450 protein-coding genes, 5 tRNA genes and 7 pseudogenes are annotated in these 449,448 nt (G+C 62.7%); 247 read left to right on the top strand and 215 right to left on the bottom strand.

All coding sequences use genetic code 11. The features are described from left to right. Positions 1-92: 92 nt before the first annotated feature. Positions 93-269 (bottom strand): DUF2934 domain-containing protein, encoded by a 177-nt coding sequence (locus tag V1277_RS34150; protein WP_334420113.1) that lies wholly within the window; start codon positions 267-269, stop codon positions 93-95. Positions 270-441: 172 nt separating this feature from the next. Here V1277_RS34150 and V1277_RS34145 point away from each other — a divergent pair, with 172 nt between their 5' ends. Next, positions 442-1,116: a hypothetical protein gene (locus tag V1277_RS34145; RefSeq protein ID WP_334420112.1), complete on the top strand. Its 675-nt coding sequence runs from the start codon at positions 442-444 to the stop codon at positions 1,114-1,116. 70 nt (positions 1,117-1,186) lie between these two features. Here the strand turns inward: V1277_RS34145 and V1277_RS34140 are convergent. Continuing rightward, positions 1,187-1,529 (bottom strand): annotated as a pseudogene (locus V1277_RS34140) (transposase); the annotation flags it as partial. 58 nt (positions 1,530-1,587) lie between these two features. Then, entirely contained in the window at positions 1,588-1,950 is a 363-nt protein-coding gene (locus V1277_RS34135; protein ID WP_334420111.1) for a hypothetical protein, read from the bottom strand. A 321-nt stretch (positions 1,951-2,271) separates the two neighbouring features. Between V1277_RS34135 and V1277_RS34130 the strand changes: the two genes are divergently transcribed. Further along, the gene (locus tag V1277_RS34130) at positions 2,272-2,487 is read left to right on the top strand and encodes a hypothetical protein (protein ID WP_334375787.1); all 216 of its coding nucleotides are present in this window, start codon (positions 2,272-2,274) and stop codon (positions 2,485-2,487) included. A 21-nt stretch (positions 2,488-2,508) separates the two neighbouring features. On the opposite strand, the gene V1277_RS34125 is transcribed toward V1277_RS34130, so the two are convergent. Genes V1277_RS34125 through V1277_RS34105 form a run of 5 tightly spaced genes read right to left on the bottom strand, consistent with a single transcriptional unit; the run spans position 2,509 to position 4,488 of the window. Continuing rightward, on the bottom strand, positions 2,509-2,970 hold the full coding sequence (locus V1277_RS34125; protein WP_334420110.1) for a DUF1801 domain-containing protein: 462 nt from the start codon (positions 2,968-2,970) through the stop codon (positions 2,509-2,511). A 16-nt stretch (positions 2,971-2,986) separates the two neighbouring features. Continuing rightward, on the bottom strand, positions 2,987-3,460 hold the full coding sequence (locus V1277_RS34120) for a DUF1801 domain-containing protein (protein ID WP_334420108.1): 474 nt from the start codon (positions 3,458-3,460) through the stop codon (positions 2,987-2,989). Between the two features lie 25 nt (positions 3,461-3,485). Beyond that, positions 3,486-3,692 (bottom strand): hypothetical protein, encoded by a 207-nt coding sequence (locus V1277_RS34115; protein ID WP_334420106.1) that lies wholly within the window; start codon positions 3,690-3,692, stop codon positions 3,486-3,488. A gap of 44 nt (positions 3,693-3,736) precedes the next feature. After that, entirely contained in the window at positions 3,737-4,168 is a 432-nt protein-coding gene (locus V1277_RS34110) for an SRPBCC family protein (RefSeq protein WP_334420105.1), read from the bottom strand. Continuing rightward, the gene (locus V1277_RS34105) at positions 4,165-4,488 is read right to left on the bottom strand and encodes an ArsR/SmtB family transcription factor (RefSeq protein WP_028346443.1); all 324 of its coding nucleotides are present in this window, start codon (positions 4,486-4,488) and stop codon (positions 4,165-4,167) included. The genes V1277_RS34110 and V1277_RS34105 overlap by 4 nt, the downstream gene beginning before the upstream one ends. Positions 4,489-4,772: 284 nt before the next feature. Here V1277_RS34105 and V1277_RS34100 point away from each other — a divergent pair, with 284 nt between their 5' ends. Then, the gene (locus V1277_RS34100) at positions 4,773-5,420 is read left to right on the top strand and encodes a class I SAM-dependent methyltransferase (protein WP_334420104.1); all 648 of its coding nucleotides are present in this window, start codon (positions 4,773-4,775) and stop codon (positions 5,418-5,420) included. 8 nt (positions 5,421-5,428) lie between these two features. On the opposite strand, the gene V1277_RS34095 is transcribed toward V1277_RS34100, so the two are convergent. Then, complete coding sequence (locus V1277_RS34095) at positions 5,429-5,833, bottom strand: four-helix bundle copper-binding protein (RefSeq protein WP_334420103.1); 405 nt, start codon at positions 5,831-5,833, stop codon at positions 5,429-5,431. Positions 5,834-6,101: 268 nt separating this feature from the next. Here V1277_RS34095 and V1277_RS34090 point away from each other — a divergent pair, with 268 nt between their 5' ends. The 5 genes from V1277_RS34090 to V1277_RS34070 all read left to right on the top strand — a co-directional run bounded on the left by V1277_RS34090 (position 6,102) and on the right by V1277_RS34070 (position 12,255). Continuing rightward, positions 6,102-6,431: a hypothetical protein gene (locus V1277_RS34090; RefSeq protein WP_334420102.1), complete on the top strand. Its 330-nt coding sequence runs from the start codon at positions 6,102-6,104 to the stop codon at positions 6,429-6,431. A gap of 79 nt (positions 6,432-6,510) precedes the next feature. After that, entirely contained in the window at positions 6,511-6,918 is a 408-nt protein-coding gene (locus V1277_RS34085; protein ID WP_334420537.1) for a FixH family protein, read from the top strand. After that, positions 6,915-8,318: an efflux RND transporter periplasmic adaptor subunit gene (locus tag V1277_RS34080; RefSeq protein WP_334420100.1), complete on the top strand. Its 1,404-nt coding sequence runs from the start codon at positions 6,915-6,917 to the stop codon at positions 8,316-8,318. Before V1277_RS34085 ends, V1277_RS34080 begins: the two co-directional genes overlap by 4 nt. Further along, positions 8,315-11,509: an efflux RND transporter permease subunit gene (locus V1277_RS34075; protein WP_334420098.1), complete on the top strand. Its 3,195-nt coding sequence runs from the start codon at positions 8,315-8,317 to the stop codon at positions 11,507-11,509. Before V1277_RS34080 ends, V1277_RS34075 begins: the two co-directional genes overlap by 4 nt. Positions 11,510-11,517: 8 nt before the next feature. Next, the gene (locus tag V1277_RS34070; RefSeq protein WP_334420096.1) at positions 11,518-12,255 is read left to right on the top strand and encodes a c-type cytochrome; all 738 of its coding nucleotides are present in this window, start codon (positions 11,518-11,520) and stop codon (positions 12,253-12,255) included. A 140-nt stretch (positions 12,256-12,395) separates the two neighbouring features. Here the strand turns inward: V1277_RS34070 and V1277_RS34065 are convergent, their stop codons facing one another. After that, entirely contained in the window at positions 12,396-13,025 is a 630-nt protein-coding gene (locus V1277_RS34065; RefSeq protein ID WP_334420094.1) for a cation transporter, read from the bottom strand. Positions 13,026-13,228: 203 nt separating this feature from the next. Between V1277_RS34065 and V1277_RS34060 the strand changes: the two genes are divergently transcribed. Further along, positions 13,229-13,840: a class I SAM-dependent methyltransferase gene (locus tag V1277_RS34060; protein WP_334420093.1), complete on the top strand. Its 612-nt coding sequence runs from the start codon at positions 13,229-13,231 to the stop codon at positions 13,838-13,840. A gap of 5 nt (positions 13,841-13,845) precedes the next feature. Here V1277_RS34060 and V1277_RS34055 read toward each other — a convergent pair whose 3' ends face one another. Together V1277_RS34055 and V1277_RS34050 are read right to left on the bottom strand one after the other, a co-directional pair. Further along, a complete protein-coding gene (locus V1277_RS34055) occupies positions 13,846-15,954 on the bottom strand; it encodes a methyl-accepting chemotaxis protein (RefSeq protein WP_334420092.1) in 2,109 nt (702 codons plus the stop codon). Between the two features lie 329 nt (positions 15,955-16,283). After that, positions 16,284-17,279 carry a patatin-like phospholipase family protein gene (locus tag V1277_RS34050; RefSeq protein WP_334420091.1) on the bottom strand — a complete coding sequence of 332 codons (996 nt, stop codon included), beginning with the start codon at positions 17,277-17,279 and terminating at the stop codon, positions 16,284-16,286. 346 nt (positions 17,280-17,625) lie between these two features. Here V1277_RS34050 and V1277_RS34045 point away from each other — a divergent pair, with 346 nt between their 5' ends. From V1277_RS34045 to V1277_RS34025, 5 genes are all read left to right on the top strand, one after another. After that, positions 17,626-18,948 (top strand): FAD-dependent oxidoreductase, encoded by a 1,323-nt coding sequence (locus tag V1277_RS34045; protein ID WP_334420535.1) that lies wholly within the window; start codon positions 17,626-17,628, stop codon positions 18,946-18,948. A 21-nt stretch (positions 18,949-18,969) separates the two neighbouring features. Beyond that, positions 18,970-19,923, top strand: a complete 954-nt coding sequence (locus tag V1277_RS34040; protein WP_334420090.1) for an alpha/beta fold hydrolase — start codon at positions 18,970-18,972, stop codon at positions 19,921-19,923. Positions 19,924-20,152: 229 nt separating this feature from the next. After that, positions 20,153-21,259 carry a TRAP transporter substrate-binding protein gene (locus V1277_RS34035; protein WP_334420089.1) on the top strand — a complete coding sequence of 369 codons (1,107 nt, stop codon included), beginning with the start codon at positions 20,153-20,155 and terminating at the stop codon, positions 21,257-21,259. Between the two features lie 105 nt (positions 21,260-21,364). Then, on the top strand, positions 21,365-21,928 hold the full coding sequence (locus V1277_RS34030) for a TRAP transporter small permease subunit (RefSeq protein WP_334420087.1): 564 nt from the start codon (positions 21,365-21,367) through the stop codon (positions 21,926-21,928). Then, complete coding sequence (locus V1277_RS34025; protein WP_334420086.1) at positions 21,925-23,349, top strand: TRAP transporter large permease; 1,425 nt, start codon at positions 21,925-21,927, stop codon at positions 23,347-23,349. Before V1277_RS34030 ends, V1277_RS34025 begins: the two co-directional genes overlap by 4 nt. Before the next feature lie 89 nt (positions 23,350-23,438). On the opposite strand, the gene ppx is transcribed toward V1277_RS34025, so the two are convergent. The 4 genes from ppx to V1277_RS34005 all read right to left on the bottom strand — a co-directional run bounded on the left by ppx (position 23,439) and on the right by V1277_RS34005 (position 28,633). Further along, positions 23,439-24,941: an exopolyphosphatase gene (gene ppx, locus V1277_RS34020; protein WP_334420085.1), complete on the bottom strand. Its 1,503-nt coding sequence runs from the start codon at positions 24,939-24,941 to the stop codon at positions 23,439-23,441. Positions 24,942-24,953: 12 nt separating this feature from the next. Continuing rightward, a complete protein-coding gene (locus tag V1277_RS34015) occupies positions 24,954-27,152 on the bottom strand; it encodes an RNA degradosome polyphosphate kinase (protein WP_334420084.1) in 2,199 nt (732 codons plus the stop codon). 163 nt (positions 27,153-27,315) lie between these two features. Then, positions 27,316-27,993 carry a chromosomal replication initiator DnaA gene (locus V1277_RS34010; protein WP_334420083.1) on the bottom strand — a complete coding sequence of 226 codons (678 nt, stop codon included), beginning with the start codon at positions 27,991-27,993 and terminating at the stop codon, positions 27,316-27,318. A 97-nt stretch (positions 27,994-28,090) separates the two neighbouring features. Further along, positions 28,091-28,633, bottom strand: coding sequence for a CDP-alcohol phosphatidyltransferase family protein (locus V1277_RS34005; RefSeq protein WP_028346428.1), 543 nt, complete (start codon positions 28,631-28,633; stop codon positions 28,091-28,093). A gap of 149 nt (positions 28,634-28,782) precedes the next feature. On the opposite strand from V1277_RS34005, the gene purM reads away from it, so the two are divergent. The 3 genes from purM to V1277_RS33990 all read left to right on the top strand — a co-directional run bounded on the left by purM (position 28,783) and on the right by V1277_RS33990 (position 31,305). Continuing rightward, positions 28,783-29,856, top strand: coding sequence for a phosphoribosylformylglycinamidine cyclo-ligase (gene purM / locus V1277_RS34000; protein ID WP_334420082.1), 1,074 nt, complete (start codon positions 28,783-28,785; stop codon positions 29,854-29,856). Continuing rightward, complete coding sequence (gene purN / locus V1277_RS33995; protein WP_334420081.1) at positions 29,853-30,506, top strand: phosphoribosylglycinamide formyltransferase; 654 nt, start codon at positions 29,853-29,855, stop codon at positions 30,504-30,506. The genes purM and purN overlap by 4 nt, the downstream gene beginning before the upstream one ends. 67 nt (positions 30,507-30,573) lie before the next feature. Further along, on the top strand, positions 30,574-31,305 hold the full coding sequence (locus tag V1277_RS33990; RefSeq protein WP_334375765.1) for a glutathione S-transferase family protein: 732 nt from the start codon (positions 30,574-30,576) through the stop codon (positions 31,303-31,305). A 64-nt stretch (positions 31,306-31,369) separates the two neighbouring features. Here the strand turns inward: V1277_RS33990 and V1277_RS33985 are convergent, their stop codons facing one another. Beyond that, complete coding sequence (locus V1277_RS33985; RefSeq protein ID WP_334377185.1) at positions 31,370-31,573, bottom strand: cold-shock protein; 204 nt, start codon at positions 31,571-31,573, stop codon at positions 31,370-31,372. A 552-nt stretch (positions 31,574-32,125) separates the two neighbouring features. Between V1277_RS33985 and V1277_RS33980 the strand changes: the two genes are divergently transcribed. Continuing rightward, on the top strand, positions 32,126-33,085 hold the full coding sequence (locus V1277_RS33980; protein WP_442894552.1) for an autotransporter outer membrane beta-barrel domain-containing protein: 960 nt from the start codon (positions 32,126-32,128) through the stop codon (positions 33,083-33,085). A gap of 104 nt (positions 33,086-33,189) precedes the next feature. On the opposite strand, the gene V1277_RS33975 is transcribed toward V1277_RS33980, so the two are convergent. Both V1277_RS33975 and V1277_RS33970 read right to left on the bottom strand, forming a co-directional pair. Further along, positions 33,190-33,585, bottom strand: a complete 396-nt coding sequence (locus V1277_RS33975) for a rhodanese-like domain-containing protein (protein WP_334420080.1) — start codon at positions 33,583-33,585, stop codon at positions 33,190-33,192. Positions 33,586-33,635: 50 nt separating this feature from the next. Continuing rightward, positions 33,636-34,220 carry a carboxymuconolactone decarboxylase family protein gene (locus V1277_RS33970; RefSeq protein ID WP_334420079.1) on the bottom strand — a complete coding sequence of 195 codons (585 nt, stop codon included), beginning with the start codon at positions 34,218-34,220 and terminating at the stop codon, positions 33,636-33,638. Positions 34,221-34,456: 236 nt separating this feature from the next. On the opposite strand from V1277_RS33970, the gene V1277_RS33965 reads away from it, so the two are divergent. Further along, positions 34,457-35,488, top strand: coding sequence for an AraC family transcriptional regulator (locus tag V1277_RS33965; RefSeq protein ID WP_334420078.1), 1,032 nt, complete (start codon positions 34,457-34,459; stop codon positions 35,486-35,488). Positions 35,489-35,657: 169 nt separating this feature from the next. Here the strand turns inward: V1277_RS33965 and rnd are convergent, their stop codons facing one another. After that, on the bottom strand, positions 35,658-36,806 hold the full coding sequence (gene rnd, locus V1277_RS33960; RefSeq protein WP_334420076.1) for a ribonuclease D: 1,149 nt from the start codon (positions 36,804-36,806) through the stop codon (positions 35,658-35,660). Between the two features lie 551 nt (positions 36,807-37,357). Next, positions 37,358-38,833 carry a protein adenylyltransferase SelO gene (locus V1277_RS33955; RefSeq protein ID WP_334420075.1) on the bottom strand — a complete coding sequence of 492 codons (1,476 nt, stop codon included), beginning with the start codon at positions 38,831-38,833 and terminating at the stop codon, positions 37,358-37,360. A 194-nt stretch (positions 38,834-39,027) separates the two neighbouring features. On the opposite strand from V1277_RS33955, the gene aspS reads away from it, so the two are divergent. Then, positions 39,028-40,803, top strand: a complete 1,776-nt coding sequence (gene aspS, locus V1277_RS33950; protein WP_334420073.1) for an aspartate--tRNA ligase — start codon at positions 39,028-39,030, stop codon at positions 40,801-40,803. 7 nt (positions 40,804-40,810) lie between these two features. Here aspS and V1277_RS33945 read toward each other — a convergent pair whose 3' ends face one another. Continuing rightward, positions 40,811-42,790 carry a hypothetical protein gene (locus V1277_RS33945; RefSeq protein WP_334420072.1) on the bottom strand — a complete coding sequence of 660 codons (1,980 nt, stop codon included), beginning with the start codon at positions 42,788-42,790 and terminating at the stop codon, positions 40,811-40,813. Positions 42,791-43,045: 255 nt separating this feature from the next. Between V1277_RS33945 and V1277_RS33940 the strand changes: the two genes are divergently transcribed. The 3 genes from V1277_RS33940 (at position 43,046) to V1277_RS33930 (ending at position 46,095) form a co-directional block, all read left to right on the top strand. Further along, on the top strand, positions 43,046-45,355 hold the full coding sequence (locus tag V1277_RS33940) for an NADP-dependent malic enzyme (RefSeq protein ID WP_334420071.1): 2,310 nt from the start codon (positions 43,046-43,048) through the stop codon (positions 45,353-45,355). A 106-nt stretch (positions 45,356-45,461) separates the two neighbouring features. Continuing rightward, a complete protein-coding gene (locus V1277_RS33935) occupies positions 45,462-45,632 on the top strand; it encodes a hypothetical protein (RefSeq protein ID WP_334420069.1) in 171 nt (56 codons plus the stop codon). A gap of 10 nt (positions 45,633-45,642) precedes the next feature. Next, positions 45,643-46,095: a DoxX family protein gene (locus V1277_RS33930; RefSeq protein ID WP_334420068.1), complete on the top strand. Its 453-nt coding sequence runs from the start codon at positions 45,643-45,645 to the stop codon at positions 46,093-46,095. A 7-nt stretch (positions 46,096-46,102) separates the two neighbouring features. Here the strand turns inward: V1277_RS33930 and V1277_RS33925 are convergent, their stop codons facing one another. The 7 genes from V1277_RS33925 to V1277_RS33895 all read right to left on the bottom strand — a co-directional run bounded on the left by V1277_RS33925 (position 46,103) and on the right by V1277_RS33895 (position 53,243). Further along, complete coding sequence (locus tag V1277_RS33925; protein WP_334420067.1) at positions 46,103-47,521, bottom strand: TRAP transporter large permease; 1,419 nt, start codon at positions 47,519-47,521, stop codon at positions 46,103-46,105. Continuing rightward, positions 47,518-48,111, bottom strand: a complete 594-nt coding sequence (locus V1277_RS33920) for a TRAP transporter small permease subunit (protein WP_275184625.1) — start codon at positions 48,109-48,111, stop codon at positions 47,518-47,520. The genes V1277_RS33925 and V1277_RS33920 overlap by 4 nt, the downstream gene beginning before the upstream one ends. A 75-nt stretch (positions 48,112-48,186) precedes the next feature. Further along, positions 48,187-49,209 carry a TRAP transporter substrate-binding protein gene (locus tag V1277_RS33915; RefSeq protein ID WP_334375751.1) on the bottom strand — a complete coding sequence of 341 codons (1,023 nt, stop codon included), beginning with the start codon at positions 49,207-49,209 and terminating at the stop codon, positions 48,187-48,189. 230 nt (positions 49,210-49,439) lie between these two features. After that, positions 49,440-49,949, bottom strand: a complete 510-nt coding sequence (locus tag V1277_RS33910) for a dihydrofolate reductase (protein ID WP_334420533.1) — start codon at positions 49,947-49,949, stop codon at positions 49,440-49,442. Between the two features lie 68 nt (positions 49,950-50,017). Further along, positions 50,018-50,965 (bottom strand): polysaccharide deacetylase family protein, encoded by a 948-nt coding sequence (locus tag V1277_RS33905; RefSeq protein ID WP_334375750.1) that lies wholly within the window; start codon positions 50,963-50,965, stop codon positions 50,018-50,020. A 157-nt stretch (positions 50,966-51,122) separates the two neighbouring features. After that, entirely contained in the window at positions 51,123-51,695 is a 573-nt protein-coding gene (locus V1277_RS33900; protein WP_334420066.1) for a glutathione peroxidase, read from the bottom strand. A gap of 72 nt (positions 51,696-51,767) precedes the next feature. Further along, complete coding sequence (locus V1277_RS33895; RefSeq protein ID WP_334420065.1) at positions 51,768-53,243, bottom strand: L,D-transpeptidase; 1,476 nt, start codon at positions 53,241-53,243, stop codon at positions 51,768-51,770. A gap of 378 nt (positions 53,244-53,621) precedes the next feature. On the opposite strand from V1277_RS33895, the gene V1277_RS33890 reads away from it, so the two are divergent. Beyond that, positions 53,622-54,113, top strand: a complete 492-nt coding sequence (locus V1277_RS33890; RefSeq protein WP_334420532.1) for a CreA family protein — start codon at positions 53,622-53,624, stop codon at positions 54,111-54,113. 51 nt (positions 54,114-54,164) lie between these two features. Here V1277_RS33890 and V1277_RS33885 read toward each other — a convergent pair whose 3' ends face one another. Continuing rightward, entirely contained in the window at positions 54,165-54,458 is a 294-nt protein-coding gene (locus V1277_RS33885) for a hypothetical protein (protein ID WP_334420064.1), read from the bottom strand. 383 nt (positions 54,459-54,841) lie between these two features. On the opposite strand from V1277_RS33885, the gene V1277_RS33880 reads away from it, so the two are divergent. The 3 genes from V1277_RS33880 to V1277_RS33870 all read left to right on the top strand — a co-directional run bounded on the left by V1277_RS33880 (position 54,842) and on the right by V1277_RS33870 (position 56,039). Next, positions 54,842-55,003, top strand: a complete 162-nt coding sequence (locus V1277_RS33880; RefSeq protein ID WP_334375745.1) for a hypothetical protein — start codon at positions 54,842-54,844, stop codon at positions 55,001-55,003. A gap of 44 nt (positions 55,004-55,047) precedes the next feature. After that, the gene (locus V1277_RS33875; protein WP_334420063.1) at positions 55,048-55,446 is read left to right on the top strand and encodes a hypothetical protein; all 399 of its coding nucleotides are present in this window, start codon (positions 55,048-55,050) and stop codon (positions 55,444-55,446) included. A 143-nt stretch (positions 55,447-55,589) separates the two neighbouring features. Beyond that, positions 55,590-56,039 (top strand): nuclear transport factor 2 family protein, encoded by a 450-nt coding sequence (locus V1277_RS33870; protein ID WP_082637720.1) that lies wholly within the window; start codon positions 55,590-55,592, stop codon positions 56,037-56,039. Between the two features lie 16 nt (positions 56,040-56,055). Here the strand turns inward: V1277_RS33870 and V1277_RS33865 are convergent, their stop codons facing one another. Continuing rightward, positions 56,056-56,316, bottom strand: coding sequence for a DUF6719 family protein (locus V1277_RS33865; RefSeq protein WP_334420062.1), 261 nt, complete (start codon positions 56,314-56,316; stop codon positions 56,056-56,058). An 86-nt stretch (positions 56,317-56,402) separates the two neighbouring features. Further along, the gene (pdxR, locus tag V1277_RS33860) at positions 56,403-57,908 is read right to left on the bottom strand and encodes a MocR-like pyridoxine biosynthesis transcription factor PdxR (protein ID WP_334420061.1); all 1,506 of its coding nucleotides are present in this window, start codon (positions 57,906-57,908) and stop codon (positions 56,403-56,405) included. Between the two features lie 75 nt (positions 57,909-57,983). On the opposite strand from pdxR, the gene V1277_RS33855 reads away from it, so the two are divergent. Both V1277_RS33855 and V1277_RS33850 read left to right on the top strand, forming a co-directional pair. Then, entirely contained in the window at positions 57,984-58,709 is a 726-nt protein-coding gene (locus V1277_RS33855; RefSeq protein WP_334420060.1) for a pyridoxamine 5'-phosphate oxidase family protein, read from the top strand. Between the two features lie 57 nt (positions 58,710-58,766). Further along, positions 58,767-60,044: an ArgE/DapE family deacylase gene (locus V1277_RS33850; protein ID WP_334420059.1), complete on the top strand. Its 1,278-nt coding sequence runs from the start codon at positions 58,767-58,769 to the stop codon at positions 60,042-60,044. 217 nt (positions 60,045-60,261) lie between these two features. Here V1277_RS33850 and V1277_RS33845 read toward each other — a convergent pair whose 3' ends face one another. Continuing rightward, positions 60,262-61,053, bottom strand: coding sequence for a cobalamin-binding protein (locus V1277_RS33845; protein ID WP_334420531.1), 792 nt, complete (start codon positions 61,051-61,053; stop codon positions 60,262-60,264). 124 nt (positions 61,054-61,177) lie between these two features. Here V1277_RS33845 and V1277_RS33840 point away from each other — a divergent pair, with 124 nt between their 5' ends. After that, a complete protein-coding gene (locus V1277_RS33840) occupies positions 61,178-61,576 on the top strand; it encodes a PaaI family thioesterase (RefSeq protein WP_334420058.1) in 399 nt (132 codons plus the stop codon). 2 nt (positions 61,577-61,578) lie between these two features. Here the strand turns inward: V1277_RS33840 and V1277_RS33835 are convergent, their stop codons facing one another. The 3 genes from V1277_RS33835 to V1277_RS33825 all read right to left on the bottom strand — a co-directional run bounded on the left by V1277_RS33835 (position 61,579) and on the right by V1277_RS33825 (position 64,798). Next, a complete protein-coding gene (locus V1277_RS33835) occupies positions 61,579-62,628 on the bottom strand; it encodes a phenylacetaldoxime dehydratase family protein (protein WP_334420057.1) in 1,050 nt (349 codons plus the stop codon). Between the two features lie 31 nt (positions 62,629-62,659). Next, on the bottom strand, positions 62,660-63,673 hold the full coding sequence (locus V1277_RS33830; RefSeq protein ID WP_334420056.1) for a carbon-nitrogen hydrolase family protein: 1,014 nt from the start codon (positions 63,671-63,673) through the stop codon (positions 62,660-62,662). Positions 63,674-63,844: 171 nt separating this feature from the next. Then, positions 63,845-64,798 carry a helix-turn-helix domain-containing protein gene (locus tag V1277_RS33825; RefSeq protein WP_334420055.1) on the bottom strand — a complete coding sequence of 318 codons (954 nt, stop codon included), beginning with the start codon at positions 64,796-64,798 and terminating at the stop codon, positions 63,845-63,847. A gap of 260 nt (positions 64,799-65,058) precedes the next feature. On the opposite strand from V1277_RS33825, the gene V1277_RS33820 reads away from it, so the two are divergent. Beyond that, on the top strand, positions 65,059-65,691 hold the full coding sequence (locus tag V1277_RS33820) for a GNAT family N-acetyltransferase (protein WP_334420054.1): 633 nt from the start codon (positions 65,059-65,061) through the stop codon (positions 65,689-65,691). Between the two features lie 191 nt (positions 65,692-65,882). Here the strand turns inward: V1277_RS33820 and V1277_RS33815 are convergent, their stop codons facing one another. Then, positions 65,883-66,185, bottom strand: coding sequence for a hypothetical protein (locus tag V1277_RS33815; RefSeq protein WP_334420053.1), 303 nt, complete (start codon positions 66,183-66,185; stop codon positions 65,883-65,885). A 143-nt stretch (positions 66,186-66,328) separates the two neighbouring features. Continuing rightward, complete coding sequence (locus tag V1277_RS33810) at positions 66,329-67,015, bottom strand: DUF2161 domain-containing phosphodiesterase (protein WP_334420051.1); 687 nt, start codon at positions 67,013-67,015, stop codon at positions 66,329-66,331. 195 nt (positions 67,016-67,210) lie between these two features. Between V1277_RS33810 and V1277_RS33805 the strand changes: the two genes are divergently transcribed. Next, the gene (locus tag V1277_RS33805) at positions 67,211-67,921 is read left to right on the top strand and encodes a GrlR family regulatory protein (RefSeq protein WP_334420050.1); all 711 of its coding nucleotides are present in this window, start codon (positions 67,211-67,213) and stop codon (positions 67,919-67,921) included. Here the strand turns inward: V1277_RS33805 and fabG are convergent. Then, complete coding sequence (fabG, locus tag V1277_RS33800; RefSeq protein ID WP_334420049.1) at positions 67,918-68,598, bottom strand: 3-oxoacyl-ACP reductase FabG; 681 nt, start codon at positions 68,596-68,598, stop codon at positions 67,918-67,920. The two genes, V1277_RS33805 and fabG, sit on opposite strands and share 4 nt — an antisense overlap. Positions 68,599-68,857: 259 nt before the next feature. On the opposite strand from fabG, the gene V1277_RS33795 reads away from it, so the two are divergent. Next, on the top strand, positions 68,858-69,058 hold the full coding sequence (locus V1277_RS33795; protein WP_028346392.1) for a hypothetical protein: 201 nt from the start codon (positions 68,858-68,860) through the stop codon (positions 69,056-69,058). Positions 69,059-69,128: 70 nt separating this feature from the next. Then, a complete protein-coding gene (locus tag V1277_RS33790) occupies positions 69,129-69,809 on the top strand; it encodes a hypothetical protein (RefSeq protein ID WP_334420048.1) in 681 nt (226 codons plus the stop codon). A 111-nt stretch (positions 69,810-69,920) separates the two neighbouring features. Here V1277_RS33790 and V1277_RS33785 read toward each other — a convergent pair whose 3' ends face one another. Next, the gene (locus V1277_RS33785) at positions 69,921-70,667 is read right to left on the bottom strand and encodes a tyrosine-protein phosphatase (RefSeq protein WP_334420530.1); all 747 of its coding nucleotides are present in this window, start codon (positions 70,665-70,667) and stop codon (positions 69,921-69,923) included. Positions 70,668-70,753: 86 nt separating this feature from the next. On the opposite strand from V1277_RS33785, the gene V1277_RS33780 reads away from it, so the two are divergent. Further along, positions 70,754-71,071: an MliC family protein gene (locus tag V1277_RS33780; RefSeq protein WP_334420047.1), complete on the top strand. Its 318-nt coding sequence runs from the start codon at positions 70,754-70,756 to the stop codon at positions 71,069-71,071. 93 nt (positions 71,072-71,164) lie between these two features. On the opposite strand, the gene V1277_RS33775 is transcribed toward V1277_RS33780, so the two are convergent. After that, positions 71,165-71,368: a DUF2735 domain-containing protein gene (locus V1277_RS33775; protein WP_334375730.1), complete on the bottom strand. Its 204-nt coding sequence runs from the start codon at positions 71,366-71,368 to the stop codon at positions 71,165-71,167. 565 nt (positions 71,369-71,933) lie between these two features. Between V1277_RS33775 and V1277_RS33770 the strand changes: the two genes are divergently transcribed. The 3 genes from V1277_RS33770 to V1277_RS33760 all read left to right on the top strand — a co-directional run bounded on the left by V1277_RS33770 (position 71,934) and on the right by V1277_RS33760 (position 74,550). Then, positions 71,934-72,971 (top strand): glutamine synthetase beta-grasp domain-containing protein, encoded by a 1,038-nt coding sequence (locus V1277_RS33770; protein ID WP_247511477.1) that lies wholly within the window; start codon positions 71,934-71,936, stop codon positions 72,969-72,971. A gap of 187 nt (positions 72,972-73,158) precedes the next feature. After that, entirely contained in the window at positions 73,159-73,863 is a 705-nt protein-coding gene (locus tag V1277_RS33765) for a GrlR family regulatory protein (RefSeq protein ID WP_334420529.1), read from the top strand. Positions 73,864-73,875: 12 nt separating this feature from the next. After that, positions 73,876-74,550, top strand: coding sequence for a substrate-binding domain-containing protein (locus V1277_RS33760; protein WP_334420045.1), 675 nt, complete (start codon positions 73,876-73,878; stop codon positions 74,548-74,550). A 3-nt stretch (positions 74,551-74,553) separates the two neighbouring features. Here V1277_RS33760 and V1277_RS33755 read toward each other — a convergent pair whose 3' ends face one another. Further along, positions 74,554-74,997, bottom strand: a complete 444-nt coding sequence (locus V1277_RS33755; RefSeq protein ID WP_334420043.1) for a DMT family transporter — start codon at positions 74,995-74,997, stop codon at positions 74,554-74,556. A gap of 135 nt (positions 74,998-75,132) precedes the next feature. Here V1277_RS33755 and V1277_RS33750 point away from each other — a divergent pair, with 135 nt between their 5' ends. Then, entirely contained in the window at positions 75,133-75,282 is a 150-nt protein-coding gene (locus V1277_RS33750; RefSeq protein ID WP_141686549.1) for a hypothetical protein, read from the top strand. A gap of 82 nt (positions 75,283-75,364) precedes the next feature. Further along, a complete protein-coding gene (locus tag V1277_RS33745; protein WP_334375727.1) occupies positions 75,365-76,069 on the top strand; it encodes a GrlR family regulatory protein in 705 nt (234 codons plus the stop codon). Here the strand turns inward: V1277_RS33745 and V1277_RS33740 are convergent. Genes V1277_RS33740 through V1277_RS33730 form a run of 3 tightly spaced genes read right to left on the bottom strand, consistent with a single transcriptional unit; the run spans position 76,066 to position 79,681 of the window. After that, positions 76,066-76,266 carry a hypothetical protein gene (locus V1277_RS33740; RefSeq protein ID WP_334420042.1) on the bottom strand — a complete coding sequence of 67 codons (201 nt, stop codon included), beginning with the start codon at positions 76,264-76,266 and terminating at the stop codon, positions 76,066-76,068. The genes V1277_RS33745 and V1277_RS33740 overlap by 4 nt on opposite strands. Then, positions 76,263-77,366, bottom strand: a complete 1,104-nt coding sequence (locus V1277_RS33735) for a PepSY-associated TM helix domain-containing protein (protein ID WP_334420041.1) — start codon at positions 77,364-77,366, stop codon at positions 76,263-76,265. The genes V1277_RS33740 and V1277_RS33735 overlap by 4 nt, the downstream gene beginning before the upstream one ends. Before the next feature lie 53 nt (positions 77,367-77,419). Then, the gene (locus tag V1277_RS33730; RefSeq protein WP_334420528.1) at positions 77,420-79,681 is read right to left on the bottom strand and encodes a TonB-dependent siderophore receptor; all 2,262 of its coding nucleotides are present in this window, start codon (positions 79,679-79,681) and stop codon (positions 77,420-77,422) included. A 315-nt stretch (positions 79,682-79,996) separates the two neighbouring features. Here V1277_RS33730 and V1277_RS33725 point away from each other — a divergent pair, with 315 nt between their 5' ends. The 3 genes from V1277_RS33725 (at position 79,997) to V1277_RS33715 (ending at position 81,558) form a co-directional block, all read left to right on the top strand. Next, positions 79,997-80,167, top strand: a complete 171-nt coding sequence (locus V1277_RS33725) for a hypothetical protein (protein ID WP_197427489.1) — start codon at positions 79,997-79,999, stop codon at positions 80,165-80,167. A 117-nt stretch (positions 80,168-80,284) separates the two neighbouring features. Continuing rightward, entirely contained in the window at positions 80,285-81,184 is a 900-nt protein-coding gene (locus tag V1277_RS33720) for a S1C family serine protease (RefSeq protein ID WP_334420040.1), read from the top strand. After that, the gene (locus tag V1277_RS33715; protein WP_334420039.1) at positions 81,181-81,558 is read left to right on the top strand and encodes a response regulator transcription factor; all 378 of its coding nucleotides are present in this window, start codon (positions 81,181-81,183) and stop codon (positions 81,556-81,558) included. The genes V1277_RS33720 and V1277_RS33715 overlap by 4 nt, the downstream gene beginning before the upstream one ends. Positions 81,559-81,585: 27 nt before the next feature. On the opposite strand, the gene V1277_RS33710 is transcribed toward V1277_RS33715, so the two are convergent. The 5 genes from V1277_RS33710 to V1277_RS33690 form a co-directional block, all read right to left on the bottom strand. Further along, complete coding sequence (locus V1277_RS33710) at positions 81,586-81,810, bottom strand: hypothetical protein (RefSeq protein WP_334368619.1); 225 nt, start codon at positions 81,808-81,810, stop codon at positions 81,586-81,588. 11 nt (positions 81,811-81,821) lie between these two features. Further along, entirely contained in the window at positions 81,822-82,319 is a 498-nt protein-coding gene (locus tag V1277_RS33705) for a hypothetical protein (protein WP_334420038.1), read from the bottom strand. After that, on the bottom strand, positions 82,316-82,540 hold the full coding sequence (locus tag V1277_RS33700; protein WP_334368622.1) for a hypothetical protein: 225 nt from the start codon (positions 82,538-82,540) through the stop codon (positions 82,316-82,318). Before V1277_RS33700 ends, V1277_RS33705 begins: the two co-directional genes overlap by 4 nt. 15 nt (positions 82,541-82,555) lie before the next feature. After that, positions 82,556-82,738: a hypothetical protein gene (locus V1277_RS33695; RefSeq protein WP_334420037.1), complete on the bottom strand. Its 183-nt coding sequence runs from the start codon at positions 82,736-82,738 to the stop codon at positions 82,556-82,558. A gap of 97 nt (positions 82,739-82,835) precedes the next feature. Next, positions 82,836-83,285 (bottom strand): DUF2267 domain-containing protein, encoded by a 450-nt coding sequence (locus tag V1277_RS33690; RefSeq protein ID WP_028346376.1) that lies wholly within the window; start codon positions 83,283-83,285, stop codon positions 82,836-82,838. A 260-nt stretch (positions 83,286-83,545) separates the two neighbouring features. On the opposite strand from V1277_RS33690, the gene V1277_RS33685 reads away from it, so the two are divergent. Next, positions 83,546-85,168, top strand: a complete 1,623-nt coding sequence (locus tag V1277_RS33685) for an ABC-F family ATP-binding cassette domain-containing protein (RefSeq protein ID WP_334420036.1) — start codon at positions 83,546-83,548, stop codon at positions 85,166-85,168. 3 nt (positions 85,169-85,171) lie between these two features. Here the strand turns inward: V1277_RS33685 and V1277_RS33680 are convergent, their stop codons facing one another. Then, positions 85,172-86,152, bottom strand: a complete 981-nt coding sequence (locus V1277_RS33680; RefSeq protein WP_334420035.1) for a glycerophosphodiester phosphodiesterase family protein — start codon at positions 86,150-86,152, stop codon at positions 85,172-85,174. Positions 86,153-86,314: 162 nt separating this feature from the next. Between V1277_RS33680 and V1277_RS33675 the strand changes: the two genes are divergently transcribed. Together V1277_RS33675 and V1277_RS33670 are read left to right on the top strand one after the other, a co-directional pair. Beyond that, positions 86,315-87,190, top strand: a complete 876-nt coding sequence (locus tag V1277_RS33675; RefSeq protein ID WP_334420034.1) for an MBL fold metallo-hydrolase — start codon at positions 86,315-86,317, stop codon at positions 87,188-87,190. A 21-nt stretch (positions 87,191-87,211) separates the two neighbouring features. Then, positions 87,212-87,889 (top strand): nitroreductase, encoded by a 678-nt coding sequence (locus V1277_RS33670; protein ID WP_334420033.1) that lies wholly within the window; start codon positions 87,212-87,214, stop codon positions 87,887-87,889. 9 nt (positions 87,890-87,898) lie between these two features. On the opposite strand, the gene V1277_RS33665 is transcribed toward V1277_RS33670, so the two are convergent. Further along, positions 87,899-89,980, bottom strand: a complete 2,082-nt coding sequence (locus V1277_RS33665) for a methyl-accepting chemotaxis protein (RefSeq protein WP_334420031.1) — start codon at positions 89,978-89,980, stop codon at positions 87,899-87,901. 161 nt (positions 89,981-90,141) lie between these two features. Between V1277_RS33665 and V1277_RS33660 the strand changes: the two genes are divergently transcribed. Next, the gene (locus V1277_RS33660) at positions 90,142-90,897 is read left to right on the top strand and encodes an SDR family oxidoreductase (protein ID WP_334420030.1); all 756 of its coding nucleotides are present in this window, start codon (positions 90,142-90,144) and stop codon (positions 90,895-90,897) included. Positions 90,898-91,789: 892 nt separating this feature from the next. Continuing rightward, positions 91,790-92,227, top strand: coding sequence for a VOC family protein (locus V1277_RS33655; protein ID WP_334420029.1), 438 nt, complete (start codon positions 91,790-91,792; stop codon positions 92,225-92,227). A 224-nt stretch (positions 92,228-92,451) separates the two neighbouring features. On the opposite strand, the gene V1277_RS33650 is transcribed toward V1277_RS33655, so the two are convergent. Further along, positions 92,452-92,703 carry a hypothetical protein gene (locus V1277_RS33650; RefSeq protein WP_334420028.1) on the bottom strand — a complete coding sequence of 84 codons (252 nt, stop codon included), beginning with the start codon at positions 92,701-92,703 and terminating at the stop codon, positions 92,452-92,454. A 217-nt stretch (positions 92,704-92,920) separates the two neighbouring features. On the opposite strand from V1277_RS33650, the gene V1277_RS33645 reads away from it, so the two are divergent. Next, entirely contained in the window at positions 92,921-93,160 is a 240-nt protein-coding gene (locus V1277_RS33645; protein ID WP_334375714.1) for a hypothetical protein, read from the top strand. Positions 93,161-93,177: 17 nt separating this feature from the next. Here the strand turns inward: V1277_RS33645 and V1277_RS33640 are convergent, their stop codons facing one another. Continuing rightward, positions 93,178-93,609 (bottom strand): hypothetical protein, encoded by a 432-nt coding sequence (locus tag V1277_RS33640; protein WP_334377179.1) that lies wholly within the window; start codon positions 93,607-93,609, stop codon positions 93,178-93,180. A gap of 154 nt (positions 93,610-93,763) precedes the next feature. Between V1277_RS33640 and V1277_RS33635 the strand changes: the two genes are divergently transcribed. Together V1277_RS33635 and V1277_RS33630 are read left to right on the top strand one after the other, a co-directional pair. Further along, complete coding sequence (locus V1277_RS33635; RefSeq protein WP_334420027.1) at positions 93,764-94,552, top strand: SDR family NAD(P)-dependent oxidoreductase; 789 nt, start codon at positions 93,764-93,766, stop codon at positions 94,550-94,552. 101 nt (positions 94,553-94,653) lie between these two features. Then, positions 94,654-95,925 carry an IS701 family transposase gene (locus tag V1277_RS33630; protein WP_334415441.1) on the top strand — a complete coding sequence of 424 codons (1,272 nt, stop codon included), beginning with the start codon at positions 94,654-94,656 and terminating at the stop codon, positions 95,923-95,925. 230 nt (positions 95,926-96,155) lie between these two features. On the opposite strand, the gene V1277_RS33625 is transcribed toward V1277_RS33630, so the two are convergent. Further along, the gene (locus tag V1277_RS33625) at positions 96,156-96,314 is read right to left on the bottom strand and encodes a hypothetical protein (RefSeq protein WP_334375712.1); all 159 of its coding nucleotides are present in this window, start codon (positions 96,312-96,314) and stop codon (positions 96,156-96,158) included. A 9-nt stretch (positions 96,315-96,323) separates the two neighbouring features. After that, positions 96,324-96,557: a DUF6894 family protein gene (locus V1277_RS33620; RefSeq protein WP_334420026.1), complete on the bottom strand. Its 234-nt coding sequence runs from the start codon at positions 96,555-96,557 to the stop codon at positions 96,324-96,326. 261 nt (positions 96,558-96,818) lie between these two features. Between V1277_RS33620 and V1277_RS33615 the strand changes: the two genes are divergently transcribed. Further along, positions 96,819-97,004, top strand: coding sequence for a hypothetical protein (locus V1277_RS33615; protein ID WP_028346367.1), 186 nt, complete (start codon positions 96,819-96,821; stop codon positions 97,002-97,004). A 57-nt stretch (positions 97,005-97,061) separates the two neighbouring features. On the opposite strand, the gene V1277_RS33610 is transcribed toward V1277_RS33615, so the two are convergent. Beyond that, positions 97,062-98,195: a hypothetical protein gene (locus tag V1277_RS33610; protein ID WP_334420025.1), complete on the bottom strand. Its 1,134-nt coding sequence runs from the start codon at positions 98,193-98,195 to the stop codon at positions 97,062-97,064. 212 nt (positions 98,196-98,407) lie between these two features. Here V1277_RS33610 and V1277_RS33605 point away from each other — a divergent pair, with 212 nt between their 5' ends. Next, entirely contained in the window at positions 98,408-99,169 is a 762-nt protein-coding gene (locus V1277_RS33605; RefSeq protein ID WP_334375709.1) for an alpha/beta fold hydrolase, read from the top strand. On the opposite strand, the gene V1277_RS33600 is transcribed toward V1277_RS33605, so the two are convergent. Both V1277_RS33600 and V1277_RS33595 read right to left on the bottom strand, forming a co-directional pair. Further along, on the bottom strand, positions 99,166-99,321 hold the full coding sequence (locus tag V1277_RS33600; protein ID WP_334420024.1) for a hypothetical protein: 156 nt from the start codon (positions 99,319-99,321) through the stop codon (positions 99,166-99,168). The genes V1277_RS33605 and V1277_RS33600 overlap by 4 nt on opposite strands. Positions 99,322-99,330: 9 nt before the next feature. Then, complete coding sequence (locus V1277_RS33595) at positions 99,331-99,564, bottom strand: DUF6894 family protein (RefSeq protein WP_334375707.1); 234 nt, start codon at positions 99,562-99,564, stop codon at positions 99,331-99,333. A gap of 323 nt (positions 99,565-99,887) precedes the next feature. Between V1277_RS33595 and V1277_RS33590 the strand changes: the two genes are divergently transcribed. The 5 genes from V1277_RS33590 (at position 99,888) to V1277_RS33570 (ending at position 103,095) form a co-directional block, all read left to right on the top strand. Further along, positions 99,888-100,235, top strand: a complete 348-nt coding sequence (locus tag V1277_RS33590) for a hypothetical protein (protein WP_334420023.1) — start codon at positions 99,888-99,890, stop codon at positions 100,233-100,235. A 242-nt stretch (positions 100,236-100,477) separates the two neighbouring features. After that, a complete protein-coding gene (locus V1277_RS33585; RefSeq protein ID WP_334420022.1) occupies positions 100,478-101,068 on the top strand; it encodes an NADPH-dependent FMN reductase in 591 nt (196 codons plus the stop codon). A gap of 160 nt (positions 101,069-101,228) precedes the next feature. Next, positions 101,229-101,579, top strand: a complete 351-nt coding sequence (locus V1277_RS33580) for a hypothetical protein (protein ID WP_334420021.1) — start codon at positions 101,229-101,231, stop codon at positions 101,577-101,579. A gap of 120 nt (positions 101,580-101,699) precedes the next feature. Further along, positions 101,700-101,879, top strand: coding sequence for a hypothetical protein (locus V1277_RS33575; RefSeq protein WP_028346363.1), 180 nt, complete (start codon positions 101,700-101,702; stop codon positions 101,877-101,879). Between the two features lie 187 nt (positions 101,880-102,066). Next, positions 102,067-103,095 carry an IS110 family transposase gene (locus V1277_RS33570; RefSeq protein ID WP_334418049.1) on the top strand — a complete coding sequence of 343 codons (1,029 nt, stop codon included), beginning with the start codon at positions 102,067-102,069 and terminating at the stop codon, positions 103,093-103,095. A 354-nt stretch (positions 103,096-103,449) separates the two neighbouring features. Here the strand turns inward: V1277_RS33570 and V1277_RS33565 are convergent, their stop codons facing one another. After that, positions 103,450-103,674, bottom strand: coding sequence for a hypothetical protein (locus tag V1277_RS33565; RefSeq protein WP_334377243.1), 225 nt, complete (start codon positions 103,672-103,674; stop codon positions 103,450-103,452). Between the two features lie 114 nt (positions 103,675-103,788). Between V1277_RS33565 and V1277_RS33560 the strand changes: the two genes are divergently transcribed. Then, positions 103,789-103,977 (top strand): hypothetical protein, encoded by a 189-nt coding sequence (locus V1277_RS33560; RefSeq protein WP_334420019.1) that lies wholly within the window; start codon positions 103,789-103,791, stop codon positions 103,975-103,977. Between the two features lie 18 nt (positions 103,978-103,995). Here V1277_RS33560 and V1277_RS33555 read toward each other — a convergent pair whose 3' ends face one another. After that, complete coding sequence (locus tag V1277_RS33555; RefSeq protein WP_334420018.1) at positions 103,996-104,904, bottom strand: ketopantoate reductase family protein; 909 nt, start codon at positions 104,902-104,904, stop codon at positions 103,996-103,998. Positions 104,905-105,129: 225 nt separating this feature from the next. Here V1277_RS33555 and V1277_RS35165 point away from each other — a divergent pair, with 225 nt between their 5' ends. After that, the gene (locus V1277_RS35165; RefSeq protein WP_442894551.1) at positions 105,130-105,708 is read left to right on the top strand and encodes a septal ring lytic transglycosylase RlpA family protein; all 579 of its coding nucleotides are present in this window, start codon (positions 105,130-105,132) and stop codon (positions 105,706-105,708) included. A gap of 36 nt (positions 105,709-105,744) precedes the next feature. On the opposite strand, the gene pdxY is transcribed toward V1277_RS35165, so the two are convergent. Further along, positions 105,745-106,596, bottom strand: coding sequence for a pyridoxal kinase PdxY (pdxY, locus tag V1277_RS33545; RefSeq protein ID WP_334420015.1), 852 nt, complete (start codon positions 106,594-106,596; stop codon positions 105,745-105,747). A gap of 110 nt (positions 106,597-106,706) precedes the next feature. On the opposite strand from pdxY, the gene V1277_RS33540 reads away from it, so the two are divergent. The 7 genes from V1277_RS33540 (at position 106,707) to V1277_RS33510 (ending at position 112,955) form a co-directional block, all read left to right on the top strand. Further along, complete coding sequence (locus tag V1277_RS33540) at positions 106,707-106,976, top strand: DUF2312 domain-containing protein (protein ID WP_065744950.1); 270 nt, start codon at positions 106,707-106,709, stop codon at positions 106,974-106,976. A 573-nt stretch (positions 106,977-107,549) separates the two neighbouring features. Continuing rightward, positions 107,550-107,819 (top strand): hypothetical protein, encoded by a 270-nt coding sequence (locus V1277_RS33535; RefSeq protein WP_334420013.1) that lies wholly within the window; start codon positions 107,550-107,552, stop codon positions 107,817-107,819. Between the two features lie 306 nt (positions 107,820-108,125). Then, on the top strand, positions 108,126-108,770 hold the full coding sequence (locus V1277_RS33530) for an FMN-binding negative transcriptional regulator (protein ID WP_334420010.1): 645 nt from the start codon (positions 108,126-108,128) through the stop codon (positions 108,768-108,770). Between the two features lie 220 nt (positions 108,771-108,990). Beyond that, complete coding sequence (locus V1277_RS33525) at positions 108,991-109,704, top strand: ROK family protein (protein WP_334420007.1); 714 nt, start codon at positions 108,991-108,993, stop codon at positions 109,702-109,704. A gap of 526 nt (positions 109,705-110,230) precedes the next feature. Beyond that, the gene (locus tag V1277_RS33520) at positions 110,231-111,229 is read left to right on the top strand and encodes a Bug family tripartite tricarboxylate transporter substrate binding protein (protein ID WP_334420006.1); all 999 of its coding nucleotides are present in this window, start codon (positions 110,231-110,233) and stop codon (positions 111,227-111,229) included. Positions 111,230-111,426: 197 nt separating this feature from the next. After that, on the top strand, positions 111,427-112,455 hold the full coding sequence (locus V1277_RS33515; RefSeq protein ID WP_334420004.1) for an SH3 domain-containing protein: 1,029 nt from the start codon (positions 111,427-111,429) through the stop codon (positions 112,453-112,455). A gap of 239 nt (positions 112,456-112,694) precedes the next feature. Beyond that, the gene (locus V1277_RS33510) at positions 112,695-112,955 is read left to right on the top strand and encodes a PepSY domain-containing protein (protein WP_028346352.1); all 261 of its coding nucleotides are present in this window, start codon (positions 112,695-112,697) and stop codon (positions 112,953-112,955) included. 94 nt (positions 112,956-113,049) lie between these two features. On the opposite strand, the gene V1277_RS33505 is transcribed toward V1277_RS33510, so the two are convergent. Beyond that, positions 113,050-115,119: an ATP-dependent helicase gene (locus V1277_RS33505; protein WP_334420003.1), complete on the bottom strand. Its 2,070-nt coding sequence runs from the start codon at positions 115,117-115,119 to the stop codon at positions 113,050-113,052. Positions 115,120-115,323: 204 nt separating this feature from the next. On the opposite strand from V1277_RS33505, the gene V1277_RS33500 reads away from it, so the two are divergent. From V1277_RS33500 to V1277_RS33485, 4 genes are all read left to right on the top strand, one after another. Continuing rightward, entirely contained in the window at positions 115,324-116,310 is a 987-nt protein-coding gene (locus tag V1277_RS33500; protein WP_334420002.1) for a tripartite tricarboxylate transporter substrate binding protein, read from the top strand. A gap of 429 nt (positions 116,311-116,739) precedes the next feature. Continuing rightward, complete coding sequence (locus tag V1277_RS33495; protein ID WP_334418049.1) at positions 116,740-117,768, top strand: IS110 family transposase; 1,029 nt, start codon at positions 116,740-116,742, stop codon at positions 117,766-117,768. An 881-nt stretch (positions 117,769-118,649) separates the two neighbouring features. Then, positions 118,650-119,570, top strand: coding sequence for a DMT family transporter (locus V1277_RS33490; protein ID WP_334420001.1), 921 nt, complete (start codon positions 118,650-118,652; stop codon positions 119,568-119,570). Between the two features lies 1 nt (position 119,571). Beyond that, complete coding sequence (locus tag V1277_RS33485; protein ID WP_334420000.1) at positions 119,572-119,991, top strand: tripartite tricarboxylate transporter substrate-binding protein; 420 nt, start codon at positions 119,572-119,574, stop codon at positions 119,989-119,991. Positions 119,992-120,202: 211 nt separating this feature from the next. On the opposite strand, the gene V1277_RS33480 is transcribed toward V1277_RS33485, so the two are convergent. The 5 genes from V1277_RS33480 to V1277_RS33460 form a co-directional block, all read right to left on the bottom strand. Next, the gene (locus tag V1277_RS33480; protein ID WP_334419999.1) at positions 120,203-121,258 is read right to left on the bottom strand and encodes a PIN domain-containing protein; all 1,056 of its coding nucleotides are present in this window, start codon (positions 121,256-121,258) and stop codon (positions 120,203-120,205) included. Positions 121,259-121,285: 27 nt separating this feature from the next. Next, a complete protein-coding gene (locus V1277_RS33475; protein WP_334419998.1) occupies positions 121,286-121,648 on the bottom strand; it encodes a hypothetical protein in 363 nt (120 codons plus the stop codon). 4 nt (positions 121,649-121,652) lie between these two features. Then, positions 121,653-122,036: a hypothetical protein gene (locus tag V1277_RS33470; RefSeq protein ID WP_334419996.1), complete on the bottom strand. Its 384-nt coding sequence runs from the start codon at positions 122,034-122,036 to the stop codon at positions 121,653-121,655. 10 nt (positions 122,037-122,046) lie between these two features. After that, on the bottom strand, positions 122,047-123,423 hold the full coding sequence (locus V1277_RS33465) for a hypothetical protein (RefSeq protein ID WP_334419995.1): 1,377 nt from the start codon (positions 123,421-123,423) through the stop codon (positions 122,047-122,049). Between the two features lie 62 nt (positions 123,424-123,485). After that, positions 123,486-127,232: a vitamin B12-dependent ribonucleotide reductase gene (locus V1277_RS33460; protein ID WP_334419993.1), complete on the bottom strand. Its 3,747-nt coding sequence runs from the start codon at positions 127,230-127,232 to the stop codon at positions 123,486-123,488. A 733-nt stretch (positions 127,233-127,965) separates the two neighbouring features. Between V1277_RS33460 and V1277_RS33455 the strand changes: the two genes are divergently transcribed. After that, positions 127,966-128,865, top strand: a complete 900-nt coding sequence (locus V1277_RS33455; protein ID WP_334419992.1) for a DMT family transporter — start codon at positions 127,966-127,968, stop codon at positions 128,863-128,865. A 119-nt stretch (positions 128,866-128,984) separates the two neighbouring features. Further along, a complete protein-coding gene (locus V1277_RS33450) occupies positions 128,985-130,049 on the top strand; it encodes a ketopantoate reductase family protein (RefSeq protein ID WP_334419991.1) in 1,065 nt (354 codons plus the stop codon). Between the two features lie 70 nt (positions 130,050-130,119). Here V1277_RS33450 and V1277_RS33445 read toward each other — a convergent pair whose 3' ends face one another. The 3 genes from V1277_RS33445 to V1277_RS33435 form a co-directional block, all read right to left on the bottom strand. Further along, positions 130,120-130,458: an HNH endonuclease gene (locus tag V1277_RS33445; protein WP_334419990.1), complete on the bottom strand. Its 339-nt coding sequence runs from the start codon at positions 130,456-130,458 to the stop codon at positions 130,120-130,122. Positions 130,459-130,561: 103 nt separating this feature from the next. Continuing rightward, positions 130,562-132,796: a CHASE3 domain-containing protein gene (locus tag V1277_RS33440; protein ID WP_334419989.1), complete on the bottom strand. Its 2,235-nt coding sequence runs from the start codon at positions 132,794-132,796 to the stop codon at positions 130,562-130,564. A 15-nt stretch (positions 132,797-132,811) separates the two neighbouring features. After that, the gene (locus V1277_RS33435; RefSeq protein ID WP_334420527.1) at positions 132,812-133,219 is read right to left on the bottom strand and encodes a response regulator; all 408 of its coding nucleotides are present in this window, start codon (positions 133,217-133,219) and stop codon (positions 132,812-132,814) included. A gap of 180 nt (positions 133,220-133,399) precedes the next feature. On the opposite strand from V1277_RS33435, the gene V1277_RS33430 reads away from it, so the two are divergent. Then, entirely contained in the window at positions 133,400-134,305 is a 906-nt protein-coding gene (locus V1277_RS33430) for a DMT family transporter (protein WP_334419988.1), read from the top strand. An 87-nt stretch (positions 134,306-134,392) separates the two neighbouring features. On the opposite strand, the gene V1277_RS33425 is transcribed toward V1277_RS33430, so the two are convergent. After that, positions 134,393-135,076 (bottom strand): BA14K family protein, encoded by a 684-nt coding sequence (locus tag V1277_RS33425; protein WP_334419987.1) that lies wholly within the window; start codon positions 135,074-135,076, stop codon positions 134,393-134,395. Between the two features lie 256 nt (positions 135,077-135,332). Here V1277_RS33425 and V1277_RS33420 point away from each other — a divergent pair, with 256 nt between their 5' ends. The 3 genes from V1277_RS33420 to V1277_RS33410 all read left to right on the top strand — a co-directional run bounded on the left by V1277_RS33420 (position 135,333) and on the right by V1277_RS33410 (position 137,033). Continuing rightward, entirely contained in the window at positions 135,333-135,743 is a 411-nt protein-coding gene (locus V1277_RS33420; RefSeq protein ID WP_028346327.1) for an NADH:ubiquinone oxidoreductase subunit NDUFA12, read from the top strand. Between the two features lie 73 nt (positions 135,744-135,816). Then, positions 135,817-136,260, top strand: a complete 444-nt coding sequence (locus tag V1277_RS33415) for a MarR family winged helix-turn-helix transcriptional regulator (RefSeq protein ID WP_334419986.1) — start codon at positions 135,817-135,819, stop codon at positions 136,258-136,260. Between the two features lie 68 nt (positions 136,261-136,328). Beyond that, on the top strand, positions 136,329-137,033 hold the full coding sequence (locus tag V1277_RS33410) for a hypothetical protein (protein ID WP_334419985.1): 705 nt from the start codon (positions 136,329-136,331) through the stop codon (positions 137,031-137,033). A gap of 493 nt (positions 137,034-137,526) precedes the next feature. Here the strand turns inward: V1277_RS33410 and V1277_RS33405 are convergent, their stop codons facing one another. Further along, positions 137,527-138,231 carry a DJ-1/PfpI family protein gene (locus V1277_RS33405; protein WP_334419984.1) on the bottom strand — a complete coding sequence of 235 codons (705 nt, stop codon included), beginning with the start codon at positions 138,229-138,231 and terminating at the stop codon, positions 137,527-137,529. A gap of 142 nt (positions 138,232-138,373) precedes the next feature. Between V1277_RS33405 and V1277_RS33400 the strand changes: the two genes are divergently transcribed. Continuing rightward, positions 138,374-139,312, top strand: a complete 939-nt coding sequence (locus V1277_RS33400) for a GlxA family transcriptional regulator (RefSeq protein WP_334420526.1) — start codon at positions 138,374-138,376, stop codon at positions 139,310-139,312. A gap of 14 nt (positions 139,313-139,326) precedes the next feature. On the opposite strand, the gene V1277_RS33395 is transcribed toward V1277_RS33400, so the two are convergent. The 6 genes from V1277_RS33395 to V1277_RS33370 form a co-directional block, all read right to left on the bottom strand. Continuing rightward, complete coding sequence (locus V1277_RS33395) at positions 139,327-139,812, bottom strand: hypothetical protein (protein ID WP_334419983.1); 486 nt, start codon at positions 139,810-139,812, stop codon at positions 139,327-139,329. Between the two features lie 179 nt (positions 139,813-139,991). Next, the gene (locus tag V1277_RS33390; protein ID WP_334419982.1) at positions 139,992-140,834 is read right to left on the bottom strand and encodes an endonuclease/exonuclease/phosphatase family protein; all 843 of its coding nucleotides are present in this window, start codon (positions 140,832-140,834) and stop codon (positions 139,992-139,994) included. An 85-nt stretch (positions 140,835-140,919) separates the two neighbouring features. Beyond that, positions 140,920-141,807 (bottom strand): hypothetical protein, encoded by an 888-nt coding sequence (locus V1277_RS33385; RefSeq protein WP_334419980.1) that lies wholly within the window; start codon positions 141,805-141,807, stop codon positions 140,920-140,922. A gap of 161 nt (positions 141,808-141,968) precedes the next feature. Beyond that, on the bottom strand, positions 141,969-143,189 hold the full coding sequence (locus V1277_RS33380; RefSeq protein ID WP_334419978.1) for a citrate transporter: 1,221 nt from the start codon (positions 143,187-143,189) through the stop codon (positions 141,969-141,971). A gap of 61 nt (positions 143,190-143,250) precedes the next feature. Continuing rightward, positions 143,251-144,198 (bottom strand): alpha/beta hydrolase, encoded by a 948-nt coding sequence (locus tag V1277_RS33375; RefSeq protein ID WP_334420525.1) that lies wholly within the window; start codon positions 144,196-144,198, stop codon positions 143,251-143,253. Between the two features lie 124 nt (positions 144,199-144,322). Beyond that, positions 144,323-145,102, bottom strand: coding sequence for an SDR family NAD(P)-dependent oxidoreductase (locus V1277_RS33370; RefSeq protein WP_334419977.1), 780 nt, complete (start codon positions 145,100-145,102; stop codon positions 144,323-144,325). A 389-nt stretch (positions 145,103-145,491) separates the two neighbouring features. On the opposite strand from V1277_RS33370, the gene V1277_RS33365 reads away from it, so the two are divergent. Further along, complete coding sequence (locus V1277_RS33365; RefSeq protein WP_334419976.1) at positions 145,492-146,481, top strand: DUF2155 domain-containing protein; 990 nt, start codon at positions 145,492-145,494, stop codon at positions 146,479-146,481. Between the two features lie 207 nt (positions 146,482-146,688). Here the strand turns inward: V1277_RS33365 and aat are convergent, their stop codons facing one another. Then, positions 146,689-147,363: a leucyl/phenylalanyl-tRNA--protein transferase gene (gene aat, locus V1277_RS33360; RefSeq protein ID WP_334419974.1), complete on the bottom strand. Its 675-nt coding sequence runs from the start codon at positions 147,361-147,363 to the stop codon at positions 146,689-146,691. Between the two features lie 132 nt (positions 147,364-147,495). Between aat and V1277_RS33355 the strand changes: the two genes are divergently transcribed. Further along, positions 147,496-148,437, top strand: a complete 942-nt coding sequence (locus tag V1277_RS33355) for an AEC family transporter (protein ID WP_334419973.1) — start codon at positions 147,496-147,498, stop codon at positions 148,435-148,437. Between the two features lie 6 nt (positions 148,438-148,443). On the opposite strand, the gene V1277_RS33350 is transcribed toward V1277_RS33355, so the two are convergent. Genes V1277_RS33350 through V1277_RS33325 form a run of 6 tightly spaced genes read right to left on the bottom strand, consistent with a single transcriptional unit; the run spans position 148,444 to position 153,071 of the window. After that, positions 148,444-149,319 carry an amidohydrolase family protein gene (locus V1277_RS33350; protein WP_334419972.1) on the bottom strand — a complete coding sequence of 292 codons (876 nt, stop codon included), beginning with the start codon at positions 149,317-149,319 and terminating at the stop codon, positions 148,444-148,446. Between the two features lie 24 nt (positions 149,320-149,343). Continuing rightward, positions 149,344-149,727 (bottom strand): RidA family protein, encoded by a 384-nt coding sequence (locus V1277_RS33345; protein WP_334419971.1) that lies wholly within the window; start codon positions 149,725-149,727, stop codon positions 149,344-149,346. Positions 149,728-149,756: 29 nt separating this feature from the next. Next, positions 149,757-150,560 (bottom strand): 2-oxo-hept-4-ene-1,7-dioate hydratase, encoded by an 804-nt coding sequence (hpaH, locus tag V1277_RS33340; RefSeq protein WP_334375661.1) that lies wholly within the window; start codon positions 150,558-150,560, stop codon positions 149,757-149,759. Between the two features lie 3 nt (positions 150,561-150,563). Then, the gene (locus V1277_RS33335; protein WP_334419970.1) at positions 150,564-151,418 is read right to left on the bottom strand and encodes a fumarylacetoacetate hydrolase family protein; all 855 of its coding nucleotides are present in this window, start codon (positions 151,416-151,418) and stop codon (positions 150,564-150,566) included. A gap of 46 nt (positions 151,419-151,464) precedes the next feature. Further along, a complete protein-coding gene (locus V1277_RS33330; RefSeq protein ID WP_334419969.1) occupies positions 151,465-152,082 on the bottom strand; it encodes a flavin reductase family protein in 618 nt (205 codons plus the stop codon). Positions 152,083-152,093: 11 nt separating this feature from the next. Continuing rightward, entirely contained in the window at positions 152,094-153,071 is a 978-nt protein-coding gene (locus V1277_RS33325) for a Bug family tripartite tricarboxylate transporter substrate binding protein (protein WP_334419968.1), read from the bottom strand. A 168-nt stretch (positions 153,072-153,239) separates the two neighbouring features. Here V1277_RS33325 and V1277_RS33320 point away from each other — a divergent pair, with 168 nt between their 5' ends. After that, positions 153,240-154,028 carry an IclR family transcriptional regulator gene (locus V1277_RS33320; protein WP_334419967.1) on the top strand — a complete coding sequence of 263 codons (789 nt, stop codon included), beginning with the start codon at positions 153,240-153,242 and terminating at the stop codon, positions 154,026-154,028. 1 nt (position 154,029) lies between these two features. Here V1277_RS33320 and V1277_RS33315 read toward each other — a convergent pair whose 3' ends face one another. The 9 genes from V1277_RS33315 to V1277_RS33275 all read right to left on the bottom strand — a co-directional run bounded on the left by V1277_RS33315 (position 154,030) and on the right by V1277_RS33275 (position 163,295). After that, positions 154,030-155,124 (bottom strand): sensor histidine kinase, encoded by a 1,095-nt coding sequence (locus tag V1277_RS33315; protein ID WP_334419966.1) that lies wholly within the window; start codon positions 155,122-155,124, stop codon positions 154,030-154,032. Further along, positions 155,121-155,561 (bottom strand): response regulator, encoded by a 441-nt coding sequence (locus V1277_RS33310; RefSeq protein WP_334375655.1) that lies wholly within the window; start codon positions 155,559-155,561, stop codon positions 155,121-155,123. Before V1277_RS33310 ends, V1277_RS33315 begins: the two co-directional genes overlap by 4 nt. Beyond that, positions 155,558-157,090 (bottom strand): sensor histidine kinase, encoded by a 1,533-nt coding sequence (locus V1277_RS33305; RefSeq protein WP_334419965.1) that lies wholly within the window; start codon positions 157,088-157,090, stop codon positions 155,558-155,560. The genes V1277_RS33310 and V1277_RS33305 overlap by 4 nt, the downstream gene beginning before the upstream one ends. A gap of 125 nt (positions 157,091-157,215) precedes the next feature. Next, on the bottom strand, positions 157,216-158,568 hold the full coding sequence (accC, locus tag V1277_RS33300) for an acetyl-CoA carboxylase biotin carboxylase subunit (protein ID WP_057845234.1): 1,353 nt from the start codon (positions 158,566-158,568) through the stop codon (positions 157,216-157,218). An 87-nt stretch (positions 158,569-158,655) separates the two neighbouring features. Beyond that, the gene (gene accB / locus V1277_RS33295) at positions 158,656-159,153 is read right to left on the bottom strand and encodes an acetyl-CoA carboxylase biotin carboxyl carrier protein (RefSeq protein WP_334375653.1); all 498 of its coding nucleotides are present in this window, start codon (positions 159,151-159,153) and stop codon (positions 158,656-158,658) included. 85 nt (positions 159,154-159,238) lie between these two features. Then, on the bottom strand, positions 159,239-159,718 hold the full coding sequence (gene aroQ / locus V1277_RS33290; protein ID WP_334419963.1) for a type II 3-dehydroquinate dehydratase: 480 nt from the start codon (positions 159,716-159,718) through the stop codon (positions 159,239-159,241). Positions 159,719-159,973: 255 nt separating this feature from the next. Then, the gene (locus V1277_RS33285) at positions 159,974-160,762 is read right to left on the bottom strand and encodes a DUF1236 domain-containing protein (RefSeq protein ID WP_334419962.1); all 789 of its coding nucleotides are present in this window, start codon (positions 160,760-160,762) and stop codon (positions 159,974-159,976) included. A 193-nt stretch (positions 160,763-160,955) separates the two neighbouring features. After that, positions 160,956-161,723 carry a DsbA family protein gene (locus V1277_RS33280; protein WP_334419960.1) on the bottom strand — a complete coding sequence of 256 codons (768 nt, stop codon included), beginning with the start codon at positions 161,721-161,723 and terminating at the stop codon, positions 160,956-160,958. A 168-nt stretch (positions 161,724-161,891) separates the two neighbouring features. Beyond that, entirely contained in the window at positions 161,892-163,295 is a 1,404-nt protein-coding gene (locus tag V1277_RS33275; RefSeq protein ID WP_334375649.1) for a M48 family metalloprotease, read from the bottom strand. Between the two features lie 245 nt (positions 163,296-163,540). Between V1277_RS33275 and V1277_RS33270 the strand changes: the two genes are divergently transcribed. Both V1277_RS33270 and V1277_RS33265 read left to right on the top strand, forming a co-directional pair. Further along, positions 163,541-164,728 (top strand): pyridoxal phosphate-dependent aminotransferase, encoded by a 1,188-nt coding sequence (locus V1277_RS33270; protein ID WP_334419959.1) that lies wholly within the window; start codon positions 163,541-163,543, stop codon positions 164,726-164,728. Between the two features lie 70 nt (positions 164,729-164,798). Next, on the top strand, positions 164,799-165,401 hold the full coding sequence (locus V1277_RS33265; protein ID WP_442894612.1) for a biotin transporter BioY: 603 nt from the start codon (positions 164,799-164,801) through the stop codon (positions 165,399-165,401). A 67-nt stretch (positions 165,402-165,468) separates the two neighbouring features. Here the strand turns inward: V1277_RS33265 and V1277_RS33260 are convergent, their stop codons facing one another. Continuing rightward, positions 165,469-168,576: an Rne/Rng family ribonuclease gene (locus V1277_RS33260; protein WP_334419958.1), complete on the bottom strand. Its 3,108-nt coding sequence runs from the start codon at positions 168,574-168,576 to the stop codon at positions 165,469-165,471. Between the two features lie 724 nt (positions 168,577-169,300). Between V1277_RS33260 and V1277_RS33255 the strand changes: the two genes are divergently transcribed. The 7 genes and pseudogenes from V1277_RS33255 to V1277_RS33225 all read left to right on the top strand — a co-directional run bounded on the left by V1277_RS33255 (position 169,301) and on the right by V1277_RS33225 (position 179,691). Beyond that, the gene (locus tag V1277_RS33255) at positions 169,301-170,629 is read left to right on the top strand and encodes an N-acetylmuramoyl-L-alanine amidase (protein WP_334419956.1); all 1,329 of its coding nucleotides are present in this window, start codon (positions 169,301-169,303) and stop codon (positions 170,627-170,629) included. Positions 170,630-170,869: 240 nt separating this feature from the next. After that, complete coding sequence (locus V1277_RS33250; RefSeq protein WP_334419954.1) at positions 170,870-173,374, top strand: penicillin-binding protein 1A; 2,505 nt, start codon at positions 170,870-170,872, stop codon at positions 173,372-173,374. Positions 173,375-173,565: 191 nt separating this feature from the next. Beyond that, a pseudogene (locus V1277_RS33245) lies at positions 173,566-176,053 on the top strand (penicillin-binding protein 1A). Between the two features lie 126 nt (positions 176,054-176,179). After that, positions 176,180-177,311 (top strand): peptide chain release factor 2 gene (gene prfB / locus V1277_RS33240; RefSeq protein ID WP_334375643.1). Its coding sequence is split into 2 segments (ribosomal slippage): positions 176,180-176,248 and positions 176,250-177,311, totalling 1,131 coding nucleotides; the frame shifts between segments, so codons are not numbered across the junction. 209 nt (positions 177,312-177,520) lie between these two features. Next, positions 177,521-178,426, top strand: coding sequence for a DMT family transporter (locus tag V1277_RS33235; RefSeq protein ID WP_334419953.1), 906 nt, complete (start codon positions 177,521-177,523; stop codon positions 178,424-178,426). A gap of 87 nt (positions 178,427-178,513) precedes the next feature. Beyond that, positions 178,514-179,197, top strand: coding sequence for a helix-turn-helix domain-containing protein (locus V1277_RS33230; RefSeq protein WP_334419952.1), 684 nt, complete (start codon positions 178,514-178,516; stop codon positions 179,195-179,197). Then, on the top strand, positions 179,194-179,691 hold the full coding sequence (locus tag V1277_RS33225; RefSeq protein ID WP_334419951.1) for a cupin domain-containing protein: 498 nt from the start codon (positions 179,194-179,196) through the stop codon (positions 179,689-179,691). Before V1277_RS33230 ends, V1277_RS33225 begins: the two co-directional genes overlap by 4 nt. 36 nt (positions 179,692-179,727) lie before the next feature. Here the strand turns inward: V1277_RS33225 and V1277_RS33220 are convergent, their stop codons facing one another. The 4 genes from V1277_RS33220 to V1277_RS33205 form a co-directional block, all read right to left on the bottom strand. After that, positions 179,728-181,893, bottom strand: coding sequence for a carbamoyltransferase C-terminal domain-containing protein (locus V1277_RS33220; protein WP_334419949.1), 2,166 nt, complete (start codon positions 181,891-181,893; stop codon positions 179,728-179,730). Positions 181,894-182,133: 240 nt separating this feature from the next. Beyond that, positions 182,134-182,583, bottom strand: a complete 450-nt coding sequence (locus V1277_RS33215) for an SRPBCC family protein (RefSeq protein ID WP_334419947.1) — start codon at positions 182,581-182,583, stop codon at positions 182,134-182,136. 213 nt (positions 182,584-182,796) lie between these two features. After that, the gene (locus tag V1277_RS33210; protein ID WP_334419946.1) at positions 182,797-184,152 is read right to left on the bottom strand and encodes a M23 family metallopeptidase; all 1,356 of its coding nucleotides are present in this window, start codon (positions 184,150-184,152) and stop codon (positions 182,797-182,799) included. A 99-nt stretch (positions 184,153-184,251) separates the two neighbouring features. After that, a complete protein-coding gene (locus V1277_RS33205) occupies positions 184,252-185,001 on the bottom strand; it encodes a redoxin domain-containing protein (protein WP_334419945.1) in 750 nt (249 codons plus the stop codon). A 216-nt stretch (positions 185,002-185,217) separates the two neighbouring features. Here V1277_RS33205 and V1277_RS33200 point away from each other — a divergent pair, with 216 nt between their 5' ends. Beyond that, a complete protein-coding gene (locus V1277_RS33200) occupies positions 185,218-188,886 on the top strand; it encodes a YhdP family protein (protein ID WP_334419944.1) in 3,669 nt (1,222 codons plus the stop codon). A 114-nt stretch (positions 188,887-189,000) separates the two neighbouring features. On the opposite strand, the gene bla is transcribed toward V1277_RS33200, so the two are convergent. Further along, complete coding sequence (gene bla / locus V1277_RS33195) at positions 189,001-189,894, bottom strand: class A beta-lactamase (RefSeq protein ID WP_334419943.1); 894 nt, start codon at positions 189,892-189,894, stop codon at positions 189,001-189,003. 112 nt (positions 189,895-190,006) lie between these two features. On the opposite strand from bla, the gene V1277_RS33190 reads away from it, so the two are divergent. After that, positions 190,007-190,909 carry a LysR family transcriptional regulator gene (locus V1277_RS33190; protein ID WP_334419942.1) on the top strand — a complete coding sequence of 301 codons (903 nt, stop codon included), beginning with the start codon at positions 190,007-190,009 and terminating at the stop codon, positions 190,907-190,909. Here the strand turns inward: V1277_RS33190 and V1277_RS33185 are convergent, their stop codons facing one another. Beyond that, a complete protein-coding gene (locus V1277_RS33185; protein WP_334419941.1) occupies positions 190,910-192,157 on the bottom strand; it encodes an MFS transporter in 1,248 nt (415 codons plus the stop codon). It abuts the gene before it with no gap. Positions 192,158-192,418: 261 nt separating this feature from the next. Beyond that, positions 192,419-193,429 carry an AraC family transcriptional regulator gene (locus tag V1277_RS33180; RefSeq protein WP_334419940.1) on the bottom strand — a complete coding sequence of 337 codons (1,011 nt, stop codon included), beginning with the start codon at positions 193,427-193,429 and terminating at the stop codon, positions 192,419-192,421. 529 nt (positions 193,430-193,958) lie between these two features. Here V1277_RS33180 and V1277_RS33175 point away from each other — a divergent pair. Together V1277_RS33175 and V1277_RS33170 are read left to right on the top strand one after the other, a co-directional pair. Beyond that, a complete protein-coding gene (locus V1277_RS33175) occupies positions 193,959-194,645 on the top strand; it encodes an MBL fold metallo-hydrolase (RefSeq protein WP_334419939.1) in 687 nt (228 codons plus the stop codon). A gap of 51 nt (positions 194,646-194,696) precedes the next feature. Then, positions 194,697-195,380: a DUF1326 domain-containing protein gene (locus tag V1277_RS33170; RefSeq protein ID WP_334419938.1), complete on the top strand. Its 684-nt coding sequence runs from the start codon at positions 194,697-194,699 to the stop codon at positions 195,378-195,380. A 56-nt stretch (positions 195,381-195,436) separates the two neighbouring features. Here V1277_RS33170 and tyrS read toward each other — a convergent pair whose 3' ends face one another. Then, positions 195,437-196,690, bottom strand: a complete 1,254-nt coding sequence (gene tyrS, locus V1277_RS33165; protein ID WP_334419937.1) for a tyrosine--tRNA ligase — start codon at positions 196,688-196,690, stop codon at positions 195,437-195,439. Positions 196,691-196,866: 176 nt separating this feature from the next. On the opposite strand from tyrS, the gene V1277_RS33160 reads away from it, so the two are divergent. Then, on the top strand, positions 196,867-197,967 hold the full coding sequence (locus V1277_RS33160) for an anhydro-N-acetylmuramic acid kinase (protein ID WP_334420523.1): 1,101 nt from the start codon (positions 196,867-196,869) through the stop codon (positions 197,965-197,967). A 118-nt stretch (positions 197,968-198,085) separates the two neighbouring features. Further along, positions 198,086-198,766 (top strand): glutathione S-transferase family protein, encoded by a 681-nt coding sequence (locus V1277_RS33155; RefSeq protein WP_334419936.1) that lies wholly within the window; start codon positions 198,086-198,088, stop codon positions 198,764-198,766. A gap of 122 nt (positions 198,767-198,888) precedes the next feature. On the opposite strand, the gene V1277_RS33150 is transcribed toward V1277_RS33155, so the two are convergent. After that, positions 198,889-199,536, bottom strand: coding sequence for an alpha/beta hydrolase (locus V1277_RS33150; RefSeq protein WP_025589847.1), 648 nt, complete (start codon positions 199,534-199,536; stop codon positions 198,889-198,891). Between the two features lie 279 nt (positions 199,537-199,815). On the opposite strand from V1277_RS33150, the gene V1277_RS33145 reads away from it, so the two are divergent. From V1277_RS33145 to V1277_RS33105, 9 genes are all read left to right on the top strand, one after another. Next, positions 199,816-200,970 carry a cysteine desulfurase family protein gene (locus tag V1277_RS33145; protein ID WP_334419935.1) on the top strand — a complete coding sequence of 385 codons (1,155 nt, stop codon included), beginning with the start codon at positions 199,816-199,818 and terminating at the stop codon, positions 200,968-200,970. A gap of 88 nt (positions 200,971-201,058) precedes the next feature. Beyond that, the gene (gene sufB, locus V1277_RS33140; protein WP_334375624.1) at positions 201,059-202,555 is read left to right on the top strand and encodes a Fe-S cluster assembly protein SufB; all 1,497 of its coding nucleotides are present in this window, start codon (positions 201,059-201,061) and stop codon (positions 202,553-202,555) included. Between the two features lie 125 nt (positions 202,556-202,680). Continuing rightward, positions 202,681-203,433: a Fe-S cluster assembly ATPase SufC gene (gene sufC, locus V1277_RS33135; protein WP_334419934.1), complete on the top strand. Its 753-nt coding sequence runs from the start codon at positions 202,681-202,683 to the stop codon at positions 203,431-203,433. Positions 203,434-203,450: 17 nt separating this feature from the next. Beyond that, positions 203,451-204,776, top strand: a complete 1,326-nt coding sequence (gene sufD, locus V1277_RS33130) for a Fe-S cluster assembly protein SufD (protein WP_334419933.1) — start codon at positions 203,451-203,453, stop codon at positions 204,774-204,776. Next, positions 204,773-206,020 (top strand): cysteine desulfurase, encoded by a 1,248-nt coding sequence (locus tag V1277_RS33125; protein ID WP_334419932.1) that lies wholly within the window; start codon positions 204,773-204,775, stop codon positions 206,018-206,020. Before sufD ends, V1277_RS33125 begins: the two co-directional genes overlap by 4 nt. Continuing rightward, on the top strand, positions 206,017-206,388 hold the full coding sequence (locus tag V1277_RS33120; RefSeq protein WP_028346267.1) for an SUF system Fe-S cluster assembly protein: 372 nt from the start codon (positions 206,017-206,019) through the stop codon (positions 206,386-206,388). Before V1277_RS33125 ends, V1277_RS33120 begins: the two co-directional genes overlap by 4 nt. A 9-nt stretch (positions 206,389-206,397) precedes the next feature. Beyond that, positions 206,398-206,811, top strand: a complete 414-nt coding sequence (locus tag V1277_RS33115; RefSeq protein WP_334419931.1) for a VOC family protein — start codon at positions 206,398-206,400, stop codon at positions 206,809-206,811. 130 nt (positions 206,812-206,941) lie between these two features. Then, entirely contained in the window at positions 206,942-207,328 is a 387-nt protein-coding gene (locus V1277_RS33110) for a HesB/IscA family protein (RefSeq protein ID WP_334419930.1), read from the top strand. Between the two features lie 168 nt (positions 207,329-207,496). Then, on the top strand, positions 207,497-207,928 hold the full coding sequence (locus V1277_RS33105; RefSeq protein WP_334419929.1) for a TfoX/Sxy family protein: 432 nt from the start codon (positions 207,497-207,499) through the stop codon (positions 207,926-207,928). A gap of 7 nt (positions 207,929-207,935) precedes the next feature. Here the strand turns inward: V1277_RS33105 and V1277_RS33100 are convergent, their stop codons facing one another. Both V1277_RS33100 and V1277_RS33095 read right to left on the bottom strand, forming a co-directional pair. Continuing rightward, positions 207,936-209,003 (bottom strand): GGDEF domain-containing protein, encoded by a 1,068-nt coding sequence (locus V1277_RS33100; protein WP_334419928.1) that lies wholly within the window; start codon positions 209,001-209,003, stop codon positions 207,936-207,938. A gap of 125 nt (positions 209,004-209,128) precedes the next feature. Further along, entirely contained in the window at positions 209,129-210,613 is a 1,485-nt protein-coding gene (locus V1277_RS33095) for a DEAD/DEAH box helicase (protein WP_334419927.1), read from the bottom strand. A 439-nt stretch (positions 210,614-211,052) separates the two neighbouring features. Here V1277_RS33095 and V1277_RS33090 point away from each other — a divergent pair, with 439 nt between their 5' ends. Continuing rightward, entirely contained in the window at positions 211,053-212,495 is a 1,443-nt protein-coding gene (locus V1277_RS33090; RefSeq protein ID WP_334420522.1) for a caspase family protein, read from the top strand. Between the two features lie 242 nt (positions 212,496-212,737). Then, positions 212,738-213,949 carry an FAD-dependent oxidoreductase gene (locus V1277_RS33085; protein WP_334419926.1) on the top strand — a complete coding sequence of 404 codons (1,212 nt, stop codon included), beginning with the start codon at positions 212,738-212,740 and terminating at the stop codon, positions 213,947-213,949. Positions 213,950-214,055: 106 nt separating this feature from the next. Here V1277_RS33085 and V1277_RS33080 read toward each other — a convergent pair whose 3' ends face one another. From V1277_RS33080 to V1277_RS33070, 3 genes are all read right to left on the bottom strand, one after another. Next, the gene (locus tag V1277_RS33080; RefSeq protein ID WP_334419925.1) at positions 214,056-214,784 is read right to left on the bottom strand and encodes an outer membrane protein; all 729 of its coding nucleotides are present in this window, start codon (positions 214,782-214,784) and stop codon (positions 214,056-214,058) included. Between the two features lie 271 nt (positions 214,785-215,055). Continuing rightward, positions 215,056-215,826: an SDR family NAD(P)-dependent oxidoreductase gene (locus V1277_RS33075; RefSeq protein ID WP_334419923.1), complete on the bottom strand. Its 771-nt coding sequence runs from the start codon at positions 215,824-215,826 to the stop codon at positions 215,056-215,058. A gap of 122 nt (positions 215,827-215,948) precedes the next feature. After that, positions 215,949-216,134, bottom strand: coding sequence for a hypothetical protein (locus V1277_RS33070; RefSeq protein ID WP_334419922.1), 186 nt, complete (start codon positions 216,132-216,134; stop codon positions 215,949-215,951). Positions 216,135-216,349: 215 nt separating this feature from the next. On the opposite strand from V1277_RS33070, the gene V1277_RS33065 reads away from it, so the two are divergent. Further along, on the top strand, positions 216,350-217,057 hold the full coding sequence (locus V1277_RS33065) for a hypothetical protein (protein ID WP_334419920.1): 708 nt from the start codon (positions 216,350-216,352) through the stop codon (positions 217,055-217,057). 32 nt (positions 217,058-217,089) lie between these two features. On the opposite strand, the gene V1277_RS33060 is transcribed toward V1277_RS33065, so the two are convergent. From V1277_RS33060 to V1277_RS33050, 3 genes are all read right to left on the bottom strand, one after another. Continuing rightward, a complete protein-coding gene (locus V1277_RS33060; protein WP_334419919.1) occupies positions 217,090-217,890 on the bottom strand; it encodes an outer membrane protein in 801 nt (266 codons plus the stop codon). Positions 217,891-218,112: 222 nt separating this feature from the next. Continuing rightward, a complete protein-coding gene (gene parE, locus V1277_RS33055; RefSeq protein WP_334419918.1) occupies positions 218,113-220,167 on the bottom strand; it encodes a DNA topoisomerase IV subunit B in 2,055 nt (684 codons plus the stop codon). Positions 220,168-220,308: 141 nt separating this feature from the next. Further along, the gene (locus V1277_RS33050; protein ID WP_334420555.1) at positions 220,309-220,572 is read right to left on the bottom strand and encodes a hypothetical protein; all 264 of its coding nucleotides are present in this window, start codon (positions 220,570-220,572) and stop codon (positions 220,309-220,311) included. Between V1277_RS33050 and V1277_RS33045 the strand changes: the two genes are divergently transcribed. The 5 genes from V1277_RS33045 (at position 220,454) to argC (ending at position 224,759) form a co-directional block, all read left to right on the top strand. Next, positions 220,454-220,846 carry a PEGA domain-containing protein gene (locus tag V1277_RS33045; RefSeq protein WP_334420521.1) on the top strand — a complete coding sequence of 131 codons (393 nt, stop codon included), beginning with the start codon at positions 220,454-220,456 and terminating at the stop codon, positions 220,844-220,846. The genes V1277_RS33050 and V1277_RS33045 overlap by 119 nt on opposite strands. A 189-nt stretch (positions 220,847-221,035) precedes the next feature. Further along, positions 221,036-221,566, top strand: coding sequence for a DedA family protein (locus V1277_RS33040; RefSeq protein ID WP_334375607.1), 531 nt, complete (start codon positions 221,036-221,038; stop codon positions 221,564-221,566). Between the two features lie 193 nt (positions 221,567-221,759). Next, positions 221,760-222,749, top strand: coding sequence for an MBL fold metallo-hydrolase (locus tag V1277_RS33035; protein ID WP_334419917.1), 990 nt, complete (start codon positions 221,760-221,762; stop codon positions 222,747-222,749). 271 nt (positions 222,750-223,020) lie between these two features. Beyond that, positions 223,021-223,707, top strand: a complete 687-nt coding sequence (locus V1277_RS33030) for an FMN-binding negative transcriptional regulator (protein ID WP_334419916.1) — start codon at positions 223,021-223,023, stop codon at positions 223,705-223,707. Beyond that, positions 223,707-224,759 carry an N-acetyl-gamma-glutamyl-phosphate reductase gene (gene argC / locus V1277_RS33025; protein ID WP_334419915.1) on the top strand — a complete coding sequence of 351 codons (1,053 nt, stop codon included), beginning with the start codon at positions 223,707-223,709 and terminating at the stop codon, positions 224,757-224,759. The genes V1277_RS33030 and argC overlap by 1 nt, the downstream gene beginning before the upstream one ends. Positions 224,760-224,938: 179 nt before the next feature. Here argC and V1277_RS33020 read toward each other — a convergent pair whose 3' ends face one another. Both V1277_RS33020 and V1277_RS33015 read right to left on the bottom strand, forming a co-directional pair. Continuing rightward, complete coding sequence (locus V1277_RS33020; protein ID WP_334369280.1) at positions 224,939-225,337, bottom strand: MAPEG family protein; 399 nt, start codon at positions 225,335-225,337, stop codon at positions 224,939-224,941. A gap of 74 nt (positions 225,338-225,411) precedes the next feature. Further along, on the bottom strand, positions 225,412-227,217 hold the full coding sequence (locus V1277_RS33015; protein WP_334419913.1) for a PHA/PHB synthase family protein: 1,806 nt from the start codon (positions 227,215-227,217) through the stop codon (positions 225,412-225,414). Positions 227,218-227,510: 293 nt separating this feature from the next. On the opposite strand from V1277_RS33015, the gene V1277_RS33010 reads away from it, so the two are divergent. From V1277_RS33010 to V1277_RS32990, 5 genes are all read left to right on the top strand, one after another. Continuing rightward, positions 227,511-227,804 (top strand): hypothetical protein, encoded by a 294-nt coding sequence (locus V1277_RS33010; RefSeq protein ID WP_334419910.1) that lies wholly within the window; start codon positions 227,511-227,513, stop codon positions 227,802-227,804. A gap of 201 nt (positions 227,805-228,005) precedes the next feature. Further along, the gene (locus V1277_RS33005) at positions 228,006-229,226 is read left to right on the top strand and encodes an LL-diaminopimelate aminotransferase (protein ID WP_334419909.1); all 1,221 of its coding nucleotides are present in this window, start codon (positions 228,006-228,008) and stop codon (positions 229,224-229,226) included. A gap of 27 nt (positions 229,227-229,253) precedes the next feature. Next, complete coding sequence (locus V1277_RS33000; protein ID WP_334419908.1) at positions 229,254-230,573, top strand: homoserine dehydrogenase; 1,320 nt, start codon at positions 229,254-229,256, stop codon at positions 230,571-230,573. 78 nt (positions 230,574-230,651) lie between these two features. Beyond that, entirely contained in the window at positions 230,652-231,653 is a 1,002-nt protein-coding gene (glpX, locus tag V1277_RS32995; RefSeq protein ID WP_334419906.1) for a class II fructose-bisphosphatase, read from the top strand. 129 nt (positions 231,654-231,782) lie between these two features. Next, positions 231,783-232,523, top strand: a complete 741-nt coding sequence (locus V1277_RS32990) for a haloacid dehalogenase type II (protein WP_334419905.1) — start codon at positions 231,783-231,785, stop codon at positions 232,521-232,523. Positions 232,524-232,660: 137 nt separating this feature from the next. Here V1277_RS32990 and V1277_RS32985 read toward each other — a convergent pair whose 3' ends face one another. Beyond that, positions 232,661-233,755, bottom strand: coding sequence for a methyl-accepting chemotaxis protein (locus V1277_RS32985; RefSeq protein ID WP_334419903.1), 1,095 nt, complete (start codon positions 233,753-233,755; stop codon positions 232,661-232,663). Positions 233,756-233,979: 224 nt separating this feature from the next. Between V1277_RS32985 and recJ the strand changes: the two genes are divergently transcribed. After that, positions 233,980-235,821 (top strand): single-stranded-DNA-specific exonuclease RecJ, encoded by a 1,842-nt coding sequence (gene recJ, locus V1277_RS32980; protein ID WP_334419902.1) that lies wholly within the window; start codon positions 233,980-233,982, stop codon positions 235,819-235,821. Between the two features lie 33 nt (positions 235,822-235,854). Continuing rightward, positions 235,855-236,664 carry a glucose 1-dehydrogenase gene (locus V1277_RS32975; RefSeq protein WP_334419901.1) on the top strand — a complete coding sequence of 270 codons (810 nt, stop codon included), beginning with the start codon at positions 235,855-235,857 and terminating at the stop codon, positions 236,662-236,664. Between the two features lie 46 nt (positions 236,665-236,710). Here the strand turns inward: V1277_RS32975 and V1277_RS32970 are convergent, their stop codons facing one another. Further along, positions 236,711-237,607: a LysR substrate-binding domain-containing protein gene (locus V1277_RS32970; protein WP_334419900.1), complete on the bottom strand. Its 897-nt coding sequence runs from the start codon at positions 237,605-237,607 to the stop codon at positions 236,711-236,713. 109 nt (positions 237,608-237,716) lie between these two features. On the opposite strand from V1277_RS32970, the gene V1277_RS32965 reads away from it, so the two are divergent. Beyond that, on the top strand, positions 237,717-238,406 hold the full coding sequence (locus V1277_RS32965; protein ID WP_334419898.1) for an FMN-dependent NADH-azoreductase: 690 nt from the start codon (positions 237,717-237,719) through the stop codon (positions 238,404-238,406). 56 nt (positions 238,407-238,462) lie between these two features. Here the strand turns inward: V1277_RS32965 and V1277_RS32960 are convergent, their stop codons facing one another. Both V1277_RS32960 and V1277_RS32955 read right to left on the bottom strand, forming a co-directional pair. Further along, on the bottom strand, positions 238,463-239,689 hold the full coding sequence (locus V1277_RS32960) for a lytic murein transglycosylase (protein ID WP_334419897.1): 1,227 nt from the start codon (positions 239,687-239,689) through the stop codon (positions 238,463-238,465). Positions 239,690-239,756: 67 nt separating this feature from the next. Continuing rightward, positions 239,757-240,206 carry a MarR family winged helix-turn-helix transcriptional regulator gene (locus V1277_RS32955; protein ID WP_334419896.1) on the bottom strand — a complete coding sequence of 150 codons (450 nt, stop codon included), beginning with the start codon at positions 240,204-240,206 and terminating at the stop codon, positions 239,757-239,759. A gap of 191 nt (positions 240,207-240,397) precedes the next feature. On the opposite strand from V1277_RS32955, the gene V1277_RS32950 reads away from it, so the two are divergent. From V1277_RS32950 to V1277_RS32935, 4 genes and pseudogenes are all read left to right on the top strand, one after another. Continuing rightward, positions 240,398-240,877: a carboxymuconolactone decarboxylase family protein gene (locus V1277_RS32950; protein ID WP_334419895.1), complete on the top strand. Its 480-nt coding sequence runs from the start codon at positions 240,398-240,400 to the stop codon at positions 240,875-240,877. A gap of 134 nt (positions 240,878-241,011) precedes the next feature. After that, positions 241,012-241,548, top strand: coding sequence for a 2'-5' RNA ligase family protein (locus V1277_RS32945; protein ID WP_334419893.1), 537 nt, complete (start codon positions 241,012-241,014; stop codon positions 241,546-241,548). 68 nt (positions 241,549-241,616) lie between these two features. Continuing rightward, complete coding sequence (locus V1277_RS32940) at positions 241,617-242,420, top strand: class I SAM-dependent methyltransferase (RefSeq protein ID WP_334419891.1); 804 nt, start codon at positions 241,617-241,619, stop codon at positions 242,418-242,420. Positions 242,421-242,487: 67 nt separating this feature from the next. After that, positions 242,488-242,705 (top strand): annotated as a pseudogene (locus V1277_RS32935) (carboxymuconolactone decarboxylase family protein); the annotation flags it as partial. 11 nt (positions 242,706-242,716) lie between these two features. Here the strand turns inward: V1277_RS32935 and V1277_RS35160 are convergent. The 4 genes from V1277_RS35160 to efp all read right to left on the bottom strand — a co-directional run bounded on the left by V1277_RS35160 (position 242,717) and on the right by efp (position 245,475). After that, positions 242,717-242,911, bottom strand: coding sequence for a DUF805 domain-containing protein (locus tag V1277_RS35160; RefSeq protein WP_442894611.1), 195 nt, complete (start codon positions 242,909-242,911; stop codon positions 242,717-242,719). Next, a complete protein-coding gene (locus V1277_RS32930; protein ID WP_334419890.1) occupies positions 242,908-243,138 on the bottom strand; it encodes a hypothetical protein in 231 nt (76 codons plus the stop codon). Before V1277_RS32930 ends, V1277_RS35160 begins: the two co-directional genes overlap by 4 nt. 123 nt (positions 243,139-243,261) lie before the next feature. Further along, the gene (locus V1277_RS32925) at positions 243,262-244,761 is read right to left on the bottom strand and encodes a M23 family metallopeptidase (protein ID WP_334419889.1); all 1,500 of its coding nucleotides are present in this window, start codon (positions 244,759-244,761) and stop codon (positions 243,262-243,264) included. Positions 244,762-244,908: 147 nt separating this feature from the next. After that, a complete protein-coding gene (gene efp / locus V1277_RS32920) occupies positions 244,909-245,475 on the bottom strand; it encodes an elongation factor P (protein WP_057863529.1) in 567 nt (188 codons plus the stop codon). Between the two features lie 462 nt (positions 245,476-245,937). Here efp and epmA point away from each other — a divergent pair, with 462 nt between their 5' ends. From epmA to V1277_RS32900, 4 genes are read left to right on the top strand one after another with little or no spacing between them, the layout of a single operon-like run. Then, positions 245,938-246,990, top strand: coding sequence for an EF-P lysine aminoacylase EpmA (gene epmA, locus V1277_RS32915; protein ID WP_334419888.1), 1,053 nt, complete (start codon positions 245,938-245,940; stop codon positions 246,988-246,990). Then, entirely contained in the window at positions 246,987-248,078 is a 1,092-nt protein-coding gene (locus V1277_RS32910) for a lysine-2,3-aminomutase-like protein (protein ID WP_334419887.1), read from the top strand. The genes epmA and V1277_RS32910 overlap by 4 nt, the downstream gene beginning before the upstream one ends. A gap of 7 nt (positions 248,079-248,085) precedes the next feature. Then, complete coding sequence (locus V1277_RS32905; RefSeq protein ID WP_334375583.1) at positions 248,086-248,298, top strand: hypothetical protein; 213 nt, start codon at positions 248,086-248,088, stop codon at positions 248,296-248,298. Positions 248,299-248,324: 26 nt separating this feature from the next. Continuing rightward, a complete protein-coding gene (locus tag V1277_RS32900; RefSeq protein WP_334368798.1) occupies positions 248,325-248,579 on the top strand; it encodes a hypothetical protein in 255 nt (84 codons plus the stop codon). 313 nt (positions 248,580-248,892) lie between these two features. Here the strand turns inward: V1277_RS32900 and V1277_RS32895 are convergent, their stop codons facing one another. The 5 genes from V1277_RS32895 to V1277_RS32875 form a co-directional block, all read right to left on the bottom strand. Then, entirely contained in the window at positions 248,893-249,981 is a 1,089-nt protein-coding gene (locus V1277_RS32895; protein WP_334419884.1) for a 3-deoxy-7-phosphoheptulonate synthase, read from the bottom strand. Between the two features lie 222 nt (positions 249,982-250,203). Further along, positions 250,204-250,782: an HdeD family acid-resistance protein gene (locus tag V1277_RS32890; RefSeq protein WP_334419883.1), complete on the bottom strand. Its 579-nt coding sequence runs from the start codon at positions 250,780-250,782 to the stop codon at positions 250,204-250,206. 111 nt (positions 250,783-250,893) lie between these two features. Further along, a complete protein-coding gene (locus V1277_RS32885; RefSeq protein WP_334375580.1) occupies positions 250,894-251,937 on the bottom strand; it encodes a PrsW family glutamic-type intramembrane protease in 1,044 nt (347 codons plus the stop codon). Between the two features lie 109 nt (positions 251,938-252,046). Continuing rightward, the gene (locus V1277_RS32880; protein ID WP_334419881.1) at positions 252,047-253,261 is read right to left on the bottom strand and encodes an MFS transporter; all 1,215 of its coding nucleotides are present in this window, start codon (positions 253,259-253,261) and stop codon (positions 252,047-252,049) included. 18 nt (positions 253,262-253,279) lie between these two features. Next, a complete protein-coding gene (locus V1277_RS32875; protein WP_334419880.1) occupies positions 253,280-254,512 on the bottom strand; it encodes a Zn-dependent hydrolase in 1,233 nt (410 codons plus the stop codon). Positions 254,513-254,578: 66 nt separating this feature from the next. Between V1277_RS32875 and V1277_RS32870 the strand changes: the two genes are divergently transcribed. Beyond that, a complete protein-coding gene (locus V1277_RS32870; protein ID WP_334419878.1) occupies positions 254,579-254,707 on the top strand; it encodes a hypothetical protein in 129 nt (42 codons plus the stop codon). A 293-nt stretch (positions 254,708-255,000) separates the two neighbouring features. On the opposite strand, the gene V1277_RS32865 is transcribed toward V1277_RS32870, so the two are convergent. The 4 genes from V1277_RS32865 to V1277_RS32850 all read right to left on the bottom strand — a co-directional run bounded on the left by V1277_RS32865 (position 255,001) and on the right by V1277_RS32850 (position 258,755). Continuing rightward, positions 255,001-255,669: a PEPxxWA-CTERM sorting domain-containing protein gene (locus tag V1277_RS32865; RefSeq protein ID WP_334419877.1), complete on the bottom strand. Its 669-nt coding sequence runs from the start codon at positions 255,667-255,669 to the stop codon at positions 255,001-255,003. 1,107 nt (positions 255,670-256,776) lie between these two features. After that, positions 256,777-257,988 carry an OmpA family protein gene (locus tag V1277_RS32860; RefSeq protein ID WP_334419876.1) on the bottom strand — a complete coding sequence of 404 codons (1,212 nt, stop codon included), beginning with the start codon at positions 257,986-257,988 and terminating at the stop codon, positions 256,777-256,779. A gap of 94 nt (positions 257,989-258,082) precedes the next feature. After that, positions 258,083-258,286, bottom strand: a complete 204-nt coding sequence (locus V1277_RS32855) for a hypothetical protein (RefSeq protein WP_334419874.1) — start codon at positions 258,284-258,286, stop codon at positions 258,083-258,085. A gap of 394 nt (positions 258,287-258,680) precedes the next feature. Further along, positions 258,681-258,755 (bottom strand) — tRNA-Glu (locus V1277_RS32850). 252 nt (positions 258,756-259,007) lie between these two features. On the opposite strand from V1277_RS32850, the gene V1277_RS32845 reads away from it, so the two are divergent. Both V1277_RS32845 and V1277_RS32840 read left to right on the top strand, forming a co-directional pair. After that, on the top strand, positions 259,008-259,268 hold the full coding sequence (locus V1277_RS32845) for a PilZ domain-containing protein (RefSeq protein ID WP_442894550.1): 261 nt from the start codon (positions 259,008-259,010) through the stop codon (positions 259,266-259,268). Positions 259,269-259,304: 36 nt separating this feature from the next. After that, positions 259,305-259,556, top strand: coding sequence for a porin (locus V1277_RS32840; RefSeq protein WP_334375575.1), 252 nt, complete (start codon positions 259,305-259,307; stop codon positions 259,554-259,556). Between the two features lie 12 nt (positions 259,557-259,568). Here V1277_RS32840 and V1277_RS32835 read toward each other — a convergent pair whose 3' ends face one another. Both V1277_RS32835 and V1277_RS32830 read right to left on the bottom strand, forming a co-directional pair. Then, positions 259,569-260,228 (bottom strand): glutathione S-transferase family protein, encoded by a 660-nt coding sequence (locus V1277_RS32835; RefSeq protein ID WP_334419873.1) that lies wholly within the window; start codon positions 260,226-260,228, stop codon positions 259,569-259,571. A gap of 402 nt (positions 260,229-260,630) precedes the next feature. Beyond that, positions 260,631-261,083: a VOC family protein gene (locus V1277_RS32830; RefSeq protein ID WP_028346213.1), complete on the bottom strand. Its 453-nt coding sequence runs from the start codon at positions 261,081-261,083 to the stop codon at positions 260,631-260,633. 691 nt (positions 261,084-261,774) lie between these two features. Between V1277_RS32830 and V1277_RS32825 the strand changes: the two genes are divergently transcribed. Both V1277_RS32825 and V1277_RS32820 read left to right on the top strand, forming a co-directional pair. Further along, entirely contained in the window at positions 261,775-262,251 is a 477-nt protein-coding gene (locus V1277_RS32825) for a hypothetical protein (protein ID WP_334375572.1), read from the top strand. Between the two features lie 441 nt (positions 262,252-262,692). Continuing rightward, positions 262,693-262,830, top strand: coding sequence for a hypothetical protein (locus V1277_RS32820; protein ID WP_334368843.1), 138 nt, complete (start codon positions 262,693-262,695; stop codon positions 262,828-262,830). A 71-nt stretch (positions 262,831-262,901) separates the two neighbouring features. Here the strand turns inward: V1277_RS32820 and V1277_RS32815 are convergent, their stop codons facing one another. Further along, positions 262,902-263,060: a Flp family type IVb pilin gene (locus tag V1277_RS32815; protein WP_334419872.1), complete on the bottom strand. Its 159-nt coding sequence runs from the start codon at positions 263,058-263,060 to the stop codon at positions 262,902-262,904. 249 nt (positions 263,061-263,309) lie between these two features. On the opposite strand from V1277_RS32815, the gene V1277_RS32810 reads away from it, so the two are divergent. Continuing rightward, on the top strand, positions 263,310-263,465 hold the full coding sequence (locus V1277_RS32810) for a hypothetical protein (RefSeq protein WP_156433807.1): 156 nt from the start codon (positions 263,310-263,312) through the stop codon (positions 263,463-263,465). Positions 263,466-263,602: 137 nt separating this feature from the next. Continuing rightward, on the top strand, positions 263,603-263,788 hold the full coding sequence (locus V1277_RS32805) for a hypothetical protein (protein ID WP_334419870.1): 186 nt from the start codon (positions 263,603-263,605) through the stop codon (positions 263,786-263,788). Between the two features lie 55 nt (positions 263,789-263,843). On the opposite strand, the gene V1277_RS32800 is transcribed toward V1277_RS32805, so the two are convergent. The 3 genes from V1277_RS32800 to V1277_RS32790 form a co-directional block, all read right to left on the bottom strand. Beyond that, the gene (locus V1277_RS32800) at positions 263,844-264,038 is read right to left on the bottom strand and encodes a hypothetical protein (RefSeq protein ID WP_028346212.1); all 195 of its coding nucleotides are present in this window, start codon (positions 264,036-264,038) and stop codon (positions 263,844-263,846) included. A gap of 141 nt (positions 264,039-264,179) precedes the next feature. Continuing rightward, a complete protein-coding gene (locus V1277_RS32795; RefSeq protein ID WP_198027963.1) occupies positions 264,180-264,326 on the bottom strand; it encodes a hypothetical protein in 147 nt (48 codons plus the stop codon). Positions 264,327-264,976: 650 nt separating this feature from the next. Beyond that, entirely contained in the window at positions 264,977-265,144 is a 168-nt protein-coding gene (locus V1277_RS32790) for a hypothetical protein (protein WP_334375568.1), read from the bottom strand. A gap of 171 nt (positions 265,145-265,315) precedes the next feature. Between V1277_RS32790 and V1277_RS32785 the strand changes: the two genes are divergently transcribed. The 7 genes from V1277_RS32785 (at position 265,316) to V1277_RS32755 (ending at position 269,181) form a co-directional block, all read left to right on the top strand. Then, a complete protein-coding gene (locus V1277_RS32785; protein ID WP_334419869.1) occupies positions 265,316-265,579 on the top strand; it encodes a hypothetical protein in 264 nt (87 codons plus the stop codon). Positions 265,580-265,685: 106 nt separating this feature from the next. Then, positions 265,686-266,447, top strand: coding sequence for an SIR2 family NAD-dependent protein deacylase (locus V1277_RS32780; RefSeq protein WP_334420519.1), 762 nt, complete (start codon positions 265,686-265,688; stop codon positions 266,445-266,447). Positions 266,448-266,645: 198 nt separating this feature from the next. Continuing rightward, positions 266,646-267,311 carry a cold-shock protein gene (locus tag V1277_RS32775; RefSeq protein ID WP_057845021.1) on the top strand — a complete coding sequence of 222 codons (666 nt, stop codon included), beginning with the start codon at positions 266,646-266,648 and terminating at the stop codon, positions 267,309-267,311. 130 nt (positions 267,312-267,441) lie between these two features. Then, a complete protein-coding gene (locus V1277_RS32770; RefSeq protein ID WP_334375565.1) occupies positions 267,442-267,939 on the top strand; it encodes a DUF192 domain-containing protein in 498 nt (165 codons plus the stop codon). A 62-nt stretch (positions 267,940-268,001) separates the two neighbouring features. Then, a tRNA-Pro gene (locus V1277_RS32765) sits at positions 268,002-268,078 on the top strand. 103 nt (positions 268,079-268,181) lie between these two features. Next, on the top strand, positions 268,182-268,739 hold the full coding sequence (locus V1277_RS32760) for a CAP domain-containing protein (protein ID WP_334419868.1): 558 nt from the start codon (positions 268,182-268,184) through the stop codon (positions 268,737-268,739). A 217-nt stretch (positions 268,740-268,956) separates the two neighbouring features. Next, positions 268,957-269,181, top strand: coding sequence for a hypothetical protein (locus V1277_RS32755; protein WP_334368857.1), 225 nt, complete (start codon positions 268,957-268,959; stop codon positions 269,179-269,181). A gap of 508 nt (positions 269,182-269,689) precedes the next feature. Here the strand turns inward: V1277_RS32755 and V1277_RS32750 are convergent. Next, positions 269,690-270,265, bottom strand: coding sequence for a UbiX family flavin prenyltransferase (locus tag V1277_RS32750; protein ID WP_334419867.1), 576 nt, complete (start codon positions 270,263-270,265; stop codon positions 269,690-269,692). Beyond that, positions 270,262-271,281 (bottom strand): annotated as a pseudogene (locus V1277_RS32745) (UbiD family decarboxylase); the annotation flags it as partial. The pseudogene V1277_RS32745 and the gene V1277_RS32750, both read right to left, overlap by 4 nt. Before the next feature lie 6 nt (positions 271,282-271,287). On the opposite strand from V1277_RS32745, the gene ubiT reads away from it, so the two are divergent. The 4 genes and pseudogenes from ubiT (at position 271,288) to V1277_RS32725 (ending at position 273,910) form a co-directional block, all read left to right on the top strand. Continuing rightward, entirely contained in the window at positions 271,288-271,728 is a 441-nt protein-coding gene (gene ubiT, locus V1277_RS32740) for a ubiquinone anaerobic biosynthesis accessory factor UbiT (RefSeq protein ID WP_334419866.1), read from the top strand. Continuing rightward, positions 271,719-272,696 carry a ubiquinone anaerobic biosynthesis protein UbiU gene (gene ubiU, locus V1277_RS32735; protein ID WP_334419864.1) on the top strand — a complete coding sequence of 326 codons (978 nt, stop codon included), beginning with the start codon at positions 271,719-271,721 and terminating at the stop codon, positions 272,694-272,696. Before ubiT ends, ubiU begins: the two co-directional genes overlap by 10 nt. A 31-nt stretch (positions 272,697-272,727) precedes the next feature. Then, positions 272,728-273,647, top strand: a pseudogene (gene ubiV / locus V1277_RS32730) (ubiquinone anaerobic biosynthesis protein UbiV). After that, on the top strand, positions 273,647-273,910 hold the full coding sequence (locus V1277_RS32725) for a DUF2249 domain-containing protein (RefSeq protein WP_334419862.1): 264 nt from the start codon (positions 273,647-273,649) through the stop codon (positions 273,908-273,910). Before ubiV ends, V1277_RS32725 begins: the two are co-directional and overlap by 1 nt. 1 nt (position 273,911) lies before the next feature. On the opposite strand, the gene V1277_RS32720 is transcribed toward V1277_RS32725, so the two are convergent. The 5 genes from V1277_RS32720 to V1277_RS32700 are packed head-to-tail and all read right to left on the bottom strand — an operon-like array spanning position 273,912 to position 277,871. Beyond that, positions 273,912-274,679, bottom strand: coding sequence for an ABC transporter permease (locus V1277_RS32720; protein WP_334419860.1), 768 nt, complete (start codon positions 274,677-274,679; stop codon positions 273,912-273,914). Next, the gene (locus V1277_RS32715) at positions 274,676-275,440 is read right to left on the bottom strand and encodes an ABC transporter permease (protein ID WP_334419859.1); all 765 of its coding nucleotides are present in this window, start codon (positions 275,438-275,440) and stop codon (positions 274,676-274,678) included. The genes V1277_RS32720 and V1277_RS32715 overlap by 4 nt, the downstream gene beginning before the upstream one ends. Continuing rightward, positions 275,437-276,234: an ABC transporter ATP-binding protein gene (locus V1277_RS32710; RefSeq protein WP_334419858.1), complete on the bottom strand. Its 798-nt coding sequence runs from the start codon at positions 276,232-276,234 to the stop codon at positions 275,437-275,439. The genes V1277_RS32715 and V1277_RS32710 overlap by 4 nt, the downstream gene beginning before the upstream one ends. A gap of 3 nt (positions 276,235-276,237) precedes the next feature. Then, positions 276,238-276,936, bottom strand: coding sequence for a GntR family transcriptional regulator (locus V1277_RS32705; RefSeq protein WP_334419857.1), 699 nt, complete (start codon positions 276,934-276,936; stop codon positions 276,238-276,240). Positions 276,937-276,947: 11 nt separating this feature from the next. Beyond that, positions 276,948-277,871, bottom strand: a complete 924-nt coding sequence (locus V1277_RS32700; RefSeq protein ID WP_334419856.1) for an ABC transporter substrate-binding protein — start codon at positions 277,869-277,871, stop codon at positions 276,948-276,950. An 87-nt stretch (positions 277,872-277,958) separates the two neighbouring features. Between V1277_RS32700 and V1277_RS32695 the strand changes: the two genes are divergently transcribed. From V1277_RS32695 to V1277_RS32685, 3 genes are all read left to right on the top strand, one after another. Further along, the gene (locus V1277_RS32695) at positions 277,959-278,942 is read left to right on the top strand and encodes a fumarylacetoacetate hydrolase family protein (RefSeq protein ID WP_334419855.1); all 984 of its coding nucleotides are present in this window, start codon (positions 277,959-277,961) and stop codon (positions 278,940-278,942) included. Positions 278,943-278,990: 48 nt separating this feature from the next. After that, positions 278,991-279,767, top strand: coding sequence for a cyclase family protein (locus V1277_RS32690; protein WP_334419853.1), 777 nt, complete (start codon positions 278,991-278,993; stop codon positions 279,765-279,767). 129 nt (positions 279,768-279,896) lie between these two features. Beyond that, positions 279,897-280,904, top strand: coding sequence for an amidohydrolase family protein (locus V1277_RS32685; protein WP_334419852.1), 1,008 nt, complete (start codon positions 279,897-279,899; stop codon positions 280,902-280,904). A 119-nt stretch (positions 280,905-281,023) separates the two neighbouring features. On the opposite strand, the gene V1277_RS32680 is transcribed toward V1277_RS32685, so the two are convergent. Then, a complete protein-coding gene (locus V1277_RS32680; protein WP_334419850.1) occupies positions 281,024-281,299 on the bottom strand; it encodes a hypothetical protein in 276 nt (91 codons plus the stop codon). A gap of 336 nt (positions 281,300-281,635) precedes the next feature. Here V1277_RS32680 and V1277_RS32675 point away from each other — a divergent pair, with 336 nt between their 5' ends. Continuing rightward, a complete protein-coding gene (locus tag V1277_RS32675) occupies positions 281,636-283,447 on the top strand; it encodes a carbamoyltransferase family protein (protein ID WP_334419849.1) in 1,812 nt (603 codons plus the stop codon). A 30-nt stretch (positions 283,448-283,477) separates the two neighbouring features. Here V1277_RS32675 and V1277_RS32670 read toward each other — a convergent pair whose 3' ends face one another. Further along, complete coding sequence (locus V1277_RS32670) at positions 283,478-284,623, bottom strand: OpgC domain-containing protein (RefSeq protein WP_334419848.1); 1,146 nt, start codon at positions 284,621-284,623, stop codon at positions 283,478-283,480. Positions 284,624-284,852: 229 nt separating this feature from the next. Between V1277_RS32670 and V1277_RS32665 the strand changes: the two genes are divergently transcribed. Next, the gene (locus tag V1277_RS32665; protein WP_334419847.1) at positions 284,853-285,158 is read left to right on the top strand and encodes an ETC complex I subunit; all 306 of its coding nucleotides are present in this window, start codon (positions 284,853-284,855) and stop codon (positions 285,156-285,158) included. A gap of 47 nt (positions 285,159-285,205) precedes the next feature. On the opposite strand, the gene V1277_RS32660 is transcribed toward V1277_RS32665, so the two are convergent. Then, positions 285,206-285,703: an Lrp/AsnC family transcriptional regulator gene (locus V1277_RS32660; protein ID WP_334420518.1), complete on the bottom strand. Its 498-nt coding sequence runs from the start codon at positions 285,701-285,703 to the stop codon at positions 285,206-285,208. 7 nt (positions 285,704-285,710) lie between these two features. Further along, a complete protein-coding gene (locus V1277_RS32655) occupies positions 285,711-286,379 on the bottom strand; it encodes a TetR/AcrR family transcriptional regulator (protein WP_334419846.1) in 669 nt (222 codons plus the stop codon). Positions 286,380-286,564: 185 nt separating this feature from the next. Between V1277_RS32655 and V1277_RS32650 the strand changes: the two genes are divergently transcribed. From V1277_RS32650 to V1277_RS32630, 5 genes are all read left to right on the top strand, one after another. Beyond that, positions 286,565-287,737, top strand: a complete 1,173-nt coding sequence (locus V1277_RS32650) for an isovaleryl-CoA dehydrogenase (protein ID WP_334419845.1) — start codon at positions 286,565-286,567, stop codon at positions 287,735-287,737. A 112-nt stretch (positions 287,738-287,849) separates the two neighbouring features. Then, positions 287,850-289,454, top strand: coding sequence for a carboxyl transferase domain-containing protein (locus V1277_RS32645; protein WP_334419844.1), 1,605 nt, complete (start codon positions 287,850-287,852; stop codon positions 289,452-289,454). Between the two features lie 2 nt (positions 289,455-289,456). After that, positions 289,457-291,466: an acetyl/propionyl/methylcrotonyl-CoA carboxylase subunit alpha gene (locus V1277_RS32640; RefSeq protein WP_334419843.1), complete on the top strand. Its 2,010-nt coding sequence runs from the start codon at positions 289,457-289,459 to the stop codon at positions 291,464-291,466. Then, positions 291,463-292,374, top strand: coding sequence for a hydroxymethylglutaryl-CoA lyase (locus V1277_RS32635; RefSeq protein ID WP_334419842.1), 912 nt, complete (start codon positions 291,463-291,465; stop codon positions 292,372-292,374). The genes V1277_RS32640 and V1277_RS32635 overlap by 4 nt, the downstream gene beginning before the upstream one ends. A gap of 38 nt (positions 292,375-292,412) precedes the next feature. After that, on the top strand, positions 292,413-292,790 hold the full coding sequence (locus V1277_RS32630) for a hypothetical protein (RefSeq protein ID WP_334419839.1): 378 nt from the start codon (positions 292,413-292,415) through the stop codon (positions 292,788-292,790). A gap of 65 nt (positions 292,791-292,855) precedes the next feature. Here V1277_RS32630 and V1277_RS32625 read toward each other — a convergent pair whose 3' ends face one another. From V1277_RS32625 to V1277_RS32610, 4 genes are all read right to left on the bottom strand, one after another. Next, the gene (locus V1277_RS32625; protein WP_334419837.1) at positions 292,856-293,782 is read right to left on the bottom strand and encodes a dihydrodipicolinate synthase family protein; all 927 of its coding nucleotides are present in this window, start codon (positions 293,780-293,782) and stop codon (positions 292,856-292,858) included. Between the two features lie 75 nt (positions 293,783-293,857). Then, positions 293,858-294,841 carry a TRAP transporter substrate-binding protein gene (locus V1277_RS32620; RefSeq protein WP_334419836.1) on the bottom strand — a complete coding sequence of 328 codons (984 nt, stop codon included), beginning with the start codon at positions 294,839-294,841 and terminating at the stop codon, positions 293,858-293,860. A gap of 25 nt (positions 294,842-294,866) precedes the next feature. Continuing rightward, positions 294,867-296,132, bottom strand: coding sequence for a TRAP transporter large permease (locus tag V1277_RS32615; RefSeq protein ID WP_334419834.1), 1,266 nt, complete (start codon positions 296,130-296,132; stop codon positions 294,867-294,869). Beyond that, complete coding sequence (locus tag V1277_RS32610; protein ID WP_442894549.1) at positions 296,132-296,755, bottom strand: TRAP transporter small permease; 624 nt, start codon at positions 296,753-296,755, stop codon at positions 296,132-296,134. Before V1277_RS32610 ends, V1277_RS32615 begins: the two co-directional genes overlap by 1 nt. A gap of 171 nt (positions 296,756-296,926) precedes the next feature. Here V1277_RS32610 and V1277_RS32605 point away from each other — a divergent pair, with 171 nt between their 5' ends. Next, complete coding sequence (locus tag V1277_RS32605) at positions 296,927-297,607, top strand: GntR family transcriptional regulator (protein ID WP_334419832.1); 681 nt, start codon at positions 296,927-296,929, stop codon at positions 297,605-297,607. Between the two features lie 19 nt (positions 297,608-297,626). Here V1277_RS32605 and dctP read toward each other — a convergent pair whose 3' ends face one another. Then, positions 297,627-298,649: a TRAP transporter substrate-binding protein DctP gene (gene dctP, locus V1277_RS32600; protein WP_334419831.1), complete on the bottom strand. Its 1,023-nt coding sequence runs from the start codon at positions 298,647-298,649 to the stop codon at positions 297,627-297,629. Positions 298,650-298,851: 202 nt separating this feature from the next. Between dctP and V1277_RS32595 the strand changes: the two genes are divergently transcribed. Then, complete coding sequence (locus V1277_RS32595; protein WP_334377170.1) at positions 298,852-299,091, top strand: pentapeptide MXKDX repeat protein; 240 nt, start codon at positions 298,852-298,854, stop codon at positions 299,089-299,091. A gap of 126 nt (positions 299,092-299,217) precedes the next feature. Here the strand turns inward: V1277_RS32595 and V1277_RS32590 are convergent, their stop codons facing one another. Beyond that, complete coding sequence (locus tag V1277_RS32590; protein WP_334419829.1) at positions 299,218-299,571, bottom strand: DUF6481 family protein; 354 nt, start codon at positions 299,569-299,571, stop codon at positions 299,218-299,220. A 138-nt stretch (positions 299,572-299,709) separates the two neighbouring features. On the opposite strand from V1277_RS32590, the gene V1277_RS32585 reads away from it, so the two are divergent. Continuing rightward, positions 299,710-299,880 (top strand): hypothetical protein, encoded by a 171-nt coding sequence (locus V1277_RS32585; RefSeq protein WP_334419828.1) that lies wholly within the window; start codon positions 299,710-299,712, stop codon positions 299,878-299,880. An 8-nt stretch (positions 299,881-299,888) separates the two neighbouring features. Here V1277_RS32585 and V1277_RS32580 read toward each other — a convergent pair whose 3' ends face one another. Next, entirely contained in the window at positions 299,889-300,134 is a 246-nt protein-coding gene (locus V1277_RS32580) for a hypothetical protein (protein ID WP_334419827.1), read from the bottom strand. A 197-nt stretch (positions 300,135-300,331) separates the two neighbouring features. Here V1277_RS32580 and V1277_RS32575 point away from each other — a divergent pair, with 197 nt between their 5' ends. The 3 genes from V1277_RS32575 (at position 300,332) to V1277_RS32565 (ending at position 302,468) form a co-directional block, all read left to right on the top strand. Then, entirely contained in the window at positions 300,332-300,580 is a 249-nt protein-coding gene (locus V1277_RS32575) for a hypothetical protein (protein WP_334375531.1), read from the top strand. 44 nt (positions 300,581-300,624) lie between these two features. Next, a complete protein-coding gene (locus tag V1277_RS32570; protein WP_334375530.1) occupies positions 300,625-300,927 on the top strand; it encodes a hypothetical protein in 303 nt (100 codons plus the stop codon). Between the two features lie 1,217 nt (positions 300,928-302,144). Next, complete coding sequence (locus V1277_RS32565) at positions 302,145-302,468, top strand: H-NS histone family protein (protein ID WP_334375529.1); 324 nt, start codon at positions 302,145-302,147, stop codon at positions 302,466-302,468. A 176-nt stretch (positions 302,469-302,644) separates the two neighbouring features. Here the strand turns inward: V1277_RS32565 and V1277_RS32560 are convergent, their stop codons facing one another. Both V1277_RS32560 and V1277_RS35155 read right to left on the bottom strand, forming a co-directional pair. Beyond that, entirely contained in the window at positions 302,645-302,914 is a 270-nt protein-coding gene (locus V1277_RS32560) for a hypothetical protein (protein ID WP_334419826.1), read from the bottom strand. 191 nt (positions 302,915-303,105) lie between these two features. Further along, positions 303,106-303,357, bottom strand: coding sequence for a PilZ domain-containing protein (locus V1277_RS35155; RefSeq protein ID WP_442894548.1), 252 nt, complete (start codon positions 303,355-303,357; stop codon positions 303,106-303,108). A 260-nt stretch (positions 303,358-303,617) separates the two neighbouring features. Between V1277_RS35155 and V1277_RS32550 the strand changes: the two genes are divergently transcribed. Next, positions 303,618-303,893 carry a hypothetical protein gene (locus V1277_RS32550; protein ID WP_057844215.1) on the top strand — a complete coding sequence of 92 codons (276 nt, stop codon included), beginning with the start codon at positions 303,618-303,620 and terminating at the stop codon, positions 303,891-303,893. Between the two features lie 47 nt (positions 303,894-303,940). Here V1277_RS32550 and V1277_RS32545 read toward each other — a convergent pair whose 3' ends face one another. From V1277_RS32545 to V1277_RS32535, 3 genes are all read right to left on the bottom strand, one after another. Next, on the bottom strand, positions 303,941-304,222 hold the full coding sequence (locus V1277_RS32545; RefSeq protein ID WP_334419823.1) for a DUF3551 domain-containing protein: 282 nt from the start codon (positions 304,220-304,222) through the stop codon (positions 303,941-303,943). 103 nt (positions 304,223-304,325) lie between these two features. Then, a complete protein-coding gene (locus V1277_RS32540; protein WP_334419822.1) occupies positions 304,326-304,583 on the bottom strand; it encodes a hypothetical protein in 258 nt (85 codons plus the stop codon). A 115-nt stretch (positions 304,584-304,698) separates the two neighbouring features. Further along, positions 304,699-304,775: transfer RNA gene (locus V1277_RS32535), tRNA-Arg, on the bottom strand. Positions 304,776-305,084: 309 nt separating this feature from the next. On the opposite strand from V1277_RS32535, the gene V1277_RS32530 reads away from it, so the two are divergent. From V1277_RS32530 to V1277_RS32505, 6 genes are all read left to right on the top strand, one after another. Next, positions 305,085-310,298: an alpha-2-macroglobulin family protein gene (locus V1277_RS32530; protein WP_334419820.1), complete on the top strand. Its 5,214-nt coding sequence runs from the start codon at positions 305,085-305,087 to the stop codon at positions 310,296-310,298. Between the two features lie 11 nt (positions 310,299-310,309). Next, positions 310,310-312,454 carry a penicillin-binding protein 1C gene (pbpC, locus tag V1277_RS32525; protein WP_334419819.1) on the top strand — a complete coding sequence of 715 codons (2,145 nt, stop codon included), beginning with the start codon at positions 310,310-310,312 and terminating at the stop codon, positions 312,452-312,454. Between the two features lie 78 nt (positions 312,455-312,532). After that, complete coding sequence (locus V1277_RS32520) at positions 312,533-314,275, top strand: ArnT family glycosyltransferase (RefSeq protein WP_334419818.1); 1,743 nt, start codon at positions 312,533-312,535, stop codon at positions 314,273-314,275. 1 nt (position 314,276) lies between these two features. Then, positions 314,277-315,122 (top strand): phosphatase PAP2 family protein, encoded by an 846-nt coding sequence (locus V1277_RS32515; protein ID WP_334419816.1) that lies wholly within the window; start codon positions 314,277-314,279, stop codon positions 315,120-315,122. Between the two features lie 74 nt (positions 315,123-315,196). Next, positions 315,197-315,937, top strand: coding sequence for a glycosyltransferase family 2 protein (locus V1277_RS32510; RefSeq protein ID WP_334420515.1), 741 nt, complete (start codon positions 315,197-315,199; stop codon positions 315,935-315,937). After that, positions 315,937-316,275 carry a lipid-A-disaccharide synthase N-terminal domain-containing protein gene (locus tag V1277_RS32505; RefSeq protein WP_334375519.1) on the top strand — a complete coding sequence of 113 codons (339 nt, stop codon included), beginning with the start codon at positions 315,937-315,939 and terminating at the stop codon, positions 316,273-316,275. Before V1277_RS32510 ends, V1277_RS32505 begins: the two co-directional genes overlap by 1 nt. 3 nt (positions 316,276-316,278) lie before the next feature. Here the strand turns inward: V1277_RS32505 and V1277_RS32500 are convergent. Further along, positions 316,279-317,965, bottom strand: a pseudogene (locus V1277_RS32500) (Na/Pi cotransporter family protein). A gap of 269 nt (positions 317,966-318,234) precedes the next feature. On the opposite strand from V1277_RS32500, the gene V1277_RS32495 reads away from it, so the two are divergent. Both V1277_RS32495 and V1277_RS32490 read left to right on the top strand, forming a co-directional pair. Continuing rightward, positions 318,235-318,480: a PilZ domain-containing protein gene (locus V1277_RS32495; RefSeq protein ID WP_028346170.1), complete on the top strand. Its 246-nt coding sequence runs from the start codon at positions 318,235-318,237 to the stop codon at positions 318,478-318,480. Positions 318,481-318,628: 148 nt separating this feature from the next. Then, entirely contained in the window at positions 318,629-319,456 is an 828-nt protein-coding gene (locus V1277_RS32490; RefSeq protein WP_334419815.1) for a tetratricopeptide repeat protein, read from the top strand. Between the two features lie 132 nt (positions 319,457-319,588). On the opposite strand, the gene V1277_RS32485 is transcribed toward V1277_RS32490, so the two are convergent. The 5 genes from V1277_RS32485 to V1277_RS32465 form a co-directional block, all read right to left on the bottom strand. Continuing rightward, the gene (locus tag V1277_RS32485; RefSeq protein WP_334419814.1) at positions 319,589-320,872 is read right to left on the bottom strand and encodes an AAA family ATPase; all 1,284 of its coding nucleotides are present in this window, start codon (positions 320,870-320,872) and stop codon (positions 319,589-319,591) included. Then, positions 320,869-321,609, bottom strand: coding sequence for a CpaD family pilus assembly protein (locus V1277_RS32480; RefSeq protein WP_334419813.1), 741 nt, complete (start codon positions 321,607-321,609; stop codon positions 320,869-320,871). Before V1277_RS32480 ends, V1277_RS32485 begins: the two co-directional genes overlap by 4 nt. Positions 321,610-321,650: 41 nt before the next feature. After that, the gene (locus V1277_RS32475) at positions 321,651-323,084 is read right to left on the bottom strand and encodes a type II and III secretion system protein family protein (RefSeq protein WP_334419811.1); all 1,434 of its coding nucleotides are present in this window, start codon (positions 323,082-323,084) and stop codon (positions 321,651-321,653) included. Positions 323,085-323,128: 44 nt separating this feature from the next. Next, positions 323,129-323,926 carry a Flp pilus assembly protein CpaB gene (cpaB, locus tag V1277_RS32470; protein ID WP_334419810.1) on the bottom strand — a complete coding sequence of 266 codons (798 nt, stop codon included), beginning with the start codon at positions 323,924-323,926 and terminating at the stop codon, positions 323,129-323,131. A gap of 278 nt (positions 323,927-324,204) precedes the next feature. Then, a complete protein-coding gene (locus tag V1277_RS32465; protein ID WP_334419809.1) occupies positions 324,205-324,867 on the bottom strand; it encodes a GntR family transcriptional regulator in 663 nt (220 codons plus the stop codon). Between the two features lie 123 nt (positions 324,868-324,990). On the opposite strand from V1277_RS32465, the gene V1277_RS32460 reads away from it, so the two are divergent. The 7 genes from V1277_RS32460 to thrS all read left to right on the top strand — a co-directional run bounded on the left by V1277_RS32460 (position 324,991) and on the right by thrS (position 332,650). Then, a complete protein-coding gene (locus V1277_RS32460) occupies positions 324,991-325,791 on the top strand; it encodes an enoyl-CoA hydratase/isomerase family protein (RefSeq protein WP_334419807.1) in 801 nt (266 codons plus the stop codon). 8 nt (positions 325,792-325,799) lie between these two features. After that, the gene (locus V1277_RS32455) at positions 325,800-327,053 is read left to right on the top strand and encodes a CaiB/BaiF CoA transferase family protein (RefSeq protein WP_334419805.1); all 1,254 of its coding nucleotides are present in this window, start codon (positions 325,800-325,802) and stop codon (positions 327,051-327,053) included. Positions 327,054-327,105: 52 nt separating this feature from the next. Beyond that, positions 327,106-328,098 carry a Bug family tripartite tricarboxylate transporter substrate binding protein gene (locus V1277_RS32450; RefSeq protein WP_334419804.1) on the top strand — a complete coding sequence of 331 codons (993 nt, stop codon included), beginning with the start codon at positions 327,106-327,108 and terminating at the stop codon, positions 328,096-328,098. A gap of 10 nt (positions 328,099-328,108) precedes the next feature. Further along, a complete protein-coding gene (locus V1277_RS32445) occupies positions 328,109-328,591 on the top strand; it encodes a tripartite tricarboxylate transporter TctB family protein (RefSeq protein ID WP_334419803.1) in 483 nt (160 codons plus the stop codon). 11 nt (positions 328,592-328,602) lie between these two features. Beyond that, a complete protein-coding gene (locus V1277_RS32440) occupies positions 328,603-330,129 on the top strand; it encodes a tripartite tricarboxylate transporter permease (protein ID WP_334419802.1) in 1,527 nt (508 codons plus the stop codon). Continuing rightward, complete coding sequence (locus tag V1277_RS32435) at positions 330,126-331,157, top strand: 4-hydroxythreonine-4-phosphate dehydrogenase PdxA (RefSeq protein WP_334419801.1); 1,032 nt, start codon at positions 330,126-330,128, stop codon at positions 331,155-331,157. The genes V1277_RS32440 and V1277_RS32435 overlap by 4 nt, the downstream gene beginning before the upstream one ends. A gap of 296 nt (positions 331,158-331,453) precedes the next feature. Beyond that, entirely contained in the window at positions 331,454-332,650 is a 1,197-nt protein-coding gene (gene thrS / locus V1277_RS32430) for a threonine--tRNA ligase (RefSeq protein ID WP_334419800.1), read from the top strand. A gap of 33 nt (positions 332,651-332,683) precedes the next feature. Here the strand turns inward: thrS and metC are convergent, their stop codons facing one another. Then, positions 332,684-333,877: a cystathionine beta-lyase gene (metC, locus tag V1277_RS32425; RefSeq protein ID WP_334419798.1), complete on the bottom strand. Its 1,194-nt coding sequence runs from the start codon at positions 333,875-333,877 to the stop codon at positions 332,684-332,686. Positions 333,878-334,214: 337 nt separating this feature from the next. On the opposite strand from metC, the gene V1277_RS32420 reads away from it, so the two are divergent. The 4 genes from V1277_RS32420 to V1277_RS32405 are packed head-to-tail and all read left to right on the top strand — an operon-like array spanning position 334,215 to position 338,735. After that, positions 334,215-335,231 (top strand): amino acid ABC transporter substrate-binding protein, encoded by a 1,017-nt coding sequence (locus tag V1277_RS32420; RefSeq protein ID WP_334362475.1) that lies wholly within the window; start codon positions 334,215-334,217, stop codon positions 335,229-335,231. Positions 335,232-335,255: 24 nt separating this feature from the next. Next, positions 335,256-336,461, top strand: coding sequence for an amino acid ABC transporter permease (locus tag V1277_RS32415; protein WP_334419795.1), 1,206 nt, complete (start codon positions 335,256-335,258; stop codon positions 336,459-336,461). Then, positions 336,458-337,981 (top strand): amino acid ABC transporter permease, encoded by a 1,524-nt coding sequence (locus V1277_RS32410; RefSeq protein ID WP_334419793.1) that lies wholly within the window; start codon positions 336,458-336,460, stop codon positions 337,979-337,981. The genes V1277_RS32415 and V1277_RS32410 overlap by 4 nt, the downstream gene beginning before the upstream one ends. Before the next feature lie 10 nt (positions 337,982-337,991). Further along, complete coding sequence (locus V1277_RS32405; RefSeq protein WP_334375502.1) at positions 337,992-338,735, top strand: amino acid ABC transporter ATP-binding protein; 744 nt, start codon at positions 337,992-337,994, stop codon at positions 338,733-338,735. 92 nt (positions 338,736-338,827) lie between these two features. Here the strand turns inward: V1277_RS32405 and V1277_RS32400 are convergent, their stop codons facing one another. Both V1277_RS32400 and V1277_RS32395 read right to left on the bottom strand, forming a co-directional pair. Then, entirely contained in the window at positions 338,828-339,868 is a 1,041-nt protein-coding gene (locus V1277_RS32400; protein ID WP_334419792.1) for a cysteine synthase A, read from the bottom strand. Positions 339,869-339,957: 89 nt separating this feature from the next. After that, the gene (locus tag V1277_RS32395; protein ID WP_334419790.1) at positions 339,958-341,187 is read right to left on the bottom strand and encodes a cyclopropane-fatty-acyl-phospholipid synthase family protein; all 1,230 of its coding nucleotides are present in this window, start codon (positions 341,185-341,187) and stop codon (positions 339,958-339,960) included. Positions 341,188-341,913: 726 nt separating this feature from the next. Between V1277_RS32395 and V1277_RS32390 the strand changes: the two genes are divergently transcribed. The 6 genes from V1277_RS32390 (at position 341,914) to V1277_RS32365 (ending at position 352,488) form a co-directional block, all read left to right on the top strand. After that, positions 341,914-343,353, top strand: coding sequence for an efflux transporter outer membrane subunit (locus V1277_RS32390; RefSeq protein WP_442894610.1), 1,440 nt, complete (start codon positions 341,914-341,916; stop codon positions 343,351-343,353). Continuing rightward, positions 343,343-344,734, top strand: a complete 1,392-nt coding sequence (locus V1277_RS32385; RefSeq protein ID WP_334419789.1) for an efflux RND transporter periplasmic adaptor subunit — start codon at positions 343,343-343,345, stop codon at positions 344,732-344,734. The genes V1277_RS32390 and V1277_RS32385 overlap by 11 nt, the downstream gene beginning before the upstream one ends. 48 nt (positions 344,735-344,782) lie before the next feature. Beyond that, the gene (locus tag V1277_RS32380; RefSeq protein WP_334419788.1) at positions 344,783-347,932 is read left to right on the top strand and encodes an efflux RND transporter permease subunit; all 3,150 of its coding nucleotides are present in this window, start codon (positions 344,783-344,785) and stop codon (positions 347,930-347,932) included. Then, the gene (locus V1277_RS32375) at positions 347,933-351,037 is read left to right on the top strand and encodes an efflux RND transporter permease subunit (protein WP_334419787.1); all 3,105 of its coding nucleotides are present in this window, start codon (positions 347,933-347,935) and stop codon (positions 351,035-351,037) included. A 36-nt stretch (positions 351,038-351,073) separates the two neighbouring features. Next, positions 351,074-351,805, top strand: a complete 732-nt coding sequence (locus tag V1277_RS32370) for a tRNA-uridine aminocarboxypropyltransferase (protein ID WP_334419786.1) — start codon at positions 351,074-351,076, stop codon at positions 351,803-351,805. A gap of 206 nt (positions 351,806-352,011) precedes the next feature. After that, positions 352,012-352,488 carry a hypothetical protein gene (locus V1277_RS32365; protein ID WP_334375495.1) on the top strand — a complete coding sequence of 159 codons (477 nt, stop codon included), beginning with the start codon at positions 352,012-352,014 and terminating at the stop codon, positions 352,486-352,488. A 210-nt stretch (positions 352,489-352,698) separates the two neighbouring features. Here V1277_RS32365 and V1277_RS32360 read toward each other — a convergent pair whose 3' ends face one another. Beyond that, positions 352,699-353,697 carry an SGNH/GDSL hydrolase family protein gene (locus tag V1277_RS32360; RefSeq protein WP_334419785.1) on the bottom strand — a complete coding sequence of 333 codons (999 nt, stop codon included), beginning with the start codon at positions 353,695-353,697 and terminating at the stop codon, positions 352,699-352,701. A 70-nt stretch (positions 353,698-353,767) separates the two neighbouring features. Continuing rightward, on the bottom strand, positions 353,768-354,079 hold the full coding sequence (locus V1277_RS32355) for a hypothetical protein (RefSeq protein ID WP_334419784.1): 312 nt from the start codon (positions 354,077-354,079) through the stop codon (positions 353,768-353,770). Between the two features lie 242 nt (positions 354,080-354,321). On the opposite strand from V1277_RS32355, the gene V1277_RS32350 reads away from it, so the two are divergent. From V1277_RS32350 to V1277_RS32340, 3 genes are all read left to right on the top strand, one after another. Continuing rightward, the gene (locus V1277_RS32350) at positions 354,322-355,185 is read left to right on the top strand and encodes a hypothetical protein (protein WP_334419783.1); all 864 of its coding nucleotides are present in this window, start codon (positions 354,322-354,324) and stop codon (positions 355,183-355,185) included. A gap of 176 nt (positions 355,186-355,361) precedes the next feature. Next, the gene (locus V1277_RS32345; protein WP_334419782.1) at positions 355,362-356,042 is read left to right on the top strand and encodes a hypothetical protein; all 681 of its coding nucleotides are present in this window, start codon (positions 355,362-355,364) and stop codon (positions 356,040-356,042) included. A 156-nt stretch (positions 356,043-356,198) separates the two neighbouring features. After that, positions 356,199-356,272 (top strand) — tRNA-Cys (locus tag V1277_RS32340). A 58-nt stretch (positions 356,273-356,330) separates the two neighbouring features. On the opposite strand, the gene V1277_RS32335 is transcribed toward V1277_RS32340, so the two are convergent. Further along, positions 356,331-356,510 (bottom strand): hypothetical protein, encoded by a 180-nt coding sequence (locus V1277_RS32335; RefSeq protein WP_057844184.1) that lies wholly within the window; start codon positions 356,508-356,510, stop codon positions 356,331-356,333. Between the two features lie 250 nt (positions 356,511-356,760). Between V1277_RS32335 and V1277_RS32330 the strand changes: the two genes are divergently transcribed. Further along, positions 356,761-357,018 carry a hypothetical protein gene (locus V1277_RS32330; protein WP_334375490.1) on the top strand — a complete coding sequence of 86 codons (258 nt, stop codon included), beginning with the start codon at positions 356,761-356,763 and terminating at the stop codon, positions 357,016-357,018. 31 nt (positions 357,019-357,049) lie between these two features. On the opposite strand, the gene V1277_RS32325 is transcribed toward V1277_RS32330, so the two are convergent. Next, entirely contained in the window at positions 357,050-357,703 is a 654-nt protein-coding gene (locus V1277_RS32325; protein WP_334419780.1) for a TetR/AcrR family transcriptional regulator, read from the bottom strand. Positions 357,704-357,804: 101 nt separating this feature from the next. On the opposite strand from V1277_RS32325, the gene V1277_RS32320 reads away from it, so the two are divergent. Continuing rightward, positions 357,805-358,626, top strand: coding sequence for an NmrA family NAD(P)-binding protein (locus V1277_RS32320; RefSeq protein ID WP_334419779.1), 822 nt, complete (start codon positions 357,805-357,807; stop codon positions 358,624-358,626). Between the two features lie 2 nt (positions 358,627-358,628). Further along, entirely contained in the window at positions 358,629-359,114 is a 486-nt protein-coding gene (locus tag V1277_RS32315) for an anthrone oxygenase family protein (protein WP_334419777.1), read from the top strand. Between the two features lie 74 nt (positions 359,115-359,188). Here V1277_RS32315 and V1277_RS32310 read toward each other — a convergent pair whose 3' ends face one another. From V1277_RS32310 to V1277_RS32300, 3 genes are all read right to left on the bottom strand, one after another. Then, a complete protein-coding gene (locus tag V1277_RS32310) occupies positions 359,189-359,914 on the bottom strand; it encodes a choice-of-anchor K domain-containing protein (RefSeq protein ID WP_334419776.1) in 726 nt (241 codons plus the stop codon). A gap of 630 nt (positions 359,915-360,544) precedes the next feature. Continuing rightward, on the bottom strand, positions 360,545-361,525 hold the full coding sequence (locus V1277_RS32305; protein WP_334419775.1) for an NADP-dependent oxidoreductase: 981 nt from the start codon (positions 361,523-361,525) through the stop codon (positions 360,545-360,547). Between the two features lie 112 nt (positions 361,526-361,637). After that, the gene (locus V1277_RS32300) at positions 361,638-362,726 is read right to left on the bottom strand and encodes an alkene reductase (protein WP_334419774.1); all 1,089 of its coding nucleotides are present in this window, start codon (positions 362,724-362,726) and stop codon (positions 361,638-361,640) included. An 83-nt stretch (positions 362,727-362,809) separates the two neighbouring features. Here V1277_RS32300 and V1277_RS32295 point away from each other — a divergent pair, with 83 nt between their 5' ends. Next, a complete protein-coding gene (locus V1277_RS32295) occupies positions 362,810-363,679 on the top strand; it encodes a LysR family transcriptional regulator (protein WP_334419773.1) in 870 nt (289 codons plus the stop codon). Between the two features lie 69 nt (positions 363,680-363,748). Here the strand turns inward: V1277_RS32295 and V1277_RS32290 are convergent. Beyond that, positions 363,749-363,823, bottom strand: a tRNA-Asn gene (locus tag V1277_RS32290). A gap of 272 nt (positions 363,824-364,095) precedes the next feature. Here V1277_RS32290 and V1277_RS32285 point away from each other — a divergent pair. The 5 genes from V1277_RS32285 to V1277_RS32265 all read left to right on the top strand — a co-directional run bounded on the left by V1277_RS32285 (position 364,096) and on the right by V1277_RS32265 (position 370,979). Next, positions 364,096-364,275 carry a hypothetical protein gene (locus V1277_RS32285; protein WP_334419772.1) on the top strand — a complete coding sequence of 60 codons (180 nt, stop codon included), beginning with the start codon at positions 364,096-364,098 and terminating at the stop codon, positions 364,273-364,275. Positions 364,276-364,417: 142 nt separating this feature from the next. Further along, positions 364,418-365,083, top strand: a complete 666-nt coding sequence (locus V1277_RS32280) for a protein-L-isoaspartate O-methyltransferase family protein (protein WP_334419771.1) — start codon at positions 364,418-364,420, stop codon at positions 365,081-365,083. A 249-nt stretch (positions 365,084-365,332) separates the two neighbouring features. Then, positions 365,333-366,739, top strand: a complete 1,407-nt coding sequence (locus V1277_RS32275) for a TolC family outer membrane protein (RefSeq protein WP_334419770.1) — start codon at positions 365,333-365,335, stop codon at positions 366,737-366,739. 318 nt (positions 366,740-367,057) lie between these two features. Continuing rightward, a complete protein-coding gene (locus V1277_RS32270) occupies positions 367,058-367,756 on the top strand; it encodes a PopZ family protein (RefSeq protein ID WP_334419769.1) in 699 nt (232 codons plus the stop codon). Between the two features lie 355 nt (positions 367,757-368,111). Beyond that, complete coding sequence (locus V1277_RS32265) at positions 368,112-370,979, top strand: valine--tRNA ligase (protein ID WP_334419767.1); 2,868 nt, start codon at positions 368,112-368,114, stop codon at positions 370,977-370,979. A gap of 168 nt (positions 370,980-371,147) precedes the next feature. On the opposite strand, the gene V1277_RS32260 is transcribed toward V1277_RS32265, so the two are convergent. Then, the gene (locus tag V1277_RS32260; protein WP_334419765.1) at positions 371,148-373,454 is read right to left on the bottom strand and encodes a glycoside hydrolase family 113; all 2,307 of its coding nucleotides are present in this window, start codon (positions 373,452-373,454) and stop codon (positions 371,148-371,150) included. A 511-nt stretch (positions 373,455-373,965) separates the two neighbouring features. Between V1277_RS32260 and V1277_RS32255 the strand changes: the two genes are divergently transcribed. From V1277_RS32255 to V1277_RS32230, 6 genes are all read left to right on the top strand, one after another. Continuing rightward, positions 373,966-374,808, top strand: coding sequence for an AraC family transcriptional regulator (locus tag V1277_RS32255; protein WP_334419764.1), 843 nt, complete (start codon positions 373,966-373,968; stop codon positions 374,806-374,808). Between the two features lie 236 nt (positions 374,809-375,044). Continuing rightward, positions 375,045-375,671, top strand: a complete 627-nt coding sequence (locus tag V1277_RS32250) for a (2Fe-2S)-binding protein (protein WP_334419763.1) — start codon at positions 375,045-375,047, stop codon at positions 375,669-375,671. Between the two features lie 2 nt (positions 375,672-375,673). Continuing rightward, entirely contained in the window at positions 375,674-376,651 is a 978-nt protein-coding gene (locus tag V1277_RS32245; protein ID WP_334419761.1) for an FAD binding domain-containing protein, read from the top strand. Then, complete coding sequence (locus V1277_RS32240) at positions 376,648-378,762, top strand: xanthine dehydrogenase family protein molybdopterin-binding subunit (protein ID WP_334419760.1); 2,115 nt, start codon at positions 376,648-376,650, stop codon at positions 378,760-378,762. The genes V1277_RS32245 and V1277_RS32240 overlap by 4 nt, the downstream gene beginning before the upstream one ends. Positions 378,763-378,961: 199 nt before the next feature. After that, a complete protein-coding gene (locus V1277_RS32235; RefSeq protein WP_334419759.1) occupies positions 378,962-379,279 on the top strand; it encodes an ArsR/SmtB family transcription factor in 318 nt (105 codons plus the stop codon). Then, positions 379,276-379,761, top strand: a complete 486-nt coding sequence (locus tag V1277_RS32230) for an SRPBCC family protein (RefSeq protein WP_334419758.1) — start codon at positions 379,276-379,278, stop codon at positions 379,759-379,761. Before V1277_RS32235 ends, V1277_RS32230 begins: the two co-directional genes overlap by 4 nt. Before the next feature lie 1,113 nt (positions 379,762-380,874). Here V1277_RS32230 and V1277_RS32225 read toward each other — a convergent pair. Next, on the bottom strand, positions 380,875-381,480 hold the full coding sequence (locus V1277_RS32225) for a DNA-3-methyladenine glycosylase (protein ID WP_334419757.1): 606 nt from the start codon (positions 381,478-381,480) through the stop codon (positions 380,875-380,877). Positions 381,481-381,655: 175 nt separating this feature from the next. Between V1277_RS32225 and lipA the strand changes: the two genes are divergently transcribed. The 4 genes from lipA to V1277_RS32205 all read left to right on the top strand — a co-directional run bounded on the left by lipA (position 381,656) and on the right by V1277_RS32205 (position 385,859). After that, positions 381,656-382,615 (top strand): lipoyl synthase, encoded by a 960-nt coding sequence (gene lipA / locus V1277_RS32220; protein ID WP_334375469.1) that lies wholly within the window; start codon positions 381,656-381,658, stop codon positions 382,613-382,615. 8 nt (positions 382,616-382,623) lie between these two features. Next, positions 382,624-383,097 carry a type II toxin-antitoxin system RatA family toxin gene (locus V1277_RS32215; protein WP_334419756.1) on the top strand — a complete coding sequence of 158 codons (474 nt, stop codon included), beginning with the start codon at positions 382,624-382,626 and terminating at the stop codon, positions 383,095-383,097. 64 nt (positions 383,098-383,161) lie between these two features. Further along, complete coding sequence (locus V1277_RS32210; protein ID WP_334419754.1) at positions 383,162-384,076, top strand: NAD(P)-dependent oxidoreductase; 915 nt, start codon at positions 383,162-383,164, stop codon at positions 384,074-384,076. A gap of 109 nt (positions 384,077-384,185) precedes the next feature. After that, entirely contained in the window at positions 384,186-385,859 is a 1,674-nt protein-coding gene (locus V1277_RS32205) for a thiamine pyrophosphate-binding protein (protein WP_334419753.1), read from the top strand. Between the two features lie 7 nt (positions 385,860-385,866). Here the strand turns inward: V1277_RS32205 and V1277_RS32200 are convergent, their stop codons facing one another. Next, entirely contained in the window at positions 385,867-386,469 is a 603-nt protein-coding gene (locus tag V1277_RS32200; RefSeq protein ID WP_334419752.1) for a CinA family protein, read from the bottom strand. Between the two features lies 1 nt (position 386,470). Then, positions 386,471-387,667: a bifunctional 2-C-methyl-D-erythritol 4-phosphate cytidylyltransferase/2-C-methyl-D-erythritol 2,4-cyclodiphosphate synthase gene (locus V1277_RS32195; protein WP_334419751.1), complete on the bottom strand. Its 1,197-nt coding sequence runs from the start codon at positions 387,665-387,667 to the stop codon at positions 386,471-386,473. 286 nt (positions 387,668-387,953) lie between these two features. On the opposite strand from V1277_RS32195, the gene dusB reads away from it, so the two are divergent. The 3 genes from dusB to ntrC are packed head-to-tail and all read left to right on the top strand — an operon-like array spanning position 387,954 to position 391,582. Then, positions 387,954-388,955 (top strand): tRNA dihydrouridine synthase DusB, encoded by a 1,002-nt coding sequence (gene dusB, locus V1277_RS32190; RefSeq protein WP_334420513.1) that lies wholly within the window; start codon positions 387,954-387,956, stop codon positions 388,953-388,955. Further along, positions 388,952-390,127 carry a two-component system sensor histidine kinase NtrB gene (locus V1277_RS32185; protein WP_334375463.1) on the top strand — a complete coding sequence of 392 codons (1,176 nt, stop codon included), beginning with the start codon at positions 388,952-388,954 and terminating at the stop codon, positions 390,125-390,127. The genes dusB and V1277_RS32185 overlap by 4 nt, the downstream gene beginning before the upstream one ends. Positions 390,128-390,136: 9 nt before the next feature. Further along, entirely contained in the window at positions 390,137-391,582 is a 1,446-nt protein-coding gene (gene ntrC / locus V1277_RS32180; RefSeq protein ID WP_334419750.1) for a nitrogen regulation protein NR(I), read from the top strand. A 251-nt stretch (positions 391,583-391,833) separates the two neighbouring features. On the opposite strand, the gene V1277_RS32175 is transcribed toward ntrC, so the two are convergent. From V1277_RS32175 to V1277_RS32150, 6 genes are all read right to left on the bottom strand, one after another. Continuing rightward, a complete protein-coding gene (locus tag V1277_RS32175) occupies positions 391,834-392,787 on the bottom strand; it encodes an MBL fold metallo-hydrolase (protein WP_334419749.1) in 954 nt (317 codons plus the stop codon). 81 nt (positions 392,788-392,868) lie between these two features. After that, entirely contained in the window at positions 392,869-394,074 is a 1,206-nt protein-coding gene (locus tag V1277_RS32170; protein WP_334419748.1) for an NAD(P)/FAD-dependent oxidoreductase, read from the bottom strand. A 120-nt stretch (positions 394,075-394,194) separates the two neighbouring features. Further along, complete coding sequence (locus V1277_RS32165) at positions 394,195-394,482, bottom strand: hypothetical protein (protein WP_334419747.1); 288 nt, start codon at positions 394,480-394,482, stop codon at positions 394,195-394,197. 138 nt (positions 394,483-394,620) lie between these two features. After that, entirely contained in the window at positions 394,621-395,283 is a 663-nt protein-coding gene (locus tag V1277_RS32160) for an SDR family NAD(P)-dependent oxidoreductase (RefSeq protein ID WP_334419746.1), read from the bottom strand. Positions 395,284-395,318: 35 nt separating this feature from the next. Then, positions 395,319-395,477 carry a hypothetical protein gene (locus V1277_RS32155; RefSeq protein WP_334419744.1) on the bottom strand — a complete coding sequence of 53 codons (159 nt, stop codon included), beginning with the start codon at positions 395,475-395,477 and terminating at the stop codon, positions 395,319-395,321. Then, the gene (locus V1277_RS32150) at positions 395,474-396,430 is read right to left on the bottom strand and encodes a helix-turn-helix transcriptional regulator (protein ID WP_334419743.1); all 957 of its coding nucleotides are present in this window, start codon (positions 396,428-396,430) and stop codon (positions 395,474-395,476) included. The genes V1277_RS32155 and V1277_RS32150 overlap by 4 nt, the downstream gene beginning before the upstream one ends. A gap of 403 nt (positions 396,431-396,833) precedes the next feature. On the opposite strand from V1277_RS32150, the gene V1277_RS32145 reads away from it, so the two are divergent. Continuing rightward, the gene (locus tag V1277_RS32145; RefSeq protein WP_334420512.1) at positions 396,834-397,766 is read left to right on the top strand and encodes a helix-turn-helix domain-containing protein; all 933 of its coding nucleotides are present in this window, start codon (positions 396,834-396,836) and stop codon (positions 397,764-397,766) included. Between the two features lie 19 nt (positions 397,767-397,785). Here V1277_RS32145 and V1277_RS32140 read toward each other — a convergent pair whose 3' ends face one another. Then, positions 397,786-398,643: a catalase gene (locus V1277_RS32140; protein WP_334419742.1), complete on the bottom strand. Its 858-nt coding sequence runs from the start codon at positions 398,641-398,643 to the stop codon at positions 397,786-397,788. Between the two features lie 375 nt (positions 398,644-399,018). On the opposite strand from V1277_RS32140, the gene V1277_RS32135 reads away from it, so the two are divergent. The 4 genes from V1277_RS32135 to hflX all read left to right on the top strand — a co-directional run bounded on the left by V1277_RS32135 (position 399,019) and on the right by hflX (position 404,659). Further along, complete coding sequence (locus V1277_RS32135) at positions 399,019-401,337, top strand: sensor histidine kinase NtrY-like (RefSeq protein WP_334419740.1); 2,319 nt, start codon at positions 399,019-399,021, stop codon at positions 401,335-401,337. 17 nt (positions 401,338-401,354) lie between these two features. Next, positions 401,355-402,725: a nitrogen assimilation response regulator NtrX gene (ntrX, locus tag V1277_RS32130; protein WP_028346102.1), complete on the top strand. Its 1,371-nt coding sequence runs from the start codon at positions 401,355-401,357 to the stop codon at positions 402,723-402,725. 297 nt (positions 402,726-403,022) lie between these two features. Then, positions 403,023-403,271 (top strand): RNA chaperone Hfq, encoded by a 249-nt coding sequence (gene hfq, locus V1277_RS32125; RefSeq protein WP_006020546.1) that lies wholly within the window; start codon positions 403,023-403,025, stop codon positions 403,269-403,271. A gap of 11 nt (positions 403,272-403,282) precedes the next feature. Further along, the gene (hflX, locus tag V1277_RS32120; RefSeq protein WP_334419739.1) at positions 403,283-404,659 is read left to right on the top strand and encodes a GTPase HflX; all 1,377 of its coding nucleotides are present in this window, start codon (positions 403,283-403,285) and stop codon (positions 404,657-404,659) included. Positions 404,660-404,680: 21 nt separating this feature from the next. Here hflX and mazG read toward each other — a convergent pair whose 3' ends face one another. Further along, positions 404,681-405,529 carry a nucleoside triphosphate pyrophosphohydrolase gene (gene mazG, locus V1277_RS32115; protein ID WP_334419738.1) on the bottom strand — a complete coding sequence of 283 codons (849 nt, stop codon included), beginning with the start codon at positions 405,527-405,529 and terminating at the stop codon, positions 404,681-404,683. 130 nt (positions 405,530-405,659) lie between these two features. On the opposite strand from mazG, the gene queC reads away from it, so the two are divergent. Continuing rightward, a complete protein-coding gene (queC, locus tag V1277_RS32110; RefSeq protein WP_334419737.1) occupies positions 405,660-406,370 on the top strand; it encodes a 7-cyano-7-deazaguanine synthase QueC in 711 nt (236 codons plus the stop codon). 178 nt (positions 406,371-406,548) lie between these two features. Here queC and V1277_RS32105 read toward each other — a convergent pair whose 3' ends face one another. The 4 genes from V1277_RS32105 to V1277_RS32090 are packed head-to-tail and all read right to left on the bottom strand — an operon-like array spanning position 406,549 to position 409,503. Next, positions 406,549-406,932, bottom strand: a complete 384-nt coding sequence (locus V1277_RS32105) for a nitrile hydratase accessory protein (protein ID WP_334420511.1) — start codon at positions 406,930-406,932, stop codon at positions 406,549-406,551. Further along, entirely contained in the window at positions 406,932-407,591 is a 660-nt protein-coding gene (gene nthB / locus V1277_RS32100; protein ID WP_334419736.1) for a nitrile hydratase subunit beta, read from the bottom strand. The genes V1277_RS32105 and nthB overlap by 1 nt, the downstream gene beginning before the upstream one ends. Continuing rightward, on the bottom strand, positions 407,591-408,232 hold the full coding sequence (gene nthA / locus V1277_RS32095; protein ID WP_334419735.1) for a nitrile hydratase subunit alpha: 642 nt from the start codon (positions 408,230-408,232) through the stop codon (positions 407,591-407,593). Before nthA ends, nthB begins: the two co-directional genes overlap by 1 nt. A gap of 53 nt (positions 408,233-408,285) precedes the next feature. Further along, entirely contained in the window at positions 408,286-409,503 is a 1,218-nt protein-coding gene (locus V1277_RS32090) for an MFS transporter (RefSeq protein ID WP_334419733.1), read from the bottom strand. A gap of 149 nt (positions 409,504-409,652) precedes the next feature. Here V1277_RS32090 and V1277_RS32085 point away from each other — a divergent pair, with 149 nt between their 5' ends. Together V1277_RS32085 and V1277_RS32080 are read left to right on the top strand one after the other, a co-directional pair. Continuing rightward, positions 409,653-410,459: an enoyl-CoA hydratase/isomerase family protein gene (locus V1277_RS32085; RefSeq protein ID WP_334419732.1), complete on the top strand. Its 807-nt coding sequence runs from the start codon at positions 409,653-409,655 to the stop codon at positions 410,457-410,459. A gap of 233 nt (positions 410,460-410,692) precedes the next feature. Beyond that, positions 410,693-411,071, top strand: a pseudogene (locus V1277_RS32080) (rhodanese-like domain-containing protein). Positions 411,072-411,223: 152 nt separating this feature from the next. Here V1277_RS32080 and V1277_RS32075 read toward each other — a convergent pair. Continuing rightward, positions 411,224-412,426, bottom strand: a complete 1,203-nt coding sequence (locus tag V1277_RS32075) for a Xaa-Pro peptidase family protein (RefSeq protein WP_334419731.1) — start codon at positions 412,424-412,426, stop codon at positions 411,224-411,226. Between the two features lie 578 nt (positions 412,427-413,004). Here V1277_RS32075 and V1277_RS32070 point away from each other — a divergent pair. The 8 genes from V1277_RS32070 (at position 413,005) to V1277_RS32035 (ending at position 417,164) form a co-directional block, all read left to right on the top strand. After that, positions 413,005-413,517 (top strand): DUF1269 domain-containing protein, encoded by a 513-nt coding sequence (locus V1277_RS32070; protein WP_334375443.1) that lies wholly within the window; start codon positions 413,005-413,007, stop codon positions 413,515-413,517. A 749-nt stretch (positions 413,518-414,266) separates the two neighbouring features. Continuing rightward, positions 414,267-414,563 (top strand): gas vesicle protein GvpJ, encoded by a 297-nt coding sequence (gene gvpJ, locus V1277_RS35150; protein ID WP_442894547.1) that lies wholly within the window; start codon positions 414,267-414,269, stop codon positions 414,561-414,563. 20 nt (positions 414,564-414,583) lie between these two features. Further along, positions 414,584-415,318 carry a GvpL/GvpF family gas vesicle protein gene (locus V1277_RS32060; protein ID WP_334419730.1) on the top strand — a complete coding sequence of 245 codons (735 nt, stop codon included), beginning with the start codon at positions 414,584-414,586 and terminating at the stop codon, positions 415,316-415,318. 32 nt (positions 415,319-415,350) lie between these two features. Further along, positions 415,351-415,575: a gas vesicle protein GvpG gene (locus tag V1277_RS32055; RefSeq protein WP_334375441.1), complete on the top strand. Its 225-nt coding sequence runs from the start codon at positions 415,351-415,353 to the stop codon at positions 415,573-415,575. Continuing rightward, positions 415,572-415,886: a gas vesicle protein gene (locus V1277_RS32050; RefSeq protein WP_334375440.1), complete on the top strand. Its 315-nt coding sequence runs from the start codon at positions 415,572-415,574 to the stop codon at positions 415,884-415,886. The genes V1277_RS32055 and V1277_RS32050 overlap by 4 nt, the downstream gene beginning before the upstream one ends. Then, positions 415,883-416,668, top strand: a complete 786-nt coding sequence (locus tag V1277_RS32045) for a GvpL/GvpF family gas vesicle protein (RefSeq protein ID WP_334419728.1) — start codon at positions 415,883-415,885, stop codon at positions 416,666-416,668. The genes V1277_RS32050 and V1277_RS32045 overlap by 4 nt, the downstream gene beginning before the upstream one ends. After that, positions 416,665-416,862: a gas vesicle protein gene (locus V1277_RS32040; RefSeq protein WP_334375438.1), complete on the top strand. Its 198-nt coding sequence runs from the start codon at positions 416,665-416,667 to the stop codon at positions 416,860-416,862. Before V1277_RS32045 ends, V1277_RS32040 begins: the two co-directional genes overlap by 4 nt. Further along, a complete protein-coding gene (locus tag V1277_RS32035) occupies positions 416,859-417,164 on the top strand; it encodes a gas vesicle protein K (RefSeq protein WP_334419727.1) in 306 nt (101 codons plus the stop codon). The genes V1277_RS32040 and V1277_RS32035 overlap by 4 nt, the downstream gene beginning before the upstream one ends. A 1,558-nt stretch (positions 417,165-418,722) precedes the next feature. Here the strand turns inward: V1277_RS32035 and V1277_RS32030 are convergent. The 14 genes from V1277_RS32030 to V1277_RS31965 all read right to left on the bottom strand — a co-directional run bounded on the left by V1277_RS32030 (position 418,723) and on the right by V1277_RS31965 (position 429,361). Further along, positions 418,723-419,238 (bottom strand): hypothetical protein, encoded by a 516-nt coding sequence (locus V1277_RS32030; protein WP_334419726.1) that lies wholly within the window; start codon positions 419,236-419,238, stop codon positions 418,723-418,725. 106 nt (positions 419,239-419,344) lie between these two features. Continuing rightward, complete coding sequence (locus tag V1277_RS32025; protein ID WP_334419725.1) at positions 419,345-420,214, bottom strand: sulfurtransferase; 870 nt, start codon at positions 420,212-420,214, stop codon at positions 419,345-419,347. Between the two features lie 138 nt (positions 420,215-420,352). Next, positions 420,353-421,090: a cytochrome c biogenesis CcdA family protein gene (locus V1277_RS32020; RefSeq protein ID WP_334420510.1), complete on the bottom strand. Its 738-nt coding sequence runs from the start codon at positions 421,088-421,090 to the stop codon at positions 420,353-420,355. A 33-nt stretch (positions 421,091-421,123) separates the two neighbouring features. Next, entirely contained in the window at positions 421,124-421,906 is a 783-nt protein-coding gene (locus tag V1277_RS32015; protein ID WP_334419724.1) for a DsbA family protein, read from the bottom strand. 3 nt (positions 421,907-421,909) lie between these two features. Beyond that, the gene (locus V1277_RS32010) at positions 421,910-422,419 is read right to left on the bottom strand and encodes a copper chaperone PCu(A)C (RefSeq protein WP_334419723.1); all 510 of its coding nucleotides are present in this window, start codon (positions 422,417-422,419) and stop codon (positions 421,910-421,912) included. After that, positions 422,416-423,072 carry an SCO family protein gene (locus V1277_RS32005; RefSeq protein WP_334419722.1) on the bottom strand — a complete coding sequence of 219 codons (657 nt, stop codon included), beginning with the start codon at positions 423,070-423,072 and terminating at the stop codon, positions 422,416-422,418. Before V1277_RS32005 ends, V1277_RS32010 begins: the two co-directional genes overlap by 4 nt. Positions 423,073-423,104: 32 nt before the next feature. Next, on the bottom strand, positions 423,105-423,560 hold the full coding sequence (locus V1277_RS32000; protein WP_334419721.1) for a c-type cytochrome: 456 nt from the start codon (positions 423,558-423,560) through the stop codon (positions 423,105-423,107). Next, positions 423,553-424,485: a WD40/YVTN/BNR-like repeat-containing protein gene (locus tag V1277_RS31995; RefSeq protein ID WP_334419720.1), complete on the bottom strand. Its 933-nt coding sequence runs from the start codon at positions 424,483-424,485 to the stop codon at positions 423,553-423,555. Before V1277_RS31995 ends, V1277_RS32000 begins: the two co-directional genes overlap by 8 nt. Next, entirely contained in the window at positions 424,482-424,763 is a 282-nt protein-coding gene (locus tag V1277_RS31990; RefSeq protein ID WP_334419719.1) for a hypothetical protein, read from the bottom strand. The genes V1277_RS31995 and V1277_RS31990 overlap by 4 nt, the downstream gene beginning before the upstream one ends. A gap of 471 nt (positions 424,764-425,234) precedes the next feature. Then, the gene (locus V1277_RS31985) at positions 425,235-425,846 is read right to left on the bottom strand and encodes a TlpA family protein disulfide reductase (RefSeq protein WP_334419718.1); all 612 of its coding nucleotides are present in this window, start codon (positions 425,844-425,846) and stop codon (positions 425,235-425,237) included. Then, a complete protein-coding gene (locus tag V1277_RS31980) occupies positions 425,843-426,436 on the bottom strand; it encodes a DsbE family thiol:disulfide interchange protein (protein WP_334419716.1) in 594 nt (197 codons plus the stop codon). Before V1277_RS31980 ends, V1277_RS31985 begins: the two co-directional genes overlap by 4 nt. 173 nt (positions 426,437-426,609) lie before the next feature. Beyond that, positions 426,610-427,122 (bottom strand): DUF411 domain-containing protein, encoded by a 513-nt coding sequence (locus V1277_RS31975; RefSeq protein ID WP_334419714.1) that lies wholly within the window; start codon positions 427,120-427,122, stop codon positions 426,610-426,612. A 38-nt stretch (positions 427,123-427,160) separates the two neighbouring features. Next, positions 427,161-428,582: a multicopper oxidase family protein gene (locus V1277_RS31970; protein WP_334419712.1), complete on the bottom strand. Its 1,422-nt coding sequence runs from the start codon at positions 428,580-428,582 to the stop codon at positions 427,161-427,163. A 530-nt stretch (positions 428,583-429,112) separates the two neighbouring features. Further along, on the bottom strand, positions 429,113-429,361 hold the full coding sequence (locus V1277_RS31965) for a hypothetical protein (protein ID WP_334419709.1): 249 nt from the start codon (positions 429,359-429,361) through the stop codon (positions 429,113-429,115). Between the two features lie 796 nt (positions 429,362-430,157). Here V1277_RS31965 and V1277_RS31960 point away from each other — a divergent pair. Both V1277_RS31960 and V1277_RS31955 read left to right on the top strand, forming a co-directional pair. Next, the gene (locus V1277_RS31960) at positions 430,158-431,006 is read left to right on the top strand and encodes a trypsin-like serine peptidase (RefSeq protein WP_334419707.1); all 849 of its coding nucleotides are present in this window, start codon (positions 430,158-430,160) and stop codon (positions 431,004-431,006) included. Positions 431,007-431,046: 40 nt separating this feature from the next. Next, positions 431,047-431,688, top strand: a complete 642-nt coding sequence (locus V1277_RS31955) for a DUF1109 domain-containing protein (RefSeq protein WP_334419705.1) — start codon at positions 431,047-431,049, stop codon at positions 431,686-431,688. 15 nt (positions 431,689-431,703) lie between these two features. Here the strand turns inward: V1277_RS31955 and V1277_RS31950 are convergent, their stop codons facing one another. Continuing rightward, positions 431,704-432,255: a hypothetical protein gene (locus V1277_RS31950; protein ID WP_334419703.1), complete on the bottom strand. Its 552-nt coding sequence runs from the start codon at positions 432,253-432,255 to the stop codon at positions 431,704-431,706. A gap of 60 nt (positions 432,256-432,315) precedes the next feature. Then, positions 432,316-432,438, bottom strand: a complete 123-nt coding sequence (locus tag V1277_RS31945; protein WP_334419702.1) for a hypothetical protein — start codon at positions 432,436-432,438, stop codon at positions 432,316-432,318. A 167-nt stretch (positions 432,439-432,605) separates the two neighbouring features. On the opposite strand from V1277_RS31945, the gene V1277_RS31940 reads away from it, so the two are divergent. The 10 genes from V1277_RS31940 (at position 432,606) to V1277_RS31895 (ending at position 442,391) form a co-directional block, all read left to right on the top strand. Next, entirely contained in the window at positions 432,606-433,739 is a 1,134-nt protein-coding gene (locus tag V1277_RS31940; protein WP_334419701.1) for an alpha/beta fold hydrolase, read from the top strand. 209 nt (positions 433,740-433,948) lie between these two features. Continuing rightward, complete coding sequence (locus V1277_RS31935) at positions 433,949-434,335, top strand: copper-binding protein (protein WP_334419700.1); 387 nt, start codon at positions 433,949-433,951, stop codon at positions 434,333-434,335. Between the two features lie 74 nt (positions 434,336-434,409). Next, positions 434,410-434,889, top strand: a complete 480-nt coding sequence (locus V1277_RS31930; protein ID WP_442894546.1) for a DUF411 domain-containing protein — start codon at positions 434,410-434,412, stop codon at positions 434,887-434,889. A 252-nt stretch (positions 434,890-435,141) separates the two neighbouring features. Continuing rightward, positions 435,142-435,501, top strand: coding sequence for a hypothetical protein (locus tag V1277_RS31925; RefSeq protein ID WP_334419698.1), 360 nt, complete (start codon positions 435,142-435,144; stop codon positions 435,499-435,501). A 97-nt stretch (positions 435,502-435,598) separates the two neighbouring features. After that, positions 435,599-436,012 carry a FixH family protein gene (locus tag V1277_RS31920; RefSeq protein WP_334419696.1) on the top strand — a complete coding sequence of 138 codons (414 nt, stop codon included), beginning with the start codon at positions 435,599-435,601 and terminating at the stop codon, positions 436,010-436,012. Beyond that, complete coding sequence (locus V1277_RS31915; RefSeq protein WP_334419695.1) at positions 436,009-437,466, top strand: efflux RND transporter periplasmic adaptor subunit; 1,458 nt, start codon at positions 436,009-436,011, stop codon at positions 437,464-437,466. The genes V1277_RS31920 and V1277_RS31915 overlap by 4 nt, the downstream gene beginning before the upstream one ends. Further along, on the top strand, positions 437,463-440,651 hold the full coding sequence (locus V1277_RS31910) for an efflux RND transporter permease subunit (protein WP_334419694.1): 3,189 nt from the start codon (positions 437,463-437,465) through the stop codon (positions 440,649-440,651). Before V1277_RS31915 ends, V1277_RS31910 begins: the two co-directional genes overlap by 4 nt. A gap of 173 nt (positions 440,652-440,824) precedes the next feature. Beyond that, on the top strand, positions 440,825-441,382 hold the full coding sequence (locus tag V1277_RS31905; RefSeq protein ID WP_334419693.1) for a sigma-70 family RNA polymerase sigma factor: 558 nt from the start codon (positions 440,825-440,827) through the stop codon (positions 441,380-441,382). Beyond that, a complete protein-coding gene (locus V1277_RS31900) occupies positions 441,379-442,020 on the top strand; it encodes a DUF1109 domain-containing protein (RefSeq protein WP_334419692.1) in 642 nt (213 codons plus the stop codon). The genes V1277_RS31905 and V1277_RS31900 overlap by 4 nt, the downstream gene beginning before the upstream one ends. A 116-nt stretch (positions 442,021-442,136) precedes the next feature. Next, positions 442,137-442,391 carry a hypothetical protein gene (locus V1277_RS31895; RefSeq protein WP_334419691.1) on the top strand — a complete coding sequence of 85 codons (255 nt, stop codon included), beginning with the start codon at positions 442,137-442,139 and terminating at the stop codon, positions 442,389-442,391. 215 nt (positions 442,392-442,606) lie between these two features. Here the strand turns inward: V1277_RS31895 and V1277_RS31890 are convergent, their stop codons facing one another. Further along, entirely contained in the window at positions 442,607-443,236 is a 630-nt protein-coding gene (locus V1277_RS31890; RefSeq protein WP_334419690.1) for a cation transporter, read from the bottom strand. Positions 443,237-443,345: 109 nt separating this feature from the next. Between V1277_RS31890 and V1277_RS35145 the strand changes: the two genes are divergently transcribed. The 4 genes from V1277_RS35145 (at position 443,346) to V1277_RS31875 (ending at position 445,864) form a co-directional block, all read left to right on the top strand. Continuing rightward, positions 443,346-443,582, top strand: a complete 237-nt coding sequence (locus tag V1277_RS35145) for a copper-binding protein (protein ID WP_442894545.1) — start codon at positions 443,346-443,348, stop codon at positions 443,580-443,582. An 82-nt stretch (positions 443,583-443,664) separates the two neighbouring features. Continuing rightward, positions 443,665-444,681 (top strand): adenylate/guanylate cyclase domain-containing protein, encoded by a 1,017-nt coding sequence (locus V1277_RS31885; protein ID WP_334419689.1) that lies wholly within the window; start codon positions 443,665-443,667, stop codon positions 444,679-444,681. Between the two features lie 45 nt (positions 444,682-444,726). Next, positions 444,727-444,888, top strand: a complete 162-nt coding sequence (locus V1277_RS31880) for a hypothetical protein (RefSeq protein ID WP_334419688.1) — start codon at positions 444,727-444,729, stop codon at positions 444,886-444,888. Positions 444,889-445,171: 283 nt separating this feature from the next. Continuing rightward, entirely contained in the window at positions 445,172-445,864 is a 693-nt protein-coding gene (locus V1277_RS31875; protein ID WP_334420508.1) for an ATP dependent DNA ligase, read from the top strand. Between the two features lie 216 nt (positions 445,865-446,080). Here V1277_RS31875 and V1277_RS31870 read toward each other — a convergent pair whose 3' ends face one another. Beyond that, positions 446,081-446,470 (bottom strand): Crp/Fnr family transcriptional regulator, encoded by a 390-nt coding sequence (locus V1277_RS31870; protein ID WP_442894544.1) that lies wholly within the window; start codon positions 446,468-446,470, stop codon positions 446,081-446,083. A gap of 122 nt (positions 446,471-446,592) precedes the next feature. Here V1277_RS31870 and V1277_RS31865 point away from each other — a divergent pair, with 122 nt between their 5' ends. After that, positions 446,593-447,150: an MT-A70 family methyltransferase gene (locus V1277_RS31865; protein ID WP_334420507.1), complete on the top strand. Its 558-nt coding sequence runs from the start codon at positions 446,593-446,595 to the stop codon at positions 447,148-447,150. 236 nt (positions 447,151-447,386) lie between these two features. Here V1277_RS31865 and V1277_RS31860 read toward each other — a convergent pair whose 3' ends face one another. Both V1277_RS31860 and V1277_RS31855 read right to left on the bottom strand, forming a co-directional pair. Beyond that, positions 447,387-448,262, bottom strand: coding sequence for an aldo/keto reductase (locus V1277_RS31860; protein ID WP_334419687.1), 876 nt, complete (start codon positions 448,260-448,262; stop codon positions 447,387-447,389). Positions 448,263-448,651: 389 nt separating this feature from the next. Further along, entirely contained in the window at positions 448,652-449,410 is a 759-nt protein-coding gene (locus V1277_RS31855) for a haloacid dehalogenase type II (protein WP_334419685.1), read from the bottom strand. Between the last annotated feature and the right edge of the window lie 38 nt (positions 449,411-449,448).

The raw sequence follows: 449,448 nt of genomic DNA, 5'->3' as shown, positions 1-449,448 counted from the left end.
TGCCGATTTGCTCCTTCAACCGTTCGGTTCAGGAGCACTCATATTGCGGCCGGATCAATGCAGTTTTGTAGCAGATCCAGTCGAAGGTAAAGTCATAGCCGCCCTTTACAATCCGAAGCTGGATTGTTGCCTTCATTGGATTTGGCACCTTCCTTGAGTTCTCGCGCGGCCTGACGATAAAACTCTTCGTCTCTACCTTTCGGCTCGCCTGCTTGCTGCCACAGCTCGTAAGCTCGCCGTGTAATCCCCATTTGTTGGCCATTATCCATGATATCTCTCCTTCCGAAGCGCTCGCGGAGAAACGGAATATGGATACCTCTCTTAGGCGCTCTGCCATGGAGCTTGTCGCTCAGGCGTTGACGCGTCCGTACGCGAGAATATGTTGATCTCGCAAAAGGATCATCAATAAATCGCGAGCCCGCGTCAGGAAAAACCTGTCAAATGCGCCATCTGCAAATACATCAGTTGTGCTTGTTCAGGCGCTCTTACCGAGTCGCTAGTTGGCATTCGCGCATAAGCCGACGGTTCTTATGGGCCATTTTGTTTATTTTGGTGTTCCCCGCCTACCGCCTAGCCGGGGAAGGGAAACCCATCAGCATCACCGTGGCGGCCGACCACACGAAGGCCAACGGAGAACCCTGGGACGGCATTTCAGGCCTTGGCGGGGGGCGCGGTCCGGCGGCCATTCCCATCCCCCACAAAAATGCGCCGGATCTGGCGGTCTGCGTCGTTCGTTTGGAAACGCCTCCGGAATGCAGCATGCGGTATGTGAACTTGAAGCAATATTCGCTTTGCCAGAACAGCTATGATTGCATTTTCAAGCGGGTGAGCATCCCTGATGGTCCTTTCGGGCTCATCATTCTGGATTTGGACTTGCGGCGGCATGACCTAGTTGGTTTCCTTTTAATGACGGCTGGGAAGGCTCTTACTCCTGACCAGCGAGCCGCTTTGGAAAGTGAGATTCGGAGAAGAGCCGACCAGTTAGCGCCCGCTTTTTCCCAAGGAGAGAAGCAACGCAGGTTGAGGGAGATGCTCGTTGTTCCGATGGACCGCTGCGCCGAAGCTAAGGGTTGCAGGCTCGTCCAATCCGAAATCCGCGTGAACTCGGCCGAGTGATCCTTGCCGGGGCAGTTCCGTCCCGTCGCGACGTCAAAGGTGATACGAGCGTCAAGCCGCCCCTGACGCGCCGCCGCTCCACCTTCGCCCGTGTGAAGTTCCTGTCCCGGTTGTTCACGGCTTTGAACCTGCTGTCATCGATGGCCACGCGCGCCGTCGCAAAAAGACTCGTCTCGCGGCAGAGTTCGAACGCGCGCGCATGCCTTGCGTAGCGCCAGGCCATTGTCTTCGCGGAAGTCGGCAATCGTCTTGTGATCGGGAGCGAGCCGACCCAGCAGCCACATCATCTCGACATTGCGCCCGGCCTCTCGCTCCAGCCGCCGGCTGGACTGAACCCGGTTCAGATAGCCGTAAATGTAAAGCTTAAGCAGAACCGAGGGATGGTACGAGGGCCGACCAGTTGCCGCCGGCAAGCCGATGCTACCGAACAGGCCGCGCGGCGTGCCGCGGGTGAATGATCGTCGTGTCCTCCTAGTACAGCCGCATCGGCAGCGGCAACTGGACGTCCCGATAGCGGCCCTCGTAGCGATCGACAAAATCCTGCAGGAAAAACGGAATGTCGCGTAGCTGGAGGTCGCAATGTCGCCGCAGCTCGTGCGCGACATCTGCCGAGGCGTCACGACACCACCCCTCGGCGGGATTGAAAGCAACCACCCGGATCGGATTGGTGTACTGGCCGGTAAGCAGGTCCATCACAACCGGCTCAAATCCCGGGCTCTCGGAACTGACTTCTGCCCAGACCCGGCCGTGTTCCAGGGAATCATGCTCGACGATATAGACGTCGTGCTCGTCACCATGTGGCACGATCGATGGACCCGAGCCGGCGTTACGCATCAACAACTCCCGGACTGCAGAACGGAGAATCAAGCTGGCTTTTTTCGATTCGTTCCATATCGGGCAGAGAGGCGGACGGCCGCACAGCGCGCCGCTGTTCTTGCTCAATAGCAAGCATGCGCCGCGCACCGGCGACTGCGTTCCGGCGCAGGAACATTTAGCAGGGCCCTACTTCACCGATTTTGTTCGCGTCATTGGAACGATTCAAGTTCGGGAAAATTATGCAATCTGTGTCAGGGATAGACACATGAACTCGAGCGGCTGCCGATGCAGTCCCGTTTACATGGCGCATCGGCGACCGCTTTCTTTTAGCCGCCGGCCATGAAGGATTTTGCAAACGCGTCGTTCCCGCCCGAAGTCATCTCGGTGATGGAGCAGGCGCTTGACGCCGCCGTCGCGACGCTCCCGGAGCCCGTCCATTCCCACTACGTTCAAGTGATCGCGGAAGCGATCCTGCGCGCCGCTCACAGCGGAGAGCGGGACCCGGTTGTCCTGCAACGGCTCGCATTGCTGGAACTGCAGCTTCATCGCCGGTGAGAGCTAGCCGCCTCCGTTTGCTCAAGCGCTCTTTGATTTCTTCCGAGCGCTGGCGGGTCGTGCGGCCGCTCGCTTCGACGTATTCAGTGCCACGGCCTCGCGAATGAGCGCCTTCAATGCCTTTTCGTCGATCTTGTCGCCTTCATGGAAATCGATGGCGCGCCGGGTGTTGCCCTCCAGGCTGGAGTTGAAGAGGCCTGACGGGTCCTCCAGCGAGGCGCCCTTGGCGAAGGTCATCTTCACGACCGCCTTGTACGTCTCGCCGGTGCAGATGATGCCGTCGTGCTCCCACACCGGAACGCCGCGCCACTTCCACTCCTCGACCACTTCGGGATCGGCCTGCTTGATGATGCTTCTGATACGCGCGAGCATCTCGCCCCGCCAATCGCCCAGCTCCTTGATTCGCCCATCGATGTACTGAGAGGGAGAGCTTCCGCCTTTTGCTTCGCTCGCGCCGCTCTTCTTCATTGTTGCTTTCTTCATGGCTGTTGCCATTCGCTCACAATCGTTCGCCGGGCAATTGGCTCGCTTGCTTCACCCAGGCAACAAGCTGCGCTTCGTCAAGTCCGTCCTCATAGATGTCGAGATAACGCACTTCATTGTGCTTGGACTCGCCGGGCGGGACAGGGCGCAGCGACGTGCCGCGGAAGAAGGTCACTTTGACGTATTTGGTGAAGCAGTGGTAGGCGAGGAACCAGCCGCCCCGATCCTCGACGCCATAAAAGGGCGTGTTCCATTTGACCGCCTTGTGCACGCCAGGGACGGTGCGCACGATCAGCGCATCGAGCTGGCGCCCAAGGTCGCGTTTCCAGCCCGGCATGGCCGCGATGTAGGCCTGCACGGGGGCATCGCCGTATCCCTTTGCGATCTGAGGATTGCCGCCTGAGAGGAGGGTAGGCTTTGTTGCTGCGAGCCGCTTGGCAGCGGCCTTCTTTGCGGCCTTCGCCGGCCTTCTCGATGTCGTTTGCGCCATCGCGTTCATTCCTGTCGCCGCTGCGTCAGCCGCTGCGCCATTTGGCGGCATAGGGTAGCACGAACATGTACAGACCCGTGAACAGGAGCAAAAACAGCGGGAGTAGCGGCGAGTAGACAACCAAGGTCGGAGGTTCCCCCAATCCCATGGCGACGAAGTTGGCGATGACGGTCGCCGTGAAGGCGATCGACAGCCAGCGGTGGATTTGCCGAACCCAGTTATTCCAATTCAATGCGACCTCCTTTGAAGGCGAGTGGAAGCGTAACGCGGCGGATTTCAGTCCGTCCGCGCCACAAGCTCTTCCAGCTTCGCGAAGAATTGCTGCCATCCGGCGTGGGCGCCGCCATAGGCCTGCTTCTGATCGGGTCGGAAGCCCGTCTGCTCCATGCGCAGGTGGGTCCCGGTGCCCGTTGGGGTGAGCGTAAAGGTCACCACGCTCTGCAGATCGTAGGCCGCATCGTCGTGCTTGAAATTCCAGGTGTAGGACAGCGTCTTGTTCGGCTCGATGGCGAGGACCTCGCAGTCCAGCACGCCGCCCCATTCGCCGCGAAGATTGAAGCGATGGCCCACGGCCGGCTTGAAGTCGTTCTTCATGAGCCACTCCTCGATCAGGTGCGGTTGCGTCAGCGCGCGCCAGAGCTTTTCCGGCGGATGAGCTATCTCGCGTTCGACGACGACGGAACGCGTTTCGGTCGCACGATTGGTCATTGGTCCATCCGTTTGAGCAGGTCTTCGAGATCGTCGAACCGCCTCTGCCAGAAACCGGCCATCTCGCTTGTCCAGTCGATCAGCGGGGCGAGGGCGCCGAGCTGCGCGCTATAATGCGTCTGGCGGCCTTCGTGGCGGTCGCGCACCAGCCCCGCCTGTTTCAGAACGCCAAGATGCTTCGAGACGGCCGGCTGCGAGATCCCGGCCCGAGCCGTCAGCGCCCCGACCGTCTGCTCTCCTTCGCGGCACAGCCGCTCGAAGATCGCCCGACGGCTCGGGTCGGCGAGTGTCCTGAACAGCACATCATGAGCGTTGGGCATTCGAAATCTATAACTCGCTGGTTATAGATAGGTACATAACCGTCGGGATATGTGTCAGTCAAGTGGGGGAATGCGGAACAAGTGGTGGCGTCGTCTGGCGCGCCTCAAGCGCTGCAATTTGACGTCAGTAAGCTACCGCTGGATGAATGCCGTGCAGGTTATGCATTATCTTGATCTTGCGAAGTCGAGCTGCGGGTGCGAGCGCCGACGGCATGGTCCCCCCTCGTTGTCGAGGACGATAGGGATGACCAGATATTCAACGTCATATACAGCGAGGGGGTCCTATGGGAGATGCCGGCCGCCAGGCCCATTGGGAGAACGTCTACACGACAAAGGGCGAGAACGAGGTTAGCTGGTTTCAGCAAAGGCCGGCTCCTTCGCTCGACCTGATCGTGCAGGCGGGGGTGACGCCCAAGTCGGCCATCATCGACATCGGCGGCGGCGCCTCGCGGCTGGTCGACAGTCTCGTCGAGCAGGGATTTGAGGATGTCACCGTGCTCGATCTTTCCGCCGCGGCGTTGGCCGCTGCCAAGCGCCGCCTGGAGAGCCGCCTTGTGAGCCACCTTGGCGCCAGTGCCGGGCGGGTTAGCTGGATCGTCGCGGATGCGACGACCTGGGAGCCGGTCAAGCCCTACGACATCTGGCACGATCGGGCGGCGTTCCACTTTCTCACCGACCCAGGCGATCGCGCCGCCTACATCGACCGCCTTAAGCGGGGCCTGAAAATCGGGGGGCACGCCATCATCGCCACCTTTGCGCCCGACGGCCCTGAAAAGTGCAGCGGCCTGCCGGTTGCGCGCTACGACAGCGAGAGTCTCGGACGGACGCTCGGCGCCGCGTTCAAGCTGGTCCATACGCAGCGGCACGATCACGCTACGCCGTGGGGGTCCCGGCAGGCTTTTCAGTTCAGCGTGTTCCGGCACGAGGGCTGATCGCCGCGCTAATGCGCCATGCCGCGTGAGACCTCCTGGCAAGCTTCCATGCAGCGGCGGCAGCTTTCCGCGCAGATCCGGCAATGTTCGTGCATGGCTGCGTGCCGCTGGCATTCCTCCGCGCAAAGCCGGCAGGCGGCGGCGCAGACGCTGAGCATGCGGCGCATCACTTCGTCGTCGAAACCCGTTCGGCGGGTCATAATGCGGCCGGTGATATTGCAGATGTCGGCGCAATCCTGGTCCAGGCGGATGCACTGGGTCAGCTCCTGTACCATGCGCTCCGACAGGCAGGCGTCGGCGCAGGAGGTGCAGGTCTGGGCGCAGGAGTAGCATTCCTCGATGCAACGGATCAGGGCGTCGCTGATCTGGCCTTGGACGGCCGGGTGGGTGCCAATCATTTCGCGGGCGTGCATGGCTGGGCTCCTTGCTGAGGACAGACCACCGCCGGGGGGGGCGGTCGCTAGCTCAAGTCGCGGCCTTGAAAAATGTTCTGGGCAGCCGGCCATATGAATTGGGTCGCGGCGGGGTTTGATTCATCGCAATGCGATCGTCATCCGCTGGGCATAGGTTAACGAAGCCCGCGGTTTCGTGATGGAACTCCGCTTCCCATCAGGGGCCGGGATGTGCGAAACTGGACCCGTGAAATACTCAATTCACCTTTGCCGGCTGCTGGCGATTTTTGTGATCGTCGGCCTCGTTGTCGCCCCGCTCACGGCGCGGGCGAATACGGGCGCCATGGCACCAATGGCCATGAAGGCGATGTCCGACGACGCGGCCATGTCCGACGACATGCCGTGCTGCCCGGAGAAATCGGTGCCGATCGATTGCGATCAGTGCCCGCTAATGGCGCTTTGCATGTCGACGACGTTGCAGGCGCCGCTGCCGGCCGGCATTGCCGAAATCCAGCCCGTGACGCTTCGGATGCTGCTGCCCGGCAGCGATCCGGAAGTGGAAAGCCTCGGGTATTCACCTCCGCCAAAACCTCCCCGGTCCCTGGTCCTTTCGGCGTAACGCCGGAATCTCGCGGCGCTTCGTGGCGTCCGCGCCCATGCCGCCAATGGCGGCTGACCAGTAGATCGAGGATACCATGATGAAGGCAATCCAGTTTTCGCGCGGCCTGCGGGTCGCGCTGAGCGCCGCTGTCCTGACATGCGCCGCAACCGTCGCACTCGCCGATATCAGGAATTACGAGTTCAAGCTCGTCGAACCGGCCGTGAAGACCGGTCGCGACAAGATCATTGCCGTCAAGCTCATCGATAACACGACGGGCAAGGCCGTTCCGGACGCGGTGATCTTTGCGACGCGTCTCGATATGGCACCGGATGCGATGCAAGAGATGGTGACCGAGCTTACGCCCCTGCCGGGATCGGAGCCGGGTACCTACCGCTTCAAGGCCGATTTCAGCATGGCCGGCCGCTGGCAATTGTCGCTCGGCGCGAAAGTGCAGGGCGAAACCGGCACGGTCGACAACAAGCTCGTTATTCAGGCCGACAAATGAACCGGTCCGTTCAGGTTGCGATCGCTGCCGCCGCTACGGCTGCCGTGATCGCCGGCGTCCTCGCGCGTCCCTATCTCTGGCCGAGCGGAGAGGCCAAGCATGCCCACGTCATGGCCCAGGCGAGCGAACCGGCGGGTGCCGCGATCTACTATCAGGATCCGGACGGCAAGCCGTTCTACTCGTTGACGCCGAAGAAGACGCCCGATGGCCGCGATTACCGCGCCGTTCCCCGGGGCGCCGACATCAGTTTTGACGATCCGCCGCAGGAAAGCGCGGCGGCTCCGCCCACCGACCGCAAGGTCAAGTATTACCGCAACCCGATGGGCCTGCCGGACGTTTCGCCGACGCCCAAGAAGGATTCGATGGGGATGGATTACATCCCCGTCTATGAGGGCGAGGACAGCGACGACGGATCGGTCAAGGTCTCGCCGGGAAAGATCCAGCGCACCGGCGTCAAATCGGAGCCGGCGGCCGCCCGCCCGATCCGGACGGTCGTGCGGGCGCCAGGCACGATCCAACTCGACGAGCGTCGAGTCTCAGTCATCGCGATGCGCGCGGAAACCTACTTGCAATCGGTCGCCGACGTTACGACTGGCACCTTTGTCAAGAAGGGGCAGCCTCTGATGCAGGTCTACAGTCCGGCAGTTTCCAGTGCGGCCGCCGAGTATGTGACGACATTGACGTCCAAGACTACGGCGGGCGAACCGTCCTACGGACGCGGTTCACGGCAGCGGTTGATGAACCTTGACGTGCCCGAAGCGGTAATCAGCGAGGTCGAGAGAACGCGGGTCGTCCCGGTGACTGTCGCTTGGTCGGCCCCACGGGACGGCATCGTGCTGGAGCGCAACGCCGTCCAGGGTATGCGAGCTCAACCGGGCGACGTGCTCTTCCGCGTCGCGGATACCTCGGTGGTCTGGGCGATAATTGACATAGCCGAGCGCGATCTCGGCTCGCTTGCGGTCGGACAAGGCGTAACCGTGCGCGCGCGCAGCTTCCCGGGGCGGGACTTCTCCGGAAAGATCTCGGTCATTTATCCCCAGGTTAACCGCGAGACACGGACAGCCCGTGTTCGGATCGAACTCGCAAATCCCGATCTCGCATTGCTGCCGGACATGTATGTGGACGCGGACGTCGAGATTGGCGGCGCGGAGCCTGTTTTGGCCGTTCCCGACAGCTCGGTGCTCGATACAGGAGCGCGCCAGGTCGTTCTGGTCGACAAAGGCGAGGGCCGATTCGAGCCTCGTGACGTTAAGATCGGCCGTCGGGGAGACGGGCTGGTCGAAATCCGCAGCGGGCTGAAGGACGGCGAGCCCGTCGTCATCTCGGCCAATTTCCTGATCGATGCCGAAAGTAATCTGAAGGCGGCGCTGAAGGGCTTTGCCGAAGGAGCTCAGCCATGATCGCCCGCTTGATATCTTGGTCGGCTCGTAACCTCCTGCTGGTGCTATTCGGAAGCGGCTTCGCCGCTGCGGCCGGCATCTACGCGCTCGTCCATCTGCCGTTGGATGCCATTCCCGACCTCTCCGACACCCAGGTGATCGTCTACACGGAGTACCCGGGCCAGGCGCCGCAGGTGATCGAGGACCAGGTCACCTATCCGCTCACCACCGCGATGCTGACGGTGCCGAAATCGAAGGTGGTGCGCGGCTTTTCCTTCTTCGGCGTCTCCTTCGTCTACGTCATCTTCGAGGACGGCACCGACATCTACTGGGCGCGTTCGCGGGTGCTGGAGTTTCTCAATGGCGCCGCTTCGCGATTGCCGTCCGGCGTTACGCCGACCATCGGTCCCGACGCGACCGGGGTGGGGTGGGTGTACCAATATGCGGTGATGTCCAAGGAACTGAATCTCGCGGACACCCGCGCGATCCAGGACTGGAACCTGAAATTCGCGCTAGCCAAGGCCGAGGGCGTGGCCGAGGTCGCGAGCGTCGGCGGCTTCGTCAAGCAGTATAACGTGATACTCGACCCGCAGCGGATGCGCGATCGCAGCATCACCATGCAGAAGATGCGCGAGGCGATCCGCGCCTCCAATGCCGATGTGGGCGGCCGCACCGTCGAGCTTTCGGAATTCGAATACGTGATCCGCGGGAAGGGGTACCTGAAGAGCATCAATGATCTCGGCAACATCGTGCTGAAGACCGACAACGGAACGCCGGTGCTGTTGCGCGACGTTGCGCGCGTCGAGCTCGGCCCCGACGAGAGGCGCGGCATCGCCGAGCTCAACGGCGAGGGCGAGGTGGCGAGCGGCATTGTGCTGCAGCGCTTCGGCGTGAATGCGCTCGATGTCATCGAGAACGTCAAGAAGCGCTTTGCGGAGATCGCGTCCAGCCTGCCGAAATCGGTCGAGATCGTGCCGGTCTACGATCGCTCCAACCTGATCTATGCCGCGATCGATACGTTGAAGCATACGCTGGTCGAGGAAAGCATCGTCGTCGCGCTGGTGTGCATCGTCTTCCTGCTGCATGTCCGTAGCGCGCTGGTCGCGATCCTGATGCTGCCGGTCGGCGTGCTGATGGCGTTCGGCGCGATGAAGCTTCTGGGCTTAGGCTCCAACATCATGAGTCTCGGCGGCATCGCGATCGCCATCGGCGCCATGATCGATGCAGCGATCGTCATGATCGAGAATGCGCACAAGCATCTCGAGCGCGCCGAGCCGGGCAAATCGCGCGTCGCGATCCTGATCGAGGCGGCCACTGAGGTCGGCCCTGCGTTGTTCTTCAGCCTCTTGATCATCACCGTGTCCTTCATGCCGATCTTCACGCTGGAATCGCAGGAGGGCCGGCTGTTCAGTCCGCTCGCCTTCACCAAGACCTTTGCGATGGCGGCAGCAGCATTGCTATCGATCACGCTGGTGCCGGCACTGATGGTGATCTTCGTTCGCGGCAAGATCGTCCCTGAGCACAAGAACCCGATCAACCGCTTCCTGATCTGGGTTTATAGACCCGTGATCAAGACCGTGCTGCGTGCCAAGACGCTGGTAGTCCTGCTTGCGCTTGGCGTGCTCGCTGCCTCTATCTGGCCGGCGCGCCAGCTCGGCACCGAGTTCATGCCAAACCTCAACGAGGGCACGCTGCTCTACATGCCGACGACCCTGCCGGGGATCTCGGTGACGAAGGCGTCCGAATTGATGCAGACGCAAGACCGGATTATCCGATCGTTTCCCGAGGTCACCTCGGTCTACGGCAAGGCTGGACGGGCGGCGACCGCGACCGATCCGGCGCCGTCCGAAATGTTCGAGACGGTGGTCAATCTCAAGCCGAAGGAGCAGTGGCGCAAGGGCATGACGATTGACGGCCTGATCGCCGAGATGGACAAGGCGCTGCAATTTCCGGGCGTTTCCAACGCCTGGACCATGCCAATCAAGGCGCGCATCGACATGCTCTCGACGGGCATCCGCACGCCGATTGGTGTGAAGGTCATGGGCACCGATCTCGCCGGGATCGAAACGGTCGCTAAACAGATCGAACAGGTGCTCAAAGCCGTCCCGGGCACGTCCTCAGCCTATGCCGAGCGCGGTCTCGGAGGCTACTATCTCGAGATCACGCCGAACCGCGAAGCGCTGGCGCGCTACGGCATCATGGTGCAGGACGTGCAGGACACCATCGCGACCGCGCTCGGCGGCCAGACCGTGACAACGACCGTGGAGGGCCGCCAGCGCTTCTCCGTAAACATGCGCTACCCACGCGATCTCCGCGACAATCCGAAGGCGATCGCAAGCGACATCCTGGTGCCGATGCCGGCCGGCGGGGCGGTCCCGCTCGGCGAGGTCGCCAGCGTTACGCCGGCGCGCGGGCCAAGCTCGATCCGGACCGAGAACGGACAACTGGCGACCTACATCTATGTCGACATCCGCGACCGCGACCTTGGCGGCTACGTCGCCGAGGCGCAACGCGCGGTGCAGGCGAGCATTCAGTTTCCGCCCGGCTATTACGTAGTCTGGAGCGGCCAATATGAATATCTGGAGCGGGCGATCGCGCGGCTCAAGATCGTCGTACCGGTGACGCTGCTCATCATTTTCCTCCTGCTCTATCTCAATTTCCGCTCGGTAACCGAGACCATGATCGTCATGCTGTCGCTGCCGTTCGCGCTGGTCGGCGGGCTGTGGCTGATGTGGTGGCTCGGCTTCAACCTCTCGGTCGCGGTCGCGGTCGGTTTCATCGCACTCGCCGGGGTCGCCGCCGAGACCGGCGTCGTCATGCTGATCTATCTCAATCAGGCGCTGGCCGAGATCACGAAGCTACGTCAGGCTCAGGGCCAGGCGCTGACGCGCAACGATCTCTATGCCGCCATCATGGAGGGCGCGGTCGAACGCGTGCGGCCAAAGATGATGACGGTGGTGGCCATCATGGCAGGCCTGCTCCCGATCATGTGGAGCACCGGCACCGGCTCGGAGATCATGCAGCGCATTGCGGTGCCGATGATCGGCGGCATGATCTCGTCCACGCTGCTGACGCTGATCGTGATCCCGGCGGTATTCGGCATCCTCAAAGGCTTTGGGCTGCCCGGCGATCCCGAAAGCGGCAAGTCAGTTGCGGAGATTGCTAATAAGCCATCGAAAAAAGTCCCACGCGTTGTGGAGCCAGCCGAATGAGGTGAAGCATGATTTACGCAGCGATCACGTCGCCGAGCTTCAGGTTGGTGGCTGCTTCGGTCCTTATGGCTGTTCTCGGCTTCTCTTCTCTCCATGCGCAACAAGGCAATGCAGCCCGCGGCGAACGTAATTTCAGGGCCTGCGCAGCATGCCATTCGCTGGAGCGCGATCGCAACATGACGGGACCGAGCCTTGCTGAACTATGGGGACGCAAGGCCGGTACGCTGCCAAGCTTCGAGCGCTTTTCCGATGCGTTGAAATCGTCCGGACTGACGTGGGATGACCGAACGCTCGATCAATGGCTGACCGATCCGCAGCATCTCGTTCCTGGCAACGAGATGACATTTGCAGGAATCAAGGAAGCTCCGGCCCGGGCAGATCTCCTGGCGTTTCTGAAAGAAGCCACCAAACCCGGCGCGGCGCGGAGCCAAACCGCGCAACAAGGCCAGAGCGGCGGCATGGGAGGCATGATGGGCGGCGGCGTCGATCCAAATCTCAAGAAGCTTGAGCCGGACATTCAGGTCAAAACCATCGGTTATTGCCGCGACACCTATCGTGTCACCACAGCCGACGGCAAGACACGCGCCTTCTGGGAGCGCAACCTCCGCTTCAGGACGGATACCAGTAAGGATGGGCCCGAGAAGGATGCGCCGGCTCTCTTGGGCGCAGGAATGATGGGTGATCGGGCAGCCGTGATCTTTTCGGCGCCGGAAGAAATCATGAACTTCGTCGAGCGCCGCTGCTAGACTGTAACCGACCGGGTGGACGATTGCGTTGTGCACGTTGGCGGGGCGCGGTGTTTGGGCCGACTGTTGCGCTGGTAACTCGCAGCATTTTCCGAGGTCGCCGCCGTCTGAGCGAAGGACAGACACTGCACTGCCGCTTTCTACGCTGGTTGAGCCTTCAATTCACCAGCGGATTGGCGGACCACCACGAATGCGCCTTGAAGCGCAAGTCCGGCCATGCACGAAGCAACAATCACATCCGGCCAACCGGTACCAGTGCCAAACACGCCGAGCGCGGCCAGCAGCACGGCGAGATTGCCTAGAACATCGTTACGGGTGCAGATCCAGGCCGAGCGCATGTTGGCGTCGCCGTTGCGATAGGCCCATAAGAGTCCGAATGACGCAACATTGGCTGCAAGGGCCATGACTCCGACCGCACCCATGGTGAATGCACTCGGCAGCGTCCCGTGTGCGGCGTGCCAGATGGCCATGGCAATTACCCAAAGGCCGAAGGCTCCCATGGTGGCACCCTTGGCAAGCGCCGCTGATGCGCGATAGCGCAGTGCCATCCCAACCACAAAGAGGCTGATCGCATAGTTTCCCGCGTCGCCGAGAAAATCGAGCGCGTCGGCCTGGAGCGAAGCCGAACCCGCCGCCAAGCCTGCGCCGATCTCGGTGAGGAACATGGCGGCATTGATGCCAAGGACCACCCAAAGAACCCGGCGATAAGCCGGATTGCCGCGGTTCCGGTCCAAGTTCAGGGGCGGAGGTGTGCAACAAGCATCGGCCATCCACGGAAAGTAGGACGCAAGTTCGTGTTACACAATTGCGTCACCAGGAAAGCGACAGTCGACCCTGGAGCAGCGCGAGCGTTGCGTTGCATATTCATTGGTCAATCGCGATCCTGACAAGCTCCGTGAAATCCATCATCGGGGTTCCGAGCTATGCGCGCCGGCCTGATGGGACTCGCGAGCAGAACCGATGGAGACGAGGCATGGGCTTCTACAACGACATTATCCTGCCGCGGGTTTGCGATCTCGCGATGCGCAACAAGCAGCTTCGGCCATATCGGGAGCGGGTGATCGGCGCGGCCGAGGGTCGTGTGCTTGAGATTGGGATGGGCTCGGGCCGCAATTTGCCCCTCTATCGGCCGCCGGTGAGGGAGCTTTTGGCGCTGGAGCCGGCCCCGAAGCTCATCGCAATGGCCCGCGATGCTCTGCATCCGGGTACGCCGGTCAACTTCATCGAGGCTTCGGCGGAGGCCATTCCACTGGATGACCGGAGCGTCGATACCGTTGTGACCACCTGGACCTTGTGCAGCATTCCGGATGCCGCCATGGCGCTCACCGAAATGCGGCGCGTGCTTCGCCCTGGCGGCAAGCTGTTGTTCGTGGAACACGGCATGGCGCCGGACAAGAATGTGAGACGATGGCAGGACTGGCTGACGCCGGCCTGGAAATGCATCAGCGGCGGCTGTCATCTCAATCGACCGATCAGCACGATGATCGAAGCGGCAGGATTCAGGATTGATCGGGTGGAGACCGGCTATATGCCAGGACCGAAGGCGATGACCTTCATGTATGAAGGCAGCGCCCGGCCGAACTAGCCAGGCTATGCCGCGCGCACCTGACCAAGAAAAGCGTCGACCTGCTCGCGCAATTGCTGCGACTGCCGCGACAGATTGCCGGCGGCGGTCTCGACCTGGCTTGCCGCTGCGCCAGTGGCTGCCGCGCCCTCGGTGACGCCGCCGACATTGGCGGACACTTCCTGGGTGCCGGCCGCAGCCTGTTGCACATTGCGCGCGATCTCCTGGGTCGCCGCGCCCTGTTGCTCGATGGCAGAGGCGATGGTTGTTGCGATCTCGCTGATTTCGCCGATGGTCTTGCCGATGGCCTCGATCGAGACGACGGATTTCTGCGTGGCTCCCTGGATTGCGGATATCTGGGAGGCGATCTCCTCGGTGGCTTTTGACGTCTGCTCGGCCAGGCTCTTCACCTCGGCCGCGACGACGGCAAAGCCCCTGCCGCTGTCGCCGGCACGCGCCGCTTCGATGGTGGCATTGAGTGCCAGCAGATTGGTCTGCGAGGCGATGTTGTTGATCAGCTTGACGATGTCGCCGATCCGCTGCGCCATCGCCGCAAGGCCCTGAATTTCAGCGTTGGTTCCCTGTGCTTCCTCCACGGCCTTTGCCGCGATCGCCGCCGACTGGCTGACCTGCCGGCTGATTTCGGTGACGGAGGCGGACAGTTCCTCCGTGGCGGTGGCCACCGTCTGCACGTTGCTCGACGTTTCCCGCGCGCCCGACGCCACGGCCGAGGCCTTGTTGGTATTCTCGGTTGCGACCGCTGCCATCCTTTCGGCGGTGGCGCGCATTTCGACGATCGATGTCGCGACGGCATCGAGCACGCGGCTGGCGCTCTGGTCGAAGCCTGAAGTCAGCGTCTCCATCACCTGTTGACGTTGCTCTTTCTTCTGTTGTTCCGCTCGCTGTTCGGTAGCCAGTGCGTTCGCCCTGACGGCATTGTCGCGGAAGACCGCGACCGATCGCGCCATCTCGCCAACTTCATCAGCCCGCGCCAGCGCAGGAATGTCGATCGACAGATCGCCGCCGGCAAGGCGCTGCATGGCGGCCGTCATGGCGGTCAAGGGGCAGATCACGCGCCGGGACAGCACCCAGATCGACCCCATGCCGACAACGATACCGAGCAGCGTGACGAGGGCGACGATAATGAGTTGGGTTCTTGCCGCCGCAGCCTTGGCCGCCGCGTGGACATTGGTGACTTCGACCGCGGCATCCTTGATCCGGACGATGGATTCCAGTGCAGGGTTCGACGCGTCGTACCATTGCTGGACCGTCATCGAATAGCCGGCGCCCGCGATGCCTGCCTTGTAGATTGTATCGGTTTGAACCTTGAAATTGCCGAGGAAGTTTTGCTCGGCGGCGGCAACGGCAGAGACAAGCGGCGACGCCGCACCGGCGGTTAGATCGCGTATCGTCTGCCAGTTCGACTGCACCTGCCCGCGCCAATTGGCGATGTCACGCTGCTGCTCGGTCGATAGCGCGCGGCCGGCCGAGATATTGCCGGCGTGAACGGCGCGTTCGCGGCCGGCATATTCGCGCATCAGGAAAGCGCTCTGCTTGACCATCGTCAGCTCGCCGACAATGGCATCTTCCCTGCTGATTTCGCGCGAGGCAATGGTCCAGAGTGATTGAATCCGGGTCAGGAGGTCCGAGACGGCTGGGTACCAGGATTTGAGCAGTTCGGCATCGCGCTGCTCTTTCGGGATTTGAAGGGCGGAATCTGCGCTGCGGCGGAGCTGCCTGACGCGTTCATAGGCCTGCTCGACGTCGGCAATCAGCTTCTTGCCTTCCGGCGTCGCGGTGGCGGCAATCTGCCGGAGCGCCGGGGCCAGCACGGCATCGCCCTGCGAACGGCGCTTCTGGATCACTTCGCCAGTCTGAGCATTTGCCGGGGCAGGCGCCTGCAGCGCCGTATTGGTCTGACCGCGTTCAAGCTGAATGTTCTCCAGTCCCTTGAGCAGGTGATCGGCGTTTGCATTCACCTCGGCAACGCGGACGGCGGCCGTGTAGCTGCGCCAGGCATCTGCGCCGGTAATGGCGCAGGAGATCAGAACCAGCACCGCGAGCACCCCGACGATCACGGCGAGGGTGGTCTTGACGGTGAACGTGCCCGAAAGGGCCTCGCGCTTCGAATGCATGGGGATACCTTCCGGCTGGCGGCGGCCCCTTGATGACGGCCTCTTTCGTTACTACCAGCCGGCCGTTACCAAGCCGCTAATTGGAGCTCTGGGTTGCAGCGGCAAGGCGCTGTTGTGGAAGCCTTTTCGGCATTTTGTAATAATCGCGCGGACGCGCCGCATCCTTCAAGTTGCAGGCGCTGGCGCGATAGGAACGCGTGGCGTAACCGAAATTCTCAGCTCCGCACGATCGAGTGGGTGGGCCCGACGAGCGACCTCAATCTGCAGAACAACCAAGCTCCGGCGCCTCGGCAACGAGCCGCATTTCAGGAACTTACCCCTCCTCAACGTCAGGCCATATCGGCGATTGTCTCTAACGCTTCCTCTGTTGCAGGGGCACGCATGATGCTTTCTGCAAATATTTCAAGCTCCCTAATATTCTGATCTGAAGCGTCATCCAGATCGTCACTGCCCATGTTTCTGAGAAGGGGGCCATCGACGCGCAAGTATCGATCCTCCAGCAGCATGAGCATCAACTCATCGCAAACTACCGTCTGGCTCTGGAGCAGCATTGAAATGATAGGAACGCCCCGATTAGCTAGTATCCAGCTAATGTTACCCCACTTCTTTACCTCGTTATAGAGATAAGGTCTGGATTCTCGGCCAGTACCGAGAGAGAGAATGGTAATATCCTCCATGTTCCACCCCAATCGCCTGGCGTGCATCAAAGTAACCAAGCTCGGGTTTGCAGCGAACAAGCCTCCATCCACTAAGCTTTCGAAATTTTTTGTCTGGTGAAGTTTTTCTACGCGCGCGGGTTCAAAGAAAGTTGGAGCCGCTGATGTTGCTCGAGCGAGATCTCGAACGAAGTATCTGCGATTCTTTCCGTCGGCTGACAAACTGGAAAATACTTTAGGTCTGCGCTCCTCTATCTCGTAAGCGGTGATTAAGAAATCGCATAGGATGTCATCGGAGACGGCATCACCTAGCAGTTCCTGAAGAATTCCCTCCAACGGGGCAGCGCTATACTTGTCGTCGAACATTATGCCGAATAGCTGCATGCTCTGAGGAGAGCCAAAGATCTCTTTTGATCGAGTCCTATACAAATTGACCAAATCATCAGTTGTGCATGCAGGCCTTGTTGGGTCTTTGACGTTTGGAGCGCAGAGACCCAGCGCGATAATGCCGCCAGTTGAGGTGCCCGCAATAAGATCAAAATACGAGCCAATCGGCGCATTCTTTTTTCTCTTCTTCAATTTCTCTTCCAGCTTGCGCAATACGAGAGCCGGAACGATCCCTCGAACTCCACCGCCGTCAATCGTCAATATCAGTTTCTTCCTCGCCATGTTTGAGCCTTTGCTTCAAGAGAACAACCATTGATTTCACCTTAAAATTGCGTTTTGGTTTAGTTATAACAAGGCGACGATCGTCCTCAACACTTTTTGTGTCCACCATGCGGTGCTCAAACACCAGCATGAATTTGGCGGCCGCGGGTGCGGAAATGCGTGGCGGGCAAGCGAAATGATGCGATGACCTGATAGGGGACTCCCACCGCGAACGTGTGACGCCTTTCACTGTCGCCCCAACAAAGATCAGATAAGCTTGGCGCCTCGAGGGCAACTGCCTCGGGCGCAGGCGTTCGCTGATCTGTTTCCGATCACATCTGACATACGGCCTTGCAGGAGGGAACACGTGTCAGATTTTAAAAGAAATCATGCCGTGGTTATTGGCGCCGGCATGGCCGGCCTTACGGCCGCTCAGGCGATCTCCAGGCATTTCAGGAAAGTCACGGTCATCGAGCGGGACGTGCTTCCCGCCGAGCCCGCGCCCCGTGGCGGCACGCCACAGGCCCAGCATGCCCACATGCTGCTCGCGGGCGGGCTGAGAGCCCTGCAGACTCTGTTTCCGGGCTTTGAGAAGGATCTGGCGGAAGCCGGCGCTGTGAAGATCCGCGCCGGGAAGGACCTCCGGTTCGAGCGCCCCGGATTCGATCCATTCCCCGTTCGCGATCTCGGTTTCGATATTTTCAGCATGTCGCGCCCATTGCTCGAAGCCGTTACTCGACGACGCATTCAGAAAGCCCCGAACATAGGCATTTGCGTACGTTCCCGCGTAACCAGGCTTATCGCATCGCTTGATGCAACGCGGATCGAGGCGGTTTGTTACGACAGTGAAGATGGTCGCGCTGTGACGCTGGACGCTGACTTGGTAGTTGAAGCTTCCGGCCGCGGCGGCCTGACGCTGCAACTGCTCGAAGAGCTTTCTTTGCAGAAGCCCGAAGAGACCGAGATCGGCATTGATCAGGCCTATGCAAGCACCATTGTCGAGCGGCTCGATCACAATGCCGACTGGCTGGGCAATATCATTCTGCCGTCTGCACCCGCCAGTAGCCGCGGCGCGTTCCTGTTTCCGATCGAAAAGCAGCGATGGCTGCTTTCCATCGGAGGCAATCATGGCGATAGGCCTCCGGGCGACCGCGCGGGATTTATGGATTTCGTCAGGAGCCTGCGTACCCCGACGATCTATGACGCGGTCAGGGACGCGCGCCCGCTGACTGATATCGTCCGCTACCAGTTGCCTTGCAGCACGCGTCGACATTTCGAGCGCCTTGAGTCTTTTCCGGCGGGGCTGCTTGCGACAGGCGATGCCCTCTGCCGCTTCAATCCAGTGTTCGGCCAGGGTATGAGCGTGGCAGCGCAGGAAGCCGTGATCCTGGACCGGTTGTTGGCGGAAGATGCCCCCATGGAGCGCCTGGCACGTGACTTCTTCGCTGCCATCCAGGACACCATCGCGACGCCATGGGGCGTTGCTGTCAACGATTTTGTCTATCCCGCCACGCGCGGCGTGCGGCCCGCCGATCTCGCGCAGCGCCTGCAATATGGTATGGCTTTGACCAAGCTCGCCGCGCAGGATCCCGAGGTGCACCGGCTGACCGTAGAAGTCTCGCAGCTCCTCAAGCCGCAGGCTGCGCTGCGTGAGCCAGCGCTCGCAGCGCGCGTGATGTCGCTAATATGACGAGCAAGGTGGGTGACCGTGATGGACTTTGTCACCGTGACGAACGGAGCGATCAAGCTCAACGTGGCCATCAGCGGCTCGGGCCCGCTGATTGTCTGCGTACATGGATTCCCGGAGCTCGGGTACTCCTGGCGGCACCAGATCGCGCACTTTGCGGCAGGGGGTTTTCGGGTAGCCGCGCTTAACGTGCGCGGCTACGGACGGAGCTCGAAGCCGAGAGAGATTGCGGAATACACGCTACGTCATCTCGCCTCGGACGTCGTTGCTGTGATCGAGCATATGGGAGATGGCCCGGCCGTTCTGTTCGGCCACGACTGGGGCGCGCCCATCGTGTGGCACACGGCACTGCTTCACCCCGACAAAATCAGGGCGGTGGCTGGCCTGAGCGTGCCGTTCCGTCCGCGCGGACCCGTGCCTTTCATCGAACTTGCGCGATCCATCTACAAGGGACGCTTCTTCTACCAGATTTATTTCCAGCAAGAGGGCGTGGCGGAGGCCGAACTGGAGACGGACATCGCCGGTGCCCTGCGCAAGGTGTATTTTGCACTGTCCGGGGCCGCGCCTCACAACAAGTGGCTCGAGCCGAAGCCGGCGGAGGCACGGCTGCTGGATGGGCTCGTCGATCCGCAGCCCTTTCCAGGCTGGATGAGTGAGACCGATCTGGCGGTCTATGTCGATGCGTTTCGGGCCGGCGGCTTTCGCGGTCCACTCAACCGATACCGCGCACAGATACTCGACTTTGCCGAGCTGGCCGAATTGAGTGGACGCAGTATTGCGCAGCCATCGGCCTTCATCGCCGGCGAGCGTGACCCCGTGCGCGCCTTCGTCCCGGGCGTGGATCTTTACGCCGACCCCGGAGTTGCTTGCTCCGATTTCCGCGGCTCCACCATCATCCCCGGTATCGGACATTGGGTGCAGCAGGAGGCGCCAGAGGCGACTAACGCGGCGCTCGAGGCGTTCGTGCGCGGGCTGTAGCGCGGTCGTGCGGTGCAACAAGCACCGGTAAATCCATCGGCACGATTCCGCGCAGAAGCACAGCCATGCTGCAGCAGTCTGCCGGCCGTTGCTGCAGCCAGAAAGCAAGATGACAACTTGCCGCGATGGTGGCAGGATGGTGGCAGACGTGGTTTCAAGGCAAGGCGACTTAGAAGAAACGAAGAAAAGCGATCGCCAAGGTCACGTCGTCCAAGGGAGGAGATTGCTCATGAAACGCTTGTTTCTGGGATTAGTCGCCGTTGCCCTGATCGCATCGGCGTTCGTCGGATCCACCACTACAGTCATGGCGCAGACGAAGGTGCTGAAGATGCAGGCCACATGGCCGGCGTCGCTTACGCTCTATGACAACTTCACCTACTTCGCCGACCGGGTGAACAAACTATCGGCCGGCGCGCTGAAGATCGAGGCGATGCCCGCCGGCCAGGTCGTGCCGGCGTTCGAGGTACTGGATGCGACCCACAAGAAGGTGCTCGACGGAGCGCATGCGTGGGCCGGCTACTGGACCGGCAAGAACAAGACCGCAATCCTTTTCACCGGCGGTCCCGGCGGCACGTTCGGCATGGACTTCATGGACGTGATGGGTTGGCTCTATCACGGCGGCGGCCTCGATCTGTACAACGAGTTCTATCAGAAGGAGCTCAAGCTCAATCTGGTCGTGTTCCCCATCCTGCCCGCAGGGCCGCAGGCGTTCGGATGGTTCAAGAAGCCGATCCAGACGGTCGAGGATATGAAGGGCATGAAATGCCGCCAGACCGGCATGGCCGGCGAAGTGTGGCAGGCGCTCGGCTTCACGGTGGTCAACATGCCGGGCGGCGAGATCATTCCCTCCGCGCAGCGCGGCGTGATCGATTGCGCGGAATGGGTCGGCGGCATCGAGGACATGCAGCTCGGCTTCCACAACGTCTGGAAGTACCACTATTCGCCCGGCCTGCATGAGAACGTGACTGTCGGCGAAATCGTGATCAACGGCGATGTGTGGAAGGAGCTCAGCGCGCAGCATCAGGAGATCATCAAGTCGGCGGCCAACGAGACATTCCTCGTCTGGTGGACCAAGTGGCAGCGCCAGAACGCCGATGCGCTCATTGAGATGCAGCAGAAGCACGGCGTACAGATCCTGCGCACGCCGACCGAGATCCTGCTGGCCTTCATCAAGAAGTGGGACGAGATCGCGGCGGCCGAGAGCGCCAAGAACCCGTTCTTCAAGAAGGTGCACGACTCGCAGAAGGCCTATGCCAGCGCCGTGGTGCCGTACAAGCGGTCCTATTTCCCGCCATATTCCTTCATGGCGAACTACTACTTCCCCGTCGAGAAATAGGGCTTCGTCCGGGGGCGGCCGGTTTCGGCCGCCCCCAATTCACGCGCAGCCGGCCTGCGTCGCGCCGCAAGGCGCGCCGCACCGACGTCGGCGGTAGGGGGAGGGATGGCTGAGACAACTGACAGACAGTCGCCGGCGCTGCTGGCAGCAATCCGGGTCATCGACGGCTTCACCGACCGGACCGGCACGATCATCTCGTGGCTGTCGGTGCCACTTGTTCTGGCCGTCGCCTACGAGGTTACAGCGCGCTATTTGTTCAACGCGCCGACGATATGGGCCTACGACGCAACCTACATGCTCTACGGCTCGCTGTTCATGCTGGGCGCGGCTTACGCGCTGCACAAGGGCGCTCATATCCGCACCGACTTCTTCTGGGAGAAGTTCTCCGTCCGCAGGAAGGGCTGGATCGATACGATCTCCTATATCGTCTTCTTCTTCCCGAGCCTGATCATGCTGTTGCTGATTAGCTGGAACGAATTTCACTACGCCTTTCAGATCAACGAGACTTCGGACCAGACACCATGGCGACCCGTGCTGTGGCCGTTCAAGTTTGTCGTGCCGCTCGCCTGCTTCCTGCTGCTCATCCAGGGCGTGTCCGAGTTGATCAAGAGCATCTACATGATGCGCACCGGTGTCGAACTTGAGCACAAGGAGAAGGTCGAGATATGACCGCAGACGCGCTCGTCGGCCTCATCATGCTTCTGGTCTTGCTTGGAGCGATCTTCATCGGCGTGCCGATCTCGTTCACATTGCTGTTTCTCGCCTTTTCGTTCGGCTACTGGGGCATGGGCGCGACGGTCTTCGAACTAGGCTACTTCCAGACCATCGGCATGATGAAGGAAGAACTGCTGGCCGCCGTGCCGCTGTTCATCTTCATGGGCTTCATCACCGAGCAGGCGGGCCTCATGGAGCGCCTTTTTACGGCGTTCCGCATGCTGCTTGCGCCGGTGCGCGGCGCGCTCTTCCTCGTGGTCATCCTGACCTCGACGGTGTTCGCGATGGCGACGGGCATCGTCGGCGCAGCCGTCACCGTTCTTGGCATCATGGCCTCGCCGATCATGAACAAGGCGGGCTATGACCCCAAGCTTTCGGCGGGCACCATCACCGCGGGCGGCACGCTCGGCATTCTCATTCCCCCGTCGGTGATGCTGATCGTGATGGGGCCGGTGCTCGGGGTCTCGGTCGCCGATCTCTACGCCGCAGCCTTCGGGCCGGGCTTCCTGCTGGCCAGCACCTACATCGCCTATCTGATGGTCCGCGCCTTCATCAATCCCAAACTCGGGCCGCCGGTGCCAATGGACGAGCGGATCTATTCTGCGTGGTACATTGCGCGCGAGGTGATCATCGGCACGCTGCCCCTGCTCGGGCTCATCACGGCGACGCTCGGCTCGATCATCGGGGGGCTTGCGACACCGACGGAGGCTGCCGGGATCGGCAGCGTCGGCGCCCTGATCCTGTCCATCGCCTATGGCAGGTTCTCGCTCGGCGGACTGCAGCGCGCGCTGATCTCGACGATGGCGACGTCGAGCATGGTGCTGCTGCTCGCGGTCACGTCGAATATTTTCGGTGCGGTGTTCGCTCGCCTCGGCTCGGCGAACTGGATCACCGAGACGATGCTCGGCCTCCAGTTGCCGCCAAGCCTCATGCTGATCGTCGTGCTCGTGCTCATTTTCCTGCTCGGTTGGCCGTTCGAATGGCCAGCCATCATCCTGGTGTTCCTGCCGATCTTCTATCCCGTCGTGAAGGGCATGGGCATCGATCTCATATGGTTCGGAGCGCTGGTTGCGGTCGTGCTGCAGACCGCCTTTCTGTCGCCGCCGGTCGCCATGTCAGCGTACTATCTCAAGCAGGTGGTCAAGGGCTGGAGCCTCGCGACGATTTACGCCGGCATGTTCCAGTTCATGATCCTGCAGGTGATCTGCGTTGGGCTGATGATTGCCTTCCCCGGCATTGCGACCTGGTTCCCGCACACGCTGCACGAGGCGTCGCGCAGTCAGGTGATCCCCGAGGAGTACAAGAAAATCCTGGAGCAGCAGAGGCGGGCCCCGTCCCTGGAAGACGAAGACTGGTCGACACCAAAAAAGAAGTAGCCGGGTGTTGTGCGTGCCGGCTCCAAGAAGCAGGCTGTGGCGGAAAGGGCGACAAACGGAAGGCGCGTTGTGAACACTGCCTTTCCGTCTTACTTCCGCACGATCGAGCCGGCGCGCCCGACGAGCCGCGCCAGTTGCTTGAAGCGGCTGCCGACGCGATCGGCGACGAGATCGACCATGCGATGCTCGAACACCAGCATCAGCTTGCGGCCGCTGGTGCGGAAATGCGTTGCGGGTAACACGCCGGTGCGCGCCGCCGTTATCAGGTGCGCGACGCGGAACGCCGCGCCGAGAAGGCGCGCACGCTCATCCATCGCCGGCGGCACCAGTCCGCGGACGCGCTCCGGCGGCTCGTTCTCTTCGCTTAAGCCCGCATAGCGGTAGAACACCGACAGCGCGACAAAGGCGCGGCCTTGATGGCTGATCGAACCGAAATTGCCGTTGGTGATCAGGCTCAGCGTTTCCTCGCCGCGGTGGTCGGGGTGCACGCGCCATCCGATATCGGAAAGCAGGCAGGCGGCGTGGCGCAGTCGGCGGTCCTCCTCGGTCTCGCGCAGCTTCACGACCCGCACCAGCCGATCGGTCCATGCGACCAGTTCCTCCGCGTGGCGTGCGGAGCGCGACAACAGCCCGTTCAGGGTTTGGGATGCGCAGATGAATCCGTCCTTGGCGCGCTCCTGCGGCGGCAGCATCTCGTAGAGCAGGCCTTCGCGGACGCCAAAGGTGGAAAACACGATCGTCTTCGGCCGGCCGACGCGGATGATGTATTCGAGCACCAGCGCCGCATAAGTCAGGAGCGGACGCCGGGCGTCCGCAACCACTTCGATGTCCGCGAGCATGTTGGCGGCCGCCAGCCGACGCAGGCGGCGGGCGAAATCGAGCGCGTCGGCGGCAGGTAATGAATAGCCATGCATCACGCGTAGCGGATAGCCGCTCTGGACGATGTGAATACGTGCGAGCGCGCGCCAGGTGCCGCCGACCGCATAGAAGGTGCGGCCATGGCCGGCCTTGAGCTGGGCGACGCCGGACAGATCGTCGCGAACGATGCGCTCGGCGCGCTTCAAGGATTTCTCCGAGAGATCCTGTAGCGCCAGGCTTCCTAGCGGCAGCGTGACGCCGCTGTGGACCCGGTTTTTCTCCACATCGATCAGTTCGAGCGAACCGCCGCCGAGATCGCCGACGATGCCATCGGGATTGTGGATGCCCGAGATGACGCCGAGCGCGGACAGTTTTGCCTCGCGCGGACCGGACAGGATCTGAATCGGCGCGCCGCAGATGCGCTCCGCTTTGGCGATGAAGTCGGGACCGTTCTTGGCGTCGCGGCAGGCGGCGGTGGCGATGGCGAAGACGCGCTCCACCTGCTGGATACGACACAGCGCGCGAAATCGCCGTAGCGCCGTCAGCGCCTTGGTAACCGCATCCTCGGCCAACAGGCCGGTGCTCTGCACCTCGCGGCCGAGCCCGCACAGCGCCTTCTCGTTGAAGATGGTGACGAGGCTGCGCGCCATCGTCTCATAGACGACGAGACGAACCGAGTTCGAACCAATGTCGATGACGGCGACGCTGGAAGCGCGCTTGCGCGGCCGCTTCACAGCGGCGCTCCCTTATGACGATTGCTGACGCTCGGTACGACGCGTGAGGCGGCGCGGCGAAGATTCCTTGAGAGACTTTCCACGTCCAGACAGGCTCGGATTCGTCATGAAATAGTTATGCAGGTTGAACGGCTCTTCGCCTTTCGCGGCCTTCATACGCGTTGAAGACCCATCCGGCAACAATTGCCAGCTCTGCTCAGTATCCTTCAGATTCGCGACCATGATCTGTTCGAGAACCTGCTGATGTACCGTGGGATTTTGCAATGGACAGAGGACTTCGACGCGGCGGTCGAGGTTTCGCGGCATCATGTCGGCGGACGAGATATACACAGCCGCCTTCGGGCCGGGCAGCCCTTGCCCCATACCAAAGCAGTAGATTCGGCCGTGCTCCAGGAAGCGGCCGATCACCGATTTGACGCGGATATTGTCCGATAGCCCGGGTACGCCAGGCCGCAGGCAGCAGATGCCGCGCACCACCAGTTCGATCGACACGCCGGCCTGTGAGGCCTCGTAGAGCGCGTCGATGATGTCGGGGTCGACCAGCGAATTCATCTTCATCCAGATCGCGCCCGGCTTGCCGTGCCTTACGTGATTGGTCTCGCCCTTGATGTGTTCGATGATGCGCTTGCGTAGCGTCAACGGCGACACCGCCATCCGCTCGATGTCGCTCGGCTCCGCATAGCCGGTGATGTAGTTGAATACCCGCGCCGCGTCGCGGCCGATGATCGGGTCCGACGTGAAATAGGAAAGGTCGGTATAGATGCGCGCGGTGACCGGATGATAATTGCCGGTGCCGGTATGCACATAGGTCGTCAGGCTGCCGCCCTCGCGCCGCACCACCATCGACAGCTTGGCGTGCGTCTTCAGTTCGAGAAAGCCGTACACGACCTGCACGCCGGCGCGTTCGAGGTCGCGCGCCCAGCGGATGTTGGCTTCCTCGTCGAACCGCGCTTTCAGCTCGATCAGCGCGGTCACCGACTTGCCGGCTTCCGCGGCCTCGGCGAGCGCCCGCACAATCGGCGAATTGCTCGAGGTGCGGTAGAGCGTCTGCTTGATGGCGACGACGTCGGGGTCGCGGAGGGCTTGCTGCAGGAATTGCACGACGACGTCGAAGGATTCGTAGGGGTGATGGACGACCAGGTCCTTTTGCCGGATCGCGGCGAAGATGTCGCCGCCATGGTCGCGCACCCGCTCGGGATGGCGCGGTACATAGGGCATGAATTCGAGGTCGGGCCGGTCGAGCCGCGTGAGCTGCGAGAGCTCGTTCATCGCCAGCACGCCATCGACCAGAAACACCTCGTCGTCGGCGGCGGAAAGCGCCTGCTGCACGAAGGTGCGCAGCGCTTCCGGCATTTTGTCTTCCATCTCGAGGCGGATCACCGAACCGCGCCGCCGCCGCTTCAGCGCGGTCTCGAACAGGCGGACCAGATCTTCGGCCTCTTCTTCGATTTCGAGTTCGGAGTCGCGGATGATGCGGAAAGCGCCCTGGCCCTTGACGGTGTAGCCGGGGAACAGCCGGCCGATGAACATGCCCGTGGCTTGCTCCAGCGGGATCAGGTGCACCGCGCCGTCCTTGGTCGCCGGCATCCGGATGAAGCGGTCGATCTTGCCGGGCATGCGGATCAGCGCGTTCATCGCCTTGCCGTCGGACGTTCGCAACAATTGCAGCGCGATGGTGAAGCCGAGGCTCGGGATGAACGGGAACGGGTGCGCGGGATCGATCGCCAGCGGCGTCAGCAGCGGGAAAATGTTGCGGAGGAAGTGATCCTCGAGCCAGCCGCGCTCCGCCTTGGTGAAGTCGTGACCATCGACGAGCTTGATGCCGGCATCCGACAGGGCGGTGCGCAGATCGCGCCAGATCGCCTGCTGGTCGGAAGCGAGTTCCGAAACCGTCCTGTTGATGAGAGTGAGCTGCTCGGACGGCGTCAGGCCATCGGGGCTGCGTTCAGCGATGCCTTCGCGGACCTGCGCCTTGATGCCGGCGACGCGAACCATGAAGAATTCATCAAGGTTATTGGCTGAAATCGACAGGAATCGTACCCGTTCCAGCAATGGATGGCCCGGATTGACCGATTCCTCGAGCACCCGGCGGTTGAAATGCAGCCAGGATAGTTCCCGATTGATGAATCGCTCCGGGCTCGTGACGATCGTGGGCGGAGCCTCGGCAATCTGCTCTTTTTCTTTTATTTCAACGGCTTGTACCAATTCCATAAGGCTTTGATCCATCGCGAGCGAGGCAGGGCCGACTTCGAGGTAGGGCCGAGTTTAAGGGAATGCGGCCCACAGCATGTGATACGCCAATGACGTTTCAATGACATTGATGTTCCGGGCAGAGCCGGCGTCAAGGCGGCAGGACGCAGCAGGAGCTGCCCGGTCAGGCGTTGCGCAAGAGTTCCGCGGCCAGCGCCCGGGTGACCGGCCGGCCGAGCCGCAGCGCCTCGGTATCCAGGAGCTCAACCGCCTGGCGGGCAGCGGCATAGGAGCGCTCGATTCGGGTGGCGAGGTAGCTCACCACCGTCTCGTCGATGCTCAATTGGCGGTCCGCGCAGAATTTGACGATCAGGCCACGAAACAGCAGGTCATCCGGCGGCAATAGCGACACGAGGGGGGCGGCGCGCAGCCGCGACCGAAGATCGCGCAATTCGATCTCGAACGCCGCCGGTGGAACGCGTCCCGTGATCAAGACGAAGGCCCCGTCCTCGCGCGCCAGGTTCAGGAGGTGAAACAAGGCGCGTTCGTCGAAGTCGGCCGGCCTCAGATCCTCGACCACCAGTGCCCCGGTGGCGAGTGCGCCGGGGACGGCAGCAGCGTCAAGCGCGTGCGCCGAGATCGAGCGCGCGCCCGCCTGTTCGGCCCAGATCGCGGCGAGATGGCTCTTGCCGGAGCCCTCCGGCCCCGCCAGCAGCATGATGCGGTTCGGCCAGTCCGGCCAGCTTTCGATCAGCGCGAGCGCGGCTTCATTGGCCGGACCCTCGAGGAAATTGTCGCGCGTCAGGCTCTCCGCATGCGGCAGCGCAAAGGCAAGCTGACGAGGTTGAACGCGAACTACCACGCAAATCTCCAGGCCGGAATCTCGCGGCTTTCATAGCGCTTTCAAGCTAAATCGCCACCGGTTCGTGTGAAGAAAATGCGTCGAAGCAACGAACAAGCTAGCGCGCTTCGATCGTGCTCATGTGCCGCACCCACTCGACGAGATAGAGCGAGACGGAAACCAAAGTAAAGACCGTAACAAAACCCATCAGGATCACGTCATACGGCGCCGGCTTGAAGTTGAAACCGAGCGACGCCAGCACCAGCGCCGCGAACGCCACCTGCGCCACCGTGTTGAGCTTCGACACCATCAGGGGCTTCATCGGGATCGGCTTGTCGAACAGCCATGACACGATCACGGCCGTGACAATCATGATGTCGCGCGACACCACGAGGATGACGAGCCAGCGCGGCACCGCACCCCAGATGCCGAGCGCCACGAAGATGGAAACCAGAAGTGCCTTGTCGGCAAGCGGGTCGAGCAGGGCGCCCAGTTCACTCGACATGTTGAAGCGCTTGGCGAGAAAGCCATCGACGGCGTCGCTGACCCCGGCAATGACGAAAATCGCAAACGCGATTTCCATCTGGCTGGAAACGATCGCCCAGACGATGACCGGCACAAGAATGATGCGCCCCAGCGTAATGATATTTGGAATGCTCAACTCGGTCGCTTCCCGGCTCCCGGCCTAAATCCGGCCCCTGGCGGGTACAGCCGGCTCTTATCTACATAGTATATCGGCCAAGCGCTTGCGAGCCATTGCAGGATCGCGGAATTCCTCGTAACCAGCCGTCATCATACTGGAATTTGGGCATGAACGACCGCAAAAACGGGCTGACTTACGCGGATTCGGGCGTCGATATCGATGCGGGCAACCGCCTGGTCGATCTCATCAAGCCGATGGTGCGCGCCACCGCCCGGGCCGGCGCCGATGCCGAAATCGGCGGTTTTGGCGGCCTGTTCGACCTCAAGGCGGCGGGTTTCAAGGACCCGGTGCTAGTGGCGGCGACTGACGGCGTGGGCACCAAGGTCAAGATCGCGATCGAGACCGGCCTGCATGGCGGTATCGGCATCGACCTGGTGGCGATGTCGGTCAATGACCTCGTCGTGCAGGGCGCGGAACCGTTGTTCTTCCTCGACTATTTCGCCTGCGGCAAATTGGATCCCGACGCCGCGGCGGCCATCGTGGCCGGCGTCGCCGAGGGCTGCCGGGAGTCCGGCTGCGCCCTGATCGGCGGCGAGACCGCAGAGATGCCGGGCCTCTACAAGGACGGCGATTATGACCTCGCAGGCTTTGCGGTCGGGGCTGCCGAGCGCGGCACGCTGTTGCCGACCGCGGACATTGCCGTGGGCGACGCCGTGATCGGATTGGCCTCATCCGGCGTGCACTCCAACGGTTTTTCGCTGGTCCGCAAGATCGTCGCGCAATCGAGGGTCTCCTTCGATGCCCCGGCGCCGTTCTCGCCGGTCATGACGCTGGGCGGCGCGCTGCTGACGCCGACGCGGCTCTATGTGAAATCCTGCCTGCGCGCGATCCGCGAAACCGGCGCGATCAAGGGGCTTGCCCATATCACCGGCGGCGGGTTCACCGACAACATCCCACGCGTGCTGCCAAAGCACCTCGGCATCGGCATCGATCTGGCGCGGCTGCCGGTGCTGCCGGTGTTCAAATGGCTGGCGGAGCAGGGCGGCATCGCCGAACTCGAAATGCTGCGCACCTTCAACTGCGGCATCGGCATGGTCGCCATCGTCAAGCCGGATGCGGCCGAGAAGGTGACGGAGATCCTGACTGAAAGCGGCGAGACCGTCGCCGTGCTCGGTGAAGTGATCCCGGCTGCGACCGAACATCGCGTGGCCTACAACGGCCATCTCGATCTCGCGCAATGAAGCGCCGGGTCGCCATCCTGATCTCGGGGCGCGGGTCGAACATGGCTGCGCTGATCGATGCAGCGAAGGCTGCGGATTTTCCGGCCGAAATCGTCGCCGTCATTTCCAACCGGGCCGATGCGCCTGGGCTGGAGAAGGCAGCCGCGAGCGGCATCCCGACACTGGTCGTCGAGAGCAAGCCGTTCGGCAAGGACCGCGCGGGCTTTGAGGCCGTCCTGCAGCGGGCGCTGGATGAAAAGCAGGTCGAACTGATCTGCCTGGGCGGATTCATGCGGCTGTTCACCGCCGAATTCGTGCAGCGCTGGTACGGAAAAATGCTCAACATCCATCCCGCGCTGCTGCCATCCTTTCCGGGTCTCGATCCGCACAGGCAGGCGCTTGCGGCCGGGGTCAAGATCTCCGGCGCGACCGTGCATTTCGTGATTCCCGAAACCGACGCCGGCCCGATCGTGATGCAGGGCGCGGTGACGGTGGCCGACGACGATACGGCAGAGACGCTGTCGCAGCGTATTCTCGGCATCGAGCATCGCATCTACCCCGAGGCGCTGCGCTTGCTTGCGAGCGGAAAGCTCCGCCTCGAAGGCGACATCTGCAAGGTCGCCGACGGGGCCGACCGCGATGGCACCCTGATTTCGCCGCGGACGATCTGATATTATCCGGAAGGTGTGCGCGAACGAGCGCGGCGACCGCGCTCCGCTAAAATCTATCGAGGTTTCCATGATCACGCTCTATGGCTCCGGGCCCAATTTCGGCCTTCCCGACGCAAGCCCGTTCGTGACCAAGGCCGAGACCTTGCTACGGATGTCGAAACTGCCGTTCAGAAAAGCGCCGATGAGCTTTTCGAAGGCGCCCAAGGGCAAGATTCCCTACATCGAGGACGACGGCCAGTTGCTCGGCGATTCCACGCTGATCCGCTGGCACCTAGAGAAGAAATACGGCATCGATTTCGACCAGGGACTCAGCGCCGAGCAGCTCGCCATCGCCTGGGCCTTCGAGAAGATGGCGGAGGACAATCTCTACTGGGCCAGCGTCTACTTCCGTTGGATGATCGATGATAATTTCCGCAAAGGTCCCATCAATTTCTTCAAGGGCGTGCCGGCGCCGGTCCGGCCGGTCGTCGCTGCGATGATCCGCCGCCGCCTGCGAAAGACGTTGCACGGCCAGGGAATCGGCCGTCATTCCAAAGACGAGATCACCGCGATCGGGATCCGCTCGATCGACGCGATGGCGGCCTATCTCGGCGACAAGCCGTTTTTCATGGGCAGGGAGCCCGCCGGCATCGACGCCACGATATTCGCCTTCGCGGTCAGTGCGATTTGTCCGCTGTTCGAGTCGGATTTGCAGCGGGCGGCCGCAAGCCATGCCAACCTGCGGCGCTATGTCGGCCGGATGACCGCGCGATTCTATCCGGAACTCAGCGAGATCGCCGGCTGCGAGGCGGCGGCCTGAATTCCGGGGCAGGGTGCAAACAAAATCCCCCGGCGAGGCCGGGGGCAATTTGCGTGGACGAAGTCTACGTGACCTTGAGGTTTTCCGCGGACGTCTTGCCGCGGTTTTCGACAAGGTCGTACTCGACGTGCTGGTTCTCGTTGAGAGTGGTGAGCCCCGCACGCTCGACGGCCGAGATATGGACGAACACGTCCTTCTCGCCGACCGCCGGCTTGATGAACCCATACCCCTTGGTGGGGTTGAACCACTTGACGTTGCCCTTGTGCATCGCCATCGCCTGTCTCCAAGTTTGGTCTAGATATAAAAAAGACGCGGCCACGTTTTCCACGTGCCACGCCACAAACGGGCTTCCCGGTAGCTGCTAGATTTCCTGCTCGCGAAACGCACAGTCGAACGGCCTGAATCCGATTGCGCTTGGGATTGCAACACGAAATTTGGGCGTTCGCAAGGTTCTGGCGCGCTCCCCGCAAACCGTCCTGGTGTCGCCGGCTGTGGCAGCCGAACCACATTAGCGCGTATTCGGCAGCGCGCCGATTGACCGTTTGCGCGAACTAGGGGCAAATCGTTACGGTTTATCGGCATTTGCGCATTTTTCGGGCTGGCGCTTTCGCCCTCTGGAATGGACTGCATGCGCGGCTCACGGCGGCCTTCGCGAGCATGGAAAACCGGAACCGGGCACGCGCTTGCATGTCTGGCCGCGATTGCGTTCGCGCTCATCACCGCCATGTCCGCCGCCCACGCGCAATCGCCGACGCCCACGCCCACTCCGACGCCAACCCCGACACCCACGCCTTCGCCGACGCCCAGCCCGACGCCGACCTTGATCAATTCGACGGTCTCATCAAGCGCGACACTGACCAATCTCGGCAGCAATTTCCTGGAACGGCTGGGCAATCAGTCGAGCAATGGTTTCAACCGCCTGCAGCGGACCAATCCGGGCGGGGGCGGCGCCTCCGAGAACATAGAAGCGCCGCGCTACCGGACCTGGTTCGAAGGCTACGGGAACTGGACCAAGAACGGCGCGGTCGGCGATTTCGTCGGCGACAGCAGAAAGACCTGGGGCGGCGTGGCCGGCATTGGCGCGCGGGTGATGCCGGGCGTCAATATCGGCTTCTCGGTCGACCAGAGCCGCTCCGCGATCGATATTCCGCTGGCGCTGCAATCGGCCACCATCGACCTGACTCAGCTCGGTTTCACGGCCTCCGTCGACAGCGGGCCGTGGACCTGGGCCAGCGCGGTCGTGCACGGCTTTGGCAACATCAATTCGCGCCGAGACACGGGGCTCGGGATTGCGACTGCCGGATACAATGCGCGGCTCGACGGCGTGTTGAGCGAGATCAGCTATTACTGGTCCAAGGACCAGGGCCGCGTCGTGCCCAAGGCCGCGTTCGAATATGTCCGCGCCCGGACCGGATCGCTGCAGGAGATCGGCGGCCTCGATCCCGTGGCGGCAACGGGCGCCACCGTGGAGCGCGCGCGGCTGCTGATCGGCGCGGAGATCGGCCATTACTGGATCTTCGACGGCAAGATTTTCGACCTGTCGGGCTACGGCAAGTTCGTCGACAATCTCGTGCAGAATTTCTCCGATATCACCGTCACCCTTGGCGCCCAAAGCCTCACGCTGCAGGGCATCGGCGAGAGCCGGTATGGCGCCGACGCCGGCGCCTCGGCCTCGCTGAGCCTGACCAATACCGCACGGCTCTATGTCAACTACGACACCAAGCTCCGCGCCGCGATGCAGTCGCATCAGGGCACGGTGGGGCTTGAGTTGAAGTGGTAGCGAACTGTACGAGTTCGGCCCACCGCGCCATGCACGGCCGGGCCCGCCACTCTGGCGGCGGCCCGGATATTTCGTGCTCGTTCAAGTGATGACGATTACGATTGTCACATGTCAGGCTCTATCGGCTTATCGATCGCCCCGCCGCTCTCGGCCCAGTCCTTGAAGGCGCCGAGATTGTAGACATTGGGGTACCCCATATCCTTGAGCACCTTGCCACCAAGCGCGGATCGTGCGCCGGACGCGCAATAGAGGATGACCGTCTTGTCCTTGGCAAAATTTTTGTCGTGGTAGGGCGTCTCGGGATCGGCGCGGAACTCCAGCATGCCGCGGGAGACATGGATGGCTCCCGGGACCTTGCCGCTCTTCTCCACTTCCGGCGCGTCACGCACGTCGACGACGAGGGTGTTTCCTTCCGCAATCATTTCCTTGGCCTGCGCGGGCGTGATGCGCGGCACCGCTGCGTTGGCGGCTTCCATCAACTGTTTGACGCTGGTGGTCATAATCGACTCCTCTTCTCGGTTGAAAGTCCTGGGTTGAAAAAATCTCTTCATCAGATCGCTCGGCCGACCGTCATCGCCTTGCGAAAATCGGCGTCTGCGTCGATGAAGGCCGGCTCCGGGCCGGCGCCGACCGCATCGAAGAACCGCGCGACGAAACAGCGGAACGCGGCGCAGAGCGCGATGTCGCAGATCTGGACGTCGGTGAAGCCCACCGCCCGCAGCCGCTCGATGTCTTTCGCCGTCACGCGGGACGCGTCGCTTGCGACCGTCTCGGCATAGCGCAGCATTTCGACGTCCCGTTCGCTTAGTCGTGCCGAGGCGAAGTTGCGTCGCACGGCCATAACCGCTTCCTTCGAGCCGAGGTCAGCGAGAAGCTGCTTGCCGTAGACGTGCGAGCAGTAGGTGGACGGCACCTGCTTTGCTGCGACGAATGTGATCAGCCGCCAGTCGCGCGGACTTAGCGAGAAGCCGGTGCGGATCTTGTCGGCGAACTCCTGGTAGATCGGCAGAAGATCCGGCCGCGCGGACCAGCAGCGCGTCGCGGACATTACGAAGCCGCTCTGGGCTTTCTGCGCTGCGTAGAGCTCGGCGATGCGGCCCGTCGCCTCAGTTTCGTCAATCGTCTTGAGAAACATCCAAAATCTCCGTTCGTGAAACAATTTCCGCGGCCAGTGCCGCATAAAATTCGGCCGGTTCTGCCGCGACGGACCGGCTGTGGCCCGATCGACCGCATCGGGCGGGCCGGGAAAGCTCGCTTCAACCGAACCGGACGGTGAACTAAGGCCGGGCCGGAGTTGACACAATGATTGGGGCGCTCAGTTTCTTTGCCAAGACGCTACGCACCGTTTAGTGATCCAGCCCTGGAGGCCAAATGGACGTTTTGTCCGAGGTTCTGCGCGTCATCCGTGTGTCGGGCGCCATTCATTTCAATGCCGAGTTTACGCGGCCATGGTCGGTCGTGACCTCCCCACCGGACTTGCTGGCTTCGCGGTTGATGCCGGGCGCGGAAGCGATCACGCTGTTTCATCTGGCAATGAACGCCGGCTGCTGGATCACATGCGGCAAGCTCGAACCGATCAGGATTGAGGCCGGCGACGTTCTGGTGTTTCCGCGCGGCGATCAGCACGTCATGACCAGCGACCCGGGGCTTTCTCCCGTCTCGATCGCCAGCATCTTCCCCAAAGCGTCGGCCGAGCAGATCACCTGGGTGAAGCATGGCGGGGGCGGGGAGGAGACGCGCTTTGTGTGCGGCTACCTGCATTCCGACCAACGGTTCGGGCCGCTGCTCGATGCGATGCCGGCATTCATTTGCGTCCGCCTGCGCTACGGCAAGGTCATCCTCGATGCATTTTCCGATACCGCGCGCTATGCGGAGCCGGTCACGCTCGATCAGGAGGCCGGCTGGTGGCAGGCTGCGACCGGTCAGCTCATCGCCGAAGCGATGCGGCCAGGTCCGGGAAACCGCGCCATGCTCGCGCGCTTGTCCGAGCTGCTCTTCATGGAGGTCGTGCGCTGGCAGCTGATCCATGTCGCCGAGGGGCGTCGCGGCTGGCTGGCGGGCCTCAACGATCCCCATGTCGGCCGGGCGCTGACGCTGCTTCACGCCGAGCCGGCGCGGCCCTGGACCGTCGAGGAACTGGCAGACTGCGCGGCGATCTCGCGCGCTGCGCTGGGCAAGCGCTTCGTCGAGCTGGTCGGCGAGGCACCGATGACCTATCTGGCCGGATGGCGGATGCACCTCGCCAGGCGACTGCTTCGTGATAGCAGCCTCAGCCTTGCCGAGATCGCTTCCCGTGTCGGCTATGAATCCGAAGCCGCCTTTAACCGCGCCTTCAGCCGCCTCGTCGGCGCGCCTCCCGGCACATGGCGGCAGAGCAAGGGGCTGTCGCAGGCCAGTGCATGAGGCAGGCGTGCCACGACTCGATCGAAGGATGGCGCGGTGCACAGCCGCAGAAGTGCGGTCTCGGAATCTCGATGCCGATCGTGCCGCCGGTTGACGCTTCGGATCGGGAAGCGCCCACCTGGCGGCTTACTTGAGCGGCATCCGGGGAACGGTTCTCGGAAGTTGTTACTTACGTCCGATCGACCCGGACGACCCTGCCTTTTTCGATCGCGAGCGCCAACCTGCCGTGCTTCAGCGCCAGCGCCGCTTCGCCGAACAATTCGCGGCGCCAGCCGTGCAGGGCAGCGACGTCGGCGTGATCGTCGGCGGCGATCTGATCGAGATCGTCGACGGTCGCGATCACCTTGCTGGCGACGGCGTGGCGCTCCGACGTCATCCGCAGCAGCACCTTCAGGAGCTCGACGGTCGCGGCGCCATTCGAACCGCCGCGCGGTTTTTCGATCTTCGGCAAGGTGGCGTGATCGCGGGCGAGGCCGCGCTGCACGGCGGCGATGATATCGCTGCCCCATTTGGAGCGGTCAAAGCCTTTCGGCAACGAGCGCAGGCCGGCAAGGCGCTCGAGCGAGGTCGGGGCGTGGGTGGCGATGTCGCCGACTGCATCGTCCTTCAGCACCCGTGAGCGCGGCACGTCGCGGCTTTGCGCTTCCTGCTCGCGCCAGGCCGCGACTTCCATCAGCACGGCAAGCTCCTTCGGCTTGCGCACCCGCGTCTTCAGCCGCTCCCAGGCGCGCTCCGGGTGGAAATCGTAGGTCCTTGGCGAGGTCAGGACTTCCATCTCCTCGCTGACCCAGTCGCTGCGGCCGCGCTTCTTCAAATCGGCGTCGAGGGCGGCAAAGACGTCGCGCAAATGGGTGACATCGGAGATCGCGTAATGCATTTGCTCCGGCGTCAGCGGCCGGCGCGACCAGTCGGTGAAACGGTGGGTCTTGTCCGGCCGGTGGCCGGTGACGCGCTCGACGAGCTGGTCATAGGCGATGCTGTCGCCATAGCCCAGCACCATCGCCGCGACCTGCGTGTCGAAGATCGGGTGCGGAATGGTGCCGGACTGGTGCCAGACGATCTCGATGTCCTGGCGGGCGGCGTGAAATACCTTCAGCACCGCCTCGTTACCCATCAGGTCGAAGAACGGCTTGAGGTCGATGCCTGGCGCCAGCGTGTCGATCACGACGGCTTCGTCCGGGCTCGCCATCTGCACGACGCAGAGCAAGGGGTAGTACGTCGTCTCCCGCAGGAACTCGGTGTCGACCGTGATGACCTTGTGTTGGGCGAGCCGGGAGCAGGCGGCGGCGAGGTCGGAAGTGGTGGTAATCAGATCCATGAACAATCCATGACGCGTCGGACAGGCGTTCTGCCGAAAACGCTGATATGTCAAGGGTGTCGCGGAGGATTTGAGCCCTGCATTTGAGCCTGAGCACGGCTTTTTTGCGTCCCAACGGAGGCCGGCCGCCGTCCTGTAGCCATTCCAGTCATCAGGCGCCGAGCGGACCGGAAAACCGCTCACTCGTAGCGGATGTGCCGCGACCGGCGCCGTCCCGACGGAATCGCGAGCACGGCGAGACAGAGGGCAATCATCACCATTCCCATGAATGCGAAAGCAAAGGCGTCCACGGCAATTCTCCCCAAGATGTCGTTAGATTTGTGGGGAGGGCGTTGACCGTTTCTTAATTTTTGGAGCCGGGCGCGGAGTGCGTCGCCGAATGGTGGACGGGCTCTTAAGGATTGCGGTTAACGGGCACGCGAGTGACTGTCCTTCCGGGATGCGCCGACAGGCGCAGGCCCGGAATCCATTTCTCCAAATGCTCTGCGGCCTGATGGATTCCGGGCTCGATGCTTCGCATCGCCCCGGAATGACGTGGTGGGGCCAGCGCGTTACGTCCCGCAGAACGTCCGCAGCACGCGTTGGTCCGGCAGCGGCGGCTCGGCATAGGCCGCATAGGCCGGCTGATCCTCATACGGCTTTGACAGGACCGTCAGCAATTCCTCGAACGGCGCGTAGTCGTTGTTGACGGCCGCTGCGATCACAGCTTCGACGCGGTGGTTGCGCGGGATGAACGCCGGATTGACCGCGCGCATCGCGGCCTGCCGCTCGGCGGCGGCGGATTGTGGCTCGTCGGCGAGGCGCTGACGCCAGCGTGCGGCCCACTCGTCGTAAGCGGCGGGATCGGTGAACTGATCGCGCGCCTTGTTCTCGGCGGGATCGCTGGCGGCATCGGTGAGGCGGCGGAAGGTGAGGGTGAAGTCGGCGGTGTTCTTCGCCATGGTGTCAAGCAGATCCTGGATCAAGGCTTCGTCGCCGTCGCGTTCGGTGAACAGGCCGATCTTCTTGCGCAATCCGGCTTGATAGGCGGCCGTGAATTTCTCGGCGAACTCGCCCAAGATCATTTGCGCCTGTTCGATCGCCTTGTCCTGGTCGTCGGAAAACAACCGCAGCAGGCATTCGGCGAGCCGCGTCAGATTCCACAGCGCGATGCGCGGCTGGTTGGCATAGGCGTAGCGACCCATCTCGTCGATCGACGAGAACACCTGCGCGGGGTTGTATTCGTCCATGAAGGCGCAGGGGCCGTAGTCGATGGTCTCACCCGAGATCGAGGTGTTGTCGGTGTTCATGACGCCGTGGATGAAGCCGACCAGAAGCCAGCGCGCGACGAGATCGGCCTGGCGGGCGACGACGCTTTCGAGCAACGCGTGATAGGGACGCTCGGCCTTCGCGACATCGGGATAGTGTCGCGCGATGACGTGGTCGGCGAGCGCCCGCACGGCGTCGGTATCGCCGCGCGCGGCGAAGAACTGGAAGGTGCCGACGCGAACATGGCTTGCGGCCACGCGCGTGAGCACCGCGCCCGGCAGCATGGTCTCGCGCATCACGCCCTCGCCGGTGACGACGGCGGCGAGCGAACGGGTGGTGGGGATGCCGAGGGCATACATCGCCTCGCTGACGATGTATTCGCGCAAGACCGGCCCGAGCGCGGCGCGGCCGTCGCCCCGGCGCGAGAATGGCGTAGGTCCGCTGCCCTTGAGCTGGATGTCGCGGCGGACGCCGTCCTTGTCGATGACCTCGCCGAGCAGGATGGCGCGGCCGTCGCCGAGCTGGGGCACGAACTGGCCGAACTGGTGGCCGGCATAGGCCATGGCGATCGGATCGGCGCCCTCAGGCACGCGCTTTCCGGCGAGGATTTCCGCGCCTTCCGGGCTCTCCAGAACATCGGGATCGAGGCCGAGCTGGACGGCCAAGGCCCGGTTCAGCTTGACCAGCCGGGGGGCGGCCACGGGCGTCGGCGCCACGCGCGCGAAAAAGTTCGCCGGCAGGGCCGAATAGGTGTTCTGGAACGGGAAATGGATGGTCATGGCCTAAAGATAGGCGCGGGAAGGGAATAGGCAAAGGGCGGGCGCTTTCTGAACCCGGAATCTGCCGTTTCGGGCCTAAAACAGGGGCTGCCTTGGTTGCCGCCCCACGCCTCCTCAGGTAAACCGGCGCACTTCGATGGGCCATTTTGGCCTGGTTCGATTCTGACCTCCGACATCTGTTTTTTGGGACCTCCATGCATCGCTACCGGTCACATACATGCGGCGCGCTCCGCGAGGGCGACATCGGGCAGATCGCCCGTCTTTCCGGCTGGTGCCATCGCATCCGCGACCATGGCGGCGTGCTGTTCATCGATTTGCGCGACCATTACGGCATCACGCAATGCGTGGCCGACCCCGATTCGCCCGCGTTCAAGGAAGTCGAAAAGTTCCGCTCGGAATGGGTGGTGCGGATCGACGGCAAGGTGCGCCGCCGTCCCGAGGGGACCGACAACCCGGAACTGTCGACCGGCAAGGTCGAAGTTTACGTCAGCGAGATCGAGGTGCTCGGCCCCGCCGGCGAGCTGCCGCTGCCGGTGTTCGGCGAGCAGGAATATCCTGAGGACATCAGGCTCAAGTACCGCTTCCTCGATCTCCGTCGCGAGAAGCTGCACCAGAACATCATGACCCGCGGCGCGATCGTTGATTCGATGCGCCGGCGCATGAAGGAGCAGGGGTTCTTCGAGTTCCAGACCCCGATCCTGACCGCGTCCTCCCCGGAAGGCGCGCGCGACTTCCTGGTGCCGTCGCGCATCCATCCCGGCAAGTTCTATGCGCTGCCGCAGGCGCCGCAGCAGTACAAGCAGCTCCTGATGATGTCGGGCTTCGACCGCTACTTCCAGATCGCGCCGTGCTTCCGCGACGAGGACCCGCGCGCCGACCGCCTGCCGGGCGAGTTCTATCAGCTCGACGTCGAGATGAGCTTCGTCACGCAGGAAGACGTGTTTGCGGCGATGGAGCCGGTTGTCACCGGTGTGTTTGAGGAGTTCGCCAAGGGCAAGCCGGTGACCAAGGGGTGGCCGCGGATTCCGTTTGCGGAAGCCCTACGCAAATACGGCACCGACAAGCCGGACCTGCGCAACCCGATCGTGATGCAGGACGTCTCCGAACACTTCCGCGGCTCCGGCTTCAAGGTGTTCGCGCGGATGCTGGAAGACCCGAAAAACCAGGTCTGGGCGATCCCGGGCACGGGCGGCGGTTCACGCGCGTTCTGCGACCGCATGAACTCCTGGGCGCAAGGCGAAGGCCAGCCCGGCCTCGGCTACATCATGTGGCGCGAGGGCGGCGAGGGTGCGGGCCCGCTTGCCAACAACATCGGCGCGGAGCGGACGGCGGCAATCCGCGCGCAACTCGGCATGAAGGAGGGCGACGCCGCCTTCTTCGTCGCGGGCGATCCGGAAAAATTCTGGAAGTTCTCAGGCCTCGCCCGCACCAAGGTGGCCGAGGAATTGAACCTGATCGACAAGGACCGGTTCGAACTCGCCTGGATCGTCGACTTCCCGATGTACGAGTACAACGAGGAAGACAAGAAGGTCGACTTCTCGCACAACCCGTTCTCGATGCCGCAAGGTGGACTGGACGCGCTCAACGGGCAGGACCCGCTGACCATCAAGGCGTTCCAGTACGACATCACCTGCAACGGCTACGAGATTGCCTCCGGCGGCATCCGCAACCACAAGCCGGAAGCGATGGTGAAGGCGTTCGAGATCGCGGGCTATGGCGAAAAGGACGTCGTGGAGCGTTTCGGCGGCATGTATCGCGCATTCCAGTACGGCGCCCCGCCGCATGGCGGCATGGCGGCCGGCGTCGACCGTATCGTGATGCTGCTGTGCGGCACCACGAACCTGCGCGAAATCTCGCTGTTCCCGATGAACCAGCAGGCCGTGGACCTCCTGATGGGTGCGCCATCGGAGGTCACGACCAAGCAGCTCCGCGAGCTCCACATCCGGCTTAACCTGCCGGACAAGACGTAAGACTCGCTCACAGTCCCGTCGAAGCCTCGATCCGAAATTGCGCCAGCGCGATCAGCGGATCGGTCTTCAACATCTGGAACAGCTGCATCGCCGGCACCTTGCCGGTCGGCGTGAGCTTGATGATCAGCGTTTGCCCCGGGCTCTCGATAAAGCGGGCCAGCGCCTCCGCTGCGGCTACAGCGTCGGGATTTGCCGCCGCAGTTTCTTTGCCGGCGGCCCTGATTTCGTCGGCGAAGCTGCGGCGAGCGGTCTCGCGATTGACATTCAGGGCGCGGGCATATTGGGCCATCCCGCGATCGACGCTGCCGAGGTCATGCAGCGTGAACTCGATCGCGCCGGCCTCGATCTGCGCCGCCGCGCCCATGGCCTGAGCCGGGTTGACCGAAAATACCTCCCGCGGCACGTTGGCGAGCGTAATCCGCGCGGATGCTTTCATCATTCCGCCGATTTCCAATTTCGGGGCGTCCACGACGAAGCTGCGGGATGCCCCGGTCCATTCCGCGCCGATATCGCCATCGGCCGAAAGCGCATCCAGACCAGTCGCCACAAGCTGCCGCATGGACGGATCGCTCGCGTCGATGGGCGTCGTCATCTTCGCGGTCACGCGCACCTTGCTCGGAATCGGGCCGACAAATTGGCCCCAGTTCACATCGAAACTGTCGAGGTTGACGAACCTGCCGGTGTTCTTGAACGGTGCTGTGACGCTCTTGACCTCAACGCCCTGGATGAGGGGAAACAGCCCCGCGATCAATTCGGGTGAAGGTGCCTGCGCTGGATTTGCAAACTGCGCCGAGACCCGCATGAAGTTCGCGACATCGAGCGACTTGAGCGCGAAGCGTCCTAGCTTGAAGGGGCCTTTCGGCGTGTTCATATCAAGCCCTTCGACCGCAAATTCGCCGACCTTGCCGTCTTCCAGATTGAACCTGATCGCCGAGAGCTTGAACGGGCCTTGCGGTGTTTCGGCCGAAAGGCCGCGCATCTCGGCCGTTCCAATACGCATGCCCTCGTAGATCGCGGCCGCTCGCTCGATCAGTTCGCGCGCTTGCGTGGGCGAAGGTTGAGCGGTTCCGGCCGCCTGTATGGTCGCAAGCATCGTCGGAAGTTGCAGCCGCGACGGGCGTACGGCGACTTCGTCGACCATCATCGCGTCGATGCGCATGCGAACCCCTTGCGCTGACGTAATGGTGTAGGGACCGGCCGTCATCTTGCCGGAGGCTCGGATATAGCGATCTTCACTGTTCTTTTGCGGATCCAGGATGGCGGCGATCGCGCCGGCGTCGAAGTCGCGCGCAGCGAGGTTTGTGATTTCGCCGGTCATCTTGTCGGGCTTGCCCGCCTGTTGCGTGTTGACGGTGAAGCCGGCCCGCTCGACGTCCATCGCGGCGATCTTGCCGGCCTTGATGTCCTTGAACGTCATGCCTGAATAGGCGAACTCTCCCGACATTTTGGTGCCGACGTTGATCGTCCCTGTCATGCTCGGCGCCGAGATGGACGTCGCCGACATCGCGGCAAATTGCTGCAAGCTGGATCGATAGGCGTCGATGATGGATGCCGAAGCCGATGGGAGCTGGATGTTCGCGGGGCCGGAATAGTCCTTCATGACGAAGCGTGGCATTTTATATGTGACTTTCCCGTCCGTCGGACCGGAGATGCCGCCGCTGATTTCCATATCCGACGCTTCGAGGGTGTCGGCCGAGAAGCGGCCCGCGTCCGGCTGGCCGAGCCCAGAGGCTGTGACGCTGGCAATCTTCACGCGCACCGGCGGCTGCGTTGCCGATTCAGTCGCGATATCGTCAATCCTGAGCGTGCGGCTCTTCAGGTCGAACGACACCTTGCCGTGGCTGGCCTTGCCGCCGCTGGCTCTGATCTGCTCGAACGCGGCCTCGACCTCGCCCTTGATTCGATGCTGGGTGTAGTACTCGAAGCCGAAGAAGCCGCCCACCGCGATCACGACCGCGGCGACCAGACCCAGCAGTATCTTTACCATTAGTTGTGCTCCGGTCGCCGACGTTGCAGGGGGCAAATTTGCCACATTGTCGGCCAAGGGGATGGGGTAGGGAGACGAATATGCTACCGGATTTGCCGCACTTCGTCGATGAGCCCCTGTTGACGGCGGCGTTCTCGGATGTTGCATCCAAGTGGTCGCCCGTGCTTCACATCCCCCTCATTTTGCCGGAAAACTGACCCTGATCTGGAAGTATCAATAAGACAAGAGTTCGGGACCGGAAACGCGGGAGCCTACATGTCGTCCTATTCTGAAGATCTGCGTTCTGCGGCGCTGGCGTATCATCGGCTGCCGCGGCCCGGTAAACTCGAAATCCAGGCGACCAAGCCGCTCGCCAACCAGCGCGACCTCGCGCTGGCCTATTCGCCGGGCGTAGCGGCGGCCTGCACCGAGATCGCCAACAATCCGGCCGAAGCGGCATCGCTGACCTCCCGCGCCAATCTGGTCGCCGTGGTTTCCAACGGTACCGCGGTGTTGGGGCTCGGCAACATCGGTCCCTTGGCCTCCAAGCCCGTGATGGAAGGCAAGGCGGTCCTGTTTAAGAAATTCGCAGGGATCGACGTGTTCGACATCGAGATCGCCGCCGACACCATCGAGCGCGTGGTCGAAACGGTGGCGGCGCTGGAGCCGACCTTCGGCGGCATCAATCTCGAGGACATCAAGGGACCGGAATGTTTTGAGATCGAGGCGCAGCTCAAGGAGCGCATGAAGATCCCGGTGTTCCACGACGACCAGCATGGCACGGCCATCATCGTCGGAGCTGCCATCGTCAATGGCTTGCTGCTGAATGGCAAGAAATTGCCCGATGTGAAGATCGTCTGCTCCGGCGCCGGTGCTGCGGCGATCGCGTGCCTCAATCTGTTGGTGTCAATGGGCGCACAGCGCAAGAACATCTGGGTCTGCGATATCGACGGCGTCGTGCATGAGGGGCGCAACACGCTGATGGACCGCTGGAAGGCGGTCTATGCGCAAAAAACGAGTGCGCGCGTGCTGGCGGACGTGATCGGCGGCGCGGATATTTTCTTAGGTTTATCCGCGCCCAACGTGCTGACATCAGACATGGTAAAGTCGATGGCAGACCAGCCGCTGGTGATGGCGCTGGCCAATCCGACCCCGGAGATCATGCCGGACGAAGCCCGGAAGGCGCGCCCCGACGCGATGATCTGCACCGGGCGTTCCGACTTCCCGAACCAGGTGAACAACGTCCTGTGCTTTCCGTTCATCTTCCGCGGTGCGCTCGACGTCGGCGCCACCGGGATCAACGAGGAAATGAAACATGCCGCCGTCGACGCCATAGCGCAGCTCGCGCGCGATCCGCCGTCGGATGCGGTGGCGCAGGGCTTTGACAGCGGCGAGACACAAGGATTTGGGCCGGGCTCGCTGATCCCGAGCCCGTTCGATCCGCGGCTGATCCTGCGCATCGCGCCGGCCGTGGCGCGAGCCGCGATGGAATCCGGCGTGGCGACGCGCCCGATCACGAATTTCGAGGAATATACCGCGCTCCTGGAACGCTTCGCCTTCCGCTCCGGCCTCGTCATGAAGCCGGTGTTCGCCAAGGCCAAGACCCAGCCGGTCCGCGTGATCTATGCCGAGGGCGAGGACCAGCGCGTGCTGCGCGCGACGCAGGTCGTGCTGGAAGAAAAGCTGGCGCGGCCGATCCTGGTCGGGCGGCCCTCCGTGGTCGAAGCCAGGATCAAGCGGTTCGGCCTCTCGATCAAGGCCGGGCAGGATTTTGACCTCGTCAACCCGGAAGACGATCCGCGCTACCGCTCCTACGTGCAGACCTATATCGACGTGGCTGGAAGGCGCGGCGTCACGCCCGAGGCTGCGCGCACCGTGGTTCGCACCAACAACACGGTGATTGCCGCGCTGGCAGTGGTGCGCGGCGAGGCTGACGCCATGATCTGCGGCGTCGAAGGCCGCTATATGAGCCATCTGCGCCATGTTCGCGAGATCATCGGCTTCCTGCCCGGCGTCAGCGATTTCGCGGCGCTGGCGATGATGATCACCACCAAGGGTTCCTATTTCATAGCCGATACCCAAGTGCGTCCGAATCCGAGCGCCGAGGAGCTGGCGGAAGTGGCGTCGCTGGCGGCAACCCATGTCCAGCGGTTCAACATGAAGCCACGCGTCGCCTTCGTGTCACATTCCGACTTCGGCAGTTATGATACGGAATCCTCGCGCAAGATGCGCCGTGCCACCACGCTGTTGAAGGAAAAGCATCCGGAGCTCGAGGCCGACGGCGAGATGCAGGGCGATACCGCGCTCTCGGCTGCCGCGCGAAAACTCGTGCTGCCGCATTCCAACCTGGAAGGCGATGCCAACATCCTGATCATGCCGAACCTCGACACCGCCAACGTCGCCTACCAGATGATCAAGACGCTGGCGGATGCGCTTCCCGTTGGTCCGATCCTGATCGGCCCGGCGCGCCCGGCGCACATCCTCACCCCGGGGGTGACGGCGCGCGGCGTCCTCAACATGACGGCGGTCGCCGCCGTCGAAGCCCAGGAGCGCGCCGGCCGCCAGCAGCCAACCTTGTTCGGATAGATCCGGCTTAAGACTGATTCAAAACCGGGATCCAGCCCTTTGTTCTGACGCGCTTTCTTCACGGGCCGCTACCGGCCTCCGGATCAGGCCGGGGAGCATGCTTCGCTTGAAAAGCTATGATCAAGAAAGCGCCTTGGTTCTGCTTCTATCGGAAGGTCTGGTTGGGGCGCGCGCAGGCTGCTGCGCGGATGGTTTCGATTTTGAGCGTTTGAAAAGCGGAGACGAAACGCCCATAATCGTTTCGCGCCGCCTGCTATCTTTGCATGCCATTCAGTGAGGCCGATCCCATGCCAGCGTTAGTTACCTTCGGGCGAGTCCTGTTCGCCGTGCTCTTCATGTACACGGGAGCGACCAAGCTTTTCGCGATACAGCAGACGGCAGACTTCATCGCATCCAAGGTAACGATTCCGGCGCTGCTTGTGCCCTATACCTCGCAGCTCGAAACCATGGCGGGCATGCCGATGCCGCAATTGCTGGCGGTCGGCGTCGGCGGTTTTGAGATCCTCGCCGGCCTGATGATCGCGGTCAATTTCGCCGCGCGCTTCTTCGCGATCCTCCTGATCTTCTTCGTGCTCGCCACGACCTTCTACTTCCACGATTTCTGGAATCAGCCGGCGCCCGAAAATGCCAAGACGCTGATCGAGGCGCTGAAGAACCTGTCGATCATCGGTGCCCTGTTCATGATCGCGGGCTACGGCAAGGGTCCGCGGCCGAACGAGCCGGCCTACGGGGACATCTAGTCCGCGGTCAGAAATTCCGGATCGCAAAGCGTGGGCCATCGAGCGCTGCGGCCGCATTCTGTGGCGGCGCGACGTGCTCGATCTGCGCGGTGCGTGCTGCTATCCTGCGCGCCTGCAGCCATTGCGGGAACCACATCGCGATCGCCGGGAAGATCAGCACCAGGACCACGCAGACGCACTGGATGACCATGAAGTCGGCCATGCCGCGGTAGATCATTCTCAGGTTCCACTCCTTGACGACCTGCTTGAGGTAATAGGCTGACATCGCGACCGGCGGAGACAGGAAGGCGGTTTGCAGCACGACCGCGACGAGGCAACCGAACCAGACCATGTCGTAGCCCAGGCCCTTGGCCACCGGCGCCAGCATCGGCAGGAAGATGAACACGATGGCCGGCCATTCGAATGGCCAGCCGAGCAGGAAGATCAGGCCCAAGAGCAGAGACATGGTGCCCCAGGCCGGCAACGGCGAGGCCAGCAAGGCATTGGTCATCCAGGTTGCCGTGCCGAGCCATGAAAAGACCGAACCGAACACGTTGGAGGCTACCGCGAGGAGGAGCACCATGCTGGTCGTTGCGAGTGTGCCGTAGCAGGCATCCAGCAACCCGCGCCACGAGAACCGGCCGTAGGCAATGACGAGAACGATTGACCCCAGTGCGCCAAACGCCGCGGCCTCTGCCGCCGTTGTGATTCCGGCGAGGATGGCGCCGAGGGTCAGGATCGTCAGTACTGTAACCGGCACAAGACCGACCACACACTCCCACAGCACGATCCGCATCGAATCGGGCCGGTCCTCGATCGGCACGGGCGGGCCGAGCTTCGGATTGAAGTGAGAGCGTATCAAGGTGTAGGCAATGAACATGGCGGACAGCAGGAAGCCCGGGCCGAAGGCGGCCGCATAGAGATCGATAATCGAGATATCCAGCACGGGCGCCATGACGACCAGCATCACCGACGGCGGGATCAGGATGCCGAGCGTGCCGCCGGCCGCAATTGCGCCGGCCGACATGCGCACGTCATAACCCGCCCGGATCATCATCGGCCCGGCCATGATGCCGAGGAGCGTAACCGTCGCGCCGACGGTTCCGGCAGCGATGCCGAACAGCGTTGCTGTGAGGATGACGACCACGTAGAGCGCGCCATTGATCGGTGCAAACAGGTCGCGGAACGCTTTGAACAGTCGCTCCATCAGTCCGGCCTGATCGCAGATGAACCCCATCAGAATGAACATCGGAACTGCGACGAGTTCGTCCTGCTTCATGAGGCCAATGGTCTGGAGGTAGGCGAGGTTGAATACCCGCTCGCCCATGCCGACGTAGCCGAACATCAGCGCCAGGAACAGCAGCGTGAAGCTGATCGGCAGGCCGATGAAGATCGCTCCCAGCATCACAAGGAGCATGACAAGTCCGAGAAGTTCGAGTCCCGTCATATCTCGATCTTTTCTCTGTGCACGAACTCGCGCCCGAACTGGACCTGGTACCAGCACTTCAGTACTTCGGAGATGCCCTGGATCATGAGAAGAAGGGCTGCCAGGGGGATCGTGGCCCGGAACGGCCACATGATCGCGCGCCAAACGCTTTCCTGCGAGCGCTCGCCGGTGTCATAGGAGTGCAAGGCGTCGTCAATGCTGATCAGCATGAATGTGATCATGGCCGGATAAAAAAATAACAAGTAGGAGATCAGGTCGACGACGCCCTTTTTTCGCTCCGAGTAATTCTCCCAATAGATGTCGGTGCGAACGTGTGCGCCCTTCAACAGCGCATATGCGGCTCCGAGCATGAAGGCCGAACCATTGGCCATGAAGCTCGACTCATAAACCCAAACGGTCGGCGCGTTGAATCCGTAGCGCATGACGACCTCGTACGAGATCGTCACCATCAAAAACAGCATCGTTAGAGCAATGAGCCTGCCGGTCACGTCGGTGAAGCGGTCGATCGCCCGTATAATCGCATAAAAGGCGCGCGGGAACTCGCCGCCCGGATTGCCCGGGACCGAAGCACTGCTGGTGTCCGCCGCCATGATCACTCCTCTTCGTACGGTGCTGGCGTCCGGCGGTACGGACACCAGCACCTCCGCTTCATGCGGCAAGAGAGATCACTTCTTGGTCAGGTAGATCTTGTTCTTCCAGTAGTACTCGCCGGCGAAATTGTACGGCGGGAACCAGGAGAGCTTGAACGGCACGATCTGTTCGGCATAGGCCTTCTGGCTGTCGATCACCTTCTTGTAGAAGGGGTTCTTTGCCGCGTGCTCGGTCTGGATTTTCTCCCACTCGTCGAGGAAGTTCCTCAGGATCTCGTCGGGCGTGCGATGCATCTGAACGCCCGCCTTGATCAGGTCCTGGCAAGCATGCGCCGTCTCGCGATTAAACGCGAAGTTACGTTGCGTCGTGGCATAGACGCTCGCCACCTTGATGATCTCCTGCAGATCAGGTGTGAGCTTCTTCCAGACGTCACCGTTGATCATCAACTGGCCACCGGTGACGGGCTCGTGCATGCCCGGCGTGTAGTAGTGCTTGGCGACCTGATGCAGGCCGAGTTTCTTGTCTTCTTCGCAGTTGATCCATTCAGCGCCCTCGATCACGCCGCGCTCCATGGCGGGCACGATTTCGCCGCCGGGAATGGTGACGACCGAGACGCCGAGCCTGCCGTAGGTTTCCGCACCGATGCCGTAAATCCGGTACTTCAGGCCCTTGAGATCGCTGAGACTGTTGATCTCCTTCTTGAACCAGCCCATTCCCTGCGGGTAATCGGTCGGGATCGGGAAGCCGACGACGTTGAGCTTGAGGACGTCGCGATAAAATTCGTCGAGCAGCTTCATGCCGCCGCCGTCATAGTACCAGGCCCAGTAGTCGGAGCCGTCCATGCCGTACAGCGGACCATGCGACATCGGAATCGTCGCCGTGTTGCGGCCGAGGATGTAGCCGAACGGTCCCATGCCGACATCCAGAACATTCTTGGAAGTGGCGTCGAATACCTCGAACGGCGGCACGATCGCTCCCGCCGGCAGCGTCTCGATCTTGAGGCGTCCAGCCGTCATCTTTTCGACGGTCTCGGCCCAAAGCTTGAAGATGAGATGGAAGTTCGAGGATGCAGGGTGGGTCGATTGACCCTTCAGCACTAACGGCTTTTCGGTGGTTTGGGCCTGAACCGGCCCGGTCAAAGCAGTGACGAACCCAAGAGTCACCGCAGCAAGCATAGTTGAAGCGCGCCTCAACATGTCGTGGTCCTCCCGATGATGACGTTTGTTTTTCTTTTTCTTTTCAGGTTGGAACCGCGCCCGCGCGCTGTCAAGCAATCTCTGGCCACGGGTTGGCTTACGGCGAGATTGATTGGACGAAAGGATGACGCCTATGCGCCGCGTCGCCACGGCGTGACGGTCACCTCGTGCGCTGCATCAAGCGTCTGCGGCTCGCGGGCGTGCAGTCCGTGCGCGGCAAGGATTTCCTGCGGCGAACGGGCTGGGACTCCGGGGATGCAGGGCTCGCCGCCGGGTAGCCGGACATGCGGCGCCACCGAAAGCCAGAACACGTCGTAGCGGTCCATGAACATGCCGAACACGCCGGGGCCGCCGATCACGGCGACGGTGCCGGTATCCACGCCTGCATGATGGCAGGCGGCTTCGAACGAAGCGCCCGCGGGATTCCACAGCGTGGCTTTCGGATTGGACGGGTCGGGCGCGATGGCATCGACTTTGCGCGTCAGGATGACCCGCTTGCGCCGCGGCGAATTCGGCTGATCCTCATAGGAATTGCGGCCGTGCAGGATCAGGTCGGCGCGGTCGAGGGCGGCGGTGAAAAACGCCTTGTCGCCCTCGAACTTCAATTCGTCCGGCATGACGTTGCGGGCATCCGCCAGCATGCCATCCGCGGAGACGATGACGTAGCCTTCGATGCGTAGCGCCGGCACGGGCCTGCGTCGCGCCGCTACTATTCCGAGATCGTCTGGACGACGCTGGAAACCGGGCGCGAGCTCACGGTCGGCAGCTTCAGATCCTTGACGATGTCCTCGTCATACTGGGCGATGGTCTGCACCGGCGTCTTGGCGCGCATCGCCACCACCTTGTAGCCGCCGGCCTTCAGCTTCTTCAGAAGCTCGGGCAGGGCTTCGGCGGTGTGCTTCTGGAAGTCGTGCATCAGGATGATGCCTTTGCCGTTCTTCTCGACCTTGCGCATCACGGTGTCGATGATCGTCTGCGCCTTGCTCGCCTTGAAGTCGAAGGAATCGAGGTCGCAGGAGAAAATCCCGATGTTGCGGTCGCCGAGATAGGTCACCATCTCCGGCGGGTGCTGCAGCGCGGGGAAGCGGAAGAACGGCGCCGGCGCCTTGCCGCCGAGTGCCCATTTCACGGCGCTGAAGCCTTTTTCGATTTCGTCCTTGCGCTGCTGCTCGTTCAGCTTCTTGTTGACGAGGGCGGCATGCGACCAGGTGTGCGATCCGATCGAATGGCCGGCCGCCATCACCTGCCTGAGGATTTCGGGATAGTAGGTGGCGTGCTTGCCGATCGGGAAGAAGATGCCGGTAGTGCATTCCTCCGCGAGCGTCTTCAGGACCGCAGGCGTATTCACCGGCCACGGGCCGTCGTCGAAGGTCAGCACCACTTCCTTGTCGCGAAGGAAGTCGAGCTCCTTGAAATGCTCGAAGCCGAAGCCGGGACCGCCGGTCGTGTCGATCTCGACGGTGCGGCCGATGCCGAGCGCGTTCGGATTGTTGCAAGGCGGGCGGGTCGAGACGGGCGCTGGTGGCGGAGCGGGAACTGGTGCCGCTGCTGCCTGCGGCGCGGTCACGCCTTTGGCTGGTGGAACCTGCGACCACGCCGCGCTTGATGCCAGCAGCGAAACCGCGCCGGCAAAGATCACCCCCGCCCCAATACGCATCCTGTTTTCCCCAAATTAGAATCCCGCACCCGGTCGGTGGCGTTGCCGTCGTCCGGTCTGCCTCCATCCCCCGACGCACAGTAGCCTAGTTGGAGCAGGCGCGCCAATGCAACCGTTGCAATCGCACGCAACGGATTTTGTCCCCGAGGCGGTTAATTCAGGAAGCAGCCAATGCCCGTGCGACCGCGGTTCTCACCCGTGTATCTACGGGTTCGATGGATTCCGGGAAGACGTCGGCGATATAGCCGTCGCGGCCGATCAGGTATTTGTGGAAGTTCCAGCGCGGAACTTCCTTCGGCCGTGCCTCTGCCGCCCATCTGTAGAACGGATGCGCGTTCGATCCCTTGACGACCGCCTTCGCGGCGATCGGGAAGGTGACGTGGTGGATCTGCGCCGTCGCGGTGATTTCGGTCGCGCCGCCCGGCTCCTGGCCGCCGAAATCATTGGAGGGAACGCCGACGATCATCAGGCCGCGGCCACCGAACTCGGTCCACAATTCCTGCAGCCCGCCAAATTGCGGGGTGAAGCCACAGAGCGAAGCGGTGTTGACGATCAGGATGGGCCGGCCGGCAAATTCGGAGAGCCTGATGTCGCCGCCGGCCAGTCCCGGAAACGAAAACGCGTAAGCCGTGATCCGGCTCATGGCGGCCTGCGCCAGGGATTGCCTGCTCGAGGCCATGCCTGCGATCGCGGCCAGCGTCGCTGATATCACGCTCCTGCGGTCCATCATGAAAAGCCTCGGGCTGCGGTTTAGCGACCGAAGCATAGCGCAATGCGCGGGCCCTCGCGCCTCAACAAGCCGTTATGGCTGGACCATGCGCAGCGGGACGATGAAATCGGTGCCTTCGCCGGTTTCACCGCCCGTGTTGATGCCGTGATCGGACACCACGATCGAGCTGCCGGTGGTCAGCATCTCGGCGATCCGCGCAATCGCCTCGGGAGCGATGGCGATGCGGTCCAGCGCCTCGGCCGGACTGTTCGCCGCCGGCAGCAGTTTTGCCTCGGCAATCGCTGCGCCGGGCATCCTGCCGCGCCGCGCAGCAGGCTCGGTGTTATCGATCCGCGCAGCGTTGCGCGCCGTGACCGGCAGCGAGACCACCGACCAGCGCAACAGGTTGGGATCGTTCTTGTCAGCCTCGACGGTGAACACATGGGTGCCAAGCGGCCGGTCGCTCGGCGCAATCGTCACCGGCAAATCGAACTGCGGCTTGAAGGTCTCGCGAACGTACAGCTTGGAATCCTTGCGGCTGACGAACACCGCGATCAGGCCGGGACGCCTGGGCGGTTCGGCCCTGGGACCCTTGTCCGCGCCGGGCAGACGCGCGGAATCCTTCTTGACCTCAGGCGCAACAACCGACGCAGCCGGTGTATCAACGATCGCCTTCGTGGTCTCATCGGCTGCCGAGACAGCTGGCTCTGATTTCGGCGCGTCCGCCTTTGCCTCCGCGCTCGATGTATCACCGACAGGCGTTGCGTCGGACATGGTCACGACGGCGCTCGTCGGCCGAGTGCTGCCGGCGTCCGCCGTGTGGGTCTGTTCGCGTAACGGCGCCGCGTGGCCGACGGTCGATCGAAGTTCGAGGCTTGGATCCGCGTGGCCTGCGTCCGCGCCCTTGTCGCCCTTTACCGCGGGCGCATCGGTCGTGGGATCGTCGGCGATGAGCGGCTGCGGGACCACTTTCTGCGTCACCAGCAACGGGTGCGAGAAACTGGCAGGCGTGATCTGGCCGGGCGTGATGATGACGCGCGCGCCCATCCGGGTCCAGTTCCACATCTTCATGGCAAAGGCCGTTGGCATGCGAATGCAGCCATGCGACGCCGGATAGCCCGGCAGCACGCCGGCATGCAGGGCAATCCCCGACCAGGTGATGCGCTGCATGTAAGGCATCGGCGCGCCGCTATAGATGTTGGAGCGGTGCATCTTGTGCTTCTGGATGATGCTGAATACGCCCATTGGGGTCGGATGACCCTTCACGCCCGTCGACACCGGGCTTTCGGCGAACAACCCATTGGCGTCGTAGACGCGGACCTTCTGCTGCTCGATCGAGATCGCGATGATCAGCGGCCCCTGTGGTTTGGCGTTGGTTTCCTTGATGGCCGCCTCGGTCTTGGCTGACGGCCGCCGTACCTTCGGTTTTCGCGGCTGCACCATCGGCATCGGCCGGTAATAGCCGGGGTCGGAATCCTGCCAGTAAAACATCGCGGCGGCATCCGCCTGGGAAACGGCGGCAACGGAGCCGGCCGCGGTCAACGTCGCAATCTGCCAAAATCGCTGCATCGAAATAGTCGCGCCCGCAGTACTCGCGCTGAAAAACCGATGCCCGCTCACGCGCATGATCCTAAATCCAGATACTCGAATCTACCGTCTTGCCAATCCGTTTGTTGTCGCAGAGGCGAAAAGCGTTCACCAGCGTAGGCCTTATAATTTCAGCGCTTTTCGCCCCGATCGTAGCAAAAAAGCCTCACATTCCGTTAAACGCTGGCCGGCTCAATCTGACGCCATCCATAAGGCGGTACTGAGGCCTCCAAGTCCGCTAGCGGCCTTCCTGTCCGGCTTTCCGGCACTACATAGGCGGCGAGCCCTTCAGCGGAGATATCAATGACATCCAAGGCCATCATTAAGCGTGACAAGAAGTGGGAAATTCTGGCCTTGGTGATGTTGGCGCTGACATTGTGGCAGGCGGCACCGGCGTCGGCCGCGGACGAGCCCGATCTGATCTTCCGCCGCTCGACGGTCTTCAAATGGCTGAGCCCCAACGACAAGCTTGCGACCTACGCGGTCGACGACCCCGAGGTCGAGGGGGTGGCCTGTCACTTCACGGTGCCGGAAAAGGGCGGCTTCAAGGGCTGGCTCGGGCTCGCCGAGGAGGTTTCGGACATCTCGCTGGCGTGCCGTCAGATCGGCCCGGTCAAGTTCAAGCACAAGATGGAGCAGGGCGACGACATGTTCCGCCAGCGCCGCTCGCTGTTCTTCAAGAAGATGCAGATCGTTCGCGGCTGCGACGCCAAACGCAATGTGCTGGTCTACATGGTCTATTCGGACAAACTGATCGAAGGTTCACCCAAAAACTCCACCTCCTCAGTGCCGATCATGCCTTGGGGCGCCACTGAAGCAGCCGTTCAGAAATGCGGTGAATTCTTCCAGTAAGTCCGATACCGGTCGGGATCCGAGATCGTATCCCGGATGAGGGCATCAAGCTTACCGCTTGAGCGGATTGGAATATTGGCGGGCCTCCTGGCCCGGCGCGACCTTGCGGTCGCGGCAGCCGACCAGATGCACGAATTTCTGCGGCGCAGAGACATTGCCGCGAAATTCGCCGCCTTGTTGCGACATCGCGCCACAAAGGCTCACCGGATGCTCTGAGGCTTTTCCGTGGCGCTCTGTCTTCAGGGAAGGATTGATCCGCTGTTCGGAGCCGCTACTTCCAGACAAATTTTCACCCACCGGCTGGCCGGGTTTGCGGGTCGGGGTTGCACTGTTGCCATTGCCCACGACTGCTGTCCTTTGTTGAGGAAGGGTCACAACGCACAGGCACGCGGAAGGTTGCGTGGCATTCGCTGAGTCGGCCGGACCGAAGCTTCGGTTCATCCGATCTGTCAGCGAGCGAGGCGGTTCTCGTCCATTGGACGAGGGCCAAAGTGGCCGCAATGGCCAGCTTGCGGAGTTCAGCCTGAGCATCTCAAGTACCAGCGTCCCGGCTGAATTCATTGGATTTTTCCCGCTATTGTTTCGTCCGAGAGGGCCGACGAAACAATTCTCCTGCGCGACGAAACCATTTTTCGTTTTTGGCGCAGATGTCTGGAAACAGCCGACAGTTATCAGGTGGCCAACGAGACGGCAGGCACCGCCGGCCACTGATAACCGGAGACAGTCAGATGCGGACCATCAGCTTCATCCTCGCCTTGGCCGTCATTCTGGTTGGTCCCTCGATGGCTGGTTCTTCGGATCAGGGCCTGCCGGGGGTCGGCACCTTCGCCTATAATGGATCGCCGGTTGCGGCCCCGGCGCCGCTACCGATGGTCGTGGCCGCAAACTGAGCGTAGCGTATCCTTTGCAAAGAGATCGCCGATAAAGGCTCGGTATGTTCGTACGCATCTGTTCTGCTGCAATCTTTGTGTCTCTTCTTCTCAGCGGCGCGGCGCAGGCTCAAGTCCAGTTTCAGCCGCCGCAGACCTCGTTCCGTTCCCTGTTCAAAGTGCCCGATCCGCGCGGCGAGTTCGTGCGGCTCTGCGCGCCCCATATGGTCGGACGCTGGGCGCATCCCGAGAGCGTTTGCGGCTGCCTGCACGACTACGCCGCCGCGACTGTGGAAGATGCCGACCTGCGCGAAGCGCTGCTGCGCGGCATCAGCGAGACCGGCGTGCCGACGATCGAGACCGCATGGGTGCCGGCATCGAAGCGATCCGAGATCGGCCCGACCTTCACCAAGATCGCCAAGCCGACGCTGCAATGCATGTTCGAACCGGCGACGAACCAGTAAGCGCGGCTCCTCAAAATATTCTCCGCAGCGCCCCTTAATTCTACCGCGCGCGAACGCGATGCGCTGTGGCGCGGGGTCGTCGACCGATACGGAAGCTGCTAGGTTGGGCTCCGTATCGAGACCGATTGCACAAAGGAGCTGTCATGAAATCTCTTTTTGTCGGCCTGATCGGCCTATTGTCGCTGGCCATATCTCCGGCGGTCGCCGCCGACGCTGCGACACAGGAAGCCAACAAGAAGGCCGTGCTCGAGTTCTACGATGCGGCTCTCAACCGGAAGGACTTTGATGCTGCGGCGAAGTTTTTTGGGCCGCATTACATTCAGCACAATCCGACGGCGCCGGATGGCATCGAGGGCTTCAAGGCCTTCCTCGGTTTCCTGCGCGAGAAATTTCCGGACTCCCGCAGCGAGATCAAGCGCGCTTTTGCCGATGGCGACTACGTGATCGTCCACGTCCACAGCGTGCGCGAGAAAGGCACGCGCGGTCGTGCCATCGTCGACATTTTCAGGCTGGAGAACGGCAAGATCGTCGAGCACTGGGACGTCGTGCAGGAGATTCCGGAAAAGGCCGCCAACACCAACGGCATGTTCTAGGCCGGCGCGATCGCCGCTAGCGCTTTTTCGTCCCCAGCCGCGGAATGCACTTGCGGGTGCGGAGCACGCCTGACGTCGTCATTTGCGAGCCCTGGACTTCCTTGATTTGTCCCGTCGGACACGATCCATCATCGACCAGGACGCGTTGGCCGAGCCTGAGGTCGACAATGTCCTGCTCGCGCGAGACCGTCTGAGCGAGGGCCGTCGTTGCGTAGCCGAGTAGGCCTGCGATCAATGCACCGGTGACGAGGTACGAGACGTTGCGATTGCCGGACATCGGGTATTTCCGTTCGTGAATTTGATTGAGCATCGAGCTTAGTGACGCGGCCGCGATTCTGGTAGAGTGCCGGCCGGCATTAGTGGTCACGTCACGGCCTTCAGCCGTTTGACCTTGCCAGTTCCAGCCTTGTTCGGCTTGCCATTTGCCTGCAAGGCGGCCAGCGATGATTTCGCGAGTCGCTCGGCCGACGCGATCAGTTGCGGCAGCTTGTGGCCGGCAAAGCCGAGGACGAAGCCTGGAAGCGGGCGTGCGCGGAAATAAGTCTCCGCCAGTAGCCAACCTGCGACGCCGGCCTCGGCCTTGGCCTGCGCGGCGATACGGGGATCGGCCGATGGATCGAACCGCGCGACCAGATGCAGGCCCTGCGAGGGCACCGGCACCGAGAGCTTTCCCTGCGACGCCGCCGAGAGGGTCGAAGCCAGCACGTCGCGCGCTTCGCGATAGATCCCGCGCACCCGGCGCAGGTTGGCCGCGAACGCGCCGGAATTCAGCATGTCTGCGACGGCGCCTTCGAGCAGCGTGCCGGGAAAACGGTCGAGCGCGGCGCGGGCTGTCGTCACCGGCCCGACGAGCCGCTCGGGTAGCGCGCAGTAGCCGATGCGCAACCCGGGGAACAATGTCTTTGCAAACGTGCCCATGTAGATGACGCGCGAGAGATGATCGATGCCGGCGAGCGACAGCAACGGCGCGCCGTCGTATCGAAATTCGCTGTCGTAATCGTCCTCGATGACGAAAGCATCCGCATCCCTGGCCCAGTCGAGCAATTCCAGCCGCCGCGTCATCGACATCTGCACGCCGAGGGGAAATTGGTGCGACGGTGTCACATAGGCCGCGCCAGCCGAAGGAGCGAGGGCCCGGCCCCTGGCCACGATCAGGCCCGAAGCGTCGACCGGCACCGAGATGGAGCGCAGGCCGCAATGCTCGATCGCCCTTCGTGCGGCGGGATAGCCGGGGTCTTCGCACCAGATCTGATCGCCGGGCTTGAGGATCGCGCCCAGCACGATCCGTAAGCTATGCTGCGTTCCCGACGTCAGCATGATTTGGTCGGGATCGCAGCGCAGCCCACGCGCCGACAGCAAATGATCGGCGATCGCGGCGCGGAGTTCGCGGCTGCCCCTGGGGTCGCCGTACTGCAGGTGTTCGGTGCCAAAGGCGCGCATGCGCCGGCCGGCAAACGCCCGGAAGCGCTGCAGCGCCCGTTCGTCGATGTGCGTGCAGCCGAGCGCAAGCGGGCCTTGCTGCGGCGGCTCGATCGCGATCTTCGTCCTGCGAGCGTCATGGACGCGGGCGGGAATGCGCGCGGCGACGAAAGTGCCGGAGCCGACGGTGGCTACCGCAAATCCGTCCGCGATCAGCCGCTCATAGGCCGAGGTGACGGCGTTGCGGCGGAAGCCGGTCTGCTTGGCCAGCGTGCGCGATGGCGGCAGCGGCTCGCCGGGCCTTGCAATTCCGCCCGTGATGGCGTGGCACAGCGCCTGATAGAGCCGGTGCGGGGCCGAGGCGTCCGGCGTCACGTGAGGGCCGGAGAGATCGAGCGCGAGTTCGGCCTTGCGTCGCGCCGGCGGGGAATTGGTCGGAATTTTTCGCATGGAATTGGCACTATCGCAGACCAAATTGGCCGGTACAACTCTCAACGACCGCTCATCGATCCACCAGGAGCTGCCGTGACCGAAGCCGTGACTGCCGATGTGTATCCGTTATCGCCGCGCAACCAGGTGAAGCGCCGTCATGATCGCGGCTTCTACGACCACGCCACGGTGCACGGCCTGCTCGACGCTTCGATGCTGTGCCACGTCTCCTATGTGATCGACGGCCAGCCCTATTGCACGCCGACGTTCTTCTGGCGGGAGGGAAGCAGGCTGTACTGGCATGGCAGCAGCGCCAGCCGCATGCTGCGAAACCAGTCCGAGGGCGAGAGGGTCTGCCTCACGGTTGCGCATCTCGACAGCCTCGTGCTGGCCCGCTGCGGCTTCAACCATTCGGCGGATTACCGCGCCGTGATGGCATTCGGCACCGCCTATCTCGTCACCGATCCCGTGGAGAAGGAGCGCGCGCTCGTCGCCATGGTCGACCGGTTCTTCCCCGATCGGACTGCGACGTTAAGGCAAAGCACGGCGCAGGAGATCAAGGCGACGTCGGTGATCGCGATGGAAATCGAGCAGGCGTCCGCCAAGATCAGGTCGAAGGGTGTCGCCGACGACGAGGAGGACTACGAACTGCCTGTTTATGCCGAGCGTATTCCGGTGCGCACGGTGCTGGGCCGGCCGGAACCCTGTCCGCGGCTTCTCGACGGCGTCGAGCGGCCGGCCTCGCTGAGCGGCTATTCAGAGGGCCGCCTGCTCGAAGATGCATTGCGGGATGCGCATTTTGCGCATTACGCCGGCGGCTGAGATCGGGGTAGGGTGCGCACTCCCGCCTTCCTGGAATTCCTTTACTGGAGCTGCCGCATGACGACCGATACGCAACAAAGAATCCTCGACGCCGTTGACGCCGGCTTTGATGCGCAACTGGCCACGACGAAGGATTTCGTTGCGATCCCCTCGACCCGCGGCGCCGAAGGACCGTGCCAGGACATGATCGGCGATCTCCTGCGCCAACGCGGCTACGAGGTCGACGATTGGCGTATCGACGTCGAGGATTTGAAGGATCTGCGCGGCTTCGGCCCGATCGAGCATGATTTTTCGAAGGCGCGCACGGTGGTCGGTACGTATCGGCCAGCGACCAACGCCGGCAAATCGCTGATCCTGCAGGGCCATTGCGACGTGGTACCGGCCGGCCCCCTCGACATGTGGGAGACACCGCCATTCTCCCCCGCCATCAAGGACGGCAAGATGTACGGCCGCGGCGCCTGCGACATGAAATCCGGCACCATCGGCGCGCTGTATGCGCTGGATGCAATCAAGGCCGCAGGGCTGAAGCCGACGGCGCGCATCCATTTTCAATCCGTGATCGAGGAGGAGTCGACCGGCGTCGGCGCGCTCTCGACGTTGCAGCGCGGTTATCGCGCGGACGCCTGCTTCATCCCGGAGCCGACGGGCGAGACCATGGTGCGCTCACAGGTCGGCGTGATCTGGTTTCGCCTGAAGGTGCGCGGCTTCCCGGTGCACGTGTTCGAGGCCGGCGCCGGCGCCAACGCGATCATGGCGGCGTATCATCTGATCCACGCGCTGCAGAAGCTCGAGGCCGACTGGAACGAGAGCGCCAAGGCGGACCGCCACTTCAAGGCGGTCGCTCATCCGCTCAACTTCAATCCCGGCATCATCAAGGGTGGCGACTGGGCCTCCAGTGTGCCGGCCTGGTGCGACGTCGATTGTCGCATCGCGGTTCTGCCGGGCTGGTCGATCGCCGAATGCCAGAAGGAGATTTTGGCCTGCGTGTCGGCGGCGGCGCGCGATCACCGATTCCTCTCCAACAACCCGCCGCAGGTCGAATGGTCGGGCTTTTTGTCGGAGGGTTATGAACTGACGAACTCGGCCGAGCCGGAAGCCGGCTTCGCAAAAGCGTTCGACGCCGTCTATGGCGGCGTGGTGCCGGACCGCGCGTTCACCGCGCTGACCGATACGCGGTTTTATGGGTTGAACTACAACATCCCGAGCCTCTGCTTCGGCGCAAAGGGCGCCGCCATGCACGGCTTCAACGAATATGTCGAGCTGGACTCGCTGCGGAAGTCGACGAAAGCGACCGCGCTGTTCATTGCGGAATGGTGTGGGGTGGAGAAGATGTAGCTATCGTTGTCCCGGACGCGGTGCAGCGCGCTTCGCGCTGCTCCGCAGAGCCGGGACCCGCCGCGATGGACCCCGGACCAGCAGCGCACCGCTTCGCGCTGCGCAGCATCCGGGGAACGTCAGCCAGTGCGGTAGGGTGGGCAAAGCGAAGCGTGCCCACCATTTGCTTGCGCCGTGCGTTAGATGGTGGGCACGGCGCTATGCTCCTTTGCCCACCCTACGGATTCGTCGAAGGCCACAACGCTCTAACAATCGCATCGAGCCCATCCGTCAGCGCCGCCGGTCCCGGCTGCAGGATGATCGTCGACTTGATCTCGACAATGCGGTTGTTGCGCACGGCAGGAATCTCGCCCCAGCCGGGACGTTGCCGGATACGCTCAGGCACGACCTTCTTGCCGCACCAGGACGCGAGGATCACGTCGGGCGCCGTGTCGCGCACCAGATCGGGAGAAATGACCCGGTCCTTGGCGGCCTGCTGAAGCCGCAGGTTCGGCAGCGCGTCCTCGCCGCCGGCGATCTCGATCAGTTCGGAAACCCAGCCGATGCCGGAGATCAGCGGATCGTCCCACTCCTCGAAATAGACTTTGGGCTTCGGTGCGGGCCGGGGCGTCGCGGCGACCCGCGCGAGACGCTCCTCAAAGCCGCGCGCGAGTTGATCCGCGCGCTCCGCCGCACCGACGATGGCGCCCAGCGTCCGGATCATCGCGAGGATGCCCGCAATGTCGCGCTGGTTGAAGACATGGACGGCGATGCCCGCGCGCACGAGGTCGGCAACGATGTTTGCCTGCAGATCGGAAAAGGCGAGCACTAGGTCGGGCTCAAGCGCCAGAATCTTTGGAATGTCCGCCGATATGAAGGCCGAGACCCGCGGCTTCTCGCGACGGACTCCCGGCGGCCGCACCGCATAGCCGGAGACACCGACGATGCGGTCCTGCTCGCCGAGCAGGTACAGCGTCTCCACGGTCTCCTCGGTCAGGCAGACGATCCGGCGGGGCGGGAAGTAGCGCATGCCGACGGTATGCCGAATTCCGCGCGCCATGTCACGGCCGCCATTACCTCGGAGGTCATTGCCTGATTTACCGGCAGCCTCCATTCTGTTCAGGAAATCACTTCAAAGAAAAGCCGGAGGACGAATGACGCCGCTCGAGAAGATCCAGTCGATGAAGATGCCGTTTGCGGAACTGAAGGGGGTAACCTTCACGGAAGCCGGAATGGATCGGGTGGTCGCCAGGATGCTGGTGCGGCCGGATCTTTGCACGCTGCGGAACACAATTCACGGCGGCGCGATCATGGCCCTTGCGGATTCGGTCGGCGCTGCCGCGACCGTCATCAATCTGCCCGAGGATGCCAAGGGCACCACCACGATCGAGAGCAAGACCAATTTTATCGGCGGCGCCAAGGAAGGGTCTACGGTGATTGCGACCGCCACACCGGTGCATCGGGGGCGCCGCACCCAGGTCTGGCAGACGCGGCTGGAGACCGAGGACGGCAGGCTGATTGCGGTCGTCACGCAAACCCAGATGGTGCTGTAGCGTCAGGCCGTCTCCACCGTTTGCACGGCGTTCAGCATTCCGGTTTGCGGATGACAATCCACATACTCGAAGAGCTGTTCGTCGGCGCGGGCGACAGTGACCTCGTGGTACAGCCGCAGTTTTGCTGCCGGTCCCAGGGTCGACAGGTACTTCATGGCAGCGCCGAAAATCCTGACATGGGTCGGATGCGATTCAGCCCAGCGCTCCAGCGCCGACAGGCTTTTCCACCAGCTCATGCCGTAGGACTTTTCGGCTCTCGCGCCGTCAGGGCCGATGACGGTCATGTAGCGGTTGGCGTAGCAGCCGATCGAACGTCCCTGGTCGCGGAGGAAGTCCATGCCTTCGCGCAGCACCGGCTCGACATCACCGAGGTACATCTTGCGCTCCGTGGCTTCGGTATCGCCCCAATCCTGGCCCGACCGGATCAGGCAGACATTGTCATGCGGGATGATCCGGATACGCGCGCCGTCTCGGATCACGCGGGCCGAGCCCGAGGGCGCCATCTCGCTGGTTTGGGACAACGGGATACGATCGCGCATGCCGCCCCAATAGGCGTGCTCCAACACCTCGCCGCTCATGCCGTCGGCGAGAACCGCGACGCCTTCGGGCCTTCCGAGCGAAGAGAACAGCGTCTCATAGCCCTCGACGGACGGGTAAAGCGCCTCGATGAAGGTACCGAACCCGTTATTGGTCCGCTGCTCGCCGGTCCAGCGCTCGCGCGCGTGTGGAAACCAGCGATCGAATTTTTGCCGCTCGTCCCAATAGGCCACGGTTACGAGATTGGTGAAACCGGCCTCGTCGATATAGCTCGCGCGGTCCCAATGGGACGGGCCATCGGCGGCTGCGAAATCCGAAGCGAGCCGGGCCAACGCCTGCTCCGTGCCTACCGGGAGCGCGCCGCGGGATTGGATGCCGAAATAGGCCATCACCACCCGCGTCACGCTTGGCTTGTGCCGCGCCACGAAGGACGGGTAGGGCGGCGCATAATCCTCGCCGACGCGGCGGTGGCGCGTTCGCGCGGTTTGCAGATGCGCAGGGATTGCGGATTCCATGGGCCTGCTCCTTCTCGGAAAATGAAGCGCGTCAGGCCTGCAGCCTGATTTCGCTCATGACCTCGGCATCGACGGGAAGCGAGAAATGCTCGACGCGGTTGGCGCGCGTGGTGTTGAGCAGCAGCCGCGTGACGTCGGGCCGCGAATAATGCCCGGCCGGATCGGCGGCGTTCTTCGCTACCCCAATCATGCCGAGGTCGATGTCGGCGTACAGAATACCTTCCTGGTCCGGCGGGAGTTTCTCGGCCAGCGAACTGCCGTCCGGCCCGTAGATTACGGCGTGGCCGCCGCCGGCATGCAGGAAGGCATGCTTTTCGGGGGTGTCGCAGAGCTCGTCGATCATCGCCTGCGAAACGACCGCGCAAGGACCGAGAAAGAAGCACGAGCCTTCGACCGCATAGACCTTGCTGGCGGCGTTATTGACCTCATGACCGAGCGCATGCGCGAAGGGATCGTACAGCGAAAAACTCGGCCAGGCGCCGACATGGACCTGTTCGTTCTGGGCGTACATCGCGTATTTCGACAGCGGCTGCAGATGCTCCCAGCAGCACAAGGCACCGAGCCGTCCGACGTCGGCGCGGTCGTGGACGGCGAGATCGCTGCCGTCGCCTTCACCGAACACGGTACGTTCGGCATGGGTCGGCCGCAGCTTTCGACGCTTGGCGATGGTCTCGCCGTCAGGCCCGATCAGCCATTGCGCGATATAGAGGCTTCCGCCGTCGCGTTCGGACAGCCCGAGCACGGCGGTCAGTTTCGCGCGCTTCACCGCATTGCGAATCTTTTCCGCCTGCGGGCTGTCGAAGGCGAGCGAGTTATCGAAGTAGCGCTGCACAAAACCGCGGCCGATCGCCCAGGCAGGCGCGCCGAGCCAGATCTGCCACGGATAGCCGGGAATGAAGGTTTCGGGAAACGCGATCAGTTTCGCGCCGTTGGCGGCAGCTTCCTCGATCAGGTTGATAGTCTTGTCCACGGTCGCATCGAGATCGAGAAAGACCGGCGCCGCCTGAACCACCGCCACCTTGTATTTCTGATGAACCAGACCCATCGAACTCATCCTCTCGTGTTGGAGACCGGTGATCGCTCGCACCAAGCCTACAGCCGTGGCATTGCGCACCGCTTGTCCGCGGCGGAACGAAAACTTGTCTAAACCGGCAGATGGTCCGGAGAACGTCGGATGCCCGTGGCGCGACGGGAAGGGAGGGCCGGGCGAAAGACGTTACTTGCCCGGCTGCTCGCGCCATTCGCGCGGCGAGACGCCGAAGCGCTGCTTGAAGATGCGGCTGAAATGGGCGAGGTCGTTAAAGCCCCAGGCGAAGGCGATCTCGCCGATGTGCCGCGCCTGGTAGGCGGGGTCGGCAAGATCACGCTTGCAGCGCTCCAGCCGTTGCGCCTGCACGTAGCTGCGGAACGAGGACTGTTCGGCGGCCATCAGATCGCTGGCATAACGCGGCGAGATTCCGACTGCGGCTGCAGCGCGCGGCAGCGATAATTCGGGATCGGAAAGATGCGTCAGGATATGGTTCTTGAGGCGATAGAGCAGCGCCGACCGGTGGGCCGACTGCTCCGGCAAGCGGCCATGCAGCCGGTCGGCAAGCGTCATCGCGAGCAGGTCGAGCGCCTGGTCGAGCAGGCGCGTTGCGGCGGCGGGATCAACCAGCTCGATCGCCTTGCTCACATTGCGCGCAAAATCATATGTCAGCCGTTCGAGCGGACGATCACCGGCAAACGTCGTCGCGGTCAGACTATCGAACGAGCCGACGCGCTGTTGCAGCAGTTTGCGCGGCATCTGGAAGATCGTCTGCGAAAAGCTGTCGTCGAAGCGCAGCTCGTAGGGGCGGGTGGTGTCGTAAATGACGAATTGTCCCGCGGAGACGACTGCCTCGCGGCCATCCTGGAACACGCCATTCACGCCGTTGTTGCCCAGCGCCATCAGCACGAAATCTTCGCTGGCGCGGGCTATTCGCGACGGCGTGCGGAATACCCGCTGTGCCGTGGAATCGACCTGCGTGAGCGCGACCTGTCCGATTCTGGATTGCGACACTGAGCCCCAAAACGCGCCGCGCATGTCCGATTTGCAATCGAGCCCGACGAAGGTGTCGCACACGATGTCCTGCCACACCGCAAGCCGGCGCTCCGGAAGACAAGATCTGGTGTCGAGCACGACAGCCACAATGGGTCTCCACGAACCATCCGGGTGCGTTGCCGGGGCTTGGCGCATCCAAAAATAAGCAAGCTCCATGCCCACTTTGCGCCGGGCGACGAACCTTAACAATTGGTTAATGGCAGGTCGGCTAAATTGCTGGAAATGTTGCCGTTATTTAAGGCAGTATACGGAGCGATCCGGTCTTGAATTCGATGCTGCGCCGCACAATATGGGTGGTCTAGGGATTCGACGCCTCCTCGAGGGTTTTCTCAGAGGAGTTTTGGACTATGTACCTCACCGTTATTGCGGCTGCGCTTGCCGATAGCAGCGTGCGCACGCTGAGCCAGCAGGAAGAACTGCCGCTATTGCGCGATCACCTGCTGCGGCTCGACCGCACCAGCCGCCGCGACCGCTTCCATGGCTTCATGGACGACAGCTTCATCGAGCGCTACGCCGAGAAATGCGCCAATGACGGCACGACGATCATCGCCTTCTTTGAAAACGGCGTGGTTCGCGGAGCGGCGGAGCTGCATCCGCCGGACCAGTCACCGGATTCGCTTCCCGAGATCGCCTTCAGCGTCGAAACGTCCGTGCGGCGTCGCGGCGTCGGCAGCATCCTGTTCCGCAAGCTGATCAAGGAAGCACGCGCCAAGGGCTATACGAGCCTGCGGATCACCACCGGCGCGCAGAACGAGGCGATGCGGGCGCTCGCCAGCAAGTTCGGCGCACAGCTTGTATTCCGCCACGGCGAATCCACCGGCACGATCGATCTGACGAAGTATGATCAGGCCGAACTTGCGACGTCCTGGATCGAGAGCGTGCTGAAGACGACGCGTGAGGTGGTGGCTTTCAACCGCGCTTATCGGCGAATGCTGCTTCGTATGGCCGGGACCGCCCCGTCCGAGTGGGGGGCCTCCTAGGGGCTCAGGCCAAATAGCGGTCGTCATTCTCCGATGTGCAATTGCACATCGTAGGCTCGCGAAGCGAGAGCCCGGAATCCATCAAGCCTCACACTCTGCGGTCCAATGGATTCCGGGCTCGTGCTTCGCACGCCTGCGATGTGCAATTGCACATCGGAGAATGACAAATCAACTGGCGAGTTGCTGCCTATTCAGGTGCCGGTACGCTTGTCGTTGCCGAAGCGCCTGACGACGCGGCGCTCGACCACGATCGAACGCTGCGCGCCTTGCTCGCCTGCAATGACGCGGGTGGCCGATCGCGCCAGCGCGCGGCCGGTCTTCTTCACTTCAGCCAGCACTTCCTCATAGGGCAGGCCCATCAGCGCGGCGGCGATTTCCGCCTGCTGCTGCTGATCGTCGGTGATCCCGACCGCGGCGAAGATTGCCTCCTCCAGCGTCGGCGGATCCCGCCGGACGCGTCGTGTGCCGTATTTCGTGTTCCAGTCTTCGCTCATAAGGCGCCTCGCATTTGATTGCGGAGATACCTAGGTGCCCTAATGTTGCATTGCAATATGAATTTCGCTCGACAATACAGCCATGCGTCTAAAATCTTTCAAATCCGGTAGCGCTGTACGGTTCGGTGTCACCGTGCTTGCCATCATGGCGAGGGATTGCCGGCGGCAGCCAGATCCAGCGGCTGCTGTGGCCAGCGCTTCAGCGCGGCATGGCCGGCATCAGTCAGCAGGTAGATGCCGCGCTCGGCGCGATCGAACCAGCCATAAACGTTGTGCAGCAGGATTTTTCCGGCGTCGGGAATCTCCGCCCGCAAATCCCTGACGCGCCGCGGCCCGCCTGACAGCGCGGAGGCACAGGCCAGCGCCTGCTGGCGGTATGCCGTCATGATCGGCGCGCGCGTCGATCCACCCATGACGGGATCGCCCTTGCGCTTCTGGTGCTCCGCAATCAGCCGCGAGCGCTTTTTGGGATCGCGGCGGGGCGCTGATGTCGGCGGCTTGACGAGCACTTCCACATCGCCGGTATTGGTGACAGCGAGCATGCCGAAGCCAAGCCGGCGGCAAAGGTTGCGATACCGCGCGTCGCTTTCGCGGCCTTTGCCGCGGGCGGACAATTTAGCCGCAAGCCAGACCTCGTCGGCGGCGCCGGCGCGATCGACCGCCTGCAGGATCAGTTCCAGATTGAAGGAAAGCTTCAGTTCGCCGATCACCACGATCGGCGGATCGTCGCCACTCAGCGCCACAAGATCGCAGCCGCCGACCTCGCCCTTGACGGTGAAGCCGAGCTTTTCGAGGAAGCGTTTGACGGGAAGATAAAGTGCGGTTTCCAAGGCAGGCTCCGGCGGCGCTGGCTGCCGCGACTCAACACGCCGAGCCTAGCCCAATTCCGGCAAGGCGTTTGATCGGATAGCCCCGGAGCGGCTATTGTCGGAGCGGGGACAAGGCCAGCGGCAATTTGAGGGAACCTGCGAATCGATCGTTCGCGGGCCAATAGGCATTTGCCGCTCCCACAGCGAGTAGGCGCGTTGCAAGGGCTATACAAATTCCGCTTCACCACGGCGCGCGGCACGGGCAGTGGCGTGATGTTTGCGACATCGGGCGGCAGGCTGTACGGCGGCGATTCCGGCTCTTCCTTTGTCGGTCACTTCACCGAAGCCGATGGCATCGTCTCTTGCGAGGTTACGATGTCGCGCCATTATCACGATCCCAAATACGTTCCGATGTTCGAAGTGGAAGATGCCGTGATGAACTTCACGGGCGCGCCCCGCGGCGAGGAGTTTCATTTTGAGGGCAGCAGCGCGGCCTTGCCCGGCATCCATTTCACGACCGTTCTGAGCCCTATCGATGATACCGACGCGCCGCCGCCCGGTGCGGTCGGCCCTGACGGGATCGGCAATGGATTGTATTCCATCCACATCCGTATGCTCGACGGGATCGATGCCGGCAACACGGGTGTCATGATGCTGCAGGACGGCCGCATCAGGGGCGGCGACGCGTTCTTCGACTATGTCGGCGCGTACACGTCGGCGAACGGCAGATGGAAGGGCGAACTCGTTAACCGCGAGCATACCCCCGCCCAGGGCGAACGGCCGGTGTTCGGCGGCCATGAAGTCGGCATCGGCTTTTCCGGTACGTATGACCGCGACGGTGCGGAAGGCGAAGCCACCGCGCTCGCCGGCAAGCGCAGCATTCGCTTCAAGGCGGTGCTGCGAAAGCTGGTGGAGGTGGAGGGCTAAACCCGCCCGTTCACCGGCAGCAGCGCGCCGGTGACGGCACTTGCGGCGTCGCTGGCGAGGAACAGGATCACGTCGGCTAGTTCCTTCGGCGTCACCCATTTGGTGAAATCGGCTTTCGGCATGCTGGCGCGATTGGCCGCTGTGTCGATAATCGACGGCAGCACGGCATTGACCGTGACCTTGCCCTTGAGCTCGGCGGCGAGCGCCTCGGTGAGGCGGTGCACACCGGCCTTGGAGGCGGCGTAGGCGCCCATGCCACTGCCTGCCTGCAGCGCGCCCATTGCGCCGATATTGACGATGCGGCCCGCGCCCGATGCGGCGAGATGCGGGATCGCCGCGCGCGAGGCGTTGAGCGCGGTCATCACGTTGAGCGCATACATCCGTTGCCAGGTCTTCGGATCGCCCTCCGCCACCGTCTCGAAGGCAAAGCCGCCGGCGATGTTGATCAGCGCATCTAGCTTGCCGAAATGCGCGGCGGCAGCGTCGATGGCCTTTTTGGCTACCGCGGCATCGGTGAGGTCGACGCCGCCGATTTCGAAAAGATCCGCCGTGGCGGGGACTTGCGTCGGGGCGTGATCGACGCTTGCAATCCGGGCGCCCTGCGCCAGCGCTTCGTCCACGACCACCCGGCCGAGCGCACCCAGCGCGCCCGTCACGACAATGACTTTTCCGTCCATGAAGGGCCTCCGCATGCGGATGAGGGAGCGCACCTTAACAGGAGATTTTCAATCCCAATGCGGCGAATTTCTGCATGACCGTCAGTCTCGCCGGCCCAAATTGTCGCGGCCCACGTCTGGCCGGAGGTGACGGGCTGTGTAGAACGACGGGAGGCCAAGGGATCGGGCTAAATCGATAAAATTTGCCGGAGTTCTGTAAGCCGTTTGCAGAATCCATTCGGTACAACAGGACTCCAACAAGAAGGCAGGGGGATTTGTCATGGGTTTGCCGGATCATGGTTTACCGCTTGTTCAGCTTAAGGAGCAGCGGCGCGACCTCGTTGTAGCGCTGCAGAATCGCAGCGGTCCGGTCTCGAGCTGGGAATTGATGCAGATCGCAGCGATCCAGCAGGCAATCTCGGCGTTCGAGGACGTCATCGCCGATCTCGACGCCGAACTGGAAATGGAAGCGGCGGCCTGAGCCGATAGCGCGCGGCTTTCCAGCCGCCACGGTCTGCTTTATGATTTGCGCGTGGCGGATAGGATCGCGCATGCGCTACGCTCTCGCATTTCCACTCGCTCTCATCGCATTGCAGTCGGTGGTCGCCGCGCATGCGCAAGGCTGCGTCGCCGATCGGCACGGCGGCCTCGTATGCGGCGAAGGGAAAGCTGCGATGCGTGTCTTCGCCGACACCACCTCGCCCTCGAAGGGGTACGCGTTCGCCTGGCGAACCGCGCAGGGGCTGCCGTCCGGCCAGGATACTCCCAACGACGTCGAAAACGTCCTGATCCGTGTCACCGATGGTGCGGTGCTTGCCACACTCGGCGGCACCTATTGGGAGACAGGCGAGATGCGGGCGAACCGCTACGAACTGATTGCGGCCTGGTCACCGGACAGCCAGGCCGTTATCGAGGTCGCGAACAGCCGCTGGGAAAGCGATTCCTTTGCCTATTACCGGATTGATGGTGCAACGGCGACCAAGCTCGATCTGCGTGCGCTGGTCGAACCTGTGATGACGGCCAGGCTGCCGCCGCGAAATCGCCAGGGTAATTCCTTCCGAGTGCATGAGGATCTGCCGGTGACACTCGATGCGCGCGGCCGCGTGCGCTTTACCGCGATGCTCTATGTGCCCAAGGGCGAAACCAGCAACGACTACAAGGTGCAGGTCAACGTCAGGGCGAGAGGCGGCAAGCTATCCGCGCAGGTCGTGTCGATGCAGCGGGTGAGGTGAAGGCGGATTAGGGCCCGGTTCTGATTGAATCAGAACCGGGCCCTAATTTTTTGTTTGGACGCGTTTTCTTCACGCGAACCGGAATCCACTTCGCTTGAAAACGCTATGGAATCAGCGCTGCAGATAGCGTGCTTCGAGATGGGCGCGCTCGGCTTTGCCGAGACCCAGACCATCGCGGAGATAGGTTTCGAGATCACCATAGTCGGCGTCGATGACCTCGAAGGCGGCGGCGAGGAATGATGCCTGCACCGAGCCCAGCACCTGTTTGACCTCCTCGGGCAGGTCGCTGCTGTGATTGGGGTCCCTGCGGTAGAAGCGGTTGGTCAGCAGATAGTCTTCCGAGATAGTGTCCTCGGAAACGCCGAGCGTATGCAGGATCAGCGCGCACGCAAAGCCGGTGCGGTCCTTGCCGGCGGTGCAATGGATCACCAGCGGCGCGCGATCTTCCAGCAAATGCGCAAACAGCGTCCGGAAGTGTTGCGTATTCTTCTGCACATAGTTGCGATAGGAGTCGCGCATCACCTCGACGGCGTGGTCCGTGGACAGCGGCGTGCCGGCGGCTGCGATGGCGCGCAGCGCCGCGACCACCGTCGGCTCGACCGGCAGCGAATGAACTGATATCTCGGGCATGCCGCATAAGGCGGCGGCGCGCTCCTCGGAGCCGCGAAAATCGAACGCGCTGCGGACGTCCAGCTCCCGCAGGACGGAGACATCGCCTTCGGTGAGATGGCCAAGATGGTTGGAGCGAAAAATCTGCCGCCAGCGTACGGTCCGGCCGTCGCTTGTGGGATAGCCGCCGAGATCGCGAAAATTGCTGGCGCCGGCAAGATTGAGATGGCGGGCAGGGGAATCTGACATCATGCAGCAAGGGTTCGGACGGAAAGTAAGGGACGGGTGTCGTTCGGCCCCGTCTCGTCTATACTGAACTCGCAAGAGGGCGAAGCATGAATCGGCGGAACATCACGATTTTTGGCGCGGCGCTAGGCTTCGCCGCGGTTGCAACCATACCGTCACAGGCATCGGCGCAGTCCAGCTTCCAGAATTATCGTTGCGCCGACGGGTCGCAATTCACGGTTGGATTTTTTCAATACGACAAGCGTGCCCATCTACAACTCGACGGCAAGGCGGTGACGCTGCCAAAGCGTTGGGTCTTGTCAGGGTCGCGTTACCAGGGGAAGGGCGTGACCCTACGGATCACCAAAGCTGGCATCACCACACTCAAGCACGCCAGACGGCGGACCACGACGTGCGAGCAGACGTGAAAAAGGGCCGAAACGATTTCGTTCCGACCCTTTTCTAGTTCTCCGTCCGCGCCTCGTTTGTCCGGCGCGTCCCTGCCAAACACCTCCCAAGCATCAGTGATCCCGCTCGGTCTTGGCGTCCTCGATCGCCGCGGCGTGGTACCAGCTATCGCAGCAGTCCGCTAGGTTGACCGGCTGGGCCGCAAACTCGGTCACGGCTTTGGTCTCGCCATAGCGACGTCCCCCGAGAGCCGCCCGGCCCCCGGCTGGGAATTGGTAGATCGTGGCTGACCCGTGATTCAAACTCGGATTCATCATTGCAGTCTCCTCTTGTCGAAGCGCGAGCCTCCATGGTGCGCCCGACTCGTTCTCTACTGGTTACGTAAGGCGATATTGTCGGTGCCCTGGGCAGGTGCAAGTGACCAAGAGATCGGCAGGTTTTGTCTATTTCGTAGGCAGTTTTAGCGGTGCATTCTGCGAGGCAGCGTTTGCATGACCAACGCGTGGGCCGACGGGATGGTTGCTCAGGTGAGCCGGCGTCCGACCTGGGGAGCTCAAAGGGATGCCGCACCTTTAAGCGCTTAGCGGCAGCGAAGCGAAAATGCCGGAAAAATGGGCTGGATTCAGTTCGCAAGCCCGCCGCCAGACCGCCCGATTTAGGGGCCGGCCGCGCTCCTATGTCGCAGCTTCTATTTTGGGCCACGCCGGCGCGCACTGTGGATGGCCATTGCCGCACTGCAGCGATTGGCACGTTACGTGCTTAGTAAGAAGAGGCCTGACGTGGCCGGGTACACGTATGCGGAGACCTCCAGGGGCTGGGCGTCAAAATCCAGAATTCAAGGTTTCGGTTTTCCGCATTTCATAGCAACTCAAGAGAGGCTCAATGACCAAGTACAAGCTCGAGTATATTTGGCTCGACGGCTATACGCCGACGCCGAATCTGCGCGGCAAAACGCAGATCAAGGAATTCGACAAGTTCCCGACGCTCGAACAGCTTCCGCTGTGGGGCTTCGACGGCTCGTCCACCATGCAGGCCGAAGGCCACAGCTCCGATTGCGTGCTGAAGCCGGTCGCCGTCTATCCGGATGCTGCGCGGGAAAACGGCGCGCTGGTGATGTGCGAAGTCATGATGCCCGATGGCAAGACCCCGCACCCCTCGAACAAGCGCGCAACCATCCTCGACGATGAAGGCGCCTGGTTCGGCTTCGAGCAGGAATATTTCTTCTACAAGGACGGTCGTCCGCTCGGCTTCCCCTCGGACGGTTATCCGGGTCCGCAGGGCCCGTACTACACCGGCGTTGGCTACAAGAACGTTGGCGATGTCGCCCGCAAGATCGTGGAAGAGCATCTCAACCTCTGCCTCGCCGCCGGCATCAACCACGAAGGCATCAACGCCGAAGTGGCGAAGGGCCAGTGGGAATTCCAGATCTTCGGCAAGGGCTCCAAGACCGCTGCCGACCAGATGTGGATGGCTCGCTACCTGATGCTGCGCCTGACCGAGAGCTACGGCATCGACATCGAATTCCACTGCAAGCCGCTCGGCGATACCGACTGGAACGGCTCGGGCATGCACGCCAACTTCTCGACCAAGTACATGCGCGAAGTCGGTGGCAAGGAATACTTCGAGAAGCTGATGGCTGCCTTTGAGAAGAATCTCATGGACCACATTGCCGTCTACGGGCCGGACAACGACAAGCGCCTGACCGGCAAGCACGAGACCGCGCCCTGGAACAAGTTCAGCTACGGCGTGGCTGACCGCGGCGCCTCGATCCGCGTTCCGCACTCCTTCGTCAACAATGGCTACAAGGGCTATCTGGAAGACCGCCGCCCGAACTCGCAGGGCGACCCCTACCAGATCGCGTCCCAGATCCTGAAGACGATCGCGGAAGTCCCGACCGGCGCCAAGGCGGCCGCGGCCTAAGGGACCGACGATACAATCCGGCTTTCCGGGTTGCAAAGCTGATCCGCCAGGGCACCGCCTTGGCGGATCATTGCGTTTTGATGACACCGCTGTCTTGATAGGTTTGATTAAATACGGCAGTTCAAGGCCGTTCCCCTGCGTTATGAACCGCGCTAGACAACGAGCCGGGTTTGCCGGGGTGACGGCATTGTTTGAGGGATTTTACAAAGTCAGGTTTCAGCTTGGCGCGGCGGTCGGCCGCAGCGTGATGTATGCGCGCGGCGGCAAGATGCTGGGCGGTAATTCGGCCTTTGCCCATATCGGCAGTTACGAAAAACGGGACGATGGCGTCGACATCGTGATCCAGACCGTGCGCCACAACCCGGACCCGAATTACCGCGCGATGGCCGGCACCGACGATGCCACCTTGCTGGCGAAGGGCAGGGCAGACGGCAATCTGTACCACTTCGAAGGGGGCTTGAAGGAGTTGCCCGGCGTGGCGTTCCAGTCGGTGATGACGCCGATCGAGCAGGAGGCCATCCCGATCGCCGGCAGCGTCGGCGTGGGCGGCATCGTCAACGGCCTCTATTCCATCCACGTTCGCCTGCTCGACGGCGTCGAGGGCGGCCTGACCGGCGTAATGCTGCTCAATGACGGGCGCATCCTCGGCGGCGACGCATCCTTCTACTATCTCGGAACTTACACCTCGGAGAACGGCCGCTGGAAAGGCCAGATTCTCAATCAGGAGCACACGCCCGCCATGGGCGAGAACCCCATCTTCGGCGGCCATGAAGTCGGCATCGGCTTTTCCGGCTCCTGCGACGAGCAAGGCGCGCTCTTGGAGGCGACCGCGCTCGCCGGCAAGCGCAGCCTTCGCATGACCGCGGTGCTCAGACTGATGCGCCGGGTATAGCAGCCGATGGCCATGCGCATGCTTTCGACGCTGGCGTTGAAGGGCGCCGTGCAAGGCCTGGCCGGCCAGTATCAGGCAGCCGGCGGCGCACGCATCGACGCCGATTTCGCGCCCACGCTGGCGTTGTTGGACCGGCTGCGCGCGGGCGAGGCCGCGGACGTCGTCATCCTGACCCGCGAGGGGCTGGACGAAGTCGTGCGCGAGGGGTGGGTGGTCACGGAGACTTGCGTGGACCTGGCCCGCTCTTTCGTCGGCATCGCCGTGAAGGCCGGGGCAGCCCATCCCGATATCGCGACCGAGGCGGCGCTGCGCGCGGCGCTACTCGGCGCGCGCTCGGTGGCCTATTCGCGGCTCGGCGCCAGCGGCATTCTGTTTGCAAAACTGATCGAGCAACTCGGCATTGCCTCCGAGGTCAATGCGAGGGCGCAGATCATCCCGCAGGGTTTTACCGCTGAGAAGCTGGTGACCGGCGAGGCCGATCTCGCCGTCCAGCAGATCAGCGAGTTGAAGCAGGTCGGCGGCATCGAGGTGGTTGGAGCCATTCCACGCCAACTGCAAACGCCCGCGGTGTTTTCCGCCGGGCGTATGGTAGCGAGCAACAAGCCCAATGAAGCGGACCGGCTGCTGCGATTTCTTTCGTCGCCTGCGGTCGCGCCGGCGTTGCGCGAGAGCGGGCTCGAGCCCTGAATTTCAATCCCGGATCAAGACGACACCGGCGATCAACAGCACTCCGCCTGCGAGCCGCGCGGCGCTGACGGGATGCGGCGTCAGCCCAAACGCGCCGAAATGGTCGAGCGTCACTGCGGCGAGCACCTGGCCGGCAATGACCAGCGCAAACAGCGTCGCTGCGCCGAGCGAGGGTAACAGCAAGATCGCCAGCAGGATGAAGGCAGCGCCGAACACGCCGCCGGACCACGCATACCACGGAACATCGACCATTGTTTTCCAGGACGGCACACGTTCGCCGAGCGCGATCACTGCGACGATCATGGTGACGAGGCCGCCCGCATAGCTGATCAGCCCCGCCCAGGCCGGCGAGCCCAGCGCCGTGCGCAGACTGCCATTGAGCACCTGCTGGGTCGCGACACTCACGCCAGCGCCGAGCGCAAGAAGATAAAGGAAGAAATGTTGCACCTGACCCCCCGTTCATTCCAGCCGGCCAAACGATCCCGGCATTGCAAGGCCAGACAACGCGAATAGCCGGAGCGGAACAAGGGGACCCGTGGCGTCATTATTGCGGACGGGGCTCGCAAGAAAGCGGTGCTGGCCATGATCCGAAAACTGCAATCGGGCGAATACCGGCTCTATTCCCGCAAAATCAATCCGAAAACCGGCAAGCGCCGTAACCTCGGAACCTTCAAATCGCGTGCGGCGGCGGAAAAGCACGAGCGCGCCGTGCAGTATTTCAAACGGCATTGAAACTGCGATAAAACGCGCGCTGGTTCCATCGCGGCGGCGGTGCTAAGCCCGGCGGACGATTCGATAGTGCAGGACACCTTCCTTGCTGAACGGACTCTACAAAGTCGAGTACGGCGTGAACGACGCGTTCGGCCGCAGCATCATGTGCATGCATGATGGCAAGATGTTGGGCGGCAATTCGGCCTTTGCCCATCTCGGCACCTATCGAGAAAGCGGCGAGGAGATCATCGGCGAGGTCATCACCCAGCGCCATAATGACGACCCGCACTACAAGCCGCTGATGGATACCGACGTCGCCGCCATCAGCGTGCGCGGCAGGCTGATGGGCAACAAGATTCGTTTTGAAGGCAGCGCCGCGCCGCGGCCGGGCGCCTTGTTCTGGGCCGACCTGACGCGGCTCGACGACGAGGCGCTGCCACCGGTCGGGTCCGTCGGGCAGGGCGGTATCGTCAACGGGCTCTATTCCCTCCAGCTTCGCGCGCTTGACGGTATCGACGCGGGTCTGTCGGGCGTCATGTTGCTGCTGGACGGCCGCATCCTCGGCGGCGACGCTTTTTTCTATTACCTCGGCTCCTACTCCTCGGCCGACGGCCGCTGGAAGGGCGAAATCCTCAACCAGGAGCACACGCCGGCGAAAGGCGAAAACCCTGTGTTCGGCGGCCATGAGGTAGGCATCGGCTTTACCGGTACCTGCGACGAGGCCGGCGCACAGCTCGAAGCCATTGCGCTGGCCGGGAAGCGCAGCCTGCGGCTCGCCGCCACGCTCAAGCTGATGCGGCCCGCTTAGTCACGCCTCCGCCGGGCGAAAAACCACACGGTGAGCGCGACGGGCGCGCCGAGCGCGAGCCAGGAAAAATAGCGGCCGGGTCCCTCGGACAATAGCGCGCTTAATAGCCCCGCGACCGACAGCACGCCGATCAGCAGTGGACCGCCATACACGGTCCACCAACCGCCACTGGAGCGCGATTTGCGGGCGGCGGTCATCGCGACGGCTGCAGTGAAGGCTGCCCCGCCATCACGTGGCTGCGATGCTTGCGGCGCTTGATGACCCACAGATAGAGCCCGCTGCCGATCACGACGATGGTCATGATGTCGAGCAGCGCCCAGATGATCTTCAGCGGCATGCCGCCATAATCACCGAAGTGCAGCGGCTGCGAGACCAGGAGCGCCTTCAGATAGACGGGAAGGTCGCGCGCGTCGGAGATTTCGCCGGTTTCGCCATCGAGCAGTACTGGTTTGAGCAGGCGCGACGTCAGCGGCGTGTCTCCGCGCATGAACGTCGCGAAATGATGCGAACTCGTGAATGGGGTGCCGGGGAAGGCAACGAAGGAGACGTTCATGTCCGGCGCGGCCTTACGCGCATTCTCAAGCGCTACATCAAGCGAGGCGAGATGCACCGGCGGCGGCTTGCCCGCGTAAGGCTTGACCATGTCGGCGAGTTCGTTGGCTTTCCACTGGCTCAGCATCACTTCCGCAAGCGTGTTGATGACGCCGGTGGCGCCGACCACCAGCGCCCATGCGATGGTCACCGCGCCCAGAAGGTTGTGCCAGTCGAACCAGGCAATGCGGCGCGACTTGTCCCTGAGGGTGCCGAAGCTCAGACGGCGCGTAAACGGCCAGTACAGCACGACGCCGGAGACGATGGCGACCAGGAACAGGAACCCCATGGCGCCGAGGAACAGCTTGCCGGGCTGGCCGGCAAACATATCGACGTGCAGCTTGAGGAAGATCAGCATCGGACCGCCGCCGACCGAGCCGAGCGGCTTGGCGGTGTGAGCATCGTAAGCTCTGAGCGTCGCCGCATCCGGATCGCCATCGACCTTGTTATTGGTGAAGGCGATCACGTTGTTCGGTTCGTCTTTGTCCCACAAGATATATTGCAGGACGCGACCCGGATCGTTCGCGAGCGCCGTGCGGGCGATCTCGTCGATGCTCCGTTTCACCGCGCCCGGCTGTGCGATCTCGGGCTTCGGATCGTAGCCAAGCAGCTCGTCGATCTCATGATGGAAGATCAGCGGCAGGCCGGTGATGCACAGCAGCAGCAGGAACAGCGTCGATATCAGGCTGCTCCAGGTGTGGACCATCGACCAGATGCGGACCGTCTTCGCTTTCAGTGCTGCCTCCTAACTCGTCCGAGTTACCATTTGTAGGCGAGGCTCGCCGTCACGCGGCGCCGATCACCGTAGAAGCAGGACGTATCGGACGCGCAACTGGCGACGTAAGTCTTGTCAGCGATATTGATGACGTTCAATGCCGCGCGCCAGTTTTGCCATTCGTAATGGATCGAAGCGTCACCGAGCACGACTGAAGGAACCACAAGCGTATTCGCGGCATTGGCGAAGGACTTGCCGATGTAGCGCACGCCGCCACCAAAGCCAAAGCCCCTCAACGGTCCTTCCTGGAAGGTGTAGTCACCCCAGACGGATCCAACCTGCTGTGGCGTGTTGGTCGGCGTCAGGCCAAGCAGCGCCGGATCTGCGTCCTTGCTGATAAAGAGGTCGTAGGTGGTGAACGCGCCAACCATCTTCAGGCCAGGCGCGAGATTGGCTACCGCCTCCAGCTCGAGACCGCGCGAGGTGACCTCACCGGTCTGGTTCTGAAGAACCAGCGTGGTGCTCGGGACTGTGGTCGGTACGTTTTGCCGCTTCAGATCGAACACAGCGATGCTGAAATGACCGTCGAAGCCGTTGGGCTGAAACTTCAATCCGATCTCGGCCTGCTCGCCGGTTTCCGGCAGGAACAGTTGGTTCGAAGCGTTGAGGCCGATGATCGGATTGTAGCTGGTCGCGTAGGCGACATAGGGCGCGAGGCCGTTGGCGAAATTGTAGATCAAGCCGGCACGGCCACTGAACTTGCTATCTTCGCGGTTGAAAAGCGTGGCGCCGGTCGGACGATCGCCCTGGCTGGTCGATACCCAGTCGTTGCGGCCGCTCAATACCAGCGTGAAGCCGCCGAATTTGATCTGGTCCTGAATGTAGGTGCCGAGTTGATTCTGAGTCAGGAGGAAGTTGCGGAATGGCGCGACCGTGAACGGTATGTCGCCGATACCGTAGATCGGATTGAACACGTTGATCGAGGGCACACCGCCGAAGTCGAAGATTTGGTAGTCGTCGATCCGATAGGCTTTCAGATCGAGGCCGAATAGCATCGTGTGCTGCACTGGGCCGGTATCGAAACGATACTCCAACTGGTTGTCCAGATTGCCCTGGTTGGCGGTGTTCTTCGCGTACCAATTGTAGCGGCCGAGGTCACCGGTGGCGATGTTGGTATAGCTATTGCCGACCAAACCGCGATAGGTGATGTCAACGTGCGCGTAGCGGGCATTCTGCCGGAATGTGACGCTGTCGGAGAGGTTGCGCTCGAATTGATAGCCGATCATCTCCTGTTCGCGCTTGAACGTATCGACGCTGGGGTCGCCGACGAACCGCTTTGTCGGAATACGCCCAAAGGGCGCATCGACCACCGTTCCGACATACGGCAGGAAGTTAATGCCGCGCGTATCCTGCTTTGACGCCGAAGCCAACACGGTGAACGTCGTGTCGGCATCCGGCTTGTAGGTGACGGACGGCGCGACGAAGTAGTTATTGTCGGGAGTGAAATCGACCTGGGTGCCGCCGTTCTGGACCTGTCCGACCACACGATAGAACAGCTTGCCGTTTTCGGGCGCGGTTGCGACCGGGCCGCCGAAATCGAAAGATAGATAGGCGTTGCCGAAATTGTTGACGCCGGTTTCGAGATAGCGGATCGGCTCCACCGGGGGCGTCTTGCTGACCGCGTTGACGATGCCGCTCGGGCTGGAGCCGCCATAGAGCACGGCGGAGGGGCCGCGTAGCACCTCGACGCGGGCGAGGTTGAACGGCTGCAGTTTCCAGCTCGCATAGGACGTATAGAAGAGCTGCAGACCATCGAGGAACAGGCCGATATCGTCCGACTTGAAGCCACGGATCAGGAACCAGTCGTTACGGGTGTCGGCGCCGAATGTCCCGGCGACAACGCCCGGCGTGTAGCGCAGGATCTCGTCGAACTTGCCGGGCTTCTGGTCGCGAATTTGTTCGCTGCCGATCACAGACAACGACTGCGGCGTCTCCATGATCGGCGTGTTGGTCTTGGTGCCCGCCATCGAGCGGCCGGCGACATAACCCTGGACGGCGCCGCGCGGGTTTTCGACGAAGCCGACGCCGCGTTGCGGCTGCGGTCTATTGGTTTGCGCTGTCTGCGTTGCGCGCCGTGTCTGGCGCCGTTCCGGCGCTGCGGCGCGACGGCGAGCCTCCGGCGAGGCGACGACGACCGGAGGCAACGACTGCGCCCCGGATTGCGACGCAGAACTTGACTGCGCGAACGTCGACTGCGGCCACAACGCCAATACGGATACGGTCGCCAACGCGGCGACCCGCAACAAATCACAAGACTTCAAGGTTCACCCCAACCTGCGAGCGCTTAATGTCGCGCTTTCAGGAAGTTCAGCAGCGCAACTCAGTGACGCATACGCGAGGGATTACGATTCCTCCAATGGAATGGTTCTTAGAGAGGCTCTTAGAAAACTTCCAACAAACGCCCGCGGATTGATTGATGCAGCATCAACACTCGGAAGCTGTGACACGGGAACACGCTGCAATGCTGGTTCCACGGCGTGCGCCAGATCAGGAATAGGAACAGGTGTTCTGCTGAGGCATTAACAGCGTGAGCTGATGTTCGAAGGAGAACCCGTTCAGCCATGACCCGAAATCGCGAGCCCAATGGCGTCGAGCCCGAGAAGTCGGAAGACGATATTCAGCGAGAACAACTCGGACCGCGCGGCGTGCCTGGCGCCCCCGACCCTGCGAGGATGACGCCTCAACGGGAGAAGAAGACGCCAAAGCACATCGATCCCGGACACACGGCATAGTGCGAAGCGGGAACGCCCGCGTTCGAGGCGAAAAACTCCCGCGGCCTGCCCACCAGGCTAGGTCCCGAACGCAAACTGAACTCCCAGATTGGATTCAACCGATCCAGGAGTTCTGTCATGCCCGACCCGACCGCAGCTATCCTTCCGTCGTTATCCTCCGCCCTTGCCGATGTCGTCGCCCGGACAAAGTCCGCGATCGTCTCGGTGCATTCGCACCGCTCGCGGGCCTCCGGCTTCATCTGGAAACCCGGCCTGATCGTGACGGCTGATGAAGCGCTGGCCGACGAAGGCGAAGTCTCAGTCAAACTTGCCGACGGAACGACGCAGTCGGCCAAGATCGCAGGACGCGATCACACCACCGATATCGCGCTGCTGCGGCTCGATACCAAGAGTCATGCCGGTAAGACCATCCCTAGTAGTGCATCCGTCGCGTTCTCGCCCGTTGTTCCGGATCTGGGCTCGCTGATAGTCGTGGTCGCTGCCGAGCATGGCGTTCCCACTGCGGCGCTCGGCGTCGTCTCGCTGGTCGGGGGCCGCTGGCGCAGCCTTCGGGGCGGTGAGATCGATGCCAGGATCGAGCTCGACGTGCGGCTGCGCAGCAATCACGAGGGGGGACTTGCCGTCAATGGCTCCGGCGAAGCGATCGGCATGGCAGTCCAAGGGGTGCGACGCATTCTCGTGATTCCCGGCGCAACGATCGACCGGATCGCGGGAAGGCTTGAAACCCATGGCCGGATTGCGCGGGGCTATCTCGGGGTTGGATTGCAGCCGATCAAGCTCGACGATGGCGTCGGAGCGATGGTGATGAGTGTTGACAAGTCAGGCCCCTCGGCTGCCGCCGGTATCCTGCAAGGCGACGTGATCGTCGGCTGGAATAACGAGAAGCTGACCGGCACGCGCTCGCTGATACGATCGCTTGGGCCGGACAGTATCGGCTCCGTCGTTGACATTACAATTCGCCGCGCCGGCCAACCGCTGCAAGTCAAGCTCACGATCGGTGAAAGGCCAGAAGCGTGAGCGAAGCGGCCTCGCCGGTCATTGTGGTAGCTATCGAGATCGCGGATCCGGTGCTGGCGGACCGGCTCGCATCTCTGCTCGGCGTCGTGTCCGGGCTTCGTCTGGCGGCGCCCGGAGAGGCAGCAACGGTCGCGCTCATATCACGCGACGCACCGACGGCCGTCGACGCGTCCGATATCGATCTCACGCCACGCGAGCGCGACGTGCTTGTCCTGATGGCCGAAGGCGCATCCAACAAAGCCATCGCGCGCCAACTTGGAATATCCGTGCATACCGCCAAATTCCACGTAGCTTCGCTGCTTGACAAGCTTGATGCCACCGGCCGCACCGATGCCGTGGCACATGCCGCGCGACTTGGCGTGATCAACCTGTGATCTCCACGCGGCCGGCAATCTCTCGCCTTATCCGCGGCCCTTGTTTGCCGCGTGGTCTTTCAACTGCTCGGTTTGGGTCCATTTGCTGTCCTGGCCGCGATCGCGCGAATGCTCAGTCTTGTCGCGGTTGGAAAGCACCGCGTTGTCGCCGATCAGGTCGTTCTGCACGTCGGTCATAGCGCCGGTCCCGGCGCCTTTGCCCTTCGCGCCAGGGCCGAGATGCTTGCCGTCTCCGTGTGCTCCACGTGTCATAGTACTATCCCCTATGGCTTTTGAGGCTTGTGGCCGGACTGGCCCGGACGATTGTGCTTGTTGTGCTGGCTTTCCTGGTTGAGCCCGCCGCGGCTTACCGGAAATTCCGATTGACGTCCTTCGCGCTTCGCTATTTTGCCGCCGCCAGGGTGCTGGGTCTGCGCAATCTCCTCCATCTGCCTCGCGTCGGGCACATCGGGCTTCCGTTCGAGAATGCGCATTTGCTGCTCATGCGTCTTCTTCCCTTGCAGCGGCATTCTCCGCGGACCACTATCCCGATCGTTTTGCGGCGGTCCGCGGCGGCGGTTGCGAACTTCTGCCTTCGTGATACCACCCTGAGGATTCGTATCATTCTCGATGTCGCCCTCGAAGGTATTGGCGCCCTCGAATTCCTCAAGCTCGTCGGACGTTACCTGCGCCATCGTCATTCCCTTCGAGCCTCCGATCAGCGGATTACGAACAAGATCGACGTTGGTCGGTCGGTTCAGTTTCACATGCTTGGTGCTCATGACGCGTCCTTCGATGCGGGGTGGGTGCCGCCGCCCTTTCGCTCTGGCTCGTGAGTGTGGTGGGTGTCATGTTCGCCGCCGCCGCCGGACACCTTGCTATGCCGGCGCTGCGGATCATCGGCGGGCGGCTTTTCGACGTGAAGCGGCGCCTTGGCGTTCTCATGGGAAGCACCCGGGCCGCCCTGGCGAATGCTCGCGCGCGTCTTCGTTGAAGTCGACATGGTGCTCGCTCCTGATTAGCGATCCTGCTGATAGCCCTGATGAGTCGTGTTTTGAGCGGTGTTGCCCTGTTGTCCCTGCTCACGGGGATTTTCAACGTGGCCACGGCCCTTCCGAACTTCATGGGCGTTGCCGGATTTCGGATCGCCGGTACCCTTGTGGCTTTGATTGTCCTGCGGCACGGGCGGAGGTTTGGTCATTGCTCGCTCCCGTTGTTGATTGCTTTTGTGCTGCAGGACAACGCCCAGCGAACATCAGGGTTCTTGTCGATCTTCGGAACCGCGATCAGATGCCGCATCAGGCCGCCGATGAAACCCGATTGTTACGGGGCCACAACGCCTGCACGTCTTCCGGAAGCGCGTGGCGCACCTTCTCGACCTGATTGGGATCGACATGATGGTTCAGAACGCGGAACACCGCCTGCGCTGCATCTTTGGAATCGACCGGTTTCTGCGAACTAAGTTCTGCCGAGACGATGGAGAGAAACTCATCTGCCGATCGCCACGCCTTCGGCGTTTCACTTGGCCGCCATTGGTCGTAATAGGTGCCGCGCACCAGCAGTGGAAGCTGCGCGCCGAGATGTGCGGCAAGATTGACCGGAACCCGGTCGCGGATGGTTCGCAATACCGATCCCAGAATATGCCACGCCAGCTTGCGATCGCGCGGCAGGTTTGTCATCACTTCGTCCAACCACGTGTTGGTGATCTGGAGCGTTCTGTCGAATACTTCGAGACCTGTTGCGCTCATGGGAACTCTCCGTCGGTTCAATTGGAGATGACGGGCTAACGATGCTGGTACAGATCGGTTCGCAGCGCTGGAAGGTTTAACTGCCCAAACGCAAGCTCATTCGGCCACCTGGACAAGACCCCTGGAGACAGTTGCAGAGACGATCTAAAACACTGTCAGGTAGCGTGGCTCGTTGCGGCGGGAATATTTCGGAACCGCTTCCACAAGCACGCTAGATGTCCTAAGCAGCGGCCACAGCGATTTCCTCCCTTCAGGGCCCAATGATCCGTCTCGATAACGTCAGCAAGCAAGTCGGCCACCAGATCCTCTTCATCGAAGCCTCCGCAGCCCTTCAGAAGGGCGAAAAGATCGGCCTCGTCGGCCCGAACGGCGCGGGCAAGACCACGCTTTTCCGGATGATCTCGGGCCAGGAACTACCCGACGAGGGCCAGGTCTCGCTCGATCGGGGGATTACTATCGGCTATTTCAGCCAGGACGTCGGCGAGATGTCGGGCCGCAGCGCCGTGGCCGAGGTGATGGACGGCGCCGGGCCTGTCAGCGTCGTGGCAAACGAGCTCAGGGAGCTCGAGGCCGCGATGGCCGATCCGGATCGCGCCGACGAGATGGAAGATATCATCGCGCGCTACGGCGAGGTGCAGCACCGCTTTGAAGAGCTCGACGGCTATGCGCTTGACGGCCGCGCCCGCGAGGCGTTGTCGGGCTTGGGCTTCAGCCAGGAGATGATGGAGGGCGACGTCGGTGCGCTTTCCGGCGGCTGGAAGATGCGGGTCGCGTTGGCGCGCATCCTGCTGATGCGGCCTGACGTGATGCTGCTGGACGAGCCCAGCAACCATCTCGACCTCGAGAGTCTGATCTGGCTCGAGCAGTTCCTGAAGGGATACGAGGGCGCGCTGTTGATGACCTCGCATGACCGCGAGTTCATCAACCGTATCATCAACAAGGTCGTCGAGATCGACGGCGGGACGCTCACGACATATTCCGGCAATTACGAATTCTACGAGCAGCAGCGCGCGCTGAACGAAAAGCAGCAGCAGGCGCAATTCGAACGCCAGCAGGCGATGCTGGCGAAGGAGATCAAGTTCATCGAGCGCTTCAAGGCGCGTGCTTCGCATGCGGCGCAGGTGCAGAGCCGGGTGAAAAAGCTCGACAAGATCGAGCGCGTCGAGCCGCCGAAGCGGCGGCAGACGGTGGCGTTCGAGTTCCTGCCGGCGCCGCGCTCGGGCGAGGATGTCGTCAGCCTGAAGAGCGTCCACAAGGGCTATGGCAGCCGCACCATCTATCGGGGCCTCGATTTCATGATCCGCCGCAAGGAGCGGTGGTGCGTGATGGGCGTCAACGGCGCCGGCAAGTCGACGCTGCTGAAGCTGGTGGCGGGCTCGGCCGAACCCGACGATGGCACGGTGGCGATCGGCGGTAGCGTCAAGATGGGCTACTTTGCCCAGCACGCCATGGACCTGCTCGACGGTGAACGCACGGTGTTCGAATGGCTGGAAGATTCCTTTCCGCAGGCGGGACAAGGTTCGCTGCGCGCGCTCGCGGGCTGCTTTGGTTTCTCCGGCGACGACGTCGAGAAGAAGTGCCGCGTGCTCTCGGGCGGCGAGAAGGCGCGGCTGGTGATGGCAAAAATGCTCTACGATCCGCCGAATTTCCTGGTGCTGGACGAGCCGACCAACCACCTGGACCTCGCGACCAAGGAAATGCTGATCAATGCGCTGTCCGAGTTCGAGGGTACCATGCTGTTCGTGTCCCACGACCGGCATTTCCTCGCGGCGCTCTCCAACCGCGTGCTGGAGCTGACGCCGGAGGGCATCCACCAATTTGGCGGCGGTTACACCGAATATGTCGCGCGCACCGGGCACGAGGCGCCGGGCTTGCGGAGCTAGCGGCTATTTCCGCTTGCCCGCGAGTGGGGCGATGGCCTCGATCTCGTTGGTCCAGATGCCGCCTGAATAGTTTTGCGGCAGCCGCGCGAACTGCTCCGGCGTATCGATTCCGGTCGAAAACTCGCCGCCCCGATAGGGGCCGAGCACGAAGACCTCGCTATTGGCCGCCCTCATGCGGCTGAGGAAGTGGTCCGGCCAGCCCCAGAGCCATGGGGCGACGTTGATCGGCACCATCACCATCGCGTTGTGGTAGGCTTTCGGCACCACGCCGCTCCAGCCATAACCGATATAGCCGAGCAGGCAGCTCTTGATCGTGGCGCGCGAGATCGTCCGGACATCCGGAAGGCGCTGGCGCACGATCTCGACCGGCTCGTCGCCGCCATAGACCATGATCTGCGCCCGGCGTTCGGCGGGGAGCTTGTCCAGCACGGCCGCCAGCTTCTCCCCCTCGGACGGGTCGCGGCCCTTGACGTTGATCAGCAGCCGCTGCTGCGGAAAGGCCGCCAGCACTTCGGCGAGCGTTGGCATCAGGCCGATGCCCTTGCCGCGAAACGGAAAGGTCTTGCCACCATCGGCTGTATAGCCATGGCCGATATCGAGCTTCTTCAAATAGGCCATGGAGTGTTCGCGCGTGACGCCGCGCCCGTCGGTGCGGCAATCCAGCGTCCAGTCGTGAAACACCGCGAATTCGCCATCGGTCGTCGGGTGAACGTCGAGCTCGACGACATCGGCGCCGGCCGCAAGGCTGGCTCGCATCGATTCGATCGTGTTCTCCAGATATTGATGGCTTGACGGCAGCATTCGCGCCGCCGTGCAGGTATCGTTCTTCAACTCGCGCTCATCGAAGCGCTGGGCAATGCCGCGATGCGCGAGCAGGACGGGCTTGCCCTCCTGATGGGCGGCGAGATGATTGGTGTTGTTGAGGTAAATGGCTGCGCCGAAGACGGCGATCGCCGCCGCCGCATATTTCAGTTTCTTGTTCAAGGCTTGTCCCCACGTGCGAGGCGCACTGGCTAGGCACAATTTCTGGTCGATTTGCGGCAGCGGATGCGGGGAGGCGCGAAACGCATGGCGCTGCGCATCGCGCCGGCTTGTCGGCGCTGAAGCTGCCCGTTACCCTGTTTCAAAAAAGGGAGCGAAGCGGGGATGAAGCAGCTCAAGATCGGGGACATCACCATCGACGCGGTGATCGAGCGCGAGGGGCCATGGCGGCGGCCGCAGGATTTTTTCCCCGCTTACGACGAGGCGGTGTTCAGGCATCATCTTGCCGACATGGATCCCGAGGTGTTCGATACCGCGTCGGGATTAATGGTCATTACCTACCAGACCTTCGTGGTCCGCACGCCGCGCTATACCATTCTGGTCGATACCTGCACCGGCGAGGACAAGGGCCATCCGCCGCCATTCGACTTTCCCGGCAAGGAGCGCTGGCGCAACGAGCTGTGCGCGCTCGGCATCTCCTATGAGCAAGTGGATTACGTGTTCTGCACCCATCTGCACATCGACCATACCGGCTGGAATACCACGCTGCGCGACGGGCGCTGGGTGCCGACATTTCCCAATGCCAAGTACATATTCCACAAGCGGGAATATGCGGCGTGGGAGGCGGAGCATAGCAAGGGCGTCAACCCGCCCGGCACGGTCTTCCGCGACAATTGCCTGCCGATCGTCGAGGCCGGGCAGGCCGTCCTGGTTGACGACGATTACGCGCTCGACGATACCGTTACGCTGACGCCGACGCCGGGGCATTCGCCCTGTCACTGCTGCGTCAACATCTTCTCAAAGGGCAAGCGCGCGGTGGTGGCCGGCGATCTCATGCATCACGTGATCCAGTGCCGCGAGCCGGAATGGTCGGCCAAGCCCGACTGGGATCCGATACAGTCGGCGATCTCGCGGCGGAAGTTCTTTGCTTCTGTTGCCGGCACCGACACGCTGATCCTGCCGATCCATTTCCCAGCGCCGACCGTCGGCCTGATCACGGCTGACGGCGACCGCTTCGATTATCGATTCAAACGCGACTGATTGACGATGGGAATGCAACGGATGGATTTCGAGACGCTGGTTCAGACCCGCAAAAGCGTGCGCGGCTTTACCAGGGAGCCGGTCTCCCGCGCCGTCATCGAGGACATCATCGAAGTCGCCAAGCGCGCACCGTCGTCGATGAACACCCAGCCCTGGCACATCCATGTCCTGACCGGCGAACCGCTGGAGGAGGTGCGCCGTCGCAACATGGAGGAGATGATTGCGGGCGCCAAGCCGAAGCGCGATATCATCAGCCATGGCGAATATCAGGGCGTGCACCGCGGCCGGCAGGTCGATATCGCCAAAAAGCTGTTCGCCGTAATGGGCATTGCGCGTGACGACAAACCGATGCGGCAGGACTGGGTGCTGCGCGGCTTTCGCCAGTTCGACGCGCCGGTCTCGCTGGTCCTGACCTACGACAAAATTCTCGATCCCGGCGCGGTCTGCCACTTCGATCTCGGCGCACTCTGCTATGGCATCGTGCTCGCCGCCTGGGACCGCGGGCTTGGTAGCGTCATCAACGGGCAGGGAATCATGCGCTCGGACATCGTGCGCGAGGTCGCCAATATCCCTGAGGACGAGGTCATCATGACCTGCGTCGCCATGGGCTATCCCGACGACAGCTTTCCCGCCAATGCCGTCCGCTCCGACCGCGAGCCGAACAGCGATTTCGTCCGCTATGTCGGGTTCGCGGATTGACAAGCGAATTTACGCCGCCCGCACCTCCGAGAGGAAGCGGTTGACCTGCCCCGCGAGATCCTTGGACTGCGAGGACAATTGCTCGGCCGCGCCGAGCACCTGATTGGCGGCAGCGCCGGTATCGTCGGCGGCCTTCTGGACGCCGGTGATGTTGGAATTGACCTCCTGGGTGCCGCGCGCGGCTTCCTGCACGCTGCGGGAGATTTCCTTGGTCGCGGAGCCCTGTTCCTCGATCGCGGCGGCAATCGCGGTTCCGATCTGATCGATCTCGGCGATCACGTTCGCGACGTTCTGGATCGCCGTCACGGTCTGATCGCTCGCTGCCTGAATGGACGCAATCTGCTCGGAGATTTCGGTGGTCGCCTTTGCAGTCTGGCCGGCCAGCGATTTGACTTCGGAAGCGACGACCGCAAAGCCACGGCCGGCATCGCCGGCGCGCGCGGCTTCGATGGTCGCGTTCAGCGCCAAGAGGTTGGTCTGCGCGGCAATGCTCTGGATCAGCGTCACGACGTCGCCGATCTTCTGCGCGCCCTCAGCAAGCGAGCGGGCGGTCTCGCCTGTGCGCCGCGCATTATCGACGGCGCGGGCGGCGATTTCGGTCGATTGCGCGACCTGGCGGCCGATCTCGGAGATCGAGGAGGTCAATTCTTCGGTAGCGCTGGCAACCGTCTGCACGTTGGCCGAGGTCTGCTCGGAAGCAGCGGCGACGATCGCCGCCTGGCGGTTGGTGGCGGTCGCCGTCGACGACATCGACTGCGCGGTGTCTTCCATGACGGACGAGGCGGCCGAAAGTCCGCCCACGAGTTCGGTGACCTTGGCTTCGAACACGCGGGTGAGTTCGTCGAGCACCTGGGCGCGGCGCATCTTGCCGTCGTTCTCGGCGGCCTTCTCGGCGGCAAGACGTTCCGCCTCGATCATGCTGTCCTTGAAAACGCGCACGGCTGACGCCATCGCGCCGATCTCGTCGCCGCGGCCGGCGCCGGCGATTTCACCGGATACGTCGCCGCTGGCCAGCCGCGACATGGTGGCGGTGAGGTCGACGATCGGCTTGCAGACGCGGCGGCGCACCATCACGATCAGCGTGGCGCTGGCGGCGACAACCGCGATCAGGCCCGCCAGCGCGATCAGGAAGCTGAAGCGCGCGGAGGAATAGGCCTCACCGAGCACCTGTTCAGCGTTGTCGTAGAACGCGTCGCGGACCGTGATGATGGACGCAAGACCGAGTTGCGTCTCTGCGTAGTAGGTCTCCATATCATGTTCATATTTGCCGCTGATGGCGCCATCCTTGACGAGCTTCAGCTCTTTGCCGAAGCGATCGACATAGGCCGCGTTCATCTTGTCGAGCGCCGCGGCCACATTGGCCGGCGTAGAGGGATTGCCGCGCAATTCCTGCAGCGACATCAAAATCTGATCGTTTCGCCCCTGCGAGCGGCTGATCTCCATCTTCTCGGCTTCAGTGGCTACCCGGTTGGCACCGATGAGATTCTTGTGCAGGCTGGAGTTGAGACCACCGACGTCGCGTAGCGTCCAGGCGATATTGGCGTAGCTTGCCTGCCGGTAGGCCGTGCCGTCGAGCAGCGCGATCTTGCGCACCTGCTCGTCGAGCAGCGTCGTGACAGCCTTGTTGAAGGCGGAGTTGTCGGAGACGATTTTCTTGGCCGCATCGCGGCGGGCTTCCGGCGGACCGGTGAGGGCCTTGTCGATGGCTGCGCGCAGCGCGGCGAACTGGGTATTCAGCGCATCGATGCTGCTCCCGACGGCAGCACTGTCTTCGATCGCGCCCGTCAGGGTCGCCTTGACCCGGTTCATCTTGTCGCGCGCCCCATCGGTGTTCTTGCGATATTTGTCGAGTTCGGTGAGCAGTTTCGGATCCACGGCAGGAGGTCCGAACATGATGTTGGTGGCAAAGCCGCGCTCGGGATTCATGTAGCGCGGGATGTCGCCAACCGCGCGCACCACCTCCAGCCGGGTCTGCGCGACCGAGACCTTGTCCATGGTCTGGTACTTCGAAACCGCCACATAGACGGCGAGCCCGCCGCCGACGGCGGAAAGCGAAACGATGGCAGCGGTGAGGAGGGTACCGATTTTCATGGGATTTTAGGCCATTTGCGCTGGTAACGGATGTGCGGACTGCCAGTATAGGTGGTGCAAATTAATCCTGGGTTTACGGTTGCACGTGTTACACCGGCCCGTTCCAGTTGGTCTTGGCGATGGCGCGTGGTGCCGCGGCCTTAGCGACAAGGAGCGAGGAAATGAAGATCGTCATTATCGGCGGTACAGGTCTGATCGGTTCGAAATTGGCCCCGTTGCTCGCCTCGCGCGGTCATGAGGTGCTGCAGGCGTCCCCGAGCAGGGGGATCAACGCCGTGACCGGGGAGGGGCTGCAACCGGCGCTCGTGGGAGCCGACATTGTCGTCGACGTCTCGAATTCGCCCTCGTTCGAGGACAAGGCGGTGCTGCACTTCTTCGAGAGCGGAACACGCAACCTGATTGCGGCGGCGAAACAGGCCGGTGTGCGGCACTGCATTGCGTTGTCGATCGTCGGTACCGACCGGCTCGAGAGCAGCGGGTATTTCCGTGCCAAGCTGGCGCAGGAGCGGCTGATCGAAAATTCCGGGCTGGCCTACACGATCCTGCGCGCTACCCAGTTCTTCGAATTCGTCGGCGCGATCGCGGATTCCGGGCGCAGGGACGGCGAGGTTCACGTTTCCAGCCAGTTGATGCAGCCGTTGTTGTCCGACGAGGTCGCGGAAGCGCTGGCCGAGGTGACGTTTGGCGAGCCTGCCAACGGCATATGCGAGGTCGCGGGTCCCGAAGCGGCGCCGCTTGCGGATTTCGTCGGCCGCTGGCTCCGCAAGCAGGGCGATGCCAGCAAGATCGTGGCAGGCGTGGACGTGCCATATTTCGGCGCGCCACTCGCGTTGCGCACGCTGGTACCGGACGACGGCGCGCGGATCATGCCGACGCGTTTCGACGATTGGCTGGGTGGGGCTGTCAAAACGGCGTGAGCTGTCCGAGGTTATACCGTCGTCCCTGCCTCCGTGCGCAATCGCGCACTCGGCGCAGGGACCCATAACCACCGTCGCCAATTGTTGAAGGAAAGTCGTCGACCGTCGCAGCAAGACAACATCCGCCGCGGCGTATGGGTCCCTGCGTGCCGCCTTCGCTAAAGCTTCGGCGAGCCCAACGTCAAACCCCGGCGAAGCCTTGGCGAAGACGGGTCGCAGGGACGACGGAGATGGAGATCGTCGCGACACAAAATGTGACTCCGCGTTCTCGCGACGCATTGCGCCCGAGGTTTGCTCTTCACTTCCCGCCCTCTCACTCGGAGGGCGCAGGGAAGACCGGGTGCTTGCTGCACCCGCGGTCTCGTGTGCAATTGCGCATAGCAAAAGCGCACACGAGCATACAGGTACAGCGGGAGCATCCCGGCCTTCCCTGCGCAATGGCTTTACGGCTTACTTCGTGCTCTTCCCGGAGAACGGCTCTTTTGCCTCCGTCGCTGCGCAAATAGTTTCACGCAGCTTAGCGCCAGCACCGCGGCGCCCGAACCACACGACTTCGCCGTACGCGTCAGGCGCCACCGTCTTGCGCGCCTTCCGCGTCCATCGCATCTCACCGCACGTTCGTGACGATCGCGAGCGCCCCTCCATTGGGTGAGACAGGCGGAGTTATGCGGCTGATTTGGCCTGCACGTTAAGCGAAATATTTTTGATTCTCGGGCTTGACATCATTTCTGAAAATCCGAAGTGATTTGACCGCGGCGGATTTCACCCGGGGTCGGCTCCTCCAGTCACCGGCTAAGAGACCGTTTGAAAACGGGGTGGGGGCACCTCAAGCGTCCGTTGTTAGACTAGGCGACACCTTTTAGATTGGAACGACACCTTGGAGATTGGAAACATGGCGCTCAAGCGGATGGACAACGTAGGAATCGTCGTCGAAGACCTCGGAGGGACGATTGATTTCTTTCGTGAACTCGGCCTCGAGCTCGAAGGGCGGGCCACGATCGAAGGAGAATGGGCCGGACGTGTCACTGGACTGGGCGATCAGCGTGTCGAGATTGCCATGATGCGCACACCGGACGGCCACAGCCGGCTCGAGCTCTCCCGCTTCCTCACGCCGCCTGTCGTCGCAGATCACCGGAACGCTCCGGTCAACGCCCTAGGCTACCTCCGCGTCATGTTCGCCGTGGACGACATCGACGAGACGCTTGAAAGGCTCCGCACGCGCGGCGCGCAGCTCGTAGGCGAAGTAGTCCAGTATAAAGGAGCGTATCGGCTCTGCTACATCCGTGGTCCTGAAGGGCTTCTCATCGGACTCGCCCAAGAACTCAGCTGAGCGCAATACGAAGACAAATGGCGAAGAGCGACCAATGTCAGCGAGCGCGTCCGAGGCCGACCCGCCTGTCCGAGGTCCATCCCCTCACGGTCGGCCGCGTTCTCGCTAAACACGATTAGGTCGTCAACCCGGGCCGGGTCGCCCGCGAAAGCCGCCGTCAGCAGCCTAAGAGACCGTTTGAAACGGGTGGCGGTTTGAGGCGGTCTCAAACGGACTCCAAGCACTCAGCGCGTTTCCTCTTCCGCGTTCTTCGATGCGGATTTCGGCTGCGGCGCCTTTGAACCCGTTTCCTGACAGGGCAGTTGCGTCCACGAGCCGTCGGCCGCCTGCTGATAGGCATGGCAGGAGGCGGAAGCGGGCGCTTCGCTCGTCTTTGCCGGTTGGGAATTCGTGTTGGAGTTCCTGGCGAGCGTCGGCGCTGCCAAAGTGAGGAGGGCGGCCGCCGAACCGAAGAAGATCGCTTGCCCTAACCGCATGGGAAATTCTCCTTTGTCGAAAACGATGCGTTCTTCCTAAAAAGGATTGTGGAATTTTTTGGGAATGCTGATGGACGTACCGGCACTTGCTTAACGTTCTGCTAACGCCTGAAGGCCGCCGACGCGCTGCAGCGCAAGGCGAATTCTATTCTCGGATATGGAACCAGTTTCTTCGGCCGTGCGTTGGCTTGGCATCATGCCGAGAGGCACGACCTCCATGCGTCGGGAAAAGTCACTCTTCAATGCGCTGCTCACCCATTTTTTGATGGGCGTGGCGCTTGGACTAACGCTGGTCCTGTTGCTCGGCCTCATCGATGCCTTCCATGTCAGAGACCTCGTCGCCAAGAGCGACGCACCTGTTCAGACCACGGTGATGCTGGTGACGACCTACGGGCTAATGTTCGGCATCGGCGCAGCGCTGACCGGTTTGGTGTTGACGCTGGAAGAAGAGAGCTGAGGTCGGACGGACCGCGATCAGCGGCGCAGGCGGGCAATCGTGCCGGCGGTGATCTGCATGGCGACGCCGACCACCCATCCGGCCATGATCATCCAAATCCATGCCAAATGCGGATCGTGGCGCAGCACGATCAGGCCGACGCAGGCGAACGCCGAGAGCGCCGCGAGGAAGGTCCCGATCGAGCTAAGCAGTTCCGGCGTATCCACTCCGTCGACCCAGGCGTCATCGGGAGGCCGGCCGTTCGATGCGGTGAAGCGCAGCGGCGTATCGATTCCGAGATAAAAGCCGATGGCGCCACCGACCATCATCAGCAGCAGGAACGCCTGATTGGTGAGTGCAGCGTGGCTCGTCCCTACCAGAGCCGCCACAAACAATCCGCTCGCCGCGCCCGCCATGGCAAGCCCGAGGCGTTCCAGAACGTGGGCGACCTTTCGAACGCCGGTTTGCATCACGGTGAGCCCGCCGGTTATGGAAGGGAGCTTAGGACGGTTCCCAATAAGGTGGAAGCAACTTAGCGATGCAGATAGTGCGCCGAATTGATACAGCGCAAGATGCGCTCGGTCTGTAGAATTGGCTATGCCTGTTTCGATGGGAGACGCGAACATGAGCCTGTTGGGTACGCCATTCGATCCCGCGCGCGAGGCCGCGCTCGTCACCGGCGCGGGCAACGGGATCGGCCGCGCGATTGCACAGGCACTGGTGGGCGAGGGCGTCCGCACGGTGTTTGCCGATGTCAACCGGGACACGGTCACGGCGGCAGCCAAAGCGTCGCCGCGGCCGGAACTGGCCGTGCCCTGGGTCGGCGATCTCGCCGATCCCGCGGCGCGCGAGGCGCTGCTGGCTGACGCCGCGTCTGCCGTCGGGTGCGTGACGCATTTCGTGCACAGCGCCTCGCCGCCGCGGCGCGAGGCCGATCATGCGCTCGGCGTCACCACGGAGATTTGGGCGCAGATGCACGCGGTGAATCTGGACGCCGGATTCCACCTCTGCCGCGAACTGGCGCGCAAGCTGATCGCGGAAAAACAGCCTGGCTCGTTCCTGCTGCTGACCTCGCTGCATGCCGGCACGCCGCGCAACCTGCCGCATTACTCGACGGCGAAGGCGGGGCTTTCGATGCTGGTGAAGGAATTGGCCAAGACGTTCGGCCGCTTCAACATTCGTGTCAACGCGCTTGTGCCGGGCGCGATTGCGGCCGGCGGCTTCGTCGCCGATCCCGCGCTCGCAAGACACATTCCGCTCGGCCGGCTCGGCCAGGCCGAAGACCTTGCGCCGCTGGCGCTGGCGGTGCTGTCGAACCGGATATCGGCCTATGTCACGGGCGCGGCGATCGTGGTCGACGGCGGCCTGTCGCTGACGAACTGGTTCGAGCCGCCGGAGTTGGGGGATTTGTAGGGGCTTGTAGGGTGGGCAAATCCTACTGAGTCAGAGGGTCGCGGGCGATCGACTAGAAGAATCAGATAATTGCGAGATTCAAGCTTAGCGTGGAGGCCAAGATGAATCTCGATATCCGGTTTGCGTCCTATGTTGAGGAACTTGCGAGCGCGATGGGTCAGGCGGATCGGGCTCGACCGCTGCGCGACTACTGCACCGGGCTGATCCTGCCGGGCGAGCGCAAGAGCGTAGAGCCGATGGCGGCGCGGACCGATCCAGCGCGTGTCTCTGCGCAACACCAGTCGTTGCTGCACTTTGTCGGTGCTGGCGGTTGGTCGGACGAGAAGGTGCTGGCCAAGATCAGCGAACTGGTGGTTCCGGCAATCACGAAGCACGGGCCGATCGAGGCCTGGATCATCGATGACACCGGCATCCCGAAGAAGGGCCGACATTCGGTTGGGGTGAAGCCGCAGTATTGCGGGCAGCTTGGCAAGGAAGCCAATTGCCAAGTGGCAGTGTCGCTGTCGATTGCGAACCACTTTGCCAGCTTGCCGGTCGGGTATCGGCTCTATTTGCCGAAAGAGTGGGCCGAGGATCGCGCGCGTCGGGATCGGGCCGGGGTGCCTGAGGACATCCGCTTCAAGACCAAACAGCAGATTGCGCTCGAGTTGATCCAACGGGCGCACGCGGCAGGCCTTCCGCTGGGAGTGCTGTTGATGGACCTCGACTACGGCCGTGACTCGCGATTGCGCACGAGCGTGTCTGCCCTGGGATTGAGCTATGTGGCGGGCATTCAGCCGAACGTGTTGATGTGGGCGCCTGGCACCGGTCCGAAGCGGCCCGACAAATCGCTCAACAATAACGGCCGACGCAATGAGCCCGATCTGATCTCGGCCCAAGAAGTGGTGCGTGCTCTACCTGAGCACGCCTGGCGCACGATCCGCTGGCGCGAAGGCTCGGCCGATTGGCTGTCCTCGCGCTTTGCACGGGTGCGCGTACGCGTCGGCTACAATGGTGCAATCCCCGGGCAGGTCGCAGAGGAGTGGCTGCTGATCGAGTGGCCGGAGGGCGAAACAAAGCTCAGCAAATACAAATACTGGCTCTCCACACTGCCGGCAGAGATCAGCTTCCGCCAGCTCGTCGATATCACCAAGATGCGCTGGCGGATCGAGCGCGACTATCAGGAGCTCAAGCAGGAGGTCGGGCTTGGGCACTACGAAGGGCGCGGATGGCGTGGCTTCCATCATCACGCAACGCTCTGCATCGCGGCCTATGGGTTCCTGGTCTCCGAGCGAGCCGCGATTCCCCCCTCAGGACCTCGTTCCCCCGCGCTGCTCTCGACGCCTGCATTACCCGACGGTTATCGACCCCGCGGATCCGCCCTTGCGGCCTGAACGCCACATTCCAAACTCGATCGCGACCATGCGTGCACGCTTGATCAAAGCGCTTACAAAGTGGCTCCCGCGATGCCCCTGTTGCGGAGCCCGTGCCGCTCGATATGTCAGAAAGCGCTCGTGACGCAGTAGGACAAAGGCGCGCTTGCGCCGTGCCCACCACATCGCCGCGGCGGCGCACTAACGGTGGGCACGCTTCGCTTTGCCCACCCTACAAGACTACGAGACTATCAGATGGCGCCGCCTTGATGCTTCGCGTGCCATTTCGGGCCGGGGCCGCGCATGTAGTGCAGCTCGGGACGATAGGGGTTGCGGGCAAGGTCGAGCAGAACCTGCAATCGCGCGGCGACCTGGTTCAGGTATCGAAGAAGCGATTGCATGGCCAGCATGGCGACCTCTCAATGCGGCTTGCCGAGCACCGACGAAAACGGCAGGGCGAAGATTTCGACGTTGAGATCGTCGCTCGCATGCAGCGTCCAGTCGCGCCAGTCTTCCGGGCACTGCGCCGTAATCAGCGACTGCACGACGCGGGCGGCGTGGTCACGCGCTTCGGCCAGATTTCCGACGGCAAGGCCACGCTGAACGATGCGTACGCCCTCGGAATTGGAGCAGTGGAAATAGACCCGTGCCATGTCCGACTCCCGCGATTGCGATTCACGCTGAAAAAATATCAGGCGGAAGACCGGCTTGATATTCGGGGAGATTGCGGGGCGGGATATTACGGGGGCGAGCGGCCTCGAGTGGAACCGCGCGATCCCAAGAGATCCCAAGACTTGTCCTAAAATTATCTACTGCGGCAGGAGGAACGAGATTTTCGGTTCGGCCGTTTTGACGAGGAAGCCGCGACATTCGAATCACTGCGGCGAGGACGAATGCAACCCCGGGAGAGCGACATGATGTCGGAAATGCAGATCCACACGATTGCACGTCAGATGATGGAGAAGCACGGCCTCACCGCGATCGCGCAAGCCGCACACAATGCACAGGCTTGCGAGAGCAGCGGTGACATCGAGGAAGCCAAGGAATGGCGTCATATCGAAGACGCCATGAAGCTGATGCGAGGCCCGCATCAGAGCTAGCGGATTTGTCTCGGATGCCGCGCGGCACAGCGCGCGGCATCAGGGACACGCAGTTACTTACCGCAGCGGCATCGGCGGGCGGACCACCGGCGCGCCGTCATCAGCCATGGTTTGCTGCGGCGGTGCCGGCGGCAGCGGCGCGGGGGCGGCGGCTGGCGGCGGAGGGGGGACATAGGCGGCTTGAGCCGGTGGATAGTAAGCCGGCTTCGGCTTCCGGACAGGCGCGGCGACAGGCGCATTCGCGGATCGGGGCGGCGGCGCGGCTGTTACCCTCGGGCGAAAATTCTGTTCGGGTCGGACCTCAGCAGCCCTCGCTTCCGAAGCCTTCATTTCGGCAGCCTTGGCAAATTCCCGCGCCATTTGCGCCTGGCTTGCCTTGAGCTGCGCGATAGTCGCCTTCAGCTCCTCGACCTGCTGGCCCATCGCGGCGAGATCCTGCGCCATCGATTGCAACTGGGTCGATTCCGCGGAAGGAGCAGCCGCGGCCGTAGCTGTGGGTTCGGGTTGAGCCGGTGCTGCCGTTGCCGCCGGCTCCGCTGCGGCCTGATCGGTTGCCGCGTCTGGAGCGGCCGGCGCGCCCGGTTGCTCGGCCACGGCGGGCTTGGCCGCCGAAGGCAAGGCTGCCAGCACGAAGGGCGGCGCCCACTCGGCAGCCATCGCCTTGGCCTGATCGCCATAATGCTGCCAGGCGGCAGCAGCAATGGCGCCGACAAGGGCCAACAGCGCCATCACCACGCGCTTCGTCCATTTGGCCATTGGCCGCTCGCCGGCGGCGTTCAGGCCACCCAGCTTGATCTCCTCGCCCGGTCTGATGTTGTCGACTTGGACATCGCGCATCTGGACATCGCGCATGTCAGTGGCGCGAAACGTCGGTTCGACCTGCGGGGTTGGCGCGCTGATCGAAATCGCGGGCGCTACGTGAACCTGCGGCTTGGCCGCGGCTTGCACTTGCGGCTTGGCCGCAGCTTGGACTTGCGGCGGTGCCGCGACTTGGACTTGCGGCTTTGCCGCGACGTCAACTTGCGGCGTGACATGAACCTGCGGCGCTGCCGGATGGGCTTGCGGCGCTACGGGAGCGGTGGCCGGATCGTGGGCCAGCGGCGGCGCCTTGTGGGCGTGCGCGGCCAGCACCGTTTCGATCGCAAAAACGTCGTGCGGATCAGCCTCTTTCAGTGTTGGCGTGGATTGCATTGGCGGTCCCTTACTCAGTCCAATGTCACCCGGATCGGGGCGGCAAGCATGCTCTGCTGCGTGGAAAACCTCTGCCCATGCCGCCACACGGCCAGCGAGGTTTGACCAAAGCAAGGCAAGAGCGTGGAGAGGTTGGGGCCACGGCTTCCCCCGCGGGCTGGAACCCGGGCGCAGAGATCATATCTGCAGGCGGCCGGGCACGGGGGATTTGCATGCCATTTGCCGTTCATCGCGGACACAGGATTCACTACACGGTGGAGGGCGAGGGGCCGCTGGTCGTGCTGCAGCACGGCCTGCTGATGGACGCCGGAACGTGGAAGCAGGTCGGATTCGTCGATGCGCTGACCGATAGATACCGCGTTGCATGCGTGGACTCGCTCGGCCACGGGTTGAGCGACAAGCCTTTCGACAGCCATCGCTACCGTCAGGAGCAGCGCGCCGGCGATATCGTCGCCGTGATCGACGATATCGGCTGTGCCAGCGGCCATCTGGTCGGACATTCGATGGGAGCGTGGCTCGGTGTCGGCGTCGCGAAATATTACCCCGAGCGCCTGTCGTCGCTGGTGCTCGGCGGGTGGGATGTGGTCAACGGCCTGCCGCCGACAAGCCAGGGACCGCTGCAGTTCGACGCTTTCATGAAGTTCGCACGGCTGACGGCGCCGCACCTGACCCGATGGGTCACGACGGAATCGGAGCCCGGCGTACGGGCCTGCTTCGATGCGCTCGGTCAACTCGATGGCGCCGGCCATGCCGTGCTGGGTGCCGGCTTTCCCGCAATGATCTGGGAGGGGAAGAGCGATCCCGCGCACGACCGGCGAAAGGCATTCGCAGATGCCAACGGTCTACGTTTCCTGTCAACGGCCGGAGATCACCTCGGTATGGTGTTCGGCCACGGCGCGGAAAGCGCGAAGGGCATACGGATGTTTCTGGATCTGGCGCAGAGCGCCTCAGGTGCGCGGTTGGCCGGGGCTTAGAGGACGGCGCCTGCAGCGCCAAGTGGATGCCTGGCGTGCCACTTTGGGCCGGGGCCGCGCATGTAATGCCGCTCGGGACGATAGGGATCGCAGGCGCGCTCGATCAGGTGGCGCCACCGTGCCATGATCGCATCCAGGCGGCGGAGCAACATGGCAATCTCTCAGTGCGGCTTGCCGAGCACGAAGGCGAAGGGCAGAACGAAGAGCTCTTCGTCGAAATCGTCGCTGACATGCACGACCCAGTCGCGCCAGTCTTCCGCGTCCCGCCCCATAATGAGCGACCGAACGATGCAGGCGGCGCGGTCGCGCGCCTCGGCGAGGTCGCTCACCGCTTCGCCGGATCGGTCGAGCCGGACTTCCCGGGAGTTTGAGCAATGGAAATAGACCTGGGTCATGTCGGGCCTCCTGTTGCAGGCGATCTCTATTGTTGGTCGCAGGCTAGCCGGACAAGGTTCTGGGACTCTGTGAGGCACATCACAGTCGTTGCTTAAGATTTTGTTAAGACTGTAATGGTCAAACTTTAGGCATGGAATCGCGGCGGAACCGGACCTCCCGAGCCGGCAGTTGCAAGAGAAGGTCGGCGGCGTAACGCCCGCCGGCCTTTTCTCTTGGCGGCCCGCAGCAATCGTCGCTGATATTCACGGCGCTGTGAATTCGCCTCCGGAACCAAGCATCTGACCTGCCCGTTCGCTCTTCATCTTCACATGGAGAATGAGCAATGACGAAACTGACACTGCTCGGCGCGGCCGCCATCCTTGCGATGGGGCTCGCGACGCCTGCGCTGTCGCAGGAAGCCACCCAGGAGCCCGGCATGATCGGGTTCACCCACCCGAACTCCGACTATCTGCTCGGCGGATACGGCGTGCGCACGCCGAGCCGCTATGACTACAGCTACTACGGCCCGTACTACGGCCCGTACTACGGCCCGCGCGTGTATCATCGCCGGGCCTATGTCGGCGGACCGGTTGGCGTGGCTGCCGGCGTGGCAGTCGGAACGGCAGCCGCGATCGCGGGTGCGCCGTACGTCGATTCATATGCCTATTATGACGGGCCCGGCTATTGGTAGAGCCGGACTAGCAATTGCAAAGAAGCGGCCGCAAGGCCGCTTTTTTGTTGGCTGCTTGGACCTTCGGCGGGTGGCTGCGGCGTAGGACGACAGCAGCGCGATCAAGATGATCGTTTCAGCACGGTCGCGCCGAGGACAAGCGCGAGCGCCTTTCCAAGGCCATCGAGGCGGCTCAGGCCTTGCATGAGGAAGGTCCGCATGGTTCCAGTGTCATCATCCAATGTCCGGAGGGGTGAGGTCTCATGAGCAACCGTATTCTCGTCCTTTACGGCTCCTACCGTTCCGACCGCATGGGCATTCGTCTCGCGCAATTTGTCGTCGAGGGGTTTCGTGCGCGCGGCGATGATGTCGAATTGATCGACGCCAAGGCGATCGGCCTGCCGATGCTGGACCGGATGTACAAGGAATATCCGAAAGGCGGCGCGCCCGCGGCGCTCGAGAAACTGGCGGAGCAGATCCGCACCGCCGACGGTTTTGTGTTCGTGACCGGTGAATATAATTGGGGCATCCAGCCGGGGCTGAAAAATCTCACCGACCATTTTCTGGAAGAATGGTTCTGGCGGCCGGCGGCGATCGCGAGCTATTCAGCTGGCCGCTTCTCCGGCGCACGCGCCGCGCTCGCCTGGCACGGCACGCTTTCGGAAATGGGCATGGTGGTGATTTCGAGCTCGGTCGCGGTCGGGCCGATCGCGCAGACGCTGAGCGAAGACGGCAAGCCGATCGGCGAGGGCGGCAAAGCGCTGGCGCACGCGTTTCCGCGCTTTGCGGATGATCTCGTGTGGTGGATGGAGGCGGCAAGGACGCAGCGGGAGCGCAAGAAGCCGCCATATTGAGGGGCATATCTCCCATGCCTCGAATGGAGCGCAATGTTGGCGAAAACGCACCCACTTTTCGCCACGGCTGGACAGCAGATTGCGAATTGTCTGCCATCTTCCGCCTTCCTTGAGTTGCCGCGGGCAGCTCGTCCATTTGCTTCATGCACGGGTAGAATTGATGTCGCCAACGAAAGCGCGCTGCGGCCTGCTTGTTCTTGTGTTGATGGCCGCGCTCTCCGGCCCGGCCGTCGCGCAGAATCTCGATCAGGGCAAACCGGCGTCGAAACTGTTTGCCGAAGGTTGCGCATCTTGTCATCGCAGCCCGCGCGGGCTCGCCAAGGGCCGCTTTCATCTGACGCTCTATCTGTTCCTGCAAAAGCACTATTCCAGCGGCGCGAGCTCGGCCTGGGCGCTGACCTCCTATCTGGAATCCATCGATAGCGGAAAGCGCGTCGCGGCGAAGCCACAGGCAGCGTCAGCCGCGTCGCGATCGTCGATGCGTCCGCCGGCGCCAGTACCGGCGCGATAGGCCGCGCGCGCCGCCATCGCTTGCTCACGGCAACGCTGCGAAATCTCCCCGACGCGGCCATCTTTTCGACTTTTGCCGGCATAGCATCATGAGCATGTGTGGTGGCGGGGAGTAATGACGATGGTAGTGGCTGAACTTCAGACCAAGGTGGAGAAGTACGAGAGCCGGGCCGGCAAGTGCGAAGCAAAGGCCAAGGAGGCCACGGACAAGGCGCAGCAGGCCTTCTACGAGGGGCTCGCCGGCTACTACGCAAGCCTGGCCACAGATTTCCGCAAGATCCTCGAGAAGCGAACCGCGTAAGCGGCACGATGTATAGATGGGGTAACGGGCCCCTGGTCCCACCTTCCAAGCGAGCCGCGCTTGCTACGGCGCTTTTGGTAGGCGCGCTTCGCGCGGCTCGCTTGGAAGGTGGGCGGTCGTCCCTCACATGGATGGTGTGACGGAGTCGAAGGATGAGCCTCGCTCCAAACATCGAGGAGAGACGACCATGGACCATTATGCCGGAATCGACGTTTCATTGGAATGCTCGAGCGTGTGCGTGGTTGAGGCAACCGGCAAAATTTTGCGCGAGGCCAAGGTGGCCAGCGAGCCGGAGGCGTTAATCGCCTGGTTCCGTTCGCTCGGCTTCGGCCTTGAGCGGATCGGGCTGGAGGCCGGACCGCTGTCGCAATGGCTGTTTGCGAGGATGAAGGCGGCCGGACTTGCCGTGGAGCTGCTGGAGACACGGCACGTACGCAAGGCGTTCGAGGCCATGCCGGTGAAGTCCGATCGCAACGATGCGCGCGGGATTGCGCAGTTGATGCGGCTGGGCTGGTTCCGGCCGGTGCATTGCAAATCGATGAGCGCGCAAGAGACGCGGGCAATATTGACGGCCCGCAAGCTGGTGCAATCGAAGCTTCGCGATGTCGAGAACAGCCTGCGCGGGATCCTGCGCGGTTTTGGCCTTAAGGTTGGCAATACGACGGAGCGGGAGTTTGCAGGACGGATCAATAAACTCGTTACAGCCCACCCGCATCTTCAAAAAATCGCCGATGCACTGTTGTCGGTGCGCGAGGCACTGCGGAAGGAGTTCACGGCTTTCGAGAAGCAGACCCGCAAGATGGTACGATCCGACATGCAGGCACGGCTGCTGACGTCGGTCCCGGCGGTTGGCCCGATCATCGCACTCACCTATGCCAGCGCCATCGACGATCCGGGACGGTTCACGTCGTCGAAGCGGGTGGGAGCGCACTTCGGGCTGACCCCGAAGAGGCATCAATCCGGCGAGACCGACTACACCGGCCGGATCAGCAAGATCGGCGACGGCTCGGTGCGCACGGCGCTCTATGAGGCCGCCCACCTCATGTTGACCAAGCCGATCAAAGGCTGTTCGCTCTTGAAGAGCTGGGCGATGCGGATCGCCAGGCGCGCCGGCATGAGCAAGGCCAAGGTGGCACTGGCGCGCAGGCTCGCGGTGATCATGCATCGCATGCTCGCCGACGGAACCCCCTTCAACGCCGCCGCTGCGGCAATCTGACAGGAGAACGCAAAACAGTTTTCGGGCAGGTCACGACACCAGGCCTTCTCGAAGCGAAGTCCCATCGCCGGGACGATGGATCAGGTCAGACCGCTAATCCGCCAGTGGCATCACGACCACGCGTCCGTAGATTGGTCGGCCTATCCTCTTCCAACCCCATCAGGTGGCGGCCTTGCGCCGACCCCGTACAGAAGCGAGACCCCGGCGAACGGACAACGCAAAAAGGGATTGACTGATCGAGGCCCGTTACAGAAGGGCGGATTAGCGTCGGCGTAATCCGCCATTCGTTGTCACGCGAAGAGACCGGCGGATTACGCTAGCGCTAATCCGCCCCACGAGATGGCATACGCGTATTCACGCGCCGCCGATCGCGCGGGTGATCGTTCCGCCGCCGCCGCAATTGGGGCAGGGAGCGCCGTTGATGCGGCCGTTGCCGTGACATTCGGGGCAGATGTCGTCGCCGGTGCCGGGCGTTCCGCGCGGTGCTTCATCGCCGGGATTGAGCATTGAATTGGCCGCCTGCATCTGGGCGTTCGAGCGCGTTTTAGTGCTTTGCGAATTTGGCGCCTTGTTCCGCATGGTGCGTGCCTCCTTCAGAGATTTGCGACAACGCCGTTGCGGGGAGGAGGTTGCGAGGATGCGCAACCTTCGCCCCTGCGAAAGCGTTGGAACGACATGACGGAACACCCGACGATGCACCCCATGACGGGCTTCAACCCATCGGAGCCCGCAGTCCTGCACGACCGCACGAGCGACCAGATCATCACCTGGATCGGTGATGAGGCCGACGACTTCCGCCGCTCCAGCCGCGCGCGCGACGACGGTACGGTGGCGTGGCGGCAATATGTGTTCGACGGTTGGGGGAACGTGATGGGTGGGTGAGAAGAGGGCGGCGTAGGGCTACGGCCGCCGCGATAGCTCCTTGCCGCGTTCGGCGAGCTTCACCATCACCTGCAGCGCCTGATTGGTCGGCGTCGCAATGCCGAGTTCGGCGCCCTTGCGCACCACATGGCCGTTGAGGAAGTCGATCTCGCTCGGCTTGCCGCGGGCGAGATCCTGCGCGGTGGACGACATCTGGTTCGGCATCATGGCGGGGATGTTCAGGATATGCTCGAGGAGGTCGTCTGGAATCGAAACACCGCAGGCGCAGGCGACGGATATCGCTTCCTGCACCGCGCTTGTGACGACATCCCGCGTGCCTGCGACTTCCAGCATCGGCCCGTAGGCGATACCCGCCACCGCAGACAGCGCGTTGAAGGCGCAGTTGATGATCAGCTTGCTCCATAGCGTCCGGTCGATATCGTCGGCGATCGTGATGCCGATGCCGGCGGCCTGAAGCATCTCGGCCAGCGCTGCGCTCGCGGGCGAGGGGCCGATGGCGAGATCACCGCCGCCGTGATGTCTGACGTGGCCGGGGCCGGCCATCTCGCTGCCGACATAGACGACGACGGGAATGACGGCGTGGCCGGTGACGGCAGAGAGACGCGGTGCATTGTCGACGCCGTTCTGCAAGCTGAGCACGGACGTTTCCGGCCGCAGGTGCCCAGCGAGCGAACGGCCGGCCTGTTCGGTATCGGCCGATTTCACGCAGACCAGCACCAGATCGGGCGCGGCGAGGGTAGTCGTGTCGGTCGCGGCGCGGGCGGGCAGGTACTCCCTGAAACTCTTGGTGTCCAGCAGCAGGCCATGGGCGTTGATGGCGTCGACATGCGGCTGCCGGCCGATGAAGGTCACATCATGTCCGGCTTTGAGCAGCAGTCCTCCATAATAGCATCCGACCGCTCCGGCACCGACGACTGCGACTTGCATGTTTATCTCCCGTTCGGCTGAGTGGGTCGGGTAGCTGATCTGAGCCGGTGCCGCAATTCCGGGGCCGACCTCTAATTCCTGTGACCCAATCACCACACTCGAACCGAATTGCGTTGAGGGAGCCATCGCTGATCGCGTCCGGCCACGCTTCCGCCCGGATTCGGGCCCGCGATTGCCGCGTGTTGGTTTTCGGCTTGGGCTGGGGCGCGAGCGGGGGAATGCAACATGTCGTCCATTGGCTGCACCAGTACTTCGTGCGTCGACGTCGGCCGGACTCAATTTGAAGCGCGATCAATCACGGCTGAGCGCGCAGGAAAATTCATACGACTGCTTGCTGTCACGCTGGGAGCGGCATCGCTTGCGGCTTGCGCGCAGTCCTCGGTCGTTACGCAAAAATCGGAGCTTCGCACCAGCCGGCAGGCGTCGCTCGATCAGGATCGAACGACATCATCAATGATGAAGCGGCGCGTGGCCGCCGTGAGAAAGCACACCGCCTCGCGCAGGAATGCAGGCAGCATCAAGACGAACTCGCATGGGATTGCCAGCTTCTACACCGAGGGAACGAAGACAGCGAGCGGCGAAAAGTTCAACACGCTCGAAATGACTGCCGCCCATCCGACGTTGCCGTTCGGCACCAAGTTGCGCGTGACAAACCTCGCGAGCGGCCGGTCGGTGACGGTGCGGGTCAATGACCGCGGTCCCTATGTTCAGGGTCGCATTGTCGACGTCTCCTATTCCGCGGCCGACGCGCTGGGAATGGTGGGGAAAGGTGTTACCAAGGTCAAGCTCGACGTCGTGCAGTAGCTGACGAGGTGAAGGGGTCCGTAGGGCTGATCGGCCTTACGACCCGCTGATAGTGATGGCCTCAAACCTGCGCTTCGGATGCGTCAGCAGTTCGGCACTCTCGACGATGCGCATTTCTGCCGTGCCGCGGATCGCGGTGCGCTCCAGCACGGCGAAGATGGCCGACGCCGCGTGGCTGAGCGCTTCCGGCGTGTCGGCGCTACGGACGTGGGCGGAGACCAACAGCGCGGCAAAGAGATCGCCGGTGCCGTTAGGGCTGATCGGCAGTTTCGGCGTGCGCACGCGCCACGCCTTTGCGCGCTCGACGGCCAGCGTCTCGATCTCGCCTTCCGGCGTATCGGACAGCTCGGCGCTGGTGATGACGACCGTCCCGCGCGCCATGAACGCGCGCGCTGCCTTCAGCACCTGATCGATCGAGGCTGCCTTCGTTCCGCACAGCCATTCGAACTCGAAATGATTGGGCGTGATGATGTCGGCAAGCGGACACAGAAGATCGCGCACGAGCGGCGGGATGTCGGCGTGGACGAACAGGCCGCGGTCGCGATCCCCGAGCACGGGATCGCAGCAATAGCGCAGCGCGGGGTTACGAGTCTTGGCGCGCGCGACGAACTCCGCGACCACGTTGGCGTTCTCGGCCGAGCCGAGATAGCCCGATAAAATCATTTGCGCGCTATCGACCGCGCCGCGCTCCTCGATGCCGCGCAGGAGATCGGCGACGAGATCTGCATCGAGCACGCGGCCGCGGATGGTCGGATAGCCCGGCCGGTTGGAAAGCAGCGTGGTCGGCACCGCCACCACGTCGATCCCGTGCATCTGCATCGGAAACACCGCGGCGCTGTTGCCGACATGGCCGAAAGCGACCTGCGACTGAATCGAAATCACGTTCATGCGGATAAGTCTGGGAAATGCCGAATTGCCGGGGCGGGAACCCGCCGAGGTTAACACATTGGTTATTTGTTTGCGGGCATTTTCACGATCCTATTCAAAAGGGAGTCACCATGTCTGACGTCACCATTCCCGGCGGCCGGATTCGTTCTTTCGTTGAGCGGATCGAGAACATCGATAGCGAATTGCAGGAGCTGAACGAGCAGAAGAAGGAAGTGTTTTCGGAGGCCAAGGGCGAAGGGTTTGACGTGAAGATCCTCAAGGAGATCATCAAGCTGCGCAAGCAGGACCAGGACGAGCGCGACGAGCGCGAAAGCCTGCTCGATCTCTACATGCGCGCCATGGAAACCGCGCCGCCGGAGAAGGAAGCGAAGGCGGCGTGAGCCTGCCGGCACATTGCTGAATACGACTGCGTCATGGCCGGGCATAGCCGTCCAAAGGACGGCGTTGCTTGCGCTCGCCTATGCCCGGCCATCCACGTCTTTCTGCGTCATCACGCAATAGCGTAGATGGCGGCCCCGCCGAATCATCGCGAGCGGTGGGATTACGCCGCTCAGCATGAGAGGTCGGTGCTCGTGTGGCTTACCCCTCTCCCCAACCCTCCCCCGCAAGGGGGGAGGGAGCTCGGCTCGCGTGCTCGCCTAACAGAACATACGGCTCTTCTGGTTTGCACCGTCAGGGACGCAGTGCGGATGGGTTCCCTCTCCCCTTGCGGGAGAGGGTTAGGGAGAGGGGTGCCGCTTGCGCCGCTGTCAAATGGAGCCTCCGACTTGCGCTGCGCTTTCTGATTTTCCGGCTGCAATGCGGAAAATTCCAGCGAACCTTCGCGGCTGATCGTGCGACCAACGGCCGGTTCCGCATTCAATCCTCGCATGTGTGCATTGCAGCAACGTGCTATTGCAGCGCAGCAAAATGATTATTAGGTCCGTATTTCAAGCTACCTATGGAGAATTGAAGTGAAGAAGATTTCCCTGTCCATCGCTGCCGCCGCTGTGCTCGCGATGACGGCTGCAACTGGCGCCGTCGCAGCCGAGTTGCCGTCCTATGAAAAGGCGGGTTTTCCGGTTTCGGCCGTGCAGGTTCAAGCGCTGGGCGCTGAAAACGTCCGGGAAGCATCGCCGGTCGCAAATTCGGCCACGCCGTTTCAGCTCAGCGTCCTGACGCCGCGGAACAGGATCACCACTGCACAAGGCCAGACCGACACCACCGGTCGCGCCATTCGCTGAACTCTACCGTTAGATCGGCGCTTGAACTGAGCTCTAGCACGTAGCCAGTCCCAGCTTTGCAAAAAGCCCGCGATGTCGTCGCGGGCTTTTTCGTGATGAGCGCGTGCGGCATCCGCGCGCAAGCGCGAAGCAAACGCGTTGTTAAGAATTGGCCCGCGCTGATCTGCGCGATTCCGATTCGTTCTTTGCGAACAAAATGGTGTCGGATGAAGAACAAAGCTGTGTGCTGGGCTCGGACCGATGACCACCAGGGGAGAATAGGCTAGCCTCAACGAAAGCCAATCATCCTCCCGCGAGCGCTTGGCCATGCACATTCTTCGCCCCCAGTTTCGCATCGAGGAGAGCCGTGCGCTTGCGTTCGCGGCCGAGCGCGGTTTTGGCGTGATCGTCGCCGCGGACGAGCGCGGCCCGCGCGCCTCGCATGTGCCGTTTGTGCTCCAGCAACGCGACGATCGCGTGATCGTCCAGATCCATCTCACGGCCAAAAATCCGCTCGTCGAACTCGCCGACGGCGTCAGGCGCTTTCTCCTGATCGTCTCCGGCGACGACGCCTATGTCTCCAACGACTGGTATGCCTCGCGCGATAACGTTTCGACCTGGCTCTACGAGGCCGTGCATCTCTCCGGCGTCGCGCACTTGCCCGAGCGCGACGAGAACCGCGCCCACGGCGACGCGCTGCTCGCAGCCGCCGAGGCGCGCCTGCCGAAACCGCCCTGGGACCTCGCTAGAATGGAGCCCACCAAGCGCGAAACCATGCTCGCCTCCATCCGCGTCATCGACCTCGTCGTCGACGAGATCGAGGGCCAGTCAAAGCTCAATCAGCACAAGAGCAATGAGGATCACGTGGCGGTGGCGAACCACCTCGCGCGCGCGGAGGAGACGGGGAGTAGGCGGTTGGCCGAGAGGATGCGGGCGCTGCGGCCGGGGCTGGGGTATGACGTTGAGCAGTAGCGCGGATGAACCAGCGGGTCGAGCACCGCATCCGTGCTAAGCAAGCACGAAGCAAACGCGTTGTTAAGAATCGGCTCGCGCTGATTTGCGCTGATACGATTCGTTCCTTGCGAACAAAATAGAGTCGGATGCAGAACAAAGCTGTGACGCTGCTTGTCTCTCCGCTTCAGGTGAGCATCGGCTGGCGTTATGATCATCCGACCGAGCAGGGCGCGAATTCATGGCGAAGAAAACAGCCAAGCGTGCGTCGCGACACACGATCCTCGTGATCGACGTCGGTGGTTCGCGCGTGAAGGTCATGACCAGCACGGAGCGGATCAGGCGCGCGTTTGCGTCCGGTCCCGAGCTATCCGCGAAAGTGATGGTGAGGAAGGTCAAGGCGCTGACGAAGGACTGGTCCTATGACCTCATCGCCGTCGGGTATCCGGGACCTGTGGTCAACAACCGGCCCTTGTCGGAGCCTCACAATCTCGGTCAGGGGTGGGCCGGCTTCAATTTCGAAAAGGCCTTCGGCCGCCCGACGAAGGTCGTCAACGATGCGCTGATGCAGGCGATCGGCAGCTACCAGGGCGGCCGGATGCTGTTCCTTGGCCTGGGGACGGGTCTTGGCTCCGCGATGATCGTGGATGGCATTCTGGAACCGATGGAGCTGGCTCACCTGCCGTACCGCAACGGCAAGACGTTCGAGCAATGCGTCGGCGCCGCAGCCCTCAAGCGCCTTGGCAGGAAGAAATGGCAACGCGCGGTCGATGACGTCCTGAAGCGTCTGCTCGCTGCACTGGAGCCGGACTACGTCATGCTGGGCGGCGGAAACGCCGACAAGATCGACAAGCTGCCGCGCAAGGTCCGACTCGGCGCCAACACCAACGCGTTCGAGGGCGGATTTCGGCTGTGGAAGAAGGGGGCAGTCAAACCGCGCGGTGCACGCCGATAGAGAATGCCGCCCTGGCGGCGTCAGTGAGTAGGGGCAGGCTATTGACGATCAGGGTCCGGTCGTTCGGTCGATTGCTCGACTTCTTGCCCACAAGCGCTTGACCGCGTGATCCTGCGTTCGTAGTGGGAGGCCAGTTGCAGCAGCCGCCTCTTGACCAACGGGTCAGCTTGCTCGGCGAGGGCCCTGACTGTCCTTGCCCTTTCCCTGCAAAACTCGTCGTCCATATCCATCCCCGGAACTCGAGCACCATGGGCGAAAGTGTAGGGCAGGTGCTTTGAACCGCGTGTGGGCCAGATCACAGATGCAGGTCGAGTGCCCCGGGGTTGAAACGAGCTGCGCCATCGTCGGGGCCCTTTTGTTTTGGTGAGCGGGTTCCCAGCATCGCGCACAGCTCGTAAGCTGTGTCAGCCGAACGCGCCCCACCTCTCGTCAGAGATCATCGCGGAACGCCGATCGAAGACGGAGCGAAGGAGGAGAACAGCGAAAAGCTGCGACGCGGCGCATGGTCTTAAAGGGGAGGACACCGATGCCGCTGTCTATCGACCGCCGTCGCGCGCTTGCGCTCCTTGGCTCTTCCGTTGCCGCGCCGTGGCTTATGCCGCGCGCGGGACGTGCGGCAGAGGCCTGGCCGATCCGGCCCGTAAAATATGTCAACGGCTTTCCGGCCGGCGGCGCCACCGACACGCTCTCGCGCCTGCTCTGCCAGAAGATGAGCGAACTGTCCGGACAATCTTTCGTGGTCGAGAACAAGGCCGGCGCCGGCGGCGTGCTGGGCACGGACGCGGTCGCAAAGGCGCCGGCGGACGGCTATACGGTCGGGCTCGGCGGCATCGCCTCCAACGTGCTCGCGATCGGCAGCTACGCAAAACTCCCGTATCGCCCGCGCGAGGATTTCACCTTCATAACAGGCATGTGGCAATTGCCGAACATCCTGAGCGCGAAGAAGGACCTGTTCTCCGCGGACCTGAAGGAATTGCTCGCGGCCTTCAAGAAGGAGCCGGGCAAATACACCTACGCGTCCGCCGGCTTCGGCACCACGCTGCACCTCTCCGGCGAGATGCTGAACAGCATGGCCGGCGTCCAGCTTCGTCACGTGCCCTATCGCGGCGCAGCTCCAGCGCTGAATGACCTGCTCGGCGGCAATGTCGATCTGCTGTTCGACAATCTGCCGGGCTCGCTGCCAAGCGTGCGCTCCGGCGCGATCCGCCCCGTGGCGGTCACCGCGAAGAAGCGGATCGCAGAGCTTCCCGACGTGCCCGCGTTCGCCGAACTGTTGCCCGGCTACGAGATGACCTCATGGACCGCGCTGATCGGCCCCGCCAACATGCCGCCCGACCTCGTCGCGCAGATCAACGCGCTTACCGCAAAGGCCCTGAACGACCCCTGGCTGAAACAGCGCTACGCCGACTTGGGCGCCACTACGTGGCCGACCACCCCGCAGGAGATCACGGCTTATCGCGACAGCGAGGAAGCGCGGTTGTTGCCGATTATGAAAGCGGCGGGGATCAAACCGGAGGGTGGGTAAGGAAGGGGAGGGTCTCCGCGGCTCGCCTGCCGAGATCGCCCTGAGAGTTTGTGCAGAGCCCATAACAAACGAGAGCGGACAAACGAGAGCGCCGCGTCTCGCGCCTGCGAGACGCCTGCATCCTTCAGCTAACGCGACCCCTCCTCAGGGAACACCTGTTTCGCTGCGGCGTTCCTGCTCGAGAGGAGGAATTCGCCATGAAATTTAGAGCATTGTTCATTGCAGCAGCCATGCTGCTGATGCCGACCGCCGCACTGGCGGCACCGGGCATCGTTACCACCACGGTCAGCCTGAAGGCCGGGCCCGGTGAAGGCTTTCCGACCGTCGACCGCATTCCAGGCGGCACCCGTGTCAACATCCATGGGTGCTTCAGAGGCAAGGCCTGGTGCGATGTGAGCTGGTCGGATGATCGTGGCTGGGTGTCGTCGCGGTATCTCCAATATCTCTACCGCAACCGCTACGTCTATCTGCCTGACTATGTCGACGAGATCGACGTTCCTATCGTGCCGTTCGTGCTGACCACGTACTGGTCGAGCCACTATGCGGCACGTCCCTGGTATCACCGCCGCGCCCACTGGAGCGGCTACTGGCGATCGCATGAGCGTGTCGCGACGCGGCTGACGATCGACCGCTCGGCGGCCCGGATCGGCCGCGCGGCGGTCGCGCGCGACGCTGCGCTCCCCGAGGCAAGGACGCGTATCGGTGTCGAGGAGAGGTCGCGTGCCCGTGTCGAGGAACGGACGCGCGCCGGTGTGACGGAGCGGAGCCGCGCCGGCGTGACGGAGCGCGTGACGCGGGAGAGGGACATCACGACGCGTGGCGCACGCGAAGCGCGCGAACGCGCGGTGGTGCAGGACCGCATGACGCGCGAAAACGCGCGGACGGCACGAGAGAGCGCGCGGATGACGCGTGAGAACGCAAGATCAACGGTGCGTGAGCAGCCGATGACCCGCGCCCGCCCGCAGACGCCGCCGATCGTGGCCCGCGGCCATGACGAACCGCGCGCGGCTGCGCCGCGGATCGAGCGTGCCACGCCCCGCATGACGCAGCCCGATGCGGCGCGCGGTGGCGGCGGCCCGCCGAACGTACGCGCGCAGCAGACGCCGGCCCCGGCCGCTCCGCGCGCAGCAGCGCCCGCGCCGCAGGGCGGCGGCGCGCCGCAGATCGCACCGCGCGGTGGCGGTGGACCGGGCGGAGGCGGAGGCCCCGGTCAGGACAGGCGCTAATGAACGAAAAGCCCGGCCTTGAGCCGGGCTTTTCTTCTGCTCGACGATCATTCGGACCACGCTTGGGTACTACGCTGCTCCAGGCGTGCATGGCGGGCTAGTTAGCGAGCGGGAACCGCCGCGAAATCGCCACAACTGCCGAAATTTCTGGCTGTTCCGCGATCTCTGGTGTCGGAACACACTACCCTGCCGCTCGTTCTAATTGGCGTAACAGCTCAACGCGTTCGACAGGAGTGTCCATGCGAAATGTCATTCTTCCAATTGTCACTGCCTTAGCGCTTGGTGCAGCGACACCTGCCGTCGCCTTCGATTCCGGTGACCAGATCTCGATGGAGACCGCGCTCGACGTCGCGACCGGTCTCGGCGTCATGACGGTGTCCTATACCCAGTTCCAGGGCGATCAGTGGGAGATCAAAGGCCGCGACCGCGCGGGCCGCTGGATGGAAGTCTATGTCGACTCGCGAACCGGCGAGGTGCGCCACATGAATCGCGGATGGTAGTGGCGTTCTCTCCGGCGTAACGAGTAGCAAGCGGCCTGCATGAGCCAACCGGGTCGCGCATTCGCGCGACCCGGTAGCTCGTCCGGCTACGCTGCTAACGCCACATGCTGCGCATGCGTTCACGAATATCCATCTGCACATTTTGACTTGGCGTCGGGTGTGCCGCCGGGGACGCCGCCGGCCATGTCTGCCGTTCGAACAGCTTGACCAGATGATCCGGTATGAAGCGCGTCCGGGACGCATAGACATGCCGGTCGCCGCGTGCCTGCTGGCCGTGCACGAAGAAGCGCTGCGGCACGATCAGATGCAGATCGTCCTTGGCGCGCGTCATCGCGACGTAGAGAAGGCGGCGCTCTTCTTCGAGTTCAGCCGTCGTGCCGGCGCCAAGATCGGACGGCATGCAGCCGTCGACAACGTTCAAGGCGTATACCGACTTCCATTCCTGCCCCTTGGCAGAGTGGATCGTGGACAGGATCAGATAGTCTTCGTCGCGCAGTGGTGGTCCGGAGCGATCGCTGGTCGCGTCAGGCGGATCGAGCGTGAGCTCGGTCAGAAAGCGCTCGCGCGACGGATAACCCGAGGCGATCTGCTCGAGCTGCAGCAGGTCGGCCAGCCGCACCTCGCCATCCTCGTGAATTCGCTCCAGATGCGGGGTGTACCAGAGCCTGATACGTTCGATGTCAACAGGCCATTCCGAATAGCGGAGGTTAGTCAGCGTTTCGACAAAGGCGGTCCAATCCTGGCCGGCGCGGGGAGGCGTCGGCAGCGCTGCGAGCGCGGAGATCGGATCGGCCATTACGGTGGTTTGATCGAGAATGCGCTGGGCCGACGCCGGGCCGATGCCGGGCAACAAATGAAGCACGCGGAATCCGGCGACGCGGTCCCGCGGGTTCTCGACGAACTTGAGCAGCGCAAGCACGTCTTTCACGTGGGCGGCGTCCAAAAACTTCAGGCCGCCGAACTTGACGAAGGGAATATTGCGCCGCGTCAGCTCGACCTCCAGCGGGCCGCTGTGTGAGGACGTCCGGAACAGAACAGCCTGCTCCTTGAGATGCGATCCTTGTTCGCGGTTCGCCAGCACCTGCTCGACGATGTAGCGCGCCTGGTCGGCCTCATCGCGAACCGTGATCAGACGCGGTAGCTGGGCCGAATTGCGCTCGGTCCAGAGATTTTTTGTGAACCGTTCTCTGGCAAGCCCGATCACGCCATTGGCGGCCGCCAGAACCGGCTGGGTGGAGCGATAGTTGCGGTCGAGCGTGACGATCTCTGCTTTTGGGCTGAAATGATCGGGAAAATCCAAAATGTTTCTGACGGTGGCCGCGCGAAACGAATAGATCGATTGGGCGTCGTCCCCCACCACGGTGAGGCCGCGTCCATCCGGCTTGAGCGCCAGGAGTATCGTCGCCTGAAGCCGATTGGTGTCCTGATACTCGTCGACCATGACATGATCGAACCGGCCGCCGATCTCCTGCGCGATTGCAGGCTCGGACACCATCTGCGCCCACCACAGCAAGAGGTCGTCATAGTCGAGCACGTTCTGCTTCTGCTTGGCCTCGACGTATGCAGCGAACAATTGCTTGAGTTCGTCAGCCCATCCCGAGCACCAGGGATAATGCTGCCCGAGCACCGCCTCGATCGGCGCCTGCGCGTTCACGCAACGGGAATAGATCGCAAGGCAGGTGCCCTTGGTGGGAAAACGGGACTCGGTCTTTGAAAATCCGAGCTCGTGGCGTACCAGATTGAGCAAATCAGCCGAATCTTCACGATCATGGATGGTGAAGGCCGGATCGAAGCCGATGCGTTCGGCATACTCGCGCAGCAGCCGCGCCCCGATGCCATGAAAGGTGCCGGCCCAGCTCAAGGCCTCCGTCATGATACCGGCCTTGTCGCCGAGCACGCGGCGCGCGATGCGTTCGACACGCTGCGTCATCTCGGCGGCAGCCCGGCGTGAAAACGTCATCAGCAGCATGCGGCGCGGGTCGGCACCTCTGATGATGAGGTGGGCCACACGATGAGCGAGCGTATTGGTCTTCCCGGACCCTGCGCCGGCAATGACAAGGAGCGGCGAGCCTATGGTTCCATGCGGGCCGATGCCGTGCTCGACGGCCCTGCGCTGCTCGGGATTGAGGCTTTCCAGATATTGATCGGTATTTTCGGCGAGCACGAATCACCCCATGTCGATCGGAGGATCGGCGGATTCGCTGAAGGTCGCAATGAGGGATGTCCGCGGCTCGCCCTCGGCCAATCCGCCCTGCGCTTGCTTCTCCTTGACATGTCAGCGCTCCGCCGCCCGAATGGCGAATAGCGCATAAGCGCCCGTCGCGGTGTCTCGCCCGGCGCATAAAAAACAAAGCGGGAGGGTTTGCGAATGTTTCGCCAGGTCAGCAATTTGGTCAGAAATCTCGCGCTTGCGGCGCTTGCGGCCGCTAGCCTGCTCGGCTCCGGAAACGCGCAAGGGGCCTTCCCGGAGCGGCCGATCACGCTGATCGTGCCGTGGGCCGCCGGCGGCGGCACCGACGCGGTCGCGCGCCAGATCGCGAGCATGCTGGAACGCGATCTCAAGCAGCCGGTGAACGTCGTGAACCGCACGGGCGGGTCGGGCGTGGTCGGCCACCAGGCGATCGCCACCGCCGCGCCTGACGGTTACACGTTCGGTCTCATCACGCTCGAGATCAACCTGATGCACTGGGTGGGGCTGACCGATCTCACCTGGGAGAAGTATACGCCGATCGCGCTGGTCAACCAGGACCCCGCCGCGATCCACGTCAAGGCGGACTCGCCCTACAAGACCGTCAAGGAACTGTTCGCGCATATCAAGGCGAACCCGAACAAGGTGGTGGCCTCGGGTACGGGGCAAGGCGGAAGCTGGCATGTCGCGCTGGCCGGCCTGATGCAGGCCGACGGCGTTTCGCCCGGCTCGATCCGTTGGGTGCCGTCCACGGGTGCTGCAACCGCGCTGACCGATCTCGCGGCCGGCGGCGTCGACTTCGTCGCGTGCTCGATGCCGGAAGCCGAGGCGCTGATCAAGGCGGGGCGTATCCGCAGCCTCGTGTTCTTCTCACCCAAGCGCGCGCCTAACTTCCCTGATGTGCCGACCACCGAGGAGGCGACGGGTCACAAGTGGCACAAGGGTGTGTGGCGCGGCTTTGCGGCGCCCAAGGGCCTGCCGAAGGAGATTGCCGCGCAGTACGAGACCGCGATCAAGAAGATCTGGGACAGCGAAGAGTTCAAGGAGTTCATGAACAGGCGCGGCTTCGACATGATCTATCTGGACTCGGCTGGCTTCGCGGAGTTCATGAAGGCAGACAACGAAGACAACGGCAAGGCGCTGAAGTCGCTCGGGCTGGCGAAGTGAGGGAGTGAAGTGAGTGGCGCCGTAGTCCGGATGAGCCAACGGGTCGCGCGAATGCGCGCCCGATGACAGGCTCTGCGATATCCGGGGCGGTGCTAGAGTTGTCCCGGATGTCGCGTCGCGCATCAGGGCTCCTGACCACCGATATCGTGCCCCAGGCGCGGTGCAAATACTCTTTCCCGGTACACCGCAGGGCCCAGACACAAAATCGCGAAAACAACCCCATGCAAAGTAGAATAGGCCCGAGTTCGCAGCGAGTAGATGGGGTAACGGGCCCCTGGTCCCACCTTCCAAGCGAGCCGCGCTTGCTACGGCGCTTTTGGTAGGCGCGCTTCGCGCGGCTCGCTTGGAAGGTGGGCGGTCGTCCCTCACATGGATGGTGTGACGGAGTCGAAGGATGAGCCTCGCTCCAAACATCGAGGAGAGACGACCATGGACCATTATGCCGGAATCGACGTTTCATTGGAATGCTCGAGCGTGTGCGTGGTTGAGGCAACCGGCAAAATTTTGCGCGAGGCCAAGGTGGCCAGCGAGCCGGAGGCGTTAATCGCCTGGTTCCGTTCGCTCGGCTTCGGCCTTGAGCGGATCGGGCTGGAGGCCGGACCGCTGTCGCAATGGCTGTTTGCGAGGATGAAGGCGGCCGGACTTGCCGTGGAGCTGCTGGAGACACGGCACGTACGCAAGGCGTTCGAGGCCATGCCGGTGAAGTCCGATCGCAACGATGCGCGCGGGATTGCGCAGTTGATGCGGCTGGGCTGGTTCCGGCCGGTGCATTGCAAATCGATGAGCGCGCAAGAGACGCGGGCAATATTGACGGCCCGCAAGCTGGTGCAATCGAAGCTTCGCGATGTCGAGAACAGCCTGCGCGGGATCCTGCGCGGTTTTGGCCTTAAGGTTGGCAATACGACGGAGCGGGAGTTTGCAGGACGGATCAATAAACTCGTTACAGCCCACCCGCATCTTCAAAAAATCGCCGATGCACTGTTGTCGGTGCGCGAGGCACTGCGGAAGGAGTTCACGGCTTTCGAGAAGCAGACCCGCAAGATGGTACGATCCGACATGCAGGCACGGCTGCTGACGTCGGTCCCGGCGGTTGGCCCGATCATCGCACTCACCTATGCCAGCGCCATCGACGATCCGGGACGGTTCACGTCGTCGAAGCGGGTGGGAGCGCACTTCGGGCTGACCCCGAAGAGGCATCAATCCGGCGAGACCGACTACACCGGCCGGATCAGCAAGATCGGCGACGGCTCGGTGCGCACGGCGCTCTATGAGGCCGCCCACCTCATGTTGACCAAGCCGATCAAAGGCTGTTCGCTCTTGAAGAGCTGGGCGATGCGGATCGCCAGGCGCGCCGGCATGAGCAAGGCCAAGGTGGCACTGGCGCGCAGGCTCGCGGTGATCATGCATCGCATGCTCGCCGACGGAACCCCCTTCAACGCCGCCGCTGCGGCAATCTGACAGGAGAACGCAAAACAGTTTTCGGGCAGGTCACGACACCAGGCCTTCTCGAAGCGAAGTCCCATCGCCGGGACGATGGATCAGGTCAGACCGCTAATCCGCCAGTGGCATCACGACCACGCGTCCGTAGATTGGTCGGCCTATCCTCTTCCAACCCCATCAGGTGGCGGCCTTGCGCCGACCCCGTACAGAAGCGAGACCCCGGCGAACGGACAACGCAAAAAGGGATTGACTGATCGAGGCCCGTTACAGAAGGGCGGATTAGCGAAGCGCAATCCGCCGCCTTGGTCACCTGGAATGGCGGATTATGCGTAGCCTGTCATCGGGCCGCGCATTTGCGCAGACAATCCGCCTACGCTTGCTGATCCGCCGCGCTTGCTACTTGCTCAGTCCGCGCCGCTTACGTTCCAACTCCGGATTGGGCGCAAGCCGTACGTCCGTCAGCGCACGGTCCGAAGCATTGTTGAAGCAACGAGGCCTCGGTACATTGAAGTGAAAACATCCGCTCGACTGACACTGCGCCGCTCGGTCTCTGCACGCGCTCGAGCAATTTCCGCCACCTGGACAGGTTCGGTTGCAGACGCCTTGCCAGACGCCGCAGAACTCCCGGAGGTTTCGTGCCTCCTGGGCGGTAGCCTGATTGAATACCGAAAAGAGCAATACGCCGAGCGCAAACGCGCCGGCCAAACAAATGGCTTTCATAATATCTCCCCCGAAATATGGGTGGCATTAGAGGGGCAAACGAAGCCGTCTTCAAGCAAGATCAGCCTCAGGACTCGCCCGCCCTCGGCGTCAGGAAGCAGGCGGCTTGCGGCGGCGCGCCCGTCAGCCCTGCGTGGGCGTGGGTTGAACAGGGGTGCGGGCCAAGTTAAGCGTCCGCAATGAACCAGCCGACCAGCGGCGGCGATGCTTCAGCGCAAAAACCTGACACCAAACCGGCCCTGCTTGGGGTCGCGTGCGGCGTTGGTGCGGCGCTGTTCTGGGCGCTCGGCTTTGTCGCGACCCGGCACGGGCTGAAGGTCGGCTTCACGCCGCCGGACCTGCTGATGCATCGCTTCGTGTGGTCCGGCCTGGTGTTCCTGCCGCTCGTGCTTCGCGCCGGCATCGCCGATCTCGGCGGCATCGGATGGAGCCGCGGGCTGGTGCTGATGGTGTTGGGCGGGCCTGTGATGTCGCTTATCAGCTATACCGGCTTCCTGTTTGTCCCGCTCGGCCATGGCAGCGTCATCCAGCCTTCCAGCGCGACGCTCGGCGGCCTGCTGCTGGCCGCGGTGTTCTTGGGCGAGCGGGTGCCGCCCTCGCGCGTGCTGGGGGCGCTCGTCATCGTCGGCGGGCTTGCAGTGATCGGCGCCGAGTCGATCGGCCATATTGGTTCAGACGGCGTGCTGGGCGATCTGCTGTTCGTGATGACCGGATTGATGTTCGCCGTGTTCGGCACGCTGCTGCGCCATTGGCGCGTCTCGGCGTTCTCGGCCGCCACCGTCATCAGCGTGGTGTCGCTGGCGCTGCTGCCGCTCTATGCGGCCTTTAGCGGGTTCGCGCGCGTGGCGGCGCTGGGCCTTGGCGAAAACGCGCTGCAGGCGCTGGCACAGGGCATCCTGGCCGGCCCCGCTGCGCTGTATCTGTTCGCATTCTCGGTCCAGACCATCGGCGTCGCCCGCGCCGCGGTGTTCCCCGCGACCGTGCCGGCGCTGACGATCCTCGCCGGCTGGCTCCTGCTCGGCGAGCCTCCGACCGCGTTGCAGGCAGCGGGATTGGTCACGGTGCTGTTCGGATTCTATCTGGCGCAAAGGCAGCGGTGAGGTGTGTGATCGGCCGTTCCGTCATTCCGATCTCGCGGCCGGAGGCGTCGACTTCGTCGCGTGCTCGATGTCGGAAGCCGAGGCGCTGATCAAGGCGGGGCGTATCCGCAGCCTCGTGTTCTTCTCGCCCAAGCGCGCGCCGAACTTCCTTGATGTGCCGACCACCGAAGAGGCGACGGGTCACAAGTGGCACAAGGGTGTGTGGCGCGGCTTTGCAGCGCCCAAGGGCCTGCCGAAGGAGATTGCCGCACAGTACGAGACCGCGATCAAGAAGATCTGGGACAGCGCGGAGTTCAAAGAGTTCATGACCAGGCGCGGCTTCGACATGATCTATCTGGATTCGGCTGGCTTCGCGGAGTTCATGAAGGCGGACAACGATGACAACGGCAAGGCGCTGAAGTCGCTCGGGCTGGCGAAGTAAGTGAATGAAGCCGACTCGGTCGCAGAACCGCGGATTACGCCTTTGGCTAACTAACTAATCCGCCCTGCGCTTGCTCGCTGGAAGATGCCGAGGGGCGCTGCGGCGCCGACGGCGATATTCAACCGGCCGAATAGGTTTTTCGACGGAACGAAGTTTTCTAGCCGCCGAGTAGCGAGCCGCTAATTACACTCTCAATAGTTTGGCCCATGCGTTAGCGCAGTGTACGATAGATCTCCAGCTCTCTAATTCCAATTTCAATGTTTGGATCAAAATAGAGTTCTTCAATTTCAGAATCAAAGGGATTCAAGAAATTGAAGGCGATTCCAAGCTCTGCCGTAAGTGAGACTGCGATGGACTCGGTCTCAAAGTAGGTGCGTCCTCGCTCGTACCCGGACCTAAAAAAGTCACTACCAAATGATAGTTCGAGCTCAATGTCGATTTGGACGTCGAACTGGATTTCACAAGTAAACCCGGTGGAGCGCTGCGTTAACACGTTAAGTTCAGTGACGTCTAGATTCGATGTGGCGTAGATCGCGCCGTCTGCTTGAATATCGTGATGGTATACCCCGCCATACGGATTTAAGACTGTTACTTTCTTCCCGCGGAGGGCGCGATGAAGCTCGTCGTTCAACGAAGCATTCTCTTTGACGAATGTAAGAAGTTCGTCGTGAATCCTTCGAGTGACTGTAGCTTTCGATATGATTTCGCTGATTGTCTCAGCGTGAAGAAGTACGTCGTCGGAGCAGGCTTTCAGGTCTGGGTCACCCGAGACAATGTAAGCTTTGCAAAATTTGCGATTGCACCACCTGCGGATTGACTGAACAACAGCCGCGTCGGGAAATTCGGCCTTCTTTTTTTCGCTAAACGGTGGCTTTTGGCGAAAGTAATCGTCAAAGAGGGTCGTGATGTCGACGTCAAGCGGTATCTCGATAGCTTGAGATTTTAGAAGAAAATCGTCGAACAGGTTATCCAAATGCTCGATTGATTCTGGAGCAAGTGCTCTCTGAACGGTCGTCCCCGCGTCCAGTTGAGCGAGCAGAACTTCGTACTTTTTGAGAGCGCTACCTGCGTTACTTAGGTGCTCACGTAGCTTGCGCCTGACCTCAGTCTTAGTGATGATTGTCGTTAGCAGCTTTACGTGGTTGGACGCGGCCAATTCCTGAAAGCGGGCAAGCGCTTTTGAATTCCAATCAAATTTCTCGCGAACAAATGCCTCGGTGTCCAGAAACACGAACTTTGTTTCGAGATGGGTGTTTGGCTCGATCATTTGAAGGCGCCCATCGTCGATCAGCGGTCAAACCATGTCTTTCGAAATGGCCCAAGTGTGCCCATGATGTCCTAGGTAGCGGTAGTACTTCGATCTAAATGATTTCATAGCCGCGACAGCTTGGCTGAGAATCAGTACGACGTCGCTATTCTGGGGAAGATCATCCTCATCCAACAAGTCGAGATAGGCGCGGGTAGGTTCTCTTTCTACTATATCTAAAATATCCCGCAGGAGCCGATTAACGATTTCTACCTTTCGCTTGTTCAAAACTCCGTCGGGCTTCTTCTTTGAGAGCTCTTGGAATTCGTCAAACATTGCGTTCAACAGCGGCGTAAGATCATCGTGCTTGGCGGCTTTTTCCGGAGTGGTATGCGCGTCGCTTGAGGGCACAGCTCTACCTATTCGTTAGCTTCCTAGGTGGTGAAGTCTTAATTTGAAATTGCGCGTTATCTACCTTCCAACACCACTTTTCAAACTCGTCGTACTCAATGTTGTCTGCTCTGAACTTCTCAGCGCATTCTATATACTGCGACAGGATGAATGTTACATCGCTATTCGTTGGGAGCTCATCAGTTTCGAACACATCAAAATCCGAGAACGGCTTGTATTTCTGTCCGAAGAACGTGTTGCATTGAGCTAGCACAGCATTCACGAATTTGATCTTGAAGCTGTTTACCGCGTCGTTTGGTGCCTTCTTTGCCAAGGTTGAAATTTCTTCGTAGAGGCTATCTAATTGGCCCTTCAGCTTCTCGAATGTATCTACGTCGTCCCGTTTCATGTGATCAACTCTATGTTGGGCAGGCTCGTCTGAACTCGACATACTTTTTTTTAAGCACTTCGATCGGTAGGCGTTGGCGGCTGTCAAACACCTCGACCATCAACTCAAGGTCTTGATCAGTCAGTGCAATTATGCATCGTCGCTGACCTGACCATAGCTCGATCGTGCTCTTGAACATGGCCCGAGGAAGCTCGTTTCTCGTGAGCAGAATTCCGAACTTGCCAAACTCGTTTGAGAGGTACCGATTTAATTGATTAATGTGGTCTCGTTCGATCCCCTTGACGTTCTTCAACTCCATGACCAGTTGCCGGCTGCCATAGTCATCCAAAATTTCCTTCAGAAAATCTACCGAACGATTGTTGTAGAAAACGAGGTCGCGAATAGTGGCGCCCCCATCAGATCGGACCTGCGTTGTGGCAAAATCGAGCTGAGGGTACATCAGCGATGCCATCAATTGAGACGCTGCTGCTTCAAACTTCTTGTCGGAGGCATCGCTTAGTCCGGTGGGTAGCTTTTTGATGTCTTCTAGCTTTCTTCGAGCCGAAACCACCGGAATCTGTTTGAACAGAGGGTCGTTGTGGCAGTCGGACGCCGTCCTCTCCTTTTGCTTCACATAGCCATCTACCGATCCGTAGTTGTCCCTGTTGTAGAGCAAGACTTGCACTCGTTCGTCTGAACCGAGCTTGTTGACAACGTCGTCCTTTGGGCATGCGGTCGAAAAATAATCTTCGAAATTTATCCAAGGAACAAAGCGTAGCCAGCGTTTTGGGACGAGCAGAATTGGCCTACCAGTTTCTGGATTTGTCGGCGCTTCAACTTCAACATTTTGAGTGAACTTTTGGCTCTTGTAGTCATACAGGAAGCCGAGACGGGCCTTCTGTAGAGGGAGCCCGAGCCGAAGAGACTGTTCGATCGTGTAGTCAATGAGAAACGATTTCAAAAAATTGCAGACGATGTCTGACACGCGGTCTTTTGAGATGCCGTCGACATAAAGCTGAATTTCTTCAAAATGCACGAACCCAGATTCTCGGTACGGATTGATTCGCTTGAACAGCTCGAGAATCTGATTTGCAGTATTCGCGCCTATGCGCTTCCCTTTGCGCGTTGCCGATGTTCCAAACCCGACCTCGTCGCATTCCGAGGCTACGATCAAGTTTTGGGCGGCTTCGGATTCTCGTCCCTTCTTGGCTAGCCAACCCTGGTGATTGAACGAATTAACGAGAGCGGTGTGTAGGGCTTGATCTTGCTGCGAAGGTGACCGCCAAAGTAAGAAGGGATCAACGTAAAGGGGAATATCCTCGTCTAGGAAAGGTATGGCGAAATCGACTTCGGCCTGCGCTGCGGAGATGCCGTGAAAATCGGTTAAACGTGGTCGAACGAGCGTCATGGCAAATCAGAAAAGACGAGGGGCGGCTGATGCCGCCCCTGATTTTTCCTCTGAGAGCAACCTCATGAACACCCCGTCGTGGACCCGCACGTATCGCACTTCATGCAGGTCCCATTCCGCACCAGCGTGAAGTTGCCGCACTCCGAGCACATCTCGCCTTCGTAGCCCTTGGCTTTCGCCTCAGCCCGGCGTTCGGCCTTGCTGGGCGCGACCGCGACTGCGGCGCTGCCGGCCTTGCTCCATTGCATGGCTCCCAGCTTTTCTGTCGGCGACAGATCGTGCTGGGACTCCTGCCTTAAGGCGACGGCGCCTTCGTGCGCGTCGGAGGCGCGGGCGCTGGGGCCGTGGCCGGCGATTGCGGTGACGTTGTGGGAGCCGCGGGCATCCGCATCGCCGCCGCGCATGACGACGAGGTTATCCGTGCGCGAGCGGGTCAGGCCCTTGGACAGATACTTTGTGGCCTGCTGGCCCTGGTCGGACGGCTCCTTGCCTTCCTCGACGCCCTTGCCGAGCGCGTCGAAATTCGACTCGGTCGGATCGACATGGGCGAGATCGAAGCGCGACATGTAGCTGACCGCGAGCTCGCGGAACACATAGTCGAGGATCGAGGTCGCGTACTTGATGGAGTCGTTGCCCTGCACGGGGCCCGCCGGCTCGAAACGGGTGAAGGTGAAGGCGTCGACATATTCCTCCAGCGGCACGCCGTATTGCAGGCCGAGCGACACGGCGATGGCAAAGTTGTTAATGAAGGAGCGGAGCGCCGCGCCTTCCTTGTGCATGTCGATGAAGATCTCGCCGAGACGGCCGTCGTCATACTCGCCGGTGCGCAAGTAGACCTTGTGGCCGCCGACCACCGCCTTCTGGGTATAGCCCTTGCGGCGATCCGGCATCTTCTCGCGTTCGCGCATCACGACGATGCGCTCGACCAGCTTCTCGACGATCTTTTCCGAGACCTGCGCGGTGCGCGCGGCCATCGGCTTCTCGTAGAGCGCCTCCACCGCATCGTCCTCGTCGTCATCATCGGCGATGAGCTGCGAGTTCAAGGGCTGGCTCAGCTTCGAGCCGTCGCGGTAGAGCGCGTTGGCCTTCAGCGCGAGCTTCCAGGACAGGAGATACGCCGCCTTACAGTCCTCGACGGTGGCGTCGTTCGGCATGTTGATGGTCTTCGAGATCGCGCCCGAGATGAACGGCTGCGAGGCCGCCATCATGCGGATGTGGCTCTCGACCGAGAGATAGCGCTTGCCGATCTTGCCGCAGGGGTTGGCGCAGTCGAACACTGGATAGTGCTCGGCCTTCAGGTGCGGGGCGCCTTCCACCGTCATCGCACCGCAGATGTGCACGTTCGCGGCTTCGATCTCGCGTTTGCTGAAGCCGAGGGCGGCGAGCAGGTCGAAGCCGGGAGCTGCGATCGTCTCGGCTGAGAGGTTCAGCGTGTCGCGCAGGAAATCCTCGCCAAAGGTCCACTTGTTGAAGGCGAACTTGATGTCGAACGCGGTCGGCAGCGCCTTTTCCACCTTGGCCAGCGCTTCATCCGTGAAGCCTTTGGCCTTGAGGGTGGTGAGGTTGATGCCGGGCGCGTTGGAGAGCGAGCCGTGGCCGACGGCGTAGGCCTCGATCTCCGCGATATGCGCTTCGCTGTAGCCGAGCGCGCGCAGCGCCTCGGGGACGGCCTGGTTGATGATCTTCCAGTAGCCGCCGCCGGCGAGCTTCTTGAATTTCACCAGCGCGAAGTCAGGCTCGATGCCGGTGGTGTCGCAATCCATCACGAGGCCAATGGTGCCGGTCGGCGCCACGACGGTCGTCTGCGCGTTGCGGAAACCGTTGGCTTCGCCGAGCGCCAGCGCGTCGTCCCAGGCTTTGGTCGCATGCGCGATGACGTCTCCTTGCGGGCAGGAGGCGTGGTCGAGCGGCACCGGGTTGACCGACAGCGCTTCATAGCCCGAGGCGTGGCCGTGCGCGGCGCGGCGGTGGTTGCGGATCACGCGCAGCATGTGCTGGGTGTTCTTCTTGTAGCCGGGGAAGGTGCCGAGCTCGGCCGCCATCTCGGCCGAGGTCTTGTAGGCGATACCGGTCATCACGGCGGTCAGCGCGCCGCACAGCGAACGGCCTTCCTTCGAGTCATAGGGCAGGCCCATGGTCATCAGGAGGCCGCCGATATTGGCAAAGCCCAGGCCCAGCGTGCGGAACTCGTAGGAGAGTTCGGCGATCGCCTTCGAGGGGAATTGCGCCATCATCACGGAGATTTCGAGCACGATGGTCCAGAGCCGGCACAGGTGCTCATAGGCCTCGACGTCGAAACGCTTGGTCGTGGTCGAATAGAACGTCAGCAGGTTCGCGGAGGCGAGGTTGCACGCCGTGTCGTCCAGGAACATGTATTCCGAGCACGGGTTCGACGCGCGAATGTCGCCGGACGCCTTGCAGGTGTGCCAGTCGTTCATCGTGGTGTTGAAGTGCAGGCCGGGATCGGCCGAGGCCCAAGCGGCGTGGCCGATCTTCTCCCAGAGCTCGCGCGCCTTGAGAGTCTTGGTGATCTTCTTGTTGGTGCGGCCGATCAGATTCCACTCGCCATCGGTTTCGACGGCGCGGAGGAAGTCGTCCTTCAGCGAGACCGAGTTGTTGGAGTTCTGGCCGGAGACGGTCAGGTAGGCTTCCGAATCCCAATCGGTGTCGTAGATCGGGAAGTCGATGTCCTTGTAGCCCTGCTTCGCAAACTGGATCACCCGCTTGATGTAGTTGTCGGGCACCAGCGCGCGGCGCGCGAGCTTGATCTCGCGGCGCAGCGCCGGGTTCTTCTCGGGGTCGAAGCAGTCGTCGCCGGAGCCTTCGCAGTTCACGCAGGCCTTCAGCACGGCTTTCAGGTGCTTCTGGTTGATCTTGGAGCCGGTGACGAGGGCGGCGACCTTCTGCTCCTCCTTCACCTTCCAGTCGATATAGGTCTCGATGTCGGGGTGATCGACATCGACCACGACCATCTTGGCCGCGCGGCGCGTGGTGCCGCCGCTCTTGATCGCGCCCGCGGCACGGTCGCCGATCTTGAGGAAAGACATCAGGCCGGAGGAACGGCCGCCGCCGGACAGGCGCTCGCCTTCGCCGCGCAGGCGCGAGAAGTTGGAGCCGGTGCCGGAGCCGTATTTGAACAGGCGCGCCTCACGGACCCAGAGGTCCATGATGCCGCCCTCGTTGACGAGGTCGTCCTCGATGCCCTGGATGAAGCAGGCGTGCGGCTGCGGATGCTCGTAGGCCGATTTCGACTTGGTCAGCTTGCCGGTCTTCCAGTCGACGTAATAGTGGCCCTGGCCGGGACCATCGATGCCGTAAGCCCAATGAAGCCCGGTGTTGAACCATTGCGGCGAGTTCGGCGCGACCATCTGTTTGGCGAGCTGGTAGCGCAGCTCGTCGTAAAACGCCTGGGCGTCTTCATCGCTGGAGAAATAGCCGCCCTTCCAGCCCCAATAGGTCCAGCAGCCGGCGAGGCGATCGAACACCTGCTTGGCGCTGGTCTCGCCGACATAGCGCTCGCTTTCAGGCAGCAGGGCGAGCGCCTCGGTGTCCGGCACCGAGCGCCACAGCCACGACGGGACGGTCTCTTCCTCGACCTTCTTCAGGCGCGCGGCGACGCCGGCCTTGCGAAAATACTTCTGGGCCAGGACGTCGGAGGCGACCTGCGACCAGAACTGGGGCACTTCGACGTTCTCAAGCCGAAACACGACCGAACCGTCGGGGTTGCGGATCTCCGATGTCGTCAGCCTGAAATCAATCCCTGCATAGGGTGACTGGCCGGAAGTGGTGTTGCGCCGTTCGATTCGCATAGTTGTCGTGCCCCGTCTTGCCCGGTCCGCATTTCCTGCGGTTGCCGGATGTTTCTGTGAGCGAACTTTCGGCACCAAGGTTGAAGGCAACCTTGGGCCTGAGATCCGCAAGCTCTACCGGTGAACCCGGCCCTGTTTCTGTCTTCGCCACCCCAAGGGCTCGTCCCGCCTTTCGGCAAGGCCAGCCCCTTCCAACTCAACGCCGCGCGTCGTCGCCTTGAGCCATTCGGCTCGTTTTTTAAGACCCGGATCGCCCCCGAATTTTGGGCAGACAAGCCCTCGATCCGTGCCTCAACCGGCTGACGGAGTGCTCGTTCGGAACCCATTTGGGAGCGATCGGCGGGACCCAGAACTTAACTCGCGCCGTCCAGCAATAAGGCTAGGCCAAACCCGTTGCGCCCGTCAAGGAGTAGTACGAGTTCCTGAATCAAATACTAAATATGGTGGAAAGTGAGGGATAACAGGGGGTGTTCCCGCGCCTGTGATGGTGCCAAGTATCGGTGAGTCCTCAGGGATTCCCAACCCAAAAATTTGTTCCTCGCATGTGGAAACAGGCTTCGTCCCGCTGTTCACAGGGCAGGTATTTTTTCTCCCTTCGGGATTGCGTTCGAAAGACTCACGTAACGCTACGGAGCGGGGAGGGCTGGCATGTCCGCGAGCCCGTGGTCGCGCCCGCCGATAAGCGGCAAGGTGAGGGCCGATTCCACCGCTTTTCCGTCCCTTGCCGGGCTCCATGACAGAATCAAAACCGACCAGCGCGCCGATGCGGATCGCGCCCGCAGGCCTGATGTTCCTCGCCATCACCTCGGTGGGCTGGGGCTTTAACTGGCCCGTCACGAAGTATCTCCTGAGCGAGCTGCCGCCGCTGACGCTGCGGGGCTCGACCGGCGTGATCGGCGCGGCGCTCCTGGCCGTGCTGGCGCTGGCGCGCTCGCAAAGCCTCAAGGTCGAGCGGCATTTGTGGCCGCGGCTGATGCTCTCGGCGCTACTCAACGTCACGGGCTGGATGGTGCTGATGGGGCTGGCGCTGTTGTGGCTGCCGGCCAGCGAAGCGGCGCTGATCGCCTACACCATGCCGGTCTGGGCCTCGCTCTTGGCCTGGCCGGTGCTCGGCGAGCGGCCGACTATTCTGCGCACGGTGGCGCTGGTGATGGCGTTCGCGGGCCTCGCCGCGATCATGGGCGGCAACGGGTTTAGCGCGACCGCCGCAAAACTGCCGGGCATGGTGATGGCGCTGGGTGGCGCGTTCGGCTTTGCGCTCGGCACGGTGCTGGCGAAAAAGCTGCCGGTGCCGCTGCCGCCGATCCCGGCCGCGGCCTGGCAGATCGGGCTCGGCTGTTTCCCGATCGTCATTATCGGTCTCGCTGTCGAGACCACGCATATCGATGATGTGACGGGGCTCGGCTGGTGGCTCCTGATCTATTCCACCGTGATCCAGTTCTGCATCGCCTATGTGAGCTGGTTCGCCGCGCTCGCGCGCCTGCCGGCATCAGTCGCGGCGATCGGCACCATGGCGGTGCCGGTGATCGGCGTCGTCGCCTCCGCCATCGCACTCGGCGAGCCGCTTGGCCTGATCCAGATCGCGGCGCTGGTGTTTACGCTGGCCGGCGTCGTGCTGGCGACAAGGTCGTAAAGGCCAGTCTATCCGATTGTAATGGCTGCCGGTTTGCAGTAGGCATCGGGACGATCAATTCTGGTATAATGGGTGCCAGACCCATATAGGGGCCTGGTTTTATCTGTGAAAGAGAGAGTATGGCGCGCAACATTTTGATCCTGGGGGCTTCGTATGGCTCCTTGCTGGCGACGAAGCTTTTGATGGCGGGTCACAACGTGACCCTGGTCTGCCGGAAGAAGACGGCCGAGCTCATCAACCGCGACGGCACCGAAGTACGCATCAAGCTGCGCGACGAGGCGGTGCACCGCGCGATCTTTTCGCGCGACCTGCCGGGCAAACTGGATGCGACCACGCCCGCCGAGGTCGATCTTTCCCGCTACGACCTGGTCGGTCTTGCGATGCAGGAGCCGCAATACACCAACCACACGATCCGCGTTCTGATGATCAAGATCGCCGAGGCGAAGCTGCCTTGTCTGTCGATCATGAACATGCCGCCGTTACCCTATCTCAAGCGGATCCCGGCGCTGGCGGACATGGACCTCGAGGAGGCCTATACCAACGCGCAGGTGTGGGAACGCTTCCAGCCGGGGTTGGTGACGCTGTGCTCGCCCGATCCGCAGGCCTTCCGTCCGCCGGAAGAGGCGGCAAACGTGCTGCATGTCGGCCTGCCGACCAACTTCAAGGCGGCGGCCTTTGCCGACGAGAAGCACAACAAGCTGCTTCGCGAGCTGGAAGCTGACATCGATGCGGTGACGCTGGATGGCCACGACGTCCCGGTGAAGCTGAAAGTGTTCGACTCGCTGTTCGTGCCGCTCGCCAAATGGTCGATGCTGCTGACCGGCAATTACCGCTGCATCACGCCGAACGATCCGCAGTCGATCCGCGACGCCGTGCATGGCGACCTGAAACTGTCGCAGTCGATCTACGATCACGTCGACGGTATCGCACGGCGCCTGGGCGCCGATCCGCAGGACCAGGTGCCGTTCGGGAAGTATGCCAAGGCGGCCGAAAGCCTGCTCAAGCCGTCATCGGCGGCCCGTGCGGTCGCCGCCGGCGCGCCGTTCATCGAGCGCGTCGACCTGCTCGTGAAGCTGATCTCGCACCAGCTCGGCGCGCCCAGCGCCGAGATCGACCGCACCGTCGAGATCGTCGATCAGAAGCTGAACGAGAAGATCGTGGCGGGGGGATCGGGGGCGCAGTAGACGGGTGGGCTTCGGGCGCTGCAGCAGAACTCGACATTGATCAGCGCCGACCCGGCCCTTCTGGTGCGGATCATGCCTCTACGGCAACTTGTTTCACCAATTCGGGAATAAGCTGCTTGAGCTTGCCGTGACTGATCAGCGGCGAAGCGGCGATCTCGGCGAGGCGCTGTTCGACGTGGCGCCACTGATTGGTCTCGCGCGGGTCGGTGTCGCCCTTGGCGAGATTGCAGGGGTAGCAGGACAGCACACGGTTGCTCCTGCCATTCAGGCCTCCCTTTGAGAGCGGGATGAAATGGTCGATGCTGGCCTTGATCTTGCCGCCCGTCTTTTGCCGGGAGAGTGCAACGTCGCAGTAGGCGCAGCGTCCGCCCCAATCGAAATAGCAGCGCTTGTAGATCACGTCGGCCATCAGCCTTGGCTCTTCCCCCGAATCTCTTCGCCCAAGCCTCACCCTTTCATACATCAAGTTGGCATTGAAAACGACGCCGCAGGAGGGGAGGCTTGTGCCTTGTTTATCCCGACAGCGCGCGGCGGATCATGTTCGCCAACTGCGACTTCCGGTACGGCTTGGTCAGCAGCAGCACGCCGGGATCGAGGCGGCCCTGGTGCACGATCGCGTTGTCAGTATAGCCGGACGTATATAACACCTTGATGCCGGGCCGGAGCTTCAGCACCTTGTCCGCCAGTTCGCGGCCGGTCATGCCGCCTGGCATGATGACATCGGTGAACAGCAAATCGAACGCCTGACCGCCTTCGATCAGGTTCATCGCCGCCGGTCCGTTGGCGGCGGCCACCGTGCGGTAGCCGAGGCTCTGCAATTGCGCGGTGACGAAGTTGCGCACCAGCGCGTCGTCTTCCACCACCATGATGGTCTCGTTGCCATGCGGCAGCGGCGTTGCCGCCGGCGGCGCGGCCTCGACTTGGCCGCGGGCAGGGGGCAGATAGAGCTTGATCGTGGTGCCGTGGCCGACCTCGCTGTAGATCCGGATGTGCCCGCCGGACTGTTTGACGAAGCCATAGACCATGCTCAAGCCGAGGCCTGAGCCCTTGCCGACCTCCTTGGTGGTGAAGAACGGCTCGAACACCTTGTCCAGTACGTCCTGCGGCATGCCGGCGCCGGTGTCGCTGACCGCGAGCATTACATAGGGACCGGGCTTTGCGTCCGGGTTGGCCTGCGCATAGGCCTCGTCGAGCACGACGTTGCGCGTCTCCAAAAGCAGCTTGCCGCCATTCGGCATCGCATCGCGCGCGTTGATCGCCATGTTGAGCAGGGAGTTGGCGAGCTGCGATGCGTCGATATGGGCAATCGCCACTTCCTGCTCGAGAATGGAGTTGACCTCGACCTGCTCGCCGAGCGTCGGTCGAAGCAGTTTTGCGATATCGAGCAGGGTCGCGTTGATGTCGACATTGCGCGGCTGCAACGGCTGGCGGCGGGCGAAGGCGAGCAGATGCTGGATCAGCTCGCTGCAGCGCTCCGCCGCCTGGTCGATCAGTTCGGCGGTCTTCTGCAACGCCGGCTCGTGCGCAAGGTTGGCTACCAGCGTTTCGGTGGTGCCGGTGATCACGGTCAGCATGTTGTTGAAGTCGTGCGCGACGCCGCCGGTGAGCTTGCCGATGGCGTCGAGCTTTTGCGCCTGCTGCAGCTTGTGCTCGGTTTCGCGCGACCCCGTGATGTCGTGGTAGACCAGCGCCGCGCCGCTGATGGCGCCCGAGGCATCGCGCAGCGGCCGGCCGCTGATCACGAGGTGAACCGGCGGATTGCCGCCAACCGGGCGCAACACGATCTCGCTGGCGTCGAACGCTTCGCCGCGCAGCGCGCGCGAGGCGGGCATGTCGCGGACTGGTAGCGGCGTGACACCGTCGGCATGGAAAACCGCGCTGAGCGACCGCAAGTGCTCGACCGTCATGCCCGGCCGGTAGCGCAGCATCTTCTCGGCGGCCGGGTTCGAGAGCAAAACCTCGCCCCTGGTGTCGATGACGAGCACGGCCTCCGCCATGCTGTGAAAGGTGCTGCGCAAGACGGCGGCCGAAAGCCTGAGTTCCTCATGCGCGGCGACCAGGTGCTCGGTGCGCTCGGCGACCGCGGCCTCCAGCGCCTCGTTGGTGGCCTTGGTGGCGCTCAGCGAATCCTGCAGTTCCCGGCGCGAGCGGCGGGTTGAGGCCGTCAGAAGAGTGGCGAGGACCAGAATCAGCAGGACGCCGGCGAGATCGATCGCCAGCAGAAGCGTCCCGTTGGTTTCGGATTCGGCGCGTCTAGCAAAAAGCAGCCTGCGCTCTTCCGCAACCGCTTTCTCGAGGTTTCCGGTGATTGCGGCCGTCGCCGCACGGTCCTCCTGGCTGATAAGCGCCGCGACAGCGGCGCCATCTCCCGCGGTCCGGAGTCTGATCAACTCGCCATTTGCGGCAATCTGCCGCTCGACCAGCGCCTTGGTTTCCTCGATCAGCCGCTTTTCGGTGGGATTATCCTTGACCGCCTCGACCAGTGCCGCCAGCGCCGGCAGGGTCGCGTCGCTGGCCTCGCGGTATTCCCTGGCGAATTCCTGATCGCCCGACAGCGCAAAGGCGCGCGCCGCGCTTTCGGTCCGGCGCAGCAGCGGGCGCATATCCGAGATTTTGCTGAGAATTCCAAGCGCACGGTCGACCGAGGCTGCGTCGGACCGCGACTTGAGGTCGAGACCGATCGAGGCAGCGCCGATAATGAGGAGGATAGCGAGGCCAATTCCAAGAATGATACGCTGCGAGGGCATTGCCAGTTGTTTACTTCACGATTTCGACTGCTGCGCGGAAGCTTTCGGTTTGGTGATGCATTGATTGACCGAGGTCAACAACGCGTCCGGCGTGAACGGTTTGCGCAGGCAGCATGCCGCGCCGAGCTCGATGGTCATCCGCAGGAAATCCGGTGCGCGTTCGGTGTTGGCGAAGGCGTAGCCCGACATCGCGATAACAGGTACATCCGGCTTGCGCTCGTGGAACATCCGGATCGATTCGAAGCCGCGCATATGCGGCATGAACACATCGATCAGCATGACATCGAAATCGGAAGTTTCGAGCGCGCGCATTCCCGCTTCACCACCGTCGGCAACGGTGACCTCGAAACCCCTGCGCGTCAGACAAACCTCGATGGCAACGCACACCATCGGGTCGTCATCGACCACGAGAACGCGCGGCACGATGATTCCTTCTTCCTCGGGCGGCGGCCGGGCGGTCGCGCGTCCCATGTGACGATTAAAGTCGAAACGTCGACAGTCGTCTGCATGGTAGACTGCCCATAAAAATTGCCGAGGGCAATTCTGTTTCGCTGTATCAGAACGATAACAAATTCAACCGCCGGTTCCGGACCTAATCCCGTCATGTCGCCAATCAACCATGCGAGGCGCGCCGCTGCCGCCCGGCTGTCGCCACTCGGACTCATCCTGCTCTCCGTTACGTCAGTGGGGTGGGGCCTCAACTTTCCGATCATGAAACATTTACTGACCGAATGGCCGCCGTTGTCCTCGCGCGGCCTGTGCGGCATCGTCGGCGCTGCGGCATTGGCGCTGTTTGCGCTCGCGCGGCGGCAGAAATTGAGCGTACCGCGTCACATGTGGCTGCGGTTGCTCCTGGTCTCGATGCTCACGATCGGCGGCTGGGTCGCGTTCATGGGGCTGGCGCTATTGTGGCTCAACGCCAGCGAGGCCGCCGTGCTCGGGATATCGATCCCGGTCTGGGTGGCGTTTCTGGCTCGGCCGATCCTCGGCGAGCGGCTGTCGCCGCTCCGCGCCGTCGCGCTGATGGTCGCGCTCGCCGGCATCGCCGTGCTGATTGGCGGCAACGGCATCGAGGCTAGCGTCGAGAAGTTGCCGGGCATCGCCTGCGCGTTGGCAGGCGCTGTGTGCGTTGGGCTTGGCACCGTATTGACCAAGCATTTTCCGCTGGCGATGCCGCCGCTGTCGCTGGCCGCCTGGCAGATCGGGCTGGGCTGCCTGCCGATTGCGATCGTGGGCCTTGTGGTCGAGCAGCCGCAACTGGCTGACCTGTCATCCATCGGCTGGGCGTCGCTGCTCTATATGACGTTGATCCAGTTCTGCCTGTGCTACGTGTGTTGGTTCGCCGCGCTGGAGCGGCTGCCGGCGGCGACGGCCTCGATCGGAACCTTGCTGGTTCCCGTTATCGGGGTGCTTGCAGCGGCGGCGATGCTGCGCGAGCCGCTCGGCCTGCGCGAGGTCGCGGCACTGGTGTTTACGCTTGGCGGCGTCGCGGTGGCGTTGCGCGCCTAGAAAACACTCTAACTCTGGAACGGACAAACTCTGGAACGGAAAGGGCGGCACACCGGAATGTGCCGCCCTTGGATTCACGCTATCGTGCTATTGCGCCGGGCAGGGGTGACGCTGCCCGTCATAGCCGAGATACGTTCCTGATGCCGGATCGTAGGATTTGTACCGCCGCATGCAATACGCCACGGCATCATCGCCGGCGGGGGGTGCCGCGGCGACCACAGTGTCGTCGTCGTAATATGCATAGGAGTCATCGTAGTAGTAGGGACTGCCGTAATAGCCATAGGCCGACCCGATACCGGCTCCGATCGCGAAGCCCGGCCAGAAGCCGCCATGACGGTGGCGGTGATGAAAATGACGGCCGCCGTGCCATCCGCCACCCGCGACGGTACCTCCGCCGACGCCGGGCGCGGGCCGGACAAAGCCGGTTCCGCGGCCTTCCGTACCGGCAACGGCACCAGCCCTGAAGCCGCCGGGACTGCCGGCTGCAACGGCCGCACGGCCACCTCCGCTGGGTGCAACGGCCATGCCGCCACCTCTCATGCCGCCGCCGCCGATAGCTGCACCGCCACCGCCGCCACCTCTCATGCCGCCACCGCCACCGATAGCTGCACCGCCACCGCCGATGGCTGCACCGCCACCGCCGCCCCTGGCGCCGGCGCCACCGCCACCACCGCCTCTATCCTGCGCCTGAACGGCGCTGAGGCTTGGCGCGACCACCGGCAACACAAGCGCCATCGCTGCCGCGGTACTCAAAACCTTTAGACTGATCATTTTAGGCTCCATTTGCGGGATATAGGCCCTAACCCGCTCAAGGGGCGGACGTTCCAGAGCCCGCGCACTGATTGCATGGCGCTCAGCCTGTCGGGTCGGAACTGTATCCGGGATGAACGGATTGCGCCGATTCCGCGACCATGGGCGGGCGGCAAGCCGCCCGTCCGGCAGGGCCGGAATGTCAGCCTCTGTCTGGACAATCCGTCCCGCCGGTGGCATCAGAGCGGCACGATATTCTCGAACCGGCCGAGCTCTCATGAAGCTGTTTCTGCTGAAATTTTTCACTTGGTGGAACGGCCAAACGTTCGGCACGCAATTGTGGACGTGGCGGTTCGGCGAATTGGTCGGCCAGGACGAGCAGGGCAACCGCTACTACCGCACCAAGGGCGGCAAGATCGATCCGACGCTGGGTTTCGAGCGGCGCTGGGTGATCTACAACGGGCTTGCCGAGGCGAGCCGGGTGCCGCCGTCATGGCATGGCTGGCTGCATCACGTTGTCGATACCGCGCCGACCGAAGAGAGCTACACGCCGCGCGAGTGGGAAAAGCCGCACGTGCCGAACCTGACCGGCACGCCCGCCGCCTACCGCCCCTCCGGCTCGACGCTGGCAAGCGGCCGCCGCCCCAAGGCGACCGGCGACTACCAGCCCTGGACGCCAGGAAGCTGACTTCACGGTTATTTTAACACGAAGACCCTCAGCGGCTCTTGCTGACGTAAATAGGTGTAGATACACTTATTTCATGAAGCAGCCGAGTGACTCTGACAGCGCTGACTATATGGCCACCGCCGGCTGTTTCTGCCTGGCATCGCGGCAGGCCGCGCGAAAGATCACGCGGCTCTATGATTCCTACATGCAGGAATCGGGAATTCGGATCACCCAATTCACCATCCTGTCGCAGTTGATGCTGCGAGGGGAAATGCCGATCGGCAGGCTGGCTAGCATTCTCGGCATGGAACGCACCACGCTGACGCGCAACCTGACGCCGCTCGAGCAGCAAGAGTGGATTTCGATCAAGGCGGGCGACGACCCGCGCGCGCGGATGATCGGCATTACCGCGCAGGGCAGAACCGTGGTGCGCCGCAGCTTTCCGTTCTGGTCGAAGGCGCAGGCGCATATCGGCAAGCTGCTCGGTGCTGACGGCCAGGCCGCGCTGAAGCTGTTGGATACCCGGAATTTGGGATGAAACGAACCGGCTTCGGCCGATGCTTCGTTCATCCCAATAGGTGTAACTACACGTAAAGGAGAGATATCATGCTCGACTTCATCGGAACCATCGTGCTCGTTGCTGCAGTCATCGTCAGCATCAATGCGCTTACCGGCGCGATGCCGATCAGCACATCGCAGCGTATCGCCGTTTCCGTCGGCGCCGGTCTGTGGACGGGGCTGGCCGCCGCGCTCGCGGCCGCGAACCAGTTCAGCGGCGCCAGTCCGCTGGGGCCGCTGATGATCGGCACGGTGATTGCGTTTCCGCTGGTCGCCACTGCCATTGCCGCCTCGATTTCCGCGCCGGTGCGCGCGTCGCTGCTCGGGATGCCGATGCCGTTCCTGATCGGTCTCAACGTCTGGCGCGTAGCGGGAGGGTTCTTCATCCTGCTTGCAGCCGAAGGCCGGCTTGGCGGACCATTCCCATATTCGGCAGGTTGGGGTGATATCATCACCGGCGTGCTCGCGTTGCCAGTGGCCTGGCTCGCGCTACGCGGACAGGGCAAAGCGCTGGTCTGGGCCTGGAACGGATTCGGCATGCTTGATCTTGTGGCTGCGATCACGCTCGGCGTCATCTCGGCGAATGGCTCGCCGCTGCAGATGATCCACGCCGGATCGGGCTCGGAAGCGGTGCAGATGCTGCCGTGGTCGCTGATCCCGACCGTGCTGGTGCCGATGTTCCTTATTGTGCACGCCGTCATTTTCAGGCAACTGGCCCGCGCCAGCCAGGGCGCGGAGGCCTCGCAACGATGATGATGCGCGTGCTCGGTCATCCGCGCTTGCGTTGCGACGTGTTTGGTCTTGCTCCAGGTCTGTGAATAACGGGATCAGCGGGGACATCCGCCGCAGCCGTCTTGCGCCATCCGCGTTATCGCGGCTCAATGTAGTCATCTTACGGAGATGGGAAACCATCGCGTCGGTGTCGGGCTCCAGTCGCGACTGCCCCGATTTGCAGCGGTCACCGAGTAGGACACGGCCGGGAGATAGGCCCCCGGTGCAGAGGTTCTGAAATCGCCCGCTAATGTGTGGCTGCCGTAGGACAGGAAAGGCCGTCTGGGAAACCAGGCGGCCTTTTTCTTTTGCGCCAAACGCCAGAGGTGCCTGCACCGGAGGTTCGTGTCCCGGACGCGGTGCAGCGTTCTTCACGCTGCGCCGCAGAGCCGGGACCTATTCAGATGGGTCCCGGCTCTGCGTCGCGTCACTTCGTGCCGCGCCGCGTCCGGGACACGAGTGCAGTGGCACAACGCTACCCTAGCCGTGCGGCAGCGCGATCGATCATTTCGCCGCGGCGGATCTGCGCTTGCGCAATCCTGTCCTTCATGAAGGCAAGCACTTCCGGCGGTGCGGTGTCGGGTGAGCCGGAATTGAACGGCGGCGCCGGGTTGTATTCGAGCCGGAGCTGGATCGCCTCCGCGGTCTTCTGATCGTGCAGTAGCGAGACCAGCGTCAGCGCGAAATCGATCCCCGCGGTGACGCCGCCTCCGGTGACGCGGTTGCGGTCGACGCAGACGCGCGCCTTGGTCGGGATCGCGCCGAACGCGCTCAGAAAATCCATCGCCGTCCAGTGCGTCGCTGCGCGAAAGCCCTTGAGCAGGCCCGCGGCGCCGAGCACCAGCGATCCCGTACAGACCGAGGTGATGTATTTTGCACCCGGCGCCTGCTTGCGCAGGAAGGCCAGCATCTCCTCGTCGTTGATCATGTCGTCGGTGCCGAATCCGCCCGGCACGCAGATGACGTCGAGCTGCGGACAGTCGGCAAAGGTCGTGGTCGGCGTCAGCACCAGCACGGAATCGCTCGTCACCGGCTCAATCCGTTTCCAGATCAAATGCACGTTGGCGCCGGGCAGACTGGAGAACACCTGCAAGGGACCGGTGAAGTCGAGCTGGGTAACGCGCGGAAACAGCACGAGACCGATCTGAAGTGGCGTGGACGGTTGAGATGGCGCGGACATCGTGACCTCCGGAAAATTTGGCTTGACGAAGGGCATCCTGCCATGGTCGCTTCGTGTCCGAAATGGCATTTTTCCCTCATTTCAGGACATCGCGCTTCAGGACATCTCGTTCCAGGACATCGACCCAAAACAGGCAAGCATCATGATCGGCGTTCTCGTCTTTCCGGATTTCCAGTTGCTCGACGCGGCCGGGCCGATATCGGCGTTCGAGATCGCGGCGCGCTTTGCCGAGGGGGCGCCCACGATCCGGGTTCTGGCGGTGACGCCGGGGCCGGTGCGCTCGTCGTCGGGCGTCGAAATCGTTGCGAGAGGTTTGAAGTCGGCATCTGCGATCACGACCCTGATCGTCGCCGGCGGCGAGGGCGTGCGGCAGGCCGCCGCCTGCGAGAAGACGATCGGCTTCGTGCGCACGATTGCCAAACGCGGCATCCGCATCGCCAGCGTCTGCTCCGGCGCCTATGTCCTCGCAGAAGCCGGCCTGCTCGACGGCCGCCGCGCCACCACGCATTGGCAGCGCACGCGGCATTTTCTGAAAACCTATCCGCAGGTGAAGCTGGAGCCCGATCGCATCTTCGTGCGCGACGGCGACGTATGGACGTCGGCGGGGATATCGGCCGGCATCGATCTGTCGCTGGCGATGATCGCGGAGGACTATGGCGATGAGATCGCGCAGAAGACCGCAAAGCAGCTCGTGCTCTATCACCGCCGCAGCGGCGGCCAGTCGCAATTCTCCTCGCTTCTGGAATTGAAGGCGCCGAATGGCCGCTTCGGGCCGCTGCTGGCCTGGGCGCGCGAAAACCTCGATGCGCCGCTCACCGTCGAGGATCTCGCCGAGCAGGCCGGCATGAGTTCGCGGCATTTCACGCGCGCCTTCATGGCCGAGACCGGCACCACGCCGTCAAAGGCGGTGGAGCGGCTGCGCATCGAGGTGGCACGGCAACGCGTGCAGTCCTCCAGCGAGGCGATCGAGCGCGTCGCGCAGACCACCGGCTTTCGCGACCCCGAGCGGATGCGCCGCGCCTTCATCCGTGCCTTCGGCCAGCCCCCGCAATCGCTGCGTCGCGCGGCACGGGCAGGGTAGGTGAATGGAAGGCGTTACCTCCGGAAATCCACCCGGCCTTGCGCAAAGTAGCCGTCTATTCGCTGATCGCTCACCACCAGGCCGACCCAGGGCACCGTGATCTCCGGGTTGTTCAGGTTGATATACTTGCCCACCAGCCGCCGCGGACCTTCGCGCCGTGCCTCGATCAGTCCCCGGCGCGCGCCGGAATTCCAGTCGAACAACAGGTACACGCGGTCTCCCACGGTTCTTGCTACGCCCCGGCCCTGTTTCCATTTATCGGGGGCATCGCCCGGTATGGTTGGGTCTGCAGCACCCTTCCAGCGGCTCGACCACTCACCATCGATCGTGCTGCGCAGGTAGCTCGCATCTCCAGGACTCCATGGCTTTGCATTCTCGTCGGTGGCGGATTCTTCCGGCATCGTGGTGCGGGCGAACTGCATCACGTCGTCATCACCGGGATTTGGAACGTCCATGACGCCGAAGGGATTTCGGGTCGTCAGATTGCTTTCGGGTTTCATTGACCTTCTCCAACTGCAATCGCCTTGCCTTGGTTCGACGGCACGGCTTGGCTCGTGAGCGTCCGGGATCGCAGGATGAAGGCGTCGCGGCCACCCGATTCCCGAAGGAACCGTGGTGGCGACGTTGCCAGAGCCGATTTCGAACAGTGCCCGGCTGCAAAAGGGCCAGGGTAATCTCCTCACGCGGAGGGAGCGGCGCTGATTTCCAGATCGGCCACGACGCCGAAATGGTCGCTGGGCCAGATGCCGTCGACCGCCAGGTCGAATGCGAGCGAGGCGGCCTGAACCTCGCAGCTCGCGTTCGGGTGGGCATCCCAGGAGCCCACGAACACGTAATCGACCCTGCGCCGATGACGCGGCTGACGGACGATCGTGCCGATCTCCGACTGTGCATTTGGATTGTCGACGCTCCAGGTATACCCCTGACCTTCGCCTGCGACTTCCCAAGCGTCGTGATACTTGACGCTTCGTCCGCCGAGCGACTGAAGTCCGGTGAGGTAGCGAATGCTGGCCGCGTCAGGCGTGGCGTTGAAGTCGCCGGCGATGATGGTGGGAAGCGGCTGCCGGTGGCGCGCGTCGAGATCCGTCAGCGCAACGACCTGCCGTTCCCGGGCCGATTCCGCGGCGAGCCGCCACGAGGTCGTAGCGGCGATGAACAAGAGATCGCCTTCGTCGGGTAGCGGCACCGTTACTGCCAGCGAACACCACGGGACATCGTTCGCATCCGACATGCGCAGATCGAGGACTTCCTCGACGCGATGCGGCCATCGCGTCGCGATGGCGCTTCCGCCAAAACGATCGGCATGGGGCGGGACGGTGCGCAGCACGTCAGCCTGATGCGTTCCATGCAGACCGGTGTCGTGGATCAACTCGTCGAGTTGCGAATGGTCCGGCGATTTGACCACTTCCTGGAATGACACGAGATCGGGAGCCAGCCGGCGCAGTTCCAGATTGATCAAACCGGTTCGTTTCGGATCGCCTTGCCGATTCCAGACGTTGAGCGTGACGACGCGTAGCCGCATCCTCGTAAGCCGGCTTCATGAACGCATCCGGACAACGTCCGCTGGAGCGGTTGGTTCAGGCTTGCCCGTGGCCGTCTGCGCTGGCTCACGCAACGTCGGCTTGCGCGCTCTGGCTCTGCGTTTCCTCTGTGAGCAAGGCGTCCAGATCGACAAGCTGCGGATCGTCGTCCTGCGGCTCGCCGTTTCCTGCGCTGCCGTGAAGATGCATCAACGTCTGCACGCGGCGGGCGTTGAGATGGTCTACGTGCTGATGCTGCAGCGCTACCGGCAGCAGCGCCTTGGGCAGCCCGACCAACGCAAAGGCGGGAACTTTGCGCACCTTGCCGTCCTCGCGCCAACGCAGGGGGTGGAGGGTGTACATCAATTGCCGCTCGGTCTCTGCCGAGGGCCGCTCCTCCGAGAGGGATGGCGCGGGGTTGGCGAGGTTGGCGTTGCCCGCGCGCGTGCGCACCGCGGCGGAACGCAGTTCCCAGCAGATCAAGTCCGCCGCCGCGCGGACTTCGCTACGCACCGCATCCACGCTGGCCGAGAACCGGGTGGCTTCAGGGATCGACAGCGAGCTTTTTGTAACGGCCTCGACGAGCGCTGTGGTGCCGGCTTCGAATCCGGGCGCAGCCCGCTCGATCGCCGCAGCCATCGCCTCGATCTCGTCAGCCATCGCGTCGCGGTCGCGCTGGGCCTTGGCATCAGCGAGGGCGCGCTCGGCCGAGGCTACCTGATCGTCGAATTCCACCAATTCGGCGCGCAACGTCTTGGCGCGGTCTTCAACGGCGCGCATGCTGGCTTCGGCCCGATCGAGCCGGGAATTGTCGGCACCGGCTACCGCCAGCCGTTCAGCAGCGGCCCGCTTTTCTGCGAGTTCCGATTCGGCGACGCTCAACCGCTCGGCCAACTTCTGCCGCGCCGTCAGCTTGTCCTTCAGCGCAACCTCGAAGCGCTCGATCGGGCCGAGCTCGCGCCTGAAAAATGCCATTGCAATCACCTCGCGGATTGCTGCCGAATCACCGGCAGGATTGTTGCGTGCGAGAGCTAGTCCGAAACTTGGATAACATTGCGGCCTGAGTCGGTACAGTCGTCGCGTCGCCGGCCAATGGATGATTGCCGACACAAGGCCGGCAATCACCTTCGACCGCGCTAAAGCCGGGCGTCGGGACGCCAGCCAATGATAGCGAGCATCACCAGGAAACCGACGACGTAGGCCACCGCTACAGGCCAGCCATGGCTAACCCAGCGTCCGACGGACTTCGCCTCCGGATACATGTTCGACAAGGCGACGCCGGCCGATGAGCCGAACCAGATCATCGAGCCGCCGAACCCGACGGCGTAAGCCAGGAAGCCCCAGTCATAGCCGCCTTGTTTCAGGGCGAGCGCGGTGAGGGGGATGTTGTCGAACACCGCGGAGACGAAGCCTAAACCAAGCGCGGTCGGCCATGACGCCACCGGCAGCCGCTCGACCGGCATAAGGGAGGCCGCCGTGACGAGCGCGAGCAGGAAGATGGTGCCCTTGAAGGTTTCCGGCATCACTTTCCAGTCCGGTGACCGCAAGCCGGCGGTCAACAGGATAGCCGCCCAGACCGCGAGGCCCAGAACCGGAACGGTATCAAGCAGCGCGGGAAATTTCAGGTTTGCCGTGACGTTTGCCACCAGCGCTGCAGCGAGTATGACCGCGACAATGAACACCCGGGTCGGGTCGATGCTGAGCCCCCTCGGCGCGTCTTTCTGAATTGGCGAATAGCGGTGCTGCTGGATCGACGCCGGCACCGCAAAAATCAACATCGCGACGATGGCGGCGATGTAGGCTTCGACAACGGCGAGCGGACTGACGCCGGCGATCCACATCATGGTGGTGGTGGTGTCGCCGACGACGCTGCCGGCACCGCCGGCGTTGGAGGCCGCAACGATGGCTGCGAGATAGCCGATGTGAACCTTGCCGCGGAACACGTGGCGCGCGACGGTGCCGCCGATCAGCGCCGCGGCGATGTTGTCGAGGAAGCTCGAGAGCACGAACACAAGGCCGAGCAGCACGACGCCGCCCTTCCAATCGTCCGGCAGCAATGCCGGCATCTCGTCCGGAATCCGGCTCTCTTCGAAATGCCGGGACAGCAGCGCAAAGCCCATTAGCAGCAGGAACAGATTGCCGAGCGTAACCCACTCATGGACCATGTGGTGGCCGAGGCCATTGAGACCGGCACCGTATTTGAAGCCGGTGAAGATCAGCTTGTAGATCACGATGGCGGCCAGTCCCGTCAGCGCAACGGGCAGCGTGTGATGATGGAACAGCGCGACGCCGAGCAGCGTCAGCGCGAAGAGCAGAAAATCGACGGGTATGCCAAACAGGAGGATTGGTTCGATCACAGCGGCCCCAAATGTGCGCAGGAGAAATTCACGGTTTACCGATAGCGTTGCGCAATGTGCATTATTTCAACGTTTTCAGCCAGCCGGCGATTTCGCTGACGGCGACGTTGGCCTGCTGCAGCAGCTTGCCCATGGTGAAGAAGCCGTGGAACTGGCCCGGGAAATGTCGGTAGGTCATCGGCACGCCGGCTTCCTTGAGCCGCGCGGCATATTCGGCGCCCTCGTCGCGCAGCGGATCGGCGCCTGCGGTCAGCACATAGGCCGGCGGCAACCCTGCCAGCGTTTTCGCGCGCGCGGGCGAGGCCTTCCAATGCTCGATGTCGGCCGCGCCGTTCAGATAATGGTTGCAGAACCATTTGATCACGGAGTGCGTCAGCAGGATGCTGGTCTCGGGCTCGCTGTGCGAGGGATGCGTCATCGCAAAATCGGTGGCGGGATAGATCAGCACCTGGCCGGCGAGATTCGGGCCGTCGCCGTCGCGTGCGGCGAGCGCCACGACCGCGGCGAGATTGCCGCCGGCGCTGTCGCCGCCGACCAGCAAGTGGCCGGCATCGATGCCGAACTGGCTCGCATTGGCGGCAATCCAGCTCGTCGCCATGATGGCGTCGTCGGCGGCGGCGGGAAATTTGTGCTCCGGCGCCAGCCGGTAGTCGACCGAGATCACGATCAACTCGCCCTCGTGGGCAAGCTTCTGGCAGACCACTTCGTGGGTATCGAGATCGCCGATCACCCAGCCGCCGCCGTGAAAGAATACCAGGCACGGCGCAAGGCCGTTGCTCTTGCGCAGCGTCTTCGGCGTGTAGATGCGCGCCGGAATCGTGCCGTGCGGCGCGGGGATCGCGAGCGGCTTGTTCGATTCGAGCGCGGGCGGTTCGGGATTACTGACGACGCGGGCGCTTCGATAATATTCGCGCGCTTCCGGCGCGGTCAGCGTCTCATAGGCGGGACGGCCCGCCTCCTGGAACGCTTTGTAGACGGCGGCGGCATCGGGATCGAGCGTGACGGGCATGGTTGGGAAGACCTTTTTAGTTGCTGTCATTCCGGGGGTGCGCAGCACCGAACTATGGTGCGCACTTGCGCACCTGAGAATCTCGAGATTCCGGGTTCGCTTCGCGCCCCGGAATGACGGTTCGTCAGGCGGCAGTTCGGCCGCCATCGACGGTATAGGCGGAGCCGGAAACGTAGCTGGCCTCGTCGGAGGCCAGGAACGCCACGATGGAGGCGACTTCGGAGGCTTGTCCGAGCCGCCGCGCCGGAATCCGGTCGACGATCTTTTCGGTCGGCGGCGGCTCATTGCCGGGATTGCGGCCCTGCAGGATCGTGCTCAGCATCCGGCTGTCGATCAGGCCGGGACAGACGCAGTTCACCCGCACGCCGGTGCCGGTGCATTCCCAGGCGGCGCTCTTGGTGAGACCGATCACCGCGTGCTTGCTGGCGCTGTAGACGGCGATCATCGGCGAGCCGATCAGGCCGGCGATGGAGGCGGTGTTGATGATGCTGCCCTTGTTCTGCTTCAGCATCACCGGCAGCACGTGCTTCATGCCGAGAAAGACGCCGACCACGTTGACGTCGAGCACGCGCCGAAAACTCTCCAGCGAATATTCCGGGATCGGCTTGATATCGCCCTCGACGCCGGCGTTGTTGTAGAAGACATCGATCGTGCCGAACCTGTCGACGCTGGCCCGGACATATTCCGCGACTTCTTCCTCCCGAGTGACGTCCGCCGCGACCGCGAGCGCCTCGGCCGAGGCCGGCAGGTCCTTGATGGCGGCCGCAAGATCCTGCTCCTTGCGGTCGATGGCGACGATGTGGGCGCCGCGCTCGGCCAGCAGGCGGATGGCCGCGGTTCCAATGACACCGGCCGCGCCGGTCACGACGGCAACCCGGCCATCGAGGCGAATTCGATCGGGCATAGCTTGAGGTTTCCTCTGGCTCGTCCGGTTCTCCCGGATTTTGGTGGTTTTCGCGCGTGGCCGCGCGATAGGAGCGACTATTTCATCTGAAACGGGGCCTGGCTAGATCACGGGTCAGGCATCGGAGGACGGTTTCCGCCTTTCCGGGCCATGATCGAGATCATGGGGCAGGCATCCGAGAACGGTTTCCGCCCTTCCGGGCCATGATCGAGATCACGGGGCGAGCACCGAGGACGGTTTCCGCCTTTCCAGGCCATGATTCACTGCGGCAGGATGGGGGCAAACCGCCCTTTCCCCGCCGTATTCACCGTGTTAACCGGGAGGGACGCGAGCGGCGGACAAATCTGTACTATGTCGCGAGCCCGATTCGCCTGTTAAAGCCGCGCGAGATGCTTCGAACCATTGCCCTGACCGGTCTTGCGGCCCTGATTGCCGCCACCACGACTTCGCTTGCGCCGCCCGCGCAGGCGCAGATCGGCAATATCTTTTCCGATCCTCCGCTGCGGCCGCCGGGCGCCATTCCCCGCGGCAATCAACAGCAGCAACAATTCCCCGACGACGACGAGGAAGTGCCGGAACTGCCGCGCGGCCGGCTGCTGCCGACTCCGAACCGCCCGCCGCCGGGGCAGGGCGCGCCGCCGCCGGGAAGCTTCCAGTCGCAACCGCTCGCGCCGCCGCCCGGCACCACCGCCCCTCCGCAGGGGACGCAGCCGGGCGTCGCGGTTCAGCCGCCGCAGCCCGGAGGTCCGGGCGTCGCCAACGCGCCGCCGGGTCAGCGCCAGCCCCCGGCCAAGGGCGTGCCCAATTCGCCGGCGACCCTGCAGCCGGGCGACGAGGTCGTGTCCGAGCCGCCGGCCACCAAGATCACCAACAAGAAGGCGAGCTTCTCCGGCCTCGACAAGATCACCGGCCGCATCATCAATTTCGACGAGGACATCGGCGAGACCGTGCAGTTCGGCGCGCTGCGCGTGAAGACCAGTGCCTGCTACACGCGCCCATCGACGGAAGCTGCCAACACCGATGCGTTCGTCGAGGTCGACGAGATCACGCTGCAAGGCGAGGTGAAGCGGATCTTCTCGGGCTGGATGTTCGCCGCCAGTCCCGGACTGCACGGCGTCGAGCACCCGGTCTATGATATCTGGCTGACTGACTGCAAAGGCCCTGACCAGACCATCGTCAGCGCGCAGCCCGATCCGGCCAAGTCGGCCGCGCCGCCGCCGGCTGCGAAGCGTCCGCCGGCGCCGAAGCAGGCGGCGCCGCGCCCGCCGGGACCGCCGCCGCAGCCGCAATTCCAGCAGCAGCCGCAGCAGGCCCCACCGCCGCCGCCTCCGCCGCAACAGCGGCCGGGTGGATTGTTTGGCGGATTGTTCGGTAATTAGCACCATACACGGCGCATCCGTGTCCCGGGCGCTGCGCAGCACCATCAGCGCGTTACGCGCGTCTTCGACGCGCTATGGTGATGCGCTGCAGAACCGGGACCCATATTGCGCGGACGGTAGAGAATGGGTCCCGGCTCAGCAGTGCAGCGTACCGGACGATGCTTCGCATCGCCGGGAGCACGCTGCACCGCGTCCGGGACACGCTCATCACGCGCCCTTCGCGATGATCGCGAGTGCGTCGGCACCGCTGACGCTGGGCGGCAATCGCATAAAATCCGCTGGCTCGCCCGCGATCGCCTTGTCGAGCAAGGCGCGATAGCGGCGCCTTGGAATTTCGACCGCGCCGAAGCTGCGCAGGTGTTCGGTGACATATTGCGTGTCGAGCAGCTCGAACCCGCCTGCGATCATCCGCGCCACCAGATGCACCAGCGCCACCTTGGAAGCGTCGCGGGCGCGGTGAAACATGCTCTCGCCGAAGAAGGCCCGCCCCAGGCTGACACCGTAAAGGCCGCCTGTGAGGTCGCCGTCCTGCCAGACCTCGACGCTGTGGCAGTGTCCGAGCTCGTGGAGCCCGAGATAGAGATCGCGGATGCGCTTGTTGATCCAGGTGTCGTCGCGGCCCGGCTGCGGCGCCGCGCAGCCCGCGATGACCGCCTTGAAGGCGGTGTCGACGGTAACGCGGAAAGTGTCCGAACGCACGGTGCGGGCAAGCCGCGAAGCGATGCGGAAGCCGTCGATCGGAATGACGCCGCGCATTTCCGGCTCGACCCAGAACAGCGTCGGATCGCCGGCGCTCTCGGCCATCGGGAAGATGCCGCAGGCATAGGCCCGCAGCAGCACTTCGGGCGTGATTTCGGAAGCAGCAGACTCGCGCGAGGTCATGTGCCGATGATAGCAGGACGCACGGGGCGTATGCTACGTTCCATAACGAATTGGTGCGCAGCATAGCCGCATCCATACGAAGCGGATGACGACGGGGTATTCGCCCGGCCGAATTTCCAAGATGAGTGCGGCATGAGCGCAGTATTGATCGTCGTTCCGGTGTTCGCCTTGATTGCGGCGGGTTATGCGGCAGTCGCGCTGCGTTTCATCTCGCCGACGGCGCACAAGGGCATTGCCGAGTTCGCCTTCAGCATTGCTATTCCAGCGCTGCTGTTCCGGATCGTGGTCATCGCGGAATTTCCCGCCGTCAGCGCCTTCTCGGTATGGGGCGCCTATTACGGGGCAACGGCGGTCACGTGGATCGTCGCGCTGCTGGCGTCGTCGCTTCTTCGGCAATCCCGGGCGGATGGCGTGGTGCTCGCGATCGGCTCGATCTACGGCAACATCGTGATGCTCGGCCTTCCCCTGACGTTGTCGGCGCTGGGAAGTCAGGCCGCCGGCTCAATGGCCTTGATCCTGTCGGTCAACACGCCGCTGCTCTGGCTTTGCGGCACGCTGCAGATGGCATGGGCGGAACGAAAATCTTCCGAGACGGCGCCGCTGCTGGTGCTGCGGGCCGTGCGCGAAATCGCGCGTAATCCGATCATGCTCGCGCTCGGCTTCGGCTTTCTCTGGCGCCTCACCGGATTGGGGCTGAACCCTGTCGCGGACAAGACTCTGGAACTGCTGGCGCAGGCGGGCTCGCCCACGGCCCTGATCGCGCTCGGCATCAATCTCTTTGGTTTCAGGATCAAGGGCCAGGCCCTCGGCATGGCGGTGATGTGCGCGCTCAAGCTTTTGGCGATGCCGGCCGTTGCGGCGGTCCTCGCGTTCCATGTCCTGGCCTTGCCGCCGATTTCCGCGGCCGTGGTCGTTCTTTTCGCCGCTATGCCGACCGGCGCCAACGCCTACATCTTCTCGGCCCAGTACGGACGGCTCACCGAAGCCGTCTCGGGCGCCGTCGCGCTCGGCACGACGTTGGCGGCGGTGACGTTGCCCGTTGTCGTGCTATTCGTGACGGCCGCCCTGCGCTAGGCTCAGCTAATCCTCGTAGCCGAATAGTTTGGCCGGGTTGCTGACCAGGATCCTCTTCAGTTCCGCTTCATCGGCCACATAGCGGTAGAGAAGTTCGAGCAGGTCGGCATCATTGGGCGGCTGCACCACTGACACTGGATGGGGCCAGTCGCTCGCCCAGACGCAGCGGTCGGGCGCCGCCTCGATATAGGCGCGCGCGATCGGGATCACGTCGTCCCAGGGCGGACCGTTCTTCGAGGTCTTTTCGCCGAGCGACAGCATCACCCAGAAATTGCCCTTGGACAGAAGCTGCAGCATCTTCTGCAAGTTCGGGTCGTCCTTGCCGCGTGTCGGGTCCGGCCGCGCCATGTGATCGATCAGCACGGGGACGTCGAGGTTTTCGTACTTCGCGACGCTGGAGACGATGCCGTCTTTTTCCGGCTGGATTTTTGCGTACCAGCCGAGTTCGCGAATCTTCGCGATGGCGCGGGCAAAATCCTTGTCCGAGAGCACGGCGCCGAGTTCCTGCCGGAAGCTGAAACGGGCGCCGCGGACACCGGCATCGTGCAGCTTGGCGAGATAGGCGTCATCGGCTTCGGCAAACACCAGCGCGTTGGCACAGCCGCGATAGTTCGGTCCCATCGCCGCGAGGCCATCGAGCACCACCGAATGATCGGCGCCATAGGTCGTGGTCTGTACGATGATGCCGCGCTCGATGGCGAGCGCCTTGTGGACGCGAAGCGCTGCCTCCCAGGTCGCGGTTGGCATCTGGTAGGCGGCACCCGGGCGCACCGGATATTTTTCCAGCGGCCCCAACACGTGAAACTGGCTGTCGACGCTCTTCGGCGGCGGCAGTTTCGAGGGGCGGCGCGGGTTCGGATCGAACGGAAGATAGGTCGGCATCTCGGGTTCCTTGTCTGATCGCGGTCAGTCGATCACGGCGGTGAAATCGCATTGCACGAGCGCGCCATTCTCCATGTCCATCTGCAGCGCATGGCGGGCAGGGCGAGAGTGCTCGTCGGGAAACATCTTCAGCCATTCGGTATTCACCGGCGCGCGCTGCTTTCGATCCTGCAGCCATACCGTCATCTTGATGATGTCATCAGTCGTGCCGCCGCCGGCTTCCACGATTGCTTGCATATGCGCGAACATGTTGGCGCACTGGTCCTCGATGCGCTCGGGCATTGCGCCGGTCGCGGGGTCGCGTCCGAGGATGACGCCGGACATCAGGATATTGCCGATGCGGCAGGCGTTCGGAATGGGATTGGCGTGCTTGAATTCGCCGATGTGAATGCTCTTGCGCCTTGTCATCGCTGGTCTCCCTCCGGGATGCTTCTTGTTCAGACGAACTGGCAGGACACCGACCCGAACCGGCCGTAATCGGCATGAAACGTGTCGCCCCTGACGATCTCGACCGGGCGCGTAAACGATCCCGCCAGCACCACTTCGCCGGCCTCGAGATACTCGCCTTGGGCAGCCAGCCGATCGGCAAGCCAAGCCACGCCGTTGGCGGGGTGGTTGAGCACGCCGGCGGCGATGCCGGTCTCCTCGATCTGGCCGTTGCGAAACAACAGCGCGCCGATCCAGCGCAGGTCGGCGTCGAGCGGACGAATGGGCCGGCCACCGACGACCAGTGCCGCATTCGCGGCATTGTCGGAGATCGTATCCATCACCTTGCGCGGCGCCTTCGTCTCGGGATCGACGCGATGCATCCGGGTTTCCAGGATTTCGAGCGCCGGGGTGACGTAATCGGTGGCGTTGAGCACGTCGAACAGCGTGCAATCCGGGCCCTTCAACGGCGTCTTCAGCACGAAGGCCAGCTCGACCTCGATACGGGGCGCACGGAAACGGTCGAACGGGATCGGCGACGCGTCGGGATAGAACATGTCGGCGAACAGCACGCCGTAATCCGGCTCGGAAATGCCGACAGCGTTTTGCATCGCTTTCGATGTCAGGCCGATCTTGTGGCCCCTGACGATGCGGCCGCGGGAGAGCTGCAACCTGGTCCAGGCGCGCTGAATGGCGTAGGCGTCCTCGATTGTGAGATCAGGATATTCGCGCGTGAACGCCGGGATCAGCGACTTGCTGCGCTCGGCGTCATCGAGGCGCTGCGCCAGCCGTTCGACGGTTTGTTGATCGAGCATCTTCTATCGCTCCGCCGCCACGGTGTTGCGAAGGATACCGATCTTTCCGGACTCTACCTCGACGACGTCGCCGACCTTGAGCCAGCGCGGCGGCGTGAAGCGGGCGCCGGCCCCGGTCGGGGTACCAGTCGCGATCATGTCGCCGGATCTTAAGGTGGCAAAGGTGGAGAGGTAGGCGATCAGGTAATCGAACGGGAACATCAGCCGCTCGGTCGAGTCGCTCTGGCGCACCTCGCCGTTGACACGGGTGATGATGTCATGCGGGCCGCGCGGATCGCATTCGTCTGACGTGACGATCCACGGCCCGATACTGCCCGAGCGGTCAAAATTCTTGCCCTGGGTGACATTGAACTTGCCGTGGTGCAGCCAGTCGCGAACGCTGCCCTCGTTGCACAGCGTCATGCCGAGGATGTGCTCCCACGCGCGCTCGCGGGGAATGTGCCGGCCTTCCTTGCCGATCACGATCACAAGCTCGCCTTCATAGTCGAGCTGTTCGGAGACCTTCGGCTTCTCGATCGGCTGGCCGGAGCCGACGACGGAGGAGGGATTGCGGACGAACAGGCTTGGATATTTCGGCAGGTCCGAGTTGTCCTTGTACTCGGCGTTGCGATCCCTGTAGTTCACGCCGATGCACCAGAGCTTTTCCGGAGCCGGAATTGGCGGCAGCAGCACGAGATCATCGAGCGTATGGTCCGGCTTCTGCCCGGCAATCGCCTGGCGCGCGATGTCCAGCCCGCCTCCGGCGATCAGCGCCCGCAGGTCGGCGAACTTCGTTCGTTCGGTCAGGTCGACCACCCCGCCCGGGATGCTCGCGCCGAAGCGCGGCTTGCCGTTTGCAAGATAGCTCAGAAGATACATGCGATCGGTCTCCGGATCAGCGCGGCGCGCGATGGCGAGGCACGCTTCAGGATTCAGTTTTCGACGTCTGGAATACAGGTTTTAAGGTGACGATCTCGCCGAGCTTGGCGTAACGCGGGCCGGCGATGCGGGCGATCGGGTCGAGCGCCTCGGTTTCGATCTTGCCGTTGTTCAAAAGGCCATCCCTGATGTGGAAGACCAGTACTTCGCCGACGATGAGCCGGCTGCGGGTCTCGCCGAATTCGAGGCACTGCCGGAAGCGGCATTCCATCGCAATCGGCGCGGCTGCGATACGAGGCACCTTGATGCGCTCTCCCGGCAGCGTCGAAAGCCGCAATTCCTCGACCTCGCTGACATCGGGCGGATGTTCGGTGGAGCTCTCGTGCACTGCCGTCATCAGGCTGGAGTCCGCGATGTGAACGACATATTCCTCGTTGTTGAGGATGTTCTGCGCGGTATCCTTGTAGATTCCACCCTTGCGGCCGACGCTGATGGCCAGCATCGGTGGCTTCGGGGAGACGAACGTAAAGGCGGAGAAGGGGGCGAGGTTGAGCACCCCGCCGCCCGACAGGCTGGTCACCCAGGCGATCGGGCGGGGCACCACGACGCCGGTGATCAGCCGGTAGGCCGTTTCAGCGTCGAGATATGCAGGATCGATCCGCATCTGGATGTGCTTCAATCAGCCTTGATGTTCGCCTTGCGGACGACGGGAATCCACTTGGCGTCCTCGCGCTCGAGGTAGCTCGTGAACTCCGCTGGCGTCATCGATACGGCCTCGGCGCCGAGCGCGTTGAACTTCTCGACGATGGCGGGATCTTTCAGGATCTCCGCGAGGGTATCGTGGAGCTTGGTCACGATCTCGGGCGGCGTGCGTGCGGGCGCGAACAGGCCTGTAAAGGTCTGGCCGTCAAATTCCTTGTGGCCGAGTTCGGTGAAGGTCGGGACATCCGGCAGCCAGGAGGCGCGGCGGCTGCCGGTGACGGCGAGCGCGCGCAGCATGCCGCTCTTGATCGAAGGCAACCCGACCGAGATCTGGTCGAGGGCAAACTGCACCTGTCCGCCGATCAGGTCGTTGAGAGCGGGCGCGTTGCCGCGGTAGTGCACCGTCAGCCATTGCAGGCCCAACGTCGACTGCATGAGCTCGCTGAGCAGATGGTTGGTGGTGCCCTGGCCGGGCGAGGCCATCGTCAGCTTGCCCGGATCGCGGCGCGCGAGCTCGATGAATTCCTTCAGGTCCTTGGCCTGCACCGACGGATGCACTTCGAGCACCAGGGGCGTCATCGTGATCGAAGTGATGGGAACGAAGTCCCGCTTCCAGTTGTAGGCCTCGCGCTTGGCGATCTCGGGTGCGAACAGCACCGGGCCGTTGGCGCCGACGAACAAGTTGTAGCCGTCGGGCGGCATTTTCGCGAACGCCTCGCCGGCGATCAGTCCGCCGGCGCCAGCCTTGTTTTCCACAATGAACGGCTGGCCGAGCTTCGCCTGAAGTTTGTCGGCGATGACGCGCGCCGCGCTATCGACATTGCCGCCTGCCGGGTAAGGGACGATCAGCTTAACCTGACGCGCCGGCCATTGCTGGGCGTCTGCCGGTGTGTTCAACGCTGCCGTGAATAGTGTCGACAGAGCGACGCCTGCGATCGCGAAAAATTTCATCGCATTCTCCCGAAAAGCGGCAGATCTGCCGCTACGTTCTTGTTTGCGCGAGCCCCGTCCGAGCGGCATGCGCATGTATTGTTCCGCGCGGCGATGTTGCGCGCAGCCCTTCCGCTGTCGACCAAATTGTGGTGTTTTTGTCCACATTGTGGACAGCGGACAGGGCATATGACGAATGGTCGGTTAAAGACACGGGGGCCGCGGCAGGGTGGGCAGGCGATCCGCCGTGCGTTGGCCGTGCTGCGGACGCTCGCGGTTGGTGGGGAACGAGGCGTACCGCTGGCTGAAGTCGTGCAGGCGACGTCGCTTGCCCGCCCCACGGTGCATCGCATCGTGCATGTGCTGATCGAGGAGGGGATTGTCGAACGCAGCGAGCGGACGGGAAATTATGTCGTCGGCCGCCAGGTGCCCGAACTGGCGCTGGCGCGTCCGTCGCGTTCGCCCCTGATGGTTGCAGCCGAGCCGCATCTGGCGGCAGCGTCGGCGCAACTCGGCGATACCTTGTTTCTCACGGTACGCACCGGCCTCGATACGCTGTGTGTGGCGCGCCGCATCGGTAGCTATCCGATCCAGGTGCTGTCGATCGAGGTCGGCGTGCGGCGTCCACTGGGCGTCAGCAGCGCTGGCGTGGCGATCCTGGCCGCCATGCCGGCAGCAGAGGCGCGCAAGATCGTGCTCGCCAACGAAACGCGGTTTGGCGCTTACCGGACCGATACGGCCACCGTGCTCGGACAGATCCAGCTCGCGCGGCGCCGAGGCTACAATCTGCGTGATGTCGGCCTGGTGCAGGGAACGAAGTCGCTTTCGGCCTGGATCCGGACTCCTGATGGTCAGCCCGCCGCTGCGATTACGCTCTCCGCCATGCGCAACAGATTGGGCCCACGCCGCGCGATCGAGGTGGCGGACGTTCTTGTCTCGGCTGCGCGCGCGATCGAAGCGGCGGCGGCGAAGGGTTAGCTTAGCCCGCCGCAGCGTTGGTCGACTTCGGCGGCGCCGCCGGCGCGGTGCGGCGGAAACGCAGTACGATCCTGGTGCCGTGGTGGTTGGGATCGCGCTCGGCACTGGCATCCAGTTTGGCGGCCATGGCGCTCACGATGCGTTGCCCCATGCCGGTGGAGCGCGGGTCTGACTTGGCGTTGAGGCCGACGCCGTCGTCCGCGATCGAGACCATGAGGTCTTCGCCCTCGGGCTTGAGCTCGACGTGAATGGGACCGGCGCCGTCGGGATAGGCGTATTTGACGGCGTTCATCACCAGTTCGTTGACGATGATGCCGATCGCCACCGCGCGGTCCGGGTCGATCTCGATCGGTTCGGCCTTGAGCGTCAGCCGCGACATCTTGTTGCCTTCGGCCGAACGGCGGAGATCTTCCAGCAGAGCTTCGAGATACTGGTTCAAGAGCACGCTCTTGAGATCGTGCGAGGTGTAGAGACGGCGGTGGACCTGGGCGACCGCTGCGACGCGGCCCATCGCATTGGTCAGCGCCGCCTTGACGTCCTCCTGGGTCGCCGAATTGGCCTGCAAGTGCAGCAGCGAGGCGATGATCTGCAGGGAGTTGCCGACGCGGTGGTTGACTTCGCGCAGCAGCACCTCACGTTCGGCGGCGAGCGCCGCATAGCGGTCGCGCGAGGCGTGAACCTCGGCTTCGGCCTCGTCGCGGGCCCGTTGAAGCTCGGCCTGCCTGAGCGCGCCGGAGATCGCGACCTGAAGCAGCGGAATGAAATCGCCCCGCGTATCCTTGACGAGATAGTCGGCGGCGCCGGCCTTCAGCGCCGTGACAGCGATCGCCGAATCCTGCGCAGCCGTGACGAACACCACCGGCGGGGCGTCCGGTATCGCCATGATGCGTTCGAGCGTTTCGAGGCCGTCGAGACCCGGCATGTACTGGTCGAGCGCAATCACGTCGATACCGCCTTGCGCCAGCCGCGCCAGCCCTTCTTCGCCGCCCGCCGCGTGCACGACCTTGAAACCTGCCCGCGTCAAGCCGCGGTCGACCAGCCGGGCGAGGCCGGCGTCGTCGTCGATGTAGAGCAGCGTCGGCGTCGCGGGTTTCATATGGCGGCCGGAGGGACCTGAATGACGGAGAAGAACAGACCGAGTTGGCGAATGGCGTTGGCGAAGCTTTCGTAGTTCACCGGCTTGGTGATGTAGACGTTGCAACCGAGTTCGTAGCAGCGCTTGATCTCGTAGGAGTCGTCGGTCGTGGTCAGTACCACGACCGGCGTGGTCTTGAGATACTGGTTTTCCTTCACCCGCTTCAGAATGTCGATACCGGACGTATCGGGCAAGTTGAGATCGAGCAGGATCAGGAGCGCGCCGCCCTTGTGGTCGAGGCCCGTCCCGTCCTTGCCGAACAGGTAGTTCACCGCTTCTGTACCGCTGGTGAACGGTATTATCTCATTATTCACGCCGGACCGGCGTATATTCCGTTCGATCAGACGAGCATGGCCCTCGTCGTCCTCGATCATGATGATGGTGACTGGATTACTCATGTCCGTATGTTCCGGTTACCTGCTGGCCAATTAATGGGCAGTGTGATCGTGAACGTGCTGCCCTGGTGAAGTTCCGATGCGACCGACATGGTTCCTCCCAAGCGGCGCACCAATGCGCGGACATGGGCAAGCCCGATGCCTTGTCCCGGCTTGTCCTGGGTTCCCGCGCGGCGGAACAAATCGAAAATGCGCTGATGGTCCTTGGGATCGATGCCGCGGCCATTGTCTGACATCTCGAAAACCGCAAAGCCGAGCTTGGTGCGGCCGCGAACCGTGATTTCGCCGGGCACGCCGGACTTGAGATATTTGAGCGCATTATCGATCAGATTGGAGAATATCTGCTCCAGCGCAAGGCGATCGCTGACGATATTCGGCAATGCGTCGATCCGGATCTCGGCCTGGGCTTCGGCGGCCTGGTGCGCCACGGTCGCCACAATGCCCTCGATCAGCTCTTTGGTATCGATCCAGACCGGCTCGAACTCGCGCCGCCCCTCGCGGGTGAGATTGAGGATCGCCGATATCAGCCGGTCCATCTTGCCGATCGACGATTTGATGAAGCTGAGCGCCTCGGAGAAATCCTCCGAGAGCTTCTGGTCGGGACCTTCGAGTACGGGCTCGGCGGTATCGGTGGCATTTTCCGGGGCGGGCGTCGCTTCGGATTGCCCGCGGGAAAGCGCTGCGATGCGCTTGAAGATGTCGCTGCGCAATTCCTCCAGCTCGCTCGTGAAGCCCATGATGTTCACCAGCGGCGAGCGCAGATCGTGGCTGACGATGTAGGCGAAGCGCTGGATCTCGTCATTGGCTTCGCGCAGGTCGGCGGTGCGCTCGTCGATGGTGGCCTCGAGGTTGAGGTGGCTGTCGCGCAGCCTTGCGTCGGCCTGGTCGCGTGCGCGCGACGAACGGCGGACCAGGAAGATCGCGATGCCGGCCAGCACGACCACCAAACCCGAGCCGATGCCGGTGATCGAGGCCGCCAGGGTCTGGCTACGGTCGGCGTTGGTCGTGCGCTCGACAAACAGACGGTCCTCCTCGGTTCGCATCCGCACGGCGAGATCGTCAATGTGTTTCATGGTGTCGCGCCCGATGCCCTCGCGCACGATCTTGGAGGCATCGTTCAGGCGCTGGGAACGGGCCAGCTCCATCGTCGTGCGGAATTCCTCGATGCGCTGGTCGTAGAGCGGCATCATCTCGTTCATGAGCCCCCGTTGAACCGGATTGTCGCTGACAAGCCGGCCCAACCGCGTCAGCGCCGGCGCCAGTTCGGACATGGCTTGCTCAAAGTCGGTCCGAAAGTCGGGGCGCAATGTCGCGAGGTAGCCGCGCTGCGCGCTTTCAGCACGCCGCAATTGCAGTTGGACGAGCGATATCTGGTTCTCGACCTCGACGGTGCGCTGCACCGCGCGCGCGTCCTCGCGCGCCTTGTTCACCAGATGGACCGAACCCGCGCTGATGGCGGTCAACACCAATAGCCCCGCCGCAAGCAGCAGGATGTGGCCCACGGCGCGCTTGCGCTGGACATCAGCGATCACGGTGATCTCGCGTCATGGACAAGCGGAATACGCGCCCCCGGCAACCCCTGCACATCCCAACGTGCGATGGAACCCATCGGTTCCATCGGCCGTCGAAAATTTCAGGCAATTTTCGCCAGAGAGATCTAGCCGTCCGCGGGTTGGCCGGCGAGGTACTGTTCGAGCCAGTGAATGTGGTAGTCGCCGTTGATGATATCGGCCTCCCGGACCAGTGCCCGGAACAGCGGCAGCGTGGTTTCGATGCCGTCGACCACCATCTCGTCGAGCGCCCGGCGCAGCCGCATCAGGCATTCGGCGCGAGTCTTGCCGTGCACGATCAGCTTGCCGACGAGTGAATCATAGTAGGGCGGAATGACGTAGCCTTGATAAACCGCGGAATCGATCCGCACGCCGAGCCCGCCGGGCGGATGGAATTGCGTGATTTTGCCGGGCGAGGGGCGGAAGGTCTGCGGGTTTTCCGCATTGACGCGGCATTCGATGGCATGCCCGATGATAGCGATCTCTTCCTGCTTCGCGGGCAGGTCGCCGCCGGCGGCGATGCGGATTTGCTCCAGCACGAGGTCGATGTCGGTGATGCTCTCGGTGACGGGATGCTCGACCTGGATGCGGGTGTTCATCTCGATGAAATAGAACTCGCCATCCTCATAGAGAAATTCGATGGTGCCGACGCCGAGATATTTCATGTCCCGCATCGCCTTGGCGCAGGTCTCGCCGATCTTGGCGCGGGCGGCGGCGGCGAGAACCGGCGAGGGGCCTTCTTCCCAGACCTTCTGGTGACGGCGCTGCAGCGAGCAATCGCGCTCGCCGAGATGGATCGCACCGCCGCGGCCGTCACCGAGAATTTGGATCTCGATGTGGCGCGGCTTCTGCAGATATTTTTCGAGATAGACCGAGGCGTCGCCGAATGCGGATTTCGCCTCGTTGGAGGCGGTGGATAGCGCCAGCATCAGGTCGTCAGCGGTGCGCGCCACCTTCATGCCGCGTCCGCCGCCGCCGGCCGCCGCTTTCACCAGCACCGGAAAACCGATCGCCTTGCCGATCGCCAGCGCGTCGTCGTCCGACGAGACCGCGCCGTCGGAGCCCGGCACCACCGGAATGCCGAGCCGCTTGGCGGTCTTCTTGGCCTCGATCTTGTCGCCCATCAGGCGGATGTGTTCGGCCTTCGGGCCGATGAAATGCAGATTATGCTCGGCGAGGATTTCGGCGAAGCGGGCGTTCTCGGAAAGAAAGCCGTAGCCGGGATGCACGGCATCCGCGCCCGTTATCTCGCAGGCCGCGAGCAGCGCCGGGACGTTGAGATAGGAGTCCTTGGAAGGCGGCGGCCCGATGCAGACACTCTCGTCGGCGAGCCGCACGTGCATCGCGTCGGCGTCGGCGGTGGAATGCACGGCAACGGTGGAGATGCCGAGCTCCTTGCACGCGCGCAGCACGCGCAGGGCAATTTCGCCGCGATTGGCTATGAGGATCTTGTCGAACATGCGGCTCCCGCCGGCGAGTAGCGAGTGGAGAATGGCGAATGGTCAGCGCTCAAGGCCATTCGCTATTCGCCACTCGCCATTCGCCATCTACTCAATAATGACCAATGGCTCGCCGAATTCGACCGGCTGGCCGTCCTCGACGAGAATTTGCGTCACCGTGCCGGCACGCGGCGACGGGATCTGGTTCATCGTCTTCATCGCTTCGATGATCAGGAGTGTCTGGCCGGCCGAAACCTTGGTGCCGACCTCGATGAACGGCTTGGCGCCGGGCTCAGGCGCCCAATAGGCGGTGCCGACCATCGGCGAGGGGACCACGCCTGGATGCTTGGCCAGGTCGGCAGCCGCCGCGCTCCCCGCAGCGATGGCTGCCGCCGCAGCCGGCGCCGGCTGGAAGCTCGCCGGCATCGCCGCCGACACGCTGATGTTGCGCGCGACGCGCACCCGCAGCCCGGCGCGCTCGATCTCGATCTCGGTCAGGCTGGTCTCGTCCAGCAACAGCGCGAGTTCGCGAATGAGCGCGCTGTCGTCGCTCTTTAGATTTGCGGCTGATTTGTCCGCTGACTTGTTGTCGGGCTGGCGGGCCATGCTCTTGATCCGGAATTCTCGATGTGGGTGACGCTTAAGCGTCAGGTGTCGTTCGACGTCAGATGTTTGAGGTCAGTTTTTGAAGTCAGTCCTTGGCCTTGACGCCGAGTTTGGCGGCCAGGCCTGATATTGCGAGCCGGTAGCCGTCGACGCCGAAGCCACAGAGCGATGCAAAGGCAGCCATGGCCGTGAAGGAGTGGTGACGGAAGCTCTCGCGGGCGTGGATGTTGCTGATGTGCACTTCCACCGTCGGGATTTTGACCGCGACCAGCGCATCGTGCAACGCGATCGAGGTGTGCGAATAACCGCCGGCGTTGATGATGATGCCGGCCGCCTTCTTCGCATGCGCCTCATGGATGAAGTCGATCAACTCGCCCTCGCGGTTGGACTGGCGGCAATCAGCCTTCAAGCCGAATTGTGCCGCCGTTTCGACGCACAGCTTTTCGACGTCGGCGAGCGTTGCGTGGCCATAGGTTTCAGGCTCGCGCGTCCCCAACATGTTGAGGTTCGGGCCGTTGAGCACATAAATCGTCGCGGCAGAGGCTTGGGCGCTTCCTTGGGCCATCCGGTTTCCAGCAAAAGGGGGCGGGCGGGTCGCGGGGTTATAGGTAACAACGCGGCCAAGGGGAAGCCTTTAGGCCGTCCCGGGAGCCTTTCAAGGGCCTTACCCTGTTCATAAAAAGGCGGATATAACCCGCTGAATTTATTCGTTAACCAATGGAGTGAATCGATTGCCGGGCCTGGCGCGGCTTGGTCCTGGCCTTGATCAGCGAAAAGGGCGGGCATTGCTACCCGCCCTTATCCTTGCGAAAGGCCGCTGTCAGGCGTCCAGAATCGCCACGATCTCGTAGGTGTTCGGATCGACGATCACGATCTGCTCCCTGACGAGGATGTACTTATACCTGCGCCATTCCGGATAGATCGTCACCACGCGCGGCGGCAGCGTGTGGAAGGTCACGTCGCGCGGGATGCGGGTGCCGACCGAAACCGAGAAGTTCACGTTCGTCACCGGCTGAACGCGTGTCTCCTTGATCACGTTGGTGATCTGGGTGCGCTGCTCGGTCGAGAGCTTGCCGCCCGCGCCGGCCTGACCTGTTGTGGTCGTTTGGTCACGGCCCTGGGTCTGGGTCTGCGTGCGGTCGCGGTCCTGCTGGCCTTGGACCTTCTGGTCACGCTGCATTTGGTCACGACCCTGGGTCGTGGTCCGGTCGCGGTCACGCTGGGTCGTGCCCTGCTCACGCTGCATGCCTTGGCCGGTCGTCTGGCCCTTCTCCTTGTCGCCCTTCATGCTGCCGCGGTCCTCTTTGCCCTCGGCCTTCATGTCCTTGCCGCCCTTGCGGTCTTCGCTGCGTTGGGCCTTTTCACCGCCCATCGACTTCTGCTCGGACTGTCCCATGCCGGTGGTGCCGCGGGGTTCGCGCTGCTGCATAGTGCCGGCACCGCCCCGCTCAGAAGCGGCACCGCCCCGCTCAGACGGCGCGCCCTGCTGCGCCGCAGAACCGGCCGACCCCGCGTCGCCGCGTCCCATGCCGGTACCTTGAGCATTCGCAAAGCCGGTTCCGGCGATCAGGGCCGCTGCCGCGACCGTCATCAGAAAGCGATTACTCATCGAATGTCTCCTCACGTATCTGCGTTGCCCGCGCCGACAACGAAAGGAATTAGCTGATGTTCCTGATACTTGGCGGTTCCGCCGACATTGTTTTGTGAACGCGGGATGAACCGCTGCGCCACATAGTGCTGCAACGAAAACGAAAAAGGCCGGCTGTCGAGCCGGCCTTTTACGCCATGCGCGAAGCGTCGCCTCAGCAGGTCGCCTTGCCGCAGCGGGCGTTGCTGATCTTTTCGCGTAGGGCCTCGACGCCGACCGCGCCGATCACGACCTGCTTGCCGATCACGTAGCTCGGCGTGCCGTTCATGCCCATGGCCTCGGCGAGCTTGAAGTTTTCCTCGAGCGTGCCACGCACCTCCGCGCTGTTCAGATCTTTCTCCAGCTTCGCTATGTCGAGGCCGACTTCCTTGGCAACGGCCATCGCGCGTGCCTTGTCGGCGGCGCCTCGGCCCGTAAGAAGCTTCTGATGGAAGTCGAGATATTTCTTGCCGGTCGGATCCTGCATGCGCACGGCGACGCCGACCTGAGCGGCTTCGACCGAGCCCGCGCTCAGCACCGGAAACTCCTTGAGCACGACCTTGAGCTTCGGGTCGCTCTTCATCAGCTCCATCATGTCCAGCATCGCGCGTTTGCAATAGCCGCAATTGTAATCGAAGAACTCGACGAAGGTGACGTCGCCGTCCTTGTTGCCGACCGTGACGTTGCGCGGCGAGTTGAAGATCGCGTCCGCGTTCTTGGCGACGCCGGCTTCGTGCTTGGCGGCTTCGGCAGCGGCCTGACGCTTGCTGAGTTCGGTCATCGCCTCTTCGAGCACCTCGGGATGCGCGATCAGGTAATTGCGGACGATGGCCTCGATGTCGCCGCGCTGGGTGTCGGTAAAACTCTGCGCGGAGGCGGGCAGCGGCGCGCCGCAGAGCGCCAAAGCGAACAGTGCGGGGATGAGAAGACGGAACGAGGGCATCGGTACATCCTTATGCGGCGAGTTCCCGGGCAATTCTGCTGAAGGCCGGCTTCTCGATAATATCTTGGATCGGGTTGGCCAAATCCTTGATAGCGAAGTCCTTGATACCAAGTCCTTGATGGCCAAGTTTGGTGACCAAGTTCGATTATAGCCGAATGCGGCTTAATTCTAGTTGCCCTTCTGGCCGGGCAGCGGCTTGGTGTTCACGATGTCGTCAGCCTTGACCCATCCCGGCGTTCCGATCGCGAAGCGTGTTTTTGCCCGTGAGGCGAGATCGCGCGCCGTCTTGCTGTCGCCGCGCAGGTAGGCGGCCTGGGCTGACGCCAGATCGGCCTGCGCGTAATCTCCTTTTCGGCCATAGGCGATCGCAAGCTGCATATAGCCGATCGGCGCCTCGCTCTCGCGCGCTACCGCCGCGCGCAGGATGGCAATCGCCTCGTCGGTGTGGGCGTTGTTGCCGGTTGCTACGAGGGCCTGCCCAAGCATCATCTCGATGAGCGGCGCGTGGTTGGAGAGTGCTACGGCCTTGCGAAGCGGCGCGATCGCCTCCTGCGGCTTGCCGCCCTCGAGCAGCGCCTGGCCGCGCACCTCGTGGAAATAGGGATTGTTGGGCTGCTGCTGAATCAGGGCGTCGATCTGCGCGAGCGCGCTGCGCAGGTCGCCGTGCCGATAAGTCGCGATAGCATGGGCGTAGCGCGCAGGCAGGCTGTTGTTGGACAACGGATAGCGCCGGTACACGGTGTCCTGCCGCTCCATGAAGGCCGATATCTTGGCGCGCACCATGTCGTGGCGTAGCTGCAGGGCAGGGTCGTCCTTTTTATCCCAATAAGGGCTCGACCGTGCCAGTTCTTCCAGCGCGGCGACGCGCTGGGCCGGCATCGGATGCGACTGAACATAAGGGTCTGCGCCGCGCGCAGCGAACAGGCTCTCGTCGGTGAAGCGTCTGAAGGTCTCGTACATGCCCTTGGCGGACTGGCCTGTAGCAGTCAGAAACTTCACGCCGGCCTTGTCGGCGTTCTCCTCCTGCTGACGTACATAGGAGAGCAGGTTACGGCGGATCATTTCTCCCGGCGCGGAAAACATTGCCGCGCCGGCGTTGGCCAACCCGCTGCTGCTGCCGCCTTGCGCGCCCGCGACCATCGCGCCGGCGCCAAGCAGCATGGCGATGATCATCTGCGTCTGAGCATGCGCCATCTGCTCGCGCATCTTGGCGAGATGGCCGCCGGCAAGATGGCCGGTTTCGTGCGCCATCACGCCGATGATCTGATTCGGTGTTTCCGATTGCATGATCGCGCCGTAGTTCACGAAGATGCGTCGGCCGTCGGCAACGAAGGCGTTGAAGACGCCCTGGTTGATGATCACCATCTGGATGTTCTGCTTTTCCAGACCGGCGGCGCGCAGGATCGGGCGCGTATATTCGCGCAGCAATTGTTCCGTCTCGGTGTCGCGGAGCACCGGTGGGCCCCTGTTCTCCTGCGCCAGCGCAGCCATCGGCGCGACGGCAAGGGCGGCCGCAGTCGTCAACGTGGTCAACTTCAGTGATTTCTTGCGTAGGGCGATGCGGAGCAGCATGAGCGGTCTTTTGGCGATTCCGGTCTTTTGGCGATTGTCAGTGCATCCGGAATTTGCCGGACGCCGGTTCGGTTTCCGATTAGATCAGAAACGGGTCCCAGTTTGTTGTTTCAACGCGTTTCTTCACCGAGCCGGTATCACTTCGCTTGAAAACGCTATAACAAGCCATCGAATGCGGCCAGTCTGGGGCGCTTACCGGCTCGGGAACCCGAATTCGGATGGCGCCCGTGCAATAGCAGAGATCGATGCTGGAATCGACACTTAGAGACCGCGCGACAGCGCTGTTGACCCCCTCGGCGCGGAGCGACGTTCCGCCCTTCATGGTGATGGACGTGATGGCGGCTGCAGCGCGCATCGAGGCGGCCGGCGGCCATGTCATTCACATGGAAGTGGGGCAACCGGCGGCGCCCGCGCCCAGAACCGCGATCGCGGCCGCGCACGCGGCGCTCGATGAGGCGCGGATCGACTACACCTCCGCACTCGGCATGCCCACGCTGCGTGCGCGGATTGCCAGGCATTACCGCGACACTTACGGCTGCGCTGTCGATACCGACCGCATCGTGATCACGACCGGCTCGTCCGGTGGATTCATTCTGGCGTTCCTGTCGATGTTCGAGCCGGGGGATCGCGTGGCGGTCACGGTACCGGGTTATCCACCCTACCGGCATATTCTGACCGCGCTCGGTTGCGAGCCGGTGCTGATCGAGACCTCGAGCGCGACACGCCATGCGCTGACGGGAGAGGCGTTGCTGGCGGCGCATCGCAAGGCGCCGCTGAAGGGCGTGCTGGTCGGCAGCCCCGCCAATCCGACGGGAACGATGATGTCGCGCGAAGCGCTCACCGGCCTGATCAACGCGGCAGAAGGCGCAGGCATCCGCTTCATTTCCGACGAGATCTATCATGGGCTCGACTATGCGTTTCCGGCGGTGACGGCGGCGGAGCTTTCGCCGCACGCGCTCGTGATCAATTCGTTCTCGAAATATTTCTGCATGACCGGCTGGCGGGTCGGCTGGATGGTGGTACCGGAGTCTCTGGTGCGCCCGATCGAGCGGCTGCAGCAGAACCTGTCGATCTCGGTACCGACGCTGTCGCAGATCGCGGCCGAAGCGGCATTCGAAGGCCGCGAAGAGATGGAGGCGATCAGGCGCGGCTATCAGGAGAACCGCCGCATCTTGATCGAGGGATTGCCGAAGGCCGGTCTCACCAAGTTCCTGCCGGCCGATGGCGCGTTCTATCTCTACGCCGATGTTTCGGATTTCACGTCCGACAGTTTCGAGTTTGCCGGCCGCATGTTGGAGAAGGCGCAGGTGGCGGCGACGCCGGGCGTCGACTTCGATCCGATCCACGGCCGCAACTTCATTCGCTTCTCTTATGCGCGCTCGGCCGACGAGATGCGCGAAGCCGTGACGCGCATCGCGCGTTGGCTGCGATAATCCCTCCGGCCTGTCACACACTTCATCCACACCTATAACCAACCAGGAGCCATCCGTGTCCGCCAGAACCATGACTGAAACCGTCGCGCCATCGCATTTCCCGCTCGCCGCGCTGCTGTGGCCGCATCGCGCCGATGGATCGTCGGGCCTGTTGCGTAGCGTGATCCTGGTCGCGTTGGGAACGGCGCTGCTGACCTTGTCGGCGAAGGTCAATCTGCCGTTGCCCTACGTACCGATGACGCTGCAGACACTGGTCGTGCTGGTGATCGGCGCAGCCTATGGCTGGCGGCTCGGCAGCGCTACACTCGTGGCCTATCTGGCGGAGGGGGCGATCGGATTTCCGGTATTCGCGGGCCCGGTCGGTGGCCTCGCACCGTTCGTCGGTCCGACGGCCGGATATCTCGTCGGCTTCGTGGCAGCGGCCTTCCTGACGGGATGGTTGAGCGAGCGCGGCTGGGACCGATCGGTGCTCCGGCTATTCGTGGCGATGGCGTTCGGGCACATTCTCATTCTTGCCGCCGGATTTGGTTGGCTTGCGTTCGGCATGAAACTCGGCGTCGAAAAGGCGTGGCTGGTCGGCATTGTGCCATTCATCGCGGCATCGCTGATCAAGAACGCGCTCGGCGCTGCTCTCGTGCCTGCGATCCGGCGGATTTTCGATCCGCGCGGTTAAGCCGTCGCGTCAGACAGCAAAAACCGCCCGGTTTGCGCCGGGCGGTTTTCTTTTTGGGTTCGATTCCTTACTCGCCGCTGCCGAAGCGCCGTGACCACCAGCCTGCCTTGCGTGGCGCGACTTCGCCCGATGAGGCCGGCGCAGGTTCGGCTGGAGCGGGCGCGGGTTGCACAATCGGCTCTGGCGCGTTCTGGCTGGCGGCGGGCGCCGGTTCAGCCGGAGCGCTGGTCAAGAAGCTGACTTTCTCGCGCACGGTCGAGCGTCGCCGCGCCGCGGCGCGCTCGGCCTCTTGCCTGGTTTCCTCAGCGGTTGGCGCCGGCTCAGTCGCAACCGGCTCCGGCTGGGCATCGGCCGTAGGCCGCATCTCCGCCGGCGGCGAGACCGGTTCGGGCTGGGTGTCGGCCTGCACCAGTGATGGCGCGGGATCGGACGAGGCGCCCTCGAAATCGGCAACCGCGCTGGTCGCCTCCGGAGCTGGGGGCGGCTCGAGTTCGTCTGCGATCGACCCGGCAAGACCATCTTCCAGTCCGGTACCGCGCCGGCGGCGTCCGCCGCGACGGCCGCGGCGGCGCGGGCGCCGCTCGCCACTGGCAAGTTGATCGCCACGGACCGTGCCGGCCTGTTCGTCGCCTTCGTCCTCGTCGGCTTCGCCGTCCTCGGCGATCGCGCCTTCGATGGTCTCGCTTGCGACGCGCATCGCATCACCGTCCTCGCGCGGGGCACCACTTTCACGCGGCTCACCACGGCCGCGCCGGCGCCGGCGCCGCTTGCGGCGGTGACCGTCGCCTTCGCCTTCGCCCACCGCTGCCTCGACGGCATCGTCGGTCAGCCCCTCGGTTTCCTCGGTTTCGATCTCGGACTCGGTCTCGATGTCGAACACCTCGTCGTCGTCATAGGCTTCCTCGACTTGCGGCGGGAAGGCGGCAGCCTGCGCCGCCAGCAATGCCTTGGCGGCTTCCAGCGTGTGCACCTGCTCGCCGCGGTCGATGACGTATGACTGCTGGCCGCTCACGGTAGCGTCGGCGACGACGGCGAGCGTAACCTTGAAGGCGTTTTCGAGATCGCGCAGGTGGCCGCGCTTGTGGTTGAGCACATAGAGCGCCACGTCGGTGCGGGTGCGCACCACCAGATTGTGGGTCGCGCCCTTCATCAGGATTTCCTCGATGCCGCGCAGCAATTGCAGCGCGACCGAGGAGACCGAGCGCACATGACCGCTGCCGCCGCATTGCGGGCAGGGCTCGGTCGAGCTTTCCAGCACGCTGGCACGGATGCGCTGGCGCGACATCTCCAGAAGACCGAAATGCGAGATGCGTCCGACCTGGATGCGCGCGCGATCCTGCCGTAGGCAGTCGGAGAGCTTGCGTTCGACCGCGCGGTTGTTGCGCTTCTCGTCCATGTCGATGAAGTCGATGACGATCAGGCCGGCGAGATCGCGCAGACGCAACTGCCGCGCCACTTCCTCGGCCGCCTCGAGATTGGTTTTGAGCGCGGTGTCCTCGATGTGATGTTCGCGGGTCGAGCGGCCGGAGTTGACGTCGATCGAAACCAGCGCCTCGGTCTGGTTGATGACGATGTAGCCGCCGGAGCGTAGCTGCACGGTCGGCGAGAACATCGCGTCGAGCTGGCTCTCCACCCCCATCCGCGAGAACAGCGGCTGGCCATCGCGATACTGCTTCACCGCTCGCACGTTCGAGGGCATCAGCATCTTCATGAAGTCGCGCGCTTCCTGGTATCCGGATTCGCCGGCTACCTGGATCTCGTCGATTTCCTTGTTGTAGAGGTCGCGCAGCGAGCGCTTGATCAGCGAGCCTTCCTCGTACACGAGGGTGGGGGCCTGCGACTTCAGCGTCATGTCGCGCACGGTCTCCCACATCCGGATCAGATATTCGAAGTCGCGCTTGATCTCGGGCTTGGTCCGCGAGGCGCCGGCGGTGCGCAGGATGATCCCCATGCCCTCGGGCACGTCGAGGTCCTGCACCACTTCCTTCAGCCGCGAACGGTCCTGGGCCGAGGTGATCTTGCGGCTGATGCCGCCGCCGCGGGCAGTGTTGGGCATCAGGACGGCATAGCGGCCGGCCAGCGAGAGGTAGGTCGTCAACGCCGCGCCCTTGTTGCCGCGCTCTTCCTTGACGACCTGCACCAGCATCACCTGGCGGCGCTTGATGACTTCCTGAATCTTGTACTGGCGGCGTGGCCGGAACGGGCGCTCCGGAACTTCCTCCAGCACGTCGTCGCCACCGACGGATTCGACGACTTCCTCTTCGGCGTCCTCGCCATCGTCCTCGTCGTCATGGCCGTCGTCGGCTTCCAGAGCCGCGGCGGGTTCGTCGGGAGGAGGAGTATAATCGCCGACGTGCTCGACGTGCGGCACGTCGTCGGCATGGGCGGCGTTTTCTCGCGCGCGCTCCTCGTCGTGACGGTCGTCATGGCCGTCCTCGGCCTGCACCTCGGCAGCTTCGACCGAAGCAGGGGCAGGCGCATCGGATTGCACCTCCGCGACCGGCGCTTCGCTCGCGGCCCGCGCCTGTTCGGGCTCGTCGTGATCCTGTGCGGGGCGGTCGCCATCATGCGCCCGCTCGTCACTATACGCCTCATGGTCGTGCGCATCACGATCGTGAGGAGCCGCTTCGGCGTGATGTTCGGCGTCATGCGCCGGCGTATCGCCGGCCTGCACGGCGTCAGGCTCGTGCAGATGTTCTTGAAAATCCTGATCTTGAAAACTTTCTTGGCGCTCATAGGGCTGGGCGGCCTGCGAGGGATCCTCGCTGCTACCCTCGACCACGTCGCTCTGGACGCGGTCGCCATGGCCGCGGCGGCGCGCATTGCGGTGGCGCGAGCGGCGGCGATGGCTGGAGCGGCTCTCGCTCTCTTCCTCGGCCTCGCGATGGGCGCGCTCGTCGGCCTCGATCAGCGCCTGACGGTCGGCGACCGGGATCTGGTAGTAATCGGGGTGGATTTCGCTGAACGCCAGGAAACCATGGCGGTTGCCGCCATATTCGATGAACGCCGCCTGCAGCGACGGTTCTACGCGCGTGACCTTGGCGAGATAGATATTGCCGCGGAGCTGCTTGCGTTGGGCGGTCTCGAAATCAAATTCTTCGACGCGGTTGCCGCGGACCACAACGACCCGGGTCTCTTCCGGGTGGGTGGCGTCGATCAACATCTTGTTGGGCATTTTGGAACTCTTGACGGGGGCGGGCGCGGTGCGTGGCGCGCGCAAATTGCGCGGCCCGGTGACGCGACGGTCCACCTGATTCGGGGGTGAGGGGAAGGCCAAAACGCACTTCTTGGCGCCGCGCCGAACGGGGGCCCACCGGAGCGATGTGACGCGCGAAGCTTCCGCCTCGCGTCGGCGCGATCGTTCCGTGGATCTTGGTCGGCAACACAGTCTGGCGCATCAAGCGTCGGCCCGTCTGAACATGTTGGCGGAAAGGGATACCGCCGTATTTATCGCTGAAGGCCCGGTTCGGCGCCTAAACGCCCGCCGGCCATCGCATATCGGACCATTAGGGTCCGGATAATCAGTTTTGCCGTGTCTTAAACCGCCCCTGGAAAAAGTACCTGGGACCGGACGCCGCTCGGGCTCGAAACCGCCGCTCCGTGTCAGCCGCGCGCGGCGCTGGCTGTGGAGGGATCGGGAAAGACGCAGGTTCCTCCGGGCTTCGGAGGTTCCGGCGCTGCACCGGGAGGCTGAACGCGACACAACCGGGAGTATTAGCCGTCAGCACCTCGTACATACGTGGATCGGGGGCTCCGTGCAAGGGAAGCGCAAGGGAACCCGCCCTCCGACGTCGCTGCACGGCAACAGTCGCTGTTTTTTCGGTGGTTAAACGTTAAGCTTCGATTAACCCTGCGGTTCTAATGCGGTAAGGGAAGGCTCCTCCGGAGGCACCGAATCGTTGGCGAGCCGCGCAAATCACCTTGTTTTGCTGGGATGTGGGCTGTTGTGCGCCGCAGCATTGCTGTGCACCCAGATGATTGGCTCCTGCGCGGCCCAGGGGGGAGCTTCTCAACCGCCGGCTTCCGTCGCTGCCGTCCCCGGCCCGGCGACGGTATCGAATTTCCCGATCGCGTCTGATGCCCGGCTGGCAGGCGATGCCAGGCAGACCCGTTTCATCCTCGATCTGGACAAGCCGGTTCAGTTTCGCGCCTTCGCGCTGGCGGACCCTTATCGCGTGGTCGTCGATCTTCCCCAGCTCGGCTTCAATCTTCCCGCCGGGATCGGAGTCGGGGGACGGGGGCTGGTCAAGGCGTTCCGTTATGGTCTCGTCATGCCGGGCGGATCACGGATCGTGTTCGACCTGACGGGGCCGGCCAAGATCGCCAAATCCTATGTACTGGAAGCGGCCAACGGCCAACCGCCGCGGCTGGTGCTCGAATTCGAACAGGTGGACCGCACCGCCTTTGTCCAGTCGCTGCCGCGGGAAAGCCGCCCCGAACTGCGGCCCGCGATCGCCGAGGCCAACGCTGCCGCTCAGCCGGATTCGTCAATCGCCCAGCCGCCGCAAGCACCCGACAAGCGGCCGGTGATCGTGATCGATCCCGGTCATGGCGGTGTCGACAACGGTACCCAGGCCGGCGGCGGCGATATCATGGAAAAGAACTTGGTGCTGACCTTCGGCCTGGCGCTGCGCGACAGGATCGAGAAATCGGGCAAGTATCGCGTCGTCATGACTCGGACGGACGACACTTTCATACCGCTTGGCGACCGCGTGAAGGTCGCGCGCAACGAGGCGGCGGCACTGTTCGTCTCGATCCATGCCGACGCTTTGCCGCGCGGCGAGGGCGACGCCCATGGCGCCACCATCTACACGCTTTCCGATAAGGCCTCCGACTCCGAGGCAGAGCGGCTGGCCGATACCGAAAATAAGTCGGACGCGATTGGCGGAGTAAGCCTCGTCGACGAGCCGACCGAAGTCGCCGACATCCTGATCGACCTGGTGCAGCGGGAGACCAAAACCTTTTCAAACCGGTTTGCACGGACCCTGATGAGTGAAATGAAGAATACCGTGCGGATGCACAAGCACCCGTTGAAATCTGCCGGTTTCCGGGTTCTGAAGGCCCCGGACGTCCCTTCGGTGCTGGTCGAACTCGGTTACGTCTCGAACAAGGGTGACCTCGAGCTTCTGGTATCGGAAAACTGGCGGAACAAGACGGTCGGCGCGATGGCGCAGGCAATTGATGCGTTTCTGGCCAAACGGCTGGCAACTGCCGGACCGGCCAAGTGAAAAGCCCGGTACGCGTGGCGTAAGGGTGGATTGAAAAGGGGGCCGTCCGATGGACCAAGCCCTAGTTTGGCCACAGCGGCAACGGTATAGAAAACAGACTGCTGGTCTTTGGAATCGGTCAATATTGTCCGCCGGACCTTTTATTGTTCGACCGCGTAGCGGCAACCCGTCCGGCGGGATTGCCGTATCTGGATAGGCGCCGCGGATGACGGCGCACAGGGTTGGAACGGAACTTCGATAATGCGCTTGCTGGTCCGGTTTTTGGGTTTCCTGTTTGCGGCCGGCACCGTGGTGTTCCTGGTCGGCGTGGCAGGCGTCGCAGGCGCGATCTGGCATTTCTCCAAGGACTTGCCCGACTATTCGCAGCTTCAGGATTACGAGCCGCCAGTGATGACGCGCGTGCACGCGTCTGACGGCGCGCTGCTCGGCGAATATTCCAAGGAACGCCGGCTCTATCTGCCGATTCAGGCGGTGCCAAAACTCGTCATCAACGCGTTCCTCGCGGCCGAAGACAAGAATTTTTACGAGCATGGCGGCATCGACTTCACCGGCATGGCGCGCGCGGCCGTGCTCTACGCGCAGAATTTCGGCTCCAACAAGCGTCCGCAGGGCGCGTCGACGATCACCCAGCAGGTCGCAAAAAACTTCCTCTTGACCAACGAGGTCTCCTTCACCCGCAAGATCAAGGAAGCCTTGCTGGCGATGCGCATCGAGCGCGCCTACTCCAAGGACCGCATCCTCGAGCTCTATCTCAATGAAATCTATCTCGGTCTCGGCGCCTACGGCATCGCGGCGGCGTCGCTGGTCTATTTCGACAAATCGGTGAACGAGCTCACCGTCGCGGAAGCCTCCTATCTGGCGGCGTTGCCGAAGGCGCCAGCGGCGTTGCACCCGGTGCGTAACCGCGATCGCGCGGTGGAGCGGCGCAATTACGTGATCGACCGCCTCGTGGAAAACGGCTGGATCAAGCAGGCCGACGCCGAAAAGTCCCGCAAGGAACAGCTCAACGTCACCAGCCGCGGCAACGGCGCCCATATCTTCGCCGGCGAATATTTCGCCGAGGAAGTCCGGCGCGACATCTTCGAGCGTTACGGCGAAAAGAAGTTGTACGAAGGCGGCCTCTCGGTCCGCGCCACGCTCGATCCGAAAATGCAGGTGATGGCGCGCAAGACCATGGTCGCCGGTCTCGTCAGATATGACGAAGCCAGCGGCTGGCGCGGCGCGCCCTCAAAACTCGATATTTCCGGCGACTGGGGCGTGAAACTCGCCGACGTCAAATCGCTCTCTGATATCTCGCCCTGGCGTATGGCCGTGGTGCTGGAGACATCCGACCAGTCAGCGCGGATCGGTTTCCAACCGAGCCGCGAACTCGGTGGCGCCGTCAGCAAGCAGCGGCAGACCGGCATCATCACGCTCGACGGCGTGCGCTGGGCCAAGGCTGCATCCGGACCCGTCAAGGGCAGGACGCCGAGCTCCGTGGCGCAGGTGTTGTCGCCGGGCGACGTGATCTATGCCGACCCGCTCTTCGACAAGGAGGGCAAGCCGGTCGAGGGCCAATACCGGCTGCGCCAGTTGCCGGAAGTGTCCGGCGCGTTGGTCGCCATGGATCCGTGGACCGGCCGCGTGCTGGCGATGGTGGGCGGCTTCTCGTTCGACCAGAGCCAGTTCAACCGCGCGACGCAAGCCTATCGACAGCCGGGTTCGTCGTTCAAACCGCTGGTCTATTCGGCGGCAATGGACAATGGCTATACGCCGTCGACCGTCGTGGTCGACGCGCCCATCGAAATCGACCAGGGGCAGGGCGCCGGCGTGTGGCGCCCGGAGAACTATTCGTCCGGCAAATACGGCGGCCCGACGACGCTGCGGAACGCGCTCCGGCAATCGCTGAATACGGTGACGGTGCGGTTGGCGCAGGACATCGGCATGCCCTTGATCGGCGAATATTCGCGGCGCTTCGGCGTCTATGACGAATTGCCGAATTACCTGTCCTATGCGCTCGGCGCGGGTGAAACCACGGTCATGCGCATGGTCACGGCCTATTCCATGTTCGCCAATGGCGGCCGCCGCGTGAAGCCGACCCTGATCGACCGTATCCAGGACCGCTACGGCCGCACCATCTTCAAGCACGACGCCCGCGAATGCCGCGGCTGCGACGCGCCGAGCGGCTGGAAGAACCAGGCCGAGCCGCAACTGGTCGACCGCCGCGAGCAGGTGCTGGACCCGATGACGGCCTACCAGATCACCTCGATGATGGAATATGTGGTGCAGGCCGGCACCGCGACGGTGGTCAAGGAAGTCGGCAAGCCCATTGCCGGCAAGACCGGCACCACCAACGATGAAAAAGACGCGTGGTTCATCGGCTTTTCGCCGGACCTCGTGGTCGGCATCTATGTCGGCTTCGACAAGCCGCGCAATCTCGGCCGCGGCATGACCGGCGGTCATCTCGCCGCGCCGATCGCCAAGGATTTCCTCAAGCTCGCGCTTGCCGACAAGCCGGCGGTCCCGTTCAAGGTGCCCGCGGGCATCAAGCTGGTTCGCGTCGATGCCAAGAGCGGCATGCGCGTCGGTCCGGGCGAGGGCGGCCGCACCATCCTCGAAGCGTTCAAGCCGGGCACCGCGCCGCCGGACAATTACTCGGTTATCGGTGTTGCCGACATGGATGGCCGGGTGCCGCAGGGATACTCGCAAGGCTATCCGCCTGATGCGGGCAACATCATGCGGCCCGGCACCGGCGGGCTTTATTGACCCCGCACGAATCGTCTGCAATCTCAAGATGTATCCTTGGACACTGCGTGATACACACGTCTGGACCCGGTGGGTCCGACGGTTGGTAGCGCGGCAGAGCGAAGAGATAGGCGTCCGAGGATAGCGCAAAGCCTTCGCCCGAGGGCAAACGCCGGATGTTGCGGCGCAAGGGTTGGAATGGAATTTCGGTAATGCGCTTGCTGGTGCGGTTTGTGGGTTTTCTGTTTACTGCTGGCACCGTGGTGTTTCTGGTCGGTGTGGCAGGCGTTGCAGGCGCAATCTGGCATTTCTCCAGGGACTTGCCCGACTATTCGCAGCTTCAGGATTACGAGCCACCGGTGATGACGCGCATCCATGCGTCGGACGGCGCGCTGCTCGGCGAATATTCCAAGGAGCGCCGGCTCTATCTGCCGATTCAGGCGGTGCCAAAACTCGTCACCAACGCCTTCCTCGCGGCAGAGGACAAGAACTTCTACGAGCACGGCGGCATCGACTTCACCGGCATGGCGCGCGCGGCCGTGGCGTACGTGCAGAATTTCGGCTCCAACAAGCGTCCGCAGGGTGCGTCAACGATCACCCAGCAGGTCGCGAAGAACTTTCTTCTGACCAACGAGGTCTCCTTCACCCGCAAGATCAAGGAAGCCTTGCTGGCGATGCGCATCGAGCGGGCGTATTCGAAGGATCGCATCCTCGAGCTCTATCTCAACGAAATCTATCTCGGCCTCGGCGCCTACGGCATCGCGGCGGCGTCGCTGGTCTATTTCGACAAATCGGTGAACGAGCTGACGGTTGCGGAAGCGGCGTATCTTGCTGCGCTTCCGAAGGCACCGGGCACGTTGCATCCAGTGCGCAGCCGCGAGCGATCGATCGAGCGGCGTAACTATGTGATCGATCGCCTCTTGGAAAACGGCTGGATCAAGCAGGCCGATGCCGACAAGGCCCGCAAGGAGCCGCTGGTCGTGGCCAGCCGGTCCAATGCCGCGCATACTTTTGCCGGCGAATATTTTGCCGAGGAAGTCCGGCGCGACATCTTCGAGCGCTACGGCGAAAAGAAACTCTATGAAGGCGGCCTGTCGGTCCGCGCCACGCTCGATCCGAAGCTGCAGGTGATGGCGCGGAAAGCGATGGCCGCCGGTCTCGTGAAGTTTGACGAGGCCCAGGGTTGGCGCGGACCTGTGAGCAAGCTCGACATCTCCGGCGACTGGGGCGTGAAACTCGCCGACGTCAAATCGCTCTCTGACATCTCGCCCTGGCGGATGGCCGTAGTGTTGGAGACGTCCGATCAGTCGGCGCGGATCGGTTTCCAGCCCGGCCGCGAACTGGGGGGCGCCATCTCCAAGGAACGGCAAACCGGCCTCATCACGCTGGACGGTGTCAGATGGGCGAAGGCGGCTTCTGTGCCGGCGCGCGGCAAGGCGCCGATCTCGGTCTCGCAAATTTTGTCGCCGGGCGACGTGATTTACGCCGATCCGCTGATCAAGGACGGCAACCCGGTCGAAGGCCAGTATCGCCTGCGGCAATTGCCTGAAGTGTCCGGCGCCATGGTCGCGATGGATCCGTGGACCGGGCGCGTGCTCGCGATGGTGGGTGGTTTCTCGTTCGACCAAAGCCAGTTCAATCGCGCGACGCAGGCCTATCGGCAGCCGGGATCGACGTTCAAGCCGCTGGTCTATTCGGCGGCGATGGACAATGGGTATACGCCATCGACCATCATGGTCGACGGGCCGATCGAGATCGATCAGGGACCGGGCGCCGGCGTCTGGCGTCCCGAGAACTTTTCGGTTGGCAGCTACCGGGGTCCCATTTACCCTGCGTGAAGCCCTCAAATGGTCGGTCAACACCGTGACGGTGCGGCTGGCACAGGATGTCGGCATGCCCTTGATCGGCGAATATGCCAAACGTTTCGGCGTCTATGAAGAATTACCGAGCTATCTTTCCTATTCGCTCGGCGCCGGTGAAACCACAGTGATGCGGATGGTCACGGCCTATTCGATGTTCGCCAATGGCGGCCGTCGCGTGAAGCCGACCTTGATCGACCGCATCCAGGACCGTTACGGCCGCACCATCTTCAAGCATGACGCGCGCGAGTGCCGCGGCTGCGATGCGCCTGGCGGTTGGAAAAACCAACCCGAGCCGCAACTGGTGGATCGCCGCGAGGTGGTGCTCGATCCGATGACGGCCTACCAGATCACCTCGATGATGGAAGGGGTAGTGCAGGGCGGCACAGCATCGGTGCTGCGGGAGGTGGGCAGACCGATCGCCGGCAAGACCGGCACCACCTCTGACGGAAAAGACGTCTGGTTCATCGGCTTTTCGCCTGATCTCGTCGTCGGTCTCTATCTTGGCTATGACAAGCCCCGCAGTCTGGGCAGAGCCGCGCAAGGCGGCCATACCGCCGCTCCGATCGTCAAAGATTTCATGAAGCTTGCGCTCGCCGACAAGCCGGCGACGCCGTTCAAGATTCCCCCCGGCATCAGGTTGGTCCGCGTCGATGCCAAGAGCGGCATGCGGCCCAACCCGGGCGAGGGCGGCCGCACCATCCTCGAAGCGTTCAAGCCGGGCACCGCACCGCCGGACAATTACGCCGTCGTCGGCGTGGTCGACGACGGACGGGTGCCGATGCAGCCGGGAATCCCGCCTGACGCCACCAATGTCATGCGCCCCGGCGGGCTGTATTAGCCCGCCGGCATCAAACAAAACCCGAGTTCACTGGCCTGAGCCGATTGCGCTTTGCGGCGTACGCCGCTACATCCGGCCCGTTGAACATCTATCCAGTAGCGGTTCCATCCGCAGACAGAAGAGACCATGCGCGCCGAAGTCGAACGCCTTGTTGAAGAGATCAAGCAGTCAGTCGGGCTGCTGAGGAGGCATCTTTGACGTCGAGAAATCGACGGCACGGCTGGCCGAGCTGAACAAGCTCGCCGAAGATCCCAACCTCTGGAACGATCCCCAGAAAGCCCAGAAGCTAATGCAGGAGCGCACCTCGCTGGTGGATGCGCTCGAGGGCATCGGCAAGGTCGAACGCGAGCTCGACGACAATGTCGAGATGATCGCGCTCGGCGAGGCCGAGAACGATGAAGGCGTGGTCGTCGAGGCCGAGAACGCGCTAAAAGCCCTGAAGAAGGAGGTCGCCCGCCGCGAGCTGGAAGCGCTGCTGTCCGGCGAGGCCGACAAGTTCGATTCCTATCTCGAAGTGCATGCCGGCGCCGGCGGCACCGAAAGCCAGGACTGGGCCGCGATGCTCTTGCGCATGTATACGCGCTGGGCCGAAAACCACGGCTTCAAGATCGAATATCTGGAAGAAACGCTAGGCGAAGAGGCCGGCCTGAAATCCGCGACCATCCAGATCAGCGGGCACAATGCCTATGGCTGGCTGAAGACCGAAGCGGGCGTGCACCGCCTGGTGCGGATCTCGCCGTTCGATTCCAACGCGCGCCGGCACACCTCGTTTTCTTCCGTGGCGATCTTCCCGGTCGTCGACGACAGCATCAAGATCGACATTAAAGAATCCGACGTACGCACCGACACCATGCGCTCGGGCGGCGCCGGTGGCCAGCACGTCAACAAGACCGAATCCGCGGTGCGCCTGACGCATATTCCGACCGGCGTCGCGGTGGTCTGCCAGGCCGGCCGCTCGCAGCACAAGAACCGCGCGCAAGCCTGGGACATGCTGCGCGCGCGGCTCTACGAAATCGAACTGAAGAGGCGCGAGGAGCAAGCCGCCGCCGATCAGGCCGCCAAGACCGATATCGGCTGGGGCCACCAGATCCGCTCCTACGTCCTGCAGCCCTACCAGATGGTGAAGGACCTGCGCACCGGCGTACAGACCTCCGATACGTCAGGCGTGCTCGACGGCGACCTCGACGAGTTCATGGCGGCGACGCTGGCGCAGCGCGCGTTCGGCACCGCGCCCGGCGAGGTCGAGGACGTGGACTAGCGCATGACCAAAGTGGTCTTTATCGGTTCGGTCGCATGAGGATGCAGCTTACGCGGTGAGGCTGGCCGAGAGCCTGCTCGCCGACGCACCGCTACTCGGACGTGCTGCAGTCGCGGCGGAAATAGCCGCTGCACAATCGTATTCGGGAATCGGGTGGCAAAGTCCAGCGCGACTTAATAGACCCGCCTGTCTTCTCGATTTGAACTGCCATGACCACCAACGACAACCGGATCGACGCCCGCGACTGGTCGCTGCTCGGCCTGCTCTCGATCCTGTGGGGCGGGTCGTTCTTCTTCAACGGTCTGGTGCTAAGGGAATTGCCGCCGTTCACGCTCGTGCTGTTGCGTGTGCTGCTGGCTGCCATGATCCTGCTGCCGGTGCTTTGCGTGCAGCGACTGCCGTTTCCGAAGGGGTGGGTGGGCTGGAGGCCGTTCTTCCGCGTCGCCTTGTTCAACAATGTGCTGCCGTTCTCGCTGATCGTCACCGGACAGATGTACATTCCGAGCGGGCTGGCTTCGATCCTCAATGCCACCACGCCGCTGTTCACGGTGATGGTGATGGCAGCGGCGGGCGAGGAGAAGCTCATCATCAGGCGTGTGGCCGGTGTGATCGTCGGCCTTGTCGGCGTCGTGATCCTTCGCGGCAGCGGATTAGGCTTTGCCAGCGGGCAGGGGCTCGGCGTACTGCTGTGTCTCGCGGCGGCGCTGAGCTACGGCATCTCCGCGCTGATAGCGCGGCGCGCGCTATCAGATTCGCCGCCGCTTGCCACCGCCACGTTTCAATTAGTGGCATCGAGCCTGATGATGACTGTCGTCGCCGGCATTTTCGAGCGTCCCTGGCAATTGCCAATGCCTGATACGGTGACATGGCTCGCGGTGTTCGGTCTTGCCGGCTTGTCGACGGCGCTGGCCTATATCGTTTTCTTCCAGGTGCTGCGGCGCTCCGGCGCCACCAATGTCATGCTGGTGACGCTGCTGGTGCCTGTTACGGCCATCCTGCTCGGCTCGCTCGTGCTCGGCGAGCAGATTTCGCCGCGTGAAATCGTGGGCGCACTGGTGATCGGCAGCGCGCTGCTGTTGATCGACGGCCGCGTGCTGAAGTTTCTCGAACGTTAAGTTGGGCTCGCGCAGGCGATGCGAGCCAACTTGACATTTGCCTATATAGCAATATGGTTTGCCTTATAAGCAAAACGGGAGAGCAGCGTGGTTTCGGCAGAAGCTGGCCGGCGCGTCCGCGAGGCGGCGCGCCTTGCCGCAATTGGCGCCGTCATTCGCAGGGCCCGTTCGGCGCGCGGTTTGACGCTCGATGAACTCGCCGGAATGGTCGGTCTGTCAGCGACATTTCTCTCGCGGATCGAGCGCGGACTCATCGCGTGTTCGATCGGCAATCTCTTGGAAATTGCCGGCGTCCTTCAGTTGCCGCCGGCCGAATTGTTTGCCGACGTCGAGGAAGAGGACCGGACGCGCGCGTATCGCGTGGTGCGGTCAATCGATGCCGCTCCATCGAAGGGCGCTGATGCAAACTATGCCTGGCGCAAACTCGCTTCGGGCGTGGGCGAGCAGCGGCTGGAAACTTTCCTGCTCGAATTGTCGGCAAAACCGCGCAAGGCGACGCTGGTCGCGCATCCAGGCGAAGAGATGTGCTTTGTCCTCGAAGGCAGTGTCGAATTTCAGGTGGGGGACGAAACTATCGCGCTGCAACGCGGTGATTCGATTCATTTGCGCTCGGACGTGCAGCATATGGCGTGGGCGCGGGAGTCCGGCAGTGCGCGCCTTCTCATGGTGACATCAATCGAAAATCAGTCGGCCATCGCTGTTGAGTGGTGGAGCAATATTGCGGGCAGGAAAAGCGAACGAGAGAGCACGGCAAAAGGGAGAGCAAAATGAGTGCTGTCAGGAGCAAGGAGATTCCCGATACGGCGGCCGCAAATGCGGAATTGACGACCGCGCGCGAAGCGTCGCGAAAGGATCACAAGCCCTACGAGACGCGTCATTTCGACGAAGTCGAATGGGAGACGATCCGGTGGCCGGGCGAGACAGGCAAAATGCTTTTTCATCCGCGACCGGAACGCCCGACCGAACCGAACGCGGGAATTCTGCGGCTTGAACCCGGCGCCTATCACCCCGAGCACTATCATGGCTTCGCGCAGGTCTGGCACATCCTGAAAGGCGAGTTTTCAATCGACGGAACGCTGCATGGTCCGGGAACGGTGTTGTTCCATCCCGACCCGCACTTCGAGGGTGAATTCCGCACCGAAACGGGCGGGGAGATATTCATCGTCCAGTATCCTGGTCCGACGACCGGTGAGCGCCCGATCTATAGCGGCCGGTTCAACATGGCGGAACGCAAGACGGTTGCGAGCGAACGCGTCGATCTCTGAACCGGCGGATTACCCGATCTGCAGGGAAGACGCGAATTATCGCGTAGGCTGGCTGGAAGCTGATGTCTTCCAGTCGGCAATCCAGTTTTTGAACCTTCCGCTGTCGCGCTCGCCGCCGTGCCAGGCTGCGGTGGCGGTGCCGTCGCCGGCCACCAACACCACGACATCGAGCCCCTTGGAACGGCGCAGCGTATCGATCGCCTGCTGTGGCGTCTGCGCGATCGGTCCTGCGACGTTGAAGGAGGTGTTGACGGACAGCTCGACGCCGATGTGGCGGCCGAGCGCCTTCAAGTAGGCATAGGTGAGGGGATCGTCGTCGGCGCGCACGATCTGGATGCGGCCGGTGCCGTCGGCGTGGATGACCGCCGGGATTTTTCCGCGCGCATGCGGCTTCGAATGCGCTGTCAGCACCATGTAATTATAGGCGTTGTAATCGGCAGCCGCAGCGCCGGGCAGCAGTTCGAAGTAATCTTTCGCCGCTTCCAACGTTGCCATCGGCGCCAGCGGCCGAATGGCCTCGCGGTATTTGACGCGCGCGTTGAGTAGTTCGCGCACCGCCGGATCGCAGGGGTTGGCGAGAATTGAGCGATGGCCGAGTGCGCGGGGCCCAGTCTCGGCCGCGCCTTGATACAGCGCAATCACGCCGTTTTGCGCGACCATGAACGCCATCAGGTCGGCGATCGCTTCAAGGCCTTCAGGCGTCGAGATATCGCCGATCTTTTGCGAGGCGATGTCGTCGGCCGCAACCGCATGGACGATATCGCCTTGCGAGGGGGACGTGCCGCAATAGAAAGCATGCGTCATCGGCGCACCGCGCGGAGCGCCCGCCAGATGTGCGAACAGCCAGGCGGCACCGATGGTGACGCCAGGGTCGCCGGGCACCGGCGGCACCCACAGATGCAGCCGCGCATTGCGCTGCTGCGCGCTCGTGAACCACGTTTCGTCGAAATGTTCGAGCAGCCGCATATTGCCGACCGCGTTCAGCGCGACGCCGCCGGTCAATACCAGTCGGTTGGCGCCGGTCGTGCGCAACACATGATCGACGACGTGGATCATGGCGTCCTCGAACACCAGTTGCGTCGCGGCCGCCTTGTCGAGACGGTCCTTGGTATCGGGACGGTGGTGGATGTCCTCGACACGCAGCACCGCATCCGGATTCCAGAGCTGCTCTCGCTTAAGCGGTTCGCCGAGAATTTTTGTGAGTGCTTCCTTGTAGGGATGGTCGAACGGGTCGCAATACCAGTTGGCCAGCGCGCGATTGAGCCTGATATCGCCGTTCGCCCCAAAATGCAGAACGTCGCGCAGCCGCGCGTAATAGGGATTGCTGGCGCGATCCATATCGCCCCAGGCGGCAGCGCCCATGTAGCGGCCCTCGCTGGACAGCCATGTCCAGCCGCCCTGTGTCGACGAGATCACGCTATAGAATGCACCGAGTGAATCGAACATGCTGTCGTTGCAGTAGAGCCGACGCATCGCGCCGCTCTCAACCACATAGAGCGAGATCGAGCCCTGATCGCCGGTGCCGTCGAGCACCGCAATCGCGGTCGGCGCGGTATCGTCGGCGAACGGCGAGGCGGCGTAGGAAAACCATGCATGGTTGTCGTGATGCGGCAGGCAGATCAATGGCACGCGCTCGGCAAGCCCGAGCTGGCGGGCGAGGATTTTTGGCGTCCGCGTCATCTGGTCGAGGCGGCGGCCGTCGAAGCCTGTGGCCTCGGTGGTGCGCACGAGCTTTATGCTCTGCGGCAATTCCTCGAGTACCGAGCGCGCCAGCGTGCCGGCGAGCGTCGGATAATCCCAACTCGTGAGCCAGGCATCGATGTCGCCGATGTCGCGGCCCATGCCGCGCAGCGTTGCCACGGCCGCGTCGATCGACAGCTTCGGATATTCGGTGGTGTGCTTGTTGCCGGAAAAGCGTTCTTCCTCGTTGTTGACGATCAGCCGTGGCCCATCCGCCTGCGTCACCTCGACCAGCGCCAGCCCTGAATTGTGCGTGCCAGGCGCGCCGAGACCCGCGAGATAGACCGTCTCGCCTCGCGCAAGCTTGTCGCGCACATGCGTGATCCGTGCATCGGCGAATTCAGAGCCGAGCTGATGGAAACCGGCAGCACCCATGGTCTTTGCAGCGAGCCAGCGCGCAAAGCGAAATCCACCCGCCGCGAGTTTTGGGTGTCGCGGACCAATTCGTGTGTTCGGTTTCAAGCCTTAGTCCAACCTCTGGGCCTCGCCATCGCGCAAGGTCATGCCTGCAGCCTGCATCAATCACAATTGGCGCCGGGCAACAATGCCGTTTCGTCATACGGAATAAGTGTATGCTTGCAAGCGCTGAAGCGGCTTTGCGAGACAACGGCGAGGTATGGGAAGTATTCGGCGACATCATGCCGGCGAGGTCGGGCACTGGAGGATAAGGCACCACAGCGTGGTGCCTCTCCTCGACCGTCACTATTCCGGAATATCCGGCTCTACGAGCAACGCGAGCTGGGCGAGCGACTGTTGCCAGCCGAGATAGCAGGCTTCGACCGGGATCACCGTCGGCAAGTTTGCCTGTTCGATGTTGATCTCGGTTCCGACCGAAACCGCTTTGAGGGTCACGGTGACCTCGATGACGCCAGGCAAATTGGGGTCGTCGAAACGATCGGTGTAGCGGATCCGCTCGTTGGGCACGATCTCCAGATATTCACCGCCGAACGAATGGCCGGTGTTCGTGGTGAAATTCGTGAACGACATCCGGAATGTGCCGCCAACCTTCGCCTCGAATTGGTGGACCTTGCAGGTGAAGCCGTAGGGCGGCAGCCACTTGGCCATCGCTTCCGCATCGAGGAAGGCGCGAAAAACCTTCTCCGGCTTGGTCGCGAAGACGCGATGCAAACGAACGGTATTGCCTTGGGACATGACGGTACTTTCTCCATTGCTGAGCGGAGTATATCGCAGGATTTGCTTGGGTTCGCTCAGTCTCTGTCACAAGGACGCCGGGCCTCCATGCGATCCGACACGGGGCCAGAAAAAAATTCACCGACGCGGGCGCGCGGTTCCGTTCACATGCCGGTAAACCGCCGACGTATTTCGCTATCAGCAAGCGAGCACGCCAGTTCTGATGGCGCGATGCTAGCTTGAGCTGAGCCGCACGCCCGCGCGCAGAAATTTCTGCGGGTCGACGGCGTCGCCGTCGATCCGTGTTTCATAGTGCAGATGCGGACCGGTGGAGCGGCCGGTTGAGCCGACGGCGCCGATGACCTGGCCGATCTTGACGAAGTCGCCGACCCTGACGTGAATCTCCGACAGGTGGCCGTAGCGGGTCGACAGGCCGTTGCCGTGATCGACCTCCACCATGCGGCCGTAACCGCCCAGCCACCCCGAGGACACCACCTTGCCGTTCGCGGTGACGCGCACCGGATCGCCGGTGGCAGCGCGGAAATCGAGGCCGGTATGCATCGCGGGCCGGCCGAGGAATGGATCGCTGCGAACACCAAAGCCCGAGGTGAATTCGACCTCGCCGACGACAGGTTTGCGGTAGGGCACCAGCGCGAGCGTCGCGTTGAGGCGCTGCATCTGGGCGCGGGTGAGATTGATCCGGTTGAGCTGGCGTTCGAACGCACCGGCATCCGCCGGCAGCTTCACCGGCACGAACGGACCACCAATGGCCGAGCGCGGTGTGGCGGCTTCGAGTTGCGCCATATTGAGGCCGAGATCGGTGAACACGCCACGCATGCGGCGCAGCCGCGATTCCATGCTGTCCTCGACGGAGCTCAAGGCCGCCATCTGCCGCCGCTCGACGGTGTCCAGCGAGGTCTGCAGGCGGACCAGGACATTGTCGACACCCTGAACCTTGGCGAACTGATTTGGCTGCGGCTTGGCGACGGCGGGCGTGCGCGATTCCAGCCGAGCCTCGCGATCCGGCGGCGCGACGAAGATCACGGTGTCGCTGATCGGGGAGGGTTTTAGGCTGCCGGAAGCGGGCGTCTCCGCGGCCGCGCCGCGCGCCGGAGGCCGAATCGAACCGGTCGCCGCGATATCCGGCATCGCGCCAAGGGCGGTGGCGCGCGATTCGAGCGCGGTCTGGCGGCGCATGATCTGGTCGAGCTTCTGGTCGAACTGTTCCTGATCGAGCAACTGGCGGCTGGTGGTGCGGTCGACCTTCGCGCGCAGCTCCGCGATGCGGTCCTCATAGGCGTATTGCATCTCGGCTTGGCGAGCGATCAGCCGGGTCAGGACGTCGTCGCGAAACGCGAAATAGGTGGCAGTGGCCGCCGACCACATGCCAAGCAGCACAATCGTGCCGACGACGATCCAGAACACCACAGGCCCGAAGCGGACCTGCTTGCCGGCATGGACGATGGCATATCCGTTGCCATCGACCGCTGCGGTGGCCCGTGCCGCGTGAGGTGCCGGACGGCGGGGCGGCGTCCGGCCATGATCGTGGGGATGGTGGTGGTCGGCATAATGACCGGAACGGTACGACATCGGCACTCCCGCGCCGGTCGGAAATCAGCTCCGTTCGGCTCAATTTGCGTGCCGATTTGACCCGTTCATGGTTAATTTTTGGGAAATGGAACCTGCCGATCACATGGCACGAACGGCAGCCAGCACCTCGTCGGCATGGCCGTCGACCCGCACATTGCGCCAGATTTTGGCGATCCGTCCGTCGGCGCCGATCAGAACCGTCGTTCGAATGATCCCCATAAAAGTCCTGCCGTACATCGATTTTTCGCCCCAGGCGCCATAGGCTTCGAGCATCTCATGTTGCTCGTCCGAGATCAGAGGAACCGAAAGCTGGTGCTTGTTCCGGAAGGATTCCTGGGCCTTTACGGTGTCGGCCGAGATCCCGAGCACCACCGCGCCGGCATCGGCAAACGCGCTATCGAGCCGCGTGAAGTCGATCGCCTCCCGGGTGCAGCCGGGCGTGTCGGCGCGCGGATAGAAAAACAGCACCAGTTTCCTGCCGGCATAGTCTGCCAGCGAGACGCTGCCGCCGCCGTCGCGCGGCAGGCTGAAGGGGGGCGCCATGGCGCCTTCGACCAGTCCGGTTCCGGCAGCCGGCTTGGGCGTATCCGATAGATTGGATTTTATTAACTGTTTCGATGTCGGCTTGTGCGACGCTTTGGCTGAAGCGCTCTTGGCCGTCTTCGCCGGTTTCTTGGTAGCGGTTTTGGTGGCCTTGTTGGCTACCTTGGCGGCACGCTTTTTGGTCGATGCCGGCGTGCTGCGGCGGGTGGTCTTGCTGGCAGTCTTGGCCGCGGCCGGTTTTGCGGCGGAAGCCTTGCGGGTCTTGGGGGATGGCATGGAGGATTTCTTGCGCGTTTTCTTGGACATACGCCTTCCTTTCGTCGCTTTCCGCAGATCAACCATTAGGGTATTGCGGGTCTCGCCTTTGACCGTCGGATTCGCTCCGGCTGCTGGGCAAGTTTGATGACCCCGGAGTATGGTTACAAGGAATTCGACGCTACCCCCGTCCGCTCGTCGATGGGACCGCCCAATCAATCCTTGGGCCCGACCACGAGTAACAGTATTAATCGAGGATTGGCAGCGATGCCGGCACAGGAGCGCTCGATACCGATCGAAGAGCGTGGCCTTGGCGGCGATCAACCTCAGCGCCGGCACCGAGAGGCAATGGCTAAGAATACTTCGCCCAAGGGGTCGAATCCGCGTGCCGAGACCCAGCAATGGGAGGACGCGGCGGGCTGGGAGCAGGACGAGGCGGCGGGTTATCGTGCGCGACGGCTGTTGTCGCGTTCCAATTCCCGATTTCACCGGTTCGGCGACAGATTTGCAGCGTTGCGGCAATGGATGACCGGCGAGCGCTGGGTCAAGCGTCTGGCGATCGTGATCGCCGTGCTGGCGGTGATCTTCACCGGTTGTTTCGGCGGGCTGTGGTGGCGGCTCGGCGCCGGGCCGATCAACCTCGACGTTGCGACGCCGTGGCTGGCGGCCGCGATCGAAGACAATATCGGCCATGGCAACACGGTCGAGGTCGGCGGTACGCAGATCGAGCGAGCCGGACGAATTCGAATCGCGGTACGCATCCGCGACATCGTGGTCCGCGACCGTGACCAGGTCGTCGTCGCGACCGCGCCGAAGGCCGAGGTGAAACTATCGGGGATGGCGCTGCTGATGGGGCGGCTGCGCGCCGAGAGCCTCAATCTGGTCGATGCCGAACTTTCGGTGCGAATCACGCCGGACGGCCAGGTGACAGTGTCTGCCGGCGACACCGCCAAGCCGCTGGCGACCGGCGTTGCCTCCAAGCGCGATGCCGGCTTGGCGCCGACATTTCCCCGCCAGCCGCCTGCGCCGCCGCAGGGGGCTGCTGCGACGGCTCCCGATACCACGCAGAACGGATTGCTGGCCGGCCTTGACTGGCTCGACAGCCTCAGCCTGACCGGCCTCGACGGCCAGAACCTGAACGAGATCGGCCTCAAGAACGGCAATCTCATCGTCGACGATCAGCAGCGCGGCAACAAATGGAATTTCGAGAATATCAGCCTCAGCATGCGCCGTCCGAGCGGCGGCGGGGTTGCGGTGAGCCTTGGCGAGCAAGGTGCGCGTCCCTGGTCGCTCAAGGTCGTGGTCGGACCGCAACAGAACGGCGTGCGCTCGGTCGATCTTCGCGCCGACAAGGTGCCTGCCGCCAACATCCTGCTGGCGATGCGGGTCAAAGACTTGACCTACAGCGCCGAGCTGCCGCTTTCCGGCGAGCTGAAGGGCGAACTGGGCCGCGACGGTCTGCCGACCTATTTTCGCGGCAAGATCACCGCCGGCGCCGGGAACCTCATCGACAGCGATACGCCTGACTATCCGATGCCGATCGATTCGGCGGAGATGAGCGTCGAATGGGATGCCGGGCGGCGCGTGCTGGTCGCACCCTTCAAGGTCATCTCCGGTTCGAACCGGATTACGCTGCTCGGCCATCTCGAGCCGCCGAACGGCGCCACCACCGAATGGCAGGCGGGCCTTAGCGGCGGCACCATCCTGCTGGCCGGCACCGACAACGAACCGCCGCTGATCTTCAACCGGATCGCGATCGGGCTGAAGTTCGACACCGACCGTAAGCGCGTGCTGCTCACCCAGGCCGATATCAGCAACGGCGAGATCGGCATCGCCGGCACCGGCAGCATCGACTATGCGAACGAGGCGCGGCTCCAGCTTGGTTTCGCTGGAACGCCGATGTCGGCATCCGCCCTAAAGCGGATGTGGCCGATCCTGATCGTGCCCGAAGTGCGCGAATGGGTGATCGAGCGGATCGAGCGCGGCACGCTCCAGCGCATTGAAGTCGGCGTCAATTCGCCGGTGCGCAATCTCTCGCGCAAGGGACCGCCGATTCCGGACGATGGCCTGGCCGTCAACATCGTCGCCTCCGGAGTTACCGCGCGTCCGGTCGACGACATGCCCGCGGTCCGCGATGCCGACTTGAAGGCGCGGGTTACCGGGCGAACCGCGACGGTGACGATCGGGCAGGGAATTGCCGACACGCCCGCCGGCCGCAAGATCAACATTTCCGATTTCACCTTCGAGGTGCCGGACATGGCGCCGAAGCCGTCGCCCTCGCGGGTGAAGTTCAGGGTCGATGCGTCGGTGCCGGCAGCGGCCGAGATTCTGGCGTCCGACCGCATCAGCGATCTCTCCGGCACGCTGATCGATCCGAACGCCAGCAAGGGAAACGTTGCCGCCATCATCACGCTCGGTATGCCGGTCAAGGGCTCAATGACCAAGGCCGACACCACCTACACCGTGATTGCCGATCTGGCCGGGTTTGCCGCCGACAAGCTCGTGATGAACCAGAAGCTGGAATCCAATACGCTCAAGGTGCTCGCCAACAACGCGGGCTACCAGGTCAAGGGCGACGTCAAGATCAATGGGCAGCCGGCTTCGCTGGACTATCGCAAGCCGAGCGAGGGCGACGCCGATATCAGGCTGCAGGCGACGCTGGATGATGCCAGCCGCGCGCGCCTCGGGATCGATCTCGGACCCGCCGTGAGCGGCTCGATCCCGATCAAGGTGGTCGGCAAGATCGGCGAGAACGACAGCCGCGTCGGCATCGAAGCCGATCTGACCTCGCTGCGGCTCGACAACATCCTGCCGGGCTGGGTCAAGGTGCCCGGCAAGTCGGGCAAGGCGACGTTCAATGTCGTGAAGAAGGAGCAGTCGACGCTGTTCCAGGACATCGTGGTCGAAGGCGGCGGCGTTTCGATCAAGGGATCGCTGGAAGTCGACCAGAATGGCGATCTGTTGAACGCGAACTTCCCGACCTACGCGCCGTCGGACGGTGACAAGACGACGTTGAAGGCCGAGCGCGGCGCCGACGGCGTCGTGAAGGTCACGATGCGCGGCGACGTGTTCGACGGCCGCGGCTTCCTCAAATCGGCGATCTCGGGCAAGGAGGCCGACCCCAAGAGCAAGTCGAGGAACATCGACCTCGATATCGACGTCAAGCTCGGCGCGGTCGCAGGCTTCAACGGCGAGGCGTTGCGCAGCGTCGACAGCAAATTCTCCCGCCGCAACGGCATCGTCAAAAATTTCACGCTCTCCGGCAAGGTCGGGCGCGACACGCCGGTGACCGCCGATCTGCGCGGCCGCGGGCAGGGACAGGGACGCGACATCATCACCCTGCAGACCAACGATGCGGGTGCGTTTTTCCGCTTCACCGACACCTACTCGAAAATGGTCGGCGGACAGCTCGCGCTTGCGATGGAGCCGCCGACGGTCGAACCCAGCGCCAAGGACGGTCTGATCAACGTCCGCGATTTCTCCATCAAAGGCGAGGCCGCACTGGAGCGCGCCGCCGCGGGCGGAGCGGCCGGCGTTCAGAACGGCATTTCCTTTACGGCACTGCGCGCCGAGTTCACCCGGCAGAGCGGACAGCTCGCGATCCGCGATGGTGTCGTGAAGGGTCCGATCATCGGCGCGACCATCGAAGGCAGCATCGACTATGTCGGTAATGCCGTGCGCATGAGCGGCACCTTCGTTCCGATGTATGGATTGAACAACATGTTCGGCCAGATTCCGGTGCTCGGACTGTTCCTCGGTGGCGGCAGTAATGAGGGCCTGATTGGCGTGACCTACGAGGTGGTCGGCACGCCTGGCCAGCCCGTGCTGCGCGTCAATCCGATTTCGGCAGTGATGCCCGGCGTGCTGCGCAAGATCTTCGAGTTCAACACCGGCAAGCAGAACAACACCCCGATCGAACTGCCGCCGAATAATTAGTCTCCGTGTCCCGGACGCGGTGCAGCCTAGGCGATAAAGCATCGTCCGGACCCCGGATCAGCAGCGCACCGCGCCGCAAGTGCGGTGCGCTGCGCAGCATCCGGGGAACGACACCTAGCCAGATGCCATGGCCGAGACCGCCCGCGCGACCGAAGCCAAAATGGCGTTTTGCTGCGCGGCAGAAACGGTGGCGCCGGTCAGATAGGCGGTGATCACGATGGGCGCCTTGCCGGGTGGCCAGATCACAGCGACGTCATTGTTTGTGCCTCGAGCACCAGTGCCGGTCTTGTCGCCGACGCGCCAATCTTTCGCAAGACCTGCACGCAGTCTCGTATCGCCGGTCTTGTTGGCGATCAACCATGCCGTCAGTTGCTCGCGCGATGCTGCCGACAGCGCTTTAGTCCCAAGGATCAGGGCTTGCAAATTCGAAGCCATCGCATTCGGTGTCGTGGTATCGCGAGGATCGTCGAGCAAAGCCTCGTTGAGCGAGGGCTCATCCCGGTCTAACCGTGTGACCTGGTCGCCGAGGCTCCGTGCGAAGGCCGTCAGCCCCGGCGGTCCGCCGATGCCGGCGAGCAGGAGATTGCCGGCCGTGTTGTCGCTCAACGTCACCGCCGCTTCGCAAATCTCAGCGAGCGTCATGCCGTCGCCGCCAACGCGCTTCTCGGTTACGGGTGAGTACACGACGAGTGCGGATGCGTCGAAGGTTATGCGCCGCGTCAACAGTTCCTTGCCGGCATCCACCCGCGCCAGGATCGCGGCGGCTGCGAGCATCTTGAAGGTGCTGCACATCGGAAAGCGCTCGTCACCCCGGTGGACATGACGAGTGTCCGTTGCCGTTTCCAGGACACAAACACCGAGCCGGCCGCCGCTCTCGCTCTCCAGACGCTTGATCTCGTCGATCAGTCGTTGATTTGTGGTCGATGCACATATCGCTTGCTGGCCGCTCAAAGCAGTCGTTATCAGCGCTGCACCGCATCCAAGCTGGAACTGTCTTCTCGTGATCACTGTGAATCCTCCTTGCTGCGAGCAGGAAGGTGCCGATCGGTCGATATCTTGACAAACGATGAGTTCTGCGGGCAGGCATAAGAAAAACTAGGGACGAGCAATGCGGCGCCGGATGAAGCTTTCGCACCTTCCGCTCAACGCGCTACGGGCCTTTGAAGCGACGGCGCGCCATCTCAGTTTCACCCGTGCGGGCCTGGAGCTTCGGGTTACACAGGCAGCCGTTAGCCAGCATGTGAAAGTTCTGGAGAACCGGCTTGGCGTACAGTTGTTTCGCCGGCTACCCCGCGGCGTTGCGCTCACTGATGAAGGACAGTTGCTGCTGCCGAGCATTGTCGAGGCCTTCGGCCGGCTCACCGAAACGCTCAATCGTTTTGAAGACGGCCACTACCAGGACGTCATCGCGGTCGGTGTAGTCGGTACCTTCGCTTCGGGCTGGCTGCTGCCGCGGCTCGATGCTTTCAGGAAAGCCTATCCACGGATCGATTTGCGCCTGTTCACCAACAACAATCGTATCGACATCGCGGGTGAAGGCCTCGATTACGCGATCAGGTTTGGCGATGGCCTTTGGCACGGCACCGAGGCGACCCACTTGATGGCAGCGCCATTTACCCCATGCTGCGCGCCTTCGCTGGCTCGCAGGCTGAGCCGGCCGGCCGATCTCAAGCGCGAGGTATTGCTGCGTTCCTACCGACAGGACGAATGGCCGCGATGGTTTACTGCGGCGGGACTGCAGAGTCCGGTCCTCAAGGGAATGGTGTTCGATTCATCCATCACGATCGCCAGCGTAGCGGCGCGCGGTTTCGGCGTTGCGTTATTGCCGGCGGCATTGTTTCAGGGCGAGATCCGCCAGCGGCGGCTGGTACGTCCTTTTGAGATCGAAGTCGCGCTCGGCGATTATTGGATTACGTCGCTGCACTCCCGGCAACCGACAGCCGCGATGCTCTCATTCAAGAGCTGGCTGCTTGAAACGATCGCAGCAACAAAGCGGAGCCCTGGCAAGCAGGCCGGGACGTAGCTACCGTCGCAGCGCCGGCACGACCAGGAACGGAATCATTCCGAGCACCACGGCCACCAGCGCGAATGCGATCACGGGGTTGTAGCTGTGGGTCCAGTCGTGAATCAGGCCGCCGGCCCAGGCGCCGAGCCCCGAGCCAAGGCCGCTGCCGATCGAGATCGTGCCGTAGATGGTGCCGACCCGTTCGCCACGAAAGATCTTCATCGCGGTGGCCGTGATCAGCGGGCCGCGCGAGCCGATCATGCTGCCGAAGGTCACGACGAAGGCGCCGAGCAGCCAGAAGTTCGGATAGAACTGCAGCAGCCAGAGCAGGATGATGCCGACGATCGAAATGGCGTAGCTGAGCAAAACCGACGGCCTTCGTCCGATCATTGCATCGAGCTGGGTCACGCCCAGCATGCCGAACAGCAGCACGACGCCGGAAAAGCCCCAGGCGGTCGCGGCCTGCAGGGGCGGGAAGCCGGCATCGATCAGATAGGCGACGATCTGCGCCGCAAGCGCATACATCCCCACCGCCGTAAAGAAGAAGGTCGAAAACAGCGCCCAGAACGCGTGGTGGCGCATCGCGCTGCCGAGCGTCCAGCCGCCGTCGACGAAATCGGGATCGGCCTTTTTCGCGATGTGCGGCGAGCCCGTGGAGAACAGCCGCCATGGCAGCAGCAGCAACGGGGCCAGCAGGCACAGCGCAATGATACCGAACGTCTGGTAGGCGCCGCGCCAGCCGATGTGATCGATCAGAAGCTGCGACGCCGGCAACAGCAGCAGCACGCCCGCTCCGGCGGCGGAGTACACCACCGCCATCGCGGTAGGCAGTCGCGGGCCGAACCAGCGGCCGAGCAGAATCGAATTCGGCACGTTGCCGATGAAGGCGATGCCGATCCCGACGGAGACGCCGACGCTCAACTGGAATTGCCATAGCGCCTGTGCGCGCGACGCCGCCAGAAGCGCCCCGCCGAGCAGCAGCAGTCCCAGCAAATAGACGGTGCGGGGGCCGTAGCGGTCGAACAGCCGCCCAACCACCGGCGCCGTCAGGCCGCCCGCCAGCCATGTCAGCGAATAGATCGAAACCACTTCCGCGCGGTCCCAGCCGAAATTCTCCGAGATCGGTTTGAGGAAAACCGTAAAGCTCTCGCCGAGGCCGCGGCCGAGCAGCGCCAGCGTGAAGCACAGCGCCAGCACGTTGAGCGCCACGCGCCCCGGCTTGAGCGGCTGCGTCGCGATATCCTCCGCGCGGGTCTTGTTATCCATGCGAGCAGGGAGCGCGTTTCCACCGATACCGCAAGCCTCAAAAATGAATGCGCCTATGCAGGCCTGATTAAGGGCGCGTATTCGTAAATCGAACTCGATTGGTGCGGGCTTGGCCAATGTCCGTCATGCCCTGGCAGCGACCAAATTCCGCATCGCAACGAAATGACGCGATGTGCCACAAGGGGACCTCAGCACGAAGCTACTCGATTTGGTGGATCGACTGAACACAGCAAACGTAGTTGCTGGCTGGAGCTTCCCAAACTACGGTTGCTTCCGTCGCTGCTGCGTCTGACCTCTCAGCGTCTCCGAAGGACTTTCCCCAAAGTACGCGCAGTACGTGACCGAGAACCGGCCCATGTGGGTGAATCCCGTGCTCATGGCAATCTCGGTGACATTCGCTTCCGGATCGGCCCGCAGCAAGGCTTGGCGAGCTTGCCTCAAGCGGGCGTTCCGTAGGTAGCGCATCGGCGAGACACCCTTGAAATTCCTGAAGTGCATAAAGAGTGTTCGGCCCGCAACCCCGGTCGCCATAGCGAGGTCGGCCACTGTGATTGCCTGATCGAGGTGGGCTTCGATGTAGTCGACCGCTCGCCTCACGTCACGCGGCGCAATCGGCCTCTCGAGGCGTTGCAGCGCGTTGCTGTAATTGTGCGGGTGCGACAGCAGCAGTGCCGTAATAATGAACTGCTCGAATTGGCTCATTGTTGCCGGGCTCCAGAGCACCGATCCCGCCTGTTCCAGGTCCGCGACGGCCATCAGCACGTAGCGTGCCAGGCTGCGGCCGTACCCGGCGGCGAGGTCGATGGTGGGCGCAAACTCGAGGGAAGCGGTTGGTGGCTCGCCGAGTAGGGCTGCAAGCTGACCTGTAAGCCTGGATTTGGTCAGAGACAGTTGGATGCGGCTGCTGTCGGCCTCCGATACCAGCCGACAACTCTCGCGCATCGGCGAGATGATCGCGGCAAGGTTCGGATTGCAAGCGATGCTGTCACGGCCAATGGTGGCTTCAAGCTGCCCGCGAAGCGGCAGGTGGATCCAGGTGTCGGTGCGGGCGGGGCTCGGAGACAGGACAACCGATGCGCCGCCGTATTGCACGTAACCCATGTAGAGGCCCGGCATGTAAACGCCGTTGAGGCGCGCATCGAGCTGGCGGGCCTGCAGCCCTGCGATGTCGAAGCGGTAGCCTTTCGCGCGCAGGAATGCACCGGTCTCTTCCACATTGCGGCTGTGGAAGATGGGCAACTGCTCCAGAAGCGGCGCTGTGCCAAGCTGCATGCTCGCCTCCGTATTGATCGAGCATATCACGCATACCGAGGCATGGGCACCGGAGCCGGAAATGTTCCGATCATTCTTGCAGTTTTTGGATAACGATCGTTGGTTCCCGGAGGCGATTTCCACGTTTTACGCGCTTTCCGGATAGCACCCCGCGGCACTCGGATATCTAGCACCCAAATGCGCCAGTTAAGCTTCGCGCCCAACGGGGCGGTGCCTATCGATAGGGTGGCCCATCAAGGAGGGAAGCGTCGTGACTGCAGGGCATGTTCACAGAATAGCTCGTCGCCAATTTCTGGGTGAATCGGCTGCAGCCGCTCTGGCCGCGGCTGCGTGCGTATCTTCGTTGCGACCGACAAGGGCAGCCGTCCGTACGGTACCAGTCCACAAATCGGGCAGCCTCGAGGCGCTGGTCGTAAGCGACGGCCATTTCTTCCTTCCAGCGGGATTCCTGGTGACGCCGGACTCTCCGCCCGCCGAGCGCGAAGCCGCCCTGAACGCAGCCGGACAAACCGGCGAAAAGCTCCAGCTCGTGAACACCGTCGCGGTGATCCGTAGCCAGTCCGATGTGGTCCTGGTCGACACGGGCACCGGCCCACGCCACCAGCCCACGGCGGGAAAGCTTGCGGAGAACCTCAACGCTGCAGGCATTCCACCGGCAGCCGTGACCAAAATCGTCCTGACCCACGGCCATCCCGACCACCTCTGGGGCATCCTCGACGCGAATGACAACCCGATCTATCCGAATGGGAGCTACTTCGTTTCGACCGTCGAATGGAACCTTTGGGCCGACCCGGATGTGATGCGAAGGTTGCCGGCAGTCTTGGCAACCAGCGATCGCATCATCAATGGCGCCAAGAAACATTTCTCGCACGTCAAGGACAAGATGAGGACGGTACGGGATGGCGATGAGATTGTCAGTGGCGTGCGGGTCATCGATACGCCAGGGCATACGCAGGGCCACATCTCGGTCGAAATCGCCGGTGGGGATGGTCTCGTCGTCGTTGCGGACGCACTTACGCACGCTGTGATCTCATTCCAACATCCGTCGTGGCCGGTGCCAGTCGACCATGAACCCGATCGCGGCATCTCGACCCGCCTACGCCTGCTCGATCGGCTCGTCGTTGACAAGCGCCGGCTGATCGGCGCTCACCTGCCGTTCCCCGGCACCGGCTTCGTCGAGCGCAGGGGTGGCGCCTATCGCTTCGTTCCAACTTGAAGTTCGTGCAAAGTCGAGTTGAGCGTTATCGCCTCCGGAAGGCGCACTGAGATGGCTGATCAATGGCTATTCAAGAGTGAGACTTATGATAACTGCAATTGCGCTATGAATTGTGGTTGCCAGTTCAACCTGCCGAGTACCCACGGCTATTGTCAGTCGGCCTTCGTCGGCACCGTCGTCGAAGGCCACTTCAACGAAACGTCGCTCTCAGGCCTGAACTGGGCGGCGCTGTACAGGTGGCCTGGCGAAATCAAGGACGGAAACGGCCGGCGCCAGATCGTTGTCGACGAACGTGCGGATGAAGCTCAACGGATCGCGCTTGAAACAATCATCTCAGGCGAGGCATGCGAACCACTGAGCAATTTTTTCTCCGTATTCGCGTCCACATGCTCAGAATTTTGCGAGACATTATTCCTGCCGATTGATCTCGATGCGGACTTGGAACTCAGAACCGCGAGGGTAGAGATACCCGGCGTCATGCGGAGTACAGGCAGGCCGAAGATCAACGAGTTTACCGGTCAACCATTCCACATTGCGCTGGCGCGCCCTAGCGGCAGTTTCGAGTTTACCTACGCAGAAGTCGGGCTGGGTACCACGTCGGTCACAGGTGACATGGAAATGGCGTTCGAAGATTCATGGGCACACTTTTGTGTTCACCACTTCAATCAGGATGGCTTGGTCAGGCAAAGATCAAGGCTCACGGCATGGCTTGGGCATATGCGTTCCCGTGAATGATGCTATGTCGAACTCGCATCAATTCGAATTTGGCTGCGCGCTAGTGAGTCCACGCTCTAGGCCGGCTTGAGCAGCACGTGCTTTTTCTTCCCCATGGAAAGTTTGATGACGCCTTCCGGGGTGAGGTTGGACGGCGTCAGCACCATTTTCTCGTCGGTCACGGCGGCATCGTTGACGCGCAAGCCTCCGCCCTTGATCTGGCGGCGTGCCTCGCCATTCGAGGTTACGAGACCCGCTTTCACGAACAGCCCCAGCACGGCCGCGCCGGCCTCGAGTTCGCCGCGCGAAACCTCCACCGTGGGCAGGTTCTCCGCGATCGCGCCTTGCTCGAACGTTTGCCGGGCGGTTTCGGCGGCGGTGTTCGCGGCGTCGCGGCCATGCAACAGCGCGGTCGCCTCCGTCGCCAGCACCTTCTTGGCCTCGTTGATCTCGCCGCCCCGCAATGCCGCGAGCTTCTCGATCTCGCTCATCGGCAGGGTCGTGAACAGCTTTAGAAATTTCACGACGTCGGCATCCTCGGCGTTGCGCCAATATTGCCAGAAGTCGTAAGGCGAGAACTGGTCGGCGTTGAGCCACACCGCGCCTTGCGCGGTCTTGCCCATCTTGGCCCCGGAAGCAGTCGTGAGCAGCGGCGTGGTCAGCGCGAACAATTGCGCCGTCCCCATGCGGCGGCCGAGATCGACGCCGTTGACGATGTTGCCCCATTGATCGGAGCCGCCCATCTGCAGCCGGCATCCGGTACGCCGCGCCAGCTCGACGAAATCATAGGCCTGGCAGACCATGTAGTTGAACTCGATGAAGCTCATCTCCTGCTCGCGCTCGAGCCGGAGCCTGACCGAATCCATCGTCAGCATGCGGTTGACCGAGAAGTGCCGGCCGATGTCGCGCAGCATCTCGATCCAGTTCAGCTTCGTCAGCCATTCGGCATTATCGAGCATGATCGCATCGCTCGGGCCGTCCCCGTACCGCAGCACCTTCGCGAACACGCCGCGGATCGAGGCCTTGTTGGCCTCGATTTCTTCGATCGTGCGGATGGCGCGCGTTTCGTCCTTGCCGGAGGGGTCGCCGACCATGGTGGTGCCGCCGCCCATCAGGGTGATCGGCTTGTTGCCGCTCTGCTGCAGCCAGTGCAGCATCATCATCGTGAGGTAATTGCCGATATGGAGCGACGGCGCGGTGCAGTCGTAGCCGACATAGGCGGTCGCCTGGCCCTTGGCGGCCAGCGCGTCGAGGCCCTCGAAATCGGAGCATTGGTGGATGAAGCCGCGTTCCTGTAAAATGTTCAGGAAATCTGATTTAAATTTGGTCATGGGCGGGCGCTTTGATCATTCTATTTTCACTGTAATTGTAGCTGTTAGCGGAACCATGGCTGAACAGGCTGCCGCAAGGCCGGGCGCTGTGGCATTATAAGATGTGCGTGTTTGGCACAAGCTGGTCGTCGTCGGCGGGACGTATCGAGCAGGGCGTTTCAAAGGCACAATCGACCATGATGTTGACCGCATTAGGTTTGATGAGCGGCACCTCGCTCGACGGGGTGGATGTCGCTTTGATCGAAACCGACGGCCGCCGGGTGAATGCGCTCGGACCGTCCGGATACCGGCCCTATACCGATACGGAGCGCGGCCTGTTGCGGCAGGCGCTGTATGAGGCCGCCGACCTGGCCGATCGCACGGCGCGGCCCGGCTGCCTGCGCGAGGCCGAGCGGGTCGTCACATCAGCGCATGCCGAGGCGGTCGCCGCTTTTACCGCGCAGCACCGGATGCGCTTCGACGACATCGACATCGTCGGCTTTCACGGCCAGACCGTGCTGCACCGGCCCGAGAAAAAGCTGACGGTCCAGATCGGCGACGCGCTGACGCTCGCCAGGACGATCCACATTCCGGTCATGTACGATTTCCGCGCTGCCGATGTCGAAGCCGGCGGGCAGGGCGCGCCCTTTGTGCCGGTCTATCACCGCGCGCTCGCCCAATCGCTGGAGTGGGAGGGGCCGACCATCGTGGTCAATATCGGCGGGGTCGCCAACATCACCTATATCGACGGCGACACGCTGATCGCCTGCGATACCGGGCCGGGCAACGCGCTGCTCGACGACCACATGTTCCGCCGCATGAACCAGCGCTTCGATACCGAGGGCCGCACCGCAGCGCTGGGCAGGGTCGATGCGGCGTGGATCAACCGTGCGCTGGAGATGCCGTTCTTTTCGCTGCCCCCGCCGAAATCGCTCGATCGCAACGATTTTGCGGGGCTGAAGCTCGGCGATATGGCGCCCGAGGATGGCGCGGCGACGCTGACCGCCTTTACTGTCGCTGCGATTGCCCGGGTGGTGCCGTTGCTGCCGAAGGAACCCAAGAACTGGATCGTGGCCGGCGGCGGCGCCCGCAACCTGACCATGCTGCGGATGTTGCGTGAGTGTCTGGCGCCTGCGACCGTCCGGGCGGCGGACAGCCTGGGCTGGGCCTCCGACGCCATCGAGGCGCAGGCTTTCGGATTTCTGGCGGCGCGAGGCCTGAAAGGCCTGCCGCTGAGCTACCCCGCCACGACAGGGGTGCCGCTCCCGATGACCGGCGGCATCATCGCGCGACCGTGACGCGGTTCAAGATATGTTGATGCAATTGCATCGACCTTGACGACTGCATGCAAGTGCATCTAAGTTAGATGCAGATGCATGGAGCGAAGGCCGGCCGGCCTTCGTGTTGGAGGTCGTCATGGCGCAGAAGCTCACTTTGATCAGCCACAAGCTTTGTCCCTATGTGCAGCGCGCCGTGATCGCGCTGAACGAAAAGGGCATTCCGTTCGAGCGGGTCGACATCGATCTCGCCAACAAGCCGGACTGGTTCTTGAAGATATCGCCGCTCGGCAAGGTGCCAGTGCTGGTCGTGACCGGCGACGACGGCAAGGAGGTCGCGCTGTTCGAAAGCAACGTGATTTGCGAGTACATCGAGGACACCCAGGGCGGCGCCAAGCTGCATCCGCAGGATGCGCTCCAGCGCGCGCAGCATCGCGCCTGGATGGAGTTCGGGTCGACCATTCTGAGCGAACTCTGGGGCCTGGAGACGACGGGTGATCCCGCGATCTTCGAGAGCAAACGGCAGGCGGTCGCCGAAAAATTCGCGCGCGTCGAGGAGGCGCTGGGTAGCGGGCCGTTCTTTGCCGGCAAAAATTTCAGCCTGGTGGACTCGGTGTTCGCGCCGATCTTTCGTTATTTCGACGTGTTCGATCAACTGACCGATCTCTCGGTCTTCGCCGATGCGCCCAAGGTCCGCGCATGGCGAAAGACGCTGGCGAAGCGGCCGAGCGTGCGCACGGCGGTGGGTCCCGACTATCCGCAATTGCTGCACGCGTTCCTGGTGCGCCATAACGCCCACATGCTGAAATTGGCGGCGTAGTACTGTCCCCGGCTGAAATCGTAGGATGGGTGGAGCGAAGCGATACCCATCAACACCGCGGCGTGCGATTGATGGGTTTCGCGAAGGGCTCAACCCATCCTACGTAGCTGCCCGATTGTCGCTCAGCGGACGTTGGCAAGCCGCATGTCGAGATAGCCGGTCACCGTCTCCATCAGCGGCTCCAGCTTGCCATCGAAGAAGTGGTTGGCACCCGGGATGATCTGCTGATCGATCACGATGCCTTTTTGCGTCTTCAACTTCTCGACCAGCGTGTTGACGTCCTTTGGCGGCACCACCGCGTCCTTCTCGCCGTGCACGATCAGGCCAGAAGACGGGCAGGGCGCGAGGAACGAGAAGTCGTAGAGATTGGCGGGCGGCGCGATCGAAATAAAACCTTCGACCTCGGGCCGGCGCATCAGAAGCTGCATGCCGATCCAGGCGCCGAACGAAAAGCCCGCGACCCAGCAGGCGCGCGCTTCGGGATTGATGGTCTGCGCCCAGTCCAGCGCGGAGGCCGCGTCCGAGAGCTCGCCGGTACCATGATCGAACGAGCCCTGGCTGCGGCCGACGCCGCGGAAATTGAAACGCAGCACCGAGAAGCCGCGATGCGCAAACGCGTAGTAGCACTGGTAGACGATCTGGTGATTCATCGTGCCGTGGAACTGCGGATGCGGGTGCAGGATCATCGCGATCGGCGCGTTCTTCTGCTTGGCCGGATGATAACGGCCTTCGAGGCGGCCTGCGGGGCCGGTGAAAATTACTTCAGGCATTGATGATCCCTAGGCAACGGACGTGATCCGGGCGGAAAAGAATGTGATCATGCGTCGTTGGGCGATGCGCGAACGGGCGCTCCCGTGAACTGGTTGCGGCCTTCTAGCATGAGGCGAGGGGCAAAAAGCAAGCATCTTGAACATCTAGAAGGCTGCGCAGCAAGGCGTTAGCCTGCGATTGTACGAGACGGCACGATCCCCAATTGCCATAAGGCGCTTTGCGCAGGCACTGGGCCTGCTCGCGCTGGCCGCCGAGGGTGTAGGTAATATCATACAGACATGACCGACCGGATCTATCTCGACTGGAATGCGACGACGCCGCTTCGCCCCGAGGCAAGGCAGGCGATGGCGGCCGCTTGGGATCTGGCCGGCAATCCGTCCTCGGTGCATGCCGAGGGGCGTCAGGCACGCCGGCTGGTCGAGGACGCACGGGCTGCGGTCGCGGCGGCCGTCGGCGCCCGTCCGCAGGATGTGGTGTTTGCTTCCGGCGGCACCGAAGCCAATGCCATGGCGCTGGCGCCGGGATTGCGCCGGAGTACAGGCTTGCCGGTCCAGCAACTGGTGGTGTCGGCCATCGAACACCCGTCGGTGCTATCGGGCGGACGGTTTCCGGCGGACACGATCGCGGCCATTAAGGTTTCGGGTGCCGGCTTGGTCGACCTCGCCCATCTGCGTGCGTTGCTTGCCGAAGGGCCGCCGGCGCTGGTGTCGGTGATGCTAGCCAACAACGAGACCGGCGCCATTCAACCGGTCGGCGAAGTCGCTGACATCGTGCATGAAGCGGGCGGGCTGCTGCATGTCGATGCGATTCAGGCATTTGGTAAAATACCGTTCGTTATCAGATCGATACGCGCCGATCTGATCACGTTGTCTGCGCACAAGATCGGCGGTCCCAAGGGCGCGGGGGCGCTGGTCTTGGCCGAAGAGGTGCAGGGACTGGAGCCGCTGCTCCGCGGCGGTGGCCAGGAGTTGGGCCGCCGGGCGGGAACCGAGAATGTCGCCGGTATCGCTGCCTTTGGCGCAGCGACCAAGGCAGCCATGGCCGAGCTGCCGGCTAGTGCCGCCAGACAGCAGGGCCTGCGTGAGCGCCTTGAGAAGGGGCTGAACCAAACACCTGAAATCATTGTGTTTTCAGAGGATGCGCCGCGTCTGCCTAATACGACGCTGTTTACCGTTCCCGGGCTTCGAGCCGAAACGGCGGTGATCGGCTTCGATCTCAGCGGTATTTCGGTATCGTCCGGTTCCGCCTGTTCCTCGGGCAAGGTGCAACCATCCCATGTGCTGGCCGCAATGGGGTTCGACGGTGAGCTGGCTCAGGGAGCGGTGCGGCTCAGTCTGGGCTGGTCTACCACGGAGACAGACATTGATTTGGCCCTTGAGGCTTGGCGAAAGCTTGCTGATGCCTTACTTAGAGGGCGACGAAACACGGCTTGAAACGTTCTAAGTCCGTTTCGCCGGAACGCTTCGTCACTGATTTGCAATTGTTCCACCGCGGTCCTTGAAACCGCGAGCGGAGGATGGAATGCCAGCCGTACAAGAGACGGTCGAGCGCGTACGCCGCATCGACGTCGATCAATATCGATATGGTTTTGAGACGCTGATCGAGTCCGACAAGGCCCCCAAGGGTCTCTCGGAAGACACCGTCCGCTTCATTTCCGCGAAGAAGAACGAGCCGGCCTGGATGCTGGAATGGCGTCTGGAGGCCTATCGCCGCTGGCTGACCATGACCGAGCCGACCTGGGCGCGCGTCAACTATCCCAAGATCGACTACCAGGACATCTATTACTACGCGGCGCCGAAGCCGAAGAAGACGCTGTCGTCGATCGATGAGATAGATCCCGAAATCCTCAAGACCTACGAGAAGCTCGGCATTCCCTTGCGCGAGGTCGCTATTCTTGAAGGCGTTGAGCCCCCGCCCGGCGGCGAGCCGTCGGCCAACCGCAAGATCGCGGTCGACGCAGTGTTCGACTCGGTTTCGGTGGCGACCACCTTCCAGAAGGAGCTGAAGGCCGCCGGCGTGATCTTCATGCCGATCTCGGAGGCGATTCGCGAACATCCCGAGCTGGTGAAGAAGTATCTCGGCTCGGTCGTGCCGACCTCGGACAATTATTTCGCGACGCTGAACTCGGCGGTGTTCTCCGATGGCTCGTTCGTCTACGTGCCGCCGGGCGTGCGCTGCCCGATGGAGCTGTCGACCTATTTCCGCATCAACGAGCGCAACACCGGCCAGTTCGAGCGCACGCTGATCATCGCCGACAAGGGTTCCTACGTCAGCTACCTCGAAGGCTGCACCGCACCGCAGCGCGACGAGAACCAGTTGCATGCGGCGGTCGTTGAACTCGTCGCGCTCGACGACGCCGAGATCAAATATTCGACCGTGCAGAACTGGTACCCCGGCAATTCCGAAGGCTTGGGCGGCATCTACAATTTCGTCACCAAGCGTGGCGACTGCCGCGGCAACCATTCGAAGATCTCCTGGACCCAGGTCGAAACCGGTTCGGCGATCACCTGGAAATACCCGAGCTGCATCCTGCGCGGCGACAATTCGCGCGGCGAGTTCTACTCGATCGCGATCTCGAACGGTCACCAGCAGGTCGACTCTGGCACCAAGATGCTCCATCTTGGCAAGAACACGTCGAGCCGGATCATTTCCAAGGGCATCGCGGCCGGCGTGTCGCAAAATACCTATCGCGGCCTCGTCACCGCCCATCGCAAGGCGACCGGCGCACGCAATTATACGGCCTGCGACTCGCTCCTGATCGGCGACAAATGCGGCGCGCATACCGTTCCCTACGTCGAGGCGAAGAACTCGTCCGCGACGTTTGAGCACGAAGCGACGACGTCAAAGATCTCCGAGGACGTGCTGTTCTATTGCACCCAGCGCGGGCTCTCGCAGGAAGAAGCTGTCGGCCTCGTGGTCAATGGCTTCGTGAAGGACGTGCTGCAGCAACTGCCGATGGAGTTCGCAGTTGAGGCGCAGAAGCTGATCTCGATCTCGCTCGAAGGATCGGTTGGATAGCGACCTCATCCTGAGGAGGCCGCGCAGCGGCCGTCTCGAAGGATGAGAGGAAAGATTGTGGCCACGTCCTTCGAGACGCGTCTGGCGACGCTCCTGAGGACGAGGGGTGAAAACGGAAAAACAACATGTCATTGCTTGAAGTGAAAGACCTGAAAGTCCGCGTTGAGGATAACGAAATTCTCCACGGACTGACGCTCACCGTGAACCCGGGCGAAGTCCACGCGATCATGGGACCGAACGGCTCCGGCAAATCCACCCTGAGCCACGTCATCGCGGGCAAGCCGGGCTACGAAGTCACCGACGGCCAGATCCTGTTCAAGGGCGAGGATCTCCTTGAAATGGAGCCGGACGAGCGCGCCGCCAAGGGCGTGTTCCTGGCGTTCCAGTATCCGGTCGAAATTCCCGGCGTCGCCACCATGAACTTCCTCCGCACCGCGCTGAACGCGCAGCGCAAAGCACGTGGCGAGAGCGAGTTCTCCACGCCCGATTTTCTCAAGAAGGTGCGCGAGGTCGCAAAGTCGCTCAACATCCCGCAGGACATGCTCAAGCGCGGCGTCAATGTCGGCTTCTCCGGCGGCGAGAAGAAGCGCAACGAGATTTTGCAGATGGCGCTGTTCGAGCCGGCCGTCTGCATCCTCGATGAAATGGATTCCGGCCTCGACATCGACGCGCTCAGGATCGCCGCCGATGGCGTCAACGCGCTGCGTTCGCCCGATCGCGCCATGGTCGTCATCACCCACTACCAGCGGCTGCTCAACTACATCGTGCCGGACTTCGTGCACGTGATGTCGAAGGGCCGCGTCGTCAAAAGCGGCGGCAAGGATCTGGCGCTGGAGCTCGAGGCTTCCGGCTACACCCAGTTCGAAGACGCAGCCTGACTGCGGACGGATTTGTGATGAATGTAGTTCTGGCAAAAAACGAGACCGGGCGCGCGCTGAGCGACAGCTTTGCGGTGGCGCGCGATCGGCTGCCGGGCGGCGGCAAGGTCGCCGAGGCGCGGAATACCGCCTTCGAGGCCTATGAGCGCGTCGGCCTGCCGCACCGGAGGCTCGAGGAATGGAAATACACCGATCTGCGCGCGCTGATGCGCGAGGTGCTGCCGCTGGCGGCCGCACCGGATGCGGCCGCACTGAAGCAGGCTGCTGCCGCCGTGAAGCTGCAGGCGATCAAGGGTGCCCGCCGGCTGGTGCTGGTGGACGGCGTGTTCGCGCCGAAGCTCTCCGAATTGGAGGGGCTGGAGAAGGGCCTTGCCGTCCGCACTTTGCGCGACGTGCTGGAAACCGGGGATGCAGCGCTGCAGACGCAGTTATTCACGCCCGACAATGCCAATCCGCTGGTCGCGCTCAACAGCGCGATGATGACCGACGGCGTGGTGATCGAGATCGCCAACGGCGTCGTGCTGAAGCAGCCGCTGCAGGTCATTCATGTCGCGAGCGGCGCCACGCCGGCTGCGATATACACCCGTTCGCTGCTGCGTCTCGGCAAGGATACCGGCGCGACGCTGGTCGAGAGCTACATCGCGGCCGAGGGTGCGAAGGCCTATCAGGCGCATGACTCGCTGATCGTCGCAATCGGCGATAATTCGCGGCTCGACCATGTTCGACTGGTAGAGGATGGCCGCGACGCGTTCAACATCTCTTCCGCCGTCATTGCGCTGGGTGCCCACGCGCATTTCAACACCTTTGGCATGACCTCGGGCGCCGCCGTCAGCCGCTATCAGGCGACCATCGCTTTTGCCGGTGAGGGCTCGAGAGTCGAGACCAACGGCGTCAATCTGCTCAACGGGCGCCAGCACGCCGACACCACGCTGTTTATGGATCACGCGGTGCCGCATTGTGCCAGCCGCGAAGTGTTCCGCGCCGTGGTCGACGACCGTGGCCATTCGGTGTTCCAGGGCCGCATCGTCGTGCGTCCGGACGCCCAGAAGACCGACGCCAAGATGATGACGCGGGCACTGCTTTTGTCCGACGACGCTGAGGCCGATAACAAGCCGGAGCTCGAGATCTTCGCCGATGACGTTACCTGCGGCCATGGCGCCACCACTGGCGCGCTGGACGAGAGCTTGCTGTTCTACCTGCGTGCCCGCGGCCTGTCCGAGAAGGAGGCCCAGGCGCTGTTGATCCAGGCCTTTGTTGGTGAGGCCATCGAATCCATCGTCAACGACGATCTGCGCGAACTCGCAATCGCCGCCGCGCAGCGTTGGCTGGAGGCACGGGCATGACCCAGCATCCGGCGGTCAAGAATGGCGCCTATGACGTGGCCCGCGTGCGGGAGGATTTCCCCGCGCTGGCGATGAAGGTCTATGGCAAGCCGCTGGTCTATCTCGACAACGCCGCCTCCGCGCAGAAGCCGACCGCCGTGCTCGATCGCATGACGAAGGCTTACACAAGCGAATACGCCAACGTGCATCGCGGCCTGCACTACCTCGCCAATGCCGCCACCGAGGCTTACGAGGGTGCCCGTGCCAAGGTGGCGAAATTCATCAATGCAGGGCGTGGTGAAGAAATTATCTTCACACGCAATGTCACCGAGGCCATCAATCTGGTGGCATCTTCCTGGGGCGAGCCCAACATCAAGCAGGGCGACGAGATCGTGCTCTCCATCATGGAGCACCACTCCAATATCGTGCCCTGGCACTTTTTGCGTGAGCGCCATGGCGCCGTGATCAAATGGGCGCCGGTCGACGACGACGGCAATTTCCTGATCGAGGAGTTCGAGAAGCTGCTGACACCGCGCACCAAGCTCGTCGCCATCACTCAGATGTCGAACGCGCTTGGCACCTTCGTCCCGGTCAAGGAAGTCGTGAAGCTCGCCCATGACCGCGGCATTCTGGTGCTGGTCGACGGCGCGCAAGGCGCTGTGCATTTGCCGATCGACGTGCAGGACCTCGATTGCGATTTCTATGCCTTCACCGGCCACAAGATCTATGGTCCGACCGGGATTGGCGCGCTGTACGCCAAGCATGAGCACCTGGTCGCGATGCGGCCCTATAATGGCGGCGGCGAGATGATCCGCGAAGTGGCAAAGGACTGGGTCACCTATGGCGATCCGCCGCACAAGTTCGAAGCCGGGACGCCGCCGATCGTCGAGGCGATCGGGCTGGGCGCTGCGATCGATTACGTCAACTCGATCGGCAAGGAGCGCATCGCCGCCCACGAGCACGATCTTTTGAACTACGCCCAGGAGCGGCTGCGCGGAATCAATTCGCTGCGCCTGATCGGCACCGCGCGCGGCAAGGGGCCGGTAATCTCCTTCGAGATGAAGGGCGCCCATCCCCACGACGTCGCAACCGTGATCGACCGGCAGGGAATCGCGGTGCGCGCCGGCACCCACTGCGTGATGCCGCTTTTAGAGCGGTTCAATGTCACAGCCACCTGCCGGGCGTCGTTCGGGATGTATAATACCCGGGAAGAAGTCGATCATCTGGCACAGGCGCTGATCAAGGCGCAGGATTTGTTCGCATGAGTGACACAGCCGAAGTCAAAACCGCCAACATGGAAACCAACTCGGCGCTGCCGCCGGAGGAGACCGAGCGGCTGGGCACCGAAATCGTCGCGGCGCTGAAGACGGTGTTCGACCCGGAAATTCCGGCCGACATCTACGAACTCGGACTGATCTACAAGGTCGACCTGAAGGACGACCGCAGCGTCGATGTGACGATGACGCTGACCACCCCGAATTGTCCGGCGGCCGGCGAACTGCCGACCATGGTGGAGAACGCGATCGCCAGCGTGCCTGGCGTCGGCGTCGTCAATGTCAATCTGGTGTGGGATCCGGCCTGGACGCCGGATCGGATGTCCGACGAGGCGCGCCTCGTCCTCAACATGTGGTGAAGGGACCCGTTGCCTAAGCTATCCGGCGTCATCGAGACTGCACTCTATGTCGATCACCTCGACCGCGCCCGCGCGTTCTACGAGGAGGTGCTGGGTCTGGAAGCGCTGACGGCGGATCCGCGGTTCGTTGCTTTCGATGTCGGTGGACGAAGCGTGCTGCTGCTGTTTCGCCGCGGCTCGTCGCCTGAGACGATCCAACTCCCCGGCGGCACCATTCCACCGCATGATGGCAGCGGGCCCATTCACATGGCCTTTGCCATTCCGGCGGCCGAACTGCCGGCCTGGGAAAAGTCGCTTGGCGAGCACGATGTCGCGATTGAAGGCAGGACGGACTGGCCGCGCGGTGGCAAGAGCATCTATTTCCGCGATCCCGACAGTCACCTGCTGGAACTGGCGACACCGGGAATTTGGAAAATTTACTAGGGAAAGCTGGCCTAGGCGTTTCGACAGGTTCTGACCGCGTTCACAATGAGAGACCTTCACAGCGGGATTTTCGTTGTTATTTTAATGCTATGATAGTTCGTCGCTTTGAGGCGACCGGAGATCGACTGCAATGGATACCATCGTCCAGTCCAAGCCGAAGCCGAGGCCCCGGCCGCAGGTCATGAAACTGACCGAGGCGGCGGCTGCGCGGATCACGGAGCTGACCAAACGCGCCGATTCCGAGATCGTGGGCTTGCGCGTTGGCATCAAAAACGGCGGCTGCGCCGGGCAATCCTATACGGTGGAATATGCCCATGAGATCCGCCCCACCGACGAAGTCGTCGAGGACAAGGGCGTGAAGATCCTGGTCGATCCCAAGGCGGTCCTGTTCCTGCTCGGCACCGAGATGGACTACAGGGCCGACAAGCTCCAGGCGCAGTTCATCTTCAACAACCCGAACCAGGTTTCCGCCTGTGGCTGCGGCGAGTCGGTTCAACTGACCCCGGCGAAAGTGTAGGTCTCGTGTCCCGGACGCGCTGCAGCGTGCTCTCGGCGATGCGAAGCATCGTCCGATACGCTGCTGCGCAGCGCCGGGACCCACAATAACTGTCTGCCCAGCGATAGGCCCCGGCTCTGCAGCGCACCGCGTCGCGCTGCGCCGCGTCCGGGGCACGAGCCGTAAGCCATGGATCGCGATTTCCTGATCGACCTGTTTGCCGATTTCGGCCCCGTCGCCATCCGCCGGATGTTTTCCGGCTACGGCATCTCCGCCGACGGCGTGAACTTTGCGCTCGCGCTGCGCGCCGGGCTCTTCTTCCGCGCCGATGAACAGACCATTCCGCAATTTGAAGCGGAAGGTTCAACGCCGTTTCAGTATCAGACGCGGGCCAAGACGGTCACCGTGAACTCGTACTGGCAATTGCCGGCGCGGCTGTTCGACGATTCCGAGGAACTGGCCGGATGGGCGAGGGCAGCGCTGGCCGCGGCGCAGCGCGCAGCTCTGCGCAAGCGACCGAAGGCGCGCAAGGCAGCGAAAGCGAAGGTGTCCGGGACGGCTGCGGGCAAGCGGGCTGCGAAGGGGAAGGCCACGGGCACGAGGAAGGCGCGGCGCAAATAGCTGGCGCCTAGGCGACCTGGCTGCGGGTCTCGGCGGCGTATTCGGGATCGACTTCGCAGACCACGCGGTTGCGGCCGTTGCGCTTGGCGGCGTAGAGGCAGGCATCGGCGCGCTCGATCAGCGAATCGGTGTCGTCGTCCGGCTTCAGCATGGAGACGCCGACCGAGATGGTGACGCGGCCGAGAATTTCGCCGGTCGATTTCTTCTTCAATTCCTTGGCCATGATGGCGCGGCGGATGTGGTCGGCGACCGTCAGCGCCTGACGCAGCCCGGTATTCGGCAGCACCACCGCGAACTCCTCGCCGCCATAGCGGGCGGTGATGTCCTGGCCCTTGATGGTTTGCTTCAGCGACATCGCTACCAGCCGCAGCACCTGATCGCCGGTTAGATGGCCGTAGGAATCGTTGAACGATTTGAAATGGTCGATGTCGAACATCATCAGCGACAGCGGTTCGCCGCTCGCCATCGCCGTTCGCACCGCCATCTCGATCGAGCGGTCGAAATATTTGCGATTACCCAATCCGGTCAGCGGATCGGTCAGGCTCTCGGCGCGGATCGCTTCGAGGCTGTGCTGCAGATTGCTGATCTCGGTCCTAGACAACGCCAGCCGGCTCTCCAGCGCCTTGTTGGTCTCGCGCATCTCGCGCGTCGATTTCACCAGGCCGTCGACGATCGCCTTGATCTGATCGCGGCTTTTGGCATTCCTGAGTTTTTCGTTCGCGCCGCTCAGCTTGGCGTCATAGCTCTCCGACATGCTGAGCGCCTCGGTGATGAGGGTCATCACGTCGTCGATCTCGCCGATCACGCGCCCGCCGACCTTGTCGATGCGGTCGGAGGCCTTGATGTGGGAGAGATAGGTTTCGTAGATCTGTTCGAGATCGGACTCGCTCAGCTTGCCGTTGCGCGCCAGCGTCTCGTTGATGATCTTGTTGAGGGGAGCATTGTATCCGGTCGCGTAGACGTACCAGATTTCATAGTTGCGTGGGACGGCGGTCTGCCTGAGGGATTTGATCTGGCCCAACGCGACTTCGGCAAACGCCATCGTGCGTTCGTGCTCGTCCAGCAGCTTGACCACTGATCCGTCCCCAATAGCGAGCAGCGCCGGTCGTTGCCGTGCAGCAATGATTAAATTATCGCCGCAGGTTAACGGAGGAGGATGAACGGCCGGTAAACAGTTCCGGCCGTGGGGATCGACGCCTATCAGACGCGGGCGCGAATGGGCCGCAACAGGAATGCAGGAAGGTGCGAGTGATCGGCGGGCTCCGATTCGACCTCGCGGTGGGCGCGCCGCGGTTCGGGTCGCCCGATCGAGGGTACGCGAGACGGCTGTGCAGGGGCGGGCGGCGAGAAGGCGGCGGCCTCCGGCTGCGGCCTGGCACTGCGGGCCGTGCCCTTGGCATGCCGCGGTTCACGATCGGCGCTCTTGTCGCTGCGCTTCTCAGGATCCTTGGCGTGTCGCGGCTCGCGTTCGCGGCGCGGCTTGCGCCCGCCGCGCGAGCCTTCCCGCGCGCGATGTTCGCGCGGCTGATCGGCCTCCTCGGACGAGTCCGAATGTAGGGCGTAGTCACCTTCAGCGGGGGGAATGGTTTGCCCGATCAGTCGTTCGATTGCAGCGATCGACTTGCTGTCGAGCGGCGTCACGATCGAGATCGCGGTGCCGGCGCGCCCGGCGCGTCCGGTGCGGCCAATGCGGTGCACGTAGTCGTCGGCGTGATGCGGCACGTCGAAATTGAAGACGTGGCTGACGGCGGGAATGTCGAGGCCGCGGGCAGCGACATCGGAGGCCACTAGCAGCGGGATTTCGCCCTTGCGGAATTGATCGAGCGCCGCGGTGCGCGCTGACTGGTCCATGTCGCCATGCAGAGCGCCGACGCTGAAGCCATGCTTCTGCAGCGATTTGTGAACGACGGCGACTTCGCGCTTGCGATTGCAGAAGATGATTGCGTTGTTGAGGTCCTTGGCGTCGCGCAGGAGGCGGCGAAGGAGATCGCGCTTCTCGTGCGGCTCGCGACCGCCGCGAACCTGGAACTGCGACACGCCTGTCGCAGTCGTGGCGGGCTTCGAAACTTCGATCCGTTCAGGATTGTGCAGGAAGGTTTCGCTGATGCGGCTGATTTCCGGCGGCATCGTCGCGGTGAAGAACAGGGTCTGGCGCGTGAACGGCACCAGCTTGCAGATGCGTTCGATGTCGGGGATGAAGCCCATGTCCAGCATGCGGTCGGCTTCGTCGATGACCAGCAGTTCGACGCCGGTGAGCAGGAGGCCGCCGCGCTCGGTGTGGTCAAGCAGTCGGCCCGGAGTTGCGATCAGGACGTCGACGCCACGGGTCAGCTTGGAATCCTGGTCGCCGAACGAGACGCCGCCGATCAAAAGCGCGACGTTGAGTTTTTGGCCGGCGCCATACTTGTCGAAATTCTCTTTCACCTGTGCCGCAAGTTCGCGGGTCGGTTCGAGGATCAGGGTGCGGGGCATCCGTGCCCTGGCGCGGCCCTTTTCCAGCAAAGTGAGCATGGGCAGGACGAAGGCGGCGGTCTTGCCGGTGCCGGTCTGGGCGATGCCGAGGACGTCGCGGCGGGCCAGAACGGGGGGGATCGCCTGTTCCTGGATGGGAGTAGGAGTGGTGTAACCGGTAGCCGCAACTGCGGCGAGAACCTTATCGGAAAGACCGAGATGGGAAAAAGACATTGAGCCTCTGGTCGACACCGCCGTTCGGAATCGAAGGTAAAAAGGCTGTCGCGTTTTGCCCCGAAACGGCGCGCTTTTGAAAAGCTGGGGGCTCTGACTTACGCAGACGAGCGGCTAACCTAAGGAATCGCGTTTCGATCCAAGGCCGCGTTGAGCGCGAACATAGGGTCGAAATGGCCAAAGTCAATCTAGGAACCGGCATTGAAGCCCAAAAAGCTTAATGTTCTCGCACAAATAACGGCAAAAACCGTCATTTGGCCGTCAAATCGAGCCATCCATTCCCATCGAACGAAGCCGTTGAACCATGGGCAATAACCTGCCGACTATGGCATGAAACGGCTTCGCACGGGCCAGGCCAGGACGAATCGTGCGCAGGGGGAATTCCATGAAGGGTTGGCTTCTCAGACTGCTTGCGGTGACAAGTCTTGCAACTTGCGTCATGACCTATGCCGCGCCTGCGCAGGCGGAAAAGCGTGTCGCGCTGGTGGTCGGCAACAACGACTACCGGAACGTGCCCAAGCTGCAGAAGGCGGTCAACGACGCCCGCACCATGGGCGATACGCTCAAGCAGCTCGGCTTCACGGTGATGGTGGCGGAAAACCAGAACCGGCAGGCGTTCAGCCAGACGTTGCTGGCGTTCGACAAGGCGGTCGACGCCGGCGATACGGCGTTCTTCTTCTATGCCGGCCACGGTTTTGAAATCGCGGGCCAGAATTTCCTGCTGCCGACCGACGTGCCGGCGGCGACCGAAGGCCAGGAAGAGCTCGTGCGCGATGCCTCGATCCTCGCCGACCGCATCATTGAGCGGCTGCAGAACCGCAAGGTGCGCACCGCCATCCTGGTGTTCGATGCCTGCCGCAACAATCCGTTCGAGCGCGCCGGTACGCGTGCGGTTGCCGGCGGCGGCGGTCTCGCGCCGATGACGCAATTGCCGGAAGGCGTGTTCTCGATCTTCTCGGCCGGGCCGCGGCAGACCGCGCTCGACCGGCTTTCCAATGACGACGCCAATCCCAATTCGGTGTTCACGCGAACCTTCGCCAAGGAGATCACGCAGCCCGGCGTCAATCTCGTGCAGGTCGCGCAACGCACGCGGCGCGCGGTCAGCGAACTCGCAGAGACCGTCCGCCACAAGCAGATCCCGGTTTACTTCGACCAGATGGTCGACGATGTTTTTCTGAATGGCTTGGCGAAGGCCCAGCCTGAGGCGGCGAAGCCCGCCGAGCCGCTGCAAAAGCTTGCAGCTTTGCCTCCGGTACAGCGCCTGCAGCCTCAGAACGATTCCGTCAACGCGCCGATCGCGATGTTCTCGCGTCACAATGGCGGCTGGACCGTGGTGTTCTCGATCGCCGATCCGACGCTCGGTATTTCCTGGCGGATCGGCGACAGCGGCGATTTCCGCGAGACCGGCTTCATGGATACGCTCGATCCGCGTACCCGCAAGCGGATGCCCAACCCGTCGGTCGAGCTACCGGCCGATGCACCGGCGGCCGTCATCCAGGTGCGCTATGTCGACACCAATGGCGAGTTGCAGGGGCCGTTCCCGATCAGGTTCGATCCCGAAGCTGCACTGATCCGCGACCAGCGCAAGATCCTCGACATGACCGCGACGAGCTGGCTGTCGTTCCGCGAGTACAACGGGCTTCTGGTCTACTATACGCACCTGATGTCGTACCGCTGCGCGATCCGCGAAGTGCGCGTCGGCATCGACAGTGCGGTGCCCGACAAGGTGCTGAAAATGCCGCCTTGCGACACTCGCGATCCCATAGCCATTCCGCGCGAAGCGCAGCCCTATTTGAAGCTCGCGCCGGCGACCAGATCGGTTTCGGTGGAATTGACCTATCGCGACGGCAGCGTCTCCGAGATCAAGAGTTTTAGGCGGTAGTAGATGCGCCTTCGACTGCATCTCCTCCGTCGTGCCTGCGAACGCAGGGACCCATACGCCGCGGCGGTTGTTGGCGTGCTGGATGGGCAACGGCTTTTCTTCAACAACGCGCATTTGTGGTTATGGGTCCCTGCGTTCGCAGGGACGACGGGGTGGATATGGTTCAGTTTTCGACAAGCCAAACATCCGCGTTCGACGTGATTGACTTGCCTCGCCGGGAAAACCGGCGACAGGAGCGAGCGATGAAAGTACGTTGCTGCATCGTCGGCGGCGGGCCGGCCGGAATGATGCTCGGATATCTGCTGGGCCGCGCCGGCATCGATGTCGTGGTGCTGGAGAAGCACGCCGACTTCTTTCGCGATTTTCGCGGCGACACCGTGCATCCCTCGACGCTGCAGGTGATGGACGAACTCGGGCTGATCGACGGCTTCCTGAACCTGCCGCACCAGCGCTTGCAGAAGATGCAAGGCATGTTCGGCGGGGAAACGGTGCGGATCGCCGACCTGAGCAGGCTTCGCGTCAAATACCCTTTCATCGCCTTCATGCCGCAGTGGGATTTTCTCAATTTCCTGCGCGAAAGCGGCAAGCGGTTCGCCTCGCTCAAGGTGATGATGTCGACGGAAGCGATCGATCTCGTTCGAGACGGCGAGCGCGTCACGGGCGTGAAGGCGAAGACGCCGGATGGCATCATCGACATCGAGGCCGACCTGACCGTTGCCTGCGACGGACGCCATTCGCTGGTGCGCGAGCGCGCTGGCCTTGAGGTCGAGGAAATCGGCGCGCCGATGGATGTCTTGTGGTTTCGCGCCGGAAAACGGGAAGGCGAAGGCGAAAACCTGTTTGCCCGGGTCGATCCCGGCAAGATGATGGTGACCTTCGACCGCGGCGACTATTGGCAATGCGCGTTCGTCATTCCCAAAGGACAATACGACGCGGTGAAGGCGAGGGGGCTGCCCGCGCTGCTCGACGACATCGCGCGCATGGCGCCGGTCCTGAAACCGGGACTTGCCGAGGTGAAGAACTGGGACGACGTCAAGCTGTTGACGGTTGCGGTTAACCGGCTGAAGCGCTGGACGCGGCCGGGGCTATTGTGCATCGGCGACGCTGCGCATGCGATGTCGCCGATCGGCGGCGTCGGCGTCAACCTTGCGGTTCAGGATGCCGTGGCGACGGCGAATCTGCTGGCGTCGAAGCTGGTGAGCGGCTGCCCGTCCGAAGACGAACTCGACGCGGTGCGCCGGCGGCGCGAATTCCCGGTGAAGATGACGCAGCGGATGCAGGTCGTCGTGCAGAACAACATCGTGAACGCTGCCCTCAGGCCCGGCAATCAGCCGCTGAAGGTCCCGTTCGTCATGCGCCTCGTTACCGCCATCCCCTGGCTTCAGGGCATCACGGCACGATTTGTGGGCTTAGGCGTGCGCCCCGAGCATGTGCAGTCGCCGATTCGCGGCTAACGGCCGATCCCCCACGCTGCAGTACACAGGCCGGCGTGCAGGGCGCAACAAAAAGCCCCGGACGATGCCGGGGCTTTGAGCTGTCGAGGGCTGTCAGGTAACTGGATCAGTACCTGGCGACGACAGGGCCACCGAAGCGATAGCTGATACCGCCACGCACCGTGTGAAACACCGGATCATGTTCATACGAGAATCCGGGGAACGAGAAGACAGAGGCGTTCCGGAAAGTGCCGAAATCGGTGTAGCGATACTCAAGACGGGCCGACCAGTTCGGCGTGAAGCCGTATTCCCAGCCTGCGCCCACGGTCCAGCCGGTGCGGGTGGTGGAGTGGGTTTCAAAGAGGGTGTTCGCGAAGACGTAAGTGTGCTCCATATCCGCCCACGCTGCACCGCCGGTCACGTAGAGCAGCGAGTTGTTGAAGGCCACACCGAGACGGCCACGGATAGAGGCCTGAGCATCCAGCCGAAAGTCCGTGCCGTTGAGATTCGCCAGGCGATAGCCGCCGTTGATGTCGGCGCCTTCAAGGTCGCCTTCGAGACCGAAGACGAACTGACCGACCTGCCAGTTGTAGCCGATGTGACCACCGCCAACGAAGCCATCAGTGTTGAAGCCCTGATTGAAGGCGGTGGGCACGCCCGTAGCGGTGATGAACTCACGGGTGCTGTTGTCACCCCAGGCGTAACCGGCCTGTGCACCGATGTAGAAGCCGGTCCAGTTGTAGACGGCGGCGATCGGCGCGGGCGCCTTGGTGTAGGGCCGAGCGGCCAGATCGGCGGCGGATGCGCTTACGGTGCCGATGGCCAGGGCGGCGGCGGCGAGGGCAATCTTCTTCATAGTTCTCCCCAATACAACCAAGTGACGTGAGTGTTTGATTCTGGTCACGTTGTAACCGGGAACTTCTGGAAATGCTGTCACCCGCACGCCACAGTGGCAGACCTTCGTCACTTCCACACCTCGACATCGCCGTTAGGCTGCCGCTTTTCGGCTCGTAACGGGCAAAACATCGGGATTTCGGCGATTTCAGGCGGTAGCGTGTGTCTTAAGTGCCCCTCGTCAGGCGGCAGGTATTTGCGTGGGCGTTAAGCGCAGCCTAACGAGGAAGCGGCTACCCCATAACGGAATACCCGCCGTCGACGGGAATCGCCGTGCCGGTGACGAAGTCAGAGGCGGGCGAGGCAAGGAAGACGGCGATTCCCGCAAAGTCGTCTATCCCGCCCCAGCGTGCCGCGGGGGTGCGTACCAGCACGCGATCATGCAGGCCGTCGATCTCCTGGCGGGCGCGCTTGGTGAGGTCGGTGTCGATCCAGCCCGGCAGCACGGCGTTGGCCTGGATGTTGTCGGCTGCCCAGGCGCAGGCGCAGGAGCGGGTGAACTGCACGATGCCGCCCTTGCTCGCGGCATAGGCCGGCGTGAAGCTGGCGCCGAAGATCGACATCATCGAGCCGATATTGATGATCTTGCCGGCGCCGGCCGCTTTCATCGCCGGATAGACCGCCTGAGAGCACAGGAAGGCGCTGGTGAGGTTGGTTTGGATCACGCTGTTCCATTCGGCGATATCAAGCGCATGCGGCGGCTTGCGGATGTTGATGCCGGCATTGTTGACGAGGATATCGATGCGGCCGAGATCGCGGATGACGCGCTCGGTCATCGCGGCGACCGCTGCCTTGTCGGTGACATCAGCCGCAACCGCAATCGCCTTGGCGCCGCCTTTCGTAAGTTCCGCGACCGCGTCGGCCGACTTGGCTTCGTTGCGGCCCACCACGGCGATCGCCGCGCCGGCCTCTGCGAGGCCCCGGGCCATGCCGAGCCCGATGCCGCCATTGCCGCCGGTGATGACGGCTACCTTGCCGGTGAGGTCGAAGAGTTTTGTGGTCATGTGAGTTGTCCGTTTGCTTTTGGTTTTCGTAGGGTGGGCAAAGGCGCACTTCGCGCCGTGCCCACCCTTTTCAGAACGAGTGAAGGAGGGTGGGCACGCTTCGCTTTGCCCACCCTACGAATCTACCGGTTGCCTAGCCAGATCAGGATCAGGCCGACGGCGACGAGCACCGCGCCATATCCGGCCCATTGCAACTGATTGATCATGAAGCTCGATGACGGCCAAGGGATCGCGCCGGTGCCCTGTCCGATCCACAACAGGCCGATCGCAAGCGCTAGAGAGCCGATGATCGAAAGGGATCTGGCCATGGCTTCCTCCCTCCTGCCGCTATGGCGCGGGGACGCGGCGCGGCTTTGTCTTCGGTCGTGTCTTCGGTCGAGTCTTCGGGCCACCGCAGGAAACCATTGCCGGCGGCGGCCGTAGCTTCCGATCGAATAGAAAGCCGGCCGGCTTCGCAAGGCCGGAAGTTGCGGCATCGCCAAGGATCCTCATGAGCTGCCGAATGATCTGTCTAGCGCTCGCGTTGATTCTGGTTGCCATCGGCGCCTATGTGTCGTGGCCGCGGAACGCTGATTTGCGCGCCTTCGATTCGGCTGAAATCGCGCAGCTCGAAACCGCGATGTGGCGCGACTATTACGACAAACGCTATCCCGCGCTGTTCTTCCATCTCTACGAGCTGTCGCGGACGCAGTTCGGCTTCTCGCCACTCGACAGCTTGCGGATCGCATTTGCGGCGGCCAGGGCTGCGAGAGCCTTCCAGCCGACGCGCTCCCACGAGGCCGCCAACGCCGCGCTGCCCGCGCTCGTGACCTACTACCGTTTGCTCGCATCGGCTGCACCCGGCGGCTTCGATGTCGAGGAGGCCGCGCGTCTCGAGCTCGATTGGTGGCAGGCAAGGCGCGAGGCCGTGGGCCCCGCGCAGTACGGCGTGACGGTTGCCCGCGTGGCCGCCATCACCTACGGCAAGCGGCCGGACGATCCGTCGCTCGGGATGTCAGGTATTGGCCGCGCCGGGGCGATGGCCTACCGCGACGCGCGCGGGCAGGCGATGACGGATCAGGACTGGTCCGAGCTCGAGTGCCGGCTGCGGCGGACCTATCGGTCGCTAAAGGCGGCGGGGGCCAGGGAACTGACGAGAATGATCGTTAAGCGGAGGCCTCGTGCCCCGGTTGCTTGCTTAGGGTCCCGCGCCGGGCAACAAAAAAGCCCCGGGCGATGCCGGGGCTTTTGAGTTGTTGATTGGCCGAGACCGGTCTTTGCCGATCAGTACCTGGCAGCGACCGGAGCGCCGCCCCAGTTGAAGCGGTAGACCAGCGAGGTGCTGATGGTCTGCGTCCAGGGCTTGAAGGTCACCGCCGTGCCAGTCGGACCACCGCCGAAGGCAGGGGTGACCGTCCCGGGCAAGGTCACGCGATCATAGAAAGCAGAGCGATACTCTGTCTTCATGAACCAGCCGGGAGCCGAGATGCCAAAAAGATCCAGGTTGTTCTCGACGCCGCCGCCAATGAACCATCCATTACGATCGAAGGAGGGCGTGGTGTAGATTCCAGGGCCACCGGGCGCGAAGATAGTGGATTGAGTAGTACCCGACCACTCTGAACCGGAGTAGCCAGCATTAACGTAAGACAACACATTCGGAGCAACCAGATAGCCCAGCCGCACGCCAGCGGCATAGGTCGTCTCGAGCTTCATGCGGCCTTCGGTGCCGAACAAAGGATCGCTGAGGGAGCCGCGGATATCTCCGAACTGCGCGTCACCGAAAATACCGGCCACCCATCGGCCGGCGAACTGCATATCATAGCCGGCGCCGACCGTTCCGAACCAGCCGCTGCCGCCATTCCGCTGATCGCGGGTGATGGCCACAGCACCGGGAAAGGTGATCACGTTGCTGTCAGCGCTCCAGAGCCCGCCACCGCCACCACCGAAGATGTAGAACCCGGTCCAGTTGTACACTGCGGCCGCGGGCGCCGGAGCCTTGGCGTAGGGGCGTGCCCCAAGATCAGCCGCCGCGGCCGATCCGGTGAATGCCGCAACCGCGGTCAGAGCGAGCAGTGCTTTTTTCATGTCCAGTTCCTTAACTTCTCGTTCGCTTGACGAGGTGCGCGAGCGCCGATTCCCAAAATCCAGTACCGTGACTATACGCAGTTCCGGCCAAATTGCTGTTGCGGGGGAAGCACACTGGGCCGAAAAGGAATGACGGGCAAAAGCCCGAAAAACGGGCAGATTCCGGCAATGGACCGGCCAAATAGGCCGGGAATCGCCGGAAATCGCCTGTTCTGATGAGATTCAGACGTCCAGCAGCTCGTCGCTGGCGAACTCCGCCTTGTCTGAGATGAAGGCGAATCTGGCCTCGGCCTTGGTTCCCATCAGCCGCTCGACAGAATCGGCGGTGCCTTCGCGGTCGTCGGCCAGCAGCACCACGCGGAGCATCGTGCGCTTGGCCGGGTCCATGGTGGTTTCCTTGAGCTGCGCCGGCATCATCTCGCCGAGGCCTTTGAAGCGGTTCACCTCGACCTTGGCGTTGGCGTTGAACTCGCTCTTCAGCAGCGCTTCCTTATGTGCATCGTCGCGGGCATAGACCGACTTGCTGCCGTGGGTCAGTTTATAGAGCGGCGGCACCGCCAGATAGAGATGGCCTTCGTCGATCAAACGCGGCGTCTGGCGGTAGAAGAACGTGATCAGCAATGACGCGATATGCGCGCCGTCGACGTCGGCGTCCGTCATGATGATGATGCGCGAATAGCGCAGATCCTCTTCGCGATAATGCGCGCCGGTGCCGCAGCCAATCGCCTGCATGAGATCGGAGAGCTGCGCGTTCTGCGTCAGCTTGTCCTTGCCGGCGGAAGCGACGTTGAGGATTTTTCCGCGCAGGGGGAGCACGGCCTGGGTCTTGCGGTCGCGCGCCTGTTTGGCGCTGCCGCCGGCCGAGTCACCCTCGACGATGAAGAGTTCCGAGCCTTCCTGAGCGCTGTTGGTGCAGTCGGAAAGCTTGCCGGGCAGGCGCAGCTTCTTCACGGCCGTCTTGCGCGAGATCTCCTTCTCGGCACGGCGGCGCAGCCGCTCGTCGGCACGCTCGACGACGAAATCGAGGAGCTTGTTGGCCTGCAGCGGATTGCCCGACAGCCAGTGGTCGAACGGATCCTTGATCGCCTGCTCGACGATCTTCTGGGCCTCTGCGGTGGCGAGACGATCCTTGGTCTGGCCCTGGAATTCCGGCTCGCGCACGAACACGGACAGCATCACCGCAGCTCCCACCATGACGTCTTCCGACGTGACGGGCGCGGCGCGCTTGCCCTGGCCGATGCGCTCGGCGTGGTCTTTCAGGCCGCGCAGCATTGCGCTGCGGAGGCCGGATTCGTGGGTGCCGCCATCCGGCGTCGGCACGGTGTTGCAGTAGGACGAGAGGAAGCCGTCGGCATCCGCGGTCCACGCGACCGCCCACTCGCAGGCGCCATGGGCGCCGTTGCGCCCCGACTTGCCGGAGAAGATATCCGGGTGCACCAGCGTGTCGGCGTGAATGGCGGCGGCGAGATAGTCCTTCAGGCCGCCCGGGAAGTGGAAACTGTCCTCGGCCGGCACGTCCTCGATGCCCTTCAGCAGCGCGGGATCGCAGCGCCAGCGGATCTCGACGCCGCCGAACAGATAGGCTTTCGAGCGCGTCATCTTGAACAGGCGCTGCGGCTTGAAGGCCGCCTTGGCGCCGAAGATGTCGGCGTCCGGCTTGAAGCGGATGCGGGTGCCGCGGCGGTTGTTGATCTTGCCGAGGTCCTCGAGCTTGCCCTTGGGGTGGCCGCGCTCAAAACTCATCCGGTAGAGCTTTTGGCTGCGCGCGACTTCGACCTCGAGCCGCGAGGAGAGGGCGTTGACCACGGAGACGCCGACGCCGTGCAGGCCGCCCGAGGTCTCGTAGACCTTGGAGTCGAACTTGCCGCCGGAATGCAGCGTGCACATGATGACTTCGAGCGCCGACTTCTTCGGAAACTTCGGATGCGGATCGACCGGGATGCCGCGGCCGTTGTCGGTGACGGTCAGAAAGCCGTCGGCGCTTAGTTCCACCTCGATGAAGGAGGCATGCCCTGCGAGCGCTTCGTCCATGGCGTTGTCGATGACTTCGGCGAACAGGTGGTGCAGCGCCTTTTCGTCCGTGCCGCCGATGTACATGCCGGGGCGGCGGCGCACCGGTTCCAAGCCTTCCAGCACCTCGATGTCGGCCGCGGTATAGCCAGCCTCGGCGCTGGTTCCGCGCGACGCGGCCTTGGGCGCCGCGCGACTCTTCGACTCTGCCCCAAAGAGGTCGCTGGCGGGCTTTGATTTTGTAGCTGATTTCAATGACTTGGACATGGCTCTTTAGATGTTGCGCGCAGCGCGCGGCAGCGAATCGGTTGCTGTGACTATGCCACGGATGGGCTCAAAAAGTGACCGCCGAGGCGAGGCCGGGGCACCCTGCAGGGAAGCCGCAGCCAATAAGGGGATTGCGTCCGATTAACAATAACCAAGCCGATCGAGATGAGCAGACTTGCGTTCACCTTTGGGTTGCGTGAAGGTCGCGGCGGCAGGGGGAACAAATCCAATGATCAGATTGCTGTTGGCCGTCGCACTCGCGGCGCCGTGTGTTGGTTGTGCGTCGGTGACGCGTGGAACGACCGAAAACATTTCCATTTCGAGCACGCCGTCAGGCGCCACCGCCGAGGTATCGGGGCTGGATGTGCCGACCGCCTGCGTCACCCCGTGCGTGGTCGTGGCCAAGCGCAGCGCCGACATCACTGTGACCGTCAACAAAGAGGGTTTTGAGCCGCAGGTCATCCCGCTCACCAAGGAAATTCCGGGCACGGGCGCGGCGGGCTTCGCCGGCAACATTTTGCTTGGCGGCTTGGTCGGCATGGGCGTCGATGCGGCCACCGGTGCCGCGCTGGATCACAAGCCGAATCCCGTGATTGTGACTCTGCAACCGATCGCTCCTGCGCAGCCGCGTCCGGCGAAACCGCGCCCATCCAGGCGGCCACCGCCGCCCCAGAGCTGATCGCCAACGCTCAGATCCTTGGCTCAAATGCTTGGCTCTTGGCTCAGGCCTCTTGCCCATCCGATGTGGGTTCACGCGCCGGCCCCTGCTTTGTGACTTGATGTCGCGGAAGGGGCTGGCTTACCTGTTCTTCCCGGCGGAACCGGTAGAAGGGTTCAAAGACAGGAATCGGGGCGGAAAGGGCTCGGAATGGACGATTATGTGCGTGCTCTGGCTGATTTCGTGCGCGACAATCAGGCTTGGGCCGCCCCGATCGTCCTGGTGCTGGCATTCGGCGAATCGCTGGCTTTCGTCTCGCTGGTGGTTCCGGCCTGGGGCGCACTGGTCGCGATCGGCGCGCTGATCGGCGTCAGCGGCATCAGCTTCTGGCCGGTCTGGCTCGCCGGCGGCCTCGGCGCGGCGCTCGGCGACTGGGTCTCCTACTGGTTCGGCTACCGCTACAAGGAGCATGTCGCCGAGATGTGGCCGTTGTCGCGCTATCCCGAGATCCTGCCGCGCGGCGAGGAATTCGTGAAAAAATGGGGCGTGCCCTCGATCTTCATCGGCCGGTTCTTCGGGCCGCTGCGCGCCTCGGTGCCGCTCGCAGCCGGCATTTTCGAGATGTCATATTGGCCCTTTCAGATCGCCAATTTTGTCTCGGCCCTGGTCTGGTCGGCTGTTCTGCTGCTGGTAGGCGACGTCATGGGGAAGATCGCCGAATGGCTGTGGCGGGTGGTGTAGCATCGAACGGAATAAGCGGATGACGGGGGTGTTAGCCCCAACATAGCTAGACAAGAGCAACTTCGCATTGCCGTCGTGTCGTCGCGCTATCGCAGAAGTGCTGATAGGTTCAGCGGCGACCGCCCAAGGGCACGCATCAAAGCGGGGTGAATCCCGCCCTCGTATCCATCATCTCACTGGGGAGAACATCACCATGCAACTGACACGTCGTCACGCACTCACTGGCGCCGCGGCGCTCGCCGCCACACCGCTGTTGCCACAGGCGCCTGCCAGGGCGGCCGCCCAGGTGGCGGACAAGCAGGCGCCGAGCTTCTATCGCTACAAGGTGGGCGATGCCCAGGTGACGGCCATCTCTGACGGCGTCAACAATTTCGCGCTGCCCGACACGTTCGTGCTCAACGCCAAGAAGGACGAAGTGAACGCGGCGCTCGAAAAGGCCTTCATGCCGAAGGACAAGATGTCGATCCAGTTCGCGCCGCTGGTCATCAATACCGGTGGCAAGCTCGTGGTGGTCGATACCGGCAACGGCGCCGCGGCCTTTGCGTCGAGCAAGGGGAATGTCGGCCAGTTCGGCGCCAACATGGTTGCCGCGGGCTTCGACCCCAAGGCAGTCGACATCGTCGTGATCTCGCACTTCCACGGTGACCACATCAACGGCCTTTTGACCGCCGAAAACACACCGACCTTTCCCAATGCCGAGGTGCTGGTGCCGGCGGCGGAATGGAAATATTTCATGGACGACGGCGAGATGAGCCGTGCGCCGGAAGGGCGGATGCAGACCGTGTTCAAGAACGCCCGCCGCGTGCTCGAGGCGGGGCTCAAGAAGAAGGTGACGCCCTATGAGTGGGGCAAGGAAGTAGCGCCTGGACTGACGGCGGTGGAAACCATCGGCCACACGCCAGGCCACACCTCCTATGTTCTCGCATCCGGCTCCGACAAGGTGTTCATCCAATCTGATGTCACCAACCTGCCGGCGCTGTTCGTCACCAATCCGGGCTGGCACCTGATGTTCGACCAGGATCCGGCGCTGGCGGAAAAGACCCGCCGGCGGGTCTACGACATGCTGGTCGCCGACAAGATGCGGGTCCAGGGCTTCCATTACCCGTTCCCGGCCAATGGTTTTGTCGAAAAGGACGGCAATGGCTACCGGCTGATCCCGGCCCCGTGGAGTCCGGTGATCTGACACGCAGTGTCATTCCGGGTTCGCTCGCTTCGCGTGCGCCCCGGAATGACGGCTAGAGCTTGACGCCAGCCGGGCGCGGCCTTATAGCCGCGCCTATGATTTTCGCTTCGACCATCTCCATCGCTCGCCGCCGCCGCGCCATCGTCGCGGTATGGGCGGACGTCTGCGTTTGAGATTGTCGCCTCTGCCGCCGGATCCGGTCCCGCGGCTTCTTCCTTTTCCAGAAAACGCGGTCTGAACTGGCGGCTCCTACGTCAAGCAGGAGTTTGAGATGTATACGCCACCACCGTTCAAGTCCGACCGCGCCGCGAGCCTCGCGTTTGCGGAAGCGCGCGGCTTTGGTCTGGCCTGCGCGTGGGATGGCAATAAGCCCGTCGCCTCGTCGCTGCCGTTCTATCTGACCTCGGCCAATGACGGCACGCCGCGCGCGGCGTTTCACGTTGCGCGGCAAAATCCGCTGGTGAAGCTCGCCGACGGCGCGACCCCGTGGTTGTTGGCCGTCAATGGCACCGATACCTATGTGTCGCCGGACTGGTACGTGTCGCCGGATCAGGTGCCGACCTGGCTCTATCAGGCCGTGCATCTGACCGGCCCGGTGCGGGTGATGTCGGACGATGAACTGGCCGAGCAGATCGAGACGCTGAGCGCGAAGTTCGAGGAGCGGCTGCTGCCGAAGAAGCCGTGGCTGTCCTCGAAGATGACGGCAGGGCGGCTGGCGGCGATGAAGAAGGCGATCGTGGGACTCGAGATGACGGTCGAAGAGGTTGAGGGCAGCTTCAAGCTGAACCAGCACAAGTCGGACGCCGACTACACCGCGCTGGCCCAGGCGCTCGCCTCGCAAGGCGACACCGACGCGCGTGAAATCGCAGCCCAGATGCGCGCGGCACGGCCGCTGGCATTCGCGGCGGTTACGGTACAAGACAAGCAAACGACGACGCCTGAAGAAAGGAACGCGTGATGAGCTCGAAAAAGAAGATCGGCATTCTCGGTGCCTCCGGTTACACCGGAGCCGACGCGGTGCGCCTGTTGGCGCGGCATCCGAACGCCGAGATCACCGCGCTCACCGCCAACACCCACGCCGGCAAGTCGATGGGCGACGTGTTTCCGCATTTCTTCATGCTCGATCTGCCGAAGCTGGTCGAGTGGGAGAAGGTCGACTGGACCGGCCTCGACGCGGTATTCTGCGGGCTGCCGCACGGCACCACGCAGGAGATCATCGCCGCCGTCCTCAGGGCCAACCCCAACATCAAGGTGCTCGACATGTCCGCCGATTTCCGGCTGCGCAACAAGGACACCTATGCGCTATGGTACGGCCATGAGCACCGGGCGCTCGAACTGCAGGGCGAGGCCGTCTACGGCCTCACCGAATTCTACCGCGAGAAGATCGCGGCCGCGCGGCTCGTCGCATGTCCCGGCTGTTACCCGACCGCGGCGCTGCTCGCGCTGGTGCCGCTCGCCAAGGCAAAACTGATCGACGTCGACGACATCGTCATCGACGCCAAGTCGGGCGTTACTGGCGCCGGGCGCGGCTTGAAGCAGAACACGCTGTTCAGCGAGGCGGGCGAGGGGCTGTCGCCCTATTCGGTCGGCACCCACCGGCACGCGCCGGAGATCGAGCAGGAGATCGGCGTCGCCGCGGGCGCTGCGGTGACGGTGAACTTCACGCCGCATCTGATCCCGATGGCGCGCGGCGAACTCTGCACGTCCTATGTCAGGCTCAACGGCGGAGCGACGCCGGACGATTTGCGGGGTGCGTTGGAGAAGGCTTACGCCAACGAGCCCTTCGTGCATGTCGCCAAGAAGGGCGTACTGCCGCAGACCCAGAACGTGCGCGGCTCCAACTATGTGCAGATCGGCGTCGTCGCCGACCGCATCAAAAACCGGGCGATCGTGATTTCCACGCTCGACAACCTGGTGAAGGGCTCGGCCGGACAGGCGATCCAGAACATGAACCTGATGTTCGGATTGCCCGAGGCGGCCGGGCTAGAGCAGATCGCGCTGTTTCCGTGATGTGAGGTGCTGTGGTGGACGAGGAAACCCTGCAATTCCGCACCGGCATCAACGATCACTTCAATTCGCCTGTTGTTGCGAAATACTGAGCGCTGTTTCAGAGGCCGCCAATGACAAAACCCCGGAGCCGAGTTCCGGGGTTTTGCTTTTGGTTTCGTGTTTCGTGCGCAGGAAGGTTTTCAAACCACCCTGAAGATCGCCAGCGCCAGGACGGCTTGCGCCAGGAAGCCGACGGTGAAGGCCAGCGTGCGGAATACCGGCAGGCCCAGCGTGTAGACGATAAGGTGCGCGACGCGGGCCCAGAAATACACGGCGCAGGCGAGTACGGTCCATCTGTCGGAATAGTCGATGGCGTTGAGGATCAGCACCAGCGGCGCGAAGATGATCAAATTCTCGACCGCATTGTCATGTGCGAACATCATCCGATTGGCCCAATCCGCATGCGGCTTGTCGTTGCGCGAAGGGTTGGCCATGGCGCCGGAGAGGCCGCGCACCTGACAGCGATTGATGAAGTAGGGGACGCACATGAGCCCGGTCAAAATCACGGTCAGAGTCAGCCAGAACAATTCACGCGTTATTGGTTGCGTCATGGTTTCCCCTCAACGATTCCCGCCATGGGATGGCCGGTTATACCCAACAGCGCGCCTCAGTGCTACGCGCGCACCTTGACGTAGCTGCCGGGTGCGTCCTCGATCGGCGGCATCTCCTCGGAACCGACGGCGCGCGCGGGCACGCGCTCGGCGTCGATGCCCTCCATCCATTGCAGCCAGTCGGGCCACCACGATCCCTTGTGCTCGGTGGCGTTCTTCATCCAGTCGGCGAGCGTGACATCCTTGATGTTGTCGTTGGTCCAGTACTGGTACTTGCCCGCGTCAGGCGGGTTGACCACGCCTGCAATGTGGCCCGAGCCGGACAGCACATATTTGACCGGGCCACCGAAGAACTGCGAACCGTAGAGCACCGAATCCGCCGGCGCGATGTGGTCCTCGCGCGTCGCCAGATTGTAGACGGGCACCTTGACCTTCGACAGGTCGAGCAGGGTGTTGTCGAGCACCATGCTGCCGGAGGAGAGCCGGTTCTCCAGGTAGCAGTTGCGCAGGTAATAGGAATGGTTGGCCGCCGGCATCCGCGTGGCGTCGGAGTTCCAGTGCAGCAGGTCGAAGGAGGAGGGTGGCTGGCCCTTCAGGTAGTTGCTGACGACATAGGACCAGATCAGGTCGTTGGAGCGCAGCATGTTGAAGGCCATCGCCATCTTGCTGCCTTCGAGAACGCCCCGTGCTTCCATCTCGCGCTCCAGCGTCGCGATCTGGTCTTCGTCGACGAACACGAGCAGATCGCCGGCATGGGTGAAGTCGACCTGCGCCGCAAAGAACGTCGCCGAGGTGACGCGCTGGCGGCGCTTCTCGGCGAGCCAGGCCAGCGTCGACGCCAGCAGGGTGCCGCCGACGCAGTAGCCGGCGGTATGGACCTTCATCTCGCCCGTGACCTTTTCGATGATGTCCATCGCGGTCAGCGGGCCTTCCTTCATGTAGTCGTCGAAGGTTTTCTTGCCGAGTTCCTTGTCCGGATTGACCCAGGAAATCACGAACACGGTGATGCCCTGGTCGACGCACCATTTGACGTAGGATTTTTCCGGCTTGAGATCGAGAATGTAGAACTTGTTGATCCAGGGCGGCACGATCAAGAGCGGCGTGCGCAACACCGTCTCCGTGGTCGGCGTGTACTGGATGAGCTGCATCAGCTCGTTCTGGTAGATCACCTTGCCCGGCGTCGTCGCCATGTTGACGCCGACTTCGAGATTCGATGGATCGGACTGACGAATGCGCAGCATGCCGCGCCCGGCCTCGATGTCCTCGGCCAGCATCTTCATGCCGCGAACGAGGTTGTCGCCGTTCGAGGCCAGCGTCTCGCGCAGCACTTCCGGATTGGTAAGCACGAAATTCGACGGAGCGATCGCGTTGGTGATCTGCTGAACGTAGAACTCGGCCTTCTTGCGCGTGTGCGGATCGACGCCTTCGGCGTTCTTCACCAGTTCCTGCGCCCATTGCGCGGTGAGCAGATAGAGCTGCAGCACGAAATCGAAGAACAGATTCGATTTCCACTCCGGATCCTTGAAGCGCTTATCGCGCGGCGACGGCTCGATCGCAGGCTTGGCCTGTTCACCGGCCATGCGGCGCATCGCAGAGCCCCAGAGATCGAGATAGGCTTTGCCCATTTTGGTCTGCAGAGCTTCGGCGCGCTCCTTGTCCGTCAACCAGTATTCCGCCACCTTGGTGAAGGTCTTGACGACTTCACCGATTTCGCTTGGCGGCTTGTCCTTCGGCTCCCCGTCCTCGCGCGGCTTGAGATAGGCCGCGAGCGCCTGGCCGCTCGTCTCCATCGCCTTGGCGATGTTCATGGCGAAGGCTTCGGCGTTGAAAGTTGTCGAAGCCTGGGTTTCGGTGTTGACGTCACTCATATCAGGGACACTATAGCTTCATTTTGCGTTCGTCACCGCGTGGATTGGTGGCAACAAGGTTGAGTTAACCCTGTTGCACTGCGATAAAGTTCTTGTGTTCTGACCGACACATTGCAGCCGCATCGGCTCGGTTTGCTCTTTGGGCTTTAATCGTTTCGGGCGACAATGGTTTGAACGGTTCTAGCGAAATCAACGGCGCGGGACGATTTGGCGTTGCAAGGCTCGTACCAGCGCATAGATGTCGTCGCGATGCGCGTGCGCTGCATCAGGTAGTTGGGGATTTCCGGGACGGAATGGCGGTGGATCGAACGATAAGGCTGTGGTCGGTTGCCACGCTGCTTGCGGCGGCGCTTGCGCTCGGCGGCTGCTCGACCCAGATCGCTGATATGCCGGGCTTCGGCCTGCCGGCTGACGCGCCAGAGCGCCCGAAGGAAGCTGGTGGCTATCTACCGGTTCACGACCTGCCGCCGGACCGCAACGAGGAGGCGATGAAGCCAGCCGAGTTGGCTAAAATCCAGGCAGAATTGACCGCCGCTCGCGACCGTCAGGCGGCCGCCGCCACCCCGCCAAAACCGGCCAAGAAGTGACCTAATTACTGGCGCTGCCGGGCTCCCGTGGTAAAAGAACCCAATTCAACCGCATTGCGGGTCCAGAGCCTTAAGACCTCACGCCTGAATTCGCTCCAAATCCTTGATTGGGCGCGATTTTTTGGACGAAGCCGATCGGGTTTCGTAGCGCGCGCAGGTTCCGTCCGATTCTGTCCTGCCGGTTGTCGGAGCAAGGGTCCCATGGAAGATTTCTATCGCATTCGCCGTCTGCCGCCTTACGTGTTCGAGAAGGTCAACCAGGCCAAGGCGGCCGCGCGCAATGCCGGGGCCGACATCATCGACATGGGCATGGGCAATCCGGACCTGCCGACGCCGCCCCATGTGCTCGAGAAGCTGAAGGAGACGCTGGGCAAGCCGCGGACCGATCGCTACTCGGCCTCGCGCGGCATCAACGGCCTGCGCAAGGCGCAAGCCGCCTATTACGGACGGCGGTTCGGCGTAAAACTCAATCCGGATACACAGGTCGTTGCGACGCTGGGCTCGAAGGAAGGCTTTGCCAATGTGGCGCAGGCGATTACCGCGCCCGGCGACGTCGTGCTGTGCCCCAATCCGAGCTACCCGATTCACGCCTTCGGCTTTCTGATGGCGGGCGGCGTGATTCGCTCAGTGCCCTCGGAACCGACGCCGCAGTTTTTCGAGGCGGTGGAGCGCGCGATCATTCATTCGATCCCGAAGCCGATCGCGCTGATCGTGTGCTATCCCTCCAATCCGACCGCCTATGTTGCCGAGCTCGATTTCTACAAGGATCTGGTGGCGTTCGCGAAGAAGCACGAGATCTTCATCCTGTCGGATCTGGCCTACGCCGAAGTTTATTTCGACGACCGGAATCCGCCGCCCTCGGTGTTGCAGGTTCCCGGCGCAATCGACGTCACGGTCGAATTCACCTCGATGTCGAAGACGTTCTCGATGGCGGGCTGGCGCATGGGCTTTGCCGTCGGCAACGAGCGGATCATTGCCGCGCTGGCGCGGGTGAAATCCTACCTCGACTACGGCGCGTTCACGCCCATTCAAGTCGCGGCCACCGCCGCGCTGAACGGGCCGGACGATTGCATCAAGGAGATGCGCGACACCTACCGCAGGCGCCGCGACGCGCTGGTCGAATCGTTCGGCCGGGCCGGTTGGGAGATCCCGCCGCCGCAGGCCTCGATGTTCGCCTGGGCGCCGCTGCCCAAAGCCTTCGAGAGCGTCGGCAGCATGCAGTTCGCGACCCTGATGGTGGAGAAGTCAGGTGTGGTGGTTTCGCCCGGCGTCGCTTTCGGCGAGCATGGCGAAGGCTTTGTCCGCATCGCCATGGTGGAAAACGAGCAGCGTATCCGCCAGGCCGCGCGCGGGGTGCGCCGCTTCCTTGAAAGCGGCATTGAAACGTTGCACAACGTGGTTCCTCTCGCCAACCGGCGTTAATCCCTTTTACTGCAGGTTCTCTCATTCATGGTCGCACCCCTGAGAGTGGGTATCGCGGGGCTCGGCACTGTTGGCGCCGAAGTCGTCCGCCTCATCGAAGAGCAGTCGCGCACGCTGTCGGAGCGCAGCGGGCGCGGCGTGCGCGTCGTTGCCGTCACCGCGCGCTCGAAAGCGAAAAAGCGTTCGCTCGATCTGCGCGGCATCGACTGGGCCAAGAGCCCGGTGGCGCTGGCCAACGATCCCAACGTCGATTGCTTCGTCGAACTGATGGGCGGCTCCGGCGAGCCGGCGCTGTCGGCGATCGAGGCCGCGCTGAAGGCCGGCAAGTCGGTGGTAACCGCCAACAAGGCGCTGATCGCCAAACACGGCATTCGGTTGGCAAAGGCTGCCGAGAAGCATGGCGGCGCCCTGAACTTCGAGGCGGCGGTCGGCGCGGCCATTCCGGTCATCAAGACCTTGCGCGAGGGGCTTTCCGGCACCGGCGTCAACCGCGTCTACGGCATCCTCAACGGCACCTGCAATTACATCCTGACCCGGATGGAGCATGAGGGCTTGTCGTTTGCCGAATGCCTGAAGGATGCGCAGCGGCTCGGCTATGCCGAAGCCAATCCGTCCTTCGACGTCGATGGCCATGATACCGCGCAGAAGCTTGCAATCCTGGCGAGCCTCGCCTTCGGCACCAAAGTGGCGCAGAGCGCGGTCTATGTCGAAGGCATCTCCTCAATCGCGCCGGAAGATCTGCGGGCGGCGGAAGAACTCGGCTATCGGGTCAAACTGCTCGGGGTTGCCGTGCGCACCGCCAAGGGCATCGAGCAGCGCGTGCATCCGACCATGGTGCCAAAATCGTCCTCGATCGCGCAGGTGATGGGCGTCACCAACGCCGTGACCATCGACGGCGAGGGCATTCCCGCGATCACCCTGGTGGGACCTGGCGCCGGCGGCGCTGCGACGGCGTCCGCCGTGGTTGCCGATATCGCCGACGTGGCGCGCGGCATTCGCGCCAAACCGTTCGGACGCCCGGTGGAGCGGCTGCGCGACACCACCAAGGCGCCGATGGAGCGCCACGAGGGCGGCTATTACATTCGCCTGATGGCGCGCGACCTTGCCGGCACCGCCGCTACCATCGCCACCCGCCTTGCCGAACAGAAGATTTCGCTGGAATCGATCGTGCAGCGCCACCCCGAAGGTGTCGACGCGAACGGTGCGACGAAGAAAGGCGCGCCGGTTCCGGTCATTCTGATCACTTACGCGACGTCCGAGGATGCGGTCTATCGCGCGCTGGAGGCGGTGCAGCGCGACAAGGTCATCAGCGGCCGGCCGCAGGTGATACGGATCGAAAAGAACTGACGCGGGATCCGAACGGATTGCGTGCCAAAGGATTGAATGCGGGCCAGAAGGCCCGTGCAGGTTTAAAGGAGTGAGCCGATGTCGACCCATATTTCCGTTCCGCCGCAATTGCTGCTCGAGCGCATCCTCACGCTTGAAATCGTGCGGGTGACGGAACGTGCAGCCGTTTCGGCCGCGCGGCTGCGCGGCCACGGCCAGGAGAAGGCGGCGGACCAGGCCGCAGTGGACGCGATGCGCCGCGAGCTCAACAAGCTGCCGATCGAAGGCACCATCGTGATCGGCGAGGGCGAGCGCGACGAGGCGCCGATGCTGTTCATCGGCGAGAAGGTCGGGCTGAACGCGGGTCCGCAGGTCGATATCGCCGTCGACCCGCTGGAAGGCACCACGCTCTGCGCCAAGAACATGCCGGGCGCGATCGCGACCATGGCGATGGCCGATGGCGGCACGTTGCTACATGCGCCCGACGTCTACATGGAGAAGATTGCCATCGGCCCAGGCTACGCCAAGGGCGTGATCGAACTCGACGCTTCGCCCGCCGACAATGTCCGCCGGCTCGCCAAAGCCAAAGGCGTCGAGCCTGGCGCGATCACAGTCCTTGTGCTCGATCGGCCGCGCCACGCCGACATCATCGCCAGCATCCGCTCGACCGGCGCCGCGGTGCGGCTGATCACCGATGGCGACGTGGCCGGCGTGATCCATTGTGCCGACCCCGACAACACCGGCGTCGACATGTATATCGGCACCGGCGGCGCGCCCGAGGGCGTGCTGGCGGCGGCGGCGCTGCGCTGCATCGGCGGCCAGATGCAATGCCGGCTGATCCTCGACAGCGAGGAGAAGCGCGAGCGCGCGCACAAGATGGGCGTGACCGATCCAAAAATGATCTACGGCATCGAGGACATGGTGCGGGGCGACTGCCTGTTCGCGGCAACCGGCGTCACCACCGGCTCGCTGCTGACGGGCGTCAAATTCCGCAAGGATGACGTGATCGAGACCGAAACGGTGGTGATGCGCTCGGTAACGGGCACGGTGCGCTACATCAAGGCCGAGCACCGGCAGTTGGATAAGTTTCATCTGGATTGAGGGATGTCATTCCGGGACGCGCCTCTTGGCGCGGGCCCGGAATCCATTCATCCGCGGAGCCAGAGGCCAAATGGATTCCGGGTTCGCGCTGCGCGCGCCCCGGAATGACGGATAGGGAGAGCGCGACCGATGTCCGACATTTCCGCGGTCAAAGCCCTGGTGTTCGACGTGTTCGGCACCGTCGTCGACTGGCGCACCGGCCTCATCAACGATTTCACACAGTGGTCGAAAACCTCCGGCATCAAGGCCGACTGGACGGCCTTGGTCGATGGCTGGCGCGGCGTTTACATGGCCTCGATGGATGAGGTGCGCAAACATCCCGAACGCGGCTATCAGATCCTCGACACGCTGCACCGGCGCTCGCTGGAAAAACTGGTCGCCGAGTTCGGAATCAGGGGGCTGAGCGACGCCGATCTGCACTACCTGACGATGGGCTGGCACCGCCTGCATCCGTGGTCCGACAGCGTGCCCGGGCTGACGCGGCTAAAGAAGAAGTACATCATCTCGCCGCTCTCCAACGGCAACGTCGCGCTTTTGACCAACATGGCAAAGTTCGCCGGCCTGCCGTGGGACCTCATCATGTCGGCGGAATTGTTCGAGCACTACAAGCCCGATCCCGAAACCTATCTCGGCGCCGCCAAACTGCTCTGCCTGCCGCCCGAGCAGGTGATGATGGTGGCCGCCCATAATGGCGATCTGAAAGCCGCGCAACAGAACGGCCTCAAGACCGCCTTCGTCGCGCGGCCGACCGAATATGGCCCGCACCAGAAGTACGATTTCGAAGCCACCGGCAATTGGGACATCGTCGCCAAGGATTTTGGTGGGATTGCCGATCGGTTGGGGTTGTTGAGCGGCCTGCGTGGGGCTTAGCTCGTAGGATGGGTTGAGCTCTTCGCGAAACCCATCACTTTCGCTACTGTGGTTGATGGGTATCGCTTCGCTCCACCCATCCTACGCGCTGCGTCGCCGCGCCCCTTGTGCACGATGACTGACGACTTCCGTCGCGCCTATCCCGCGCCGGCCTGGATCACGCCGAACCAGCCGAGGCCCCTATAGGTCTCGTAGCCGGGTGTGGCGTGGAACGCGACCATCGTTCCGGAGCGATCCTGGTAGAAGCCTGAGCGCCTTCCTTCGAGCTGCAGCGAAATGCGTTCGGTGAGCAGGCCCTGGCCGTCGGACGCCGCGATCACCCGGAAATTCGAATCGACCAGCAGCACGCGCGCCTTGTCGACCGCGCCGACGCGCACGCCCTGGACGATGGCGCGGGCCTGCGGTTCCCAGTCGAAATGAATCGCCAGCACGCCGGTCGGCCTGCCATGCGCCTTGCCGCCTTCGCGAACGCTGGCGCAGTAGGTCACGACCTGAGCGTTGCCGAGCAAAGGCTGGCATTCGACGTCGCCGACGGCGTAATCGTCGCCGGAGCGCAGGGCGCGCGCGGCGCGAAACCACTTGGTCTGCGCCACGTTCTGGCCCACGACGCCAAACCGATCGGCGCGGCCGTTGGCCAGTACATTGCCGTTGAGATCGCACAGCCAGAGATCGAGATAGACGGTATAGGCGCCGAGGATGACGGACATCCGTTCCGACACATGGCTAACGGCAGCAGCGCTTGGCTCGGCCGCGCAACCGACCACGGCGGAATCGGTTGCCCACCAGCGCACGTCGCAGGTGCGCTCATAGAGGTTGCGGTCGATCAGCTCGATGGCGTTCAGCGACAGATCGACCATGCGCTCGCCGCGCGAGCGGTCGGCCATCTGTGCGATCGAATTCATCAGATTGCCGGTGCGGTTGGTGAGCTGGCTTTCGAGCTCGCGGGCAATCGTCTCGACCTGCTGCCCGACGTTGCGGACCTCCTGCGCCACCACGGCAAAGCCCGCGCCTTGCGCGCCGGCGCGCGAACTCTCGATCAGCGCGTTCAGCGCCAGCATCTTCATCTGATTGGTGATCTTCTGGATCGACTTGGTCTTCTCGCAGGCGACCTGGTTGACCTCGGCGGTCAATCTCGCGATCAGCGCGGAAACGTCGGATTCGTCCTCGGCGCCCGCTGATTTGGCCGGCTGTTTTGCGGTCGTTGCGGTTTGGGAGCGAAGCGCGACGGACATTGGCGGGAATTCCTCAGTCTTTGTGCGGATGTCGATCTTCTGCGGATCGGCGGGACTCAAATGAGAGCGTATTCGCCTCCTTTGTCGGGGATCATGGCTAACGATTGGTTTAAGTTCCGGCGGCTTGCGGGTAGTTTTACCTGATGAAGTTGCATCTTCTTTGTGCAGGTCGCATTTGTCGGCATGGCCCACAGCGCTCTTAGCCCCTATCTCTCGAAGGCATCATGATCCTTCTCGCATCCGCACTTCCCGTTGAACTGCCGCCGGCGTTTCTCGGCGTGGCGCGTTCGGCGACAGGCAAATTGTGGCGCGACCGGCTCGACGTCAGGGGAACTGCGCGGGCGCTGGCGATCACCCAGCGCTACCAGTTGCCGGAAATGCTGGCCCGCGTGCTGGCGGGCCGCGATGTCGGAATTGACGAGGTTCAGGATTTTCTCGATCCGACCATCCGCAAACTGATGCCCGATCCCCACACCGTGACGCAGATGGAACTGGCGGCCAAACGCATCGCCGATGCCGCGATGCGCGGGGAAAAGGTTGCGATCTTCGGCGACTACGACGTGGACGGTGCCACGTCGGCAGCGCTGCTGGCCTGGCATCTGCGCCATTGCGGGCTCGATCCGCTGATTCACATCCCGGACCGGATCTTTGAAGGCTACGGCCCTAATGTCGAGGCGGTGAGGGCGCTAGCTGCCAAGGGCGCGACGCTGCTGGTGACCGTTGATTGCGGTACCACCAGCATCGAGCCGCTGGCGGAAGCGCGAAAGCTTGGCCTATCCGTCGTCGTCATCGACCATCACCAGACCGGCGATGAATTGCCGGAGGTCGACGCGCTGGTGAATCCGAACCGGCCGGACGATCTCTCCGGGCTTGGACATCTCGCAGCGGTCGGCCTGGTGCTGATCACGCTGGTCGCCGTGAACCGGGAATTGCGCGGCCGCGGCTTCTGGAGCGCGGAGCGGCCGGAGCCGGACCTTTTGGGCATGCTGCACCATGTGGCGCTCGGTACCGTGGCCGACGTCGCGCCGCTGACCGGGCTCAACCGCGCCTTTGTCGCCAAGGGCCTGATCGCGATGCGCCGCCGCGACCATGTCGGCCATACCGCGCTGATGGATGTGGCGCGGCTGAACGGGCCGCCCGAAGCCTGGCATCTCGGTTTCATGCTGGGGCCCCGTATCAATGCGGGCGGCCGGATCGGGCGCGCCGATCTGGGCGTGCGGCTGTTGCTGGAGGGTGATATTTCCGAGGCCGCGCGGATCGCGGCCGAACTCGATCGTCTCAACAGCGAGCGCCGCGTCATCGAGCAGGCGGCCGAAGCGCAGGCCGAGGCCGAGGCGCTGGCCTCGCTCGGGCTCGAAGACAAGGGCGCGGTGATCGTGACCGCCGCCGAAGGCTGGCATCCCGGCATTGTCGGTCTCGTCGCCTCGCGGCTGAAAGAGAAGTTTGCACGTCCCGCCTTTGCCATTGCGCTCGAGCCCGGCGGCATCGGCACCGGTTCGGGCCGCTCGATCTCGGGCGTCGATCTCGGCAAGGCCGTGCGGCAGGCGGTGAAGGAGCGGCTTTTGATGAAGGGCGGCGGCCACGCCATGGCTGCCGGCGTGACGCTGCGCAAAGAGAAGCTCGCGGAGTTTCGTGCCTTCATGGAGAGCGCGCTGGCCGAGGACGTCGCCAATTCCCGTCACGAGAACGAACTGTTCATCGATGGCGCCGTTAGCGCGCGCAGCGTGACTGTGGAATTCGCCAATACGCTGAATCGCGCCGGGCCGTTTGGCGCCGGCAATCCGGAGCCGGTGATCGCGCTGCCGGCGCATCAGCTCGTCTATGCCGACGAGGTCGGGCAGGCGCATTTGCGCGTGCGCTTCAAGTCCGGCGACGGCGCCATCGTCAACGGCATTGCGTTCCGCGCGGTCGGACAGAAGCTCGGGGACGCGCTGACGCAGAACCGCGGGCAACTCCTGCACGTGGCAGGATCGCTCGCGGTCGATCGCTTCCAGGGTTCAGAGCGCGTGCAATTGCGCGTGCTCGACGTCGCGGTACCGGATCCGGGGCCGGCCGTCATCAGATAATTCGAAAACCAATAACAACAAACGGGAGACGAAATGGCTGGACAGGTTCAGGGCAAGGTCGCGCTGGTGACGGGCGGCGCATCTGGCATTGGCGAAGCGGTTTGCGAGTTGCTGGCGCGCGAGGGAGCGTCGGTTGCGGTGACCGATGTCGACGATTTGAAAGGCCCCGAGGTCGTCGCGCGGATCAAGAAGGCGGGTGGGGAAGCGAGCTTTTGGCATCACGACGTCACCAGCGAGGAACGCTGGATCGAAGTCGTGGCCGATGTCATGAAGCGCTATGACCGGCTCGACGTGCTGGTCTCGAACGCCGGCATCGGCATTTCAGTGCCGTCGATCACTGAGATGTCGCTTGCGGACTGGCGGCGGCAGACCGCGATCAATCTCGACGGCGTGTTTTTGTCGGTGAAACACTGCCTGCCTGCGATGCGCAAGACCGGCGGTGGCTCCATCATCATGATGTCGTCGCTGGCGGGCCTGCGCGGCGCGGCCGGGCTTTCCGGCTACTCCGCGACCAAGGGCGGTGTCCGGCTGTTCGCCAAGTCGATCGCGATGGAATGCGCCACGTTCGGCGACGGCATCCGCGTCAACTCTGTGCATCCCGGCATCATCGACACGCCGATCTGGGCCAAGATTCCGGCGGGAGCCACAGGTAGCGGGCAGAACGCGCCGATCGATCCGGAGGAGCGCGCGAAAATAGTAACGCCGCTCGGCCGGGCCGGGGAGGCCGTGGAGATTGCGCAGGGCGTGCTGTATCTGGCGTCCGATGCGTCGCGCTATGTGACGGGGACGGAGCTTGTTATCGACGGCGGGATGAATGCGGGCGGCGTGGCGCGACGCGCATAGACGAAAACGCGTGCATCAGTGATCGACTGCGCCACGCGCGCGTGCATCAGCGTGAAGGTGAGCTTTTGGCGAATTGCGCGCGCAACCAGGCTTGCGTAGCTTCGATCGGTTCGGTCAGGGGTCTCCGGGAGCCGCGCACAAGATGTAGGGTGAAGCCTTCGATTTCCGGGCCGAATGGCACGACCAGCGTTTTGGTCGCGAGTTCCTCCGACACCAGCAGCAGACTGTGCAACGCAACCCCGGTGCCGGCGACGGCGGCCTGGATCGCGTGGGTCTCATCGCTGAAGCGGAGCCCGGCCCGAGCATCGATACCGTCGATACCCGCGATCTTCAGCCAGCGCCGCCAGGTCGGATTGCCGCTATCGCTGCGGCGCCAGTCAAAATGCAGCAAGGTCGCTGAGCGCAGATCGTCCGGCTTCTTCAGACCAAGACGCGGACTTGCCACTGGCGCAAAACGATCGATGGCCAACGGTTCGGCGCTCAGATCGGGATAAGGGCCAGGGCCATAGCGCAACGCGAGGTCCGCGACACCCGAATTAAGGTCCACGACCTCCAGGGTCGCCAGCAGCGTGAGATCGATGTCAGGTCTTGCGTTGTGAAAGCCCGCGATGCGCGGCACCAGCCACTTGGCGGTGAACGCGGGAGTGGCCGAAAGTGTCACCGTCGCGCGGCGCTGCCTGCGGCTCAATCCTTCGATGACACGTGCGAAGGAATCGAATCCGTCGCGCAGAACCGGTAGCAAGACCTGCCCTTCCGCGGTCAGCAGGACCTGACGCGTCCGCCGCTCGAACAGCGTCACGCCAATCACCTCTTCCAACTGCCGAACCTGATGGCTGATGGCGGTCGGCGTCACGTGCAGCTCCTGAGCCGCACGCTTGAAACTCAGATGCCGCGCGGCGGCTTCGAATGCCCGCAGTCCGGACAGCGGTGGAAGACGTCTCATCGGCAGGCCTTATAGATGAATGTAGTTCATCCATGTGATGAGCAATTTGCGTTTGTCAATGCATGAAACCCGATCCATCTAATCGAACAAAGATGAAAGGAAATATTCCATGAACCTACTACGGATTGACGCCAGTGCGCGACCTGGCCGATCGGACCGGTTCCCTCGCGGGTCGCACACGCGCCGCCTCACCGAACGCTTCGTGCAGCGTTGGCTGCAATACCGGCCGAATGACCTCGTGACCGATCGGGATGTCGGCCAATCACCACCGCATCACGTCACCGAGAAATGGATCGGTGCGGCCTTCACCAAATCCGAGCTGCGCGAGCCGTGGATGAATGATGTGCTGGCGGAAAGCGACGCATTGGTCGATGAACTCATCGCTGCAGATTTGATCGTGGCTGGCGTGCCGATGTACAATTTTGGAGTGCCGGCGCAGTTTAAGGCGTATGTCGACAATGTCGTGCGTGTCGGTCGCACTTTCGGCTTTGACCGTGCCCGGCCAGACGATCCTTACTCGCAGCTACTGGCTGGTAAGGGTAAACGTCTCATCATGCTCAGTTCGCGGGGTGATTACGGCTACGATCCGGGCGGACGGATCGCGCACATCAACCATGTCGAAGGGTCGGTGCGTGACGTGTTCGGCTTCCTCGGCGTCGACGACTTCCACAGCATCGCCATCGAATATGACGAGTTCGGGGATGAACGCTTGAAGGCGTCGATCGCTGCGGCCCAACGCGCAGTAGATGATCTTGTGGATCGGCTGGCGAAGGAAGCCGAACCGCTGGAGGCAGCTTGACTGCAGACTCGACGGAGAGGACGCGGCGCGAACCGCGCGAGGTTGAAGCTGCGTCGCTATCCGCCCTGCCTCAATCGCGCCAGCACTTTTAGCCCGCCGTAACCGTCCGCGGGCAGCAGTCCCGTCTTGGTTTGATAGTCGCGAACCGCCTTCATCGTGTCGTTGCCGACGCGGCCGTCGGTGCCGCCGGTGTCGAAGCCGGCTTTGGTCAGCCGGGTCTGCAGCTCCTGCACTTCGGGAAGCGTCAGCGCGCGCTCCGAGCCGGGGAAGGGCTGGATGAAGGGCGGCGCGCCCAAGATGCGATCGCCGAGATGGCAGATCGCGAGCGCGTAGTTCATCGAGGGGTTGTAGCTCTTCACCGAATAAAAATTCGGGCCCAGCAGGAACGAAGGTCCCCCGGCGACCGGCACCCACATCTGCGCCGACGCGTTCGGCTGCGGAAACGGCTTGCCATCGGCGCGGGTGACGCCGGCGCTGGCCCATGCCGCGTAGGTACGGCTGCCGCTCGAAGCCCCTCCGGATGCGCGGACTTCATAGCCCCAGTGCTCGCCGCGGTGATACTTGCCGCGGTTGAGCAAATAGCGCGCGCTGGAGCCGAGCGCGTCGTCGGGCTTGCCGAACGGCGAGACGCGGCCGTCCTTGTCGTAGTCCATGCCGACATTGAGCCAGACTTCCGGCATCCACTGCGTGTGACCCATCGCGCCGGCCCAGGATCCCCGCATTTCTTCTGGCGTGCCCCAGCCGCGGTCGACGATTCTGAGCGCGTTGATCAGCTCGGTCTCCCAATAGGCGCGGCGGCGCGGCTCGTTCCAGGCTAGCGCTGCGAGCGCCGGAAAGATCGGGCGCATATGGTTCTGCTGCACCAAGGGATCGCCATAGGCGGACTCGACGCCCCATAGCGCGAGCAGCGTGCCGCGCTCGACGCCAAAATCCTGCTCGATCCGCGCGAACAGCGCCTCGTGCTTCTTCAAGGCTTCACGGCCGTTGATGATGCGCCAGTCGGAGACGCGGCGATTGACGTATTGCCAGATCTGCTCGTGGAATTCCGGCTGCTTCTGCATCTGCCGGAACACGGTCATGTCGGGCTCGACGCGCCCCATCACCCGCGTCCAGGTCGCGTCCGAAATGCCTTTTGAAGTCGCGCGCGCGCGGAAATTGTCGCGCCACTGGTCGAAGCCGGCCGGCGCGGCCAAAGCGGGAAACGTCGTCGCGAGCAGAGCGCCGGTACCGAGGCCCAGCACCGCGCGGCGGGTTGGGGCTTTCTGGGAATCAGGCTGTTTCATGCCCGCAGTCTAGCGGCACGGCGGGCCTGCGCCAAAAGCCATGACGCCGCGGGAACCGGCGTTTCCTTCACAAATCCGCGGCGATTCTGGCCAGCCAGCGGCGGATCAGGCGCTGGGCGTTGGCGGAGAGGCCGGCCGCCAGCCGCCGCTCGATCGCTTGCGCGTGCCGCCGGCATTTGTCGAGTAGCGCTGCGCCCCGCTGCGTCACCGTCCACTGCAGCACCCGGCCATGGATTGGGTGCGGGGTCTTCTTGATGGCGCCGTCGCGCTCGAGATTGCGGATGATGACGCCGACCGTCTGCGGCGTCAGCATCGCCACCCGCGCGAGTTCCGCGCCGGATAGGCCGGGATAGGCGCGCAGCATCGTCAGGACGACGAATTGCGGCGAGGTGACGCCAAGCTCGGCCAGCGACCGCTCCATCGCCAGCCGCGTCGCGCTCTGGGCCTGGCGCAGCAGATAGGCGAGGTAGCCTTGCTCGCCGCGCTTGCCCTCGCCTGGCGGCGGCGGCCGCAGCATCAATGGCGCGGGAGTTTCCGCAGATTTTTGCCGCGACCGTCGGTCGGCTTTTCCGGCGGTGGGCTTTTGCCTCGCTTGTAGTTTTTTCGCCGATACGTTTCGCGATCTCGCTGCCGTGCTTCGTGGTGTCTTGCGCGGCATATCAGTACTCTTATAATCAATCAGAGCACTGATAACATGAGGCACAAGAGATGTCACGCGCCCGCAAAGAGTACAAAGATTTCATGTCGCTGGCGCCGGACGCCTACGCGGCGGTGCTGGCGCTCAGCCAGGTCGCGGGCAAGGCGGGAATGGACAGGCAACTGCTCGAGCTGATCAAGCTGCGTGCCTCGCAGATCAATGGCTGTGCCTTTTGCGTGCAGTATCATATCCTGGAAGGCGAGAAGCTCGGCGTGCCCGCCGACAAGCTCAATCTCGTGGTGGTCTGGCGCGACGCGCCGCAGTTTTCCGCGCGCGAGCGTGCCGCGCTGGCTTGGACGGAGGCGCTGACGTTGCTCGCAGACGGCGTCAGTGACGAGATCTATGCGCAGGCGAGCGCGGAATTCTCCGAGAAGGAGCTCGCCTATCTCACCTCCGCCGTCGCTTCGATCAATGTCTGGAACAGGTTCGGTGCCGCGTTTCGCTGGACGCCGCCGGCGCGGAAGCAGGCCGTAGGCGCGGCAGCCTCATAGAAATTCGAGCGCGGCGCAGAGGCGATTTCCCAAGGGACCCTTACCGGACATGCCATGATCAGCGCTATGACCCATTGCGAACCCCGGACGCCCGGCTAAGGTTGAAAGAACTTCTGCCTCTAGCGGTGCCATTGATGGCAATAGCAATCAACATTCGAGCCGATAACGCCTCCGCGAATGAGGTCGAACAATTGTGGGACCAAGTTGCGGCGTTCGAGGACGAGCCTTCGATGCGCGCTCTCGGCTATCGGCCACATTTTACGTTCGCGATCTACGACTCGCCTGACGTTGAGGAAGCTGCACGCCAGGCCATGCTGCGCACAGCCATGGGCCAATCGCAATTGCGCGTCGAGTTCAGGCGAATTCGGTGGTTCGTAGGGCCGCCTCTTGTCCTGTGGGCAGAGCCTGTCGCCAACGAAATCCTCCCGAGGTGGCACGCTTCGATCAGTGCCGCAATCGACCCCGCCTATTGTCGGGCCCATTACCGGCCCGGAAACTGGACGCCACATTGCACGCTTGGCTCACGTATCAGCGATGGAATGCGCCATGACGCGATCGCCTTCGCGCGGTCGTTCAATCGAAGCCTGACAGTATTGTTCGATGTGGTGGATTGCGTCGTTTTCCCGCCCGTGCGGGTCGTTGCGGAACGGAAGCTGCCATCCGGCGCGTGAGAAGTGATCGTCACATCTGCCGCCGTGCAATAGGCTGCCGCTTGTCAGCGATGCCATGGAGCCGCGGAATGGGACGCTTCGCCACGACGGCCGCCCTGTATGAGCAATTTCGGCCACCTTATCCGCCCGCCTTCTTCCGGGAAGTTGCGCAGCGGCTCATGCTGACAAAGAGGCAGGCGCTGATTGATCTCGGCGCTGGGCCTGCCCTGCTGGCTCTCGGGTTTGCGGATTATGTCGGGCGTGTTGTCGCGGTCGATCCGGAGCCAGGCATGCTCGCGGCAGCGCGGGAGGCGGTCGAGCGAGCGGCACGGGAAGTGATGCTGGTCCAAAGCAGGGCGGAGGACCTGCCGGATGATATCGGGCGCTTCGACGTGGTCAGTATCGGGCGGGCGCTTCATTGGTTCGACGACAGCGCTTTGGGACCGCTGCTCGAACGGCTGGTTGCGCCCGGCGGCGTGGTGGCCGTATGCGCTTCGTTTTCCGCAAACGACGGGCGCAATGCGTGGCTTGAGGAATATACGACAGCGCGGCGCGCCTGGTCGGACAAGAGGCTGTGGTCCCAGTCTCGAAACGGGGAACGCGTGCATCGCGAACTTCCCTCAGTTCTCGAACGCACGACGTTTGACGCTGCAGAGGTGATCCGGGTCGAAACCACAAGACAGACCAGTGTAGCTGATCTGGCTCAGCGGGTGCTGACCTACTCATCTTCCTCGCCGGCGGCGTTGGGCGACAAGGTCGAACCGATGCTGCGTGAGGTGGAAGCGCGCCTGATGCCGTGGAGCCGTAACGGTGTGGTCGCCGAGATCGTTGTGTCCACCGCGCAGATCGCCCGCCGTCGGCAATCAAGTGCAAATGCCAAGAATGACCTTTAGGCCAGTTTCCGAGAAAGCGTGGATAGATTTTTTGACGCAGAGCTGAAGCCAGCTGAGGGCTTCGTCCGGCGTGCCCACCGACAGGCTGAATCTCGTGGTGGTCTGGCGCCGCTGACCTTGCTGAGCGACGGCGTCAATGACGAGATCTATGCGCAGGCGAGCGCGGAATTCTCCGAGAAGGAGCTCGCCTATCTCACCTCCGCCGTCGCCTCGATCAATGTCTGGAACAGATTCGGCGCCGCGTTTCGCCGGACGCCGCCGGCGCGGAAGAATGCAGCCGCCTAACCGCCGGGCCGCTAGATCCCGCCTTGGGCGAGCGGATCACGTCCGAACCGATTGTCGCCAGACGCTCCCGGCAGAACGCTTAGAACGGCCACCGCCAACAGGGTAATGATCCATCCGCTGACGCTTGTTACGCTGGAAATAACGGGAGTTGCGAGTGCCGCGAGTAGCCACCACCCCGAAACATTCAGATCGTGTAGCCGCTTCACGGTGACAGCAATGAGCGGCCAAAGGAGTACGAGCAGCACCAGCAGGATCGACCAGTCATGGCTGATATCGTGCCACTGTAATAGCGCACGCGCGGAACGGTGAGGTTGCGCCATGTCCGGATCAACAACGCATTAACAATCACAAGGCCGAAATAGCCAAGCCGAAACTCCTGGCGGCTGATGCGGCCTTCCAGCGATAGGAAATACCAGGCGAACGTGATGAACATGCTGTGGGAACGGACTGCGGTTTCTATTCCAGTGCCCACGTTACGCCGCCAGCGGTTAATGCCCACGGAATCCATTGTAGAGATTTGAACGGTTCCGCGGCTGGAAAGCGAACCGGTTTGCGATTAGTTAGTGCGGCCTTCGGCGTGCCGGGCACCGTGACGCAGCACGCCCCGAGGCAACGCGTGCGCGACGGCGGCCGGCGGCTCGGTCCCGATTTCGTGGCCGCGGCCGCGGATCAGCCGTTCGTAGGAGGCGATCAGGGTGGTGTAGGGGTTGACCCAGATCCAGCCGTCACGCGTGAACACCTGGACGTCGAAGTGGAGGTGGTACGACGTGCCGTTGGGGAAATCGAGATAGTTGGAGACCACGCCGATCTTCTCGCCCTCGGCGACGCGTCGGCCGTTGAGAATGCCGTCCGCATCCATGGCTGACGGATTCATGTGCATGTAACGGAAACGGATGTGCTCGTTGCCTGTGTTGATCTGCAGCGTTGCCGCCTGTTGTTTTAAGGAACGGATGACGACGCCGTCGCGGACGGCGACGACCGCCTGCTTTCTCGGATGGCAGGCGTTGCCGGCGCTGCTGTTCGGCGGGCAGGGCGCGGGGCGAATGTCCTGGCCCTGGTGACCGAAGCCGGCCGCACATTGGCCGACGTGGAAACTGCGGGCTTCACAAAAATTGTCCCGCCACGGATAGACGCCTTGATAGGTGCCTCGGGGTTCGCCGGATTTGCGCCTGGTGAACTGCTGCGAGCTAACCCGGGCCGGAGCTTTCTCCAGCGGAAAGCGAATCTGCGAATAGGCGACGAGGTCGGCGCGGCCACCGCGCCTGCGCGCGCCGCTGTTGGCAATGATGTCACCGCTCGGACGATAGCTGAAGTCGGGCGAAGGGGTGGCCGGCCGTTCAGCAACCTCGGAGGAAACGTCGAAGCGCGGTCGCGCCGGCTGGCCTCCGGCGATGCGCAGCGCCTTCAGGAAGCGCTCGGCAATCGGGTAAGCCTCGCGGCAGGCCAGCCGCCGCGCCCGCGGCGCAGAATCGAGGCACTGGATCGACACCACATAGGGCACGCCGAAACGGGTGAAGGCGTAGCGCACATAACCTTCGCGAATGAAACGGCGCATGTCCGGAAATTGCGACGCCAGCGCCTTGACCGGCTCGCCCTTGCCGCTGAGCGGATCGGCGAGATCGTATACCAGGACCGAGCCCGTAATCTGCACCTCGACCGAACGGGCGAAAGTTCGAGACGGCAGGCCGTCACCGGCGCCGGGATCCAGCGAAAACACCGCGTCGTAGCCGGAGGGGCCAGCGTGAAACAGGTCGACGGGGCGGAAGCCGGCCTGATGGCGTGACACCGCCGGGTGGCGCGTGCCACTGGCCTCGGCCTCGAGATAGGCCGCGGTATCAAAGGGCAACAGCACCGGCACCGGACTGCGGCCGATTCCGGCGAACATCGCCGAATTGATCGCGTTCAACTGCACCAGCGCGGGCGTCGCGCGCGGATCCCATGCCGGCACCCGCCGCTGCCCTGCGAAGGTGAAGCGCTGCGCGATCGCCGGCTGGGAATTGATCTCGCTGCGAAGCTGATTCAGAACGGCGCGCCATTCGACGCGAACGGCCGACATCGACGGCGTTCTGAACTCATTGGCGGAAACGCCGGCAATCCCGGCGGGGAGCAAACAAAAGGCTGCCAGCCAACGCGAGAGCAAGCGGACAGCCTTTGTACCCAATGCATCGCCCCCGGCGTATGCCCCGTGGCCTATGGCGCGGTCTTAGTCCTTTGCGCGTTCGACGTAGGAGCCGTCCTCGGTCATGACCACGATCCGTGTTCCTGTTCCAATGTGCGGCGGCACCGAGGTGCGCACGCCGTTGGAGAGGATAGCAGGCTTGTAGGAGGAAGACGCGGTCTGCCCCTTGGTGACCGGCTCGGTCTCCACAACTTCGAGGGTTGCGCGCTGCGGCAACTGGATGGCGACCGGATTCAGGTCGTGCATCGACAGCTTCACGGTCATGTTTTCCTGCAAGTAAGGCGCGGACGAACCCACGATCTCCTTCGAAACCTGGACCTGGTCATAGGTCTCGGCGTTCATGAAGTGGAAGCCGTCGCCATCCTCGTAGAGGTAGTTGAAATTGCGGTCCTCGACGGTGGCCTTCTCGACCTGGTCAGTGGTCTTGTAGCGTTCCGACACCTTCACGCCGTCGCCAATGCGGCGCATTTCGATCTGGCTGACCGGGGTTCCCTTGCCGGGATGGATGTTTTCGGCTGACAGGACGACATAGAGCTTGCCGTCTTGCTCGATGACGTTGCCCTTGCGAATAGAACTGGCGATGACTTTCAAAGCTGTTTTCCCGAATTTCTGGCCTTTGGCCGAACCGGACATTTGTGTCCGCAGGGCCAATCAGGCGGTTTCGGGCTGCAACATACTGATTTTGCCCGTCGATGCCAGCGTTTTACGGCCGTTCCGGCGAGCTGCTAATAGCTGGATTTCGCCGTGTTATATGATGCGTCTGGCAAGCAATTGAACGATGGGCCGACCGTTGCTGACGGGGCTTTAAGTAATGTTTTAAGCGGCTCGCGAAGACCCGCAGCTTCAGTGGGATGCGGCGTATCGATCGGGCGAATGGACAAGGAGAGCGTCTTTCGACATGAAATGACCGAGCTGGAGCTGGATCTTGCTGCTTCCTCCGGCTCGTCGTATCGGACGCAAAGAAAGTCGAACAATATCAATGGTATTTGCCGTTTCCCTGAACGCCTTGATTGGCTCCGCGGAGGATGCACGGTGGATTCGGAACCGTCTGTGATGGCTGATATCGACCAGCCCTCGCCTTGGTGGTCGGCCACGCGGCACGCCGATCGAAGGCCGTTCCTTATGGCGCGAGCCGCGACCATGAGGGCAGTGCGAGGCTGGTTCGACGAGCAGGGTTTTACCGAGGTGGAAACCGGCATCCTGCAGGTCTCGCCGGGCAACGAGACGCATTTGCATGCCCCACGCACCGAAATCATCAGCCACGATGGCACGCGCGCGACGCGCTATTTGCGAACGTCGCCGGAATTCGCCGCGAAGAAACTGCTCGCTGCCGGCGAAGCCAAAATCTTCGAATTGGCGCGCGTGTTCCGCGACCGCGAGCGCGGCGATCTGCATCTGCCCGAATTCACGATGCTGGAATGGTATCGTGCCGACGCAGGCTATGACGCCGTTATGGCCGACACCATCGTCGTGATCGCACATGCGGCGCAGGCGACCGGGATCAGGCAGTTTTCGTTCCGGGGCAGAACGGCCGATCCCTTCGCCGAGCCGGAACTGCTGACGGTGGCATCCGCGTTCGACCGCTTTGCTGGAATTGATCTGTTGGCCACAATCAGCAATGGCGAGGGCGATCGGGTGGCGCTTGCGGCGGCAGCAAGGCCGCGGGTGCGGATCACTGATGACGACACCTGGTCGGATATTTTCAGCAAAGTGCTGGTCGAGCATGTCGAACCGAATCTGGGGCAGGGGCGTTTGACTGTCTTGTTCGAATATCCGGCGCCGGAAGCAGCCCTTGCGCGGGCGAAAGCGTCCGATCCGCGCGTCGCCGAACGTTTTGAGGTCTATGCCTGCGGCGTCGAACTTGCCAACGGATTTGGCGAATTGACCGATGCCGGCGAACAGCGCCGCCGTTTCGCCGCTGATATGGACGAGAAGGAGCGGCGCTACGGCGAGCGCTATCCGCTGGATGAGGATTTTCTCGCAGCGGTTGCCGCGATGCCGCCGTCGAGCGGCGTCGCGCTCGGTTTCGATCGGCTGGTGATGCTGGCAAGCGGCGCACTGCGGGTGGACCAGGTGGTGTGGACGCCACCGGCAGGAGAGACATGAACAAGATCGATCCGAAACTTTTGGCAACGCTGCGGCAGCCCGCTGATCTCATCGAGCGGGGGTTGGCGAAGACGGCCGATCTCGCCGACCTCGAGCGGGTCGCCGCGCGCTACGCCATCGCGGTGACGCCTGATATCGCTAACCTGATCGACACGGAAAATCCTGACGATCCGATCGCGCGGCAATTCGTTCCGAGCGCGCTCGAACTGATGAATGCGCCCGGTGAAAATGCCGACCCGATCGGCGACGATGCGCATTCGCCGGTCGCCGGCATCGTCCATCGCTATCCCGATCGCGTGCTGCTCAAGCTGGTGCATGTCTGCGCGGTGTATTGCCGCTTCTGCTTCCGCCGCGAGATGGTCGGGCCTGGCAAGGCAACGGCGCTGTCCGAGGCCGCATATCGCGACGCGCTGGACTATATCCGCAAGAACAACGAAATCTGGGAAGTCATCCTGACCGGCGGTGATCCGCTGATGCTGTCGCCACGGCGGTTGGCCGAGATCATGACGGACCTCGCCGCGATCGATCACGTCAAGATCGTTCGCATCCACACCCGCGTGCCGGTGGCTGCGCCTGCGCGCATCGATGGCGACATGATCAGGGCGTTGAAAGCTGACGGCGCAACGACCTGGATCGCCGTTCACGCCAATCATCCGCGCGAATTGTCGGGCGAGGCCCGCGCCGCCTGCGCGCGGCTGGCCGACGCCGGTGTTCCGCTGGTGAGCCAGACGGTGCTGCTTCGCGGCGTCAATGACGATTCCGCGACGCTGGAAGCGTTGATGCGGGCCTTTGTTGAAAACCGAATCAAGCCTTATTACCTGCATCATGGCGATCTGGCGCCGGGGACCGGACATCTGCGCACCACCATTGCAGAGGGACGGGAACTGATGCGCAACTTGCGCGGCCGCGTTTCGGGCCTGTGCCAGCCGGAATACGTGCTCGACATTCCCGGCGGCCATGGAAAGGCGCCGATTGGACCGAATTATTTGTCGCATGCAAGTTCCGGGGAATGTGAACTATCCTTGGAAGCGCAGTATCGTATCGTCGACTATTGTGGAGACGTTCACCTCTATCCGCCGAAGCCGTGATCGGGCGATGACGGAGGACGGCGAGGAGAAACGGGAGCCGCCGGAAGACGAGGGCCATCGCGGAATCGAAAACGCCGTTCTGCTCGGCTTCTTCGTGCTGCTGGTGGCCGCCGGAATCTGGTTGCTCGGCACCATGGCCGATGTACGAAAGGCACAGGACTGTGCTGCCCAGGGACGGCGAAACTGCGCAACGATCGACGTGCCCGAACGGACACGATAAAGGAATCTAAAAGGCGGAGAATCAGGATGCAAAGAACAATCTTGTCAGTCGCGCTGATGGTCCTGATCGGCATGCCTGCTGCGTTCGCGCAGGGCGGGACGTCGACAATGCCAAAGAGCAACCCGAGTGCCGGAGGGATTCCGGAGGCGCCGATCGGACACCGTCAGCCGCGCCGCAGCGACGTGCCCAGCGAAAAGAACCTGAACGATCCGAACGATCCGCTGAGCAAGGAAAACGCAGCGCTCGACCGCAAGATCAAGAGCATCTGCCGCGGCTGCTAGGCTTACTGCGTCATACGTCCCCCATGGTGAGGAGCGCCAACGGGTCCGTGCGTAGCGCGGCCCGATGACAGGCTCCGCGCGTCTCCGGGGCGATGCTTCGCATCGCCCCGGAGAACCATGAGGCCACGTCTGTGGCCTACATCCTTCGAGACGCCCGCGGAGCCTGATTTCGTACGTGTGAAGTTTTTTTGCCAGGCGCAGCTTTTACGGCGTCGCGCGAGTGTGCGCGCTTCGGATCGTAGTGCAGCTCCAATAAAAACTGAGGCAGGGCGCGCCGATCGCGCCCTGCCTCGCAATCATTCGACCCGGGTGCCTACGCCGAGCGCTCCTCCCGGAAACCGCGCGATGGCACGTTGCGGCGCGTCGCCACGGCATCAGCCAGCATGTTCAACGCCGACACCGTCGTCTCCCAGTCGATGCAGCCGTCGGTGATGCTCTGCCCATAGGTCGGCGGCTTGCCCGGCACGACGTCCTGGCGGCCGGCGACCAGGTTGCTCTCGATCATGACGCCGGTGATGCGCTGCTCGCCCTCCGATATCTGGCGCGCGATGTCGGCGACCACCAGCGGTTGGTTCTCCGGCTTCTTGTTGCTGTTGGCGTGGCTGGTGTCGATCATGATCCGCGGGGTGACGCCGGCGCGGACAAGTTCGACGCAAGCGGCATCGACGCTTTCCCGGTCGTAGTTCGGCTTGTTGCCGCCGCGCAGGATGATGTGGCAGTCCTCGTTGCCGGTGGTTGTCGCAATCGCCGAGCGCCCGCCTTTGGTGACAGCCATGAAATGATGCGGATGCGAGGCCGACTTCACTGCATCGGCCGCGATGCGGATATTGCCGTCGGTACCGTTCTTGAAGCCGACCGGGCAGGAGAGACCGGAAGCGAGCTCGCGATGGATCTGGCTCTCGGTCGTGCGCGCCCCGATTGCCGCCCATGCCATCAGGTCGGCAATGTATTGCGGCGTCGTCATGTCGAGGAATTCGGTCCCGGCCGGCAGGCCGAGATTGTTCACCGCCGACAGCACATTGCGGGCGAGCCGCAGGCCCTTGTTGATGTCGAAGGATCCGTCGAGATTGGGGTCGTTGATCAGTCCCTTCCATCCGACCGTGGTGCGCGGCTTTTCGAAATAGACACGCATCACGATTTCGAGGCGGTCGGCGAGCTTTTCGCGCAGCGCAGCGAGTCGCTCGGCGTAATCAATGGCCGCGGCGGGATCGTGGACCGAGCAGGGGCCGACGACCACGAGCAGGCGGTCGTCGGTGCCGTGCAGGATGGCGTGAATGGCATTGCGCGCCGCCATCACGACGCGCGTCGCGGTCAAGGTGCGCGGTATCTCGCCCATCACCTCCTGCGGCGTACTCAGTTCTTTCAGTTCGCTAATTCGAAGGTCGTCGGTGGTGCTCAACACGGCTGTGGCTCCTGTTTGAAAGGAAACCTGCCGGCCAATAAAAAAGCCGCCAGGTTTGGCGGCTGTTCGGACTTCTTGGCTTCAATTCGTCAGATTGAGCGCGATCCTCCCACCGCCAGCGAGCTGTCGTAGCTAAAATACCAAAAGTTGCTGGCGGCGATCATGATCATGGTGGGCTCTATAGCGCACCAGCCGGGCCTTGTCATCCCATAATCGGCGGCGTCAGGATTTGCGCGCGGCGAGCGCTATGCCGACCAGTGACGCGCCGCCGAGCACGAGATTGATCCCGGCCAGGAGGCCGATCGCCCATTCCGCCGAACCCGGCAGGCCGGCGATGATGATGAATGCGATTAGGAGGTCCATCACGCCTGAGATCAGCAGCCAGGACCAGCGCTCCGACAATTCGCGGCGGTGCTCCAGCGCGTACATGATGGTGACGACGCCCTCGGCCAGAAAATACGCGCCGACCACGATGGTGAGCGTGAGGACGCCCTGCGCGGGCCGCGCCAGCAAAATCCCGCCGGCGAGAACGGCCAGCGCCGCCGAAAACAGCGACCACCAGAATCCCGGCATCTGCCGCGCCCAGTAAGTGACGAACAGCCCGGCAATGCCGCTGATCAGAAACATCCAGCCGAGGAAGATGGTGACGGCGAGGCTCGCCAGCGGCGGCACGATCATCGCAGCCAGGCCGAGCAGGGCGAGCACGATGCCTTCGAACAGGAAGGCCTTCCAGTGCGCCTTCACCGCGGCATTCATTTCGGACTGCAGTTTGCCGATGTCCGGGGGAATGTCTTGGGTCATTGGAAACTCCCGATGCCTGCCGCGCCGAGTGCCCAATATACCCGCTACGCCGCTTGCGGGTAAAAATGTTGGCTAGCTTTTTAAGCGAGATCAACGACGGAAGGATGACGTTCAGCCCGGCTCAGGCGCGGACGAAAATCCGTCCGAGGACGTTCTGATGCGATTGCGGCCAAACACATAGACAGCCGACGTGGCCAGCAACAGTGCCAAGCCTATCAAGATGGAGGTCATGCCGAGCGGAATGAGAAGCAGCGACGCATTGCGCTCCGGATTGACGAACCAGTGATGAAGCGAGGTCAGGACGAAAGCCGCGCCGGCGAAGCCCGCGCCGCTGCCCACGAGCAGCAGGGCCCACATCCGCCGCAACTGGCTCAGCCGCTCACGCGCGATCTCGGTGCGCGGCGCATGATGGCGGCCGACGCGCCGCACCAGCCGTATGGCAAACCCGATCGAACTGAAGCCGATCAGCAGGCTTGCCGCCCCCAGCAGCATTCGCACGTTGGCGCCGAGATCTGGATGTTTCTGCAGCGTCAGCAGCGGAAAATCGAATGCCGCATGCAGCGCGACCGGCGCGAACAGCGCCAGCGCCCAGCTCGAGATCCGCGCCCAGTCGCGATGATGGCGATGCGCACCGAGCGCGGTGCCGGCGCGCGCGATCGCGATATAGGCGCCTGCGATGATGCCGAGTGCGCCGTGAAACGGCACCGTCAATACGCTGCGCAAGGCGGCCAGCGACCGCCACATGTCGGCGTGCTGCACGAGATAGGCGAGGTTTTCGTAGGCCGCGAAGCCGAGGCCTGCGGCCGCACCGTAGACCACCGTGTCCATTGGGTCCGCAAACGCACGGCGGCGCACCGGCAATGACACTAGAATGATCACGAGTACCTTCACGATCTCTTCGGGCGCGGCCACCCCGAAGATCGAACGCAGGCCTTGCGTCATCCAGGGGTTTCCAGGCACCGCAAGGATCGCAGCAAACGGGGCGCGCGCAATGCCCAACAGAGAAATGCTGGCGGCCCCGAGTACGAAAGCGAGCCATACCCGCGCGGGTGGGCCGGGGCGCTCGTCCGCGGCAATGACGAGCCAGAGCACCAGCAACGCCGGCGCGATGGCGGCAACGCCGATCGATGTGGGGAGAGCCTGCAGCAGCAACATCTGGGGCAATTTACCTCGTGCGAGCGTAAATGGCCGCAAACCCAGCCGTTTGCAAGAAAGCCAGACGCGACTCCTTGTCACCAAGGAACCCGGCGGAATCCGGCGCCGCTCAGGCCGCGGCCCGTTGGCCGATCTTGCCCTGTACCACCAGCAATCCCGCCAGCGCGACGAGGGCGAAGCCGGCGCCGGCCAGGAACGTGCCCTGCGGCCCTGCAATATCCCAGAGTGCGCCGGCAATGACGCTGGCCGCGAGCATCGCCACGCCGCCGAGCAGGTTGAAGAATCCGTAAGCCGTGCCGCGCAACTCGGCCGGCGCGGTATCCGCAACAAGCGCGGCCAGCAGTCCCTGCGTCAGTCCCATGTGCAGGCCCCAGAGAATGACGCCCAGCGCAACACCGCCCACCGACGGCAGCAACGCCAACACGATGTCGGCGGCAACCAGCACCAGCACGCCGCTCGCCAGCACGGCCGTGCGGCCCATGCGATCCGAGATGACGCCGGCGGGATAGGCTGCGAGGGCATAGACGATATTCATGGCCACCAGGACGGCTGGCACGAGCATGATCGGCAGCCCGACATTCTGGGCGCGGAGAACGAGGAATGCCTCGCTGAAGCGCGCCAGCGTGAACACGCTCGCGACCGCCACCACCCACCAATAGGCCGGCCCCAGGTTTTTGATCTCGGCCAGGCTGATCGGATTTCGGACGGTGCGCAGCGCCTGCGGCCGCGCCGGCTCACGCACGGCGAAAACGATCAGCGCCAGCGCCAGGAAAGCGGGAATTACGGCAACCCAGAACACGGCCGTGAAGTTGTCCGATGTCCACCACATCAGGGCGATGGCGAGCAGGGGGCCGACGAAGGCGCCGATCGTATCGAGCGATTGGCGCAGCCCGAAACTGGCGCCGCGCAGATCGGCCGGCGAGAGATCGGCCACCAGCGCATCACGCGGGGCGCCGCGAATGCCTTTGCCGATCCGGTCGACGAAACGCGCGGCCACCAGCCAGCCGACGGTTGGCGCTAGCGGAAACACCGGCTTGGTGAAGGCCGCGAGGCCGTAACCGATGGCGGCCAACCATTTGCGTTTCCCGAGCCAATCCGAGAGCGCGCCGGAGAATATTTTGGTGATAGAGGCGGTCGCCTCGGCGATGCCTTCGATGACGCCGACCGTCACCATCGATGCGCCGAGGACCGAGACCAGGTAGATCGGCAGCAGGGCGTGGATCATCTCCGACGAGATGTCCATCAGCATCGAGACGAAGCCCAGCACCCAGACGCTGGCCGGAATGTCCCTGATCGAATAGGCCGGCCTGGTCTCAGCAACCATGTCGCATCTCGCGTCGCCTCATTGCGCCAACAGCCGCCGGCAGGCGTCAACAAAGACCTCTGCCCCGGTAACGATGTCGGCGTCGGCGGTGTTCTCGGTCCAGTGATGCGAAATGCCGCCGATCGAGGGCACGAACAGCATGCCGGCCGGCATAACGGTTGAGAGAATCTGGGCGTCGTGGCCGGCGCCGCTCGGCATGCGGAGCGACTTGCCGTCGGCAAAAGCTGCGCTGGCACCCTCGATGGCCTGCTGGAACGAGCCATCCATCCGCGCGGGCGTCCCGGTGCGGATGCGCTCCACCGCGACGGCGCAGCGGCCTTGGGCGTTGACCTCCGCGGCCATGCCGTGGAGCAGTTCCTCCAGCCGCGCAATCACGGCAGGATCGTCGTCGCGAATCTGGAACAGCATTTCCGCCGCTCCCGGGATGATGCTGGGCGCACCGGGATCGAGCGTGATGCGGCCGGTGGTCCACACCGTGCGCGTGCCGCAGGCGGCGGGGAAACGATTGTCGATATCGACGCAAAATCTGGCGAGTGCGAGGCCGGCGTCCCGGCGAATGGCCATCCGCGTGGTGCCGGCGTGGTTTTGTTCACCCGTGAAGGTGATGCGGTATTGCCAGATCCCGACGATGGACGTGACGATGCCGATCTTGAGGCCGCTGCTTTCCAGCGTCTCGCCCTGCTCGATATGGGCTTCCAGATAGCCGATATGCCGCCCTTGTTCGCACCGCGCGCGGGCGCGGCCGGCAAGGCCCGCGTCGCGTAGCGCGTCACGCATGCTCCTGTCATTGTTGCGGTCGCGCGCGGCGTTGATATCGGCTTCGGTGACGCCGCCGACATAGGACCGGCTGCCGAGGAAGTGTCCAAAATGGCCTTCCTCGTCGCACCATGATGCGACTTCGACGGCGCCCTCTATATTCGGGTCGGGATTGATGACGCGGGCGGCCTCGAGCGCATAGACCACGCCGAGCGGTCCATCGAGCCAGCCCGCGTGGTTCTGGCTTTCCAGATGCGATCCCGCCAGCAGTTTCGGCCCGCTTTTCGTGCTGGTTCCGAGCACGTTGCCGATGCCGTCGATCTCGCCCGTGAGGCCGGCCTCAGGAAGCCGCTGCATCAGCCAAGCCAGCGAGCGCAGATGCGGTTCGGAGAAAGTCGGCTTGTGAACGCCGGTCTTGTAGGCGCCGATGGCGCGCAGCGCGTTGAGATCGGCGAGGACGCGGTCACCATCGACGCGCGAAGAAATGTCAGCCATGCTTCCCGTAGTTCTCCGGAGTAGAACAAAGTTCCCGCTGCCGTTCTCGGAGTAGAACAAAGTTCCGTGAACGTCGCCAGCAGCTTTACTTATCTTCCGGAAAGCAACGCCAATGCAACGATTGCTAGCCACGCCACGATCACGAGCGCCGTCACCGCGCCAGCGGTGATTCCAGCTTTCTCGTTTACCGTGTAATCGTGCATTCTTTCCGCAAAAGCTGTGGGGCGTCCAGACGCTTTGCGTCCGAGAGACGCCCGGTGCGGTTGTGTTCCTCTGCCTGACCATGTTTGGAACGAGGCGCGCGGATTGCGAAATTTGGCACGGCGGCATGTTTGCGTTTTGCTGTGCCAGGTGCTGGCTGAGGGCTGACGTGCCGATGGATCTCGTCCAGTCTTCGCTGAAGCAAAGCCGCTAACGTTGTGGGGCCGCCAATTCCGCAAAAAGGCCGCCACAAGTGGCGGCCTTTTCGTCTTCGATCGATGCGCGCGTCAGACCAGCCGCAGGGCCTGACCTTGTGGGCGGCGACGGTAGGCGAGGAAGCCCACGCCAGCGAAGCCAAGGATCATCATGGCCCAGGTGGAGGGCTCGGGGACGGCACCGACCGTCTCGAACCCTCCGAGCCGGACTTGCCGCACATCCTCGAACGTGGCGCCATTAATCGCTGTGAGCGAAACGTCGGTCATCAGCTGTCCGTTGATACTGGTGATGGTGAAGAAGTTTTGGCCGTTGGCGTCAACCGTGAAGTCGTCTGTGAAGGAGCCGCCGGTGATGTTGATGCCCTCCACGTGGATAAGCACGCTCCCATCGGTGGCGGCATTGATGTTAAAGACGGATCGCGTGAACGTGCCGCCGCTCGCCAGGTCGAACGAGAGTTGAGTCAGAGGATCGTTTCCCGTACCGCCTGACACCGTCGCCTGGCCGCTGGGGTTTGCGCTCAAGAGTCCGCTGCCGCTCGTGGAAGTGAAATTAACCACTAGGTCGTTTGGTCCGACCGTGCCAGTGACGAGCGACAGGTTTGTCGCGGTGTTCAGCAGCACGTTGTCCGTGCCCTGATTGTTGACGCCCGTGACCACAACGATGTCTGCCTGCGCCGGGCTGATCGAAACAGCGGCCATCGATATCAAAGCAGCTGCCAATATTCCGCGTGAACTAATCATTCATTATACTCCCTGCTACCAGTGCTAAAAATTCGCGTAAAAATGGCGGCTGGCGATTGCCGCATCTTCCCGAAATCTATCATTCATTAAAAAACTGTAAAGTTGCCAGTAATTACTGAGATACCTCTATTTGAAATAATTCCAACATTTGTAGGTTGCGCGCGATTAATCGTGCATCCCCTTTAGAATGCGCGTTTCGGCTGTATTGCGCTGAATGGACCCTGCGTTGTGTTCTTTTGAATGTAATCAAATTAACTGGCCATCGATGGACGTGAGCATAAAATAAATAAGCAGTTTTCCCGATCTTTATGCCGGATGCACCTGCAGTCGAATGCTACGCGGGGCGCATCGCCCGACGTGTGCCGGGGGCCTCTAGGACGCGACTTGCGGGGAAGAGCAACGCGATTGGGCGTTGGCGCCTCTTGGTGAAGGGCGATACCCGAACGAAATAAAATCAGTTTGCTGGTTTAGGCAAGATCGATTTTGGTCTCTGGCAAAACTGATCGCTCTGTCGAGAGACATTCGCGTTTCGCGTCTTCCCCCGCACAGCGTGATTCCCGAGCCTCGTGAGGAGCTCGGGTCAGGTATCCGGCGGAAAGTAGCACCGCAACGTAAAGCGGAGTGCGACGTAAAGTGCGATACAAGTTGTGATTGCAATAGCAGCCGTATCCATTTCCCTGTCCCTTATTACTTACGCGCCACGGTCCGTTTGCCGGAACCTGCGGACGATGGGAACCTGAGCTGTGAAAATGGTTCCCTTAAGCCTTGAAAGTGGTCGGCTTGGGCCTTGAAAGTGGTGGCAAGGTGATCGCGCTCCCCTTGCGGGGGCGGTATGCGAACGAAATCGACCGATTTTTCACTTTTCTAGAGGTAATCCGCCCATTGATGCACATAGTCCAATGCGCGACTGTTGGCGAACTTTTCCTATGGCAGGGCTAGGTCTCGCGGCAGCGTGCGGACCAAGCGCGGGCGGCGCGGGCAAACAGGCGCAGGGATGGATCCCTCAGGTTTGCGTGTACCTTTGCGCTGAGAGAATGATGGATTTTGTCTGCGTCAGCTCAACCCGCCCGCCCGCGGCGGGCGGGTTTCCAGGCAAAATGGGAGTACCTAGCCCTTCACCAGTTCCACCCGGCGGTTCTTTGCGCGGCCTTCTTCCTTGTCGTTGTCGGCGATCGGCTTCTCGGGACCGTAGCCGGCAGCGCGCAGGCGGTCGGCGGCGACGCCCTGCGCGACGAGCGCGGCGACGATAGCAGAGGCGCGCTGCGCCGAGAGCTTCAAATTGTAATCGCGACCGCCGATATTGTCGGTGTGGCCACCAATCTCGATCTTCAGGCCCGGATTATCCTTGAGCAGCTTCACTATCTGCCCCACCACCGGCGCGGCATCCGCCTTGAGCGTCGCCTTGTTGAAATCGAAATTGACATAGAGCGAAATCCGCCCGTCCTTGTCGAGCGCCGTCTTCATGGCGCTCGCTTCGGGGGCGGTGATGCTCGCCTGAAACGCCTTCTCCTCGATGATTTCAAGCTGGATGTCGGATTCCTGACTGTAGACGTTGAGCCAGATGGTCTGGCCGTTGTTCTCCAGCCGCGCGCTCATGCTGCGATCCTGCCTGTGAAGAACCTGGCCGCCGAGCGTCTCCACCACATGCCGATAGTTCTCGTGCGCATCGTAAATGCTGGCCATGGTTGCGCCCTCCGCGATGTTGTAGGCGACGCTGTGGCGAGCGCCCCGCACTTCGATCTCCTTGGTCTCATCACCGTTCTGGACGTTGAAGGTGAACTTGTCGAAGTTGCGCTTCTGCGCTTGGCCGTTGTAGTTCGGCATGTGGCCGAACAGGCGATGATCGGAGCCTGACGGCGGAAGCAGCGTGGGCTTGAACGGCTGCCGCTCGATAACCGTCAAAGTGATATCGCTCTCCTGGCTGTAGAGCGCGAGCCAGATCTCCTTGCCGCCCTGGGTGAAGCGCGCATAAAGATTGCGGTCGTCGCTGAACAGCTTCTGCGCGCCGAATTTTTGAACCTGGCTCAGATAGTTCTCCTGGATCTCGAGGTTGCTCGCCGGCTCCGCGCCATCCTTGATCGAGTAGTCCTGGCGACAGGCGCGGCCGGCAACCATCACGGTCTCCTCCGCGCCATCGCTCTTGGCGATGCGAAATTCGACGGCATCGTAATTGCGCAGTTGGGGCTCTGCCTTGGCGACGTATTTCGGCATCCGGCCGAACGGCGGGCAGTCGCCGCTGGCCGCCTGCGCGGCGGTGCTGCATGTGATGGCTGCGGCAAGCGCCGTGCAGCAAAGCGTGCGAATCCGACGTTGGATCATTGGTACTTCCTCTCTTTGATGTCAGTGAATTGGTCAGCCACTCGAGTGGCGGATTGTCGTGCTTGCGCGCGGCGGCCAAAATGCCGCTTGGCCTCTAAGGGCCCCGTGCTGCCGATCTCGCTTCGGCCCGGGTCGAAAGGTCTTCGCCCTGGTTGCGCTCGCCGATGGCATCGGAAGCTCCGGCAAGGGCGCGAAGCACTTCGACGGCAGCACCGCGTTCAATGTCGAGCGACTGAACGAACTCGCGCTTGAACTTCCCGGTGCTGCTGTTGACGATGTCGGTGAATTTGTCGTGCATGTCGCAGGAACATTCTTGCCCACGAGCGTCTGCGGCAATCGTTTGTGGAACTCGTAGACCCCGGAACGTCTTCAATGCAAATATCTCATTAATGCCATGCGGACCCAGCCGCTGCAGTTATGTCGCAGGATGGTGTCTCTAAGTTCATGCTTAGAGGTCCCAGCTTTTCAATGGCTTATCGGAGATCTGGCGCTCCCCAGCGAAATCAACCGGCTTTCAGCACCGCGTCTTCCATCGTGGTGCTGCCGTTCGATACGGTGGCGATCCCGAGCAAGACTACTTCGTTGATGGTGTGACCGAGAACTTTTGGGGGGCCTCACGGGCGATGTCGAAGATGGCGTCACAAGCCGGAATTGATGCATCCCCGCCGTGTGGCAACTCTCACGCCGAACTTTGGCGCTCCCTAGCGGAATCGAACCGCTCTCTCCACCGTGAAAGGGTGGCGTCCTAACCGATAGACGAAGGGAGCAAGAACAACAGGAAAATCAAGATGTTAGCGCCTGATGAGCCGTGTTGGACGCCGGCCGTCCATGGTTGATGGGGGCGGCGACGGGCGAACGTATAGTGGCGTTTGGGCGGGTGGGCAAGCCGCTCGGAAAGACGTTTCTGCAGCCGCTTTGCGTCTCCATCAGCGTCCCGGCCGCATGGTGAGACGCGCCGCGCCGAGCAACGGATTCTAAAGCCGCATGGTGTAGGGCTGGCCTCGGGGGAGCTTTTCGACATGGCTTTGCTATCAGGCAAGAAGCGCGACGCGCGCAAATCATTGAGTCAACCTGGGTGGATCACGCTCGAAGGCGGTTTTGCCGCGCGCCAGTGCGTGGTGCAGGATATGTCCGCAACGGGGGCGAAGGTCACGATCGACGATCCCAACACGCTGCCGGCGAAATTGCGGCTGGCGTTTTCGCGCGACGCCAGGACCGGGCGCCGCTGCGAAGTGGTCTGGCGCCGCGGCAAATCGATCGGTATCAAGTTCGTCCGCTAGTCTGGCATTGATCCGCAAGGAACGATAAAAGGCGGGATGCGAAAATCCCTCTTTATAGTGATCGCCGTGGCGCTGTCTTCGGTTGCCTCGGTCGCGGAACAACCCCGCCCTCAGAAGCTCGACAAGGCCCCCGCGTCGGGCAAGTCGCTTCCGCTGAAGCGCCCAGCTTCAGCCAATGCATGCGCGGAATACGGCGCGGGCTTCGTCAGAATCGAAGGCACCAACACCTGCATGAAAATCGGCGGCGCGGTGAGCGTAGGAGCGGGGGTCTCCGGCGGCTCGCGTTGAGAAGATTCGCGCTTACGTCATCGGCGGCGCGATGAACTGCGTGAACCCTGGGCGGACGGCGAGCTGCGAAAACCAGCGTTCGAGGTTAGGCAGTTTCGGTTTTGACACGCCTTCGACGCCGAACCAGCGCCGCGCAAAGGCGCCGAGCGCGATGTCGGCGATGGTGAACTGATCGCCTTCGATGAAGCGCCGCGTTGCCAGTTGCGCCTCGACGATCCGCCACACCGCGGCTTCGGCATCGACATCCTTCTGGATCGCGACCATGTCGCGCTTTTCGATGGGCGTGCGCACCAACGCCCAGAACACCGGCCGGTCGACCGGCTGCAGCGTCGACAGCGTCCAGTCGAGCCAGCGATCGACGCCGGCGCGCGCCTTCGGCTCCGAGGGATAGATCGACGAACCTTGTTCAGATCCTTGGCCATAGGCCATGCAGAGATAACGCATCACGGAATTGGATTCCCACAGCACGTAGTCGCCATCGACCAGCGTGGGTACGCGGCCGTTCGGATTCATCGCCAGATAAGCAGGCTCGTTGTTCTTTCCGAACTGCATGCCGGCATCGATACGCTCATAGGCAAGATCGAGTTCGGCGAGGCACCACAGCACTTTTTGCACGTTGACCGAATTGGCCCGGCCCCAGATGGTGAGTTGTTGTTTGTTGTTATCGGCCACGCGCGTTGCTCCCGCTGATTTTCCGATTGGCCGTTAATAGCCGAAGATCGGCAAAAAAGCGCGCTCTTGCGTGGGCTCAAGCCCAACAAAAATTGGGGCTCCGCCGCAGTGCGACAGAGCCCCGATTTCCGCGTCATGCGCGGGCTAGCGTCAGCCAATCAGTGGCCGAAGAACAGCCACAACAGAATGATCACCGGAATAGGCACGCCCAGCAACCACAGCAGAATTCCTCGTCCCATCGTCTCCTCCTCAAATCTATTCGAGGAGAAACGCGGCGTGCGAGGGGCGGTTCCTGCGCAGGAAAGAACCCGAGTGAAGGAACGCTTATGATTTCGGAATTTCCGAGGGCGACGGTCCAATCCGAAACAGCGAGTGGAGGTGGACGAAGAAATTGTATAAGGCCTACCAGTGACCGGTGTTCGGCATCGAGGTCCACGGTTCGGCCGGCGGCTTCGGTTCGCCCTTCTGCAACAGCTCGATCGAATGTAGATCCGGCGAGCGGACGAAAGCCATGTTGCCGTCGCGCGGCGGGCGGTTGATGGTGATGCCGGCCTTCATCAGGCGGTCGCAGGTCGCGTAGATGTCGTCGACCTCGTAGGCGAGGTGACCGAAATAGCGGTCCTCGCCGTATTTCTCCTCGTCCCAATTATAGGTGAGCTCGACCAGCGGCGCACCGCGGTTCTGGGGAGCGGCCTTGAACAGGCCTTCGTCTTCCGGCGCGCACAGGAACACCAGCGTGAACCGGCCCTTGTCGTTGTCGACCCGGCGTACTTCCTTCAGCCCCAGCGCGTCCCGGTAGAACTTCATCGCGGTATCGAGATTGCGGACGCGCAGCATGGTGTGGAGATAGCGCATGTTCGTTGTCCTCCTGAGAACGTTTGCGGATTTTCCGTCATTTGGGGCGTCGCGGCTAACAAATAGCAGCAAAATGCACCACAGGGCAGGGTATTGCGTGTCAAATTGGGTGTCAGTCCTTCCACGGCTGTTCTCTGGCTCTCCGAGTGGGTTGGCGCAAGCATTCAAACCCAGCGTTAGGTCTTTCCGTCGCCCCGTGTTTATAGCCACAAACCACTGTGAGCGCCTCTCGGGCGGGCGGTGTGGGTCTAAGGTCCAAGGACGCGTCAGTTAAACCCCCGGTGTGAATACAGCGGATAACGTGAACGGACCGGGCACGTTGAGAAAGTGGGTGATATCCATTCCCTATGTTCAACAACTCGGTGATTCGCGGTGAAGAAGCTTTTGCGGAAGTGGTGGGAAGGGACTTACGTTACCCCTGAGCATGACGGTTTCATATTCTACTTGGGAGAGTGCCGCCGCCATTGGACATCCAAGGCCGCCCACGTGGTTGCCGACTTCTGGGTGAAGCATTGGCAGTGGTGCTTTAGTGCCACTTTCGCGACTGCAGGCTTGATTATTGCTGCGATGAAGCTCTGAGGGGGCCATGACCGAAGTAAGCAATTGTGCGTGCTTCCGCGCTGCCTATGCGCCGCCCGTGGCGAGACGGCAAATGTTTGACGTATAGATTGTGGAACCTGTGGGGGTGGCAATGGTCTTGGGGATTTTTTACGATGCTTCTTCAGCCAACTATTTTAGCGTCGTAGGCAACATTTACGATATCGCTGGCGCCGTACTGATAGCACGAGCCTTAGTATTTGTTCGGGCTCGGTCGATGGAACTACAGGCTAAGAGCGGATACGGTGGATTCAGTTCGCACCTACTCAAAATGTTCGCTGAGCAAAAGGTCGATGCTGCGATTGGGCTGCTGCTGCTATGCGGTGGCTTTGGAATGCAGTCGCTTGCAGGCTGGGGATACAAAAGTAGTGCAATGGCTTTCATCGGAATTTTTGGGACGATGTTGGTGATCGTCCTGTTGGTTTATCAGTTGCTCCGAAATCGCCTAACCAAATATCTTTTCTTCCGATCGCTTAGAACTCTGAGGCGAGACGACAATCCAAGCGAACAAAGGTTACCAGAAGGCACGATCGAATCCCTTTGGGAGCAAGCTGCAGACCGCGCAAGCTGAGCCGTAAGCTACTAGTAGGCCGCTGGGGCACGGTCCCAAGCACAATGCCTGTTCGAGCCCGTGTCCGTTCGAGAAACTCGGTGTCGGAGACAGCCTATGGGTGGGTTGGTTTATTGAGTAGCTCCGCGCCTTAAACGTCGGCGAAGTGTTCGACGTGGTTACCTCGCAGGGATTCACTTGCCCGTCTTGCTCGTCTGCAACCGGAACGTCCGCCACGAGGCCATCAGCCGGCGCCGCCTCCCATACCTCTTTTTCGGATGGGAAGGCATTGCCGATCTGCCTATCGACTTCTAAAAAGTGCGCACATCCGTGCCTAACCAAAACTCCGTAGCCGATGTGCTTTTGAGCTAATTCCTCTCTCGTCCTCTTGTCGATAAATTTCGAACCTTGGTTCCAGGAACGAAACCGCTACGCGGGTTTTGAATCGAGAGAGGGTATTGCATGAAACAAGATCATCCGGCTGAAGAGAATGCGGCGCGGGAGGATTTGCCTACAAAGTCCGAGCGAAAACTCGGGACTTTGACCGCTGGTGCCATTGCTCTCGTTGTCGTTGGAACAGCAATTTATTGGATCGCGTAGCTTATTGGATCGCGTAGCCCATGGTGCGGTGGGCTCGCGATCCTCACCCTTGCCGTGAAATTTAATCGCACCTAAAGAGTCAACGCGGGAATAAGGCTCTCAAATAGCGCCACCAGCCTTTCGCCGGTCATTCCGACGGCGGCGATGATGGCCAAGGCGATAAAGCCGGCGATGAGGCTGTATTCGATTGCGGTGGCGCCGCCCTCGTCGCGCAAAAACTTCCCGAGCATTTCTTTTTCTCTCGAACTTTGATCAACCGCTGTGGCACGCTCAAGTTGCTGTCAAGAAAACCAAAAGCGTAAAATTGCAAGCGTGTTGAAGCGGCGGCTCCGGGCGGACGGAGTGACTTCATCGCAGGAGTCGCGGCTTGTGTTGTCGGCTCTCTTTTAACGACCCGGAACGCCGCGTCACCTGCGTGATCCCCTACACATACGCGGTTGGCTCCTCCGTCCATTGTGGCGGCAACGGAGGGATCGACCATGTACCTGCTCTATGGCGTGCTCATAGTTGCGATGGTTTTCTTTTTCGTGCTCCCGATTACCGATGCCAGGACGGCCCGGATGAAATTGTCCGTGGTGAGCAGCCTCGGCGCATTGCTGGCGGTATCGGTTATCGTGCCGCGCCTGATGCATTGACGAAAGATATGCCTGCCTCGACGCGCAACGAGCATGTCGAGCGCTGCCGCTGGGATGCGGATGTGACTGCCCGCACAGTCTCGTTCAGCGACGATCGCTAGCCTTTGCGCATCCGCTTTCTCCCTGGGAGGCTAAAGATGCTCGCATGGGTCTTACTGGTCGCAAACATGCCGACGATCGTGTGTACGGTTTGCTCTGCCTTCCTCGCTTACAAGGAAAGGCCGCAATGGGTCTGGTTCGCTGGCTTGGCCGTGCTCGCCGGCAGCGGCGGTCTGCTGACCCTCGGCGTCGTGCACGCACAACACCTCGCATGGCGAGCGTGAGAGGGGGCCGACGCAGTCTGGCCCTCGCGCGCAAGATTGGTATTTCCCGGTCAGGTCAGACTTTAACGTCCACCAGCGACGGTTCGTCGGTCTGTAGATCGGCCAGGGCCGCTTCGATGGCGGCTGCCTTGGCGTGGTCGACGGCCCTTAGATCCTGATTGATCGTATGCGGCGGCGCCTTGGCGGCCTGATCGACGACGAGCTGGATTCTGGCTTGTGTCACTTCAACCGGTATGGGGTAAATGACCATGGGTGCAACCCTCCTGGTCGAAACTTGTCAGGTTCCTGTTTACGTCTTGTAAAGAGGTTGGGTTAACGGCCGGGTGCTACAGCGCAAAGAGGTAAATAGAAGCTTAAAGCCTCTATGCCGCGCACGCCCCGCGCAATCGCGCTAATGCATCTGTTCCAGTCGCTCGGCGTAGAGTCGGAATTCCTCGGCCATCTCGATCAGTTTCTTCGAAGCTTCCGGATCTTTGACGGCTTCGGCAAGCCGTCGGGCTCTGTCGGATTGTTCTCGATAGTGGTCGGCCTGAGTCATCGCAGCACCTTTTAAGATAGGTACGGGCTGCGCCAAAAAGGTTCGACGGTGGGGGCGGCGAGGCAACGGCATCTTAAGAAAGCAATCGTGCCTGAAACGCGCCCCCTGTTCGTTCCAGGAGAACAAAGCGAGTCTGCGGCCGCACACCGAAAGCGGCCAAGCGCTGGTCAAGGCCGATCGGCTTGTTCGCACTGCGGGTGAACCACACAAGGCGAACTAGTGCCTGGCCAGAAGGCACTCAACGGTCCGGCAATTTTTCGTCCGGCGATTTGTGATAGGTCGCGATGGCGATGAAGCCGGCATAACCGATCAAATTGATCAGAATTTCCATCCACGCAGGCATGATGCACCTTCCGGTAGTGAAACACCGAACGGATCGTATTCGTTCCGCGCAATTCGATGGTCGGGTCCGCGGGATCGCATAGCTCGCAATGCCGCCCTCCAAACCGGCAAACGAAAACCCCGCCTACATCCGAAGATCTAGACGGGGCTTTCGTGCTTTCACCTCTCGCAAGGTTGCTGCACTTGTTAGGAGAACGTCGAGGCATCGGCTTGGTTCCGGCCGCAGCAAATTCTATTGCGGGTTCCGCGCCGCGATATTTCCGTCGGCGACTACGCGGAAGTCGAACAGTGCTCTTGCCGATTCTGCCTCAACGCCAGAATGATGGCCGGCTGGATCCATTCAGCGCGTTGGCCAAGGTCGTTTCGTAATATTCTTCGCGCTCGCGTTCGAACTTCTGCTGGGTTTGCCTGAAGCTCGCGACGCGTGCTGCGATTTCGGCACGGTCGCGCGCGAGTCTTTCTTCCTTCTCCGTCATCGCCCATCCGTTTTTTGATTCGCGCCCGCCATCATTGGCCCGCGCGAATGGGGCGTGAATGGGGAAGCATTGTGATCGCGTGCCGCCTGAAGCGAAGGCGGTGGATAAGGTGTGGCGCATTCTTGTCGCTCATGCGGGTTCCCGTTAGCGAAAGACAAACGGGAGGTTCCAATGGCAAAGATCGATCTGGATTCATTGAGCATCGAAGAACTCGCGGACCTGCGCGAGCACGCCACTGATAAGTTGTTTGAGAAAGTCGCTGCGCGCCGCGCCGAGTTGGAGGCGGAACTGGAGAAGCTGGCGCAGTATGGCAAGCCGGTGAAGAAGGCGGAAAGCGGACCCGCGCCAAAAGCGAAGAAGATTGAAGAAGCCAAAGAGCCGAAGGGCTTGATAAGGCGGCTTGATGAGTTAGCGCGGGATAAGGTTGCTTTATAAAGCCGCCTTATCGACGCGCATGCGCGGCCGGGCTGGGCGCATCGGTCTGGCAATCCGAACGACCGTGCTATAATCCGCGCGGCCCAACAATTCGGAAATATCAGTGGTGATCGCCAAGGATTTGCGCAGCGGCGTCGAGCAGCTCGGCAACATGATCGCCGAAGCCGCATGTATCGTTCCCTTTACCGGAGCCGGCATTTCCACCGAATGCGGCATTCCGGATTTCCGCTCCCCGGGCGGTCTGTGGACCCGCAACCGCCCGATCGCGTTCGACGAATTCGTTGCAAGCGCCGACGCGCGGGCCGAGGCTTGGCGGCGACGCTTTGCGATGGAGGCAACGTTTGCCGCGGCCAAGCCCGGTCGCGGGCATCGCGCGCTGGCCTCGCTCTACAAAGCCGGCAAGACGCCGGCGATCATCACCCAGAACATCGACAATTTACACCAGGTGTCAGGCTTCAGGGCCGATGACGTGATCGAACTGCACGGCAACACGACTTATGCCCGCTGCATCGGCTGCGGACATGCCTATGATCTTCCTTGGGTAAAGCAGCGTTTCGAGGAAGCTGGTAGCGCACCCGACTGCACCATCTGCGACGAGCCGGTAAAGACGGCCACGATTTCGTTCGGACAGGCGATGCCGGAAGACGCGATGCGCCGCGCTACCGAACTGGCCCAGCATTGCGACCTGTTCCTAGCAGTCGGATCGTCGCTAGTTGTTTGGCCTGCCGCAGGTTTTCCGCTGATGGCCAAGAACTGCGGCGCGAAGCTCGTGATCATCAACAATGAACCTACTGAACAGGACGACGTTGCCGATCTGGTGATCCGTCACGACATCGGAGAAACGCTCGGACCGTTTGTAGGCAATTGATCTCCAACTGATTCGCGGCTGTGCAAGCCTGTTCATAGTTGCAGGCCAGTTTGTTTTTTTAGCTATGCGCCACAATCGGGAGTGTTATCTTTGATTCGAGAGATTCGCGCTGCGTTATCATGATGGTCATGGTAGGGCGCGTGTTCCGGTCCGCTACGGCGACAGTGGACCGCTTTTTGAAGTGTGAGGTCCGGGGTCATGGGGTCGGACGAATTTGGGTCCAAGAAGCTCGGGGGGCCGCCGACAGGCGGGACAGGGCAGAACAGGCTTGGACCAGGTGAATATGCAGCCGGCGCACAGCGCGATCCGGCGGCGGACGCGCTGTCAGGGCTCGGCGATGCCGCAGCTAACCTTGTCGAAATATCGGGCATCATCAAATGGTTCGATGCTTCGAAGGGTTACGGGTTCATCGTGCCGGACAATGGCTGGCCCGATGTGCTGCTGCACGTCACCGTGCTCAGGCGCGACGGCTACCAGACCGCCTATGAAGGCGCTCGGGTGGTGGTCGAATGCGTGCAGCGCGCCAAGGGCTATCAGGCGTTCCGGATCGTCTCGATGGATGAGTCCACCGCGATCCATCCGGCGCAGATGCTGCCGCCTCGGACTCATGTCAGCGTTACGCCGACCAGCGGTCTCGAGCGGGCCCAGGTCAAATGGTTCAACCGGCTGCGCGGTTTCGGCTTCCTGACCTGCGGCGAGGGCACGCCTGACATCTTCGTCCACATGGAAACGCTGCGCCGCTTCGGCATGACCGAACTGCGGCCGGGCCAATACGTGCTGGTGCGCTACGGGCCCGGATCCAAGGGCATGATGGCAGCCGAAATTCATCCGGAGACCGGCCCGTCGGCGCTGTCGTCGCATTGATCCTGCCGTACCATTGACGCAAACGTGAGCCGGCCGCTGCGCCTCAGCGCGGCGGCCTCTGGCATTTGCCGCAATCCTCAGGTTAGGGTTCCCGGCAATTTCTCCTGAGATATCCGGCGTGAGTGCTTTGATGAATTTCGCTTTGATGGTTGCGCGGCTTCGCATCCCGGGCCGCCTGGTGACGTCGCTGGCCGCTGCGTCTGCTGTGCTCTTCATCCTCTGCGCCAATCCTGCCGCGCAGGCCGCGAGCGTTCAGCCACTCGAGATCGCCACCAAGTCAGGCGTACGCGTGTTCCTGGTCGAGATGGCGACGACGGAGGAGGAGAAGACTCAGGGGCTGATGTACCGAAAAGAACTCCCCGACGGCAAAGGCATGCTGTTCGATTTCTCGCCGGAGCAGCAGATCTCGATGTGGATGAAGAACACCTACATTCCGCTCGACATGATCTTCATCCGCGCCGACGGCCGCATCCTGCGAATCGCGGAAAACACCGAGCCGCACTCCACCAAGATCATCTCCTCGGGCGGGCTTGCCAGGGGGGTCCTGGAAGTGATTGCCGGCACGGCGCAAAAATACGGCATTCAGCCCGGCGACCGGGTGGCGCACCCGCTGTTCAACAAGCGCTGACCGGTTTCCATCGCCTTGATGGCTGCGGGTTTAGCGTGTATCGAGCATTTCCAGCGTCGGATCGGGGTATAGCGCAGCCTGGTAGCGCGGCAGTTTTGGGTACTGCAGGTCGTTGGTTCGAATCCAGCTGCCCCGACCAATAAAATCAATGACTTGCTACGTCTTTTTCGGATTGAATCTTCCCGGCACAATTGGGGAGGGGCAGGGGAACAATTGTGGCTGGTAGGAAGACAGTCATTCTGGTGCGGCAGGCCCTTCTGCTGGGACTGGTGATTTGCTTTGCCGCCGCAGGGAGCCAGCCGGCGGCGGCCAATCCCGCGCAGATGATTTCTGATTTTCGGCTAAAGCACGGGCAGAAGCGTGTAACCCTGGATGCGATTCTCACACGGATTGCACACGATCAAGCCGAGGCGATGGCCGCAAAGGACAAACTGGATCACGATGTCCTTGGCCGGTTCAATACGCGTGTCGGCCCGGCGGGCGCAGGCCGGGCCGCAGAGAACATTGCGTACGGCTACGATGGTTTTCCCAAAACCCTCGACCAGTGGATCAATTCGTCCGGGCACCGGAAGAACCTCCTGTTGCCCGGCGCGACGCGCGTGGGTGTTGCCAGCGTGAAAAGCGCGCGGACCGGTCGTACGTACTGGGCCATGGTGATCGCAGGCGACTATGAGCGTCCCAAGGCGCCGAAGGGTTCGCCAAAGAGTTCGCCGAAGGATTCAAAGCAGGCAAACGCTGCGAAGTCCAAATCGCGCGCGGCTGAGGCCTGCCGACTGAAGATTCTCGGCCTCTGTATTTAGAGTTGAAACCGAGATCTCGGAGTAGCTGCCCTCGCGGCGCGCTCAATGATGATTTTATCCGAGGCGTGACGGACGCCGTTGTCGATAACGCCTACGCGTGCGCGCGACCTTTCGATACTGCAATTTCGCTTTCATGACTTGTGACACCGCCCGCGAATTCGTGGCTTGCAATCTCGTTCCTGTTATGTTCTCTTTGGTCGTTGTTTGGAGGTGACCAATGGATGTCGAGAAGCAACGGGAAATCATCCGGCTCTGGAATCGCATGCGCCGGGTCGAAGGCCCGCTCGCGGAGGAAATCCGCATTCAGATCCTTGAGTGCTTTGCGCAGCCGGATTCGCCGAGCGAGCGCATGAACGAGCGGCGCGCGGTGCTGGGTCGTGTGCCGGTTCGGACCGCGCAACTGTATCGCATCGGCGAACGCAACAACAACGCAACGCTCTGACGGCTTCGTATTCCGGCGAGGTCGATTCGGCAGCAGTCAAGATTGACGAAATCGATCTGCGGTGCATGCTGCGCGCATGTTGTCGCGTGTGCGCAATTTTTTTCGAGATGCGAAGTTCGCCCGCATGAGCAGCGGGACGTACTGCATCATTCGCGATCTCGGGCTGGTCAAGGGCGGCAAGGGGATGCGGCACCATGAGGTGCTCGTCACCTTCAGTCTGCGGGCGTTGTGGCGCTGGGTCGGACGTGCCGGCAGAGATCTCCTGAGCGCAGAGAGGCGGCGATCCTGGCTTCAGCAGGAACCGCAGCGCCTCCGGGCGAGCGTCTCTTCGTCGGCCGTGCCGGAGCGCGCCTCCCAACCATAGACCCCTTGTCGGTTTCTGATTGAATCAGAACCGGGATGTAGATTCTTGTTTGACGCGTTTTCTTGACGCGAACCGGTGTCCAACCCGGATCAAGTCGGGGGCTGGCTTTCGCTTGAAAGCACTCAAGCTTCGGCGGGTCTGCCGTTAGCCTTGCCACTCGCTCATGGAAATGCCGAGATCAATATCGAGTAAGCCGATCGCGCGGCGCGCGATGTGATCGGTTGCTTCCGCCAAGGTCGCCGGCCGGGCGTAGAACGCCGGCACCGGCGGCGCCACGATCGCGCCGAATTCCGTCACCGCCGCCATTGCCCGCAGGTGACCGAGATGAAGCGAGCTCTCGCGCACCATCAGCACCAGCCTGCGCCGCTCCTTCAACTGGACGTCGGCAGCCCGTACCAGCAGATTGTCGGTGGCGCTGGCTGCGATGGCGGACAAGGTCCGGATCGAACACGGCGCGACGATCATGCCTGCGGTTCGATATGAGCCGCTGGCGATGCTGGCGCCGATGTTGGCGCTCGCATGATGGCGCGCCACCATCGCTGCGATGCGGGGCAGGGCACCGTCGCCGACCTCATGGGCCAATGTCCGCTCGCCGGCGGGCGTGACCACGAGATGCAATTCGCATTGGCCGGTCGCGGCCAGCAGTTCGACGACGCGCACGCCAAGGGCTGCGCCCGACGCGCCGCTGATGCCGACGACGATCCGCCGCCGTGCCGTCATGGCGCCCTCCCTTGCGAAAGCGCCCCTTGCGAAAGCATTTGGGTCAGGCCGAGGCGTTGCCATAGCTCATCGACGCGGGTGACGACGGCCGCGTCCATCTCTAGGACGCGGCCCCATTCGCGCGTCGTCTCGGCGCCGGTCTTGCGGGTCGCGTCGATTCCGAGCTTGCCGCCAAGACCCGCCTTCGGTGACGCGAAGTCGAGATAGTCGATCGGTGTATCGGTAAGCGTGACCAGATCGCGGGAGGGATCGGAGCGGGTCGAAATGGCCCAAACCACATCCGCCCACCGACGCACGTTGATGTCGGCATCGACGACGATCAGGAACTTGGTGTAGGTGAGCTGCGGCAGCAACGACCACAGCGCAAGCATGATGCGGCGCGCCTGGCCCGGATGGCGCTTGTCGATCGACGCAATCGCGACCCGGTAGGAGCAGGCGTCCGGCGGCAGCCAGAGGTCGACGATTTCGGGCAATTGCTTCCTGACCAGAGGAACAAACAGCTCGTTGAGCACTTCGCCGATGCGCGATGGCTCGTCCGGGGGCCGGCCGGTGAATGTCGACAGGTAAACCGGATTGCGGCGCATCGTGACGGCCGTCACCCGCATCACCGGAAAATGCTCCACGGCATTGTAGTAGCCGGTGTGATCGCCGAACGGCCCTTCCGGTGCGGTCTCATCCGGCGACACCAGTCCCTCGATGACGATTTCGGCATCCGCCGGCGCCATCAGGGGCACGGTGATGCACGGCGAAAGCCGCAGCCGTTCGCCGCGGATCAGCCCGGCGAAACGGAATTCCGACAGCGTTTCAGGCAGAGGCAGGACGGCAGAGAGGATAGTCGCGGGATCGGCGCCGATCGCCACCGCCACCGGCATGTCCGCTCCTCGCGACTGCCACCGGTGATGGTGGCGCGCTCCGCCGCGATGGGCGAGCCAGCGCATGATGGCGCGGTCGCGGCCGATCACCTGCATCCGGTAGACGCCGACATTGATCTCGTCTCCGCCATCATCGTCCGGCGGCCGGGGGTGGCGCGCCATCCGCATATTTTTGAGCGGCTCGGCGAGCATGCGCACAAGCGCTTTGGGCTCGAGCCTTCCGATCTGCCATTTTCGTTCGTGCTGGCGCCGCACCCGAAAACGCCGAGCCTGGTCGCGGTACGGAGCCTTCCCGCCGGCATTCCGGTCCGGATTGCCGGACCCCTGTTGGCCCTCCTGGGACTCATCGACGGCTCCTATGACGGCGATGCGCTGTTCTTCTCGCGCGATCTCGTGGTCGAGGGCGACGTAGAGGCGGTGCTCGCGTTGCGCAACGCGATTGACGATGCGGGCGTGGATCTCGTCGCGGATACGGCCGCCCTGTTCGGACCGCTGGCGCCCTTGAGCGAAAGGCTGCTGGCCGGGGCGCTGCTTCACTTGAAGGGCGTGGCGGCTGCCGCGAAACAGGAGGGGGCGCGAACATGGAATTGATCTGTCCGGCGCGGACGCCGGCCGCGCTGCGCACCGCCGTCGATGCCGGCGCCGATGCCGTCTATTGCGGTTTTGCCGACGCGACCAACGCGCGGAACTTTCCAGGCCTGAATTTCAGCCGTCGCGAATTGGCCGAGGGGATTGCCTATGCCCATCGGAGCGATGCCAAGGTGCTGGTCGCCATCAACACGTTTCCGACGGCTGGTGCCCAGGCGCTCTGGCATCGCGCGGTCGACGACGCGGTAGCTGCCGGCGCGGATGTGCTGATTATCGCCGATGTCGGCCTGATCGACTATGCGGCGCGCACCCATCCGGATCAGCGCTTGCATCTTTCCGTCCAGGCCGCGGCATCAAATCCCGATGCGATCGGTTTTTATGTGCGCCGTTTCGGCGTCAGGCGTGTCGTACTGCCACGCGTCCTCACGGTCTCGGAAATCGCAGCGATCACTCGCGCGATCGATTGCGAGACCGAAGTCTTCATCTTCGGCGGATTGTGCGTGATGGCGGAGGGCCGCTGTTCGTTGTCGTCCCACGTGACGGGACAGTCGCCAAACATGAATGGCGTCTGTTCTCCGGCCAGCCATGTCACCTACCGCGAGGAGGGCGGAACGCTGGTGTCGCGACTTGGCGATTTTACGATCAATCGTTTTGCCAAAGGTGAGCCCGCGGCCTATCCGACCCTCTGCAAGGGCCGCTTCAAGACTTCGCTCGGGTCAGGCTACCTGTTCGAGGATCCCGTCAGCCTCGACGCGGCAGCCATTCTGCCCGGTCTGCGCGCCGCCGGCGTGACCGCGCTGAAGATCGAGGGGCGACAGCGCAGCCGAGCCTATATCGAGGGCGTCGTGCGCGGTTTTCGCGAGCAACTCGATGCGCTCGATGCGGGAGAGAAGCCGCCGGCCGATCGCCTGGCCACCCTGACCGAAGGGCAGAGCTCGACACTCGGTGTCTACCGCAAGAACTGGCGATAGGGATGATGCAGACATGACGACGACAACTCCGATGAAGCTCACGCTGGGCCCCGTCCTGTTCAACTGGGAGCCGGACGTCTGGCGCGATTTCTATTTTCGCATCGCCGACGAGGCCGCGGTGGACGCGGTGGCGGTGGGGGAGGTGGTATGCTCCAAGCGGATGCCGTTCTTCGACGATCATTTTCCGGCGGTGCGCGAGCGGCTGACCGCGGCAGGAAAACAGGTGCTGGTGAGCTCGCTGGCGCTGGTCACGCTGGAGCGGGAACGCAAGCGTACCGCGGAATTGGCCAAGTCGGCGAATGGCTCGTCGAGGCTAACGACATTTCCTGCATCTCCCATCTCGCTGGGCGGCCGCATGTCGTCGGGCCGTTCGTAAACGTCTACAATGAAGGCACGGCGGAATGGTTCGCCGCGCAGGGTGCGCAGCGCATCTGCCTGCCGCCGGAATTGCCGCTGAAATCGATTGCGGCGATTGCGGCTGCGACCCCGCACGCCGAGATCGAGGTGTTCGCGTTCGGCCGCGCCCCATTGGGGATCTCGGCCCGGTGTTATCACGCGCGCCTGCACAAGCTTGCCAAGGACAATTGCCGTTTTGTCTGCGCCGCCGATCCGGATGGCCTGCCGGTGGACACGCTCGACGACGAACGGTTTCTGGTGGTGAACGGGGTTCAGACGCTCGCCCACGCCTGCACCAACCTGATCCTGGATATCGACGATCTCGTGCAGGCCAACGTTGCTTCGTTGAGGCTGTCGCCACAGCATTGCGACATGCTCGCCGTGATCCGCACGTGCCGCGAAGTGCTCGACGGCAGGATGCCGCCGGAGCGAGGTTTCCGGGAGTTAACGGCGATTTATCCAAACGTGCCGACGACCAACGATTTTCTCAGAGCGCGCGCCACCACGGCGAAATCGCCAGGGCTAGTGAGCCCCAACACCGTCAGGAGCCTTTAATGCCGCAACCTAGCACTCCATCCGAACGCGTCATCGACGTGCGGGAAATCGAGCCGAGATTCCGCAATGAGATCATCGTCCGGCTGTTCGAAAACCTGATGTCCGAAGCGTCGCTGCAACTGATTGCGGATCATCCGCCACGGCCGCTGCGCCACCAGTTCGAAATGCGCTACGGAGATGGATTTCGATGGACCTATCTGGAGGAGGGGCCGGAGGTCTGGCGGGTTCGGCTGGAGCACGTTTGTCAGGGGGGCATCGACTAGACTAGCGCTGCGCCGCCTGCCACGCCAGCAGTCTGTGCTCCGCCAGCGACATCGCCACCGACGTCACGTAGCCGGTCAACCCAAGCAGGATGACACCGGCGAACAGGTCGGCCGAGCGGAACGCGCGGGCTGACAGCAGAACCCAGTGGCCGAGCCCGTCGAGGCCGGCCAGGATTTCGCAGACCACCGACAGGATCAGCGCCACTGTCAGGCTGAGGCGCATGCCGGCGAGGATGTCGGGACTGGCGGAGGGTAGCGCGATCTTGAAGATCACGGCGAGGCGCGACATCTGCAGCGACCGCGCGACCTCGTAAAGCCGCGGCTCGACCGCCGCAAAACCATGGATGGTCGCCAGCATGATCGGCCAGATCGCACCGAAGGCGATCACGAACAATGCCATCGCCTGCGTCAGCCCAAGCATGGCGATCGCCACCGGAATGATCGCCGAGACCGGCAGCGGCCGTAGAAACTCCAGCGACGGCGCGACAAAGGTCCGCATCCTGCGCGACGATCCAATGATCGCGCCGATCGCGATGCCGGCAATGGAGGCGGCGAGCCAGCCATAGGCCATGTGCTCGAGCGTGCCGGCGAGCTTGCTCCAGAGATCGCCGGAGGAAAACCCGCGCACCAGCGCAGCCCAGGCCCGGTCCGGTCCCGGCAGGAACACCGGCGAGACCAGCTTTAAATTGGCGATCAGTTGCCACAGCGCGACGAAGCCGCCCGCAACCGCAAAGCTCGCCACGCGCCACAGGAGGGCCGCGCGGTTCATGCGCCGTCTCCGCTCAACGCGGCGCGGCCGAACAGGCGGTTCTGGGCGACGACCAACAGGATATTCAGCGCGTAGCCGATGGCGCCGATCCAGACCAGATAGGCCAGCATCAGGTCCGGGCGCAGCGCCTGCTGCGCCAGCATGATGCCGGCGCCGAGGCCGAGCGGGTTGATCGCGATTTCGACCGTCACGGCGACGATCAGCGCGATGCCGGCCGCCAGGCGGAAGGCGACGAAGATCCGTGGCAGCGCCGCAGGGATGATGATCTTCCAGACCCGCTGTGCCGGCGGCAGCCGCAGCGCCTGCGCCACCTCCATCAGCCGCGGCTCGATGCTGCGCACCGCCGCGCGCGACAGGATCAGGACCGGCCAGACGCAGGCGAACGCCACGATCACGATTTCCATGCGGTAGCCAAAACCAAGCGCGATCAGCGCGATCGGCAACAGTGCAATCGAGGGGATCGGCCTTATGGCCTCGACGGTTACTTCCATCAGGCGATCGAGCGTATCCGAAATCCCGAAGGCGATGCCGAACGCCAAGCCGATGGTGGTGCCGATCGCAAGCCCGGCGAAAGCTGAAAACAGCGTGTCGCGCGTCGCCGCCAGGATCGAGAGATCGGCGAAGGCGCCGAACAGCGCCATCACGATCTCGCTCGGCGGCGCAAGGCTGTCGCTCTGCAGATGGGTGGCGGGTGCCCAGACTTCGAACGCCACCAGCACGGCGAGCGGCAGCACGAGTGCCTTGGCGGAATTCGCCGTCACTGCTCGGTGGCCTTGATGAAATCGAACAATTGCCGCCGCAGTCGCAGGAATTCCGGATGCTCGCGGGTCGACAATTGATCGCGCGGGCGCGGCAGGTTGACCGGCAACTCGATGCCGATCCGTCCCGGATGCGGCAGCAGGCCGATAACGCGGTCGCCGAGATAGATGGCTTCGTCGAGGTCGTGGGTCACGAAGATCACGGTAGCGCCGCTGGCTGCCACCAGCGATAATACCTCATCCTGCAATCCCTGCCGCGTCATCGCATCCAGCGCGCCGAACGGCTCGTCCATCAGGAGCGTCTTCGGCTCCTGAGCCAGGCAACGGGCGATCTGCAGGCGCTGCTGCATGCCGCCTGACATTTCTGACGGGTATTTTCCGGCATGGCCGGGCAGGCCGACCGTGCGCAAAAGCTCCTCGATGCGGGCAGGGCGCTCGGCCGACGGCATGCCGCCCGCTTCCAGCGCCAGCGAGACATTGCCCGCCGCGGTGCGCCACGGCAGCAGTGCCTTGCCGTAATCCTGGAACACGATCGCGATCTCGCGGCGCGGCTCGCGCATCGGCTGGCCGTCGAAATTCACCTTGCCGCTGGTCGGTTGGTAGAGACCGGCGGCCAGCCGCAGCGCCGTGGTCTTGCCGCAACCGGAGGCGCCGACGATGCAGAGGAATTCGCCGGGCTGCACGCCCAGGCTCAGATTCTCAATGATGGTCTTGCCGCCGAGTTGCAGCGTGACCGCGTCAAAGCTGACTTGCGGTGCAGGTGTTCGCACGTCGAGGCGTTTTGCGGCGCTTGCCATGGTTCAGCTCTCGCTGCCGGGAGGATAGACGAAATTGAGGGTCGAGCGCAGATGCGCTTCCAGCATGGCCTGGGAGCCGGGAATATCGCGTGCGATAATCCGGTCAGCCAGCAATTGATGCCCGCGCACGAACTTCTTGCCGCTGTCGAACGACCGCATCATCACGCGGCGGTAGCGGTAGGCCTGGTCGTAGAGGTCCGAATGGGCCGCCAGCAGACGCTTTGAGCCGCAAGCCGCCAATATCGCGGTATGAAAGCCCTTGTGCAGCCGGTCAAAGTCCTCGGCGCCCTCGCGGAACTCATCGCCGGTTCGCTCGATATGCCGGCGCATCTGGTGCAGCGCGCTGACGATGCTGGCCTCCCAGGCATCGTCGCCATGGATGATGGCGAGCCTGATGGCCTCGACTTCGACCGCCGTGCGCATGCAGGTGATGTCGAGCAGATCCTCGCGGCTGATGTCGGCGACGCGAAAGCCACGCTGTCCGATGCCCACGATCAGCCCCCGCGACATCAGCCGTGACAGGCCCTCGCGCAAGGGAGTGGCGCCGATCTCGTAGCGCTGCACGAGGTCGACGATGCCGAGCCGCGATCCCGGCGCCAGATTGCCGGCAAGGATGTCCTGCTCGACCAGCATGGCCGCGCGCTCGCTCAAGGTAGCGGCCTCGGTCACCGGTCGGTTCAATTGGCGTTCGGAAGCAGGCATCGTGCAATCTGCTATTTCAGGACCAGCTTCGATGTGTCGAGTTTGGATTGCAGCATCTTCTGCGACGACATCACCTCGATCCACCAAGAGAGTTGCTCAGGCTTCAGCGCCGGTTCGGAACGGTTCGGTGGCGTCGCCTTGACCAGTTCGATCGGCTGCTTGGTGAACTTGGCAATCGAGTTCGACGCCTTTTCGCGGTCATTATTGACGATCTCGGCGGATTCGGCGAGCGCATCGCGGAATTTCTTGATTGCCGCGGCGTTCTTTTCCGCCCATTCGCGCGAGGCAGCGTAGAAGATGATCGGATCGGTGCGCGCCAGTTCGACCGCATAGCGCGCCCCGACCGAACCAAGGCCGGCATTGGTCATCCGCGTCACCAGCGGCTCAGCGGTCAGCACGGCGTCGACGCCGCCGGACTTGATGATATCGGCCATCGTCGGAAAGGTGACCTCGACGAAATTGACGCCCTTGGGATCGACGCCTTTTTCCACCAGCCATTTCACGAACAGCACATGCAGGAAGGCGTTTAGCCCCGGCGCTCCGACTTTCTTGCCGACGAAATCCTTCGGCTCCTTGATGGTGATGCCGTTGCGGACGAAGGCGGTGATGTTGCCGTTCGACACCGGGCTCATGGTGGTAGCACCCGCAATAGCGACGAGATCGAGCCCACCGTCGACGGCCTGCAAAAACACCGTCGAGGTCGGCCCGCCGATCTGAATCGAATTCGACAGGATCGCCGCCGGGATGTTCGAGTTGATGCCGATCGGCGTCATCTCGACCTCGAGCCCGTGCTTTTTGAAAATGCCTTCGTCGATCGCGATCATTGCCGAGGCGCAGTCCGAAGTCGCCGTGCAACCGACCTGGATCTTGGCTTGGGCAAAGGCGGTGCCGGTCAGCGCCACGCTGACCGCAAGGGCGGCAAGGACCTTTTCCACGGTGTTCTCCCACTACACATTTTTCTGTCTTGTTTATCGATATTTTTTTTGATCATATATTTTGAAAGAAAACAAGGGGTGCATCCAGTGAAACTCGCGACATTCAAATCCGGCAGTCAGGAAAAGATCGGCATCGTGCACGGGGGCGACACGCTTCTGTTCGATCTCGCGACAGCTGCTAACCGCAGCGGGAGCGCCGATCCGGCCTTCGCATCGATGCTGGCATTGATCGATGCCGGCGACGCCGCGCTCGAACAGGCGGCAAAGGCATTCGACAAGCACGGCAAGGACGAGAGCTTGTCCATCAAGACCGAGACAGCCGAGATACTGGCGCCGGTCCCGGAGCCGCGGCAGATGCGGGACGGCATGTCGTTCCCACTGCATATCCTGCAGGCCCCGCGCGGGCAGCTCAAACTCGCCGCGCGCGCCAAGGGCGACATGACCGAGCTGGCGCGGATCGAGGCCGAGCCGCTCGGCGAACTGCCGGAGGTCTATCGCAAGCAGCCGATCTACTACATCACCAACCGCTTCAGCGTGCGCGGGACCAACACCACGGTGAAATGGCCGCGCTACAGCCAGGTGATGGACTATGAGCTCGAATTCGGCATCATCACCAGGAACAAGGGCGCCAACATCTCCGCCGCCAAGGCTAAAGACCACATCTTCGGCTATACGATCTTCAACGACTTTTCCGCGCGCGATGCCCAGCGCATTGAAATGGAGGGACGGCTAGGTCCGGCGAAGGGAAAGAGTTTCGACGGCGGCAACGTGATGGGCCCGTGGATCGTCACCCCGGACGAGATCGGCGATCCCTACAAGTTGAAGATGGAAGCACGCGTCAACGGCGAGATGCGCTCGCAAGGGGTGACCGAGGGCATGCTATTCTCGTTCGAAGAGATCATCGCCCATGTCAGCCAGGACGAGACCCTGATGCCCGGCGAATTCATCGGATCCGGCACCGTCGGCAATGGCTGCGGGCTCGAACTCGGCTGGTATCTTGAGCACGGCGACACGATCGAACTCGAAGTCGAAAAGATCGGCATCTTGAAGAACCGGGTCGAGCGGCAATAGCCGTTTGCGACCACGCTACACAAAAAGAACATCCAGCGAGGAACCGCCATGGCGCGCAGATTGATCGACATTTCCGTCCCCCTGCAAAACGACGTGCCGGCCGATCCGCCCGGCAACCACCCGACCATCCAGTACATCGATCACCAGCAAGGCCTGCCGCGGATGCTGCAGTTCTTCGAAGGTTTGAAGGCGGAAGATCTGCCTGATGGCCAGGGCTGGGCGGTGGAGCAGGTATCGCTCTCCACCCACAACGGCACGCACCTGGATGCGCCCTGGCATTTCCATCCCACCATGAACCGCGGCGAGCGTTCATGGACCATAGACGAGGTGCCGCTGGAATGGTGCTTTCAGCCGGGTGTGAAACTCGACTTCCGGCATCTTCCGGATGGCTACGTCGCGACCGCCAAGGATGTCGAAACGGAATTGAAGCGCATCGGCCATACGCTGTCGCCGTTGGAGATCGTCGTGGTCAATACCAGCGCCGGCGCCAAATACGGGCGGCAGGACTACGTCACCTCCGGCTGCGGCATGGGCTACGAGGCGACGATGTATCTGTTGGAGCGCGGCGTGCGCCTGACCGGCATCGACGGCTGGAGCTGGGATGCGCCGTTCGTCTACACCGCGAAGAAATATGCCGAGACGAAGGACGCCAGCCTGATCTGGGAAGGCCACAAGGCCGGCCGCAACATCGGCTATTGTCACCTCGAGAAGCTGCACAATCTCGAGCAATTGCCGTCGACCGGCTTCATGGTGTCGTGCTTCCCGGTAAAGATCGAGCGCGCATCTGCCGGCTGGACCCGGGCGGTCGCCATTCTCGACGGCTGAAGGCTGCACGCAACAACAACAAGATCGGGGAGAGAACGAATGACGGATTTGCGCACGGCCCCGCTACGGGGATGCTTCTGCTGTGGTCACTCAAATCAGTCATTCGCCGCACCAAGCCGGCGTGGCTTCATGCTCGGTGCCGGCGCGCTGGCGCTGACGACGGCGATCGGTGGTGGCCGGGCAGCGGCACAAACCGCCGACGCAAAGCCGTTCCGGATTGACGTTCACCATCATCTCTCTCCGCCAAGCTACGTGACCGCGTCGAACGACAGCGGCTTCGGCGATCCCCTGATGAAGAACTGGACAATCGAGAAATCGCTCGCCGATATGGACAAGGCCGGCATCGCCACTGCGATGCTGTCCGTCACCACGCCCGCGGTCAATTTCACCAAGGGCGATACGGCACGAAGGCTCTGCCGCGAGTCGAACGAATATGCCGCAAAGCTGGTCGCGGACTATCCGGGGCGGTTCGGCAATTTCGCGATGCTGCCGCTCACCGACGCTGAAGGCAGCCTGCGCGAGCTTGCCTATGCGCTCGACACGCTCAAGGCCGACGGCATCGCGTTGATGACGAGCTACGGGGACAAGTGGCTCGGCGATCCCGTGTTCTTGCCGCTCATGGAGGAGCTCAATCGCCGCAAAGCGCTGGTCTACACCCATCCCACCGCGGCCAATTGCTGCGTGAACCTGGCGCCGACGCAGCCGCCCGTCATGATCGAGTTCGGCACCGATACGACGCGCACGATCGCCGACATCGTCTTCTCCGGTAACGCGAGGCGCTTCCCCGATATCCGATGGATCTTCTCGCATGCCGGCGGGACGATGCCGTTTCTGATCGAGCGCTTCGTCCGCCATCCGCTGCTGGTGCCGAAGGCCAAGGAGACAGTGCCCGACGGCACCCTCGCCGAGTTGAAGCGATTCTTCTACGACACCGCGCAGACGTCCAACCGCGCCGCGATGTCGGCGCTGGCGTCACTCATTCCGCCGTCGCAGATCGTGTTCGGCACGGATTTCCCATACCGGACCGGCAGCGATCACGTAAAGGGATTGCGCGAGGCGGGGGTGTTTACGGACGAACAGATGGCGGGGATCGAGCGAGGCAACGCGCTCAAGCTGCTTCCCCGGCTTGCAAGCTAAGCCGGGCGCGGCCGGCGCTCACTGTGCGCGGAAGCAATCGGTCAAAGAAAAAGGCGTGCCGATCGGCACGCCTGATTCCTTTTAGGATCCCGTCTTACGCGACGGCAATCGGTTCTATATCACCACCTGCAGACGCGACGGCCGTAAGGGGTCCACCAGCAGCGCGGACCAGGACGCACAACGACGGGCCCACCATAGAAGCCCCGGCCGCGATAGAAGCCACGACCGCCGCGATAGAAACCACGGCCGCCATAATAGCCTCTGCCTCTGCCGCGATACGCCTCCGCGGACGTCGTCGTGCCGCCTACCAGAATCGCAGACGTGCTGGCCACATAGACGAACAACAAGGCCAGCGCTGCAAGGCAGCGGGTCAGGATATTGTAGCGTTTAGCCATTCGAGAATCTCCCGGTCACTTCCAAACATCTGAACTTCGGCACCGTCTCACTAAGACGCGCGAGAAAGCTTTCGGTTCAGATGCGCTAAGACAATATTTTACAAGGTTCTTTCGAAGCTTTCGGGACTTTATTGAGAAGGGCAGGTAAGGTCAAGTTACAGCCGGTCTGCCGAGGAATCTTGCGTTGCGCCATTCATCTTCCTGAATACTTGCTGAACACTGATGGTTGTGCGCTGCAGAATTTCGAAAGAAGCTACGGCAACGCCACGCCAGCAACTTGATGTCGACACGATTTCCATTTCTCAGCGCAAGACGATCCTCTCCTGACGAGTCCCCATGCCAAAAAAACACACTTATGTCCTTGGTCTGAACACCTATGACCATGATGTCAGCGCCTGCCTGTTGCGCGACGGCGCCATTGCGTTTGCGATCGCCAAGGAGCGGATCACGCGAGCCAAGCACGCCTCGGGCTTCTACAAAGAAGTGATCGATTATTGCCTCCAAGCCGAAGGCATTACGCTCGACGACGTCGATCTGGTGGTGCGCAATTGCTACATCCTGCCGGTCCCGGAAATGGAAGAGCGGCTGGTCTATTTCGACGCGCCGGGCTTCCTGCCGGAGTTCGAGCGCGACGAGGCGGCCAAGCATCCGCTGTATCTGAAACATTCGGACAAGGTGGTGACGATCTCCCATCACCTCGCGCACGCCTACAGCGCGTTCGCGGTGTCGCCGTTCGAGGACGGCGTCGTGATGATCGTCGATGGCGTCGGCAGCTACCGGTCTGACGTGATGGAATCCTTTCCCGCCAGCGACACGGCGACGCCGCTCGCGCGCGAGTCCGAGAGTTACTACAAGTTCAACGGAACGACGCTCGAGTGCCTGAAGAAGGTCTGGATGGAGCCGGACCGCGGCTTCCTCAGCGACGAATTCTACACCATGCCCGGGCTCGGCGCGCTCTACAGCCGCGCCTCGACCTACATCTTCGGCGACTGGAACAAGTGCGGCGAGCTGATGGGACTGGCGCCTTATGGGCGCCGCGACCAGGTCAAGCATCTGCTCGAACTGCACGACGGCAAGCTGCACGTGCCGCACTGGACCGCCGACTTCAAGCAGCCTTACGTGTTCGAACCCGGCAGCAACTGGGAAAAACACCCGGCGATGCGGCACTGGGAAGACCTGGCCTGGCGCACGCAGGACGACACCGAGAACGTGCTGCTGGCCCGCGCCCGCTGGTTGCGCGAAACCACCGGCGCGAAGAACCTCTGTATGGCCGGCGGCGTTGCACTGAATTGCGTGGCGAATGGGCGCGTCGCCCGCGAAGCCGGCTTCGAGAACGTCTGGGTCCAGCCGGCGGCCGGCGATGACGGCATTGCAATCGGCTGCGCCTACTACGGCTGGCTCGAAATACTAAAGCAACGCCGCGCGTTCGTGATGGATCACGCCTATGTCGGCAGGCGCTACAGCGACCAGGAGGCCGCCAAGGAGTTGCAGAAGTTTCTGGTGCGGGTCCAGGTCGACGCCGTCAGGAGCGACAATGTCTGCCGCGACACCGCCAAACTGCTCGCCGACCAGAAGGTGATCGGCTGGTTTCAGGACCGCTCGGAATTCGGGCCGCGCGCGCTCGGCAACCGCAGCCTGCTGGCCGATCCACGCAAGGGTGAGATGAAGGACATCCTCAACAGCCGCGTGAAGCACCGGCAGGCGTTCCGGCCGTTCGCGCCGATCGTACTGGCCGAGCGGATGAAGGAAATTTTTGAAGGCGAGGAAGACTCGCCCTTCATGCTGATCGCCAAGGCGGTTCGCCCTGAATGGCGCGACAAGATCCCGGCGATCGTGCATGTCGATGGCACTGCACGCGTCCAGACCGTGCGCGAAGAAACCAATCCGATGCTCTACCGCCTGCTGAAGGAATTCGAGGGTTTGACCGGCGTTCCCGTGCTGATCAACACCTCATTCAACATCAAGGGCGAGCCCATCGTGGAAACGCCGCAGGATGCCGTGAACTGCTTCCTGACCACGGGCGTCGATCATCTCGTCATGCACGACACCATCGTATCGAAGAACACGATGCACAAGGTGGTCGCGCCGCTGGTCAACATCTACGCCGACGTGCGGACGCTGGTGGCGTCGACCGCGCAACCGGCCTGAACCGGCTGCCGCGATTCAGCCGAAAGCCGCTCAGGCGGCTTTCGGCGCTGCCGGCTTGAGCGGCTTGTCCTGCCGCTTCGACCAGGAGATGTAATAGGCCACGATCGTCATGATCGCGATGCCGGTCACGCTGACGAAGATCTGCGCGAACAGCGAGCCTGTGCTCATCGACAGTTCGAAATGCCCGACGAACGACAGGAACACGCCGACGCAGAACACGGCGAGCGACTGCTGGCCGCAGACCACGAGCGGATCGAAGATCTTCCACTCCAGCCCCGGCCATTCCTTCGGCACGAAACGGATGACCAGGATCACGATCGCCACGAAGTGCAGGAAGCGGTAGGGCGCGAGGTTGGTCTTGTCGTTCGGGTTGAACATCGAGTAGAGCCACTGCGGGAACATCTCGCCGAACGTCGGAAACCGGCCGGCCATGGTCATGACCAGCGCCAGGATCAGGTAGGCGATGCATAGATACAGCGTGATCGGCGCGTTGATGATGTGCATGTTCTTGCGAGCACCGCCGAGCGCGCACCATGCGCCGAACACGAACAGCACCTGCCAGGCGAACGGGTTGAAGTACCAGGTGCCGATCGGATAGGCGGGCAGGTTCCAGCCGGTCTGCCGCGACACCAGCCACAGCACGATCGCGGCCAGCATGGTCCAGTTGGGCTGGCGCAGCATGATCCACAGCACCGGCGGGAACAGGCCCATCAGCACGATGTAGAGCGGCAGCACGTCGAGATTGAGCGGCTTGAACTTCAGGAACAAGCCCTGCCGCAGCGTTTCGGTCGCATTGTCGACCAGGACGGCGACGTTGAATTCGTTGACCAGTTCGGAGTCGCCAAAGCGCAGCGCCAGATAGCTGATCGAGGCGATATAGATCACGAACAGGATGATATGGGCGACATAAAGCTGCCAGACGCGCTTGGTCAGCCGGGTGGCGCCGACGATGAAGCCGCGTTCGAGCATCATCCGGGCATAGACGAACGAGGCGGTATAGCCGGAAATGAAGACGAACAGGTCGGCGGCGTCGCTAAAACCGTAATTGCGGGTGGTGATCCAGTTCACGACATTGTCTGGAATATGGTCCAGATAGATCGCCCAGTTCGCGACTCCGCGAAACAGGTCGAGCCGGAGGTCGCGTCCTTTTTCTGGCAGGGTGGCGTTGATTTTCATGGGTGCCGCTTCGTGATGCTTTCGGGAAGATCGCGCCGCAAGACCGGGTCCCGGGCGCCGGATAGCCCTGGATTGTCACAGTACGGCATAATGACTATACCGGCACGGAAATGGTACATCCGGGCTTCCGGAATCACCGATCAAATTCCTGAAAGGTGTCTGTATACTATCCCGGCCGTTTCCACCAAACGCTTCCATGTCGCATATCGCTTGAGGACCCGACCATCCAATGACCGCCCGCATTTTCAAGCCTGCCAAGAACGCGATGCAATCGGGAAGGGCCCAGACCCAGGAATGGCAGCTCGATTACGAGCCCGAGCAGCCGCAGGCGATCGAGCCGCTGATGGGCTGGACCTCGTCCTCCGACATGAAGCAGCAGCTCACCTTGCGCTTCGACACCAAGGAAGACGCGATCGCCTATTGCGAGCGCAAGGGCATCGCCTACCAGGTGATCGAGCCCAAGGATTCGGTGCGCCGGCCGGCCGCCTACGCCGACAACTTCGCCTTCAAGCGCGGCGAGCCCTGGACCCACTGAGAGAGCCTGGCCGGCGCGGTCGCGACGCGGCCGCGTTGCAGGCGAGGCTATTGTGACGGGTCAGATGCCGCCGGATTTGGGGATATGGGCAACGGCGCATCCTTGGCGACGCCAAGTACCGGGAAGGTTCTGATGTTGCGGACCTCGGGCATCGCTGAAAATTGCAGAAGCTGCTGGTGCATGCCCTCGACGTTTCGCGCCACGCATTTGAGCAGATAATCGGCGTCGCCCGAAATGCGCCAGCTCTGCTGGACCAGCGGTATCGCCGCGATCGATTTTTCGAACGCCTGCAACGTCGCCTGAGCCTGGCTCTGCAACTGAATCAATACGTAGGAAATAACCTCGTAACCAAGGAGCTTTTCGTCGAGCGTGGCTTTGATGGCACTGACATAGCCGCGCTCGCGCAAAGATCGAACGCGCCGCCGGCACGGAGGCTCCGAGAGGCCGACCCTGTCTGCCAGCTCGTTATTGCGGATACGTCCGTCCTTCTGCAACTCGGACAGGATTTTCAGGTCGAATTCGTCGAGGGGTTGACGTTCCGTCATCGGCACCTCATCCGCCCTCCGGCCTGCCGCGAGCCGTGACATCAGGGGAGGGCGCGCGCTTGGTTTGCGCCCGCTCAGCCGTCGCACCAGGAGCGACGCCCGACAGCACGAGCTTCTCATGGGCGGCGACGATCGCCTCCTTGGTGAGCCGCCCGCCGGGCCGGTACCAGGCGGTGAGGCCGGTCAGGAGCGACAGGATCGCAAACGTCGCCACCTGGATGTCAACGACCTCGAACTCGCCTTCCGTGACACCCTCGGTGAGAATTTCCGCAAGCCGCCGCTCATAGGCACCGCGCAGCGCCACGATCTCCTCGTAGTTCTTCGGCTCCAGGCTTCGCAGCTCGGAATTGGCGATGAAGACCTCGCGCTTCTTGGTCATGTGGTAGCTGACGTGAAAGGCGACGAAGGCACGAAGCTTGTCGGCCGGCTCCAGTTTCCCGAGCAGAGCTCGATCGAGCTGGCGCAGCAGCTCATTGATGTGGTCCCGTATCAGGACGAACAGCAATTCCTGCTTGGTCGAGATGTGGTTGTAGAGCGAGCCCGACTGGATCCCGACTTCGGCCGCAAGCTGGCGCAGGCTCATGGCGGCGTAGCCGTGCTCGAAGATCAGGCGCAGCCCGGCTTTACGGATCGCCTCCATCGTCTTGGGGCCGTGTGAGCCGATCGTCCGCGCCATTGGGCCTCTGAGAGTGGAGGGTGTTCGCCGCCTCGGGAAACGAGCAAGCGGTCGTATAATTCTGGCACGAAAATATAGTAATTTCAATCGTCTGCGGCGTCCATTTGAGCCTCAATAGGTCCCACTTGCGAGGATAGTAAAAAAACGTATGATCGTTTAATTCGAAGAAATGCAAGGGTGGAACGATGGCCTCAAACAGGGCGCTGCTTCTCAACTTCGACCTCGGCGAGACCGCGGATGCGATCCGCGAGACCGTGCATTCATTTTCGCAGAACGAAATCGCCCCACGCGCCGCCGAAATCGACCGTAGCAACCAGTTCCCGCGCGACCTCTGGCCCAGGATCGGCGCGCTCGGCCTGCACGGAATCACGGTGGAAGAGGAATATGGCGGCGCCGGCCTCGGTTATCTCGAGCACTGCATCGCGCTGGAAGAGATCTCGCGGGCGTCAGCCTCGGTCGGCCTGTCCTATGGCGCGCATTCCAACCTCTGCGTCAACCAGATCCGCCGCAACGGCAGTGATGCACAGAAGCGGAAATACCTGCCGAAACTGATCTCGGGCGAGCATGTCGGCTCGTTGGCGATGTCGGAGCCGGGCGCAGGTTCCGACGTGGTCTCGATGAAGACCCGCGCCGAGAAAAAGGGCGACCGCTTTGTGCTGAACGGCAACAAGATGTGGATCACCAACGGCCCCGAGGCGGACACGCTGGTGGTGTACGCCAGGACCGACGCCACTGCCGGCCCGCGCGGCATCACCGCCTTCCTCATCGAAAAGGGCGTGAAGGGATTTTCCACCGCGCAGAAACTCGACAAGCTCGGCATGCGCGGCTCCGACACCTGCGAACTGCTGTTCGAGGATTGCGAGGTGCCGGAGGAGAACGTGCTGAGCGAGGTCGGCCGTGGCGTCAACGTCTTGATGTCTGGCCTCGACTATGAGCGCGCGGTGCTGGCGGCGGGGCCGATCGGCATCATGCAGGCCTGCATGGACGTGGTGCTGCCCTACGTGCACGAGCGCAAGCAGTTCGGCGAGCCGATCGGCAGCTTCCAACTGGTGCAGGGCAAGATCGCCGACATGTACACCACGATGAACGCCTCGCGCGCCTATGTGTATGCGGTGGCCAAGGCCTGCGACCGCGGCGAGACCACGCGGGAGGACGCCGCCGGCGCGATCCTCTATGCGGCGGAGAAGGCAACGCAATGCGCGCTCGACGCCATCCAGCTCCTCGGCGGCAACGGCTACATCAACGACTATCCCACGGGGCGGCTGCTGCGCGACGCCAAACTCTACGAGATCGGCGCCGGCACCAGCGAAATCCGCCGCATGCTGATCGGCCGGGAGCTGTTTGAAAAGACGGCTTGAACTTCACATCGAGACAAAGATGATACAGGCTGTCATATCGTCCTCGAACGTTACGCTCCGGCCGTCCTGAAGCCATTCCAACGGCTCCCTCGCATCCAAAGAAACGCCGATCATGCCGCTTCATTCCACCATCGATCCTACGTCCTCCGAGTTTGCCCGCAATGCCGACGTGATGCGGGGTCTCGTGGCCGAACTGCGCGAGAAGCTCAAAGTGGTCGCCGGCGGCGGCGGCGACGTGTCGCGCAAGCGGCATACATCGCGGGGCAAGATGCTGGCGCGCGAGCGCGTCGACCTGCTGGTCGATCCCGGCACGGCGTTTCTCGAACTATCGCCGCTCGCGGCCCACGGGCTCTATGGCGGCGACGTCCATTCTGCGAGCGTCATTACCGGGGTGGGACGTATTTCGGGCCGCGAATGCGTGATCGTCGCCAACGACGCCACCATCAAGGGCGGCACCTATTATCCGATGACGGTGAAGAAGCATCTGCGCGCGCAGGATATCGCGCGCCAGAACAATCTGCCCTGCGTCTATATGGTCGATTCCGGCGGCGCCTTCCTGCCGATGCAGGACGAGATATTTCCGGACGAGCGGCATTTCGGCCGCATCTTCTACAACCAGGCGCAGATGTCCTCACAGGGCATTCCGCAGATCGCCATCGTAATGGGCTCCTGCACCGCGGGCGGCGCCTATGTGCCTGCGATGTCGGACGAGAGCATCATCGTGCGTAACCAGGGCACCATCTTTCTCGGCGGCCCGCCGCTGGTGAAGGCCGCGACCGGCGAGGTGGTATCCGCCGAAGAGCTCGGCGGCGCCGACGTGCATTCCCGCCACTCCGGCGTCACCGATCACTATGCGCAGAACGATGCACATGCGATCGGGATTGCCCGGCGCATCGTCGCCACGCTGAAGCCGCCGGCGCGCGCGGTGCTGAATATGCGCGAGTCGCGGGAGCCGCTGTTTCCCGCCGAGGAAATCTACGGCGTCGTCCCCGCCGACGGCAGAAAGCCGTTCGACGTCCACGACATCATCGCGCGGATCGTCGACGGCTCGGAGTTCGACGAGTTCAAGAAGCTCTACGGCGCGACGCTGATTTGCGGCTTCGCCCATATCTGGGGTTACCCGGTCGGCATCATCGCCAACAACGGCATCCTGTTCAGCGAGAGTTCGCTGAAGGGCGCGCACTTCATCGAGCTCTGCTGCCAGCGCAATATTCCGCTGGTGTTTTTGCAGAACATCACCGGCTTCATGGTCGGCAAGAAATATGAGGCCGGCGGCATCGCGCGCGACGGAGCAAAGCTGGTGACGGCGGTGGCGACCGCCGGCGTCCCGAAATTCACTGTGGTGATCGGCGGCTCCTATGGTGCCGGCAATTACGGCATGTCTGGTCGCGCCTACTCTCCGCGCTTCCTCTGGATGTGGCCAAACGCGCGTATCTCGGTGATGGGCGGCGAGCAGGCCTCCATGGTGCTGAGCCAGGTCCGCCGCGACAATATAGAGGCGAAGGGCGAAAGCTGGTCGGCCGAGGAAGAGGACAAGTTCCGCGCGCCGATTCGCGCGCAGTATGAAAGCCAGGGCAACCCCTATTACGCCACCGCGCGGCTGTGGGATGATGGCGTGATCGATCCCGCCGACACCCGCCTGGTGTTGGGCCTTGGGTTGTCCGCCGCGGCCAACGCGCCGATTGAACCCACGAAGTTTGGCCTGTTCAGGATGTGATGATGGACCGCTCGAAACTTTATCGGCGTTTTCGCACCCTCCTGATCGCCAATCGCGGCGAGATTGCCTGCCGTGTGATCCGCTCCGCCCGCGCCATGGGCCTGCGCACCGTCGCGGTCTACTCCGAGGCCGACCGCGACGCCATGCATGTCGCCATGGCCGACGAGGCCGTGCTGCTCGGGCCGGCGCGGGCGCGCGACAGCTATCTCAACGTCGAGCGCGTGATCGAAGCGGCGCGCCAGACCGGCGCCGAGGCGGTGCATCCCGGCTACGGCTTTCTGTCTGAAAATGCCGAATTCGCGCAAGCCTGCCTGAATGCCGGGTTGGTGTTCGTGGGCCCCACGGCCGAGATGATGACGGCGATGGGTTCGAAGTCCGGCTCGAAAGCGCTGATGGAAACGGCTGGTGTGCCACTGGTGCCCGGCTATCACGGCGAGGCCCAGGACGAGGCAACGCTTGCGAAGGCCGCCGAGAAGATCGGCTTCCCCGTGCTGGTCAAGGCTTCCGCCGGCGGCGGCGGGCGCGGCATGCGCGTAGTCAATTCGGCCGGCGAGCTTGCGGCTGCGATCGTCAGCGCCAAGCGCGAAGCGAAGGCTGCGTTCGGCGACGATCGCATGCTGATCGAGAAATTCGTGCAAAACCCCCGGCATATCGAGGTGCAGATCATCGGCGACAGCCACGGCAATCTGCTCTCGCTCTGGGAGCGCGAATGCACGCTGCAGCGGCGGCACCAGAAGGTGATCGAGGAGGCGCCGTCGCCGACGCTGGACGCCAATCAACGCGAAACAGTCTGCGCGGCTGCGCGCAAGGCGGCTGCCGCGGTCAATTATGTCGGCGCCGGCACCATCGAATTCGTCTCCGACGGCAAGGAGGTGTTCTTCATCGAAATGAACACCCGCCTGCAGGTCGAGCATCCCGTGACCGAGCTCATCACCGGCGTCGATCTCGTCGAATGGCAGTTGCGGGTGGCGTTCGGCGAAAAGCTGCCGTTGGCGCAGAACGAGATCAAGCTGAACGGACACGCCATCGAGGCGCGGGTTTATGCCGAAAATCCGCAGAAGAATTTTATGCCATCAGTCGGCCGGATCAGGACCTGGCGCACGCCTGAGGCGGTCGACGGCCTGCGGATCGATGCAGGCTACCGCAGCGGCGATGCGGTGTCGCCATACTACGATGCCATGCTCGCCAAGGTCATTGCATGGGCGCCGACCCGTCAGGCAGCGATCGAGCGGCTGAATCGTGGGCTGGAAGAGACCGACGTCCGCGGCATTGTCACCAACATTCCGTTCCTGTCCGCGCTGGTGACGCACCCGCAGGTGCGCGCCAATACCATCGACACCGGCTTCATCGAGCGCGAGTTGAAGAAGCTGACGGAATCCTCGGGGACGGCAGGGGATCTCGAGCTTTGCGCTGCGGTGGCGGCAATCGTTGTCGATGAGCAGAAGGCTGCGCGCAAGGAAGCGCATTCGCCCTGGCAGACGTTTGGCTGGATGCCGGTCGGCCAGCGGAAGCGGGTGTTCTCGTTCCGTCAGGGGCAGAGCACCGAGCAGAGGGTGACGCTGCACTATGGCAACGGTCCGTCGAAACTGACCATCGGCAAGCACGAGTTCGTTTTCGCGACGTCGCCCGCGGAAGAAGGCAGCTTCGATCTGACGATCGAGGGCATAAAATCGCGCGTCACGGCGGTGATCGAAGGCCACGAGCTTTACCTCCGCACCCGGAACGGCCGCTTCGACCTGCATTGGGTCGATCCGTTCGGCGGCGAGACGGAGGAACTGGTCGGCGAGGACAAGATCGTGGCGCCGCTGCCGGGGACCGTGGTAGCGCTGCTGGCCGAGGAAGGCGCGACGCTGGAGAAGGGCGCGGCGATCCTGACGCTGGAAGTCATGAAGATGGAGCAGACCCTGCGCGCGCCCTTTGCGGGCGTGTTGAAGAAGATCAGGTGCAAGGTCGGCGATATCGTCGGCGAAGGCGTTGAACTTGCCGAAATCGAACCGGCGGTGGCGCCATGAGCGATGGCGTTCACATCGTCGAGGTCGGCCCGCGCGATGGGCTGCAGAACGAAAAAACCCCGATCAGCGTCGCCGACCGGATTGCGTTCATTGAGGCATTGATCGGCGCGGGGCTCAAGGCGGTGGAGGTTGGCGCCTTCGTGTCGCCCAAGTCGATCCCGCAGATGGTCGGATCGGCCGAGGTGTTGCGGGGCGTCAGCCATCATACCCGATGCGAACTGCCGGTGCTCGTTCCCAACGAGAAGGGCTACGAGGCTTCTCAGGCCGCCGGCGCCAAACTGATCGCGGTATTTGCTGCGGCGTCTGAAAGCTTTTCCCGCGCCAACATCAATTGTTCGATCGCGGAATCGATCGAACGCTTCAAGCCGGTGCTCGCCCGCGCCAGGGCCGATGGCGTCCGGGTGCGCGGCTATATTTCCACTGTGCTCGGCTGTCCCTATGAGGGCGAGATCAAGTCGCAGGCGGTGGTCGATGTCGCAAAAGTGCTGTGGGATCTCGGCTGCTACGAAATCTCGCTCGGCGACACCATCGGCGTCGGCACGCCGTTGAAAGCGCGGCAGCTTTTGCGCGCGGTCGCCGGCCATGTGCCGATGGCCAATCTCGCGATGCATTTCCACGACACCTACGGCCAGGCGCTCGCCAATCTCTATGCCGGGATGGAGGAGGGTTGCCGCGTGATCGATTCCGCCGCCGGCGGTCTCGGCGGGTGTCCCTACGCGCCCGGCGCGACGGGAAACGTCGCAACCGAGGACGTGGTCTACATGCTCGAAGGCATGGGCATTGCGACCGGCGTCGACATGGCAAAGCTGGTGGCGGCAACCAATGTTGTCAGTAGGCTGATCGGCCGCCCGCCGGTCAGCCGCGTCGCGGCGGCGCTGAACGCGAAGAAGGCTGCCGGCAAGGCATGACGCGGAGGGTAAGGACGTTAGCGGCGATAGCCGCTGCGATGACTGCCCTGCTGGCAACCTTAGCGTATGTCGATTCGACTTTTGACTGGGAGAGTACGGTCGGGCTGTGCGATGTACCGGTGACGAGCGCTAAGCCTGACCCAAGTGGCAAGCTCTCAGCCATTGTGTTTGAGGTGTACTGTGGGCCGATACCGCCATTGAATACGCATGTAAGTCTGGTCCCGAATGGCCGGACGTTTTCGCGAAAGCGCAACGTCGACTTCCTGGTACTGGATGGAAGCCATGATCTGAAGGTTCAATGGACTGGAGATTCCACGCTGGACATCGGTTTGCCCGCACTAGCTAAAGTATTCAAGCGCGAAACCCGGGTAGGACATGTGACAGTCACCTACACACCGGCTCTGTGGGGTGAGTAGACCCGGGTGTCTTCAACGCCGCCACGAACACGCGTGGCGGCGGCGTTGAGCGCCAAGCAGGCCGCTTACGCGGCCTTCAGCCCGACGTTCGGCAACACCGGCCGGTTCTTCAGCGCCTTCGCCATCATGGCCTCGACCTCGGCCTTCTCGTGCGGCAGCAGTGCAAGCCGCGGCGGACGGGTCAGCGCGGTGCCGCGGCCCATGATGTGCTCGCAGAGCTTGATGCACTGGACGAGGTCGGGACGGGCGTCGAGGTGCAACAGCGGCATGAACCATTCGTACAGCGGCATCGCCTCGGCATAGCGTCCCGCCTTGGCGAGGCGGAACAAGGTCTCGCCCTCGCGCGGGAAGGCGTTCGACATGCCGGAGACCCAGCCGACCGCGCCCATGGCCACGCTCTCGACGATGACGTCGTCGAGGCCGGCAAACAGCACGAAGCGGTCGCCGACCATGTTGCGGGTGTCGATGAAGCGCCGTGTGTCGCCGGAAGAGTCCTTGAAGCAGACGACGGTCTCGACGTCGGCGAGCGAGGTCAGAATGTCCGGCGTGACGTCGTTCTTGTAGATCGGCGGGTTATTGTAGAGCATCACCGGCAGGTCGGTCGCCGTGGCGACCGCGCGGAAATGTGCGGCCGTCTCATGCGGCTTGGAGGAGTAGACCAGCGCCGGCATCACCATCACGCCGTCGATGCCGACGCGCGCCGCCTCCTTGGCAGTTTCGACGGCGAAGGCGGTCGTGAACTCGGCGATGCCGCACAGCACGGGCACGCGACCCGCCGCAACGGATTTCGCGGCTTCCATGATCGCGACCTTCTCCTTGCGCTCCAGCGAGGTGTTCTCGCCGACGGACCCGCAGACGATCAATCCGGAAACGCCGTCGCGGATCAGGCCATCCATGACCTTCGCGGTCGCATCGATGTTGAGCGACAGGTCGTCATTAAATTGCGTGGTGACGGCCGGGAAGACGCCTTCCCAGGAAATACGTGGGCTCATTTGTTTAGCTCCATTGGAATTGTTCCGGCGGACTGATGAATCCGCCGGGCTTTGGCTTGAAAACGATGGTTGGGATCAGAGCGTCGCGCCGACTTTCCGCAGTTCGGCGAGCACCGGCGCCTTGGGCAGCCAGATCTTGTCGAACTCGGCAATGACCGCTTCGGTATCGCCGGCCGGGACCTGACGGATCGGGATCGGCGCGTTCTTGAAGTTCTCGATCAGCTTCGGCTCATTGCCGGCCAGTTCATCGATCTGCGCATCGAGCGTCGATTTGACGGTCTTGGTGATCAGCTCGCGGTCGGCTGCCGGCAGCGACTGCCAGACGCGGCCGGAGACGATCGCTGCCATCGGCATGAAGACGGCATTCATCTGCAGGATGACCTTTGACACCTTGTCGAAGCGCTGGTTCCAGGAGAACTCCAGGTCCGCCTCGAGGCCGTCGACCTGGCCGTTCGCCATGGCGTCGAACACCTGCGGCGTCGGGATCGGCGTCGGCGCCGCGCCCAGCGATGAATAGAAATCGCGATACACCGGCGTCGGGTTGATGCGCAGCTTCATGCCCTTGATATCGGCGAGCGACGTCAGGTCCTTCGAGGAGAAGATGGCGCGCATGCCGGTGATGCCCCAACCGAGGCCGATCGTTCCGGTTTCCTGCGGCAGCACCTCGAACAGCTTGATCGCGGCAGGATGGCGAACGAATTTGGCGACCGACGGCGTCGAGCGCACGATATAGGGCGCGTTGATCGCAGCGATATGCGGCACGCGCGAGCCGAGCTCGGCGGCCTGGATGAAGCCCATGTCGAGCGCGCCGGACTGCAATTGCTGCATCATCGCCGGCTCGTTGCCGAGCTGGCCGGAGTGAAAGACCGTCATGGTCAGGCGGCCGTTGGTGGCAGCCTTGAGATCGTCGCCGAGTTTTAGCGCCGCCTTGTTCCAGGAATGGCCGTTGGGCGTGATCAAGCCGAGGCGAAACTCCTTGGCTTGCGCCAGCGCCAGCGACGGCGCGAACAGCGGCACGGCCGCGCTGGCGGCAAGGAAGCGGCGACGTGAAAGCGACATGACAATGCTCCTTAAGGGGTTGGACCTACTTGATGAGGACGAGGGAGAGGGAGGGATAGAGCGAGAGCAGCACCAGCAGGATGCAGGAGATGCCGAAGAACGGCAGCGTCACCATGAACATCTTGCCGGGCTTGGCGCCGGTGACGGCTGCCGCCACGAAGAAACAAAGACCGACCGGAGGCGACAGCAACCCGAGCACCAGATTGATCACCACGACCACGCCGAAGTGGCGCGGATCGATATGATAGATTTCGGTCGCGACCGGCAGCAGGATCGGAACCGTCATGATCAGGCCGGGAACGCCGTCGATGACAGTACCGATCACCAGCAGGATCACGTTGCAGATCAGCATGAAGCTGACTGGATCCTTGGCGACCGACTGTATCCATGCCGCGGTCTCCTGTGGCACCTTGCCGAACACCAGGACCCAGGAGAACACCGCCGCGGCGGCGACCAGGAACAGCACGATGGCCGAGTAGACGCCTGCGCGCAGCATCATCTGCGGCAGCTGTGAAAACCTGAACTCCTTGGTCCAGAATTTTCCGATCAGCGCAGCGGCGACAGCGCCAACGGCTGCGGACTCTGTCGCGTTTGCCAATCCGCCGAGTATGCTGCCGACGATGACGATCGGAATAAGCAGGGTTGGTGACGTGCGCAGGATTGTCGCCGCCCGCTGCCGTGGTGATTGATATTCCCCTCGGGGATAATTGTAGACGAAACCCATCAGCGCGACGACGATGAAGAACATCGCTGTGAGGATGACGCCCGGCACGATGCCGGCAATCAGCATGTCGCTGACAGAAATCTGCGCCAAGACGCTGTAGACAACGAACATCACGGACGGCGGAATGATCGGCCCGAGCATGCCGCCATAGGCCGTGAGTCCTGCCGCGAAGGTCTTGTCGTAGCCCTTCTTTTCCATCTCCGGCACCATGATCTGCGCCATGATGGCGACCTGCGCGGTCGCGGAGCCGAGGATGGAGGCGATGAACATGTTGGCGAGGATATTGACGTAGGCCAGCCCGCCCTTCAGCGAGCCGACAAAGGCCATCGCCATGTCGACGATGCGCCGCGTAATGCCGCCGCCATTCATGATTTCGCCGATCAGGATGAAGAGCGGGATGGCGATCAGGCCGTAGCTGTCGACGCCGCCGAAGAGCTGCAGCGGGTAGGATTGAAACAGAACCGGATTGCCTGACGCGATGATGAAGACGAACCCGGCCAGGCAAAGACAAAGGCCGATCGGTACCCCGACCAGCATGATCGCGATGAAGGCGGCTGACGTGATCACTAGTTGACCCCGTCGAGTTCGGAGAGTTGAAAGCCCTTCGGCGGCGTCCGTGGCACCAGTTCGAGATCTTCGAGCAGGTTTGCCAGACCATGAATGGTCATGGAGACCGCGAAGATCGGCAGCGTCAAATAGAGCACCCAGGTCGGCCAGTTCAGCGTTTGGGTGCGCTCGGTGTAGAGGAAGTTGAATGTCTCGGCGGCAAGCTTGCGTGCGTCGAAGCCGGCGCGGGCAAGCCCGATCGGATCCATCCAGAGGAAGCAGGTGATGATCAGCGCCACACCGAACACGACGACCATGCCCGTCGCGATGATCTTCGCGAGCTTCTGATGCCGCGCCGAGAGGCGCTCGGTCATCATGGTGACGGCAAAGTCGAGCCTGAGCCGCGTCATGGCGGAGGCGCCGATGAAGGTCAGCCAGACCACGCAATAGACCGCGGATTCATCGATCCAGTAGATCGGGAAGTGCGAATAGCGGGTGACGACGTTCACCAAGATCAGAGCCGTCAGCAGATACATCAGCCCCATCAAGGCGATGCGCTCGAAAGCGAGCAGCAGACTCGAAGCCCTGACAACGATTCCCCGGGCGCTGAATGCCGGCATATCCGCAATTGCCTGCTCGATCATAAAGAGCCCCGCTGCCGTCAAGATTTCTCGTGCCATTCGAAATTGTATAATTTATACAATCTTGTCAAATGGAGATTATGGGCGCTTCGGCTTTCGCTGCCGCGGACCATTTCAACGTGCGAAACGGGGCCGCCTCGATCGGAAAGGCCGGCGATGACGACGGAAGATCAAATGAAAGTCCCTCTAAAGCACCGGACGCTGTCGGCTGCGATCGTCGATCAGCTCAGGCAATCCATTCTCGACGGGACTTATCCGGCCGGCTCACAACTGCGGCAGGATGCGCTGGGCGAGGCATACGGCGTAAGCCGCATTCCCGTGCGCGAAGCGCTGTTTCAGCTCGAGGCGGAGGGGCTGGTGCGTATCGTCCCGCAAAAAGGCGCGATCGTCTCAGAGCTATCGCTGGACGAAATCAACGACGTGTTCGATCTTCGCGGAATCATGGAGCCGCGGCTGCTGGCGCAGTCGGCGCCGCACTTTGCGGAACAAGACTTTGCCGCGCTGGACGACATCCAGAAGCGCTTCGAGAAAGCGATCAAGGCGCGCAACGTCAGCGAATGGGGGCAGCTCAACGCTGACTTCCATATGGCACTATACGTTCACGCCCGGCAGCCACGTACCAAGGCGATCGTCGTGGCGCTCTTGCAGACCAGCGACCGCTACACGCGTCTGCAGCTCTCCAATACCAAGGCGATGGGCACGGCCGAAAAGGAGCACGCTCACCTGATCGAGCTGTGCCGGGCAAAAGAGATCGGCCAGGCGTGCCGGTTTCTGGAACAGCATATCGAGGCGGTGCGTACGGACCTGTTGCAGGTGGTGGCCGGCGGTTCGATCGCAGCTCGCGCGGGGCGTTGATCCGGAAGCGGACCATGCATCATGCGGGGACGTCGCTGGCGAGCTTCAGCAGATTGGCCGACATTGCCGACTTGGCGCTGTAGTCCTTCCAGGCGGTATCGCGCGCGATGTCGCGCCACTTGCTGACGGTCGCGACATCGAGCGTGCTGACCTTGGCGCCGGCCTTCTCATAGACCTTGGCGACCTCGATATCGTCATCCTGCGCGCCCTTGCGGCCGAACGCTTCCAGTTCGCTGCCGACCGTCAGGATGATGTCCTGCTGCGTTTTGGGTAGCTTGTCGAAGATTGCCTTCGACATCATCAATGGCTCCAGCATGAACCAATAGGAGGCGCCGGCGCCCGAGGTCAGCGATTTGGCGACCTCCGCGAGGCGGAACGAGATCAGGCTGGTGGAGGAGGTGATACCGGCATCGCAGGCGCCGCTCTGCATCGCGGCGTAGATTTCGTTCGATGGCATCGACAGGATCGAGGCACCCGCGGTTTTCAGCACCATATCCATTTCACGCGAGCCGCCGCGCACTTTCAGTCCCTTGGCGTCGTCAGGCGCGACGATCGGTCGGGAGCGGCTGGCGACGCCGCCGGCCTGCCAGACCCATGTGAGAAGGATAATGCCGTTGTCGGCAAGGAAGTCGGTCAGCGCCTTGCCGACCGGCGCCTTCTTCCAGCGCAGGCCCTGGTCGTAGGTTGCGACCAGGCCCGGCATCAGGCCGATATTGGTCTCCGGCAGTTCGCCGCCGGCATACGGCATCGGGTAGAGGCTGATATCGAGTGCGCCCTTGCGCATTGCCGAGAATTGCGCGTTGGTCTTGATCAGCGAGGCGTTCGGATAGACTTCGGCGGCGATTTCGCCGCCGCTGCGTTTGGCGACTTCGGCAGCGAAGATGCGGCACAGCCGGTCGCGGAAGTCGCCCTTGTCAATGGTGCCGCCCGGGAACTGGTGCGAGATCTTCAGCGTGGTGGCCGCATGGGCCGTACCGGTGCCGAAACGAAGCACGGCGGGTGCGGCGAGCGCAGATGCGATGACATGGCGGCGCGTGAGCATGGTTTGTCCCCTGCAATCGGTTCTTGGATCGGCAATCCGGACCGGCTTCAGCCCATATTAGCTGAATCGCCCGCTTCAACTAACCGTGAGAATTGCAGAACTTTGGGACGTGGCCGGTAACAAACCCCCTCGCGCCATCGTCGTTGGGGAAGCGGCAGACGTCGCTTTCGAGAAGCCCACCCAAACCAAGGACGACCATCCCATGACCACCACCACGACCCGTATCGGCCTCGGCCTTTCTGCCGCGCTTGTTTCGCTCAGCCTCGCGTTCGCGCCAGCCGCTTTCGCTCAGGACAAAATGGGCAAGGGCGACGGCATGAAGAAGGAGTCCATGTCCAAGGACGGCATGAAGGACGGCATGAAGAAAGAGGACGGTATGATGAAGAAGGAAGGCATGAAGCACGAGGGCATGAAAAAAGAAGACGGCATGAAGAAGAACTGAGCCGCCGTCATTCCGGGATGGTCCGAAGGACCAGACCCGGAATCTCGAGATTCCGGGTTCGATGCTTTGCATCGCCCCGGAATGACCGTTAAGCGGACGCGCCAGTATCGACCGCGGATCGCAGGCCTACTTCTTCTTGCCCTTGGTCTTGCGCGCGGCGTAACGCGCGTCGCGCTTGGCCTTTTGCTCGGCCTCCAGCGCCGCCTGCCTGGCGGCCTCTTCTTCCTTTTCGCGCGCTATTCTGGCGGCCTCCGCCGCGGCGGCCTCGGCCTCGCGACGTTTCTGTTCGGCCTTTTCGGCCTCCTTGGCCTCTCTCGCCTTGGCGCGGGCGGCGGCGACGGCCTCGCGCTCGGCCTGGCGGCGCTTCACCTCGGGATCGTCGGGTCCCGGCTGGGCGCGAAACTTGTTCAAAATGTTCTGCCGCGCCTGCATCGCGGCCTTCTGGCGGTCCGCGAAATTAGGTTCCTTGAATCCACTCATAAAAGAGGCCTTGTCGCTTTCACTCTTGGGGTTGGACGCGCCACGCGCGCGGAATGGGGACTAGGTAAGTGAACCCGGGGCAAAATACCAGCGTCGAAAGGGGGCGGGTAGAGCAGGGGAGGCTTGCGTGAGCAGCAAATGGCCAAACTGATCCTGATGAGCGGGATTACGTCAGCTTGGCTGCTCTACGAGATGGCAACGGCGACCGAAGCCGCAGGCCGGGCGCTTGCGATCCTTCAATATGGCCTTCTCGCCTGTGCGCTAATCGGGCTGATCGGCTCGCCGGTGATGCTCGCTTCGGAGAAGTGATCGCTCTTCTAGATATTATCGCGACGGCCCCCGGATCCAAGGACGCGTGCGACCGTCATCGCGGTCATCGCTACCCGGTCCGCCATCCGCTGCGCCTCCAGCCTGTCGCGGGCCTTTTCCCTGACGATGATCTCGATCAGCTCGAGCCGTTTGGTCTCGTCGACCGCTTCCGCCAGCAATTGCTTGTAGCGATGGTGGTCGTAGCTCGCTTCCTGCTTGCCGGAATCCTGTTTGCCCGTTTCCTGCTCGTCCATCGCACGCCCCGCACACGCGCTCGCCCCGAGCGGGCAGTGTCGATCAAGCGTTGCGCGCGCGCAACGGATTTGCGCCAGTTATACCCATTTCCGCGTCCATCTGGCTCGCGCACAAATCCGTGTAATGTGAAGCCGTTCACAGGCACTGCGGGCGGAGTGATCCTATGCTCCGCGCTTTCGAAACAGGAGCGACCGCCATGCCGCACAATTGGTGGACCCGCAAGAACCTTGTTCTCGCCGCCGCCATCATCTCACTGGCCTGCGCCATCGGTTTCTTTGCGCCCGGCCTGTCCAGGCCGGAGCCGGTCTTGAGTGCCGCGCTTGGTCCGGACTGGCAGTGCAGCCGGCTCGCGTACGTTTTCACGACCTGCAGCCGGGTCAAGCATAGCCGATCCATGCCCGTCCGCCTCGCCAAAATCCCGGTGTGCGGACGGTTACGGACGTAATAGGATCTGGCTGGAACCGGAGCAGGCCAGAACTGGAGTTTTCCATGCCAAAGCCGTCTCGTCTTGTGCTGGCCGCGTCGGCGGCGGCTCTCCTCCTCCTGCCGGCCGTCGCGCTGGCGCAAGGCGCGCCGGCTGGCGGCACTGCCGCAACGGCAACGTCGCCCCCCGCCGCGCCGGAAGCCGCCGCGGCCGAAAAGGAGAAGGCGGCGCCGAAGAAAAAGAAACCGGCCAAGATGACCCGGCAGCAGGAGATCGACCGTTCGATCGACCGCGGCACGGTGCCTGCGCGTTACCGGAGCTCGGTGCCGAAAGAGTATCACCAGTATATTCCGTTCGATAAGCGGTAGACGCAGGCGAATGGCGGCGCTTGTCGTAGCTCGCCGCAGATCTCGCCTTTGGAACGGGACGGAATGCAGTGATCGCCGGCCCGGAGACTGCGCGCGACCCGCGCGGGCGCTAGCTCACCGTACTCGTACGGATTGGCTGTGCACGTAACGCCGATCTATAACGCCGTCGCTTGCAGCGGGGGGCAGGGCGTTCGTTCATCACGACGAGCGCTACCACTGGAGGCCACGAGGCCCGGACTCCTAGGCACTCCGGGCCTCGTCTACTCCTGACCGCGAACACTCGAGCCGCCGCTTACCTCGCTTCATCGGCGCCATCACATCGCAAAACCAAAGCCGCGCCACGCGCTCGTTGGCATGTGCACAAGTGGCTCACTGATCCGTCCGCCCCCTTAACCCAGCAGCCGGTAGATGATGCTGGTCGATGCACCGGTCAGGCAGAACGCCAGCGCCATACACACCAGCGCCTCGTCGCGATCGAATTCGGGTGGTGGCGGACTCAAGGGGCCCTCGCGCTCGGCCGTTCATTCACAAGACAGGGGGAAACGTGTCGAGAGCGTTACGTTTCCTCATGCCAGGGCTATTCATGGCCGTTTCCGTCGTTTCGGTTCCGCGGCAAGCCCGGTGCTGATGCGGCGCGATTTGCGTTCCGACAAAATCGTTATGATTCAATAACTTTTTAAAGTTCCCTTAAATCATAAATGAGTTCCTGTTCAGGCCGCACCGCCGCGCGGCCCGAATAGCCGGGTGCCGCTCCTATCGCCTACCCCAGGGAGACGAGCGCTCGGCTATTATGGGCACCCTAATCGCGTAGGACAAAAGTCACAGATGGTCGCCGCCGCCGGCGCTTCCTGATGATTTGCGGGCGGGGCACCGCCCTTCACCCGGCCGAAAGGCCGCCGTTCCGGCGCAGATCTGTAATGACTTGCCAGAGAGCCGCAGCTCGCGAAGCAGTTGCGATTAGGGAACCGTCAACGAGAGGCGGTTAGATTCAAATCATCGCGGCTCTGCGTCTGAATCAATCAACAGTTGCAACCTGCGGAGAAAAAATTTGGCGCAGCTTCTTGGTGCACCTTCGAGCAGATTCCGTTATGGTTGTGTCGTGTCACGATGCAAAAGGGATGGAACTTTTCTGCCCGAAGGAGGTTCTAAATCGGCCTTATTCTACTCATGTTTTGCAACCAACGATGACAACCATCGAATCATGATTGGGGACGGTCGTGAACCGGAAAGACTTTAAATCAATGTCCACGGATGAGCTGTGGGCACTCCACGAAGAAGTAGCCGCCAGGCTGGCAACGACTCTGCTTGCAGAGAAACGTCTCCTTGAAGATCGCCTGAAGCAACTCAAGGGCGTCGTCGAAGCTGAGCGCACGAAATCATCGACAGGGCGGCGTCCGTATCCAACGGTCGTTCCGAAATTCCGGAATCCCGATCGGCCGTCCGAGACGTGGGCAGGCCGAGGGAAGACACCTCGCTGGCTCCTTGCAAAATTGAAGTCCGGCAAGCGGATCGATGATTTCCGAATTAGGAATGTAGCCTAGGCAGGCCTACGGTCGTTCGGCAGCGGGGTGCCTTGCACTTCGCCTGCGAGCGCGAGTTCTCGTTCGATTTGGAGCTGCCGGGCTTGAAGCATCTTCATGCTCTCCGGCACCATCTGTGTGACGCCGACCTTGGCTCAGATGCCGGCGTCACGGTCTCCCTTCAGCTTTGCTTTCTTTCAGCTTGCCTGGCGGGGATCCTGGGACTCCGCATTGAGCGTCGTTTCAATACTCGTCTCAAAGGCTCTGACAATTCCCATGCGCGCGAACAGCATGGGTCCACGATCTTCGGCGGCATCAATAAGCATCTGGACGGCAAGCCGCCATTCCTGACGGTCGCGTTCGGGCTGAGGAAGGGTCCTGATGTAGTCGGCGGCATCTCGCAGGGTTTGCGCTGGCGGCCCCTTCGGGAGCGGCACAGGCTGAGCGAACGGACGATCCCAGGACATGTTCGAACTCCCGTCGCAAACTCCAAACGACCCGAGTGCAAACGATACGCGAAGGCGGCTCGCCCGTCATTAGCTTGCGTGCCAGTGGAACCGAAGCAGGGATTCGACGCGGAGCCCCGCTGTTAGTTCCATCCTCCAAGGCTGTTTTGCCTGCTGCGGTCCTGCGCTATGGCGGCCTGGCCGCAGATCGATCAGTTTTGAAACGCAACACCGACGAAATCGCCTTGCCGCCAGATCACGCGGCATTCGCGAATGTTGTGAAAATTATCGAAGGTCAATTCGAAATTCAGGGGCAGCAGGTTGAGGTCGTGGAGTTCAATTCCAGCCCCGGAATTCGTGACATCCTGAACGCGGCAGGTGAATACACCGCGCTGAGCGTCAAAGAACAGCAACGCGCTTTTTGAAATCGTCGTCCTTGCGACAGATCGGCGTTCGAATTCCATCTGAGCTACCAACGGTTCACGCTCGTTCTGGCAAGCAGAGGCTAGCGTATTCCTCCCGGGCGGCAATCAGGTTCGGTCTTTTTCGTAAACAATCAATTTTAACGATCGTAGAAAGTCGCGTTCACCGGGCGGAGCGGCGCCGTCACGACGGCAATAGTTGCGGCTTAAGCACAGCCCCGACCGTTCCGTTGACGGAACTCACAATCGGGCTTGATGCGTCGCTGAAAGCCATGGCCCTCTGACACAGAGAGGGGAATCACATGGCCTTACGTTGGATGTGTGTGCTGGCGCTGTGTCTGGGTACATCAAGCGCCGGATTTGCGGGTGACCAGTCCGGTGTCTTGCGTCGAATTTCGTGTCCGGTCGTGCGCTACTACGTGGCGAAATACAGTGCGCCCGCCGCGGAGCACTGGGCACGGAGCAAGGGCGCGAGCGATGCCGAGATCGAAGCGGCCCGGCGCTGCCTGCAGTCCGACACGACGCGAACGGCTAGGGCACCACGAAGGCCGCTGGCGCTCGGCAGCTACGGCTGGTGAACAGGGGGCGGGAGCGGCGAGGTGCGAGCCACGCCCCGAACCGATTCTCAGTAGGGCTGGTACCGCTTCTGGCGCTTGCCGCGGCCGGCATTCGGCCCGCCATAATATGGGTTAACGACGCATTGCGCGGAGCGGCCCGATGCCGACGCCTGACACTGCGCCATCGTTCGATAGTGGCACTCGAAATAGTAGTCCACGAAGCCTTGGTAGACCTGCAGGCAAACGGGGTAGTTGGGATCATAGGTCTGAGCGCGGGCGGGCGCGGGCAGGGCGATCGTCGCGGCCAAAATCGTCAGAGTTGCCGCGGCGGGTGCGTGCGGTCGTTTCATTCCTAATATCCTCCCAGCCTTCCGCACAGAATTGTCGCGGTCCTCTCCCTACGACAGAACACCAGCGCTCCGAGCTTGTTCCAGCAGGTAGCACGCTCGCCGTTCAGACTTCCCAGTCCTGAAATCCGTACTCGCGATAGATGATGGCGCGATCGGCATGGGGGTTCAGCCGGCACTTAGCCTGGGCGAGATGCAGGTTGAGGGTCCCAGGCTGACAATTTGCCGCCAAGAGTTTCCGGATGTCGTCCATCTGCTGGCGCGACTGCTGGGTCGGCTCGAGCTGCTCAAGTGCGACCAGCGCCGTCGCCAGCGCTTCCGTGACGACCCATTCGTCGTGGCCGGTGATTCCCTTTTTTGGCATGACGTCCGCATCCTTTGTCAGGGCAACGGAAGCAATCGCTGGCCGGCATCATAAGCCGAGAATCTAAACCGAGACGAGAATGAAGTCGAAATTGCGGAAAAGCGCGAAATGGTAGTGGCGATCCCAGCAGGATTCGAACCTGCAACCCACGGAGTAGAAATCCGTTACTCTATCCAGTTGAGCTATGGGACCGTCGGGGCGGCCTCGCCGCCTTGAGCCTTTCTAGCACTGCCAATATGAAAAATCCGCCTTCCCGCCAAGACGGTCGAACCGATTTCCTCAAGGGTGCGACAAAGCCAGACGGCGGGCCGTAGCCTCGGGCCTGCCCCAATATACATGCCTCCCCGCTGACCGTCTGCTATGGGACGGCCCGCGACCGTTTGGACTGCCTAAGCCATGCATGCGACCCTTCCGCAAGCCTTCGCCACCGCCATCAGTCCGTCACCTTTTCGCGCCTTTTTTGGTCGTTACGCGGTATCTGTCCGCGGCAAGGAGCCCATCATGATCGGTTTGGTTCGCGCCACAGTGATTTGCGCCACGCTGGCGCTTGGCCTGACGGCGGCGGGGGCCGCGGACAAGGCATTCAAGCGGGATGAGCTGGCCGATTCGGCCGTGAAGCTGGAGGCCCAAATCAAGAGCGAGGCGGGGGCGGTGGCCAAGTCCTCCGCGACGCTGCACAACGACGCCGACGCAGCCTTCAAGCGCGCCGACTTCCGGGTGGGCCTGCAGATCCTCGGCCAGATCGCAGCAACTACGCCGGAAGACAGCGCCAACTGGCTGCGGCTCGCCAAGACCATCTTCCAGATCCGTGCCGTCAGTTCCAGCGAACAGACCTTCCTCTACGAGCGCGCCTCGACCGCGGCCTACATCGCCTATCAGCGCGCCGGCAACCAGGCCGAGGAGGCCGATGCGCTGGCCGTGCTCGGCAGGACGATGTCCGAGCGCAAGCTGTGGCGTCCGGCCCTCGATGCCTTGCGGCTGTCGCTCGACATGCGCGAGGTCGCCGAGGTCCGCGGCCAGTACGAGAAGATGCGGGACCAGCACGGCTTCCGGCTGCTCGACTATACCGTGGATTCCGACGGCGCCTCGCCGCGCGCCTGTTTCCAGTTCTCCGAAGACCTCGCCAAGCGGGTCGATTTCGCGCCCTTCGTTGCGCTGGCCGGCACCGACAAGCCGGCGCTGACGAGCGAGGGCAAGCAGCTCTGCGTCGACGGGCTGAAGCATGGCGAGCGCTACAACATCAACCTGCGCGCCGGCCTGCCGTCCACGGTGAAGGAGAGCCTGCCGAAATCGGCCGAGTTCAACGTCTACGTCCGCGACCGCAAGCCGTTCGTGCGTTTCACCGGCCGCGCCTATGTGCTGCCGCGCACCGGCCAGCGCGGCATTCCGCTGGTCAGCGTCAATACGCCTTCGGTGAACGTCAATGTGTTCCGGATCGGCGACCGTAACCTGATCAGCACGGTGGTCGACAGCGATTTTCAGAAGACGCTCTCCAGTTACCAGCTCTCCGATCTCGGCAACGAGCGCGGCGTCAAGGTCTGGTCCGGCGAACTCGCTACTGCCTCCACGCTGAACCAGGACGTGGTAACGGCTTTCCCGGTCGACCAGGCGCTCGGCGATCTGCAGCCGGGCGTTTACGTGATGACGGCCGCCGCCAAGGGCCCGGGCAGCAGCAGCGACGATGACGGCACTCTGGCGACGCAATGGTTCATCGTCTCCGACCTGGGGCTAACAGCGTTTTCCGGCAATGACGGCATCCATGTCTTCGTCAATTCGCTGGCTTCGACCGACCCAGTCGCCAAGGCCGAAGTGCGCCTGGTCGCGCGCAACAACGAGATCCTGGCTACCCGCAAAACCGACGATGCCGGCCACGTCCTTTTCGAGGCAGGGCTTGCGCGCGGCGAGGGCGGGCTGTCGCCGGCGTTGCTGACGGTGATGAGCGAGAAGGCGGACTACGCCTTCCTCAGCCTGAAGGCCAATGCCTTCGATCTCACTGACCGCGGCGTGTCGGGGCGGGTGGTGCCTCCCGGCGCCGACGCCTTCGTCTATGCCGAGCGCGGCGTCTACCGGTCGAACGAGACGGTCTACCTGACCGCGCTGCTGCGCGACGGGCAGGGCAACGCCATGGCCGGCGGGCCGCTGACGCTGGTGATCGAGCGGCCGGACGGCGTCGAATTCCGCCGCGCCCAGCTCCCCGACCAGGGTGCGGGCGGCCGCTCCATGGCCGTGCCGCTCAATTCGGCGGTCCCGACCGGGACCTGGCGGGTGCGCGCCTTTACCGACCCCAAGGGCTCGTCCGTCGGTGAGACCACCTTCATGGTCGAGGACTACATCCCCGAACGGATCGAATTCGACCTCTCGGCCAAGGAGAAAGTGATCAAGGCTGAGACTCCCGTTGAACTGAAGGTCGCTGGCAAGTTCCTTTATGGTGCGCCGGCGTCGGGCCTGCAGCTCGAAGGCGACATGCTGGTCGCCCCCGCGGCCTCTGGGCGGCCCGGCTATCCCGGCTATCAGTTCGGCGTGGAGGACGAGGAAACCGCTTCCAACGAGCGCACCCCGATCGAGAACCTGCCTGAGGCCGACGCCAATGGTGTCGCGACCTTCCCGGTGTCGCTGGCGAAGACGCCGACCTCGACCCAGCCGCAGGAGGCGCAGATATTCATCCGCATGGTGGAGACCGGCGGCCGCGCGGTCGAGCGCAAGCTGGTGCTCCCCGTCGCGCCGACCGCGGCTCTGATCGGCATCAAGCCGCTGTTCGGCGACAAGAGCGTCGCTGAAGGCGACAAGGCCGAGTTCGACGTCGTGTTCGTCAGCCCGGACGGCAAGCAACTGTCGCGAGACGGCCTGCGCTACGAACTCCTGAAGATGGAGTCGCGCTATCAGTGGTATCGGCAGCATTCGTCCTGGGAATATGAGCCGGTCAAATCCACCAAACGCGTTGCCGATGGCGAGCTGACGCTCACGGCCGACAAAGCGGCGCGGGTGTCGGTCGCGCCGGAGCCCGGCCGCTACCGCCTCGATGTCAAATCGAACGAGGCGGATGGCCCGATCACCTCGGTGCAGTTCGATGTTGGCTGGTATTCCGACGGCAGCGCCGATACGCCAGACCTGTTGGAGACCTCGATCGACAAGCCGGAATACACCTCCGGCGACACCATGATGGTGTCGGTCAATGCCCGCACCGCCGGCAAGCTCACGGTCAGCGTGCTCGGCGACCGATTGCTGACGACCCAGATCGTCGACGTCAAGGAAGGCACCCAGCAGGTCAGACTGACCGTCGGCAAGGATTGGGGCACCGGCGCCTATGTGCTGGCGACGCTGCGGCGACCGCTGGACACGGCGGCATTGCGGATGCCCGGAAGGGCGATCGGCTTAAAGTGGTTCGGAATCGACAAGAAGGCGCGTACGCTGCAGGTCGCGCTGTCGCCGCCGCCGCTGGCTCGGCCCGGCACCAGTTTAAAGATTCCGGTCAAGCTCGGCGGGCTCAATCCCGGTGAGGACGCCAAGATCGTGGTTGCCGCGGTCGATGTCGGCATCCTCAACCTGACCAATTACAAGCCGCCGGCGCCCGATGACTATTATCTCGGCCAACGCCGCCTGACAGCCGAAATCCGCGACGTCTACGGCCAGTTGATCGACGGTATGCAGGGCACGCGCGGCCAGATCAGGACCGGCGGCGATTCCGCCGGCGCCGAGCTGCAGGGCTCGCCGCCCACGCAGAAGCCGCTGGCGCTCTATTCCGGCATCGTCACGGTTGGCGCCGACGGCACCGCCGAGATCAGTTTCGACATTCCGGAATTCGCCGGCACCGCGCGGGTGATGGCGGTGGCGTGGAACGCGACCAAGCTTGGCCGCGCCACCATCGATGTCACGGTGCGCGATCCCGTGGTGCTGACGGCGACGCTGCCGCGCTTCCTGCTCAATGGCGACAAGGGCACCATGAGCTTCGACCTCGACAATGTCGAGGGCGCCCCTGGCGACTACAGCATCAGCGTGAAGACGTCGGGACCCGTGAAGGTGACGGGCAATCCGACCACGACGGTCAAACTCGCCGCCAAGCAGCGGACCTCGATGTCGCTGGCGCTCGATGCCGGCGGCGCCGGCACCGCCAATCTCGACGTCGACATCAAGGGCCCGAACGGATTGGCCTTGGCGCGGCATTATGCGCTCGACGTCAAGGCGGCGACGCAGGTGCTGGCGCGACGCTCGATCCGGACACTGGCCAAAGGCGAAAGCCTGACGCTGACGCCGGACATGTTCTCCGACCTGGTCTCGGGCACCGGCAGCGTGTCGCTGTCGGTCAGCCTGTCCACCGCACTCGATGCGGCGACCATTTTGAAGGCGCTGGATCGTTATCCGCACGGCTGCTCCGAGCAGATCACCAGCCGCGCGATGCCGCTGCTCTATGTCAATGATCTCGCTGCCGGCGCGCACCTGGCGATGGATACCGCCGTCGACCAGCGCATCAAGGACGCTATCGAGCGGCTGCTGGCGCGGCAGGGCTCGAACGGCTCGTTCGGCCTGTGGTCGGCGGGCGGCGAAGACGCCTGGCTCGATGCCTATGTGACGGACTTCCTGACGCGGGCCCGCGAAAAGGGCTTTGCGGTGCCGGACGTGCTGTTCAAGAACGCGCTGGATCGCATCCGCAATTCGGTGGTCAATGCCAACGAGCCGGAAAAGGACGGCGGCCGCGATCTGGCCTACGGCCTCTACGTGCTCGCCCGCAATGGCGCAGCGCCGATCGGCGATCTCCGCTATCTCGCCGACACCAAGCTGAGCAATCTCGCAACGCCGATTGCGAAATCGCAGCTTGCCGCGGCGCTGGCGCTGGTCGGCGACAAGACGCGGGCGGAACGGGTCTACGCGGCGGCACTCGATGCGCTGGCGCCAAAACCGGTGCTCGAGTTCGGCCGCGTCGATTACGGCTCGGCACTGCGCGACGCGGCGGCGCTGGTCTCGCTCGCCAGCGAAGGCAACGCACCGCGGGCGACACTGACGCAGGCCGTTCAGCGGGTCGAAGCGGCGCGCGGGCTGACGCCCTACACCTCCACGCAGGAGAATGCATGGATGGTGCTGGCCGCGCGGGCGCTGTCGAAGGAAACGCTGGCACTCGATATCGATGGATCGCCGGTCAAGGCCGCCGTCTATCGCAGCTACAAGGCCGAGGCGGTAGCCGGCAAGCCGGTCAAGATCACCAATACCGGCGATGCACCGGTGCAGGCGGTGGTCTCGGTCTCGGGCTCGCCGGTTACCCCCGAGCCGGCAGCTTCCAACGGCTTCAAGATCGAGCGCAATTACTTCACGTTCGACGGCAAGCCCGCCGACGTCACCAAGGCCAAGCAGAACGATCGCTTCGCGGTGGTGTTGAAGATCACCGAGGCCAAGCCGGAACGCGGGCACATCATGGTGGCCGACTATCTGCCGGCCGGTCTCGAGATCGACAACCCGCGCCTGGTGTCGTCGGGTGATAGCGGCACGCTGGACTGGATCGAGGACGGCGAGGAGCCGGAGCATACCGAGTTCCGCGACGACCGCTTCACCGCGGCGATCGAGCGGGCGAGCGACGACCAGTCGGTGTTCACAGTGGCCTACATCGTGCGCGCGGTCTCGCCCGGCAAATACGTGCTGCCGCAGGCCTATGTCGAGGACATGTACAACCCCTCGCGCTACGGCCGTACCGGCACGGGCTCGGTCGACGTGCGTCCGGCGAAATGAGTGATGGTGGGATGAGCGACGCGGTGTCACCACAATCTCAATCGTCATGCCCGGGCAAGCCCGAGCATGACGGTGGTATTGGGCCTCGCCGCTTTTTCCGGATCGCCGTAACGCTGGCCTTTACCCTCGTCGTCATCACGACCGCTTTCGCGGGTTGGGTCTACTCGCTGGGTCCGTTGCCGCTGGAAGAGGCGCGCAAAGTCTCCGCCACCATCGTCGATCGCAACGGCAAGCTGCTGCGCGCCTATGCGATGGCCGACGGACGCTGGCGGTTGCCGGTCGATGCGAAGGCGGCGGTCGATCCCGGCTATCTGAAGGTGCTACTCGCTTATGAAGACCGCCGGTTCTGGTCGCATGGCGGCGTCGATCCGCTGGCGCTGGGGCGGGCGGCGCTGCAACTCGTCACGCGCGGCCACATCGTCTCCGGCGGCTCCACCATTACGATGCAACTGGCGCGGCTGATGGAGCCGCGGCGCGAGCGCTCGGTCTACGCAAAGCTGCGCCAGATGGTGCGTGCGGTCCAGCTCGAGCGGCAACTGAGCAAGGACGAAATCCTCGATCTCTATCTTGCGTTGGCGCCGTTCGGCGGCAATCTCGAAGGCATCCGCGCCGCATCCATTGCCTATTTCGGCAAGGAGCCGAAGCGGCTTTCGCTCGCTGAAGCCGCACTGCTAGTCGCGCTGCCGCAATCGCCGGAACGCCGCCGGCTCGACCGTCATCCGGAAGCCGCCCACGTCGCGCGGGACCGCGTGCTGGCACGGATGGTCGAGGATGGCGTCGTGTCGCAAGAGGACGCGGCGCAGGCCAAGGCGGTGGCGGTGCCGCGGCTGCGCAAGCCGATGCCGATCCTGGCGCCGCATTCCTCCGATGCCGCGATGGCGACGGTGAAAGATACGCCGCTGATCAAGCTCACGCTGGATTCCGGCTTGCAGAAAACGCTGGAGGCCTTGGCGCGCGACCGTGCCGTGGCGCAGGGGCCGAATATTTCAGTCGCCATCATCGCGGTCGACAACGAAACGGGCGACGTGCTGGCGCGCGTGGGCTCGGCGGATTATTTCGACGAGCGCCGCGCCGGGCAGGTCGACATGACCCGCGCGGTGCGCTCGCCCGGATCGACGCTAAAGCCGTTCATCTACGGGCTCGCCTTCGAGGATGGCTTTGTGCACCCCGAAAGCCTCATCGACGACCGGCCGATCCGCTTCGGCTCCTATGCGCCGGAAAATTTCGACATGATGTTCCAGGGCACTGTGCCGGTGCGTAAGGCGTTGCAACTCTCGCTGAACGTGCCAGCGATCGCGCTGCTCGACCGCGTCGGCTCCAGCCGGCTGTCGTCACGGCTGAAGCAGGCCGGCGGCAACCTCGTGCTGCCGAAGGACGAGGCGCCGGGCCTTGCGATGGGCCTTGGCGGCGTCGGCGTTACATTGCAGGACCTGGCGCAGCTCTATGCCGGGCTGGCGCGGCTGGGCGCGGCGCGGCCGCTGCGCGAGATCATGCTCACAAAGGACGAGCGCGAGCCGCTGCGGCTGATGGACCAGACCGCCGCCTGGCAGGTCGGTAACGTATTGCTTGGCACCCCGCCGCCGGAAAACGGCGTGCACAACAGAATCGCGTTCAAGACCGGCACCAGCTACGGCTATCGCGACGCGTGGTCGGTCGGCTTCGATGGCCGCATCACGATCGGGGTGTGGGTCGGGCGTCCCGACGGCGCGCCGGTGCCGGGGCTGGTCGGCCGCACCGCCGCCGCGCCGATCCTGTTCGACGCCTTTGCGCGCACCGGAAAAATCCCGGCGGCGCTGCCGAAGTCGCCGAAAGGTGCGCTGATCGCCAGCAATGCCAAACTGCCATTGCCGCTGCGGCGGTTCCGTCCGGTCGGCGAACTGATCCGGACCGGCGCAGATTCTGCGCCGCGCATCCAGTTTCCCCTGAACGGGTCGCGCATCGACGTCGACCGTTCAAGCGACGGGCAGGCCGCCGCGATGCCGGTCAAGGTTGCCGGCGGCGTGTTGCCGCTGACCATCATGATGAACGGCGCCTCAGTCGGCGAGATCGACAGCCGGCGGCAGCGGCTGATCGATCCGCCCGGACCGGGCTTTGCCCGGCTGACGGTGATCGACGCGACCGGCGCGGCCGACACTGTGGTCATTCGGGTCCAGTAAGGAAAAAGCCACCTGATGACCACGACTTAGGGGTTTTGCGGTGTTGTTTGCAGTGCGGTTTCATCGTATGCGAGCAGCATGGTGGAAACCTTGAACCCCCCACGCTTTGGAGCGGGCCAACAGCCTGTAAAACCTGCGCATTCCGGCCGCAGGCTGGCCGTTGTGTTCGACTTCGCCACGGCGAGCCATTTTCGCAGCATCGTGTTTCTGGTGCTCTGCGGTATCGTGCTTTTCCTGCCCGGATTCTTCAACATTCCGGCAATCGACCGCGACGAGGCGCGCTTTGCGCAGGCGACCAAGCAGATGGTCGAAAGCGGCGATTTCGTCGACATCCGCTTCCAGGACGACGTCCGCTACAAGAAGCCGGTCGGCATCTACTGGCTGCAGGCCGCCGTGGTCGAAACCGCCTCATCGCTCGGCCTGCCGCGCGCGCAGTTGCGCATCTGGCTGTACCGGATTCCCTCCCTGATCGGGGCCATCGGCGCGGTTCTGCTGACCTACTGGGCGGCGCTCGCCTTTGTCACGCGGCGCGGGGCCGCGCTGGCAGCACTGATGATGTGCAGTTCCGTCCTGCTCGGCGCCGAAGCAAGGCTGGCCAAAACCGACGCGATGCTGCTGTTGACCGTTGTCGCCGCGATGGGGGCAATGGCGCGGGTGTATCTGTCCTGGCAGCGTGGCGAGGATCCGGCGCGTCCGCCCTGGGCCCCGCCTGCGATCTTCTGGACGGCGCTGGCCGGCGGCATCCTGCTCAAGGGACCGCTGATCCTGATGTTCGTCGGACTGACCATCCTGGCCCTCGCAATCCTCGACCGCTCCGCGGCATGGCTTTGGCGGCTGCGCCCGGTCTGGGGGCTGATGTGGACGCTGGTGCTGGTGCTGCCCTGGTTCGTTGCGATCTTCTGGCGCGCGGGCGAGGCCTTTTTCTCCAATTCGCTCGGCGGCGACATGCTGGGGAAGCTCGGCGCGCAGGAATCCCACGGTGCGCCGCCCGGCCTGTATCTGCTGCTGTTCTGGGTCACGTTCTGGCCGGGCGCGGCGCTGGCGGGAATGGCGGCGCCGGCAGTATGGCGCGCGCGGCGGGAGCCCGGCGCGCAATATCTTCTGGCGTGGCTGGTTCCGTCATGGATCGTGTTCGAACTGGTGCTGACCAAGCTGCCGCACTACGTGCTGCCGCTCTACCCGGCGATTGCGATCCTCACCGCCGGCGCGCTGGAGCGCCGCGTGCTGTCGCGCTCCTGGCTGATGCGCGGTGCGGCCTGGTGGTTTGTCATTCCGGCGGGGGCAGCCGTGATCGCCGTCATCGGCGCCATCAAGCTGACGCATTACCCGGCATTTCCGGCCTGGCCCTTCCTGGCGGCGGCGATGATTTTCGGCCTGATCGCGTGGTGGATGTTCGAGGACAGCCGCGCCGAGCGATCGCTGTTGAATGCCGTGGTCGCGGCGATGTTTCTGGCGGTCGGAATCTACGGCATTGTCATGCCGTCGCTGACTGCCATGTTTCCAAGCGCCGAGATCGCGCGCGCGCTTCGCAACGTGGTCTGCGTCGGGCCAAAGGCGGCAGCCGCGGGCTTCCACGAGCCGAGCCTCGTCTTCATGACCGGTACCGGCACGCTGCTCACCGACGGATCCGGCGCGGCCGATTTCCTCGGGCAGGGCAGTTGCCGCTTCGCGCTGGTTGAATGGCGCACGGAGCGCGCCTTCGTCCAGCGTGCTGAAGCAATCGGGCTGCGCTACAACGTAGCGAAGCGGATCGAGGGCTATAACATTTCGCAGGGCAAGGCGATCTCGATCGCCATCTTCCGCTCGGAAGGCACGGAGTAAGATGGCTGCGAGCCCTTCTGTTGACGATTCCAAAACCTATCTTGCGCGTTTCTCCACGCTGACGTGGCTGTCATTGGCGCAACTCGTGCGGTCGCCGTCGCATTCGCGGCGAGCCGAAGCCGCTCGCCGCGCGGCGCGTCACGTCTTGTGGATCTCGGCAGGTCTCGGCGCAGCGATCGTGGTGTTGATGTATGCGATCGATGCGTGGGAAATCGCCCAGATGCCAAAGCGCGGCACGCCCTCGCTGTGGTGGGTCCGCATTCTCACTGATTTCGGCAAGGACGAATATGTGTTGGCGGGGCTGGCAGGATTGCTGATCGCGGTCGCGATCGCCGCACCGGCCCTGCATGGCATCAGGCGCTCATTGCTGCTTAGTCTCGGAACACGGCTGCAGTTCATCTTCTGCGCCGTCGCCGTGTCCAGTCTGGTCACCGAGGTGCTGAAATACAGCATCGGTCGCGGTCGGCCGTTTGTCGGCGGCGAGGCCAATGCTTTCCACTTCTCGCACTTCGCGGGCCACCCCGCTTATTTCAGCTTTCCTTCCGGCCACGCCACGACCGCCTTTGCGCTCGCGTTCGCCGTGTCGGTCATCTGGCCGAAAGCTCGCTTTGCGATGGCCGTCTATGCCCTCATCATTGCGGCGACCCGTCTGGTGCTGGTTGCCCACCATCCGAGTGACGTGGTTGCCGGGGCGCTGATCGGCATCGTCGGAGCGATGTTCGTGCGATACTGGTTTGCGGCCCGCCGGCTCGGATTTGCGATCCAGCGCGACGGCAGCATCGTGTCTCTTGCCGGGCCCTCGTCCGGGCGCCTCAAAAGGGTTGCCCGCGGCGCTTTCGCCCCATAAAAGCGGACGCCGCCAGACGGCCCGATACGCCCGGTTCCGGGTCCTTCCAAACCAACCAGACGAGTGCCGATTTGATACCTGCCGACAGAGATGCGGTCGCCGTTTCAATCGTTGTGCCGGTCCGCAACGAGGCGGACAACGTCGCGCCGCTGATTGCGGAAATCGTCAGCGCACTCGGCCGCCGCTGGGCCTACGAGATCATCTATGTCAACGACGGTTCGACGGATGCGACCGCCGAGCGGCTGGCGGCGATGATGAAACAGTATCCGCAGCTTCGGCAACTGAAGCACGCCGCCTCAAGCGGGCAATCGGCGGCGGTGCGTAGCGGCGTGCGGGCCGCGCGCGGCGCCATCGTGGCGACTCTCGACGGCGACGGGCAAAACAATCCGGCGTTCCTGCCGGACCTGATCGCTGCAGTCGAAAAAGGCGGTGGCCGCGTCGGTCTTGCGGCAGGCCAACGGGTCGGGCGCAAGGATACCGGCTTCAAGAAACTGCAGTCGCGGATCGCCAACGGCGTGCGCAACGCGATCCTGCGCGACGGTACCCGCGACACCGGTTGCGGGCTGAAGGCGTTCCCGCGCGAGGTGTTCCTCTCGATGCCCTATTTCGACGGGCTGCATCGGTTCCTGCCGGCGCTGGTGCGCCGCGAAGGTTTCGACATCGCTTACGTCGACGTGATCGACCGCCCGCGCCATTCCGGCGTGTCCAATTACGGCTTCTTTGACCGGCTATGGATCGGGATCATGGATCTCGCCGGCGTGTGGTGGCTGATCCGACGCAAGAAGTCGACGCCCGTTGTGATCGAGGTTCGCTGATGCTGATTCAATACGGCCAGGCGCTCGGCGACTATCTCTACGACGTGTTCGTCGCCAAGTTCGATTTCTGGCTGGCGTTCGGGCTGATCGCGCAATTGCTGTTCACCGCGCGATTCCTGGTGCAGTGGATCTCGAGCGAGCGGGCCGGACAGAGCGTGGTGCCGATGGCGTTCTGGTTCTTCTCGATGGGAGGCGGCATGATGACGCTGATCTACGGCATCGCCAAGCGCGAGCCCGTGATCATCATCGGCCAGTCGATGGCCACGATCATCTACATCAGAAACATCATGCTGATCGTGAAGAACCGTGCCACTGCCTCGAAGACGCTCGATCGCTGACTGTCAGCGGCTCGGCGCCGCCGTGGGCAGTGCGGGCAATTCGCTTTCGGCGCTGCGATGGGCGGCGAGTTCACCGGCGGCATCGAGCACGGGGTAGGCGACCGAGCAGATGTGCGAGTGAATGCGCCGGAGGTCGCGCAACACGTCGAGATGAAGCGACGTGGTCTCGATGGTTTCGGGCCGGCCCTCGCGCAGGCGGTCGAGGTGCCGCTCGGTGGCGGCGAGCTCGGCATTGCGCAGCGCGGCCTTTTCGGCCAGCAATTTTCGCGCTTCGTTGAGGTCACCCGACATGAAGACCCCGAACGCGATCCGCAGCGAATCCATAGTGCGCTTGTGGAAAGCCGAAAGCTCCTCGGCGCCCTCGGCCGAGAACTGGAAGCGGCGCTTGATCTTCTTGGTTGCCAGCTCGCTCAGATTCTTGTCGATGATGTCGCCGATATGCTCGAGGTTGATGGCGAAGGAGACGATCTCCATCGCCCGGTGTCCCTCGCGCTCGTCGAGACTGCCGCGGGTGAGTTTCGTGACATAGAGCTTGATCGCCTCGTCGAGGCTGTCGACGCTGTTGTCCATCCGCGAGACCTCGTCGACCAGCGCGCGGTCGTTGGTCATCATCGCCGCCATCACCTTGCGCAGCATGATCTCGACGTGATCGCCCATATGCAGGGTCTCGCGGGCGGCATCCGCCAACGCGAGGGAAGGGGTCTCGAGTGCGCTCTCGTCGAGATAGCGCGGACCTGTCGGGTCGGCCTCCTTGACGCGCTCGGGCAGCAACCTCTTCAACAGCCGCGCCATTCCGTCGAGCAGGCCAATGAAGAGAGCTGCGGTCGCAACGTTGAAGGCGATGTGGAACAGGGCGGTTGCCTTGGCTACATCCGGTTGCCACGCGATCAGAAGCTCCGCGATCGGCTGCAGGAACGGCGCCACCAGCAGCACGCCGACAAGCCGGTTGACGAGATTGCCGAGCGGAAGCCGATAGCTGGCGGGATTGTCGCGGCGCGCGCCCTCGACGATCGGATTGATGGCGCTGCCGAGATTGGCGCCGAGCACGAGCGCCAGCGCCGCATAGGGGGTGATGAAATGCGCATAGGCCAGCGACATCACCAGCAGTACGCTGGCAACAGAGGAATGCACGAGCCAGGTCACGATCGCAGCGAACAGGATGCAGAGCACGGGATCGCCGGTGATGGCGTTCATGAATACGCGCACGCCCGGCGCGTTCTCCCGCCGGCGCCAGCGTATTGAGCAGGATGTGCAGCGCCAGCAGCATCAGGCCGAGGCCGATAAAGACGCGGCCGATGTCCTTGATGCGCGAGCGCGGCCCGGTGCGAAAGGCGACCAGGCCAATGATGAACAGCACCGGCGCGACGGCGGCGATGTTGAACGACAGGATCTGCACGATCAGCGTGGTGCCGACATTGGCACCGAGCATGATGGCGAGCGCAGGCACCAGGCTGACGAGCCCGTCCGACGTAAACGAACTCGTGATCAGCGCCGTCGCGGTGCTGCTTTGAAGCAGCGCGGTCAGGCCGAGACCGGCGGCGAGGGCGGAGAAGCGGTTGCTCAGGGCCTTCGCCAGTAACATTCGCAGGTTCGGCCCGAACGCGCGCAGGATCCCGCTGTGGACCATGTGCAGGCCCCACAGCAGCAATGCTACGCCGCCCATCAGGTCGAGAAGGACGAGGCTTCCCATGCGCGTCGGTTTCCGCCAAATCGAGTCGAGGGGTCAGGCTATCGCCTAACGAGGGGCGATCAACCCTTTAATTTGCCGAAAATTGCAGTGCATGGGCGCTGCTCGATCGTAGCTTGCCGGTGCTCGGAGGTCTTCGGCTCCGGGTTCGGTAAACGGAATTCGAACGTATCAGTTACATTGCGAGCCGTTGCGCTAGGTCAATTCCAACAATTCTTCTGTAAAGCAGAGGGCACCTTCGGGTGAATCACTCCAGCAAGGCCAGGGTAGACATGTTAGCGAATCGCCGCAGAAGCGAACGACGTGCGTGCAGAAACTTTGCGAAAATACAGTTTGCGACCGGCGGATTGCCGCGCGACTGCATGATTACAGACATGTCGGATGGCGGCGTGAAGATCATCGCCGAATATCCCGAAATTCCTCCCGAATTCACGGTGATCTTTTCGGAGGGAAGGCCGCGTCAGTGCAAGCTGGCCTGGCGGATCGGTTGCGAACTCGGCGCGCAATTCCTCGACTAGGCGGCTCGGCGAAACGGACCGGCACGCGCGTGCCTGGCGGCAGCCGCCCGCAAAGGTCACCAATTACCGCAAAAGCGGGCCAGCTTAACCGGAACTTAGGGTTAAGCTGTGAACACTTCTGGACAGTCGCCGCCGTGAGTCCCGCTACATGTTCCAGAAGTTACCCCATCCGCTCCGCGTCACGCGGCTCCTTGCGTGCACGTCGACCCTGATCCTGGTATTGGGGCTCGGCGGCTGCCAGACCTCGGGACTGTCAGACATTACCGGTTCGATCGGCGAGAAGGCTGACGCTGACCACGCCACCGATCCGCGCCGCGATGTCCAACTTTACCAGGAACGCTATCGCGTCAATCCGAAGGATGCCGACGCGGCCCTGAAATACGGCAAGGCGCTTCGCGCGACAGGGCAGCGGTCGCAAGCGGTTGCGGTGCTCGAACAGGCCTCCATCGCCCATCCGGGCAATAAGCTGCTGCTCGCAGCCTACGGCCGCGCGCTGGCGGATAATGGCAATTTCCAGCAGGCCTTTGACGTGCTCGGCCGAGCCCACAGCCCCGACGATCCCGATTGGCGGCTGCTGTCGGCGCAGGGAGCAACACTGGATCAACTCGGCCGATACGAGGAGGCGCGGCAATACTATGCGAGCGCGCTGAAAATCGTGCCCGACCATCCGTCGGTGCTGTCCAATCTCGGACTGTCCTACGTGCTTTCGAAGGACCTGCCCAGGGCCGAGGAGACGCTGCGCCGCGCCCACAGCCTGGCCGGGACCGATCCGCGCGTGCGCGCCAATCTTGCACTGGCGGTCGGCCTGCAGGGTCATTTTGCCGAGGCGGAAAAGATCGTGAAGGCCGACCTGCCGCCCGCCGAGGCGGCAGCCAACGTCGCGCAATTGAAGCGGATGCTGGCGCGCAAGGACAGGGAGAACGCGCGAGCTGAGGCCGACAAGATGCCGATCGCCTCGGCCCGACGCACCGACTAGTCTAGCGCTCTACCGGTTCCGATCCAATCAGAACCAACAGAGCCTGAATTCACCCGGATCAAGTTGGGGCAGGCTTTCGCTCGAAACGCGATCAGCGTCAGCAGCCAACGCCGCTGCGCCGTTATCCTTTGCTCACGCTCTGCGGGCCGTCGCGCCCTGCAGCTTCTTGATGATCGGCATCAGGAACGAAGTCCGCGACCGCTTGGTCACGGCATGGCCCGTCATGCGCTGCGCGATCTGCAGGAACATCTGGGTGGTGCGATGCTTCGCGGCGATCTGCGCGATCATCTGGCCGTTGTTGGCGGCGGTGCCGAACATCTTCGAATCGAACGGAATCGCCGCGATCGGCTGGCTCTCGATTGCCTTGGCGAATTCGCGCGTGGAGATCTCCGGACGCTTGTGCATTCCAACCTGGTTCAGGCAATAGAGCGGCGGGCGGTCATTGGGCCGCGCCGCCTTCAGCACGTTCAGCATGTTCTTGGTGTTGCGCATATTGGCGAGGTCAGGCTCGGCGACGATCAAAATGTCGTCCGCGCCGACCAGCGTGCGCTTGGTCCATGCCGACCACTGATGGGGGACGTCGAGCACGATGCACGGGGTCGTCATGCGCATCGTGTCGAAGATCGCATCGAACGCATCGGCGCCGAAATCATAGACCTGGTCCAACGTTGCCGGCGCGGCCAGCAGGTCGAGGTGGTCGGTGCATTTCGCCAGCAGACGTTCCATGAAGGCGGAGTCCGGCCGTTCCGGCTGGAAGACTGCATTGGCGATGCCTTGAACCGGATCCTGATTGTAGTCGAGGCCGGCGGTGCCGAAGGCAAGGTCGAGATCGATCACGACGGAATCGAGCGCCAGATCGCGCGCGATCATCCAGGCCACATTGTGCGCGACGGTGGATGCGCCGACGCCTCCCTTGGCGCCGACGACGGCAACGATACGGCCGACGGCTACGGTCTCGGAGGCCGCGTAAAGGCCACATATCGCACGAACTACGTCGATCGGTTCGATCGGTCCGGTGACGTAGTCGCTGACGCCACGCCGCACCAGTTCGCGATAGGGTGCGACGTCGTTGGCGTTGCCGATCACGACAACGCGCGTTCCTGCGTCGCACACGGTCGCGAGTTCATCGAGGCCTTCGAGGATGTCGGTGGCCGGGTCGCTCTCCAGCAAAATAACGTTCGGCGTCGGTGCCTTGTGGTAGGCCTCGATGGCGGCGGCAATACCGCCCATGTGAACCGAAAGGTGCGCCTTGCCGAGACGGCGGTCTTCGCTCGCCGCGCGAACCGCGGTTGCGATCGCTACGCTGGCGCAAAAGGCCTGTACCGATACGCGCGGCGCCGGCGAGATGTATTCCTCGGGCTGCGCCGGCGTGTCGTCCAGTTGGTCGTCGGAGTTTTGAAAGACGCGGCTGATCATTTGCCTGTATCGCTGAGTTTGGCCTTGTCGGCTTCGGGGTAGGTGGTCTCGGTCGCAACGCCCTTGCGATATTTGTCAAAGGCGATATTGCGCCGCGGCGTGTAGGCGGCCGTCTCGGGGCGCGGCTGCTCGAGGTCCGCCGGATTGTCGATCATCGCCGCCAGGTTGCGCTGGGTGGCGCAGCCAAAATTGTGATAGGAGCGGTTTTCGTTGTAGGCGACGTTGTCGATGTTCGGGCCGAGGTCTTGCGGCCACAGGCCGCAAGGACCGGCCACCGCCTTGATCTTCGGATAGCTCAGCCTGATCGTCGGCAAGGTCCTGATATCGTCGGGACGGTAGTGATGCAGCGTGATGGCGCGCGAGGGCACGCCGCCCGCCATCAGCACCGACTGGATTTCTCGAAACGTCGCCGCAGCCGCGCGGGCATTGGGCGTATCTGTCGGGACGTCCGCAATGATCGCGCCGGTGCCTTCGCGCGCCCATGTCCGCGCCAGGCCCATGACGTCGGTGCGTTGCGGCCCGGAGAGGCCGCCGCGGGCATGACCCACGAACACGACGATCGAATGGTTGGCTTCGGTCACGGCGATCGGATGACGGTGGCGGTAATCATCGGATACGCTGGCGGTCACGATTTCCGTGGTCTGTGGCGTGCAAGCACCGAGCGCCGCCGAAAGGCCGAAGAGGGCACCAAGAATGCCCAAAGCCTTGACGCGATGGAGCGGAATTTTCGTTGTCATCGTTCTGTCCTCGTCCCCACTCGGTGAACAGTTCTGCGGTCTCAATCGATGATGAAGCCGAAATTGCCCTGGACGTCGCTGACGGGATCGATGCGAGCGGCGACGCCGTAGATCCGGTTGATGCGCCCGAGCAGCGTGGATTGGGAGTCGGATGCCGGCGCAAACCCGTCGTCGGGCCGCGACAACTCCTTCTGCGCGACCGCGCGCACGACGTAGGGCGTCACGATGACCATCAGCTCGGTCTGGTTGTTGACGAAGTCCTGGCTGCGGAACAGCGCGCCCAGCACCGGCAATTGATCGAGTCCCGGCAGCCCGTTGATGGCCTGCTTGGTTTGCTCCTGGATCAGGCCGGCCATCGCCATCGAGCCGCCGGAGGGTATTTCCAGCGTCGTCTCGGCGCGGCGGGTCTTGATCGAGGGAATGGTTGTTCCACCTTGGCCGCCAGTCAGAGAGTTTTCGGTCGAGACTTCCGAAACTTCCGTCATCACCCGCAGGCTGATCCGACCCTCAGAGAGTACGACCGGCGTGAAGTTGAGCGAGATGCCAAATTTCTTGAAGCTGACAGTCTGGACGCAATTTCCGATGCCACCGCCCGTTGTTGTTTGGCAGCTCACGCCGGTTGGAATGGGAAATTCGCCGCCCGAGATAAACGTTGCGGATTCGCCTGATATCGCTGTCAGATTGGGTTCGGCGAGCGTCTTCACGACTCCGGCCTTTTCCATCGCGCGAAGCACGGCCTGGACCGACGGCATCGTGCCGGCTGCTATGCCAAGGCCATTGCCAGGCACGAGGGGCGCGTTGTTTGCAGTGAAGGGATTGGTATTGTTGAAATTCACAGTCGTATTGCCGACATTCAATTGGGCGCTGAGATCGACACCCATTTGTTTGACGACATCCCGCCGGACCTCCGCGACAGTGACCTTCAACATCACCTGGTCGCGGCCGCGAACGACGATCGAGTTGACGACCTTCTCGGACCCGCCGACCAGCCGCGCGGCAATCTCGCCGGCCTGCTGGGCTTCGACCGGGCTCGAAACCGAGCCGGTCAGCAGCACGCTGTCGCCGACGCCCTCGATCTGAATCCCTGGCAACGACTGCCGCAGCGCGGCGCGCACGCCGTTGAGGTCTCGCTTGATTGCGATGTCGTAGGAGGCGATCTGCTGGCCGTCGCCGTCGAAAAACACCACGTTGGTCTGGCCGACGGCGCCGCCGATGATATAGGCGCGTTGCGGCGAGCGAATGACGGCATTGGCGATCTTCGGATCGGCGACCAGCACATCCTTCACATCGCGCGGCAGGTCGACGACAACCGACTTGCCGACACCGAGCGACAGAAAGCGCATCTTGACCGGGCCGATGGCAGACGTCGTCACCGGATCCTTCTCGGACTCCGCTGCGACCACAGGCAGCAGCGGCCCGAGCGTCAGCGCAGCGACAGCCGACAATAACAGGGTGCGCACCGCCACAGTTCGCATCGCTGACTGATTTTCCCCAAACTTCATCTCGGGCGTCCTTTCGGTCACTTCTGTGCCGTCGTTTGATTAGCGACCCCGTAGCGAACCACGTTGACGCTCTGGCTTCGTTGCTGAGCCTGTTCCTCGGAACGGCCTTCGGCCGCGTTGACATCGGTGATGCTGCGCAGCGCGAGCGACAGCGTGCCGCTCTGGCGCGCACGCGCCAGCGTCTCAGCCTGCTCGGGCTTCAGTTCGAGCGTGGCGGTGCGGCCGACGAGGGAGTTGCTGCCCTCTTTTTCTTTCGGCGCCTGATCGATCGCCAGCACGCGGATGTTGGAGAGAATGATTTCCGACTGGACGACGTCGGGCCCCTTGCTGTCCGGATTCTTTTCACGCTTGGAGAGGATGACGTCGACACGGTCGTTGGGCAGGATAAAGCCGCCGGCGCCGGTTTCCGGCGAGATCTCGGTTGAGAGCGCCCGCAAGCCGGTCGGCAGGATGGCTGCCATGAAGCCGGAGCCATTGGCCTTGACCAGTTTCTGTTCGCGGATCGGCTCGCCAGCGAAGAACGGGCTGCGCGCGATCGAGCCGGCGATTTCGTTGATGGCTTCGGCCTTGCTGGCGCGGTTGATCAGATTGCTGCCGGCGGTCGCGGCCGGCCAGGCCTGCCATTGCAGGTCCTCGGGCTTGACCGGCTGGCCGAGCCCGATGTCGGACTTCGCGACCAGGATCTCCACCGTCGGCAACTGTGCGACCGGTTCGGCCGCCGGGCGGGATTGTTCTTCGGTGCCACGGGCGAGATAGGCGGCAACACCGCCGGCACTCAATGCGATGGTCAGAACGACGACACGTGCGATGTTCATACGCTTTACTACTCTTACGCAGGGACGTCCCACTGCACGGCAATGGCAGCCATCCCCGGAGGTATGACTAGGCATCAAAGGTATAAGGGAACTTGAGGGTTGAATTATTTGGTCGATCGCACGGCGGGATTCGCCGTCATGGTGAACGGGTGGTTATCGTTTTGGAAAAACCGCTCCGCAGAAACCCGGGGTCGTCTCGGCGTGGGCGTAGCAACGGCCGAATGCGGGTAGAGATGGACGGGCGCTTCGGATGCGAATCAGCGTCAGGCTAGACGCTGCTATGATGCGCGCGCCTCATCTTGCGGCTCGGTCTCCGCGAAGCCGGCCTGCAAGACTTCCTCGCGCTTGTGGCGCAGATGCGCGCGCAGGATATGCGACAACCCCACGCCGTCGCGGCGTTGGAGTGCATTGAGGATCGCTTCGTGCTCCTGCACCGCCAGCGCCCAGCGCCGCGGTGTCATCGGCGTGACGTAGCGCGCACGCCGAATGCGGGCCGTAACGGATTCATATAGGCCTGACAGCACCGGGTTGCCGGCCGCGGCGATGATCGCCTCGTGGATGGTGCGGTTGCAGCGGTAGTACTGGAGAAGGTCGCGATCGCCGTAGTGCCGTACCATCGCGGCGTGGACGGCGGCGACCTCGGCGATCTCGGCATCCGTGATGCGCTCGCAGGCCAGTTCGCCGGCCAGCGCCTCTAACCCCTGGCACACCTCGAACAGGTCGCGCATGTCCCTGTCGGTCAGCCTGGCCGCGCGCGAGCCGCGGTTCGGCAGCAATTGAACCAGGCCCTCGGCGGCGAGCACTTTGAGGGCTTCGCGCAGCGGCGTGCGCGAGATCTGCAGCCTTTCACAGAGGTCGCGCTCGGGAATCCGCGCGCCCGGCGGGATCTCGCCATCGAGCAACATGGCGCGGACGCGGCCTACGACTTCCTCATGAAGCATCGCCGTAAGATCCAGTTTGAATGCAAAAATGGCTATATCACCGGAATCTTGCTAGTTCCAGCTTGATAAATCGTGTTTTTGCATTCAGAGTTGGTTAAAATCGATTAAGAAAGGGCCGGCGGGATGGATCAAGACGTAACGGTACGGGAGGATGACCTCCTGTTTGCCCTTGATGACGGTATCGGCCGGATAACCTTCAACAGACCGCAGGCGCGCAACGCCTTCACCTTCGCGATGTACGAGCGGCTGGCTGCGATCTGCGAGCGCGCCAACCGCGACCATGCGATCAAGGTGCTGCTGCTGCGGGGAGCCGGCGACAAGGCGTTCGCCGCGGGCACCGACATCAACCAGTTCCGGGCCTTCAAGGCGCCGCAGGACGGGCTCGACTACGAGAACCGCATCGACCGCGTGCTCGGCATCCTCGAAACATGCCGGGTGCCGACCATTGCCGCCATCAACGGCGCCTGCACCGGCGGCGGCGCGGGAATCGCGGCCTGCTGTGACCTCCGCATCGGCACTCGGAGCACGCGGATGGGGTTTCCGATCGCGCGCACGCTCGGCAATTGCCTGTCGATGTCGAATATCAGCCGCATCACCGCGTTGATCGGCCCGGCGCGCGTCAAGGATCTGATCTTCACGGCACGGCTTGTCGAAGCCGAGGAGGCGGCCTCAGTAGGCCTGCTCAACGAGGTCGTCGATGATCTGGCCGCGCTCGACAGGCGCGCCGACGAGATCGCACGGCTCGTTGCCGGCAACGCGCCGCTGACGCTGAGCGCGACCAAGCAGGCAGTCGCCCGGCTGCAGAAACGGCTGACGCCCGAGGAGGGCGAGGACCTCATCCTGATGTGCTACACCAGCCAGGATTTCCGTGAAGGGCTCGACGCGTTTCTCACCAAGCGCGCGCCGCAATGGCGCGGCCAATAGGAGCCCGCATGTCCCTTCAAAACGACACGACGCCGCGTTTGGGGCCGCTTGCCGGCCTCAAGGTCATCGATCTCACCCATGTGATGGCGGGACCGACCTGCACGCTCATGCTCGCCGACATGGGCGCCGATGTCATCAAGATCGAGAAATGGCCAAATGGCGACGACACGCGGCACTCGGTGCCACCGAAGATCGGTGACGAGGCGGCCTCGTTCCTGATGATGAACCGCAACAAGCGCGGCATCGTGCTCGATCTGAAGACCGCAGGCGGCAAGCAAGTGCTGCGGCGGCTGATCGCGGACGCCGACGTGCTGGTCGAGAATTTCGCGCCCGGCGCGATGGAGCGGTTAGGCTTCGGCTATGAGGAACTGCATCGGGATTTTCCGGCGCTGATCTATTGCTCGCTCTCCGGTTTCGGCCGAACCGGCCCGTACAAGCATCGTCGCGGCTTCGATCTGGTGGCCCAGGCGATGAGCGGCATCATGAGTTTCACGGGCGAACGGCCGGATGGTCCGCCGGTCAAGTGCGGCCCGCCGCTGTCCGATATCACGGCCGGACTCCTCGCCAGCATGGGCATCCTTGCCGCCTATTCGCACCGGCTCAAGACCGGTGAAGGGCAATGGGTGGAGACCTCGCTCTACGAGGCGGCGCTGGTTCAGACCTATTGGCAGTCGACGATTGCGCTCGCCAGCAACGTGGCACCGCGCGCCATGGGCTCGGCCCATCCGCTCAACGCACCGTATCAGGCGTTCGAGGCATCCGATGGCTGGCTCGTGGTAGGCGGCGCCAACAAGAAGCACTGGCTATTGATGCTGGAAGCGCTTGGCGCGCTGGAACTGGCTTCCGACCCGCGCTTCGTCAACGGCTCCGACCGCATGGCGAATCTGAAGGAGCTCGAAGCCGAATTGAGCGGGCGTTTCCGCAAACAGACGCGGGCGCATTGGCTGGCGGCACTTGACGAGAGGGGCGTGCCCTGCGGCCCCGTGCACGACATGCTGGAAGCGCTGAGCGATCCGCAGACGCTCGCGCGCGAGATGGTGGTTGAGGTCGAACATTCGACGCTCGGACCGGTGAAGACAATTGGACTGCCGGTTAAATTCTCGGCGACCCCAGGCAAGGTGCGTTCGGGCGCGCCTGTTTATGGCGAGCATACGCGAGAGGTGCTGCGCGAACATGGTTTTGATCAGGCGCAGATCGACGCGTTTGAGCGGGAGGGTGCGATCGTTGCCGCCTCGGCCGGCCGCAAGGAGCAGGTCGCCTGACGAGAAAACGAGAATACGAACGACAACAAGAAATGCCTACGGGGAGCAAACCATGAAGATCACGTCAAAACTGCTGCTGTCGACGACGGCTTTCATGCTCGCGGGCGCGCTTCCGGCCACCGCGGCCTGGCAGCCGCAGAAGCCGATCGAGTTCGTCGCAACGGCGGGGCCGGGTGGCGGCACCGACAATCTTGCGCGCGCCGTCCAGAGCATCGTCACCAAATACAAACTGACCGACCAGCCGGTCGTGGTCGTCAACAAGGGCGGCGGCAGCGGAGCGGAAGGCTATGTCTACGGCAAGGCGTCCGCCGGCGATCCCTACAAGGTGATCTTCGGTACCTCGAACGCGTGGCAGCAACCGCTCGTCTCCAAGGTCGCCTTCAACTACACCGATCTCACCCCGATCGCCGCGATGGCGCAGGACGAGTTCCTGCTGTGGGTGAAGCAGGACGCGCCCTACAAGACCGCAGGTGATTTCCTCAAGGCGGCGGCCGCGACCGAGTTCAAGATGGGTGGCGCGCAGTCCAAGGACACTGATGAGGTCTTGACGCGGATGATCGAGAAGGCGGCGCGCGTCAAATTCACCTACATCCCCTTCAAGAGCGGCGCCGAGGCAGCCGTGCAACTGGCCGGCGGCCATATCGATGCCCACGTCAACAATCCCTCCGAGAGCCTTGGGCAATGGCGCGGCAGCACCCAGCGTCCGCTCTGTGCGTTCAGCCCGAAGCGGTTGCCGCAAGGGCCGAAGGTCACGACGTCAGAAGGCTGGAGCGACGTGCCGACCTGTGTCGAGCAGGGGCTTGCGATTTCGCAATATGAGCAACCGCGGACGGTGTGGCTGCCCGGCAAGGTCAGCCCGGAGCAGGCGGCGTTCTACGTCGATCTATTGAAGAAGGTGCAGGCGACGTCGGAATGGAAGGATTACATCGAAAAGACCTCGCAGGTTGATACCTTCCTGACTGGCGCTGCGTTCGACAACTTCATCAAGCAGGACCTCGAACATGTAAAGCAGGTCGCGGGCGAACAGGGCTGGCTGGTGAAGTAGGACTGGTGCGATGATATCACGACGCGCGCTCGAGATAGCCGCCGCGGCGCTGACCGGAATCTTTGGCGTCGTTGTCGTTGTTTCCAGCATCGACAACGGCATCGGCTGGTCGAGCGCCGGCGTCGACGCCGGCACGTTTCCGTTCCTGACCGGAATCATCATCGTGCTCGGCAGCCTTTACAACATGGCGCAGGGCGCCGTGGGGCGCGGCACCCTCGCAATGGTCAGGACAGCCATAACGCCATCCGAGTTGCGCCGCCTCGCGGGGTTGTTCGTTCCAGCCGCGATTTTCGTCGCCGTCATTCCAATGGTTGGAATGTATCTCGCCTCGGCGGGCTATGTTTTCGCGGTGCTGGCGCTGCCGAGGCGGCAATCGGTTTTGCGCGCGCTTGTTATCGCCGCGGCAACGCCGCTTACGCTTTACGTCCTGTTCGAGCGCATGTTCCAGGTGTCGCTGCCGCACGGCGCGCTCGCCGCCGCGTTCGGTTTCTAAAGGGACGGGCGATGGAAAACCTTCAATCGCTCCTGCACGGTTTCACCATCGCGGTTACCGTTCCGCACCTGACGCTGATGGTGATCGGCGTCCTGCTCGGCATTCTCGTCGGCGTTCTGCCCGGCCTGGGTGCGCCAAACGGAGTGTCGCTATTGCTGCCGCTGACCTTCGGCATGCAGCCGGTGTCGGCGATCATCCTGCTTTCGAGCATGTATTGGGGCGCGTTGTTCGGCGGCTCGGTGACGTCGATTCTGTTCAACATCCCGGGCGAACCATCGTCGGTCGCCACCACCTTCGACGGCTATCCGATGGCGCGCGATGGCAGGCCGACAACGGCGCTGGCCACCGCTTTCGGCTCGGCAGCGTTCGGCGCGCTTGTCGGCGTGATCCTGATTACGTTTCTGGCGTCCTGGGTAGCGCAGGTGGCGCTCGCCTTCGGACCGCCCGAATATTTTGCGGTCTATTTCCTTGCCTTCGCCAGTTTCGTCGGCATGGGCGGTGCGGCTCCGATCAAGACGGTGGTGGCACTCGCGATCGGTTTTGCCATCGCGGCGATCGGCATCGATACCGTCTCGGGCAGCGTGCGGCTCACCATGGGTATCGACGAGCTGGTGAAGGGCGTCAGCTTCGTCGTTGCCGTGATGGGGCTGTTCGGCATCGGCGAATTGCTGATTGCGGTGGAGGAGGAGTTTCAGGCCCGCGCGGTATCGTCGAGGGTGGATTGGAAGGAAGTCTTCCGGGCGCTCGGCCGTCTGCCGCAGCATGGCATTGCATTGCTGCGCAGCGCCGCCATCGGCTGCTGGATGGGCATTACGCCGGGTGGTCCGACCGCCGCTTCCTTCATGAGCTATGGCATCGCCAAGCGCTTCTCGCGCAATGGCGCGCGTTTCGGCACCGGCGAGGCCGAGGGCATCGTCGCGCCGGAGACGGCCGACCACGCCGCCGGCACCAGCGCGCTATTGCCGATGCTCTCGCTCGGCATTCCCGGCTCGGCTACGGCTGCTGTCATGATGGGCGGGCTGATGATCTGGGGATTGAATCCCGGACCGATGCTATTCGTCGACCAGAAGGATTTCGTCTGGGGGCTGATCGCCTCAATGTATGTCGGCAACATCGTTGCGGTTGCGCTCGTGCTGCTCACCGTTCCCGTGTTCGCCGCCCTGATGCGCATTCCCTTCGCCGTCATCGCCCCTCTGATCGTCATCATCTGCGTCGTCGGCGCCTATTCGGTCTCGAACTCCTATCTCGACGTCGTCTTGATGCTCGGCTTCGGTGTCCTCGGCTATCTCTTCAAGAAGCTGCACTATCCGTTGGCTCCGTTGGTGCTTGCGATCGTGATCGGCGACAAGGCTGAGGACGCGTTCCGGCAGGCCATGCTGATGTCGAAGGGATCGCTCGGGATATTCTTTGCGAACCGGCTGGTGACGACCCTCGTTCTGGCCGGGATGGCGTTGCTCCTGCTTCCGCTCGTCCTGCAGATCGTGCGTCTGCTGCGAAAGCCGGATGAAGCCGCTGATGAAAAGGTGAGGATCGTATGAAGCTGCATAGCCCCGGCAAGCCGGTGATCGCGCTGGCGATGGGAGACCCCGCCGGTATCAGCCCGGAGTTGACCGCAAAACTCGCTTGCCTCGATGAAATCCTTTCCCGCGCACGCCTGATCGTGATCGGAGATCGCCGCGTTTTCGACGAAGGCGCGCGCGTGGCCGGCGTCAGGACGGACCTGCCAAATGTAGCGCCATCTGTGGACCCACGATCAATCGGCAGTGACGCCGCTTTTATGGACCTTGGCCATCTCGATCCGGCGACCATCGAACGTGGTGTCGCGAGCCAGGCCGGTGGCGCGTTCGCGCTGGAGAATTATCGTCGCGCGCTCACGCTGGCGCGTGACGGGCAGGCCGACGCGGTCTGCTTCACGCCGTTCAACAAGAAGGCAATGCGGCTCGCGCGCGCGGAGTATGATGACGAGATCGCGTTCTCCGCCGAGGTCGCCGGCCTGAAAACGCCAGCCAGCGAATTCAACGTGCTCGACAGGCTGTGGAATGCCCGCGTCACCTCGCACATTGCGCTCAAGGATGTGGCCTCGCGTCTCTCCGTCGAGCGCATCCATCGCGCGCTGAAACTGACCGATGCCTGCATGCGACAGGCCGGCTTTGCCGAGCCCCGTATCGCGGTGGCCGGGCTCAACCCGCATGCCGGTGACGGCGGCAATTTCGGCCGCGAGGAGATCGATCTGATCGAGCCTGCTGTTATGGCCGGCCGGGCCGAAGGAATAGCGGCGGAAGGGCCGTTTCCGGCCGATACGGTTTTCCTGCGCGCCAAGAACGGGGCCTTCGATGCGGTGCTGACGATGTACCACGACCAGGGCCAGATCGCGATGAAGCTGATGGGCTTCGATCGCGGGGTGACAATTCTCGGCGGCTTCCCGTTTCCGATCTGTACGCCGGCGCATGGCACGGCCTATGACATCGCCGGCCAAGGCGTCGCCTCGGTTGGCGCCAGCCGCGCTGCTGTGTTGCTCGCGGCTGAGATGGCTGATACGGCCGGGTTGCGAAATCGGGCGGCGTGAAGCGCCGGCCGAGGCCGCGGACTCATTAGCACACAGCCAGGTGCGAATGGATGCGAGCTTGACGAACGCTAGGCGGCTGGCGTTGACGCCTGAGCGTTTTGCCGCCATATACAGAGTATGAAGAAGCTTCAGTCAGCCGCATTGACCGCGACCGCTTACGGCGGATCGCCTGCTGGTTGCGCGCGCTAGAGACAAGCGTACTTCACCCAGAAAAGGCCCCGCCGGCGACGGACGGGGCCTTTTCTGTTTTTTGATGGTCTCCGTCCGCGCTTTTTCCGATCACAGGGAATACAGCCATGGACGATCTCGACCACAGAAATCTCGGTGTGAAGCTCAAACTTTGGCACCTTCAGGAAGATGCGCCGGGCATGGTGTTCTGGCATCCGCGCGGCTACGCGGTCTACCGGGTGTTGGAGGACTATGTCCGGCGCAAGATGCGCCGAGCCGGCTACGCCGAGGTCCGGACACCGCAGTTGCTGCCAAAGGAGTTCTGGGGCCGCAGCGGGCACTGGGACAAGTTCGGCGAGCACATGTTCCGGGTCGACGACGGCGAGCTGGCGATGGCGCTGAAACCGATGTCGTGCCCGTGCCACGTGCAGATCTTCAACAAGGGGCTGCGCTCGTGGCGGGAGCTTCCGATCCGCTATGCCGAGTTCGGCGCTTGCCACCGCAACGAGCCTTCCGGTTCGCTCCACGGCATCATGCGGACGCGCGCCTTCGAGCAGGACGACGCGCATGTGTTCTGCCGCGAGCAGGACGTGGAGCGCGAAGTCGCGTGCTTCATCGCCCTGCTGGGCGAGGTCTACCGGGAGCTCGGTTTTCCCGACTACGAGGTGGCGCTGGCGACGCGGCCGGCGGTGCGTGCCGGCGACGATGCGGTCTGGGACTGGTCGGAGGCGAAGCTCGGCGATGCCGCGCGGCAATGCGGCCTCGTGCCTCAAATCAACCCTGGCGAAGGTGCGTTCTACGGACCGAAGCTGGAATTCGCGCTGCGCGACCGGCTGGGACGATCCTGGCAGTGCGGCACCGTGCAGATCGACGGCGTGCTGCCGCAGCGGCTCGAGGCGTCCTACATCGCCCCCGACGGCAGCCGCGCGAGGCCCCTGATGATCCACCACGCCATCTTCGGATCGCTCGGCCGCGTGATCGCGATCCTGCTCGAGCACCACGGCGGCGTGCTTCCCTTCTGGCTGTCGCCAGACCAGGTCGCGGTCGCGCCGATCTCGAAAGACCAGGCCGGATACGGCGCGGACGTTCTGGCAGCGCTGGAGGATGCCGGGATTCGGACTGTTGCCTATGACGGCGCCGACACCCTTTCGCGGCGTATTGTGGCGGCCCATGAAATGGCGGTGCCGGTGATGGCTATCGTCGGTGAGCGCGAGATGAGGGACGGCCGCGTGACCTTGCGCGAGCGCGACGGCTCACAGGCCGACGTGCCTCTGGCCGAGGCGGTGTCCCGCCTGCAGGCGAGGGCCCGGCCGGGCGCTGGCTGAAGCCCTGTACGCTCGAACTTATGGCCTCACGCCCTAGGTGGCCGCCTTCAATGCCGCAAAACCGCGCTCGAGATCGGCCTTGAGGTCGTCGACACTCTCGAGGCCGATGTGGAGCCGCAGCGTCGGCCCGCCGGGGGACCATTTGGTCGCGGTGCGGTAGGGATCGCAGTCGAACGGGATGATGAGGCTTTCGAAGCCGCCCCACGAATAGCCCATGCCGAACAGTTTGACAGCATCGAGCAGGGCATCGACCGCCTTTTGCGGCACCGGTTTCAGCACGATGCTGAACAGGCCGGAGGCGCCGGTGAAGTCGCGCTTCCAGATCGCGTGGCCGGGATGGCTTTCGAGCGCCGGATGCAAGACCTGCAGGACTTCGGGGCGGCCGGCGAGCCAGCGCGCCATTTCCAGGCCCGAGCGATAGTGCTGCGCGAGCCGCACCGAAAGCGTGCGGGTGCCGCGCAGCGCCAGGAATACGTCGTCGGGTCCGGCGCAGACGCCGAGCAGGCGGATACCCTCGGTGAGCAGCGGCCAGGCTTTTGCATTCGCCGAAATCGTGCCGAACATAATGTCGGAATGGCCGCCAATATATTTGGTGGCGGCCTGCATGCTGATGTCGACGCCCTGGTCGAGCGAGCGGTGAAACAGTGGCGTCGCCCAGGTGTTGTCGTCGATGACGAGCGCGTCCCTTGCATGCGCGACTTCAGCGATGGCGGGAATGTCGGTCATTTCAAACGACTGCGAGCCGGGTGCCTCGACCAGCACCGCTCTGGTGTTCGGTTTAAATAGCTTCTCTATCCCAGCGCCGACCAGCGGATCGAAATAACCGACCTCGACGCCGTAACGGGTCAGCATGCCGGTGCAGAAATTGCGCGAGGGCCGGTAGACGTTGTCGGTCACCAGCAGATGATCGCCGGCCTTCAAGACCGACAGGAGCGTGGTGGTGATCGCGGCAAGTCCCGATGCCGCGAGGCCGACGCCCGCGCATTGCGGGCCCTCCAGTGACATCAGGACGTTCTGCAACGCCTGCGTGGTCGGGCTGCCATGACGCCCGTAGGAGAATTCGGCGCGGTGGGCGTGCAGGTCCTCCGCGGTCGGATAGAGCACGGTCGACCCGCGGTACACCGCCGGATTGACGAAACCCCTTTGTCCCTTGGTGTCACGGCCGGCGGTGACCAGTCTGGTTTCGGGCTTTGGCGGGTTGGACGGACCGTCGTTCGAAAAGCTCATGCGTTTGCATTATCCAAGACGTTATGCCGCAGCCACAACTTGATCGCGAAAACACCGGCGAGCGGCGGGTCGAGGCCGGGTGAGTTAATAACAAGACACAGAAGACGGCAGTCAACCCCTTGACCCGGCACGCCAGTCGTTCTGAGATGCGCGCCAACGAACAGTCGCTGCAAGTTGAGGGGCCTGCCGCGATATCAGATCCACCGCCTGACCGGATTGGCACGCCAAATGCACGGTCGGGACGACGCTTTTCAGCGAGGGATCAGCGGGTTGGCCCCACAACGTCAGGCGTTGCCTAAAAAACGATCTCCGGACGTCCCCTTGAAAGGCCTAACCCATGAAACGCGTATCTCTGGTTGTTACCCTTGCCCTTGCCGCCGGCCTCTCGGCCCAGGCCGCCTCGGCGCAAACCCTCAAGACGGTCAAGGACCGGGGCATGCTGTCCTGTGGGGTCAGCCAGGGCCTGCCGGGCTTCTCGACGCCGGACGACAAGGGTAACTGGACCGGGCTCGATGTCGACATCTGCCGGGCGATCGCGGCTGCCATTTTCAACGACGCGACCAAGATCAAATTCGTCCCGCTCTCGGCCAAGGACCGTTTCACCGCGCTGCAGTCGGGCGAGATCGACGTGCTGTCCCGCAACACCACCTGGACGCTGTCGCGCGATACCTCGCTGGGCGCCAACTTCACCGGTGTTACCTATTATGACGGCCAGGGGTTTCTGGTGAAGAAGTCGCTGAAGGTGAATTCGGCGCTGGAACTCAACAGTGCGTCGGTTTGCGTGCAGACCGGCACCACGACCGAACAGAACCTCGCCGACTACTTCAAGGGCAACAACATGAAGTATGAGGTGATCGCGTTCGCGACCGCCGACGAGACCGTCAAGGCCTATGAGTCCGGCCGGTGCGACGTGTTCACCTCCGACGTCTCCCAGCTCTATGCCGAACGCCTGAAGGTCGCCAACCCAGCCGATCACGTCGTGCTGCCCGAGGTGATCTCGAAAGAACCGCTCGGGCCGATGGTCCGCCATGGCGACGATCAGTGGTTCGATATCGTGAAATGGACGCTGTATGCGATGGTCGGCGCCGAAGAGCTCGGCTTGACACAGAAGAACGTCGACGAGATGGCCAAGTCCGACAAACCCGAGGTCAAGCGCGCCGTCGGCACAGACGGCAATCTGGGCGAGCAACTCGGCCTGACCAAGGACTGGATGGTGCGGGTCGTGAAGGCGGTCGGCAATTACGGCGAGTCCTTCGAGCGCAACGTCGGTTCCGGCTCCAAGCTCGGTATTGCCCGCGGCCTCAACCAACTCTGGAGCAAGGGCGGTATCCAGTACGCCCCGCCGATCCGCTAAGCGCCAGCGAGAGGGGCTGCGGCGATGGCCATCGAACCCCGAAAACCACCGTCGCAGCTACTTCCCAGGCTGCAGCGCGCGCTCGGCGGCCGTGCTGGCTGGAGCGGATTCGTCCTCCAACTGCTGTTCGTCGCCGCGCTCGCATGGATCTCCTACGAGATCGTCGCCAACGCCCGCGCCAATTTGCAGGCGCAGCGGATCACCGCGGGCTTCGGCTTCCTTGCCAACAATGCCGGCTTTGACGTCAGCCAGAGCCTGATCCCGTATTCGGGGTCCGATCCCTACACGCGCGTATTTTTCGTCGGGCTGCTCAACACGTTGCTGGTCTCGGTGATCGGCATCTTCTTCGCCACCCTGATCGGCTTCCTGGTTGCGCTCGGCCGGCTGTCGCCGAACTGGCTACTGGCGCGAATCTCGGGCGGCTATGTCGAACTGATCCGCAACCTGCCGCTGCTGTTCCAGATCCTGTTCTGGTATCTCGCGGTGCTGGCCGCTTTACCCAATCCGCGGCAGAGCATCTCGGTCTTCGACAGTTTCTTTCTCAGCAATCGCGGGCTGGTCATTCCGAAGCCGATCGGCGAGGCCGGCTTCGAGCCGTTCGTCGTTGCCCTGCTGGTTGCGATCGTCGCCGCGATCGCATTGTGGCGATACGCGCGCCGTCAGCTCTTCCAAAGCGGCAAGGTGATCAAGGTCTGGCCCTATGCGCTCGCCATGGTGATCGGACTGCCGCTGCTCAGCGTGCTGATTTTCGGCGTACCTGTCACGTTTGAAGTGCCCGTGCTCAGAGGCTTCAACTTCGCCGGCGGCTCGCGGCTCATACCGGAATTCGTCGCGCTCACGCTGGCGCTGTCGACCTACACGGCAGCCTTCATCGCCGAGATCGTGCGCGCGGGCATTCTCTCCGTGCACAAGGGCCAGATGGAAGCCGGCTCCTCGCTCGGGCTGCAGCGCGGCTCGGTGCTGCGGCTGATCGTGATCCCGCAGGCGATGCGCGTGATCCTGCCCCCGCTCACCAACCAGTACCTCAACCTGACCAAGAACTCCTCGCTGGCGGTCGCGATCGGCTATCCCGATCTGGTCTCGGTGTTCGCCGGGACCACGCTGAGCCAGACCGGGCAGGCGATCGAAATCATCGGTATCACCATGGGCGTCTATCTCCTGATCTCGTTGGTCACCAGCGCGATCATGAGTTTCTATGGATGGCGGATCAGCCGGAGCATGGGCGGATGAGCGACACGACTTCATCCATTTTCGTCCGCCATGACCTCGTGCCCGAGCGGGCCGCGCCCGTGAAGACCACCGGCTTCATCGGCTTCCTGCGCACGCGGCTGTTCAATTCGCCGACCAACATCCTGATCACGATTGTCAGCGTGTTGTTGCTGTGGGTCACTGTCGTTCCGGCCGTGAAGTTCGCGCTGGTCGATGCGGTCTGGACCGGCACGGATCGGACGGCCTGTCTCGCTGAAAATGTTGGACGCCCGGTCGGCGCCTGTTGGCCGTTCATTCAAGCGAAGATTTACCAGTTCATCTATGGGTTCTACCCGGAGCCGGAGCGCTGGCGCGTCAACCTGACCTTCATTCTTGCCGCTATCCTGCTGGTTCCGCTGCTGGTTCCGCGTTTGCCGGCCAAGGGTCCGAACGCCATCCTGTTCTTCGTGGCGTTACCTGTCGTCGCCTTCTTCCTGCTGCGCGGCGGTGGGCTCGGCGGCTTCGGCGTGAGCTGGACCGCCGGGCTGCTGTCTGGCTTCAACGATAGCATCGGCGACGGCGGCAGGAAGCTCGTGGCCGCGGGCGAGGCGACGGCCGTGATCGGACCGCTGTTATGGGTCCTCGGCAAGCTGATCGTACTGGTGAGCACGGTGATTGGCTGGGTGCTGTTGCCGCTAACCTGGCTGCGCGATCAGATCCAGGGCTTCGGCCGGCCGGTCTGGACCGACCTCGCCGCGACCGCGTTGATCGTGTCGGCGCTGCTGTTCTGGCTCGGTGGCGGCTTGCGCTCCGGCTGGCGTCCGCTCGTCACCTGCCTTGGGGTCTTTGTCGCCATCGCGCTGGTGATCGCGGTGATGGGGCTCGACAGCGGCGGACTTCCGGAGGTCGACACGCGGTTGTGGGGCGGCCTGCTGGTGACGCTGGTGGTGTCCGTCGTCGGCATCGTCGCCTCGATGCCGGTCGGCATTGCGCTGGCGCTCGGGCGGCGCTCGACCATTCCTCTGATCCGGATTTTCTCGATCGCCTTCATCGAGTTCTGGCGCGGCGTTCCGCTGATTACCGTGCTGTTCTTTGCAACCTATATGCTGCCGCTGTTCGTGCCGGCCGGCTTCACCATCGACGGGCTGATGCGCGCCCTGATCGGCATTGCGCTGTTTGCCGGTGCGTACCAGGCCGAAGTCATCCGCGGGGGGCTGGCGGCGATCCCGCGCGGGCAAGGGGAGGCGGCGAGCGCGCTCGGCCTGTCCTGGGGCAAAACCACGGCTCTGATCGTGATGCCGCAGGCGCTGCGCCATGTCATCCCCGGTCTCGTCAACAGCTTCATCGCGCTGTTCAAGGATACCTCGCTGGTTTCGATCGTTGCGCTGTTCGACCTGCTTGGCAGTCTGCGCGCCTCGTTCTCCGATCCGGTCTGGTCGACCCCGACAACGCTGTTTACCGGCTTTACCTTTGTCGGCATCATCTATTTCGTCTTCTGCTTCGGGATGTCGCGTTACTCGCTGTTCGTCGAGAACCGGCTGAACGCACATCGTCGCAACTGAGTACATCACCATGACCGCAAACTCGATCGTTGGCATCAACGCACTCAACAAATGGTACGGCGATTTTCATGTCCTGCGCGACATCAACCTCGATGTCGCCAAGGGCGAGCGCATCGTGATCTGCGGCCCCTCAGGCTCGGGCAAGTCGACGCTGATCCGCTGCATCAACGCGCTGGAGGAATTCCAGGAAGGCCAGATCGTGGTCGAGGGCATCGAACTCGGTCCGAACCTGCGACGGGTGGATGAAGTCCGCCGCGAGGTCGGCATGGTGTTCCAGAGCTTTAACCTGTTTCCGCACCTGACCGTGCTTGAGAACTGCACGCTGGCACCGATCTGGGTACGCAACATTCCGAAAAAGGACGCCGAGGCGACCGCGATGAAATTCCTGGAGCGGGTCAAGATCCCGCATCAGGCCAACAAATATCCCGGCCAGATGTCGGGCGGTCAGCAGCAGCGCGTCGCCATTGCCCGCGCACTGACCATGAATCCGAAGGTGATGCTGTTCGACGAGCCGACCTCGGCGCTCGACCCGGAAATGGTCAAGGAAGTGCTCGACACCATGGTCGATCTCGCCAGGGAAGGCATGACCATGTTGGTGGTCACCCACGAAATGGGGTTTGCCCGCGAAGTCGCCAACCGCGTCGTCTTCATGGACGCGGGCCAGGTGATCGAGTCAAACACGCCGCAGGAATTCTTCGCCAATCCGCAGCACGCGCGGACGAAGCTGTTCCTAAGTCAGATTCTAAGGCATTAACGGCTGTCGTTCCGGGGCGCGCGAAGCGCGAACCCGGAACCTCGAGATTCCGGGTTCGATGCTGCGCATCGCCCCGGAATGACGATGCAGGTCTAAACCTTCTCGAACGGCACGTCGATGTTGCTACGCTTTTCCAGCCATGCCGGCACCGGCAGGTTCTTCGAGCGCATGAATGCCGGATTGAACAGCTTTGACTGATAGCGGCCGCCGGAATCGGCCAGCACGGTGACGATGGTCTTGCCGGGTCCGAGCTGTTTTGCCAATCGGATCGCGCCAGCGACGTTGATACCGGTGGAGCCGCCGAGGCACAGGCCTTCCTGCTCGAGCAGTTCGTAGATCACCGTCACGGCTTCCTCGTCGGAAATCAGGAAAGCGTCATCGACAACAGCGGTCTCGATGATGGGCGTGACGCGGCCGAGCCCGATGCCTTCGGTGATCGAGTCGCCTGGCGTCGATTTGGCCTGACCGTGCTTGAACAGCTCGTACATCGCAAAGCCGTGCGGATCGGCACAGGCGGTCACGATGTCCTTGTTCTGCTCCTTCAGAAAGCGGCTGGTGCCCGCGAGCGTGCCGCCGGTGCCGACCGAGCAGATAAAGCCGTCGACCTTGCCGCCGGTCTGCTCCCAGATCTCGGGTCCGGTGGATTCGTAGTGCGCCTTGGCATTATCGAGATTGTTCCACTGGTCGGCAAACAAGACGCCGTTCGGCTCGGTCTTGCGAAGCTGGGCAGCCAGCCGCCGTCCCACATGCTGATAGTTGTTCGGATTGGCATAGGGCAGTTGCGGCACCTCGATGAGCTCGGCGCCGCACAGCCGCAGCATGTCCTTCTTTTCTTGGCTCTGCGTTTCCGGGATCAGGATCAGCGTGCGGTAACCGCGGGCGCTCGCGACTACGGCGAGCCCGATGCCGGTGTTGCCGGCGGTCGATTCCACCACGAGCCCGCCCGGTTTGAGATCGCCGCGCTTTTCGGCTTCGAGGATCATCCACTTGCCGGCGCGGTCCTTGACCGACTGGCCGGGATTCATGAATTCGGCCTTGCCGAGAATGGTGCAGCCGGTCGCTTCCGAAGCGTGCTTGAGCTTGATGAGGGGCGTGTTGCCGATCGCTTCGATGATGTCTTTGTTGAAGGCCATGTCTTTGAAATCGCCGGTTTGTTTGCCTAATCGTTAGGCGACCCTAAAGGAGGGCCGCCGGCCATACAAGCCAGCGTTGGGGCAGGCGATCAGCCCGATTTCGCAAACACCACCTGGCGCACGTCGATATTTCCGGACAGGAAACCGGCTTCGCAATAGGCGAGGTAATATTCCCACAGCCGCCGGAAGCGATCGTCGAAACCCGACGGCGTCAGGTTCGGCCAGGCCGCACGGAAATTGCTTCGCCAGATCGCGAGCGTCTTGGCATAATCTTGTCCGAAAATGCGTTCGCGGATGACGGGAACACCGAAGCGCTCGCCGAGCGTTTTCAGGATCTGCGGCGACGGCAGCATGCCGCCCGGAAAGACGTAGCGCTGGATGAAGTCGACTTCGCGGCGATAGGCGTGGAACAGGCTGTCCTGGATGGTAATGGCCTGGATGCCGGCCAGCCCCCCAGGCAGCAGGCGGTCGCGCAACTGTGAAAAATATTTCGGCCAGAATTGCTCGCCGACCGCCTCGATCATCTCGATCGAGACGATCCGGTCATAGCGGTCGCGCTCGTCGCGATAATCCCTGAGCTTGATCTCGACCTTGTCGTTGAGCCCGGCATTGTGAATGCGTGCCTGCGCGAAATCGCGTTGCTCCTTGCTGATGGTGAGGCCTACGACCTTGGCGCCGAACGTCTTGGCGGCGTATTCGGCAAAGCCGCCCCATCCGCAGCCGATCTCCAACAGCTTCTGGCCCGGCCGCAGATCGATGGCCTCGGCGAGCCGCCGGTATTTGTTGTGCTGCGCGGCCGTCAGGTCGGGTGTGTCGTCCTCGAACAGCGCCGACGAATAGGTCATGCTGGGATCGAGCCACGCCGAATAGAAGGCGTTGCCGATGTCGTAATGCGCATAGATGTTGCGGCGAGCCTGCCCCTTTGTGTTGCGGTTGAGCCAATGCCTGACGGCCTGGAAGGTGCGCGTCAGCGGGTTGCCGATTAGCATGGTCTGCATCCAGTCCTGGTTGACGCAGAACAGATAGAGGAATTGCGTGAGGTCGGGCGTGTCCCATTCGCCGCGCAGATAGGCTTCCGCAATGCCGATGTCGCCGCCGCGCAAGAGCCGCGAGGCAAAGCCGTAATCGTAAATCTTCATCACGGCGGCAGGACCCGGCGCGTTGCCGCCCAACCGGACCACGCGGCCGTCGGCCAGTGTCACGTCGAGCGTGCCGCGTTGCAGCTTTGAACCAAAGCCCAGCGCCAGCCGGGCCATGCGGGGCAATTCCGGAAACGTCGCGTCTACAGTTTCCGATGTGACCGAAATCAACTCGGGCATGTGCGATCCATCGAATTGCGGTTTACCCGGCTTCGCATGGTCGATCGACCCTGCTTCAATGCTTGGCACGGGTGGACAACGCCGTCGAAGTATAAACGTTGATTTTTCCACTCGCCAAGCCGGTATTGAAGGCTGTGCCCTCCCGTGGACCGGCCGCATGCCTCGTGGAAGCTGTAGAGCGCCGCGCGGTTGACGCAGAGCAGCAACGATTGCCGGTTCGATTCGGCCACGTCCAGATCGATCAGCAGGCTCGTCACGCGATTGCTGAAGCGATGCCCGAGTCCTCGTGGAAACGGTGTCCGGTCGATGCGCGAGATTCGGCTGTTCCCGGAGTTTCAAATCGGCCACAGGTCGGGGCTCCGCTGTGCGACGAGCCAGTGTCGACGTCAGAACAGGGGAAAAACCCCATGAAATCTTCGTAAGAATTCGGCGGTCCTGCGGCGTCCCGACATCGTTCCAAGTCCTATAAAACAAGGGAAAGTGAGCTCTTTGTCGCCCGCTTTACGCATCTGAACGCACGATCGGCGAGAGGCTGCGCGGGGCTGTCCGCGTGCTGATCGCAAGGCTAATATCGGCGTTCGGTTCCAACGGAAGCATCACCCCCGTGAACGTATCGCAGCCCAACAGGAGAAGCGCTCAAATTGCGCCGGGCCGGGATTTGCCCGGTGGAGAACGGGTGTGACCCAGCGAATTGCAACTGCTGCGATCGAAGGTTGGCCTGTTCTCATTCCGGGCGGCAAGCGGCTGGCGCGATCGCTTGCCGTGCTTGGCCTCATCGCCAGCTCGGCGGGCTGCATCCTGACCAAGGACCTTCCCGACCCTGCACTCGACATCCCCGAAGGCTACAAGGCGGCCCGGCTTTCGAAGGCTGCGGACACGCCGCCGACGCTCGACTGGTGGCGCGGATTTCGTTCGCGGGAGCTGACGGGCCTGATGGAAGAGGCGCAGACCGTCAATCTGGATATTGCGGCCGCCACCGCGCGGTTCAAGCAGGCCGATGCGCAGGCACGAATCGCGGGCGCGGCGCTGCTGCCAACTCTCAGCGCTACGGGGTCGGAAAGCTATTCCCGCACCTCCCGTTCGAGCACCAGCGGCCTGTCCATTGGCGGCCGGGAGGTGGTCAACTATTCGGCATCGCTTAGCGCCAGCTACGAATTGGATTTCTGGGGCAAGAACCGCGACGCTGCCCAGGCGGCGGAGGAGACTGCGGCTGCCAGCCGCTTTGACCGCGACGTCATCGCGCTGACCACGCTGACGACGGTTGCCAATGCCTATTTCCAGGTGCTCGCCGCGCAGGATCGGATTCGTACCGCACAGCGAAACATCGCGAGCGCCGAGCGCATCCTGAACGCCATCAAGGAGCGCTTCAGAGCCGGCACCGGTACCGACCTCGACGTCGCGCAACAGGAAAGCGTGGTGGCCAACCAGCGCGCCCTGGTGCCGCCGCTGCGGCAGACGCTCGACCAGAACATCAACGCGCTGGCAACTTTGGTGTCGCGTCCGCCAGAATCCGTGCGTGTCACCGGCGGAACCCTCAATCGGATTGCCGCGCCACGCGTCACGCCGGGCCTGCCTTCCGAGTTGCTGACGCAGCGCCCTGACATCCGCCGCCAGGAAGCGCAGCTTGCCTCGGCCACCGCCAATGTCGGCAGCGCCCGCGCGCAGTTCTTTCCGAGCATTCAACTGACGGGGCAGGGCGGTTATCAAAGCTCGGCGTTGACGGCGCTGTTTCAGCCGCAAGCCGCGTTCTTCAGCATGGTCGGCAGCCTGACCCAACCGATCTTCGACGGCGGCAGGATCCTCGGCAATTTCGAGCTCACCAAGGCGCTGCAGGATGAACTGCTGCAGACCTACCGCAAGACGGTGGTGCAGGCCTTTGCCGATGTCGACAACGCCCTGATGTCGATCCGCCAGACCACCGAGAAGCTGCGGCTGCAGCGCGAGGTCGTGGCGGCGTCGCGGCGGGCGTTTGAATTATCCGAGCAGCAGTTACGGGCCGGGACTGCCGACATCGTAGTTGTGCTAAATACGCAGCTAACACTATTCCAGGCCGAGGATGCGCTGTCGCAGGCCCAACTGGCCCGGCTGCTGGCAATCGTCAGCCTCTATCAGGCGCTGGGGGGCGGCTGGGAGCCCAGGATGGAAAGGCCGGTCAATGCTCTTTAAGCCGGAAGTGAAAGATGACCCGAAGACGGCGCGCAAGCGCGTCGTGCGCGGCATTGGCCGGCGGATGGTGTCGCTTTCGATCACGCTGTTGATCCTCGGCGGACTCGGCTATCTCGGCTGGAACGCCTTTCAGCAGAAGCAGACCGGCCGTGGCGGGCCCGGCGCGCGTCCCGATCTCCCGGTACCGGTGCTGGCGGCTATGCCCCGCACGCAGGATGTGCCGGTCTATCTCGATGCCGTGGGCTCGGTCCGTGCGCTGAACACGGTAACGGTGCGCGCCCAGGTCGACGGCAAGCTGATCAAGGTGAACTTCGTCGAAGGTCAGGACGTCAAGCAGGGCGACGTGCTGGCCGAAATCGATCCCGTGATCTATCAGGCGCAGTACGACCAGGCGGTGGCGAAGAAGGCACAGGACGAGGCGCTGCTCGCCAACCAAAGGCTCGATCTGGCGCGCTATCAGCAGCTCGCCGCATCGAATGCCGGATCCAAGCAACAGGCCGATACACAGCGCGCCGTGGTCGCCCAGCAGGAAGCGCTGGTGCAGGCCGATCAGGCCGCGATCGACAATGCCAAGGCAATGCTCGGCTATACCAAAGTCATCGCGCCGTTGTCTGGGCGCGCCGGCCTGCGCCAGGTCGACCAGGGCAACATCATCCGCGCCTCCGACGTCACCGGCCTCGTCATCATCACCCAACTGCAGCCGATCGCGGTGCAGTTCAGCCTGCCGCAGCAGCAGATCGTGCGGGTCAACGCTGCCGCCGCCAAAGGCGTGCTGACGGTGGACGTGTTCGGCAATGACGGCGTGACCGTCATCGACACCGGTACGCTCAAAGGCATCGACAACCAGGTCGATCCGACCACCGGCACGCTGAAGCTGAAGGCGGAGTTTCCCAACGCCAAATTTCAGCTCTGGCCCGGACAGTTCGTCAATGTGCGGCTGAAGGTCGAAACGCTGGAGAAGGCGATCGTGGTGCCGAGCTCGGCGGTGCAACGTGGTCCGGTTGGGACATTCAGCTATGTGATCGGCCCCGACAATGTCGCGACCGCAAAGCCGGTCGTGGTGACGCAGCAAAACGAAAACGATGCCGTCATCGCCAGCGGCCTTTCGATCTCCGACCGCGTGGTGACCACCGGCTTTGCCAATCTGTCTGACGGCGCCAATGTCTTGATTGGCACCGACGACAGGGCGCCAACCGCCGACCTCGCGCCGCGCAAGCGCAGCCGCAGCCCCGATGCCAAGGCAGGTCCGGGCAAGGAGGGTCAAGCAAATGATGGCGAGCGCCGCGGCAAGCGCGAGCGCGGCGAGGGCGATCAAAAGGGACAAACCGGCCCGGCACCGGCCGAGCCAGCGCGCGGCGGCGCTGCGAAGTCGCAGCCATGATCGATGCGCCGCACGCCTGAAATGAATTCGTAAAGTGAGCACGCAACCATGAGCGTCTCCGAACCGTTCATCCGCCGGCCGATCGCGACCTCGCTACTCGGGATCGCGCTGATGATCGGCGGCGCGCTCGGCTATTGGGCGCTGCCGGTCTCGGCGCTGCCGCAGGTCGATTTCCCGACCGTGCAGGTGACGACGCAACTGCCGGGCGCCAGCCCCGACGTGGTCGCCTCGCTCATCACAGCGCCGCTGGAGCGCCAGCTCGGGCAGATTCCCTCGCTGTCCTCGATGCAGTCGACCTCTTCGTTCGGCGTCAGCCAGATCTCGCTGCAGTTCGACCTCAACCGCGACATTGACGGCGCCACCCAGGACGTGCAGGCGGCCATCAACGCAGCGGCAGGCATCCTGCCAAGGAATCTGCCGTATCCGCCGACCTACGCCAAGGTGAACCCGGCGGATGCGCCGGTCCTGACACTGGCGCTGACGTCGGAGACGATTTCGCTCCGCGCCATGAGCGATATCGCCGACACCATCCTCGGCCAGCGGCTCAGCCAGATTTCCGGCGTCGGGCGCGTTGCGATCCTCGGCGGGCTCAAGCCCGCGGTGCGGGTGCAGGCCGATCTGGCGCGGCTCGCGGCCTACGGCATTTCGATGGAGGATCTGCGTAACGCCATCGCGGGCGCGAACGTCTCAGGGCCGAAGGGATCGCTCGACGGTGCGCAGCAGGCCTACACCATTGCCGCCAACGACCAGATCGCGGCGGCGGAGGCCTACAAGCCCATCATCATCGCCTATCGCAATGGCTCACCTGTCACGATCGGCGACGTCGCCATCATCATCGACGGGCTGGAGAACGACCGGACCGGCGGCTGGTATCAGGGCACGCCGGCCGTGATCATCGACATCCAGCGCCAGCCCGGCGCCAACGTGATCGACGTCGTCAGGCAGATCCGCGACGAAATACCCAAGGTGCAGCGCGCGATCCCGGCCGGCGTCAATCTGACCATCGTCTCCGACCGCACCGTCACCATCCGCGCCTCGGTGCGGGACGTCCAGTTCACGCTGATCCTTTCCGTGGTGCTGGTCACGCTGGTGGTGTTGCTGTTCCTGCGGTCGCTGCGCGCGACCCTGATCGCGGGCGTGGCGCTGCCGCTCTCGCTGATCACGAGCTTCGGCATCATGTATTTTTCCGGCTTCAGCCTCGACAATCTGTCGCTGATGGCGCTGACGATCGGCACCGGCTTCGTGGTCGACGACGCCATCGTGATGATCGAGAACATCGTCCGCCACATGGAGAACGGCGAGTCGGTGATGGAGGCGTCGCTGAAGGGCGCCAGCGAAATCGGCTTTACCGTGATCTCGCTGACGGTGTCGCTGATCGCGGTCTTCATCCCGCTGCTGTTCATGTCCGGGCTGGTCGGGCGCATGTTCCGCGAATTCGCGCTGACGCTGACGATTGCGGTCGTGACCTCGGCGATCGTGTCGCTGACGCTGACGCCGATGATGTGTTCGCGGCTATTGAAGCATGTCGGGGAAGAGATGACGGTGCCGGGGCTTGCCGCCGTCAGCCGCTTCATCGACCGCATGGTCGCCTTCTACCATCGCACGCTGCTGTGGGTGCTGCAGCGCCAACGCGCGACCCTTGTCGTGACGTTCGCCACCATCGCCGCGACGCTAATCATGTACGTGATCGCGCCGAAGGGCTTTCTGCCGCTGCAGGATACGGCCTCGATCACCGCCGTGACCGAGGCCGGTCCCGACGTTTCCTTTGCCGAGATGCAAAGCCGGCAGGCGACGGCGGCGGCCGCGATCCAGGCCGATCCGGACGTGATCGGCGTCGTCTCCGTGATCGGGGCCGGATCGGTGAATCCGACCACCAATGTCGGGCGTCTGGTAATGACGCTTAGGCCGCGCGGCGAGCGGCATGATGATATTTCCGTGGTGGTCGGCCGGCTGAAACAGCGCACAGCGAAAATTCCCGGCATGACCATCTATTTCCAGCCGGTGCAGGACGTGCAGATCTCGACCCAGTCGAGCCGCTCGCAGTACCAGTATACGCTGACCGGCACCGATGCCGCGCAGGTGGCGCTTTGGTCGCAGAAGCTCGTTGCCGAGATGCGCCGGGATCCGCTGTTCCGCGATGTCTCGTCGGAAGCGCAGGAGGGCGGCTTGCGCGCCGCGCTCGACATCAACCGCCAGCGCGCCGGCCAGCTCGGCGTCAGCCTCCAGGCGGTCAATGACACCCTCAACGACGCCTTTGCGCAGCGGCAGATTTCGACGATCTACGGCCAGGCCAACCAGTATCGCGTGGTGCTGGAGGCGATGCCGATGTACCAGCGCGATCCGTCGATCCTGTCGAAACTCTATCTCCCGGGGGCCGCGAGCACGACCGCCGGCGCGCCCGGCGCCCAGGTGCCGCTATCGGCGGTGGCGACGCTGACCCGCACTACCGCGCCGCTGGCGATCTCGCATCTCGCGCAGTTTCCGGCGGTGTCGCTCAGTTTCAACCTCGGCCCCGGCGAGGCGTTGGGCGATGCCGTCGCGGCGGTCAAGCAAATCGAGACCAGGATCGGCATGCCCGGCAGCATCGTCGGCGTCTACTCGGGCGATGCGGCCGAATTCTCCAAGTCGCTGGCCGGCCAGCCATGGCTCATTCTGGCGGCGATCGTTACCATCTATATCGTGCTCGGCGTGCTCTATGAGAGCTACATTCACCCGATCACCATTCTCTCGACGCTGCCGTCCGCCGGCGTCGGCGCCATTCTGGCGCTGATGCTGTTCGGGCAGGACCTGTCGGTGATCGGCCTGATCGGCATCATCCTGTTGATGGGCATCGTCAAGAAGAACGCGATCATGATGATCGACTTCGCGCTTGAAGCCGAACGGCATCAGGGCATGTCGCCTTCTGAGGCGATCGTGCAGGCCTGCCTATTGCGCTTCCGCCCGATCATGATGACGACGCTGGCGGCGCTGTTCGGTGCGCTGCCGCTGGCGATCGAAAGCGGCACCGGCGCGGAGCTGCGCTTCCCGCTCGGCATTTCCATCATCGGCGGGTTGCTGCTGAGCCAGTTGCTGACGCTCTATACAACGCCAGTGATCTATCTGGCGCTCGACCGGATCAATCGCAAAATTGAGAAGGCGGTGCCAGACCCAGGGCCGCCCGGACCCACGGTTGCCGGCGCCACCGAGGGGATGCAGTAGATGGCATCGATCTCGGAGCCCTTCATCCGCCGGCCGGTGGGCACCACGCTGCTGGCGGTCGGGCTCTTCCTGGTCGGCATGGTCGCCTATGTTTTTCTGCCGGTCTCATCGGTGCCCAATGTCGACTTCCCGATGATCCGGGTGTCCGCCACGCGTCCTGGCGCCGATCCTTCCGTGATGGCCTCGACGGTCGCGGCGCCGCTGGAGCGCCGGCTCGGCCAAATTGCGGGCCTTGACCGGATCACCTCGACCAGTTCGCTTGGCACCACCAGCATCCAGTTGCAATTCTCGATCGGCCGCAACATCGACCGCGCCGCGCGCGACGTGCAGGCTGCGATCAACGCCTCGCTGGCGGATCTGCCGACCGACCTGCCGTCGTTGCCACGCTTTCGCAAAGCCAATCCCGCGGCCTCCCCGGTGTTCGTGCTGGCACTGACGTCGAAGACGCTGACGACGAGCGCGATGTATGACGTCGCCGATACCGTGATTGCGCAGCGGATCTCGCAGGTTCCGGGTGTAGGCGAAGTCAACGTCACCGGCGCCGACCAGCCGGCGGTACGGATTGCGCTCAACCCGGTGGCGCTGTCGAATGCCGGGATTGCGACCGACGACGTGCGGCTCGCGATCATCAACGCCAATCCGCTGGGACCAGTCGGCATTTTCAACGGCGGCCGCCAGAGCGAGACGATCTCCACCAACAAGCAGATGCGTACCGCGGCCGAATTCCGCGACATCATCATCAAGAGCTCCGCCGGCAATTTCGTCCGCCTCGCCGATGTCGCCGAGGTCGAGGATTCCGTCCGCAACAGCCGCTCGATCGCCTGGTTCAACAAGCAGCCGGCGGTTCTGATCCAGATCACCAAGCAGGGCGATGCCAACGTGATCGATACTGTCGATCGGGTGAGGGCGCTGCTGCCGGAACTGAAGCAGTGGCTGCCCGGCGGCGTGGAAATTTCGACCCTCGTCGACCGCACCGGCACCATCCGCGCCAGTGTGCTCGACATGCAATACACGCTGCTGGCGACGGCATTTCTCGTCATGGTGGTGGTGTTCGCGTTCCTGCGGCGGTTGACGCCGACGATTGCGGCCGGCGTTTCGGTGCCGCTGGCGCTGACCGGCACCTGCGCCGGGATGTGGCTCGCCGGCTTCTCGATCGACAATCTGTCGCTGATGGCGCTGGCGATCTCGGTCGGCTTCGTGGTCGACGATGCCATCGTCATGATCGAGAACATGTACCGCAACCTCGAACATGGCATGGCGCCGTATCCGGCGGCGCTCGAAGGCGCCAAGCAGATCGGCTTTACCGTGCTGTCGATCAGCCTGTCGCTGATCGCGGCCTTCACGCCGCTGATTTTCATGGACGGGATCGTCGGCCGGCTGTTGCGCGAATTCTCGCTGACGCTCACCTTTGCCATCGTGGTGTCAACTGTCGTGTCGCTCACGATCACGCCGATGATCTGCGCGCATTATATCAAGGAAGCGACCTCCGATCGCGCGACCTGGCTCGACCGGCTGGTCGAGGGCACGCTGTCGCGCATCGTTTCCTTCTACACCTGGACGCTGCGGGCCGTGCTCGGCTTCCCGTTCCTGACCCTGCTCGTGTTCTTTGCCACCATTGCGCTGACGGTGGTGCTCTATGTCAAGACGCCGAAAGGCTACTTCCCGACCGACGACAGCGGGCTGGTGATCGGCGCGACACGCGCATCTCCCGATACCTCGTTCCAGGCGATGCTCGGGCTGCAGCAGCAATTGGCCGATATCGTGATGGCCGATCCGGCGGTCGTTGCCGTCGGCTCTTCGCTCGGCGGCACCGCCGGTCCGGGCGGCGGCAGCTCCAATCGCGGCACTATGTTCATCAGCCTGAAGCCGCCGGAGGAGCGGGCCGGCATGTCGACGGCGCAGGTGATCGATCGCCTGCGCAAGAATCTCTATCGGGTCGCCGGCATCCGCCTGTTCATGTTCGCGGCGCAGGACATCCGCACCGGCGGCCGGCAAAGCGATTCCGATTACCAGTATACGCTGTCGAGCACGAATCTCGAGCTCCTGCAGAAATGGGCGCCGCTGGTCGCCAAGCGCATGGAGACGGTGGAGGGCATCACCGACATCTCCAGCGACCGCGATCCCGGCGGGCTGCAATTGTCGCTGGTGATCGACCGCAAGACCGCCTCGAGCCTCGGCGTTAGCGTCCAGGACATCGACAACGCCCTGAACAACGCTTTCGCGCAGCGCCAGATTTCGATCATCTATACCCAGCGTAACCAGTACATGGTGGTGCTGGAAATCGATCCGAAGTTCCAGAGCGATCCTTCCAATTTGGAGCGGATTTATGTGGCAGGCGCCAACGACGCCCAGGTGCCGCTATCGGCCGTGGTGCGCTACCAGCGCGGCCTGTCGCCGCTTGCGGTGTACCACTCGCAATCGTTTCCCTCGACGACGGTCTCGTTCAATCTGCTGCCCGATGTGCCGCTGGAGGTCGCGACCTCCAACATCCAGCGTGCGGTCGAGGAACTGCACATGCCCGAAGGCATCCGCGGCAGTTTCGACGGCAGTGCCGGCGACTTCAACAAGACCAGCGGACGGCAGCCGCTGTTGATCCTCGGCGCGCTGGTGGCGATGTATATCGTGCTTGGCGTGCTCTATGAGAGCCTGGCGCATCCGATCACGATCATCTCGACCCTGCCGTCCGCAGGCCTCGGTGCGCTGCTGGCGCTGCAGGTGACCAATACGCCGCTGACCGTGATCGCCTTTGTCGGCATCATTCTGTTGATCGGCATCGTCAAGAAGAACGGCATCATGATGGTGGATTTCGCGCTCGATGCCGAGCGCCACCGCGGCCTGTCGTCGGCTGACGCGATCTTCGAGGCCTGCCGCGCCCGCTTCCGGCCGATCCTGATGACGACGATGGCGGCCTTGTTTGCCGGCATTCCGCTGGTCATCGCCACCGGCCCCGGCACCGAGCTGCGTCGGCCGCTCGGCATCACCATCATCGGCGGATTGTTGGTTTCGCAAATCCTGACGCTGTACACGACGCCGGTGATCTACCTCCTGATCGACCGGCTGCGGCAGCGATCCCGGCCGGCCGCGATCGCCGCGCCTGCCGAATAGTTGGATTACTGCCTGCAGAAAGCGTATAGCGGGCGGATGTCAGACCAATCCAATTCCGAGGCCGGAACCGCGGTGGAGGCTGTTCCGGACTGTCCGCATTGCGGCAAACCGCTGCCGCTCTGCATCTGCGACAGCGTCAGGCCGATCGAGAGCAAGATCTCGCTCCTGATCCTGCAGCATCCGCAGGAGCAGGACAGGGCGCTCGGTACTGCGCGGCTGACCGCTATGCACTTCAAGGACGCGGTCGTCAAAATCGGCCTGTCCTGGCCGAGCCTCTCCAAGGCGCTGGGACGGAAGGTCGATGACCCCTCCCGTTGGGCGGTGCTCTATCTCGGCTCGGCCAAAGTCACCGATCTCGACACCGATGCCGAGATCGTGGCGATCAACCGCAAGGGCGTGGTCGAGCCGCACCAGCGCGCCATCCTGTCCGACATCGAGGGCGTCGTGCTGCTGGACGGCACATGGAGCCAGGCCAAGGCGCTGTGGTGGCGCAACGCGTGGATGCTGAAATGCCAGCGGGTCATTCTGGGCCCGAAGCGCCCCTCGCGTTACGGCAAACTCCGCAAGGAGCCGCGCCGCGACGGCCTCTCCACCATCGAGGCCGCCGGCCTGCTGCTCGCCGGGCTCGAGAAGCGGCCCGAGGTCGCGGAGGCACTCAACGCCAGCTTTGACCGCATGCTGGCGAGGTATCAGCAGGTGCAGGCGGCGATGCCGGAACTTGCACCGAAGCCGAAGAAGCGGGATTACCGCCGTCGCAAGCGCGGCTAACTCTTGGCTTTCAAGCAAGAGTTGCGTCGACGCTGCTGCTGCATCTCAAATTGTGCAGCGTTTGCTCTGTATTCCGTCATGACCATGATACCAACGCGGCGGTTCCAATGTCTGCAAGAAGACATAGCGGCCTGTGGACAAGGATGACATTCCCATTGACGATGATAAATTCTCCGCTCTCCGCGTAACAATTTGGAGCCAAGTCGATGTCTTTAACTACAGAAGTTCTCACTCGCTCTCCATTGCTTGACGCTGATGAAATCGAAGGGGAAATCGGTACTCTCATCTACAACGCCCGCCGAGCGCCCGTTATCCAAGAGATACCCCACAGCAATGACCACCCGTTACCGAAAGGCCCGATGCCCGACTATGTCGAGCACAAGGAAGGGGTCAATCAGGTCGGAAAACTCTCAGCCGAAGCTGTGGTCCGCGAATATGATGCGGCAGTGAAAGAGATTGAAGCACTCGGTGTGGAACTGACCGACGCCGCCAAACGATGTGAAGCGATGGTGGCTGGCGTTCACGCCATGGTGTCCGAGATCAAGGAATTGGCTGCGAACTATCGCGAGGAAGGCAAACGCTACTTCCTGCAGATCGAGGATTGTTCCCTGATGACGTCCGAAGTCCGCACCGTCTGCGAGACGCTCAAAAAGAAAATTGCAGGTAGTAGTCTCGTCGCCTGATGTTCCGGCTGTGGCCGGTTCTGCTGGTGGCCGCGCCGTTCATCGTCGTGGCCATCAGCATGCTATTGTAATGCGTACCGGGCGTTCAACCGAAAACGAAGTCGGCGCGGTCGTCGTGCTTAATCACCTTTTTGCGCATTGACGCTCCCGGGCGGGCGAAAAGACCGCCCGAAGGCGGTCTCTGCTTTCGGATCGGGGCTGGCAAGCTGATTAGGCTGCGGTAGGAGCGGCTGATGGCTGACGACGGCGATACGTCATGTACCCAACGCCGGCAAAGCCAATGATCATCATCACCCAGGTCGATGTCTCGGGAACTCCGGCAACCACCAGGAAGGCGTCGGCAAGTACCGCGTGGGCCGCAGCCGTCGGATGAATGCCATCCCAATATGCGTAAGTATCGCAGTTCGCGCCAGGGACGGCTCCGCAGGCATCGGTCACATTAGTGAACCCAAACGCTCCTGGATTGAGTGCGATCGTCGTGCCCAGACCGAAAATGTCAAAAGTCGATACGCCGGATTCGCCCGCCAGTTCCGCGGCGAGTGCTGCGTTCATACTGCTCGCGAGGAAAGTCCCCAATCCGGAGGCGCCTGCGACTGTGACAGCGGGCGCCAGTCCGAGATTTGGAGTGTTCCAGACCACGATGTTCTTGGCGCCGGCCGCTTGAAGGGCGTCCACGATCGAGCCGACGTTGTTTGCGTATGCGGTGGCAGTTGCCGCCACGGTTGGCCCCAAGCATGCAGGGCACGCGGCGATTGCGCCGAGCGCTGCCCTGGCATCATTCCCGCCGCCCGCGATTACATACAGCGCATTGGGAGAGGCAATGTTAGTGGCCAGGTACTGATTTGCCTGGGTGAGCAGGCTAAACGGAAAGCCGCTGACGACCGGACCTGTGGTCGCTCCGCCATACGCATAATTGGTTCCGCCAAGTAGCGAAGGTTGGAGCGCTATGCCAAGTTTCGACGCAACGTCTGATGCCCAGACAGGTCCATTGCTGTAAACGCCAGATCCGTAGGGCTGACTGGGAACGTATGTGTTACCTGAAATGGTCTGCCCTGCATTGACGCCGATTACCGCGGCGTTGTTGCCGCTGTCCGATAAGCTGTCGCCAAAGACAACGAGCGAGTCATAAACACTGGCCGAGGCCGGCAGGGTCGCCAACGCAAAAAACGTGGAGGCGACTAACGGCAATAAGAACGCGGATTTTCTCATGGATGCTACCTACTTTTTAATTAAATCAGCAACATAGCATCGTTTCGCGATAGACGTGTCAACTGCTCAATCACATGTTGCAGTGCATTCCGCTCGCCGATGACGCAAAATAAAAAAACCGCCCGAAGGCGGTTCGTCGAACATCATTCAGGTTCTGCATCCGTTGGCGCAATGATGCATTTTGTCGAGCGAGATAGGGCCGAAGCTGTCGTTCGCTCAAAAAGAAAATCGCCGCAGGTAATAGTCTCGCGGCCTGGTGAGCGCTTTCGATGTTCAAACGCGCGTGGAGTTCGGCCGCAATAGGCCTCGGTCCTGATAGCGGCCAGCCGATGAAAAAGCCGCCCACGGCAGCCTGAAGCCGCCGTCCAAGCCCCTGTGTCATTGTGGCGATATGTCGCCAACGCCGCCGCGGGAACGGGGAGCCATTTGCAGGCTTAATGACTATCTGCGTCGAGCGTATCTGAGGTCGGGCGGCTGGGCGCGAATGCACACGCAAGGCTCGAGATGACAAAGCGTAGTTGGGATCACCGCCCTCGAGGTCATCGGAATTCGGGCCGCAAATACTGCAATTGAACGGACGGAACTTGTCTCCTGTACGTTCTCCAGGGAAAGGATACTCGCGCATTGTCGTCTTCGATCAGCTCGCATCTCCCTTTCGGCGGCGCCGAAATTAGCCTGCGAAAGAAATTCCGCCTGTTCTTCACGGTCGGCATCATCGTCCTGTTGCTCGGCGGCGCCAAGGCAATCGTTCACTATTTCGGATTCGAGTTCCTCGAGCTCAACGGGTTGGTGACCAGCGGCATTGGTGGCGCCATATTCATTATTGGCTTCCTGCTGTCGAGCATTCTCAAGGATTACAAGGAAGCCGAACAAATTCCGACGGCACTGCGCACCGCGGTCGAAGCCATCGACGGCGATCTGGAATGTTTCGCGCGGACCAATGAGCGCTTCAATCTCAGGGAAGCGCGGCTGATCCTGATCGGGGTCATCGCAAAGCTCCGCCAAGGCCTGGACCGCGCCTACGACCACAAGAACATTGCCCCCGTGCTCGACGAGCTCAGCAAGCTGACGCCCATCCTCGGTCGACTGGAGGGCATGGGCATGGCGGCGAATTTCGTCGTACGCCTTCGCACCAATCAGGATGCGATGCGCAGGGTGCTGCTTCGCATCTACACCATCCAGCGCGTCGAATTCGTCCCATCGGTGCATGTGCTCGTGCAAACACTGGTGTTCTCGATCATCGTCCTGTTGCTCCTGCTGAAGACGGAGGGTGATCCGGCCGCGGCCCTGTTGTTTGGATTCATCACCTACATGTTCGTCTACGTCCTGTATCTGATCCGGCTGCTCGAACAGCCCTTCGCCAAGGGTCAGGGCTCCGTCGACGATGTCAGTTTCTTCCTGCTTGATGAACTGGAGGAGCAATTGCGGCGCTCGCTCGACGACCCCACCGTTGGACGGCGGCGGCTTCAGGCAATAGAGCGGGTCTGAGCCGTGCACGATGTCTGGACGGCGCGGGCGACGGTGCTGCGCCGTCCGCGTCCGCATACTCGATTTGTTTGACGCGGTCTGGCCGCGCCAGTTGGCAGCTTGGATCTGGCGGATACGTTGCTCCATTCCGTCGCTCGCACTATGACTGACGCGTCGGATGCAAGCGGAGCAACGCGATGGAACTGGTGGCGCATAGGCGCTTGTCCAAGCAGGCCTTGATCGATCTCGTTTTCTTCTGCGGCGTTCCGATCGTGCTGGCAGTGCTTTCGGTCGTTCTCGGACCGTATGCCGCCATCATGGGAGGCGCGGGGGCGACACTTTATGTTCTCTCGCTCGCCATCGTGCCCTGGTGCCTGACCGGCCTCGCCACCCAATTGGTGAGCAAAACAGCCCAGGGAAAACTGCCGCTGTGGCTGATCGCAGCGATCGGCGCTATGGCCGCTGGCCCCTTCGTGTCGCTGTACGTCTATTTCGTCAATTCCATCGCTTCAGACATCTGGCCAGCGCTGGTCGCTTTGCGGCCCGCGACGTTCAGCGCAGAACATCTCAAATCCGCCGCCCTGTCCGAGGGGCGGGCCATCGTTCTCTGGATCGCCTTTGTCGTCATTTTCCATGAGACGCTGGGCTGGGAGCGGTTTGCGGCACCGGCCAAGGAAACGGGCTGCGAAGATCGCTTTCAACTGAGCGGCGCCGAATGGACGGCGGAAGACGATGCGCTGCTGCGCTCGCTGATCGGCAGCGGCAAGCCCCCGAGGGCCATCGCACTCGAAATGAAGCGGACGGTCGGGGGCATCCGCGCACGGACCGCCAAGCTGGGTCTGCGGAATAATCGCCTCGGCAATACGTCTGGCGACTGAGGCGGCATGGGCGCGCACCCGCGCCAACGGGGCGCGATGTAGTCCCCCGGACGGCGGGCCTTTTTCGAACGGTGTCGGTTTGCTAACCAGCGCAGGCAGGAATTGCGCTGCTTGGTTGCCTATCCGGGGCGGGGCGTATATGAGTGCGCCCGATGGGGCCACGTGGCGGAGTGGTTACGCAACGGTCTGCAAAACCGTGTACACCAGTTCAATTCTGGTCGTGGCCTCCATTCATATAATCAATGACTTAGACCGATTATATGAGAGGCCGCAGCAAGCCGGCCTGCGTCAGCAGGCAGCGTGCCAGCCCTCAGGGAACGGAACCAGCGGCCAAGAGGCTCCATTGTCGTTGGCGGCGCGTGGCGACGGATAAAGGCGCTGGGTCTGGACCACGAAATCATCCTCCGGGGCTGGCGCAATGGCCGTCTGCACGGTTTCCAGCAGCAGATCGTATTCAACTTCGCTCATCGCGCTCTCCGGGTTCCAGAGGCGATGATCTCAAAAGTATTTTGTTCCCGGATTGAGCGGATCGTTCGAATTTTATCGATCCGGCGGCCGCGGCAAAGCTGGTTACTAAAGTGTTGAGTTCCCCGCGCGAACACTAGGCACGCCCACGCGCGGCGCGTGTGAGAAAAATCACATTCTGCAAAAATCGGTTCGCGTATTCGGCTGGACGACGCCTGCCTTGTCAAGGCGGGCAGGTCCGGGAGACGCGGTCATGAAGGCAAGGTTTGCGCGAAGTGCGGCTGTTCTTTGTCGCTCCCGTCGGGCTTCGACGCTCGGCTTCCTGCTGACGCTGATGGCGAGCGGTGCTGCCCATGCCCAGCAAGGCACGCCTGAACAGCGCAGGGCCTGCACGCCCGACGTCTACCGGCTCTGCGCCGGTGAGATCCCGAACGCGCGTGCGATCACCGCATGCCTGCGCCGGCAGAAGGCGAGCCTGAGCCCGGCTTGCGCTGCGGTGTTCGAGCGGTAAGGGCGGGGCGGTACGGCATCCGCCGACGTTCTCACGTCTCCAGCGCCGCCAGATTCTTCGGCAGCATTCGCTTGAACAAGGTGAGGATGCGGGCGGCTTCCTTTGTGTCCTGCGTGATGGCATGGCGGACGGTCGCCGCGATCAGCGTCATCATCAGTTGGGAAAACGAGGCCAGCGCAGTTGCTGATACATCGGGTGCGATCCGCCGCAGGGTGTCGCCGAGCAGCCCGGCGAGATAGACGCCGTCCTCCTCGTCAAGTTTTTGCAGCGCCCGGTCGGCCTGCGTCGCTTGCCAGATGTCGCGCATGACCGGCACTTCCATGAACATCCGATAGTAGCTGTCGGTAATGCGGCACAGGGCCGGGTGCAGATCGCGGGTAGTCCTGACCACGGCGAGATCGCGCCGCACGCAATCGCGGCCGATCGCGTTGTAGCGTTCCGCGAGCGTGCCGATGATCGCGGTCTTGTCCGGAAAGTATTGATAGAGCGAGCCGAACGGCACGCCGCTGCGTTCGACGACGTCGCTCATGCGGAAGGCTTCGCTGCCTTTCTCGGCCATCAGCTCTGCCGCGCATTGCAGGATTTTCTCGAACCGCTCGCGGCTGCGCTGCTGGGTCGGGACCAGCCGCGCCAACACGGGCGCAGCCGTTGCGGCCACCTTCTGTCCGGCTTTTTGCCTCGCCATCGGTCCTCTCACACAAATGCGACTTGACGTTACTAATACGAGAGTTTATCGGGTTTAGCAAATACGAGATATTCTCGTATTGTGTCCGAAAGGAGTGATCCATGTCAGAACTCCCGATCCTGATCGTCGGCGGCGCGGGCAAGACCGGCGCGCGGGTCGATGCGCTGCTGCAGGCGAGCGGCATCCCGACGCGGCCGGTGTCGCGTTCGACACTTGTCCCGTTCGACTGGACCCGGCCCGAGACGTGGCTGGCCGCGTTTGCCGGCGTCTCGATGGCCTATGTCACCTACCAGCCGGACCTTGCGGTCGAGGGTGCCGCTGATGCAATCGCGGAAGTGGGCCGGCTGGCGCGCGAGAATGGGCTCGAGCGCGTCGTGCTGCTGTCGGGGCGCGGCGAGCCGGGCGCGCAGCGGGCGGAGGCGGCGCTGCAGCAATCCGACGTTCCCTGGACCATCGTGCGCGCAAGCTGGTTCGATCAGAATTTTTCCGAGGGTTATCTGCTGGAAGGCGTGCTCGCCGGCGAAATCGCGTTGCCGGCCGGCGCCGTGCCCGAACCGTTTATCGATGCCGACGATATCGCCGAAGTCGTGGTCGCGGCGCTGACGGATCGGCGCCATGCCGGCAAGGTCTACGAGGTGACGGGACCGCGCGCGCTGACGTTCGCGCAAGCGGTTACCGAGATCGCCGGTGCCGTCGGCCGGCCGGTCCGATACCGGCAGATCGCGGCGGACGATTTTGCGGCCGGCATGCGGCCCCATATGCCGGACGACGTCATCGAACTGATGTTGGAACTGTTCACCGTCGTGCTCGATGGGCGCAATTCGGGTGTCGCACACGGCGTCGAGCAGGCGCTCGGGCGTCCGGCGCGGGACTTTTCCGATTATGCCCGCCGAACCGCCGCGACCGGTGTCTGGAGGGCATGATCATGCTGCAGATGTTGATCACCGCTCTGCTGTGGTTTTGTGCCCTCGGCTGCGGTCTGCTCGCCGGCCTCTACTTCGCGTTCTCGACCTTCATCATGGCGGCGCTCGGCCGGATCGGGCAGGCCTCCGGCATTGCGGCAATGAATGCGATCAACGTCACGATCGTGCAGTCGCTGTTCATGCCGATCTTCCTGGGAACGACGGCAGCGAGTGCGGCGCTGGCGGTGACCGCGCTGTTGCGCTGGAGTGAGCCTGGCGCGATGGCGATGCTGGCCGGCGGCATGCTCTATGTGCTCGGCATGTTCGTCGTGACGATGATCTTCAACGTGCCCATGAACAACGCGCTTGCCGCGGCAGATTCCGCAAGCCACGAGGCCGCCTCGCTGTGGGCGCGCTACCTGACGGATTGGACACGCTGGAACCACGTGCGGACGGTCGCTTCCACCGCGGCTTGTGCGCTGTTCATTGCCGCGATTGCGGCGAAGTAGGGCGCCGGAGATGCCGACAAACAAAAGCCGCCCGGATCACGGGCGGCTTTCGCGTTGTTTTCGGTGAAGTGAGATCAGGCCGCGGGAAGCGCGTTTCCACCGCGCTTGCGGCGATAGGCCATGAAGCCGACGCCGGCGAAGCCGAGGATCATCATCGCCCATGTCGAGGGTTCCGGGACCGGGGGGGCAACTATCTGATCCGTGAAGTCCGCCACGATGTAAAGCGTCGACGTCCCGCACTCCGGATTGATCCAGGTGCTTCCATTGTACCATCCATCACCAATTTCAACGAAGTGAATGTCGGAAACCGTAACGCCGTTGAGCGTGAATGGACCCAGATTGTTGAGCGTCGTCTGGCTGATGTTGAAGACGTTGTCGGGCGACGGGTTTGTCGTCTGCTTGATGTTCAGGTTGAACACCTGTGAATCGTACGAAGCGCTCGGCGAGGTAAAGCTCAGTTTGAACTTGTAATTGACGTTGAAGTTCTGGTCGGTGTTGTAGGTCGCCTGGTTCACCCAGGTAATCTTGCCGATGACGTAATCGTCCTGATTGGTTGGGACGTTGGTGCCGACGATGTCCGTGATGGTCAGCGTGCTCGGCTGGTATGTCGGCCACGACGCGCCCGACATTTTGAGCACGTTCTTGTCGGCGGAAATGGAGCAGCCAGGGCTACCGTTGCTGCAATTGGAGATATTGGAGAAAGTGCCGTCGCCGGTGAAGCTCACGAGCGCTGCGTTTGCCGGCGAATGAAAGATGCCGGCGAGTAAACCCGCAGCCAAAAATTTAAATACTTTACCCATAATGGACGCCCCAAATTTTATCGATTTATTAAATGTAACCTCTCAGATATTATATAGGTAGTCAAGTGTGGTGTAATTAATTTCCGAAATTAAATATGGGGCCGCCAGGTTGCGTGACAGCCCATGTTCGCCCGTAAGGGGGCGTTCCCCGGCGATATCCGGGCCGGAGGCAACGCGGTACCTCGGCCTGCCTCTGCCGCACTGATTGCGATTGTCCTGTCGTGTCGGAGAATAGAAAAGCCGTAGCTGGCTCGCCGGGGTCGACGAAACTAAGAAATACGAATTGGCGATTCTCCTCCGCCCGAGTGCGCCCCACTTGCCGAAGCAGCGCAAGCGCGACCGAGATCGCGCCGAAGCCCTACGCCTTGCTGGCGGGCCGAAGCCCACGCTGAGGGAGCGAGCTGTTGCCTTGGCTCGCGAGAGGGGCGAGGTGCGGACGGGGCACTCACAGCGGTCGGCATCCCCCGATGCTATCTGTCGCGGATGTGCGATGAGGAACTGCTCGTCAAAGTGGGCTACGGCCGCTATCGGGCAGTGGAACGTGAGGCAGCAAAACTGTGATTCACGGCCGTCCCAACATGAGCCGAATGCAGACGGTCTCCTTTTAGGGACGATTACCATGAGCTGCAGTCACCTGGTGAGGTCTAAGACTATCTTTCCGGGAGCGTGGCCGGTGCGATTGCGCTCGATCGCGGATGCCAGATCGTCGAAGCCGACCACTTCTGAAATCGTCGACCGCAGCGAGCCGTCAGCGATCTCTTGAGCGATTGTGGCTAGGCGTGCGGTGTCAGGTTTGACTGACAACCAGATGCCATGACGGCCTGCCGGGGCGCGCGAAACCACATCAGTTGCAGCGATGCTGGCCAGGACGCCGCTAGGCGATAGGACGGCCCAAGATTTGTCTAAGACCTGGCCCCCGACAAGATCGACGATAAGGTCAATGTCGCTCGCAAGAAGCTCGAAGTTCTGTTTCTGGTAATCGATCACTTCGTCAGCGCCCAAGGCTTGGACATGGGCCACGCTCTTGGTTGAGGCTGTAGCATAGACGGTCGCTCCAGCCGTCTTGGCGAACTGGACAGCGAAGCTGCCCACCCCACCAGCCGCGCCGTGGATCAACACCCGCCGCCCCCGAAGGTCGAAATCGGCGACCTGAAGGACTTGCCATGCCGTCATCGCTGCCACCGGTACTGCCGCCGCGTCAATGTCTGACAGGACTGCAGGCGTCTTGACGAGTTTTTCGGCATTTATCAGCAAATGGTCAGCATAAGCGCCCAGGCCACCCAGCGCGGCCATGACCCGGTCTCCGACCCTCACGCCTTCGACGTTGGAGCCGGTCCGCAGCACGACCCCCGCCATTTCGATGCCAAGCGTCGCGGGCAAAGATAACTTGAATTTGTCGCGGACGTAGCCTTCACGGATTTTCCAGTCGATTCCGTTTACTCCGGCAGCCTTGACCTGGACGAGCACTTGGTCGGGACCAGGCTCGGGGGCGGATACCCAATCGACTTTCAAGCTCTCTGTGCCGCCATATGCTTGAAGACGTAGGGCCCGGCCGGAGCCAAGCGGTTCAGACCGGCGGGGGGCGCTTTTGAAGCCATCGGGTGGGTTCAAGAGGTTTCTCCTTCCTGTGGAAGACATGGATTGGAAGTCCCTCGTGCAGGACTTCATTAGGTAGCCCGTCTCAGGTAAGAGACATCTATTTGGACTACTGGCGTCTGCGGATTTACTTGGCTGCGCTTTGCGCGCTTAAAGCAGGATAGTCGGTGTAGCCTATGGCGGTGCCACCATAGAAAGTGGCTTGGACTGCCGCATTCAGCGCCGCATTGGTCTTCAACCGTTCCACAAAGTCTGGATTGGCAAGGACCATCTGACCGTAGGCTTCAAGGTCGGCCAGGCCGGATGCAACATCGGCGCCAATTTGCTCCCGCGCACGACCTGGGCGGTTCAGGATCAGTGATTGTTGCCAGAGCTTGCGGATGTCGGCGAGCAGCGGCTCGTCGCCCTGGCGCATGATGTGCACATAGGCGAGCCCGAGCTTGTCGAGTTCAGCGACGAGATAGCGGTAGAGATCCGGCCCTTCGGCGCCTTCGTTGATCCCCCATATCGTCGTGCCGGGGGACAGGCGGATCGCGGTGCGATCCGCACCGATCTCCTCTGCGATCGCCGTGGCGACCTCGATCGCGAAGCGGGCGCGGTTCTCGATGGAGCCGCCATATTCGTCCGTGCGCGTGTTGGCGCTTGGCGCGAAGAACTGCTGGACTAGGTAGGCGTTCGCGCCGTGAATCTCGACGCCGTCGGCGCCGGCCTCGACCGCCGAGCGCGCGGCATGGCGGAAATCGGCGACCGTCTGGCGCACCTCTTCGGTCGTCAGCACGCGCGGCGTGGGAATGTCCTGCATCCCCGTCATGGTGAACATACCCGTCCCCGGCGCTATCGCGGACGGCGCGACCCCCTGGCGGTGATGCAGCGTATTGTCGGGATGCGACATGCGCCCGGCATGCATGAGCTGGATGAAGATGTGGCCGCCCTTGTCGTGCACGGCAGAAGTGATCTTCCGCCAGCCGGCGACATGGGCGGGCGTGTAGATGCCCGGGGTGGTGAGATAGCCCTGGCCGTCATCCGAGGGCTGGGTGCCTTCGGTGACGATCAGGCCGACGCCGGCGCGCTGGGAATAATATTCGGTGGCCAGCTCGCCCGGCGTACCGTCGAAGCCGGCGCGGCTGCGGGTCATCGGGGCCATGACGAGGCGGTTCGGCAGAGTGTAGCGGCCGACGCGGACAGGGGTGAATAGGGGACTCATTGGGATCTCCATTTGCAGGAGCGCTTGTCCACTATTCCAATGTCGAGATAAATCCGGCAAAATTGAAATGAATATTCCATATATGGAGCAATAGCGTGAGCCACTTGAACGACATGGCGCTGTTCGTGGAGGTGGCCAGAGCCAGGAGCTTCCGGAAGGCGGCGGAGGCTCTCGGCATGCCAAACTCCACTCTGTCGCGACGCATCAGCGAGCTGGAGAAGGCGATAGGCCTAAGATTACTGCATCGCACGACACGCAAGATCGAGCTCACCGAGGCCGGCCAGCTTTACTACGAACGAAGCAAGCGTATCGTCGATGAGGCACGGCTCGCGCACGAACAGCTCAGCGCGATGGTGGAGCAGCCGAGCGGTGTCCTGCGGGTTTCGCTCCCGGTCGACTTCGCCACGCTTTACCTCACGCCGATCATCGTCGATTTTGCGCAAAGCTATCCCGGCATCACGTTCGAATTCGATCTGACTCCACGCCGCGTCGACCTAGTGGCCGAGCCGTTCGATGTAGCGATCCGCATCGGCAAGCTGGAAGATTCCAGTCTGATCGCCCGCCTGATCGGGCGGCACTCGCGCCACCTCTATGCGTCTCCTGGCTATATCGAGGCGTCAGGCGAGCCGGCAACACCGGCGGACCTGGCGGAGCACGAATGTATCTGCATGCCAAGGATCTGGACCTTGCATCAGGGGATGAACAAGATCGATGTCGACGTTGGCGGCCGCTTCACGGTCAACAGCGTCGGGATGATCCGCGCCCTGGCGGTCAACCACCAGGGCATTGCCCTGCTTGCCGAGAAGATCGTCGCCGAAGATTTGGCCTCGGGCAGGCTCCAGCGTGTCCTGCCGGAATGGCAGGGGTCGCCGGTCAGCATTCACGCCGTCACCGAAACTCGCCTCATTCCAGCCAAGACCCAGCGGTTCATCGAATTCCTGTCCGCCAGGCTGACGGAAACTTGAACCAGATCGTTACGCGGAGAAAAGTCGCATGCTGGCGCGCTGCATCGCGCCTTAGCGTAGAAAAGGCGGTGGCTCCCCGGGCTGGATTCGAACCAGCGACCATTCGATTAACAGTCGAATGCTCTACCGCTGAGCTACCGAGGAATAGGCGAAACAAAGGTTCGCGAGCGGGCAGCGTATAACAAAGCCTTTCGGGCTTGCAAAGGACCAAATCACAGGCTGCGCATTTGCTTGACGCCGGGCCGGAAAGTCCCCGCACGACAACGGTTTGTCAGTGCTTTCGTCCTCCGGGCAGACGGCGGACGGAACCGGGCGCAGGCAATTGCGTCATCTATAGGGGGCCCTGGATCGGGCCGCCAATTCGACTCAATCGGCCCGGAGCCTCTGTGGTGCCGGGTTTCACGGGAGCTGATTCGATGCCAGCCAATGTGACCGAACTAACACGTGCGGCACCTCCGATCGTCCCGAGCGACATTCCCGCCATGAGCGACGACGAATGTCTGTTTCGGCTCGTGCAAGCCGTTGAAGAACATGATGAGGGGCATCTGGATGAGGTGGCGCGGCTGATCGCCCGATTAGCCGTCCCGATAGAGTAGGCGACAGCAGCGGCTTTTCCCCGTACCGGCGGCGGTGCCTCGCAGCAGCGGCCGCATGTTGCGTTTTGCCGGAGCTTGTACCAAAGATGGCCCGGTTTCAGCTCCCCGGCGGCAACGCCGCATGCTTTCAGGGTCTTCGCCTATGTCCGGTTTTGCGACCGCGCGCCAGAAAATGGTCGATGGTCAGGTGCGTCCGAGCGACGTGACCGATATCCGAATTATCGATGCCATGCTGGCGGTGCCGCGCGAGGCCTTCGTTCCCGAAAACAAGCAGGCGCTGGCCTATCTGGATCTCGATCTCGACGTCAGCGAAGGGGGCTCGGCCAAGCGCTTCCTGATCAAGCCGGCAGTGCTGGCGAAGATGCTGCAGGCGGCCGAGATCAGGCAGAGCGATCGCGTCCTCGTGGTCGGCTGCGCCACCGGCTACGCCGCCGCCGTGATCGCCCGATTCGCTACCCAAGTGACCGCGACGGAGAGCGATTCGGCGCTGGCGGCGAGGGCACAGGCGATTCTGGCCGCCAATGGCTGTGGAAACGTGACGGTTCGGACCGCGGCGCCGGCCGATGGAGACCCGGCGAACGCGCCCTGGGACGTCATTGTGCTGAACGGCGCAACCGAGATCGTGCCGGAACGGCTCTACGGGCAATTGCGGAACGGTGGCCGATTGGTGGGCGTTTTTGCAAAGTCGCAGCCGGCGCGGGCCACCATGGTGACCTGTTCGCACGGCGATTTCGGTTACCGGACGCTGTTCGATGCCGTTGCCCCGGTGCTGCCCGGCATGGAACTTGTTCCGGCCTTCGTTTTCTAGCCTTTCAGCCCTTCCCACGCCCAATAATCGCCCGCCGTGGCCAGCTAAATCCTCTTCGAAATCAGAAGTGTGGCCCGATTGCCCCACGTGAAGAGTTTCGACGGGGTTTGCTTGCCGGGGTGTTCCGTCCAGCCTAGGTGCGGAATAAGGTGAGCTGGGACTCACTTCAAGTGAAGCGACGTTCGGTTAATGATCGTGTGCGATCATGGTCATGGGCCGGGCGTTTCAAAAATGATTGGATTGCTTGGGATGCGTGGGGTGAAGGCATTTGCCGGGGCCGCGGCTTCGGCCCTTCTATTAGTGTGCATGGGCTCGACGCCCGTCTTGGCCGACACAATTGAGGCAGCGCTGGTGCGCGCCTATCAGAACAATCCGCAGCTCAACGCGCAGCGCGCGCAGGTGCGCATCACCGACGAGAACGTGCCGCAGGCGCTGTCGGGCTATCGTCCCAGGGTTTCGGTCAACGCAAGCGCGGGCGTCCAGTATACGGATACGCTGAGCACTCAGGGCGGCACTCCCGACAATATCGTGAGAACCCCTATTGTCGGCGCCAATTCGCCGCGCAGCATCGGTGGCACCATCACGCAGACGCTGTTCAACGGTCAGCAGACCGCGAACAGGACCAGGGCGGCGGAAGGCCAGGTTTCCGGCGCGCGCGAAGCGCTGCGTGCACTCGAATCGACCGTCCTGCTCAGCGGCGCCACCATCTACATGGACTATCTGCGCGATTCCGCGATCGTCGAGGTGCAGAAGAGTAACGTTCGCGTGCTGGAGCAGACGCTGAAACAGACGCGCGACCGCTTCAATGTCGGCGAAGTCACGCGCACCGACGTGGCGCAGTCGGAAGCCCAGCTTGCCGCCGGCAAGACGCAACTCCTCACCGCGGAAGCCAATCTGACGACGACGCGTTCGAACTTCCGCCGCATCATCGGCAACGAGCCGCAAGCGCTGGCGCCGGGCTCGCCGGTCGACCGCTTCCTGCCGTCGACGCTGCCGGCTGCCGTCGAGCTCGGCCTGACGCAAAATCCGAACGTCACCGCGGCGATGTTCGGCATCGACGTCAGCTACCTCCAGGTCAAGGTGGCCGAAGGCGCGCTGTTGCCGACGGTCACGATTCAGGGCTCGGTCCAGCAGGCCTATGAGCAGAGCCTGATCCAGTACCGCACGTTCGGCGCATCCGTGACCACGCAGCTCACGGTGCCCATCTATCAGGGCGGCACTGAATATTCGCTGATCCGCCAGTCCAAGGAAACGGCGGCTCAACAACGTCTCGTGCTCGATCAAACGCGCGACCAGACCCGCGCCAACGTGGTCACGGCATGGGGGCAACTCGTCGCCGGCAAGGCGCAGGTCGCCTCCGCCCAGGCGCAGGTGCAGGCGTCGGAAATCGCGCTGAACGGCGTGCGCGAGGAAGCCAAGGCCGGACAGCGCACCACGCTCGACGTGCTGAACGCGCAGCAGGCGCTGGTGAACGCGCGCGTCGCGCTCGTCACAGCGCAGCATGATCGCGTGGTGGCGTCATATTCCGTGCTGGACAAAATCGGACGGCTGACGCCGCAGGTGCTGAACCTGCCCACCACGATCTACGATCCGAGCGTGCACTATCATCAGGTGCGCGATAGCTGGGCCGGCGTTCGTACGCCCGACGGCCGTTGATACCTGCACATATTCCCGCGCAGGCGGGACGAATATCGTCGCCCGGCGCCTGAAGCGCCGGGCGCTTTGCTTGCAATCATTTGTGGCCATGACGTACCGTTTCCGGGGCGAGCTGAGCGATTCGCGGCCCGCGTCTTTGTATCTCACGGACGCGCGTCGGGTTGTGTTTTGAGGGGAGCAGACCTCCCGCGCGATGCCGCGGGCGGGCTTGATCTGGGGACAAGTCAGGCTTGTGCGGTGAAAATCCCGGCCTGCATTTCCGGAACCGGCAATTCCCTCTTGGCTTTGGTGTAAAATGGTTTCGATGTGGAGTCGGAGATGACGCAACCTGCAAAGGTCCAAGAGCCCTCGATGGAGGAGATTCTGGCGTCGATCCGTCGCATCATTGCCGACGACGAGGCAAAGCCTGCCGCTGCTAAGCCGGAGGCCGCCGCGGCGGCGCCGCCGAAACCGGTGATGAAGGACATCCCGCCGTCGGCCATTGCCCCCAAGCCGGCTGCTCCGAAGCCCGCGCCGGCCCCGCCGCCGCCTGCACCCGCGCCTGAACCGGCCGCCAGCAACAACCAGGACGACATCGACGCGATGCTGGCGAGTCTCGATGCGGCAACGCCCGAGACGGAGATCAGGCCTGCGCAGCCGGAAGCCGACGTGTTCGAGCTCACCGACGAGATGGCGCTGCCGGATCCGCCGCCGCCGCCGAAAGCCTCCTTCAACAAGATCGAGCCGGAGGACGACATCGAGTTCAGCGAGTCCCACAGGGGGCGGCAGCCAGCCCACGAGCCGCCGCCGTTCGAACCACCACAGCAGCCGATCTTGTCGCGCTCGACCGTCTCCGCGGTCGAATCCGCCTTCAATTCGCTGGCCAATACCGTGCTGAGCAATAACGCGCGGACGCTGGAAGATCTGGTCAAGGAAATGCTGCGGCCGATGCTGAAATCCTGGCTCGATGACAATCTGCCGGGATTGGTGGAGCGGATCGTCAAGGCCGAAATCGAGCGGGTTTCGCGCGGGCGGTAGAGCGTTTTCAAGCGAAAGCCTGCCCCGGACTTGATCCGGGGTGGACACCGGTTCGCGTCAAGAAAAAGCGTCAAAACAAGAATCTAGAGCCCGGTTCTGATTCAATCAGAACAGAAAAGGCTCTAGTTCCGGGCGGATCTCCATTCGGACAGTCAAACCGGCGTTATCGCGGCTTCCCGCTGCCCCGGACTTAAGTTGTCAGGTTGACTTGAGGCGCTGTGGCGGCTTTCTAGGGGCAGGCCCGGCACCGATCACATCAGAGCCGGGCGCTACTACCTTGATTTGATGCGTATTCTCTAAGCGGACCGGCGACGGATTGCTCGAGAACGCCCCCGACATCCCCAATTGCAGTGCCATGATCGAAAAAAACTACCAGCCCGCCGATATCGAAAGCCGTATGTCACGGATCTGGGAGGAAAGCGGCGCGTTCAAGGCCGGCCGCCCGGAACGGAAAGATGCCGCGCCGTTCACCATCGTGATCCCGCCGCCCAACGTGACGGGCTCGCTGCATATGGGCCACGCGCTGAACAATACGTTGCAGGACATTCTCTGCCGCTTCGAGCGCATGCGCGGCCGCGACGTGCTGTGGCAGCCGGGCACCGACCATGCCGGCATCGCGACCCAGATGGTGGTCGAGCGGCAATTGATGGAACGGCAGGAGCCGGGCCGCCGCGACCTTGGCCGCGCCAAATTCCTCGAGCGCGTCTGGCAGTGGAAGGCGGAGAGCGGCGACACCATCGTCAATCAATTGAAGCGCCTCGGCGCCTCCTGCGACTGGTCGCGCGAACGTTTTACGATGGACGAGGGGCTGTCGCGCGCGGTCGTGAAAGTGTTCGTCGAGCTGCACCGCGAAGGCCTGATCTACAAAGACAAGCGGCTGGTGAACTGGGACCCGAAACTGCTAACCGCGATCTCAGATCTCGAGGTGCAGCAGGTCGAGGTCAAGGGCAGTCTCTGGTACCTGCGCTATCCGATCGAGGGCAAGACTTTTAGCCCCGACGATCCCTCGACTTTTGTCGTCGTGGCGACGACACGTCCCGAGACGATGCTCGGCGACACCGCCGTTGCGATTCATCCGGAGAACGAACGTATCGGGCACCTGATCGGGCAGCATGTGATCCTGCCGCTGGTCGGCCGCCGCATCCCCATCATCGGCGACGACTACGCCGATCCCGAAAAGGGTTCAGGCGCGGTCAAGATCACGCCGGCGCACGACTTCAACGACTTCGAGGTCGGCAAGCGTCACGGCCTGCCGCAGATCAACGTGTTCGATCGCGAGGGCTGCATGGCCCTCGTCGACAATGAGGATTATCTGCGAAGCTTGCCGGAAGGCGCGCTGATGCTAGCCGACGAGCTGCACAATCTCGATCGCTTTGCCGCGCGCAAGACGATCGTGGCGCGGCTGGAAGATTTCGGCTTCCTGGAAAAGATCGAGCCGAACACGCACATGGTGCCGCATGGCGACCGCTCCGGCGTGGTGATCGAACCCTATCTGACCGACCAGTGGTATGTCGACGCCAGGACCATGGCGCAGCCGGCGATCGCGGCCGTGCGCTCGGGCGCGACCAGCTTCGTGCCGAAGAACTGGGAAAAGACCTATTTCGAATGGATGGAAAACATCCAGCCCTGGTGCATCTCGCGCCAGCTTTGGTGGGGCCACCAGATCCCGGCCTGGTACGGTCCTGACGGCAAGGTGTTCGTCGCCGAGACTGAAGACGAAGCCGTCGGCAACGCACTCGGCTATTACGTCGAGCAGGAAGTCATCACGCCGGAGCAGGGCCGCGAGATGGCGCTGGATCCCGCCAGGCGCGAGGGCTTCATCACGCGTGACGAGGACGTGCTCGACACCTGGTTTTCATCAGGGCTGTGGCCGTTCTCGACGCTGGGCTGGCCCGACGAAACGGCGGAAGTGAAGCGCTATTACCCGACCAACGTGCTCGTCACGGGATGGGACATCATCTTCTTCTGGGTCGCCCGGATGATGATGATGGGCCTTCACTTCATGAAGGACGCGCCGTTCTCGACCGTCTACATCCACCGCCTGGTTCGCGACGAGAAGGGCGCGAAGATGTCGAAGTCGAAAGGCAACGTCATCGATCCGCTCGGCGTCATCGACGATTTTGGCGCCGACGCGCTGCGCTTTGCGCTGGCGCGCGGCGCGGCGCACAGCCACGACATCAAGCTCTCGCCGCAACTGGTCGAAACCAATCGCAATTTTGCGACCAAGCTCTGGAACGCCTGCCGCTTCGCCGAAATGAACGGCTGCGAGAAGCCAGACGGCTTCGATCCTGTGAATGCCAGGGAGACGCTGAACCGCTGGATCGCGCATGAAACCTCGCGCGCCACGCGGGAGGTCACCGAGGCGATCGAGGGCTATCGCTTCAACGATGCGGCGAATGCGATCTATCGTTTCGTCTGGAACGTCTATTGCGACTGGTATCTCGAACTCGCAAAGCCGGTGCTGATGGGCGAGGAGGGGGCGGCGAAAGCCGAGACCCGCGCCATGATCGCCTGGGCGCGCGACGAGATCCTCAAATTGCTGCACCCGTTCATGCCGTTCATTACCGAGGAGCTCTGGGCGGTGACGGCCAAGCGCGACGGCCTGCTGGTGTTGGCGGAATGGCCGCGCAAGGTCAGTTCGGTTACCGCCGAGCAGATCGCCGCGATGGCGATGGCAGGACCCGGCGATCCAGTGATTGCACCGGCCATGGTCGCGCTCGATGCCGGGGATTTCAGCGATCCGGCCGCCGAGGCCGAAATCGGGTGGGTGGTCGATCTCGTCACCGCCATCCGTTCGGTACGCTCGGAAATGAACATCCCGCCGGCCACGCTGATCCCGCTGGTGCTGTCAGGTGCGTCCGCGGAGACCAAGGAGCGCGCGCAGCGCTGGAACGACATCGTCAAGCGATTGGCGCGGCTGGCCGAGATCAATTTCGCCGACCGCCCGCCGGAAGGCGCCGTTCAGTTGCTCGTGCGTGGCGAGGTCGTGGCGCTGCCGCTGAAGGGCGTGATCGATCTGTCGGCCGAAAAGGCCCGGCTGGATAAGGAAATCGTCAAGGCCGACGCCGACATCAAGCGCGTCGACGCCAAGCTCGGCAACGAGAAGTTCGTGGCGAACGCGCCCGAAGAGATCGTCGAGGAAGAAAAGGAAAAACGCGAGGCGGCGGTCGCGCGCAAGGTAAAGCTGCAGGAAGCGCTGGAACGGTTGAAGATGGCGTCCTAGCCACCAACCGCACGTCATTGCGAGGAGCAAAGCGACGAAGCAATCCATCTATCCGTTATGCGGCGATATGGATTGCTTCGCTTCGCTCGCAATGACGACGGAGGGTTCTCCGTCATCATCGAGCACTCCATCGATGCTGGACCGGCGTCAGGACCATCCCGATAAGCCTCACACGAACAGAAAATCGCTGGCGTGGAGTTGGCTCATTGTCTTGTTCTGAATCTCGATCGCATTGTTGGCGTCGACCGTGATCACGACGCTGGTGCCAACCTCGGTCATGTGCGATTGGAGCGCGCTGAAGTCGGCAAACACCGTCTTGCTGAACTGAACGATATCCTGCACGCCATCGGTATTCTGGAAGTCGGCAACGGTGTCCTTGCCGAAGCCGGGGGCGAACACGAATGTGTCATTGCCGGTGCCGCCGGCTAGATAATCGTTCCCTGCGCTGCCGGTCAGCCGATCGTTGCCGCTGCCGCCGTACAGAAACTCGCTGCCCGTGCCGCCCTGCAAGCTGTCGTTGCCGTCGTCGCCGGACATTTGGGTTGCCGCCGGGCCGCCTTTGAGCTGGTCGTCGCCGGCGTTGCCGTGCATCGTATCCAGTCCGCCGCCGCCGGAGAGATAATCGTTGCCGTCACCGCCATTCAGGACATTGGCTAGCCAGCCGCCATAGAGCTGGTCTTTGCCGGTGCCGCCGTCGAGCAGGGCGCCGGTATCGCCGGTGCTGGCCTTGATGATGTCGTTGCCGTCGTCGCCATAAAGCTGATCGGTCGCCGTGGTGATGCCGGCGCCGCTGTTGATCGTGTCGTCGTCCGCCCCGCCGCGGATCACGTCCGCGCCGGGGCCGCCGTTGATGGTGTCATTGCCCGCGCTACCCTGGATCATGTCTGTGGCGGCGCCGCCGCTGATCACATCCTTGCCCGGGCCTCCTTCCAGATCGTCATCATCGGTCGACGAACCGAAGAACAGGTCCTGGCGGGCGGTCATGTCATAGTGGATCGACTTGTTCTGGTAGAGGTTCCACGTCCCCGGCGAACTCGGATTGACGCCTTCCGACACGGCAAGGTGCTCGCCGTTGACGGTGATGTCCTTGATATAAAGGTTGCGGTCGCCATTGGCGTTGGCGATGTCGTTGATGAAGGCGAGATCGAGACTGGAGACGCTGGCCGGGTTGGCGAATGTGAATGTGAAGGTCTGGAAACCCGATGGGTCGGTCGCGCCGTGGAATTCGACGGTGCTGCCGATCTGCTGCCCGTTGATCAGGAGCTGCATTTTGGCGCCGACGCCGTCGACGACGGAGCTGTAGCCCGTCACCGTGACTGACGTCTCCATGAGTTTCGGAATTGTATCGGGGCCGCCGGTAATGGTGTCATCGCCGCCGCCTGCCTTGATCGTGTCGTTGCCGACCCCGCCCGACAGCACGTCATTGCCGCTACCGACATCCATCAAATCGGCAGACGGAGAACCCGTTAGCGTCTGGCCGGGCGGCTGGTGCTGACCTCCGTACCATTCGGTAATCAACTCCTGCGCAGGCTTGCCTTGGGGCGAGTAGCCGATCGGCGAGTATTTGTTGTTCGTATCCCAGTTCCAGATCGACGCGCCTCTGAACCAGCTTCCGCCTTCCGATCCCCACACCTGAAAGAAGGCGTTGAAGGCATCGTATTGCTCCTGGACGTCCTGCGTCGTGCCTTCGGCCCAGCCGCCCGGGCTGATATTGGTTCCGTCGAGGCTGCGATAACCGGTTTCGGTGAAGAACACCTGCTTGTCGTACTGCAAGGCAAGGGAATGGAAGAAATCGACCGGCGACATGTGATTCATCACCTTCGCCCAGTAGTCGTCCGTGGACATGTTGTTCCACGCATTGACCATCTCCTCGACGGTCGGCTCGGTTGTCGTCGTCAGCGGCGGATAAGCGTTGATTCCGATGACATCGACCTTGTCCCAAAAGCTGACATTGATGGCTTCGTCGGTTGCGGCCGCATAGGTGATCTCGCCGTGGAACACGGCGCGTACGGAATCGATGAGGTCGACCCAGTAGCTTCGATATTGCGGTCCCGAGAGTTTGCTCAGCTCATTGCCGATCGAGAGCATGGTCACGCCCGCTTGCTCGGCGAGCTCAGCCATGTGAACCATTGCGGTCTTGTAGGAAGCGAAGAAAGCGGCCGGATCGCTCGGAATGAGCGCGTAGGCGAGCGTGCCATCGAGGGCTGAGACCATAGGCTTCAGCGTGACCGAAAGCCCGAGCGCCTGCGCATTTGCCGCCGCCTGGAGAATATTGGCGTCGCTCTCGGTCTTGTTGGGCTCGGCGAAAACATCGTTCGACGTCCTCGTTTGCATGAACAGCCGCGGAGCGAGCTCGATCGAATTTGAATTGGTGCCGGCGATCGCCTGCATGGCGGCGAGCGCGGAACCGGCGACGAATGCGCCATTGTAGTTGGAGAGGAATCCAAATCCTTGAACAGGAAACACGCCGGCCATCTACAGCTCCTTTTCTTTTGCAGTTTTCTGTTGCTGGTTGGTGGCGCCGTCGTTTGCGCAAATTCACCACGTGTTCCGCATGTTCGACGCAGCACAGTTTGTGAGCGCTTCACTCGCGCAAGGCGAAACAGCAGGCCACACTTACGTACTCAACGTGGGCGTGTCGTGACGGGATTGAGTCGATGTTGCGATTGTTGATGCAGCGATGCGGGGGAGGCGGCCGGCTTCAGCCGCGAGGACGGACGGCCTCGCCCGAACCGCGCGACCATGGGTTGATCAATTTGTAGGCAGTCAGGAGGGGCGCGTCAGGATTGTCGCAGATGTTTTTCTACACAATGGCTGCGTCTTTTTGCATAATGGTGGTGCAAATGTGTAGCGGCTCGACGAGGACGACAGTTTGGACCAGCGGCTGTTCCGTTCCCGAAGCAGGGCCGCACCGAATCAACGCGGCCTGTCCCGATCTACAGCCGGCTACTCAAGTCCGGATCCTGCCATTGAGATGGCGCGCATCTTGGACGAGCCACCGGTACTGGTGGCAGAGGTCTTGCATGGTGATACGCGCCTGACACGGAAATGGGCGCATGGCGGGTTGCAAGAGGATTACATGCGCGGCGTGGCCGGGTACGTCGCCGTTGGCTGCCACGAAGGACAGCACGAGATATCCTGGCGGATTGAGAACAAGCGCCTGACGTCCAGGACCAACTCGAAAGCCTTCACCCTCATTCCGAGAGGCGTTGACGGCCACTGGAACATTGCAGGCCCCGTGGTGGTTTCGCACGTCTACCTCACTCAGGAACGCCTCCAGGCATGCGCCGACGAGATTGCGGGCGGAAGACGTGTCGAGATTCTTCCGCGCGTGGCTTTCGCCGATCCCGCGGCGGCGGGGCTGCTTGAAATTCTCAGCCACGAGGCGGCGCGGGACAGTGCATCGTCCCGTCTGTTCGTGGAGCAGGCGATCGACCTCCTCTGCGCACGGCTGATCCGCGAGCATTCATCATTTGGCAGCTTGTCTGCTCAGGTTAGAAAGGGCGGGCTTGCTGACTGGCAGGTGCGGCGCGTCACGACGTTCATGCGCGAGAATCTCGAACAGCCTATCGGGCTGAATGAACTCGCCACCCTTGTCGGCCTGAGCCGCTTCCACTTCTGTACGGCTTTTCGGCAGTCGACCGGCCAGACCCCGCATGCATGGTTGACAGCGCAACGCATGCGCCGTGCCCGCGAGCTTCTCGCCCATTCAGGCCTGAGTGTCACAGAGGTCGCGCTTGCAGTCGGTTACGAGACGCCGTCAGCCTTCACGGCGGCTTTCCGAACGATCGTCGGAGTGACCCCGTCGGCGTTCCGACGCGCTCTGTAGGTGCCTGGCGGCACTTCATCGCAACACCGCGATAGTCGCCGCAATATCCGAACGGTACCCCCCACTAGGTTCATGCTTAGTTCGCGCTGTTCATCCGAGGCGATCGCTTGGCCGCGCTTGATGTCTGGTGCGCAGCGCAATCCGATCAGCTTCCGAGCGTCGAAGAGGCATTGTGACGTCATCTTATCGCAATCAGCGAACGATAATCACCTCAGCAAGCAAGCGAGCATACGACCATGACAAGCGATGAGCCGTTCACCGACGGTGCTGTTGAGACCGAAGAACAGCGTGGCGGATTATCACGCCGTTCGGTGCTGCTTACGGTCGGGGGAGCGGCCACTCTCGCGGTCGCATCGGAAGTCGCCGCGCAGCCCATCTCTGAACGGTCTCCCGCCGCATCCACGGGACGGGTCCGCCTGGTGGTCAACGGCAGGCAGCATGAGCTTGACCTGGACCCCCGCCGCTCGCTGCTCGATGTGCTGCGCGAGACGCTCGATCTCACTGGCACGAAGAAAGGGTGCAATCAGGGCGCCTGTGGTGCTTGCACCGTCCTTCTCAACGGCAGGCGGATCGTCTCCTGCCTGACGCTGGCTGCGATGCATGAGGGGGCTGAGATTAAGACGATCGAAGGCCTTGAAACGAATGGCGAGCTTCATCCGCTCCAGGCTGCGTTCGTCGAGCACGACGGTTTGCAGTGCGGCTTCTGCACCCCCGGACAGATCATGTCGGGAATAGGCTGCATCGCGGAAGGCCATGCGGGCTCGCCGGATGAAATCAGGTTTTGGATGAGCGGCAATATCTGCCGTTGCGGCGCCTATCCGGGCATCGTCGCTGCCGTCTCCGACGCTGCCAGGAGGGCCTGACCATGCTTCCATTCACGCTCGAGAAGGTGACCTCCGTCCAGGCCGCCATCGCCGCCGCATCGGCTGGCCGACGTTTCATCGCCGGCGGTACCACGTTGATCGACCTCATGCGGGAGGAGGTGGAGCGGCCGGAACACCTCGTCGACATCAACACGCTCCCGCTCTCCGAAATCCGCATCGAGGGCTCCGATCTCGTGATCGGCGCGCTCGCCCGCATGGCCGATGTCGCCGCCCACCCAGGCGTGCAGCGCCTGCACCCGCTCGTTGCCGAAAGCCTGATCGAGGGCGCCTCGCCGCAATTGCGCAACATGGCCTCCATCGGCGGCAACCTGCTCCAGCGCGTGCGCTGCCCCTATTTCCGGATGCACGACGCGCCCTGCAACAAGCGCACCCTGAACTCCGGCTGCGCCGCGATCGATGGCCTCAATGCCGGCCACGCCATTCTCGGCACGAGCAATTATTGCGTGGCCACGCATCCTTCGGACGTTGCCGTCGCGCTGGTCGCGCTCGATGCCACGATGCAGGTGAGGGGGCCGCGGGGCGAGCGCAGCTTTCCGGTCGAGGAACTGTTTCGCTTGCCGGGCGATACGCCGCATCTCGAACATACGCTGCTGCCTGGCGAGCTGATCCTCGCGGTGCGGGTCCCCGGCGGTCCGTACAGCCGGCGGGCGCGCTATCTCAAGGTGCGCGACCGCGCTTCTTACGAATTCGCGCTCGTATCCGCCGCCGCCGCACTCGATGTCGGGGACGGCGTGATCCGTCAGGCGCGGCTCGCTGTCGGCGGCGTGGGCACTCGGCCGTGGCGCCTGCGCACGGTGGAGAAAGCGCTGATCGGCAAGGCACCGGATCGTAAAATCTTCGAAACCGCCGCCCGGCTGGCACTCGAAGGAGCCCGTCCGCTGTCGGGCAATCACTACAAGCTCGAACTGCTGCCCCGGACGATCGTCCGCGCTCTTGAAATGACGGGAGAAGCCGCATGACGACGAACGTGATCGGAAAGCCGCTGCCGCGTGTGGATGGTCGCGCCAAGGTCACGGGCGCGGCGCGCTACGCGGCCGACTTTAACCAGGGCGGCCAGGCCTATGCGGTGATCGTCGGTGCCACGGTGGGGCTCGGCCGCGTGAGCGATATCGAGACCGCGCCGGTTGAGAAGATGCCGGGCGTCGTTGCCGTCATCACGCATCGCAATGCGCCGCGCCTGCCATACGCGCCGCACAAGAGCTATATCGATCCGGCAACAGGCGAGCGGTTGCATGTACTGCAGGACGACCAGGTGCGCTTCTACGGGCAACCGGTGGCGATCGTCGTCGCCGATACGCTCGACCAGGCGGAGCGCGCGGCTGCGGCGCTGCGCATCTCCTACACGGCCGAGCGGCCGCTTGTTGATCCTGCCGACCCAAAAGCCCGGCCTGTCGTTCCGGAAGCCGGGAAGCAGCCGGATGCGAGGCTGCCGGCCGACACCGCGCGCGGCAATGCCGACAGCGCACTCGCGGACGCGCCGGTGAAGGTCGACGAGATCTATGAAATCGCGCGCGAGAACCACAATCCAATGGAGCCGCACGCCACCGTCGCGGCCTGGAATGGAGATCGGCTGACGCTGTGGAGCAAGAGCCAGTTCGTCGTCAACGAACAGGCCGAGATCGCAGCCGTGTTCGGCCTGCCGCCCGAGAACATACAGGTGATCTGTCCGTTTATCGGCGGTGCCTTCGGCACGTCGCTCAGGACGTGGCCGCATGTGACGCTTGCGGCCATGGCGGCGCGACAGTTGCGACGTCCCGTCAAGCTCGTACTCACGCGCAAGCAGATGTTCTTCATGACGGGCCATCGGCCCCGCACCCTGCAGCGGATGGCTTTCGGGGCCACGGCGGACGGCAAGCTCACCAGCATTGTGCACGAGGGCACCGGCGAGACGAGCCGCTATGAAGAGTTCATGGAGGCCCTGACTTCGGTTACGAGCTTCCTATACTCCACGCCGAACGTGCGGACCCGCTACCGGCTGCTGCCGCTCGATATCGGCACCCCGAACCATATGCGTGGCCCCGGCGAGGCAAGCGGTGTCTTTGCGCTCGAATGTGCCGTGGATGAACTGTCGTACAAGCTCGGAATCGATCCGATCGATCTGCGGCGCCGCAACGAGCCGACGATCGATGAGGGCGAGAACAAGCCGTTCTCCAGCCGGTCGCTGATGAAATGCCATGACCTCGCCGCCGAACGTTTCCGCTGGTCGCGGCGGTTACCCGAACCGCGTTCGATGCGCGATGGCCGGCTGCTGGTCGGCATGGGTATGGCATCGGCAAGCTATCCGGCCTTCCATGCGCCGGCCAATGCGCGGGCGCGGCTGCTAGCGGACGGCACCGCCGAAATTGAAGTCGCGGCAAGCGACATGGGGCCCGGCACCTATACGTCGATGACGCAGGTTGCCGCCGAGACGCTGGGGCTGCCGATTGAACGGGTGCGCTTCAACCTTGGCCGCTCTGACTTTCCGCCGGCTCCGTCCCATGGCGGCTCATGGACGATGGCCTCGGTCGGCTCTGCGATCCGCGCCGCCTGCGTGGCCGTGCAGGAGGAAGCCGCAAAGCGCCCGCGGGACGGCCGACCCATCGAGGCTACGGCTTCGGCTCAGCGCGATCCCGATGTCGCGGCCCGCTTTTCGATGCACTCTTTTGGAGCTGTCTTTGCGGAGGTGGCCGTCGATCCCGATGTCGGCATGATCCGCCTGCGCCGCGCCGTGGGCGCCTATGGCATCGGCCGCGTCATCAATCCGCGACTTGCGCGGAGCCAATGCATTGGCGGCATGATCGGCGGGATGGGCATGGCGCTGATGGAACGCACCGTCCTCGATCCGCGCGACGGCCGCCCGGTCAACGCCCATATGGCCGATTACCTGCTGCCCGTGAATCTCGACATTCCCCAACTCGAAGCGCACTTCGTCGAGGAGATAGATCCACACGTCAATGCCCTTGGCGTCAAAGGCCTCGGCGAGATCGCGCTCGTCGGCATGGCCCCGGCGATTGCCAACGCCGTCTTTCACGCGACGGGCAAGCGCGTGCGCAGCTTACCGATCCGGATTGAAGATGTGCTGACGGTGTAGCTTCGTTCTGAGCAGCCGGAATGTCAGCCCGGTGCCAGTGACACCGAATTACGGTGACATCCATAGCGAAACATCCGAAACGCCCCCTGCCAGAAATGGCCAGTGCGCTTGCGGCGCGCGCGGATGATGAGCCCTCGCTTGGGTTCGGCCCGCGTCGAAGTGGCTTGACAATACGTAAGTATTGCCTTACGCGTTAGCGATGGCTTACGCGAAGAGTGGGTGGACGGCGCTCGCTGATCCGACCAGGCGCACAATATTCGAGCGATTGGTCGATCATCCGAGTTCGGTCAGTGGACTGGCGCGTGCCCTGCCGGTTAGCCGCCCCGCAGTCTCGCAGCACCTGAGGGTCTTGAAGGACGCCGGACTCGTGGTCGACGCGCCGGCCGGCAAACAGCGGATCTACCGCGTCGATCCCGCCGGGTTGGCAGCCCTTCGTGCGGAACTCGACCTGTTCTGGAGCAAGACGATGGCAGCTTACAAGACAGCCATCGAGCAACCACCGGAGGAGCCGAAATGAGCACTCAAGTAGCAACCACATCCGTCAAGCATTGGATCGTGGTAGAGGCGCCGATCGCGCGCGCATTCAAGGTCTTCACCGAGGACTTTGGCCGCTTCAAGCCCGCCGAGCACAACCTGCTGGGCGTGCCGATCGCCGAGACGGTATTCGAGCCGCGAGTTGGTGGCCATCTCTATGACCGCGGCATTGACGGCAGCGAGTGTCGGTGGGCGCGAGTGCTGGCATACGAGCCGCCCAATCGAGTGCTCCTGAGCTGGAACATTAGCCCGCAATGGCAGATCGAGACCGATCCGAATAAGACCAGCGAGTGGGAAGTGCGATTTACCGCCGAGACGGCGCACCGGACACGCGTTGAGATCGAGCACCGACACCTGGACCGCCACGGCGAGGGGTGGCAAAGCGTGCGCGATGGAGTTGCGGGTGATCAGGGTTGGCCGCTGTACCTGCAGCGCTTCGCTGATCTGTTAAGCCGTCCATCCTGATGGTCATCCCGCGTAATTTAGGGTGATAGTGCTGGATAGTGGACTGCAGTCCAGTGCACTTAATTTGCCCGGTGGTTTCGGGCATCATGATTCAATTCAGCAACCGTTGCCCGGATGAGCGATGTCCGGCACTTTGTCTGTCCCGCCTGGCTGCGCTCATGCGGGCCAATGGCTGATTTGCGTTTCCTTGCAAGCACAATCTTGCGTTGAAGATGCGGCAAATCATCCGTTGGAGCAAATCAATTCGGATTTTCAGAAGTCGTGTCAAGTGCCGGAATCAAAAATATTCCGCTTCGCGCCAGACCCAAATCACCCGTAAAACTCCGCCATCCCGTCCCGAAGAGAGGGGCGTTGGCCATCGTCACTGACGTTGGGGCGGGTTGCGGTGGACGCGGCAGCGTCAGGCGCGAAAAGTGTTTGCAGGGCGGTCTTCCGTGAGCGATCACTAGCTGCGCAGACGAACGGCGCTTAAACGCTTTCGCCATCGCTTCGGCCGGCACGCACTTGGCTGGTTGAAGTCTGTGGCGAAGGAAGCTGCGTACGGCAAAACCGTGTGGTCCTGGCACCCGTGGCTGGTGTCAAGCTGGCGGAGGCTTGCAGCGCTCAACCGAGTCATGCGAGCCGTCAATTCGTCAGTGATGGAGGCAAGAGGAATTCGTCTCCAGGGAGAGCGCGGCATAAGCCGTAAAGCCATCGCGCAGGGAATGCCGGGCTGCTCCGGCTGTACCTGTATGCTCGTGTGCGCATTCTTGAAGTGCACCTTGCACACGAGACCGCGGGTGCTAGCCGGCACCCGGCATTCCCTGCGCCCTCCTAGTTTTCGAGGGGGTGAGATTGGCAAGCCTCGGGCGCAATGCGTCGCGAGAACGCCGCCACACATTCAGTTGTCGTCACCCGCGAAGGCGGGTGACCCAGTATTCCAGAGACAGCAGTGATTAAGCCGAAAAGCCGCGGCGTACTGGATACCCCGCATTCGCGGGGTATGACGATCGAGTGTTGCGTCACTATCTCCGCGTCATTGCGAGCGCAGCGAAGCAATCCATCTATCCCCGAGCCGAAATGTGGATTGCTTCGCTTGCGCTCGCAATGACGGCTGAAAGAGAAACCGCGTTGTCAGAACGGCTTGCTCAAAAATCTCGACCCCTTCAATCCGTAGCGCCACGGCAGATCGACCGCTTTGGTTATGCCGATCCGCACGCCTGCGGCAATGTCGAGTGTGCCCACGCGCGCATGCAGGGCGATCGGCGGCACGTCGAGCGGCAGTTCATTGTGCTTGATCGTGATCCCAAGCGCTTCCGTGAGCTTGCCCGGCCCCGAACACAACGCCCGCTCATCCTGCAGGCCGCGGCGGCGGCGCATGGCCGCAATACCATGGCTCGGCTGCAGCGCGCGGATCAGCACGGCGCTGGCGGAGCCTTCCTCTTCGCAGACGAAGTTGACGCACCAGTGGATGCCATAGGAGCGATAGACATAGGCAAAACCCGGCGGGCCGAACATCACGCGGTTGCGCGGCGTCGGCCCGCGGAACGAATGCGCGGCCGGGTCCAGATGGTGATAGGCCTCGACCTCGACGATGGTGCCGCCGACGCCGTCGACCAGGAGCGTTGCCCCGATCAGGTCGGGCGCGACCTCGTGCACGCTGCGGTCGAAAAACGAGCGTTTCAGCGGCTTGCCGAGCCGGAGGGCGGCGGCGCCGGCAGGCTTGGAGTTTTGAACCATTTTCAGGTGAGAATCGTTCGCGGAACAGGTGAAATTCGTCATTATCTTGCACGATCTGCTAGGTTTCGCGAGCTAGATTGCGGCCTTCCGCAATCGGGTTGCGGTTTTCCGCAACAGAGTTGCAGCCATCTGCAACACGGATTAGCTAGATGTTCTCGCAATTTCCGGACTTAACATGGTCGTTCTCGTCGATACCGTTTCCCTGAACCAGGTTCGCCCGCGTCACCCCGAAAAGGTGAACCGGCCGGATGCGCTGTCGCCGCCGAAGCCGGACTGGATCCGGGTGCGCGCGCCGAACACCCGCGGCTATGCCGACACGCGAAAGATCGTCAAGGAGAACGGCCTCGTCACGGTGTGCGAGGAGGCCGGCTGCCCGAATATCGGCGAGTGCTGGGACAAGAAGCACGCCACCTTCATGATCATGGGGGACACCTGCACGCGGGCCTGCGCGTTTTGCAACGTCAAGACCGGCATGCCCGGCGCGCTCGAGGCCAATGAGCCGGAACATGTCGCGGAGGCGACCTTCAAGCTCGGGCTGACCCACGTCGTGGTGACCTCGGTCGATCGCGACGACCTCGCCGACGGCGGCGCCGAGCACTTTGCGCAGACGATTCGCGCCATTCGCGCGCGCTGCCCGACCACGACCATCGAAATCCTCACCCCCGACTTCCTGCGCAAGGAAGGCGCGCTGGAGGTGGTCGCGGCAGCCAAGCCGGATGTATTCAACCACAATCTGGAGACCGTGCCGGCGCGTTATCTCACGGTACGCCCGGGCGCGCGCTACTTCCATTCGATCCGGCTCCTGCAGCGGGTCAAGGAGATTGATCCCACGATCTTCACCAAATCAGGCATCATGGTTGGCCTCGGAGAGGAGCGCCACGAGGTGCTGCAGGTGATGGACGATCTGCGCTCCGCGGACGTCGATTTCCTGACCATCGGGCAGTATCTGCAGCCGACCCGCAAGCATCACGCCGTCATGCGCTACGTGACGCCGGACGAATTCGCGGGCTACGAGAAGGTCGCCTATACCAAGGGTTTTCTGATGGTGTCGGCCAGTCCGCTGACCCGCTCGTCGCATCATGCGGGTGAGGATTTTGCCAAGCTCAGGGCGGCGCGGGCTGCGCTACACGGTTGAGGCGTCCAATGCCTCGCTTTTCCAGCAAGCGCCGGGTTCATCATACCGCCTCGCACATGTTCGATCTGGTCGCCGATGTCGAGCGCTATCCGGAGTTCGTGCCGCTGTGCCAATCGCTGAGGATACGGCAGCGTACGCAGAAAGCTGACGGCACTGAAGTCGTCGTCGCCGACATGACGATATCGTTCAAGCTGGTACGGGAGTCCTTCACCAGCCGGGTGACGCTGGACCGGCCGAACCTGAAAATCATGGTCGAGTATCTGAAGGGCCCGTTCAGCAATCTGGAAAACCGCTGGACGTTCGAACCGAAATCCGAAACCGACTGCGACGTCGGATTCTTCCTGTCCTACGAATTCAAGAGCCGGATGCTGGCGATGCTGATGGGGACGATGTTCGATACGGCCTTCCAGCGTTTTGCCGCCGCCTTCGAAAAGCGGGCGGATGCGATTTACGGCAAACCCGCCACCGGGACCCGAAGCTAGGCTCCGCAACTCGGCGCGATCGGCTCTCGGAAAGAATCCAGGAAACGACAACGGAACGGTTGAAATGACGACACTCGAACGCGTTGGCTTTATCGGCCTCGGTGGAATGGGACGAGGCTTGGTCAAGAACCTCGTCGCCAAAGGCGTGGCGGTCACCGCCTACGATCTCAACCCGGCGGCTGTGGCCGTTGCCAAATCGTTCGGCGCGACCGCTGCCAGCGGTCTTCAGGAAATTCGCGACAATTGCCGCATCGTCATGATTTGCGTCAACGAGGCCGAGGATGTCGAGGCGTTGATGACTTGCAGCGATGGGCTGCTCGCCGGTCCGGCGCCGGGATTCATCGTCGTGGATCACACCACCGGCAGCCCGCAGATGGTCGCAAAGCTCGACCGCATGGTGCGGGCAGCCGGTGGTCGGTATGCCGAAGCACCGATGACGCGAACCCCGAAACACGCCGACATCGGCAAGGTCAACGTACTGTTCGGCGGCGAGCGTGACCTGCTCGACGACCTCAGGCCCTATTTTGAGCTCTATGCCGAAAACATCTTCCACATCGGCCCGCTGGGGCACGCGATCCGCCTCAAGCTCATTCACAACTATATCGCTTTCGCCAATGTGGCGGCGTGGTGCGAGGGGTTTGCGCTCGCGGCCAAGGACGGGCTCGACCTCTCGCAACTCATCCGCATCATCTCGGCGGCCGGCGGCAAGAGCGGCATGCTCGATCTTTACGGCCAGGCCACGCTCGATGGCGACTTCACCCCGCTGATGTCGCTGGCGAACGCCCGCAAGGATGTCCGCTATTATGCGCGCTGGCTGGAGGAGGCGGGTCTGCCAGGATTCATGGCGGAAGCGGTGCATCAGACCTACCGGCAGGCGGCGCTGCTCGGGCACGACGGCGAGTCCTGCACCGCCGTCATCAAGGCTTACGAGGCCGTGACTGGCGTGGCCGCACGGGTGCGGCCGAAAGACCAACAATAGGGAAGATGCCGAGCCGCATATCTGATTTCGCAGGAAACCGGTTGCTGGTCCCGACGCCATTCATTAAGCCGGGTCCAAATCCGTGATCCCGCGACAGAGGGACGAGACGATGGACGTAAATCTTCGAACCGGTGGCCATATTCTCATCGAGCAACTGGCCTTGCACGGTGCCGACACCGTGTTCGGCGTGCCCGGCGAAAGCTTCCTGGCTGCCCTCGACGGCATGTACCAGAGCCAGCGCGTGCGGTTCATCAACGCGCGGCAGGAGGGGGGCGCCGCCATGATGGCGGAGGCCTATGGCAAGCTGACGGGACGGCCCGGCATCGTGTTCGCCACCCGCGGCCCCGGCGCCACCAATGCGTCCTCCGGCGTCCATGTCGCGTTCCAGGACTCGACGCCGCTGATCCTGCTGCTTGGCCAGGTCGGACGCGACATGATGGAACGCGAGGCGTTCCAGGAAATCGATTATCGCCAGATGTTCGGGCCGATGGCGAAATGGGTCGCCCAGATCGACGATGCGCGGCGGATTCCAGAGTTCATTTCGCGCGCCTTCTTCACCGCGACCTCGGGCCGTCCCGGCCCGGTCGTGCTGGCGCTGCCCGAGGACATGCTCACCGACACCGCCGAGGTGGCAGATGCGCCGCCCTACAATCCAATTCCGGTCGCGCCCGATGACGGCGCCTTGCGGCAATTCCATGCGCTGCTGTCGGAGGCGAAGAGGCCATTCCTGATCGTCGGCGGCGGCGGTTGGAGCGATCAGGCCCGCCGCGATCTCGAAACGTTTGCCGCTGCGCATGAGGTTCCAGTCGGCGTCTCGTTCCGATGCCAGGACTATTTCGACAATCTGCATCCCTGCTATGGCGGCCATGTCGGCATCGGTCTCGACGCAAAAATCGCCGAGCGGATCCGAACCAGCGATCTGGTGATCGCGCTCGGCGCGAGGCTGGGGGAGGCCACCACATCCGGCTACACGCTGTTCGATATTCCGAAGCCGAAGCAGCCGCTGGTTCACGTCTATCCCGACCCGGAAGAGATCGGCCGTGTCTATTCGCCGACGCTCGGCGTGGTCGCGAGCAGCGCGGCCTTTGCAGCCGCCATCAAGCGGCTGGGGCCGAAGCATCAATCGCGCGCGGACTATGTCAAGGCAGCGCATGCCGACTATCTCGCCTTCACCGAGCCGACCCGCTCGCCCGGCGACGTGCAGCTCTCGCAGGTCGTGCGCGGTTTGAGCGATCGCTTGCCCCATGACACCATCATCTGCAACGGCGCCGGCAATTATGCCGTCTGGGTGCACCGTTTCTGGCGTTATCGGCAATTTCGTACCGAACTCGCGCCGACCTCTGGATCGATGGGCTATGGGTTGCCCGCGGCCGTTGCCGCCAAGCTACAGCATCCGGAGCGAACCGTTATCGCGTTCGCCGGTGACGGCTGCTTCCAGATGACCGGATTGGAGTTCATGACCGCGGTCGAAAACCGGCTGCCGCTGATCGTGATCGTCTGCAACAACGGTATGTACGGCACCATACGGATGCACCAGGAGCGGACCTATCCGGGCCGTGTCTCCGGCACCGATCTGGCCAACCCTGACTTTGCCGCACTGGCACGCGCCTGTGGCGGCTTCGGAGCATATGTCGAGCGTACTGAAGATTTCGCGCGCGCGTTCGACGAAGCCGTCGCAAGCGGCCTTCCGGCCATCATCGAGCTTTCGATCAGTCCAGAGGCGTTGACGCCGGTGAGTTCGCTGAGCGAAACGCGCGCTAAGGCTTTGGCCGCGGCGGTTTGATACTGGTTTATGGCCGCGTCGGCCGGCGTCGTTTGACGGCGCTGCGCCGCGGCGTACGGGCCACCCGTGGGCGTAGCCGGCTCATCGTTTCGCGTCGCGGTTTGACCGGCGGCTGCGGGCCGCGCGCCAGCTCCATCAACATGCGCAGCGCTTCCACCACCGAACGCTGGCGCACGGTGGTGCGGCCGATCGCACCGAAACGGAATTCGCGATGCAGGATCTTGCCGTCGCGCGACGCGACCGCGAAATGCACGAGGCCGACCGGCTTGCCCGGCGTGGCCCCGCCGGGGCCAGCGATGCCGGTGATGGATACCGCAAGATCGACGCCGGCCTTTTCCAGCGCGCCGACCGCCATCGCGGTCGCGGTTTCCTTGCTGACCGCGCCGAAGGTTGTCAGTGTCGAGACTTTGACGCCGAGCATCGCGCGCTTGGCTTCATTGGAGTAAGTAATGAAACCGCGGTCGATGACATCAGAAGAGCCGGGAATGTCGGTGAGCGCGCCGGCGACCAGGCCTCCGGTGCAGGACTCTGCGGTGGCGATCGTCAGCTTGCGCATCCGGCACAAATCAAGCAGCGAGCGGGCGAGGGCGCGGGCGTCGCTGCCGCTCATGTTACTCGCTCCAACCTTTATCATCCCACGGCAGGCGGATGGTGGCGCTCGCGGTTGCGGCGATGCCTTCCTCGCGGCCGGTAAAGCCGAGCCGTTCGCTGGTCGTCGCCTTCACGGCAACACGCGAGATGTTGAGCCCGGTGATCTCGGCGATGCGGGCGCGCATGACATCGCGCAGCGGCCCGATCTTCGGGCGCTCGCAAATCATCGTGACTTCGAGATTGGCGATTCGTCCGCCCCGCGCGGTGACGCGATCGACGGCATATTTGAGGAATTTATCAGACGCCGCACCCTTCCACTGCGGGTCGCTCGGCGGAAAGTGCGAGCCGATATCGCCGTCCGCCAGCGCGCCGAGGATGGCATCGACCAGGGCGTGCAGGCCGACATCGCCGTCGGAATGGGCAAGAAAGCCGCGGGTGTGCGGCACTCGAACGCCGCAGAGCATCAGATGATCACCGTCGCCGAAGGCGTGCACGTCGTAGCCGGTGCCGGTCCTGATGTCGCCGAGTTGGGCGGCGAGCCGGGCCTCTTCACGAATGAAATCTTCAGGCGTCGTCAGTTTCATGTTTGCAGGATCGCCTTCAAAGGTCGCCACCGTCAATCCCGCCCATTCCGCGAGCGCCGCATCATCGGTGAAATCGCTGCGGCCGTCGCGCGCGGCGCGGCGATGGGCATCGAGAATGACATCGAAGCGAAACGCCTGCGGCGTTTGCGCGATTCGCAACCATGCGCGTTCGGGCGTCGCCTCGACGTGACCGGCATCACCGACCTGCTTGATCGTATCGGTGACGGGAATTGTCGGAATAGCAGCACCTGTCCGGCCGGCGGCATCGATCGCGCGCGAAATCACCGCCGAGGTCACGAAGGGCCGCGCGGCATCGTGGATCAGAACGATGTCGGGCTTCTCCGCGGCCAGCGCTTCGAGTCCGGCATGCACCGAGGCCTGACGTGTCGCGCCGCCATTCGTGGGCGGTTGGTGGCGCAGTCCCGCGACGGCCTCGTTGAAGATGGCGACATCATCGGGATTCACCACCGGTTGCACGGCGAAGATGTCTGGGTGCCGGCTGAACGCTTGCATGGCGCGGAAGATCACCGTCTGCCCACCGATCTCGCGATATTGCTTGGGCCCCCCGGCGCCGGCGCGAAGCCCGCGTCCGGCTGCGACGAGAATGGCTGCGGTACGCTCAGGTCTGGGCATCTGGACTCAAATACGAACGAATCACGGGTGGTGAGAGAGGGCGGGTGTGCTGGCGCACAGCCCTTACCACGCCGAATGGGGAAAAACAGAGCGATTCCCACGAACTGTGGGAAAAGCGGTTTTTGTTGCAGTGCACTTGCGCAAATGATAGATCTGTCTAAAGTGTAGGCAAGAAGCTTGACTGCCCAAGATTTGTGCTCACAATATGCGTCGACGGTTGCAATGACGCCGCCGCCCCAACCAAGAGAACGCCGTGACCGGCCCGGAAAGTTCACGTTCTAAGCCGTTGAAAATAGGCGAGATTGCTGTCGCCAACCGGGTCCTTCTGGCGCCGATGTCCGGCGTCACCGATGCCCCCTTTCGACGCCTTGCCGCCACTCTCGGCGCCGGACTGGTCGTCTCCGAGATGACCGCCAGCGACGAACTCGTGCACGGCAGGCCGATGTCGATTCTGCGCTGCGAGACGGCCGGTGTCGGACCGCATGTCGTTCAGCTCGCGGGCTGCGAGGCGCACTGGATGGCGGAGGGGGCGAGGGTTGCGGAGGCGGCCGGCGCCGACATCATCGACATCAATATGGGCTGTCCGGCGCGTCATGTCACCGGCGGCCAGTCCGGCTCGGCGCTGATGCGCGATCTCGATCATGCGCTCAAGCTGATCGAAGCCACGATCGCGGCGGTCAAGGTGCCGGTGACGCTGAAGATGCGGCTCGGCTGGGACGATCGCTCGCTCAACGCACCCGAGTTGGCGCGCCGCGCGGAAGCCGCCGGGGTGCAGATGATCACCGTGCACGGGCGCACGCGCTGCCAGTTTTACAAGGGCGTCGCCGATTGGGCCGCCGTGCGCGCGGTCAGGCACGCGGTTTCCGTGCCGCTCGTCGTCAACGGCGACATCACCTCATTCGAGCAGGCGGTCCGCGCACGGGAAGTGTCGGGCGCGGACGCCGTGATGATCGGGCGCGGTGCCCAGGGTCAACCCTGGCTGCCGGGGCAGATCGGCCGTCGGCTTGAGACCGGACAGGCTGAGACTGCGCCGTCGCTGGCCGAACAACTCGCGCATGTGCGCGCACTCTACGACGAAATCTGCAGCCATTACGGGCTGCGCATCGGACTCAAGCATGCGCGCAAGCATCTCGGCTGGGCGCTGGAGGTGGCGGCGCAGTGCAGCCGCGCGCCGGCGGAGACGCTGAAGGGCTGGCGGCAAAAGATTCTGACGTCGGAGGATCCGCATCGCGTCCACCGGTCGCTGCAGGACGCGTTCGACGATTTCGCATGGAGTGCTGCTGCATGAATTCAGCCGCAGAATATCGCCGCGCCGTGCCCTCCGAAAGCGAGGCCATTCTCAACGCGCTGCCCAACCCGGTGCTGCTGGTGGCGCCGGACGGCCGCATCGTCGACGCCAACATCGCCGCCGAATCCTTCTTCGAGATTTCGACGCAGTTCCTGCGGCGGCAGTCGCTAAAAGAATTGGTGCCGTTCGGCAGCCCACTGCTGGCGCTTATCGACCAGGTGCGATCGAGCGGCTCGCCCGTCAACGAATACAAGGTCGATCTCGGCACGCCCCGCATCGGCGGCGATCGCCAGGTCGACCTGCACGTGGCGCCGCTCACCGAACGGCCCGGCCACATCGTCGTGATGCTGCAGGAGCGCACTATCGCCGACAAGATGGACCGTCAGTTGACGCACCGGAGCGCGGCGCGCTCGGTAATCGCGCTGGCTGCAATGCTGGCGCACGAGATCAAGAACCCGTTGTCCGGCATCCGCGGCGCGGCGCAATTGCTGGAGCAGGCGGCCTCGTCCGAAGACCGCATGCTGACGCGGCTGATCTGCGACGAGGCCGACCGCATCGTCACCCTGGTCGACCGCATGGAAGTGTTCGGCGACGACCGCCCGGTGGCGCGGGGGGCAGTCAACATCCATTCCGTGCTCGACCACGTCAAACGCCTGGCGCAGTCCGGCTTCGCCCGCAACATCCGTTTCATCGAGGAATACGACCCGTCGTTGCCGCCGGTGTTGGCCAATCAGGACCAGCTCATTCAGGTCTTCCTCAATCTCGTGAAGAACGCCGCGGAAGCGGTCGCCGATCTCGGCAGCGATGCGGAAATCCAACTCACCACCGCCTTTCGTCCCGGCGTCCGCCTATCGGTGCCGGGCAAGAAATCGCGGGTATCGTTGCCGCTGGAGTTCTGCGTCAAGGACAATGGATCCGGCGTGCCGGAAGACCTGCTACCGAACCTGTTCGATCCCTTCGTGACGACAAAACAGACCGGGAGCGGGCTGGGTCTCGCCCTGGTTGCCAAAATCGTCGGCGATCACGGCGGCATCATCGAATGCGAATCCCAGCCGCGGAAGACGACGTTCCGGGTGCTGATGCCGATGTTCAATCCCGCCAAACAGTTCGACCAAAGCAACCGCGACGGCGTTCCGGGTACGCTGCCGCCTGCCTCACAGGACGCAAGATGAGGAATAGCAATGCCCGCAGCAGGTAGCATACTCGTTGCCGATGACGACACCGCCATCCGCACGGTTCTGAACCAGGCTCTTTCGCGCGCCGGATATGAAGTGCGCCTGACCGGGAATGCCGCGACGCTGTGGCGCTGGGTGAGCCAGGGCGAGGGCGATCTCGTCATCACCGACGTGGTGATGCCGGACGAGAACGCGTTCGATCTTTTGCCCCGCATCAAGAAGATGCGGCCGAACCTTCCCGTCATCGTCATGAGTGCCCAAAACACCTTCATGACGGCGATCCGGGCGTCGGAACGCGGCGCCTATGAATATCTGCCGAAGCCGTTCGACCTCAAGGAACTCATCACCATCGTCGGCCGCGCACTGGCCGAGCCGAAGGAGCGGGTGACGAGCGCGGCGGACGAGGGTGAATTCGATTCGATCCCGCTGGTCGGCCGCTCGCCGGCGATGCAGGAGATCTACCGCGTGCTGGCGCGGCTGATGCAGACCGACCTCACGGTGATGATCTCCGGCGAGTCCGGCACCGGCAAGGAACTGGTTGCCCGCGCGCTTCACGACTACGGCAAGCGCCGCAACGGCCCGTTCGTCGCCGTCAACATGGCGGCGATCCCGCGCGACCTGATCGAATCGGAGCTGTTCGGCCACGAGCGCGGCGCGTTCACCGGCGCCAACACCCGCGCCTCAGGCCGGTTTGAACAGGCCGAGGGCGGCACGCTGTTTCTTGACGAAATCGGCGACATGCCGATGGAGGCGCAGACGCGGCTACTGCGGGTGCTGCAGCAGGGCGAATACACCACCGTCGGCGGCCGTACCCCGATCAAGACCGACGTACGGATCGTAGCGGCGAGCAACAAGGATCTGCGCATCCTGATCCAGCAGGGCCTGTTCCGGGAAGACTTGTTCTTCCGCCTGAACGTGGTGCCTCTGCGTCTGCCGCCATTGCGTGAGCGGATCGAGGACTTGCCCGATCTCATCAGGCATTTCTTTTCGCTCGCCGAAAAGGACGGTTTGCCGCCGAAGAAGCTCGACACGCTGGCGCTGGAACGGCTCAAGCAGCACCGTTGGCCCGGCAACGTGCGCGAGCTCGAAAACCTCGCGCGCCGGCTGGCTGCGCTTTATCCGCAGGATGTCATTACGGCCTCGGTGATCGATGGTGAGCTGGCGCCGCCGGCAGTCACTTCGGGCGGCAACGCCCCGATTGGCGTGGAAAACCTCGGGGGCGCGGTCGAGGCCTACCTGTCCTCGCATTTCTCGGGCTTTCCGAACGGCGTGCCGCCGCCGGGTCTCTACCACCGCATCCTCAAGGAAATCGAGGTACCGCTGCTCACCGCGGCGCTGGCGGCCACGCGAGGCAACCAGATTCGCGCGGCCGACCTGCTCGGCCTCAACCGCAATACGCTGCGGAAGAAGATCAGGGACCTCGATATCCAGGTCTATCGGAGCGGCGGCTAGGGATTGCATCGGCCTATCCGCCGGCCACGGCCGATCCCTATGCTTGTTCGCCCGCCATCGCTGCGCGGTGGCCCAGCGATGGCTGCATTCCGCCAACAGCTCGTTCATCGCTTCCTTCTGGCCTGCCTCCCTGCGGCGATGCCGCTGATCTGCTTTTCGGTCAACGGCATCCGCATCCAACCGGGAGAGGGGGCGTGCACTCATTAACGCTATGAGCCCGCGCCCTCGTTCGGCCCTAACCCGACAAGCGGTCAGTAGTCCCACCAGGCCGGCACCCAACGAAAGACGTCGCCGGCGGCCGCCACTCGGCCGATGGATGGGAACGGCATGTGAGTCGCCGCCAGTAGCCCGCCGGTCGCCGCCAGCTCCCGCAAAAGACGGAGCCGGACGCGGGTCGCCTCCTCGGGGTCGTGTTCGAAGCCGTTGTGCCAGTCGGGATGGTCGAACGAGACCGGGAATAATGCGTCGCCCGCGAACATCAGCCGGTCGCCGCCGGACGTCAGGCGGACCACGCTGTGCCCGGGGGTGTGGCCGCCTGTGCGACTGACGACAACGCCCGGCGCCACCTCGTACTCCTCCTCGAACGGCCGCAAATGGCTGTGGTACTCCTTCAAGAACCGCGTGGCCGCCGACCGAGCCACGTCCGCAAGCGCCGGCGGCATGGCGGTGCGGGAGAAATCGGGTGACGCCCAGAACTTGACCTCCGCGGCGGACACGTGGATCCGCAGGTCCGGGCGAAGCCGGTCCTTCACCCCGTCGACGAGCAGCCCGCCAACGTGATCAAAGTGCATGTGGGTCAGCACCACGTCGGTCACCGACCCAAGATCGATGCCGGCGGCCCCCAGTCGCAGGCCCAACTGCCCGGCCCGCGGAAAGTCCGGGTACTCAACCCCCAGCCCACTGTCGATGAGTATGGTCTGGCCGCAGCTACGCACCACGACCTCGTTCAGCGCCCAATCGAACGCGTCCCGCGACAGGAACATGTCGTCCAGCCAGGCCGCCCGGACGGCCGGATCGGCGTTGGTAGCCATGGACTCGGATGGCGGCGTTAGCACCCCATCGCTGATCACCAGCACGTCGATCTCACCGACCCGCAGCGCATAGCGCGACGGAACCAACTCGTCGGTCGCCGGTCTGCCCAGGTGTGAGGTGTTGTCCAGGTTCATGTTTGTCTGCCGCTGTGTGTTGCGGATCATCTGGTTCATCTTCGTCTCCTGCTGTGTGTTGAGGATCATCTGATTGGGCGGGCGGCGTTTCCCGCGTGGGAAGCGATGCTGGTAAGGTATTCAGAGATCGGTGACACGCTCCGGATCGGCCGACGCGAGCGCGGCGGCACGTTCGGGGCGCGGCGGATAGATCCAGACGGTGTTGATCTCCTGCTTGGTCTTCTTGGCGACATCGCCGACCATCTCGACCTTGCGCTCCCAGCCGCGCGTGAAGAGTGCGCCAGCCTCGCCGAGGTCGAGACAGGTGACGTAGACCTTCTGGTGGTAGGGCTTGGTCGGAACGCCCAGCAACTCGGCAGCGGCGTTGTTGCCAGCAAAGGCGCCCATCCGCGTGGCGTGCTGGCACGACATCAGCGCGTAGTTGCCGATATCGTCGCAGGCAGCGCGGGCGGCATCGCCGGTGGCGAACACGCCGGCCACTCCCGGCACGCGCAAGTCGCGGTCGACCAGCAGCCGGCCGAAATTATCGCGTTCGGCGGGGATCTGCGCCGTCAAGGGAGCGGCGCGAATGCCGGCGGCCCAAATCACGGTCTCGGCTTCGATGTGCTCGCCGCTGGAAAGCGTGACGCCGGATTGGTCGAGCGAGGCGACGCCGGCACCGAGCCGGGTCTCGACGCCGAGCTTGCGCAGGGCGTCCTCGATGACGGGGCGGGGGCCTTCGCCCATGTCGGGAGCGATCGCAGGGTTGCGTTCGACGATGATGACGCGGGGCTTGGCATTGTTGCCGAGGATTTCGCGCAGCCGCACCGGCATCTCGGTCGCTGCCTCGATGCCGGTGAAGCCGCCGCCGGCAACGACGACCGTGTCGCGTCCGTTGATTGCCGGCCGATCGGCCAAGCCTTGCAGATGTTTGTCGAGCGCAACCGCGTCATCGAGGTTGTCGACGCTAAAACCGTGTTCGGCAAGTCCGGGGATGTTCGGACGGAACAGCCGGCTGCCGGTAGCCACGACCAGCCGGTCGTACGACAGCGTCTTTCGCGTGCCCTTGCCCGTGGCGAGCTGCACCATGCGAGTTTCGGTGTCGACCGTCTCGGCGCTGCCTTGCACATAGACGACATCGATGGCCTTGAGAACATCCAGCAGCGGGGCCGTCAGGGTTTCCGGCTTCGGTTCATAGAGCCGCGGGCGAACCACCAGCGTGGGTTCCGGCGCAACCAGCGCGATTTCGAGTTCCTCGGGCAAGACGCCCTGGATGTCGCGCAGGCGGGCAGCAGAAAGGGCGGCATACATGCCGGCGAAGCCGGCGCCGATGATGACTAGTCGCATGTGATCTTCTCCTCTGGTTTGATCTTCTCGGGCACAGGCGCGTCACCACCGCCGCTGCTCAAGTCGCGGCAAGCCTCTTGCGGTCGACGACGCGATTACGTGAAACGAAAGCGCTAGCTCTTACGGAGCGGCGCAGCCGGGGGGTGATGAACCCGGCCACCAACCGTGGCGAAAAACAATCGGCGGGGCGGAGTTCGTTCGCCAGTCCTGATAGGGAGGCTGGGCGCCATTCCTGGCCATGATGGAAATTACGGAAGGAGCCCTTTGCGCGGACTGCGGGATTTCCACTTCCTCGCCCGCGGCGGAAGTGAAGCGAACGGCCAGCGAAAGTCCGTAGATAATGGCGGACGCAACGACCCTTCGCCGCGATGCGACTGCAAAGGGGCTGACGAGGTTCTTCCAGGCCATTGTTTGTCTCCCTTTGTTAGCGTTACACCGCAATTCATTTAGCGAATGGAATCTGCATCTGCCCCAGAGCGATTGCCGTACCTGTAGAGCGATTGCTGCTAACGCGTGCGTTTGCAGCAGGACTTCCGGTTTTGACCCCTATGCGCTCGCGGGGCTGTAGTTCGCTTCGACGGTCCAGGAGTCCTTCGGCTGGCTGTACAGATGCCAGAATTGTTCGGCCACCGATGAGGCCTCCTTCGATTCCGGGGAAACGAAGGCGCAGACAGTCACTGTCGCGACGTGAATCCCCTTTTCTCGGAACGGCTCGAAAAGTCCGTGAGCCAAAGCGCGAATACCGGCCTTGCCGACGCTGATCGAGAGATAGTCCGGGCTGGGAGCGAGTGCGAAGCCACCTCCTGTCAACAGAATCGCACCGGACTCTAGCTCTTCCATCTTCGGAGCGACCGCCTGAGCGGCGACAAGCGCTCCTCCGATATTCACGGCGAGGTCACCATTGAAGCTGTCGCGCGACTGTTCAGAGAGGGTCGCCTTGCGCATGGATGCGGCGTTGTAGTGCAAGACGTCGATTGAACCGTGCTGCTTTTGAACTTCAGCGACCAGTTCAGCGACGCTCTCCGGATCGTTCGCGTCCACTTTGCGAAAGTTGGCCTTGTACCCTTTTGACATTAGCCTTTCGGCCAACTCTTGCGTCTTGGCGACGCTCCGAGCGGCCAAAACCACTTGGAAACCCTCTTTCGCAAAGCGCTCGGCGGTCGCGAAACCCATCCCCGGGCCTGCTCCGATGCTGAGAAATGTCTTCATCTCCTGTTTCCTTTCGCTGCGGCACTTGAAATCGGTTACGCCATCGTTGCCAAAACCATCCACACCATGGTTGGAAACATTGTCGCTTCTCCCATCGCAGCCACCCGGTCGATCACGTCATCTGCACTTGCATGCTGGGTAAGCACCTCGCATTTGCCATTCGCCAGGCCAGCGTCGGCGAAGAAGATGTTCACCGCATGCGTTTGCGCCAATCGCTCGGGGTTTCGTTGGTCAGCTTCCTGAAGGCCGCGGCGAAGGCGGTTTGGGTGGAATAGCCAAGCGTCGCTGCAATCGACACGATCGATTCATCGGTGTCGCGCAGCATGTTCATGGCCTGCTCGAGCCGGTGCTGGCGCAGCCAGGCATGCGGCGAGAGGCCGGTGCTTTCCCTGAAGGCGCGGCAGAAGTGAAAGCGCGACAGGCCGGCATCCGCAGCCAGCGCGGCAAGGGAGAGGTCCGCGTCGCTATCCGAACGCAGGCGTTCAATGGCGCGACCCAGCACCCTGGGCGACAGCCCGCCCATAACCGGCTGGAACGTTGCAGGTAATCCGGCGTGCGCCGCAAGCAAGCGCGTGGCCAGAAGATCCGTGAGTTGGTGCCTGAACAGCGCATCTAGGGCTGCGCTGCCTTCCAGTGCTTCCGCCGCACTCAGGAGCAATCGGGATGTGATGAGGTCGGGATGCGCAGTTCGCTCAACAAGGTCGCCGGGAGCGGCCGTGCCGGCTTCGTGGGCAACGCGCTTGAGCGTTGTCTGCGGTAGGTAGAGCTGAACGACGTTCAGAGGCTGATAAATGTCCCATCGCGAGCTCGAACCGGCGGGAATGACCGTCACGGTCCCAGGACGCGTCAATCCATTCACAAATTCTTTCCCGTTACGGCGCTCGAACCGCACGGGCCCGGCGGGGAAAGCCATTATGACGTGATCGGCCATGGGTTCGACGACGTCGTGCAGGGGATCATGCTTCCAAAAGGTGATCGCGCCACTGGACGGGTCTGACGCCATGCTAACGGGCCTCGTCTTGAGCACCCGTGCCATCTCCGCATCGGCAGCACGTCGCTTGGTGAGCAGCAAGTCGCGCTGGCGCGTCGCTGAACTGTCTGGCTGATCGTGTTGCGGAAGATCGCGCAAGATTGGCTTGCTGCTCATGGACCTGTCCTCGCCGCTGAGAAGGCACTTCGTTCGAGCTTTCGGCGCAGGTTCTAGGCGCTGCACAGTCCTTCGTCTTTCCCAAAGCCGCCGTGCTTTGTCCGATTTTGCTGCAAGCCGTCATCAAGCGTCCGCGCGCGACCAAAATTGCCAGCAGATGCAGACTGACTGCAGCAGATTGCTGCCTTCGAATAAAGCACGCCTACAAATTGTTCATCCTGAGCGCGCAATTGCGCCAATGGACAACAGCGTTGACATGTTGGAACTAAGTACAACTGGATGTCACGAAACGGACATGCTGCAATTCCACGAGGAAAACTGGACGACTGCGCGCCGATATCAGATAATGGGATTTTACGGGCGAGCGGCCGCCAGCCCGACTTCACCGACGAGATCGACGCAAATGGCACAGGCAGACGCCTTCGGAGCGAGGCTCGGGCGATTCCTGCACCTGAAGGATGCGCCGCCGTCGCTGGTCACGCGTTCACTGCGCGGCGTTGAACTAGCGGTCACCGAAACGCGCGATGATAACCCGGTACCCGGTCTTTCCGGCTCGCTGACACCGGAGGACGCCTTTCTCGTCAGCCTGAAGCTTCACGATTATCCGGACTGCGAGCTTTGGGAGCGCGGCAAGTGCATCATGAAGAGGGATGTCCGAGCCGGTGCAACCTATCTGTACGATCTCAAGTGCGATCCGCGCTATGTGATCGACAAGCCGTTTCATTCCCTGTTTTTCCATCTTCCGCGCTCGGCGCTCGACGGCATCGCTGAACAGTCCGGCACGCCGCGCATTGGCGATCTTGCGTGTGAGCTCGGCGTCGGCCACGACGACACGGTCGTCCGTCATATCGGCGCCTCGTTCCTGGAAGGATTGCGGCGGCCGTCCGAGGCCAATCAGCTTTTCATCGATCACATGATGCTCGCGCTCACCGCGCACGTTGCCCAGACCTATGGCGGACTGCGGCGTAATACCGAGCTGGCCCGCGGCGGCCTTGCGCCGTGGCAGGTCAAGCGCGCCTGTGAAAGACTGGAGGCCGACCTCGGCGGGACACTTTCGCTGCAACAGATCGCGGCAGAATTCGATCTCTCGGTCAGCCATTTTTCACGCGCATTTCGAATCTCCACCGGCCTGCCGCCGCACCAATGGCTTCTTCGCCAGCGCGTGAAGGCGGCCAAGCAGTTGATGACCGTCCGTGACCTGCCGCTGTCGGAGATTGCGATATCGGCCGGGTTTGCCAATCAAAGCCATTTTACGCGAGTATTTTCGTCCGTGGTCGGCGTCAGCCCGGGCGCGTGGCGTCGTGAGAAGCATGGCGCGCCGGAAGGCGAAACGTGATCGGGGAGGTCTCGTCCGCTCAGCGACGCCTTGTCTGCGAGATAGTGTAGGCGGCGCGGCGGGCCGCAAACATCTCGTCCAGCGGATGACCGATGCCTTCGGCCAGAGTTACCGGATTGAAGACGGGCTCCTCGCACGCATCGTTTGCTTCAACACCGGTGATCACGATAGTTCCCAGCCGCACCGCTTCGCGTCCGTCCTCATGGGGCCATCGGACGGTCACGTCCATGACGGGGTCACCGGGACGATCTAGAAGCGCCATTGCGCTGAACCTGATATCGCGAGCCGCGATCCGGGTTTCGAGGTCGTCGCGCAGCAGCCCGGCAGGCCTTACCCTGGCCTTGGGCTCGGTCGCCTGTTCGCCAACCGGCTCGACCTTGAACTTGATGAACCTGGTCTCGCCCTTTGAATTCGTCGCGGGAAAAGCGTGCACGCCCCAATAGGTTGTGCAGGCAAAGCTTGCGGGCGGTGGATGCGCGGCTATGTAGCTTGCCTGATGCAGCGTCTCGGGATTGGCAACTGAGAATGCCTCGACCTTTTCCACGTCCGGCCTGCCGTCGGGTCCTGGAATGCGCGCTCGGAGGAAAGCCAACATCTGGTCAAGCGTCCTCGCGAAATGAACCGGGGCGCTCTGTGTGAATATTTCCGAGCGCTGGCCATCGCTGCCAAGCCGGAAGCTGAAACCGCGCAGCAACGTGTCGTTCGTGTCGAGGCCTCCTTCCACCGAGAAGCGCGCCAGCACGCGCGATGGCTTGGTGAAGCTACAGGATTTCGTGATCTCCTTGGCCTGATCGGATGGCGCATAGGTGCCACGAACGCATCGACCCCTGGCAAAGCTGGCACGTGCCTTTGGCGGAAGGCCGGCTACCCACTTCATAGCGGCGACGATGGATGCGGGGCTGGCAGGGCCGCGCGGGAACTTGGACAGGACGGGACCTCAGGTTCGAATGTTGGTGCACGGTTCTGGCCCAGGACGGCTTGGGCGTCTTTCCCGAATCCCCCATGCCTTGTCCGATTCTGCGACAAAGCTTGCCGATGGCATCTTCCCCGATGGGTTGCCGTCACGTTGCGGATAATTGCCTGGCGAGGATGATTCGACGCTTGGTAATTTTACCACTCGAGTGAAAAGAATGGCCGTAAGCTGTTGATAAAACAAACATCTTACTGATGCCGCAATTCGGCAACATTGTGATATGAATGCATCAGTCCGCAATTGGCGGGCCATAGCCTTTCAGCTCACCGAATTGCCGGAATGACCACCGCAGAGACGAACTCGGCACCATCGTTCGACCCATCGCTTACCGAATCCGGAGGGGGGATCCTGCGGAAGTGGGTGGCGCCGCTTGCGGTCGCCGTCGCGCTGCTGTCGGCATTTCTGACCTTCATCGTCTTGGCCGGCCTGACGCCGATCGAGCCTACTCGCCAGGTTGTCTATTCGTTCCTGCTGATCAATGCAGCGACCACACTTCTGCTGGTCGCAATCATCACCCGCGAAGTCTGGCTGGTGATCCAGGCGCGGCGGCGCGGCCGGGCCGCGGCACGGCTGCACGTTCAGATCGTCAGCCTGTTCTCCATCATCGCCGTGCTGCCGGCCGTACTCGTTGCGATCGTCGCCAACGTGACCATCGACCGCGGCCTCGACCGGCTGTTCTCGGGTCCGACACGCGAGGTCATAGAGAACTCGCTGACCGTTGCCCGCGCTTACATGCAGGAGCACGCAAGGCTTATCCGTGGCGACATCCTGGGTATGACGGAAGATATTGCCCGTGCGCGACCGTTGTATGATCAGGACCGGCGGTCGTTTCAGGAACTGCTGACCGCAAATGCAGCCGCGCGAAACCTGCCAGCCGCGATGCTGGTTGACAAGGATGGCAACGTCCTGGTCACGGCGAAGACCGGCATCCAGCAGGAATTCACGACGCCGCCGCAGGATTTTCTCAGCAACGTCAATGAAGATGAGCCGCCGATCGCGGTCTTTCCCGAAGCCAATTATGTGGCCGCGGTGATCCGGTTGCGCGCCTTTGACGATACCTTCCTTTACGTGGCACGCCTGCTCGATCCGCGTGTGATCAGCCAGCTCAAGCAGACCGAAGCCAGCGTCGCCGAATATGCCCAGATCGAAGCCCGCCGGCTCGGCATCCAGGTCGCCTTCGCGCTGATGTTTGCCGTGATCGCTCTGACCATTCTGATGGCATCGGTGCTGATCGGATTGAATTTCGCCAACTGGCTGGTGGCGCCGATCCGCAATCTGATGAGCGCGGCCAACATCGTTTCGACCGGCGATCTGCATGTCCAGGTGCCGGTCCATAAATCCGAAGGCGACCTCGCCCAACTCGGCGAGACCTTCAACAAGATGACGGCCGAATTGCGCACCCAGCGCGACGAGCTGGTCAGCGCCTCTGACCTGATCGACAGCCGCCGCCGCTTCATCGAGGCCGTGCTGTCCTCGGCCAGCGCCGGCATCATCGGCGTCGACGCCTCAGGCAGTGTCGGCATTCTGAACCGCTCGGCCGAGAAACTCATCGGCCATGCCGAATCCGAGACGCTCGACCATCCGCTGTCGGACGTGCTGCCCGAGCTCGACGACATGATGAAGACCGCACGCGAGGGTGCGCAGCGCCTGGTGCAAGGCCAGATCACGATCACCCGCGACGGCCATGAGCGCAACCTGTCGGTCCGCGTCAGCGCCGAGCAGACCAGCCAGTCGCGCGACAGCTACATCATCACGCTCGACGACATCACGGAGCTCGTCTCCGCGCAACGTACCTCGGCATGGGGCGACGTGGCGCGCCGCATCGCCCACGAGATCAAGAATCCGCTGACGCCGATCCAGCTTTCGGCAGAACGCATCCGCCGCAAATTCGGCAAGGTCATCACCGAAGACAAGAATATCTTCGAACAATGTACCGAAACCATCGTGCGACAGGTCGACGACATCAGGCGGATGGTTGATGAATTCTCCCGCTTCGCGCGGATGCCAAAGCCGGTCATGGAGGGCGAGGACGTCGCCGACACCGTACGGCAGGCGGTATTCCTGATGAAGGTCGGGCATCCCGATCTCGATATCGAGGCCGATATCAAGCAGGACCCGATGCGCGCACAGTTCGACCGCCGGCTGATCTCGCAGGCGCTGACCAACATCATCAAGAACGCGACGGAGGCGATCGAGCAGGTGCCGCCGGAAGAACTCGGCAAGGGACGCATCGACGTCATCGCCGCGCGCGAAAACGACGACATCGTGATCGACGTGATCGACAACGGTATCGGCCTGCCGAAAGTGAGCCGCGCGCGGTTGCTGGAGCCGTATGTGACGACGCGCCAGAAGGGCACCGGTCTCGGGCTCGCCATCGTCGGCCGCGTCTTGGAAGACCATGGCGGCCGCATCGAGCTCAAGGACGCCTCCGATTTCCGCCCCGGACAGCGCGGCGCCTGGATGCGGCTGCGGTTCGCCGTATCCGGCCATGCGCCGAAGCAACCGGCTCCGGAGGCAAAACCACAGATTGACGAAACCAATGAGGCGGCATCCGCGACCAATGATGAAACAAAAACCGAAGCCGCAACAGGCAACTGACAAGGCAGGTGTAACCCATGGCCAGTGACATTCTGATTGTCGACGACGAAGCCGATATTCGTGACCTCGTTGCGGGCATCCTGGAAGACGAAGGCTTCAATACCCGTACCGCGCGCGACAGCGATTCGGCGTTGGCCGAGGTCGCCAACCGCCGCCCGCATCTGGTGTTTCTCGATATCTGGCTGCAGGGCTCCAAGCTCGACGGCTTGCAACTCCTCGAGCAAATCAAGAAGGAGCACGCCGACGTTCCGGTGGTGATGATCTCCGGCCACGGCAACATCGAGACCGCGGTGGCGGCGATCAAGCGGGGCGCCTATGACTTCATCGAAAAGCCGTTCAAGTCCGACCGGCTGATCCTGGTGGCGACGCGGGCGCTGGAGACCTCGCGCCTCAAGCGCGAGGTGAAGGAACTCAAGCAACTGGCTCCCACCGCGAGCGTTCTCACCGGACGCTCCGCCTGCATGAACCAGTTGCGCCAGACCATCGACCGCGCGGCCAAGGCCAACAGCCGTATCCTGATCGTCGGCCCCTCCGGTTCGGGCAAGGAATTGGCAGCGCGCACGCTGCACAATGCATCGAGCCGTGCAGAAGGCCCGTTCGTCGTCATCAACGCCGCGGCGATCACCCCGGAACGGATGGAAGTCGAGCTGTTCGGCATCGAGCAGACCAACGGCGAGCAGCCGCGCAAGCCAGGCGCGTTGGAAGAGGCACACGGCGGCACGCTCTTCATCGACGAAATCGCCGACATGCCGCGCGAAACCCAGAACAAGATCCTGCGCGTGCTGGTCGATCAGACCTTTCAGCGCTCAGGAGGCGCCGCCAAGATTCATGTCGATGTCCGAATCATCTCCTCGACCGCGCGCAATCTGGAGGAGGAGATCGCGGAAGGGCGTTTCCGGGAGGATCTCTACCATCGACTGTCAGTGGTGCCGATCCGTGTTCCCCCGCTGTCGGAACGCCGCGAGGATATCCCCGAACTGATCGATTATTTCATGGACCAGATATCGGCGGCGACGGGCTTGCCGAAGCGGCAGATCGGCCAGGATGCAATGGCGGTATTGCAGTCCCATGTCTGGCCCGGCAACGTCCGCCAGCTCCGGAACAATGTCGAGCGCGTCATGATTCTGGCCGGCGGCGGTCCAGAAGCGATCATCACAGCCGATATGCTGCCTCAGGATGTCGGCTCGATGGTGCCGGCGATGCCGACCAGCAACAATGGTGAGCACATCATGGGGTTGCCGTTGCGCGAGGCACGGGAAGTGTTCGAGCGTGACTACCTGATCGCGCAGATCAGCCGGTTCTCGGGCAATATTTCGCGTACGGCCGAATTCGTCGGCATGGAGCGTTCGGCGCTGCACCGCAAGCTCAAGGCGCTGGGTGTTGGCTGAGGCTGATTGAACTTATGCGATACGAATCGATCGCACCCTCAACCCAATGGTGTCTATCCGATACATGCATCTGCTTGGGAATATTTATCTCTTTCCGGACACTTGCGGAGAATGGCCACTGGGTTCCGCGCCGGTGGCGACCGAACCGGCTTGCCTAATAACCGCGCGTACCCTCTAATCGTGCTGCCGAGCCGACCGGAGGGGGATCTCAGGGTAGGCCGGCAGGTCGGGGCAGGCTCCGTGAGAGAGCAACAACCGGCTTAATAAAAAGAAGCACAAGACGGCGGGACAAAAACAATGGCGGCAGACCGCGCACAAAATCTACAAGACACCTTCCTAAATCACGTTCGTAAAACAAAAACGCCACTGACGATCTTTCTGGTCAACGGAGTAAAGCTGCAGGGGATAGTCACCTGGTTCGACAATTTCTGCTTGCTGCTTCGGCGCGACGGCCACTCGCAGCTAGTCTACAAGCATGCGATCTCGACCATCATGCCCGGCGCTCCGATCCAGTTGTTCGAGGGCGGCGAGGATGCTCCGGCTTGAAAGTGAACTGATTGGAACCCTTCGACCGTGAAGGGAGCGCCGACCGTCCGCGGTCGGCGGGGGCCAAACAAAGCGGGCGGGTGATCGTCATCGGCCCATATTTGCGAATGCGCCGCGGCGATGCCGATGCGCAGGCGAACGAGGCTGCGCGCGATTTCGAGGCCCGGCTCGAGGAAGCCACGGGTCTGGCGCGCGCCATCGACCTCACGATCGCCGACGCGCTGATTGCGCCAGTGACCCAGATCCGTCCAGCGACTTACCTCGGCAAGGGAAAGGTCGAGGAGATCACGGGCCTGATCGCAGGCCATGACATCGAACTTGCCGTGATGGATTGCGCGTTGTCGCCGATCCAGCAGCGCAACCTCGAGAAGGCCTGGAACACCAAGGTGCTCGACCGCACCGGACTGATTTTGGAAATTTTCGGCCGCCGCGCCAAGACTAAGGAAGGCGCGCTGCAAGTCGAGCTCGCGCACCTGAACTATCAACGCAGCCGTCTGGTGCGGTCCTGGACCCATCTGGAGCGCCAGCGCGGCGGTTTCGGCTTCATGGGCGGCCCCGGCGAGACCCAGATCGAAGCCGACCGCCGCCTGATTGGCGACCGCATCACGCGGCTGGAAAATGAACTGAAGAAGGTGCAGGCGACGCGGCGGTTGCATCGCGCCGGCCGGCAGCGCGTGCCGTATCGGGTGGTTGCGCTGGTCGGCTACACCAATGCCGGCAAATCGACGCTGTTCAACCGGCTTACACGTGCCGAAGTGCAGGCGGCCGACATGCTGTTTGCGACGCTGGACCCGACCTTGCGCGCGCTGAGCCTGCCGCATGGCGGCAAGGCGATGCTCTCCGATACCGTCGGATTCATCTCCAACCTGCCGACGCAGCTCGTCGCCGCCTTCCGCGCCACGCTGGAAGAGGTGCTGGAGGCCGATATCATTCTCCACGTGCGCGACATCTCGCACGAAGACGCGGAGGCGCAGGAGCGCGACGTTGATGCCGTGCTGCGTCAGCTCGGCACCGATCCGGATGCCGGCGCACGTATCCTCGAGGTCTGGAATAAGATCGATCGCTTCGATCCCGAAGAACGCGAGAACCTGCGCAACATCGCCGCGCGCCGCCCGCCGGAGCGGCCATGCTTCCTGGTCTCCGCCGCGTCAGGCGAGGGGATCGATGCGTTGCTGACAGCGATCGAGGATCGCCTGGCGGCCACGCGCACGACGCTCGACCTCTCCATCGACGCTTCCGACGGCGCCGGCATCAGTTGGCTGCATCGCAATGCCGAAGTGCTCAACAAGGAGCTCCGCGACGGACGCTTCGACATGACGGTGCGCGTCGACGAGACCAAGCGCGATATCGTGGTGTCGCGGTTTGATGCCGTTCCGCGGGTGGCGTAATTGTCGCGCGAACGGGCCGTCCTATCTTCGATCACTCCGCACTGAGGCGGCCGGCTGCTCAGCTTCCTTGGCCTCATTCCACAGCGTGTCCATCTCTGCTAGCGATGCGCTCTCGAGCGAGCGGCCTTTGGCCGCCAGCGCACGCTCGATATAGGCAAAACGGCGCTCGAACTTGGCGTTGGTGCCGCGCAGCGCGGTTTCGGGATCGGCGCCGACATGCCGCGCCAGATTGACGAGCGCGAACAGCAGATCGCCGGTTTCGGCCGCGAGTTCGTCAGGCTTGCCGTTGTCCAGGGCTGCTTCGATCTCGTCAGCCTCCTCACGAATCTTGCTGAGCACCGCGCGGGGATCGTTCCAGTCGAAGCCGACGGTGGAGGCCTTGCGCTGCAATTCCATCGCGCGCGTCAGCGCCGGCTGGCCGGCCTTGACGGCTGCGAGCAGCGATTTATGCGTGGTCTCCTCCGGCGGCCGCCGCGCCGCGCGTTCGGCCTTTTCCTCGGCCTTGATGCGTTCCCACGCGCTCTTGACGCCCGCGGGAGCGATGTTGCCGTCCTTATCGGCGAACACATGCGGATGACGGCGTATCAGCTTGCTTGTGATCGCCTCGACCACGTCGCCGAAGGCAAAGGCGTTTTGCTCTTCCGCCATGCGGGCGTGATAGACGACCTGCAGCAGGAGATCGCCGAGTTCCTCGCGCAAGTCATCGAGATCGCCGCGTGCGATCGCGTCGGCCACCTCATAGGCTTCTTCGATGGTGTAGGGCACGATCGTCGCAAAGTTCTGTTCGAGGTCCCACGGACAGCCCGTGACCGGCGTGCGCAGCGCCGCCATGATCTCGATGAGGCGGGAAATATCGCGGGAAGGGGTCATGGGATTTCCGTCGCTTGGAGGGGCAGGCCGCTTTATGCCGCAAGCGATCGACCGATCCCAGCGGAACAGGCCGAAATCGAGGCAATTTCCACCGGTTGGCCTTGGGGCGCGGGAGTGCTAATTGCCCGTCATGAGCGACCAATCATCGTCCGAAACCGCGTTGGTGCTGTTCTCCGGCGGGCAGGATTCCACCACCTGCCTGGCTTGGGCCTTGCGGCGCTTTGCGCGCGTCGAAATGCTCGGCTTCAGCTACGGCCAGCGCCACGCCATCGAGCTGGAATGCCGCGACCGGCTGCTGTCGGGCTTAAGGTCGTTGCGGCCGGATTGGGCGGCAAAACTCGACGAAAGCCACACGCTGGAAATTCCGACACTGGCAGAAATTTCCGATACCGCGCTGACCCGCGACGTCGCGATCGAAATGGGCGCTGACGGATTACCCAACACCTTCGTGCCAGGCCGTAACCTGGTGTTTCTCACCTTCGCGGCGGCGCTCGCGTACCGGCGCGGCATCCGCCACATCGTCGGCGGCATGTGCGAGACCGACTACTCCGGCTATCCGGACTGCCGCAACGAGACCATCAAGGCGCTGCAGTCCGCACTCAATCTCGGCATGGCGAAGAATTTTGAGCTGCATACGCCGCTGATGTGGCTCGACAAGGCAGCCACCTGGAAGCTCGCACACGAACTCGGCGGAGCAGGGCTAGTCGATCTGATCCGCGAGCATTCCCACACCTGCTATCTCGGCGAGCGCGGCGCGCAGCACGATTGGGGCTATGGCTGCGGCGAATGTCCGGCCTGTGCGCTGCGGGCGAAGGGCTGGCGGGAATATGCGGGGGCGTAACCTACGCGCCTCACACTCAGTTGTCGTCGCCCGCCAACGGGTCGCGCGAATGCGCGCCCGATGACAGGCTCCGGCGGGTGACCCAGTATTCCAGAGACAGTAGTAATTGAACCGAGAAGCCGCGGCGTACTGGATCCCCGCATGCGCGGGGATGACGTCCTGTGGGCGATGGCGACCGCTAGCCAAAATCCTCCGCCCTCAGCTCGATCGGCGCGCCGTGGGGCGTGCGGTCGGCGGCGTGATCCCAGGCGTCACGGTAGCGATGCAGGACATCTGACGTTATGACGCCCTTGGCGGCGACGAGCGTTTCCAGCGTCGCTAGCCAGTGCCGGTAGTAGGTCTCGCCCGTATCTGGATCGCCTTCGGCCTGCGCGCGCTTGATTTGCGCCCCCAGCGTCTCCGCCCATTCCTTCCAGGTGAAGACGCCGGCCTCATGCAGCGCCAGCGCCATCGCAAAGGCGCGCGCTTCCCATGGCTCGCGAAATACCGGGCCGTCTTCATCGCGCGGCACGCCGGGAACGGCGACCGCGGCGCGCATGGCCTGCTGCGGGGTCAAATCCATCACGCGCGCTCCAGATAGGATTCCCAGGCGTCGACGGAGACGCGGAGCGTCGGGTCGCCGTCCTTGCCCCACAATTCCGGTCCGTCGAAACGCACGGTGTAGAGCCATTGCGGATCTTCGCCCTGGCCGAGCGAATTGGTGTCGGGGAAGACGTGGCAGCCGTGATTGAGTTCGATGGTGCCGAGATGGCCACGGACATATTGCGGCAGCCGCGTATGCGTTACCGGGTGGATGTCTTTCATCCGCACAATGTCACCGATTGCAAACATCGCAGGTGCTTTCGCCTCGCGTTCGGTCGGGCCGCCGCGGCGGATCGCCGGCGTGACCTCATTTGGAGCGATCGGCTTCACGCCAGGCTTGGGCGGCGCCAGCACTTTGCCGGCCTCGATTTCCTCGCGCGTCACCAGCCCGCGCTCGACCATCAACGTTTCCAGACCGGCCAGCCAGATCTCGAAATAGCTCTTGCTGAGGTAATCCTCGGGCGGCCGGTTCTCGCGCGCAAACCGCGACATATCGATGTTCCAGCCGCCCGGGCGCGCCATGGCAACCGTCAGCGCAAAGGCCCGGCGCTCCCAGTCAGCATGAAACACCGGCTCGTTCGGCTCGGGCACAACAGAACCAAAGCCCTCGGCACCGCCCATGTCGTGCGCGCCGTCCATCAGGCAGCCTCACGGGGCTGCTTGGGCAGGCCGGTACCTATCATGCTGTCGCGGGTGACGAGTTCGGCGAGTTGCTCGGCGCTCCAGCCCTCGGTACCCTCAGGGCGCATCGGCAGCACGAGGTAGCGGACTTCGGCCGTGGAATCCCAGACCCGGATTTTGGTGGTGTCCGGCAGCGTCACGCCGAAATCCTTCAGCACGCCGCGCGGGTCGGAGACGGCGCGCGAGCGGTAGGGCGCGGATTTGTACCAGACTGGCGGAAGCCCCAGCACGGGGTGCGGGTAGCAGGAGCACAGCGTGCACACGACCATATTGTGCTGCTCAGGTGTGTTCTCCACGACGACCATGTGCTCGCCCTGTCGGCCCGAATAGTCGAGCTCGGCAATCGCAGCCGTCGCGTCCTTCATCAGCCGTTCGCGATAGGCGGGATCGCTCCACGCCTTGGCGACCACGCGAACGCCGTTGCGCGGTCCGATTTTCTTTTCATAGAGATCGATCAGGAGGTCGAGCGCGGCCGGATCGACATAGCCCTTTTCGGTCAAGATCGATTCCAGTGCGCGCACGCGCAGCTCGGTCTCCGAGAGCTCGGAATGCTCGTGGTCGTGGTGATGGCCGTGGTTGTCGTGGTCATGGTCGCTCATGCCGTCAGGATAGGCGCAAAATCCGGGCTATGTCGAGGCAGGGAATCTGCTCTTTATGCCGGCTGCAGCCGCTCGCGTGATCGCGACGGCAGTGGCGGGAACGTCAACGCAATCGCCATTGCGGCGACGCCTACGCTGAACGCGCCGATGTAGAGCCAGCGGTAGTCGTGGAAAGTGTCGAAGATCATGCCCCCGGCCCACGGCCCGAACGCCATGCCAAGGCTCGATACCATCGTCGCGGCGCCGAACACCGTTCCCATGATCCGGGGACCGAAATATTCGCGCGCCAGCACGGCATAGAGCGGCATCACGCCGCCATAAGCCGTTCCGAACACGATCGCGAGCGCGTAGAACTCGCCGAGTTTGCTGACGTAGAGATAGGCACCAATCGCCAGCGCCTGCACCAGGAGGCCGCAGACCAGCACCCGCTTGGCGCCCAGCCGATCGGCGAGGATGCCGAGGAGGAGACGCCCGCCGAGCCCCGACAAGCCTTCCACGCTATAGATGCTGACCGCGGTCATCGCCGGGATGCCGCAAAGCATCGCGTAGCTGACCATATGGAAGATCGGGCCGGAATGCGCGGCGCAGCACGCGAAGAAGGTCAGCGCCAACACCACGAACTGGGGCGAACGAAGCGCGCCCGCAACAGACCATCCCGCTCCCGGATCGTTGCCAGCGCCCGACGCCGGCATGGCGGTTGGCCTCGCCACCGAGGGCTGCCGGACCAGCAGCGCGGCCGGTATCAGCAAGGCCCACGCCATCAAGCCCACGATCATCATCGCGGTACGCCAATCGTAGGTCGAGATCAGCCAGCGCGCGAATGGCGAGATCGTCATCGGCGCCACGCCCATCCCTGCGGACACCAGCGAGACGGCAAGGCTGCGATTGTTCTCGAACCACACCGTCGCGGCGGCGATCATCGGCGCGAAGAAGGCGCCCGCGGCGAGGCCGACGAGAATGCCGTAAGTGAGCTGGAATTCGATCAGGGAAGTCGCGCGGCTGGCGAGAAACAGGCCGAGTCCAAGGAGCAGGGCGCCGCAGAGGACGACCGGACGCGTGCCAAACCTGTCGCTGGCCGCTCCCCAGGCAAATCCGGCAATGCCCATGGTCAGGAAATCGATGGTCATCGCACCCGAAATTCCGGCGCGCGACCATCCCGTTTCCGTCGATATCGGTTCCAAATAAACGGCCAGCGAGAACATGGCGCCGATGCCGACGCATGTCATCAATGCGCCCGTGCCGACGATCACCCAGCGATACGATGGTCCCATCTACAAATGCTCCTTGTTCGCCCCGATCCGCGCCAAGCGGATGCGATGGTTTCGCGAACAAGACGAACGGGAACCGACGAAGGATTCAGGTTCGCCGGAATTCTTTCTGGTCTAAACTTTCGAAAAAATGACCGACAGGGAGCGATGGATTGACCGGATTTGTGACGATTGAAAAAGGCCTCGGGCCGGATGGCCGCATCGCGGTGGTGCGTTTCGACCGTGGCGACGGCATCAACGCGTTGTCGCCGGAAGCGCTGCGCCAGCTTACCGACGCCGCCCGCAGTTTTGAGGATGATGGTGACACATCGGTCGTGGTGCTGACTGGCGGCGCAAAGTCGTTCAGTGCCGGCTTTGACCTCAAGGACCCCGAGGGCTGTTCGCGCAAGACCATGGACCTCGGAGCCTTGCGCCGGCACTTGAAGCTCGGACCGCGGCTGACCCGGGCCTGGCAGGACATGGAGCAGATCACGATCGGCGCCATCGAGGGCTTTTGCGTCGGCGGCGGCGTGGCGCTGGCGGTCGCGCTGGATTTCCGGGTGATGGCTCGCGATGCCCATATGCGCGTGCCCGAGATCGGCCTCGGCATGAATATGAGCTGGCAGAGCGTGCCGCGGATGCTGCACCTGATGGGACCGGCCCGCACCAAGCAGGCCGTGATTCTGGCCGACCAGCGCATCACCGCGGCCGAGGCTTACGAATGGCGCCTGGTGGAGGAGGTGGCCGATGCCGGCAAGGCCTTCGACGCCGCGATGGCGCTCGCCGTCAAAATCGCCGCCCAGCCGCCGCTGTCGGTTGCGATGACCAAGCTAACGATCAATCGCCTCGCGCATGCGCTCGACGATCTCGCCAGCCACATGGACGTCGACCAGTTCGCGCTGGCGAGCATGACCGAGGATCACAAGGAAGGCGTCGCGGCGTTTCTGGAGCGGCGCAAACCGAAGTTCAGAGGGAAATAGCGCCAGTATGGCCGCGTTGGCCAGATTTGCCGCGACAACCAGTGGGATTGCCACACCCAAAAATATAGCGCAGCATCCTTCAATTGCATGATCGAAATCAAAATGGGATGGACTATTAGCCCCCTTGCAACTTGCGACGGCCTTGCTGTGCGGATTTGGCATTGCGTGCCTTGCGGGACCTTAGATTTAGAACACCAGCCGTTGCTGGCGAGCCCACATATGGAGAAGGCCAAATGAAAACCGTACAAGCGATGCTCGCTGAAGCCGATGCCGAAGTCCCGCGTATCAGTCCCGATGAAGCTAAGGGATTGCTGGGAAGGGCCGATGTACTTTTCCTCGATGTTCGGGAGCCAGCGGAAGTTACTGCCTCAGGAAAAGTTCCGGGTGCTGTCGCCATTCCGCGCGGCCTCGTAGAATTCAAGGCGGATCCTGCCTCTGCGATGCACGATAAGGCCTTCGACCGGACCAAGATGGTTGTTGCTTACTGCGCATCCGGCGGGCGTTCCGCGCTGGTGGGAAAGACGCTGAAGGACATGGGGCTACGGCAACGTACGCAATCTCGGCGGCTTCAAAGGCTGGTTGGACGCAGGCGGAGACGTCGAAAAGGGCTGAGGCGCAAGCCAACGTTCGCGGGCGACCGCGCATCGCGACGGTCGTTGCAACCTTCAAGTCACATGGTCTTCGCTCGATGGACTTGCCCGGCGCCCGCGGCGATCCACTGAGTTGGCGTGAAGTTGGGCTTTGTTGACTTCAAAAGCCCAACCTCACCGCACCACTGCGCTGCCGCCGATGTTCCAGTCGCGGCTGCCTTCGCCGAAAATCTCGTAGCCTGTTGCAGTCACTGCAACCGTGTCCTCCAGCTTAATGAAGCCGCGGCGCGGGTGCTTCATCGTCGTTTCGATCGACACCACCATGCCGGGCTCCAAGGGCCGGCGCGCGTCGGGATCATCGTAGGGAATAGGGCCCTTGGCCGTCAGGCGAGGGGCCTCGTGGCTGACTAGCCCCATGCCGTGCGCCAGGAAGTCGGTGCAGTCGCGCTGGCTCGACTGCGCGAGCCGCTTTTCCGCCGCGGCATAGATTTCGCCACCCATCGCGCCCGGCCGCACCGCGGCGAATGCCGCCCGCTGGACGGATTCGATTTCGGCCAGCAGGTCCTTGAGCTCGCTGTCCGGTTCGCCCAGCACGGCCATCCGCGCGAGGTCGCCAATATAGCCGTGATAGTTGCCGCCGGAATCCAGCGAGAGCACGTCGCCGGTTTCCCAGCGGTCGGCAGAAGGCGCGCGGTTGTGGCTGGCGCCGCAGGCCAGCAGGCAATACTCGAAAGTCAATCCGCGCTTGACCTCGGCAATTCTCAACGCGTCGAAAAGCTGCTGCTTGGTGGTGCCGGGGCCGTGGTCTGCGATCACCTCATCCATGGATTCGATCACCAATTCCGAGGCCTTTTTTAGCTTGGCCAGTTCCGCCGGCGACTTCACGGCACGCAGGCGCTCGAGCACCAACAGCGCATCCTTGATCTCGCTATCGGGCAGGGCGTCCGAAAGAGTCCTGCCGGCGTCCATCGGCAGAAACGGCATTTCGACCCCGATCCGCTTCATCGGTACGCCCGCGCTCTTGATCAGGCCTGCCGCGAGCAAAACGGCATCCAACGAGCCGTTGCCCTCGGTGCGGACTTGCGGAACCCACAGCGGCGCCACGGCTCGCTGGTGCGTTTCCAGCCGGTGCCCGATATAGGCCGCCTTGTCGGGCGCACCTTTCGGGTAGATCAGGACGGGCAAGTAACGGCTGACGCCGAGTGCGTCCATGTAGTCGAAGAAGATCGCGCGCTCCGCGTCGAGCAGATATTGGACGTTATGCTTGGAAGTCGCGACCAGGATATCGATTCCAGCCGTTTCCATAAGGGAATCGAGCTTGGCGGTGTCGAATGGAATGGCGCGAGCTTCGGTCGGACGACTGGCGCGTTCTTGCATGATGAGACCTCCGTTGCGGCCGGCATGAACCAACTGGCCTCGGGGCTTTGTGTTTCGCCTGGAGCCGCATTGTGGGTGGAAAGCGGGGGTTCGCACCAGCGATGAAATCAGCGGGCTCCAATGCAGATTGGCGAACGCTGGCTGCTGACGGTCAGGCTCAAGCTCGCGAGCTGATTGAGCTGTCGACTGGTCCGTCCACCGGACCGGCAACGCTCACCACATCGTGAAGGTCACTCAGGGCGAGGCTTGAGCACCAATTGCCTCTCAGGTTGTTGTTGGCCTTGAAACAGCATCAGAGTTGTCGCCAGGAGCGTTGTGCGTCATCGTCAAGTCTGGACCGGCTGGGGTTGGCGTACGGTACCGGTGAACGTTTGCGGATGAGATCAGTCGCCTTGCCACCAAGAATGATCGCGGTGGCGCTGGGTGCCACAAGTGCTGCCCGGTGCCATCGCAATGTCGATCAGTCCGTGAGCGGCGGCAACTCCCCGGCGGGCCGACGCTCATTGGGGAATTGGGATGGAGGCGGGCACAGACAAAGCAATGCCGATGTTCAAACTTGTCTACGAAAGGAGAGCACAATGAGCGATCTGGTCGTTCTCGGCTTTGATGGACTGCACACCGCAGATGAGGTGCTCAACAAGCTGCGGTCTCTGCAGAAGGAGTACCTCATCGATCTCGAAGACGCTTGCGTCGTTGAACGCGAGAAGGGCGGTAAAGTCTACCTCAAGCAAGCCGTCAGCCTAACGAAAGTTGGCGCGGCCACCGGCGGGACCACCGGCGCCTTGTGGGGCGCGCTTGTCGGTCTCCTTTTCCTGAACCCACTCGCCGGAATGGCGCTCGGTGCAATTGCCGGTGCCGGCATGGGCGCTTTATCAGGCTCTCTCACCGACTTCGGAATCCGTGATGACTTCATCAAGAAGCTCGGAGAGACGATTCCGGAAGGATCCTCTGCGCTCTTCGTGCTCTTCAGGAAAGTCACCGAAGACAAGGTGCTGCCGGAGATCGAACCGTTCAAGCCGCGCGTCCTTCGAACCTCCCTCTCAACCGATGCGGAGAAGAGGCTCACGACCGAGCTAAGCAAGGCGGCGTGATCGGCGCGCAAGACCAGCGTCATGACGCGGCGGACGTCCCTCTCTGATATCACGCGCCGGACCAAGCAGCCGCCGCCATAGGCGCATCTTGGTTCGGGCATGCGATTATGCGTTCCCGTCGAGCGCGATATACGCGGCACAGGGTTCGGTGATCTTGACGCGAACGTCGGGGCCGGGAGGCAACGCCAGCTTGGCGACGGTGGCAGTGGCTGCGGATTGAGGTTCTGCGCACAGGCGACCGATGCCGTGCTGCTGGATTGAATGCCGAGTTGCGGGCGGGCCATGAGGCTTGTTCCAGCCGCAGCGGAGCGCGACCGAGCGCAATACGTCTGCCTTCTAATCTTCCACAGCAGGGACGGGTCTGACGGACTCGTTATTGGCCTAAGCCGCGACTCGTTTCTGTTCTCAGGGCATGTCGTTTCTGATTGGATCTGAGCAGCAAAAAACGGAAATGTTCACCGGCTGTTTCACCGCTGCATTCGAGTCCACTCCGGTTCCATTCGAGTCAAACCGCCGATTTTCCTGGTTGCATTGGAGTCCACCTAAGAGCGCCAAGGCGCGACGCGCAGTAGGGCCCCACGGAAACCCTTTGCACTGACAGTGAAAATTGGCGGCGAGCGCATGCGGCAGCGCGAGGCGACGCAGCTTACGTCCTCGTTTTGAAACTGATGCGAAGCCATGCGCGTATCAGCTTCCGGAAGGACAAATCGTGTTTTCCGGAAGGAGCAAACCGTATGACTGGAATAGCAATGACTCAAACGCCTCAAGCAAACGGCAGATTGTCGGGCGAGCTGTACAAAGTCGTTGAATTGATCCTGGACCGCGGGCTGGTCATCGACGTGTTCGTGCGTGTGTCGGTGATCGGCCTCGAAGTGGTCACCATCGATGCGCGGGTCGTCGTGGCCGGCGTCGATGCTTACCTGCGCTTCGCCGAGGTGTGTGGCCGCCTCGATCTCACCGGCAGCAGCCCCCGGATCGGCCGCTCGCTGCCCGACGGCGCGCTGCCGCTCGAGCTACCCGGCCGGGCGCGCACGGAAATCGGCTGACCCAACGGAAAGGATGACTGATGAGCAGCTACGTCTACTGTGTCACGCGTGCCTCGCACCCACTACCGCTCGAAGGCGCGGTGGGGGTGGGGGAGCGAGCTCCCGCCCTCCGGCTCGTGCGCGAGCAGGATCTCGTCGCGGTGGTTAGCGACGCGCCGGAGAACTTGCGCGCGAAGCGGCGCGATCTGGTGAAGCACGATGCGGTCATCGGACGGATCTACGCAGCCGGCACCGTGCTGCCGATGCGGTTCGGGATGGTCGCGCCCGACGACGAGGCCGTGCAGACGGAGCTTCGATCGAGGGCGCGTCGCTATGGCGAACTGCTATGCCGGATCGATGGCCATGTCGAGCTCAACGTCAAAGGCGTTCATGCGGAGGAAGCTCTTCTCTGCGACCTCTTGCTTCAGAACGACGAGTTACGCGCGCGAAATCACGCACTTCGCGCCGCAGATGGCGGCCGCCATCAGGACAAGGTGGCGTTCGGCGAGCAGGTGGCCGCCGCCGTTGCGGAGCGGCGCGCGCGTGACGCGGGCCAGGTCATCGCCCGCCTGCAACCACATGCCGCGCAGATACGTCGGGGCCCGCCGGTCGACGGTTGCTTCGTCAACGTATCGTTCCTGGTGGCGTCCGGCGCCCGGGCGGACTTCGATGGTGCCCTGTCGCCGCTGCGCCGCGAGCTGCCCGGTTACGCAAGCGTCGAGTTGTACGGGCCCTTGCCACCATACAGCTTCGTCGGCAACGAAGCGGACGTGTGAGGGCCGTGGCGGTGGGACTCCTGTCGCATGTCTTGTTGCTGCCGCTCGCGCCGGCCCGCTTCGCGCTGTGGACCATCGACCGGGTGGTCGACGCCGCTGCCGAACAGCATTGCGGCCCGGCAGCCATCCGGCGCGAACTGGCCGAGCTTTCGCGGCAACTGGATCAAGGGTTGATCGATGCCGAGGAATTCGATCGACGCGAGGACGAGATCCTCGACCGGCTGGACGAGGGACAAAAGCGAGGAATGATCGCATGATGGAACAAGGCTTGTGGCACGGACGCCAGGATGCTTCGCCGAACCTGGCTGACATTCTGGAGCGGGTTCTGGACAAAGGGCTGATCATCGCCGGCGACATCAAGATCAACCTGCTCGACATCGAGCTTCTAACCATCAAGCTCCGGCTGTTGGTCGCGTCGGTGGACAAGGCCAAGGCGATGGGGATCGACTGGTGGGAGCACGATCCGGCGCTTTCCCAGCCGCGGCCGCGGCCGCTCGCGGCCGAGAACGCGCGGTTGCGCAAGAAGATCAGGGCGCTGGAAACCGCCACTCTGGAGGCACGGCGATGAGCACAGCGAGCTATACTTACGCGGTCGCGCGCCCGTTCAATCCAACCCAGGCGGCCGGCCTCGTCGGCGTCGACGGCGCCGCGATCCACCTAGTCCGCCACCAAGACCTGGTCGCCGTGGTCAGTCCGCTTGCACCTGCCGACGCCGACGAGACCGCGCTGCGAGCCAGGCTGGAGACGCTGGCGGAACTAGAGGTGATCGCACGCGCGCACCACAGGGTCGTGGCGGCGGTTGCCGCGTGCACACCAACGCTGCCGTTCCGCCTCGCGACCGTTCACCGCACCGACGACCGCGTTGCGCAGTTGCTACGCCGGGAGTACCGGCGCTTCCGCGAGACGCTGGATCGATTCGCGGGCCGCGTGGAGGTGGGGGTGAAGATCTACGTGCAGCACGCGGGCGCATCTGCCGGCGCCATGTCCGTGGCTGAGAAAACCGACGGGTCCGGATCGGCGCGCGCGGGCAGGGACTACCTGCGCAACCGCCGCGAGCAGCGCGATCGGCGCCAGCACGCGTGGCGGCGCGCAACCACTGCGGCCGAGCAGATGGACGCCGTTCTCGCCGGGCTTGCCGTCGATCGCCGCCAACACCGAACGCAGAGCGCCGAGCTGTCCGCTGCTCCAGGCGAAAATGTATTCAACGCAGCCTACCTGGTGGATGCCGGGCGCGCCGAAGAACTCACCGCCCGTGCACAGCGGCTGGGCGCCGAAAACCCGCACGTGACGCTCGAGATCACGGGCCCCTGGCCGCCCTATTCGTTCGCCGACAGCGAGGAGCGCACGTGAGCCCCGCCGCGTTCCCGGCTCGAGAGGTCGCACTAGTCGACCTGCTCGACCGGCTCCTGGCGGGTGGCATCGTGCTGGCCGGAGACATCACGCTGGCGATCGCCGACATCGACATGGTGCAAATCTCGCTTCGCGCTCTGATCACGTCGCTCGGCCGGACCACGCGATCTGGCGCAGCGGAGCGAGACCAGTGAGCGCCGACGTCGCTGGACATGAGCCGGGGCCGCGCCAGCGCATTTCGATGGCGCCTGACACGGTCGAACGAGATCTGGCCCGCCTGGTGCTCACCGTCGTGGAGTTGCTGCGTCAACTCGTGGAGCGACAGGCGCTTCGTCGTGTCGACGAGGGCGGCTTGACCGAGGCGGAGGAGGAGCGCGTCGGCATGACGCTAATGCTTCTAGACAACCGCATATCGCGCTTGCGGGAGCACTTCGGGCTCGCCGCCGAGGACCTGAATATCGACCTGGGACCTCTTGGTCCGCTGCTTCCGCGTTGAGTTCCCTCAGTCTAACGTCGAGCACATTCTGGCTGCGAAATTCCTAGACCTGAAGTGCACAGGGCGCCGTAAATCCAGGCAGACTCAAATAGAGCACGAATGACTCAGATCGAACCCGAAGCATCCTTGCCGATGGTGTCGCGCGCATCATATTTCTGCACTGACAGAAAAATACGCCATTGAAATCATTAGCGAAAAGTGGATCGCGCTTCACCTTATTCCTGCACTACTTTTCGCAATCCTGCACAAACAATGATCGCATCATCCGATTCCTGCATTTCCTTGTCGGCAAACACGATTTTTTGATCAGAGGAAGGGCCGTACCTCTTGGGTGGGTGAGGCGGCCGGGTCTGTAAGCTACCCGTGAAGGGCCCTTGGCTTCGCAAGGATCTCGATCGCGCGCTCTAGGAGGATTTGCCGTAGAGGCGAGGTGCCGGCTCTTTCGATTACCTCGGCTAAGGACGATACGAGCCCTCCGTCTTTGTGACCTGAGGACACGGAGCGCTTGGCGGCCCAACGATAAAGCGTTTCCTCAAAAGACCGCGGCCAGGCTCGGACGGCGGCCAAACCCGCAGCAGCTCTATTGCTGGCGAGATTCGGGGGCGCGCCAATCGGAAGCTCAGCGAGGGACCCAAACCATTCCATAGCGAAACAGGATGTAATGTCATCCTTTTGATCAAAGGGCGCTGGCAAACACGAGCCGATGCGTATCGTAGCTTTGTAGCTTTCGGCTGCACGGCGGCTATCTGCTTAGCTCGTTCTATTTCCGCTTGCTCAACTGTTTGTGCAATTGAGGTGACGACACTTGTAATGATCCGATCCTGCAGATCGAACACATCTCACAACCCTCACCGATCTTCTCAGCCCACAGATGCATGTGTGTCGATCAATTGGCCCGTGATATGACGGACTAGAGAGTTAGGACGCAAGGGCAGGGTACTCGCGTGCGGCTTAGGAGCCGATCGTGCTCGTCACGAGCAGAGCTCTGTGTTCGGCCGATCGCAACGAGCTCGGCGGATTGCGGTGAGGACAAAAATGTTGTCGGGGGTTCGAGTTGCTCCCCGCTACTAATCGTACGATTTTGCACGCCAAACTACGATTTTCTACGATTTCACACGCTTCATGGTGCACATCAGGCGAAGCCTCGATTGCCATCATCGCCCCGGCGGCTCGTGGCGCGCAATCCGGACCTTGAGCCCAGCGATATCCGTGCGATGTGCATGAGCGCAGCAATGCGCAACTCCCTGGTGATTCTACCGCTCGCCTTCAATTCGGGGAGGCATTCCGAATGCTTCCGGCGGTTATGGTCGCGCAAATTATTACGCGCTTCCTCGGCGCTCTTCTCACGACGAACTTCCTCGCCATGTCGGTGGTCACGGCGGTGCTCATGCAGTTCCTGACGATACTGCGGTCGGCGGTTCTGTTCGTGCTTCTCACACCCTGCATCGACTACGTCGTCAGCCGCGGCGATGCCCGGCTGCTGTTGGCGGCAACGCCGGCGCCCCTGCCGCTACAGGATGCCTGCTTCCGCGTATCTTTCTGTCATCCGGAGCGCGGCTCAGTTCTCGTAGTCAATTGTTCCGGTATGCGGGTCGACCTTCAGCCGCTGGACAAGCGAATTGTCGACCGTCACGACGTCGGCGGTGATCGTCCCATCCTCTTTCTTGATATCTCCCAGCTTCAGTCGCTTGTTGTTGAGACGGTCGAGCTGCGAGGCGAGGTACCCGCGAACGTCGTCGACCGACAGATTCATAACCGGTGTAACCCGTGATCCGAACAGAGCGCCCATACCGGATCTCATACCGCCCCGCATCATGCCGGAGCCCATCATTCCTGAGCCCATCATGCCGCGGCCCATCTGCTGCCCCATCTCCGAGCCCATGCCGCCATGCATCATGCACTGACCCATGCCCATTCCACCCTGCATCATCCCCCGGTCCTGGCCCTGCCGGGCGGAGTCATGCATCATGCCAGCTCCCATCCGGTCCTGCATTCCCTGAGCGGCGGCGGCGTCGATCGCGAGAATGACGCCGCTGGTAACGATCAGTGCCCAAAGAACCGATTTAGTGCTCATGTCACTTCTCCTGTGATCGATCCTCTCGGGACCGTTCAGTTGCATGCTGGTTACTCCCCCGTCATTCGGCCAGTCAGCGGCGTCGCTGAGGCGAGCCTCATCACCTTCATGCGGCCCGTCCTGTTGTCGCCTCGGGACCGCGTTCAACCGGAGCACGGACCATGTTGCCCCACTCCGTCCATGACCCGTCGTAATTCTTCACCTCGGGGTATCCCAGCAGGTATTTGAGAACGAACCACGTGTGGCTGGAGCGCTCGCCGATCCGGCAATAGGCGATTGTTGGCCTGTCCGCGACGATGCCCTTGCCGCGATAAAGGGCCGCGAGTTCGTCTGCCGATTTGAAGGTGCCGTCGTCGTTGCAAGCCATTCCCCAGGGAATGCTCCGTGCACCCGGAATGTGACCGCCACGCTGGCAGGTTTCGGGCAAGCCCGGCGGCGAAAGTACCTTCCCGGTGAACTCGTCCGTGCTGCGTACGTCCACGAGGGCGTGGCTCTGCGTCTCAAGTGCGTGCTGGACTTCCGGCAGAAACGCCCTCAGCGACAGATTCGGATTCTCGGCGCGATAGGTTTCCCCGCTGACGGCCGGCGCCTCGGTCGTGAGTTCGCGGTTCTCGGCAACCCACTTCTTTCGGCCGCCGTTCATCAGACGCACATCCTTGTGTCCGTAGATTTTCATCTGCCACTCCGCCCACGCTGCGAACCAGTTGTTGTTGTCGCCATAGAGGATCACTGTCGTGTCGTTGCTGATGCCGGAATCGGCCATCAGCTTCTCGAAGGCGTCCTTCGGGATGATGTCGCGTTCCTTCGTATCGCAAAGCTGCGTGGTCCAGTTCCACGCGATGGCGCCCGGGATGTGACCCTGATCGTAAGCTGCGGTATCGACGTCCACCTCAACCAGGCGCATGCCGGCATCCTTGCCGTGCTCAGCGACCCAGGAGGTCTCGACCAGCATTTCCGTATGTGCGTATTGAGCCATGGAGCTACTCCTACTGCTTTCGTTTCACACAGGCGGCATCTCGCACGTGCTGCTTGCCGCCCTCGCTCGACAGCCCCCAACCCCCGCCTGAACCCCACTCCGGCTTCGATCGCGCCGCCCCTGATCTCCTGGTTCTACTCATCCGAACGTCGATAGCACCGGAAACATCTCCAACAGCCAGAACGAAAATGTGGTGAGATAGCCCGTGGCCATGGTCACACCTATGAGAACCATAACTCCGCCGGCAAGCAGCTGCAGGATACGGCCGACGCGGCCGATTGATTTAAGCCTTGCCAAGAAACCGTCGGTGAGCGCCGCCGCGAGCAGGAACGGCACGCCAAGTCCCAGCGAATAAATGGCCAGGAACGCGATCCCCTTGGTCACGGTGGCTGACGCTGCACTGACGGTGAGGATTGTTCCCAACATCGGACCGATACACGGTGTCCAGCCAAATGCGAAGGCCATACCTAGTGCATAGGCGGCAATTGGGTGCCCTCCTGGAATTGTGAAGGGAAGCCGGACATCGCGCTTGAGCCACCAAGGCCGCAGCAGTCCGATCGTGAAAAGGCCGAAACCAATCACGATCGCGCCGCCAACGATGCCCAGCTCATGTTTGTAGGAGATGAGTGTCTCGCCAAGAGCGGTCGCGCTGGCGCCCAGGATTACGAAGATCGTTGTGAAACCCAAAACAAAGCAGGCGCTCAGCGCAATAGCCTGAAGCCGCGCAACCATCGCGCCTGACGCTCTCAGATCCGCAATCGACTGTCCTGCAATGTACGAAACGTAAGCCGGAACCAGCGGCAATACGCAGGGCGACAGGAACGAAATAGTTCCAGCAGCAAAGGCAGCAGCTATCGCGCTCGTTGAGATTTCCATCATGTCCGATGCTTGTCCCAAACTGTTCAGGATTTATTGCCGATGCTCCCGTGCCGTGCGAATCCATGTCTGTAAGGTGTTCAAGTCGGTCGCCCCGCGAAGGATTTGGTCACCGATTACAAAGCCCGGCGTGCCATTGATGCGAAGGGCCTGGGCAAGTGCGAGATTTTTTTGGATGGACGCCTGGATCTTGGAGTCTTCCATGTCCGTCTTGAGGCGCTCGACATCTAAGCCAACCGCGGCTGCCGCCTCCATTGCCTTGCCTTCGTCGACCGCACCCCGCAGCTGATAAAGCGCCCGGTGGAATTCGACGTACTTGCCTTGTTTGTGGGCGGCGAGGGCGGCCTTCGCAGCGAACGTTGAATTTGGCCCAAGGATGGGGAATTCCTTGTAGACGATACGCAGCTGAGAATCGGCTTGCTCCGCCTTCGTCACCACTGGTGCCACTTGGCGGCAGTATGGGCAGTTGTAATCGAAGAACTCGACAAGAGTGACATCGCCATTGGGATTGCCACTGGTTGGACTGTCAGCGTCACGAAAGACCTCGTCTGCACGAGCCTGGAGAACCTTCTGGATGTCTCTTTCTGCTTTCTCGCGTGCACGAGCCTCAAGCCGATTGACAGACTCCATGATAACCTCGGGATGAGCCATCAAATAGTCATGCACACGCTGGTCGAATTCATCGTGGGGTGTCTCGGACAGCGAATATGCGACAAGCCCAAGCATGATGCCGATGCCAGCGACAGACGGCAGAACGACGCGCAGGTTTCGACGGCGCGTGAGATTTCTCGACGAGATGTCCTGCTCTTCAGTCATCGCTCACTTCTTCGTTGGTCCGCCAACCCCATGCGTCATGGAATCCATGGCGGGGCCTTGCATGGCGCCCACCTTCGCGACAGGGATCATCACGTCGATCGTGCCCGCCTTCTCGAAGGTCATGGTCATTGGAAAGCTCTGCCCCTCCTTGAGAGGCTCCTTCAATCCGACGATCATGATGTGCATGCCTCCTGGACTGAACGTGACCTTTGCTCCAGGTCGAACGTCAACGGTAGGCATTTCGCGCATGCGAGATACGCCATTTTCTTCGGCAACGCTGTGGAATTGAACCTGATCTCCAACAGGCGTTGCGGCGCCCACAAGGCTGTCGCTCAAATTCCCGTTGTTGATCACCGTTCCATAGACGGCTCCGTTTTTCGCACCGGCCGGCGTTGCGCGTGACCAGGCGCGCCCGATGGCGATCGAATTTTGACCTGCTGTTTGTGAGTGCGCGAAGCTGCCGGAAAGCAATAGCAGCAGCAGAATCGATGTCAGATAGCCTCTCAGTTTCATGAGCTGTCCCTCCACCGCGTTGAGCTGGTCATTTGCTTCCGCAGCCAGGCTGCAATGGCGTCGCCATCCTCCTTGCCCTCGATAACGTTTACAAACGTCCCCTTGGGGTCCATCAGATAGAGGTACCCGCTGTGCGACACGGGATAGTCGTCGCCACTCTTCTCTGATTTATCCAGAGCAACGTACACGCGGTATTCTTTGGTCACCTGGTCGATCTGCGCCTGCGTTCCTGTCAGGCCAACAATCCGCGCATCAAAAGACTTCAGGTAATTTGCCATGACTTCACGCGTGTCGCGTTGCGGATCGACCGTAATGAACAGCGGTTGAAGCCGACTCGGACTGAACTTCTCTAGAGCTGCACTGACGTTGGCAAGCGCTGTCGGACAGACGTCGGGACAAGAGGTGTAGCCAAAGAAAATCAGCAGCCACTTCCCGTGGAAGGTTTGATCGGTGACGCGTTCACCATTGGTGGATACCAGCGTGAACGGCCCGCCAATTGCAGGAGTACCCGTTCGGATCGCCTTGCCGACGATGGCTGGCTGTGACGTGGGTGTTCTAGGGATACTCGTCCCGAACCAGACGCCAGCGACCGCAATGCCGGCCGCAGCAACCAGCGAGGGGACCAGGATTATTGGTCTGGATGTCAGTTTCATTGTCGAACTCCGGACTACGGGCTCACGCGACGTCATTTCCCAGCGGATGGAAACGGGTGCCCATGACTTTCCTCCGACTGAAATTGAATTTCCTCCGGCGACCACAGCGTCTTCAAATAGGCGATCACCGCACGAATCTGGTCCGGCGACAGCACGTCGCCAAAAGCAGGCATCGTCAGCCGTTCGGTTTTATTGAACGGGTCTCGCCAGCCCTTGCTCACCATCATGTAGAGTTCGGCGTCCGAGTGCCGCCAGGTGTGGCCTTCCGCATTGTGTGGAGGCGCCGGCAGCTCCCCGTGCTCATCGCGATTCTGCCAATTCGGTGCACCCTGAGCATTGACGCCATGGCACGACGCGCAATGCTGCTGGTATACTTCATGACCGTTCCTCACGAGATCTGGATCAAGCGGTGGCGGCCCGGTCGCCGAACGAGCGACTGCCGCTGAACTAGCCACGCCGATCATGATCGCCACCAGAGGCTTACGCATTTGCCTTTATCCATGTAACGCCCCCATTCGTGCTGTTGTACAGATCGCTGTCCGCATTGATGGCGAACAGGACGCCGGAACGCGTAAAAGCAAGCGCGACTATCTCTGAGTTCGGAGACTTGATCGGGACCCAGTTCTCTCCGCCGTCCGGACTGCTGAACAGTCCCTTTTCAGTCGCTGCATAAAGGTGTTTTGGCTCTCTTGGATCGTGAGTGACAGCGTAAGCTTGCCCGTCAAGTGTCCCCGCTGTCTGCCAAAGGCAGAAGCAATCCATCACACGACGAACGCCCTTCGCGGTCGCGGCGAATAGCCAGCCGGTCTGCATGCTGCCGGCCATATTCGAGTGGATCAGCTGGCGCAGACCCTGTTGAGAGGTCCGATCCATGAGGCGCCACGAGTGTCCGCCGTCCTGGCTGCGGTAGACGCCCTTATCCTTAAGCACCGCATACGCGGTCTCAGGCTGGGTCGTATGCGCGGCCACCGCGATCACATCTCGGCTTGCCAACCCCTCGTTGCGTTCGACCCACGTGTTACCGCCATCATCGCTCCGCAGCACGCCAACTCCGGCGCCGGTGACATACAGGATGCCTTTGCCGGCCGGAGATACGGCGAAGCTGGAAATTTTCCGGTCTTTCAGTGGCGCAACTGTAATCTTCTGCCAACTCTTGCCCTGATCGGTGCTTCGATAGAGGACATGGTCGTAAGCTTTCAGGAGCGCATCTGTACCGGGATCATAGGCGAGGCCGACCACCCTGCCATCCTGCTCATTGGCCCAAATGCTGGTGACCGCTCCGGCGTCGAAAAGCAACGCCATCACCAGTGCGACCGAACTAACCCTGGCGAAGTATCTTATTCTTTTCCTCACGAATGTGATGCATTGCCTGAACCGATAGCCGGCAGGCCCTGCGTTTCCACGGCTCATCATTCCTTCTTCTCCGGCTCGGCGGGAGCATTCTTGCGCCATTGCTCGTTCGGACGACTGTCACTCATCATGCCGTTGCAGTGATCCATCATCCGATCCATCTGCTTCATCATTTTCATCATGCCCATCATTCCTCCGGCACTCCCTGTGTCCCCCATCATTCCATTGCTCATCATCGAGCCGGAAGAACCTTGCCCGGCTTCTGCATAAGGAGACGGTGCGACCATGACGCTCGCGAGAAGGATTGATGCGAACGCGGCCAATAGGGTGAGTTTACGCATGGGAATTGCTCCTTTCCTCTGATCGATCCGGATTCGAGTGCGCAGGTTGAGTGTCAACGACTCCGTCGTGACAGCAGCTTGCTGCACTCACTGACGAACTGCTTGTCCTGGGCCCGTCGAGAGCGGTTGAGGTTGGCGTGTCCACCGCGTCACGAGAGGCCGCTGGCTGTTTTTGGCCGCGGCACATCATGCACACGCCGAGTCCGCACATGATGAGGCAAGGCAGCGTGCTCAGGAGGATCGGCGCGAGGCCGGCGGCCACCAGCCATGCCCAGCCACCGAAGTACAGGCCAAGGACGACAGCGAGGCTCGCCAGCGCCACCAGCGTCCATCGATTTCGAAGGTAGTAGCGCGCTGCGTAAGCCAGATCGCGTCCAAGCGGCCGCTCGGTCGTACCGGATTGTGGTAGAGTCATCGGGTTTTCTCCGTCGTCAACTGTCGTGAATCGTTCCACCGGCTGTAAGGTCAACCTCATGTCCGGCAAGTCGGTGTCACGGCTTGCGTTGCTTCCGCCGAGAACGGTGCCGCACCGTGCCCGGAGATCACGCACCTGATGAATGCGATCATCTCGGGGGAGTCCCACTCAGTCGGACCGATCAGCCGGCCGATCTCGCGACCTTCGCGATCGATCAGCAGTGTCGTCGGAATACCGACGGCGCCGAGCTCCCGTGTTGCGCCGCCGGAATTGTCTCGATACATGCCGAGCTTCTGGATTCCGACATCGGCATAAAACTTACGCACCCCATCCATGCCGCCGCGGTCGATGGACAAGGGAACAACTTCGAAGTCATCGCCTCCGAGCGTCGTCTGCAGACGATCGAGGGCCGGCATCTCTTTGCGGCATGGGACGCACCACGTCGCCCAGATGTTGAGGAGCACGATCTTGCCGCGGAAGTCAGCCAGGCTCCGCGACTGTCCTTTGTTATCCTCGAACTGGATCCCTGCGACAGGCTTGGGAGCCGAATGCATGATGAACTTTTTCGAGGTTTCCTGCGCAGCATCTGCTGTCGAGGTGGCAACAACAAGCCCCGCCGCGAAGCAGAAGCGAACGCATTGCGCCACGATGTTTGTTACACGCGTCATTGCTCCCGCAGCCTCCGTATGAGCGGAAGGAGCGTTTCGTCGACAACCTTCGGCGTCACGGCTCCGATGTGCTTGTATGCAATGCGGCCGTCCTTCGTGATCACAAAGGTTTCGGGCACACCGTAGACTCCCCAATCGATCGCCACTCGGCCGCTAATATCTGCGCCGGTGCGGGTATAGGGATCGCCCATGGTGTTGAGCCATCGTGCGGCGTTGTCGGGCTGATCTTTGTAGTTGAGGCCATGAATTGGCACGATGGCATCAGACTTCATCTGCATGAACACCGGGTGCTCTTCCCTGCAGGCGACGCACCATGAAGCGAATACGTTCACGAGCGACACCTCGCCGGAGAGGTCGTTGCTGGAAAGACCCATCGTGCGCCCCTTGACCGGTGGCAAACTGAATTGCGGCACGGCCTTATCGATGAGGGCCGATGGAATCGCACCGGGATTTCGCGACATTCCCCACGCGAGAATGATGGCAAGTACCATAAAGACCGCGAGCGGAACGATATAGGCGAAACGTCTGCTCCGCAGCGGTGCGTTTCCCGTTGCGGCCCCGCTTGTTGTGATGATCGGTTCAACGCTCATAGCGTTTCGATCGCCAATGACGGCCGCTCTCGAAGAGATATCGGCCGAGTAAGAAGATTCCGCTGACGACAACAAAGACAGCGAGTATGCCGGCCAGTGTCACGAGACACAGCGCGAGCTGAGGGATCAATTCGAATTCAGTCGCTGATAACAGCATGGCCATCGCGCCTCCGTTATTCTACCGCGAAGACTTTGGTCGGCGCGGTATCGTTGATTTCGTAGATCGTGAAAGGTTCTCTCTTTGGGCCGGTCATCCCCGGCGTGCCGGTTGGCATGCCCGGCAGCGAAACGCCGATGATGTCGGGATGCTCGGTGAGCAGCTTGTTGAGCGTTTTCACGGGAACATGGCCTTCCACCGCGTAGCGATCGATGGCCATCACGTGGCAGCCCGCCAATTTTTCGGGGACGCGCAACCGCTTCCTGACCAACGCGAGATCTTGGTTCGACTCGATCGTGACATCGAATCCGTTGGTCCGAAGATACTTGGCATACTCCAGGCAGCAGTCGCAGTTCGGATTCCGGTAGAGAGTTGCCCTGGTCTTATCCTGTGCCGAAGCCGGTGTGCCGAACAAAGCCTCGGGCGCAAGGAGGCCGGCTCGGTCAGCACCAAAGGTCTTGACTATGACCGCGCCCGCGCCCGACGCAGTGATTGCGAACATTGCTGCAAGTACGTTTCGACGGTTCATTTCGTCATCTCCCATCGGGCGATTTTCAATCCCTCCACTCAGGCCACGCGAATTACTGCCATCATTCCCCCGTCCTGATGATCGAGGATGTGACAGTGGAACATCCAGTCGCCCGGGTTGTCGGCGACGAACGCAATGTCGGCTTGTTCGCGCGGCGGCACGAGCACGGTGTCCAGCCACTCGCGATAGCGAGTAGGCTTGCCGTTGCGGGCAATCACGCGAAACGAATGACCATGGAGGTGGACGGGATGGTGCCAAGCGGTTTCGTTGCGGACGGAGAAAATATACGAGCGCCCGCGGGCAAGGCTCAGCATCGGTCTCATGTTGTGGCCAATCGCAGAAACCCCGTTGATCGACCATCCCATCCCGCCCATGCCCATCATTCCACCCATCCCCATCATCATGCCGCGACCACTCATCATGCCGCCCTCCAGCGTGGCGGTGTGCCTCTCGGCATTGTCCAGATCCGGCTCTGGCATGGTGTTCGCGCGCATGCGAGACGGCGCATCGAGCGGATGATCCCGTAGGCGCGGTTCGTCGGTGTAAGCGAAGTCGACCAGCCTGTAGGCGCGGTCCCGGTAGAAGGAGTCGATCACCGCCGTGGTCGCGCCCGGTTTTCCAGTCATGTCGAGGAGGAGGTCCGCGCGCATTGCAGGTCCCAGGACAACACGTCCGCCTGGTGGCTCCTGTGGCTCGATTGGCTGACCGTCGAGTGCAACGATCAGTGGTCGATGGCCTGAGAACTCGAGTCCGAAAATTCGCGCGGGCGCGGCATTGATCAGACGCAGCCGCAATCGCTCCCCGGAACGAACCCGGATAGTTTCGGGAACGCGACCGTTGATCGTGACGGTGTTGCCAATCCGCCCCGCCATGGTCGTTTCCATGCGATTGCCGAAATCGTCGACGATCGATGCGTCGCGCGCCAGTCGCCAGTCGCCCAACACCCAGACCAAGTCGCGGTCGACCGGGATGGGTTCGATCTCTTCGACGATGAGCGCGCCAGACAAACCGCGGCCGACCTGCTCAGCGCTATGATGATGCGGGTGATACCAGTAGGTGCCGGCATCAGGCACATCGAATTCGTAGACGAAACTGTCGCCGGCGGGGATCGGCTCCTGGGTGAGGTGGGGCACGCCGTCCATAGCATTCGGTACCCGCACGCCATGCCAGTGGATGGTCGTGCCCTGCGACAGCCGATTGTTGACCGCAATACGTAGGCGCTCGCCTTGGCGGACCCGGATTTCCGGCCCTGGAACACTGCCGTCGTACGACCACACATCGGTCTCGGGATACGGCGCGCCGACCAGCGACACGCGACCCGGTGCCGCTGACAACGTGAATTGTTTCGGCGGTGCAACGGCGCCGGCGCTTTCATGCGGCAACGAGAGTGCCGCAGCCAAGCTCGCGCTGCCGACAAGGAATGATCGACGATCTAGTGTCAGCCTGGAAATAGTGGGCATTCGCAGCCATCCTGTGGGTTAGGGGCGAAGCACACGCGGTCGGAAGCCGCATGCACTTGCACCTTGGGTCCGCGCGCGACGCCTCAATGCGCCAGGCGCATGTCCGTACACGCCGCTCGCCGGCGACGTGCCTCAGCTCAGGATGGTGGATCTAGGAGGGTAGGGGTCGGGCGCTTGGGCGCGCCCCGACAGGTGATTGGGCTCGTACAATACGGGCTCAGCGGCCAGCGGCTGTTCAGGTACGAAATGCTCAACCGGGGTAATGGCAGGGCTGCTGCAAAATGTACCCGAAGAACATAGTCCAGCCGGGAGCCCTCCCTTGGCGTCGCAATGGTCGCAATTGCCGGGTGAGTGGCTATTGCCCGATATCGTCACGACCGCCGCTTTGGCCCCGGCCAAGGACGCGTACAAGCCGCCGCCCGCCGGACCAAGCACGAGGGCCAGCGCCAAGATTACTGCAGAAATACGGCGAACGGTAGCGATCACCATGTCACCAAGATAATGATCTGCGGGCAAAATGCCAGCGGGGATCATATCCCGCGCCAGCTGCTGACGATCAATTGCGGTTGAGACAATTTCGTTCCGGAGCGGGCCGCTTCCGGGCACTTATCGACTGACATCGCGCGGGATCCTAGCTTGGTCTGGTTCCCATCCGCTTGAATTCGGCCTAGCATTTCTGCCCGTAGCACTGTTTGAATATCCTTCTCGCGCGGCTCAAATCGATCAGCCGCATCGAACGAATCCTCCCGGTCCGGCATAGGGGCTGCAATGATTGCCATGCGAGTGGCCATGATGACTGGCTGGCTTTCGCCAGTCCCGTCATTGGCTGCTCGGGACGGGTTCCGCAGCTGTCGAGGATTGAAAAGGGCAGGGCTATGTCGATGTATTCCCTCGCCGGACGCAGTGCACTGCAGCGTGCTCAGGCCTGAGCACAGGCCGATGGTACTTTGCCGGCTCTTTCTGATATTGTGGCGTAGATAGGCTAATATTGTGCTGCCATGCAGATCATCGCACGACTGATCCCGGTGCTGTTATTGACGTTGGCATTTGCGTTGCCGGGATCAGCGCGGCCGAGTGAACGCATGGGCGATCCGCCTGTAGCAGTTACCGCCTCGGTCCGATTCGCAGTCTTGAAAGATACACAGCGCATGATGATGAATTGCCGCCGCTGTTCCTGGAAAGTCTGTGGCGCCGTCGGTGTCGCGTGCGGTGCAAATTGCGGTGCGCCCAGTATTCTCGGACCTCTTGCACTCGTTACACCGCCGCTTCCTTCCCAGTCAGCAGGTACATCCGTTTTTGATGCCCTCCGGGATCACGGCATTCCGCCGGATCCACATCCCCCCAAGCGCATCTCGCTCAGCTGAACGGCCGCTGTTGCGGCCGTCGCCGATCCGTGCGTGTCAGGCCGGATTTTCCGGCCGGCACGTGCTCGTCGTGGACGACGTAGCAGGTCGCCACGCATTCACGGCCGCTGACCCGCCGGTATCCCCGAAGCGCGCACCGCAGATCGGCAATTGAAGCCGAGCCTCCAACACCATTCGTTGGCACGGCGCGATCGCAGCGCGGGAGGAAGAGATGGTTACCGCACAAAGTTTGCTCGGATGCTTAGTCATCCTGCTTCCAGTCATGTGGCTGGGGCTGTCTTCAGGCGTCAGCCTGCAATTCGCGGCTCCGGCCGACAAGACATCGGTTCCGCTACTCGACGGGAGTCACCGTCAGATTGTCGATGCACGCTTGTCGCCATACTCGGCGGTTGGGAAATTCAAGGGCACGATGACATGTACGGCTGCGATTGTCCTTGATCCGCGGATCATCGCGACCGCTGCTCACTGCATCATGGAGAGAGATGGTACGATCGGACGGTCCAGTTTCTCATTTCAGCCTGGCTACCGGTCGGGAAACGACAATGCGAAGTTTGATGCGACCGTCTGGGCGGTCGGATCGAGGCAAAGCGTAGGACACGAAACTGTCCGCGATGCGGCGAGAGATTGGGCGATATTGGTTTTGGATCGGGCGCCGTCAGGCGTTAAACCCTTTGCTCTCAGCCGTCACCCGATCGGGACCCAGGGTCTGTCTGAACTGCAGCTCCAGCTGCCCGCTTATTCCGACGATACCGGCGATGCGGAGGCTCTCAGCGTCGATCCGGCCTGTGCGGTCCGCGATCTGGCTTGGGATACGCTGATCCACAACTGCACAGGAGGGCGGGGTTCCTCCGGAGCGCCGCTGCTGGTCCGAGAGGAACACGGCTACGCCATCATCGGTATCCAGGCCGCTTCGATTTTCGGGGGTGATCAAACCGGGCACATAACAAGGTTCGTCGGCAGCCAGGCGACTGGTTCATGGATGTTCATGAACGCGGCGCTCGCCCTTTCTCGGCAGCTGAACGCCGAGCCAGTCCCAGCGGTCAATTCCGGAGATTACTAATGCCAGTCCGCCAGATATCGCGATCTTGAGAACGACAGCCATGCGCACGGATCAATTGATCGAATTGTTGGTCGCAGACCTGAAACCGGTCGACCGAAGCAGCGTCAGCCGAGCTCTACTGATTGCGTTGGCGATTGGCGCGGCCACGACGCTCTCAGTTATGTTCGTGGTGTTCGGGTCCGTTCCCAATTTACTCGGCCGTCCACACCCAGACGCTTTTGTGATCAAACTGTTGTTTGGAGCTGGTGTCGCCGCGACGGCAGCAACCTTTCTGCCAATGGTGGCTCGCCCGCGCGTAGATATGCGGAATTCCCCAGCACTCATCTACCCTCCCTTTGTTGCGGTCGTCGCAGCCGCTGCCTCCGCGCTGGCTTCCGTCCGTGTGACTGAGTGGCCTGACATGATCTTCGAGGAACACTCGGTCACGTGTCTCCTTTCGATCCCGCTGCTTGCAATTCCGGCGTTTGTGGCTCTCGTTTGCGCGCTCCGGTTCGGGGCACCGACCGACCAGTCGTTCGCCGGCGAGATAGCAGGACTCGTCGCGGGCGGCTTGGGCGCAACGGCCTGTGCGCTGCCTTGTGTGGACCATTGGATTCCGGTGATAGCGATTTGGTACGGCGTCCCGATCGGTATCTGCGCAGGTCTGGGAGCAATGCTTGGCCCCAGGTTGCTGCGCTGGTGACCCCAACAACACAGCTCACTTAGGTTGAGCGGCGCTACTTGGAGTGTGGCGGCGCTCTCGTGTCATCGCAAACCACAGGAAAGCGAGTCCGAGTAAGACGAACAGCGGCTCAAGGACGAGGTCCATTTGTGTGTTCGTAATGTGGTGGAGGCCAAAGATCCAATGGACCCAGACGATATCGAAGCTCAAGACGAATCCCGTACCCGCAAGCGCGCCCAAAAAGAATGAGGCCGACATCGCTCGCTTGGTCCAAAGCAGAAACCCAATGAGCACGGCGACCGCAACAGCAAGCACTGCGATTTGTCCCGCCGACGTCGTGACCGGGTACAAGGTGAAGGCAAGGACCAGATCCGGTTGCGCATCGTTGACGTGGCGCAGTCCAACGGTGGAGGACAGGCAGAGGTTCAAGTACGAGATCCACCATTGGTGGACCTGTACGGTCAGTCCCGCACCGGCCAGCGAGCCGACGAGGAATGTGCCGGACGAAGTTAGGTTGCTCCGCAGCATCTGACCTGCGGTTACCGTGATGGCGGCAGTGCGCCGTGCAGCAGCATCAATCGCAAACATGTTGTTTATCTCCGGCGCACGCGTCGATCCCCGCGATACCGAACCATCAAGCCTGACAAATCAGGAGCGCAGGTATTTGATCGACGCCGCAATCCCAAGCAGAGCAAAGACGAAAATGGCGAGGTGATACATGCCCATCGCCAGCATCATGCCGGCGCCCATCGTTGTCATGTCCATGGTCATAGATTGCCTCCAACATCAATGGAGATGACGATCGCCTAAAAGATAGCCCGGATGAGGCGGCCGCGCCAACTTCCCGGAATCTATAGGCGGGCGGAGGGCACGGCTTGAAAATGAAGTGAAATTGCTGTGAGAATTAAGTGAGACCCTTGGGAGGATCGATACCGGCGGTGCAGGTCATTCGATTCATTCGGGACGCAAATGGCGCCCGCGTCGCCTATGCCCTAGTCGGTGAAGGGCCGCTCATTCTCTGCCCCGCATGGTGGGTCAGTCATGTCGAGCGGGATTGGGAAAACCCGGCGTTCCGCCGCTTTTTCACTCGCCTCGCGGAGGGCTTTCGGGTCGTCCGCTACGACCGGCCGGGAACCGGCTTGAGCGACCGCGAGGTTCCACCGCGAACGCAGGCGGACGAAGTGCAGTTGCTCGCGACGATCGCTGATGCGCTTGGCGATGGCCAGTTCTCGTTGTTCGCGGTGTCATGCGCGGGACCAGTTGCGCTCTCCTATGCGGCAGCGCATCAGGAGCGCATCCGTCGCTTGTGCTTTTATGGCTCGTATGCGAACGGGTCCGATATCGCAACGCCGGATCTGCGAGATGCGCTTACGAATCTCGTGACGGCGCATTGGGGTCTTGGATCGGTCGCGCTTACGGCGATCTTCCTGCCTGGCGCGTCGTCTCAGGATTCAGAAGAGTTTTCCCGAAATCAGCGTTACTGGGCAAATGCAGAACAGGCGGCGCAATTGCTGCGCCTGAGCTGTGACATGAATGCTGTAGATGTCCTATCGAGCGTCCGCGCCGAGGCGCTGGTAATACATCGCCGTAAGGACCGTGCGATTCCGCTTGAGGCCGGCCAACGGCTCGCTGCCGAGTTACCTGGCGCGCGCCTGATAACACTGGATGGTGACATACATTTGCCGTGGGTTGATGGCGACGCGATTGCGGATACGATCCACTCGTTCCTGGCCGGCGAGGAGATACCCGCGGCGAAATCATCGGCGCCGTCTTCCAGCTGCCGGCTCGATGAGGCAAATCGCGAGATCGTCTTGGATGGTCAGCACCGACCGACGACGCCGCTGGAGTACGCTGTGATGTCAGCCCTGATCCAGGCGAGCGGACGCGTGGTGACCCGCGACGAGATGCTTGCAGAAATCTGGAATACGCCCGTTGCGGGTTCGAACAAGGTGGATGCCGTGGTCGGATCACTGCGTAAGAAGCTTGGGCCTTTCGCGGCTTCCATAGAAACCGTGACAGGCCATGGTTATCGCTTCCGCGGTTGGAAGAAGGCGATCAACGACGTGCCTTGATCGCTCGTTGCGCAGCGAGGTTTCACGTCGGGCGCTTCAATCGCGGCGCTCGTGTTAAGCGTTCACGATCCCGTGATCTTGTAACCGAGTTGTCACTGTTTCCGAACTAGACAACGAAGTGGTGCATTCGCAGAAGAACTGTGACTTGCTGCTTCGCATTGGCCAAGCCTTGTTGGTCAATTGTCTCAACTGGAAGCAAAGGAGGACTAATGTTCGTTTCCCGTCACGCCTTCCAGACACGGCGCGCAGTGCTTGGGGCGCTGATACTGTTGCTTGGGCTGGCTACCGCGCTGCTACGCACGGACGCATCGCTTGCGCAGGGAATGAAGGACATGCGCGGCATGGAAAGTTCCAAGCAAATGGCGCCGACCACCGCCAAGGGGACGGGAACGGTCATGGCACTCAACGCGGCCGATCACAAAGTGACACTCGACCATGGGCCAATTCCGGCCATCAAGTGGCCGTCCATGAAGATGGAATTCGCTGTCGCGCCGTTGGTTGATCTCTCCAAAGTGAAGACCGGCGATAAGATCGAGTTCACCCTCAGCGGCTCGGGCGGTTCGTACACCGTGGAGTCGATCGCTCCTGCAAAGTGAAGAGACGAAAGTGGCTACTTCGCGCGTGCGCCAGTCGTGTTCAAACACAAAGTCATGAGTTATGGAGGGCACAGATGCCTGAGACGATGCGGCTCGTAACACGGCGAAGTGCCTTGAGTCTGGCGGCAGCGTTCCTGGCGTCGCCCGCCTACCCAGCCTGGGCCGACACGCCACGAATTCTGGTTCATAAGGATCCAAATTGCACTTGCTGCTCGGGCTGGGTGCGTCGTCTCGAAGACGCGGGGTTTGTTGTTACGGCGGTTGAAACCGCTGACCTCCAGCCGATCAAGACGCGGTTGGGTGTGCCGGCGGATTTGGCGGCTTGCCATACGGCGGAGGCTGATGGGTACGTGTTAGAAGGGCACGTTCCGGCGGTAGCGGTGCGGCGTCTCCTAAAGGAGAGACCGACCGCCACTGGTCTGGCGGTCCCGGGTATGCCTGCCGGATCGCCTGGCATGGAGGGAAGCGCTCCGAAACCATATGATGTTGTTCTTTTCGGCCCGAGTGGCCGGAAAACCTTCATGCGGTTTCGCGGCGTGGACGTGATCGGTTAACCAGCTGGGATATTGAAGCCTTTTGGCATTAAGCGTTGGCTCGCTATGAAATTGCCCGGCTTTTTCGTCCGATACGCCCGGAAACTGTCCTTGGCTCACTTTGGCGTGAGCCTGTTACCGTGGCGATGGAGGGAGCGAATTTGGGATTATGGAAGTAATTCTCAACGTTAACCTGAAACGATCACTCAAACGTAAGCCCAGTACGGACCGATCCGCTTTCCTCCTGTAGGGAATCATGAGAATCTGCCATCGATGAATCGCCGATTGATCATACGCAGCTTGCTGGCGCTTTTTATCGCAGTGGGAGTCGTCCTTTCACCGTTGGCGATGCCGTTTTCGTCAATGTCGATGGCTGCGCCGGGCCAAGCGATGGCCAAGACGGAATCGGTGGAAGTGGCGGGCGATATGCCATGCTGCCCGAAAGCGCCGTCGGCGTTCGATTGCCAAAAATGTCTACTTGCGACCTGCATGATGAAGTACTCGCAGCCGACGTTTACGGTTGCGGAAACAGAAGCAGGGACCTTGGCTTCAGTCGTCCCGCTGGGCAGCGACGCATTGCCGGCGGGGCACGACGGCTCGCCGCCGGACCATCCTCCTCGAATCCTGGTCTAACCGGCGCTGCGCGCCGGTTCGCTGCCGCGCGATCTCACGTTCGCGCGGATCGGCTGCACGTGTCGCGTGCGGACAACAGGATTCGAGGATCAGGAACATGTCATCGTTGAACTTTAGGCGCGCCGTACAGGCGGCGCTGACTCTCGTCGCCATCACCGGCACCATCGGCTCGACCCCTGCGCGTGCCGACATCAAGAACTACGAATTCCAGCTCGTGCAACCGACCGTTCAGGCCGGTGCCGACCGCATTGTCACCGTGCGGCTGGTCGACAAGATCACCGGCAAGGCGGTGCCTGACGCGGTGATCTTCGCAACCCGGCTCGACATGGCGCCCGACGGCATGCAGGAGATGGCCACGAAGGTGACGCCGATGCCGGGTACGGACCCAGGGACCTACCGGTTCAAGGCGAACTTCAGCATGGAAGGTCGCTGGCAGCTCTCGCTTGGCGCCAAGGTGCAGGGCAAAACCGGCACCGTTGAAAACAAGCTCGTTCTCACGGCCGACAAATGAGCCGCCTCAGCCTCGCCGGCACCGCCGCTGCGATTGTCGCAGCCGTGGGCGCCGCTTTCATCGCCGGTCGCGAGCTGCGACCGCCGCTGATTGGCAACTCCGTCGTATTGGATGCGCACGCCGCGGAAGCGGGCGCCCCGATCTATTTCCAGGATCCGGACGGCAAGCCGTTCTATTCGCTGACGCCAAAGAAGACGGCTGACGGCCGCGACTATCGTGCTGTTCCTGCCGGCGCCGATGTCAGCTTCGACGAGCCCGAACAGCCAACGGAAATGAAGACGGCCGACGCCAAGGGCGATCGCAAGATCAAATATTACCGCAATCCGATGGGCCTGCCGGACACATCGCCGGTGCCGAAGAAGGACTCGATGGGGATGGACTACATCCCCGTCTTTGAAGGCGATAACAGCGATGACGGATCGGTGAAGCTTTCGCCCGGCAAGATCCAGCGTACCGGCGTCAAGTCCGAACCCGCCGAGCTGCGCCGGATCAGGGCGCTGGTCCGCGCCCCTGGCACGATCCAGCTCGATGAACGCCGCATCTCAGTGATCGCGATGCGCGCTGATAGCTACGTGCAAAAGGTCGCCGACGTAACGACCGGCAGTCGCGTGGCCAAGGGACAGCCATTGATGGAGATCTATAGCCCCGCTGTCTCGTCCGCGGCGGCCGAATATCTCACAACCATCACCTCGAAGACCACCGCAAGCATCGAAACATACGGGCGCGGCTCCAGGCAGAGATTGATGAACCTCGATGTTCCGGAGTCGGCGATCGCAGAGATTGAGAAAAGCCGAGCTGTGCCGATCACCGTCCATTGGTCGGCTCCGCGGGAGGGCATCGTGCTCCAGCGCAACGCGATCGAGGGCATGCGCGCCCAGCCGGGCGACGTGCTGTTTCGCATCGCCGATGTCTCGCTGGTGTGGGCGATCGTGGACGTCGCCGAACGCGACCTCGGCAGCATCGTCGTCGGCCAGCCCGTGACCGTGCGGGTACGCAGTTATCCTGGCGGTCAGTTCGACGGCAGGATCAGCGTCATCTATCCGCAGGTGAACAAGGAAACGCGAACGGCACGGGTGCGGATCGAATTGCCGAACGCCGATTTCGCGCTGCTCCCCGACATGTATGTCGACGCCGAGATCGACACCGGCACTCAGGCGCCGGTGCTTGCGGTTGCCGAGAGTTCGGTCCTCGACACGGGCAGCCGCCAGGCGGTGCTGGTCGAAAAAGGGCAGGGGCGGTTCGAGCCGCGCGAGGTGAAACTTGGACGGCGGGGCGACGGCTACGTCGAAATCCGCGATGGCGTTGCCGAAGGCGATTCGATCGTCACGTCGGCCAACTTCCTGATCGACGCCGAGAGCAATCTGAAGGCGGCGCTGAAAGGCTTTGGTGAAGCCGTCAGCTCGCAAAGCGCGGATCTTTCCGGTGGCGAAAAGATGGCGGGAGCCAAGCCATGATCGCCCGCCTCATCGCATGGTCGGCGCGCAACCTGCTGCTGGTGTTGTTCGGCACCGGCTTTGCCGCCGCAGCCGGCATCTACGCGCTAATCCATCTGCCGCTGGACGCTATTCCCGACCTCTCCGATACACAGGTGATCGTCTACACCGAATATCCCGGTCAGGCGCCGCAAGTGATCGAGGACCAGGTCACCTATCCCCTGACCACGGCAATGCTGACGGTGCCGAAATCGAAGGTGGTGCGCGGCTTTTCCTTCTTCGGCGTCTCCTTCGTTTACGTCATCTTCGAGGACGGCACCGACATCTATTGGGCGCGATCGCGCGTACTCGAATTCCTCAACGGCGCCACGTCGCGGCTTCCCTCGGGTGTCACACCAACGATTGGCCCGGACGCGACCGGCGTCGGCTGGGTTTACCAATATGCCGTGATGTCCAAGGAATTGAACCTTGCCGACACCAGAACAATCCAGGACTGGAATCTGAAGTTCGCGCTCGCCAAGGCCGAAGGCGTGGCGGAGGTCGCAAGCGTCGGCGGCTTCGCCAAGCAGTACAACATCATCCTCGATCCGCAGCGGATGCGCGACCGCGGCATCACCATGCAGAGGATGCGCGAGGCGATCCGCGCCAGCAATGCAGATGTCGGCAGGCGCACGGTCGAGCTGTCGGAGTTCGAATATGTTATCCGCGGCAAGGGCTATCTCAAGAGTATCAATGATCTCGGCAATATCGTGCTGAAGACCGACAACGGAACGCCGGTGCTGGTGCGCGACGTCGCTCGCCTGGAGCTCGGGCCAGACGAACGGCGCGGCATCACGGAGCTCAATGGCGAGGGAGAGGTGGCGAGCGGCATCGTGCTGCAGCGCTTCGGTATGAATGCACTCAATGTCATCGAGAACGTCAAGAACCGCTTCAAGGAGATCGCCACCAGCCTGCCTAAATCGGTCGAGATCGTCCCGGTCTACGACCGCTCGAACCTGATCTACTCGGCGATCGATACGCTGAAGCACACTCTCTTCGAGGAGAGCATCGTCGTGGCGCTGGTGTGCATCGTGTTCCTGCTGCATGTCCGCAGCGCGCTGGTCGCCATCCTGATGCTGCCGGTTGGCGTGCTGATGGCGTTCGGCGCGATGAAGCTGCTCGGGATCGGCTCCAACATCATGAGTCTCGGGGGCATCGCGATCGCGATCGGTGCCATGATCGACGCCGCGATCGTCATGATCGAGAACGCGCACAAGCATCTCGAACGCGCCGAACCCGGCCGCTCGCGCATCACGATCCTGATCGACGCGGCGTCGGAAGTCGGGCCGGCGCTGTTCTTCAGCCTCCTGATCATCACCGTGTCGTTCATGCCGATCTTCACGCTGGAATCGCAGGAAGGCCGGCTGTTCAGCCCGCTCGCCTTCACCAAGACCTTTGCCATGGCGGCGGCAGCCCTGCTGTCCGTGACGCTGGTGCCCGCGCTGATGGTGATTTTCGTGCGCGGCAAGATCGTTCCTGAGCACAAGAACCCGATCAACCGCTTCCTGATCTGGATTTATCGCCCGGTGATCAAGGGCGTGCTACGCGCCAAGACGCTCGTGATCGTGCTTGCGCTTGGCGTGCTCGCTGCCTCTATCTGGCCCGCGCGTCAGCTCGGCACCGAGTTTATGCCGAACCTGAATGAGGGTACGCTGCTCTACATGCCGACGACGCTACCGGGTATTTCGGTGACCAAAGCGGCCGAGCTGATGCAGACCCAGGATCGGATCATCCGCTCGTTCCCGGAAGTCGCCTCGGTTTACGGCAAGGCCGGGCGCGCGGCGACCGCCACCGACCCGGCGCCATCGGAAATGTTCGAGACCGTGGTCAATCTCAAGCCGAAAGAGCAGTGGCGCGCAGGGGTGACGGTCGACAGCCTTATCGCCGAGATGGACAAGGCCCTGCAATTCCCCGGCGTCTCTAACGCCTGGACTATGCCAATCAAGGCGCGCATCGACATGCTTTCGACCGGCATCCGCACCCCGATCGGGGTCAAGGTCCTCGGCACCGATCTCGCCGGGATCGATAGGCTCGCCAAGCAGATCGAGCAGGTGCTGAAAGCCGTCCCTGGCACGTCGTCGGCCTACGCCGAGCGCGGCCTCGGCGGCTACTACCTCGAGATCACACCGAACCGCGAGGCATTGTCGCGCTACGGCATCATGGTGCAGGACGTTCAGGACACGATTGCGACGGCCCTCGGCGGCCAGACCGTGACCACGACGGTGGAAGGCCGGCAGCGCTTCACGGTCAACATGCGCTACCCGCGCGATCTCCGCGACAATCCGAAGGCGATAGCAAGCGATATTCTAGTGCCGATGCCCGCAGGCGGGGCCGTGCCGCTCGGCGAGGTCGCCAACGTCGGGTCGGCGCGCGGGCCGACTTCGATCCGGACCGAGAATGGGCAATTGGCGACCTACATCTATGTCGACATCCGCGACCGCGACCTTGGCGGTTACGTCGCCGATGCGCAGCGCGCGGTGCAGGCGAGCATCGAGTTTCCGCCGGGCTACTATGTGGTCTGGAGCGGGCAATATGAGTATCTGGAACGGGCGACCGCGCGGCTCAAGATCGTCGTGCCGGTGACCCTTCTGATCATCTTCCTGCTGCTCTATCTCAATTTCCGCTCGGTGACCGAGACCATGATCGTCATGCTCTCGCTGCCGTTCGCCCTCGTCGGCGGTCTCTGGCTGATGTGGTGGCTCGGCTTCAACCTGTCGGTGGCGGTTGCCGTCGGCTTCATTGCGCTTGCTGGCGTCGCTGCCGAGACCGGCGTGGTTATGCTTATCTATCTCAATCAGGCTCTGCAGGAGAGAAAGACCCTCCGGGATATTGAGGGGAGGCGGTTGACTCGCAAGGACCTCTACGACGCGATCATGGAGGGTGCGGTCGAGCGTGTGCGCCCGAAGATGATGACGGTGGTCGCCATCATGGCCGGTTTATTGCCGATCATGTGGAGCACCGGTACAGGCTCGGAGATCATGCAGCGCATCGCGGTGCCGATGATCGGCGGCATGATGTCGTCAACGCTGCTGACGCTTATCGTCATCCCCGCGATCTTTGGGCTAGTGAAGGGCTTTGGGTTGCGTTCGGATGATGAGGGCCGCCAGGCGCCGGTCCGCGTCGAGCACCGGTTGAAGTCGGTGCGGGTGCCGGAGCCGGCGGAGTGATGACCGTGCTCACCGACCTAGGGCCTGACGAGTGTTCCGCAAGACTTTTCTCCTTGCCGGACAACTATCAGCGGGCGCAAACTTGCCCACCCAAATCGGGCTACTTTGCCCTGGCTTCGCTTGCCGCTGTAACCAAATCGGTCGCGCAAGCGAACTAGGTATTGCAGGCAGGCATGACGACGTCCGAGACGGAACTCAAGGCCTTGATGCTTGCCAGCCAGGGTGGCGAGGCGGCGTCCCACCGCACGCTGCTCGAGCGGCTCAGCCGCCATTTGCGGTCTTATTACAAGCGCAAGCTCGCAAGCTTCGGCAAGGGGGCGACGGAAGCGGAGGATTTGGTTCAGGAAGCGCTGCTGGCTATCCACATTCAGCGACACACCTACGACCCGGCGGAACCATTAACGCCATGGGTGCATGCGATCGCGCGCTACAAATTAATCGATTTCCTGCGCCGGTCCCGGACGTCACGCGCCGACATACCGATCGATGAAGCCGATGACATCATGGCACATGATGATCATGTCGCCACAGAAAACAGCTACGACATCCGGCGCTTGATCGGGAAGCTGCCAAAGAACATGCAGTGCGCCATCGAGGCCGTCAAATTGGAAGGGCTGAGCATAGCTGAAGCGGCACAGAGATATCGGCTCTCGGAACCAACGGTAAAGGTCAGCATTCATCGCGGGCTCAAGGCACTGGCGAACCTGATTGCCAACGAGGTCAAAGCATGAAGACCAATGAACTGATCGCAGCGCTCAGTAGGCATGTCGAGCCGGCCGATCGGGGTGTGATCCGCCGATCGGTCGGCGTCGCTCTCGTCGTCGCCACGGTGCTGGCGCTCGGGTTGACAGTGGTGTCGCTCGGCGTACGTGCCGACGTCATGACGACTAGCGCCGTCGGCTTTCTCGTCGCAAAGGTCGCCTTTGCGGTTGCGATCGTCGCGACCGCGTCAATCTATCTGCTCCGACTGGCACGTCCCGGAGGGGAGCGCGACACGGCTTCACTTTGGGCGATAATGCCCTTTGCGGCTGCCATTTTGCTCGCGGCCGTCAGCCTTGGCTCCGCGCCCAGTTCGCATTGGGACAGGATGATTCTTGGCAATGAATGGTTGGAATGCCTTTTGTCTATACCGATCATAGCGATTGTGCCCTTTGCCGTACTTATATGGGCGGTGCGAAAGGCCGCACCGACCAATCTCGCTCGCACGGGCGCGTTCACTGGCCTCATTGCCGGCGGCGTGAGCGCGCTGGCCTATGCCCTGCACTGCACAGATGATTCGCTACCGTTCATTGCTGTCTGGTACGGCGGCACGATTGTGCTCTGCACGGTGGTAGGCGCAGTCTTGGGACCTCGCCTGCTGCGCTGGTGATCACGGTTTTCCGGTTGCCTCACGTCAGCGTGAGTCTGTAACCAACCGATGCTTGCTCCCGAACTCATCTTTAGAGGCGCGCATGATGCGCTTTCTCTAAACGATGGAGCCGGACTGTGTTGAAGAAGAGCCTTTTCACGATTTCGTTGTTACTGCCGCTGGCAGCGCTGTCCGCAACCGCCCAGGCGGGTTCGACGATCACGGACAAGAGCTACTGGCCGAACGAGGCGAGGCGCAGCGGACAATACTCGGGTTTCGCGCATGACCGCGTGAGCTCCGCATTTGCGTACGACCGCGGCGCACCCATTGTGGCGCCTGCAACGGGTGTCAACCGGGCCTGGCGCTATCAGGGCGGCCCGAAATCCCGTTAGCGGCGGGGTTGACGACGTCCGTGCAAGGGACTGCGGATAACGGTTAGCTTCCGCAGTTCTTCTTCGGATTCGCCTGAAGGAGCATTGCCTGTCAGTTCTTCTATGATTGCAGGGCTCTGGCAGACGGCTGAAGCCGACAGAGGGTGCATGTCTTGCTCGTTCGGGTCGGTACGATGTCCGCCGGTGCAGTCCGGGCTTGCTGCGCCGAGCGCGAACTACGCAGGATGAGACTTCAGTTCCGTGGCGGACCGTTGCACCACCACGAATGCGCCCTGGAGGGCCAGACCCGCCATGATGGCAGCCACGATGACATCCGGCCAGCCGGTACCCGTCCCAAACACGCCGAGTGCGGCAATGAGCACCGCGAGATTGCCGAGCACATCATTGCGGGTGCATATCCAGGCTGAGCGCATATTGGCGTCGCCTTTGCGATACGCCCACAACAGGGCGAACGAGGCGACATTCGCTGCAAGTGCCGCAACTCCCACCGCGCCCATGGTGAAGGCGCTCGGCAGCGTGCCATGCGCGGCATGCCAGATCACGGTGGCGATGACCCACAGGCCGAAGGCGCCCATCGTCAGCCCCTTGACGAGCGCCGCCGTGGTGCGATAGCGCAGCGCCATGCCGACGACGAAAAGGCTGATGGCGTAATTGGCGGCATCGCCGAGGAAATCGAGCGCGTCAGCCTGCAGCGATGCCGATCCGGCTGCAAGACCAGCCCCGATCTCGGCAAGAAACATGACGCCATTGACGGCGAGCACCGTCCACAGCACCCGGCGATACGATTGATCGCCCCGATGGCGGTCAAGGTTGAGGGGTGGGGGCGTGCAACAGGAGTCGGCCATGTCTGCAAATTAGGCCTATCCGCGACGTTCCACAATCGCATCGCAAACAATTCGCGGGTCCTCAACGCGGCAACCGCCGGGATGTCGAAGCGCAACATGTCCAAATCCGATGACAACGGAGTGGCACCGTCACCAGCGTCAATGCGGCGACGCGGAGGGTGACAATCGACATGTACCCGTGCCTGCACTCAACTGGCCTCCCATGAAGATGGAGTTTGCCACCGCTCAGTCCGTCGACCTGTCAAAGGTGAAGCCCGGCGACAAAGGCACTCTCAAGGGCTCCGGCGACAACTACAGTCGTTGGCGCCGGCCCCGTAACAACGCCGCCAGGTTAGGCAAGCCATAAGACGTGCTTGAGGCGACGGTTCGCTGCTGCGGCGGAATCCGGTATAAAAATCCTTCGCGAAGCTCGCTTGCGAGGGGGTTCCATGAATCCGCGGTTACAGCGGCACGTTCGGATTGTCGCGAGCATTGTTGGCATCAGCGGCCTCGTTGGCGTGGGCGTTGCGCTCGCGCAGAAGGACGTCACGGCTGAATTGATCTTCATATCGGCGCTGCACGGCGTGGTGATAAGCTTCACGCTGGTGATGCTGGAGATCTATCTGACCCAGGGACCGGCGCGCCAATGGGTCGGCAGGCTGTCCTTCAGCCTTTCGTTGCTGTTACGAAGTCTGATCTATGCGTTGGTGATCGCGATACTACACGGTGCGATCCACTATTGCCGCCTGGAATATGGGATCGCATTGCCGACGAACCACTCCTTCATGGATTCGTTTGGATTGATAGCGCTCGCCGCTGTTGCGATCAATTTCGTGATGCAGATTGCTAATCTGGTGGGACCGCGCACGCTGCTCAATTTCTTCACCGGCCGTTACCATCGGCCGCGGGAGGAGAATCGTTTCGTGCTGTTCGTGGACATCGCCGGGTCGACCGGGTTGGCGGAGCGGCTGGGGGGCATCGGCATCCATCGTTTTCTCGACCGCACCTTCCGCGTGCTGACGGGCCCGGTGGTCGACTATCGTGGCGAGGTTCTGGGATATGTCGGCGACGAATTGATCGTCACCTGGCCGGAGAAGGTCGGGGCCGTGGATGCACGACCGTTGCGCTGTTTCCTGGCCATGCGCAAAGCGCTGCTCGACGCGGCGCCCAGATTTTCCCACGAATTCGGCGTCGTGCCAAAGATTCGTGGCAGTCTCAATCTTGGTCCAGTAATCGTAGGCGAGATCGGCGACATCAAGCGAGCCATTGTTTTCAACGGTGACACGATGAACGCGGCTGCGCGACTGGAGGAGCTTAGCAGGACGGTGGATGGCGGGTTCCTTGCCTCATGTGCCGCGATCGCACGGTTCGACATAGCCGCACCCGTCGGGCTGCGCGATCTCGGCCCGATGCAGATCCGCGGCCGCACCGATGCAATAGCGGTGATGGCATTGGAGGCGGCTTGAGCGCGCCGGCAAGCCTCTTCTCAGTAGCTACAAAGAGGCGTTCGCATGAAGCCCAAACGCGGAGCCTGCGGCGTCTCTAGGTTCGTCACCACCCGCGCCACCGCCTCGACCGTGGAGGGACGTCAGCGCTTCGACGTCAACATGCGCTATCCGCACGACCTGCGCTCCGATCCGCAGGCGCAGTCGCGCGATGGCAGGGGACGGTAGGGTCGCCCTAATTGATCAAAGATACCGGAAAAGTTGGACATGAACATAAGGGCTGAGACCAACAATGAGGCCATGCCGATCTGATCGAGCACGAACCCCGAATAAGTACGCTGACGTCGCGTCCATTGCGAAGGCTATCCACACAAACCACAACGGGGCGGCGGCTCCCATCATGATATCAAATCTAACTGCGATACTCACAATCGCCTTTCCCCGGAAAGAAAGGCCGGAAGGCAGATCAGACAGGTCTTTCGCGAGCGGGAGATAGAGTCGTTAAAGGAATATTCCGGGTCAAACCATCATCGATGGAGAAGTAGTCGTAGTTCATGAAGGCCGGACCAACTTTTCCGAACTTCAAGCCGAACTTGCCGCGGGCAGACAAGATCGATTGGTCTTTTACGCATTCGACCTCCTCTGGCGCGACGGAGACCTTCGCAGGCGACCGCAGATCGAACGCAAGCAACTCCTTCTAGACCTGCTCGGTGAAAACGATATCGAATTTCCGGTGCTGTTTTCTGAACGTCTCGTCGGCGATGGGCAGAAGATGTTCGAGCACGCCGTTAAGTTAAACTGGGAGGGCATCATTTCTAAGCGGGCGAACGCCCCGTATCGGTCGGAGCGAACTGAGAACTGGCTGAAGATCAAAACCATACAGAGGGGCAAGTTTCCCGTCGTCGGCTTTGTCAAAGACCCAAGCGGCGTCGCGGCGCTTTACCTCGGCAAGCAGGAAGGCAAAGAGCTGCGCTATATGGGGAAGGTGGGAACGGGTTGGTCCCACACAGTCTCTAGCCAGATCAGGAAGCAACTCGACACGGTGGTCAGCCCAAAGTCGAAGCTAACCCGGCCCGTCAGGAAGCCGAAGGCGACATGGGTTGAACCGAAGTTCTTCGCCGACGTTGAGTATCGCGACATCACATCGGAAGGTCTACTACGTGCCAGCTCGTTCAAAGGACTTTTTCGGGATGATAAATCCTAATTGTCCCACCTGCTTCGGAGTTGGATGGGTATGCGAAAATCATCCCAAGCGGGCTTGGAGCGAAGAGCTGGGTTGTCAGTGTGGAGCGGGCATGCCGTGCGAGTGCGTCAGTGCTGACGGGCTTGAGGAGCCTGACATCAATCAGCCAAGTCCTTCAAGTTCCGTCAACTCGCCATTGTTACCAAAAGTGCGGGACATCAAGAGCCAAAGGTTAAGCTATGTCATCCGTGGCCAGAGTCTGCCGCGCGGCTTTCCCTTTGCGATAACTCCTTCGAGCCGCGAGATGTTTTCCAGCAGGCGCTGGCTGGTCAGGACGAGAAAGTAATAGCCGAATTGCGGATTTTGAAAGTAGATTTCGAGCAACCTTTCATAAGTTATGGTCAGGACTTGTCCGTCTTCTATGCATTCGACGGTCGCGGTTCGCCGTTTATTGGGAGTAAGGAAGCCAAGTTCGCCCATGAGACGTCCCGGCGGAATTTCGACGCTGATCTCCGTGAGACGGAAGGGCGCTTCGGCAAGCAGGACTTCCGCTACGTCCTCGAGGAGAATATTTACATTTGTCCGGCGGGAGTGGGGCAGGATCGTGAGGTGTACCGTGTCGATCACTCCCTGGTTTTTCGAGCCGTTGTTGCCGCGTTCATTCCGGCTCGTGCTGATTGATCCGCCGTGGGAATTTCAAACCTACTCGCGTGCCGGACCGCGATCTCTGCCAGGATGACGCCATCGGGATGTGTTGGGCCACCATACCTATGCTGCCGGACGCGCTCGCCTGCCTTGAAGCGTGGCGTGTCAGGTATAAAAGTAACATCGTCTGGCGCAAGGTCACGAGGCGCGGGAAGCTGCGTATGGGTTGCGGATTTTGGACGCGACCAATGCACGAGCAGGTCCTGATCGGCACCATCGGAAAGCCGCCACTGATCACGTTTCCATCGATCTTTGACGGCATCGCGCGCCAGCACAGCCGCAAGCCGGATGAGCTTTATCAGATGATCGCGGATCGCACGCCGGGTTGGCGGCGCGCCGACATCTTCTCGCGTGAGACGCGCCACGGCTGGCACGCGTGGGGTAGCGAGGCTGGCAAGTACGATGATGAGGTGCGCGGCGCCCCAATCCGTCAGGCTGGCATCAAGCAGCGCCAGGCGCAAAAGGAAACGATAGGCGAAAGCGATGCCCCAAAGCTGGATTGTGTTCCGGCTCCGAACATTGACGCCTTTCGGCGTCCAACCTTGACCCCGGTCGCGGCAATTTCTTTCGGACGCGGCCTCAGTCAGTTAATCGATCCATAGTGGGGTCAATATTGGACGCCAAAAGGGGCAAACCAGACGCCGATCTACACCTTTGGATATGGCCGCTACTTTTTCATGCCGACGAGAATCGAGCGCGCGTGGTCGCCGAAATCGACACGCAGCCGTACGAGCCTCTCCGAATGTGCCACCTCCTCGACAGCGAGAATGGTCCCGACGCGGAAGTCGATCTTGTCGAGGTCAGAGCTGGAGATGAGGGGGTTTGATGTGCGCCGGATTCATGTTCCACTCTTTGCTGAGGCTCGGTCGATCGCGTCGAATTCGGTCTCACTCAAGCGCCAACCGAGTGCATCGAGATTGATCCTGGCGTGATGAGGCTTGGTCGCGCCGGGGATGGGAATCACGTGACTGTCGCGCGCCAACAGCCAGTTCAGGGCGACCTGGCCGATGCTGGCGTCGTGCGCGCGGGCAATATCGGCGAGACACGTCAGCAGCGCTTTCGTGCCCATGCCGTCCGACGGCTGCGTGAGGCGGCCGGACGCAAGGGGAAAATACGCCACCAGTGCCACATTGAGCTCACGGCAGGCTTCGAGCACGCCATTCGTTTCCGCTGCTCGTCGGAGCAGGCTGTAGTTGACCTGATTGGCGGCGAGCGGAACGCCTGCTCTTGCGAGGTGATCGGCAATGCGGCGCATCTGGTCCGCATTGAAATTTGCCACGCCGACCGCGCGCGCCTTGCCGGACTTCACCGCTTCGACGAGGCCTTCGGCGAACACTCCCACGTCGATGAAGGGCAGCGGATAATGGACATAGTAGAGATCGATTGTCTTGAGGCCCAAGCGCGCGAGCGAACCGTCAAGCGCGCTCATCAGGCGTCGCGGAGAGGTTCGGCCCGGAAAGGGAAGGAACTTTGATGCTATCACCGCGCGGGTGGGACCGGCGCGCAAGCAGTCACCCACGACGCGCTCCGAGAAATAGATCTCAGCCGTGTCGATCATGCACGGGCCGGCATCATGAATGGTCCTGTAGGTTTCCAACACGGCGCCACGATCGGCACGCCGCCACTTGTTCGTGCCGATGCCCAAGGGCAGCACATCGATGCCGGTTCGACCCAGAGGGCGCGTATCATGGCGCGTATCATGATCTGCGGGCATCGCTGGACCTCTCACAAGGCGAAAGCGCTTTGGCTGGCCGGTGTGATGACGCTGGCGTTTCAAGGTTACGCCATAGCGACTACGGCCGCATCATCTTCTGCGGCCACGTCCGTATCAGGACGACGCCAAGGATCAGGAAGGTTGCACCGGCAAGTCGGATCAGGCTCGCGGGGTCAACGGGAATGCCGAGCAGACCGAGGCGGTCAGATGAGGCAGAATTGATGTCCGCTTGTCCCCCCAATAGCGGAGCGGAGCAAAAACGGACATGCCCGTGGGTCCGGGTTGGGCCAAACCCGGGCATTCGGCACTCTCCGTTAGCACGGCCGATCTCTAGAACCGCTCGTTGAGTACAGGCCCTATAGTCCTCTTGAGCGATGGCCTACCAGTGCTCAAGAGCGCAGCAGCGGCGCGAGATCGGTGATCGCCTTGACGATTGTATCAACCTGGAATCCCAATTCCTCGGGAACCTCGACGGTACTGCGCTGAATCCAAAATGTCCGCAGTCCGGCCGACGCGGCGGCGACAGCGTCCCAGTTATTCGCGGAGACGAAGCCGAGTTCGGGGTTGCTTACCTTCATGCGCTCGGGCGCGAGGTTGTAGACGCGCGGGCTGACCTTGAAGATCTTCACCTCCTCGACGCTGATGATTTCGTCGAGCAGATCGCGGATGCCTGCGCTTTTCGCGGCCGCCTCGAGCATTCTGGGCTCACCGTTGGACAGGATCGCAAGCTTGATCCCCTGTTTCTTCAGTGCATCGAGGCCCGGCTTCACGTCCGGGAAGGCCGCGAGGCTCAAATAAGCATCCATCAGCTGTTTCTTCTTGTCGGCCGTCAGGTCGAGCTGGAGATTCTTGCTCGCCCAGACCAACCCGTCCTCTGTCAGGCCCCAGAAGTCGCGATGGCGGCCCATGAGGCTGCGCATTAGGCTGTATTGCAACTGCTTGAACCGCCAGATTTGCGCCAGCTGGTTGCCCTTGCCAGGGAACAACTGCTCGCACAACGCCGTAACTGAGAAGACGTCGAACAGTGTGCCGTAGGCATCAAATGCCAACGCCTTGATAGACTTGAACTGCCCGCTCATCTGGGCGGCGGCCGGTGTCGCAGCCCATGCCGTGCCCACCACTGCCGCCGTGGCACCGGCGAGTTTCATGAACTCTCTACGATCTCTCGACATTTTCGCCTCCTTGT

The sequence above is a fragment of the Bradyrhizobium sp. AZCC 1588 genome (assembly GCF_036924735.1).
Taxonomy (GTDB): domain Bacteria; phylum Pseudomonadota; class Alphaproteobacteria; order Rhizobiales; family Xanthobacteraceae; genus Bradyrhizobium.
Note: the sequence above shows the minus strand (reverse complement) of the source record. Positions and strands in the feature narration are given on the sequence as shown.

Excerpts from the sequence above, each read along its gene's own strand:
- V1277_RS34150 (WP_334420113.1), bottom strand. The coding sequence starts at position 269 with ATGGATAATGGCCAACAAATGGGGATTACACGGCGAGCTTACGAGCTG.
- V1277_RS34145 (WP_334420112.1), top strand. The coding sequence starts at position 442 with ATGCGCCATCTGCAAATACATCAGTTGTGCTTGTTCAGGCGCTCTTAC.
- V1277_RS34135 (WP_334420111.1), bottom strand. The coding sequence starts at position 1,950 with ATGCGTAACGCCGGCTCGGGTCCATCGATCGTGCCACATGGTGACGAG.
- V1277_RS34130 (WP_334375787.1), top strand. The coding sequence starts at position 2,272 with ATGAAGGATTTTGCAAACGCGTCGTTCCCGCCCGAAGTCATCTCGGTG.
- V1277_RS34125 (WP_334420110.1), bottom strand. The coding sequence starts at position 2,970 with ATGAAGAAAGCAACAATGAAGAAGAGCGGCGCGAGCGAAGCAAAAGGC.
- V1277_RS34120 (WP_334420108.1), bottom strand. The coding sequence starts at position 3,460 with ATGGCGCAAACGACATCGAGAAGGCCGGCGAAGGCCGCAAAGAAGGCC.
- V1277_RS34110 (WP_334420105.1), bottom strand. The coding sequence starts at position 4,168 with ATGACCAATCGTGCGACCGAAACGCGTTCCGTCGTCGTCGAACGCGAG.
- V1277_RS34105 (WP_028346443.1), bottom strand. The coding sequence starts at position 4,488 with ATGCCCAACGCTCATGATGTGCTGTTCAGGACACTCGCCGACCCGAGC.
- V1277_RS34100 (WP_334420104.1), top strand. The coding sequence starts at position 4,773 with ATGGGAGATGCCGGCCGCCAGGCCCATTGGGAGAACGTCTACACGACA.
- V1277_RS34095 (WP_334420103.1), bottom strand. The coding sequence starts at position 5,833 with ATGCACGCCCGCGAAATGATTGGCACCCACCCGGCCGTCCAAGGCCAG.
- V1277_RS34085 (WP_334420537.1), top strand. The coding sequence starts at position 6,511 with ATGAAGGCAATCCAGTTTTCGCGCGGCCTGCGGGTCGCGCTGAGCGCC.
- V1277_RS34080 (WP_334420100.1), top strand. The coding sequence starts at position 6,915 with ATGAACCGGTCCGTTCAGGTTGCGATCGCTGCCGCCGCTACGGCTGCC.
- V1277_RS34075 (WP_334420098.1), top strand. The coding sequence starts at position 8,315 with ATGATCGCCCGCTTGATATCTTGGTCGGCTCGTAACCTCCTGCTGGTG.
- V1277_RS34070 (WP_334420096.1), top strand. The coding sequence starts at position 11,518 with ATGATTTACGCAGCGATCACGTCGCCGAGCTTCAGGTTGGTGGCTGCT.
- V1277_RS34065 (WP_334420094.1), bottom strand. The coding sequence starts at position 13,025 with ATGGCCGATGCTTGTTGCACACCTCCGCCCCTGAACTTGGACCGGAAC.
- V1277_RS34060 (WP_334420093.1), top strand. The coding sequence starts at position 13,229 with ATGGGCTTCTACAACGACATTATCCTGCCGCGGGTTTGCGATCTCGCG.
- V1277_RS34055 (WP_334420092.1), bottom strand. The coding sequence starts at position 15,954 with ATGCATTCGAAGCGCGAGGCCCTTTCGGGCACGTTCACCGTCAAGACC.
- V1277_RS34050 (WP_334420091.1), bottom strand. The coding sequence starts at position 17,279 with ATGGCGAGGAAGAAACTGATATTGACGATTGACGGCGGTGGAGTTCGA.
- V1277_RS34040 (WP_334420090.1), top strand. The coding sequence starts at position 18,970 with ATGGACTTTGTCACCGTGACGAACGGAGCGATCAAGCTCAACGTGGCC.
- V1277_RS34035 (WP_334420089.1), top strand. The coding sequence starts at position 20,153 with ATGAAACGCTTGTTTCTGGGATTAGTCGCCGTTGCCCTGATCGCATCG.
- V1277_RS34030 (WP_334420087.1), top strand. The coding sequence starts at position 21,365 with ATGGCTGAGACAACTGACAGACAGTCGCCGGCGCTGCTGGCAGCAATC.
- V1277_RS34025 (WP_334420086.1), top strand. The coding sequence starts at position 21,925 with ATGACCGCAGACGCGCTCGTCGGCCTCATCATGCTTCTGGTCTTGCTT.
- V1277_RS34015 (WP_334420084.1), bottom strand. The coding sequence starts at position 27,152 with ATGGAATTGGTACAAGCCGTTGAAATAAAAGAAAAAGAGCAGATTGCC.
- purM (WP_334420082.1), top strand. The coding sequence starts at position 28,783 with ATGAACGACCGCAAAAACGGGCTGACTTACGCGGATTCGGGCGTCGAT.
- purN (WP_334420081.1), top strand. The coding sequence starts at position 29,853 with ATGAAGCGCCGGGTCGCCATCCTGATCTCGGGGCGCGGGTCGAACATG.
- V1277_RS33990 (WP_334375765.1), top strand. The coding sequence starts at position 30,574 with ATGATCACGCTCTATGGCTCCGGGCCCAATTTCGGCCTTCCCGACGCA.
- V1277_RS33985 (WP_334377185.1), bottom strand. The coding sequence starts at position 31,573 with ATGCACAAGGGCAACGTCAAGTGGTTCAACCCCACCAAGGGGTATGGG.
- V1277_RS33975 (WP_334420080.1), bottom strand. The coding sequence starts at position 33,585 with ATGACCACCAGCGTCAAACAGTTGATGGAAGCCGCCAACGCAGCGGTG.
- V1277_RS33970 (WP_334420079.1), bottom strand. The coding sequence starts at position 34,220 with ATGTTTCTCAAGACGATTGACGAAACTGAGGCGACGGGCCGCATCGCC.
- V1277_RS33965 (WP_334420078.1), top strand. The coding sequence starts at position 34,457 with ATGGACGTTTTGTCCGAGGTTCTGCGCGTCATCCGTGTGTCGGGCGCC.
- rnd (WP_334420076.1), bottom strand. The coding sequence starts at position 36,806 with ATGGATCTGATTACCACCACTTCCGACCTCGCCGCCGCCTGCTCCCGG.
- V1277_RS33955 (WP_334420075.1), bottom strand. The coding sequence starts at position 38,833 with ATGACCATCCATTTCCCGTTCCAGAACACCTATTCGGCCCTGCCGGCG.
- aspS (WP_334420073.1), top strand. The coding sequence starts at position 39,028 with ATGCATCGCTACCGGTCACATACATGCGGCGCGCTCCGCGAGGGCGAC.
- V1277_RS33945 (WP_334420072.1), bottom strand. The coding sequence starts at position 42,790 with ATGGTAAAGATACTGCTGGGTCTGGTCGCCGCGGTCGTGATCGCGGTG.
- V1277_RS33940 (WP_334420071.1), top strand. The coding sequence starts at position 43,046 with ATGTCGTCCTATTCTGAAGATCTGCGTTCTGCGGCGCTGGCGTATCAT.
- V1277_RS33930 (WP_334420068.1), top strand. The coding sequence starts at position 45,643 with ATGCCAGCGTTAGTTACCTTCGGGCGAGTCCTGTTCGCCGTGCTCTTC.
- V1277_RS33925 (WP_334420067.1), bottom strand. The coding sequence starts at position 47,521 with ATGACGGGACTCGAACTTCTCGGACTTGTCATGCTCCTTGTGATGCTG.
- V1277_RS33920 (WP_275184625.1), bottom strand. The coding sequence starts at position 48,111 with ATGGCGGCGGACACCAGCAGTGCTTCGGTCCCGGGCAATCCGGGCGGC.
- V1277_RS33910 (WP_334420533.1), bottom strand. The coding sequence starts at position 49,949 with ATGCTGGCGGATGCCCGCAACGTCATGCCGGACGAATTGAAGTTCGAG.
- V1277_RS33905 (WP_334375750.1), bottom strand. The coding sequence starts at position 50,965 with ATGCGTATTGGGGCGGGGGTGATCTTTGCCGGCGCGGTTTCGCTGCTG.
- V1277_RS33900 (WP_334420066.1), bottom strand. The coding sequence starts at position 51,695 with ATGATGGACCGCAGGAGCGTGATATCAGCGACGCTGGCCGCGATCGCA.
- V1277_RS33895 (WP_334420065.1), bottom strand. The coding sequence starts at position 53,243 with ATGCAGCGATTTTGGCAGATTGCGACGTTGACCGCGGCCGGCTCCGTT.
- V1277_RS33890 (WP_334420532.1), top strand. The coding sequence starts at position 53,622 with ATGTTGGCGCTGACATTGTGGCAGGCGGCACCGGCGTCGGCCGCGGAC.
- V1277_RS33880 (WP_334375745.1), top strand. The coding sequence starts at position 54,842 with ATGCGGACCATCAGCTTCATCCTCGCCTTGGCCGTCATTCTGGTTGGT.
- V1277_RS33875 (WP_334420063.1), top strand. The coding sequence starts at position 55,048 with ATGTTCGTACGCATCTGTTCTGCTGCAATCTTTGTGTCTCTTCTTCTC.
- V1277_RS33870 (WP_082637720.1), top strand. The coding sequence starts at position 55,590 with ATGAAATCTCTTTTTGTCGGCCTGATCGGCCTATTGTCGCTGGCCATA.
- V1277_RS33865 (WP_334420062.1), bottom strand. The coding sequence starts at position 56,316 with ATGTCCGGCAATCGCAACGTCTCGTACCTCGTCACCGGTGCATTGATC.
- pdxR (WP_334420061.1), bottom strand. The coding sequence starts at position 57,908 with ATGCGAAAAATTCCGACCAATTCCCCGCCGGCGCGACGCAAGGCCGAA.
- V1277_RS33850 (WP_334420059.1), top strand. The coding sequence starts at position 58,767 with ATGACGACCGATACGCAACAAAGAATCCTCGACGCCGTTGACGCCGGC.
- V1277_RS33845 (WP_334420531.1), bottom strand. The coding sequence starts at position 61,053 with ATGCGCTACTTCCCGCCCCGCCGGATCGTCTGCCTGACCGAGGAGACC.
- V1277_RS33840 (WP_334420058.1), top strand. The coding sequence starts at position 61,178 with ATGACGCCGCTCGAGAAGATCCAGTCGATGAAGATGCCGTTTGCGGAA.
- V1277_RS33835 (WP_334420057.1), bottom strand. The coding sequence starts at position 62,628 with ATGGAATCCGCAATCCCTGCGCATCTGCAAACCGCGCGAACGCGCCAC.
- V1277_RS33830 (WP_334420056.1), bottom strand. The coding sequence starts at position 63,673 with ATGGGTCTGGTTCATCAGAAATACAAGGTGGCGGTGGTTCAGGCGGCG.
- V1277_RS33820 (WP_334420054.1), top strand. The coding sequence starts at position 65,059 with ATGTACCTCACCGTTATTGCGGCTGCGCTTGCCGATAGCAGCGTGCGC.
- V1277_RS33815 (WP_334420053.1), bottom strand. The coding sequence starts at position 66,185 with ATGAGCGAAGACTGGAACACGAAATACGGCACACGACGCGTCCGGCGG.
- fabG (WP_334420049.1), bottom strand. The coding sequence starts at position 68,598 with ATGGACGGAAAAGTCATTGTCGTGACGGGCGCGCTGGGTGCGCTCGGC.
- V1277_RS33795 (WP_028346392.1), top strand. The coding sequence starts at position 68,858 with ATGGGTTTGCCGGATCATGGTTTACCGCTTGTTCAGCTTAAGGAGCAG.
- V1277_RS33790 (WP_334420048.1), top strand. The coding sequence starts at position 69,129 with ATGCGCTACGCTCTCGCATTTCCACTCGCTCTCATCGCATTGCAGTCG.
- V1277_RS33785 (WP_334420530.1), bottom strand. The coding sequence starts at position 70,667 with ATGTCAGATTCCCCTGCCCGCCATCTCAATCTTGCCGGCGCCAGCAAT.
- V1277_RS33780 (WP_334420047.1), top strand. The coding sequence starts at position 70,754 with ATGAATCGGCGGAACATCACGATTTTTGGCGCGGCGCTAGGCTTCGCC.
- V1277_RS33775 (WP_334375730.1), bottom strand. The coding sequence starts at position 71,368 with ATGATGAATCCGAGTTTGAATCACGGGTCAGCCACGATCTACCAATTC.
- V1277_RS33770 (WP_247511477.1), top strand. The coding sequence starts at position 71,934 with ATGACCAAGTACAAGCTCGAGTATATTTGGCTCGACGGCTATACGCCG.
- V1277_RS33760 (WP_334420045.1), top strand. The coding sequence starts at position 73,876 with ATGCGCATGCTTTCGACGCTGGCGTTGAAGGGCGCCGTGCAAGGCCTG.
- V1277_RS33750 (WP_141686549.1), top strand. The coding sequence starts at position 75,133 with ATGATCCGAAAACTGCAATCGGGCGAATACCGGCTCTATTCCCGCAAA.
- V1277_RS33740 (WP_334420042.1), bottom strand. The coding sequence starts at position 76,266 with ATGACCGCCGCCCGCAAATCGCGCTCCAGTGGCGGTTGGTGGACCGTG.
- V1277_RS33735 (WP_334420041.1), bottom strand. The coding sequence starts at position 77,366 with ATGGTCCACACCTGGAGCAGCCTGATATCGACGCTGTTCCTGCTGCTG.
- V1277_RS33725 (WP_197427489.1), top strand. The coding sequence starts at position 79,997 with ATGACCCGAAATCGCGAGCCCAATGGCGTCGAGCCCGAGAAGTCGGAA.
- V1277_RS33720 (WP_334420040.1), top strand. The coding sequence starts at position 80,285 with ATGCCCGACCCGACCGCAGCTATCCTTCCGTCGTTATCCTCCGCCCTT.
- V1277_RS33710 (WP_334368619.1), bottom strand. The coding sequence starts at position 81,810 with ATGACACGTGGAGCACACGGAGACGGCAAGCATCTCGGCCCTGGCGCG.
- V1277_RS33705 (WP_334420038.1), bottom strand. The coding sequence starts at position 82,319 with ATGAGCACCAAGCATGTGAAACTGAACCGACCGACCAACGTCGATCTT.
- V1277_RS33700 (WP_334368622.1), bottom strand. The coding sequence starts at position 82,540 with ATGTCGACTTCAACGAAGACGCGCGCGAGCATTCGCCAGGGCGGCCCG.
- V1277_RS33695 (WP_334420037.1), bottom strand. The coding sequence starts at position 82,738 with ATGACCAAACCTCCGCCCGTGCCGCAGGACAATCAAAGCCACAAGGGT.
- V1277_RS33690 (WP_028346376.1), bottom strand. The coding sequence starts at position 83,285 with ATGAGCGCAACAGGTCTCGAAGTATTCGACAGAACGCTCCAGATCACC.
- V1277_RS33685 (WP_334420036.1), top strand. The coding sequence starts at position 83,546 with ATGATCCGTCTCGATAACGTCAGCAAGCAAGTCGGCCACCAGATCCTC.
- V1277_RS33675 (WP_334420034.1), top strand. The coding sequence starts at position 86,315 with ATGAAGCAGCTCAAGATCGGGGACATCACCATCGACGCGGTGATCGAG.
- V1277_RS33670 (WP_334420033.1), top strand. The coding sequence starts at position 87,212 with ATGGATTTCGAGACGCTGGTTCAGACCCGCAAAAGCGTGCGCGGCTTT.
- V1277_RS33665 (WP_334420031.1), bottom strand. The coding sequence starts at position 89,980 with ATGAAAATCGGTACCCTCCTCACCGCTGCCATCGTTTCGCTTTCCGCC.
- V1277_RS33660 (WP_334420030.1), top strand. The coding sequence starts at position 90,142 with ATGAAGATCGTCATTATCGGCGGTACAGGTCTGATCGGTTCGAAATTG.
- V1277_RS33655 (WP_334420029.1), top strand. The coding sequence starts at position 91,790 with ATGGCGCTCAAGCGGATGGACAACGTAGGAATCGTCGTCGAAGACCTC.
- V1277_RS33650 (WP_334420028.1), bottom strand. The coding sequence starts at position 92,703 with ATGCGGTTAGGGCAAGCGATCTTCTTCGGTTCGGCGGCCGCCCTCCTC.
- V1277_RS33645 (WP_334375714.1), top strand. The coding sequence starts at position 92,921 with ATGCGTCGGGAAAAGTCACTCTTCAATGCGCTGCTCACCCATTTTTTG.
- V1277_RS33640 (WP_334377179.1), bottom strand. The coding sequence starts at position 93,609 with ATGCAAACCGGCGTTCGAAAGGTCGCCCACGTTCTGGAACGCCTCGGG.
- V1277_RS33635 (WP_334420027.1), top strand. The coding sequence starts at position 93,764 with ATGAGCCTGTTGGGTACGCCATTCGATCCCGCGCGCGAGGCCGCGCTC.
- V1277_RS33630 (WP_334415441.1), top strand. The coding sequence starts at position 94,654 with ATGAATCTCGATATCCGGTTTGCGTCCTATGTTGAGGAACTTGCGAGC.
- V1277_RS33625 (WP_334375712.1), bottom strand. The coding sequence starts at position 96,314 with ATGCTGGCCATGCAATCGCTTCTTCGATACCTGAACCAGGTCGCCGCG.
- V1277_RS33620 (WP_334420026.1), bottom strand. The coding sequence starts at position 96,557 with ATGGCACGGGTCTATTTCCACTGCTCCAATTCCGAGGGCGTACGCATC.
- V1277_RS33615 (WP_028346367.1), top strand. The coding sequence starts at position 96,819 with ATGATGTCGGAAATGCAGATCCACACGATTGCACGTCAGATGATGGAG.
- V1277_RS33610 (WP_334420025.1), bottom strand. The coding sequence starts at position 98,195 with ATGCAATCCACGCCAACACTGAAAGAGGCTGATCCGCACGACGTTTTT.
- V1277_RS33605 (WP_334375709.1), top strand. The coding sequence starts at position 98,408 with ATGCCATTTGCCGTTCATCGCGGACACAGGATTCACTACACGGTGGAG.
- V1277_RS33600 (WP_334420024.1), bottom strand. The coding sequence starts at position 99,321 with ATGTTGCTCCGCCGCCTGGATGCGATCATGGCACGGTGGCGCCACCTG.
- V1277_RS33595 (WP_334375707.1), bottom strand. The coding sequence starts at position 99,564 with ATGACCCAGGTCTATTTCCATTGCTCAAACTCCCGGGAAGTCCGGCTC.
- V1277_RS33590 (WP_334420023.1), top strand. The coding sequence starts at position 99,888 with ATGACGAAACTGACACTGCTCGGCGCGGCCGCCATCCTTGCGATGGGG.
- V1277_RS33585 (WP_334420022.1), top strand. The coding sequence starts at position 100,478 with ATGAGCAACCGTATTCTCGTCCTTTACGGCTCCTACCGTTCCGACCGC.
- V1277_RS33580 (WP_334420021.1), top strand. The coding sequence starts at position 101,229 with ATGTCGCCAACGAAAGCGCGCTGCGGCCTGCTTGTTCTTGTGTTGATG.
- V1277_RS33575 (WP_028346363.1), top strand. The coding sequence starts at position 101,700 with ATGGTAGTGGCTGAACTTCAGACCAAGGTGGAGAAGTACGAGAGCCGG.
- V1277_RS33570 (WP_334418049.1), top strand. The coding sequence starts at position 102,067 with ATGGACCATTATGCCGGAATCGACGTTTCATTGGAATGCTCGAGCGTG.
- V1277_RS33565 (WP_334377243.1), bottom strand. The coding sequence starts at position 103,674 with ATGCGGAACAAGGCGCCAAATTCGCAAAGCACTAAAACGCGCTCGAAC.
- V1277_RS33560 (WP_334420019.1), top strand. The coding sequence starts at position 103,789 with ATGCACCCCATGACGGGCTTCAACCCATCGGAGCCCGCAGTCCTGCAC.
- V1277_RS33555 (WP_334420018.1), bottom strand. The coding sequence starts at position 104,904 with ATGCAAGTCGCAGTCGTCGGTGCCGGAGCGGTCGGATGCTATTATGGA.
- V1277_RS35165 (WP_442894551.1), top strand. The coding sequence starts at position 105,130 with ATGTCGTCCATTGGCTGCACCAGTACTTCGTGCGTCGACGTCGGCCGG.
- pdxY (WP_334420015.1), bottom strand. The coding sequence starts at position 106,596 with ATGAACGTGATTTCGATTCAGTCGCAGGTCGCTTTCGGCCATGTCGGC.
- V1277_RS33540 (WP_065744950.1), top strand. The coding sequence starts at position 106,707 with ATGTCTGACGTCACCATTCCCGGCGGCCGGATTCGTTCTTTCGTTGAG.
- V1277_RS33530 (WP_334420010.1), top strand. The coding sequence starts at position 108,126 with ATGCACATTCTTCGCCCCCAGTTTCGCATCGAGGAGAGCCGTGCGCTT.
- V1277_RS33525 (WP_334420007.1), top strand. The coding sequence starts at position 108,991 with ATGGCGAAGAAAACAGCCAAGCGTGCGTCGCGACACACGATCCTCGTG.
- V1277_RS33520 (WP_334420006.1), top strand. The coding sequence starts at position 110,231 with ATGCCGCTGTCTATCGACCGCCGTCGCGCGCTTGCGCTCCTTGGCTCT.
- V1277_RS33515 (WP_334420004.1), top strand. The coding sequence starts at position 111,427 with ATGAAATTTAGAGCATTGTTCATTGCAGCAGCCATGCTGCTGATGCCG.
- V1277_RS33510 (WP_028346352.1), top strand. The coding sequence starts at position 112,695 with ATGCGAAATGTCATTCTTCCAATTGTCACTGCCTTAGCGCTTGGTGCA.
- V1277_RS33500 (WP_334420002.1), top strand. The coding sequence starts at position 115,324 with ATGTTTCGCCAGGTCAGCAATTTGGTCAGAAATCTCGCGCTTGCGGCG.
- V1277_RS33495 (WP_334418049.1), top strand. The coding sequence starts at position 116,740 with ATGGACCATTATGCCGGAATCGACGTTTCATTGGAATGCTCGAGCGTG.
- V1277_RS33490 (WP_334420001.1), top strand. The coding sequence starts at position 118,650 with ATGAACCAGCCGACCAGCGGCGGCGATGCTTCAGCGCAAAAACCTGAC.
- V1277_RS33480 (WP_334419999.1), bottom strand. The coding sequence starts at position 121,258 with ATGATCGAGCCAAACACCCATCTCGAAACAAAGTTCGTGTTTCTGGAC.
- V1277_RS33470 (WP_334419996.1), bottom strand. The coding sequence starts at position 122,036 with ATGAAACGGGACGACGTAGATACATTCGAGAAGCTGAAGGGCCAATTA.
- V1277_RS33465 (WP_334419995.1), bottom strand. The coding sequence starts at position 123,423 with ATGACGCTCGTTCGACCACGTTTAACCGATTTTCACGGCATCTCCGCA.
- V1277_RS33460 (WP_334419993.1), bottom strand. The coding sequence starts at position 127,232 with ATGCGAATCGAACGGCGCAACACCACTTCCGGCCAGTCACCCTATGCA.
- V1277_RS33455 (WP_334419992.1), top strand. The coding sequence starts at position 127,966 with ATGACAGAATCAAAACCGACCAGCGCGCCGATGCGGATCGCGCCCGCA.
- V1277_RS33450 (WP_334419991.1), top strand. The coding sequence starts at position 128,985 with ATGGCGCGCAACATTTTGATCCTGGGGGCTTCGTATGGCTCCTTGCTG.
- V1277_RS33445 (WP_334419990.1), bottom strand. The coding sequence starts at position 130,458 with ATGGCCGACGTGATCTACAAGCGCTGCTATTTCGATTGGGGCGGACGC.
- V1277_RS33440 (WP_334419989.1), bottom strand. The coding sequence starts at position 132,796 with ATGCCCTCGCAGCGTATCATTCTTGGAATTGGCCTCGCTATCCTCCTC.
- V1277_RS33430 (WP_334419988.1), top strand. The coding sequence starts at position 133,400 with ATGTCGCCAATCAACCATGCGAGGCGCGCCGCTGCCGCCCGGCTGTCG.
- V1277_RS33425 (WP_334419987.1), bottom strand. The coding sequence starts at position 135,076 with ATGATCAGTCTAAAGGTTTTGAGTACCGCGGCAGCGATGGCGCTTGTG.
- V1277_RS33420 (WP_028346327.1), top strand. The coding sequence starts at position 135,333 with ATGAAGCTGTTTCTGCTGAAATTTTTCACTTGGTGGAACGGCCAAACG.
- V1277_RS33415 (WP_334419986.1), top strand. The coding sequence starts at position 135,817 with ATGAAGCAGCCGAGTGACTCTGACAGCGCTGACTATATGGCCACCGCC.
- V1277_RS33410 (WP_334419985.1), top strand. The coding sequence starts at position 136,329 with ATGCTCGACTTCATCGGAACCATCGTGCTCGTTGCTGCAGTCATCGTC.
- V1277_RS33405 (WP_334419984.1), bottom strand. The coding sequence starts at position 138,231 with ATGTCCGCGCCATCTCAACCGTCCACGCCACTTCAGATCGGTCTCGTG.
- V1277_RS33400 (WP_334420526.1), top strand. The coding sequence starts at position 138,374 with ATGATCGGCGTTCTCGTCTTTCCGGATTTCCAGTTGCTCGACGCGGCC.
- V1277_RS33395 (WP_334419983.1), bottom strand. The coding sequence starts at position 139,812 with ATGAAACCCGAAAGCAATCTGACGACCCGAAATCCCTTCGGCGTCATG.
- V1277_RS33390 (WP_334419982.1), bottom strand. The coding sequence starts at position 140,834 with ATGCGGCTACGCGTCGTCACGCTCAACGTCTGGAATCGGCAAGGCGAT.
- V1277_RS33385 (WP_334419980.1), bottom strand. The coding sequence starts at position 141,807 with ATGGCATTTTTCAGGCGCGAGCTCGGCCCGATCGAGCGCTTCGAGGTT.
- V1277_RS33375 (WP_334420525.1), bottom strand. The coding sequence starts at position 144,198 with ATGCCCGTCACGCTCGATCCCGATGCCGCCGCCGTCTACAAAGCGTTC.
- V1277_RS33370 (WP_334419977.1), bottom strand. The coding sequence starts at position 145,102 with ATGCCCGATCGAATTCGCCTCGATGGCCGGGTTGCCGTCGTGACCGGC.
- V1277_RS33365 (WP_334419976.1), top strand. The coding sequence starts at position 145,492 with ATGCTTCGAACCATTGCCCTGACCGGTCTTGCGGCCCTGATTGCCGCC.
- aat (WP_334419974.1), bottom strand. The coding sequence starts at position 147,363 with ATGACCTCGCGCGAGTCTGCTGCTTCCGAAATCACGCCCGAAGTGCTG.
- V1277_RS33355 (WP_334419973.1), top strand. The coding sequence starts at position 147,496 with ATGAGCGCAGTATTGATCGTCGTTCCGGTGTTCGCCTTGATTGCGGCG.
- V1277_RS33350 (WP_334419972.1), bottom strand. The coding sequence starts at position 149,319 with ATGCCGACCTATCTTCCGTTCGATCCGAACCCGCGCCGCCCCTCGAAA.
- V1277_RS33345 (WP_334419971.1), bottom strand. The coding sequence starts at position 149,727 with ATGACAAGGCGCAAGAGCATTCACATCGGCGAATTCAAGCACGCCAAT.
- hpaH (WP_334375661.1), bottom strand. The coding sequence starts at position 150,560 with ATGCTCGATCAACAAACCGTCGAACGGCTGGCGCAGCGCCTCGATGAC.
- V1277_RS33335 (WP_334419970.1), bottom strand. The coding sequence starts at position 151,418 with ATGTATCTTCTGAGCTATCTTGCAAACGGCAAGCCGCGCTTCGGCGCG.
- V1277_RS33330 (WP_334419969.1), bottom strand. The coding sequence starts at position 152,082 with ATGCGGATCGATCCTGCATATCTCGACGCTGAAACGGCCTACCGGCTG.
- V1277_RS33325 (WP_334419968.1), bottom strand. The coding sequence starts at position 153,071 with ATGAAATTTTTCGCGATCGCAGGCGTCGCTCTGTCGACACTATTCACG.
- V1277_RS33320 (WP_334419967.1), top strand. The coding sequence starts at position 153,240 with ATGACGAATGGTCGGTTAAAGACACGGGGGCCGCGGCAGGGTGGGCAG.
- V1277_RS33315 (WP_334419966.1), bottom strand. The coding sequence starts at position 155,124 with ATGAAACCCGCGACGCCGACGCTGCTCTACATCGACGACGACGCCGGC.
- V1277_RS33310 (WP_334375655.1), bottom strand. The coding sequence starts at position 155,561 with ATGAGTAATCCAGTCACCATCATCATGATCGAGGACGACGAGGGCCAT.
- accC (WP_057845234.1), bottom strand. The coding sequence starts at position 158,568 with ATGTTCGACAAGATCCTCATAGCCAATCGCGGCGAAATTGCCCTGCGC.
- accB (WP_334375653.1), bottom strand. The coding sequence starts at position 159,153 with ATGGCCCGCCAGCCCGACAACAAGTCAGCGGACAAATCAGCCGCAAAT.
- aroQ (WP_334419963.1), bottom strand. The coding sequence starts at position 159,718 with ATGGCCCAAGGAAGCGCCCAAGCCTCTGCCGCGACGATTTATGTGCTC.
- V1277_RS33285 (WP_334419962.1), bottom strand. The coding sequence starts at position 160,762 with ATGAGTAATCGCTTTCTGATGACGGTCGCGGCAGCGGCCCTGATCGCC.
- V1277_RS33280 (WP_334419960.1), bottom strand. The coding sequence starts at position 161,723 with ATGCCCTCGTTCCGTCTTCTCATCCCCGCACTGTTCGCTTTGGCGCTC.
- V1277_RS33275 (WP_334375649.1), bottom strand. The coding sequence starts at position 163,295 with ATGCTGCTCCGCATCGCCCTACGCAAGAAATCACTGAAGTTGACCACG.
- V1277_RS33270 (WP_334419959.1), top strand. The coding sequence starts at position 163,541 with ATGCTGGAATCGACACTTAGAGACCGCGCGACAGCGCTGTTGACCCCC.
- V1277_RS33265 (WP_442894612.1), top strand. The coding sequence starts at position 164,799 with ATGACTGAAACCGTCGCGCCATCGCATTTCCCGCTCGCCGCGCTGCTG.
- V1277_RS33260 (WP_334419958.1), bottom strand. The coding sequence starts at position 168,576 with ATGCCCAACAAGATGTTGATCGACGCCACCCACCCGGAAGAGACCCGG.
- V1277_RS33250 (WP_334419954.1), top strand. The coding sequence starts at position 170,870 with ATGCGCTTGCTGGTCCGGTTTTTGGGTTTCCTGTTTGCGGCCGGCACC.
- V1277_RS33235 (WP_334419953.1), top strand. The coding sequence starts at position 177,521 with ATGACCACCAACGACAACCGGATCGACGCCCGCGACTGGTCGCTGCTC.
- V1277_RS33225 (WP_334419951.1), top strand. The coding sequence starts at position 179,194 with ATGAGTGCTGTCAGGAGCAAGGAGATTCCCGATACGGCGGCCGCAAAT.
- V1277_RS33215 (WP_334419947.1), bottom strand. The coding sequence starts at position 182,583 with ATGTCCCAAGGCAATACCGTTCGTTTGCATCGCGTCTTCGCGACCAAG.
- V1277_RS33210 (WP_334419946.1), bottom strand. The coding sequence starts at position 184,152 with ATGTCGTACCGTTCCGGTCATTATGCCGACCACCACCATCCCCACGAT.
- V1277_RS33205 (WP_334419945.1), bottom strand. The coding sequence starts at position 185,001 with ATGTCCAAGAAAACGCGCAAGAAATCCTCCATGCCATCCCCCAAGACC.
- V1277_RS33200 (WP_334419944.1), top strand. The coding sequence starts at position 185,218 with ATGCCGGCACAGGAGCGCTCGATACCGATCGAAGAGCGTGGCCTTGGC.
- V1277_RS33190 (WP_334419942.1), top strand. The coding sequence starts at position 190,007 with ATGAAGCTTTCGCACCTTCCGCTCAACGCGCTACGGGCCTTTGAAGCG.
- V1277_RS33185 (WP_334419941.1), bottom strand. The coding sequence starts at position 192,157 with ATGGATAACAAGACCCGCGCGGAGGATATCGCGACGCAGCCGCTCAAG.
- V1277_RS33180 (WP_334419940.1), bottom strand. The coding sequence starts at position 193,429 with ATGCAGCTTGGCACAGCGCCGCTTCTGGAGCAGTTGCCCATCTTCCAC.
- V1277_RS33170 (WP_334419938.1), top strand. The coding sequence starts at position 194,697 with ATGGCTGATCAATGGCTATTCAAGAGTGAGACTTATGATAACTGCAAT.
- tyrS (WP_334419937.1), bottom strand. The coding sequence starts at position 196,690 with ATGACCAAATTTAAATCAGATTTCCTGAACATTTTACAGGAACGCGGC.
- V1277_RS33160 (WP_334420523.1), top strand. The coding sequence starts at position 196,867 with ATGATGTTGACCGCATTAGGTTTGATGAGCGGCACCTCGCTCGACGGG.
- V1277_RS33155 (WP_334419936.1), top strand. The coding sequence starts at position 198,086 with ATGGCGCAGAAGCTCACTTTGATCAGCCACAAGCTTTGTCCCTATGTG.
- V1277_RS33150 (WP_025589847.1), bottom strand. The coding sequence starts at position 199,536 with ATGCCTGAAGTAATTTTCACCGGCCCCGCAGGCCGCCTCGAAGGCCGT.
- V1277_RS33145 (WP_334419935.1), top strand. The coding sequence starts at position 199,816 with ATGACCGACCGGATCTATCTCGACTGGAATGCGACGACGCCGCTTCGC.
- sufB (WP_334375624.1), top strand. The coding sequence starts at position 201,059 with ATGCCAGCCGTACAAGAGACGGTCGAGCGCGTACGCCGCATCGACGTC.
- sufC (WP_334419934.1), top strand. The coding sequence starts at position 202,681 with ATGTCATTGCTTGAAGTGAAAGACCTGAAAGTCCGCGTTGAGGATAAC.
- sufD (WP_334419933.1), top strand. The coding sequence starts at position 203,451 with ATGAATGTAGTTCTGGCAAAAAACGAGACCGGGCGCGCGCTGAGCGAC.
- V1277_RS33125 (WP_334419932.1), top strand. The coding sequence starts at position 204,773 with ATGACCCAGCATCCGGCGGTCAAGAATGGCGCCTATGACGTGGCCCGC.
- V1277_RS33120 (WP_028346267.1), top strand. The coding sequence starts at position 206,017 with ATGAGTGACACAGCCGAAGTCAAAACCGCCAACATGGAAACCAACTCG.
- V1277_RS33110 (WP_334419930.1), top strand. The coding sequence starts at position 206,942 with ATGGATACCATCGTCCAGTCCAAGCCGAAGCCGAGGCCCCGGCCGCAG.
- V1277_RS33105 (WP_334419929.1), top strand. The coding sequence starts at position 207,497 with ATGGATCGCGATTTCCTGATCGACCTGTTTGCCGATTTCGGCCCCGTC.
- V1277_RS33095 (WP_334419927.1), bottom strand. The coding sequence starts at position 210,613 with ATGTCTTTTTCCCATCTCGGTCTTTCCGATAAGGTTCTCGCCGCAGTT.
- V1277_RS33090 (WP_334420522.1), top strand. The coding sequence starts at position 211,053 with ATGACCTATGCCGCGCCTGCGCAGGCGGAAAAGCGTGTCGCGCTGGTG.
- V1277_RS33085 (WP_334419926.1), top strand. The coding sequence starts at position 212,738 with ATGAAAGTACGTTGCTGCATCGTCGGCGGCGGGCCGGCCGGAATGATG.
- V1277_RS33080 (WP_334419925.1), bottom strand. The coding sequence starts at position 214,784 with ATGAAGAAGATTGCCCTCGCCGCCGCCGCCCTGGCCATCGGCACCGTA.
- V1277_RS33075 (WP_334419923.1), bottom strand. The coding sequence starts at position 215,826 with ATGACCACAAAACTCTTCGACCTCACCGGCAAGGTAGCCGTCATCACC.
- V1277_RS33070 (WP_334419922.1), bottom strand. The coding sequence starts at position 216,134 with ATGGCCAGATCCCTTTCGATCATCGGCTCTCTAGCGCTTGCGATCGGC.
- V1277_RS33060 (WP_334419919.1), bottom strand. The coding sequence starts at position 217,890 with ATGAAAAAAGCACTGCTCGCTCTGACCGCGGTTGCGGCATTCACCGGA.
- parE (WP_334419918.1), bottom strand. The coding sequence starts at position 220,167 with ATGTCCAAGTCATTGAAATCAGCTACAAAATCAAAGCCCGCCAGCGAC.
- V1277_RS33040 (WP_334375607.1), top strand. The coding sequence starts at position 221,036 with ATGGACGATTATGTGCGTGCTCTGGCTGATTTCGTGCGCGACAATCAG.
- V1277_RS33035 (WP_334419917.1), top strand. The coding sequence starts at position 221,760 with ATGCAACTGACACGTCGTCACGCACTCACTGGCGCCGCGGCGCTCGCC.
- V1277_RS33030 (WP_334419916.1), top strand. The coding sequence starts at position 223,021 with ATGTATACGCCACCACCGTTCAAGTCCGACCGCGCCGCGAGCCTCGCG.
- argC (WP_334419915.1), top strand. The coding sequence starts at position 223,707 with ATGAGCTCGAAAAAGAAGATCGGCATTCTCGGTGCCTCCGGTTACACC.
- V1277_RS33015 (WP_334419913.1), bottom strand. The coding sequence starts at position 227,217 with ATGAGTGACGTCAACACCGAAACCCAGGCTTCGACAACTTTCAACGCC.
- V1277_RS33010 (WP_334419910.1), top strand. The coding sequence starts at position 227,511 with ATGGCGGTGGATCGAACGATAAGGCTGTGGTCGGTTGCCACGCTGCTT.
- V1277_RS33005 (WP_334419909.1), top strand. The coding sequence starts at position 228,006 with ATGGAAGATTTCTATCGCATTCGCCGTCTGCCGCCTTACGTGTTCGAG.
- V1277_RS33000 (WP_334419908.1), top strand. The coding sequence starts at position 229,254 with ATGGTCGCACCCCTGAGAGTGGGTATCGCGGGGCTCGGCACTGTTGGC.
- glpX (WP_334419906.1), top strand. The coding sequence starts at position 230,652 with ATGTCGACCCATATTTCCGTTCCGCCGCAATTGCTGCTCGAGCGCATC.
- V1277_RS32990 (WP_334419905.1), top strand. The coding sequence starts at position 231,783 with ATGTCCGACATTTCCGCGGTCAAAGCCCTGGTGTTCGACGTGTTCGGC.
- V1277_RS32985 (WP_334419903.1), bottom strand. The coding sequence starts at position 233,755 with ATGTCCGTCGCGCTTCGCTCCCAAACCGCAACGACCGCAAAACAGCCG.
- recJ (WP_334419902.1), top strand. The coding sequence starts at position 233,980 with ATGATCCTTCTCGCATCCGCACTTCCCGTTGAACTGCCGCCGGCGTTT.
- V1277_RS32975 (WP_334419901.1), top strand. The coding sequence starts at position 235,855 with ATGGCTGGACAGGTTCAGGGCAAGGTCGCGCTGGTGACGGGCGGCGCA.
- V1277_RS32970 (WP_334419900.1), bottom strand. The coding sequence starts at position 237,607 with ATGAGACGTCTTCCACCGCTGTCCGGACTGCGGGCATTCGAAGCCGCC.
- V1277_RS32965 (WP_334419898.1), top strand. The coding sequence starts at position 237,717 with ATGAACCTACTACGGATTGACGCCAGTGCGCGACCTGGCCGATCGGAC.
- V1277_RS32960 (WP_334419897.1), bottom strand. The coding sequence starts at position 239,689 with ATGAAACAGCCTGATTCCCAGAAAGCCCCAACCCGCCGCGCGGTGCTG.
- V1277_RS32955 (WP_334419896.1), bottom strand. The coding sequence starts at position 240,206 with ATGCTGCGGCCGCCGCCGCCAGGCGAGGGCAAGCGCGGCGAGCAAGGC.
- V1277_RS32950 (WP_334419895.1), top strand. The coding sequence starts at position 240,398 with ATGTCACGCGCCCGCAAAGAGTACAAAGATTTCATGTCGCTGGCGCCG.
- V1277_RS32945 (WP_334419893.1), top strand. The coding sequence starts at position 241,012 with ATGGCAATAGCAATCAACATTCGAGCCGATAACGCCTCCGCGAATGAG.
- V1277_RS32940 (WP_334419891.1), top strand. The coding sequence starts at position 241,617 with ATGGGACGCTTCGCCACGACGGCCGCCCTGTATGAGCAATTTCGGCCA.
- V1277_RS32930 (WP_334419890.1), bottom strand. The coding sequence starts at position 243,138 with ATGTTCATCACGTTCGCCTGGTATTTCCTATCGCTGGAAGGCCGCATC.
- V1277_RS32925 (WP_334419889.1), bottom strand. The coding sequence starts at position 244,761 with ATGTCGGCCGTTCGCGTCGAATGGCGCGCCGTTCTGAATCAGCTTCGC.
- epmA (WP_334419888.1), top strand. The coding sequence starts at position 245,938 with ATGGCTGATATCGACCAGCCCTCGCCTTGGTGGTCGGCCACGCGGCAC.
- V1277_RS32910 (WP_334419887.1), top strand. The coding sequence starts at position 246,987 with ATGAACAAGATCGATCCGAAACTTTTGGCAACGCTGCGGCAGCCCGCT.
- V1277_RS32905 (WP_334375583.1), top strand. The coding sequence starts at position 248,086 with ATGACGGAGGACGGCGAGGAGAAACGGGAGCCGCCGGAAGACGAGGGC.
- V1277_RS32900 (WP_334368798.1), top strand. The coding sequence starts at position 248,325 with ATGCAAAGAACAATCTTGTCAGTCGCGCTGATGGTCCTGATCGGCATG.
- V1277_RS32890 (WP_334419883.1), bottom strand. The coding sequence starts at position 250,782 with ATGACCCAAGACATTCCCCCGGACATCGGCAAACTGCAGTCCGAAATG.
- V1277_RS32885 (WP_334375580.1), bottom strand. The coding sequence starts at position 251,937 with ATGTTGCTGCTGCAGGCTCTCCCCACATCGATCGGCGTTGCCGCCATC.
- V1277_RS32880 (WP_334419881.1), bottom strand. The coding sequence starts at position 253,261 with ATGGTTGCTGAGACCAGGCCGGCCTATTCGATCAGGGACATTCCGGCC.
- V1277_RS32875 (WP_334419880.1), bottom strand. The coding sequence starts at position 254,512 with ATGGCTGACATTTCTTCGCGCGTCGATGGTGACCGCGTCCTCGCCGAT.
- V1277_RS32865 (WP_334419877.1), bottom strand. The coding sequence starts at position 255,669 with ATGATTAGTTCACGCGGAATATTGGCAGCTGCTTTGATATCGATGGCC.
- V1277_RS32860 (WP_334419876.1), bottom strand. The coding sequence starts at position 257,988 with ATGATCCAACGTCGGATTCGCACGCTTTGCTGCACGGCGCTTGCCGCA.
- V1277_RS32855 (WP_334419874.1), bottom strand. The coding sequence starts at position 258,286 with ATGCACGACAAATTCACCGACATCGTCAACAGCAGCACCGGGAAGTTC.
- V1277_RS32845 (WP_442894550.1), top strand. The coding sequence starts at position 259,008 with ATGGCTTTGCTATCAGGCAAGAAGCGCGACGCGCGCAAATCATTGAGT.
- V1277_RS32840 (WP_334375575.1), top strand. The coding sequence starts at position 259,305 with ATGCGAAAATCCCTCTTTATAGTGATCGCCGTGGCGCTGTCTTCGGTT.
- V1277_RS32830 (WP_028346213.1), bottom strand. The coding sequence starts at position 261,083 with ATGCGCTATCTCCACACCATGCTGCGCGTCCGCAATCTCGATACCGCG.
- V1277_RS32825 (WP_334375572.1), top strand. The coding sequence starts at position 261,775 with ATGGTCTTGGGGATTTTTTACGATGCTTCTTCAGCCAACTATTTTAGC.
- V1277_RS32820 (WP_334368843.1), top strand. The coding sequence starts at position 262,693 with ATGAAACAAGATCATCCGGCTGAAGAGAATGCGGCGCGGGAGGATTTG.
- V1277_RS32815 (WP_334419872.1), bottom strand. The coding sequence starts at position 263,060 with ATGCTCGGGAAGTTTTTGCGCGACGAGGGCGGCGCCACCGCAATCGAA.
- V1277_RS32810 (WP_156433807.1), top strand. The coding sequence starts at position 263,310 with ATGTACCTGCTCTATGGCGTGCTCATAGTTGCGATGGTTTTCTTTTTC.
- V1277_RS32805 (WP_334419870.1), top strand. The coding sequence starts at position 263,603 with ATGCTCGCATGGGTCTTACTGGTCGCAAACATGCCGACGATCGTGTGT.
- V1277_RS32800 (WP_028346212.1), bottom strand. The coding sequence starts at position 264,038 with ATGGTCATTTACCCCATACCGGTTGAAGTGACACAAGCCAGAATCCAG.
- V1277_RS32795 (WP_198027963.1), bottom strand. The coding sequence starts at position 264,326 with ATGACTCAGGCCGACCACTATCGAGAACAATCCGACAGAGCCCGACGG.
- V1277_RS32790 (WP_334375568.1), bottom strand. The coding sequence starts at position 265,144 with ATGACGGAGAAGGAAGAAAGACTCGCGCGCGACCGTGCCGAAATCGCA.
- V1277_RS32785 (WP_334419869.1), top strand. The coding sequence starts at position 265,316 with ATGGCAAAGATCGATCTGGATTCATTGAGCATCGAAGAACTCGCGGAC.
- V1277_RS32775 (WP_057845021.1), top strand. The coding sequence starts at position 266,646 with ATGGGGTCGGACGAATTTGGGTCCAAGAAGCTCGGGGGGCCGCCGACA.
- V1277_RS32770 (WP_334375565.1), top strand. The coding sequence starts at position 267,442 with ATGAATTTCGCTTTGATGGTTGCGCGGCTTCGCATCCCGGGCCGCCTG.
- V1277_RS32755 (WP_334368857.1), top strand. The coding sequence starts at position 268,957 with ATGGATGTCGAGAAGCAACGGGAAATCATCCGGCTCTGGAATCGCATG.
- V1277_RS32750 (WP_334419867.1), bottom strand. The coding sequence starts at position 270,265 with ATGACGGCACGGCGGCGGATCGTCGTCGGCATCAGCGGCGCGTCGGGC.
- ubiU (WP_334419864.1), top strand. The coding sequence starts at position 271,719 with ATGGAATTGATCTGTCCGGCGCGGACGCCGGCCGCGCTGCGCACCGCC.
- V1277_RS32725 (WP_334419862.1), top strand. The coding sequence starts at position 273,647 with ATGCCGCAACCTAGCACTCCATCCGAACGCGTCATCGACGTGCGGGAA.
- V1277_RS32720 (WP_334419860.1), bottom strand. The coding sequence starts at position 274,679 with ATGAACCGCGCGGCCCTCCTGTGGCGCGTGGCGAGCTTTGCGGTTGCG.
- V1277_RS32710 (WP_334419858.1), bottom strand. The coding sequence starts at position 276,234 with ATGGCAAGCGCCGCAAAACGCCTCGACGTGCGAACACCTGCACCGCAA.
- V1277_RS32705 (WP_334419857.1), bottom strand. The coding sequence starts at position 276,936 with ATGCCTGCTTCCGAACGCCAATTGAACCGACCGGTGACCGAGGCCGCT.
- V1277_RS32690 (WP_334419853.1), top strand. The coding sequence starts at position 278,991 with ATGGCGCGCAGATTGATCGACATTTCCGTCCCCCTGCAAAACGACGTG.
- V1277_RS32685 (WP_334419852.1), top strand. The coding sequence starts at position 279,897 with ATGCTCGGTGCCGGCGCGCTGGCGCTGACGACGGCGATCGGTGGTGGC.
- V1277_RS32680 (WP_334419850.1), bottom strand. The coding sequence starts at position 281,299 with ATGGCTAAACGCTACAATATCCTGACCCGCTGCCTTGCAGCGCTGGCC.
- V1277_RS32675 (WP_334419849.1), top strand. The coding sequence starts at position 281,636 with ATGCCAAAAAAACACACTTATGTCCTTGGTCTGAACACCTATGACCAT.
- V1277_RS32670 (WP_334419848.1), bottom strand. The coding sequence starts at position 284,623 with ATGAAAATCAACGCCACCCTGCCAGAAAAAGGACGCGACCTCCGGCTC.
- V1277_RS32665 (WP_334419847.1), top strand. The coding sequence starts at position 284,853 with ATGACCGCCCGCATTTTCAAGCCTGCCAAGAACGCGATGCAATCGGGA.
- V1277_RS32660 (WP_334420518.1), bottom strand. The coding sequence starts at position 285,703 with ATGACGGAACGTCAACCCCTCGACGAATTCGACCTGAAAATCCTGTCC.
- V1277_RS32655 (WP_334419846.1), bottom strand. The coding sequence starts at position 286,379 with ATGGCGCGGACGATCGGCTCACACGGCCCCAAGACGATGGAGGCGATC.
- V1277_RS32650 (WP_334419845.1), top strand. The coding sequence starts at position 286,565 with ATGGCCTCAAACAGGGCGCTGCTTCTCAACTTCGACCTCGGCGAGACC.
- V1277_RS32645 (WP_334419844.1), top strand. The coding sequence starts at position 287,850 with ATGCCGCTTCATTCCACCATCGATCCTACGTCCTCCGAGTTTGCCCGC.
- V1277_RS32640 (WP_334419843.1), top strand. The coding sequence starts at position 289,457 with ATGGACCGCTCGAAACTTTATCGGCGTTTTCGCACCCTCCTGATCGCC.
- V1277_RS32635 (WP_334419842.1), top strand. The coding sequence starts at position 291,463 with ATGAGCGATGGCGTTCACATCGTCGAGGTCGGCCCGCGCGATGGGCTG.
- V1277_RS32630 (WP_334419839.1), top strand. The coding sequence starts at position 292,413 with ATGACTGCCCTGCTGGCAACCTTAGCGTATGTCGATTCGACTTTTGAC.
- V1277_RS32625 (WP_334419837.1), bottom strand. The coding sequence starts at position 293,782 with ATGAGCCCACGTATTTCCTGGGAAGGCGTCTTCCCGGCCGTCACCACG.
- V1277_RS32620 (WP_334419836.1), bottom strand. The coding sequence starts at position 294,841 with ATGTCGCTTTCACGTCGCCGCTTCCTTGCCGCCAGCGCGGCCGTGCCG.
- V1277_RS32610 (WP_442894549.1), bottom strand. The coding sequence starts at position 296,755 with ATGATCGAGCAGGCAATTGCGGATATGCCGGCATTCAGCGCCCGGGGA.
- V1277_RS32605 (WP_334419832.1), top strand. The coding sequence starts at position 296,927 with ATGAAAGTCCCTCTAAAGCACCGGACGCTGTCGGCTGCGATCGTCGAT.
- dctP (WP_334419831.1), bottom strand. The coding sequence starts at position 298,649 with ATGCTCACGCGCCGCCATGTCATCGCATCTGCGCTCGCCGCACCCGCC.
- V1277_RS32595 (WP_334377170.1), top strand. The coding sequence starts at position 298,852 with ATGACCACCACCACGACCCGTATCGGCCTCGGCCTTTCTGCCGCGCTT.
- V1277_RS32590 (WP_334419829.1), bottom strand. The coding sequence starts at position 299,571 with ATGAGTGGATTCAAGGAACCTAATTTCGCGGACCGCCAGAAGGCCGCG.
- V1277_RS32585 (WP_334419828.1), top strand. The coding sequence starts at position 299,710 with ATGGCCAAACTGATCCTGATGAGCGGGATTACGTCAGCTTGGCTGCTC.
- V1277_RS32580 (WP_334419827.1), bottom strand. The coding sequence starts at position 300,134 with ATGGACGAGCAGGAAACGGGCAAACAGGATTCCGGCAAGCAGGAAGCG.
- V1277_RS32575 (WP_334375531.1), top strand. The coding sequence starts at position 300,332 with ATGCCGCACAATTGGTGGACCCGCAAGAACCTTGTTCTCGCCGCCGCC.
- V1277_RS32570 (WP_334375530.1), top strand. The coding sequence starts at position 300,625 with ATGCCAAAGCCGTCTCGTCTTGTGCTGGCCGCGTCGGCGGCGGCTCTC.
- V1277_RS32560 (WP_334419826.1), bottom strand. The coding sequence starts at position 302,914 with ATGTCCTGGGATCGTCCGTTCGCTCAGCCTGTGCCGCTCCCGAAGGGG.
- V1277_RS35155 (WP_442894548.1), bottom strand. The coding sequence starts at position 303,357 with ATGGAATTCGAACGCCGATCTGTCGCAAGGACGACGATTTCAAAAAGC.
- V1277_RS32550 (WP_057844215.1), top strand. The coding sequence starts at position 303,618 with ATGGCCTTACGTTGGATGTGTGTGCTGGCGCTGTGTCTGGGTACATCA.
- V1277_RS32545 (WP_334419823.1), bottom strand. The coding sequence starts at position 304,222 with ATGAAACGACCGCACGCACCCGCCGCGGCAACTCTGACGATTTTGGCC.
- V1277_RS32540 (WP_334419822.1), bottom strand. The coding sequence starts at position 304,583 with ATGCCAAAAAAGGGAATCACCGGCCACGACGAATGGGTCGTCACGGAA.
- V1277_RS32530 (WP_334419820.1), top strand. The coding sequence starts at position 305,085 with ATGATCGGTTTGGTTCGCGCCACAGTGATTTGCGCCACGCTGGCGCTT.
- pbpC (WP_334419819.1), top strand. The coding sequence starts at position 310,310 with ATGAGCGACGCGGTGTCACCACAATCTCAATCGTCATGCCCGGGCAAG.
- V1277_RS32520 (WP_334419818.1), top strand. The coding sequence starts at position 312,533 with ATGGTGGAAACCTTGAACCCCCCACGCTTTGGAGCGGGCCAACAGCCT.
- V1277_RS32515 (WP_334419816.1), top strand. The coding sequence starts at position 314,277 with ATGGCTGCGAGCCCTTCTGTTGACGATTCCAAAACCTATCTTGCGCGT.
- V1277_RS32505 (WP_334375519.1), top strand. The coding sequence starts at position 315,937 with ATGCTGATTCAATACGGCCAGGCGCTCGGCGACTATCTCTACGACGTG.
- V1277_RS32495 (WP_028346170.1), top strand. The coding sequence starts at position 318,235 with ATGTTAGCGAATCGCCGCAGAAGCGAACGACGTGCGTGCAGAAACTTT.
- V1277_RS32490 (WP_334419815.1), top strand. The coding sequence starts at position 318,629 with ATGTTCCAGAAGTTACCCCATCCGCTCCGCGTCACGCGGCTCCTTGCG.
- V1277_RS32485 (WP_334419814.1), bottom strand. The coding sequence starts at position 320,872 with ATGATCAGCCGCGTCTTTCAAAACTCCGACGACCAACTGGACGACACG.
- V1277_RS32480 (WP_334419813.1), bottom strand. The coding sequence starts at position 321,609 with ATGACAACGAAAATTCCGCTCCATCGCGTCAAGGCTTTGGGCATTCTT.
- V1277_RS32475 (WP_334419811.1), bottom strand. The coding sequence starts at position 323,084 with ATGCGAACTGTGGCGGTGCGCACCCTGTTATTGTCGGCTGTCGCTGCG.
- cpaB (WP_334419810.1), bottom strand. The coding sequence starts at position 323,926 with ATGAACATCGCACGTGTCGTCGTTCTGACCATCGCATTGAGTGCCGGC.
- V1277_RS32465 (WP_334419809.1), bottom strand. The coding sequence starts at position 324,867 with ATGCTTCATGAGGAAGTCGTAGGCCGCGTCCGCGCCATGTTGCTCGAT.
- V1277_RS32460 (WP_334419807.1), top strand. The coding sequence starts at position 324,991 with ATGGATCAAGACGTAACGGTACGGGAGGATGACCTCCTGTTTGCCCTT.
- V1277_RS32455 (WP_334419805.1), top strand. The coding sequence starts at position 325,800 with ATGTCCCTTCAAAACGACACGACGCCGCGTTTGGGGCCGCTTGCCGGC.
- V1277_RS32450 (WP_334419804.1), top strand. The coding sequence starts at position 327,106 with ATGAAGATCACGTCAAAACTGCTGCTGTCGACGACGGCTTTCATGCTC.
- V1277_RS32445 (WP_334419803.1), top strand. The coding sequence starts at position 328,109 with ATGATATCACGACGCGCGCTCGAGATAGCCGCCGCGGCGCTGACCGGA.
- V1277_RS32440 (WP_334419802.1), top strand. The coding sequence starts at position 328,603 with ATGGAAAACCTTCAATCGCTCCTGCACGGTTTCACCATCGCGGTTACC.
- V1277_RS32435 (WP_334419801.1), top strand. The coding sequence starts at position 330,126 with ATGAAGCTGCATAGCCCCGGCAAGCCGGTGATCGCGCTGGCGATGGGA.
- thrS (WP_334419800.1), top strand. The coding sequence starts at position 331,454 with ATGGACGATCTCGACCACAGAAATCTCGGTGTGAAGCTCAAACTTTGG.
- metC (WP_334419798.1), bottom strand. The coding sequence starts at position 333,877 with ATGAGCTTTTCGAACGACGGTCCGTCCAACCCGCCAAAGCCCGAAACC.
- V1277_RS32420 (WP_334362475.1), top strand. The coding sequence starts at position 334,215 with ATGAAACGCGTATCTCTGGTTGTTACCCTTGCCCTTGCCGCCGGCCTC.
- V1277_RS32415 (WP_334419795.1), top strand. The coding sequence starts at position 335,256 with ATGGCCATCGAACCCCGAAAACCACCGTCGCAGCTACTTCCCAGGCTG.
- V1277_RS32410 (WP_334419793.1), top strand. The coding sequence starts at position 336,458 with ATGAGCGACACGACTTCATCCATTTTCGTCCGCCATGACCTCGTGCCC.
- V1277_RS32405 (WP_334375502.1), top strand. The coding sequence starts at position 337,992 with ATGACCGCAAACTCGATCGTTGGCATCAACGCACTCAACAAATGGTAC.
- V1277_RS32400 (WP_334419792.1), bottom strand. The coding sequence starts at position 339,868 with ATGGCCTTCAACAAAGACATCATCGAAGCGATCGGCAACACGCCCCTC.
- V1277_RS32395 (WP_334419790.1), bottom strand. The coding sequence starts at position 341,187 with ATGCCCGAGTTGATTTCGGTCACATCGGAAACTGTAGACGCGACGTTT.
- V1277_RS32385 (WP_334419789.1), top strand. The coding sequence starts at position 343,343 with ATGCTCTTTAAGCCGGAAGTGAAAGATGACCCGAAGACGGCGCGCAAG.
- V1277_RS32380 (WP_334419788.1), top strand. The coding sequence starts at position 344,783 with ATGAGCGTCTCCGAACCGTTCATCCGCCGGCCGATCGCGACCTCGCTA.
- V1277_RS32375 (WP_334419787.1), top strand. The coding sequence starts at position 347,933 with ATGGCATCGATCTCGGAGCCCTTCATCCGCCGGCCGGTGGGCACCACG.
- V1277_RS32370 (WP_334419786.1), top strand. The coding sequence starts at position 351,074 with ATGTCAGACCAATCCAATTCCGAGGCCGGAACCGCGGTGGAGGCTGTT.
- V1277_RS32365 (WP_334375495.1), top strand. The coding sequence starts at position 352,012 with ATGTCTTTAACTACAGAAGTTCTCACTCGCTCTCCATTGCTTGACGCT.
- V1277_RS32360 (WP_334419785.1), bottom strand. The coding sequence starts at position 353,697 with ATGAGAAAATCCGCGTTCTTATTGCCGTTAGTCGCCTCCACGTTTTTT.
- V1277_RS32355 (WP_334419784.1), bottom strand. The coding sequence starts at position 354,079 with ATGACACAGGGGCTTGGACGGCGGCTTCAGGCTGCCGTGGGCGGCTTT.
- V1277_RS32345 (WP_334419782.1), top strand. The coding sequence starts at position 355,362 with ATGGAACTGGTGGCGCATAGGCGCTTGTCCAAGCAGGCCTTGATCGAT.
- V1277_RS32335 (WP_057844184.1), bottom strand. The coding sequence starts at position 356,510 with ATGAGCGAAGTTGAATACGATCTGCTGCTGGAAACCGTGCAGACGGCC.
- V1277_RS32330 (WP_334375490.1), top strand. The coding sequence starts at position 356,761 with ATGAAGGCAAGGTTTGCGCGAAGTGCGGCTGTTCTTTGTCGCTCCCGT.
- V1277_RS32325 (WP_334419780.1), bottom strand. The coding sequence starts at position 357,703 with ATGGCGAGGCAAAAAGCCGGACAGAAGGTGGCCGCAACGGCTGCGCCC.
- V1277_RS32320 (WP_334419779.1), top strand. The coding sequence starts at position 357,805 with ATGTCAGAACTCCCGATCCTGATCGTCGGCGGCGCGGGCAAGACCGGC.
- V1277_RS32315 (WP_334419777.1), top strand. The coding sequence starts at position 358,629 with ATGCTGCAGATGTTGATCACCGCTCTGCTGTGGTTTTGTGCCCTCGGC.
- V1277_RS32310 (WP_334419776.1), bottom strand. The coding sequence starts at position 359,914 with ATGGGTAAAGTATTTAAATTTTTGGCTGCGGGTTTACTCGCCGGCATC.
- V1277_RS32300 (WP_334419774.1), bottom strand. The coding sequence starts at position 362,726 with ATGGAGATCCCAATGAGTCCCCTATTCACCCCTGTCCGCGTCGGCCGC.
- V1277_RS32285 (WP_334419772.1), top strand. The coding sequence starts at position 364,096 with ATGCCAGCCAATGTGACCGAACTAACACGTGCGGCACCTCCGATCGTC.
- V1277_RS32280 (WP_334419771.1), top strand. The coding sequence starts at position 364,418 with ATGTCCGGTTTTGCGACCGCGCGCCAGAAAATGGTCGATGGTCAGGTG.
- V1277_RS32275 (WP_334419770.1), top strand. The coding sequence starts at position 365,333 with ATGCGTGGGGTGAAGGCATTTGCCGGGGCCGCGGCTTCGGCCCTTCTA.
- V1277_RS32270 (WP_334419769.1), top strand. The coding sequence starts at position 367,058 with ATGACGCAACCTGCAAAGGTCCAAGAGCCCTCGATGGAGGAGATTCTG.
- V1277_RS32265 (WP_334419767.1), top strand. The coding sequence starts at position 368,112 with ATGATCGAAAAAAACTACCAGCCCGCCGATATCGAAAGCCGTATGTCA.
- V1277_RS32260 (WP_334419765.1), bottom strand. The coding sequence starts at position 373,454 with ATGGCCGGCGTGTTTCCTGTTCAAGGATTTGGATTCCTCTCCAACTAC.
- V1277_RS32250 (WP_334419763.1), top strand. The coding sequence starts at position 375,045 with ATGACAAGCGATGAGCCGTTCACCGACGGTGCTGTTGAGACCGAAGAA.
- V1277_RS32245 (WP_334419761.1), top strand. The coding sequence starts at position 375,674 with ATGCTTCCATTCACGCTCGAGAAGGTGACCTCCGTCCAGGCCGCCATC.
- V1277_RS32240 (WP_334419760.1), top strand. The coding sequence starts at position 376,648 with ATGACGACGAACGTGATCGGAAAGCCGCTGCCGCGTGTGGATGGTCGC.
- V1277_RS32235 (WP_334419759.1), top strand. The coding sequence starts at position 378,962 with ATGGCTTACGCGAAGAGTGGGTGGACGGCGCTCGCTGATCCGACCAGG.
- V1277_RS32230 (WP_334419758.1), top strand. The coding sequence starts at position 379,276 with ATGAGCACTCAAGTAGCAACCACATCCGTCAAGCATTGGATCGTGGTA.
- V1277_RS32225 (WP_334419757.1), bottom strand. The coding sequence starts at position 381,480 with ATGGTTCAAAACTCCAAGCCTGCCGGCGCCGCCGCCCTCCGGCTCGGC.
- lipA (WP_334375469.1), top strand. The coding sequence starts at position 381,656 with ATGGTCGTTCTCGTCGATACCGTTTCCCTGAACCAGGTTCGCCCGCGT.
- V1277_RS32215 (WP_334419756.1), top strand. The coding sequence starts at position 382,624 with ATGCCTCGCTTTTCCAGCAAGCGCCGGGTTCATCATACCGCCTCGCAC.
- V1277_RS32210 (WP_334419754.1), top strand. The coding sequence starts at position 383,162 with ATGACGACACTCGAACGCGTTGGCTTTATCGGCCTCGGTGGAATGGGA.
- V1277_RS32205 (WP_334419753.1), top strand. The coding sequence starts at position 384,186 with ATGGACGTAAATCTTCGAACCGGTGGCCATATTCTCATCGAGCAACTG.
- V1277_RS32200 (WP_334419752.1), bottom strand. The coding sequence starts at position 386,469 with ATGAGCGGCAGCGACGCCCGCGCCCTCGCCCGCTCGCTGCTTGATTTG.
- V1277_RS32195 (WP_334419751.1), bottom strand. The coding sequence starts at position 387,667 with ATGCCCAGACCTGAGCGTACCGCAGCCATTCTCGTCGCAGCCGGACGC.
- V1277_RS32185 (WP_334375463.1), top strand. The coding sequence starts at position 388,952 with ATGAATTCAGCCGCAGAATATCGCCGCGCCGTGCCCTCCGAAAGCGAG.
- ntrC (WP_334419750.1), top strand. The coding sequence starts at position 390,137 with ATGCCCGCAGCAGGTAGCATACTCGTTGCCGATGACGACACCGCCATC.
- V1277_RS32175 (WP_334419749.1), bottom strand. The coding sequence starts at position 392,787 with ATGAACCAGATGATCCGCAACACACAGCGGCAGACAAACATGAACCTG.
- V1277_RS32170 (WP_334419748.1), bottom strand. The coding sequence starts at position 394,074 with ATGCGACTAGTCATCATCGGCGCCGGCTTCGCCGGCATGTATGCCGCC.
- V1277_RS32165 (WP_334419747.1), bottom strand. The coding sequence starts at position 394,482 with ATGGCCTGGAAGAACCTCGTCAGCCCCTTTGCAGTCGCATCGCGGCGA.
- V1277_RS32160 (WP_334419746.1), bottom strand. The coding sequence starts at position 395,283 with ATGAAGACATTTCTCAGCATCGGAGCAGGCCCGGGGATGGGTTTCGCG.
- V1277_RS32150 (WP_334419743.1), bottom strand. The coding sequence starts at position 396,430 with ATGAGCAGCAAGCCAATCTTGCGCGATCTTCCGCAACACGATCAGCCA.
- V1277_RS32145 (WP_334420512.1), top strand. The coding sequence starts at position 396,834 with ATGGCACAGGCAGACGCCTTCGGAGCGAGGCTCGGGCGATTCCTGCAC.
- V1277_RS32140 (WP_334419742.1), bottom strand. The coding sequence starts at position 398,643 with ATGAAGTGGGTAGCCGGCCTTCCGCCAAAGGCACGTGCCAGCTTTGCC.
- V1277_RS32135 (WP_334419740.1), top strand. The coding sequence starts at position 399,019 with ATGACCACCGCAGAGACGAACTCGGCACCATCGTTCGACCCATCGCTT.
- ntrX (WP_028346102.1), top strand. The coding sequence starts at position 401,355 with ATGGCCAGTGACATTCTGATTGTCGACGACGAAGCCGATATTCGTGAC.
- hfq (WP_006020546.1), top strand. The coding sequence starts at position 403,023 with ATGGCGGCAGACCGCGCACAAAATCTACAAGACACCTTCCTAAATCAC.
- mazG (WP_334419738.1), bottom strand. The coding sequence starts at position 405,529 with ATGACCCCTTCCCGCGATATTTCCCGCCTCATCGAGATCATGGCGGCG.
- queC (WP_334419737.1), top strand. The coding sequence starts at position 405,660 with ATGAGCGACCAATCATCGTCCGAAACCGCGTTGGTGCTGTTCTCCGGC.
- V1277_RS32105 (WP_334420511.1), bottom strand. The coding sequence starts at position 406,932 with ATGGATTTGACCCCGCAGCAGGCCATGCGCGCCGCGGTCGCCGTTCCC.
- nthB (WP_334419736.1), bottom strand. The coding sequence starts at position 407,591 with ATGGACGGCGCGCACGACATGGGCGGTGCCGAGGGCTTTGGTTCTGTT.
- nthA (WP_334419735.1), bottom strand. The coding sequence starts at position 408,232 with ATGAGCGACCATGACCACGACAACCACGGCCATCACCACGACCACGAG.
- V1277_RS32090 (WP_334419733.1), bottom strand. The coding sequence starts at position 409,503 with ATGGGACCATCGTATCGCTGGGTGATCGTCGGCACGGGCGCATTGATG.
- V1277_RS32075 (WP_334419731.1), bottom strand. The coding sequence starts at position 412,426 with ATGCAAGAACGCGCCAGTCGTCCGACCGAAGCTCGCGCCATTCCATTC.
- V1277_RS32070 (WP_334375443.1), top strand. The coding sequence starts at position 413,005 with ATGAGCGATCTGGTCGTTCTCGGCTTTGATGGACTGCACACCGCAGAT.
- gvpJ (WP_442894547.1), top strand. The coding sequence starts at position 414,267 with ATGACTCAAACGCCTCAAGCAAACGGCAGATTGTCGGGCGAGCTGTAC.
- V1277_RS32060 (WP_334419730.1), top strand. The coding sequence starts at position 414,584 with ATGAGCAGCTACGTCTACTGTGTCACGCGTGCCTCGCACCCACTACCG.
- V1277_RS32050 (WP_334375440.1), top strand. The coding sequence starts at position 415,572 with ATGATGGAACAAGGCTTGTGGCACGGACGCCAGGATGCTTCGCCGAAC.
- V1277_RS32045 (WP_334419728.1), top strand. The coding sequence starts at position 415,883 with ATGAGCACAGCGAGCTATACTTACGCGGTCGCGCGCCCGTTCAATCCA.
- V1277_RS32030 (WP_334419726.1), bottom strand. The coding sequence starts at position 419,238 with ATGAGCACTAAATCGGTTCTTTGGGCACTGATCGTTACCAGCGGCGTC.
- V1277_RS32025 (WP_334419725.1), bottom strand. The coding sequence starts at position 420,214 with ATGGCTCAATACGCACATACGGAAATGCTGGTCGAGACCTCCTGGGTC.
- V1277_RS32020 (WP_334420510.1), bottom strand. The coding sequence starts at position 421,090 with ATGGAAATCTCAACGAGCGCGATAGCTGCTGCCTTTGCTGCTGGAACT.
- V1277_RS32015 (WP_334419724.1), bottom strand. The coding sequence starts at position 421,906 with ATGACTGAAGAGCAGGACATCTCGTCGAGAAATCTCACGCGCCGTCGA.
- V1277_RS32010 (WP_334419723.1), bottom strand. The coding sequence starts at position 422,419 with ATGAAACTGAGAGGCTATCTGACATCGATTCTGCTGCTGCTATTGCTT.
- V1277_RS32005 (WP_334419722.1), bottom strand. The coding sequence starts at position 423,072 with ATGAAACTGACATCCAGACCAATAATCCTGGTCCCCTCGCTGGTTGCT.
- V1277_RS32000 (WP_334419721.1), bottom strand. The coding sequence starts at position 423,560 with ATGCGTAAGCCTCTGGTGGCGATCATGATCGGCGTGGCTAGTTCAGCG.
- V1277_RS31995 (WP_334419720.1), bottom strand. The coding sequence starts at position 424,485 with ATGATGAGCCGTGGAAACGCAGGGCCTGCCGGCTATCGGTTCAGGCAA.
- V1277_RS31990 (WP_334419719.1), bottom strand. The coding sequence starts at position 424,763 with ATGCGTAAACTCACCCTATTGGCCGCGTTCGCATCAATCCTTCTCGCG.
- V1277_RS31985 (WP_334419718.1), bottom strand. The coding sequence starts at position 425,846 with ATGACGCGTGTAACAAACATCGTGGCGCAATGCGTTCGCTTCTGCTTC.
- V1277_RS31980 (WP_334419716.1), bottom strand. The coding sequence starts at position 426,436 with ATGAGCGTTGAACCGATCATCACAACAAGCGGGGCCGCAACGGGAAAC.
- V1277_RS31975 (WP_334419714.1), bottom strand. The coding sequence starts at position 427,122 with ATGAACCGTCGAAACGTACTTGCAGCAATGTTCGCAATCACTGCGTCG.
- V1277_RS31970 (WP_334419712.1), bottom strand. The coding sequence starts at position 428,582 with ATGCCCACTATTTCCAGGCTGACACTAGATCGTCGATCATTCCTTGTC.
- V1277_RS31965 (WP_334419709.1), bottom strand. The coding sequence starts at position 429,361 with ATGGCAATCATTGCAGCCCCTATGCCGGACCGGGAGGATTCGTTCGAT.
- V1277_RS31960 (WP_334419707.1), top strand. The coding sequence starts at position 430,158 with ATGGTTACCGCACAAAGTTTGCTCGGATGCTTAGTCATCCTGCTTCCA.
- V1277_RS31955 (WP_334419705.1), top strand. The coding sequence starts at position 431,047 with ATGCGCACGGATCAATTGATCGAATTGTTGGTCGCAGACCTGAAACCG.
- V1277_RS31950 (WP_334419703.1), bottom strand. The coding sequence starts at position 432,255 with ATGTTTGCGATTGATGCTGCTGCACGGCGCACTGCCGCCATCACGGTA.
- V1277_RS31945 (WP_334419702.1), bottom strand. The coding sequence starts at position 432,438 with ATGACCATGGACATGACAACGATGGGCGCCGGCATGATGCTGGCGATG.
- V1277_RS31935 (WP_334419700.1), top strand. The coding sequence starts at position 433,949 with ATGTTCGTTTCCCGTCACGCCTTCCAGACACGGCGCGCAGTGCTTGGG.
- V1277_RS31930 (WP_442894546.1), top strand. The coding sequence starts at position 434,410 with ATGCCTGAGACGATGCGGCTCGTAACACGGCGAAGTGCCTTGAGTCTG.
- V1277_RS31925 (WP_334419698.1), top strand. The coding sequence starts at position 435,142 with ATGAATCGCCGATTGATCATACGCAGCTTGCTGGCGCTTTTTATCGCA.
- V1277_RS31920 (WP_334419696.1), top strand. The coding sequence starts at position 435,599 with ATGTCATCGTTGAACTTTAGGCGCGCCGTACAGGCGGCGCTGACTCTC.
- V1277_RS31915 (WP_334419695.1), top strand. The coding sequence starts at position 436,009 with ATGAGCCGCCTCAGCCTCGCCGGCACCGCCGCTGCGATTGTCGCAGCC.
- V1277_RS31910 (WP_334419694.1), top strand. The coding sequence starts at position 437,463 with ATGATCGCCCGCCTCATCGCATGGTCGGCGCGCAACCTGCTGCTGGTG.
- V1277_RS31905 (WP_334419693.1), top strand. The coding sequence starts at position 440,825 with ATGACGACGTCCGAGACGGAACTCAAGGCCTTGATGCTTGCCAGCCAG.
- V1277_RS31900 (WP_334419692.1), top strand. The coding sequence starts at position 441,379 with ATGAAGACCAATGAACTGATCGCAGCGCTCAGTAGGCATGTCGAGCCG.
- V1277_RS31890 (WP_334419690.1), bottom strand. The coding sequence starts at position 443,236 with ATGGCCGACTCCTGTTGCACGCCCCCACCCCTCAACCTTGACCGCCAT.
- V1277_RS35145 (WP_442894545.1), top strand. The coding sequence starts at position 443,346 with ATGACAACGGAGTGGCACCGTCACCAGCGTCAATGCGGCGACGCGGAG.
- V1277_RS31885 (WP_334419689.1), top strand. The coding sequence starts at position 443,665 with ATGAATCCGCGGTTACAGCGGCACGTTCGGATTGTCGCGAGCATTGTT.
- V1277_RS31880 (WP_334419688.1), top strand. The coding sequence starts at position 444,727 with ATGAAGCCCAAACGCGGAGCCTGCGGCGTCTCTAGGTTCGTCACCACC.
- V1277_RS31865 (WP_334420507.1), top strand. The coding sequence starts at position 446,593 with ATGTGTTGGGCCACCATACCTATGCTGCCGGACGCGCTCGCCTGCCTT.
- V1277_RS31860 (WP_334419687.1), bottom strand. The coding sequence starts at position 448,262 with ATGCCCGCAGATCATGATACGCGCCATGATACGCGCCCTCTGGGTCGA.
- V1277_RS31855 (WP_334419685.1), bottom strand. The coding sequence starts at position 449,410 with ATGAAACTCGCCGGTGCCACGGCGGCAGTGGTGGGCACGGCATGGGCT.